At 66.5% G+C, this 447952-nt stretch carries 415 protein-coding genes, 3 tRNA genes, 2 pseudogenes and 2 riboswitches (2 of these 422 running past the window's edge); of the genes and pseudogenes, 168 read left to right on the forward strand and 252 right to left on the reverse strand.

Going from position 1 to position 447952, the window contains the following annotated elements; translation table 11 throughout:
• Nucleotides 1-547, forward strand: partial view of a 4-hydroxy-2-oxoheptanedioate aldolase gene (hpaI, locus tag ACM1PE_RS16640; protein WP_419340530.1) — the 3' portion only. 254 nt of this gene lie to the left of the window's left edge; only the last 547 of its 801 coding nucleotides appear in the window; its start codon lies beyond the left edge, outside the window; its stop codon occupies nucleotides 545-547.
• Here hpaI and ACM1PE_RS16645 read toward each other — a convergent pair.
• From ACM1PE_RS16645 to ACM1PE_RS16655, 3 genes are all read right to left on the reverse strand, one after another.
• On the reverse strand, nucleotides 541-1317 hold the full coding sequence (locus ACM1PE_RS16645) for an alpha/beta fold hydrolase (protein ID WP_419340531.1): 777 nt from the start codon (nucleotides 1315-1317) through the stop codon (nucleotides 541-543). The two genes, hpaI and ACM1PE_RS16645, sit on opposite strands and share 7 nt — an antisense overlap.
• 10 nt (nucleotides 1318-1327) lie before the next feature.
• Nucleotides 1328-2305, reverse strand: coding sequence for a Bug family tripartite tricarboxylate transporter substrate binding protein (locus ACM1PE_RS16650; RefSeq protein ID WP_251881705.1), 978 nt, complete (start codon nucleotides 2303-2305; stop codon nucleotides 1328-1330).
• Nucleotides 2306-2379: 74 nt separating this feature from the next.
• A complete protein-coding gene (locus ACM1PE_RS16655; RefSeq protein ID WP_013394808.1) occupies nucleotides 2380-3273 on the reverse strand; it encodes an MBL fold metallo-hydrolase in 894 nt (297 codons plus the stop codon).
• 109 nt (nucleotides 3274-3382) lie between these two features.
• Here ACM1PE_RS16655 and ACM1PE_RS16660 point away from each other — a divergent pair, with 109 nt between their 5' ends.
• Nucleotides 3383-4336, forward strand: coding sequence for a LysR substrate-binding domain-containing protein (locus tag ACM1PE_RS16660; RefSeq protein ID WP_054452434.1), 954 nt, complete (start codon nucleotides 3383-3385; stop codon nucleotides 4334-4336).
• Between the two features lie 16 nt (nucleotides 4337-4352).
• Here ACM1PE_RS16660 and ACM1PE_RS16665 read toward each other — a convergent pair whose 3' ends face one another.
• The gene (locus ACM1PE_RS16665) at nucleotides 4353-4733 is read right to left on the reverse strand and encodes a tautomerase family protein (RefSeq protein ID WP_059379914.1); all 381 of its coding nucleotides are present in this window, start codon (nucleotides 4731-4733) and stop codon (nucleotides 4353-4355) included.
• 81 nt (nucleotides 4734-4814) lie between these two features.
• Between ACM1PE_RS16665 and ACM1PE_RS16670 the strand changes: the two genes are divergently transcribed.
• Entirely contained in the window at nucleotides 4815-5672 is an 858-nt protein-coding gene (locus tag ACM1PE_RS16670) for a LysR substrate-binding domain-containing protein (RefSeq protein WP_419340532.1), read from the forward strand.
• Between the two features lie 17 nt (nucleotides 5673-5689).
• On the opposite strand, the gene ACM1PE_RS16675 is transcribed toward ACM1PE_RS16670, so the two are convergent.
• Nucleotides 5690-6409 (reverse strand): SDR family oxidoreductase, encoded by a 720-nt coding sequence (locus ACM1PE_RS16675; protein ID WP_042794220.1) that lies wholly within the window; start codon nucleotides 6407-6409, stop codon nucleotides 5690-5692.
• A 154-nt stretch (nucleotides 6410-6563) separates the two neighbouring features.
• Complete coding sequence (gene alr, locus ACM1PE_RS16680) at nucleotides 6564-7691, reverse strand: alanine racemase (protein WP_118934915.1); 1128 nt, start codon at nucleotides 7689-7691, stop codon at nucleotides 6564-6566.
• Nucleotides 7692-7820: 129 nt separating this feature from the next.
• On the opposite strand from alr, the gene hpnC reads away from it, so the two are divergent.
• From hpnC to hpnE, 3 genes are read left to right on the forward strand one after another with little or no spacing between them, the layout of a single operon-like run.
• Nucleotides 7821-8651, forward strand: a complete 831-nt coding sequence (gene hpnC / locus ACM1PE_RS16685) for a squalene synthase HpnC (RefSeq protein ID WP_419340533.1) — start codon at nucleotides 7821-7823, stop codon at nucleotides 8649-8651.
• A 1-nt stretch (nucleotide 8652) separates the two neighbouring features.
• Nucleotides 8653-9516, forward strand: coding sequence for a presqualene diphosphate synthase HpnD (gene hpnD, locus ACM1PE_RS16690; RefSeq protein WP_059379919.1), 864 nt, complete (start codon nucleotides 8653-8655; stop codon nucleotides 9514-9516).
• Complete coding sequence (hpnE, locus tag ACM1PE_RS16695) at nucleotides 9513-10835, forward strand: hydroxysqualene dehydroxylase HpnE (protein ID WP_251881713.1); 1323 nt, start codon at nucleotides 9513-9515, stop codon at nucleotides 10833-10835. Before hpnD ends, hpnE begins: the two co-directional genes overlap by 4 nt.
• A 16-nt stretch (nucleotides 10836-10851) precedes the next feature.
• Here the strand turns inward: hpnE and ACM1PE_RS16700 are convergent, their stop codons facing one another.
• The gene (locus ACM1PE_RS16700) at nucleotides 10852-11244 is read right to left on the reverse strand and encodes a fluoride efflux transporter CrcB (protein WP_419340534.1); all 393 of its coding nucleotides are present in this window, start codon (nucleotides 11242-11244) and stop codon (nucleotides 10852-10854) included.
• A gap of 6 nt (nucleotides 11245-11250) precedes the next feature.
• Nucleotides 11251-11805, reverse strand: a complete 555-nt coding sequence (locus ACM1PE_RS16705) for an HdeD family acid-resistance protein (RefSeq protein WP_054452451.1) — start codon at nucleotides 11803-11805, stop codon at nucleotides 11251-11253.
• Nucleotides 11806-11993: 188 nt separating this feature from the next.
• On the opposite strand from ACM1PE_RS16705, the gene ACM1PE_RS16710 reads away from it, so the two are divergent.
• From ACM1PE_RS16710 to ACM1PE_RS16730, 5 genes are read left to right on the forward strand one after another with little or no spacing between them, the layout of a single operon-like run.
• Nucleotides 11994-12620 (forward strand): PepSY-associated TM helix domain-containing protein, encoded by a 627-nt coding sequence (locus tag ACM1PE_RS16710; protein WP_059379922.1) that lies wholly within the window; start codon nucleotides 11994-11996, stop codon nucleotides 12618-12620.
• Nucleotides 12621-12648: 28 nt separating this feature from the next.
• The gene (locus ACM1PE_RS16715) at nucleotides 12649-13164 is read left to right on the forward strand and encodes a DUF2271 domain-containing protein (RefSeq protein ID WP_059379923.1); all 516 of its coding nucleotides are present in this window, start codon (nucleotides 12649-12651) and stop codon (nucleotides 13162-13164) included.
• Between the two features lie 20 nt (nucleotides 13165-13184).
• Nucleotides 13185-13985 carry a DUF4198 domain-containing protein gene (locus ACM1PE_RS16720; protein ID WP_419340535.1) on the forward strand — a complete coding sequence of 267 codons (801 nt, stop codon included), beginning with the start codon at nucleotides 13185-13187 and terminating at the stop codon, nucleotides 13983-13985.
• Nucleotides 13986-13999: 14 nt separating this feature from the next.
• Complete coding sequence (locus ACM1PE_RS16725; protein WP_419340536.1) at nucleotides 14000-15025, forward strand: FAD:protein FMN transferase; 1026 nt, start codon at nucleotides 14000-14002, stop codon at nucleotides 15023-15025.
• A gap of 4 nt (nucleotides 15026-15029) precedes the next feature.
• On the forward strand, nucleotides 15030-16400 hold the full coding sequence (locus ACM1PE_RS16730) for a sulfite reductase subunit alpha (protein ID WP_419340537.1): 1371 nt from the start codon (nucleotides 15030-15032) through the stop codon (nucleotides 16398-16400).
• 15 nt (nucleotides 16401-16415) lie between these two features.
• Here ACM1PE_RS16730 and ACM1PE_RS16735 read toward each other — a convergent pair whose 3' ends face one another.
• Both ACM1PE_RS16735 and ACM1PE_RS16740 read right to left on the reverse strand, forming a co-directional pair.
• A complete protein-coding gene (locus ACM1PE_RS16735; RefSeq protein ID WP_165867952.1) occupies nucleotides 16416-17375 on the reverse strand; it encodes a tripartite tricarboxylate transporter substrate binding protein BugE in 960 nt (319 codons plus the stop codon).
• A gap of 32 nt (nucleotides 17376-17407) precedes the next feature.
• Nucleotides 17408-18877 (reverse strand): N-acyl-D-amino-acid deacylase family protein, encoded by a 1470-nt coding sequence (locus ACM1PE_RS16740; protein WP_419340538.1) that lies wholly within the window; start codon nucleotides 18875-18877, stop codon nucleotides 17408-17410.
• Nucleotides 18878-19003: 126 nt separating this feature from the next.
• On the opposite strand from ACM1PE_RS16740, the gene ACM1PE_RS16745 reads away from it, so the two are divergent.
• A complete protein-coding gene (locus tag ACM1PE_RS16745) occupies nucleotides 19004-19969 on the forward strand; it encodes a LysR family transcriptional regulator (RefSeq protein ID WP_059379928.1) in 966 nt (321 codons plus the stop codon).
• Between the two features lie 16 nt (nucleotides 19970-19985).
• On the opposite strand, the gene ACM1PE_RS16750 is transcribed toward ACM1PE_RS16745, so the two are convergent.
• From ACM1PE_RS16750 to ACM1PE_RS16760, 3 genes are read right to left on the reverse strand one after another with little or no spacing between them, the layout of a single operon-like run.
• Complete coding sequence (locus ACM1PE_RS16750) at nucleotides 19986-20429, reverse strand: SRPBCC family protein (RefSeq protein WP_419340539.1); 444 nt, start codon at nucleotides 20427-20429, stop codon at nucleotides 19986-19988.
• Between the two features lie 56 nt (nucleotides 20430-20485).
• Entirely contained in the window at nucleotides 20486-21316 is an 831-nt protein-coding gene (locus ACM1PE_RS16755) for a phosphoenolpyruvate hydrolase family protein (RefSeq protein WP_118934313.1), read from the reverse strand.
• Between the two features lie 11 nt (nucleotides 21317-21327).
• Complete coding sequence (locus ACM1PE_RS16760; RefSeq protein WP_419340540.1) at nucleotides 21328-22539, reverse strand: Tm-1-like ATP-binding domain-containing protein; 1212 nt, start codon at nucleotides 22537-22539, stop codon at nucleotides 21328-21330.
• Between the two features lie 147 nt (nucleotides 22540-22686).
• On the opposite strand from ACM1PE_RS16760, the gene ACM1PE_RS16765 reads away from it, so the two are divergent.
• Nucleotides 22687-23358: a TetR/AcrR family transcriptional regulator gene (locus tag ACM1PE_RS16765; RefSeq protein ID WP_419343844.1), complete on the forward strand. Its 672-nt coding sequence runs from the start codon at nucleotides 22687-22689 to the stop codon at nucleotides 23356-23358.
• Between the two features lie 8 nt (nucleotides 23359-23366).
• On the opposite strand, the gene ACM1PE_RS16770 is transcribed toward ACM1PE_RS16765, so the two are convergent.
• The 6 genes from ACM1PE_RS16770 to ACM1PE_RS16795 all read right to left on the reverse strand — a co-directional run bounded on the left by ACM1PE_RS16770 (nucleotide 23367) and on the right by ACM1PE_RS16795 (nucleotide 28855).
• Nucleotides 23367-24017, reverse strand: coding sequence for a GntR family transcriptional regulator (locus ACM1PE_RS16770; RefSeq protein ID WP_059379932.1), 651 nt, complete (start codon nucleotides 24015-24017; stop codon nucleotides 23367-23369).
• 73 nt (nucleotides 24018-24090) lie between these two features.
• The gene (locus ACM1PE_RS16775) at nucleotides 24091-25137 is read right to left on the reverse strand and encodes a hydroxyacid dehydrogenase (RefSeq protein WP_419340541.1); all 1047 of its coding nucleotides are present in this window, start codon (nucleotides 25135-25137) and stop codon (nucleotides 24091-24093) included.
• A complete protein-coding gene (locus ACM1PE_RS16780) occupies nucleotides 25134-25811 on the reverse strand; it encodes an RraA family protein (RefSeq protein WP_059379933.1) in 678 nt (225 codons plus the stop codon). The genes ACM1PE_RS16775 and ACM1PE_RS16780 overlap by 4 nt, the downstream gene beginning before the upstream one ends.
• Before the next feature lie 34 nt (nucleotides 25812-25845).
• Nucleotides 25846-26811, reverse strand: a complete 966-nt coding sequence (locus ACM1PE_RS16785; protein ID WP_419340542.1) for a Bug family tripartite tricarboxylate transporter substrate binding protein — start codon at nucleotides 26809-26811, stop codon at nucleotides 25846-25848.
• 66 nt (nucleotides 26812-26877) lie between these two features.
• Entirely contained in the window at nucleotides 26878-27753 is an 876-nt protein-coding gene (locus ACM1PE_RS16790) for a DUF1932 domain-containing protein (RefSeq protein WP_419340543.1), read from the reverse strand.
• A 283-nt stretch (nucleotides 27754-28036) separates the two neighbouring features.
• Complete coding sequence (locus ACM1PE_RS16795; protein ID WP_118934303.1) at nucleotides 28037-28855, reverse strand: IclR family transcriptional regulator domain-containing protein; 819 nt, start codon at nucleotides 28853-28855, stop codon at nucleotides 28037-28039.
• 140 nt (nucleotides 28856-28995) lie between these two features.
• Here ACM1PE_RS16795 and ACM1PE_RS16800 point away from each other — a divergent pair, with 140 nt between their 5' ends.
• The 9 genes from ACM1PE_RS16800 to ACM1PE_RS16840 all read left to right on the forward strand — a co-directional run bounded on the left by ACM1PE_RS16800 (nucleotide 28996) and on the right by ACM1PE_RS16840 (nucleotide 37668).
• The gene (locus ACM1PE_RS16800) at nucleotides 28996-30573 is read left to right on the forward strand and encodes an alkaline phosphatase family protein (protein WP_419340544.1); all 1578 of its coding nucleotides are present in this window, start codon (nucleotides 28996-28998) and stop codon (nucleotides 30571-30573) included.
• A gap of 49 nt (nucleotides 30574-30622) precedes the next feature.
• Nucleotides 30623-31591 carry a Bug family tripartite tricarboxylate transporter substrate binding protein gene (locus ACM1PE_RS16805; RefSeq protein ID WP_419340545.1) on the forward strand — a complete coding sequence of 323 codons (969 nt, stop codon included), beginning with the start codon at nucleotides 30623-30625 and terminating at the stop codon, nucleotides 31589-31591.
• Between the two features lie 71 nt (nucleotides 31592-31662).
• Nucleotides 31663-32157: a hypothetical protein gene (locus ACM1PE_RS16810; RefSeq protein ID WP_059379938.1), complete on the forward strand. Its 495-nt coding sequence runs from the start codon at nucleotides 31663-31665 to the stop codon at nucleotides 32155-32157.
• A 36-nt stretch (nucleotides 32158-32193) separates the two neighbouring features.
• Complete coding sequence (locus tag ACM1PE_RS16815; protein ID WP_059379939.1) at nucleotides 32194-33213, forward strand: hypothetical protein; 1020 nt, start codon at nucleotides 32194-32196, stop codon at nucleotides 33211-33213.
• A 33-nt stretch (nucleotides 33214-33246) separates the two neighbouring features.
• On the forward strand, nucleotides 33247-34707 hold the full coding sequence (locus ACM1PE_RS16820; protein ID WP_419340546.1) for an aldehyde dehydrogenase family protein: 1461 nt from the start codon (nucleotides 33247-33249) through the stop codon (nucleotides 34705-34707).
• A 9-nt stretch (nucleotides 34708-34716) separates the two neighbouring features.
• A complete protein-coding gene (locus ACM1PE_RS16825; RefSeq protein ID WP_251881731.1) occupies nucleotides 34717-35589 on the forward strand; it encodes an intradiol ring-cleavage dioxygenase in 873 nt (290 codons plus the stop codon).
• A complete protein-coding gene (locus tag ACM1PE_RS16830) occupies nucleotides 35564-35926 on the forward strand; it encodes a Rieske 2Fe-2S domain-containing protein (protein WP_059379942.1) in 363 nt (120 codons plus the stop codon). Before ACM1PE_RS16825 ends, ACM1PE_RS16830 begins: the two co-directional genes overlap by 26 nt.
• Before the next feature lie 126 nt (nucleotides 35927-36052).
• The gene (locus ACM1PE_RS16835; RefSeq protein ID WP_059379943.1) at nucleotides 36053-37243 is read left to right on the forward strand and encodes an NAD(P)/FAD-dependent oxidoreductase; all 1191 of its coding nucleotides are present in this window, start codon (nucleotides 36053-36055) and stop codon (nucleotides 37241-37243) included.
• Complete coding sequence (locus ACM1PE_RS16840; protein WP_059379944.1) at nucleotides 37240-37668, forward strand: DUF1641 domain-containing protein; 429 nt, start codon at nucleotides 37240-37242, stop codon at nucleotides 37666-37668. The genes ACM1PE_RS16835 and ACM1PE_RS16840 overlap by 4 nt, the downstream gene beginning before the upstream one ends.
• 93 nt (nucleotides 37669-37761) lie before the next feature.
• Here ACM1PE_RS16840 and clpB read toward each other — a convergent pair whose 3' ends face one another.
• Nucleotides 37762-40368, reverse strand: coding sequence for an ATP-dependent chaperone ClpB (gene clpB / locus ACM1PE_RS16845; protein WP_054452508.1), 2607 nt, complete (start codon nucleotides 40366-40368; stop codon nucleotides 37762-37764).
• Nucleotides 40369-40505: 137 nt separating this feature from the next.
• Here clpB and ACM1PE_RS16850 point away from each other — a divergent pair, with 137 nt between their 5' ends.
• From ACM1PE_RS16850 to ACM1PE_RS16885, 8 genes are all read left to right on the forward strand, one after another.
• A complete protein-coding gene (locus ACM1PE_RS16850; RefSeq protein ID WP_059379945.1) occupies nucleotides 40506-40940 on the forward strand; it encodes a gamma-glutamylcyclotransferase family protein in 435 nt (144 codons plus the stop codon).
• A 97-nt stretch (nucleotides 40941-41037) separates the two neighbouring features.
• The gene (locus ACM1PE_RS16855; RefSeq protein ID WP_013394848.1) at nucleotides 41038-41766 is read left to right on the forward strand and encodes a helix-turn-helix domain-containing protein; all 729 of its coding nucleotides are present in this window, start codon (nucleotides 41038-41040) and stop codon (nucleotides 41764-41766) included.
• A 14-nt stretch (nucleotides 41767-41780) separates the two neighbouring features.
• Entirely contained in the window at nucleotides 41781-42965 is a 1185-nt protein-coding gene (locus ACM1PE_RS16860; protein ID WP_419340547.1) for a hypothetical protein, read from the forward strand.
• A 162-nt stretch (nucleotides 42966-43127) separates the two neighbouring features.
• A complete protein-coding gene (locus ACM1PE_RS16865) occupies nucleotides 43128-44432 on the forward strand; it encodes an MFS transporter (RefSeq protein WP_059379946.1) in 1305 nt (434 codons plus the stop codon).
• Nucleotides 44433-44493: 61 nt separating this feature from the next.
• On the forward strand, nucleotides 44494-44946 hold the full coding sequence (locus tag ACM1PE_RS16870; RefSeq protein ID WP_251881735.1) for an ArsR/SmtB family transcription factor: 453 nt from the start codon (nucleotides 44494-44496) through the stop codon (nucleotides 44944-44946).
• Nucleotides 44832-45296, forward strand: coding sequence for an SRPBCC family protein (locus tag ACM1PE_RS16875; RefSeq protein WP_419340548.1), 465 nt, complete (start codon nucleotides 44832-44834; stop codon nucleotides 45294-45296). The genes ACM1PE_RS16870 and ACM1PE_RS16875 overlap by 115 nt, the downstream gene beginning before the upstream one ends.
• 54 nt (nucleotides 45297-45350) lie before the next feature.
• Nucleotides 45351-46052: a DUF899 domain-containing protein gene (locus ACM1PE_RS16880; protein WP_059379949.1), complete on the forward strand. Its 702-nt coding sequence runs from the start codon at nucleotides 45351-45353 to the stop codon at nucleotides 46050-46052.
• Nucleotides 46003-46488 (forward strand): hypothetical protein, encoded by a 486-nt coding sequence (locus tag ACM1PE_RS16885; protein ID WP_419340549.1) that lies wholly within the window; start codon nucleotides 46003-46005, stop codon nucleotides 46486-46488. Before ACM1PE_RS16880 ends, ACM1PE_RS16885 begins: the two co-directional genes overlap by 50 nt.
• Here ACM1PE_RS16885 and ACM1PE_RS16890 read toward each other — a convergent pair.
• From ACM1PE_RS16890 to ACM1PE_RS16960, 15 genes are all read right to left on the reverse strand, one after another.
• The gene (locus ACM1PE_RS16890) at nucleotides 46469-46804 is read right to left on the reverse strand and encodes a 2Fe-2S iron-sulfur cluster-binding protein (RefSeq protein WP_059379950.1); all 336 of its coding nucleotides are present in this window, start codon (nucleotides 46802-46804) and stop codon (nucleotides 46469-46471) included. The two genes, ACM1PE_RS16885 and ACM1PE_RS16890, sit on opposite strands and share 20 nt — an antisense overlap.
• Before the next feature lie 24 nt (nucleotides 46805-46828).
• Nucleotides 46829-47416 (reverse strand): NUDIX domain-containing protein, encoded by a 588-nt coding sequence (locus ACM1PE_RS16895; RefSeq protein WP_059379951.1) that lies wholly within the window; start codon nucleotides 47414-47416, stop codon nucleotides 46829-46831.
• Between the two features lie 139 nt (nucleotides 47417-47555).
• Nucleotides 47556-48809: an Hsp70 family protein gene (locus ACM1PE_RS16900; RefSeq protein ID WP_419340550.1), complete on the reverse strand. Its 1254-nt coding sequence runs from the start codon at nucleotides 48807-48809 to the stop codon at nucleotides 47556-47558.
• Between the two features lie 65 nt (nucleotides 48810-48874).
• Nucleotides 48875-50053 carry a RhtX/FptX family siderophore transporter gene (locus ACM1PE_RS16905; RefSeq protein ID WP_419343845.1) on the reverse strand — a complete coding sequence of 393 codons (1179 nt, stop codon included), beginning with the start codon at nucleotides 50051-50053 and terminating at the stop codon, nucleotides 48875-48877.
• Nucleotides 50054-50073: 20 nt separating this feature from the next.
• Nucleotides 50074-50508 (reverse strand): cupin domain-containing protein, encoded by a 435-nt coding sequence (locus ACM1PE_RS16910; protein ID WP_118934325.1) that lies wholly within the window; start codon nucleotides 50506-50508, stop codon nucleotides 50074-50076.
• A 56-nt stretch (nucleotides 50509-50564) separates the two neighbouring features.
• The gene (locus ACM1PE_RS16915; RefSeq protein ID WP_419343846.1) at nucleotides 50565-52613 is read right to left on the reverse strand and encodes a TonB-dependent siderophore receptor; all 2049 of its coding nucleotides are present in this window, start codon (nucleotides 52611-52613) and stop codon (nucleotides 50565-50567) included.
• Between the two features lie 190 nt (nucleotides 52614-52803).
• The gene (locus ACM1PE_RS16920; RefSeq protein ID WP_419340551.1) at nucleotides 52804-53682 is read right to left on the reverse strand and encodes a helix-turn-helix transcriptional regulator; all 879 of its coding nucleotides are present in this window, start codon (nucleotides 53680-53682) and stop codon (nucleotides 52804-52806) included.
• A 101-nt stretch (nucleotides 53683-53783) separates the two neighbouring features.
• Nucleotides 53784-54113, reverse strand: coding sequence for a hypothetical protein (locus ACM1PE_RS16925; protein ID WP_059379954.1), 330 nt, complete (start codon nucleotides 54111-54113; stop codon nucleotides 53784-53786).
• A 165-nt stretch (nucleotides 54114-54278) separates the two neighbouring features.
• Nucleotides 54279-54503 (reverse strand): DUF3820 family protein, encoded by a 225-nt coding sequence (locus ACM1PE_RS16930; protein WP_059379955.1) that lies wholly within the window; start codon nucleotides 54501-54503, stop codon nucleotides 54279-54281.
• A 5-nt stretch (nucleotides 54504-54508) separates the two neighbouring features.
• Complete coding sequence (locus tag ACM1PE_RS16935; protein WP_419340552.1) at nucleotides 54509-55060, reverse strand: cysteine hydrolase family protein; 552 nt, start codon at nucleotides 55058-55060, stop codon at nucleotides 54509-54511.
• A 23-nt stretch (nucleotides 55061-55083) separates the two neighbouring features.
• On the reverse strand, nucleotides 55084-55641 hold the full coding sequence (locus ACM1PE_RS16940; protein ID WP_419340553.1) for a GNAT family N-acetyltransferase: 558 nt from the start codon (nucleotides 55639-55641) through the stop codon (nucleotides 55084-55086).
• Complete coding sequence (locus ACM1PE_RS16945; protein WP_419340554.1) at nucleotides 55622-56551, reverse strand: sigma-70 family RNA polymerase sigma factor; 930 nt, start codon at nucleotides 56549-56551, stop codon at nucleotides 55622-55624. Before ACM1PE_RS16945 ends, ACM1PE_RS16940 begins: the two co-directional genes overlap by 20 nt.
• Nucleotides 56552-56562: 11 nt before the next feature.
• Nucleotides 56563-57009, reverse strand: a complete 447-nt coding sequence (locus tag ACM1PE_RS16950) for a carboxymuconolactone decarboxylase family protein (RefSeq protein ID WP_059379958.1) — start codon at nucleotides 57007-57009, stop codon at nucleotides 56563-56565.
• 112 nt (nucleotides 57010-57121) lie between these two features.
• A complete protein-coding gene (locus ACM1PE_RS16955) occupies nucleotides 57122-57769 on the reverse strand; it encodes a glutathione S-transferase family protein (RefSeq protein WP_059379959.1) in 648 nt (215 codons plus the stop codon).
• A gap of 11 nt (nucleotides 57770-57780) precedes the next feature.
• A complete protein-coding gene (locus ACM1PE_RS16960; RefSeq protein WP_059379960.1) occupies nucleotides 57781-58254 on the reverse strand; it encodes an OsmC family protein in 474 nt (157 codons plus the stop codon).
• 162 nt (nucleotides 58255-58416) lie between these two features.
• Here ACM1PE_RS16960 and ACM1PE_RS16965 point away from each other — a divergent pair, with 162 nt between their 5' ends.
• Together ACM1PE_RS16965 and ACM1PE_RS16970 are read left to right on the forward strand one after the other, a co-directional pair.
• Complete coding sequence (locus tag ACM1PE_RS16965; protein ID WP_059379961.1) at nucleotides 58417-58842, forward strand: copper resistance protein NlpE; 426 nt, start codon at nucleotides 58417-58419, stop codon at nucleotides 58840-58842.
• Nucleotides 58843-58926: 84 nt separating this feature from the next.
• Nucleotides 58927-59664 (forward strand): ABC transporter substrate-binding protein, encoded by a 738-nt coding sequence (locus ACM1PE_RS16970; RefSeq protein WP_118934338.1) that lies wholly within the window; start codon nucleotides 58927-58929, stop codon nucleotides 59662-59664.
• Nucleotides 59665-59734: 70 nt separating this feature from the next.
• On the opposite strand, the gene ACM1PE_RS16975 is transcribed toward ACM1PE_RS16970, so the two are convergent.
• Together ACM1PE_RS16975 and fmdA are read right to left on the reverse strand one after the other, a co-directional pair.
• Nucleotides 59735-60067 carry a zinc ribbon domain-containing protein gene (locus tag ACM1PE_RS16975; protein WP_118934339.1) on the reverse strand — a complete coding sequence of 111 codons (333 nt, stop codon included), beginning with the start codon at nucleotides 60065-60067 and terminating at the stop codon, nucleotides 59735-59737.
• A gap of 10 nt (nucleotides 60068-60077) precedes the next feature.
• Complete coding sequence (gene fmdA / locus ACM1PE_RS16980) at nucleotides 60078-61307, reverse strand: formamidase (protein ID WP_419340555.1); 1230 nt, start codon at nucleotides 61305-61307, stop codon at nucleotides 60078-60080.
• 340 nt (nucleotides 61308-61647) lie between these two features.
• Between fmdA and ACM1PE_RS16985 the strand changes: the two genes are divergently transcribed.
• The gene (locus ACM1PE_RS16985; RefSeq protein WP_240633426.1) at nucleotides 61648-62736 is read left to right on the forward strand and encodes a glycosyltransferase family 9 protein; all 1089 of its coding nucleotides are present in this window, start codon (nucleotides 61648-61650) and stop codon (nucleotides 62734-62736) included.
• A 37-nt stretch (nucleotides 62737-62773) separates the two neighbouring features.
• Nucleotides 62774-63133 (forward strand): hypothetical protein, encoded by a 360-nt coding sequence (locus ACM1PE_RS16990; protein ID WP_419340556.1) that lies wholly within the window; start codon nucleotides 62774-62776, stop codon nucleotides 63131-63133.
• Nucleotides 63134-63161: 28 nt separating this feature from the next.
• On the opposite strand, the gene ACM1PE_RS16995 is transcribed toward ACM1PE_RS16990, so the two are convergent.
• Nucleotides 63162-64646, reverse strand: a complete 1485-nt coding sequence (locus ACM1PE_RS16995; protein ID WP_059379967.1) for an aminotransferase class V-fold PLP-dependent enzyme — start codon at nucleotides 64644-64646, stop codon at nucleotides 63162-63164.
• Between the two features lie 108 nt (nucleotides 64647-64754).
• Between ACM1PE_RS16995 and ACM1PE_RS17000 the strand changes: the two genes are divergently transcribed.
• Together ACM1PE_RS17000 and ACM1PE_RS17005 are read left to right on the forward strand one after the other, a co-directional pair.
• Nucleotides 64755-65228 carry an Lrp/AsnC family transcriptional regulator gene (locus ACM1PE_RS17000; RefSeq protein ID WP_054452588.1) on the forward strand — a complete coding sequence of 158 codons (474 nt, stop codon included), beginning with the start codon at nucleotides 64755-64757 and terminating at the stop codon, nucleotides 65226-65228.
• 206 nt (nucleotides 65229-65434) lie between these two features.
• On the forward strand, nucleotides 65435-66592 hold the full coding sequence (locus ACM1PE_RS17005; protein WP_118934345.1) for a porin: 1158 nt from the start codon (nucleotides 65435-65437) through the stop codon (nucleotides 66590-66592).
• Between the two features lie 145 nt (nucleotides 66593-66737).
• On the opposite strand, the gene ACM1PE_RS17010 is transcribed toward ACM1PE_RS17005, so the two are convergent.
• From ACM1PE_RS17010 to ACM1PE_RS17055, 10 genes are all read right to left on the reverse strand, one after another.
• On the reverse strand, nucleotides 66738-67100 hold the full coding sequence (locus tag ACM1PE_RS17010) for a winged helix-turn-helix domain-containing protein (protein WP_419340557.1): 363 nt from the start codon (nucleotides 67098-67100) through the stop codon (nucleotides 66738-66740).
• A 27-nt stretch (nucleotides 67101-67127) separates the two neighbouring features.
• Nucleotides 67128-67436: a DUF4148 domain-containing protein gene (locus tag ACM1PE_RS17015; protein ID WP_059379970.1), complete on the reverse strand. Its 309-nt coding sequence runs from the start codon at nucleotides 67434-67436 to the stop codon at nucleotides 67128-67130.
• A 135-nt stretch (nucleotides 67437-67571) separates the two neighbouring features.
• Nucleotides 67572-68234 carry a class I SAM-dependent methyltransferase gene (locus tag ACM1PE_RS17020; RefSeq protein WP_280015081.1) on the reverse strand — a complete coding sequence of 221 codons (663 nt, stop codon included), beginning with the start codon at nucleotides 68232-68234 and terminating at the stop codon, nucleotides 67572-67574.
• Between the two features lie 327 nt (nucleotides 68235-68561).
• Nucleotides 68562-69995: an energy transducer TonB gene (locus tag ACM1PE_RS17025; protein ID WP_419340558.1), complete on the reverse strand. Its 1434-nt coding sequence runs from the start codon at nucleotides 69993-69995 to the stop codon at nucleotides 68562-68564.
• 4 nt (nucleotides 69996-69999) lie between these two features.
• Nucleotides 70000-71730, reverse strand: a complete 1731-nt coding sequence (locus ACM1PE_RS17030) for an Hsp70 family protein (RefSeq protein ID WP_419340559.1) — start codon at nucleotides 71728-71730, stop codon at nucleotides 70000-70002.
• A gap of 113 nt (nucleotides 71731-71843) precedes the next feature.
• A complete protein-coding gene (locus tag ACM1PE_RS17035; RefSeq protein WP_419340560.1) occupies nucleotides 71844-72518 on the reverse strand; it encodes a class I SAM-dependent methyltransferase in 675 nt (224 codons plus the stop codon).
• A gap of 910 nt (nucleotides 72519-73428) precedes the next feature.
• On the reverse strand, nucleotides 73429-74208 hold the full coding sequence (locus tag ACM1PE_RS17040; RefSeq protein WP_419340561.1) for a hypothetical protein: 780 nt from the start codon (nucleotides 74206-74208) through the stop codon (nucleotides 73429-73431).
• Between the two features lie 707 nt (nucleotides 74209-74915).
• Complete coding sequence (locus ACM1PE_RS17045) at nucleotides 74916-75614, reverse strand: transposase (protein WP_419340562.1); 699 nt, start codon at nucleotides 75612-75614, stop codon at nucleotides 74916-74918.
• 183 nt (nucleotides 75615-75797) lie between these two features.
• Nucleotides 75798-76121, reverse strand: a complete 324-nt coding sequence (imm45, locus tag ACM1PE_RS17050) for an Imm45 family immunity protein (RefSeq protein ID WP_419340563.1) — start codon at nucleotides 76119-76121, stop codon at nucleotides 75798-75800.
• Nucleotides 76122-76304: 183 nt separating this feature from the next.
• Complete coding sequence (locus ACM1PE_RS17055) at nucleotides 76305-76559, reverse strand: MafI family immunity protein (protein WP_419340564.1); 255 nt, start codon at nucleotides 76557-76559, stop codon at nucleotides 76305-76307.
• Between the two features lie 493 nt (nucleotides 76560-77052).
• Here ACM1PE_RS17055 and ACM1PE_RS17060 point away from each other — a divergent pair, with 493 nt between their 5' ends.
• Nucleotides 77053-77436 (forward strand): transposase, encoded by a 384-nt coding sequence (locus ACM1PE_RS17060; protein ID WP_419340565.1) that lies wholly within the window; start codon nucleotides 77053-77055, stop codon nucleotides 77434-77436.
• A gap of 79 nt (nucleotides 77437-77515) precedes the next feature.
• Here the strand turns inward: ACM1PE_RS17060 and ACM1PE_RS17065 are convergent, their stop codons facing one another.
• The 8 genes from ACM1PE_RS17065 to ACM1PE_RS17100 all read right to left on the reverse strand — a co-directional run bounded on the left by ACM1PE_RS17065 (nucleotide 77516) and on the right by ACM1PE_RS17100 (nucleotide 95985).
• Complete coding sequence (locus ACM1PE_RS17065) at nucleotides 77516-78064, reverse strand: DUF6990 domain-containing protein (protein WP_175181474.1); 549 nt, start codon at nucleotides 78062-78064, stop codon at nucleotides 77516-77518.
• A gap of 174 nt (nucleotides 78065-78238) precedes the next feature.
• Nucleotides 78239-79000, reverse strand: a complete 762-nt coding sequence (locus ACM1PE_RS17070) for a tetratricopeptide repeat protein (protein WP_059372738.1) — start codon at nucleotides 78998-79000, stop codon at nucleotides 78239-78241.
• Entirely contained in the window at nucleotides 78997-79662 is a 666-nt protein-coding gene (locus tag ACM1PE_RS17075; RefSeq protein ID WP_251881788.1) for a hypothetical protein, read from the reverse strand. Before ACM1PE_RS17075 ends, ACM1PE_RS17070 begins: the two co-directional genes overlap by 4 nt.
• Nucleotides 79663-79766: 104 nt before the next feature.
• Entirely contained in the window at nucleotides 79767-80030 is a 264-nt protein-coding gene (locus tag ACM1PE_RS17080) for a transposase (protein WP_251881790.1), read from the reverse strand.
• 117 nt (nucleotides 80031-80147) lie between these two features.
• A complete protein-coding gene (locus tag ACM1PE_RS17085) occupies nucleotides 80148-80576 on the reverse strand; it encodes a hypothetical protein (RefSeq protein ID WP_251881792.1) in 429 nt (142 codons plus the stop codon).
• A 28-nt stretch (nucleotides 80577-80604) separates the two neighbouring features.
• A complete protein-coding gene (locus ACM1PE_RS17090) occupies nucleotides 80605-92283 on the reverse strand; it encodes a hemagglutinin repeat-containing protein (protein ID WP_419343847.1) in 11679 nt (3892 codons plus the stop codon).
• Nucleotides 92284-92399: 116 nt separating this feature from the next.
• Complete coding sequence (locus tag ACM1PE_RS17095; RefSeq protein ID WP_419340566.1) at nucleotides 92400-94223, reverse strand: filamentous hemagglutinin N-terminal domain-containing protein; 1824 nt, start codon at nucleotides 94221-94223, stop codon at nucleotides 92400-92402.
• Between the two features lie 55 nt (nucleotides 94224-94278).
• Complete coding sequence (locus tag ACM1PE_RS17100; protein WP_419340567.1) at nucleotides 94279-95985, reverse strand: ShlB/FhaC/HecB family hemolysin secretion/activation protein; 1707 nt, start codon at nucleotides 95983-95985, stop codon at nucleotides 94279-94281.
• A 446-nt stretch (nucleotides 95986-96431) separates the two neighbouring features.
• Between ACM1PE_RS17100 and ACM1PE_RS17105 the strand changes: the two genes are divergently transcribed.
• The 7 genes from ACM1PE_RS17105 (at nucleotide 96432) to ACM1PE_RS17135 (ending at nucleotide 104681) form a co-directional block, all read left to right on the forward strand.
• A complete protein-coding gene (locus tag ACM1PE_RS17105) occupies nucleotides 96432-96944 on the forward strand; it encodes a winged helix DNA-binding protein (RefSeq protein ID WP_059372716.1) in 513 nt (170 codons plus the stop codon).
• Nucleotides 96945-96953: 9 nt separating this feature from the next.
• Nucleotides 96954-98807, forward strand: coding sequence for a dipeptide ABC transporter ATP-binding protein (locus ACM1PE_RS17110; protein ID WP_059372713.1), 1854 nt, complete (start codon nucleotides 96954-96956; stop codon nucleotides 98805-98807).
• A 55-nt stretch (nucleotides 98808-98862) separates the two neighbouring features.
• Nucleotides 98863-100395: an ABC transporter substrate-binding protein gene (locus ACM1PE_RS17115; protein WP_118934720.1), complete on the forward strand. Its 1533-nt coding sequence runs from the start codon at nucleotides 98863-98865 to the stop codon at nucleotides 100393-100395.
• Between the two features lie 212 nt (nucleotides 100396-100607).
• Nucleotides 100608-101531: an ABC transporter permease gene (locus ACM1PE_RS17120; RefSeq protein WP_054452620.1), complete on the forward strand. Its 924-nt coding sequence runs from the start codon at nucleotides 100608-100610 to the stop codon at nucleotides 101529-101531.
• 5 nt (nucleotides 101532-101536) lie between these two features.
• A complete protein-coding gene (locus tag ACM1PE_RS17125; RefSeq protein WP_118934718.1) occupies nucleotides 101537-102406 on the forward strand; it encodes an ABC transporter permease in 870 nt (289 codons plus the stop codon).
• A 34-nt stretch (nucleotides 102407-102440) separates the two neighbouring features.
• Nucleotides 102441-104180, forward strand: coding sequence for a peptidase M14 (locus ACM1PE_RS17130; RefSeq protein ID WP_419340568.1), 1740 nt, complete (start codon nucleotides 102441-102443; stop codon nucleotides 104178-104180).
• 63 nt (nucleotides 104181-104243) lie between these two features.
• Nucleotides 104244-104681, forward strand: a complete 438-nt coding sequence (locus ACM1PE_RS17135; protein ID WP_059372691.1) for an acetyltransferase — start codon at nucleotides 104244-104246, stop codon at nucleotides 104679-104681.
• Between the two features lie 7 nt (nucleotides 104682-104688).
• Here the strand turns inward: ACM1PE_RS17135 and ACM1PE_RS17140 are convergent, their stop codons facing one another.
• From ACM1PE_RS17140 to ACM1PE_RS17165, 6 genes are all read right to left on the reverse strand, one after another.
• Nucleotides 104689-104874, reverse strand: coding sequence for an oxidoreductase-like domain-containing protein (locus ACM1PE_RS17140; RefSeq protein WP_054452636.1), 186 nt, complete (start codon nucleotides 104872-104874; stop codon nucleotides 104689-104691).
• Nucleotides 104875-104883: 9 nt separating this feature from the next.
• A complete protein-coding gene (locus ACM1PE_RS17145) occupies nucleotides 104884-105456 on the reverse strand; it encodes a GNAT family N-acetyltransferase (RefSeq protein WP_419340569.1) in 573 nt (190 codons plus the stop codon).
• A 108-nt stretch (nucleotides 105457-105564) separates the two neighbouring features.
• The gene (locus ACM1PE_RS17150; RefSeq protein ID WP_419340570.1) at nucleotides 105565-106167 is read right to left on the reverse strand and encodes a class I SAM-dependent methyltransferase; all 603 of its coding nucleotides are present in this window, start codon (nucleotides 106165-106167) and stop codon (nucleotides 105565-105567) included.
• Nucleotides 106164-107789 (reverse strand): lytic murein transglycosylase, encoded by a 1626-nt coding sequence (locus tag ACM1PE_RS17155; protein ID WP_187774099.1) that lies wholly within the window; start codon nucleotides 107787-107789, stop codon nucleotides 106164-106166. Before ACM1PE_RS17155 ends, ACM1PE_RS17150 begins: the two co-directional genes overlap by 4 nt.
• A 131-nt stretch (nucleotides 107790-107920) precedes the next feature.
• Nucleotides 107921-109306 (reverse strand): MATE family efflux transporter, encoded by a 1386-nt coding sequence (locus ACM1PE_RS17160; RefSeq protein WP_223283495.1) that lies wholly within the window; start codon nucleotides 109304-109306, stop codon nucleotides 107921-107923.
• A gap of 54 nt (nucleotides 109307-109360) precedes the next feature.
• Nucleotides 109361-110068, reverse strand: a complete 708-nt coding sequence (locus ACM1PE_RS17165) for a hypothetical protein (RefSeq protein ID WP_059372680.1) — start codon at nucleotides 110066-110068, stop codon at nucleotides 109361-109363.
• Between the two features lie 177 nt (nucleotides 110069-110245).
• Here ACM1PE_RS17165 and ACM1PE_RS17170 point away from each other — a divergent pair, with 177 nt between their 5' ends.
• The 4 genes from ACM1PE_RS17170 to ACM1PE_RS17185 all read left to right on the forward strand — a co-directional run bounded on the left by ACM1PE_RS17170 (nucleotide 110246) and on the right by ACM1PE_RS17185 (nucleotide 114630).
• On the forward strand, nucleotides 110246-111181 hold the full coding sequence (locus ACM1PE_RS17170) for a LysR family transcriptional regulator (protein ID WP_280015094.1): 936 nt from the start codon (nucleotides 110246-110248) through the stop codon (nucleotides 111179-111181).
• Nucleotides 111182-111239: 58 nt separating this feature from the next.
• The gene (locus ACM1PE_RS17175) at nucleotides 111240-112190 is read left to right on the forward strand and encodes an adenosine deaminase (RefSeq protein ID WP_059372676.1); all 951 of its coding nucleotides are present in this window, start codon (nucleotides 111240-111242) and stop codon (nucleotides 112188-112190) included.
• A gap of 147 nt (nucleotides 112191-112337) precedes the next feature.
• Nucleotides 112338-113606 (forward strand): carboxylesterase/lipase family protein, encoded by a 1269-nt coding sequence (locus ACM1PE_RS17180; RefSeq protein WP_419340571.1) that lies wholly within the window; start codon nucleotides 112338-112340, stop codon nucleotides 113604-113606.
• Nucleotides 113607-113679: 73 nt separating this feature from the next.
• The gene (locus tag ACM1PE_RS17185) at nucleotides 113680-114630 is read left to right on the forward strand and encodes a Bug family tripartite tricarboxylate transporter substrate binding protein (protein ID WP_419340572.1); all 951 of its coding nucleotides are present in this window, start codon (nucleotides 113680-113682) and stop codon (nucleotides 114628-114630) included.
• Nucleotides 114631-114681: 51 nt separating this feature from the next.
• Here ACM1PE_RS17185 and ACM1PE_RS17190 read toward each other — a convergent pair whose 3' ends face one another.
• The gene (locus tag ACM1PE_RS17190; protein WP_059372670.1) at nucleotides 114682-115314 is read right to left on the reverse strand and encodes a TetR/AcrR family transcriptional regulator; all 633 of its coding nucleotides are present in this window, start codon (nucleotides 115312-115314) and stop codon (nucleotides 114682-114684) included.
• A gap of 143 nt (nucleotides 115315-115457) precedes the next feature.
• Between ACM1PE_RS17190 and ACM1PE_RS17195 the strand changes: the two genes are divergently transcribed.
• The 4 genes from ACM1PE_RS17195 (at nucleotide 115458) to ACM1PE_RS17210 (ending at nucleotide 120562) form a co-directional block, all read left to right on the forward strand.
• Complete coding sequence (locus ACM1PE_RS17195; protein WP_118934613.1) at nucleotides 115458-116951, forward strand: MFS transporter; 1494 nt, start codon at nucleotides 115458-115460, stop codon at nucleotides 116949-116951.
• A 144-nt stretch (nucleotides 116952-117095) separates the two neighbouring features.
• Nucleotides 117096-118484, forward strand: a complete 1389-nt coding sequence (locus ACM1PE_RS17200) for an amidohydrolase (RefSeq protein ID WP_059372662.1) — start codon at nucleotides 117096-117098, stop codon at nucleotides 118482-118484.
• 147 nt (nucleotides 118485-118631) lie between these two features.
• Complete coding sequence (locus tag ACM1PE_RS17205) at nucleotides 118632-119609, forward strand: Bug family tripartite tricarboxylate transporter substrate binding protein (protein ID WP_118934611.1); 978 nt, start codon at nucleotides 118632-118634, stop codon at nucleotides 119607-119609.
• Entirely contained in the window at nucleotides 119606-120562 is a 957-nt protein-coding gene (locus ACM1PE_RS17210; RefSeq protein WP_419340573.1) for a BMP family ABC transporter substrate-binding protein, read from the forward strand. Before ACM1PE_RS17205 ends, ACM1PE_RS17210 begins: the two co-directional genes overlap by 4 nt.
• Here ACM1PE_RS17210 and ACM1PE_RS17215 read toward each other — a convergent pair.
• Nucleotides 120535-121032, reverse strand: coding sequence for a GNAT family N-acetyltransferase (locus ACM1PE_RS17215; protein ID WP_419340574.1), 498 nt, complete (start codon nucleotides 121030-121032; stop codon nucleotides 120535-120537). The two genes, ACM1PE_RS17210 and ACM1PE_RS17215, sit on opposite strands and share 28 nt — an antisense overlap.
• A 176-nt stretch (nucleotides 121033-121208) precedes the next feature.
• On the opposite strand from ACM1PE_RS17215, the gene ACM1PE_RS17220 reads away from it, so the two are divergent.
• On the forward strand, nucleotides 121209-122012 hold the full coding sequence (locus tag ACM1PE_RS17220) for an aspartate dehydrogenase (protein ID WP_118934605.1): 804 nt from the start codon (nucleotides 121209-121211) through the stop codon (nucleotides 122010-122012).
• An 18-nt stretch (nucleotides 122013-122030) separates the two neighbouring features.
• On the opposite strand, the gene ACM1PE_RS17225 is transcribed toward ACM1PE_RS17220, so the two are convergent.
• Nucleotides 122031-123887 (reverse strand): ABC transporter ATP-binding protein/permease, encoded by a 1857-nt coding sequence (locus ACM1PE_RS17225; RefSeq protein ID WP_419340575.1) that lies wholly within the window; start codon nucleotides 123885-123887, stop codon nucleotides 122031-122033.
• A gap of 198 nt (nucleotides 123888-124085) precedes the next feature.
• Here ACM1PE_RS17225 and ACM1PE_RS17230 point away from each other — a divergent pair, with 198 nt between their 5' ends.
• The gene (locus ACM1PE_RS17230; RefSeq protein WP_054452689.1) at nucleotides 124086-124466 is read left to right on the forward strand and encodes an RNA-binding S4 domain-containing protein; all 381 of its coding nucleotides are present in this window, start codon (nucleotides 124086-124088) and stop codon (nucleotides 124464-124466) included.
• Between the two features lie 54 nt (nucleotides 124467-124520).
• Here ACM1PE_RS17230 and ACM1PE_RS17235 read toward each other — a convergent pair whose 3' ends face one another.
• The 3 genes from ACM1PE_RS17235 to ACM1PE_RS17245 are packed head-to-tail and all read right to left on the reverse strand — an operon-like array spanning nucleotide 124521 to nucleotide 128255.
• Complete coding sequence (locus tag ACM1PE_RS17235) at nucleotides 124521-125954, reverse strand: aldehyde dehydrogenase family protein (protein WP_251881823.1); 1434 nt, start codon at nucleotides 125952-125954, stop codon at nucleotides 124521-124523.
• Between the two features lie 4 nt (nucleotides 125955-125958).
• Nucleotides 125959-127035 (reverse strand): alcohol dehydrogenase catalytic domain-containing protein, encoded by a 1077-nt coding sequence (locus tag ACM1PE_RS17240; RefSeq protein ID WP_419340576.1) that lies wholly within the window; start codon nucleotides 127033-127035, stop codon nucleotides 125959-125961.
• A complete protein-coding gene (locus ACM1PE_RS17245; protein ID WP_118934597.1) occupies nucleotides 127032-128255 on the reverse strand; it encodes an ABC transporter substrate-binding protein in 1224 nt (407 codons plus the stop codon). The genes ACM1PE_RS17240 and ACM1PE_RS17245 overlap by 4 nt, the downstream gene beginning before the upstream one ends.
• A gap of 181 nt (nucleotides 128256-128436) precedes the next feature.
• On the opposite strand from ACM1PE_RS17245, the gene ACM1PE_RS17250 reads away from it, so the two are divergent.
• The 3 genes from ACM1PE_RS17250 to ACM1PE_RS17260 are packed head-to-tail and all read left to right on the forward strand — an operon-like array spanning nucleotide 128437 to nucleotide 131926.
• Entirely contained in the window at nucleotides 128437-131133 is a 2697-nt protein-coding gene (locus ACM1PE_RS17250) for a LuxR C-terminal-related transcriptional regulator (RefSeq protein WP_419340577.1), read from the forward strand.
• 57 nt (nucleotides 131134-131190) lie between these two features.
• Nucleotides 131191-131553, forward strand: coding sequence for a translation initiation factor Sui1 (locus ACM1PE_RS17255; RefSeq protein ID WP_419340578.1), 363 nt, complete (start codon nucleotides 131191-131193; stop codon nucleotides 131551-131553).
• Nucleotides 131554-131572: 19 nt separating this feature from the next.
• Nucleotides 131573-131926 (forward strand): DOPA 4,5-dioxygenase family protein, encoded by a 354-nt coding sequence (locus ACM1PE_RS17260; RefSeq protein ID WP_059372634.1) that lies wholly within the window; start codon nucleotides 131573-131575, stop codon nucleotides 131924-131926.
• Nucleotides 131927-131930: 4 nt separating this feature from the next.
• Here the strand turns inward: ACM1PE_RS17260 and ppk2 (ACM1PE_RS17265) are convergent, their stop codons facing one another.
• Nucleotides 131931-133199, reverse strand: coding sequence for a polyphosphate kinase 2 (gene ppk2 / locus ACM1PE_RS17265; RefSeq protein ID WP_419340579.1), 1269 nt, complete (start codon nucleotides 133197-133199; stop codon nucleotides 131931-131933).
• Nucleotides 133200-133386: 187 nt separating this feature from the next.
• On the opposite strand from ppk2 (ACM1PE_RS17265), the gene ACM1PE_RS17270 reads away from it, so the two are divergent.
• Entirely contained in the window at nucleotides 133387-133848 is a 462-nt protein-coding gene (locus ACM1PE_RS17270) for a hypothetical protein (RefSeq protein ID WP_419340580.1), read from the forward strand.
• Here ACM1PE_RS17270 and ACM1PE_RS17275 read toward each other — a convergent pair.
• The 7 genes from ACM1PE_RS17275 to ACM1PE_RS17305 all read right to left on the reverse strand — a co-directional run bounded on the left by ACM1PE_RS17275 (nucleotide 133823) and on the right by ACM1PE_RS17305 (nucleotide 140685).
• Entirely contained in the window at nucleotides 133823-135013 is a 1191-nt protein-coding gene (locus ACM1PE_RS17275; protein WP_059372628.1) for a trans-sulfuration enzyme family protein, read from the reverse strand. The genes ACM1PE_RS17270 and ACM1PE_RS17275 overlap by 26 nt on opposite strands.
• Before the next feature lie 54 nt (nucleotides 135014-135067).
• Complete coding sequence (locus ACM1PE_RS17280) at nucleotides 135068-135724, reverse strand: methionine ABC transporter permease (RefSeq protein WP_059372625.1); 657 nt, start codon at nucleotides 135722-135724, stop codon at nucleotides 135068-135070.
• The gene (locus ACM1PE_RS17285) at nucleotides 135705-136811 is read right to left on the reverse strand and encodes a methionine ABC transporter ATP-binding protein (RefSeq protein WP_280015104.1); all 1107 of its coding nucleotides are present in this window, start codon (nucleotides 136809-136811) and stop codon (nucleotides 135705-135707) included. Before ACM1PE_RS17285 ends, ACM1PE_RS17280 begins: the two co-directional genes overlap by 20 nt.
• A 15-nt stretch (nucleotides 136812-136826) precedes the next feature.
• Nucleotides 136827-137642, reverse strand: a complete 816-nt coding sequence (locus tag ACM1PE_RS17290; RefSeq protein ID WP_419340581.1) for a MetQ/NlpA family ABC transporter substrate-binding protein — start codon at nucleotides 137640-137642, stop codon at nucleotides 136827-136829.
• 155 nt (nucleotides 137643-137797) lie between these two features.
• A complete protein-coding gene (locus tag ACM1PE_RS17295) occupies nucleotides 137798-138223 on the reverse strand; it encodes a CopD family protein (protein ID WP_059372618.1) in 426 nt (141 codons plus the stop codon).
• A 93-nt stretch (nucleotides 138224-138316) separates the two neighbouring features.
• Complete coding sequence (locus ACM1PE_RS17300) at nucleotides 138317-139162, reverse strand: DUF2242 domain-containing protein (protein ID WP_419340582.1); 846 nt, start codon at nucleotides 139160-139162, stop codon at nucleotides 138317-138319.
• Between the two features lie 146 nt (nucleotides 139163-139308).
• Nucleotides 139309-140685, reverse strand: a complete 1377-nt coding sequence (locus ACM1PE_RS17305) for a spinster family MFS transporter (protein ID WP_419340583.1) — start codon at nucleotides 140683-140685, stop codon at nucleotides 139309-139311.
• Between the two features lie 149 nt (nucleotides 140686-140834).
• Here ACM1PE_RS17305 and ACM1PE_RS17310 point away from each other — a divergent pair, with 149 nt between their 5' ends.
• The 3 genes from ACM1PE_RS17310 (at nucleotide 140835) to ACM1PE_RS17320 (ending at nucleotide 144045) form a co-directional block, all read left to right on the forward strand.
• A complete protein-coding gene (locus ACM1PE_RS17310; protein WP_118934745.1) occupies nucleotides 140835-141818 on the forward strand; it encodes an AraC family transcriptional regulator in 984 nt (327 codons plus the stop codon).
• Between the two features lie 117 nt (nucleotides 141819-141935).
• Nucleotides 141936-143033, forward strand: coding sequence for an NAD/NADP octopine/nopaline dehydrogenase family protein (locus ACM1PE_RS17315; protein ID WP_419340584.1), 1098 nt, complete (start codon nucleotides 141936-141938; stop codon nucleotides 143031-143033).
• 7 nt (nucleotides 143034-143040) lie between these two features.
• The gene (locus ACM1PE_RS17320) at nucleotides 143041-144045 is read left to right on the forward strand and encodes a 3-hydroxybutyryl-CoA dehydrogenase (protein ID WP_419340585.1); all 1005 of its coding nucleotides are present in this window, start codon (nucleotides 143041-143043) and stop codon (nucleotides 144043-144045) included.
• 17 nt (nucleotides 144046-144062) lie between these two features.
• On the opposite strand, the gene ampC is transcribed toward ACM1PE_RS17320, so the two are convergent.
• Entirely contained in the window at nucleotides 144063-145223 is a 1161-nt protein-coding gene (ampC, locus tag ACM1PE_RS17325) for a class C beta-lactamase (protein WP_419340586.1), read from the reverse strand.
• A gap of 128 nt (nucleotides 145224-145351) precedes the next feature.
• Nucleotides 145352-145443: riboswitch (glycine riboswitch) on the forward strand.
• 1 nt (nucleotide 145444) lies between these two features.
• Nucleotides 145445-145533: riboswitch (glycine riboswitch) on the forward strand.
• Between the two features lie 44 nt (nucleotides 145534-145577).
• On the opposite strand from ampC, the gene ACM1PE_RS17330 reads away from it, so the two are divergent.
• Together ACM1PE_RS17330 and ACM1PE_RS17335 are read left to right on the forward strand one after the other, a co-directional pair.
• A complete protein-coding gene (locus ACM1PE_RS17330) occupies nucleotides 145578-146807 on the forward strand; it encodes a D-amino acid dehydrogenase (RefSeq protein ID WP_419340587.1) in 1230 nt (409 codons plus the stop codon).
• Nucleotides 146808-146957: 150 nt separating this feature from the next.
• Nucleotides 146958-147140: a hypothetical protein gene (locus tag ACM1PE_RS17335; RefSeq protein WP_124260413.1), complete on the forward strand. Its 183-nt coding sequence runs from the start codon at nucleotides 146958-146960 to the stop codon at nucleotides 147138-147140.
• A gap of 141 nt (nucleotides 147141-147281) precedes the next feature.
• Here ACM1PE_RS17335 and ACM1PE_RS17340 read toward each other — a convergent pair whose 3' ends face one another.
• Both ACM1PE_RS17340 and ACM1PE_RS17345 read right to left on the reverse strand, forming a co-directional pair.
• The gene (locus ACM1PE_RS17340) at nucleotides 147282-148589 is read right to left on the reverse strand and encodes a metal-dependent hydrolase family protein (RefSeq protein ID WP_251881845.1); all 1308 of its coding nucleotides are present in this window, start codon (nucleotides 148587-148589) and stop codon (nucleotides 147282-147284) included.
• Between the two features lie 66 nt (nucleotides 148590-148655).
• Nucleotides 148656-149438, reverse strand: a complete 783-nt coding sequence (locus tag ACM1PE_RS17345; RefSeq protein ID WP_419340588.1) for an alpha/beta fold hydrolase — start codon at nucleotides 149436-149438, stop codon at nucleotides 148656-148658.
• Nucleotides 149439-149696: 258 nt separating this feature from the next.
• Here ACM1PE_RS17345 and ACM1PE_RS17350 point away from each other — a divergent pair, with 258 nt between their 5' ends.
• On the forward strand, nucleotides 149697-150551 hold the full coding sequence (locus ACM1PE_RS17350; protein WP_059372584.1) for a helix-turn-helix domain-containing protein: 855 nt from the start codon (nucleotides 149697-149699) through the stop codon (nucleotides 150549-150551).
• Nucleotides 150552-150585: 34 nt separating this feature from the next.
• On the opposite strand, the gene nadB is transcribed toward ACM1PE_RS17350, so the two are convergent.
• The 7 genes from nadB to ACM1PE_RS17385 all read right to left on the reverse strand — a co-directional run bounded on the left by nadB (nucleotide 150586) and on the right by ACM1PE_RS17385 (nucleotide 158546).
• Nucleotides 150586-152148 (reverse strand): L-aspartate oxidase, encoded by a 1563-nt coding sequence (gene nadB / locus ACM1PE_RS17355; protein ID WP_419340589.1) that lies wholly within the window; start codon nucleotides 152146-152148, stop codon nucleotides 150586-150588.
• Between the two features lie 20 nt (nucleotides 152149-152168).
• Entirely contained in the window at nucleotides 152169-153308 is a 1140-nt protein-coding gene (gene nadA, locus ACM1PE_RS17360) for a quinolinate synthase NadA (protein ID WP_118934730.1), read from the reverse strand.
• Nucleotides 153309-153454: 146 nt separating this feature from the next.
• Entirely contained in the window at nucleotides 153455-154243 is a 789-nt protein-coding gene (locus tag ACM1PE_RS17365) for a PhzF family phenazine biosynthesis protein (protein WP_419340590.1), read from the reverse strand.
• Nucleotides 154244-154336: 93 nt separating this feature from the next.
• Nucleotides 154337-154834, reverse strand: a complete 498-nt coding sequence (locus tag ACM1PE_RS17370) for a transporter suffix domain-containing protein (protein ID WP_059372576.1) — start codon at nucleotides 154832-154834, stop codon at nucleotides 154337-154339.
• 14 nt (nucleotides 154835-154848) lie between these two features.
• Nucleotides 154849-155907: a DUF2955 domain-containing protein gene (locus tag ACM1PE_RS17375; RefSeq protein ID WP_419340591.1), complete on the reverse strand. Its 1059-nt coding sequence runs from the start codon at nucleotides 155905-155907 to the stop codon at nucleotides 154849-154851.
• Nucleotides 155897-157006 carry an HlyD family secretion protein gene (locus ACM1PE_RS17380; protein ID WP_419340592.1) on the reverse strand — a complete coding sequence of 370 codons (1110 nt, stop codon included), beginning with the start codon at nucleotides 157004-157006 and terminating at the stop codon, nucleotides 155897-155899. Before ACM1PE_RS17380 ends, ACM1PE_RS17375 begins: the two co-directional genes overlap by 11 nt.
• Nucleotides 156999-158546 (reverse strand): efflux transporter outer membrane subunit, encoded by a 1548-nt coding sequence (locus ACM1PE_RS17385; RefSeq protein ID WP_419340593.1) that lies wholly within the window; start codon nucleotides 158544-158546, stop codon nucleotides 156999-157001. The genes ACM1PE_RS17380 and ACM1PE_RS17385 overlap by 8 nt, the downstream gene beginning before the upstream one ends.
• A 245-nt stretch (nucleotides 158547-158791) precedes the next feature.
• On the opposite strand from ACM1PE_RS17385, the gene ppk2 (ACM1PE_RS17390) reads away from it, so the two are divergent.
• The 3 genes from ppk2 (ACM1PE_RS17390) to ACM1PE_RS17400 all read left to right on the forward strand — a co-directional run bounded on the left by ppk2 (ACM1PE_RS17390) (nucleotide 158792) and on the right by ACM1PE_RS17400 (nucleotide 160496).
• On the forward strand, nucleotides 158792-159613 hold the full coding sequence (gene ppk2, locus ACM1PE_RS17390) for a polyphosphate kinase 2 (protein ID WP_059372564.1): 822 nt from the start codon (nucleotides 158792-158794) through the stop codon (nucleotides 159611-159613).
• A gap of 46 nt (nucleotides 159614-159659) precedes the next feature.
• Entirely contained in the window at nucleotides 159660-159914 is a 255-nt protein-coding gene (locus tag ACM1PE_RS17395; protein ID WP_059372561.1) for a hypothetical protein, read from the forward strand.
• A gap of 135 nt (nucleotides 159915-160049) precedes the next feature.
• Nucleotides 160050-160496 (forward strand): SRPBCC family protein, encoded by a 447-nt coding sequence (locus tag ACM1PE_RS17400; protein ID WP_419340594.1) that lies wholly within the window; start codon nucleotides 160050-160052, stop codon nucleotides 160494-160496.
• A 22-nt stretch (nucleotides 160497-160518) separates the two neighbouring features.
• Here the strand turns inward: ACM1PE_RS17400 and ACM1PE_RS17405 are convergent, their stop codons facing one another.
• On the reverse strand, nucleotides 160519-161103 hold the full coding sequence (locus ACM1PE_RS17405) for a class I SAM-dependent methyltransferase (protein ID WP_059372555.1): 585 nt from the start codon (nucleotides 161101-161103) through the stop codon (nucleotides 160519-160521).
• Between the two features lie 126 nt (nucleotides 161104-161229).
• Between ACM1PE_RS17405 and ACM1PE_RS17410 the strand changes: the two genes are divergently transcribed.
• The gene (locus ACM1PE_RS17410; RefSeq protein WP_059372553.1) at nucleotides 161230-161691 is read left to right on the forward strand and encodes a DUF1801 domain-containing protein; all 462 of its coding nucleotides are present in this window, start codon (nucleotides 161230-161232) and stop codon (nucleotides 161689-161691) included.
• A 27-nt stretch (nucleotides 161692-161718) separates the two neighbouring features.
• Here the strand turns inward: ACM1PE_RS17410 and ACM1PE_RS17415 are convergent, their stop codons facing one another.
• Nucleotides 161719-162675, reverse strand: a complete 957-nt coding sequence (locus tag ACM1PE_RS17415; protein ID WP_118932489.1) for a LysR family transcriptional regulator — start codon at nucleotides 162673-162675, stop codon at nucleotides 161719-161721.
• Between the two features lie 160 nt (nucleotides 162676-162835).
• On the opposite strand from ACM1PE_RS17415, the gene ACM1PE_RS17420 reads away from it, so the two are divergent.
• Nucleotides 162836-163846: a Bug family tripartite tricarboxylate transporter substrate binding protein gene (locus ACM1PE_RS17420; RefSeq protein WP_059372549.1), complete on the forward strand. Its 1011-nt coding sequence runs from the start codon at nucleotides 162836-162838 to the stop codon at nucleotides 163844-163846.
• 28 nt (nucleotides 163847-163874) lie between these two features.
• Nucleotides 163875-165590: an N-acyl-D-amino-acid deacylase family protein gene (locus ACM1PE_RS17425; RefSeq protein ID WP_059372546.1), complete on the forward strand. Its 1716-nt coding sequence runs from the start codon at nucleotides 163875-163877 to the stop codon at nucleotides 165588-165590.
• 34 nt (nucleotides 165591-165624) lie between these two features.
• Here the strand turns inward: ACM1PE_RS17425 and ACM1PE_RS17430 are convergent, their stop codons facing one another.
• Nucleotides 165625-166545: a LysR family transcriptional regulator gene (locus ACM1PE_RS17430; protein WP_306636665.1), complete on the reverse strand. Its 921-nt coding sequence runs from the start codon at nucleotides 166543-166545 to the stop codon at nucleotides 165625-165627.
• A 140-nt stretch (nucleotides 166546-166685) separates the two neighbouring features.
• Between ACM1PE_RS17430 and ACM1PE_RS17435 the strand changes: the two genes are divergently transcribed.
• Complete coding sequence (locus ACM1PE_RS17435) at nucleotides 166686-167090, forward strand: RidA family protein (protein WP_059372543.1); 405 nt, start codon at nucleotides 166686-166688, stop codon at nucleotides 167088-167090.
• An 18-nt stretch (nucleotides 167091-167108) separates the two neighbouring features.
• On the opposite strand, the gene ACM1PE_RS17440 is transcribed toward ACM1PE_RS17435, so the two are convergent.
• On the reverse strand, nucleotides 167109-167756 hold the full coding sequence (locus tag ACM1PE_RS17440; protein ID WP_419340595.1) for an IclR family transcriptional regulator: 648 nt from the start codon (nucleotides 167754-167756) through the stop codon (nucleotides 167109-167111).
• A gap of 94 nt (nucleotides 167757-167850) precedes the next feature.
• Here ACM1PE_RS17440 and ACM1PE_RS17445 point away from each other — a divergent pair, with 94 nt between their 5' ends.
• Nucleotides 167851-168819: a Bug family tripartite tricarboxylate transporter substrate binding protein gene (locus tag ACM1PE_RS17445; protein ID WP_118932492.1), complete on the forward strand. Its 969-nt coding sequence runs from the start codon at nucleotides 167851-167853 to the stop codon at nucleotides 168817-168819.
• A 14-nt stretch (nucleotides 168820-168833) separates the two neighbouring features.
• Complete coding sequence (locus ACM1PE_RS17450) at nucleotides 168834-169709, forward strand: TauD/TfdA dioxygenase family protein (RefSeq protein WP_419340596.1); 876 nt, start codon at nucleotides 168834-168836, stop codon at nucleotides 169707-169709.
• Nucleotides 169710-169736: 27 nt separating this feature from the next.
• Here ACM1PE_RS17450 and ACM1PE_RS17455 read toward each other — a convergent pair whose 3' ends face one another.
• A complete protein-coding gene (locus tag ACM1PE_RS17455; protein ID WP_251881867.1) occupies nucleotides 169737-170216 on the reverse strand; it encodes a thioesterase family protein in 480 nt (159 codons plus the stop codon).
• A gap of 361 nt (nucleotides 170217-170577) precedes the next feature.
• On the opposite strand from ACM1PE_RS17455, the gene ACM1PE_RS17460 reads away from it, so the two are divergent.
• The gene (locus tag ACM1PE_RS17460) at nucleotides 170578-171132 is read left to right on the forward strand and encodes a hypothetical protein (protein WP_059372532.1); all 555 of its coding nucleotides are present in this window, start codon (nucleotides 170578-170580) and stop codon (nucleotides 171130-171132) included.
• Between the two features lie 15 nt (nucleotides 171133-171147).
• Nucleotides 171148-171603: a GNAT family N-acetyltransferase gene (locus ACM1PE_RS17465; protein ID WP_419340597.1), complete on the forward strand. Its 456-nt coding sequence runs from the start codon at nucleotides 171148-171150 to the stop codon at nucleotides 171601-171603.
• A 5-nt stretch (nucleotides 171604-171608) separates the two neighbouring features.
• On the opposite strand, the gene ACM1PE_RS17470 is transcribed toward ACM1PE_RS17465, so the two are convergent.
• Nucleotides 171609-172589: a GlxA family transcriptional regulator gene (locus ACM1PE_RS17470; RefSeq protein ID WP_118932495.1), complete on the reverse strand. Its 981-nt coding sequence runs from the start codon at nucleotides 172587-172589 to the stop codon at nucleotides 171609-171611.
• Between the two features lie 171 nt (nucleotides 172590-172760).
• On the opposite strand from ACM1PE_RS17470, the gene ACM1PE_RS17475 reads away from it, so the two are divergent.
• Nucleotides 172761-173117: a DUF1428 domain-containing protein gene (locus ACM1PE_RS17475; protein WP_059372524.1), complete on the forward strand. Its 357-nt coding sequence runs from the start codon at nucleotides 172761-172763 to the stop codon at nucleotides 173115-173117.
• Between the two features lie 52 nt (nucleotides 173118-173169).
• A complete protein-coding gene (locus ACM1PE_RS17480; RefSeq protein ID WP_059372521.1) occupies nucleotides 173170-173673 on the forward strand; it encodes a VOC family protein in 504 nt (167 codons plus the stop codon).
• On the opposite strand, the gene ACM1PE_RS17485 is transcribed toward ACM1PE_RS17480, so the two are convergent.
• Both ACM1PE_RS17485 and ACM1PE_RS17490 read right to left on the reverse strand, forming a co-directional pair.
• Nucleotides 173670-174191, reverse strand: coding sequence for a DUF1993 domain-containing protein (locus ACM1PE_RS17485; RefSeq protein ID WP_419340598.1), 522 nt, complete (start codon nucleotides 174189-174191; stop codon nucleotides 173670-173672). The two genes, ACM1PE_RS17480 and ACM1PE_RS17485, sit on opposite strands and share 4 nt — an antisense overlap.
• 113 nt (nucleotides 174192-174304) lie before the next feature.
• Nucleotides 174305-175387, reverse strand: a complete 1083-nt coding sequence (locus tag ACM1PE_RS17490) for an alpha/beta hydrolase family esterase (protein ID WP_419340599.1) — start codon at nucleotides 175385-175387, stop codon at nucleotides 174305-174307.
• 210 nt (nucleotides 175388-175597) lie between these two features.
• On the opposite strand from ACM1PE_RS17490, the gene trhA reads away from it, so the two are divergent.
• Entirely contained in the window at nucleotides 175598-176242 is a 645-nt protein-coding gene (gene trhA, locus ACM1PE_RS17495; protein ID WP_059372515.1) for a PAQR family membrane homeostasis protein TrhA, read from the forward strand.
• Nucleotides 176243-176260: 18 nt separating this feature from the next.
• Here the strand turns inward: trhA and ACM1PE_RS17500 are convergent, their stop codons facing one another.
• Both ACM1PE_RS17500 and ACM1PE_RS17505 read right to left on the reverse strand, forming a co-directional pair.
• Nucleotides 176261-177448, reverse strand: a complete 1188-nt coding sequence (locus ACM1PE_RS17500) for an FAD-dependent oxidoreductase (RefSeq protein ID WP_419340600.1) — start codon at nucleotides 177446-177448, stop codon at nucleotides 176261-176263.
• Between the two features lie 63 nt (nucleotides 177449-177511).
• Nucleotides 177512-178279, reverse strand: coding sequence for an AraC family transcriptional regulator (locus ACM1PE_RS17505; protein ID WP_059372510.1), 768 nt, complete (start codon nucleotides 178277-178279; stop codon nucleotides 177512-177514).
• Nucleotides 178280-178453: 174 nt separating this feature from the next.
• On the opposite strand from ACM1PE_RS17505, the gene ACM1PE_RS17510 reads away from it, so the two are divergent.
• Entirely contained in the window at nucleotides 178454-179266 is an 813-nt protein-coding gene (locus tag ACM1PE_RS17510; protein WP_059372508.1) for a sulfite exporter TauE/SafE family protein, read from the forward strand.
• A gap of 209 nt (nucleotides 179267-179475) precedes the next feature.
• Nucleotides 179476-179889: a DUF4168 domain-containing protein gene (locus ACM1PE_RS17515; protein ID WP_059372506.1), complete on the forward strand. Its 414-nt coding sequence runs from the start codon at nucleotides 179476-179478 to the stop codon at nucleotides 179887-179889.
• A gap of 36 nt (nucleotides 179890-179925) precedes the next feature.
• Here the strand turns inward: ACM1PE_RS17515 and ACM1PE_RS17520 are convergent, their stop codons facing one another.
• Nucleotides 179926-180360, reverse strand: a complete 435-nt coding sequence (locus tag ACM1PE_RS17520; RefSeq protein ID WP_419340601.1) for a helix-turn-helix domain-containing protein — start codon at nucleotides 180358-180360, stop codon at nucleotides 179926-179928.
• Between the two features lie 80 nt (nucleotides 180361-180440).
• Between ACM1PE_RS17520 and ACM1PE_RS17525 the strand changes: the two genes are divergently transcribed.
• Both ACM1PE_RS17525 and ACM1PE_RS17530 read left to right on the forward strand, forming a co-directional pair.
• Nucleotides 180441-180935 (forward strand): DUF2938 domain-containing protein, encoded by a 495-nt coding sequence (locus ACM1PE_RS17525; RefSeq protein ID WP_419340602.1) that lies wholly within the window; start codon nucleotides 180441-180443, stop codon nucleotides 180933-180935.
• A gap of 93 nt (nucleotides 180936-181028) precedes the next feature.
• A complete protein-coding gene (locus ACM1PE_RS17530; protein WP_419340603.1) occupies nucleotides 181029-181727 on the forward strand; it encodes a glutathione S-transferase family protein in 699 nt (232 codons plus the stop codon).
• Between the two features lie 24 nt (nucleotides 181728-181751).
• On the opposite strand, the gene ACM1PE_RS17535 is transcribed toward ACM1PE_RS17530, so the two are convergent.
• The 6 genes from ACM1PE_RS17535 to ACM1PE_RS17560 form a co-directional block, all read right to left on the reverse strand.
• Nucleotides 181752-182513 (reverse strand): ABC transporter permease, encoded by a 762-nt coding sequence (locus tag ACM1PE_RS17535; RefSeq protein WP_042794334.1) that lies wholly within the window; start codon nucleotides 182511-182513, stop codon nucleotides 181752-181754.
• Entirely contained in the window at nucleotides 182510-183433 is a 924-nt protein-coding gene (locus tag ACM1PE_RS17540) for an ABC transporter ATP-binding protein (RefSeq protein WP_059372488.1), read from the reverse strand. Before ACM1PE_RS17540 ends, ACM1PE_RS17535 begins: the two co-directional genes overlap by 4 nt.
• A 104-nt stretch (nucleotides 183434-183537) precedes the next feature.
• Nucleotides 183538-184467: a dihydrodipicolinate synthase family protein gene (locus ACM1PE_RS17545; RefSeq protein WP_419340604.1), complete on the reverse strand. Its 930-nt coding sequence runs from the start codon at nucleotides 184465-184467 to the stop codon at nucleotides 183538-183540.
• A gap of 1 nt (nucleotide 184468) precedes the next feature.
• A complete protein-coding gene (locus tag ACM1PE_RS17550) occupies nucleotides 184469-185641 on the reverse strand; it encodes an L-rhamnonate dehydratase (protein ID WP_419340605.1) in 1173 nt (390 codons plus the stop codon).
• A gap of 45 nt (nucleotides 185642-185686) precedes the next feature.
• Nucleotides 185687-186721: a 4-hydroxythreonine-4-phosphate dehydrogenase PdxA gene (locus ACM1PE_RS17555; protein ID WP_419340606.1), complete on the reverse strand. Its 1035-nt coding sequence runs from the start codon at nucleotides 186719-186721 to the stop codon at nucleotides 185687-185689.
• A 7-nt stretch (nucleotides 186722-186728) separates the two neighbouring features.
• On the reverse strand, nucleotides 186729-187703 hold the full coding sequence (locus tag ACM1PE_RS17560) for a Bug family tripartite tricarboxylate transporter substrate binding protein (RefSeq protein ID WP_419340607.1): 975 nt from the start codon (nucleotides 187701-187703) through the stop codon (nucleotides 186729-186731).
• A gap of 127 nt (nucleotides 187704-187830) precedes the next feature.
• Between ACM1PE_RS17560 and ACM1PE_RS17565 the strand changes: the two genes are divergently transcribed.
• Together ACM1PE_RS17565 and ACM1PE_RS17570 are read left to right on the forward strand one after the other, a co-directional pair.
• Nucleotides 187831-188763, forward strand: a complete 933-nt coding sequence (locus ACM1PE_RS17565) for a LysR family transcriptional regulator (protein WP_280016793.1) — start codon at nucleotides 187831-187833, stop codon at nucleotides 188761-188763.
• A 109-nt stretch (nucleotides 188764-188872) separates the two neighbouring features.
• Entirely contained in the window at nucleotides 188873-189214 is a 342-nt protein-coding gene (locus ACM1PE_RS17570; RefSeq protein ID WP_059372471.1) for a zinc ribbon domain-containing protein YjdM, read from the forward strand.
• Between the two features lie 47 nt (nucleotides 189215-189261).
• On the opposite strand, the gene ACM1PE_RS17575 is transcribed toward ACM1PE_RS17570, so the two are convergent.
• The 10 genes from ACM1PE_RS17575 to ACM1PE_RS17620 all read right to left on the reverse strand — a co-directional run bounded on the left by ACM1PE_RS17575 (nucleotide 189262) and on the right by ACM1PE_RS17620 (nucleotide 197309).
• Complete coding sequence (locus ACM1PE_RS17575; protein ID WP_059372469.1) at nucleotides 189262-189498, reverse strand: hypothetical protein; 237 nt, start codon at nucleotides 189496-189498, stop codon at nucleotides 189262-189264.
• 15 nt (nucleotides 189499-189513) lie between these two features.
• The gene (locus ACM1PE_RS17580; RefSeq protein WP_059372466.1) at nucleotides 189514-189723 is read right to left on the reverse strand and encodes a FixH family protein; all 210 of its coding nucleotides are present in this window, start codon (nucleotides 189721-189723) and stop codon (nucleotides 189514-189516) included.
• 20 nt (nucleotides 189724-189743) lie between these two features.
• Nucleotides 189744-191234: a cytochrome c oxidase accessory protein CcoG gene (gene ccoG / locus ACM1PE_RS17585; RefSeq protein WP_280016792.1), complete on the reverse strand. Its 1491-nt coding sequence runs from the start codon at nucleotides 191232-191234 to the stop codon at nucleotides 189744-189746.
• Nucleotides 191235-191310: 76 nt separating this feature from the next.
• The gene (gene ccoP, locus ACM1PE_RS17590) at nucleotides 191311-192261 is read right to left on the reverse strand and encodes a cytochrome-c oxidase, cbb3-type subunit III (RefSeq protein ID WP_059372462.1); all 951 of its coding nucleotides are present in this window, start codon (nucleotides 192259-192261) and stop codon (nucleotides 191311-191313) included.
• The gene (locus tag ACM1PE_RS17595) at nucleotides 192258-192434 is read right to left on the reverse strand and encodes a cbb3-type cytochrome oxidase subunit 3 (protein WP_054452859.1); all 177 of its coding nucleotides are present in this window, start codon (nucleotides 192432-192434) and stop codon (nucleotides 192258-192260) included. The genes ccoP and ACM1PE_RS17595 overlap by 4 nt, the downstream gene beginning before the upstream one ends.
• A 2-nt stretch (nucleotides 192435-192436) precedes the next feature.
• Entirely contained in the window at nucleotides 192437-193162 is a 726-nt protein-coding gene (gene ccoO, locus ACM1PE_RS17600) for a cytochrome-c oxidase, cbb3-type subunit II (protein ID WP_059372459.1), read from the reverse strand.
• A gap of 10 nt (nucleotides 193163-193172) precedes the next feature.
• Complete coding sequence (gene ccoN / locus ACM1PE_RS17605; RefSeq protein ID WP_059372455.1) at nucleotides 193173-194660, reverse strand: cytochrome-c oxidase, cbb3-type subunit I; 1488 nt, start codon at nucleotides 194658-194660, stop codon at nucleotides 193173-193175.
• Nucleotides 194661-194809: 149 nt separating this feature from the next.
• Nucleotides 194810-194971, reverse strand: a complete 162-nt coding sequence (ccoS, locus tag ACM1PE_RS17610; protein ID WP_042794347.1) for a cbb3-type cytochrome oxidase assembly protein CcoS — start codon at nucleotides 194969-194971, stop codon at nucleotides 194810-194812.
• Complete coding sequence (locus tag ACM1PE_RS17615; protein ID WP_059372454.1) at nucleotides 194968-195942, reverse strand: hypothetical protein; 975 nt, start codon at nucleotides 195940-195942, stop codon at nucleotides 194968-194970. Before ACM1PE_RS17615 ends, ccoS begins: the two co-directional genes overlap by 4 nt.
• Before the next feature lie 98 nt (nucleotides 195943-196040).
• Nucleotides 196041-197309 carry an adenosylmethionine--8-amino-7-oxononanoate transaminase gene (locus ACM1PE_RS17620; protein ID WP_059372451.1) on the reverse strand — a complete coding sequence of 423 codons (1269 nt, stop codon included), beginning with the start codon at nucleotides 197307-197309 and terminating at the stop codon, nucleotides 196041-196043.
• Nucleotides 197310-197459: 150 nt separating this feature from the next.
• On the opposite strand from ACM1PE_RS17620, the gene ACM1PE_RS17625 reads away from it, so the two are divergent.
• The 5 genes from ACM1PE_RS17625 to ACM1PE_RS17645 all read left to right on the forward strand — a co-directional run bounded on the left by ACM1PE_RS17625 (nucleotide 197460) and on the right by ACM1PE_RS17645 (nucleotide 209977).
• Complete coding sequence (locus ACM1PE_RS17625) at nucleotides 197460-198647, forward strand: 8-amino-7-oxononanoate synthase (RefSeq protein WP_059372449.1); 1188 nt, start codon at nucleotides 197460-197462, stop codon at nucleotides 198645-198647.
• Nucleotides 198648-198673: 26 nt separating this feature from the next.
• Nucleotides 198674-199330 carry an alpha/beta fold hydrolase gene (locus ACM1PE_RS17630; RefSeq protein ID WP_419340608.1) on the forward strand — a complete coding sequence of 219 codons (657 nt, stop codon included), beginning with the start codon at nucleotides 198674-198676 and terminating at the stop codon, nucleotides 199328-199330.
• Nucleotides 199327-200763: a dethiobiotin synthase gene (gene bioD / locus ACM1PE_RS17635; protein ID WP_306636645.1), complete on the forward strand. Its 1437-nt coding sequence runs from the start codon at nucleotides 199327-199329 to the stop codon at nucleotides 200761-200763. The genes ACM1PE_RS17630 and bioD overlap by 4 nt, the downstream gene beginning before the upstream one ends.
• A 376-nt stretch (nucleotides 200764-201139) precedes the next feature.
• Complete coding sequence (locus ACM1PE_RS17640; RefSeq protein ID WP_419340609.1) at nucleotides 201140-205318, forward strand: hypothetical protein; 4179 nt, start codon at nucleotides 201140-201142, stop codon at nucleotides 205316-205318.
• A gap of 9 nt (nucleotides 205319-205327) precedes the next feature.
• Nucleotides 205328-209977, forward strand: coding sequence for a hypothetical protein (locus ACM1PE_RS17645; protein ID WP_419340610.1), 4650 nt, complete (start codon nucleotides 205328-205330; stop codon nucleotides 209975-209977).
• Nucleotides 209978-210010: 33 nt separating this feature from the next.
• Here the strand turns inward: ACM1PE_RS17645 and ACM1PE_RS17650 are convergent, their stop codons facing one another.
• The 5 genes from ACM1PE_RS17650 to aceA all read right to left on the reverse strand — a co-directional run bounded on the left by ACM1PE_RS17650 (nucleotide 210011) and on the right by aceA (nucleotide 214519).
• Nucleotides 210011-211138, reverse strand: a complete 1128-nt coding sequence (locus tag ACM1PE_RS17650) for a hypothetical protein (protein WP_419340611.1) — start codon at nucleotides 211136-211138, stop codon at nucleotides 210011-210013.
• An 11-nt stretch (nucleotides 211139-211149) separates the two neighbouring features.
• Nucleotides 211150-211398: a hypothetical protein gene (locus tag ACM1PE_RS17655; protein ID WP_059372439.1), complete on the reverse strand. Its 249-nt coding sequence runs from the start codon at nucleotides 211396-211398 to the stop codon at nucleotides 211150-211152.
• Nucleotides 211399-211484: 86 nt separating this feature from the next.
• Nucleotides 211485-212363, reverse strand: coding sequence for a decaprenyl-phosphate phosphoribosyltransferase (locus tag ACM1PE_RS17660; protein ID WP_059372436.1), 879 nt, complete (start codon nucleotides 212361-212363; stop codon nucleotides 211485-211487).
• Nucleotides 212360-212968, reverse strand: coding sequence for an HAD-IB family hydrolase (locus tag ACM1PE_RS17665; RefSeq protein WP_059372433.1), 609 nt, complete (start codon nucleotides 212966-212968; stop codon nucleotides 212360-212362). The genes ACM1PE_RS17660 and ACM1PE_RS17665 overlap by 4 nt, the downstream gene beginning before the upstream one ends.
• Before the next feature lie 231 nt (nucleotides 212969-213199).
• Complete coding sequence (gene aceA / locus ACM1PE_RS17670; RefSeq protein WP_042794353.1) at nucleotides 213200-214519, reverse strand: isocitrate lyase; 1320 nt, start codon at nucleotides 214517-214519, stop codon at nucleotides 213200-213202.
• Between the two features lie 324 nt (nucleotides 214520-214843).
• On the opposite strand from aceA, the gene queF reads away from it, so the two are divergent.
• Entirely contained in the window at nucleotides 214844-215668 is an 825-nt protein-coding gene (gene queF, locus ACM1PE_RS17675) for an NADPH-dependent 7-cyano-7-deazaguanine reductase QueF (protein ID WP_059372432.1), read from the forward strand.
• 15 nt (nucleotides 215669-215683) lie between these two features.
• Here the strand turns inward: queF and ACM1PE_RS17680 are convergent, their stop codons facing one another.
• The 13 genes from ACM1PE_RS17680 to ACM1PE_RS17740 all read right to left on the reverse strand — a co-directional run bounded on the left by ACM1PE_RS17680 (nucleotide 215684) and on the right by ACM1PE_RS17740 (nucleotide 231780).
• The gene (locus ACM1PE_RS17680) at nucleotides 215684-216685 is read right to left on the reverse strand and encodes a cytochrome-c peroxidase (protein WP_059372430.1); all 1002 of its coding nucleotides are present in this window, start codon (nucleotides 216683-216685) and stop codon (nucleotides 215684-215686) included.
• Between the two features lie 113 nt (nucleotides 216686-216798).
• Nucleotides 216799-218103, reverse strand: a complete 1305-nt coding sequence (locus ACM1PE_RS17685) for an MFS transporter (protein ID WP_118932519.1) — start codon at nucleotides 218101-218103, stop codon at nucleotides 216799-216801.
• A gap of 204 nt (nucleotides 218104-218307) precedes the next feature.
• On the reverse strand, nucleotides 218308-218880 hold the full coding sequence (gene pgsA / locus ACM1PE_RS17690; RefSeq protein ID WP_059372426.1) for a CDP-diacylglycerol--glycerol-3-phosphate 3-phosphatidyltransferase: 573 nt from the start codon (nucleotides 218878-218880) through the stop codon (nucleotides 218308-218310).
• Nucleotides 218881-219057: 177 nt separating this feature from the next.
• On the reverse strand, nucleotides 219058-220884 hold the full coding sequence (gene uvrC / locus ACM1PE_RS17695; RefSeq protein WP_419340612.1) for an excinuclease ABC subunit UvrC: 1827 nt from the start codon (nucleotides 220882-220884) through the stop codon (nucleotides 219058-219060).
• Nucleotides 220847-221905 (reverse strand): beta-N-acetylhexosaminidase, encoded by a 1059-nt coding sequence (nagZ, locus tag ACM1PE_RS17700; protein WP_059372421.1) that lies wholly within the window; start codon nucleotides 221903-221905, stop codon nucleotides 220847-220849. Before nagZ ends, uvrC begins: the two co-directional genes overlap by 38 nt.
• A 57-nt stretch (nucleotides 221906-221962) precedes the next feature.
• Nucleotides 221963-222394, reverse strand: a complete 432-nt coding sequence (gene acpS / locus ACM1PE_RS17705) for a holo-ACP synthase (protein ID WP_419340613.1) — start codon at nucleotides 222392-222394, stop codon at nucleotides 221963-221965.
• A 48-nt stretch (nucleotides 222395-222442) separates the two neighbouring features.
• Complete coding sequence (gene pdxJ / locus ACM1PE_RS17710) at nucleotides 222443-223183, reverse strand: pyridoxine 5'-phosphate synthase (protein WP_059372417.1); 741 nt, start codon at nucleotides 223181-223183, stop codon at nucleotides 222443-222445.
• The gene (locus ACM1PE_RS17715) at nucleotides 223180-224667 is read right to left on the reverse strand and encodes an efflux transporter outer membrane subunit (RefSeq protein ID WP_059372413.1); all 1488 of its coding nucleotides are present in this window, start codon (nucleotides 224665-224667) and stop codon (nucleotides 223180-223182) included. Before ACM1PE_RS17715 ends, pdxJ begins: the two co-directional genes overlap by 4 nt.
• Complete coding sequence (locus tag ACM1PE_RS17720) at nucleotides 224664-227897, reverse strand: multidrug efflux RND transporter permease subunit (RefSeq protein WP_419340614.1); 3234 nt, start codon at nucleotides 227895-227897, stop codon at nucleotides 224664-224666. The genes ACM1PE_RS17715 and ACM1PE_RS17720 overlap by 4 nt, the downstream gene beginning before the upstream one ends.
• Nucleotides 227898-227959: 62 nt before the next feature.
• Nucleotides 227960-229222: an efflux RND transporter periplasmic adaptor subunit gene (locus tag ACM1PE_RS17725; protein WP_059372408.1), complete on the reverse strand. Its 1263-nt coding sequence runs from the start codon at nucleotides 229220-229222 to the stop codon at nucleotides 227960-227962.
• Nucleotides 229223-229407: 185 nt separating this feature from the next.
• Nucleotides 229408-229773, reverse strand: a complete 366-nt coding sequence (locus tag ACM1PE_RS17730) for a helix-turn-helix domain-containing protein (RefSeq protein WP_059372404.1) — start codon at nucleotides 229771-229773, stop codon at nucleotides 229408-229410.
• Nucleotides 229774-229962: 189 nt separating this feature from the next.
• A complete protein-coding gene (locus ACM1PE_RS17735) occupies nucleotides 229963-231156 on the reverse strand; it encodes a patatin-like phospholipase family protein (protein WP_059372402.1) in 1194 nt (397 codons plus the stop codon).
• A 33-nt stretch (nucleotides 231157-231189) separates the two neighbouring features.
• Nucleotides 231190-231780, reverse strand: coding sequence for a DUF4136 domain-containing protein (locus ACM1PE_RS17740; RefSeq protein ID WP_059372399.1), 591 nt, complete (start codon nucleotides 231778-231780; stop codon nucleotides 231190-231192).
• 158 nt (nucleotides 231781-231938) lie between these two features.
• Between ACM1PE_RS17740 and ACM1PE_RS17745 the strand changes: the two genes are divergently transcribed.
• Complete coding sequence (locus tag ACM1PE_RS17745) at nucleotides 231939-232733, forward strand: TOBE domain-containing protein (RefSeq protein ID WP_419340615.1); 795 nt, start codon at nucleotides 231939-231941, stop codon at nucleotides 232731-232733.
• Nucleotides 232734-232738: 5 nt separating this feature from the next.
• On the opposite strand, the gene ACM1PE_RS17750 is transcribed toward ACM1PE_RS17745, so the two are convergent.
• The 8 genes from ACM1PE_RS17750 to ACM1PE_RS17785 form a co-directional block, all read right to left on the reverse strand.
• Nucleotides 232739-233425: an ATP-binding cassette domain-containing protein gene (locus ACM1PE_RS17750; RefSeq protein ID WP_419340616.1), complete on the reverse strand. Its 687-nt coding sequence runs from the start codon at nucleotides 233423-233425 to the stop codon at nucleotides 232739-232741.
• Nucleotides 233422-234108, reverse strand: a complete 687-nt coding sequence (modB, locus tag ACM1PE_RS17755) for a molybdate ABC transporter permease subunit (RefSeq protein WP_059372387.1) — start codon at nucleotides 234106-234108, stop codon at nucleotides 233422-233424. Before modB ends, ACM1PE_RS17750 begins: the two co-directional genes overlap by 4 nt.
• A gap of 23 nt (nucleotides 234109-234131) precedes the next feature.
• On the reverse strand, nucleotides 234132-234890 hold the full coding sequence (gene modA, locus ACM1PE_RS17760; protein ID WP_118932523.1) for a molybdate ABC transporter substrate-binding protein: 759 nt from the start codon (nucleotides 234888-234890) through the stop codon (nucleotides 234132-234134).
• A gap of 119 nt (nucleotides 234891-235009) precedes the next feature.
• Nucleotides 235010-235360: an adenosylmethionine decarboxylase gene (gene speD, locus ACM1PE_RS17765; RefSeq protein WP_059372381.1), complete on the reverse strand. Its 351-nt coding sequence runs from the start codon at nucleotides 235358-235360 to the stop codon at nucleotides 235010-235012.
• Nucleotides 235357-235521 (reverse strand): hypothetical protein, encoded by a 165-nt coding sequence (locus ACM1PE_RS17770; RefSeq protein ID WP_165867829.1) that lies wholly within the window; start codon nucleotides 235519-235521, stop codon nucleotides 235357-235359. The genes speD and ACM1PE_RS17770 overlap by 4 nt, the downstream gene beginning before the upstream one ends.
• A gap of 4 nt (nucleotides 235522-235525) precedes the next feature.
• Complete coding sequence (locus ACM1PE_RS17775; RefSeq protein WP_059372379.1) at nucleotides 235526-236995, reverse strand: DUF4178 domain-containing protein; 1470 nt, start codon at nucleotides 236993-236995, stop codon at nucleotides 235526-235528.
• Nucleotides 236996-237001: 6 nt separating this feature from the next.
• A complete protein-coding gene (locus ACM1PE_RS17780; protein ID WP_059372377.1) occupies nucleotides 237002-238033 on the reverse strand; it encodes an SPFH domain-containing protein in 1032 nt (343 codons plus the stop codon).
• A gap of 41 nt (nucleotides 238034-238074) precedes the next feature.
• Nucleotides 238075-238461, reverse strand: coding sequence for a DUF350 domain-containing protein (locus ACM1PE_RS17785; RefSeq protein WP_054452914.1), 387 nt, complete (start codon nucleotides 238459-238461; stop codon nucleotides 238075-238077).
• Nucleotides 238462-238550: 89 nt separating this feature from the next.
• On the opposite strand from ACM1PE_RS17785, the gene ACM1PE_RS17790 reads away from it, so the two are divergent.
• The 3 genes from ACM1PE_RS17790 to ACM1PE_RS17800 all read left to right on the forward strand — a co-directional run bounded on the left by ACM1PE_RS17790 (nucleotide 238551) and on the right by ACM1PE_RS17800 (nucleotide 243040).
• Complete coding sequence (locus ACM1PE_RS17790) at nucleotides 238551-240062, forward strand: polyamine aminopropyltransferase (protein WP_059372374.1); 1512 nt, start codon at nucleotides 238551-238553, stop codon at nucleotides 240060-240062.
• Nucleotides 240062-241696, forward strand: a complete 1635-nt coding sequence (locus tag ACM1PE_RS17795; protein ID WP_419340617.1) for an NAD(P)-binding protein — start codon at nucleotides 240062-240064, stop codon at nucleotides 241694-241696. Before ACM1PE_RS17790 ends, ACM1PE_RS17795 begins: the two co-directional genes overlap by 1 nt.
• Nucleotides 241697-241792: 96 nt before the next feature.
• Entirely contained in the window at nucleotides 241793-243040 is a 1248-nt protein-coding gene (locus tag ACM1PE_RS17800) for an NAD(P)/FAD-dependent oxidoreductase (protein ID WP_419340618.1), read from the forward strand.
• A 48-nt stretch (nucleotides 243041-243088) separates the two neighbouring features.
• On the opposite strand, the gene ACM1PE_RS17805 is transcribed toward ACM1PE_RS17800, so the two are convergent.
• The 3 genes from ACM1PE_RS17805 to ACM1PE_RS17815 all read right to left on the reverse strand — a co-directional run bounded on the left by ACM1PE_RS17805 (nucleotide 243089) and on the right by ACM1PE_RS17815 (nucleotide 246166).
• Entirely contained in the window at nucleotides 243089-243883 is a 795-nt protein-coding gene (locus tag ACM1PE_RS17805) for an ABC transporter ATP-binding protein (RefSeq protein WP_013395026.1), read from the reverse strand.
• Between the two features lie 2 nt (nucleotides 243884-243885).
• The gene (locus ACM1PE_RS17810) at nucleotides 243886-244776 is read right to left on the reverse strand and encodes an ABC transporter permease (RefSeq protein WP_059372366.1); all 891 of its coding nucleotides are present in this window, start codon (nucleotides 244774-244776) and stop codon (nucleotides 243886-243888) included.
• Nucleotides 244777-245194: 418 nt separating this feature from the next.
• Nucleotides 245195-246166, reverse strand: coding sequence for an ABC transporter substrate-binding protein (locus tag ACM1PE_RS17815; RefSeq protein WP_059372365.1), 972 nt, complete (start codon nucleotides 246164-246166; stop codon nucleotides 245195-245197).
• A 272-nt stretch (nucleotides 246167-246438) separates the two neighbouring features.
• Between ACM1PE_RS17815 and ACM1PE_RS17820 the strand changes: the two genes are divergently transcribed.
• Nucleotides 246439-247395 carry an aldo/keto reductase gene (locus ACM1PE_RS17820; RefSeq protein ID WP_059372362.1) on the forward strand — a complete coding sequence of 319 codons (957 nt, stop codon included), beginning with the start codon at nucleotides 246439-246441 and terminating at the stop codon, nucleotides 247393-247395.
• Between the two features lie 42 nt (nucleotides 247396-247437).
• On the opposite strand, the gene ACM1PE_RS17825 is transcribed toward ACM1PE_RS17820, so the two are convergent.
• The 11 genes from ACM1PE_RS17825 to ACM1PE_RS17875 all read right to left on the reverse strand — a co-directional run bounded on the left by ACM1PE_RS17825 (nucleotide 247438) and on the right by ACM1PE_RS17875 (nucleotide 260085).
• The gene (locus ACM1PE_RS17825; RefSeq protein ID WP_251881914.1) at nucleotides 247438-248409 is read right to left on the reverse strand and encodes a Bug family tripartite tricarboxylate transporter substrate binding protein; all 972 of its coding nucleotides are present in this window, start codon (nucleotides 248407-248409) and stop codon (nucleotides 247438-247440) included.
• 183 nt (nucleotides 248410-248592) lie between these two features.
• Entirely contained in the window at nucleotides 248593-250134 is a 1542-nt protein-coding gene (locus tag ACM1PE_RS17830) for a malonate--CoA ligase (protein ID WP_118932530.1), read from the reverse strand.
• Nucleotides 250135-250139: 5 nt separating this feature from the next.
• Nucleotides 250140-250931, reverse strand: coding sequence for an enoyl-CoA hydratase/isomerase family protein (locus tag ACM1PE_RS17835; RefSeq protein ID WP_059372354.1), 792 nt, complete (start codon nucleotides 250929-250931; stop codon nucleotides 250140-250142).
• Nucleotides 250932-250974: 43 nt separating this feature from the next.
• Nucleotides 250975-252291 (reverse strand): malonyl-CoA decarboxylase domain-containing protein, encoded by a 1317-nt coding sequence (locus tag ACM1PE_RS17840; RefSeq protein WP_059372352.1) that lies wholly within the window; start codon nucleotides 252289-252291, stop codon nucleotides 250975-250977.
• Nucleotides 252242-252994 carry a GntR family transcriptional regulator gene (locus ACM1PE_RS17845; protein ID WP_059372344.1) on the reverse strand — a complete coding sequence of 251 codons (753 nt, stop codon included), beginning with the start codon at nucleotides 252992-252994 and terminating at the stop codon, nucleotides 252242-252244. The genes ACM1PE_RS17840 and ACM1PE_RS17845 overlap by 50 nt, the downstream gene beginning before the upstream one ends.
• A 169-nt stretch (nucleotides 252995-253163) precedes the next feature.
• Nucleotides 253164-253934: a hypothetical protein gene (locus ACM1PE_RS17850; protein WP_059372341.1), complete on the reverse strand. Its 771-nt coding sequence runs from the start codon at nucleotides 253932-253934 to the stop codon at nucleotides 253164-253166.
• Nucleotides 253935-253967: 33 nt separating this feature from the next.
• Nucleotides 253968-254999 carry an acyl-CoA dehydrogenase family protein gene (locus ACM1PE_RS17855; RefSeq protein ID WP_419340619.1) on the reverse strand — a complete coding sequence of 344 codons (1032 nt, stop codon included), beginning with the start codon at nucleotides 254997-254999 and terminating at the stop codon, nucleotides 253968-253970.
• Between the two features lie 5 nt (nucleotides 255000-255004).
• Nucleotides 255005-256192 (reverse strand): acyl-CoA dehydrogenase family protein, encoded by a 1188-nt coding sequence (locus ACM1PE_RS17860; RefSeq protein ID WP_419340620.1) that lies wholly within the window; start codon nucleotides 256190-256192, stop codon nucleotides 255005-255007.
• 4 nt (nucleotides 256193-256196) lie between these two features.
• Nucleotides 256197-257165 carry a Bug family tripartite tricarboxylate transporter substrate binding protein gene (locus tag ACM1PE_RS17865; protein WP_059372333.1) on the reverse strand — a complete coding sequence of 323 codons (969 nt, stop codon included), beginning with the start codon at nucleotides 257163-257165 and terminating at the stop codon, nucleotides 256197-256199.
• 29 nt (nucleotides 257166-257194) lie between these two features.
• Nucleotides 257195-259285 (reverse strand): acetate--CoA ligase family protein, encoded by a 2091-nt coding sequence (locus ACM1PE_RS17870; protein WP_419340621.1) that lies wholly within the window; start codon nucleotides 259283-259285, stop codon nucleotides 257195-257197.
• Nucleotides 259282-260085: an enoyl-CoA hydratase gene (locus ACM1PE_RS17875; RefSeq protein ID WP_118932534.1), complete on the reverse strand. Its 804-nt coding sequence runs from the start codon at nucleotides 260083-260085 to the stop codon at nucleotides 259282-259284. The genes ACM1PE_RS17870 and ACM1PE_RS17875 overlap by 4 nt, the downstream gene beginning before the upstream one ends.
• Before the next feature lie 112 nt (nucleotides 260086-260197).
• On the opposite strand from ACM1PE_RS17875, the gene ACM1PE_RS17880 reads away from it, so the two are divergent.
• Entirely contained in the window at nucleotides 260198-260968 is a 771-nt protein-coding gene (locus ACM1PE_RS17880; RefSeq protein WP_059372324.1) for an IclR family transcriptional regulator, read from the forward strand.
• Between the two features lie 63 nt (nucleotides 260969-261031).
• Here the strand turns inward: ACM1PE_RS17880 and bktB are convergent, their stop codons facing one another.
• Nucleotides 261032-262213 (reverse strand): beta-ketothiolase BktB, encoded by a 1182-nt coding sequence (gene bktB, locus ACM1PE_RS17885; protein WP_054452951.1) that lies wholly within the window; start codon nucleotides 262211-262213, stop codon nucleotides 261032-261034.
• A gap of 155 nt (nucleotides 262214-262368) precedes the next feature.
• On the opposite strand from bktB, the gene ACM1PE_RS17890 reads away from it, so the two are divergent.
• Nucleotides 262369-263274, forward strand: coding sequence for a LysR family transcriptional regulator (locus ACM1PE_RS17890; protein ID WP_059372321.1), 906 nt, complete (start codon nucleotides 262369-262371; stop codon nucleotides 263272-263274).
• An 81-nt stretch (nucleotides 263275-263355) separates the two neighbouring features.
• A complete protein-coding gene (locus tag ACM1PE_RS17895; protein WP_306636608.1) occupies nucleotides 263356-263796 on the forward strand; it encodes a CBS domain-containing protein in 441 nt (146 codons plus the stop codon).
• Nucleotides 263797-263826: 30 nt separating this feature from the next.
• On the opposite strand, the gene ACM1PE_RS17900 is transcribed toward ACM1PE_RS17895, so the two are convergent.
• Nucleotides 263827-264591 carry a sulfite exporter TauE/SafE family protein gene (locus tag ACM1PE_RS17900; RefSeq protein WP_059372315.1) on the reverse strand — a complete coding sequence of 255 codons (765 nt, stop codon included), beginning with the start codon at nucleotides 264589-264591 and terminating at the stop codon, nucleotides 263827-263829.
• Nucleotides 264592-264875: 284 nt separating this feature from the next.
• Between ACM1PE_RS17900 and ACM1PE_RS17905 the strand changes: the two genes are divergently transcribed.
• From ACM1PE_RS17905 to ACM1PE_RS17915, 3 genes are all read left to right on the forward strand, one after another.
• A complete protein-coding gene (locus ACM1PE_RS17905; protein WP_419340622.1) occupies nucleotides 264876-266504 on the forward strand; it encodes an FxLYD domain-containing protein in 1629 nt (542 codons plus the stop codon).
• Nucleotides 266505-266683: 179 nt separating this feature from the next.
• Nucleotides 266684-269275, forward strand: coding sequence for a bifunctional aconitate hydratase 2/2-methylisocitrate dehydratase (gene acnB / locus ACM1PE_RS17910; RefSeq protein ID WP_118932535.1), 2592 nt, complete (start codon nucleotides 266684-266686; stop codon nucleotides 269273-269275).
• A 202-nt stretch (nucleotides 269276-269477) separates the two neighbouring features.
• Nucleotides 269478-270077, forward strand: coding sequence for a hypothetical protein (locus tag ACM1PE_RS17915; RefSeq protein WP_054452962.1), 600 nt, complete (start codon nucleotides 269478-269480; stop codon nucleotides 270075-270077).
• A gap of 16 nt (nucleotides 270078-270093) precedes the next feature.
• On the opposite strand, the gene ACM1PE_RS17920 is transcribed toward ACM1PE_RS17915, so the two are convergent.
• From ACM1PE_RS17920 to ACM1PE_RS17955, 8 genes are all read right to left on the reverse strand, one after another.
• Nucleotides 270094-272298, reverse strand: coding sequence for a TonB-dependent receptor (locus ACM1PE_RS17920; RefSeq protein WP_419340623.1), 2205 nt, complete (start codon nucleotides 272296-272298; stop codon nucleotides 270094-270096).
• A gap of 252 nt (nucleotides 272299-272550) precedes the next feature.
• Complete coding sequence (locus tag ACM1PE_RS17925; protein WP_419340624.1) at nucleotides 272551-274059, reverse strand: M81 family metallopeptidase; 1509 nt, start codon at nucleotides 274057-274059, stop codon at nucleotides 272551-272553.
• Nucleotides 274056-275339 carry a Zn-dependent hydrolase gene (locus ACM1PE_RS17930; RefSeq protein ID WP_280016657.1) on the reverse strand — a complete coding sequence of 428 codons (1284 nt, stop codon included), beginning with the start codon at nucleotides 275337-275339 and terminating at the stop codon, nucleotides 274056-274058. Before ACM1PE_RS17930 ends, ACM1PE_RS17925 begins: the two co-directional genes overlap by 4 nt.
• Before the next feature lie 39 nt (nucleotides 275340-275378).
• Nucleotides 275379-276077, reverse strand: a complete 699-nt coding sequence (locus ACM1PE_RS17935) for an ABC transporter ATP-binding protein (RefSeq protein WP_059372304.1) — start codon at nucleotides 276075-276077, stop codon at nucleotides 275379-275381.
• The gene (locus ACM1PE_RS17940; RefSeq protein WP_059372302.1) at nucleotides 276074-276853 is read right to left on the reverse strand and encodes an ABC transporter ATP-binding protein; all 780 of its coding nucleotides are present in this window, start codon (nucleotides 276851-276853) and stop codon (nucleotides 276074-276076) included. The genes ACM1PE_RS17935 and ACM1PE_RS17940 overlap by 4 nt, the downstream gene beginning before the upstream one ends.
• Nucleotides 276850-277839, reverse strand: a complete 990-nt coding sequence (locus tag ACM1PE_RS17945; RefSeq protein WP_118932547.1) for a branched-chain amino acid ABC transporter permease — start codon at nucleotides 277837-277839, stop codon at nucleotides 276850-276852. Before ACM1PE_RS17945 ends, ACM1PE_RS17940 begins: the two co-directional genes overlap by 4 nt.
• Complete coding sequence (locus ACM1PE_RS17950; protein WP_059372296.1) at nucleotides 277839-278696, reverse strand: branched-chain amino acid ABC transporter permease; 858 nt, start codon at nucleotides 278694-278696, stop codon at nucleotides 277839-277841. Before ACM1PE_RS17950 ends, ACM1PE_RS17945 begins: the two co-directional genes overlap by 1 nt.
• Before the next feature lie 89 nt (nucleotides 278697-278785).
• Nucleotides 278786-279985, reverse strand: coding sequence for an ABC transporter substrate-binding protein (locus tag ACM1PE_RS17955; protein ID WP_059372294.1), 1200 nt, complete (start codon nucleotides 279983-279985; stop codon nucleotides 278786-278788).
• Nucleotides 279986-280304: 319 nt separating this feature from the next.
• Between ACM1PE_RS17955 and ACM1PE_RS17960 the strand changes: the two genes are divergently transcribed.
• Entirely contained in the window at nucleotides 280305-281138 is an 834-nt protein-coding gene (locus tag ACM1PE_RS17960; RefSeq protein WP_251882047.1) for a FadR/GntR family transcriptional regulator, read from the forward strand.
• A 45-nt stretch (nucleotides 281139-281183) separates the two neighbouring features.
• On the opposite strand, the gene ACM1PE_RS17965 is transcribed toward ACM1PE_RS17960, so the two are convergent.
• Genes ACM1PE_RS17965 through ACM1PE_RS17975 form a run of 3 tightly spaced genes read right to left on the reverse strand, consistent with a single transcriptional unit; the run spans nucleotide 281184 to nucleotide 284604 of the window.
• Nucleotides 281184-282170, reverse strand: a complete 987-nt coding sequence (locus ACM1PE_RS17965) for a Bug family tripartite tricarboxylate transporter substrate binding protein (protein ID WP_059372289.1) — start codon at nucleotides 282168-282170, stop codon at nucleotides 281184-281186.
• A 47-nt stretch (nucleotides 282171-282217) separates the two neighbouring features.
• Complete coding sequence (locus ACM1PE_RS17970) at nucleotides 282218-283720, reverse strand: AMP-binding protein (protein WP_419340625.1); 1503 nt, start codon at nucleotides 283718-283720, stop codon at nucleotides 282218-282220.
• Entirely contained in the window at nucleotides 283717-284604 is an 888-nt protein-coding gene (locus ACM1PE_RS17975) for an SDR family oxidoreductase (RefSeq protein ID WP_054453670.1), read from the reverse strand. The genes ACM1PE_RS17970 and ACM1PE_RS17975 overlap by 4 nt, the downstream gene beginning before the upstream one ends.
• Nucleotides 284605-284752: 148 nt before the next feature.
• On the opposite strand from ACM1PE_RS17975, the gene ACM1PE_RS17980 reads away from it, so the two are divergent.
• Together ACM1PE_RS17980 and acnA are read left to right on the forward strand one after the other, a co-directional pair.
• Nucleotides 284753-285682 carry a LysR family transcriptional regulator gene (locus ACM1PE_RS17980; RefSeq protein ID WP_118932540.1) on the forward strand — a complete coding sequence of 310 codons (930 nt, stop codon included), beginning with the start codon at nucleotides 284753-284755 and terminating at the stop codon, nucleotides 285680-285682.
• Between the two features lie 268 nt (nucleotides 285683-285950).
• Nucleotides 285951-288656, forward strand: coding sequence for an aconitate hydratase AcnA (gene acnA, locus ACM1PE_RS17985; protein WP_059372277.1), 2706 nt, complete (start codon nucleotides 285951-285953; stop codon nucleotides 288654-288656).
• A gap of 74 nt (nucleotides 288657-288730) precedes the next feature.
• On the opposite strand, the gene ACM1PE_RS17990 is transcribed toward acnA, so the two are convergent.
• Nucleotides 288731-289507 (reverse strand): DODA-type extradiol aromatic ring-opening family dioxygenase, encoded by a 777-nt coding sequence (locus ACM1PE_RS17990; protein WP_419340626.1) that lies wholly within the window; start codon nucleotides 289505-289507, stop codon nucleotides 288731-288733.
• 209 nt (nucleotides 289508-289716) lie between these two features.
• Here ACM1PE_RS17990 and ACM1PE_RS17995 point away from each other — a divergent pair, with 209 nt between their 5' ends.
• The 3 genes from ACM1PE_RS17995 (at nucleotide 289717) to efp (ending at nucleotide 292734) form a co-directional block, all read left to right on the forward strand.
• Nucleotides 289717-290919, forward strand: a complete 1203-nt coding sequence (locus ACM1PE_RS17995) for a DUF2863 family protein (protein WP_059372273.1) — start codon at nucleotides 289717-289719, stop codon at nucleotides 290917-290919.
• 6 nt (nucleotides 290920-290925) lie between these two features.
• The gene (gene earP, locus ACM1PE_RS18000) at nucleotides 290926-292038 is read left to right on the forward strand and encodes an elongation factor P maturation arginine rhamnosyltransferase EarP (protein ID WP_419340627.1); all 1113 of its coding nucleotides are present in this window, start codon (nucleotides 290926-290928) and stop codon (nucleotides 292036-292038) included.
• A 135-nt stretch (nucleotides 292039-292173) separates the two neighbouring features.
• Complete coding sequence (efp, locus tag ACM1PE_RS18005; protein ID WP_006225610.1) at nucleotides 292174-292734, forward strand: elongation factor P; 561 nt, start codon at nucleotides 292174-292176, stop codon at nucleotides 292732-292734.
• A 68-nt stretch (nucleotides 292735-292802) separates the two neighbouring features.
• Here efp and ACM1PE_RS18010 read toward each other — a convergent pair whose 3' ends face one another.
• The 28 genes and pseudogenes from ACM1PE_RS18010 to ACM1PE_RS18145 all read right to left on the reverse strand — a co-directional run bounded on the left by ACM1PE_RS18010 (nucleotide 292803) and on the right by ACM1PE_RS18145 (nucleotide 320015).
• Nucleotides 292803-293261, reverse strand: coding sequence for a DUF1178 family protein (locus tag ACM1PE_RS18010; RefSeq protein ID WP_059372268.1), 459 nt, complete (start codon nucleotides 293259-293261; stop codon nucleotides 292803-292805).
• Between the two features lie 137 nt (nucleotides 293262-293398).
• Entirely contained in the window at nucleotides 293399-294103 is a 705-nt protein-coding gene (locus tag ACM1PE_RS18015) for a DUF2968 domain-containing protein (RefSeq protein WP_251882039.1), read from the reverse strand.
• A 117-nt stretch (nucleotides 294104-294220) separates the two neighbouring features.
• Nucleotides 294221-295618, reverse strand: a complete 1398-nt coding sequence (locus tag ACM1PE_RS18020; protein ID WP_419340628.1) for a sigma 54-interacting transcriptional regulator — start codon at nucleotides 295616-295618, stop codon at nucleotides 294221-294223.
• A 49-nt stretch (nucleotides 295619-295667) separates the two neighbouring features.
• Nucleotides 295668-297710, reverse strand: coding sequence for a pilus assembly protein TadG-related protein (locus tag ACM1PE_RS18025; protein ID WP_419340629.1), 2043 nt, complete (start codon nucleotides 297708-297710; stop codon nucleotides 295668-295670).
• Nucleotides 297711-297812: 102 nt separating this feature from the next.
• Entirely contained in the window at nucleotides 297813-298256 is a 444-nt protein-coding gene (locus ACM1PE_RS18030; RefSeq protein WP_419340630.1) for a DUF3613 domain-containing protein, read from the reverse strand.
• A 22-nt stretch (nucleotides 298257-298278) separates the two neighbouring features.
• Entirely contained in the window at nucleotides 298279-299148 is an 870-nt protein-coding gene (locus tag ACM1PE_RS18035) for a tetratricopeptide repeat protein (protein ID WP_059372261.1), read from the reverse strand.
• Nucleotides 299148-300143 carry a type II secretion system F family protein gene (locus ACM1PE_RS18040; protein WP_419340631.1) on the reverse strand — a complete coding sequence of 332 codons (996 nt, stop codon included), beginning with the start codon at nucleotides 300141-300143 and terminating at the stop codon, nucleotides 299148-299150. The genes ACM1PE_RS18035 and ACM1PE_RS18040 overlap by 1 nt, the downstream gene beginning before the upstream one ends.
• Nucleotides 300144-300155: 12 nt before the next feature.
• Nucleotides 300156-301079, reverse strand: a complete 924-nt coding sequence (locus ACM1PE_RS18045) for a type II secretion system F family protein (protein ID WP_059372255.1) — start codon at nucleotides 301077-301079, stop codon at nucleotides 300156-300158.
• Nucleotides 301079-302440 (reverse strand): CpaF family protein, encoded by a 1362-nt coding sequence (locus ACM1PE_RS18050; protein WP_118935012.1) that lies wholly within the window; start codon nucleotides 302438-302440, stop codon nucleotides 301079-301081. The genes ACM1PE_RS18045 and ACM1PE_RS18050 overlap by 1 nt, the downstream gene beginning before the upstream one ends.
• 33 nt (nucleotides 302441-302473) lie before the next feature.
• Entirely contained in the window at nucleotides 302474-303802 is a 1329-nt protein-coding gene (locus tag ACM1PE_RS18055; protein WP_059372250.1) for a response regulator, read from the reverse strand.
• The gene (locus ACM1PE_RS18060) at nucleotides 303799-305160 is read right to left on the reverse strand and encodes a type II and III secretion system protein family protein (RefSeq protein WP_118935008.1); all 1362 of its coding nucleotides are present in this window, start codon (nucleotides 305158-305160) and stop codon (nucleotides 303799-303801) included. Before ACM1PE_RS18060 ends, ACM1PE_RS18055 begins: the two co-directional genes overlap by 4 nt.
• A 65-nt stretch (nucleotides 305161-305225) precedes the next feature.
• Nucleotides 305226-306185, reverse strand: a complete 960-nt coding sequence (gene cpaB, locus ACM1PE_RS18065; protein WP_419340632.1) for a Flp pilus assembly protein CpaB — start codon at nucleotides 306183-306185, stop codon at nucleotides 305226-305228.
• Nucleotides 306182-306697, reverse strand: a complete 516-nt coding sequence (locus ACM1PE_RS18070) for a TadE/TadG family type IV pilus assembly protein (protein ID WP_347881413.1) — start codon at nucleotides 306695-306697, stop codon at nucleotides 306182-306184. Before ACM1PE_RS18070 ends, cpaB begins: the two co-directional genes overlap by 4 nt.
• Nucleotides 306675-307136: a TadE/TadG family type IV pilus assembly protein gene (locus tag ACM1PE_RS18075; RefSeq protein WP_118935004.1), complete on the reverse strand. Its 462-nt coding sequence runs from the start codon at nucleotides 307134-307136 to the stop codon at nucleotides 306675-306677. Before ACM1PE_RS18075 ends, ACM1PE_RS18070 begins: the two co-directional genes overlap by 23 nt.
• Nucleotides 307082-307396: pseudogene (locus ACM1PE_RS18080) on the reverse strand (prepilin peptidase); the annotation flags it as partial. The gene ACM1PE_RS18075 and the pseudogene ACM1PE_RS18080, both read right to left, overlap by 55 nt.
• Nucleotides 307397-307685: 289 nt before the next feature.
• Entirely contained in the window at nucleotides 307686-307931 is a 246-nt protein-coding gene (locus ACM1PE_RS18085; protein WP_000108283.1) for a DUF2274 domain-containing protein, read from the reverse strand.
• Complete coding sequence (locus tag ACM1PE_RS18090) at nucleotides 307928-309208, reverse strand: TrbI/VirB10 family protein (protein WP_003092274.1); 1281 nt, start codon at nucleotides 309206-309208, stop codon at nucleotides 307928-307930. The genes ACM1PE_RS18085 and ACM1PE_RS18090 overlap by 4 nt, the downstream gene beginning before the upstream one ends.
• 2 nt (nucleotides 309209-309210) lie before the next feature.
• Nucleotides 309211-310203 carry a P-type conjugative transfer protein TrbG gene (gene trbG, locus ACM1PE_RS18095; RefSeq protein ID WP_000776560.1) on the reverse strand — a complete coding sequence of 331 codons (993 nt, stop codon included), beginning with the start codon at nucleotides 310201-310203 and terminating at the stop codon, nucleotides 309211-309213.
• Nucleotides 310200-310904 carry a conjugal transfer protein TrbF gene (trbF, locus tag ACM1PE_RS18100; RefSeq protein ID WP_001211312.1) on the reverse strand — a complete coding sequence of 235 codons (705 nt, stop codon included), beginning with the start codon at nucleotides 310902-310904 and terminating at the stop codon, nucleotides 310200-310202. The genes trbG and trbF overlap by 4 nt, the downstream gene beginning before the upstream one ends.
• An 18-nt stretch (nucleotides 310905-310922) precedes the next feature.
• Nucleotides 310923-312290 carry a P-type conjugative transfer protein TrbL gene (gene trbL / locus ACM1PE_RS18105; protein ID WP_023093366.1) on the reverse strand — a complete coding sequence of 456 codons (1368 nt, stop codon included), beginning with the start codon at nucleotides 312288-312290 and terminating at the stop codon, nucleotides 310923-310925.
• Nucleotides 312287-312613 (reverse strand): hypothetical protein, encoded by a 327-nt coding sequence (locus ACM1PE_RS18110; protein WP_014603538.1) that lies wholly within the window; start codon nucleotides 312611-312613, stop codon nucleotides 312287-312289. Before ACM1PE_RS18110 ends, trbL begins: the two co-directional genes overlap by 4 nt.
• Before the next feature lie 12 nt (nucleotides 312614-312625).
• Nucleotides 312626-313369, reverse strand: a complete 744-nt coding sequence (gene trbJ, locus ACM1PE_RS18115) for a P-type conjugative transfer protein TrbJ (RefSeq protein WP_003092277.1) — start codon at nucleotides 313367-313369, stop codon at nucleotides 312626-312628.
• Nucleotides 313366-315816 (reverse strand): conjugal transfer protein TrbE, encoded by a 2451-nt coding sequence (trbE, locus tag ACM1PE_RS18120; RefSeq protein ID WP_000933135.1) that lies wholly within the window; start codon nucleotides 315814-315816, stop codon nucleotides 313366-313368. The genes trbJ and trbE overlap by 4 nt, the downstream gene beginning before the upstream one ends.
• Nucleotides 315817-315828: 12 nt before the next feature.
• Nucleotides 315829-316098, reverse strand: a complete 270-nt coding sequence (locus ACM1PE_RS18125) for a VirB3 family type IV secretion system protein (protein WP_003092280.1) — start codon at nucleotides 316096-316098, stop codon at nucleotides 315829-315831.
• Nucleotides 316095-316481, reverse strand: coding sequence for a TrbC/VirB2 family protein (locus ACM1PE_RS18130; protein ID WP_000150010.1), 387 nt, complete (start codon nucleotides 316479-316481; stop codon nucleotides 316095-316097). Before ACM1PE_RS18130 ends, ACM1PE_RS18125 begins: the two co-directional genes overlap by 4 nt.
• Entirely contained in the window at nucleotides 316478-317548 is a 1071-nt protein-coding gene (trbB, locus tag ACM1PE_RS18135; protein ID WP_023093367.1) for a P-type conjugative transfer ATPase TrbB, read from the reverse strand. The genes ACM1PE_RS18130 and trbB overlap by 4 nt, the downstream gene beginning before the upstream one ends.
• Nucleotides 317545-318021 (reverse strand): ribbon-helix-helix protein, CopG family, encoded by a 477-nt coding sequence (locus ACM1PE_RS18140; RefSeq protein ID WP_000085131.1) that lies wholly within the window; start codon nucleotides 318019-318021, stop codon nucleotides 317545-317547. Before ACM1PE_RS18140 ends, trbB begins: the two co-directional genes overlap by 4 nt.
• Nucleotides 318018-320015, reverse strand: a complete 1998-nt coding sequence (locus ACM1PE_RS18145; protein WP_001163195.1) for a conjugal transfer protein TraG — start codon at nucleotides 320013-320015, stop codon at nucleotides 318018-318020. Before ACM1PE_RS18145 ends, ACM1PE_RS18140 begins: the two co-directional genes overlap by 4 nt.
• Nucleotides 320016-320320: 305 nt before the next feature.
• Between ACM1PE_RS18145 and ACM1PE_RS18150 the strand changes: the two genes are divergently transcribed.
• The 3 genes and pseudogenes from ACM1PE_RS18150 to ACM1PE_RS18160 form a co-directional block, all read left to right on the forward strand.
• On the forward strand, nucleotides 320321-321226 hold the full coding sequence (locus ACM1PE_RS18150; RefSeq protein ID WP_023093368.1) for a LysR family transcriptional regulator: 906 nt from the start codon (nucleotides 320321-320323) through the stop codon (nucleotides 321224-321226).
• Between the two features lie 281 nt (nucleotides 321227-321507).
• Nucleotides 321508-322038, forward strand: coding sequence for a hypothetical protein (locus ACM1PE_RS18155; protein ID WP_000043569.1), 531 nt, complete (start codon nucleotides 321508-321510; stop codon nucleotides 322036-322038).
• Between the two features lie 101 nt (nucleotides 322039-322139).
• Nucleotides 322140-322319: pseudogene (locus ACM1PE_RS18160) on the forward strand (integrase core domain-containing protein); the annotation flags it as partial.
• A gap of 228 nt (nucleotides 322320-322547) precedes the next feature.
• On the opposite strand, the gene ACM1PE_RS18165 reads toward ACM1PE_RS18160, so the two are convergent.
• From ACM1PE_RS18165 to ACM1PE_RS18180, 4 genes are all read right to left on the reverse strand, one after another.
• A complete protein-coding gene (locus tag ACM1PE_RS18165) occupies nucleotides 322548-322865 on the reverse strand; it encodes a DMT family transporter (RefSeq protein ID WP_000539741.1) in 318 nt (105 codons plus the stop codon).
• Nucleotides 322866-322923: 58 nt separating this feature from the next.
• On the reverse strand, nucleotides 322924-323187 hold the full coding sequence (locus ACM1PE_RS18170) for an EexN family lipoprotein (protein WP_000717310.1): 264 nt from the start codon (nucleotides 323185-323187) through the stop codon (nucleotides 322924-322926).
• A 32-nt stretch (nucleotides 323188-323219) separates the two neighbouring features.
• Nucleotides 323220-324125, reverse strand: coding sequence for a LysR family transcriptional regulator (locus ACM1PE_RS18175; RefSeq protein WP_000405670.1), 906 nt, complete (start codon nucleotides 324123-324125; stop codon nucleotides 323220-323222).
• Between the two features lie 93 nt (nucleotides 324126-324218).
• Nucleotides 324219-325622: an efflux transporter outer membrane subunit gene (locus ACM1PE_RS18180; RefSeq protein ID WP_419340633.1), complete on the reverse strand. Its 1404-nt coding sequence runs from the start codon at nucleotides 325620-325622 to the stop codon at nucleotides 324219-324221.
• A gap of 100 nt (nucleotides 325623-325722) precedes the next feature.
• On the opposite strand from ACM1PE_RS18180, the gene ACM1PE_RS18185 reads away from it, so the two are divergent.
• The 9 genes from ACM1PE_RS18185 (at nucleotide 325723) to ACM1PE_RS18225 (ending at nucleotide 335405) form a co-directional block, all read left to right on the forward strand.
• Nucleotides 325723-326364 carry a TetR/AcrR family transcriptional regulator gene (locus tag ACM1PE_RS18185; RefSeq protein WP_024944154.1) on the forward strand — a complete coding sequence of 214 codons (642 nt, stop codon included), beginning with the start codon at nucleotides 325723-325725 and terminating at the stop codon, nucleotides 326362-326364.
• Between the two features lie 131 nt (nucleotides 326365-326495).
• On the forward strand, nucleotides 326496-327527 hold the full coding sequence (locus ACM1PE_RS18190) for an efflux RND transporter periplasmic adaptor subunit (protein WP_225984323.1): 1032 nt from the start codon (nucleotides 326496-326498) through the stop codon (nucleotides 327525-327527).
• Between the two features lie 24 nt (nucleotides 327528-327551).
• Nucleotides 327552-330656: an efflux RND transporter permease subunit gene (locus tag ACM1PE_RS18195; RefSeq protein ID WP_003092293.1), complete on the forward strand. Its 3105-nt coding sequence runs from the start codon at nucleotides 327552-327554 to the stop codon at nucleotides 330654-330656.
• A gap of 80 nt (nucleotides 330657-330736) precedes the next feature.
• The gene (locus tag ACM1PE_RS18200; protein WP_038421338.1) at nucleotides 330737-331084 is read left to right on the forward strand and encodes a DMT family transporter; all 348 of its coding nucleotides are present in this window, start codon (nucleotides 330737-330739) and stop codon (nucleotides 331082-331084) included.
• Nucleotides 331085-331099: 15 nt separating this feature from the next.
• Entirely contained in the window at nucleotides 331100-331720 is a 621-nt protein-coding gene (locus ACM1PE_RS18205; protein WP_000837791.1) for a DUF3313 family protein, read from the forward strand.
• Nucleotides 331717-332874, forward strand: a complete 1158-nt coding sequence (locus ACM1PE_RS18210) for an MlaE family ABC transporter permease (RefSeq protein ID WP_000063629.1) — start codon at nucleotides 331717-331719, stop codon at nucleotides 332872-332874. The genes ACM1PE_RS18205 and ACM1PE_RS18210 overlap by 4 nt, the downstream gene beginning before the upstream one ends.
• Nucleotides 332871-333692 (forward strand): ABC transporter ATP-binding protein, encoded by an 822-nt coding sequence (locus tag ACM1PE_RS18215; RefSeq protein WP_023093371.1) that lies wholly within the window; start codon nucleotides 332871-332873, stop codon nucleotides 333690-333692. The genes ACM1PE_RS18210 and ACM1PE_RS18215 overlap by 4 nt, the downstream gene beginning before the upstream one ends.
• Before the next feature lie 91 nt (nucleotides 333693-333783).
• On the forward strand, nucleotides 333784-334713 hold the full coding sequence (locus tag ACM1PE_RS18220; RefSeq protein ID WP_000433686.1) for an MlaD family protein: 930 nt from the start codon (nucleotides 333784-333786) through the stop codon (nucleotides 334711-334713).
• Nucleotides 334714-334805: 92 nt separating this feature from the next.
• Nucleotides 334806-335405, forward strand: coding sequence for an ABC-type transport auxiliary lipoprotein family protein (locus tag ACM1PE_RS18225; RefSeq protein ID WP_003124411.1), 600 nt, complete (start codon nucleotides 334806-334808; stop codon nucleotides 335403-335405).
• 66 nt (nucleotides 335406-335471) lie between these two features.
• Here the strand turns inward: ACM1PE_RS18225 and ACM1PE_RS18230 are convergent, their stop codons facing one another.
• From ACM1PE_RS18230 to ACM1PE_RS18275, 10 genes are all read right to left on the reverse strand, one after another.
• A complete protein-coding gene (locus ACM1PE_RS18230; protein ID WP_000132148.1) occupies nucleotides 335472-337475 on the reverse strand; it encodes a relaxase/mobilization nuclease domain-containing protein in 2004 nt (667 codons plus the stop codon).
• A gap of 424 nt (nucleotides 337476-337899) precedes the next feature.
• Nucleotides 337900-338475, reverse strand: a complete 576-nt coding sequence (locus tag ACM1PE_RS18235) for a S26 family signal peptidase (protein ID WP_023101674.1) — start codon at nucleotides 338473-338475, stop codon at nucleotides 337900-337902.
• A complete protein-coding gene (locus ACM1PE_RS18240; RefSeq protein ID WP_023101675.1) occupies nucleotides 338472-339035 on the reverse strand; it encodes a DUF2840 domain-containing protein in 564 nt (187 codons plus the stop codon). The genes ACM1PE_RS18235 and ACM1PE_RS18240 overlap by 4 nt, the downstream gene beginning before the upstream one ends.
• Nucleotides 339032-339316, reverse strand: a complete 285-nt coding sequence (locus ACM1PE_RS18245) for a hypothetical protein (protein ID WP_023101676.1) — start codon at nucleotides 339314-339316, stop codon at nucleotides 339032-339034. Before ACM1PE_RS18245 ends, ACM1PE_RS18240 begins: the two co-directional genes overlap by 4 nt.
• Nucleotides 339313-339951, reverse strand: a complete 639-nt coding sequence (gene parA / locus ACM1PE_RS18250; RefSeq protein ID WP_023101677.1) for a ParA family partition ATPase — start codon at nucleotides 339949-339951, stop codon at nucleotides 339313-339315. The genes ACM1PE_RS18245 and parA overlap by 4 nt, the downstream gene beginning before the upstream one ends.
• 253 nt (nucleotides 339952-340204) lie before the next feature.
• Complete coding sequence (locus ACM1PE_RS18255) at nucleotides 340205-341062, reverse strand: replication initiator protein A (RefSeq protein ID WP_023101678.1); 858 nt, start codon at nucleotides 341060-341062, stop codon at nucleotides 340205-340207.
• Between the two features lie 26 nt (nucleotides 341063-341088).
• Nucleotides 341089-341370 carry a helix-turn-helix transcriptional regulator gene (locus tag ACM1PE_RS18260; protein WP_003107109.1) on the reverse strand — a complete coding sequence of 94 codons (282 nt, stop codon included), beginning with the start codon at nucleotides 341368-341370 and terminating at the stop codon, nucleotides 341089-341091.
• A gap of 111 nt (nucleotides 341371-341481) precedes the next feature.
• Complete coding sequence (locus ACM1PE_RS18265; protein ID WP_023101679.1) at nucleotides 341482-342252, reverse strand: DUF7011 domain-containing protein; 771 nt, start codon at nucleotides 342250-342252, stop codon at nucleotides 341482-341484.
• A 54-nt stretch (nucleotides 342253-342306) separates the two neighbouring features.
• Nucleotides 342307-342510, reverse strand: coding sequence for a hypothetical protein (locus ACM1PE_RS18270; protein WP_033042063.1), 204 nt, complete (start codon nucleotides 342508-342510; stop codon nucleotides 342307-342309).
• Nucleotides 342511-342595: 85 nt separating this feature from the next.
• Nucleotides 342596-342946: a DUF2958 domain-containing protein gene (locus ACM1PE_RS18275; protein WP_023101680.1), complete on the reverse strand. Its 351-nt coding sequence runs from the start codon at nucleotides 342944-342946 to the stop codon at nucleotides 342596-342598.
• Between the two features lie 242 nt (nucleotides 342947-343188).
• On the opposite strand from ACM1PE_RS18275, the gene ACM1PE_RS18280 reads away from it, so the two are divergent.
• Complete coding sequence (locus tag ACM1PE_RS18280) at nucleotides 343189-343485, forward strand: helix-turn-helix domain-containing protein (RefSeq protein ID WP_023101681.1); 297 nt, start codon at nucleotides 343189-343191, stop codon at nucleotides 343483-343485.
• Nucleotides 343486-343843: 358 nt separating this feature from the next.
• Here ACM1PE_RS18280 and ACM1PE_RS18285 read toward each other — a convergent pair whose 3' ends face one another.
• Nucleotides 343844-344158 carry a DUF736 domain-containing protein gene (locus ACM1PE_RS18285; protein ID WP_023101682.1) on the reverse strand — a complete coding sequence of 105 codons (315 nt, stop codon included), beginning with the start codon at nucleotides 344156-344158 and terminating at the stop codon, nucleotides 343844-343846.
• A gap of 826 nt (nucleotides 344159-344984) precedes the next feature.
• On the opposite strand from ACM1PE_RS18285, the gene ACM1PE_RS18290 reads away from it, so the two are divergent.
• Nucleotides 344985-345503: a GNAT family N-acetyltransferase gene (locus ACM1PE_RS18290; protein WP_023101683.1), complete on the forward strand. Its 519-nt coding sequence runs from the start codon at nucleotides 344985-344987 to the stop codon at nucleotides 345501-345503.
• Nucleotides 345504-345593: 90 nt separating this feature from the next.
• Here the strand turns inward: ACM1PE_RS18290 and ACM1PE_RS18295 are convergent, their stop codons facing one another.
• The 11 genes from ACM1PE_RS18295 to ACM1PE_RS18345 all read right to left on the reverse strand — a co-directional run bounded on the left by ACM1PE_RS18295 (nucleotide 345594) and on the right by ACM1PE_RS18345 (nucleotide 355337).
• A complete protein-coding gene (locus ACM1PE_RS18295) occupies nucleotides 345594-345803 on the reverse strand; it encodes a hypothetical protein (RefSeq protein ID WP_023101684.1) in 210 nt (69 codons plus the stop codon).
• A gap of 63 nt (nucleotides 345804-345866) precedes the next feature.
• Nucleotides 345867-347933, reverse strand: a complete 2067-nt coding sequence (locus tag ACM1PE_RS18300; protein WP_023101685.1) for a ParB/RepB/Spo0J family partition protein — start codon at nucleotides 347931-347933, stop codon at nucleotides 345867-345869.
• 75 nt (nucleotides 347934-348008) lie between these two features.
• Nucleotides 348009-348839: a DUF932 domain-containing protein gene (locus ACM1PE_RS18305; protein WP_023101686.1), complete on the reverse strand. Its 831-nt coding sequence runs from the start codon at nucleotides 348837-348839 to the stop codon at nucleotides 348009-348011.
• A gap of 719 nt (nucleotides 348840-349558) precedes the next feature.
• Complete coding sequence (locus tag ACM1PE_RS18310; RefSeq protein ID WP_023123544.1) at nucleotides 349559-349837, reverse strand: hypothetical protein; 279 nt, start codon at nucleotides 349835-349837, stop codon at nucleotides 349559-349561.
• A 65-nt stretch (nucleotides 349838-349902) separates the two neighbouring features.
• Nucleotides 349903-350253 carry a DUF2958 domain-containing protein gene (locus ACM1PE_RS18315; protein ID WP_023101688.1) on the reverse strand — a complete coding sequence of 117 codons (351 nt, stop codon included), beginning with the start codon at nucleotides 350251-350253 and terminating at the stop codon, nucleotides 349903-349905.
• Nucleotides 350254-350532: 279 nt separating this feature from the next.
• Nucleotides 350533-351042 (reverse strand): JAB domain-containing protein, encoded by a 510-nt coding sequence (locus ACM1PE_RS18320; RefSeq protein ID WP_023101689.1) that lies wholly within the window; start codon nucleotides 351040-351042, stop codon nucleotides 350533-350535.
• Nucleotides 351043-351387: 345 nt separating this feature from the next.
• The gene (locus tag ACM1PE_RS18325; RefSeq protein ID WP_023101690.1) at nucleotides 351388-352452 is read right to left on the reverse strand and encodes a PDDEXK nuclease domain-containing protein; all 1065 of its coding nucleotides are present in this window, start codon (nucleotides 352450-352452) and stop codon (nucleotides 351388-351390) included.
• Nucleotides 352449-353648, reverse strand: a complete 1200-nt coding sequence (locus ACM1PE_RS18330; protein ID WP_023101691.1) for a tyrosine-type recombinase/integrase — start codon at nucleotides 353646-353648, stop codon at nucleotides 352449-352451. The genes ACM1PE_RS18325 and ACM1PE_RS18330 overlap by 4 nt, the downstream gene beginning before the upstream one ends.
• A 100-nt stretch (nucleotides 353649-353748) precedes the next feature.
• Complete coding sequence (locus tag ACM1PE_RS18335) at nucleotides 353749-354021, reverse strand: hypothetical protein (protein ID WP_419340634.1); 273 nt, start codon at nucleotides 354019-354021, stop codon at nucleotides 353749-353751.
• A 156-nt stretch (nucleotides 354022-354177) separates the two neighbouring features.
• Nucleotides 354178-354378, reverse strand: a complete 201-nt coding sequence (locus tag ACM1PE_RS18340) for a Flp family type IVb pilin (RefSeq protein ID WP_054453678.1) — start codon at nucleotides 354376-354378, stop codon at nucleotides 354178-354180.
• 128 nt (nucleotides 354379-354506) lie between these two features.
• Entirely contained in the window at nucleotides 354507-355337 is an 831-nt protein-coding gene (locus tag ACM1PE_RS18345; RefSeq protein WP_059372243.1) for an MHYT domain-containing protein, read from the reverse strand.
• Between the two features lie 546 nt (nucleotides 355338-355883).
• Here ACM1PE_RS18345 and ACM1PE_RS18350 point away from each other — a divergent pair.
• From ACM1PE_RS18350 to ACM1PE_RS18360, 3 genes are all read left to right on the forward strand, one after another.
• Nucleotides 355884-357545 (forward strand): ShlB/FhaC/HecB family hemolysin secretion/activation protein, encoded by a 1662-nt coding sequence (locus tag ACM1PE_RS18350; RefSeq protein WP_419343848.1) that lies wholly within the window; start codon nucleotides 355884-355886, stop codon nucleotides 357543-357545.
• Nucleotides 357546-357893: 348 nt separating this feature from the next.
• Complete coding sequence (locus ACM1PE_RS18355) at nucleotides 357894-359684, forward strand: collagen-like triple helix repeat-containing protein (protein ID WP_419340635.1); 1791 nt, start codon at nucleotides 357894-357896, stop codon at nucleotides 359682-359684.
• A gap of 28 nt (nucleotides 359685-359712) precedes the next feature.
• The gene (locus ACM1PE_RS18360) at nucleotides 359713-360258 is read left to right on the forward strand and encodes a MarR family winged helix-turn-helix transcriptional regulator (RefSeq protein ID WP_419340636.1); all 546 of its coding nucleotides are present in this window, start codon (nucleotides 359713-359715) and stop codon (nucleotides 360256-360258) included.
• Between the two features lie 39 nt (nucleotides 360259-360297).
• Here ACM1PE_RS18360 and ACM1PE_RS18365 read toward each other — a convergent pair whose 3' ends face one another.
• From ACM1PE_RS18365 to ACM1PE_RS18395, 7 genes are all read right to left on the reverse strand, one after another.
• Complete coding sequence (locus ACM1PE_RS18365) at nucleotides 360298-361995, reverse strand: ABC transporter ATP-binding protein (RefSeq protein ID WP_419340637.1); 1698 nt, start codon at nucleotides 361993-361995, stop codon at nucleotides 360298-360300.
• A complete protein-coding gene (locus tag ACM1PE_RS18370; protein ID WP_419340638.1) occupies nucleotides 361992-363488 on the reverse strand; it encodes an ABC transporter permease in 1497 nt (498 codons plus the stop codon). The genes ACM1PE_RS18365 and ACM1PE_RS18370 overlap by 4 nt, the downstream gene beginning before the upstream one ends.
• A gap of 5 nt (nucleotides 363489-363493) precedes the next feature.
• Nucleotides 363494-364471 (reverse strand): ABC transporter permease, encoded by a 978-nt coding sequence (locus tag ACM1PE_RS18375; RefSeq protein WP_419340639.1) that lies wholly within the window; start codon nucleotides 364469-364471, stop codon nucleotides 363494-363496.
• Nucleotides 364468-366705, reverse strand: a complete 2238-nt coding sequence (locus ACM1PE_RS18380) for an ABC transporter substrate-binding protein (protein ID WP_118933834.1) — start codon at nucleotides 366703-366705, stop codon at nucleotides 364468-364470. Before ACM1PE_RS18380 ends, ACM1PE_RS18375 begins: the two co-directional genes overlap by 4 nt.
• 121 nt (nucleotides 366706-366826) lie before the next feature.
• Nucleotides 366827-367483 (reverse strand): thermonuclease family protein, encoded by a 657-nt coding sequence (locus tag ACM1PE_RS18385; protein ID WP_165867919.1) that lies wholly within the window; start codon nucleotides 367481-367483, stop codon nucleotides 366827-366829.
• A 115-nt stretch (nucleotides 367484-367598) separates the two neighbouring features.
• Nucleotides 367599-368603 carry a magnesium and cobalt transport protein CorA gene (locus tag ACM1PE_RS18390; protein ID WP_059372212.1) on the reverse strand — a complete coding sequence of 335 codons (1005 nt, stop codon included), beginning with the start codon at nucleotides 368601-368603 and terminating at the stop codon, nucleotides 367599-367601.
• A gap of 63 nt (nucleotides 368604-368666) precedes the next feature.
• Nucleotides 368667-370772, reverse strand: a complete 2106-nt coding sequence (locus tag ACM1PE_RS18395; protein WP_419340640.1) for an ATP-dependent helicase — start codon at nucleotides 370770-370772, stop codon at nucleotides 368667-368669.
• Nucleotides 370773-370891: 119 nt separating this feature from the next.
• Between ACM1PE_RS18395 and ACM1PE_RS18400 the strand changes: the two genes are divergently transcribed.
• Nucleotides 370892-371788 carry a DUF72 domain-containing protein gene (locus ACM1PE_RS18400; protein ID WP_306637460.1) on the forward strand — a complete coding sequence of 299 codons (897 nt, stop codon included), beginning with the start codon at nucleotides 370892-370894 and terminating at the stop codon, nucleotides 371786-371788.
• Here ACM1PE_RS18400 and ACM1PE_RS18405 read toward each other — a convergent pair.
• Nucleotides 371774-373294, reverse strand: coding sequence for a PLP-dependent aminotransferase family protein (locus ACM1PE_RS18405; RefSeq protein WP_353506935.1), 1521 nt, complete (start codon nucleotides 373292-373294; stop codon nucleotides 371774-371776). The two genes, ACM1PE_RS18400 and ACM1PE_RS18405, sit on opposite strands and share 15 nt — an antisense overlap.
• 95 nt (nucleotides 373295-373389) lie before the next feature.
• Between ACM1PE_RS18405 and ACM1PE_RS18410 the strand changes: the two genes are divergently transcribed.
• The 3 genes from ACM1PE_RS18410 to ACM1PE_RS18420 all read left to right on the forward strand — a co-directional run bounded on the left by ACM1PE_RS18410 (nucleotide 373390) and on the right by ACM1PE_RS18420 (nucleotide 377252).
• Entirely contained in the window at nucleotides 373390-374655 is a 1266-nt protein-coding gene (locus ACM1PE_RS18410) for a 4-aminobutyrate--2-oxoglutarate transaminase (RefSeq protein WP_118933836.1), read from the forward strand.
• A gap of 124 nt (nucleotides 374656-374779) precedes the next feature.
• Nucleotides 374780-376249, forward strand: a complete 1470-nt coding sequence (locus ACM1PE_RS18415) for an NAD-dependent succinate-semialdehyde dehydrogenase (RefSeq protein WP_054453045.1) — start codon at nucleotides 374780-374782, stop codon at nucleotides 376247-376249.
• A gap of 148 nt (nucleotides 376250-376397) precedes the next feature.
• Entirely contained in the window at nucleotides 376398-377252 is an 855-nt protein-coding gene (locus ACM1PE_RS18420; RefSeq protein ID WP_059372208.1) for an inositol monophosphatase family protein, read from the forward strand.
• Between the two features lie 161 nt (nucleotides 377253-377413).
• On the opposite strand, the gene ACM1PE_RS18425 is transcribed toward ACM1PE_RS18420, so the two are convergent.
• The 7 genes from ACM1PE_RS18425 to ACM1PE_RS18455 form a co-directional block, all read right to left on the reverse strand.
• Nucleotides 377414-378232 carry an NAD-dependent protein deacetylase gene (locus tag ACM1PE_RS18425; protein WP_118933837.1) on the reverse strand — a complete coding sequence of 273 codons (819 nt, stop codon included), beginning with the start codon at nucleotides 378230-378232 and terminating at the stop codon, nucleotides 377414-377416.
• 53 nt (nucleotides 378233-378285) lie between these two features.
• On the reverse strand, nucleotides 378286-379233 hold the full coding sequence (gene epsC / locus ACM1PE_RS18430) for a serine O-acetyltransferase EpsC (RefSeq protein ID WP_059372204.1): 948 nt from the start codon (nucleotides 379231-379233) through the stop codon (nucleotides 378286-378288).
• Nucleotides 379234-379407: 174 nt separating this feature from the next.
• Complete coding sequence (galE, locus tag ACM1PE_RS18435) at nucleotides 379408-380457, reverse strand: UDP-glucose 4-epimerase GalE (protein WP_059372203.1); 1050 nt, start codon at nucleotides 380455-380457, stop codon at nucleotides 379408-379410.
• Between the two features lie 8 nt (nucleotides 380458-380465).
• Nucleotides 380466-382133, reverse strand: coding sequence for a glucose-6-phosphate isomerase (pgi, locus tag ACM1PE_RS18440; protein WP_059372198.1), 1668 nt, complete (start codon nucleotides 382131-382133; stop codon nucleotides 380466-380468).
• Between the two features lie 13 nt (nucleotides 382134-382146).
• Nucleotides 382147-383550, reverse strand: a complete 1404-nt coding sequence (locus ACM1PE_RS18445) for a phosphomannomutase/phosphoglucomutase (RefSeq protein ID WP_419340641.1) — start codon at nucleotides 383548-383550, stop codon at nucleotides 382147-382149.
• A 20-nt stretch (nucleotides 383551-383570) separates the two neighbouring features.
• A complete protein-coding gene (locus ACM1PE_RS18450) occupies nucleotides 383571-385832 on the reverse strand; it encodes a GNVR domain-containing protein (RefSeq protein ID WP_059372194.1) in 2262 nt (753 codons plus the stop codon).
• A 62-nt stretch (nucleotides 385833-385894) separates the two neighbouring features.
• The gene (locus ACM1PE_RS18455; protein WP_059372191.1) at nucleotides 385895-387031 is read right to left on the reverse strand and encodes a polysaccharide biosynthesis/export family protein; all 1137 of its coding nucleotides are present in this window, start codon (nucleotides 387029-387031) and stop codon (nucleotides 385895-385897) included.
• A 242-nt stretch (nucleotides 387032-387273) separates the two neighbouring features.
• Here ACM1PE_RS18455 and ACM1PE_RS18460 point away from each other — a divergent pair, with 242 nt between their 5' ends.
• The 13 genes from ACM1PE_RS18460 to ACM1PE_RS18520 all read left to right on the forward strand — a co-directional run bounded on the left by ACM1PE_RS18460 (nucleotide 387274) and on the right by ACM1PE_RS18520 (nucleotide 400572).
• Nucleotides 387274-388683, forward strand: coding sequence for an undecaprenyl-phosphate glucose phosphotransferase (locus ACM1PE_RS18460; protein ID WP_059372189.1), 1410 nt, complete (start codon nucleotides 387274-387276; stop codon nucleotides 388681-388683).
• A gap of 46 nt (nucleotides 388684-388729) precedes the next feature.
• The gene (locus tag ACM1PE_RS18465) at nucleotides 388730-389182 is read left to right on the forward strand and encodes a GDP-mannose mannosyl hydrolase (RefSeq protein WP_059372823.1); all 453 of its coding nucleotides are present in this window, start codon (nucleotides 388730-388732) and stop codon (nucleotides 389180-389182) included.
• Between the two features lie 5 nt (nucleotides 389183-389187).
• A complete protein-coding gene (locus ACM1PE_RS18470) occupies nucleotides 389188-390618 on the forward strand; it encodes a mannose-1-phosphate guanylyltransferase/mannose-6-phosphate isomerase (protein ID WP_059372188.1) in 1431 nt (476 codons plus the stop codon).
• Nucleotides 390619-390694: 76 nt separating this feature from the next.
• Nucleotides 390695-391057, forward strand: a complete 363-nt coding sequence (locus tag ACM1PE_RS18475) for a VanZ family protein (protein WP_059372186.1) — start codon at nucleotides 390695-390697, stop codon at nucleotides 391055-391057.
• A 10-nt stretch (nucleotides 391058-391067) separates the two neighbouring features.
• Entirely contained in the window at nucleotides 391068-392177 is a 1110-nt protein-coding gene (gene gmd / locus ACM1PE_RS18480) for a GDP-mannose 4,6-dehydratase (RefSeq protein ID WP_013395110.1), read from the forward strand.
• A 6-nt stretch (nucleotides 392178-392183) separates the two neighbouring features.
• The gene (locus tag ACM1PE_RS18485) at nucleotides 392184-393137 is read left to right on the forward strand and encodes a GDP-L-fucose synthase family protein (protein ID WP_054453071.1); all 954 of its coding nucleotides are present in this window, start codon (nucleotides 392184-392186) and stop codon (nucleotides 393135-393137) included.
• Between the two features lie 38 nt (nucleotides 393138-393175).
• Nucleotides 393176-394492 carry an oligosaccharide flippase family protein gene (locus tag ACM1PE_RS18490; protein WP_059372184.1) on the forward strand — a complete coding sequence of 439 codons (1317 nt, stop codon included), beginning with the start codon at nucleotides 393176-393178 and terminating at the stop codon, nucleotides 394490-394492.
• A gap of 20 nt (nucleotides 394493-394512) precedes the next feature.
• Nucleotides 394513-395415: a glycosyltransferase family 2 protein gene (locus tag ACM1PE_RS18495; RefSeq protein WP_059372182.1), complete on the forward strand. Its 903-nt coding sequence runs from the start codon at nucleotides 394513-394515 to the stop codon at nucleotides 395413-395415.
• Between the two features lie 27 nt (nucleotides 395416-395442).
• On the forward strand, nucleotides 395443-396738 hold the full coding sequence (locus tag ACM1PE_RS18500; RefSeq protein ID WP_059372180.1) for an O-antigen ligase family protein: 1296 nt from the start codon (nucleotides 395443-395445) through the stop codon (nucleotides 396736-396738).
• Nucleotides 396731-397861, forward strand: a complete 1131-nt coding sequence (locus tag ACM1PE_RS18505; RefSeq protein ID WP_059372179.1) for a glycosyltransferase — start codon at nucleotides 396731-396733, stop codon at nucleotides 397859-397861. Before ACM1PE_RS18500 ends, ACM1PE_RS18505 begins: the two co-directional genes overlap by 8 nt.
• Nucleotides 397862-397874: 13 nt before the next feature.
• Nucleotides 397875-398762, forward strand: coding sequence for a glycosyltransferase family 2 protein (locus ACM1PE_RS18510; protein ID WP_059372178.1), 888 nt, complete (start codon nucleotides 397875-397877; stop codon nucleotides 398760-398762).
• Nucleotides 398759-399319 (forward strand): putative colanic acid biosynthesis acetyltransferase, encoded by a 561-nt coding sequence (locus tag ACM1PE_RS18515; protein ID WP_059372172.1) that lies wholly within the window; start codon nucleotides 398759-398761, stop codon nucleotides 399317-399319. Before ACM1PE_RS18510 ends, ACM1PE_RS18515 begins: the two co-directional genes overlap by 4 nt.
• Nucleotides 399316-400572, forward strand: coding sequence for a glycosyltransferase WbuB (locus tag ACM1PE_RS18520; RefSeq protein WP_419340642.1), 1257 nt, complete (start codon nucleotides 399316-399318; stop codon nucleotides 400570-400572). Before ACM1PE_RS18515 ends, ACM1PE_RS18520 begins: the two co-directional genes overlap by 4 nt.
• Nucleotides 400573-400721: 149 nt before the next feature.
• Here ACM1PE_RS18520 and ACM1PE_RS18525 read toward each other — a convergent pair whose 3' ends face one another.
• The 3 genes from ACM1PE_RS18525 to ACM1PE_RS18535 all read right to left on the reverse strand — a co-directional run bounded on the left by ACM1PE_RS18525 (nucleotide 400722) and on the right by ACM1PE_RS18535 (nucleotide 404669).
• Entirely contained in the window at nucleotides 400722-401387 is a 666-nt protein-coding gene (locus tag ACM1PE_RS18525; RefSeq protein WP_059372171.1) for a response regulator transcription factor, read from the reverse strand.
• Between the two features lie 360 nt (nucleotides 401388-401747).
• Nucleotides 401748-402500, reverse strand: a complete 753-nt coding sequence (locus tag ACM1PE_RS18530; protein ID WP_059372168.1) for a response regulator transcription factor — start codon at nucleotides 402498-402500, stop codon at nucleotides 401748-401750.
• Nucleotides 402501-403064: 564 nt separating this feature from the next.
• Nucleotides 403065-404669, reverse strand: coding sequence for a hypothetical protein (locus tag ACM1PE_RS18535; RefSeq protein ID WP_118933841.1), 1605 nt, complete (start codon nucleotides 404667-404669; stop codon nucleotides 403065-403067).
• A gap of 381 nt (nucleotides 404670-405050) precedes the next feature.
• On the opposite strand from ACM1PE_RS18535, the gene ACM1PE_RS18540 reads away from it, so the two are divergent.
• The 10 genes from ACM1PE_RS18540 to ACM1PE_RS18585 all read left to right on the forward strand — a co-directional run bounded on the left by ACM1PE_RS18540 (nucleotide 405051) and on the right by ACM1PE_RS18585 (nucleotide 419452).
• On the forward strand, nucleotides 405051-405716 hold the full coding sequence (locus ACM1PE_RS18540) for a TetR/AcrR family transcriptional regulator (protein WP_059372165.1): 666 nt from the start codon (nucleotides 405051-405053) through the stop codon (nucleotides 405714-405716).
• Nucleotides 405717-405763: 47 nt separating this feature from the next.
• A complete protein-coding gene (locus ACM1PE_RS18545) occupies nucleotides 405764-408112 on the forward strand; it encodes an acyl-CoA dehydrogenase (RefSeq protein ID WP_419340643.1) in 2349 nt (782 codons plus the stop codon).
• A 29-nt stretch (nucleotides 408113-408141) separates the two neighbouring features.
• A complete protein-coding gene (locus tag ACM1PE_RS18550) occupies nucleotides 408142-409437 on the forward strand; it encodes an acetyl-CoA C-acetyltransferase (protein ID WP_251882008.1) in 1296 nt (431 codons plus the stop codon).
• Complete coding sequence (locus ACM1PE_RS18555) at nucleotides 409434-411392, forward strand: 3-hydroxyacyl-CoA dehydrogenase NAD-binding domain-containing protein (RefSeq protein ID WP_419340644.1); 1959 nt, start codon at nucleotides 409434-409436, stop codon at nucleotides 411390-411392. Before ACM1PE_RS18550 ends, ACM1PE_RS18555 begins: the two co-directional genes overlap by 4 nt.
• A gap of 77 nt (nucleotides 411393-411469) precedes the next feature.
• A complete protein-coding gene (locus ACM1PE_RS18560) occupies nucleotides 411470-412792 on the forward strand; it encodes an OmpP1/FadL family transporter (RefSeq protein WP_059372156.1) in 1323 nt (440 codons plus the stop codon).
• Nucleotides 412793-412859: 67 nt separating this feature from the next.
• Nucleotides 412860-415250 carry a 3-hydroxyacyl-CoA dehydrogenase/enoyl-CoA hydratase family protein gene (locus ACM1PE_RS18565; protein ID WP_419340645.1) on the forward strand — a complete coding sequence of 797 codons (2391 nt, stop codon included), beginning with the start codon at nucleotides 412860-412862 and terminating at the stop codon, nucleotides 415248-415250.
• Between the two features lie 140 nt (nucleotides 415251-415390).
• Nucleotides 415391-416590: an acetyl-CoA C-acyltransferase gene (locus ACM1PE_RS18570; protein ID WP_059372152.1), complete on the forward strand. Its 1200-nt coding sequence runs from the start codon at nucleotides 415391-415393 to the stop codon at nucleotides 416588-416590.
• Nucleotides 416591-416607: 17 nt separating this feature from the next.
• Nucleotides 416608-417153, forward strand: a complete 546-nt coding sequence (locus tag ACM1PE_RS18575) for a PaaI family thioesterase (RefSeq protein ID WP_059372151.1) — start codon at nucleotides 416608-416610, stop codon at nucleotides 417151-417153.
• On the forward strand, nucleotides 417117-417707 hold the full coding sequence (locus ACM1PE_RS18580; RefSeq protein WP_419340646.1) for a chalcone isomerase family protein: 591 nt from the start codon (nucleotides 417117-417119) through the stop codon (nucleotides 417705-417707). The genes ACM1PE_RS18575 and ACM1PE_RS18580 overlap by 37 nt, the downstream gene beginning before the upstream one ends.
• A 47-nt stretch (nucleotides 417708-417754) precedes the next feature.
• Nucleotides 417755-419452 carry a long-chain fatty acid--CoA ligase gene (locus ACM1PE_RS18585; RefSeq protein WP_059372148.1) on the forward strand — a complete coding sequence of 566 codons (1698 nt, stop codon included), beginning with the start codon at nucleotides 417755-417757 and terminating at the stop codon, nucleotides 419450-419452.
• A gap of 57 nt (nucleotides 419453-419509) precedes the next feature.
• Here ACM1PE_RS18585 and ACM1PE_RS18590 read toward each other — a convergent pair whose 3' ends face one another.
• Together ACM1PE_RS18590 and ACM1PE_RS18595 are read right to left on the reverse strand one after the other, a co-directional pair.
• Entirely contained in the window at nucleotides 419510-421078 is a 1569-nt protein-coding gene (locus ACM1PE_RS18590) for a sulfatase-like hydrolase/transferase (RefSeq protein WP_306636550.1), read from the reverse strand.
• A gap of 10 nt (nucleotides 421079-421088) precedes the next feature.
• On the reverse strand, nucleotides 421089-422063 hold the full coding sequence (locus tag ACM1PE_RS18595) for a Bug family tripartite tricarboxylate transporter substrate binding protein (RefSeq protein ID WP_059372143.1): 975 nt from the start codon (nucleotides 422061-422063) through the stop codon (nucleotides 421089-421091).
• A gap of 166 nt (nucleotides 422064-422229) precedes the next feature.
• Here ACM1PE_RS18595 and ACM1PE_RS18600 point away from each other — a divergent pair, with 166 nt between their 5' ends.
• From ACM1PE_RS18600 to ACM1PE_RS18625, 6 genes are all read left to right on the forward strand, one after another.
• The gene (locus ACM1PE_RS18600) at nucleotides 422230-422754 is read left to right on the forward strand and encodes a MarR family winged helix-turn-helix transcriptional regulator (RefSeq protein ID WP_059372141.1); all 525 of its coding nucleotides are present in this window, start codon (nucleotides 422230-422232) and stop codon (nucleotides 422752-422754) included.
• 321 nt (nucleotides 422755-423075) lie between these two features.
• Complete coding sequence (locus tag ACM1PE_RS18605) at nucleotides 423076-425121, forward strand: TonB-dependent siderophore receptor (protein WP_223283453.1); 2046 nt, start codon at nucleotides 423076-423078, stop codon at nucleotides 425119-425121.
• Between the two features lie 147 nt (nucleotides 425122-425268).
• Nucleotides 425269-426294: a 2-keto-3-deoxygluconate permease gene (locus tag ACM1PE_RS18610; RefSeq protein ID WP_082400881.1), complete on the forward strand. Its 1026-nt coding sequence runs from the start codon at nucleotides 425269-425271 to the stop codon at nucleotides 426292-426294.
• On the forward strand, nucleotides 426291-427508 hold the full coding sequence (gene dtnK, locus ACM1PE_RS18615) for a D-threonate kinase (RefSeq protein ID WP_419340647.1): 1218 nt from the start codon (nucleotides 426291-426293) through the stop codon (nucleotides 427506-427508). Before ACM1PE_RS18610 ends, dtnK begins: the two co-directional genes overlap by 4 nt.
• Nucleotides 427505-428557: a 4-hydroxythreonine-4-phosphate dehydrogenase PdxA gene (gene pdxA, locus ACM1PE_RS18620; RefSeq protein ID WP_419340648.1), complete on the forward strand. Its 1053-nt coding sequence runs from the start codon at nucleotides 427505-427507 to the stop codon at nucleotides 428555-428557. The genes dtnK and pdxA overlap by 4 nt, the downstream gene beginning before the upstream one ends.
• Before the next feature lie 5 nt (nucleotides 428558-428562).
• Entirely contained in the window at nucleotides 428563-429453 is an 891-nt protein-coding gene (locus ACM1PE_RS18625; protein WP_251881998.1) for a GntR family transcriptional regulator, read from the forward strand.
• A 75-nt stretch (nucleotides 429454-429528) separates the two neighbouring features.
• On the opposite strand, the gene ACM1PE_RS18630 is transcribed toward ACM1PE_RS18625, so the two are convergent.
• A complete protein-coding gene (locus ACM1PE_RS18630; protein WP_059372134.1) occupies nucleotides 429529-430197 on the reverse strand; it encodes a FadR/GntR family transcriptional regulator in 669 nt (222 codons plus the stop codon).
• Nucleotides 430198-430385: 188 nt separating this feature from the next.
• Between ACM1PE_RS18630 and ACM1PE_RS18635 the strand changes: the two genes are divergently transcribed.
• On the forward strand, nucleotides 430386-431255 hold the full coding sequence (locus tag ACM1PE_RS18635) for a fumarylacetoacetate hydrolase family protein (protein ID WP_059372132.1): 870 nt from the start codon (nucleotides 430386-430388) through the stop codon (nucleotides 431253-431255).
• Nucleotides 431256-431314: 59 nt separating this feature from the next.
• The gene (locus tag ACM1PE_RS18640) at nucleotides 431315-432286 is read left to right on the forward strand and encodes a tripartite tricarboxylate transporter substrate binding protein (protein WP_059372131.1); all 972 of its coding nucleotides are present in this window, start codon (nucleotides 431315-431317) and stop codon (nucleotides 432284-432286) included.
• Between the two features lie 39 nt (nucleotides 432287-432325).
• On the opposite strand, the gene ACM1PE_RS18645 is transcribed toward ACM1PE_RS18640, so the two are convergent.
• From ACM1PE_RS18645 to ACM1PE_RS18665, 5 genes are read right to left on the reverse strand one after another with little or no spacing between them, the layout of a single operon-like run.
• Nucleotides 432326-433822 (reverse strand): class I adenylate-forming enzyme family protein, encoded by a 1497-nt coding sequence (locus ACM1PE_RS18645; protein ID WP_419340649.1) that lies wholly within the window; start codon nucleotides 433820-433822, stop codon nucleotides 432326-432328.
• 9 nt (nucleotides 433823-433831) lie between these two features.
• Nucleotides 433832-434566, reverse strand: a complete 735-nt coding sequence (locus tag ACM1PE_RS18650; RefSeq protein ID WP_059372127.1) for a CoA-transferase subunit beta — start codon at nucleotides 434564-434566, stop codon at nucleotides 433832-433834.
• Complete coding sequence (locus tag ACM1PE_RS18655) at nucleotides 434559-435392, reverse strand: CoA transferase subunit A (RefSeq protein WP_059372125.1); 834 nt, start codon at nucleotides 435390-435392, stop codon at nucleotides 434559-434561. Before ACM1PE_RS18655 ends, ACM1PE_RS18650 begins: the two co-directional genes overlap by 8 nt.
• A 31-nt stretch (nucleotides 435393-435423) precedes the next feature.
• Nucleotides 435424-436146: an enoyl-CoA hydratase/isomerase family protein gene (locus ACM1PE_RS18660; RefSeq protein WP_419340650.1), complete on the reverse strand. Its 723-nt coding sequence runs from the start codon at nucleotides 436144-436146 to the stop codon at nucleotides 435424-435426.
• Entirely contained in the window at nucleotides 436143-437312 is a 1170-nt protein-coding gene (locus ACM1PE_RS18665; protein WP_419340651.1) for a CaiB/BaiF CoA transferase family protein, read from the reverse strand. Before ACM1PE_RS18665 ends, ACM1PE_RS18660 begins: the two co-directional genes overlap by 4 nt.
• Nucleotides 437313-437596: 284 nt before the next feature.
• Between ACM1PE_RS18665 and ACM1PE_RS18670 the strand changes: the two genes are divergently transcribed.
• Both ACM1PE_RS18670 and ACM1PE_RS18675 read left to right on the forward strand, forming a co-directional pair.
• The gene (locus tag ACM1PE_RS18670; protein WP_419340652.1) at nucleotides 437597-438565 is read left to right on the forward strand and encodes a tripartite tricarboxylate transporter substrate binding protein; all 969 of its coding nucleotides are present in this window, start codon (nucleotides 437597-437599) and stop codon (nucleotides 438563-438565) included.
• On the forward strand, nucleotides 438562-440202 hold the full coding sequence (locus ACM1PE_RS18675; protein ID WP_419340653.1) for an FAD/NAD(P)-binding protein: 1641 nt from the start codon (nucleotides 438562-438564) through the stop codon (nucleotides 440200-440202). The genes ACM1PE_RS18670 and ACM1PE_RS18675 overlap by 4 nt, the downstream gene beginning before the upstream one ends.
• On the opposite strand, the gene ACM1PE_RS18680 is transcribed toward ACM1PE_RS18675, so the two are convergent.
• Both ACM1PE_RS18680 and ACM1PE_RS18685 read right to left on the reverse strand, forming a co-directional pair.
• Nucleotides 440111-440875 carry an IclR family transcriptional regulator gene (locus tag ACM1PE_RS18680; RefSeq protein WP_118933688.1) on the reverse strand — a complete coding sequence of 255 codons (765 nt, stop codon included), beginning with the start codon at nucleotides 440873-440875 and terminating at the stop codon, nucleotides 440111-440113. The genes ACM1PE_RS18675 and ACM1PE_RS18680 overlap by 92 nt on opposite strands.
• 61 nt (nucleotides 440876-440936) lie before the next feature.
• Nucleotides 440937-441563: a cysteine dioxygenase gene (locus ACM1PE_RS18685; protein WP_419340654.1), complete on the reverse strand. Its 627-nt coding sequence runs from the start codon at nucleotides 441561-441563 to the stop codon at nucleotides 440937-440939.
• A gap of 167 nt (nucleotides 441564-441730) precedes the next feature.
• Between ACM1PE_RS18685 and ACM1PE_RS18690 the strand changes: the two genes are divergently transcribed.
• The 4 genes from ACM1PE_RS18690 to ACM1PE_RS18705 all read left to right on the forward strand — a co-directional run bounded on the left by ACM1PE_RS18690 (nucleotide 441731) and on the right by ACM1PE_RS18705 (nucleotide 444046).
• Complete coding sequence (locus ACM1PE_RS18690; RefSeq protein WP_419340655.1) at nucleotides 441731-442543, forward strand: SIR2 family NAD-dependent protein deacylase; 813 nt, start codon at nucleotides 441731-441733, stop codon at nucleotides 442541-442543.
• A gap of 109 nt (nucleotides 442544-442652) precedes the next feature.
• Complete coding sequence (locus ACM1PE_RS18695; RefSeq protein WP_059372818.1) at nucleotides 442653-443255, forward strand: helix-turn-helix domain-containing protein; 603 nt, start codon at nucleotides 442653-442655, stop codon at nucleotides 443253-443255.
• 120 nt (nucleotides 443256-443375) lie between these two features.
• The gene (locus ACM1PE_RS18700) at nucleotides 443376-443603 is read left to right on the forward strand and encodes a hypothetical protein (protein ID WP_054453154.1); all 228 of its coding nucleotides are present in this window, start codon (nucleotides 443376-443378) and stop codon (nucleotides 443601-443603) included.
• Between the two features lie 212 nt (nucleotides 443604-443815).
• Nucleotides 443816-444046, forward strand: a complete 231-nt coding sequence (locus ACM1PE_RS18705; protein ID WP_251881982.1) for a DUF3079 domain-containing protein — start codon at nucleotides 443816-443818, stop codon at nucleotides 444044-444046.
• A 94-nt stretch (nucleotides 444047-444140) separates the two neighbouring features.
• On the opposite strand, the gene ACM1PE_RS18710 is transcribed toward ACM1PE_RS18705, so the two are convergent.
• Nucleotides 444141-444217: transfer RNA gene (locus ACM1PE_RS18710), tRNA-Arg, on the reverse strand.
• A gap of 335 nt (nucleotides 444218-444552) precedes the next feature.
• On the opposite strand from ACM1PE_RS18710, the gene ACM1PE_RS18715 reads away from it, so the two are divergent.
• From ACM1PE_RS18715 to ACM1PE_RS18725, 3 genes are all read left to right on the forward strand, one after another.
• Nucleotides 444553-445242, forward strand: coding sequence for a DUF3313 domain-containing protein (locus tag ACM1PE_RS18715; protein WP_306636526.1), 690 nt, complete (start codon nucleotides 444553-444555; stop codon nucleotides 445240-445242).
• Between the two features lie 81 nt (nucleotides 445243-445323).
• Nucleotides 445324-446766, forward strand: coding sequence for a DUF1254 domain-containing protein (locus tag ACM1PE_RS18720; RefSeq protein WP_419340656.1), 1443 nt, complete (start codon nucleotides 445324-445326; stop codon nucleotides 446764-446766).
• A gap of 98 nt (nucleotides 446767-446864) precedes the next feature.
• Nucleotides 446865-447641, forward strand: a complete 777-nt coding sequence (locus ACM1PE_RS18725) for a hypothetical protein (protein WP_059372074.1) — start codon at nucleotides 446865-446867, stop codon at nucleotides 447639-447641.
• A gap of 80 nt (nucleotides 447642-447721) precedes the next feature.
• On the opposite strand, the gene ACM1PE_RS18730 is transcribed toward ACM1PE_RS18725, so the two are convergent.
• Nucleotides 447722-447798: transfer RNA gene (locus ACM1PE_RS18730), tRNA-Arg, on the reverse strand.
• 138 nt (nucleotides 447799-447936) lie between these two features.
• A tRNA-Arg gene (locus tag ACM1PE_RS18735) sits at nucleotides 447937-447952 on the reverse strand (it continues 61 nt past the right edge of the window).

Here is a 447952-nt window from a genome sequence, read left to right on the forward strand (position 1 = left end):
CCTGGACACCGGCGCGCAGACGCTGCTGGTACCCATGGTGCAATCCGCCGAAGAGGCTGCCGCCGCCGTGGCCGCGGTACGCTATCCGCCGCAAGGCGTGCGCGGCGTGGGCAGCGCGCTGGCCCGCTCGTCGCGCTGGAACCGCATCCCTGACTACCTGCGCCGCGCCAACGACGAGATGTGCGTGCTGGTGCAGATCGAAACCCCGCGCGGCGTGGACGCGCTGGAAGAGATTCTCGCGGTGGACGGCGTCGACGGCGCCTTCATCGGCCCGGCCGACCTGTCGGCCAGCATGGGCTACCTGGGCCAGCCGGAGCATCCGGAAGTGGTCAAGGCGATCGACGACGCGATCCTGCGCATCGTGCGCAGCGGCAAGGCGGCCGGCATCCTGCACAGCGGCGTGGAGCGCGCCAAGCACTATCTGTCGCTGGGCGCCACCTTCGTGGCGGTGGGCGTGGACGCCACCTTGCTGGCGCGCGCGGCCGAACAGCTGGCGGGCCAATTCAAGAGCGCGGCCGCGCCCGTGGCGGCCAAGGGTCCCTACTGACCCGCAGGCCGGGACGCGCCGTCCCGGCCCGCCAGAAACTCACGCACGGCGGTGTTGAACAATCGCGGGCGCTCCAGGTGCGCGGCATGCCCGCAGTCCGGCAGCACGCACAGGCTGCCGTGCGTCAAGGCCGCGCGCAAGGCCAGCGCCGATGGCAGCGGATGGCTGCGTTCGTGTTCGCCCGATATGACCAGCACCGGCGCGCGCACCGCCGCCAGCGCCTGCGTGTAGTCCGCGCCCGCAACCGCCGCAATCATCGACGCCGCGCCGGCCGCGCTCATGGACATGCCGTCTTGCAGGCAGGCCGCGTAGGCCGGCGCCTGCTCCCCCTGCTGGAACCAGGCGCCCAGCACGCGCCTTGCGGTGGCCCGCGGGCCGTCCGCGCGCAGGCGCGCCAAGGTCTGGTCCATGGGCTCGAAGCGCGCGGCGGCATCGACCCTCAAGCCCGCGCCATACAGCACGGCACGGCCCACGCGCCCCGGAACCGCGCACAGCAACTGCTGCGCGACGAAGCCGCTGAAAGAATGGCCCAACACGTCGAAGCTGCCTATACCCAGCTCGTCCGCCAGCGCGACGAGCGCGTCCGCATAGGCCGGCAATCCCTGCAAGGGAGCCGCTTGCGCGCCGCGCCCGAAGCCCGGCCAATCCACGGCGATCACGTCATGCTCATCGGCCAGCACACCCGCCAGGCCGTACCAGATCGCGGACGATGAACAAAAGCCATGCAGCAGGAACAGCGGGCGGCCTGAACCGCGGCGCGTGTACTCCATGTCCAGCTCCTCAGTTCTCCAGCACCACGCCGGATTCGCGCACCACCGCCTGCCATTGCGGCGCTTCGCTGCGCCACTCGGAGGCGAACGACGCAGGCGTGTCCTGCCCCGGCACGAAGCCCCCCGCCAGGAAGGCCTGGCGGACCTCCGGCAAGGCCAGCACCTCATGCAGGACGCCGGCAAAGCGCGCCACCCGCTCTGGCGGCGTGCCCTTGGGCGCGGCAAAGCCCCACCAGTTGCCCTGCACCACGTCCGGCATGCCAGCCTCGCCCGCGGTAGGCACGTCGGGCAGGCCGGCGAAGCGCTCGGATGCCGCCACCGCCAGGGCCCGCACCTTGCCCTGCGGCACGTAGGCCGCGGCAATGCTGTAGCCGCCGATGTACATCTGGATCTCGTTGGCCAGCAAGGCCTGCACTCCCGGCGAGGAACCGCGGTAGGCAATGTGCGTCATGCCCGCGCCCATCGCATGCGACAGGCGGTAGCCGGAAAGATGCGGCGTGGTGCCCATGCCCGGCGATCCGTAGTTCAGCTTGCCGGCCTGCGCGCGCGCATACTGCGCAAACTGCGCGTAGTCCTGCGCCGGCACTTGCGCGCTGACGTAGACGAAGGCCGGCACGTCCGCCAACTTGCCCACCGGCTCCAGGTCGGCCAGCGGATCGAAGCCCAGCTTGCGGTACAGGAACTGATTGATGACGAAGTTATTGGTGGCGCCCAGCACCAGCGTGTAGCCGTCGGGCTTGGCGCGCGCCACCTCCAGCGCGCCGATGTTGCCGCCGGCGCCAGTCTTGTAATCGACGATGAGAGGCTGGCCCAGACGCTTTTCCAGCAGGGGCTGGATCTGGCGCATGGCCACGTCGCCCGCCGCGCCCGGCGCGTACGGCAGGACGATACGGATGGGGTGATCGGGATACTGCGCCCGGGCGGCCAGCGGCGATGCCGCCAGGCCCAAGGCAAGCAAAACGGATACGGCGCAAGTCCGGTACGTCATGGTGTTCTCCCTGGCTGGCGGGCCACGCCCGCGCACGCGCCGGCCCGGCGGCCGGCAGGTATTCCCCGCGGATGCTACAGGTCGATGCGCATCAGGTCGTGCGCCAGCCGCAGCGGGCCCGAGTAGTTCTTGCGGATGTCGGCCACGATCTCGTCCATCAGGTGCGGTCCCATCAGTTCCACCGGCAGATGCTTGGCCGCGGCGCGCTTGATCACCGGGCTGGTCGAATCGAAATGGCCGAAGTGCGTCGCCACCAGGCTCTTGACGCCGGCGCGGCTGGCGATGATGCCCAGGTCCGTGGGGCTGGTGTGCGCATAGGTGCCCACCCCTGTCTTGGCGCGATGCGCGATGAACGATTCGGGAAAGGTGCATTCATGGATCAGCAGGTCTGCGTCCTGCGCCAGGCGCACCATGGCTTCACAGGGCGCGGTGTCGCCGCTGAACGCGATGACCTTGCCTTCGGCCTCCACCCGCACGCCGAAGCATTCGCAGACGTCGCGCGGAATGTGCTCCACCCAGTCGACCGAAATGCGCACCCTGCCGTCGTCGAACACCGGGCCAGGGCTGACTTCCCGCACCTCGGGGCGCATGGCTTCCAGATTGGCCTGGCGCACCGGATAGGCGCTGCGCGCCTGGTAGTCGGTGTGGTAGGCGCCGTTCTCGAACAGATGGTCGACGAAATGGCGCGTGCCCTTCGGCCCCAGCACCAGCGGCGCGCCGGTCTTGTTCAGCATCCAGCTGGAAATGACGAAATAGGGATAGTCGCAGATGTGGTCATGGTGCAGGTGCGTCAGGAACACGAAGCCCACCTTCGCAGGATCCACGTTGGCGCGCACCATCTGTCGCGTGGCGCCCTCGCCGCAGTCAAACAGGTAATGGGTATCGTCATCCAGGGTCAGCAGGATGGCAGACTGGCCCCGGTCGGGATCGGGCAGCGCGGCTCCGGTTCCCAGCATCGTGATCTTCATGTTTTCCCCTTTTGCACAGGTCGTTGAACTGCGATCCAGTATAGGTATGGGGTGCATACAATCTAATCAATTATTAGAATGCTGTGATAACCAACAGGAATTCCACAAAATGCCAGCCACTCCCCGCATTCCAGAGCTGCACCACATCGGCGGACGCCTGCGCATGCGCCACCTGGACCTGCTGCGCGCGCTATACGCGCTGGGCAGCGTGCACAAGGCCGCGGCCGAGCTCGGCATGACGCAGCCCGCGGCCAGCAAGCAGCTGCTGGAACTGGAAGACATGTTCGGCGTGCCGCTGTTCCAGCGCACGCGCCGCGGCATCGTGCCCACGGGATTTGGCCATGCGCTGGCGCGCAAGGCCGATGTGCTCTGGTCCGACCTGTCCGGCGCGCGCAACGAGATTGCGGCGCTGGCGGCCGGCGCCAGCGGCCGCATCCGCGTTGGCGTGCAGCAGGTGGCCCTGCCCGTGCTGGTGCCGCGCGCCTTGCAGCGCCTGCGCGCCGACCATGCCGGCGTCACCGTCATGCTGCAGGAAGGCGCGCACGACGCGCTGCTGGCCGGCCTGGCGCGCGGCGAGCTCGATTGCGTGCTGGGCCGCCTGATGCTGGACGCCACGCAACCCGTGTTCCGTACCGAGGTCCTGTACGAAGAACCCATCTGCGTGGTGGCGCGCGTCGGCCATCCGCTGGCCAAGTCCACCCGCATCACCGCCGCCGCGCTGGCGCGGCAGGACTGGATCCTGCCGCCGCCCCAGGCGCCGCTGCGCCAGCGCATCGACTCCTACTTCGCCGAACAGGGACTGACGCTGCGCGCGCCCATGGCCGAATCGGTATCGCTGCTGGCCAACGAGGTGCTGTTGCGCAGCAGCGACCTGCTTTCGGCCATGCCGCGCGCGGTGGCGCAGCACTACGCCGCGCTGGGCGTGCTGGCCATCCTGAGATTCCGCCCCGACTGGAACCTGCCGCCGGTAGGCGTGGTGCAGCGGGCGCAGGTGGAAGCAGCGCCGGCGCTGCAGCGCTTTCTGGACGCGCTGCGGGTGGAAGCCGGCGCGCTGGGCGCGTAGCGCCCCCTTTCCGGTCTCAAGCGTATTGCGCGAGACCGTGTCCGAAAGACCAGTTCTCTTTCGCCACTTCCACCAGGTTCACGAACACGTCCTCGGGCCGCAGGCCAGGGTCATCGCCCAAGCGCTGCGCGATCCGCTGGAACAGTGCCTTCTTCTGTTCCAGGCTGCGCGTGTTGTTCGCCGTGATCTGGATGTACACGAGGTCGTCGCTGCGCGCCACATCCATGTAGGTCGGGCTGTAGCGGAAGTTCGACGCCTCATGCTCGGACATGGTCATGAATTGGTCGTCTTCGGGAACATTGAACGTTTCGCGCATGGCCAGATAGATATTGTCGAAGATGGCCTGGCGATAGGCTTGCGGCTTGCCAGCGCGCAATGAGACATGGACTAGCGGCATGGTGGTTCTCCGTGGTTGTGCCATGCCATGTTAGTCATTCTGATAAGCTATGGCTCTATATTTCAATGATAAGCATCTGAAATGATTGAACGCCCACTGGACGTCGCTGCCGTAAGGGCTTTTGTCCGCATTGCCGAGCTGGGCAGCTTCACGCGCGCCGCCGAAGTCCTGCAGATGACGCAGGCGGCCATCAGCCTGAAACTCAAGCGGCTCGAGGACCGGCTTGGTTTCCGCCTGATCGAACGCACGCCGCGGTACGTGGAGCTTTCGGCGCGGGGCGCCGCCTTTCTTGGACAGGCGCGCGAACTCCTGGCGGCGCACGATCGCGCGTTATCCGCGGCCGCCGAGGGCAGGCAGCGCCTTGCCGTCGGCATCAGCGAACACGTGGCGGGACCGGAACTGCCGGCGCTGATCGCACGCATGAACGCGGCGGATCCCCAGTTGCTGATCGAGATCCGGATTGCCTCGTCCGGCGACCTGCTCCAGAGCTACGACCGGCGCGAACTCGATACGGTGATCGTGCGCCTGCATGCGGGACGCGACGACGGCCAGGTCCTGACCAGGGAAAAATTCGGTTGGTTCGCGGCGCCCGACTGGCAGCACCGGGCGGGCGAACCGCTACCCCTGGCCACCATGGCGCAACCTTGCGGCGTGCGCGCCATCGCCGAACAACTGCTCGACGAATCCGGCATACCGTGGGCGGAAGTCTTTGTGGGCGGCGGCGTGATGGCGGTCGCGTCCGCCGTGATGGCGGGACTCGGCGTTGCGGCGTTGTCTCCGCGCATGCTGCCCTTCGGCGCGGTCGACGCGGGCCCCAGGCTGGGACTGCCTGCCCTGCCGCAACTACCAGTCCTATTGCACACCAGGGTCAGGGATGGCCGCGCGCGCGAGGCGCTGACGGCCCTGGGCGCGGCGTTCCGCAGCGCAGTGAAAGGCTGAAAACAAGGCTTGAAACTTCAGGAACGGCCACCCAGGCTACCGCCGCCGTCCACCCCCAACACCTGCCCGGTAATGAAGCCGGCGTCGTCCGACAGCAGGAAGGCGATCGCGGCCGCCACTTCGGCGGGCGTGCCCAAACGCTTCATGGGCACCGAGGCCAGTGCGCGCTTTTCGGCGTCGCTGCCGGCCGGCCGCGTGGCGCGGAACATTTCGGTTTCGATCGGGCCGGGGGCCACCGCGTTGGCGGTGACGCCGTATTCGGCCAGTTCCAGCGCCCAGGTGCGCGTGCAGCCCACCAGCGCGCTCTTGGCGGCCGAATAGGCGGTGCGCTCCAGGCCGCCATGGATGGCGCGGCTGACCACGTTGACGATGCGCCCGGCGCGGCGCACCTTCATGGATTCGATGAAGGCCTGGGTGACTTGCACCGCCACGCGCACGTTCAGGTCGAGCACGTTGTACAGCGTGGCCAGGTCGATCTCGCCCAGCGGCTGGGGCGAGACGATGCCCACGTTGTTGACCACGGCATCGACCGGGAATTTCTCGCGGATCTCGCGCAGCACCTCTTCGGTGCGGCCGGCGTCCGCCAGGTCACAGGCATAGAGGTAGCCCGGGAAATCCACGTCGGTGGTGTTGCGCGCGATGCCCACCACATGACATCCCATGTCGGACAGCCGCTGAGTAAGCGCCCAGCCTATGCCTTTGGTGGCGCCCGTGACGAGCACGCATTTGTCCTTCATGGGTTGAAACCTCGCTTCTGTTTTCTTGGTAAAAAACGGGCGCTTGGGCGCCCGGTCTTCCAAGTAGACACCATCCGGCGTCACCTGTCTTGTAAATTGCGTAGCAATTCTTGCCTGCCGGACAGCCTGCCCGGCAGCCAGGAGCCGGCGCGTTTCAGACGTCCCGGGTGACCGGAACGCGTGGCGCCAGGGCGCACAGCAGCTCGTAGCCGATGGTGCCGGCGGCCAGGGCCACCTCGTCCACGGAGGGGCCTTCCTCGCCCCAGAGCGACACGGGCGAGCCGACGCCGGCGGCGGGGACAGGCCCCAGATCGACGATCAGCATGTCCATGGAAACACGGCCCACCAATTGGGTGCGGATGCCGGCCACCACCACCGGCGTGCCGGTGGTCGCGTGGCGCGGATAGCCGTCGGCATAACCGCAGGCCACGATGCCGATGCGCATGGAGCGTTCGGCGCGGAAGATGGCGCCATAGCCGACCGAATCGCCGGCCTTCAGATCCTGCACGGCAATGATTTCCGAGCGCAGCGACATGGCCGGTTTCAGACCGAAGGAAGAGGCTTCGGCGTCCGCGAACGGCGACGCGCCGTACAGGCAAATGCCCGGGCGCACCCAGTGCGCCTGGTTTTCCGAAGCGACCGCGATCTCGGCGAAGCGCAGCGTGGCAGCCGAATTGCAGACGCTGATGGCGCCCGGCATCTTATGCGTCACCGAATTGAACACCGCCAGTTGCTCGTTCACGCCCTGGGGGCCGTCGGCGCAGGCGAAATGGGTCATCTTGCCCACCGAGCCCAGCACGCCCTGCTGCTGCAACAGCATGGCGCGCTCATGCGCCGCGGCGTAGGCTGCGGGGCTGAAGCCCAGGCGGTTCATGCCGCTGTTCAGCTTGAGCATGATGTCGACGCGGCGCGAGAAGCGCGCGCGGGCCAGCATGTCCAGCTGCTCCCGGCTGTGCACCGTGGTGCTCAGGTGGTAGCGGTCGACGATGTCCAGGTCGGAGGGTTCGAAAAAGCCTTCCAGCAGCAGGATGGGGCCGCCCCAGCCCGCCTCGCGGCAGCGCACGGCTTCGTCCAGGTCCAGCATCGCCAAACCTTGCGCCTTGGAAAAGCCGGCCACGGCCTGCTCGATGCCGTGCCCATAGGCATTGGCCTTGATCACTGCCCAGATGGAAGGCGGCAGGCCGGAAGCGGCGGCCGCCGTCTGGTCCAGGTGGCGGCGCACGGCCGCAAGATTGTGCGCAAGCGCGGAAACGGAGACGGTGGCGGATATGGGACGCGGCATGGTGTGGGATCCTGTGGCGCTTAAGTCTAACTGATCCGCGTCCCGCACGGCGTCGCGCCATGCCGCCTGGATGCGACTACTCTAAAATGGATCGGTCCAGGCCCCCGGGCCAGATCCGCAAGTCCAAATATGCCCATCGATCACTACGAGAACTTTCCCGTCGCCTCGCTGCTGCTGCCGCGCAGGCTGCGCGGCGCCGTGACCGATATCTACCGTTTCGCCCGCGCAGCGGACGATATCGCCGACGAAGGCAGCGCCACCGACGCGCAACGGCTAAGCCAGCTGGCCGCGTTCCGCGCCGAGCTGCACCGCATCGGCGCCGAACCCGGCGCCACGCCCGCGCCCGGCTCGCCCGAACTGGCCGGCATCTTCGTGCCGCTCGCGGCCACCATCGCGCGCCACCAGTTGCCCATCACGCCGTTCTACGACCTGCTGTCCGCCTTCGAACAGGACATCAGCGTCAAGCGCTACGAAGACTACGCCACGCTGGCGGATTACTGCACCCGCTCCGCCAATCCCGTGGGCAGGCTGATGCTGCACCTGTTCGAAGCCACCAATCCGCACAACGTGACCGAGGCCGACGCCATCTGCACCGGCCTGCAGCTGGTGAATTTCTGGCAGGATGTGCGGGTGGACTGGCACAAGCAGCGCGTCTACCTGCCGCAGGAAGACCTGAGCCGCCATGGCGTGACGGACGAGGACCTGGCCGCCTGCCGGTTGACGCCCGCCTGGCGCGACCTGATGGCCTTCGAAGTCGAACGCGCCCGCGCACTGCTACACTTCGGCGCTCCGCTGGCGCGCCGCCTGCCGGGCCGCATGGGCCTGGAGCTGCGCCTGGTGGTGCAAGGCGGGCTGCGCGTGCTGGAGCGTATCGAGGCGGGCGGCTACGATGTATTCATGAATCGCCCCGAATTGGGCGCCAAAGATTGGGCCATCATGTTGTGGCGCGCAATTACCTGATATGACCCCTGACGAATATTGCCAGGAGAAAGCCGCCAAGAGCGGTTCCAGCTTCTACTACTCGTTCCTCTTCCTGCCGCCCGAGCGGCGGCGCGCCATCACGGCCCTGTACGCGTTCTGCCGCGAAGTGGACGACGTGGTGGACGAGTGCACCGACCCGTCGCTGGCCCGCGTCAAGCTGGCCTGGTGGCGCACGCAGGTCGACCAGATGTACAACGGCAATCCGGACCACCCGGTGACGCGCGCCCTGCAGCCGCACCTGCAAAGCTGTTCGATCACGCGCGAACGCCTGCTGGCCGTCATCGACGGCATGGAAATGGACCTGGACCAGACCCGCTACCTGGACTGGCCGGGCCTGCGCAAGTACTGCTGGCACGCCGCCGGCGTGGTGGGCGAACTGTCGGCCGGCGTCTTCGGCTATTCCGACCCCAAGACCCTGGTCTACGCGGAGAAGCTGGGCCTGGCGTTCCAGATGACCAACATCATCCGCGACGTGGGCGACGACGCCCGCCGCGGCCGCATCTACCTGCCCGTCAACGACATGCAGCAATTCGAGGTCAAGGCCTCGGACATCCTGAACGGCGAATACTCCGACCGCTTCAGCGCGCTGATGAAGTTCCAGGCCGAGCGCGCGCGCGGGCTGTACCGCGAGGCCATGAGCAACCTGCCCGAGGCCGACCGCCGCGCGCAGCGCCCGGGCCTGATGATGGCGGCCATCTACCACGCGCTGCTCGACGAGATCGAACGCGACAACTGGCAGGTGCTGCACCAGCGCATCTCGCTCACCCCTTTGCGCAAGCTGTGGCTCGCCTGGAAGACCTGGGTGGGCGGCGGACGCGGACTGGTCCGCCGGTTGGCGCGGTGAAGGCCGCGGTCATCGGCGCCGGCTGGGCTGGCCTGGCAGCCAGCGTCGCCCTGCGCGAAGCCGGCGCCAAAGTCACCGTCTTCGAAGCCGGCCATACGCCCGGCGGCCGCGCCCGGCGCGTCTTCCACACCGATTTCGACGCGCCGCTGGACAACGGCCAGCACCTGCTGTCGGGCGCCTACAAGCACACGCTGGCGCTGATGCGCCGCGTCGGCCGCAACCCCGACGCCTTGCTGATGCGCCGGCCGCTGCAGTTGGCCAGCCTGGACGGCCGCTTCCGCCTGGCCGCGCCGCGGCTGCCGGCGCCGTTGCATATGGCGGCGGCGATCCTGCGCGCGCGCGGCCTGGCCTGGAAGGACCGCCTGGCGACCCTGCGCCTGATGCGCGGCCTGAAAGCCATGGCCTGGACGCCGCCGCGCGAATGGACCGTCCTGCATCTGCTGCACTACCACGCGCAATCGGACGCGCTGATCCGTCAGGTCTGGGAACCGCTCTGCCTGGCCGCGCTGAACACGCCGACCGCCACGGCCAGCGCCGCGCTGTTTGCGCGCGTGCTGCGCGACAGCCTGACCGGCAGTCGCGAAAACAGCGACATGCTGCTGCCCTGCACCGACCTGTCCGCGCTCTGGCCCGACGCCGCCGCGCGCCAGGTGACCATGCGCTACGGCAGCACCGTGCGCCAGCTCCGCCCGTCGGCTGAAGGCATCGACATCAACCAGGAACGGTTCGATGCAGCCGTGCTGGCGGTGCCTCCCACCTTTGCCGCGCGGCTGCTCGACGCGCCGTTGCGGGAAGCCGGCGCCACCGGGCTGCTGGATGCGCTCAAGGCGTTCGAATACATGCCCATCGCCACGCTGAACCTGCGGCTGCAGGATCCCTGGCGCCTGCCCGAACCCATGATGATGCTGCGCGAGGAATCCGCCCGCGACCACTACGGCCAATGGCTGTTCGACCGCGCGCAACTGGCCGGCGACACCAAGGCCGGCGAACTGGCGGTCGTGACCAGCGCGGCCACCGGCCTCGCGGAACGCAACCGCCGGCAACTCATCGAGGCGCTGATCGACCAGGTGGCCGAACAGGCGGCGCGCCATCCCGCCCGCCTGCCGGCCATGCCGGAGGTGGCGGCCGCCGAACTGTTCATCGAAAAACGCGCGACCTTCGCGGCAGTGCCGGGCCTGACACGGCCGCTGAATACCACTCCCTGGCCCACCCTGGCGCTGGCCGGCGACTGGACCGACACGGGCTATCCGGGCGTGCTGGAAGGCGCGGTGCGCAGTGGCCTGCAGGCCGCCCGCGTGCTGAATCCGGCGGCGGCCTGAGCGCCGCCCGCAGGCTTTAGCGCAACAGGCTGGCGGTGGCCAGGCCGGTCGCCGTCAGCAGCAGCGACCCGATCAGGCTGAACCCCGCATAGCCCAGCGCGCTGGCGTAGGCGCCGCGCTCCAGCATGGCCACCGTCTCGGCCGAAAAGGTCGAAAACGTGGTCAAGCCCCCCATGAAACCCGTGATTGCGCCCAGCCGCACCCAGGCCGGCCATTCCGGATGCCCGGCCACCAGCGCCAACGCCAGCCCAACCAGATAGCCGCCGGCCAGGTTCACCACGAAGGTGCCCCAGGGCCAGGACTCCACGTTGAGCCACATGCTGACCAGCCAGCGGGTCCAGGCGCCGAACATGGCGCCCAGGCCCACGGCCAGGAAATTCAGGGGAATCAGGGTTTGGTATGCGGACATCGGATTTCAGGACGCCTTGTGCTGTTTGAGGCGGAAGGAAAAGACCAGCAGCAGTATGCCGAAAAACACGGCGTAGGCGCCGATGACCCAGACCAGCGCCAGCGCGCCCGCGCCGGGCTGCATGATCAGCATGCCGCCGAACAGGATGGACACCAGGCCCGAGAGGCCCAGCAGCCACTCATTGCGGATGTCCTTGCGGAAACGGATCGCCGCCACGACCTGGAATATGCCGGACACCAGCGCCCAGATCGCAATGATATAGAGCAGGACCAGCGCGGTCAGGCCGGGATAGAGGAAGGTGACGATGCCGGCCGCGATCCCCAGCAGGCCCACGATGATGAGCGCCCACAGGGGTTTGCCGTTGTCGCGGATGCGCACGCCGGCGACCAGGGCCAGCACGCCGTCCACCAGCGCGAAAGCGCCCCACACCAGCACCAGCGCGGACAAGGTGATGGCGGGCATGAGCAAGGCCATGAGCCCGAACAGGATGGCGACCACGCCGCGCAACGCCACCCAACCCCAATGACGACCGATCTGATCCACGACTTGCTGTTCAAGCATGACGACCTCCGGTGTTTGTAACGGGTGGCCTATCTTATCGCCGCTGGCAGGCAGGCGCCACGACGCCCCCGCCCCGCGGCGACGCGCGGCCCGAAATCGATTGAAATTTCCTCGGGCGGGCAGACGCAACATTTATAAGAGTCATTCTCATTAAATGTTAGAATCCGCGGGCTTTCACCCTATACCCCATGGACAGTCAACCCACTCCCCGCCGCCGTGCCTATTGGCTCAAGACACTGCACCAATGGCATTGGATCAGCTCGGCGCTGTGCCTGCTGGGCATGCTGTTGTTCGCGGTGACGGGCCTGACCCTGAACAACGCCTCGCACATCGAGGCCCGGGCGGTCGTGACCAGCCGCGAGGCCCGCATGCCGGACGCCGTGCTGCAGCAATTGTCCCCTCCTCCCGCGCAAAAAAAGGCGCCGTTGCCCGCGCCCGTGGCGCAATGGCTGGACCAGACGCTGGACGCCTCCGCCGCCGGCAAACCCGCCGAATGGTCGGCCGACGAGGTCTACCTGTCGCTGCCGCGCGCCGGCGGCGACGCCTGGCTGTCCATCGACCTGGCCAGCGGCGACGTGGAATACGAACGCACCGACCGCGGCTGGATCTCGTACCTGAACGACCTGCACAAGGGCCGCAACACCGGCCTGGCCTGGAGCTGGTTCCTGGACATCTTCGCCGTCGCCTGTCTGGTCTTTTCGCTGACCGGCCTGGTGCTGCTCAAGATGCACGCCGGCAACCGCAGCGCGACCTGGCCCATGGTCGGCCTGGGCGTGGTGATCCCGGTGGTGCTGGCCCTGCTTTTCATACATTGATTCCAACGATCCGCCCCTGGAGATTTCCATGCGCAAGCTGTTGCTGTCGGCCCTGCTGGCCGGCCTGATCGCCCGAACGGCCCAAGCGGCCGACATCGGCCTGTCCATCGAGATCCCGCGCCTGGACGTGGCGGAATACCACCGTCCCTACGTCGCGATCTGGATCGAAAACCCGGATCAGAGCGTCGCGACAGACCTGGCCGTCTGGTACGACGTGGCCAAGAAGAACAACGAAGGCACGGAATGGCTCAAGGACATGCGCCAATGGTGGCGCCGCAGCGGCCGCAATCAGCAGTTCCCGGTGGACGGCGTCAGCGGCGCGACCAAGCCCGTGGGCAAGCACGCGCTGAGCTTTGACGCGGCCAGCAAGCCGCTGTCGGGCCTGAAGCCTGGCCAGTACGCCGTGGTGGTCGAAGCCGCGCGAGAAGTCGGCGGCCGCGAGCTGCTGCGCATTCCCTTCCAATGGCCGCCGCAAAAGGCCGGGCAATTGACCGCGCGCGGCGAACACGAACTGGGCGCCATCGCGCTCGACCTGAAACCTTGAGACCTCCTAGGAGCGCAACGATGAAATCCGCCGCCAAACTGGCCGCCGCCCTGGCGCTGTGCCTGCCCTTCGCCTCCCAGGCGCATGACGTCTGGATGGTGCCGTCCTCGACGGTGCTGTCCGGCGTCGACAGCTGGGTCACCGTCGACGCCGCCGTCGGCAACGACAAGTTCTATTTCAACCACGCCCCGCTGCGCCTGGACGGCCTGGCCGTGACGGCTCCGGACGGCAGCGCCGCCGAAGCCGAAAACGTCAATAAGGGCAAGCTGCGCAGCACCTTCGACCTGCAACTGAAGCAGGCCGGCACGTACCGCGTGGCCGTGGTCAACGACGGCGTGTTCGCGCGCTGGAAGGAAGACGGCAAGAACAAGCGCTACTTCGGCAAGCCCGAAGGCCTGGCGCAGGCCGTGCCGGCCAAGGCCGATGAGCTGGAAGTCTCGCAAAGCCTGGGCCGCATCGAAACCTTCGTGACCGCCGGCAAGCCCTCGGCCGTCAAGCCGGTCGGCCGCGGCCTGGAACTGGCGCCCGTGACCCACCCGAACGACCTGTTCACCGACGAGTCCGCCACCTTCCAGATGCTGCTGGACGGCAAGCCCGCCGCCGACCTGGAAGTCAACGTGGTGCCGGGCGGCAGCCGCTATCGCGACAAGGTCGGCGAAATCCAGCTGAAGACGGACAAGGACGGCAAGTTCTCCGTGAAGTGGCCGCAGCCCGGCCTGTACTGGATCGAGGCTGGCATGGAAGACGCCAAGGTCAGCGTGCCGCAAGCCAAGAAGCGCCGCCTGTCCTACGCAGGCACGGTCGAAGTGCTGCAGCCCTAAGCCGCCGCAGGCGCATGGCCAACTCTCCTTCCTACGCCCAGCGCGGCGCGCCGGCTGCTGCCGTGCGCGTCGCCTATGGCGCCATGCCCGCAATGCAGGCAGCGCCCGCGGCGCTGGCCGGCGCCACCATGGGCACCACCTGGTCGGCGCGCATGGCGCTGCCGGCCGGGCGCACGGAAGCCGCGGCGCGCCACGCCATCCAGGCGGCGCTGGACGAAGTGGTCGCCCAGATGAGCACCTGGGAAGCGGATTCCGACATCACGCGCTACAACCAGGCCGCCGCTGGCTGGCAGGAATTGCCGGCGGGATTCTTCCATGTGCTGAGCCACGCGCTGGCGCTGGCCGGGGACACTGGCGGCGCTTATGACCCCACGGTGGGACCGCTGGTGAACGCCTGGGGGTTCGGTCCGCACCAGCGCGCCTTCGAGCCGCCCGCGCCTGCCGCCATCGAGGCCGCGCGCGCCCGCTGCGGCTGGCGCCGCGTGCAACTGGACACCGAACGCCGCGCCGCGCTGCAGCCGGGCGGCGCCTATCTGGATCTTTCCTCCATCGCCAAGGGTTACGGCGTGGACCGCGCCGCGATGGCGCTCGATGCGCTGGGCATCACCCAATACCTGGTCGAAGTCGGCGGCGAATTGCGCGCGCGCGGCAAACGGCCCGACGGCCAGCCCTGGCGCGTGGCGATCGAAGTGCCGGACGCCAGCGACGACCATGCGCTGGCGCTGCCGCTGTCCGACCGCAGCATCGCCACCTCGGGCGATTACCGCCGCCACGCGGGCAGCGGCGACGAGCGCTACGCCCACACCATCGATCCGCGCACGGGTATGCCGGTGCGCAACAATCTGGCCTCGGTCACCGTGCTGCATCCCGGATGCATGCAGGCCGACGCGCTCGCCACCGCCCTGACCGTGCTGGGCGCAGACGAGGGCCTGGCCTATGCGCGCCGCCACGATCTGGCGGCCTTGTTCATCCTGCGCGAGCGCGACGCCTGGCGCGTCGTTGCCACGCCCGCATTCCAGGCGCTGGCCGCCATAGCCTGACGACATGCCAGCAACCCGGTTGATCGCGGCAGCATGCGTGGTGGGAGCCTGGTTGCTCCTGTGCCTCTGGGCCCGCCGCCGCGCCAAGCGCCATGAGGCGCAACAGGCGCTGGCACTGCAAGCCCTGCAAGCGCCCGTCCCCGAAGACACCTTGCTGGTCGCCTACGCCACGCAGACCGGCTACGCCGAATCGCTGGCGGCGCAGACCGCCGAATCCCTGCGCGCGGGCGGCCTCGCCGTGCGCGTGGCGGCGCTGGAACAACTGGACGCCAAGCGTCTGGCGGCGTATCGCCGCATGCTGTTCGTGGTCAGCACCTACGGCGAAGGCGATCCGCCCGACGCCGCCGCGGCCTTCGCCGAACAGATGCAGCTGGCGGTCCCGGCGCTGGCCGGCGCGCACTACGCGGTGCTGGCGCTGGGCGACAGCGAGTACGCGCAGTTCTGCGGCTTCGGCCGTCGCCTGGACGACTGGCTGCACGCCCAGGGCGCGACGCCGTTGTTCGATCTGGTTGAAGTCGACAACGGCGACCCCGCCGCCCTGCGCCATTGGCAGCACCACCTGGGCCTGCTGGCAGGACGCAGCGACCTGCCCGATTGGCAGGCGCCCGTCTACGAATCGTGGCGCCTGGCCGCGCGCGAACAGCTCAATCCGCACAGCCAGGGCGGCCCCTGCTATCTGCTGACGCTGACCCCGCCAGCCGATGGCGTGCGCGGCTGGCAGGCCGGCGACATCGCCGAGATCGGCCCGCGGCGCGAAGCCGGCGGCCCCTTGCTCGCGCACCGCGAATACTCGATCGCATCGCTGCCGGAAGACGGTTCGATCCAATTGCTGGTGCGCCAGATGCGCGGCGCCGATGGCGCGCTGGGCCTGGGCAGCGGCTGGCTCACCCATGTCGCGCAGCCCGGCGACGTGATCGACCTGCGCGTGCGCGTCAACCGCAATTTCCACGCGCCTGCCGACGACCGCCCGCTGCTGCTGGTGGGCAATGGCACCGGCCTGGCCGGCCTGCGCGCGCTGATCAAGGCGCGCCGCGCCGCGGGCCAGCGCCGCAACTGGCTGGTGTTCGGCGAACGCAACGCGGCGCACGACTGGTTCTGCCGGGAAGAGATCGACGCCTGGCGCAATGACGGCACGCTGGAACGCGTGGACGCGGTGTTCTCGCGTGACCAGGCCGAGCGCCGCTACGTGCAGCACCATCTGCGCGAACAAGCTGAAGCCGTGCGCGCCTGGGCCGACGCGGGCGCCGCCATCTACGTCTGCGGCAGCCTGCAAGGCATGGCCGGCGGCGTGGACGCCGCCCTGCAGGACATACTGGGCGCCACGCGCCTGCAGGCCATGCAGCGCGACGGCCGCTACCGCCGCGACGTGTATTGAACGCGTCCGCTGCGTTTACTGCAGCTTGATGTCGGCCTTCTCGATCACGGTCTTCCAGCGGTCGCGTTCGGCGCGGATCTGCTGGCCGAACTCGGCCGGGGTATTGCCCAGCGGAAATGCGCCCGTCTCTTCCATCTTGGCCGCTGTCGCCGGATCGCGCACGGCGCGGGCGAAGGCGTCGGCCAGCTTGTCGCGCACGTCGTCAGGCATGCCGGCAGGTCCCACCACGCCGTACCAGGCCGTCACGTCGTAGTCCTTGTAGCCCTGCTCCGCGAACGTCGGCACGTCCGGCAGACGCGGGTTGCGCTGGGCGCCGGTGATGGCCAGGGCGCGCAGGTGATTGCTCTTCAGGTAGGGCAGCGACGACGGGAAGTTATCGAAGATCACCGGCACCACCCCGCCCACCGTATCGGTCAGCGCGGGCGCCGAACCGCGATAGGAAATGCTGTTCATCTTGCCGCCGATGATCTGCAGGAACCAGATCATGCCCAGGTCGTTCACGCCGCCGGCGCCGGCGTTGGCATAGCCGTCCTTGTTGGGATTGGCGCGCACGTGCTCGACGAACTCGCCCAGCGTCTTGGCCGGGAACTGCGGATTCACGCTGAGGATGTTGGGGCTGGTGACCAGGTTGCTGACGGGCGTGAAATCCTTGACCGGATCGTAGGTCAGCTTCGGGAACAGGTGCGGCGCGGTGCCGTGCGTGCTGACGGTGGCCAGGCCCACGGTGTAGCCGTCCGGCTTGGCGCGCGCCGTGGCGGTCATGCCTATGGTGCCGGACGCGCCCGTGCGGTTCTCCACGACGATCTGCTGGCCCAGGATCTCGCCCGCCTTGGCGGCCGCGAGCCGGCCCACGATGTCGGTCGGGCCGCCCGCCGGGAACGGCACGATCAGCGTGATGGGATGGTCGGGAAAAGCCGCGTGGGCGGCGGGCAGCATGGCGGCCAGCGCCAGGGCTACGCAAGTCTTGCGCATCATGGGTATGTCTCCTGTAGGGATGGTTGGAATTCTTATGCGGCCGCGCCGGCGGCGGCTTGCGCCATTGCTTCACGGCGCAGGATCTTGCCAGGCCGCGCCATGCCGGCTTCAGCCGGGAAGACCTGCTGGCCGTTGACCAGCACGTGCTCCACGCCCGCGGAGGCCAGCGTCGGCGCCTCCCAGGTGGCGCGGTCCTCGACCGTGTCGGCGTCGAACACGACGATGTCGGCCCAGGCGCCCTCGCTCAACTGGCCGCGCCCGGCCAGGCCGAACACGCGGGCCGGCAGGGAAGTCATCTTGGCGACGGCGGTCTCCAGCGTCATCAGCTCGGCCTCGCGCACGTAGCGGCCCAGCACGCGCGTGAAGCTGCCCCACAGCCGGGGATGCGGATGGGCGTCGTTGGGCAGGCCGTCCGAACCCACCATGCAGCACTCGTGCTGGAAGATGCGCTGTACCTCGGCCTCGTCCATGGCGAAGTAGATCGCGCCCGCCGGACACAGGCGCTGCGCCGCGGTGGTCTTGTCGCAGCCCCAGCGCGCCGCAATGTCGCTGAGGAATTGGCCGCCGCATTCGGGATGCGGTGTGGACCAGGTGATACGTATGTCCTCGATGGTTTCGGCGCGCTCCGGAATCAGGATGGTGGAGCTGCCGGGGTACGGGTAGATGTCCAGCGCCACCTCTACGCCCTCGCCGCGCGCGCGGTCGATGTTCGCCAGCGTGGCGCGGCTCTTGCCCCAGTTCTGCGGCATCATGCATTTGTGGTGCGACAGCACGGTGGCGCAACCCGTGTTGCGCCCCACCGAGAGCACCTCGTCGACGGCTGCCTCGACCTCGTCGCCCTCGTTGCGGATATGGCTGGTGTGCATGGCGCCACGCGCCGCCGCCACCCGCGCGAGCCCCTCCAGTTCGCCGGGACGCGCCGCGCCGCCAGGCTGGTAGGCCAGGCCGGTGCTGAAGCCCACCGCGCCCGCGGCCAGGGCTTCGTCCAGCATGCGCTGCATGCTTTCCTGCTCATCGGCCGTAGGCTGCGCCGCCGGGTCGCGCATGGCGGCCAGGCGCAGGTTGGCGTGCCCCACCAGGGCCGCCACGTTGATCATGGGCTGCTGCGCGCGCAGCTCGCCGAAATAGGCCTGCATGTCGGCGAACAAGGGCGTTTCCCCCAGCAGGGCCAGCGCCGCGGCGGTATTGCCCGGCAAGGGCGCCGGTGCGCCGCTCACGCCGCAATTGCCCACCACCACCGACGTGATGCCTTGCGTGGTCTTCCATTCCAGGCCAGGCCGCTCCACGAACATCAGGTCGTCATGGCCGTGCACATCGATGAAGCCGGGAGCCACGATCTTGCCGCGCGCATCCACCCGGCGCGCGGCCGCCTTGCCCGACAGGTCGCCGATGGCGGCGATGCGCTCGCCCGCCACGCCCACGTCGGCGCGCCGCCTAGGGCCGCCCAGGCCGTCGATGACCCATCCGCCTTCAATGATCAGATCCAGAGGTTCCTGCCGCATGGTGCTCCTGCCTTGAGGGTCTTGTCGGCGGATACGCCAGGCCAGCGGACGCCGAAAGGGTCTAGTATCGTCCGCCCGATCAATCTGGGAAAATTGTTTTTATTGATCCATCTATCGTGATTTGAAATGAATCGTCTACCCAAGCACGTCACCCTGAAGCACCTGACCGCCTTCGTCGCCGTGGCCCAGGAATCCAGCTTCACGCACGCCGCCAAGCGCCTGTTCCAGACGCAGTCGTCGGTGACCAGCCTGGTGCGGCAGCTGGAGGACGCGCTCGCCACGCAGCTCTTCGCGCGCACCAGCCGGCGCGTGCTGCTGACGGCGGCGGGCGAGGAATTCCTGCCGCGCGTCATGCGGCTGCTGGCGGATTTCGATGGCGTGATAGACGACGTGCAACGCTATGGCGCACTGGAGCGCGGGCGCGTGGGAGTGGCGGCGGCACCGTCTGCCATCACGCAGATCATCGCGCCCGCCGCCGCGGCCTTTTCCGCCCGCTACCCGGCCGTGCGCCTGTATCTCAGCGACGACAACTCCGGCCGCATCCAGCGCAAGGTCGCCGCGCGCGAAGTGGACTTCGGCCTGACCAGCCGCTGGGCCGACGCGCCCGGCCTGCAGTTCGACGCCCTGCTGGAAGACCGTTTCGGCGTGTTGTACCGGGAAGACGACGCCAGCCTGCGCCCCGCGCGCGACGGCACGATGCGCTGGTCGGACCTGGCCGGCCGCAAACTGGTGGGGGTGGTGGACGAGACCGGCATCATGGCGCTGCTGCGCGCCCGCGCCGACTTGCCGATAGAAGCCGGCGCGCCGTTCTACGAAGCGTCCAGCACCACCTCGCAGGCGGCGCTGGTCCAGGCCGGCCTGGGCGTGGCGCTATTGCCGGCGCTGGCCGCGCAGCGGGTGATGGAGCCGGGCCTGGCCTACGCGCTGCTGGCCCGCCCCACGGTCATACGCACGGTCTGCATCATCCGGCACAAGGAATACCCCTTGAGCCCCGCCGCGCAGGCGCTGATCCGCGCGATCCACGACTACCTGCGCACCGCGCCGCTGCCGGCCGGCTGCAAGCGCATGCCGGCCAAGGGTTTGAAAGCCTGAAGGATACCCGGCGCGGTCAGGCCCCGCGCAGCTTCTCATCCAGCGCCGCAAGCCCCGCCGCGAACACATTGCGGCCCACGGCGTTGGCCACGTCGCTCAACTCCGCGCCCTCGACGCGGAAATCCGCCCACCACTCCACCAGCGTGTGGCCGCCTTCGGTGACGGCATGCAGCGCCACGCCGGCGACATAGTCGCGCATGGGCAGATCGGTTTCGATGATGGAATAGCGCAGCGCCGTGCCCGGATCGTCCAGCATCAGCAGTTGCTCGCGCACGAAGCCGGAAGGCTTGAGCGACAGATGCCGCACGCTGCCTACGGCGTCGTGGCGGCCGCCCTCTTCCAGGCGGCTTTCGGCGATGCCGGGATGCCAGGCGGCCAGGCCGTTGAAATCTCGGAAACTGGCCCAGACCTGCTGTAGCGGCGCGTGGATGATGGCGCTGACGTGTACGGTATGCGGCATGCGGACTCCTGCGGGCGCGCGGCCCAGGGATTGGGAAAATGTCGGAAACGACGGAATCAGAACGTCAGGCTCTTGAACTCGCGGGTCGCCGCGGTCAGCGCCTGTTCGGTGGGCAGCCGCTCCATCGAGCTTGCGCCATAGAAGCCATGGCAATGCTTGCACGCGCGCAGCACGTAGGCCGCGTCCTCGGGCGTGGCGATGGGGCCGCCGTGGCACAGCACGATGATATCCGGCCGCACCGCCAGCGCGGCCGCGGCGATGCGGTCGATAGCCGCCACGCAGCCGTCCAGCGTCTGCGCGGTCTCGGCGCCGATCGAACCGCCGGTCGTCAGGCCCATATGGGCCACGATGATGTCGGCGCCGGCCTTCGTCATGGCCACGGCGTCGTCCTCGTTGAACACGTAGGGCGTGGTCAGCATGCCCTTCTTGTGCGCCAGGCGGATCATGTCCACTTCCAGCGCGTAGCCCATGCCGGTCTCTTCCAGGTTGGCGCGGAAGGTGCCGTCGATGAGGCCCACGGTGGGGAAGTTCTGCACGCCGGCAAAGCCCTGGCGCTTGAGGTCGTCCAGGAACACGTCGAAATCGCAGAACGGGTCGGTGCCGTTGACGCCGGCCAGCACCGGCGTCTTCTTCACCACCGGCAGGACTTCGCGTCCCATGTCCACCACGATCTCGTTGGCGTTGCCATACGCCAGCAGCCCCGCCAGCGATCCACGGCCCGCCATGCGATAACGGCCCGAGTTGTAGATCACGATCAGATCGATGCCGCCCGCTTCCTCGCACTTGGCCGACAGGCCGGTGCCCGCGCCACCGCCGACGATAGGCGTGCGCGCGCGCACCATGGCGCGATACTTGTCCAGGAGTTCGTTGCGGTCAAAGCGCGGCATGGCGGCGGTCCTCAGTGTGTAGCGATTTCAAGAAATTGGTCGACCGCGGTCTGGGCGAAGAGCGGGTCGTTGATGTGGCAAGGCACGCGCACCAGGCGGCGGTCGGCGGTCTGCACCAGGTTTTTCTCCAGCGCCGCGAACAGCGCCGCGTCGGCCTGCGGATCCCAGAACGCCTGCCCCGGCGCGTCCAGCGCGGAGACGCCGCCCTCCGGAATCAGGAAGCGCACCGGACCCTGGCAGTGATTCAGCCTGGCGGCGATCCACTCGCCCTGGCGGGTGTTTTCTTCCACGGTGGTGCGCATCAGCGTCACCTGCGGATTGTGCGGATAGAACTTGCGGCCGCGGTAGCGTTCCGGAACAGTGTCCATGGCGCCGAAGTTCACCATGTCCAGCGCGCCGCAGGAGCCCACGTAGGGCAGGCCGGTGCGGGCCACGGCGCCGAAACGGTCCTCGGTGCAGGCCAGCACGCCGCCGAACAGGAAGTCGCAGACTTCGGTGGTGGTCAGGTCCAGCACGCCGCCCAGCAGATGGCTGTCCAGCAGCTTCTCCATCGATTGCCCGCCCGTGCCGGTGGCATGGAACACCAGGCAGTCGTAGCGGGACTCCAGCAGCGGCGTCACCTGCTGCACGCAGGCGGTAGTGACGCCGAACATGGTGATGCCCACGGCGGGCCGGCCGTCATCGGCCGCGGCGCTCGCCGCCTGCTTGAAGGCGCCGCCGATTGCGCCGGCGGCATTGGCCAGCACCCGGCGCGAAATGCGGTTCAGGCCCGCGACGTCGGTCACGGAATACATCATGGCGATGTCCGAGGGCCCGACATAGGGCGCGACATTGCCCGAGGCCATCGTCGACACCATCAGCTTGGGCGTGCCGATCGGCAGCGCGCGCATCGCGGGCGTGATCAAGGCGGTGCCGCCGGAGCCGCCCAGTCCCAGCAGCGCGCCGATCCCGGCGTTGCCGGCCGCATAGCGTTCGAACGCCAGCGCCATGGCCGCGATGGCCGTGCCGCGGTCGCCGGTGAAGACCGCGCCGGCGCCGTCCGGATGGCTGGCGGCCACTACGCTGGCCTGCACCTGCGCCGCGCTGGCGGCGCCGGAAGTGGACACGTCCACCGACACCGGATCCAGTCCGTCCCGGCGCAGCAGGTCCATCACGTATTCAGCCTCTTGGCCCTTGGTGTCGTAGGTGGCGGCCACGTAGACCCGCCGGTTCGAATGCGTCATGACTCCTCCGCGGGCGGCTACACTCGGTGCGCGCCTCGATATGTGAGGCCGCGAGGCCTGTAGAATCTAGAAATGAGACGAAAGAATCATACTGAGACACCTGTCTCACGTCAAACTCCCGCCCCCTCCACGGCCGGCACGGCGCGCCTGATCGCGCCCGCCAGCCCGCAAGCAGCCGCCAGCGGCGAACCGCCGCACGGGCCGCGCGCGCGCATGCGCAAGATCCTGCTGGATGCGGCGCAGCGGCTGATGGCCCAGGGCATCACGCCGTCGGTGGCCGAACTGGCCGAACACGCGCAGGTATCGCGCGCCACCGCCTACCGCTACTTCCCCAGCCAGAGCGCGCTGATCGCCGCCGTGGTGGACGAGAGCCTCGGGCCCATCCTGGCCTGGAACTCCACCGCGGCCGACGCCGCCGAACGCGTCGACGAACTGCTGCGCTTCGCCTACCCCCGGCTGGCCGCGCACGAAGCGCCGCTGCGCGCCGCCATCATGGTGTCGCTGCAGCAGCACGCCGAAGCCAGCGCCGGACGCGCCGCGACCGAGCCCCGGCTGGTGCGCGGCCATCGCGTCGACATCCTCAGGCGCGCCATCGCGCCGCTGGCACCCGAGCTGACGCCGGCCCAGCTGGACCGCGTGGCCCAGGCCCTGTCGCTGGTCTATGGAACGGAGGTGTTCCTGGTGTTGAAGGACATCTGGAAACTGGAGCTGCCCGAACTCACGGACGTGGCGCGCTGGACCGCCCAGGCCATCATCGCGCAGGCGCGGGCCGAGGCCCGATCCGAGAAAAAACAACCGGGAAAGCGCGTTCGGGAGTAAGCCCTGGGCTACTGGCCCGGCTTGCGGTGGCTGCGGAACAGCAGATGCGTGGCAGCCAGGTGGAAGCGCATGGCGATCTGCGCGCATTCCGCATCGCGCGCGCGCAGCGCCGCGATGATCTGGCGATGATGCTCCACGCTGCGCAGCATGTCGTCCTTGGTGTAGAAGTAGAACGAGCCGATGATGATGGGCATGTCCAGCAGGTTTTCCACCATGGAACGCACCCGCGCGGACTGCGCCGCGTCGAGCAGCGCGTGGTGGAACTGGTTGTTGTAGTGCTGCACCTGCGCCACGCTGTCGGGCGCGTCGGCGTTGATGGCATCGAGCATGCACTGATTGATGCGCTCGAGTTCGAGTATCTGCTCCGGGCTGGCCCGTTCGGCGGCCGCCTTGGCGGAATACGGTTCAAGCAGCATGCGCAGCTCGAAGGCTTCATCGATGTCCCGGTCTTGCCAGCCCAATACCACCGCTCCGCGCCGGCCTTCGTGCTTGACCAGGCCGTCCGTCACCAGGCGCTCGATCGCGCTGCGCACCGGCGTCCGGCTGACGGAAAGCTCGGCCGCGATGTGCTCTTCGCGCAGCCGTTCGCCGGGCATGAAAGAGCCTGCCATCAAGCGGCGGCGCAGCTCTGCATAGACGTAATCGCGGGCGCTCGACATGATGGCGCATGACTCCTGATCCGGGTTCCCGAACTATACCGGAAGGCTGTCCCGGCATTCGCGCCTGGCCGCGTCAACGCTGGCGTTGCGCGAGGCGCTCCAGGAACCTGGGCCAGACCTCTGGATTCAGCAGCCGGGCGGGACGGCGACCGGCCAGCATGTCGATGATCTGGCTGGCGGACCCTTGCGCGACCTTGCGCCGGCCCTCGTGCGTGACGCCTCCGGTGTGATAGGTTGCCACCACGTCGGAACGCAGCAGCAGACCATGCCCGGGCGAAGGAGGTTCCTGGCTCCAGACATCCAGTCCCGCTCCCGCCAGCCGTCCGTCCTGCAAGGCGGCAAGCAGCGCCTGCTCGTCATGGATGCCGCCGCGCGCGGTCGAGATGAACAGCGCGCCGGCACGCATCCTGGCGTACGCTTCGGTCCCGATCATGCCCCGCGTGTCGTCATTCAGCGGACAATGCAGGCTCACCACGTCGGCCTGTTCGAGCAACTGCGCGAGGCTCACGGGTTCGGCGCCGCGCGCCCGGATTTCCTCGGGAGGCAGCAGCGGGTCGCAGGCAATCGCCCGCATGCCGAAGCCAGCGGCAATGCGCGCGACTCTGCGGCCGATTTCACCGATGCCCACGATGCCCAGCACGCGTCCGTCGATCTCGCGCCCCATCAGGGCCTCGCGCGTAGCGGCGGATCCCGCTTGCAGCGCGGCCTGGGATTCGCGCAGGCGCTTGACCAGCGACAGCAGCAAGGCGAACGTCATTTCCGCCACCGACGCGGCATTGGCGCCTGCCTGGTTCACCACCGCAACCCCGGCCCGCGTGCAGGCGGCGACGTCCACGGTGTCATAGCCCGCGCCGCCCGAGGACACGCAAAGCAATTCCGGACACTGCGCCAGCAGGCTTTCCGTTACCTGCCAGCGCGCGGGGACTTCGTCCTTGGCCGCGCTGACATGATACGCATCCGCGCCGGCCAGCCCCGCCGCCGTGATCACGTCGCCCTTCGCAGGCAACACTTCGATGCTCAGGGCCGGCTCGCGCCCGAGGCAGGCGTCGAACGCAGGATCGATCCAGAGGTCCAGCCGGACGACGCGCATCTTGTCCGCCAGCCGCGCCGTCAGGCTCACGGCCGCGCCTCCGCGCAGCCCAGTTGCTTGAGCCGGGCATCGACCCAGGACGTGTCCAGCGAACCGGCCGCGATATCCGCCAGCATCTTCGTTTCCAGTTCGTGCTTGGACTGAGCGGCCAGGTAAACCGCTTCTGTCTGCTCGAACGGAATCGACAGCAGGCCGTCCTCGTCGCCCAGGATCAGATCTCCCGGCGCAATCGTCATGCCATTCAAGGCAATGACGCAGTTGATCTCGCCAGGCCCGTCCTTGTAGGGCCCGCGGTGGGTCACGCCGGCCGCGTAGACGGGAAACGCGCCGCGGCGGATCGTGCCGCTATCGCGGATGGCGCCGTTGATCACGATGCCTGCGATGCCGCGCGTCTGCGCGTAGCTGGTCATGATTTCGCCGATGATGGCGTTGGTCAGGTCGCCGCCCGCGTCCACCACGATCACGTCGCCGGGCTGCGCCAGATCAAGCGCCTTGTGCACCAGCAGGTTGTCGCCAGGACGGGTGCGCACGGTCAGGGCCGGACCGGCCAGCGGGCTGCCGTCGTGCATGGGTTGCAAGGGCGCGCCGCCGGCCGTCATCCGCGACATGCAGTCGCTGATATTGGCGACCGGCACGCCTTTGAACTTGTCCACGGTTTGCTTGCTCACCGCGCGCTTGCGGGCATGGATCTCGAAACCGATCATTTTTGCTCCTGTCGGGAATTGCAATGCGTTGCCATTACTGCTTGGGAATGCCGGCGTCCTGCACCACCTTGCCGAAGATCTCGTGGTCCGCCCGATGCTGGCGGGCCAGATCCTCGGGCGTGCCCTTGAGCACGCTATAGCCGGCGTCCTCCAGTTTCTTCACCAGCTCGGGCTGGGACTGGACTTGCTGCAGAGCCTTGTTCAGCGCGGCAACCACGTCGTCCGGCGTCTTCGCGGGAGCCATCAGGCCCCACCAGATCGATTGGTCTATCGTCTTGAATCCGCTTTCCGCGAACGTGGGCACGTCGGGCAAGGCCGGCGCGCGCTCCTTGGCAACCACGGCCAGCGCGCGGACCTTGCCGCCGCGGATCTGCGGCAGCAGCGAAGCCACCGAGCCCACGTACATGTCGATGCGGCCGCTGGCCAGGTCCGGGAACGCCTGGCCCCAGCCGCGGTACGGCACGTGCATCAATTCGATGTTCGCCGCCTTGCGCCAGAGATAGCCCGTCAGGTCGCCAGTGCCGCCGATGCCGGGAATCCCCAGCGACACCACGCCAGGGCGGGCCTGTGCCGCCTTGACCACATCGCCGACCGTCTTGAACGGCGATTCGGGCAGTACCACGAAAACGCTCGGCGACGTGGCCACCGGGCCGACCGGCTTGAAATCCTTGAACGTGTCGTAGCTGAGCTTGTTGTAGAGCCAGGGATTCAGCACGATGTTGTCGGTCTGGGCCATCACCAGCGTATGTCCATCCGGACGCGCGCGGGCGGTGGCGTCCAGCGCCAGGTTGCCGCCGGCGCCCGGCTTGTTCTCCACCACCATGTTCCAGCCCTGTTCCTGGCCGATCGCGCTGCCGATCATGCGCGTCAGCGTATCGGTGCCGCCTCCGGGCGGGAACGGGGAAATGAGCGTGATGGGCGCCGTGCCCATATCGGCCGCGTTCGCGGCGGCGCAGCCCAGCACGAGCGTGGCGGCCAGGAGTTTCTTCAGGACCTTCATTGTCTTCCTCACACAGTTGGTTTTTGTTGGATATGCCGTCCGCGGCATCGCGTTGCGGTACGACGTTCAGCGTTCGCGCGCCAGCGTCGTGAGCCAGGCCAGGCGGGCCTCGACGGAGTCCGGCAGCGTGAAATCGCCATCCGCCCGCGCATCCTGGATAGCTCTGCTGGTCCGGCCAAAAAGCCGTTCGACGCCGTCGAGAACCAGCGGCTCCAGACCCGCCTCCAGCAGTTGCTCGCGGGCCTCCTGGACTTCCGCCTGGCGGCGCTGCGCATGCAGCACGTGGGATCGGACGAACGAATCCATGAAGGCCGTAAGCGGCGTCTGGTCGATATCCGCCAGCACCTCGTACAGCGAGGCTCTCAATCCCATGGACTCGGCTGCCACCAGGCATTCCACGGCCAGGCTTTCCATGCCCTTGGTCATGATGCTGCGCAGCAGCTTCAGGCGCACGGCATCGCCCGCCGCTCCTTGTATGGCGCGCGCCGGCGCCCCGCCGCTCTCGGCCAGCCGCAGCACGGTGTCCGTGCCGGTCCCGGCGCAGAGCAAGGGCGTGCGTTCCGCCAGCAGGGCAATGGCGCCCATGATCGCGACGTCGGTGAAGTCGATGTTCTGTGCGGCGGCGGCGGCCGAAGCGGCTTGCATGTCCGGCGCGCTGGCTGTCGTGAAGTCGGCGTAGACCGCGTCCTGGCGCATGTGCGGGAAGCTCTGCCGCGCCATCTCCAGCGCCGCATGGCCATACACCGCCGACACCACGATGTCCGCCTCGCCCAGCCATGCCCCCGGCTCGGCATGCAATCCGGCGCCATGACGCCGGGCGCGGCCCGCCATTTCCTGGTCCTGCCGCAGCTCGCAGATCCCGACCAGCGCATGCCCGGCGGCGCTCCAAGCCTGCGCATAGCAGGAACCAACCTCACCGCAGCCCATCAGAGCAATTTTCATCTCTATAAATACAATAAAAAAACAATGAAGCTTTATAGAATGAAAATATTGCCGATATTATTCGTATAAACCCTAGTATTTGTCTATTTTTGAGTACATCAAAAAAACAATCTATGAATCAAGCGGTGAGAACCAGACAGACGCGAAAGGGCCGCGCCACGCAGGATGGGCGCCGGATTGGCACGTGTGCCTACGATGGTTTACGGTTGCTTGGAGAGGCGTGACGGGGCGCGATCCGCGCGACTGCCCTGGAGGCAAGGCGCGGCAGCGCCTACCCGGCGCTTCAGGCGCGCCGGTTCATGCCGGCGGAGATGGCGCGCGCCGTGCGGCACAGCGGCTCCAGGCACTGCTCCACCATCTGCTCGGTCGAGCGCACGCCCTGGATCCACACGATGTTGACGCAGCCGTAGAGCCGCCCCGGCCCGGCCATGATGGGCAGGGCGATGGCCTCGAGCCTGTCGTTCTGGTCCTTGCGGGTCTTGTCGTAGTCGCCGCCAAAGCGCTGTTCGCGCAGGCCATAGCCCTGGCGGCGCGTCTGTTCCAGCATTTTCTCCACGGCGGCGCAATCGTGGGCCAGCGCGTCGCCCTCGCGCCGGCTGCGGCGCAGCGCGGCCAGGATCGAATCGCGCTCTTTCTCGGCGCAGAACGCCAGATAGGCGCGCCCCACCGCGGAGCGCAGCATGTTGATCTGGAAGCCGATGTTGTCGCGGCGGATGGTGAAGTACGACTGGCTGCGGTTGGTTTCGCGCACGATCATGGCATTGCCGCGGCGCACCGTCAGGTCCGACGGCCACAGCACCTGCGCCTGCAGGCGGTCCAGTTCCGGCGCCGCGCACTGGCCCAGCAGATCCAGCACGCGCGCGCGCCGGCTGGGCTCGTTGAGCGAGCTGGCGGGGCAGAAATAGTCGTCCGCGATCCGGCGCCAGATCAGGCCGCGCAATTGCAGCGTCGCCAGAATGCGCAGCAGCGTGGCCTTGGCGTAGCCGGTGCGCAGGTGGAGTTCCTGCAGGCTGGCGCCCTGCGTGGCGCGCACCTCGTCCAGCACGATCAGGCCGCGCTCCAGCGCGTCTATGGTCTTCACCTTCGGCGTCCAACGGCTCATTGCGCCCTCTCTTTCCGCATCGCCATAAATTTCACTGAGTGAAACTCTAGCAAAACCTGCTTGAGCCGCCCAGTCCCGGCGAAATATCGTGGCGTCTAACGCAAGCCGTGGTGGCTGGCGGAACGGGAAGAGAGGCGGGAATGAGCGGACAGGCTGTACGCAATGTGCTCTGGATCATGTGCGACCAACTGCGCTGGGACTACCTGTCCTGCTATGGACACCCGCGCCTGCACACCCCCAATATCGACCGCCTGGCCGCCGAAGGCCTGCGTTTCGACAATGCCTTCGTGCAGGGCCCGGTATGCGGGCCGTCGCGCATGTCCTATTACACCGGCCGCTATGTCACCAGCCACGGCGCGGTGTGGAACTTCGTCCCCATGCCTGTCAGCGAAATGACGCTGGGCGACTACCTGCGCCCCTTGGGCGTGCGCGTGGCGGTGGCGGGCAAGACCCACGTGGAGGCCGACAGGTCCGGCATGCGGCGCCTGGGCATAGACCCGGCAAGCGCGAGCGGCCTGCTGGCCGCGCAAGGCGGATTCGAACCCTACGACCGCGACGACGGCATCTGGCCGCCGGGCTTCAGCGACGAATCGCACCACTACACGCAATACCTGCGCAAGCAAGGCTACGACGGCGGCAATCCCTGGCACGACCACGCCAATTCGGCGCTAGGCGCCAACGGCGAGATCCTCTCCGGCTGGAACATGCGCTATGCCGGCCTGCCGGCGCGCGTCGCGGAAGCCGATTCCGAAACGCCCTACATGACACGGCGCGCGATCGAATTCATGGAGCAAAGCGGCGAGCAGCCCTGGGTGCTGCATCTGTCCTACATCAAGCCGCACTGGCCCTATGTCGCGCCGGCGCCCTATCACGCGATGTACTCGGTCGACGACGTGCCCGCCGCGAAGAGATCCGCTCGCGAACTGGACAACGCGCATCCCGTATTGCAGGGCTTTCGCCAGGCCGAGGTCAGCAGGAACTTCTCCTGCGACCAGGTGCGAGAGACCGTGATACCCACCTACATGGGTCTCATCAAGCAGGTCGACGACCAGTTGGGCGTGCTGTTCGACTACCTGCGGCGCAGCGGCCGCGACCAGGACACCATGGTCATCTTCTGCAGCGACCATGGCGACTACCTGGGCGATCACTACCTGGGCGAGAAAGAGCTGTTCCACGATTGCGTGGCCAAGGTGCCGCTGATCGTGCGCCTGCCCGGCGACGGCGCACGCCGCGGCGCGGTGGAATCGCGGCTGGTGGAAGCCATCGATCTGGTGCCCACCATCCTGGACGCCCTGGGCGCCGAGATCCCCGACCACATTCTCGAAGGCCGCTCCCTGCTGCCGCTGCTGCGCGGCGAGCAGCCCGCCGACTGGCGCCGCGCCGTGTTCTCGGAGAACAACTACGCGTTCCGCGACTTCGTTCGCGAACCGCTGGGCCGTCCCGCCGACGGCTGCCACACCATCATGGTGCGCGACCACGATTGGAAGTACGTCCATTTCGAAGGCCTGCGTCCGCAGCTGTTCGATTTGCGCGCCGACCCGGACGAGTACGACGACCTGGGCGCGGATCCCGCGCACGCGTCCGTGCGGGAACGCTACCAGGCCATGCTGTTCGACTGGCTGCGCAACCGCAGGATCCACCCCACCGTCAGCCACGCCGCCATGACGGGATGGACACGCAAGGAGGACTCGGTCGGCATCCATATCGGCAGGTGGTAGCGCAGCGCGCCCGGACCAGGGCGCCTGAAAAATAAACTCAGGAGACAGCATGAAACCGCAATTACTTGCGCTGACAGCCTGTATGGCCGCCAGCACGGCGTCGCACGTCCAGGCGCAGGAGAAGTGGCCCGCGCGCGCCATCCGCATCGTGGTCGCCTTCCCCGCGGGATCGCCGGGCGACACCGCCGCGCGCATCGTGGCCGACGCCGTGGGGCAGTCGCTCAAGCAGCCCGTCATCATCGAGAACCGCCCCGGCGCGGGCGGCAACATCGGCGCCGAAGCGGTGGCCCGTGCTCCCGCCGACGGCTACACCTTCCTCGAAGCGCCCGACACCGTCGTCACCATCAATCCCGCCATCTACCGCAAGCTGAATTTCAAGGCCGACGACCTGACGCCGGTGGTCGCGCTGGCGAACTTCAACCAGATGCTGGTGTGCTCGGCCGCTTCGGGCCTGCGCACGCTGGCGCAACTGGACGCGCAGGCCAAGAAAACGCCCGGCGCCCTCAGCTATGCCTCCGGCGGCCAGGGCGTGCCTGGCCATCTGGCAATGGAGCTCTATTTGTCGGGCGCCGGCCTGGACATCCTGCACGTCCCTTACAAGGGGCCGTCGCCCGCCACGCAGGACGTGCTGGCCGGCCAGGTGCCCTGCGGCTATCTGGCCTCGCCGGTGGTAGCGCCCTACGTCGCGGCCGGCAAGCTCCATGGGCTGGCAGTGTCGGGCAGCGCACGCTCGGTCCAGGCGCCGGACGTGCCGACCATGCAGCAGGCCGGCGTGGCCGGCTACGACGCCACCTTCCGCGAAATGCTGTTCGCGCCCAAAGGCACGCCGGCCGCCATCGTGCAACGCATGAATACCGAGGTGGCGCGCGCCCTTGCGCTTCCGGAAGTGAAGCAGAAGCTGCAGGGCAACGACCTCGATCCGCAGCCCGAATCGCCCGACGCCACGGCGCAGCGCTTGCGCGAGGACGCCGCCAAATGGACCGGCGTCATCCGCAAGATCAATCTCAAGGTGGACTGACACGCCCACCCCGCTCCCCACGTCCGCGCCACCCCGCCGCGCGGCCAGCAGTACCCGACACAGGAGGCTCCATGAACACCGCAACACCGACCACCGTCTTCGGCTCGCTGAAGGACTACCGCAAGGGCTCCATCGAGATCACGCAAGGCTCGCCGCGCCACTACGTCTTTTCCAACATCTTCGAGGTGGCCGCGAACTCGGCGCCCTACGAAAAGGTCGTCGTCGGCAAGAACCTGGAATACGTCATCGAAACGCTGCGCGCCGAAGGCGTGTCGCCCTGGTACGCCTGCAGCCACGACGAGTTCGCGATCCTGATGGACGGCCAGGTCGAGGTCGAGTTCCTGGCGCTGGACCAGCCCCCCGCAGCCGCGGACGGCACGGTGCTGGCGGGCGCAGCGCCTGCCGGCAAGGCCATGGGCCGCGTGCTGCTGGGCCGCGGACACCAATGCCTCTTGCCCGCCGGCTGCGCCTACCGCTTTACCGCGCCGTATCCGGGCGTGCTGCTGGTCCAGACCCGCGCCGGCGAATTGTCCGTCGAGAAGTGGGCGGACATCTGCCTGCAGTAAGCCGCTACCCCCTCATCCCCTTTCAGGAGTACCGATATGGCCATGCTGGACACCCCCGCTCCCGCCGCTTCCTTTGCCGCCGGCAAAGTCGCGGCCAGCTCCGCCGACGCCGCCACCGGCTACAAGCGTTTCGATCTCGGCGCGTTCACCTTCACCCGCGACGAGTACTTCGTCAAGGTGCACTGGCCTTCCAAGGGCCAGACACGCACCCACGCGATCGCGGCCGATGCGTTCCTGCGCGCATTGATGCGCGACGTGGCCTGGGGCTTCTTCTACGGCTGGGTCAACTTCGACCACGTGTTCGGCACGCGCAACCACTACGGCAAGGTGGACGTCTACGCCGGCTCGTTCAACGGCGTCATGAAGGCCGCGGGCGTGGACTACACGGAGACTTTCGAAACGCCGCTCATCATGGCCACCTTCAAGGCCATGCTGCACGACTGGACCAACGAAGGCTTCGACCCCTTCGCCGCGCCCGAGGAAACCGGCTCCGCCTTCGGCCGCAAGCACGGCGACAACATCGCCGCCATCGAGCGGTCGCGCATCGCTACCCGCCGCATGCCAGGCCTGCCGGAAGACTCGCCGCTGCGCGACGACCTGCCCGTCAACCGGGCCTTCGCCGACGTAACCCAGGATGAGCCGCAGATCCAGGCCGAACCCGGCTACGAAGGCGCGCTGCATGCGTTCAGCCTGTTCAAGTACCTGTCGCGCTCCGACGTCACCTGGAATCCCTCCGTCACTTCCGTCTGCGGCGCCAGCCTGTTCTGCCCCACCACCGAGGAATTCATCCTGCCGGTGTTCCATGGCAACGACCGCGTCGAATGGTTTCTGCAATTGTCCGACGAGATCGTCTGGGACATCGGCGACAAGGACACCGGCGCGCCGCGCGCCCGCATCACCATGCGCGCCGGCGACATCTGCGCCATGCCCGCCGATATCCGCCATCAGGGCTATTCGACCAAGCGCTCGATGCTGCTGGTCTGGGAGAACGCCACCCCCGACCTGCCCCAGCGCTACGAAAGCGGCGAACTCGCGCCCTACCCCGTCGAGTTCTGACCCTCCCTTCCCACTCAACACGTATCCAGAGCCATGCAGAACAAACTCTTTATCGACGGCCGCTTCGTGGACGCGGCCGCAGGCGGCACCATCGACGTGCTCAACCCGCACGACGCGACCCTCATCACCGCCATCGCCGCCGCCGAAGCCGAAGACGTGGACCGCGCCGTAGCGGCCGCGCAACGCGCCTTTCCCGCCTGGTCGCGCATGGCGGCGGCCGAACGCGGACGCCTGCTGCTCAAGCTGGCCGACCTGATCGAAGCCAACGCGGAAGAACTGGCGCAGCTGGAAACGCTGGACACCGGCCATCCGATACGCGACACGCGCGGCCTGGACGTGCCGCGCACCGCCGGCTGCTTCCGTTACTTCGGCGGCATGGCCGACAAGCTGCAGGGCAGCGTCATCCCGGTGGAAGCGGGCTTTCTCAACTACGTGCAGCGCGCCCCCATCGGCGTGGTCGGGCAGATCGTGCCGTGGAACTTCCCGCTGATGTTCACCAGCTGGAAGCTGGGCCCGGCGCTGGCCGCTGGCAATACGGTGGTGCTCAAGCCGTCCGAACTCACCCCGCTGTCGACCCTGCGCATCGCCGAACTGATGGCCCAGGCGGGCTTTCCGGAAGGCGTGGTCAATATGGTCCCCGGCTACGGCCACACCGCTGGCCAACGCCTGGCCGAGCATCCCGGCGTGGGCAAGATCGCCTTCACGGGGTCGACTGCCACCGGCCGCCGCATCGTGCAAGCGTCCCAGGGCAACCTCAAGCGCGTACAGCTGGAACTCGGCGGCAAGGGCGCCAACATCGTATTCGATGACGCCAACCTCGACGCCGCCGTCAATGGCGCGGCCTGGGCCATCTTCCACAACCAGGGCCAGGCCTGCATCGCGGGCTCGCGCCTGATGCTGCATGAGAAGATCGCCGATGCCTTTCTGGAGCGCTTCACGACGCTGGCGAACTCCATCCGGCTGGGCGACCCGCGTTCGCCCGACACCGAAATGGGGCCGTTGACCTCGGCGCAGCATCGCGACAAGGTCCTGTCCTACGTGGGCATCGCCGCCGAACAGGGCGCGCGCCTGCTGGCTGGCGGCAAGGCGCCCGGCGGCGAGCTGGCCCGCGGCTACTACGTCGCGCCCACCATCGTCGAGGCCCGGCCGCAGGACCGCGTCGCGCAGGAAGAAGTCTTCGGCCCTTTCGTCACGGTGCTGCGCTTTGGCAGCGACGAGGAGGCGCTCTACATCGCCAACGCCACCGACTACGGCCTGGGCAGCGGCTTGTGGACGCGCGACCTGGCGCGCGCCCACAAGCTGGCGGGCGCCATCCATGCCGGCATGTGCTGGATCAATTGCTACAAGCGGGTCAATCCCGGCAGTCCGTTCGGCGGCGTGGGCCAGTCCGGCTATGGACGCGAAATGGGCTTCGAAGCCATGCATGACTACACTGAGGCCAGGTCCGTGTGGGTCAATGTGGACGCCGCCGTGCCGCCGCACTACAAGCGCTGAGGAGCCGCCATGAACCCTGCCATGCCGAACGCCGAAACCGCCTTGACCGACACGGTCGCCGCCGCCTTTGCCCAAACCCCGGATCCCAGGCTGCGCCAGCTGATGCAATCCCTGGTGCGGCATCTGCACGCCTTCGTTGCCGACGTCGAGCCCACCGAGGCCGAATGGATGGCGGCGATCCGGTTCCTGACCGAGACCGGCCAGATCTGTGACGGCGCGGTGCGGCAGGAGTTCATCCTGCTGTCCGACACGCTGGGCGTGTCGATGCTGGTGGACGCGATCAACCACCGCAAGCCGGGCCAGGCCACCGAGAGCACGGTGTTCGGCCCCTTCTACATGGCCGGCATGCCCGAGCGCGCGGCGGGCGAGGACATGGCGCAAACGCCGGGCGAACCCGCGCTGGTGCACGGGACCGTGCGCGACACCGAGGGCCGGCCGCTGGCCGGCGCGGTTCTCGACGTGTGGCAGACGGCCGCCAACGGCATGTACTCGGGCCAGGACCTGAACCAGCCGCACGGCAATCTGCGCGGCCGCTACCGCAGCGGCGAGGACGGCAGTTTCGCGATCCGCAGCATCCTGCCAGTGTCCTATCCGATCCCGGGCGACGGTCCGGTCGGCCGCATGATGGCGGCGACCGGCCGGCACATCTTCCGGCCCGCGCACCTGCATTTCATGATCGACGCGCCGGGGCACCAGCGGCTGGTCACCCACCTGTTCAATGCCGGCGATCCCTATCTCGCGTCGGACGCGGTGTTCGGCGTGAAGCCGTCGCTGGTGCTGCAATACAGCCGGCAGGCCGCCGATTCGGCGATCGGCAAGCGCTATGGCTTCGAGTCGGACTTCCACGAGGGACGCTATGACTTCGTGCTGCCCCGCGCCTGAAGCAGCCGCCGGAGCGGCGCTGTGCCGGATCGAGGACATACCGGATGGGGGATCCCTGACGGCGGCAATCGGCGCGCGGCCGGTGATCCTGCTGCGCCGCGGCCAGGCGGTATGGGCTTACTTGAACCGCTGTCCGCACTTCTCGGTCACGTTGGACGCGGCACATGGCGCCGTCCTCACCTATGACGCTCAGGTGCTGATGTGCGCGCATCACTCGGCCCTGTTCCGCTTCGAGGACGGGCTCTGCATCGAAGGCCCTTGCCAGGGCGCGGCGCTGGATCCGCTGCCGCTGCGCGTGGACGCGGGCCGCGTCTACGCGGCCGATTCGAGCCAGTAACCGGCCCGAACCCCAAGCCCACGCGGCAATGGGATATTGATTGAAAGGTTGACGCCGCCGACAACAGTTGTTACACACACAGACGCACTGCACTTGCCCTCAGGATCTCTCCACAAGAGGTGGTTTATGAACAAGCGTATTGTTGTCGTAGGCGGCGGCGTAGGCGGCACCATGCTCGCCAATCAGCTCGCCGGAAAGCTCTACCCCGAAATCAGCCGCGGTGAAGTCTCCATCACGCTGCTCTCGGACACGCCGGATCACTACTACAAACCGGCATTCATGTACGTGGCCTTCAACCTCTTCTTCCAAGAGGAATTGAAACGGCCGGAACGTTCCCTGCTGCGCCCCGAAATCGAGTTCCGCGTCGACAAGGTCACGCGGTTCCACTTCGACCGCCAGGAAGTCGCCACGCAGAGCGGCAAGCGTTACGGCTATGACTACCTGGTGATCGCCACCGGCTGCGTGCCCTCGCCCGAGCGCATCGAAGGCCTGAAGGAAGCCGGAGACCACTTCTACCAGTACGCGCCCGCCAGGCAGCTGGCCGACCGCCTGTCGCGCATCGAGCGCGGGCGGGTGTTCATCAGCGTCACCTTCCCCAAGACGCCCAACGTCCCGCACCAGTGCGGCATCGCGCCGATCGAAACCACGCTGATGCTGGACGACTACCTGCGGCGGCGCGGCGTGCGCGACAAGGTGGAGATCATCTACACCTACCCGACCACCTCGCAGCTGCTGCGCAACTGCCTGTTCCTGCAACGGCCGACCTGCGAAGTGCTGCCCGCCATCTTCGAGCAGAAGGGCATCCAGTTTCAACGCGGCTTCACCTTGTCGCGGGTCGATCCCGACCGGCGCATCGCCTACTCGGAGGAAGGCGGCGAGCAACCCTTCGACATCCTCATGGCCACGCCGCCGATCCGCGCGGTGGACGTGGTGCTGGAGTCCGGCGTGTCGCAAGCCGAGAACAACGAAGGCTGGCTGCCGACCGACCACGAGACGCTGCAGGTCTACGGGCTGCAGAACGTCTACGTCATCGGCGACACCGTCGACCTGCCGGTCAGCAAGGCGGGCGGCTCCTGCCATAACCAGGCGCCAGTCATCGCCAACAACATCGCCGGCGAGATCCGGCTGGGCCATCCGTGCAGCGCCTATGACGGCCGGGTGCAGGCGGTGGCCCAGATGGGGCTGAACGCCGGCATGCCGCTCTGGTACGACTACACCCATGACGTGCTGCCCACGCCGCCCACCAAACTCGGCGGCCTGCTGCGCCACGGGTTCAACCGCGGCCTGTACTGGGCCGTCGCAAGGGGAATGCTATGAACGCGCCGCACGAAGCAAGCGCCACGCAGGCCGCCGACGCGGCCGCTCCGTTCCTGGGCGGCGGCCCGGGCGCGCGCGCCCTGGCCGACAGGCTGGGCCTGCTGGCCGAAGCGGGACGGCTGGACAACATCGCCGACCTGCTGTCGCTGGCGTCCGACCTGGTGGACCTGCTGGACCAGTCCATGGTGGAAAAGCTGGCGCTGCTGTCGGAACAGGCCAGCAGCGCGGCCTGGACCGCCGCCAACACGCTGCGCGATGCCCACGCGCGCACATTGCAGGAGGCGCGCCCTCCGAGCCTGACAGGCCTCATCGGCCTGATGCGCGATGAGGACACCCGCCGCGGCATGGCCGTGGTGCTGCGGGCGCTGCAAACGCTGGGCCGTCAGATGGCGGCACAGCGCAAGGACTACGCCGACGCGACCTGAAGGCCCACGTAAAAACCCCCGCAAACTGGATGTCAGTCCAGCTTCCGGGGGTTGTTTTCATGCGCGGCTTGGATCTCGCCGCGCCGGGTCCGTTTACTGCAGGGTCCGCGTAAAGACGAACTGCCCGTCCTGCCAGTCCACCGGCACCACGTCGCGCGGGCCGAAGCGGCCTTCCAGGATCAGGCGCGCCACCGGGTTCTCGATCTGCTGCTGGATCGCGCGCTTCAAGGGGCGCGCGCCGAACACCGGATCGAAGCCGGAGCGGGCCAGTTCCGCCAACGCGGGTTCGCTCACTTCGAGACGCATCTCCTGCTTTTCCAGGCGCTCGCCCAGGCGGCGCAGCTGGATGCGGGCGATGGACTCGATGTGCTGCGCTTCCAGGCCATGGAACACGACGACTTCGTCGATGCGGTTCAGGAACTCGGGGCGCAGGGTCTGCTTGAGCTCGTCCCACACCACTTCCTTGACCACTTCGTACGGCTTGCCGGCCAGGCTCTGGATATGGTGCGAACCCAGGTTGGACGTCATCACGATCACCGTGTTGCGGAAGTCCACCGTACGGCCCTGGCCATCGGTCAGGCGGCCGTCGTCCAGCACCTGCAGCAGCACGTTGAAGACGTCCGGATGGGCCTTTTCGACTTCATCCAGCAACACCACGCTGTACGGCTTGCGGCGCACGGCCTCGGTCAGGTAGCCGCCTTCTTCGTAACCCACGTATCCCGGCGGCGCGCCGATCAGGCGGGCCACCGAATGCTTCTCCATGAATTCGCTCATGTCGATGCGGATCATGTGCTCTTCGGAATCGAACAGGAACTCGGCCAGCGCGCGCGTCAGCTCGGTCTTGCCCACGCCCGTGGGGCCCAGGAACAGGAAGGAGCCATAGGGGCGCGACGGGTCCGCCAGCCCGGCGCGCGAACGCCGGATGGCATCGGACACCAGGCGCACGGCCTCGTCCTGGCCCACCACGCGCTTGTGCAGGTATTCCTCCATGTGCAGCAGCTTCTCGCGTTCGCCCTGCATCATCTTGGACACCGGAATGCCGGTGGCGCGCGACACGACCTCGGCGATTTCCTCGGCGCCGACGCGGGTGCGCAACAGGCGCGGACGCCCTTCGCCGCCCTCGGCTTCCTCGGCCGCTTCCGCGGCGCCCACTTCGGCCGCCTTCAGGCGCGCTTCCAGGTCAGGCAGCTTGCCGTACTGCAGCTCGGCCAGTTTGTCGAACTGGCCCTTGCGCTGCAGTTCCGCCATTTCGGCGCGCACGCTGTCGATTTCTTCCTTGATGGCCTGCGTGCCTTGCACCGCGGCTTTCTCGGCCTTCCAGATTTCCTCGAAGTCGTTGTACTCGCGTTGCAGCTTTTCGAGTTCGTCCTCGATCACGCCCAGGCGGCGCTTGGAAGCGTCATCGGATTCCTTCTTGACGGCTTCGCGTTCGATCTTGAGCTGGATGATGCGGCGGTCGAGCTTGTCCATCACTTCCGGCTTGGAATCGATTTCCATGCGGATGCGCGCGCCGGCCTCGTCGATCAGGTCGATGGCCTTGTCGGGCAGGAAGCGGTCGGTGATGTAGCGGTGCGAGAGTTCGGCCGCGGCCACGATGGCCGGGTCGGTGATCTCGACGCCGTGGTGGATTTCATAGCGTTCCTGCAGACCGCGCAGGATGGCGATGGTGGATTCCACGTCGGGTTCGTCGACCAGCACCTTCTGGAAGCGCCGCTCCAGCGCCGCGTCCTTCTCGATGTACTTGCGGTATTCGTCCAGCGTGGTGGCGCCGATGCAGTGCAGCTCGCCGCGCGCCAGCGCGGGCTTGAGCATGTTGCCCGCGTCCATCGCGCCTTCGGCCTTGCCCGCGCCCACCATGGTGTGGAGTTCGTCGATGAAGACGATGTTGCTGCCGTCGTCCAGCGACAGCTCCTTCAGCACGGCCTTCAGGCGTTCTTCGAATTCGCCGCGGAACTTGGCGCCGGCCAGCAGCGCGGCCAGGTCCAGCGACAGCACGCGCTTGCCGCGCAGGGTTTCGGGCACTTCGTCGTTGACGATGCGCTGCGCCAGGCCTTCGACGATGGCGGTCTTGCCGACGCCGGGTTCGCCGATCAGCACGGGGTTGTTCTTGGTGCGGCGCTGCAGGATCTGGATGGTGCGGCGGATTTCGTCGTCGCGGCCGATCACCGGGTCGAGCTTGCCCTGGCGGGCGCGCTCGGTCAGGTCCATGGTGTACTTGGACAGGGCTTCGCGGTTGGATTCGCCTTCCGCGCCGGAGACGTTCTCGCCGCCGCGCACGGCGTCGATCGCGGCCTCCAGGGCCTTTTTCTGCAGGCCCGCGTCGCGCAGGATGCGGCCGGCGTCGCCCTTGTCGTCCGCCAGCGCCAGCAGGAACAATTCACTGGCAATATAGGTGTCGCCACGGCGCGCGGCTTCCTTGTCGGTGCGGGTCAGCACCGCCTGCAGATCGCGGCCGACCTGGACGTTGTCGTCGCCCTGCACCTGCGGCAGGGACTTCAGGGCGCTGTCGATGGCCGACTGCACCCGGTTGACGGCCACGCCGGCGCGCGCCAGCAGGCTGCCCGCGCCGCTGTCGGAATCCGACAGCAAGGCGGAGAGCACGTGGATGGGCTCGATGTAGGGATGGTCGTTGCGGGCGGCCAGACTTTGAGCGTCGGCCAGGGCTTGCTGGAACTTGGTAGTCAGTTTGTCGAATCGCATAATGGTCGTTTGGCTTGTTGGGGAGCCTGACCGATACGTGCCGGCTGGCTCGATATCCTGAATATGCGGCCGGATGCGAGAATTTCAACACCCTGCCCGCGCCATGGTTTTTTCGACGTGCAGCAACAACCTGACTTATGAGCATATACGTTTTTGTCTACGGCACCCTACGCGCGGGCGAAATCAATGATCTGGCTCAAGCCGCCGCCCGGCGCGGCCTGCCCGCGGCCCGCCATGTCGGTCCGGCCAGCGTGCCGGGCCGGCTGGTGGATTTCGGCGACTGGCCCGGCCTGATCCCGGCGGACGACGGCCGGCGCGTGCGCGGCGATGTTTTCCAGGTGGAACCGGCCCTGGTGGCGCTGATGGACGAAATCGAAGAGTACGAGCCCGGCAAGCCCTGCTGCTTCGTGCGGCGCGAGGTCGTGGCGCGCCTGGAACCGCCCGCGCAAGCGTCGGAACTGCGCTGCCAGTACTACCCGATAGACCCCGCCCTGCGCGGCGCGGCGGTCGATATTGCCTCCGACGACTGGGTCGCGTACCGCCTTGCCCGCCCTCTATCGGACGACCCGTAAGACGCCCGTAGTAACAACGGACTACAATACAGCTTGTCTTAAGCTTTATACCCATTCCGGCAACCGTCCGCGCAATGGGCACTATAGAGGTCATCGTATGCAAAAACGGGTCCCCGTTGCCCCTGATGCCGCCCATTGCTCCACATGCATGCTGGGGCATGTGTGCGTGCCCGTGGGCATGGCAGCCGCCGAAGTGGAAAAGCTGGACGAACTGGTCAGGGAACGCGTGCGCCTTGAAAAAGGCAAGCCGCTCTATTCGCTGAACCACCCGCTCGACGCTGTCTACAGCGTGCGCTTCGGCAGCCTCAAGACGCAGTTGGAAGACGCGACCGGCCAGATCCAGGTCACCGGCTTTCATCTGCCCGGCGAAATCGTCGGCATGGACGGCATGCTGGACGGCAAGCACGTCTCGACCGCCGTGGCGCTGGAAGATTCCGAGGTCTGCGTCATCCGCCTGGCCGATATCGACCGGGTCGCGGCCCACCTGCCCTCGCTGCAGCAGCAATTCCGCCGCCTGATGAGCCGCGAAATCAACCGCTCGCACCAGATGCTGGCATCGCTGGGTTCCATGCGCTCCGAGCAGCGCCTGGCCGCGTTCCTGCTGAACCTGTCGCAGCGCTACGCGTCGCTGGGCTATTCCTCCACCGAATTCGTGCTGCGCATGAGCCGCGAGGAAATCGGCAACTATCTCGGCCTGACCCTGGAAACGGTCAGCCGGCTGTTCTCGCGCTTTGCGCGCGACGGCCTCATCAAGATCAACCAGCGCGAGGTCCGCATCCTGGACCTGCCCGCGCTCAAGCAGTTGCTGGGCCAAGAGAGCTGCTGAATCTCCGCCGCGCCATGCGCCGCGCCCCCATCCTCCCCTTGCTTCAAGCGCGGCCGGACCGCATGTGCGGCCTGGCTGCGGTATTCGCCCTGGCGGCGCTCGCGCCGCTGGCCGCGCGCGCCCAGACGCCCCTGCCCGACCCTTACGACTACAGCGAGACCGCACCCGCGCCCAAGCGCGCGGCGCCCTTGCGCTGGCAGTCCGTGGAACTGGGCAAGCCCGGCCACCGCTACAAGATGCCGATCTACGCCAACCGCGACCTGGCCAAGGACGACCTGCGCAACATCAAGCAGGTCGTGGTCGTGATCCACGGCGTCAAGCGCGATGCCGACCGCTATTACGAATCGGTCGCCGCGCTGCTGGCGCACAACCCGGAGCGGGCGCGCGACACCCTGATCCTGGCGCCGCGCTTCTCGGGTTCGATCGATTCGGGTTTCGGCGGCATGGCGGCCTGGCGCAAGGCCAGCTGGGAAGAAGGGGAAGACAGCGTGCAGGCCGCGGGACGCCCCGCGCCCGTCAGCTCGTTCCAGGTGCTCGACGACCTGCTGCGCAGCCTGGATGACCGCAAGCGCCTGGCCTCGCTGGCCGGCATCGTGCTGGCTGGCCACTCGGCCGGCGGGCAATTGGTGCAGCGCTACGCGGTGCTGAACAATATCGACGGCACGCTGCGGCGCGACGGGCTGGCGCTGCGCTACGTGGTCGCCAATCCCTCGTCCTACCTGTACCTGAGCAACGAGCGCCCGCGCGCCGACGGCAAGGGCTACGCGCCCTACGAGCGTGGCATCTGCCCCACCTACAACCAGTACAAGTACGGCCCGGACAAGCTGCCCGCGTACTCGCGCGAGACCGACGAATCCAAGCTCTTCGTGCGCTACGCGGCGCGCGACGTCACCTATCTGCTGGGCGGCGCCGACAACAATCCCGAAGACCGCCTGCTGGACAAGACCTGCGGCGCGGAAGCCCAGGGCGCGACCCGGCTGGCCCGCGGCACGGGCTACGCGCAATACGAATACGTGCTGGCCGCCCGCGGCGCCAAACCCGTGGCGCTGCACCGGCGCGCCTTCGAAGTGGCCGGCATCGGCCACAACAGCAAGGGCATGTTCGGTTCGGTCTGCGGCGCGCAGGCGCTGCTGGGCGACGAGGCCAAGGCGGCCGACGGCGCCGCGCCTTGCGAAGTCATCAAGCCGCGCGGCAAGTGAGCCGGCGCGGCCCGGCCTGACAAAAAGCTGAACAAGAAGCGCTATTGATACGCGTGCATTTCCGCGCGCACAGGCGCAACATAACGCAATGCATGTTCCATTCGCGGCCCGCCCGCGATCGCGTGTCCGGCGTCCCCCGACAAACGCACCCGAAGGATGGATATGACACAAGCGCATCTCGACATCCCCGACGCCAAGCGCCGCATCAAGGCGATTTTCATCGGCTCCATGGGCAATCTGGTGGAGTGGTATGACTTCTACGCCTATACCGCTTTCGCGCTGTACTTCGCCCCCGCCTTCTTCCCGTCGCACGACCCGGTGGTCCAGCAACTGAACGCGGCCACGCTGTTCGCGGCCGGCTTCATCGTGCGCCCGCTGGGCGGCTGGCTGTTCGGCCATCTGGCCGACCGCCATGGACGGCGCCTGTCGCTGATGGTGTCGGTGGGGATGATGTGCGTGGGCTCGCTGATCATCGCGGTCACGCCCACCTACGCCACCATCGGCCTGGCCGCGCCCGCGCTGCTGGCCCTGGCGCGCGTGGTCGAAGGCCTGAGCCTGGGCGGCGAGTATGGCGCCAGCGCCACCTACCTGACCGAGATCGCGGACCCCGAGCATCGCGGCTTCTATTCCAGCTTCCAGTACGTCACGCTGATCGGCGGCCAGCTCTGCGCCATCCTGGTGCTGCTGCTGTTGCAGAACGTGTTCCTGACCCACGAGCAGCTGGTGGCATGGGGCTGGCGCATCCCCTTCGTGATCGGCGCCATGCTGGCCATCATCACTGCCCTGATGCGGCGCGACATGCCCGAGACGGACTCCTACAAGGAAGCCCAGAAGGCGCCCAAGCCGCAGACCAGTTCGCTGCGCGGCCTGCTGAAGTATCCGCGCGAAGTCGCGATCGTGGTGGGCCTGACCGCGGGCGGCACGGCGGCGTTCTATACCTTCACCACCTACATGCAGACCTTCGTGCGGCAGACCTCGGGCTTCTCCGACATCGTCACGACCTACATCATCGCCGGGTCGCTGATCTTCGCGCTGATCCTGCAGCCGGTCTATGGCGCGCTGTCCGACAAGATCGGGCGCAAGCCGTTGCTGGTGTTCTTCGGCGTGGCAGGCGCGGCGCTCACGGTGCCCATCCTGATGACGCTGTCGCATACGCGTTCGCCCTTCATGGCCTTCCTGCTGATCTGCGGCGCCTGGGTGTTCACGGCCGGCTATACCTCCATCAACGCGGTAGTGAAGGCGGAGCTCTTCCCCACCAACATCCGCGCCACCGGCGTGGCCGTGCCCTACGCCGTAACGGTGTCGATCTTCGGCGGCACGGCGCCGGCCATCGCCCTGTTCTTCAAACAGCAGGGGCATGAGGAGTGGTTCTACTACTACCTCGCCGGCATCATCTTCCTGTCGCTGCTGGTGTACGCCACCATGCGCGACACCAAGCACCAGTCGGCCATGCACCAGCACGCCTGATTCCTTTCGCGCCAACTTTGTTGCTTGACAGTCCTGCGGCTTCGGCTTAATACTTAACCCTATGGTTAAGTTTAAAGACGATACGCTGGACAGCATCTTTTCGGCGCTGGCCGACGGCACGCGGCGCCGGGTGCTGGCCGACCTGGAACAAGGCGCGGCCTCGGTCAGCGAGCTGGCCCGGCCGCACGCCATGTCCCTGCCCGCTTTCATGAAGCATCTGCGCGTGCTGGAAGACGCCGGCCTGATCGCCCGCGCCAAGGACGGCCGGGTCGTGAACTGCACGCTATCGCCCGAACCCATGCGGGCGGCATCCGACTGGCTGGCCCGCTACGAGAAGTTCTGGAACGGGCAGTTGGATTCGCTGGCGCGGTACCTGTACCACGAGGAAGAGGTCCACCCATGGAAAAACGAAGCACCCGACACGAAGCAGCTCCCATCGAACTCCGGCTCAAACGCCGCTTCGACGCCCCCATCGAACGCGTCTGGCGCGCCTGGACGGACCCGCAAGCGCTGATGCGCTGGTTCGGTCCCGCCGAAACCCGCAAGGTGCTGCGGGCGGAAACCGACGTGCGCGTGGGCGGGGCCTACCAGGTGGGCTTCGCCACCGAGGACGGGCTGGAGCACCACGCCAGCGGCCACTACCGCGAGGTCGAGCCGCAGCGCCGGCTGGTGTTCACCTGGGCCTGGCGCGACACGCCCGCTGAAGTCTCGCTGATCACGTTGGAATTCACCCCTGCCGGCGGCGGCACCGAACTCGCCTTCCTGCAAACCCCGTTCGTCGACCAGGCCACCCGCGACAGCCACCAGCATGGCTGGCTGGGCGCGCTGGAGTGGCTGGCGGCCCATCTGGCGAAGCCGGCCTGAATCCCTGCCGTTCGCCCTATCCGGGCCTGCCGGCCCGATCCAAGGAGACACACGATGCAGACCGATCACCCCGTCGTATCCCGAGCGCAATGGGACATCGCGCGCGAGGCGCTGTTGCGGCGCGAAAAAGAACTGACGCGGGCCCAGGACGCCCTGGCCCGCGAGCGCATGGCCCTGCCCTGGGTCAAGGTGGACAAGCCCTACCGCTTCCAGGGCGCCGCCGGCTCCGTGGATCTGGCCGGACTGTTCCAGGGCAGGAGCCAGCTTATCGTCTACCACTTCATGTTCGGCCCGGACTGGGAGGAAGGCTGCGTGGGCTGCTCGTTCCTGGCCGACCACATGGACAGCGCGATCATGCACCTGCGCCAGCATGACGTGACGGTGGTCGCCGTGTCGCGAGCCCCCTACGCCAAGCTGGAGGCATTCAAGCGACGCATGGGCTGGCAGTTTCCCTGGTACTCGTCCGAGGGCAGCGACTTCAATTTCGACCTGCAGGCTTCCGTACCCAAGGCCGACGGCAGCATGGAGGAAAACTCCGGCGCCAGCGCTTTCTTCCGCGACCCGGACGGCGAGATCTTCCACACCTACTCAAGCTTCTCGCGCGGCGTGGAAAGGCTGGCCGGAGCCTACAACTACCTGGAATTGGCGCCCCTGGGCCGCAACGAGAACGGCCCGCACTTCAACCTGGGCGACTGGGTACGCCACCATGACCGCTACGACGACGCCCGGGCGCACGCCTGCCACGCCTGCGGCTAGGCGCAAGCCCGGCCGCGCCGTCAGCATGGCCTCCGACGCGGCCTTCCTGTGGCTGGCCTGCACCGCGGCCATGGCCGCGGGGTTGTGGGCGGACACGCTGCGCACGCCGGCGGCGCTGCTGGCCAGCCTGTGCGGAGCGTCCGGCGGGCTGCTGGAACAAGCGTGGCGCCATGCGGCGCTGATGCCCGCCAGCAGCGCAGCCATGCTGATTGCCGCGCTATTGCCGCTGCCGGGCGCGCCCCGCATGGCCGCGCCGCTGGCCTGCGCGCTGGCGATGGGACTGGGCATGCTGGCGGGGGCTCAATGGGGCATGGCGGCGGCGCTGGCCGCGGGCGCCGCGCCGTTCGGCGGCATGGCTGCCGGCATGGCGCTGGGAATGGGCCTCGCCACGGCCGCCGCGGCGCTGATTGCAGGCGCTAGCGCCGCGCCCCGGTGAGCGGGCGCGGCTGTGCCTGAGGCGCGGCCTCGATCGGCGCGGCCAGCGGCGCCTGGATTTCCAGGGCCGATTCCGCCCGCGCCACGCAGGGCAGGATCCAGCCCTCTTCCTTTTCGTCGCGCGACAGCCCCGGCCACTCGATGCGGTACGAGATCTCGCCTTCCAGCAACAGGCACATGCAGGCGCGGCAAGTGCCGTTGCGGCACGAGCTGGGCAGCTTGATGCCGGCCGCCTGCGCCGCCAGCAACACGGAAGTATCGGCCGGCGCGTCGAAGCGCAGGCCGGCTGGCAGCACCAGAACGGGAAAAGCGGACATGGCTGGACAGATCCCGCGCGGGCCTCAGCCCGCGTTGTCCTGCCAGTCCAGCTGCCAGGCGCCGGACAGCACGTTCTGCATCCACAGCACGCAGGTCAGCGTCTTGGCGTCGGTGACCTCGCCCTTGGCGCAGGCGGCGATCAGTTCGGCGGGGTCCGCGCTGATCACATCCAGGAATTCGTCCTGGTCCAGTTGGCGCGGCCCGGCGCGCAGGCCGCGGGCGAAGTAGATGTGGATGATCTCGGTGGAATAGGCGATGGCCAGGTGCAGCGCCCCCGCATGCGCCCACTGATCCGCGGCATAGCCGGTTTCCTCCAGCAGCTCGCGCTTGCCGCAGGCCAGCGGATCCTCGCCCGGATCCAGCTTTCCGGCCGGGAACTCGGTCATCACGCGTCCGATGGGATAGCGGAACTGCCGCTCCAGCAGGACCCGGCCATCGTCCAGCAGGGGGATCACCACCACCGCGCCCGGATGCACCACGTACTCGCGCGTGGCCGTGTTGCCGTTGGGCAGGCTGACCGTGTCGCGGCGGATCTTCAGGAAGGCGCCGTTGTATGGCGCCTCGCTGGCGACGAGTTTTTCTTCGAGATGGGAGTCGGGCTTGCGGGTCATGGCGGGTCGGATACCTCAAGGGACGCGCGGATGATGGCCAGTCCGCGCGGGCAGCCCGAGCTTACCATCGCCGCCCGCTTTCCCCGATGACGCCCGCTCCGCAACCCGGATGACCGCCCATGGCGGCCTACCGGGCGGCTCAGCCGAACTTGCGGCGGGCGTCCAGCGCCAGGCCGGCGCCGATGCTGCCGAACAGATCGCCTTCGACGCTGCGCGCGCCCGGCACCAGGGCCGAGACGGATTCGCGCAGACGCGGCACGCGGCTGGAACCGCCGGTGAAGAACACCGTGTCCACATCCGCGGTCGATACGCCGGCGTCGCGCAACAGCGCGCCCACCGTGGTCTCGACCTTTTCGATCAGGCGGCCCACGCAGGCATCGAACGAGGGGCGCGTCACGTCCACGCCCAGCTCCGGCGCGATGCGCGACAGGTCGATGCGCGCGGCGGGCGTCTCGGACAGCGCGATCTTGGCCTCTTCGACCTGCACCGCCACCCAGTGGCCGGCGCGCTGTTTGACCAGGTTCAGCAGCAGATCGATCTTCTCGCAGTCGCCGGCCTCGGCGCGGATGTAGGCGAAGTGTTCGGCGGCCTTGCGGGTATAGGCCTGGTTGATGGTGTGCCAGCAGGCCAGGTTGCCGTATTGCGTGGACGGCACGTCCTTGCCGCTGCGCAACTGGCTACCCAGCCCCAGCATGGGCATCACGTGCGCCAGGCTGAGCTGCTTGTCGAAGTCCACCCCGCCGATGTGCACGCCGCCGTAGGCCAGGATGTCCTCGCGGCGGTCGGCCTTGTTGGCGCGGCCGGGCCCCAGGCGGATCAGCGAAAAGTCAGAGGTACCGCCGCCGATGTCGATGACCAGCACCAGCTCTTCGCGGTCGATCTGCGATTCGTAGTCGAATGCGGCGGCCAGCGGCTCGAACTGGAATTCGATATCGGTGAAGCCGACGCTGCGCGCGATCTCGCCCAGCGTGTCCTGGGCGGTCTGGTCGGCGGCCGGATTGTCGTCCACGAAGAACACCGGCCGGCCCAGCACCGCGCGCGTGAAGCCGCGCCCCGCCGCCGTTTCGGCGCGGCGCTTGAGTTCGGCGATGAAGCGCGTGAGCAGGACGCGGAACGGAATCGAACGGCCCTGCACTTCCGTCGAACCGTCGATCAGCGAGCTGCCCAGCAGGCTCTTCATCGAGCGCATCAGGCGCCCGTCGTAGCCCGCGAGATAGTCGGAGATGGCGGCGCGGCCATAGCTGACTTCGGCGTCTTCGTCATGGAAGAAAATGGCAGAGGGCAAGGTGGTCTTGCCGTCTTCCAGGGCGAGGAGCGCGCGCTGATCGGGGCGGCTCCAGCCGACGGTGGAATTGGACGTGCCGAAGTCGACGCCGCATGCGGTGGAAATCATGGGGAATTCTGGTGCTGAAAGCAAAACGGCGCACAAGTGTAGCCGCAACCGCCAGAATCGCCATATCAGCCCGTGCGCGCCAGCGCCCTGGCCGTGAACGCCAGCGTCGCGGCCGCCACCAGCAGGCCGCTGGCAAAGCCCCAGACGTAGCCGACCTGGGCCGCCAGCCCGGTCATGAGGGACGAGGTCAGGATCTCGCCCAGGTCGCGCGCGCTTTGCACCGCGGTCATGTCGGTGCCGGCCTGCTCGCCGCGGCTGGCAAAGCGCATGGCCAGCGTCATCAGGGCCACGGACGCGGCGCCCGCGCCGAACGCCCCCAGCGCCTGCGCGCCCAGGGCCGTGCCCGCCTGCGCCAGCATCCAGCCCTGGGCCTGCGCCATCCAGGCCAGCGCAGCCGCGCCCGAGGCGGCCAGGCCCAGCGCCAGCACCGCGCGCGCGCCCAGCCGGCCGATCAGCCAGGCGCCGCCGCCGCAGCCCAGCAGCACGGTCACCACGCCGCCCGCCATGCCGACGCGCCCCACCGCCTCGACCGCCCAGCCCGCATCCACCAGGAATAGTTTGGACAGGCCATAGCCCGCCACCGCGGTCATGGCCGACAGGAAGGCGGCTGCGGCCAGAGCCCAGGCGCCGGGGCGGCGCACGAAGGCGCCCAGCGTGGCGCGCCGCCTGGCCGCGGACATGGCCAGTTCGGTTTCACGCCAGGCGGCCGCCAGCAGCAGGCTGAACGCCACCACGGCCGCCAAGGTCAGCAGCGCGCCGGTCTGTCCGATATGGCCCGCCAGCATCAGGCAACCCGGCCCGCCGAAGAAGAAGCCCACCATGGTGCCGCCCACCTGCACGGCATTGGCGCGCGCCAGATCCTGCCCCTGGAAGCGCTCCGCCGTCAGGCCGTCGGTGGCGATGTCCTGCGTCGCGCTGGCCAACGACGCCAGCGCCATCAGGGCGACCACCCAGGCCGCTGCCGCGGCATCGATACCCAGCCAAGACAGCGCCAGCAGGCAGGCCAGCACCACGGCCTGCATCGGCAGGATCCAGCTGCGCCGCCGGCCCAGGGCGCGGGTCCAGCGGTTGTCGACCACGGGCGCCCACAAGAACTTCAGCACCCACGGCAGGCCGACCAGCGGCAGCCAGGCCAGCGCGTGCAGGTCCGCGCCGTCGCGGCGCAGCAGCGTGGGCAAAGCCTCCATGGCCACGCCCAGCGGTATGCCTTGGGAAAAATACAAGGCGCCTATCATCACGAACATGCGTGCGTTTGCAATACGGTTCACTTCAGATTTCCTTCGACGAGGGGCTGCGGGATTGCGGCGGCATCCGCGCGGCGGTGTTCGCTGCCCTGCCCCGGCGTCACGAACAGGATCTTGCCGGGACAGGCGACGTGCAGGCGGTGCCACACGCCGCGCGGCACGATGGCGCTGCGCCGGGTATCCAGCAGCATGTCGGTCTGGGCGCCGTCTTCCGCCATCAATGTGACCACCACGCGCCCTTCCAACACGCAGAGCATTTCATCGCCCGCCGGGTGGCGCTCCCACACATCGCCATGCACGTCGGCGTCGCTGGCCACGGCCTTGATGCCGACCAGCCATTCGTCCTGCGGCGCGAGCCGGCGCAAACGGCCCACATCGCGCATGGCGCCCTCGCGCCCCAGCGCCACGAAGTGGTCCAGCCAGTCGAACACCGGTCCGGTATCGGGTGCACTCATCGATCTCTCCTTCTGGTTGCCGGCGGGCGCGCGCGGACGGCGCCCGCCGCGGGTCATCAGTATTCGGCGCGCAGGGTCAGCATGACGTTGCGGGGCTCGCCATAGCGGTTGTTCCAGGCCGTGCCCGACAGGCTCTGGTAATAGCCGCGGTCGAACAGGTTGTTGACGTTGAGCGCCGCGGTCACGTGCTTGTCCACCCGGTACGCCATGCGCAGGTCCACCAGCGCATAGCCGCCCTGGCGCAGCGTGACGGGGCCGGACACCGCGGAGTAGCCCGACTGCACTTGCAGCCCGCCGCCCACGCTCAGCCGCCGCTCCAGGCCGGGCAAGGCATAGTTGGTCCATAGGCGGAAGATGTGCTTGGGCGTGAAGCGCGCGAACGGCTGTCCGCCGGATTCCGAATCCGTCAGGTACTTGCTGGTGTTGAAGGTGTAGCCCGCGGCCACTGTCCAATAGGGCGTAATGCTGCCGGAGGCTTCGGCCTCGACGCCGCGGCTGCGCACTTCCCCGCCCGAGATGTAGTAGCAGTTGCGGCCCACGCACGGCCAGGCGGGGTCCTCCTGCGCGCGGTTCTTCTGCTGGATCTGAAACACGGCCAGCGACACGTTCAAGGCGCCGTCCGCCAGCTCGCCTTTGACGCCGGCCTCGTAGTTGGTGCCGGTAATGGGATCCAGCGGCTTGCCGTCGCGCGTCAGCTCGCCCTGCGGCTGGAAGACCTGCGCATAGCTGCCATATAGCGACCACTGACGGTCGAGGTCCACGATCAATCCGCCATACGGCGTGAACTCCGGATCAATGCGCTGGCGCGCGCGAGGCGCGCTCTGGTTCCACCAGCTCATGCGTCCGCCCAGCACCAACGTCACCGGATCGGCCAGCGAAAAGCGGCCCATGCCGTAAACGCCCTGCTGCTTGAGCCGCGTTTCGCCGGGCGAGGTGTATGGCCCCACGCCAGGCTCGGGCACGCTGTGCGGATCCCAGTCGAAGACGTTGACCGGCACGTTCGGATAGGGCGTCAGGTCCGCGCTGTATTGCTCGGACGTAGTGCGCTGGGCATTGCCGCCCAGCAATAGTTCATGGCGCCGGCCGAACAGTTGCACCGGGCCGCCGACATAGGCGTCCACGCTGGCCTGCGTGTTTTCGAACTTGTAGGCCGCGCCCATCAAGGAGGAACCCAGCCCGGTCTGGCGGTCTATCGCGCCATAGGCGCCGGCGTACTTCAGGTTGCTGTCCGCAGTCAGGTAATTGGCGCTGATCTTGGCGCTCCAGCCTTGGCCGAAGCGATGCTCCAGGTCCGCGAACACGCGCGTCGTATCCCAGTTGAAGCGGTCCCAGGCCACGTCCAGGTAGGTCGAACGCTTCAGGCCGATATCGCCGCCGTCCTTGTAGCGCGGCACGCCGGCCATGTTGGTGGTAGAGCGGATGCGTTGGGTCTGCAGGCCGGCGGACAGCACCGTGTCCGGCCCCAGGTCCACCTCGCCTATGGCGTAGAGCAGGGCCGACTGCTGATCCGCGACGTCATAGAAATAGCCGCGGTCCTCCATGGCGCCGACGATGCGGCCGCGCACGCTGCCGCTATCGTTCAACGGACCGCCCAGGTCGGCCTCCGCGCGGTAGCGGTCCCAGCTTCCAGCGCTGAGGGAACCGCTGAACGAGAACTCGCGTTGCGGCCGCTTGCGCACCAGGTTCACCGTGGCGGCGGGATTGCCTGCGCCATGCATCAGGCCGTTGGCGCCGCGCAGGATCTCCACGCGTTCGTACACCGCCATGTCCTGAGGCGATGCCGCCATATTGCCCATCAGCACCGGCACGCCGTCCTGCTCGAACGAATCCACCTTGAAGCCGCGCGCGTAGTACGCGGTGGTCAGCAGCTGATAGGGCTGCACCGTGATGCCGGTGGCGTGCTGCATCACCTCGTCCAGGCTTTGCAGGTTCTGCTCGCGCATCCGCTCCTGCCCGATCACCGTCACCGACTGCGGAATCTCGCGCAGCGTCAGCGGCAGCTTGCCGAGGGTCGCCGTGTCCTGCGCCACGCCCTCGCCGCTGACCGTCACCGCCGGCAGCGACGCGGCCTCCTGCGCCTGCGCTGGCGCCACCGTCACCGCCACCGCAAGCCACAGCGGCCAATGCTGCGCCCGCGCCGCGTTCCTGCGCGGCGCCCCCGTTTTCACCTGTTTTCGCACTGCCTGTCCTCTTAGAACTTTATTGAGAATAATTCTCAAGTAATTCTAGGAATGACGGCAGCCGTGCGCTGGCGATTGCGGAAGTCTTGCTGGCGATTGCGGAAGTTTCGACGCCTCAGCGGCCCGGCCCGACGCTGCTGGGCAGCACGCCGTAGCGGCGCAGGAACGCCTTGGTGAAGTGCGAATCGGTATAGCCGCAGGCGTAGGCCGCCTCGGATACGGTATAGGCGCCTTCGGCCAGCAGGACCTGGGCCTGCTCCATGCGTCGTTCACGCACGTAGGCGTAGACGCTCTGGCCAAACAGCTTGCGAAAGCCGGTGGTGAGCTTGTTGACGTTCACGCCCGCGCGCCGCGCCAGTTCGGGCAGGGACGGCGGATCCTGCAGGTTCGCCGCCACCAGGTCGCGCGCGTATTGCAGGCGTTCCACGTCGGCGCGCGTCAGGCCGCGAATGGGCGCGACCTGCTCCGCCGGCTGCAGCGCGCCCAGGGCCAGCGCGGCCAGTTCCAGCGCCTTGGCCGAGAGGTACATGCGCTTGAGCGCGCCCTGCACCGGGCAGGCCAGCATCTGGTGGCCCAGGGCCTCCAGCTTGCGGTCCGCCCGCATATTGGCCTCGGCGTAGGCGCCTACGGCCCGCGGCGCGCGCAGCAGGCCCGCCAAGTGGGCCGGATCCACGGAAAAGGCCTCGCGCAGATGGTCCAGGCCCGTGCGCAAGGACACGAAGCGCAAGGACTGATGCGCGCCGAACTCATGCTCCATGCCCATGGCGTCCTGGCACACGCTCAGGTGCAGCGCGGGCCCGCTTACGCGGGTGGGCGCGGCGCCGCGCACGCTGTAGCGCAGGTCCCCGTCCAGCACGAGCACCAGCTTCAGGCCCGGCTCCAGGCGCTCCTGCACGCGCTCGTCGCGACCGAAGCGCAGCGTGCCGCCCGCCAGCGACATGGCGGGCGTGGCGGCCGATACGGTCCAATCAGGTTCGGGATGGGCGGCGGTCAAGATGGCGGCTCCGTCGCGGCGGGCAGCGCTGTTGATGAGATTGAATATTATTACCGGTTGACCAGAACGGAAAGCCGCCCGTTGGGCGGCCCGTGCACTTCTTACTGCTGGCGGCGCTGCTCCAGCTCTTTCAGGCACTGCGCCACGCCGGCCTGCATCTGCGCGTTCGACACGGCGGCGCGGTCCGACACTTCACGGCAACGCACGTACTGGGCCTGGCTTTCCGGCGTGTCGCGGATGACCGCGGGCGCGGAGCCGGATTCGGGCGTGACCGTCATGCGCAGCGTGGAAGGCGGCGACAGGCTGCCATCCTTTGAGCGTACGCTGGGGTACTGGTATTCCTGCGTGACGGGCGCCGCATTCTGCGCCTGCACGGCGCCGGCCGCGCACAGGGCGGCAAGCAGGAAGGCGGAAATGTGGAGTTTCTTCATGACGACCTCTTTTCAATGAACTGACATCCAGGACGCGGACCGCAGCCCTGGACACGCCGCCCTATCGTATCCCCGGCCGCCAGCGTGCGGCGTGCCAAGACGCTACACAATCCGCCACAGTTGTTTCCCGCGGTTTCCCCGCCAGGCCGCCCTACGCGGGCCGCCCTACTTCCTCGGCGCGGATTGGCGCAGCGGCGCCAGCAATGACGAAAGTCCGTTGTGGTCCAGCTCGTGCATCAAGGCCAGCAGGCGCCCCAGCTCGCCCGGCGGAAAGCCCTTGCGCGCGAACCAGGCCAGATATGGTCCGGGCAGGTCGGCGATCAGGCGCCCCTGGTACTTGCCGAAAGGCATGGTGCGCGTGACCAGCAGCGACAACAGCTCGGGATCCATGGAGCTCACCGCGCCGTCGCGGCGCCGAAGACGATGTCCGCCGCGGGCACGGCGGCGATCTTCACGCCGAAACTGGAGATGGACGACAAGGTCGCGTTGTGATGCGCGCGGATCTGCGCGCCCGGCGCATGCGGCTTGTCCTGAGTGGTGTGGGCGTCGGCGGCCAGCGTGACGGGGTAGCCCAGCGCCGCCGCGCGGCGCACGGTCGTGTCCACGCAGAACTCGCTGGCGTAGCCGCACACAACCAGTTGCGTGGCGCCGGCCTGAGTCAGCGCATCGGCAAGACCGGTGCGCAGGAAAGAGTCCGGCGTAGTCTTGCGCACGCGGACGTCGCCATCCGCTGGTTGCAGCCGCAAGTCCAGCTGCCAGCCCGGCAGGCCGTGGTCCATGGCGCTGCCAGGGCTTTCGTGCTGCACGTAGATGACGGGCGCGCCTGCTTTGCGGGCGCGTTCGGTCAGCGCATTGATGCGCGCCAACACGGCCTCGGCATCGGCGGGCGCGGGAATCGTCTCGAACAGCGCGCGCTGCACGTCTATCACGATCAAAGCGGTTGTCATGGGTTCCTCAAAATGATTGGGCTTCAGCCCTGCGCGGCGTTGACGCGCGCGTACATCCAGAAATCGCGAGGTTCGCCGCGCACCAGGCGGTAGCGCCGCAGCAGCCCTTCGCGTTGAAAACCGCAGCGCTCCAGCACGCCGGCCGACGCCACGTTCGTATCCAGCACCGTGGCCTGGATGCGCGCAAAGCCCAGCTCGCGCAAGGCCCACTCGGTCACGGACACGCAGGCGCGCGTGGCGATGCCACGCCGCCAGTAAAGCGGCGCGACGTCATAGGCGATTTCCGCGCGCCGCGCGGACGCAGCGATCTCGTTCAAGCCTATGGTGCCTGCCAAAGCGCCGCCCCCCGTGACGATGGCCAGGCGCAGGCTGTGCGATGCCGCCGGCTGACCATAACCGCGGATCAGGCGGACCAGCGTATCCGGCCCGTCCAACTGCCAGCTGGTATGGCGCGTGACCGCCTCGTCGCGCAGATACGCATGCCAATCGTCGGCGTCCGCTTCCCGCAATGGGCGCAGCCGCAAGCCATCCAATCCGAGTTCGGGCAGGTCCTGCGGGTAGTCAGTGAGGTGCGGAATCATCCTGGGGCGCGGCCGGCTGCGGCGACAGCGCCGCGACATGGCGCAGCTTATCAGGGTTGCGCACGATATAGATGGCGGCGATCCTGCCGTCGCGCACCTCCAGCGTGGTGGACCGCGGCAGGCCGTCCAGTTCGGTCGCCAGCACGCCCGGCATGCCGTTCAATTGGGTCACCACGGCGTCCAGGAACTGGCCGCTGGGTTTTTTCGCCAGGCCGGCGAAAAAGCGCGCGATCTTGTCGCTGCCCAGGATGGGTCTGAATACGGCCAGCTTCTTGCCGCCGCCGTCGGCATGCAGCACGGCATCCTGCGCCAGCAGGCTGCGCAGAGCATCCACGTCACCCGCGCGCGACGCCTGCCAGAATGCATCGGCGATGCGCGCGCCTTCCCGTTCCGTCACCACGAACCGCGGGCGCGCATCGCGCACGCGGCTGCGCGCCCGCGCGGCCAACTGGCGGCAGGCGGCCTCGTTGCGGCCCAGCGTCGCCGCAATCTCCGCGAACGGTATGTCGAACACATCGTGCAGCAGGAAAGCGGCCCGTTCCAGTGCGGACAGGCGCTCCAGCGCCAGCATCAGCGCCACCGACAGATCGTGCGCAATCTCCCCCGCCCCCGGCGCCTCATAACTGCCCGCATCAGGCAAGGGTTCCGGCAGCCATGGCCCCACGTACTCCTCGCGCCGCACGCGCGCCGACTTCAGCTGGTCCAGGCACAGCCGCGTGACGGTGCGCGAGAGGAAGGCGCGCGGCGTCTCGACTTGAGCGCGGTCCGCGTCGCGCCAGCGCAGCCAGGCGTCCTGCACGATGTCCTCGGCCTCTGCCCATGACCCCAGCATGCGGTAAGCCAGGCCCTGCAGGTGCTTGCGATGGGGCTCGAAATCGGCCACGGCACCAGGAATGGCGGACGCGCTCATACAGCCGGGCCTCAGTGCTTGGGATGCTGCGAGCGGAACCCGACGGCGATGCGGTTCCAGCTGTTGATCATGTTGATGGCGACCGTCAGGTTGACCTGCTCTTCCTCGCTGAAATGCCTGGCCATTTCGGCATAGTCGGCGTCCGGCGCGCGGGTGTCGGCAAGCCGGGTCAACGCCTCCGTCCACGCCAGCGCGGCGCGCTCGCGTTCGCTGTACAGCGAGGATTCGCGCCAGGCATCCAGCAGGTACAGGCGCATTTCGCTCTCGCCCTGCTTGCGGGCATCGGTGGAATGCATGTGCAGGCAGTAGGCGCAGCCGTTGATCTGCGAAGCGCGCATCTTCACCAGTTCAAGCAGGCTGTGTTCCAGGCCGCAGCCCTCGACAAAGTCGTTCAGGGCGATCATGGCCTTCATGGCCTTGGGCGAGGCGGTGTAGGCGTTCAGGCGGGCGGTGCTCATGGCGTGTCTCCGGCAAGGCAGGCATGCGCCGCGGGATGCGGCGCCATTACCCCTAGGACGAGACAGCCTGCCACGATGTGACATCGCCCGCCGGAAAATTTGTAAATCCGGCCTAGAAAGCCAGCCGCCCGCGCAATTCCCCGAACGGCACCATCACATGTTCGCGATAGGCGGGACGGGCCTGCAGGCGCTCGTACCAGGCCTGCAGATGGGGCATGGACGGATGCGGAATGTCCACTTCGAAGTAGCGGTAGAGCGTGGTGCCGGCGGGAATGTCGGCCAGGCCCAGGGTTTCGCCGCCCAGATACGGGCGGTCCGCCAGCGCGCGGTCCAGTTGCCGCAGGCAGGCATGCGTGGCGGCGATGGCGCGCTCGATGGCCGCCGTGTCGCGCTGCGCCTCGGGGGTGCGGTAATAGCCCCAGAACACGCCGGTCAGAAAGGCAGGCTGCAAGGCGGTCTGGGCCCAGTCCATCCAGCCGTCGGCGCCGGCCCGCTGCGCGGGGTCGTCCGCCCAGAAGCGGCCGGCGCCGTCGCGCGCGGCCAGATAGCGCAGGATGGCATGGGACTCCCAGACCGTGGTCGCGCCATCGCGCAGCAGCGGCACCTTGCCGTGCGGATTCATGGCGCGGAACTCGGCCGTGTCCAGCAGCCCGTGCTGGCCGCCGGCCAGCACATGCTCGTACTCCAGGCCCAGCTCTCCCGCCAGCCACAACACCTTCTGCACATTGAACGAACTGCGGCGTCCCCAAATGGTCAGCATGACGATAGTCCTCAGGCAGCGTGCACGATGCGCGGTTCGCAACGCACCGGGAAGTTGACCGAATTGGCGATGAAGCAGAAATGATGCGCGCGCTCGTGCAGTTCGGCCGCCAGCGCCGCGTCGTCGCCAGCGCGGATGGTCACTTCGGGACGCAGGGTGACGGCGCTGAAGGCGCCGCCGCGCTCGCGATCCTCGACCATGACGCCTTCGGCCTCGTCGCGGTAGGCCTCCACCGTCACCCCTTCGACCGCGCAGAAGTGCAGATACCAGAGCTTGTGGCACGCGGACAGCGACGCCACCAGCATGTCCTCGGGATTCCAGCGCGCGGGATCGCCGCGAAAGGCCGGGTCGGACGATCCCGGCACATCGGGCTTGCCCGCCGCTCGGATCAGGTGGTCGCGGGAATAGGCCGCGTAGCTGGACGTGCCCGAGCCGGTGTTGCCGGTCCAGTCGACGGTGACGTTGTAACGGTGTTCGCCTTTCATCGGAATCGTCCTGTTCAAGAGGGAGGCCCGGGCGGGTGCGCCTGGAAAGTAAGGTAGCGTAGCGCATGCGCGGCCGCGACCGGCCCTTGCGCTTTACATCCCGTTTCAGCACAGCCCCGTTACTGTCCGTATCGTGACCGGTTTGCCAAACAGGAGCTCGCCATGATGAAAACCACCCTGACCTGCGCCCTGACGCTAGCCCTGCTCGCCGGCTGCGCGCCCACCCGGCCCGGCGCCGGCGGTTCCGCCCCCGTCGACAGCCACACCGCCCGCGATTCGCTGGACTGGGCCGGCAGCTACGAGGGCACCCTGCCCTGCGCCGACTGCCCGGGCATCCGTACCCGTCTGACGCTCGAACAGGACGGCCGCTACCAAAGACAGACCCAGTATTTGGACCGCCAGCCGCAACCCGAGGTCGTCACGGGTTCATTCAGCTGGGAGTCCGACGGCAGCACCATCCGTCTGGATGCGTCCGGCGACAGCCAGCGCTACTTCGTCGGCGAAAACCAGGTGACCATGCTGTACCGCGACGGCACCCGCCCGACCGGCCCGCTGGCCCCCCACTACGTGCTGCGCCGCGCGCAATAAGGCATCGCGCAACGCGCGCGCTTGCGGCTATGCTTGCCGCAACATCCGCGCCCACGCGCGGGGCCCTCTCCGCCCAAGGAAACCATGAAGACCGACCACGAGCTGCTTTCCGCCTTCGCCCCCACCGGCGCGCTGCGCGCGTCCATCAACCTGGGCAATCCCATCCTGGCGCACGCCGACCCCGTCACCGGCCAGGCCGGCGGCGTCTCGGTCGACCTGGCCACGGAACTGGCGCGGCGCCTGGACGTCCAGCTGGAGCTGGTGGTGTTCAAGTCGGCCGGTGAATCCGTCAACGCCGTGGCTGCCGAAGAGGCCGACGTAGGCTTCTTCGCCATCGATCCGCTGCGCGGCGCGCAGATCGCCTTCACCGCGCCCTACGTGGTGATCGAAGGCGCGTACCTGGTGCGCCAGGATTCGCCCATCGCGAGCATGGACGAGGTGGACCGCAAGGGCCAGCGCGTGGTGGTCGGCAAGGGCAGTGCCTACGACCTGTACCTTACGCGGGAACTCAAGCAGGCGGAGATCTTCCGCGCGCCCACCTCGCCCGCCGTCGTCGACACCTTCATGCAGGAAAACATGGAAGTCGCCGCAGGCGTGAAGCAGCAGCTTGAAGCCGACGCGCAGCGCCTGGGCGGTCTGCGCCTGCTGGACGGCCACTTCATGCTGATCCGGCAGGCCATGGGCGTGCCCAAGAGCCGCGGCGACAAGGCCAGCGCCTACCTGGCCGCCTTCGTCGAGGCCATGAAGAAATCGGGCTTCGTCGCCGAAGCCCTGGCCCGCCACAAGATCCAGGGCGCCGCGGTGGCGCCGCTGCAAGCCTGAGCCCGCTGCTCCCGCCCCGCAAAAACAAGGCCCCGCGCAAGCGGGGCCTTTGCACGCCGGCGGCGCGTCCTCAGTGGCTGATCATCCAGGGCCTTGCGCCCGCGAACGATTTCGCCCCATCCGGCGTGGTGCGCGTCTTGCCGGCCGCCTTGCCGCCGGAACAGCATCCGCAGTTCATGCCATGGCCGGAGCGCGAGCTGCGCGGTTCGTGGGCGCTGCGCTCGTTGACCGCGCGCGCCCGGTTCACGGCGGACGACAGCGCCGAGATCGCCGGCGCTCCCCCCAGGATGCGGCCGCACATCACGCCGCATTGCGGGCAGGCGGCGGGATCGCGCCACCTGGCCAGGGGCACCAGCGCCGCAAACTCGCCGCAATCGCCGCAGGCATAGTCATACATGGGCATGGGATGGCTCCTAGCGGTCGCGCGACAGCGGCATGTCCACGCCGCCCTGGATGTGCTTGACGGGGCCGGACGCCGACGGCTGGATGTCGAAGTCGAAGATCTCCGTCGGCAGCCACAACGTGGCGCAGGAGTTGGGGATGTCCACCACCCCGCTGATATGCCCCTGCACCGGCGCGCAGCCCAGCAGCGAATACGCCTGGGCGCCCGAATAGCCGAACTTCTTCAGGTACTCGATGGCGTTAAGGCAGGCTTGCCGGTACGCGACGTTGACGTCCAGGTAGTGCTGCTTGCCGGACTCGTCCACCGAAATGCCTTCGAAGATCAGGAAGTCCTTGTAGGCCGGCGTGATCGGGCTGGGCTTGAAGATCGGGTTCTTGATCGCGTACTTCTCCATGCCGCCCTTGATCAGCGACACGCGCATGTGCACCCAACCCGCCATTTCAATGGCGCCGCAGAACGTGATCTCGCCGTCGCCCTGAGAGAAATGCAGGTCGCCCACCGACAGGCCGCCGCCCTTCACGTAGACCGGGAAGAACACCCGCGCGCCGCGCGACAGGTCCTTGATGTCGCAGTTGCCGCCATGCTCGCGCGGCGGCACCGTGCGCGCCCCTTCGCCCGCCGCCTTGTCGCGCGCCGCGCCCTGCATGGCGCCCATGTGCGCCGTCTTCGGCGCGGGCGGATTGGCCAGCGGCGGCACGCGGTTGGGATTGGTGTCGATCAGCGCCTGTTCGCGCCGGTTCCAGGTGTCCAGCAGCTTCTTGTCCGGCAGGCAGCCGATCAGCCCGGGATGGATCAGCCCGGCGAAGTTGACGCCGGGAATATGGCGCGACGAGGTGAACATGCCATGGAAATCCCAGATGGATTTCTGCGCATGCGGAAAATGCTCGGTCAGGAAGCCGCCGCCGTTGTTGCGGCTGAAGAAGCCATTGAACCCCCACAGGCTGTCCGGCTTGGCGCCGATGTCCAGCAGGTCCACCACCAAGAGGTCGCCGGGCTCGGCCCCTTCCACGCCCACCGGCCCCGAAAGAAAGTGCACCGTGGACAGGTCCACGTCGCGGACGTCGTCGGCGCTGTCATCGTTCTTGATCGCGCCGCCGGTCCAGTCATAGGTTTCCAGCACGAAGTCATCCCCGGGCTTGACCCACACGGCCATCGGAATATCCGGATGCCAGCGATTGTGGATATGCGCGTTCTCGTAGGGGGATTGGGCCAGGTCGACCTTGATGAGGGTATCGGTCATTCTCTTTCATCTCCAACGTAACTTGTTGATAAAACAGAAATTTCTATCTCCGACCGTGTAATTCGATGGCGCCGTGCAGCGCTTGTAAGTCGTTGATATGTAAAGCACAGTAGGCGAGTTTTAGATAACCGTAAACTGGGTATCCGACCAGTAGCCTTGGCGTCGGACGCAGGCGGCATGGGGCGCTTCCCACACTCACCGCAACCCATGTACCATCACCTCATCCGGGCGCCATCGCGCATAACTTTTTCGAACATTTAATACAAAACACTACGCGACCAATAAACATACCTCCACCAGACTAATAGATTCGAAGTTCGATATCTTTTTTGAAAATGCAGTGAGCGTATTTTTATTGGATGCCATGCCTGCCGCCTCTTCCGTCTCCCGTAGTACAGCGCGAAATTGTGCGATTTATATTTCCGGCGGCATCGGCGACGGAGTGCTCAGCATGGTTTTTGTCCGAGCGCTGGCCGAACAAGCCGGAGGGACCGTTTCATTGCTGATGACTCAAAATGAGTCAGCACAGGAACTGTTCCGCGCTCAGCCGTACGTGAAGGAAGTCATCTCTCTGCGTTCGGAGAACCGTTTGCGAGGTTGGGAGCGCATCACGCGGGTGAAACAGATACTGGCGGACCGCGCCTACGACAGTCTGTTTCTCTTTACCTTCCGTACTCACATTGCGTTGGCGGCCCGCCTGGCGGGAATTCCGCAACGTATCGGTTTCGTACGCATGCACCAGCCGCATCTTGCAGCGCTGCTCACGCATCGCATCTGGGTACGCCGCAAAGGGACCCCGCACCCTGACATCTATACATGGCTGCCGTTGCTGTATGCGAAGGCAGGCTATCAGTTTGAACCGCGCTATCCCTCGCTGTTCTGTACGGATTCGGCGAGCAGCAAGGCCATGCAGTTCTGCCATGCGCAATCCCGCACGATTGGATTCGGCTTGAATGGTTCGATACCCTGTAAACGCTATAGCGGCAGGGCTTTTGCGCAAGTGGCGCGCATCTTGCATGCGCGGGATGGCGGACTGCGTTTTGTATTGGTGGGCGGCAGCGATGTCCAGGACATTGCACAAGAAATTCGCAGCTTGCTACCCGAATCCATAACTTTGTTGGATGCGACGCAACAGGCCAAGGACATATGCGATAGCCAGGCACTGATCGCGAGCTGTTCGGTGTTTGTCTCCAACGACAGCATGGGCATGCACATTGCAGCGGCCCACGGAATCCCGACGATAGGACTGTTCGGCGCCACTCCCGCATTGCGGTACGTACCCTGGTTGTACCCGGTAGAGGCCACAGTAAAAGGCGACATGGCCACCATCGCGCCGCAGACAGTGGCCGAGGCGATCTGGAAGCATCTGGCGACAACGGATTCGCACGGAGCTGCCGCTCCGGCGGGCCGATGCTCCCCCCAGTTATGATGCTGCCCATTCAGTCGCATTCCCAAGGTATCCCCGCATGGCCGTTCTTGACCGCCGCTCCCTCGCCATCCTGCTCCTCTGCGCCGCCAGCGCCCCCGCCGTCGCGCAAGAATGCGTTGCGCAGGTCCAGGCGGAGCAGGCGCGCATCGACCACGCGCAGGACGTGCAGCGCACGCGCGAAGCATCCAACGATCTGCAATTGAATCGCGAGCTGTGCCAGGGCCGCCTGGACCTGCTGGATGCCAGGTACGCCCTGGTCGACGACTTCGAGGCCTGCCGCCGCAAAGGCGTGGAGTTCCCGGCAAAGATGGCGCGCGCGCTAAGCGACGCGTCCGAGGAATTGGCCGACAAAAAGGCCGCATGGATCAGAACCTGCGGCCTGCACATGAAAGACTGAGCGGCCCGCCAGGCGGCGGGCGCATGGCTCAGGCGGCCTGCTTTTCGGCGCTGTGCGGGAAGAAAATCGCACGGCTCGGATCGAAACCGTAGCGATGCTCGAACTCGGTCGCGTCCGCGGCCAGCGCCAGCACCGAATCCAGGATGAAATCGGCCTTCTCGTCCGGCAGCAGCACGCTGAAGTTCAGGCGGATGAAGCCTGGCTTTTCCATTTCCCGGCCATCCAGGATGGCCTGGCGCATCTGCTGCGACTCATCCGCGCCGATATCCAGCAGGCGATGCACATAGGGTCCCGCGCAGGCGCAGCCGCCGCGCGCCTGGATGCCGAAGCGGTCGCTCAGCATGCGCGTCACCAGTTGCTGGTGCACGAAACCGCCGCGGCCGTTGCGCACCCGGAACGAGAAGATCGGCAGGCGTGCCGCCGTCAGCGAACCCAGCAGCTCCAGCTGCTCGGCGCCCTGCCACCTGGCCAGCGCGCGCTCTACGAAGTGTTGATTGCGCTGGCGCATGAACTCGGCGCCCAGGGCTTCCTTCACCAGCAGCACCAGCGCCGCGCGGATATCGCCCACCACGTTGGGCGTGCCCGCTTCCTCGCGCGCTTCCAGGCTGCCGCTGTAGTCGTGGCCCGCGGGCGAAACGAAGCGCACCGTGCCGCCGCCGGGCCAGGTGGGCTTGGTGTCCAGCACCGCGTCGCGGCGCACGATCAGCACGCCCGACGCGCCCGGACCGCCGATGAACTTGTGCGGCGAAAAAACAATCGCGTCGATCGCCGCGTCGGCAGCAGGCGTCATCCGGATCGTCAGATAGGGCGCGCCGCCTGCGTAGTCCCACAGCATCTTCGCGCCAGCGGCCTTGACGCGCCGGGTCACTTCCGCCACGTCCGCCACGATGCCCGTCACGTTCGAAGCCGCCGACAGCGCGCAGATGACCAGCGCGCCCTCCCCGGCTTGCAGCGCCGCGTCCAGCTGCGCCAGGTCGGGGCCGCCTGCCGGGCTTTCCGCCAGCTCGACGATTTCCGCGCCGCATTCGCGCCACGGCAGGATATTGGAATGGTGTTCGTAGGGGCCGATGATGACGCGCACCTGGCGGCCCGCGGCGATGGCCTCGCGCACGCCGAACAGGTGCACCAGCCGGTTGATGCCCGCCGTCGCGCCCGACCCCGCAAAAATCACGGCGTGCTCATCGCTCGCGCCGCAGCACCGCGCAATCGCCGCGCGCGCCTCGCGGCGCAACCGGGTAATGAAGCCGCCGCAGTAGGAAGCCTCGGTATGCGAGTTGGCGTAGTACGGCAGCACCTGCTCAAGAATGAAACGCTCGACCTGCATCAACGCCCGGCCGGACGCCACGTAATCGGCGTACACCAGCGGCTTGACGCCATAGGGGCCATCGACCACCGCATCCTTGCCGATCAGCCCTTCGGCCAGCGCCGCGGCGACGTCGGCCGTCTTCAGGCTTTCTAGGAATTGCTGCAACGGCGTGATCTTGGCGGGGGTCGTTTTGGTAGGCGTATTCATGTCGGGGATGTTCCTGGGCACACCGAAATATCATACGATGTAAAGAAATTTGAAACCTCACCTAAATTTTGCCTAAAACCTCATAAATTGGGTCAATTGATCTTTTATATGGAAAAAATAGATAAATTTGACCTGAATATCATCTCCTGCCTGCAAAAGGATGGCGCGCTGTCGCAGCGCGAGCTGGCCGATCGCGTCGGGCTGTCGCAAAACGCCTGCTGGCGCAGGCTGCAGCGCCTGAACGCCTGCGGCATCATTCGCGGCACCCGCGCCGAGGTCAATCTGGTCGAACTGGGGCTGGACCTGACGGTATTCGTAATGATCCGCACCAGCCACCACGCCAAGGCCTGGGCCGACGGATTTCGCCAGCACGTGGAACGCCTGCCCGAAGTGACAGAGTTCTATCGCATCGGCGGAGACTGGGACTACCTGATCAAGGTGGTCTGCCGCGGCATGGCCGGGTACGACCGCTTCTACCAGAAGCTGATCACGGATTTCGAGCTTTCCACGGTGACGGGGTTCTTCAGCATGGAGGCCATCATCGAGAACCGGCCGCCGGATCTGGGGGGATTGGAGGGATAAGGCAGGCGAGCATGGCGCACGGGACGCCCGACCCATGCGGACATGACAGAACCGTGACGGCGGGACGATCGGATTTGTAATTCCAATGACCGCGGATTGTCGGGCGACGGCCTGCACACTGGCCCCGCCAATCCGCCAGAAGACATGGTTCCCGTGGCTTCCGGTCGGTAGACGCATATCGATCTTCCCCGCTCACGGAGTCCCCCATGAAAAAGCTATATGCCGCGGCGGTCGCCACGGCACTGTCCGGCGCCGCCTATGCGCAGCCCTCTTCCGTCACGCTCTATGGCCTTATCGACACCGGCATCGGCTATGCCAACGTCGATGGCGCCTACACCGATCCCGCCACCGGCAACCGCACCCGCGTCGACAGCAGCCGCATCGGATCCACCACCGGCACCACCGCCGGTTCGCGCTGGGGCCTGCGCGGCAAGGAAGACCTGGGCGACGGCCTGTACGTGCTCTTCCAGCTGGAGTCCGGCTACGACAGCCGCAACGGCAACTCGCTGCAAAGCGGCCGCCTGTTCGGCCGCGAAGCCACTGTGGCCCTGGGCAGCGCCGACTGGGGCGGGGTACGCCTGGGTCGGCAATACAACATTGCCTCGCGCTACTTCACCGGCATGTTCGGCTCGTCGTTCGGCGGCGGCTTCAATCAGTTGAACACCGGCGCAGGCCTGGGCTTCAGCTCGGCCAACTTCGTGCGCTACGACAACCTGGTCGTCTATGAAACCCCGTCGATGGGCGGCTTCACGGGCGCCATCGGCTACGCCTTCAACGCCGACGACCGCCGCCTCGCCCAGACCGGTTTCGCCACGGCCGACAACACCCGCGCCATCTCGGCCGGCCTGCGCTATGACAACGGCCCCATCATGGGTTTTGCCACCTACGACCAGCTCAATGCCTCGAACAAGCTGAGCCCAAGCCAGACCGACGCCACGCCGCGCTCCTACATCGTCGGCGGCTCCTACGACTTCGAAGTCGTCAAGGTGGCCCTGGCCTACAACCGCATGAGCGATGGCTGGTTCGCAGGCAAAGGTTTCCCCAATGGCGGCAGCATCGGCGGCTTTACCGGCACACCTTCCTACGCCTTCGTCAAAGGCTTCCGCTCGAATGCCTACATGCTGGCTCTGGCCGTTCCCGTCGGCAGATCCGGCGGCGCATTCGCGTCATGGCAGCGCGCCGACGCCAACAGCAAGCAGCTCACGGGCGGTGACGCCGCCAGCAACACCTATAGCCTCGGCTACAACTACAACCTGTCCAAGCGGACCGATCTCTATGCCGTGGCGTCCTACACCACCAACTGGGCGTTCCAGGACAACGTCAAGGCGACTGAAGTGAACATGGGCATCCGCCACCGGTTCTAACGCAAGGTTTCATAAGACGCTGTATGCAGGGAATCCCTTGATTGCGCCCTCTCCGCGAAGGGAAGGCCAGATGATCGCCGCGCGCCCTTCCAGCGCGCGCTTTTTCTGATGCCGCGCGGTTGCCGGGCTCGCATGCGTGCGCTGATCACAAGGGCCGCGCCGCCAGCATGTAGCTGCCGCCCCGCATCGTGTGCAGCAGCTTGGGCCCCGGCCCTGCGTTGACCTTCCTGCGCAACCTGCGCATCGCGACCGCAACCGCATGCGACTTGAAATTGCGTTTGTCGTGGATATGCAGCTTCATTTTCCAGACCTGCTCGGCCAGCTCCCATTCCACGCACACGACCCCGGGCCGCTGCATCAGAAAAGCCAGCAAACCGAATTCCTTGGGCGTGAGCTGCAGGAACTGCCGGCCACGGTAGGCGCGGCAGCGCAATAAGTCCAGCTCCAGGTCGGCAAGCTGCAACCTGGGGCTGGACTCGGGGGGATTGATCACGGAGGATTCAGCCACGCCGGGCTCGCCCTGCCGCGCCGGCGGCTATCGCCCCGACGCGTTCTGGCGTTGTACTTCAGCCTGGTACTCCGGCCCCGAACGCAGGCGGAAATACTCCGTAAATGCGGCCTTGTACTGCGGGCTGTAAATATCCGGCGTCTCTTCGCCGCGCCAGAAGCGGTCCACGCCCGCGCGCTTCCAAAGCGCCAGATCGGCCAGCACTTCGGCGCGCGTCAACGAGGGACCATAAGGATTGGCCAACCCAGCGGGCGGCGGCGCGGACTGCGCCAGCGCCGTGCCGGTAGCGGCGGCCGACAGCGCCAGGATCAATGCGGCTTTGCGGATAATCTGCATGTTTGCTTCCTATGTATCGTGGAGGGGACTGCACGATCAAATTCTAGGAAAGCGATGCGGACAGAAAGCGGATAGCGGGATTACGTTTTTGAAATGGCGGGCCGGCCTGACGCAGCCCCGCGCTTTCCGATGCCCCTACCAGGCCAGCCCCTGCTGCGCCAGTCCAAGGCGCCGCGGTCTCAAGAACACATAACAATGCTGGAACCCGTCCGCCACGACGTGGCGCGCGCCCGTCATCCCCGTTATGCCGGGTTCGAATGTCTTGAAGACCTGAAAGCCCTTGGCCTGCTCGACCTTGAAGCTCAGGCGATCGGGCTTGTCGTTATAGCCGAGCACCAACATCCCATCGTCGGCCAGCACGTGATGGCATTCAAACATCAACTGATTGAATGCGTCTTCCGTATCCAGGCCGAAGCCGATCAGTCCGTTAGCGAACACCACATCAAAGCCATGCGGCGGATAGTACGAAGACAGTTCAGTCGCCGAACCCACCACGTGCCTGTTGGGCGGGCCGTAGGCGGCGTTGCGCGGATTCAGGTCTATCGAATAGAAGTCCAGATCCAGCAACCGGTCATAGTGCCAGTTGTGCTTGTCCAGACCGATGAAAAGGCATCTGGCCGCCGGCGCCGCCGCGCCGCGCCGGAAATGTTCATTGACGTAGTCGAAGACTTCTTGCTCCATGAACATCCGGCTAGGCACCCTCAGCCGGAAATCGACGCCTAGCGTCTTGGCAAGAGCCGGAGAAGCCCGGAAAGCCGCCCGCTTCAGGGCATATGATATTTTTCTGATGAACTTCATGATCCCCAAAACCCCGAATAACGCCAATATCCGAGTGGCCTTCCAGCAGGCCATCAGCCTCATTTTTTTGAATTCTAGGTTGGGGCTTTTTCTTCTATCCTGAGTTTTTCTGGACTCGTATTTACCTATTCTTGTAGCGGCATCAGATCGCAGGTCCGGACCTGCAAGACAAGGCTCAAGGCCTCCATGATTCCTGGCGTCCGGCATTCACGTGTTGCGTACTGACTTGGCGTCGCGGGTCGTGAATTGACCGTCCCAGGGTCGATGAGACCCATACTGTCAATCTCCTTTTTTCATCGCAATCTGAACTGCACGTCAGTACCGGATTCAGGGAGCGGCGATCTCATAGCTGAACACAAGCACCGCCTGGCTCGGTACGGCGTTGCCATCCTGGATTGCGGGCATCATTCGCACCCCGCTCGAGGCTACGACGGCGGCCTGATCCAAGGTGCTGTTCCCTGAGGGGAAAATCAGCGCGCTACGCAGCACCTTCCCCTGAACATCCAGCATCACACGTACCCAGACTGTGCCCTTGGCCCCAGCCGACTTGGCCTGCGGCGGATAGGAGAGCGCGGGAGCTCCGGTAATGAACAGCGCCTTGGGCATGGCCATCGGCCATGGCTCAGGCGAGGCCTGACCCGTCTGCGCCGCGGGACATCCCAGCGGTGGCGAAAGCGGAGATCGCACCTGGCACGGCTGAACTTCGGGCGCCGCGCGTTGCGCATGCACGGTCACCAGGCCATTTGCCAATTGCTCCCGGGTCGGCCCTGGCTTCTCGTAGGTCGTGCCGTCGCGCGCGTCCCGGTACATCAAAACCAATCCCATGACGCAAATCGCCGCAAGCACCATCTTCAGCTTGTTGGCCGCCAACCACCGCAACGCGTTCCGGCCGCGGTCAAAGCGCGCCGAAGTCGTGCGCCATGCCTCGATGCGCGCCCACCCCAGATCCAGCACCGACAAATGAGGCGCAATGCTCAGCAATTGCGCGAAATCCCGTCCATGCAAGTACGCCTGCACAAGATTCGGCTCAGCCCATCTGTGCGCCAACCTAAGGACTGCATCCAGGCGCACACGCAGGGGCGGCGGCAGCTGGCTGTACTGTTCCATCTGGTCCAACAGCATGTCGACCCAATCGGAGAGGTCCTGGTCCTGCGGAAATGGCGCGCTCAGGCCGTTCCAGTCGAACGCCCGGCGCGCGCCATTGAAGAGCGCCAGGCGGCCGTCCGGCTGCAGGCGCATCGCCCGGGCCAGGCTCCAGGCCAGAGCGTCCCTGCCCTCCAGATGGTCTAGCCGGCGGTCAGCCAGGGCGCTAGCGAGCATCTGCGCAACCTCGTCATCGGGCGCCTGCATCAGACGGCGGGTCCAGTGCTCGATACCTGCTTCCAGTTCCTCTCGGGATGGCGGAAACCATTCTGCTTGAACCGCTGGCCCTGGCTCCTGCGCATGCGCTGGCGGTGCTTGCCTCGGGACCGCTTCCATCCCGGACTCGGGCGCGAACTCGGGCGTGTCCCCCGGCGCTGCGTCAGGTCCCGCTTGCGGCGCGTCGGACAAAGGCAACGCACTGCAAGCGGCGGATTCCCCTTCCTCGATCTGTATGTCGGCCCAGGATCGCGCATGCTCGTATGCGCCGCGCAGGATGGCAAAGCCTTCCGGGTCAGCGGCCTGGTCGATCCGCTTGAGCGCCGCCGCATAGGCGCGGCGGATGGCCTTCTGGTCGCTGGTGGGCTCAATGCCCAATCTGGTAAAGCTCGCTGCTGCCACGGTACTAGTCCTGTTGCGTGGGATCAAAGCCTGGAGCAAACACGGCGGCCCGTTCAAGCACGTCGACCACGCGACGCAGCCGCTCTGCGGCACGCACGGCAAGCCGCTCCTCCTGGGTTTCCAGCGCCTGTTCAAACAGCACTATTTCGTGGGCGAGCAGTTCGCGGTCATCGCCACGCAGCACCTGGTAGACGCGCTCGGCCCGCGCCACCAAGGCGCGGTTGACCGCCAGTTCCCGAGGATGGATCTTCAACTCGGCCAGTTCGCCCAAGCGGCGCTGGATATCGGCGTCGCTCATCTGCGCGCCGCCGCCCTGGATCACCAGACGTTGTGCCGCGCCGCCTCGCGCCAGCGCAGCCTCGACCTCCAGCAAGCCATTCACGTCATAGGTAAAACGCACGTTGATGGCGCTTTCCAGACGCGACAAGCGCGGCAACGACATGTTCAGAGTGCCTAGCAGGATGTTGTCGCGGACAAGGCGGGACTCCCCCTGGTAGATGTGCAGCTCGACCTCGCCCTGGCCGTCTTCCATCGGCATGTATGTTTCCTGGCGGCTGACGGGCACGATGGTGTTGCGTTCGATGATGGGTGCAAACTGGCCTGGCAGACGCTGTCCGGACGAGGTGGTGCGCGTGGTACTGATGCCCAGCGTGTAGGGGCATACGTCGGTCATCACGACCTCTTCCAGCGCCTGGTCCTTCATCTTCAGTCCCGCCATCACCGCAGCGCCAGCCGCCACCACTTGATCGGGATCCATCTCGGCATTCGGAAAGCGGCCGAACATGCGCGTGACCAGCTGGCGCACCAGCGGCATGCGCGTGGCGCCGCCCGCCAGCACCACGGTAGCAATGTCCTGGCTCTTGATGTTGGCGTCGCGCAATGAGCGCTCAACCGGCATGCGCAAACGCGTCAGCAGCGGCGCGCACAACTGCCCAAGCAGTTCCTGGCTCAATTCGAGCGCATACTCTTCGCCGCGCCAGTCCAACGCAATGCGGGCGGCAGGTTGGGTCGACAACTGGCGCTTGGCGCTTTCAGCCTGCGCCAGCAACCGTTGCATGAAGCGCCGGTCCTCGCGCGCGGCCGCGGCCCGCGCATGGGTATCGAAGAACTTCTGAACGATCTCATTGACGAAATCCTCGCCGCCAAGGAAGTTGTCGCCAGCCGTGGCGCGCACCTCCATCACGCCTTCGAACAGTTCCAGCACCGACACATCGAACGTGCCGCCACCAAGGTCAAAAACCAGGAACTGGGTCTCGTCCTCGCTCTGGTGCAGGCCATAGGCCAGCGCGGCCGCGGTGGGTTCGTTGACCAGACGTTCGACGGTCAGGCCCGCCAGCTTCCCCGCGTTGCGCGTTGCCTTGCGCTGCGTATCGGAAAAGTAGGCCGGCACGCTGATCACGGCCTCGGTGACCGGATAGCCCAACACGGCTTCGGCGTCTGCCTTCAGCGCGCGCAGCACCAGCGACGATAGTTCTTCCGCCCGGAACTCCTGGTCGCCCAACTGGAACAGCTTGTCGCTGCCCATGTGCCGCTTGAACAACGCGGCGGTGCGCTCGGGATGCGTTTGAAGGCGCTCTTGGGCGGCCTGCCCCACCAATACGCGGCCATCTTCATCCAGACTTACGCAGGAGGGTGTCAGAAAGCTCCCCAACGGATTGGGTACCAGGCGCGCCCGGCCGTCCTGCCACAGCGCCGCCAAACTATTTGTCGTACCCAGGTCGATACCGATGATCATGAGAAAAGCCTGTTTCGGTTCCAATAATGCGGGCGCTCCGCGCAAGCGCGAAACGCCCCATGGACCTACGATTAACGGCCAGGAAGGAGAGAAATGTAGCGGGCGCGGCCAGGTCAGGCCGCAGCAACCAGATCCAACTGGCCCGCAGCATGACCCAAGCGCCGCGGCCGCAGAAACACATAGCAATGCCGGAACCCGTCCTCCACGATGTGACGCGCGCCAGTCATTCCTGTTATGCCAGGCTCAAAAGTCTTGAAAACCTCAAAACCCGCGGCCTGTTCAACCTTGAAGCTCAGGCGGTCGGGTTTGTCGTTGTAGCCAAGCACCAGCATCCCGTCGCTGGCCAAGACGTGATGGCATTCGAACATCAACTGATTGAACGCTTCCTCGGTATCCAGGCCGAAACCGATCAGCCCATTCGCAAAAACCACATCGAAGCTGTTCGGCGGATAGTGCGAAGACAATTCGGTCGCCGAACCTACCACGTGTCTGCCGGGCGGGCCGTAGGCCGCATTGCGCGGATTCAAATCTATTGAATAAAAGTCGAGGTCCAGCAACCGGTCGTAATGCCAATTGTGCTTGTCCAGGCCGATGAACAAGCACCTCGCCGCCGGAGCGGTCGTTGCGCGCCGGAACTGCTGATTGACATACTTGAAGACCTCTTGCTCCATGAACATCCGGCTGGGCACCCGCAAGCGGAAATCAAGGCCTAGGATTCTGGCAAGAGCCGGAGACGCGCGAAAAACGGCGCGCTTCAGCGCGTAAGGTATTTTTTTGACGAACTTCATGATCCTCCAGAACTTCAAAAGCAAACCCGTATGGCACCAAGTACCAAAGCAGCCCCCGCGGGCCGCCAGCCTCACTTGTTTTTTGTGAGGTCCATTCTTTATTCGAATTCTTCCTTGACCTTGCCGACAGCCGACGAATCGTAGCTATCTCAGGCGGGATATTATTTATTCGAAGATTTTTCAGTCCGATACCGCTACGGCAGCCACAGGCCGCGCCGCGTCCGTCCAGAGCCTTGGACATAAACGCATTGCGTGGAGAGGATCCTGGCTGGGCGCCCGATGGATGGCTGTTTATTAATTCACCTGTCCAGCGTTTCCCCAATGCATCGCCCCGCAGCGCTGCATTGAGACAGGATCTTTGCGTCGTGCCGTTACGGATGGAAGCCAGACGCTATGCCCCATCTACTTATTTCTAACGTCTAGGTACGACCATTCTTAATGGCGCTCTTATTTTTTTATTTTTGGTCGAATGGCGCCAAAAATAAACACCGTTTTACTAATTTTCATGCATACAACATCATGCCGACTAACGGACATTGACAAGACAGTCGCGCCACTCCGACTACCTTGCCGCTCCTTCAGGCAACGCAAGAAGGTCATTCAACTCCAGGCCGCCGCCTTGGTTGGTGCTACCTGCCGAGGTGTATACATGCCTCCCAGCAACCTCTAAAGGGAGCATCAGGAGCGACCAATCGCCACAGTTCGCGCGAGGCAACGCACTGAAACCACCGTTCTTCCAGACCGAAAATCTGGTACCGGCTTTGCACGGCAACCTCGACTGCCAAACCTGCATCTACCTGTACCACAATCCACTTCAGAAATCTCTCGTACTCGTTTAGAGAGAAAAATCCATCAATCTTCTCCCATGGGCAATCGGTCATCGCGCTATCCATGGCGAATCACCTGAAAATCAATCCGCACCACACGCTGCGAGCGAGGAATTCGCGCGTTCTTCCGAGGGCGTCAAAGCCAGCGTCCGATAGCTGACGGACATCGAAGTCACGGAAACCAAAGTAAAGGCGAATGTGGAAATGGCGGAGTACAGATAAAACGCGACGCCCGGCGTCCGCGGCATCTGTAGCAGAAAGATCCGGACAGCCTCTAGCAAGAGCAATAGCGGCACCGGCAACATGGCCACCGCCAGCAGGCGTAACCGGTTGCCCTTCACCAGCCCCGCAATCCGCGGCAGGTCCAATCTGCCGGTCAAGGCCGCGTGCGGCAACGCCAGAAAGAAATATCCCAGGAAAAAGCACGGCGACAATATCAACAACAGCACCAGCACCATGCCAAGCCAATGCGGGCCGGCTGGTCCCTCGGAAAACAGCATCACGATGTAGACCAGAAGCGCAACCACGAACGCTAACGCGGCACTCACCAACAGTACGATGAAATACATGCGTTCGGGCTTGCCTGCCACGGGGCGAGGCGCAGGAGTTTCGTTTAGAAGGATGCACCGATGCCAAGCCACCGCCGCCAGGACTGGGGCGGCGGTACTCACCATCCATCCGGCCAGCTCCAGCAGTTTGCTCTGCTCGACATATGCCATGTCGTTCAGATACATGCCCAAGACCACGCCACCTAGCAGAATCAGGATCAATAGCGGCGATGCGCCGATCAGCCGTCCGCCATGGTCGCCTAGATAATCCAAGGTCTGGCGGATGACCCGCAGTATGGGGAGTTTCTTCCGCATGTATTGCTCCATGATGTGCGTTGGCCGTCGCTGCTTCGCTAGGGCTGCTTTATGGCAGACCAAGCGTGGCCTGTTCAGGATCTTTGCAGCCCAATCGGTCAGGAACTTGGCTGTGGTTCCTCTGATTAATAACGGCGGGTCATGGAGTTTCTTAATTATAAATGTAGTCTGACACCTTATTTTCCAACAAAAAATAAATTAACACCTACCTTCTACGTAAACATCATGCCAGCCTGAGATCGGCAGAGATTCATAAATCCAGCAAATCCAAAAGAAAACAAAGAGGAATATAGAACATTCCAACTTGGCTCACTATATAAAAACCACAACACAAGAGCAAAAGCTGTGATTGCGGTCGATTTCAGCCAGTACAAGAATTTTTCCAGTTTGCCATGACGTTCCACTCGACCAAACAAACACCATGTTAGAAACATGAATATTAAACAAATGACCAGCATCCCAATACCTGTACTCATAATTAATTTCCAAATTCTTCTCTAGATTTTCGATTCCCCACCATGAGTTCGACGTGGGATCAAATAGTGGATCTATCGCCCCGCCGGCAGCTGTCGACTCTCCTAGCGCAAAAAAGGTGTCAGACTACATTTTCATCTGTGGAAAATGTAGTCTGACACCTTTTTTCAGAGTCTGATACCTTTTTTTGACCTAGTCAGCAGCCTTAAAAAAATGCTTATCTAATAAAGGTGTCAGACTACAATTTTCGCTGGCCGCCCGCGCCGTCGGGTAACCACCTGTCGATGCAGGCCATTTTCCAAACTCACACAATACGCTTGCGACCCAAGCGGGTTTCCTGACTGAGTCGATTGTCGAATACACTCAATTTCTTCAGTGGACACCGCTGATTCCACGTAGCTGCGATAAACAGTTCGACGCTCGTCCTCCGAACAACCAAGCGCCAGATACAAGGGATGCAGTTCCAGAATCCCATCGTCAGCCATCCCCATACGACCTCTGTAGCTCGACCAAGGGTAGTCTGCCGCGTGTCCTGTCATGTGCGCTCGCACCGGGTTAAGTTCGATGTATCTACAACACGCCAGCAGGTAGGCTTCTGTCTGCACGACGTTCGACTTATAGCGACTCTCCCATAACGTCCCTGAGCGCCCCCAGCGTTGATTCCATCTCCGCGTCGCGCGCCGGCCTATCTCCTGCATTAATTTCGCCAACGCCATCGGTTCGTCCGTCGGCATCAGGAGCAGATGCACATGATTGGTCATCAGACAATATGCATATACTCGGACCTCAAGTTCCGTACTTTTCTCTTTGAGGTCGCACAAATACGCTTGATAGTCTTCTGGCGCAGTGAAGATTGCTTGGCGGCTATGACCGCGTTGCACAACATGATGAGGTGTATGCGCGATCACTACGCGCGCCAGGCGTGGGGCCATTGGTGCTCCTAACTCGATGTTTGATCGAATCCACGCTAGCATTTTTCCCCGAGCCATTGGAGCATTGCGGGACAAAGTGCTCACTCAACCGGAAGTCCCGCATCGAGCGTCCATCTTCGCCGCCCCCCCCCCTTAACATCTTTCGAAAATAGTATCTAGGTAAAAATTTCAACTATGGAAGATTTAGTCTTTCCAGAGGGTGTTATATCCATCAATCAAATATACATCCGACACATCACATTCCGGATATATCCATCGCTCCCAATTAGCTATCACCCAGCCTTTATCCACCCCAGATAGCTCCGCATGGCTTTCTTTCGGAAGATGAACCACAACTGATCCTGCCTTATATCCAGAAGTAACAAGCAGACCGTAGGTTTTTTCATCTGCCGGCACTTCATAAATCATGAAATCCACCCATTCTTCATATGGATATTTTCCACGAATTCTGAGAACGTTTCCACGTTGAATTGAATCGACAGTGGACTCAATGATTTTTTCACCCATTTATCTATTTAACCTTTAAATTATGACGCCCTGAACCATCTGCCGGCTTCTTGAAATAGAAGTCAAAAAAAGTGTCGGACTACATTTTCAGACTTGGAAATGTAGTCCAACACCTTTTTCTCCAGATGCTACTCCTGTCCACTGAACCCTGGTAACTCCAGTCTGACACCCTTTTCTCACTGCTTATTTTCTTAGTCCTGCCAAGTGCTTGAAAGGTCCTTCTTCCAAACTTAATCCCAGGTCAGAAGCCAATTTAATAGCCTCCACATACTCCTCATCCGTTATCAAGATATCGTACTCACAAAGATGATCACATAGAATTTCGAAGGCCAAGCTCTCTTCATTGTATGAGATATAGTCCAACGCGCCCTGAAGCAGGAAGGAGCTAATTCTTCCTTTGAATTTATTTCCAAATCCTATAATTCGATCCAAGTACATAGAAATCAATTTATATGTTTATGACACAAAAAAGGTGTCAGACTACATTTCCAGCGTTGGAAAATGTAGTCTGACACCTTTTTACGATATCCAAACCCTCATCCGCCATAACTACACTTAAGTAATCAGCAGGAAATTGAAAGGCATCCGGCAAAATTGGAAGCTCATACAAAAAAGGTTTCATTACTTACCTCCTCCAGTAACACATGGCAAATCTGATGAGCCGTAAGGATTGGAAGTAGAGAAGCATCCTGACTGCTTATTTATACGAGCACTAATCGCTTCACCCCAAGTACTAAAACTCTCCCACCCTTTAGCCTTTTGAATAGCGGGCTTCAACGGATCGTCAAATCCATGAACACTAACATTCACATCAACCCCCGCTTCTCTGGCAACAGCAATTCGCAAAAAAAGGTGTCAGACTACATTTTTAGATATGGAAAATGTAGTCTGACACCTTTTCTCACCCTGGTTGCTGTGCGCCTCGCCGGGGTTGGTCGACACGGATGCGCGCGATATCGTCGAGGTCTACCGCAAGCGCATGAGCATTGAATGCACCTTCCGAAGTTTGAAATCCCATCAGTTCGGGTTCTCCTTCGAAGACAGTCAAAGCGCAGGCGCTGCGCGCCTGCAGATCTTGTTGTTAATCCACGCGTTGGCGACGTTCCTGCTGTGGCTGGTCGGCAAGCTGGCTGAGAGTCGGAAACTAAGGCCGGCCTATGAATCCAACAACCGCAAAGACCGGCCGACCATCTCGTTGCTTACGCTGGGCGTCATGATCTATGCCGAGCGGGCTCTGGCTTTGACTGAAACGTCGGTGCTTGGGCTTTTGCAATTCCCCCACGACACCGCCGAATCCATGGGAGGATGCCGATGAATTCGTGGGGAAACCTCAGAGTCTGACTACCTTATTTTCTTGCAGGGTCTAACATCTTATTCCCTGCACCTTCCAATTTTTATTTTTCCCTAGCAATCAGAATCGCTCTATCAAGCATTTCTGTAGTTACATACAGAACAAAGCCAAGTCGATTACCTCTTTCGAAGCTATCTCTATAGGACACGAGAATATCCACTTCGCGCGCCATTGCTAGGGCTGCCAAATGGCGAAGCGGCATCGCGCCCTTGGCATCCGTTGGCAAACTTCTATATATTGCCAGCCCAGATTCAAGACTCTCGGCGTCAGCCCAGGAGATAGCCTCTTCAGCCAACCCCAACACATCGCCAGTTGATAATTCCAACATTTTTCTTGGCGGACTATTTCTAACTACAATCGGCTCATATTCAATATTTTCCCCAAAAATACGCGAGACTGCTTGTGAAAACGGCTTGCAAGATATCGACGGCATGAACGTAACTCTAAGATGATCAGATCGCTTGCGAATCGTTGGAAATATCCGGATCATCTTATCGCCGAAATCCAGCACACAAAAATGATCGCCCACCTCGTCAGGTTTGCAACTCCATCCACATTTTTCAAGAATTGAAGTAATTTCAATCTCTGTCATTTCTTAGCTCCGGGAAAACGCAGCGGCTCGACTGGAATACCAAAAAAAGGTGTCAGACTACATTTTCAGCTGTGAAAAATGTAGTCTGACACCTTTTTAAGGTTCCAAATTAAAAAAGGTGTCAGACTAAATTTTCAGATTTGGAAAATGTAGTCTGACACCTTTTTTGATTACCTAATTTCCTTGCTCAGGATACTTCGCCAATAATTCTACGAATGGCGGCTTCTGAAGGGCCTGGCGGTCTCGCTCGCGGCCATCTGGTTTGGACTTCCCGATCAAGGAACGTACCTTATCAATGTCGGCCCGCGCCAGTTCCGGCTGCTCCATCCGGTCGTAGGCCAGACTGCGATAGGCGTATGCCCAGACATAATCCTGTTGGTAGCTCATGCCTTCGGAAAAGGCTTCTGCGGCACTCGACCACTGCTGTACTTCGAGCAGCGACCGGCCAAGATGGTAGTAACTCGGCATGCCAGGGGTCGTGCCCTTGCCTCTAAGACCCATATTGTCCTGGAGCATTTTCCGAAGCAACTCGACCGCCCGTTCCGGTTGCCCGTCATCCCGATAATCGCTGGCAAGTGCGATGATGTCCCAGCCCGTACGTGGAGGCCTCAAGCGCAACGCTTCCTCGCGGTCTGCAATGGCATGCGTATAGTCCTTCTTTTGCTCATGCGCTCGGGCACGCACGTGCAGCGCCAGCGCCCGAAAATCGGGCGGCGCGTCGGGCAAGTTTGAAAGACAAGTGGACAGCAGCTGAATGGCGTGGTCCGGATCTTCGAACCCTCGACCGTCCTCAGTGAATGTCATGGAGGCCACCTGCTTGCACGGGCTAGTCTGGCTCGTCGCCGAACGATCCGCAAGACCCGCTCTCGGCGTAACGGCGCATGCCGAAAGCAGAGCCAGCGGGACAGCCAGCGTTGCCAAGATACGCAGCTTCATTGCGGATACTCGGCGTTGGTCAGATCGGGACGCTGGGCCTGGAGCAGCGGTGGCGTAATTGACCCCTGGAGCGAGCAAGAGACGGTAGTCTTGTCGGCGCCGTCACTCTCGATCATGAGTACGCGCTCAACGCTTCCCTTCGGGGTCGCCGTATCCGTGCCGACGCTGCTCGGGCGCCATGCGTCTGCCGGGTCGCCGATCATGCGAATTTCGGCACGAACCCAGCCCTCGCCCGATTCGACAAGTTTTCCCGAGGCGGGCAAGACGGCATTGATTTTCTTGACTACGGCTTTGAGGCTGCCTTCCGCCGTGAACCCCCAGTATAGGAAGCCGCCCAATTCAGAGTCATAGGAAACTTCATCGTGCCAGGCGATCAGGCGCAGCCCGTCAACCTCAAGCGGCTCACTGAAGACCTGATCCCGCCCCTTCTCGGCGAGCGGGTTGCCAACCGCGATGGTCGCCGCCTTGCCCCGATTTCTTACCTCTGCCGCTGTTCCAAACAGATTCGGATTCTTCTTGAGCGCATTAAACAACGATGCATCACATCTTGCGAACAGGCGGAACGCCTCGCTTGCCGACGCGGGCGAACTGCCTGCCGCCAACGCCGAAGGGGCAGCAAGCACGAGAATCGTGGCAAGCAGCGTAGGAACAAATCTGGACATCGGATCTTCCGTGAGAGTGTTGAATGATTGGAACAGGCTCGCTTTGTTGCGACACTTGACGATCGTATGATTCGAGCGCTTGATAAGCCGGCCTCGGTCATTGATCAATAAGGAAGCTCACATGCATATTTACTTTGCTCGTCGGTGCGCGCCTTGCCTTTACCGGGAAAGGAGACGTCTGGGCCGTGCGTCGCCAGCTCCTTCTTCCACCGGTAGATAATCGAGCGCTTCACGCCCAACATCAGCGATAGTCGCGTGCCGCTGACCTTGCCTTCCTCCAGTTGCCTCACCGCCTCGATCTTGAACTCTCGGGTGTGACGCTGGCGTTTGGCTTCGAGCGGCTGGTTTTCGGGCTTGGATTTATCCATGGGACACCTCCTTCAAGTATTATCTACTTCTTCTGGTGTCCGGAAAACCCGAGCTAACTTAGACTATATTTCCATATTTGAAAAATGTAGTCTGACACCTTTTTTCGACCTCTGTTATCAACTCTGATTTTCGAGTTTATATTCCGGTCTTATCGACGCACACAAGCACACCAACTCAGCCCCCCAAGATGGCTCTAATACAAACAACCGAATTTTCCCGTCTCTAACATCGGTCTTCGCTTCAGTCAGGGTTAGATCGTTTACCCTACAAGTTCCGTCCGATAGCGTATATAACCATTCCACGTGGCCATCCAATAAATTGGTATGAAAGAAACCCTCCTGCATGGAGTCGAATAATCTAGATACCACATTTTGAAAAATATAGTCACAAACACGGATGGATTCAACTCCTTCCAGAACTATACGAGCTCTATCTCCAAAAACCCGTTTGAAAGTAAGCACTGCCTTTCTTTCGAATGAAACATGTTCAATTCCAACAAGCTCAGCATCGTGAAAATCTGAGTATTGCAATTCAAGCCCATTCATTTATTAAATCTCCACGTCTCACACTGCATTACCTTGGCCACTTTGAAACCGGATTTCCCGGCCCCCTTACTGGACTTCCTTTGTCATCCCTATCCCAATTGTGCGCATGGGGATTTCCTTGACCATGATCATGGTCAGCATCTATGTCAACGCTGGGTCTTCCATCGTCTCCATAGAGCCGCTCCTGACCACTTCCTGGATTTTTAACCCATTCACCTGGTTCACCTTTGTTCGGAGTTTTGGATGGTCTCTGCCCCGCTCCGTCCTCACTCATTATCGGCGCGAATAGATCGTTCCAGCGCTGTTGCAGCTCTTGACCAATTCTCTCCTCGAGAGTTTTCGATTCTGGGCTACGCCCCAACAATCGGTCTATTTGACCTTGAGAAGTCGAATCATTTCCAGGCAGGCCACGTCTATTTGTGGCGCCAATAAGACCTCCAGTGCCTTGAATGGCAGGAATAGGCAATCCAAACTGGTTGTTCTCCAACTCCAACCGCGCAGCCTCATTCACCGCAGCCACTGCTTGCGGGTCCAACGTGGCCGTCAATCCAGCCAGCAGACTGGTCACCAGGTTGATCCGTGCTTCGCGCTCGGCCGGATCCAACTTGTCGGCCGCCGTCCCGAAGGCCTCATCCATCAGCTTGCTAATAGCAATTCCTGCCGATGCCCCGGCAGCGCCACCGCCGCATCCGCTGCTTTTCGCTGCCGCACCTGCGCAACCCAAGAGCGCATGCAATGCAATCTGCCCCGGAGAGCCTTCCCCTCCCAGCATCGGGGAAATCTCCTTGATCTTGGCCGCACCCAGACTTTGCAGATAGTTCACTGCCGCCGCTTGCACGAACTCGCCCGCGCCGCCAGTCACGTTTCCACCAGCCGCCAAGGTGAGGGCCGTCAGCGCTTGCCGATACATGCCGCCCGGCCCCCATTTCTGAGCTTCTTTATATTGCTCGACCAATCGGTCTCTACGCGAGCCCTCCGGGGTACTATCGATGGCGTCTTTGAGCGCCTTCGCTTCCTTCGCCCGATTCGTCAAAAACTGCCCCACTTGCCGCTGCGCTTCCGACGCAATCTCAAACCCCGCCTCGATCTTCTCCTTGTCAAAAATCGGCTTCAGCGCATTCAACGTATCCGAGGTATCCCGGTTCAACGCCGCGATCGTTTCCGCCGCGGTCATCCCGCTCAGATCCTGCTGCGCAGCCACGTCACGAATCACGACCGTGCCGCCACTGATGGCGCTTTGCGTGGTCGAGTCGCCGCTGCCCTTGGCGCCCACGACGATGGGCGTGCCCATGCCGAAGCCGCTGCTGCCCGTGGCGATGGACGTGGCATGGTCCTTGCTGGCGCCGCCTGCCACCTGGCCGTCCTTGGTGGTCCCCAACCCGGGATCCGCTCCCTTGGATCCGCCGAAGCCGAAGCCCCCGCCTATCGAGACCTGGCCGCCGCTGTACTTGGCGCTGTTCTTGATGCTCTCCGTGATCAGTGTGCCGGTGTCGAGCTTGTTCAGCCCGTCCGCCACGGCCTGGTCGCTGCTGGCGATGACGCTGCCGATCAATGTGGTGTTGTTCTTGACATCGATCTGGAAGCCGCCATCGCCTGCCCGCAAGCCCGTCTGCTCCATGACGGACTTGAAGTTGCTGTTCATCTTGCCGGTGCTGGCGTTGGCCGAGAAACTGCTGGCCCCGGCGCAGAACGGCGGTATGCACAAGCTCAGCCCGAAGCCGGCGCTCTTGTTCTTGGAGTCGTACTTACTGCTGTCCTGCAGGCTTTCCAGCAGCAGGTTGCCGCCCACGGACGCGATGATGCGATCCGCCTCCCCTGTCGCACCCTTGAGCGTGGTGTCCCCACCCGACTGGATCGCCAACACGTTGCCTGCCGTGACATGGCTGTTGGTCCAGCTTTCGTCCTTGCCGTTGGCCGTACCCCGGCCAACCGAGGCGCCCAGTTCCAACGTGAAGCCGTTGCGCTCGCCGCCGGTCGAGAAGCCGATGCCGATGCTGCCGCTGCTGCTCTTGCTTTCGGTCTTCTGTTCGAAGGCGTTGCGCGCGGCCTGCAGCACTACGTCGCCTTCGGCCTTGAGCACCACGTTGTTGCCCGCCGACACATTCGAGCCTGTGACAGTGATGTCCGAGTCCTTGCCCGCGCCTTGCGCAACGATGGTCAGGTCCTTGCCGGCAGTGACGGTCGAACCGTAGGCGTTGGACGAGCTGCGGTCGGTGGTGCTGGTGCTCTTGCTAGTGCCCAGACTGAGCTTGATGCTGACACCGCCTACCTGGTCGATCTTGTTGCTTGAACCAGGCTCGGCCAACTCCGCCGCTTGGGCGGCCAGGGCGGACTTGCGGACGGCGTCGTAGGCGTTGACGCCCGCGATGCCGGTGGTTACCCCGGCGAGACCCTTCATGACGGTGTTGTCCGTCTTGCCTGCCGCATCGGCCATGCGCGCGCCGGTCTGCACGGCACTGACCAAGGGGTTGCTGGCAGTGAGCGTCAACCCGGTCTGCTTGATCTCATGAAACTCCTTCTCGCGCGCGGTATCGAGCGCCGCGGCGATGTTGACCTCCTTGCCGATCAGCGTCATGTCGCCCTGGCGCGCCAGGAGGTTGCTGCCCGTGATGTTCAGCGCTTCACCGGCCTTGATCAGCACATCGCCTTCGACGCTGCCCACCGTGCTGGCGGTGTTGAAGACTTTCTTGCCGTCGATCCAGTCGGTCTGCTTGCTGCTGCCGTAGCTGATGCCGCCCATCGCGCCGAAGCCGGACTTCTTGACCATCTTGTAGTTGTAGCTGTCCTCGGCGTTCTGGCCAGGCAGGATGTTCACGTCGCGTTCAGCGGACATGACCAGGTCCTTCTGCGCGCCGACATTCGACCCCACCACATTCAAATCCCGCCCAGCCATCAACACCGCCGTATCGCCGGTAAAGGTCGACCCCTTGGCCTGTTCCCAGTCGCTGGAGGTGATGGTGTGCGTGGTCTTGGACGACAGGAAGCTCTTGGTCTTGTAGCGGACCTCGTCGTAGGCCGAGCCGGTTTCCACGCCGGCGACCAGGTTGATGTCGCGTCCGGCGCCCACCGCCAGCTGCTTGCCGGCGGTGACTTCGGCCGCGCGCGCATTGACGTCCTGCCCCGCGACCAGCGTGAGGTTGCCTCCCGCAGCGATGGTCGAGCCGACTTCCGAACTGGTGCTCAGGTCGTGGCGGTTGTTCTTCTTCAAGACCAGCGATTCGCCATGACTCTCCGTAAGCGTCTCCAGCGCGATGTCGCGCCCAGCCTGCAGGCGCGCGTCGTCCTTGACCGAGACTTGCGCCGCGGTCAGGGTGATATCGCGGCCGGCCTGCATGTTGAGGCTGCCGGCATCGACACGGGCCACGCCGCTGACGTGCGTGCCCCAGGTGCTGCCGAAGTTCTCGGACGCCGCGGTGGACGTCAGGGCGATGTCGTTCCCCGCCTTCAGGGCGACGTTGTCGCCTTTGATCAGCGATACCAGGTTGGTCAGGTCCTCGCGTGCGGCGAGGTCGACGGTGGAACCCTGGATCAGCCCGCCGCCCTGGTTGACGATGTTGCCGGCGGTCATGACGGTGGCTTCGCGCGCGCCGATGGTGCCGCTGTTGACGATGTCGCCTTCGGCCTCCAGCTTGACGTTGCGGCCGGCCATGAGGGTGCCGTCGCCCTTCAGGTCGCCTTCGCGCACCAGCAGGTAGACCTGCGGGACCAGCACGGTCTCGGTGGTGCCGTCGGGCAGCGTGACGGTCTGTTCGACCAGCCAGACCAGGTCGGTGGTGAGCTGGCGCTGTTGCGCCTCGGTCAGCGCGACGCCGAGCTGGATGCCGTTGTCGCGAGCGAATTGCGCGCCGGCTGCGAGCAGGGCCTTGTACTGGCCGTCGTTGTCGCTGTACTTGTCGAGGAAGCGCTGGCCGGTGGTGGCCAGGATCTGATCGGACACGAGCTTCTGTTCATAGAAGCCGTCGCCCAGGCGCTTGGGTTGGCCCGAAGGCGTCAGGAATTTGGCGCCTGCGGGTACCAGGGAATCCCAGCTGCCCAGGCGCGCGCCGGACAGGTTCTGGCCGTCGGCCGCAGCGGTGGCGCCACTGGCGGAGAGCGAGCCGCCCGCGCCGAACGCGGCGCCGGCGGGTCCGGAGGCGCCTTGCGCGTCCAGGCGCTGGCCGTTCAGGCCGCCGCTGGCGCCAACGGACGTGCCGCCTTGACCCGGGGTCGAGACCGAACCCGCACCGACGCCCGCATTGACCGTGCCGGCCGCGCCGGGCTGGTCGTTGCGTTGGCCTGCCAGGCCGCCGCCCGAGCCGGCGCCGTTGCCGATGGTGGTGCCGGGCAGCGCGCCCGGCTGGCTCAGCAGGTCCAGCAGGTAGTCGCTGGAGACGGTTGGACGCTGGCCGACGAAACGCGGATCGGTGGCGACGACGTAAGGCGCATCCGGCCTGCCGTTGACGGTGTAGAGCTGGCTGTCCGGAATACCGGCAGGATTGGAGACGGTGCGCACCACCGTGCCGCCGGGCAGGCCGACGCTGGCGACCAGCACCGGTCCGGGCGCGGCGCCGCCATTGCTGGCGCCGGGCTTGGAGCCGTTGAGTTGGACGGCGACATTGCCGCCGGACGTGCCGACCGGCAGTTCGATGGGCTGGCCGGCCAGGGTTGCGTTGTAAGCGCTGGAATATTCCTTGCGATCACGCGAACGCGCCTGGGTGACGGTCATGGTCCCTGTGCGCGTGATGGTGCGCTCGCCGCCCGCGCCGATGTTGTTGATGGCGGGACCGTTTACCGAGAGCGTGCCGCCCGCGGCGATCTGGCTCTTGTCGTTGGTGACGGCGCCGGTGAGCGTCATGGCCCCGCCCGACAGGATCTTGCCGGGGTCGGAGGACAGGGTGCGGGTTTCGGTGACCGTCTCTTGCACCCGGTAGTAGGTGAAGGTGCCCACCAGGCGGTTGTTGAAGTCGGCGTTGAACTCGCGGATGCGCGCTTCCAACTCCATGTGCGGCGCCTTGTACGCGGCGTAGGCGTCTTCGTAGGCCTTGCGGCGTGCGTTCTCGGCAGCGCAGCCATCGATGATCGCGCAGTTGTCGTAGAGCGGCGGCACCCAGACCGGCATCGGGCCGGACGGTGGCGTGACACCGAAGACAGCCCAGATACGCTCTCCGGAACCGTAGAGGAACTTCTCCGGCGTGTCCCAGCAAAGATCGGCCGCGTCGCCGCCGCTGCAGCCGACGTCACGCGGGGTATAGGTCGGCGTGATAGGCGACGTCTCGCCACCCCTGCCCTTCTTGCTAGGCGCGTAATCAAACGGCGGCCCATACCGCGACGCCGGATACTTGGTGGACGGCAGCAGGAACATGCGTTCGGGATCGTCGTCCAGCCAGGCCGGATCCTTGCTGCACATCGGCGTCACTTCGTCGCACAGCCAATTGGTCTCGGCGTCGTACATGTCGGTGGTGCCGGCCGGGGTGAAGTACACCTTGGACGTGCTGGACACCTGCACCGTTTCGCTGGTGTAGCGGTCGTTCTGATTGCGGATGGACGCGGCCGAGATGTCGGCATTGCCTGCCGCTTCAATGGTGGCGGAGGCGTTCAGCAGCGAACCGGCCTGGCCGATGGCGCGGCCGGCGGCATCCAGCGCGCCGCCGATGCGCAGGTCGGCGCCCGAGTAGATCAGCGCGTGATCGCGGTTGATGAGCGATCCCACGCCCAGGTCCATGTTCGCGCGCGATGCGATGACGGCGCCGCCGCCCGCGCCCGCGCCGTTGACCAGGGCGCCTGCCTGGATCGACACGGCATCGCCGTAAATGCGGCCGGTGTTGTCGACGCGGCCCGCGGTGATGCGGGTGGAACCTCCGTCGATGAGGCCGGCGTTGGTCAGGCCCTGCGTCACCGTGATGCGGTTCTGGCCGCCGGCCAGCAATTGGCCGGAGGCCTGGTTGTTCAGCGAGTCCGCCGAGATGCTCAGGTCGCGGCCGGCGCTGATCTTGGCGCGGTTGTCCATCGCGCCGCCGACCGACAGGTTGAGGTCGCGGCCGCTGGAGATGTCGCCCTCCTGGTTCAGAGGGCCCGCATACGTGAACGACAGGTCGCCCGCGGATTGCAGCACGCCCAGCCCTTGCAGCGCCTGCGCGATGACGGTCAGGCTCTTGCCCGCCTGCAGCGTGCCTTGGGCGTTCTTGAGCGTGTCCGCGACGATGCGCGCGTTGCCTTGGGAGGCGACGGCGCCGCCCGTGTTGTCCAGTTCCTTGGTGGTAAGGGTCAGGTCCTCGATCGCCTCGATGGAGCCGCCCTGGTTGTTGACGCGGTCGGCCATGATGGAGACGACCTTGCCCAGCACGCCCTTGGGCGGTGTGCCGGCCGCGGTCAGCGTGCCGCTGTTGTCGAGGCTGGCGGCGTTCAACGTCAGCACGTTGTCGGCCTGGATCAGGCCGCCGCGGTTGTCCACCGCGCCCGTGGCCGTGACGGTCAGGTCGCGAGCTGCCAGCGTGCCGTCGCGGTTGACGATGCTTGCGGCTTCGATGCGCGCATCGCCGGCGGCGGCGACCACCCCGCCGGTGTTGTTCAACGCGCCGCTCAGCTTGATCGCGGCATCGCCCGTGGACGTCAGTTTGCCGCCCTGGTTGTGAAGATTGGCGGCGGCGATATCCAGGGCGCCGCCCTGCACGACCGCGTTGCGGCTGTCGATATCACCCGGCGTGGCCAGCGCGACCTTGCCGATGGCGGACAGCTTGCCGCCCGCCAGGTTCAAACTGCCTGCCGACAGGCTCAGATCGCGGCCGGCGAGACTGGTGCCGCCATGAACGATGGAACCCCCGGTCAATCTGATGCTGCCCGGCTGGCTGAGCGCGCCGTCGGCGCCCACGCCCGCCACGAAGCGGCCAGCATTGGAAAGTTGGCCCAAGGCGGTGGCGATGAGATCGCCGCCAGCCAGCACCGAGCCGGTGTTGTCCAGCGTGGATCCCGCCCACAGCTTGGCATTCGTACCCGCGGACGCGATGCCCGCGTTGAGCAGCGCGCCGCCCGCGCTAAGGTCCAGCGCCGCGCCGGACTGCAAGCGGCCGTCCGCCGTGACGGTGAGTTTGCCGCCGGCGCTAGCGACCAGGTCGCCTGCCTGCGTGGCGGCGATGCCGCCCAGCGTCGCGTCCGTGCCGGCCCGCAAGGTCATGCCTTGTTCCGCGACGGCCGAGCCGAGCGCGGTAAGCGCGCCCCCCGCCTGCGCGGTCAGCGCGCCCCCTGCCTGCAGGCGCGACGCCGCGCCCAGCGCGATATCGCCGCGCTGGGTGGTAAGCGCCAAGTTGCCTTGCAAGGCGGCCACCGTGCCGTCGACCGTGATCTTGTCGCCCGCCGTCAAGGTTTGCGAGCCGCCAGCCAGCATGCGCCCCGCCGCCTGCAGCACGCCTTGCGCGGTGGCGGTCAACGTGCGGCCGGCCTGCGCCAGCCCGGCCGCGCCGACGGTCACGTCGCGGCCCGTCAGCGTCAGGTTGGCATCGGCGGCGGCAGTGCCGTCCACACGCGCGTCGCGCGCGGCAGCCAGCAGCATGTCGCCCACCGAACTCAGCGCGCCCGTTGCGTACAGGTCGCGATCCGCGCGGGCAGTCAGCGTGCCTGCGGCTTGCAGTTGGCCGTTCTGTTTGACGATGAGATCGCGTCCCGCCGTGATCGAGGCATTGCCCGCCGCGCGTTCGCCCAGGGCGGCAGCAAGGCCGCCCAACAGGACGTCTCCACTTGCGGCGAGCGTCAGGCCGCCGCCCGCGGCAATGACGCCGTCTGATCCCAGGTTGCCGCCTGCGCGGGCGTTCAGCCCGTCGAAGGCCTGCATCTTGCCGCCCGCGCCGACGAGCAGGTTTCCGCCCGCGTCGGCCGTCAGGCCGCCTTCCAGCGCCGTGGCGATGCCGTCGATGCGGATGTCGCGCTGCGTGCCCAGGACGATGGGCGAACCGGCGGTCACCGTGCCCGTGATGAACAGGTCGCGGCCCGCCTGCGCCTGCAAGCTGCCGCCCGCGGCGCCGGCGCCCGTGGCGGTGCCCGCCGTGCCAGCAATGCGCAAGTCCTGGCCCGCGCCCAGCAGCAACTTGCTGCTGCCCTGGGCCAGGCCGGCCTGGCCGATGCTCAGGTCCCCGGCCGCGTCTGCGCGCAGCGTGCCGTTGGCGACGGTCTTGCCGTTCAGTTCGGCGTCCGTGCCCGCCTTCAGCGTAATGTCCTGCTCGCCCGAAATCGTGCCGTTGGCCAGCAGCTTGCCGCCGGCCCGCGCTTGCAACTGTCCGCCCGCTTGCAGCGCGCTGGCGCCGCCCAGTGTCATGGCGCCGCCGCTCTCCACCGTGAGCGCGCCCGCGTCGGCCAGGACCGTGCCGTCTACCGCCAGATCCTTGTCGATCCGCAGCGTCGCGGCTTGCCCGGCCACCAGCGTGCCCGCCAAGGTGGCGCTGTCGGCCTGCACATCGACCGAGCCATCGGCCTGCAGGCGCGCGTTCGCGCCGGTGGCCAAAGCGCCGCCCGCCTGAAGGGTCAGGTTGCCGGCGGCCAGGTTCTGGCCGTCGAGGCTGATGTTGGCGACCGCGTCCAGGATCAGATCGGCCAGCGAGGAAATCGTGCCCGCCGCCGTCAGCGAACCGCCCGCGCTCGCCTGCAGCGCGCCGCCAGACAGCGCGCGGCTGCCGGCCGCCAGAGCCAGGTCTTCACCCGCTTTCAGGTCCAGGGCGCCGTTGGCGGATGCCGCCGTGCCGGACATATCCAGGCGACCTCCGGCATCCAGGCTTGCGCCCTTGTCGCCGCGCACGACGCCGGCCATCTCCAGGTTGCCCGCAGCCGCAATGCGCGCCTGGTCCGCGGCGTCCAGTTGCGCCGCCGCGCCGATGCGCAGATTGCCCCCGGCGCCAAGATCCAGCGCGCCGTCGGCGCCCAGCTTGCCGTCCACGCGCGCATCGCGCACCGCCTGGAGTTCCGCGCCCGCGGTGGACACCAGAACGCCGCCCAGCGCCAGGTCGCGCCCGGCGTCAGCCTGCACGCCCTTGCCTTGCAGCTGGCTGCCCGCGCCCAGCAGCAGGTCATTGCCGCTCTTGAGCTGCAGCGCTCCGCCATAGGCGAGTGCATTGCCGTCCACGCGCAGGTCGCGCGATGCGTCCAGCGACATGGCGCCTTCGGCCAGCGCCGTGCCGGCGAGGTTCAGATCCTGCCCGGCCGCAAGCGTCATCGAGGCGTCGGATTGCAGGTGCGAGCCGCCTGCCGCCGTCAGCGTCTGGCCTGCCTTCAGGTCCAAACCGCGCGCCGCGTAGACCTGCCCCGCCACGGCCGCGTTGCGCGCGGCCTGTAGCGTCAGGGCGTCCAACGAACTGAGCGCGCCCGCCACGCGGAGATCGCCCAGCGTCGTGACGTTGACCGCGCCCTTGGCCGCGACCCGCGCCAGTTCCCCCATCGACAGGTCGCCGCCGGCGTTCAAGCTCAGGCCGCCAGCACTGGCGGCAAGCGTGCCGTCCACGGACAGCTTGCCCGCGGCGTCGATGTTCATGTCGCCGTTGCCGCGCCAGGCGCCGGCCAGCGTCATGCCCTGGCCGGCCTGGGCGCGCGACGCGCCTTCGACGTCCCATTGCGCCGTCTTGCCCATGGCAAGGTCACGCGCGGCAATCAGCGAGGTGTTGCCGGTGGCAGCGGCCTTGCTGTCAATGCGCGCGTCGCGTCCCGCGCTCAGGAGAATGTCGCCACGCGCGGCCATGGCGCCGCCCGCCAGCAGATCGCCCATGGCGCGCGCCTCCACGCCCACGCCCTGCGTGCGACTGGCGTCGCCCAAGCGCAGGTCCTTGCCCGCGTTCATGGCCAATTGGCCGCCGTAGGCCAGCGCCGCGCCGTCCACCTGCAGGTCGCGCCCGGCATCCAGCGTCACGCCCTTGTTGGCTTCCGCCTCGCCGGCCAGGACCAGGTCCTGCCCCGCGCGCAGGGCCACTGCGTCTTCGGATTGCAGACGCGCATCCGCGCCGGCCTGCAACTGTCCTATCGCCTCCAGCAGCAGCGGGCCGCCGGCCAGCAGCTTGCCTGTGACCGTTGCATCGGTTCCCGCTTGCGCCGTCAAGCCGGCTAGCGAGGACACTGTGCCCGCCACCTTCAGCGCGCCCTTCGCGACCATGGACAAGGGGCCGCCGGATTGGGCGCTGCCGCCCACCGTCATGTCGCCGTCCGAGGCCAGGGTCAATGCGCCCGAAGCCGCGCCGGCCGTGCCGCTGAGGTCCAGCGCGCCTCCCGCCCGCAGTTCCGTGCCTTGGTTGCTGAGCAGGCTGCCCGACAGCGCCACGTCGCCGCCGGCTTGCAGGCTGGCCGCGCCCGTCGCTTGCAGTTCGCCCGTGACCTTCGCCGATTCCTGCGCGCGCAGCGTCAAGTCGCCGTCGGCGCCGAGCTTGGCGCCGAACACCGCGTCGCGGCCCGCCGTGAGGCCGGCTGATCCCGCCGCCACCATTTCACCGGCGGTGATGAGGTCGCGCCCGGCTTGGGCCGTGACGCCCTTGCCCTGCGTCTTGCTGGCCGCGCCCAGCAGCAGATCGCTGCCGGCGTTCATGGACAAGCCGCCGCCGTAGGCCAGCGCGCTGCCGTCCACGCGCAGCTCGCGTGTGGCGTCGATCGCGATGCCGCCATCGCTCAGGGCAGCGCCCGCGAGGCTGGCGTCCTGGCCCGCACTCAGCGTCATGTTCTTGGACGATTGCAGCTGCGCCGTCTGTCCCGTGCGCAGGTCCTTGCCTGCCCGCAACGACAAGGCGTCGCCCGACAGCAGCTTGCCGTCCACCGTTGCGCCGCCCACCGATACGAAGGTCAACGCGCCCTGGCCGGCCAGTTCGCCATCCACGCGCAACGCGCCGCCGCTTGCGCCGCTGAGCGCGCCGCCCGCGTATGCCTTGCCCTGCGCGCCCACGGACAGGTCGCCGCCTGCGAGCAAATCGATGGCGCCCGCGACAGACGAAGTTTCTCCGTCCAGCCGCAGCTTGCCGGCGGCGTCGACGCGTATGCCCTGATTGGTGCGCACAGCGCCGGCCAGCGTGGCGTCCTGCCCTGCCTGGATCTGCGCGGAACGTTCCGCTTCCAGCTGCGCGCCCTGCGCAATGGCCAGATTGCGTCCGCCCTTCAGCGTCACGTCGTTGGTGGCGACCGTCTTGCCGCCGAGCTGCGCATCGCGCCCCGCGGTCAACGCGATATCGCCGCGCGCGGCCATCGCGCCGTCCGCCTGCAGGTCACCGCCCGCGCGCGCCGACACGCCCTCGCCCTGCGTGCGGCTGGCATTGGTCAAACGCAGATCCTGGCCCGCATCCATCGACAAGACGCCGCCATAAGCCAGCGCCGCGCCGTCCACGCGCAGGTCGCGGCCCGCGCCCAGCGTCAGGCCGGCATTGGTTTCCGCCACGCCGGCAAGAAGCATGCTCTGGCCGGCGCGCAGCTGCATGGCGCCGTCCGATTGCAGACGCGAGTCCGCGCCCGCCGCCACCTGGCCTATCGCTTCCAGCAGCAGCGGACCGCCGGCCAGCAGTTTGCCGTCGACCGCGGCATCGCGCGCGGCCTGGGCCGTCAATCCGGCCAGCGAGGAGACCGTACCCGCCACGTTCAGCGCGCCCTGCGTGCTCAACCTGACCGGGCCGCCTGCCTGCGCGCTGCCGCTGACCGACAGGTCGCCGCCGGAAGCCAGCGTCAGTTCACCCGCTGCCGCGCCCACCGCGCCGCTGATGGCGAGCGGACCCGCCGCGCGCATGTCCACGCCCTGATTACCGCTCAGGCTACCCGCAAGCGAAATGCCTGCTCCGGACTGCAGCCGCGCGCGGCCCAGCGCTTCCACCTGTCCGGTGACAGCCGTGGCGCCTTGCGCGCTCAGGGCCAGATCGCCGCGGCCTCGCGTCCGGCCTTCAGTTCAGCGGCCGTCTCCGACACCAGTTCGCCATCGGCCCGCAGATCGCGCGCCACATCGATTCCAACACGCTTGCCCTGCGCCTTGCTGGCCGCGCCCATGCGCAGATCGCCGCCGCTCTTCAGGTCCAGCGCGCCGCCATAAGCCAGCGCGCTGCCGTCCAGGCGCAGGTCGCGCGTGGATTCGACCAACATCGCGCCATCGGTCAAGGCCGCGCCGGCCAGCGTAACGCCTGAACCCGCGCGTATCGTCATGCCGCCTGCCGACTGCAACTGTGCGCCGGCCTCCGACACCGCGTCCGCGCCCGCCTGCGCCTGCAACACGCCGGACGCATACACCTGGCGCGACAACAGCATGTCGCGTCCCGCCTGCAACGTGACGCCTTCCTTCGCGGAAACCACGCCGCCCGCCGTGGAAACGCCGCCACTCGGTTCGCCCGGCGCGGCCGGGTCGGGAGTCTTGCCGGGTTCGCCGCCGGTGGCCGATCCAGATCCAGTCCCCGACCCGGAGCCGGAGCCGGAGCCCGAACCATTGCCGGTTCCCGCACCGGCGCCGGTCCCGCCACCCGTGCTCCCGCCTTGCCCAGGCTGCGGTGCGACCGTCCGGCCCGCCACCTTCAGGTTGCGTCCGGCTTGCGCACGCACGTCCTGGTCCGAAGTCAGCAGGTCTCCCGACAAGGAGATATCCTTGCCCGCCGCCACGCGCAGGGCGCCTTGCGTGCGCAGGCTGCCCTGCGCGCCGACAGCCACGTCGCCGCCAGCATCGAGCGTCAAGGCGCCACCGGCGCCGGCCGCGCCCTGCACGGAAACGTCGCGCGCAGCCACAAGCGCCGCACTGCCGCCGGCCTGTGCCGCGCCTTGGACGGCCAGATCGCGGCCGCTGTCCACACGCAGATTGCCCGCCGCCTGCGCGGTGCCGCGCGGCGCAATGCGGACGTCGCCCGCGGCCGTAACCTGCAGGTCGCCGGTCAGCGCCACCAGGTTGCCGCCGATGTTCACGCCCACGCCAGCCTCGGTGCCGATCAGGCGCACGCTGTTGGCATACATGCCGCCCAGCGCCGCGGTATCCAGCGCCACCTCGGGCGCCGCGCCTTCGCCCGCCTGGGCGGACACGGCTCCCGTGGCGTAGTCGACGCGCGCCGCGCCTGCGGTCACGTTGAGCTTGTCGGCCCATACGTCCGCGTTGATCTCCAGCGTGCGCGCCAGCAGGTCCACCTGGCTGAGGTTAGAGCCGTTCAAGCCGGCGCCTTCGACGCGGATCTTGCCCGAGGCAATATCGAAGCCGATGCTGCCGTCCGGTCCGACCTGGGGCTTGCCCGTGGTCAAGGTGGCGCGGTCCGCGTTCAAAAAACCGCAGCCGTTGCAGGTGATGCCCGCCGGGTTGGCGACGATCACGTTGGCGCGGTTGCCGGCCACCTCCATCGTGCCCAGCAGTTGCGACGGGTTGGGCGCGGTGACCTGGTTGAGAATGGTGCTGGCGCGCTGATTGCCCAGCATGGGGTTGCCGCCGACCTGCCCCGCCAGTTGGGTCTGGCTGGCGCCGCCGCTGTTGTTGAGCACCGCGCCGGACGGGCCGACGTTGAATTGCGTGTAGCGGTTGTTGGACACGCCGCCCGCCGACGGCGGCGCGATGTTGATGACCGGCACGCCGTTGCTGACGCCGACGGAGGGCTTCGCTCCCGCCACGCTCTTGTCCACCGAGATCGGCAAGGTCTGCGCCAATACTGGCGACCAGACCTGGGTGAAGACGACGGACCAGACTATGAGGGAGCGAAGCTTGGACATCATGCGTATCCGGTGGGACTAAGGATGGACTGCGGTTTCGCGGCGCAAGGCCGCCGGATCAGAACTCGAACATCAGCACCGCCGCGAACACGGTCGAGGCGGTTTTCAGGGACTCGGGCTTTTTCAGCGGCCAGCCGGCAGACAGGTCATAGCTGGCGTTGACATAGGGCATGGCGAGCCGTCCGCGCATCCCGGCCACGGCGCCGACCAATGTGCGGCCGGACAGCGACGCCGCCGACGGGCCGCCCACCCGGCCCACGTCCAGGCCCGTGTACAACTGGTGACCAGGCACGCGCAGCAGCTTGTCCAGGCCCAGCGACAAGTCGTTGCGCAAGGTCCAGCCGTCCTCGGCGGCCAGCGTCATCTGGCCGTCGAAACCCCGCACCGCATAGCGGTTGCCGATGGTGAAGTAGTCGGACGGCACGATGGGAGTCTTGGCGTGCTGGATCTGCCAATTCAGCTGGTAAGCCCAAGGCTGCTCCGCCAATTCGAACGGCAGATACAGGCCCGCATTGGCCGACACTATGGTGCTGCGCCCGTTCCAATCCGGATCGCCATAGACGTAGCCCGGCCGGTCGGACAGCCCGGTCAACGTGCCGCGCACGCCCCCGCCGACGTCCAGCGCGGCGCGGCCCAGATAGTGGCGATGCCCCAGGTTGAACTCGTAGCCGGTGACGTCGCGCCGCTGCACCTCGATGTCCACGTCGTTGAGCGTGCTGGTGGTGCGCTTGCGCAGCAGGGTCAGCGATGCCGTGCCCTTGTAGGTGGCGCTGCGATACGGCACCACCGAGACGCCTGCCTGCACCTGCTTGGTGGTGCCGCCGTAGATGATGGGTTCATCGAAGCCGGCCACGGTCTGGCGGTAGGTGGATTTGCTGGCGCCGGCGAAGAAGGTCCAGTAGCCGAAAGGAATGCTGTAGTTCAGGGAGGCGGCGCGCGTGTTCGACTCGGCGTCGCGCCAGCGCGCATTGCTGTTCCACGACACCGACAGCTGGTCGTACAGGAACAGGGGCGAGTCCAGGGTCAGGCCGGCGTTGACCTGGTACTTGCCGATGGCGTCCATGCCGGCGTTGTCGCCGCCGATGTACCCATGCCAGCGCTTGCCGGTGCCGGGACGGATGAGGATGTCGGAATCGCCCAGCTCCGGCCCGGGCGCGACGTCGATGGACGCGTCGGCCTGGCTGCCCAGCCTGCGGATGTTTTCCAGCGCCTGGTCCAGGTCGCGCTGGTTCACCTCACCGCCCGGCCCCGTGGGCAGGGCCGTGCGCCACCAGCCGATGGCGCCCTCGCCCTTGACGGCGGATATGCGGCCCGGCAGGTAGCGCAGCGTCAGCGTGCCCGCGGCCAGGGATTGTTCCGGCACGACCACTCGCGCGGTGACGAGTCCGCGATCGATCAGCAGGCCGATCAGATGTTCCTGCAAGGCCCGCAACCCCAGGCCGCCCACGCAATGGCCAACGACGGCGTCGGCTGCCCGCGCCAGCGATTCGGCAGGCTGCGCTCCGTCCCAAACCACTTCCTTCAGGGCAAAGCAAGGCGTTTCGACCGGCAGGACCAGGCCGCCGGCTACCGGCGCGGCGGGCGACAGCACGTCCGGCCGTTCGGCCGCTCGGGCGCGCTGCGCCCCAAGTTCCTGCTCTTGGCGACGTTCGATTTCGGTGGCGCGCACGGCTGCCTCGGGCAGAGATTGCGCGCCGGATCCAGCCGGGAAAAAGCCAGCCGCCAACATGCCCGCGGCCATGCGCAGGCGCCAATAGTGATTCATGCCGGTATGGCGCCTGCGGACGTGCGCGGCGCTCCTTGTTATCGCTTTGTGAAACCAAATGTTTTCCGAGTTTGCCTTAAAGCACAATTAATAACAATAAATATCTGAATGTATAAGCTCATAAATTAACGGAATTGATGGAACTTAGAGCATAAAGAAGCGCAAATTGATGCGTGAATGCCATAGTTCCGCAGCCCGGAACTATCACGATCGCAGCAGGAGCGATTTGATGTGAAACAAATCGCAAGCAGCTCGAAGCCCACGAGCCGGCAGTGTTTTTTTACGCGGACACGCGTCGCGGGCAAATAGGAGAAGTCCGAGATCTGGCGGCAAAACCTAGGACCGGCCGCTTGCACACGGGTTATCCCCGATACGGACATATCAACAAATCGTCAATAATTCGCCAACGTTTTATCGCCGATCCGTCCCCTTCCCCCTGCCAGCCCATGCCTGTATCCGTCCGGGACGCCATTGTTTCCTCCTCCCATCTGGCCTCTTCAGCCCCCGAGCTTTCCGAAGTCGAATTCGGCCTGATCATCGCCTCGCACGCGTTCAACCGCTGGATGGTGCGCTGCATGGCCTGCGCCGGACTGCCCGAGCTGACCTCGCTGGACATCCTGGTGCTCAACCACGTGTTCCACCGCGGCCGGGGCAAGAAATTGGCGGACATCTGCTTCACGCTCAACGTCGAAGACACCCACCTGGTGAATTACTCGTTGAAGAAGCTGGAGCGCCTGGGCGTGGTGCAAAGCGCCAAGACGGGCAAGGAAGTGATCTACACGGCGACCGACGCTGGCGCGGCCGCCATCCAGCGCTACGCTGAAGTGCGCGAGCAATGCCTCGTCAAACCCTTCATCGACTCCCCCACGGCGGACGACGCCAGCCATCAGCTGGCCAACACCCTGCGCGCCCTCTCGGGCCTGTACGACCAGGCCGCCCGCGCCGCCACCTCCCTGTGAGAATCCACGTTGTCTAGCACCACCGCATCTTCTTCCGCTCCGCTGCTGTCCGTGCGCGGCGTGTCGGTCGACTTCAATACCGAAAATGGCGTGTTCCGCGCCGTCGACAACCTGGATTTCGAGGTGCGCCCCGGCAGGACGCTGGCCATCGTCGGCGAGTCGGGCTCGGGCAAGTCGGTCACGTCCATGGCCATCATGCGCCTGACCGACTACACCAGCGGCCGCATCGCCACGGGACAGATCCTGTTCCGCGACGACTCCGACCGCGAGATCGACCTGACCGCGGCCTCCGATGAGGACATGCGCGCCATCCGCGGCAACGACATCGCGATGATCTTCCAGGAGCCGATGACCTCGCTGAACCCGGTGTTCACCGTCGGCGACCAGATCGTCGAGGCCATCATGCTGCACCAGCAGCTGTCGCGCTCGGCCGCGCGCCTGGCGGCGCGCAAGCTGCTGGAGAAGGTGCGCCTGCCGGACGCCGAACAGATGCTGGACCGCTACCCGCACCAGCTGTCGGGCGGCATGCGCCAGCGCGTGATGATCGCGATGGCGCTGTCGTGCCAGCCGCGCCTGCTGATCGCCGACGAGCCGACCACGGCCTTGGACGTCACCATCCAGGCGCAGATCCTGAACACCATCCGCGAACTGCAGCGCGACCTGGGCACCGCGGTGATCTTCATCACGCACGACATGGGCGTGGTGGCGGAAATGGCCGACGACGTGGTCGTGATGCTGCGCGGCAAGAAGGTCGAGCAAGGCACCGTGGACGAGATCTTCAACGCGCCCAAGCATCCCTATACCCGCGCGCTGCTGGCGGCGGTGCCGCGCCTGGGCAGCCTGACCGGCCGCGACCTGCCGCTGCGCACGCCGCAGACCGTGCTGGAAGGCGACACGCTGCGCGAAGTGGGCGAGACGCGCGAGCAGGACACCGCGCGCTACGACGAGCCCGTGCTGCGCGTGGAAAAACTGACCACCCGCTTCGACGTGGGCCACAACTTCTTCGGCCGGGTCACGCACCGCGTGCACGCCGTCGAGGAAGTGAGCTTCGACGTCTATCCCGGCGAAACGCTGGCGCTGGTGGGCGAGTCCGGCAGCGGCAAGTCCACCATCGGCAAGACCTTGCAGCAGCTGGTGGCGCCGACCTCGGGCGCCGTGCGCTACAACGGCCAGGACATTTTCTCGATGGACAGCGCCGGCCGCCAGCGCCTGCGCCAGGAGATCCAGTACATCTTCCAGGATCCCTACGCCTCGCTGGATCCGCGCAAGACGGTGGCGTTCAGCATCGCCGAGCCGATCCGCACGCACGGCCTATTGACCAGCGAAGACGCCATCGCCCGCCGCATCGGCGAACTGCTGGAGCAGGTCGGCCTGAAGCCCGAACACGCCAAGCGCTACCCGCATGAATTCTCGGGCGGGCAGCGCCAGCGCGTTTGCATTGCGCGCGCACTGGCCAGCAATCCCAAACTGATCATCGCGGACGAATCCGTGTCGGCGCTGGACGTGTCGATCCAGGCGCAGATCCTGAACCTGCTGATGGACCTGCAGAAGGACCGCGGCCTGTCCTATCTGTTCATCACGCACGACATGGCGGTGGTGGAGAAGGTCAGCCACCGCGTCGCGGTCCTGTACCTGGGCCAGATCGTCGAACTCGGCACCCGCCGCCAGATTTTCGAATCGCCGCAACACGCGTACACGAAGAAGCTGCTGGCCGCCGTGCCGGTGGCCGAACCCGGCCGCCACATCGACACCTCGCTGATCGAAGGCGAAATCCCCAGCCCGGTGCGGCGCGTCGGCGACGAGCCCGCCATCATTCCCCTGGTTGAATTCGCGCCCGGCCACCAGGTGGCCCGCGCGGCTTGAGCCGCAACCCCTTTTTCACGTCGGCCCGCCCGGCTTCCCGTTCCTGGAGTTGAACATGCTCTCCCTACGCAAAACCTACACCGCCACCGCCCTGGCCCTGGCGCTGGGCGGCGCGCTGCCCGCCGTCTTCGTGACCGCTCACGCCGCCGGCACGCTCAATGTCGCCATCAACCAGGACCCGGGCAGCTGGGACCCGATCGACACCTTCGTGACCTTCTGGGGTTCGGTGGGCAGCAACCTGTATGACGGCCTGACCATGCGCGGCGCCGACCTGAAGCTGCAGCCGGGCCTGGCCACCAGCTGGGAATACCTGGACGACAACAAGCGCCTGCGCTTCAAGCTGCGCGAAGGCGTCAAGTTCCACAACGGCGAACCCTTCAACGCCGAAGCCGTGAAGTTCACCTTCGAGCGCCTCCTGGGCGCGGAAGGCGCCAAGGGCCCGCAGAAGTCCAACTACGACTCGATCGGCGAGATCAAGGTGGTGGACGAATACACCGTGGACTTCATCCTGAAGCAGCCCGATCCCGTCCTGCTGACCAAGCTGGCCGGCTATGGCGCCATGATCGTGCCGCCCAAATACATCAAGGAAAAGGGCGAAGACAACTTCAACACCAACCCGGTCGGCACCGGCCCGTTCAAGTTCGAAAGCTACCAGCCCAAGGTCAACGTGACCCTGGCGCGCAACGACGACTACTGGGGCGGCAAGCCCAAGCTGGACAAGGTGGTCTACCGCTTCATCGGCGAGCCGGGCACGCAAGTCGCCGAACTGCAGGCCGGCCGCATCGACGTCGCCACCCTGATTCCGCTGGGCCTGATCGAAACCGTGAAGAAGTCCGGCAACGCCGACGTCATCTCCACCGGCGGCCCGGTCGCTTTCGCGCTGCGCTACAACACCAAGAGCGGCATCACGCAGAACCGCGACGTGCGCCGCGCGCTGATCATGGCCGTGGACCGCGACGCCATCGTCAAGCAGCTGCTGCTGGGCCAGGCCAAGACCATCGCCAGCTTCCAGGGTCCGCAGTCCTTCGGCTACAACCCCGAGCAGAAGCCCCTGCCCTTCAACCCCGCCGAAGCCAAGAAGCTGCTGGCCGCCGCCGGCGTGAAGCCGGGCGCCACCGTGCAGATCGACGTGCGCGGCAGCGATTCGAACTTCCGCGAAGTGGCCCAGGCCGTCTCGGGCTACCTGCAAGGCGTGGGCGTGCGCGCCACGATCAAGCCGTATGAAACCGGCGTGCTGCTCAACGACATCATTCCCGGCGGCAAGACCGGCGAAATGTGGCAGAACCAGTGGGGCGGCTGGACCTACGACTACGACAACACGGCCTACCTGATGTACCACACGGGCCAGAAGTGGAACCCGTACGACAACGACGCCAAGCTCAACGGCATGCTGGAAGCGCAGCGCACGGTCTACGACGTGAAGAAGCGCGAAGCCATGCTGCAGGAGATCGCCGGCTACGTGGCCGACCAGGCGCTGGAAATGCCGCTGTACAGCCTGAACACGATCGTCGGGGTGAACAAGCGCGTGAAGGATCTGGAAGTGCCGGGCGACATCCGCTTCCGTTTCCTGAACGCTTCTGTGGAGTAGGCCCCCCCCCGAAGCGCTGCGCGCTTCCCCCCCAGGGGGGCATGCCTGCGGACCGGCAGAGCCCGGATCCGCGGCATCCCGCTGGGGGAGGACTGGTTGCTCATGGTGCGATGGCGCTATGAACAACTAAAGAGTTTTTCTGAAATGCTTTGGGCGCTGCCTTGACGCATTAACCCCACCGACCGTTCCGGCGCAAGCCGGGACGGCGACTTATGACCGGATTTCTCATCAAACGCGTGTTGCAGGCCGTCTTCGTGATCGTGGCCGTGACGCTGCTCGTCTCTTATGCCGTGCGCCTGACCGGCGACCCCGCGCTGATGCTCAGCCAGGGTTCGGGCAGCGTCACTGAGCAGGACCTGGCCAATATCCGCCAGGCGCTGGGCCTGAACCGCCCGTTCTACGAGCAGTACCTGTCCTATATGCAGGGGCTGCTGCATGGCGATTTCGGCCGCAGCTTCATGGGCGGCACGTCGGTCGCCAAGCTGATCGGCGATGCTCTGCCCGCCACGCTGATGCTGGCCTTCACCTCGCTGCTGGCGTCGATCCTGATCTCGCTGCCGCTGGGCATCCAGGCCGCGATCAAGCGTGGCAAGACCACGGACCAGGCGATCCGCATCCTGTCGCTGGTGGGACTGTCCTTTCCCAATTTCTGGCTGGCGCTGATGCTGGTGCTGCTGCTGTCGATCACCTTCCCGCTGTTGCCGCCGTCCGGCTGGAGCGGGCCGGCCAGCCTGGTGCTGCCGTCGCTGACGATGGCCATCATCCTCAGCGCCACCAACATCCGCCTGGTGCGCACCACCATGCTGGAAACGCTGTCGGCGCAATACATCATGGTGGCGCGCAGCAAAGGCCTGAAGGAACGCGTGGTGCTGTACAAGCACGCGCTGCGCAACTGCGCGATTCCGCTCATCACCTACCTGGGCCTGCAATTCGGCGGCCTGATCGGCGGCATCGTGGTCATCGAAATGGTCTTCAACTGGCCCGGCCTGGGTACGCTGGCGTTCGACGCCATCTCCGGCCGCGACTACCCGGTGCTGCAGGGCACGGTCACCGTGCTGGCCTCCGTCATCGTCCTGGTCAACCTGATCGTCGACATCGCCTACGGCATCGTCGACCCCCGCATCCGCACGCGCTGAGCCTTATGCAGACTACTACCCCCACCGCCGCCGCCCCCAAGGCGGCCAAGCCCCGCAGCCGCTACCGCTCGCTGGAATTCGTGCTGGGCGCGCTGCTGACCGGCACCATGATCGTGCTGGTGCTGACCTCCGGCTGGCTGTTCCCCGACGGCGGCGAAGCCATGGACCTGGCCGCCCGCCTGATGGCGCCCTTCACCTCGGCGGCCCACCCCTTCGGCACCGACCCGCTGGGCCGCGACGTGCTGGCCCGCGTCATCGTCGGCGGCAAGATCTCGCTGACGGTGGGCTTCGCCTCGGTCGTCGGCGGCGCGCTGCTGGGCATCGTCATGGGCCTGATCGCCGGCTACTACCGCGGCTTCTGGGACATGATCGTCATGCGCTTTGCCGATGTGCAGCTGGCGCTGCCGTTCATCCTGGTGGCCATCACCTTCATCGCCATCCTGGGCGGCGGGCTGTTCAACGTCATCTTCTTCATGATCGTGTCGCAGTGGGTGCAGTATGCGCGCCTGGTGCGCGCCCAGGTCCTGGCCCTGCGCGAGCGCGAGTTCGTGCTGGCCGCCCGCGCCTTCGGCGTGCGCGACCTGGCCATGATCCGCCACCACATCGTGCCCAACCTGCTGGGGCCGCTGGTCATCCTGATGACGCTGAACGTCGCCAACAACATCCTGCTGGAAAGCAGCCTGACCTTCCTCGGCCTGGGCGTGGATCCCATGATCCCGAGCTGGGGCGGTATGCTTGCCGACGGCCGCACGTATATGCAGACGGCCTGGTGGGTCAGCGTCTTTCCGGGCCTGGCCATCATGCTGACGGTGCTGGGCCTGAACCTGCTGGGCGACTGGCTGCGCGACCGCCTGGACCCGACCGGCAAGGTCTGAAGCCGCCCCGGTCCGCCTGAAAGGAATATCGAGTATGTCTTTGCTGGAAAAAACATTCGACCGCACGCTGGACGCCTGGACCCATGCCTACATGGCGCCGGCCTGGCGCGGCGCGGTCGTGGAAGGCTGGCTGTTCGAAGGCGTGGAGGCGCGCCGCGCGGCCCAGGAGCGCCTGGCGCAAGCCGGCGTCACCGCGCGCTTTCGCAGCGCCTACAAGCCGCTGCTGCACTACTTCCTGGAAGAGGTCGAGCGCGAAGGGCTGGCGTCCGTCGTGGTGCGCTATCCGCTGCACGAACACGCCCAGGCCAAGCGCTTCACGCTGGAAGCCTATCCGCTCATCGCGCTGCTGCAAGGCGTGGACGTCGCCATGCAGCCCGGCGCCGACGATCTGCACTACGACGTCAGCCTGCGCTACGCCGATGGCCGCAAGCTCGATACCCGCGTCTATGCGCCCAACCAGGTCGGCTACGCCCAGGATGGCACGCCCGAGCTGTCGCCCACCGGCTGGCTGCGCGTGCGCGACGCCGAAGGCGCGCTGCAGACCGATGCCGCCCAGGCCACCGAATACCAGCAGGCGTTCCGCGCCATCGTGGACACGGTGCGCAGCCATGCCTGGGGCGCGCACGAGCCCTATTTCGAGCGCCTGGAAATCCGCGTGGACCTGCCGGGCATCGACTTCGCCCTGCCGGTGGACGAGGAAATCGTCAGCACCTTCGAAGCGCTGCACGAAGACATCTATTTTTCGCTGCTGGAACACTTCCAGAAGCACTCGGGCCGCCCGTCCGGCGACCGCGGCCTGCAACCCGGCCAGATCATTCCCGACATCCGCCGCCACGACGGCGCAGCGCGCGTGCTGATATCGCTGGAGCATTTCGACGCCTTGGCGCCCGTTGCGCCCGCGCCGCTCGATGCGCCGCTGGCCCAGGTCCGCGAACCGCTGTCGGCCGGCCAGATCGCCAGCTGCATGGCGGCGTTCGGCGGCGATACCTTCCAGGCCGTATCGCGCCAGGGCCGTCCGGTGCTGGGTACGTACCTGCGCGGTCCCGGCCCCGCAGTGTTCATCTCCGGCGCGCAGCACGCCAATGAAACTTCCGGCGTGGTCGGCGCCCTGCGCGCCGCGCAGACGCTGGCCGAGCGCGGCGACGCGCATTTCGCCCTGATCGCCGCCGAAAATCCGGACGGCTACGCGCTGTTCAACCGCCTGCGCGCGCACCATCCGCGCCACATGCTGCATGCCTCGCGCTACAGCGCGCTGGGCGACGACATCGCCTACCGCGAACGCGCCCCGTTCTTCGAACGCGAAGGCCGCCACCAGGCGCACGCCATCAGCGGCGCGCAGCTGCACATCAACCTGCACGGCTATCCCGCCCATGAATGGACCCGGCCGCTATCCGGCTACCTGCCGCGCCATTTCGAGCTGTGGACCATCCCCAAGGGCTTCTTCCTGGTGCTGCGCCATCACCCGGGCTGGGGCGACCGCGCCCGCCGCCTGATCGAGGGCGTTACCGCCAGGCTGGCCCGCAACGTTCCCGGCCTGGTCGAGCTCAACGCGCGGCAACTTGAACTATTCCAGGCGCACGCGCTCGAAACCGGATTCGACGTACTGAACGGCATCCCGGTGCAGATCAGCGAAAGCGACCGCGAAGACTTGCCCATGGCGTTGATTTCCGAGTTTCCGGATGAAACCGTCTACGGCGACCGCTTCGTTTTCGCGCATACTGTACAGATGGAAACCGTCCTGGCGGCGACCGAGCTCTACCGCGCAGGGCTCTAGCGGCAAAAAGACCGGCGTAGCCAAGGACCGCGCCGGCACCCGACCTGTAAAACCATTAGAAAAATGAATATCCGAGAACGCAACCACGGCGATGACCTGGCCCTGGTGGACATCTGGCTCCGTTCGGTACGCGCCACCCACACGTTCCTGACGGAAAAGGAAATCCAGGCCATGTACCCGCAGGTGCTGAACACCGACCTGCCTTCGGTGCGGGTCTGGGTCTGTGAGGACGATGCCGGCGAAGTTGCCGGCTTCATGGGCCTGAACGGCAACAAGGTCCAGATGCTGTTCGTGGATGCCAACAAGCGCGGCAAGGGAGCGGGCCGGCGCCTGCTGAACTTCGCGCGTTCGCTGCACGGCACCCTGCTGGTGGACGTGAACGAACAGAATCCCCAGGCCCACGGCTTCTACAAGCACTACGGTTTCGAGGACGTGGGCCGCTCGGAACAGGACGACGCGGGTCGCCCTCGTCCCATCATCCACATGAAGCTGGCCGGCTGACGGGCGCCTAGCCCTTGGACTGTTCCGGATGCCTGGCCCGCCAGGCTTTCAGCGCTTCCCGGTAATCGTCCATGGCTTCGTTATAGGTGTCATAGACACAGGGGATGCAGCCGCTGTTGCAACACTCTTCGGGTTCGGGCGCGACGGGCGGAACGGGCTGCGGGTCGTCGTCGGGGATCTGCTTGGTGCTCATATCCCAATCTTAGCGCCGATGGCCGGCGCCGGCCGCCGCGCCCGCGTCCGGCAGCCCCCATTCGGCGCGGCGGATTTCGTAGAGACGCTTGCCCGCGCCGCCTGCTCCCGCACCGCCAATCTGGCGCATGCCGCATTTTTCCAGCACCCGGCAGGACGCGGCATTCTCTTCCAGCGCCACGGCCGACAGCGCCTCGACCGGCAAGCGGCCGAATCCCAGCGCCAGCAGCGCATGGGCGATTTCGGTGGCGTATCCCATGCCCCAGCTCGCGGGCAGGAAGGCATACGCGACCTCGACCTCGTCGCGGCCCCGAGATTGGGTGCGCTTCAAGCCCGCCCGGCCCGCCAGCGCGCCGCTGGCGCGGTCGGCCAGCACATACATGCCGTAGCCCAGCTCGGTCCAATGCTCGACGTTCTGCAGCAGATAACGGCGGCTGGCCGCGTCTGTCCGGGTGCCGCCCATGGTGGCCATGAGGCGCTCGTCCGCATGCATCGCGGCAATGAAGGAATAATCGGTTTCGTCCATGCGCCGGGCTTGCAGCCGGGCGGTCTGGAAAGTGTCGGGGAGCAGTGCGGCGGACATGGAAGGCTGAAGAAATGGCGTGGCGGACATGATACCGGCGGACGGCCCGCCGGCCCATCGTCCAACGGACGAATCCCCCAGGCCGAGTCCGGCCCCGGGGCATGGCTTTCAGGTGCGGTGCAGGCCCAGGAAACTCCAGCGCACGTCGGCGCGGTCCAGCATGTCTTCGCGCGAACTGAGATGGTGCGAGGACAGGCCGTGGCCGGCCGCCAGCGTGATCGTTTCCTGCGCGGACACGTCGAACATGCGGCGGCCAGGAGGCACCGGGCCGTGCCGCAGCGACATCAGGATCTGGCCCTGCGGCGCCAAGAGCGCGGCCAGCGCCTGCATGCCCTGGCGGCGTTCGTCGGCGTCCAGGTGCATCCACACGGCCGTCAGCATGATCACGTCGAACGCCCGGTCTTGACCGCGCAGCACGGCCAGTTCCGGCAAGGCGTCGTCGATCCATTCCAGGTTGGGCAGCGCATGGCGGCGCTGCCCCTCCTGGCGCAGCCCGGGCGTGGGCTCGGCCGCCACCACCGAATGCCCCATCCGCGCCAGCGCGGCGGCGTCGCGCCCCGATCCCGCGCCGATGTCGGCGATGCGCGACGGCGCCGCGGGGATCAGGTGCGCCACGTCGCGGTGCACGTCCGCGAACGCGATGCTCTCGTACTGGTCTGCCAGGGCCGCGGCGTTTTCACCGTAGCCCTGCGTGCCGGAAGCCCCTGTCATTGCTGGGCTGTCGGCCGAACCTGGATCGCCGCGGGCGGCCAGGTGGCCTTGATGGCGTCGTAGATGCGCTTGCCCACGCGGCCGTCTTCCGGCAGCTTGCGCTTGACCTGCTCTTCGCGCACGGCGTCGCGGGTCTTGCTGCCCGGAATGCCGTCGGCCACGCCCACGTCATAGCCCAGGCCGTAGAGCATCTCCTGCAGCTCCTTGATCTGCGCGCGCGACAAGCCGGGGTCGTCCGTGGGCCAGGCCGCGACGAGATCCGGCCCGCCCTGCAGGCGATTGAGCAGCATCGATACCGCCAGGCCATAACGGCGCGACTGGTTGTAATGCAGGATGGCGTCGAAATTCACGGTCGCCAGGAACACCGGGCCGGCGGAACCCGTGGGCGCGAACAGATAGGCCTGCTCGTCGTTGCCCGACGCCAGCTTCAAGGCCGAACCGTTGCCCTGCTTCACGCCGGCCTGGGCCCACTGGGCGATCGTGCGGCGATCCTGCGAACCCACGTATTCGGCTTCGGGCGAGGCCGGAATGGCGGCGGCCAGCTCGGCCGGCACGCGCACTTCGATCACGGCGGGCAGGCTGTGCGTCCACTTGGCACGGCGCTTGCGCAGGTGATTGGCAGTCGACGCCAACGCGTCGGGCAGCGAGTTGTAGAGATCGATCTTGCCGTTGCCGTCGCCATCGGCGGCCAGCTCATAGAACGAGGTCGGGATGAACTGCGTCATGCCGAAAGCGCCGCTCCAGGAGCCGACGAAGCTGTCCGCCGGCACCACGCCGTCACGCAGCAGGCGCACCGAGGCGTAGGCGTTCTTTTCCCACAGCGGCTTGTTCTCGGTGCAGGCGCGCGTCAGCCAGGCGTCCAGCACATTGGTCTTGCCGACCTGCCGGCCGTAGTTGGTCTCGATGCCGAAGATCGCGACCAGCGTGGCCGGATCCACCTGGTATTGCTGGCTGATGGCCGACAGCTGCGGACCATATTTGGCGAGCACGCCCAGGCCGTCGCGCACGCGCTCCTCGTCCACGGTCTTGGCGATGTAATCCCACCAGGCCTCGCGCCCCTCGGGCTGGCCCTTGGCGGATGCGACCGTGGTGGGCAGCAGCTTGGCGTTGGCGGTGTACTTGTCCCAATCGGCCACGGTCAGGCCGTTGGCCGTGGCGCCCTTGCGCAGCTTGGCGATGCAGGCCTTGGTGTCGAGTTCGGTCGGGATGATGACCGTGGGAGCGGGGGTGGCGGTGGCGGCGGGCGCAGCGGTGGCGGCGGGCGCAGCAGGCGCTGCGGTCGCTGCCGGGGCTGCCGTGGCCGCAGCGGGTGCGGGCAAGGCGGCGGGCGCAGGCAGGGTTGCCGGCGCGGGCGCCGCCGACCTGGGAGGCAGCGCCTGCCCGGCGCGGTCATCGACCGGAGCCGCCGGCGTGTTGGCGGCAGGCGCGGGAGTGTCGTCAAAGCTGCGCTTGGGCGTCAGGGCCGGCAGGGTCTGCACCGGCACCGCGGGCTGGGCGCGCGATCCGGTGGCGGAAGCTGGTCCCTGCGCCTGCGCGGCGCCGGCAGCGGCGGCGGTGACGGCCGCGGCCAGCAGCACGCGGGAGAAGGTGTCGATTCGAAGGCGTACGGAACGCTGACGCATGGCAATCCTGAAAAATCGAAGTCAGCCGGGATCGTACCGCGACCGGGCGTCAAAATCGAACGGCCCGCAGGGCGGGTCCGCCAGCACTGCCACTCAAACGCCCTGCAGGCTGGAAGCGGCTTCGCAGCGCCCTAGGCTGCCTGCCGCGCTTGCACCGCCACGCTCGCGGGCGGCGCACGCAGCACGCGTCGGCACAGCAACATGGCGATCAGGCTGAACAGGGCAAAGCCCGCGGTCTGCCCCGCCAGCACGCCTTCCGGGCCGCCGTAATGCGCGCCCAGCCAGACAAAGGGCAAGGTGCCCACGGTGGCGCGCAGCCAGCCGATCGCGGTGGAGTACGCGGCATAGCCCAGATTGTTGAACACCGCGATGGCGACGAAATACAGGCTGTTGAGCGCCCACGCGAAACTGCCGTAGCGGCAGAAGAAAACGATCAGGTCGCGCCCCGGCCCGCTCACCTGGAACAGATCCGGCATCCAGGGCGCCAGCACGGCCAGCACGACCGCCACGCCGAAGCCGTACATCAAGGACCAGCGCGCGGTCAGGCGCGCCGTCTCCTGCACGCGGTCCCACTGCCCCGCGCCCAGGTTCTGCCCAAGAATGGGCCCGATGGCGCCCGGCAGCACGAAGAACAGCGCATAGGCCAGTTGCAGCACCCGGTCCACCACGGTGGCGCCCGCCATCACGCTGGAGCCAAAGCCGGCGTAGGTGGACAGGGTGAAGATGACCGCCGCGGGCGTGGCCAGCGTGGTCAGCGCGGCAGGCAAGGCGATCCGCCCGATTGCAGCCAGGTGCGCGCGCAGCGCCGCGCCGGCCGGCCAGGCCACCAGGCGATGCTTGCCGAACACCAGCCAGGCGCCCAGCGCCACGGTGACCAGACGGCCCACGCCGCCGGCCCAGGCCACGCCCTCCATGCCGCCGTCCAGCACGAAAATGACCAGCGGGTCCAGCGCCGCGACCGTCGCCGTCCCCGCCAGCAGCACCCACATGGACTGGCGGCCACGGCCCGCGGCGCGCAGCAGGTTGGACAACATCATGCCCACGCCCATCACGACCGCGAACGGGGTCGTGATGAGCACGTAGGACAGCAGATGCGCGCGCACGTCCTCTGCCAGGTCGATGGCCGCCGTGTAGGGGCCGATCACGGCCAGGAACAAGGCGCCGGACACGAGCGCGGCGGCGGCCATCAGGACCAGCGAAGCGCCCGCCAACGCGCGGGCGCGCGGCGCATCGCCCGCCCCCAGCGCGCGCGACACCAGGGCCGTGCCGCCCACGGTCACGCCTATGCAGACCGAGATGATGGTGAACTGCGTCATCGATCCGAAGCCCACCGCGCCCAGCACCGCCTCATCCTTGAGCGTGCCCAGGTACAGCAGCGACAGGAACTCCACCGCGAACACGGCCAGCATGCTGGCCCAGCCGGTCAGGACCATTTCCAGCACATGCGGGCCCATCGGCCCCGAGACGAAGCGGGCGCGCGGATCGGAAGCGGCGGAGGACGAGTTTTCAGACGTCATGAGGCTGTTGGATGGAACGCGGCCAAGGCCGCGCGAAAGTTGCCGGGTCCGCGCTCAGCGGCCCGCGGGCGCGAACCAATACTGGTACACGCTGCCGTCATTCGAATACCAAGGCAGCAGGCCGATGGTGTCGGATTCACGCTGCACGGTCACCAGCAGGCCTCCTGCCTGGGGCCGCAGCAGCGCCACGTGGCGCCGCACTCCCATGGACTCGTACTGGCGCCAGTCGTGCCGCACGCTGATCCACAGCCGGCCCTGCGTGCAACCGCCTAGGCGCCGGATGCCGTCCGGCCTGGAGGGCCGGGCCGCGCCAGGCAGGGCGGCAGGATCCTGCATACCGTTCAACTGCGGCAGGCGGCCGGAAGCGCGCGCGCCCTGTCCGTCCAGCGCCAATATCTCCCATCCGTCCGCGGCGGCCGTGAAAGCCACGGTGGCCTCGGGCCCGGAGCGCCATTCCGGCAACGGGTTGTCGCCCATGCCCGGTAGGTCCAGGGGATATTGCAGGAAATTGCGCAGGTCCATGGATGCGCCGGCCTCGCGGTCGCCAGACACGAACTCGCCTTGCGCCCGATAGACGCCGGCCAGATCCGGGCATTGGGCCGGATCCGTTGGCAACGCCGCAAGCGTCCCGTCTCGAAAGGGAGGCCAGGCAACGGACACGCCATCGACCCGGGATGCGCCGCAGCCGCTCAAGGCCAGCGCAGCCAGCGCCGCCGCTGCAAGCCTGCCCACTCTCCACGCGCCACGCACCGCTGTCTTCATGCCTGCCCTCTGCTCTTGCCGGCCGTCGCGCTGGCCCAGGCGGCGCCTCCGACTATCGGTCTGGCGCGAACTATATCCGAAACCCGGCCGGCCGAAACCTGCGCGGCCCAAACCCGCCCCGCGTTGCCAAGCACGCGCCGGGAGAGAATAATCGGCATCTCCCTTCCGACCCGCGCCATGACACCGTTCCGAGGCAAGCTCCGCATCCGGCATCTGGAAATCGTGCTGACCGTCGCCGAATTGGGCAACCTGTCCAAGGCCGCCGCGCAATTGCACAGCACGCAGTCGGGTCTGTCGCGCGCCATCGCCGAGATCGAAGAACTGGTGGGCGCGCGGCTGTTCGAACGCACTGCCAAGGGCACCACCTGCACGCCGCTGGGCGAAACCATGTGCCGCCATGCCCGCCTGCTGCTCACCGACTTCCGCAAGGCCGAGATCGATCTCGCCGCGGTCTCGCGCGGCGACGAAGGCAGCCTGACCGTAGGCTGTTTTTCGATGTTCGCGGGCTGGCCGGTGGCCGAAGCCGCGCGCGCCTACCGCCAAGCCTATCCGCGCATCACGCTCACCATCGAGATCGGCACGCATGAACGGCTGATCGAGGACCTGGACGCCGGCGCGCTGGACGTGCTGATCAGCCGCTTCTCGTCCACCGTCAATCCGCAGATCTATCGCTCCACCACGCTGCTGGAGGATCCCGTGGTGCTGGCCTGCGCCACGCATCATCCGCTGGCCGGCCAGCCTGGCGCCACGCTGGCCGACTACGTGGCCTATCCCTGGATCACCGCCCTGCCCGGCAGCCGCATCCGCGGCGAACTGGAAATGTCGCTGCGCCAGGCCGGCTTGGCGATTCCGGATATGATCGGCGCCCTGTCGCTGGAATTCGGCCGCGAAATGCTGCTGGACGGCCTGTACCTGTGGATGCTGCCCGGCAGCGTGGCCGCTATCCGGCAGGCGCGCGGCGAGCTTGTAGTCCTGGCCGACAGGCCGGTCCTGCGCAAATCGCCGCTGGCCGCCATCTGGCGCCGCGACCGTCCCAGCACACGGCAGGCGCGCGCCTTCGCCGCCCAGCTCCAGCTCGCCATCCAGGCCGACGCGGTCGCATTGACGGCCTGAGCCTGGCGGCGCGTTGCGCGTTATTCTGGACAGGCAACACTTTTTGATCGGAGCACCCATGTACGACTGGCTCAACGCACTGCCCAAGGCGGAATTGCACCTGCACCTGGAAGGTTCGCTCGAACCCGAGCTGCTGTTCCGGCTGGCGCAGCGCAACGGCGTGGCGCTGCCGTGGCCGGACATCGAGTCCCTGCGCGCCGCCTACGACTACGGCAATCTCCAGGAATTCCTGGACCTCTACTACCGCGGCGCGGACGTGCTGCGCACCGAGCAGGATTTCTACGACCTGACCTGGGCCTATCTGCTCAAGTGCCGCGAGCAGAACGTGGTGCATACCGAGCCGTTCTTCGACCCGCAGACCCATACCGACCGCGGCGTGCCCTTCGAGGCTGTGCTGGCCGGCATCAGCCAGGCGCTCGAAGATGGCCGCAAGCAACTGGGCGTGAACAGCGGACTGATCCTGAGCTTTCTGCGCCATCTGCCCGAAGAGCAGGCCATGCGCACGCTGGAAGCCGCCCTGCCCCACCGCGACGCCTTCATCGCCGTGGGCCTGGACAGCAGCGAAATGGGTTTTCCGCCGCGCCTCTTCCAGCGCGTGTTCGACCGCGCCCGCGCCGAAGGACTGCCAGGCGTCGCGCACGCCGGCGAGGAAGGCCCGCCGGAATACATCTGGGAAGCGCTGGACCTGTTGAAGGTGCTGCGCATCGACCACGGCGTGCGCGCCGCCGAAGACCCCAAGCTGATCGGACGCCTGATCGACGAGCAGATCCCGCTGACGGTCTGTCCGCTGTCCAACACCCGGCTGCGCGTGTTCCAGCACATGCGCGACCACAACATCCTGTCGCTGCTGGACGCGGGCGTGAAGGTCACCGTGAACTCCGACGATCCCGCGTATTTCGGCGGCTACGTCAACGAGAACTTCCACGCGCTGTACGAGCATCTGGGTATGTCGCGGGCGCAGGCCCAGGCCCTGGCGGACAACAGCCTGGACGCGCGCATCCTCAAGTAGCCGGCGCGCCCCGCCGCCAGCCATGCGGATTGCGCATGGCAATGTTCAAAACCTGCATGCCTGGCGCGGCCCATTCCTCCCTACCATAGTCCGACCGCCGCGGCGCCTGCCGCGGCCGGGCCACAGACCAGAAACAGGGGGCAGGATATGAGTCAGTTCGTGGAAGCGTCGCTGCAGGCAGGCACGCTGACCGGCGTGCTGGAAGGCGGCGTGTGCCGCTACAGCGCCATTCCCTATGCGCAGGCGCCGATCGGCGCGCTGCGTTTCGCACCGCCGCAGCCGGCCGCTTGGCGCGGCAGGCTGGACGCCACCCGGCCGGGACCGGTCGCGCCGCAACTGCCCTCGCGCCTGCGCGGCGCCATGGGCGACTTCGACGCCGAACAATCCGAGGACTGCCTGCACCTGACCGTGTGGACGCCCGCCGCCGACGGCAAGCGGCGGCCGGTGGTCGTGTGGCTGCACGGCGGCGCCTGGCAAAGCGGCGGCGGCGCGCTGGACTGGTATGACGGCGCCAACCTCGCGCAGCGCGGCGACGTGGTGGTGGTCGCGGTCAACTACCGGCTGGCCGCGCTGGGCTGGCTGTACGTACCCGGCCAGACGGCCAATTCGGGCCTGCTGGACCAGGAGGCCGCCATCGATTGGGTGCTGGCCAACATCCAGGACCTGGGCGGCGATCCCGGACAAGTCACCGTCATGGGCCAGTCGGCGGGCGCGTCCTCGATCTGCGCCATGCTGGCGCGCCAGCCGCGCTTCTCCCGTGCCATCCTGCAAAGCGCGGCGCTGGGCCGGGGGTTTCGCAGCGCAAAGCAGGCCGATGCGCTGGGACAGGCCTTCCTGCGCGCCGCGGGAGCCGATTCCCTGGAAGCCGCGCGCGAGCTGCCCGTGGCGGCCTTGCTGGCGGCGCAGCAGGCGCCCGACGTCGCCGAAACGCTGCGCGCCGAGGGCAGCAGCCGCAGCCAGTTCGCGCCGGTGCTCGACGGCCAGGTGCTGCCACATGACATCGCGCCCGCGCTCAAGCGGGCGTCGTCCCGCGCCGACGTGCTGGTCTGCTACACGCGCGACGAAATGGCCGCCTTTCCGGGCAATGGCCGCAGCGCCGCCGACCAGGACCTGGGCGACGAGGTATTCGGCGCGCCCTCGCGCCAGTGGGCCGCCGACGCCGCGGCCCAAGGCCGCCAAGCCTGGCTGGCGCGGTTCGACGTGGCGCCCACGGCGAACTTCGGCGCCTGCCATTGCATCGAACTGCCCTTCGTCTTCGACACGTTGCCGGCGTACGCCAGCGCGCCCATGCTCGCCGGCCTGCCCGCGGAACAGGCGCGCCAGCTTGCACGCGCCACGCAGCAGGCATGGATCGCGTTCATCCGCGGCGACGCGCCAGGCTGGCCGGCGGCGCCGCACATGCAGATCCTGGCCTAGGCCGGGACGGCACGTGCGGGGCCGCGGGCGGATGCCGCCCGCGCATCAAACACACCAAAACAAGGGGAATTCCATGTTCAAGCAAACCGCGCTCACGCTGGCGCTGCTGGCGCCGCTGGCGGCCACCGCCGCCTATCCCGACAAGCCCGTCAAGATCATCGTGTCCAACCCGCCCGGCGGCCCCGTGGACGTCATGCTGCGCGTGCTGGCCAGCAAACTGGGCGCCGCCTGGGGCCAGCCCGTGGTGGTGGAGAACAAGCCCGGCGCGTCCGGCATCATCAGCACCGGCGCGCTGGTCAAGTCCGCGCCCGACGGCTACACGCTGGGCATGGTGGTGGCCTCGTCCGTCACCATCGTGCCCTTCGCCGTGGACAGCCTGCCGTTCGACACGCAAAAGGACCTCAAGCCGATCTCGCTGGTGGCGCGCACGCCCTTCATCTTCATCGTACCCAAGGACAGCCCGCTCAAGACCTGGGAAGACTTCGTGCGCGAAAGCAAGGCGCGCAATCTCAGCGTAGGTTCGTTCTCCATCGGCACGGCGTTCCATCTGGTCTGGGAACAGACGGCGCGCCGCGCCGGCATCAAGGCCTTGTACGTGCCCTCGTCCTCGTCGGGCAAGACGCAGAACGACTTGATCGGCGGCCAGCTCGACGTGGGCCTGGACGCGCCTTCGAGTTCCAAGGGCCTGATCGACAGCGGCCGGCTGCGCGCGCTCGCGATCACCAGTCCGGAACGCTTCGGCGGCCTGCCCGATACGCCCACGCTGAAGGAATCCGGCTTGAAGGACTACGCGCCGCAGCCCTGGATCGGGCTGATGGCGCCGGCGGGCATTCCGGACGACCGCGTGGCGCTGATCCAGAAATCGGTGGCGGACATCCTGAAGGAACCCGCGATGCGCGCGCAAATGGAAACCCTGGGCATGATTCCCATCGGCAGCACGCCAGAGGAACTGGCCGCGACCATCGAGGCCGACCGCGCCGACATGGGACCGCTGATCAAGGAGCTGGGCATCAAGCTGCAATAGCGGCGCTTGCAGCGGCGCGGGTTTACCGCCGCGCCCTTCAGGCCGCGTGCCTCAGCCCGCGCCCAGCGTGCGCAGGAACATCGCCGACAAGGGGCCGGACAGCGCTTGCGCGTCCCGCCGGCCCTGCGCGATGGCAGCGTCCACCGCGCCATGCATGCCGTGGTACAGGACGATGGCGGCCAGCGCCGCGTCGTCCAGCTTCCAGCAGCCTGCGCGCGCGCCGGCCTCGAGTATCGCTTCCAGCTGTTCCAGTACGGCGCTCTTTTCGGCCACACCGCGGTCGGGATGCTGGGCATCGTGGAACACCACGTCATGCAGTTCGTAGCCGTCGAAGTAGGCCTCGACGCCAGCGCGGGTCCAGGCGCGCAGCCGCGCCACGCCGTCGTCCGGCGCACAGGCCCGCACCTCGCGGTCGATATGGTCCAGGAACCCCTGCGAGAACTTGGCCCGCAGCGCCGCCAGCATGTCGTTCTTGGACGTGAAGTAGTGATAGAAGGTGCCCTTGGCCACGCCGGCGCGCTCGACGATCTCGCTGATGGTGGTGGCCTCGACGCCCTTCTGGATGAAGAGCGCTTGCGCGGCCTCCATCAACTCATCCAGCCGCACGGCGGCCGGCTTGGTGCGGGGCTTGGAAGCGGCGTCCGGGCCAGGCGGGGAAAGCGGGTCGGCGGGAACAGCGGGCATATCGTCCAGGGTCAGTTCAGCAGCAAGGCGCCAGTGTAGAGGAGGCGCAGGGCTGGGGCCAAAAGCTGAGAATCGTTCTTCTTTTCATTGACCGACGGTCGGTCGATGCATAGAATACCCCTTCCCCCACTCTGCGTCCCGCCATGCATCCCGCACGCCGCCGCGCCCTGGTCCTTGCCGTCAACCTGGGCAGTTTCATCACCATCCTGGACATCAGCATCGTCAACGTGGCGCTGCCCACCATGCAGGCGGCCCTGCGCATCGACATGGCCGGACTGCAATGGGTGGTGGACGCCTACGCCCTGTTCCTGTCGGCCTTCATGCTGTCCGCCGGGCCTTTGGGCGACCGTTATGGACGCAAGCGCTCCTGGCTGGCGGGCGTGCTGCTGTTCACCGCGGGCTCCGCGCTGTGCGGCCTGGCGGACAACCTGACGGCGCTGCTGATCGGCCGCGCCGTGCAGGGCGTGGCCGGCGCCCTGCTGGTGCCGGGCGCGCTGTCGCTCCTGACCCAGGCCTTTCCCGATCCCAAGGAACGCGCCCAGGCCATCGGCATATGGGCCTCGTGCAACGCGATTTCGCTCATCGTGGGACCCATGCTGGGCGGCGTGCTGGTCGCTCACTTCAACTGGCAGAGCATCTTCCTCATCAACCTGCCGGTGGGCGCGCTGGCCATAGCGCTGGGCGCCTGGAGCATCACGGAAAGCGCCCATCCCGAACACGCGGCCTTCGACCCCGCCGGCCAGGCGCTCAGCGTGCTGTGGCTGGGCGCGCTGACCTATGGTCTGATCGCCGCCGGCGAACATGGCTGGGCTGCGCCAGAAGCCACGGTCGCGCTCGCCATTGCCGCCGCCGGGCTGCTCGCCTTTCTGTGGGTCGAGCACCGCGCCGCGCGGCCCATCCTGCCGCTGGGGCTGTTCCGCGACGCGGGCTTCGCCATCACCAACTTCGCGTCCTTCGTGCTGGGCTTTTCCGCCTACAGCAGCCTGTTCTTCTTTTCGCTCTACCTGCAACACGTGCAGGGACTGTCGCCGCTGGCCACCGGCTGGCAACTGGCGCCGCAGTTCGCGGCGGCCGGGCTGGTGTCGCTGGTCTTCGGCCGGCTCAACCTGCGCTTCGGCCTGCCGCGCCTGATGATCGCGGGCTTCGCCTTCATCGGCCTGGCCATGCTGGGCATGACGCGCTTCGAAGCGCACACGCCTTATCTCGTGTCAGGTTCGCTGTTGGTGCTGCTGGGCCTGGGCACCGGCCTGGCCGTGCCTTCGACCAGCATGGCCGTGATGGCCACGGTGCCGCGCGAGCGTTCCGGCATGGCCTCGGCCACCATGAACGCGCTGCGCCAGACCGGCATGACGATAGGCATCGCGCTCTTGGGCGCGCTGATGAGCGGACGCGCCATCGAGGCGCTGACGGGCTCGCTGTCTCGGCTGGGCGCGCCCGATGCGCAAGCCCTGGCGCGCGCCGCCATCACCCTGCATGAACTGCCCGCGCAGCCCGCCAATGCGGCCGAGCTGGCCGCCGCGGCGCTGGCCGGCGGCTTCCATGCCGCCATGCTTTTCGCAGGCGTCGCCTCGCTGCTGGCGGCACTGTTGCTGCTGTTCCTGGCACGCGGCGCAAAGAACGTCCTGCACGCCGCATGACCTCCGGATTCCGGCGCGCGGAATTCCATCGGCCGGAATCAAAACAGCCTGTTTTTAAGCGTTGGTAACAAACGCTCGCGCCGTCTTGCGCTTCGGTAAGATCCTCGTCCAATAACAGGTTAACAACCACGAGGAGAGCAAAGCATGCCTTACCGCAAACCCCTGTTCCGCCTGGCCCCGCTGGCGCTCGCCGCCCACCTGCTGATGGCGGGTCCGGCCGCCGCGCAAAGCGCGCCCGGCACGCAAGGCCCGCTGGTCCCCGCGCCCAATCCGGCATTGGCCGCGCAGATCGATCAACGCGCCAAGGCCATCGAAGACAAGCTCATCGCCTGGCGCCGCGATATCCACGAACACCCCGAACTGGGCAACCAGGAAAACCGCACCGCCAAGCTGGTCGCCGACCATCTGCGCGCGCTGGGCATGGAAGTGAAAACCGGCGTCGCCGGCACCGGCGTGGTCGCCGTGCTCAAGGGCGGCAAGCCCGGTCCGGTGGTGGCGCTGCGCGCCGACATGGACGCGCTGCCCGTCAAGGAACAGGTAGACCTGCCCTTTGCGTCCAAGGCAAAGGGCACCTACCTGGGCAAGGAAGTGGACGTGATGCATGCCTGCGGCCACGACACCCACACCGCCATCCTGATGGCCACGGCCGAAGTGCTGGCCGGCATGAAAGACGAGCTTCCCGGCAGCGTGAAATTCATCTTCCAGCCCGCGGAGGAAAGCCCCGCCGACTTCGAGCCCGACGGCAAGAAGATCTGGGGCGCCAAGATGATGGTGCAGGAAGGCGTGCTGGAGAATCCCAAGGTGGACGCCATCTTCGGCCTGCACGTGTCCAGCGCCTATCCCGCCGGCAAGCTCAGCTGGCGCAGCGGCCCCGCCATGGCCGCCGCCGACCAGTTCTGGATCGACGTCACCGGCAAGCAGACGCACGGCGCGCGGCCCTGGTCCGGCATCGATCCCATCGTGGTCAGTTCGCAGATCATCCTGGGCCTGCAGACCATCCCCAGCCGCCAGATCAACAGCATGCTGGAGCCGGCCGTCATCACCGTGGGCGCCATCCACGGCGGCAACCGCATGAACATCGTGCCGGACAACGTGGCCATGACCGGCACCATCCGCACCTATGACGAAGGCATGAAGAAGGACATACATCAACGCATCGCGCGTACCGCCGACATGATCGCGCAGAGCGCGGGCGCCAAGGCGGACGTGCGCGTGGTGGAGCTGTACAACGCCACCGTCAACAATCCCGCGCTGACCGAGCAGATGGGCCCGACGCTGCGGCGCGTGGCGGGAGAAGGCAACTACGGGCTGCAGCCCAAGTCGACCGCGTCGGAGGACTTCTCGTTCTATCAGGAGAAGGTGCCGGGCATGTTCTTCTACCTGGGCGTAACGCCCAAGGGCACCGATGTCGAGAAGGCTGCACCGAACCATTCGCCGCGCTTCTACGTCGATGAGTCCGGCCTCATCAACGGCGTGCGCGCGTTGTCGAACCTGACCGTGGACTACATGGCGCAGGCGCAGAAAGGCAGCTGATCCGCGCTCCCCGCGCGCGTTTGAAAAATGCCCGCCGCGCGATGCGGCGGGCATAAGCAAACGGCTACAAATTCTTTGTCAGGCCCGGCCTGGCTTTCTACAGTACGCCCCTTTGCCGCCCCGCGGCAGCCATGTAGAAGCCACGCCATGCCGATCTCCCGTCGAACCTTCATGCTTGCCGGCGCACTGGCGCTGCCATTGGCGCGGCCGCGCATCGCGCGCGCAGCCGCCTGGCCCGAGCGTCCGATCCGGCTCGTCGTCACCTTCCCGCCCGGCGGCGCCAGCGACATCGCCGCGCGCCTCATCGCGCCCGCGCTGGCCGAACGGCTGGGCCAGCCCATCGTCATCGAAAACAGGCCCGGCGCGGGCTCGACCATAGGCGCGAGCCTGGTCGCGCAAGCGCCCAACGACGGCTACACGCTGCTGATGTCGAACTCGGCGCCGCTGTCCATTTCGCCCGCCCTGATGCCGCAAGGCGGATACGACGCGCTCGCCAGCTTCGACCACATCGCCTACCTGGGCGCGGTGCCCGCCGTGTTCGTGGTCCATCCTTCCGTGCCGGTGTCCAGCTTCGCGGAGCTGACCGCCTGGATCCGCGCGCAGGACCAGCCGGTGCAGTACGGCAGTGGCGGACTGGCATCGGTGGGCCAGATCGTGGGTGAGCTGTATTCGCGGCAAACCGGCGCGCGCCTGCAGCACATTCCGTACAAGGGCTCGGGCGCGATGCGCAACGATCTGCTGGGCGGTCAGATCCGCTTCGCGGTGGATGCGCTGCCGCAGAACCTGCCGTTCCTGCGGTCCGGCCAACTACGCCTGCTGGCGGTCACCACCGGCAAGCCGGTGCCGCAGGCGCCCGACATCCCCGCTGTGGGCGAGCTGGGCTATCCGGGCCTGATCGCCGAGAACTTCGTCGGACTGTCCGGACCCGCCGGCCTGCCCACGGCGGTCTCGCAGCGCTTGAACGACGCCATCGCGCAGACGCTGGCCAGCGCCGACATCCGCGCCAGGCTGGAAGGACAGGGCTTCGTCCTATCGCAAAAATCCCCCGCCGAGTTCACCGATTTCGTCCGTCGTCAGGCCGAAGCCTGGGGACCGGTGGTGCGTTCCACGGGAGCCAGCCTATGAGCGCCCGCCGCATGCTTGTGCTGTTCGGCCATCCGGGCCGCGGCGGCTTCAACGAAGCGGCCGTCCGTGGCGCGGAGCGCGCCGCGCAAGCGGGCCAGCCCTTGCAGCTGGAATGGATCTCCGACCACGACTCCGCCGCGCGCGCCGGGCGCATCGCGCAACTGTGCGACGTCGGCCCGGAGCTGGTCATCGTGCATGGCGGCCAGGGCGATGCCCCCGTGGCCGAGGTGGCGCCGCGCTACCCGCGCACGCAATTCGCCATCACCCAGGGGCACCACACCGCGGCCAACGTCGCGTCATACGAGATCCAGCAGGAGCACTCGGCTTTTCTGGCCGGCGTGTTGGCGGGCCTGCGCGCGGCCAACGGGCGGGCCGCCCATCTGTCCGGCGAAAAAGTGCGGCCCGGCCTGAAAGGCCGCGCCGCCTATGCCGATGGCGTGCGGCGCGTCACGGGCCGGGATCCGCTGACCGCCTTCTGCGGCAACCAGCACGATCCGGCGCTGGGCGCGGCCTGGGCCCGCGCGCTGTCCGCCCGAGACGCGCGCGTGCTGTTCGCCATGATGGACGGCGGCCGCGACGGCGTGACGCGCGTGTGCCGCGAAACGGGCGTGTGGCAGATCGGCAATGTGCTGGACTGGGTGGCGCGCGACCCGCAGGTCTATCTGGCATCGGCGCTGGCCGATTCGGGACTGTGCGTGCAGCGCGCCGCCGCGGACCATGCCGCGGGCGCGCTGGCGGTGGGCCGCGTGACCCGTTACGGCCTGGAGGAAGCCGCGTCGCTGCGGCTGGTGCTGGGCGCGAAGGTCGGCGCGGAAGAACGCCGCGTCCTGGATGAATGGGCGGGGCGGCTCGCAGCGGGAGCGCTGGACATCGCCTCTGACTACAGCGGGCCGGAATTCACGCTGCCCGCGCCGCCCCCTGCCCGCTACGCGGTCGCTTCGAACGCCTTGTGATAGGCCACGTCTCCTTGCGCCGGGCGCGTGTAGACCTGCGCCATGAAGTACTCGGGCGGCACCCCGGGATAGGTCAGCGCGGGCGTCTGCGCAAAACCGAATCGCGTGTAGTACGCCGGATCGCCCATCACCACGCAGCCCGCCGCGCCCAGCGCCTCAAGGCGCGCCAGGCCGTCCCGGATCAAGGCCGCGCCTATGCCCCGGCCTTGCAGTTCCGGCAGCACCGCGACCGGCCCCAGACCGTACCAGTCCGCCGAGCCGTCGCTGATCGCCACCGGAGAAAACGCGACGTGGCCCGCGACGCGCCCGTCCACCCGCGCCACCAGCGACAGCGTCAGCGCGCCGGCCTCGCGCAGCGCGTTCGTGATGTAGCCTTCGGTCTGCTGGCTGTGGGGATTGTCCTTGAACGCAGCCTGCGTCAGCGCGAAGATCGCCTCGCGGTCGTTTGGTGTTTCGGGAAGGATATGCATGCCTCGACTCCTGTAGGCTCAGGCGCAAAGTGTAGCCGGGCATGGTCGCCATTCCGCATTGACGCCTGCCGGCACGGTGGCTACAGTGGCCGGCAGTCCGGCGCCGCGTCATCGCGGCGGCGTGCAGCCCCTTTCCGAACCGCCCGCGGCGCGCCGCGGCCCTACTCTGGACCCTTATGAACAGCTACCGTGTCGGCATCGCCGGCTTCGGCGCCATCGGCCAGGCCGTGGCGCAATCCCTGGACGCCGGCCTGCCCGGCCTGACGCTCGCGGCCATCGCGGTGCGCGATCCCAAGGCCCCGCCGGCCTTCGCCTGGACCCAGGCCACGCCCGCCTACACCACCATCGATGCGCTGCACGAACACTGCGACGTGGTCGTGGAATGCGCCCCCGCCGCAGTGTTCCGCGACATCGCCGAGCCCGTGCTGCGCGCCGGCAAGAAGATGGTGGTGCTGAGCTCGGGCGCGCTGCTGCGCCATGACGACCTGATCGAACTCGCCCGCCAACACCATGGCCAGATCCTGGTGCCTTCGGGCGCCATCCTGGGCCTGGATGCCATCACGGCGGCTGCCGAGGGCGTCATCCATTCCGTCACCATGATCACCCGCAAGCCGGTGCGCGGCCTGCTGGGCGCGCCCTACCTGACCGACAACAACATCGATATCGCGGACATCACCGAACCGCGCCTGATCTTCCGCGGCTCGCCGCGGGAAGCGGCGGTGGGCTTTCCGGCCAACCTGAACGTGGCGGTCAGCGTGTCGCTGGCCGGCATCGGCCCGGACAAGACCACGCTGGAAATCTGGGCCGATCCCTCGCTCGAGCGCAATCTGCACCGCGTCGAGGTCGTGTCCGACTCGGCCTCGTTCTCGATGGAAATCCAGAACATCCCCTCGGCCAATCCCAAGACCGGCCGCATCACCGCGCAAAGCGTGGTCGCCGCGCTGCGCAAGCTGACAGGTCCGCTGCGCGTGGGTACCTGAATCGCGGCGGGCGCGGCGCTAGGCCGCCGCCCGCTGCGGCCCGTCCGCCGGGCGCAGGCGCTCACCTGCAGCGCCCGCCCGCGCCATCGGTCCCACCCGCCAGTTCCCCGCGCCATCCAGGTCCAGCCTGTGCGTATGGAACACGTCCAGCGTCCTGCGATGCCCCACGCTGACCAGCATGCATGACGGCAGCGCCTCGCGCAGCAGGCTGTACAGCGCATGCTCCAGCCCTTCGTCGGTAGCGGACGTGGCCTCGTCCAGGAACACGATGGCGGGCCGGTTGTAAAGCACGCGCGCGAACGCCACGCGCTGCTGTTCGCCGATGGAAAGCATGCGCGACCAATCCGCGACTTCATCCAGGCGCCCGGTCAGATGCCCCAGATTGACCCGCCGCAAGGCGTCGGCCAGGCGCGCATCGTCCTCGGGCTGTGCCAGCCCCGGATACGCGACCGCGCCGCGCAAATCACCCAGGGGCAGATAGGGCCGCTGCGACAGGAACAGGGCGGAGGCGCCCTGCGGCCGGCGCACCGAGCCCTGCGCATAGGGCCACAAGCCCGCCAGCGCGCGCAGCAAGGTGGTCTTGCCGCTGCCCGAAGGCCCTTTGATCAGTAGCGCCTGGCCCGGCCGCAAGCTCAGGTTCAGGTCGCGCAGCAGCACCGTGCCGTCCGGGCGCGCCACCTGCACCGATTCGATATCCAGGCCGTCCGGCAGGCTCTCCGTCTGCACCGCAGGCAGCGCGCGCGCGGCCTCGTTGGCGTCCAGAAAGCCATTCAGCCGGTCCAGCGTGGCGCGGTACTGCGCGAAGGTGTCGTAGGAGGTGCGGAAGAACGACAAGGAATCCTGCACCTGCCCGAAGGCCTGCGACGTCTGGATCACGTCGCCCAGCTTGATCGCGCCGCTGAAAAAACGCGGCGCCTGCAGGATGAACGGGAACACCACGGCCACCTGGCTCACCGACAGGTTGAAGCCGTCGAATTTCAGCCCCCGGTACACGCGCGCCCACAGGTTGGCGATGTAGGCCGAGAAGCGCGTCCACAAGGTGGCGCGCTCGACGTTCTCGCCCTGATAGAACGCCACGTTCTCGGCGTTCTCGCGCAGGCGGACCAGCGCGTAACGGAAGTTCGCCGTCAGGCGCTCGGACAGGAAGTTCAGCTTGATCAGCGGGCGTCCGATCTTGAACGCGAACAGCGTTGCCACGATGACGTACAGGTACACCATGAACACCATGGCGCGCGGAATCTCCACCCCCGCCACTGTCAAGGCGCCGGACAGCCCCCAGAGGATGGACGTGAACGCCACCAGCGAGACGACCGCGCTCAGCGCGCCGATCGCCAGCGTGCGCGAACCCGTCACGAACATGGCGATGTCCTGTTCGATGCGCTGGTCGGGGTTGTCGACCGGGGCATCGACGAAATGGCCGCGGTAGTAGGCGCCCGCGCCCAGCCAGTCGCGGGTCAGCCTGTCGTTGAGCCACACGCGCCAGCGGATGTCGAAGGCCTGCCCGGCATAACTGTCGGCCAGGGTACGCACCACGTGCACACAGGCCAGCACCGAAAAGATGCCCAAAAAGCGCCAGAACGCGCTCTGGTCCAGCGCCTGCAACGCGCTGTAGAAGCCGTTGTACCAGAACGAAAACAGCACCGTCATGCGCACGGCGAACATCGCCAGGAACAACAGCAGCGCCAGCGTCAACAGGGGCTGCCAGCTGCGCCTGGGATCGAGATACGGCCGCGCCAGCCGCCAGAACTTGCGTCCCCAATCCGTGTAGCGCGCAAGCAAGCCCCCGACCAGCATCAGCGCGATGGCCGAAATGCCGAACGCACGCGCCAGCCAGAACCCGCTTTCCGCTAGTTGCTGCTGCCAGTTCAGGTCCATGAGTCGATTGCCCTCCGATACGCGTTTCTGGTTAGACGGGACGCGCGCATCGAGTTCCGGCGCGGGGACCGTTTTAAGCCAGGCTTAAGCGTTGCAGCTGGGTGATCGAAAGCCATCTGACAGCCAGCGCGCCGCGGCAAGGCGGCGTACGGCGGCTATCATGGACGCCTGAGCAGCAATACCGGCAGGTAAGGAACCATGGACAAGATCCGGCTAGACAAGTGGCTATGGGCCGCGCGCTTCTACAAGACGCGCAGCCTGGCCGTGCAGGAAATCGGCAAGGGCCGGGTATTGGTGAACGACCAGCCCGCCAAGCCCGCGCGCGAAGTCGCGCCAGGCGATCTGGTCACGGTGCGCAAGGAAGACCCGGCGCTGCATGTGCGGGTGATGGCGGTCAGCGGCGTGCGCGGCCCCGCCCCCGTCGCGCGCCAGCTATACGAGGAAACGCCTGAAAGCGTGGCAGCGCGCGAGCGCGCAGCGGAAATGCGCCGCCTGGCGCCCGAGCCCGCGCTGGGCATAGAAGCCGGACGCCCGACCAAGCGCGACCGGCGGTTGATAGACCAGATGCGGGGCAAGTAGAGCCTCCGGGGCCGCCGGGGCGCTTACGCATGTCCCGGCCGCATTCCATAACGCTCAAGCGCCATCGTCCGCCAACACCGCCACCGTCTGCACGCTGGTGTATTCCAGCAGCCCTTCCAACCCGTTCTCCACGCCCAGGCCCGACTGCTTGCGGCCGCCGAACGGCACGTCCGGCGACATGGCGTGGATATGGTTGATCCATACCGTGCCGGTTTCCAGGCGCCGCGCGATGGACCGCGCCAGCGTCAGGTCCTTGGACCACACCGACCCGCCCAGCCCGTAGTCGGAGTCATTGGCGCGTTGGACAACGTCGTCGATGTCCCGGTATTTCAGCAAGGGCAGCACCGGTCCGAACGCCTCTTCCACCACGCTGCGCGCGTCGTCCGGCGGATTGTCCAGGATGGCGACCGGCACGAAATAACCCTTGCCCTGCGGCACATCGCCGCCCGCCAGAAAGCGCACGCCGTTGCGATGCGCGTCGGCGATGAGATCCTTGACCCGCTCGTACTGCGGACGGTTCTGGATCGGACCCAGACCGGTCCCCGGCTGCGCGCCATCGCCCATGACGACGCCCCTGGCGTGTTCCACCAACGCCGCGGCGAACTCGTCATAGATGGATTCGTGCACATACAGCCGCTTGGTGGCCAGGCAGAACTGCGAGGAATTGCGGAATGCTCCCCAGAACAGCTTGGCGGCCGTGTCCCGCACGTCCACATCCGGCAGCACGATGGCCGCATCGTTGCCGCCCAGCTCCAGCGTGATGCGTTTGAGCCTGCCGGATGCGCTCTGCATGACGCGCCTGCCCGTCGCGGTCGAGCCGGTAAAGGCGATCTTGTCGATGCCCGGATGCTCGGTCAGCCAAGGTCCCAGCCGGTCCCCGCCGCACACCACGTTCAGCGCGCCTGGCGGCAGCAGGTCGCGAAACAGCTCGCCCATCTTCAATGAAGTCAGCGGCGTGAACGGCGACGGCTTCAACACGACGGTGTTGCCCGCCAGCAAGGCCGGGGCGATCTTCCAGATGGCCAGCGTCATCGGAAAATTCCAAGGCGCGATCGCCGCCACCACGCCGATAGGCACATGGCGCGTCTCGAACACGCGGCCCGCGCCGTCGTCCAGCCGCGCCGCAGGCAGATCGCGCGCCGCGGTCGCGCGCAGCCAGGCGACGCAACGGCCGACCTCGGCGCGCGCGTCGGCGTGGGGCTTGCCCTGCTCGCGCGTCAGCAGGCGCATGAAGCCTTCGGTGTACTCCTCCAGCCTGTCTGCCATGGCAAGAAGCGCGGCCTGGCGCCGTGCCAGGGACGTCTCGCTCCATGGCGCAAAGGCGCGCCTCGCGGCCGCGACTGCTTCGTTCAACTGCGCCAGCGACGCGTCCGGCACGGTGGCGATGCGTTCCTCCGTGGCGGGGTTGAGCACATCGAAGGTTTGCACCGACGTTTCCGCGCGGCCATCCACCGTCATGGAATAGCCGGAATCCAGATTCAGCTGCATGGTTCTATGCCTGTTTCGCGTTGGGTTGATCGGGACAGAGGACCTGGCGCCCCACCACGCGGCCGGCCGCCAGATCGAGAAGCGCTGCCTGAGCCTCCTGCAGGCAGCGGCAGGAAATCGGAATGGCGCGCGGCCCACGCTCCCGCACCAAGGCCATGAGTTGCTGCAGTTCGGCCAGCGTGCCGATGTAGGATCCTTCGATGCTGATGGCGCGCATGGGCACCAAGGCCGTCGACAGCGGCAACTCTCCGCCGAACAGCCCGATCAGGATCAATTGCCCGCCCTTGGCCAGCAGATCCATGCCCTGCTTCACCGTGCTGGCCGCGCCCACGCAATCGATCACCGCCCAGACCTCGCCCGCGGCGCGCCGAACCTCGTCCAGCGCGCTGGCGGCGTGCGCGTCCACGGCCAGGCTGGCGCCGGCGGCCAGGGCGGCGCCCCGGCGCGCGCCATCGGGTTCCAGCACGATCACCCGCGGGCATCCCAAGGCGCGCAGCAAGCTCACGCACATGAGGCCCAGGCCGCCTGCGCCGACCACCACGACCGCCTCCGCCTGCAGCACCTCCGGCGCAATCTTGCGGATGGCGCTATAGGACGTCAGGCCCGAACATGCGTAAGGCGCGGCCTGCTCGGGCCGCAGGTCGCCGATTTCGATCAGGTAGCGGGCGTCCGGCACCAGGATGTGGTCGCTATAGCCGCCCGGCCGGAAGATCCCCAGGAAGCGCGGCGCGGCGCACAGGTTTTCGCGCCCGCGCCGGCAGACCTTGCAGTCGCCGCAACCGATCCACGGATACACCAGATAGCGCCGTCCCGTGGTCACCCCATTCGCGTCTGGCCCGGCGGCGACCACCACGCCTGCCGTCTCATGGCCCAGGGTCAACGGCAGCGTGACGCCGCGCTGCTCCACGCGCAGGCGCTTGTCGCCGCCCAGGTCGTAGTAGCCCTCCCACGTATGCACGTCGGTGTGGCACACGCCCGCGGCAAGCACCCTCAGCAATACCTGCGCTCCCTGCGGTTCGGGCGCCGGGCGCTCGATCGGGACCAGCGGCTGGCCAAAGGCGGTTACGTCGTAGCTGATCATCGCATCACCTGCTTGATCAAGGGGCAGCCGCCGCGGTCCTCTGGCCGGAATGCGACGTCGCCCGGGATGACCGCAACCTGCTTATACAGATCCCACTCGCTGCGGGATTCCTCCGGCTTCTTCACTTCGAACAGGTACATGTCGCGCACCACCCGCCCGTCCGCGCGCAACCGTCCGTTGCGCGTCATGAAGTCGTTGATGGGCGTCTCCCGCATCTTGGCCATGACGGCGTCGGCGTCCTTGGTGCCGGCCGCCTTGACCGCGTTCAAGTAATGCAGCACCGCGCCGTAGGTGCCGGCCTGGGTCATGGTCGGCTTGCGTCCGACCTTGTCCTGGAAGCGTTGCGACCAGGCCCGCGTGGCGTCGTTCTGGTCCCAGTAGAACGCCTCGGTCAACAGCAGCCCCTGGCCCAAGGGCAGCCCGATGGACTTCACGTCCGACAGGAACGCCAGCAGCGCCACCAGCTTCTGCTGGCCGCCCGGCCGGCCAATGCCGAAGTCCGCCGCCTGCTTGATCGCGCTGATGACGTCGTTGCCGCCCAGCGCCAGGCCGATGATGCCCGCTTTGGAAGCCTGCGCCTGCAACAGATAGGAACTGAAGTCCGGCGTATTCAGGGGCGACCGCACCGCCCCCAGCACCTTGCCGCCGTTCTTCTCGATGACCGCGGAGGCATCGGCCTGCAGCGCGTAGCCGAACGAGTAATCCGCGGTCATGAAATACCATTTCTTGCCGCCCTGCGCGGACACCGCCGCGCCCGTGCCGTTGGCCAGCGCGTAGGTGTCGTAGGTCCAGTGGACGGTATAGGGCGAGCACGCCTTGGCGGTCAGCTCCGACGTCGACGCGCTCGTCACCATGACGATCCTTTTCTTCTCGCGGCCGAGTTCGCTGATGGCCAGCGCCAGCGCCGACGTGGGCAGATCGGTGACCATGTCCACGCCATCCTGGTCGAACCAGCGCCGCGCCGCCGCGCTGGCGACGTCGACCTTGTTCTGGCCATCGGTGTACACCAGTTCGACCGGCTGGCCCAACACGCTGCCGCCGAAATCCTGCACGGCCATGCGCGCGGCCTCCACCAGCCCCTTGCCGCCGATGTCGGAGTACGCCGAGCTCATGTCCGCCATGACGCCGATCTTCACTGGGCCGCCGGCAGGCTGCGCTTGCACGCCTGCCGCAACGAGTGCGGCGCCCGCCAACGCGTACACCGTTTTCACGATTGCCATCGATATGTCTCCGTTATGAGTAAACGCCATTTGCGCAGCAACTGGCCTATTGCCCCGGCACGAGTCCTTTTGTATCGTAGGCACGCATTTTTCAGCTTCGTCCAAAGCGACGATTTTCGTGTTGCTTGCGGGTTTCCCCGAGCCGGCGGCGCGCAATCGTTCCTCACCCAACAGGCAGATCATGCGCCCTATGTTTTCGCCCGGACATGCGCTGGCCAGCGGCAAGCTCGGCGTCCCCGCTGCCCACCCCGACCATATCCCGCGTGTATCGCTGTGCGCGCAAATCTGCGCGCCCGGCAGCCCCAGGGTCGTCCTCGCGCGCGGCCCCGCCGGCTACGGCAAGACCACGCTGCTGGCTCAGTGCCAGACCCGGTTGAGCGCGCAATCCGTGCACGGCGCCTGGCTGACGCTGGACCGCGGCGATAACGATCTGCCGCGCTTTCTGCGCTGCCTGACCGCCGCGCTGGAGCCCCTGGCCGCGCCGCCCGGGGCGCTGGCCGACCTGGAGGCCGACGACGCGCTGGCGCTCGCCCTCATCGAAGCCATCGCCACACAGACCGCTCCCTTTGCGCTGGTGCTGGACGAGTTCGAGGCCATCGTCGCGCCAGGCGTGCTGGACTTCGTGCAGAACCTGATCAACCGCCTGCCGCCGCAGGGCCGGCTGCTGATCGGCGCGCGCCATGCCACCGGCCTGGAACTGGGACGCTTGCGGGCCGACGGCCGGCTGCTCGAAATCGACGCTGCCCAGCTCTGCTTTTCGCTGGAGGAGACCACCCTGTTCTTTGCCCGGCGCAACCCTGTGGTCACACGCGCCGAAATCGGCCAGCTTCACCACAAGACCGAAGGCTGGATCGCCGCGCTCTGGCTGGCCTGCGCCTCGCTGGCGCGGCAGGACTCCGCCGCGGCGTTCATCGAACGATTTTCGGGCAGCGACCAGTCCGTCTCCGACTATCTGGCCCAGGATGTTCTTGCCGGACAGACGCCCGAGTTGCGGCGTTTCCTGCTGCGCACCAGCATCCTGAAGCAACTGAACGCGGCGCTATGCCAAGCGTTGCTGCCGGACCTGGACTGCGGTCGCATCCTGCGCGAACTCGAGGACGGACAGGTCCTGCTGTCGCGCTCCTCCGCGGACGCGGCTCAATACCGCTACCACGGCCTGTTCGCGAGCCATCTGCAATCCACACTGCGGCAGCAGGATCCAGCGGACATCCCCGCGCTGCATCTGGCAGCGTCCCGCTGGTACGCCGAGCAAGGCCGTCCCGTTCCTGCCATCGATCACGCCATCGAAGGCGGCGACTTCGAGCACGCCCTTGCCTTGCTGGGTACAAACGCGGAAGCGTTGCTGGCCGAGGGGCGCATGCGGCTGCTCTCCCGCTGGTTCGCGCAGTTGCCAGCGGCCGTCCTGGCCCGCCGCCCGGCCCTGCAGGCGGTGCAGGTATGGGCAACCTGTTTTACCCGGGGCGCCAGCGAGGCATCGTTGCAGCTGGACGAGTTGAGACTGGCCCGCAGCCCCGATCCCGACGTCCGCGCGCACGTGCAGGCGCTGCGGCCCTTGCTGCTCTCCATGACCGACCGCCACGAAGAGGCCTACGCGCTAGGCATGCCTGGCATCGCCGCGGCGGCGAACGCGTCCACCTTCGCCGCAACCGCCCTGGCCAACGCCATGGCCAACGTCGCCGCCGTGCTTGGCCGCTACCAGGAAGCGCAACGGCTGCTGGACGCCGCCCGCCGCGCGCAGAGCCTGGCCGCCAGCGCTTTCAATCAGATGTACTCCGAAGCGGTGGAAGGCATCATCGATCTGCAGGAGGGGCGCATGCGCCAGGCTGGCGCGCATTTCCGCATGGCCGTCCACGCCACCCGCAAGGGCGCGTACGGCCAGGCCAACGGCAACGCCTGGGCCGGCGTGCTGTACGCGGCCGGGGTTTACGAAGCCGGCGATCTGGAGCAGGCCGCCCGGCTGTTGCGCGTCTACGTGCCTCTTGGGCGGGACACGGGACACCCGGACCACTTGATACTCGGCTATGTGATGCTGGCGCGCATCGCATTTCTGTCGGGCGACATCGTGCAGACCTTCTATCTGCTGGGCGAACTGGAATACCTCGGCCATCAGCGCCGCCTGCCCCGGATCGCCGGCAGCGCGCGCGTGGAGCGCGCGCGCGTGCTGTTGCTGCAAGGACATCCGCAGGCCGCGCAGGACGAGCTCAAACGCGCGGAAGACAACGATCTGTGGGCTCGCATCGAAACGCTGCGCCTGCCTTCCAACGACTTGCTGTACCCGCGGCTGGGGATGCTGCGCGTGCAGTCCTACACGGGCAAGCCCGAGGATGCGTTGCGCCAGCTGGATGCCGACATTGCGTGCGCCGTATCGTCCCGCCGCATCCGGCGCGCCTACAAATTGCAGATGTTCCGCGCCGTCGCCCTGGCGCGCGCAGGCGAAGAGGCGCAGGCCCACCAGCAGTTGGCAACCTTGCTGGACACCGCGCAGGCCGAGGGGCTATGCCGCGTACTGGCTGACGAAGGCGGCGCCTTTCTCTCGCTGCTGCCGCGCTTCTTTTCGTCGACAGACGGCTGCGCATGGTTGAATGGCTGCGCGTCGGCCCAAGCCTGGCTCAACCGCTTCCAACGCCATGCCGGGATGCCCGCGGACTCCAGCCCGGCCAAGCCAGCCGCCGAGCGCGCGCCGGCCGAGGCTTTGACAGCCAAGGAACTGAACGTGCTGCGCCTGGTTGCGGACGGCCATTCCAACAACGCCATCGCCCAGCGCCTGTTCGTATCCGAAAGCACCGTGCGCACCCATCTGCGCAACCTGAACGTAAAACTGTGCGCCGACAGCCGCACCCGCGCCGTGGCCCTGGCGCGCGAAGCCGGTCTGCTGTAAAGCCGGGACTGGCTGGCCTGCCGGCGATTAAGATAGGGACTTTTGCGCGTGTCCATCATGAAAAGCAGTTCTACAGGCGGCCTGGTCTACTCCACCGACGGCGGCCGCATGTGTCCCGAATGCCGCAAGCCGCTGGCGCAGTGCCTGTGCAAGCAGACCGCCCATGCGGCCCCCGCCGGCGACGGCGTGGCCCGCGTGTCGCGCGAAACCAAGGGCCGTGGCGGCAAGAGCGTCACCGTGGTCAAGGGCGTGGCGCTGGACGGCGCGGCGCTGAACGCGCTGGGCAAGCAGCTGCGCAACGCCTGCGGCTCCGGCGGAACGGTAAAGGACGGCGTGATCGAGATCCAGGGCGACCACTGCGAACGCGTCATGGAAACCCTGCAAAAACAAGGCATCCGCGCCAAGCGCGCGGGCGGCTGACACCGACGGAGCAACAGCAATGACCGAATCCCAAACCAGCGCCGTCGCCAGTTGGCACGCCCATGTGTATTTCGACGCCGCCAGCCGCGACGCCGCGCACGCCCTGCGCGAACGGATCGCCGCGCGCTTTGCCGGCCAGATGGAGCTGGGGCGCTTCCATGAGCGCCCCGTCGGCCCGCATCCCCAGTGGAGCTACCAGATTGCCTTCACGCCCGAGCGCTTCGCGGAGATCGCCACCTGGCTGACGCTGCACCACGGAGCGCTGGATGTCTTCATGCATCCCAACACCGGCGACTCCCTGCGCGACCACCGCGACTGCGCCGTGTGGATCGGCCGCAGCCACACCCTGAACCTGCAGGCGCTGGGCGCCTGAACCGCTACAGCGCGCGGCCCACGATCAGCGAATCCAGCGCCATCATGGGATCGCAGCTCTTGCCTTCGTATGGCAGGCGGCTGAGCACGTAGCGCATCGCATTGATCCGCGCGCGCTTCTTGCAGTCGGACTTGACCACCACCCAGGGCGCGTCGGCCGTGTCGGTGTGCGCGAACATGGCTTCCTTGGCGCGGGTGTAGTCGTCCCATTTGTCCAGCGAGGCCAGGTCCACCGGGCTGAGCTTCCACTGCTTGAGCGGATGCACCTTGCGCTGCAGGAAGCGGCGGCGCTGTTCTTCCTGGCTGACCGAGAACCAGAACTTGATCAGGTGGATGCCGCTGCTGACCAGGTGGCGCTCGAAATCCGGCACCTGGCGCAGGAAGTCCAGGTATTCGTTCTGGGTGCAAAAGCCCATCACGCGCTCGACGCCGGCGCGGTTGTACCAGGAGCGGTCGAACATGACGATCTCGCCCGCGGTCGGCAGGTGCTGCACGTAGCGCTGGAAGTACCACTGGCCCTTTTCCGTGTCGGAAGGCTTTTCCAGCGCGACCACGCGCGCGCCGCGCGGGTTCAGGTGTTCCATCATGCGCTTGATGGTGCCGCCCTTGCCGGCGGCGTCGCGGCCTTCGAACAGGATCACGACGCGCTGGCCGGTGGCCTTGACCCAGGCCTGCAGCTTCAGCAGTTCGACCTGCAGGCTGTACTTCTGCTTTTCGTAGTTACGGCGCAGCATGCGGTGGCGATAGGGATAGATGCCTTCGCGCCAGTCCGCGGCCAGCTCATCGTCGGGATTGCGGCGCGTGCGCGGCGCCGCCGAATTGGCTTCCAGCAACGCGCGGTGCACGGCCTGCGCATCGTCCGGCGACAGTTCCTCGATGACCGAGCGCAGCGCCTCGCGCGCCTGGGCCGGCGCGCTGACGTTGTAGCGGCGCGCGATGTCGGCCAGCACGGCGACGGTTTCCTGGCGCGCGGCGTCCTGACGGGCGACGACGCGTTTGCGCACATCGAGAGCCGGCTCGGCGGCGGCCGCGGCCGATACGGGGTCAACCGGCGCGGGAGCGCCCGCCGCGGGATCGCCCGCCGCGGGATCGCCCGCCGCGGGATCCACCGCGGCAGGCGCCTTGGCCGCGCGCGGCCTGCGGCTGGTGGTTACCGGCGTGACGACCGTCTTGACCGCCGGCCTCCTGGAGGCGCTGGCGGTCCGCTTGGCCGCGCGCCTGCGCGGCGTGTCGGCTACGGCTTGTTCGGTGGCTGGGGGGGTCTTGTCTGTCATCGATCCTGTCCTCGCTGCGCTGATCGTCCTGTCCGCGCCGGCCAGGCTTGCGCCTGCGGCCTCAGTCGGGAAAAGCGCAAACGCTACTCCGAGCCCTGCCCCGCGGATTTGACTTTGATCAAACGTTGTAACATTTTTGCAGCAACGAAGGCCGCTACACTGGCCTCCCTACACCCGCCCCTGCGCCATGTGGTCATTCATCAAACGGCTGCTAGCCGGCCCGACGCCGCCCGAAGATCCCCTGCGCGAAACCGTGAGCTTCGATGAAGCCGGTTTCACGCGCAGCAGCGAACTGGCGCGCGCCCTGGGCCAGCAGGAATTCTGGCCCTGGAGCGACATCCATGAATTCGGCTTCCGCTACACGCAGGCCGTCTTTCCCGATCCCTGGTCGGGCGACTACATGGAAGGCCTGTGGTTCCTGCGCGTACCCAGCGACGGCGGCGGGCTGATGGCCATGGAATTCGACGAGGCCACGCTCGACGCCGAACGACTGCCTACCGCCCTGCTGCGGAACATGCCGGGCCTGGACATGGGCGCGCTGCGCGCGGGGCTGGCCGCGGCCGCGCGCGGGCCGCGCAACTTCGAGGACCAAGGGGAATGGGTGGCGTGGCGGCGCGTGGCCACTACGCCCGATCCAGGCCCTGCTTGAGGTCGGCCAGGATGTCCTCGGGCGTCTCCAGGCCCACCGACAGCCGCAGCAAGCCCTCGGACAGTCCATAGCGCTCGCGGTCCTCGGCAGAGTAGCTGGCATGCGTCATGGACGCGGGATGCTGGATCAGGGTTTCCGGATCGCCCAGGCTGACCGCGATGCGCGCCAGCTTCAGGCTGTTGAGCAGGCGGCGTCCCGCCGCCAGTCCACCCTTGAGTTCGAACGCGACCAGGCCGCCGCCGGCCGATTGCTGGCGGCGCGCGATCTCCGCGCCCGCCGTATCCGCCAGGCCCGGGTAGAACACGTCTGCCACCGCGGGATGCTCGCGCAGCAGCTTGGCCACCTTCAGCGCGGATTCGCTGTGGCGCGCCACGCGCAGCTCCAGCGTCTTGATGCCGCGCAGCACCAGGAAGGCGGTGAAGGGCGACAAGGTTGCGCCGGTAAAGTAGCGCAGCCCTTGCAGCCGGATCGCATCGATGTGTTCCTTGCGCCCCAGCACCGCCCCCGCCAGCAGGTCGCCGTGGCCGCCCAGGTACTTGGTGGCCGAGTGCAGCACGACGTCGGCGCCATGCTCCAGCGGACGCTGCAGCACCGGCGTGGCGAAAGTGTTGTCGACGATGGTCAGCAGACCCTTGCCGCGGGCAATGGCGGACACCGCCGCGATATCCACCAGGCGCAGGTTGGGATTGGCCGGCGTCTCGAAGTAGACCGCGCGCGTGTTGGGGCCGATGGCCGCCGCCACGGTCTCGGGGCGGGTGAAATCGGCAAACACCGCGCGCACGCCAAAGCGCGCCAGGCCTTGCGTGAACAGGGTGAAGGCGGTGCCATACACGATCTGGTCCACGACGATTTCATCGCCGCTCTGCAATAGCGAGAACAGGGTCGCCGAAATCGCCGCCATGCCGGAGGCGGTCACCACGCCGGCCTCGGCGCCTTCCAGAGAGGCCAGGCGCTCTTCCAGCAGCGCCTGCGTCGGATTGCGCGTGCGGCCGTAGACGTAACCCTGCTTTTCGCCCAGGCGGATCTGGTCGAAGGATTCGATGCTGTCCTGGGTGTAGGTGGAGGTCAGATAGAGCGGCGGAGCCAGGGCGCCCTGCTCGTCCAGCGGGTCATAGCCCAGGTGGATGGCGCGCGTGGCAAAACCGTGTTGCGAGGAGTCGGACATTTCAGCGTTCCTGTGTTTTCGGGTAAGGCCGGGGCGCGCAGCCCCGGCGTGGAGTCAGCGTTTGTGGTCGGCGCGGCGCGACAGCCATTCGCCGGTGAATTGCACAATTGAGACCAGCGCGATCAGGATCACGATCACCTCGAACATCACGCGGGTCTCGTAGCGTTCGTAGCCGTAGCGAATGGCCAGATCGCCCAGGCCGCCCGCGCCTACGGCGCCCGCCATGGCAGAAGCGTTGATCATCGCGATGACGCTGACGGTCATGCCGCCGATGATGCCCGGCAAGGCTTCCGGCAACAGCACGTGGCGCACGATGTGCCAACGCCGGCAACCCATGGCCCTGGCCGCCTCCACCAGCCCGTGATCCACGTCGTTCAGGCTGACCTGGGCGATGCGCGCGAAGAACGGCACCAGATTGGCCGATAGCGGCACGATGGCGGCCCAGGTGCCCAGTGTGGTGCCCACCAGAAAGCGCGTGAACGGCAGCATCGCCACCAGCAGGATGATGAAGGGGATGGCGCGGAAGGTATTGACCGTCACCGACAGGACCTTGTTGAAGCGCGGCCGGGGATACAGATTGCCCGGCGCGGTGACGGTCAGCACCACGGCCAGCGCCAGGCCGAGAACGATGGCGATGACGGCGGACACGCTCACCATCGCCAGGGTCTGCAGGAAAGCCTGCAGGTATTTATCAAGCATTGGCAGCGACATAACCCAGCACCTTGATTTGATCGGCCACCAGCGCGGCGCGCGCGGCCTCTTCCTGTAATGCGCCCGCGGGCACGGACACCAGCAGGCTGCCCTGCGCATGGCCGCGCAGGCGGTCCAGTCCGCCGTGCAGCAGCGTCGCGCCGGGGCCGAGCGCGGCCAGCGCCTGCAAGGACACGCCGTCCGGACGCCCCTGCCCCGTAAAGCGCAGCCGCAGCACGGCTACGCCCGCGCGGCCCTGCAGGTCGGGCACCAGCCTGCTGGCGAGATCGGGCGGCAAGTCGTGCTGCAAGGGCCGCAGCAAGGCGCGCGTGGCGTCGGCCTGGGGATTGCCGAACACGCGCCAGACCTCGCCTTCCTCGACCTTGCGGCCGCCGTCCAGCACCAGCACCCTGTGGCAGACCTCGCGGATCACCGCCATGTCGTGCGTGATCAACACCACCGTCAGGCCCAGCTTGCGGTTGATGTCCAGCAACAAGGCCAGGATGGCCTGCGTGGTTTCCGGGTCCAGCGCCGACGTGGCTTCGTCGCACAGCAGGATCTCCGGTTCATGCACCAGCGCGCGGGCGATCCCCACCCGCTGCTTCTGGCCGCCGGACAGTTTTGCCGGATAAACGTCGGCCTTGTCGCGCAGCCCCACCAGCTCCAGCAGTTCCTCTACCCGCGCCCGCGCCGCGGCGGGCTTGACGCCCGCCACGCGCAAGGGCAAGGCCACGTTCTCGGCCACCGTCTTGGCCGACAGCAGATTGAAGTGCTGGAAGATCATGCCGATGCGGCGGCGCAGGCCCACCAGCGCGTTTTCGTCCAGGCCGCCCGCGTCCACGCCGTCCACCAGCACGCGGCCGGCGCTGGGCCGCTCCAGCATGTTGATGGAACGCAGCAGCGTGGACTTGCCCGCGCCGCTGCGGCCGATGATGCCGTAGACCTCGCCGCGGGCGATGGCGAACGACACGTCGGACAGCGCGGCCACCGGCCCCTGCGCCCCCTCGTAGCGCTTCTGCAGCCCTTCGAACACGATGTGCGCATCTGCGGCCTGGGTTCGCGGCGCGGCATCGGCCAGCGTGGCCATGGAGAATTCGTGTTGCATCATTGCCCGGCTCCGAGCTCAGAAAACCGGAATCACCGAGCCGTCGTACTTGCTCAGGATGAACTGGCGCACTTCCTCGGAGTGATAGGCCTTGACCAGTTCAGGCACCCAGGGCGCGTTCTTGTCCTGTTCGCGCACCGCGATGATGTTTACGTAAGGATTGTTTTCCTTCTTCTCCACCGCGATGCCGTCGCGCGTGGCGATCAGCCCGGCCTGATAGGCGAAGCTGTTGACGATGGCCGCGGTGTCCACGTCCGGCAGCGAACGCGCCAGCACCACGGAAGCGCTTTCCACGAAGTTGAGCTTCTTGGGGTTGGAGGTCACGTCCGCCAAGGTCGCCGTGCCGGTGGCCGGATCGAACCCGTCCTTCAGCGTGATCAGGCCCTGGTCGCGCAGGATGACCAGCGCGCGCGTCTGGTTGCTGGGGTCGTTGGGAATGCCGACGCGGGCGCCTTCGGGCAGCTCATTGAGCGACTTGTACTTCCTGGAGTAGAACGCGATGGGCGAGATCAGCGTGTTGGCCACGGACACGAGCTTGTAGCCGCGCTGCTTGATCTGGTCGTTCAGGAAGGGAATGTGCTGGAAGGCATTGGCGTTCAGGTCGCCGTTGTTGAGCGCCTCGTTCGGGCTGGCGGTGCCGGTGATCACCACGGGCTCGACCGCCAGGCCGTTCTTCTTGGCGACCTGGGCCACCACTTCCCAGATCTGCTCGTCGACGCCGCCGCGCACGCCCACCTTCAGCGGCTTGGGATCGGCCGAAAAAGCCGGGCCATGGAACATTGCCGCCGAAGCCAGCACCGCGCCCAGCAGGCGCTTGAAAAAACGGGAAGTCATGTTGGAATCGCCTCTCAGGCTATGCGGTTATGAGAGAAACGATTCTAGGGAGGGGGACGGACCCGGCGAACGAATAGTTCGTTGAGTCCTTATTACAGGGGCGTTTGGTTATGGCGGCTGGGCATATGGTCCCGGCACATGCCCCGCCGCGCGGATCAGAAGGGCTTGACGACCACCAGCGTCACGATGGCCGCGGACGCGATGACGGTGAAGGGCGCGTACAGATCCACCAGCGGCGGACGCTGGGCGCTGCCGTTGGCCATGCGCCGCAATGCCGCGCTCTGGATGCCGAGCAGCGCCGACAGCGCCAGCGCGAAGCCCACCTTGACCCAGATCCAGGTCATGGCGAACCAGCCGAAGGTCATGGCCAGGTGCAGGCCGACCAGCCACGCGAGCACCATGGCCGGCGTGGTCACGTAGAGCGTCCAGCGGCGCAAGGCGCCCAGCATCTTGCGTTCCTTGGGCGCTTCTTCACTGTCCTGCGGCTGCGAGGACAGCAGGAACAGGGACACGAACAGCGATCCGCCCAGCCAGGCGACCACGGCCGCCACGTGTAGCATTTTCAGGAGTTGATAGGTCATGATGACCGCGATTATCGCCGGATGCGGACCGCGCCGTGTACCGGCACGGCGCTTCCGTTTGCGCTACGGCAAGCGGCGCCCGGCAACGCAGCCTTACTTGGCCGCCTCGGGGCTGGCCGGGGCGGCGGGCGCGGGAGTCGATGCGGGCGCGCTGGATGCGGGGGCAGCAGATGCGGGCGCGGGAACTGCGGGTGCAGGCGCCGCCGGCGCGGGAGCCGCAGCGGCGGGCGCGGCCGGCGAACTGGAGCCTCCCGCGGCAGATGTTTTCGGCGTTTCGCTGCCGCCGTTGGCCGCGGCCGGATTCAAGGTATCGGCGGGCTTGTCGGGAGATTCCGCCGGCTCGGCCGGCGCGGCCTTGGGTTGCGCCTTGGCCCGGCCGCCTGCGGGCGCACGCGGCGCGGCGGCGGCCTGCGCGTCCGGCAGGAAACGCTGTAGCAGCTGGAAGAAGCCTTCATAGAACTTGGGCCGCGCAACCGTCTGGCTGCCCGTCTTCACCAGCGAATCGTCGCTGGACCCGAACGGCATGGACACCTGGCCCAGCACGCTCACGCCCACGCTGGCCGAGCTATTGGTGCGCTTGATCGAATAGCGGTCCTGCACGGCGTTGGCAAACACCGTGGCGCGCTCATTCGCGCTGCCATCGGAGGCGCATTCGATGTTGAAGGCAATCTGCGTATGCTGGCCGTTTTCGTCCTGGAAATTCTTGTGCCCCGTGACCCGCGAACCCTCGAACTTGTCGATGTTGTAGCCCTGGCTCAGCAAGGCGCGGCGGCCCGCGTCGCAGGCGGCGACGTTACTCGCATCGACGGTGCGCGAGTAAGTGTTGTTCTGGGTGAAGTCTTCTTTTTCGAACTCTGGCTTGGGGGATGAGCATCCCGCCAGGACGCCTACCAGGGCAACGGACAGGACCAGCGACGGACTGCGGGAAAAACGGGGCATGAATTGGGGGAACAGTAATGCGTCAAGCGTTCGTTATAGCGCATCCCCGGCACCATTTCTTTTACGAGGAATGTGCAGTTCAACGGAGAGGTAACAGAGTTAAAAAAAGGGCCGCATCGCGGCCCGGGCAGCCCTGGCTGCCGCGTTCAGGGCGACACGCGCGCAGGCGCGAGCGGCGGCGCCTCCTGCGCCTCCAGGTTCAGGCTGCGGCGGTAATGCTTGCAGCCCGCGGCCAGCAGGCCGATGCACAACACCGTGGCCACGCCAACCAGGACCGACATGGACTGCCCTACCGCTGCCGGGTTCTTGAACAGCCGGTCCGTCAGCATGGCCACGGCGGTGGTGCCCAGGCCCAATCCGATCAGGTTCGAGATCAGCAGGAACAGCGCCGATACCTGGGCGCGCAGCTGATTGGGCGGCAGTATCTGCATCGCGGCGGTCGAGGTCGGCATCGGAAACGAGGCGAAGAACATGGCCGGCAGCAGCAAGCCCACCGACCACCACAGCGAATCGACCTGGGTGAAGACCACCGCAGGCAGGGCCATGCCGGCCGCGCCAATCACGCCAGCGCGCAACGGCGCATCGCTGTAGCCCCGCTTGGCCAGCCAATCCATCAGCCAGCCGCCGCAGAACACCCCGGCGGTATTGGCGACCAGCACCACCACGCCCAGCATGTAGCCGGCTTCCGAGGGCGACATGCCGAACTTGCGCATGTAGAACGCCGGCGTCCAGCCCAGCAGTGCGAACAGCACCATCGCATAGAACGAGAAGCCCAGGTAGTGGCAGAAGAAGGTGCTGCGATGGCGCCCCAGGAAGCGGAAGGTATCTTCCATGGCGGGCTTCTGCACCTGCCCCGAGGCATTGCGTCGCAAGCCCAGCCGCTGCGGATCGCGCACCGTCAGCAGGATCAGCAGCGCAATCAGCAGGCCAGGCAATCCCACAATGAAGAAGGTCACCTGCCAGGGCCGCATTGCGCCTATCCACGGCAAGGCAACCGTATCCACGCTCTTGAGCAGGTTGATGACGTAGCCGCCGATCAGGAACGCCATGCCGCCGCCGATGAACGAGCCGATCGAATAGATGCCGACGGCGCGCCCCAGCTTCTCGCGCGGGAACATGTCGCTGAGCATGGAGTACGTGGCAGGCGAGAGCGCTGCCTCGCCCACGCCCACGCCGATCCGCGCGAGAAACATCTGCGCGAAATTGCGCGAAAGCCCACAGGCCGCCGTGGCCAGGCTCCAGAACGCCACGCCGATCGCGATGATCCGGGGCCGCGAATAGCGATCCGCCAGCAAGGCTATCGGTATGCCCATGAAGGCGTAGAACAAGGAAAACGCCAGCCCGTGCAGCAAGCTGAATTGCGTGTCGGACAGCTGCAGGTCGTGCTTGATGGGCTCGATCATCAGCGCCAGGATCTGCCTGTCGACGAAGGAAAATATGTACGCTAGCATGCATATCACCACGACGTACCACTCGTAGGCGTAGCTAGGTTTTGATCCGTGCCGCGGGCTGCCGTTAGTCATGGTTTGTTTCCCTTGTATGGTGGTGAGATCTGCCCATGCCCAAGGGCCGGGTTGTGTCTCACTTGCTTGCAGGCCCATCTTTTGTAGGTCTTTGCGCAGCCAGCCTCTATACGCCTGACGCAAGGACTGTTCCCGCTGCGCAGGAAAGCATGTTCAACGACACCAATCCGCTGGACCGCCATTGCTTGCTGGACTCGGGCAACATCGCCGAGATCAAGGACCAGGTCAGCCAGCACCTATGGTCGCACCGCATGTGCGTTCCCCCGGGAAAACCCCTGCAATCGCGCCTGTACGGCGTCTTCTTCGGCAACGCAGCCTTGTTCGACCTGCACTATGGCGCGGAAGTCGAGATCGACGCCGGCGACATCGCCAGCTACTACCTGATCCGCATCACGCTGCAAGGCTCCGGGCTGATCACGCTGGGCAAGCGCAGCGCGTCGATGAACGCGGGCAGCCTGACCATTTCCTCGCCGTCCGAGCGCAGCGTGATCCGCATCGGCCGCGACTGCCGCAACCTGATCCTGCGCATCGAGCGCGAGGCGCTGGAACGCCAGTTGCAGCGGCTGCTCGAGCGCCCCGCCAAACAGGCGCTGGTGTTCGACCTGCAAATGGATGCCGACGCGCCCGGACCGGTGGCAGTGCGCGAAACGCTGGACTATCTGTGCCGGCTGTACCGCCATCCCGCCATCGAAGGCGTCACGCAAACGCTGGCCGCCGGCTTTTCAGACTACCTGCTGACGCTGCTGCTGACCCAGCTGCCGCACAACTACTCCGAGGCCTTGCAGGCAGACCGCCGCCAACCGCTGCCCCTGCATGTGCGGCGCGCGCGCGATTACATAGAAAGCCATCTGGACCAGCCGCTATCGCTGACGGACCTGGCGGCCCACTGCGGCGTCTCCGTGCGCACGCTGCAAAACGGCTTCTCGCAGTTCCTGAAGCAGAGTCCCAGCGACTACGTGCGCAACCAGCGGCTGGCCCAGGTGCACGCGGCGCTTGCGCAAGCCGGCGAAGGCGACAGCGTCACCGACATCCTGCTGCGGCACGGCATTTCCAGCTTCGGGCATTTCGCCACCCACTATCGCAAGCGCTACGGCTGCCTGCCGTCGGACACCCTGCGCCAAAGCAGGCATTAGGCGTTGCACGGCAGCGCCAGGATTCGCTTGCCGGATCGGAACGCCGCTTGCGCGTTCGGCGCAGCCCCGCCAGCGCGCCGCCGCTAGGATCAAGGCTCCATCAGACGGAGCTTGACCATGAGAATCAGCGTCATAGGCGGCGGCCACGGCTGCTACGCGGCAGCGGCCGAGCTGTTCGAGAAAGGCCATCACGTGCGCTGGTGGCGCCGGGACTGGACGGCCTTCCAGGACTTGCGGGATGCGGCCGCGCTGACGGTCACCGACTATCGCGGCAGCCGCCAGATTCCGCTGGGCGACGGCCCCCGCCAGTTGCAGCTGGTGCGCGACCTGGCCACTGCCGTGGAGAATGCGGAGCTGCTGGTCATTCCCCTGCCTTCCACCACCCACGAAGCGCTGGCCCGGGAATTGGCGCCGCTGCTGCGCGACGGCCAGGTCGTGTTCCTGCCGCCGGGCACCTTCGGCTGCTACGTCTTCGCCCGCGCCATGAAAGAAGCAGGAAACGCCGCGAACACGGCCTTCGCCGAGACCGGCACCCTGCCCTACCTGGCCCGCAAACATGGCGAAAAGGTCGTGATCAGCGGCTACGCCACCCGCCTGCCCACCGGCGTCTTTCCGCGGCGGCTGTCGGAGCAGGCGCTGGCCGTGGTCCAGCGCGCCTACCCCAGCATCGAACCGATAGAGGACGGGCTTTCGGGCGCGCTGATGAACGCCGGCCCCATCATCCATCCGCCGCTCATCATGATGAATGCAGGGCCGCTGGAACACTTCGACAAATGGGACATCCACAACGAAGGCACCCAGGCCTCCATACGGCGCGTGACCGACGCGCTGGACGCGGAGCGCATCGCCATCCGCGTGGCCCTGGGCTATGCCGCGCCGCACTTCCCGTTGGCCGACCACTATGCCGCCGAAGGCGATGAATGGATGTACGGCCGCGGCGCCCATGGCAGGCTCACCGACAGCGGCGACTGGCGCGAGGACATAGACCTGCACACGCACCGCTACATGCTGGAGGACACGCGGCTTGGCCTGTCATTCCTGGTGTCCGCCGGCCGCTGGGCGGGCGTGCCGACGCCTGTCGCACAAGGCCTGCTGAGCCTGGCCAGCGCGGTCACCGGACGCGACCTCTACGCCGAAGGACGCACGTTCGAACGCCTGGGCCTGGACCGCCTGTCGCGCGCGGACATGCGCCAGCTTCTGGCCGAAGGCTGCTGACACGGAGATGCAAGCCATGAACGACAGACTCTGCGTAATCGGCGCCGGCCGCATGGGCGTGGGCATCACGCTGTCATACATCCATGCAGGACTGGACGTCACGCTGATAGACATCAAGCCGCGCCCGCCCGCCGAGCAGGCCGATTACTTCGCACGCGTGCGGGACGATCTGCGCCGCGAGCTCGGCATCCTGTGCAGGCTGGGCTTGCTCGACGCCGCGCAGGCAGAGGTAGCGCTGGCGCGCATCCGCCTATGCACGCGCGAGGATGCCGAAGCAGATCTGCGGCAGGCGCGCGTGGTGTTCGAAGCCGTGCCTGAACGCCTGGACGCCAAGCGCGATGCCTTTCTGTGGTTGGGAGCGGCCTGCGCGCCGGACAGCATCATCGCGTCCACCACGTCCACCTTTCTGGTCACCGAGCTGGCGGAGCTGGTGCAAGGTCCGCAGCGCTTCCTGAACGCGCACTGGCTCAACCCCGCCTACCTGATACCGCTGGTGGAAGTGAGCCGCGGCCCCCAGACCAGCGAGGCCGCGACGCAAGGGCTGCTGGCAGCGCTGCGCCTGGCGGGCAAGAAGCCCGTGCAGTGCGCCCCCGCCGCCGGCTACATCGTGCCCCGCATCCAGGCCCTGGCCATGAACGAAGCGGCCCGCATGGTGGAGGAAGGCGTGGCCAGCGCCGAAGACATCGACACGGCCGTGCGCCTGGGCTTCGGCCTGCGGTTTTCGGTTCTGGGGCTGCTGGAGTTCATCGACTGGGGCGGCGGCGACATCCTCTACTACGCCTCGCGCTACCTCGCCGATGCCATCGATCCGCGCTTCGCCTCGCCCGCCGTCATCGCCAGCAACATGGAACAAGGGCGCAACGGGCTGCGCGACGGCCAGGGCTTCTATGACTACGCCGGCATGGACGTAAATGCCTACAAGATGGAGCGGCTGGCGCAATTGTGCAAGCGTCTGGAAGTGATGGACCTGTTGCCCCGCCACAACGCGGCAAGGCAGCCGCCCGCGCGATAGCGCGCCGGCCTGCGCGCCTACTTCTCCAAGTCGCCCAGGATCCGGTACGCCAGCCGGACCCTGGCCTCGTTCGGATAGTTGCGGTTGGCCAGTATCACGATGCCCAGCTTCTTCGACGGCACGAATGCCACATAGCCGCCGAAGCCGTTGGTCGAACCCGTCTTGTTGATCCACACGGCCTCCTGCGGCGGCAGCGGCGGGTTCAATGCGGTCACGGGCTGGCTCTGGCTGTTGTAGTTGCCGGCATTGGCCGTCAGCAACGCGTCCAGCGTCGCCGGATAACGCAATTGCTCCCAGGCCAGGTCCTGGGTCATGTCGCCCAGTTGGTAATAGCCGACGTGCGTCTGCGCAATCGCGCCGCGCAGTTCGGCATCGGCAAGGTTCAAGCCCATGTTCGCGTCGACGAAGCGGATCAGGTCGCGTGCGCTGGTCTTCACGCCGTAGGCCTCCTCGGCCAGCACGCCCGGATTCACGCGCACGGGCGCATCCTGCTTGTTGTAGCCCTGCGCGTAGTCCGCCATCCTGGCGGCCGGCACGTCGATGTAGGTGCTGGTCAGGCCTAGCTTGGGAAACAGGTCCCGCTCCATGGCCGCCTTGAACGGCCGGTTCAGGCTCTTGGCCGCAACCACGCCCAGCATGCCGATGCTGGGGTTGGCGTAGGTGCGATACGTGCCAGCGGCATGCTCGGGCTTCCAGGCCTTGAGGTAAGCCATCATCTGCGCCTGGTTCGTGACCGCGTCGGGCACCTGCAAGGGAAAGCCGCCGGTCGTGTGCGTCCCCAGGTTGATCAGGCTCAGTTTGGCGAAGTCGCTGCCGGCGAGCTCGGGCAGATACTTGGCCGGGCTGTCGCTCAGCGCCAGGCGGCCGCGCGCCTGTGCGTAGGTTGCCAGGGTTGCCGTGTAGGTCTTGCTGATGGAGCCGATCTCGTACAGCGTGTCGCTGTCGGCCCGCCTGCCGGTTTGCCTGGATGCCACGCCATAGTTGTAGAAATGCTGCGTCCCGTTGCGGGTCACGGCGATCGACATCCCCGCAATGCCATGTTCGCGCATGACGGCCTGGACCGCCTCGTCGACCTTGCTGTCGGTCTCCGCCTGTCCGGCCTGCGCCAGCCCGCAGCCTGCGGCCATCAGCGTAAACAATCCCGTGCGCAGCATGCTGTTCAAGCGCATTCTCGTCATTCCCTGTCGTGTCGGATCGGTGGCGCCGCGACGGCGGCGCGCAAGCATCGTAACGCGGCGCGGCGCCTTATTGGTACTAACCCTTGGTCTCATTCTGGGGGATTTTGGCTATCCTCGCCTCGTCGATCCAAAACCCCGCAGAAGAGACCTGCCCCCGCGGCAGGCGCCGACGGAGCAACCGCCCCGGAAACTCTCAGGCAAACAGGACTGCGCGGTCTAGACAATCTGGAGAGAGGCGCGGATTGCGCCCACCGAAGGGGAACCCGCCGCCTGCGCCGCGGGTGAAGCTCTCAGGTACAGAGACAGATGGGGTGCTGCGGCCGGGTGGCCGCGGCCACTCAATCTGGAGCCATCATGCCCCGCATCGCCATCATTGGCGCCGGTATCACCGGCGTCACGTCCGCCTATGCCCTGAGCAAACTGGGATACCACGTCACCGTCTACGACCGCCAGCGCTATCCGGCCATGGAGACTTCCTACGCCAACGGCGGCCAGCTATCGGCCAGCAACGCCGAGGTCTGGAACAGCACCGCCACCATCATGAAAGGCCTGCGCTGGCTCGGCCGCCACAACGCGCCGCTGCTGCTCAATCCCCGCTTCAGCTGGCACAAGTACTCCTGGCTGGCGCAGTTCATCGGACAGATCCGCAACTACCGCCGCAACACCATCGAGACCACGCGGCTTGCCATTGCCGCGCGCCAGCACCTGTACGCCATGGCGGAAGAAGAAGGCATAGATTTCGACCTGGAGCGCCGCGGCATTCTGCATATCTACCACGACGCCGCCAGCTTCGAGACCGCGCGCCGCGCCAATGCGCTGCTGCAGGAAGGCGGGCTGGAGCGCTACGCAGTGTCACCCGAGGAAGCGCGCAGCATCGAACCCACGCTGCAAACCCCTTGCCATGGCGGCTTCTACACGCCCTCGGACGCCACCGGCGACATCCACAAGTTCACCAGCGGCCTGGCCCGCGCCTGCGAGCGCCGCGGCGTGCGCTTCGCGCAGGACGCCGACATCCGCAACATCAGCGTGGACGGCGCGCCCTACGTGCTCGACGTCGCGCGCGAGGGCGGCGCGCGCCGCGAGCAGCACGAGGCCGACGCCATCGTCGTCTGCGCCGGCGCCGTCAGCCGGCAGTTCGCCAGGCAGCTGGGCGACACGCTCAACATCTACCCGGTCAAGGGCTATTCCATCAGCGTGCACCTGGACGACGCCGCCAGCCAGGCGGCCGCACCGCACGTCAGCCTGCTGGACGAAGCCGCCAAGATCGTCACCAGCCGCCTCGGCGACCGCTTCCGCGTGACCGGCACGGCGGAGTTCAACGGCTTCAACATGGACATCCGCGCCGAACGCGTGCAACCGCTGGTGGACTGGACCCGCAAGCACTTCCCCGGCATCCGAACTTCGCGCGTGGTGCCGTGGTGCGGGCTGCGCCCCATGACGCCGAACATGATGCCCCGCGTCGGCCCGGGCAGGCGGCCGGGCGTGTTCTACAACACGGGGCATGGGCATCTGGGCTGGACCTTGTCGGCGGCGACGGCGCAGATGCTGGCGGCTAGCGTGAGGGAGGGGGTGGGAGAGGCTTGAGTTGAGGCGAGCAAACCCAGCATTGATGCAACCAGGTTTGCTCGTACCGCTTCGCCTACTTTCTGTCCGAATAATGGGAGAAAAGCCGGCGGATAAGTGAACTCCAGTCTACAGTTGCACCTGTCGGTACTTGCACTGGAGGCCCATGCCGTGAAACGCTCGCATCAAGACCAGGCGATTCCATACTGCAATCGCAGCGGGGATAAGGCGGAAGCCTATGCCCTGCTCAAGCTAATCGATCGAGGCCGGCGCGAAATATCGCAGGGAAACGTCATTCCTGCGGGCCACGTCTTTGCCCAATTTGAAGCAATGGACAAAGATGCCGAGGAATGACACTCCCGATTGCATTTCTTCCGCCCGTGGTGAATCTGTTCGCGGAAATTGATCTGCAAGCTCAATAATGCAAGCTCGCTACGAATGCTCAGGTCCCGACGCTGCGCGCTCCAACTCCTTGTGTATGTAACGCCGCGTCGGTCAATGTACTAAGGCCGCATCCCTGTCTTCGGCAGTCAGCAGTTCCGCGTCCGCATCGTGCCGGAGACTGTCCTTGCACACCTCCCCATCCTTCACAACCAGCAAGATCCTCTCCGGATCCACCAGCAGCGACAGATCCTTCAGCGGATCCCCGTCGACCATGACCACGTCCGCCAGATAGCCGGGACGCAGCATGCCCAATTCGTGCGGGCGTTGCATGATCTCGCCGCCCAGCCGAGTGGCGGACACCAGCGCTTCGGTCGGGGTCATGCCGATGTAGTCCACGAAGTATTGCAGGTCGCGGGCGTTGGTACCATGCGGCATCCAGGCAAAGCCGTAGTCGCCGCCGGGCAGGATGCGGATGCCCCGCTTGTGCATCTTGCGCAGCGACTCCGAGGCGATTTCCAGTTCGCGCTTGTAGCCCATCTGCTCGGCGATGGCGGGCGTGATGCCGTACTCGGACGCGTTGAAGGCCGTCCTGATCAGCCAGCCTATGCCCGGCGCGACGAAGTGGCTGTCTTTCCTGGCTTCCAGCATGTCGAGCGCCTCTTCATCGGCAAAGCTGGCGTGGTAGATCATCTCGATGCCGTGGCGCACGCATTGCTTGACCGACTCGCTGGAGCGCGCGTGCGCCGCGACACGCTTGCCATAGCGCTTGGCCTCGTTCGCCAGCATGGCGATCTCGTCTTCGGCAAAGGGCGACATCTCGGCCGGCAGGCCGGCGATGTACTCGCCCGACAGGTTGATCTTCAAGTGATCGACGCCGTACTTGATGAAGGTGCGCGCCGAGCGCCGGATCTCTTCAGGGCCACAGCACACGCTGCCGAAGCTAAGCTCGTCGAACGGCATGTGCGGCAGCGAGTTGTCGCCCAGCGCGCCTATGGTGGTGATCTCCTGGCTGCCGGCCAGGTAGCGCGGCCCCGGGCATTCGCCGGCGTTGATGGCGTTACGCAGCACCACGTCCAGGCGCGGCTTGGCCGCAGCCGCGCCGATGGCCGAGGTCCAGCCCATTTCCAGATAGCGTTTGGCCACGCGCACGCACCAGAGAATGTGCTCCTCCGGCGGCATGAACTGGATCGCCGCCAGCGTGGGCTGGTCGTTCCAGGAGAAATGCGTGTGCGCTTCCGTCATGCCGGGCATCAGGAAGCGGCCGCGCCCGTCGATGAGGCGCGCGCCCTCCCGGCTCACCTGCTCAGGCGCGCGCGCGACCTGCGCGATGCGCGCGCCATCGATCAACACTTCGCCTTGAAAAGGTTCCATGCCGCTGCCATCGAAGATGGCGACATTGGTAATGGCAATTCTGGACATGACAGGTCTCCTCCGGCCCGCGTCGAGGGGCCGATTTCTTATGTTGAAACGCCTGGAAAACGTGGCCTAGCGCAGCGCCGCGTGGAACTCCCGCAGGGCCTGCATGCAGGCTTGGGGCTTTTCGTAGGTGGTCCAGTGGCCGCATCCGTCCAGCACGATGCGGCGGCTGCCCGCGATGCGCGCGGCCAGGGCGTCAACGTTGGCGGGCGGCGCCACGCCGTCCTGGTCGCCGGTAATCAGGACAGCCGGTACGCCTATCGTTTCCGCGGCGGCCGGCTGTGCATCCGCCAGCGCCTCGCAGCTTTGCGCGTAGCCTTCGGGCGGCTGGCGCATCACGCTTTCGCGCACCAGCGCCAGCACGGCGGGCTGATCCTGCCTGGTCTGGGCGCTGGTCGCGGCCTTGACGATGGCGTCGGCGATCTCCTGCATGGCCGCATCGCCGCCGCGGGCCAGCGCCGCCCGCGCGCGGATGCCGGGCCGGCCCGCGTCGGGCGGCGCGGCCAGCGGGCCGAACAGGGCCAGCGACTTGACCCGGCCCGGATGCGCCACGGCAAGATGCTGGGCCACGATGGTTCCGAGCGAATGGGCGGCGACATGCGCCGCATCGACGTCCAATGCGTCCAGCAGTCCGGCCAGCGCGTCCACATAGACAGCGATGGACAGGCGCTTTTCGCCCAACGCCGAGCGCGCGCTGCCCGGCAGGTCGGGACGGATCACGCGGAAGCCGTCGAAGGCGCCCATGACGGGCGTCCAGGTATTCGAGGAACCGCCCAGGCCGTGTATGCACAACAGTGCCGGCCCCTCGCCGTCGATCTCCACGGCCATGCCGTTGACGTGTTGCGTGCTCATGCCGCCGTCTCCCTTTATCTGAACAGTCGCTGTCTGCATCGGCATTGCGCCGACGATTTTTCAGGACTGTATCGGCGCAGGCGGCGGCGCGCTTATCGCCGGGTGCGCGGACTTATCGCAGAGTCAGATTTTGTGCCTAGTGAATACACCTAGCGTGGAGAAGCGCGCAAACGCCCATAAAATTCCCGAAGCGCCGCACCCGCCCGCACGCAAGCCCAGGCTTGCGCGGCGAGGCGATAAGAAAAACGGGAGACAGAGATGCAGGAGACCTACGCCTTGCACGAAGGCGCGTTCGGCCGCGCCGTCGTGCTGGAACTGCGCGACGACCTGATCGCGCACGCGCATGCGGAAGTGCAGCTGGCCCTGTGGCTGGGCGGCGCGCGCGTGCAGGGCCATGTCGGCCAGACTCCGGTCCCCTACAGCGAACATCTGGCGCTAGGCACCAATACGTACGAATCGCACGACGCCAGGCTGCTTGAACGGTCGGGCCCGGCCATTTTCCTGGTGCTCTACATCGCCAAGCCCTGGCTGGACGAACGGCGCGCCGCCACGGGCCGCCCCTTCCACTTCGCGGCGCCGGGCGTGCCCATCGACGCGGCGGTGCGCCAGGGCTGTTGGCGCTTGCTGCACAAGATCGTGGCGCCGCAGGACCACCCCGGCGCGGACCTGGATGCCGAGGTCGAGGCCCTGCTGCAAGCGGCGATAGAATCGTCCATCGAGCCGGATCGCCCGCGCAACCAGATGCCCGCGGCGCCGGCGCTGGACCGCCGGCTGCGCGCGGCGATCGCCTACATGCGCGAGCACGCCCATGAACCGATCACGGCGGAAGAGGTCGCCAGCCGCGTGGGACTGTCGCGCGGCCATTTCTTCGCGCTGTTCCGCGATCAGCTCAATACCACGCCGCAAGTCTTCTGGAGCGCCGTGCGCGTCGAAGAAGCCGTGCGCCTGCTGGTACACCAGGAGCAGCCCCTGACCTCCGTGGCGCTGGACCTGGGCTTCTCCACGCCCGGCAATTTCTCCCGCTTCTTCCGCGAGCACATGGGCGTGTCGCCGTCGCGTTTCAGGCGCGCGGCGACGGGCGCCGCGCAGCATCTGCTGACCGGGGTTTCCTGAGCCGCCGGCCGGCCGGAAACTGCCCTGCCCGCGCCTACGCGGTTGCGACAGACGCGCGCGGCCGCAAATCCACGGCATCCGAGCCAGGCCGATCCCGGTTGAAATGCGCCCCCCTGCTCTCACCGCGCGCACTCGCCGCCCGCACGATGAGATCAGCCGCCAGGGCGAGGTTGCGCAGCTCCAGCAATTCCAGGCTCAAGCCCTCGCGCAGCAACCGCGCGTCCGTCTCTGCTCGCAGCGGACCGATGAATGCGGCCGCGCGCGCCAGCGAGGCATCGCTGCGCAGCACGCCCACGTCCCGGCTCATCAACTGGCGCAGGTCGCGCCGCAGCCGCGCCAGATCGGGCGACGCCGGCACGGCGGTTGCGTCGGCCGCCGGAGTTCGATGGGGAACATCGGCCGGCACCTGGCCCAAGATGTCTTGCGCGGCAGCCCGTCCCGTCACCACGCACTCCAGCAGCGAATTGCTGGCCAGGCGGTTGGCGCCGTGCAGTCCGGTGCAGGCGGCTTCGCCCACCGCGTACAAACCGGACAGATTGCTGCGTCCGGCCTGGTCGGCAACGATGCCGCCGCAGGTGTAATGCGCGGAGGGCGCAACCGGGATGGGAGTCGTCGTGATGTCGATGCCCAGCGCCAGGCAGCGCGCCTGGATGGTAGGAAAATGTTCCCGCAGGAATCCCGGCGATTGGTGGCTGATATCCAGGTACACGCACTCCAGTCCATGGCGTTCCATTTCGCCCTGGATCGCACGGGCGACGATATCGCGCGGCGCCAACTCGGCGCGGGCATCGTACGCCGGCATGAAGCGCGCGCCATCGGGCAGGCGCAGTATGCCGCCCTCGCCGCGCACCGCCTCGGAAATGAGGAATCCTCCCGCTTGCGCATGGTGCAGGCCGGTAGGATGGAATTGCGTGAACTCCATGTTGGCGATCCGGCAGCCCGCGCGCCAGGCCATGGCGATGCCGTCGCCGGTCGCGGCCGGCGGCGCGGTAGTCGTCTGGTATGCCTGCCCCGCGCCGCCCGTGGCCAGCACGACATGGCTGGCGGACGCATCGAAAATCCGTCCGCTGCGCAGGTCCAGCAGGCGCACGCCGCGGCAACGCGCCGCAGCCGTACCTGCGGCGCCGTCCAGGATCAGGTCCACGGCGCAATGCGCCTGCAGCAACGTGATGCCGGCTTGCCGCCGCACGCGGTCCTCCAGGGCCGCGACGATGGCGCTGCCGGTCGCGTCCGCCGCGTGCGCGATACGGCGCAGGCCGTGCCCGCCTTCACGCGTCAGATGCAATCCGCCGAGCTCCGGCGTGAACGCGACGCCCTGCTCCTGCAGCCAGGCTATCGCGCCGCAGGCCCGGGAAATGATGTTCCGCGTGGCCGGCAGATCGCACAGGCCGGCGCCCGCGACCAGGGTATCGTTGACGTGCGCCTCGATGCTGTCGTCGGCGCCCAGCGGCGCGGCAATGCCCCCCTGGGCGCGGTTGCTGGCGCTGTCGCGCAGTTCGCCCTTGGACACGAGGGCGACCCGTTTGCGCGGGGCCAGTTCCAGCGCCGCGGCCATGCCGGCCAGGCCGCTGCCGATGATGATGACGTCGAATTCCATGAGCGGACCTCCGCTAGTCCCTAGGCCGGCCCGACGCTGGCATACAGCGCCGTGTCGCGCGCGAAGTCGCCGCTGGCCTGCACGCGGCGCTTGCGCCGTTCCGCGAAGTCCAGCATGCGGTCGATCGGCGCCTTGGCACGCAGGCCCAGCGCGGGGTCCAGTGTGATTTCGTTGCGACCATGCTCCAGCGTCCCGGCCAGGTTGCCCAGGGCATTCATGGCCATCCAGGGGCAATGCGCGCAGCTCTTGCAACTGGCGCTGTTGCCCGCGGTGGGCGCGGCCAGGAAGGTCTTGCCGGGCGCTGCGGCGCGCATCTTGTGCAGGATGCCCTGGTCGGTCGCGACGATCAGCAGCTCCGCGTCGAACTTGCGCGCGGCATCGATCAGCTGCGTGGTCGAGCCCACCACGTCGGCCTGCGCCAGCACGGCGGCGGGCGATTCCGGATGCGCCAGCACCTTGGCTTGCGGGTGCTCGGCGCGAAGCAGTTCCAGCTCGGTGCCCTTGAACTCGTCATGTACCAGGCAGGACCCCTGCCACAGCAGCATGTCGGCGCCGGTCTGGCGTTGCACGTAGTCGCCCAGATGGCGGTCCGGCGCCCACAGGATTTTCTCGCCGCGCGCATGCAGGTCGGCGATTACGTCCAGCGCGATCGACGAGGTCACGACCCAGTCCGCGCGCGCCTTCACTTCAGCGCTGGTATTGGCGTAGACCACCACCGTCCGGTCCGGATGGGCATCGCACCAGGCGGCGAAATCGGCGGCCGGACAGCCCAGGTCCAGCGAGCAGGTGGCGTCGAGGTCCGGCATCAGGATGCGCTTGTCCGGGCTCAGGATCTTGGCGGTCTCGCCCATGAAGCGCACGCCGGCCACCACCAGCGTGCGGGCCTCATGGTCGCGGCCGAAGCGCGCCATCTCCAGCGAGTCGCCGACGCAGCCGCCGGTCTGTTCGGCCAGTTCCTGCAACTCCGCATCGACGTAATAGTGCGCGACCAGCACTGCGCGCTCCCGCGCCAGCAGTTCGCGTATGCGCGCCACGCAGGCGGCGCGTTCGCTGGCTGGCAAGGGTTCGGGCACGCGGGCCCAGGCCTGGCCGACGGCGCTGGGGCAGCTCGGTGTGGCAGGCAGATCGAATTCGACGTACCGGCGATTGGGGGTGTCCATGGACGCGTCTCCTCGCGAGATTTTATGCTCATATTGAGCATTTATTGGGCAAAAAAAGAGCACGGTTTATGCTAGTGTTGAGCATAAACCGTGTCAACGTCTCTTTTGTTACGCCGCCGCGAGCCGGGGCTGCGCCCCGCCCAGCCTCAGATGAAGATCGTGCCGCGCAGGTACAACGCCGCCTGGCCGCTGATGATCACCCGGCCGTTATCCCGCACCTCGCATTGCAACTGCCCCTTGCGCGCCCCGCCCTGCTGCGCGCTCAGGCTGCGCTTGCCCAGGCGTTGGGCCCAGTACGCCGCCAACGAGGTGTGCGCCGAGCCGGTCACCGGATCCTCGTTCACGCCCACCCGCGGCCCGAACCAGCGCGACACGAAGTCGAACTGCCCAGACGGCGCCGTCACCGCCACGCCGCGCGTGTCGAAGCCCGCGAGCGCGGCGAAGTCCGGCTTCAGGGCATCGATGCGCGATTCATCGTCGATCACCACCAGGTAGTCGTCCGTCTTGTAGAACGCCTGCGCGCCCGGCAGGCCCAGCGCCTGCAGCAGGCCCGGCGGGATCGGCTGCGCTTCGGGCCGCTTGGCCGGAAAATCCATCGCCAGCCGGTCGCCCGCGCGACGCACCTGCAGTTCGCCGCTGCGCGTGGCAAAGCGCAGCACGTCTTCCGTTGCGCCCAGCTGTTCGAACAGCACCCAGGCCGACGCCAGCGTGGCATGGCCGCACAGGTCCACCTCCACCGCGGGCGTGAACCAGCGCAGCTCGTGGACATCGCCCTTGCGCACGAAGTAAGCGGTTTCGGACAGGTTGTTTTCTTCTGCGATGCGTTGCAGCGTTTCGTCCGGCAGCCAGGCCTGCAGCGGCACGACCGCCGCGGGGTTGCCGCCGAAAGGCGCGGCAGTGAAGGCGTCTACCTGATAGATGTCGAGTTGCGGCATGGCGGGTCCTGGTTGATGGCTGAAGTTGCGCGTCGGAACGCGAGCCGGCATTTTCCTACGAAAACGCCGGCTTCGATCGTGGCGCCCTGCCCGCTAGACCGTGCGCACGAACAGCGCCCTCAGCTTGTTCCAGAAATCCCCGCCCAGCACGAAGAAGCTGGCAATCAGCATGAGGTCTCCGGCCAGCTGGGCCTGCCACAGATTGGGCCGCAGGCCCGGCCACATTTCGTCTATGTACGGTTCCAGCGCCGAGGTCAGGATGGGCAGCAGGAACATGACCAGGCCGATGGCATGGCGCACGGGGCCAACCTTCTGCACGGGAGCGAGTTTCTTGGCCTGGCCGAACACGATGGACTTCAGCCGCTGGAAGCCCTCCTTGCCCATGACTGCGATGCAGCTCAGCAGCAAGACCTTGTTGGCGATGAAGATGGTGCCGGTCAACGCGGCGATGCGCGGACCCGGCACGTCCATATAGCCCGCCACCGGAAGGAGGAACCACAGGGCGAAGGCGATGATGAACAATCCGATCCCGCATTTGAAGCGCCACCCCGCCGAGTGCGAGGGTGGGGCCGGTTCGTCTGGCAATGACATGGCTGCCTCCTGATTCAAGCGTCTGAGGGCACTGCGGTTGAAGGATTCCGACGGGGTTCCCGGCTGTCCGGCGCCCGGGGTTCGAGCAGGCGCAGCATCAGGCAGGCATAGAGCGTGACGCCGATGAACAAGCCCATGCGCACCGCGAACGCGGTGTAGACGTCCTTGCCGGCGGCGCTGTCCTGCACTGACTGGCCCAGCAGGATGACGAGCGTCACCAGCGTGTTCAACCAGAAGCTGGGCGGATGGCGGGTCGGAACCAGCCGGTAGAGCTTGCGCGCGGCCATGAGGCCGAACAGCAGCATCCAGAGAAAGAACATCCACAGGTTCACGAACAGGCTCAGGGCGCACCAGAAGGCGACCGCCAGCGCGCCGCCCAGCAGGGTCGAGCCCAGCAGTTCGCGGGCCGCGCCCTGCGCGGCGGTGACGCAGCTCTGGCGCCCCAGGCTGACCGATTTCAGGATGATGGGCATGTAGCCCAGCGGGTCGGTCAGCGCCAGCAGGAACGCCGGCATCACCACGAGCGCGGCCCGCAGGGCCAGCCGGCTGGCCGCGTCCGGCGGCAGGACCGGCGCCGCGGGCGGCGCGGGCGCGGCCGCTGGCTCCGGGAACAGCAGATGGCAGCCGCCCAGCGCCAGGACCGCGACCAGCAGCCCTTTGCCCAGCGCTTCGATCACCAGGGCGGCCAGCGCGAAGTCGACGGTGCCGGCGGCGGAAATCATGGTCAACCCGATGATGAGGAAGGTCGACAGCAGGTTGTTGCCGCCGCGCAGGCCGTGACGGAAGGCGAAGTAAAGGCACAGTGCGATGAGCAGCACCCCGCTCAGAGGGTAGTAGCGCAGCAAGGGACTCAGCAGCAGGCCGATCGCGGTGGCAAGCAGCGCCATCAGCAGCAGGCCCAGCCCGCTCTTTAACGACAGGGGCCGGTTCATCGATGCCAACAGCATGACGCCCAGCACCGGCGCGACCATGGGGATGGGCAGGGCCAGGCCGTAGCTGATGGCCGTGCAGAAGGCGGTGCCCGCGCCCACGCGCAGGGCGCGTCGCCCGCGGGGATCGGGATCAGTATGCATAGGAAAGCCAGCTCATCAGCCGCATGTATGCGCGGCCCAGCAGGTTGAGCGGATTGCCGGAACTGGGAAACGCCATGACCTCGGCCTGGCCGCCCACGCGCACGCCGCTCAAGGCCGGCAAGTCGCCGGGATCGAATTCCACAATGACTGGAAAGCGCTGCGCCGGCCGCAACCAGTCGCGGCTGTTCTGCACCGTGGGCAGGCTGCCGGGCGGCGTGCCCGGCCCCACGTTGACGCCGTACCCGACGCTGCGCACGCGGCCCTTGAAGATCTGCCCGGGCAGCGCGTCCAGGATGATGGACACCGGCGTGCCGGGCTCCACGTGGCCCAGGTTGTTCTCGGTCATTTCAGCGCTGATCCAGACGTCGTGGATCGCGATCAGCGTCATGACGGGATTGCCGGCGGCTGCGAATTGCCCGGCGTCGGTGCGCAGGTCGGTGATCAAGCCTGCGGAACGCGCCCGCACCTGCGTATTGGCCAGGTCCAGCTCGGCTTTCTCCAGGGCGGCGGCGGCGCTGCGCAGCTTGGCGTTGTCTTCCTCGCTGCCGCCTTCCTGTTCGCGCGCGCGCTGCACCTCGGCGCGCGCGGCCGCGACCTGGCTGATGGCCTGCGTCAGATTCGCCCGCGCGATTTCCAGCCGCCGCAGCGATACGGTGCCCTGATCCTGGCGGTATAACCCTTCGAGCCGGGTGCTGTCCTGGCGGGCTTTCAGCTCGTTGGCCTGCGCCGCGCGCAAAGAGGCCTGCGCCGAATCGATGCCCGCGGTGCCGGCGCCGATCTGCCTGCGCGTGGACTCCAGGTCCGCGCGGGCGCGGTCGACGGCAATGCGGTAATGCTCCGGGTCGACGTCGAACAGCGCCGCGCCAGCCTCGACGTCCTGGTTGTTGCGCACATACACCCGGGTCACGCGCCCCGAGACCTCGGAGGCCACCGGCACGACAAAGGCCTGCACCCGCGCCTGCTGCGTGTACGGCGTATAGCGGTCGGCCAGCAGATACCAGGCCAGGCTCAGCACGATGAACAGGACCGTCCAAAGGACGCCCTTTTTTGCGGGATCCGGCGCGGGGGCCGCGGCGGGCGGGGACGGCGAGTCACTCATCGGATCGCACCTTTTGCGCGGACACGGCGGCGGCGGAGGCAGGCGCCGGTTCGGATAGCAGATCGCCCCAATCGGTGCGCTGCCGCATCTGTTCGCGGGTCGCCGGGTCGAGCACCGGCTCCGCGCTATACCAGCCGCCGCCCAGGGCCTTGTAGAGGGCGATGAGGTCGCTCACGGCGCCGCCCCGGTTCACGACGTACGCATCCTGCTGGACGGCCAGCGCCTGCTGCGCGTCCAGTACCCGCTGGAAATCGGTATAGCCTTCGCGGTAGAGCGCGTTGGCCAGCGTGAGCGAACGCCCCGCGGCCTGCGCCGACTGCTGCAGGATGCCGTCGCGTTCCAGCGCCTTGATCAGGCCGCTGGCCGCGTCGTCGGCTTCGCGCGCCGCCTGCCGGACGTCGTCCTGGTAGGCCACGATCAACTGCTGCAGCCGGGCGTCCTGCACCCGCACATTGTTTTGCAGGCGGCCATGGTCGAACACGTTCCAGCTGAGGACGGGGCCGGCCAGCAGCGCGGCGCCGCCCGCCGTGCCCGCCAACGAGGTGGCGGACCAGGCGATGCTGCCCAGCAGTGTCAGGGAGGGATAGAGGTCCGCCGCGGCCACGCCCACCTGCGCCGACTGCGCGGCGATGCGCAGTTCGGCTGCGCGGACGTCGGGACGGCGCAGCAGCAGATTGGCGGGCACGTCCTGCAGCACGGCGCGGTCGACCAGCGGCACCTCCGCCGTCTTGTCGTCCAGATCCGGCATGGGACCGGGCGGCCGGCCCGCCAGGACCGCCAGGGCGTTGCGGGTCCGCATGATCTGGCTTTCGAATTCGGGAATGGTGCCCTGCGTGCTCAGGTACTGCGTGCGGGCCTGCTGCAGGTCCAGTTCGTCGGTTTCGCCGCTGCGGAACAGCTTTTGCGTGATTTCGTAGCTGCGCTTCTGGATGGCGGCATTGTCGCGGGCGATCCGCAGCCGCGCCTCGGCGGTGCGCAGCGCGTAGTAGCTCTCGGCCACCTGCGCGTGCAGCAGCACCAGCACGTCGTCGCGATTGGCCTGGGCCTCGAAGTACAAGGCGTCGGCCGACTCGATGGCGCGGCTGAACCGGCCCCAGAAGTCCAGCTCCCAGCCTATGTCGAAGCCGGCGCTGTATTGCCAGAAGCTGCTGGGGCGCGGGTTGCCTTCGGCCGAACGCGAGGACCGGTGCTGGTAAAGGGCGTTGGCCCCGACCACCTGGGATTGCGGGTAGCGCCCGCTCTGGGCGATGCCCAGCTGCGCGCGCGCTTCCATGATGCGCAGGCCGGCGATGCGCAGGCCCGCGTTATTGGCGTCGGCCTGGGCGATCAGGGCTTCCAGGATGGGATCGCCGAAGATCTGCCACCACTGCCGGGCGTCCGGCTGCAATTGCTGGCGGCTGGCCTGCTGCAGCGCGGGTGTGCTCCAGTCCGCCGCCCAGCTGGTGCGCTGGGGCTCGAAGTCCGGCCCCACACGCATGCAGCCGCCCAGGCAGAGCATGCCGATCAGCAACAGCCGATTCGAACAGGTCAGCGGCGACATCGGGTATCGGGTCCGTGTAGAGCCTAACCGCCAAGGTCCACGACGCAGCTCCAGCCTTGCCGAAGCGCGGCGTGCGAATTGATTCTATTGACCTTTTCCGCTTACCGCCAGCGGATCGTTTTGACGCAGGCACTAGATAAAAAGTACTGCTGCGGCGAGCTTGTGTACAAGCGCCAACGGTCGGCGCTACAGTGAAAAATTCGAACCCTCCCACCCTTACCGCGCAGCATATTCTGGAGTCCGTCATGAACGCTCAGAAGAAAGCAGCAACAGAGGACAAACCGCTGGCGCAAGCCAAGCTCTCGGGCAAGAAATACGCCGAGGAACTGGCCCGGCTGCACGTGGAACTGGTCAGGCTCCAGGAATGGGTCAGCCAGACGGGCGCCAAGGTCTGCATCCTTTTCGAAGGACGCGACGGCGCCGGCAAGGGCGGGACGATCAAGGCAATCACCGAGCGCGTCAGCCCGCGCGTGTTCCGGGTGATCGCCCTGCCCGCCCCCTCGGACCGCGAGAAAACCCAGATGTACGTGCAGCGCTACCTGCCCCACCTGCCGGCGGCGGGCGAGATCGTGATCTTCGACCGCAGCTGGTACAACCGGGCCGGCGTCGAGCGGGTGATGGGGTTCTGCTCCAAGGACGACGTCAAGATCTTCCTGAAAGGCGTGCCGCTGGTTGAACGGGCCATCATCGGCTCGGGCATCATCCTGCTGAAGTACTGGCTGGAAGTCAGCGAGGAAGAACAGACCCGCAGGCTGCAAGCCCGCATCACGGACGAGCGCAAGGTCTGGAAGCTGACCAAGATGGACCTGGATTCCTACAGCCGCTGGTACGACTACTCGCGCGCCCGCGACGACATGTTCGCGGCCACGGACACCAGCGTATCGCCCTGGTTCGTGGCGCAGTCGGACGACAAGAAAAAGGCTCGCCTGAACATCATCAGCCACCTGCTCTCCCAGATTCCGTACAAGCGCATGCCGCGGGCCAAGGTCAAGCTGCCCAAGCGGCAGAAGGCGGGCGGCTACCGCGATCCGGGGCATCCGTTGCGCATGGTCCCCGCCAAATTCTGAGCGGCGCTCGCCTCCGACGCCCGCGGAGTCCCCAAGGAGAACGATCATGGCTGCCCTGCTGATCAACCAAGTGGAAGAAAGCACCTCGGACGAGGACATCCGGAGTTTTCTCATGAAGTACGGCTTTCCGTCCTTCGACCGCATCCAGCGCGTGCCGAGCGAGGGGGAGCGCCCAGCCGTCCTGGTGACGTTTGACGGCACGGGTCCCGAGGAGCTGCGTGCGCTCGCGCCCCGCATCCATCAGGTGTTCTGGAAAAACCACACCATCGCGGTGCTGGTGATGCGCGAGCCCATCGAATAAGGGGCCGCATTGCACCCGTCCAAATCGTGACCAGATGTGCTTTTTAAGGGTTTGTCCCAGGATTCCGGCTGTCGATTTCCGGTCAACTCGTACGTCGTGTCAGTACGCACAACTTTCCTGAAAGGCGGACTCACCATGACTACCGGAACCGTAACCCTCCACCGCGTAATGCGCGCGCCGGCCGAACGCATCTATCGGGCCTTCCTGGAGCCCGACGCGATCGCGCGCTGGCTTCCCCCTTACGGCTACACCTGCCAGGTCCATCAACTGGACGCCAAGGTCGGCGGCATGCACAAGATGTCGTTCCGCAATTTCGGCACGGGCCATAGCCACGACTTCGGCGGCGAATACCTGGAACTGGCGCCGGGCCAGAAGATCCGTTATTCAGACCAGTTCGACGATCCGAACCTGCCCGGCCGCATGCAGACCACCGTTACGCTGCGGCAGGTCGCCTGCGGCACGGAGGTGAGCATCGTGCAGGAAGGCATACCGGCGGCGATACCGCCGGAGATGTGCTATCTGGGCTGGCAGGAGTCGCTGGCGCAACTGATGCGGCTGGTGGAACCGGAGATTCCCGAGTGAGGGGCGGGCCTGCCGCCCGCCTTCACTTCTTTCTGGCGATGAACTGCACCACGCATGCCGGTCCCGTGTGGAATATGCCCTCGATGACGTCGCGTTCGATTTCCCGCGCAAGCAGCACCTGGCAATCCGGAAACTCCTGCTCCAGGTCCGCGCGCGCCATCAGCATGTCCGCATCCGGGGGGCCGCCAGTGCCACGGCCGAACTGCGCCTTCCGGTATGCCTCCAGCAAGATGATGCCGCCTGGCCGCAAGGACCGTTCTGCCAGGCGGTGCAGTCTCTTGCGCACATGGCTGGGCGTGTGGGCGAAGATCGACACGACGGCGCCAAAGGAGTCCAGCGGCGGCTCGTACTCGGCCAAGTCTGCCTTTTCGGTGCGGATCGATACACCCTGCGCCCCCGCCAGCCTGCGCGCCTTGGCCAGTCCGACCGCGGAGCCGTCCACGCCAAGCACGTCCAGACCCAACGAGGCCAAGAAGACGGCATTGCGTCCCTCTCCTTCGGCCAGGCTTAGCACCGGCCCGCAAAGCAGGCCGGCGTTTTCCGCCAGGAAGGCGTTCGGCTCGGTTCCATACACGTATTCTTCAACGGCGTAGCGTTCATCCCACATCTGCTTGAACTCCCAGGTTGCTGGTCAGTGGCCGCGGCAAGAAAACACTTCCAGTCCGCCGCGTGCCGGAATGCAGATAGTCTTTCACTTCAAGTCGACTTGAGGTCAAGCAAAAGGAGCCCGTGCATGGCAGAAAAGTCCCCCGCAAAATCGGTGAAAACCAGCAGGCAGGCAGATTCAGATTCGCAACCCGTCCTGCTGTCCGGCGGCAATCCCCAGATCGCCAAAGGCGCGGGCGACGCGCCGGTGCAGGCCTACATCGCGGCCATGCCGGGCTGGAAAAGCGATCTCGGACGCCGCCTGGACGCGTTGATCGAGCGCGCCGCGCCCGGCGTGCAGAAGGCGGTCAAGTGGAACTCGCCGCTGTATGGCCTGGACGGCCAGGCCTGGTTCCTGAGCATCCATTGCTTTACCAAGTACGTGAAGGTAGCGTTCTTTCGCGGCGCGCAGCTGCGGCCCGTGCCGCCGGGGCCATCCAAGAGCCAGGACACGCGTTATCTCGACATCCGCGAGGACGACGAGCTGGACGAAGCGCAGTTCATGGACTGGGTGCAGCAGGCCAGCGCGCTGCCCGGCGAACGGATGTAGGCATTCAGCCGCCCTCGGGCCGGGATGCTAGCGCCGTGCCCGGCGCTTCTTCCCGGCGGCGGCCTGCGGCCCGGCAGCGCCGGACAGCAGGTCCTGCACCAGCTCGATGACCCGCTCGGCGGTCGGGGACAGCGTGCGGCGCGCGCGGTGGATGACGCTGTAGGTCAGCGGGCCGGCGGCGGGATAGGAAAGCGGCAAGGGCTCCAGCACGCCCTGCGCCAGCTCGGCCGCGATGGCCTCGCGCGTGCAGAACAGCACCACGTCGCTACCCAGCGCCACCTCGCGCAGCGTAGCGACGCTGTCGCATTCGAAGGCGATGGGCAGGTCTTCCGGGCGCGCCACCTGGTACAGCCGGGCCAGGTACTCGCGCGCCCGCAGCGGCAGGTCGGTGGCGGCCAGCCGGTACTGCGCCAGCGCGGCGCGCAGTCGCGGCTTGCCCAGGCCCTGCAGCGGATGGCCGGCGCGCGTGAACAGGCCGCCATGCTGCGGCGGCAAGGGCCGCACCGAAAAGTCATCGGGCGGCGGCAGGCTGTGCGTCACGGCCACCGCGAAATCCAGCTTGTCCTGCTGCAGCTTGTCCAGCAGGCGCTGCCAGCTTTCGATCTCGACGTGCACGCTCAAGCCCGGATGTTCGCGCGCGATGCGCACCAGCAGCGGCGACAGGAAGCCGGCCGCCGGAAACGCCCCCACGCCCAGATTCACGCGGCCCGTGTCGTGGCCGCGGATCAATTCGGCTTCGCGCCGCAGGTCGCGGGTTTCTGCCAGGATGCGCTGCGCGCGCTCCAGCACCATGCGCCCGGCCTGCGTGGGCGTGACGCCCGTGGACGCCCGGTCCACCAGCACCAGGCCCAGCGAGTCCTCCAGCGACTGGATGCTGCGGGTCAACGCGGACTGCGTCAGATGCAGCCGCTGCGCCGCGCGGGAGTAGTGCTTTTCCTCGACGAGCACGGCGTAGTGCTGGAGCGACCGTATTGTGAGGCTCATGTATTTTTCTCATCAATATTGCGCCAAATATGCATTTGATTGAGCGCAAAGGCAAGACTACAAAAGACTTGCCGCGACGGAAAATTGCAGCGCCGGCGCCCTGTGGTGAACCTCATTCCAGAGCAATGCCAGACATTGCCTACCCCCAGGAGGAGACAATATGAACCGCAAGTCGTTCTTGAAGCTGTTGGGTAGCGGCGGGGCTGCCATGCTGGGCGCCCTGGCCTGTCTTTCGGCGACGGCCGCGCCGGTGACGCAGGCCCCGCCCTGGCCGGGCGGCGGCAAGCCCATCCGCCTGGTGGTGCCGTTTCCGGCCGGGTCCGGGTCGGACGCGCTGGCGCGCATGCTGGCGATGAAGGTCACGCAACGCACCGGGGCGCCAGTCATCGTCGACAACAAGCCCGGCGCCGGCACCATGATAGGCGCGCAGGAAGTGGCCCGCGCCAGCCCTGATGGCTACACCCTGCTCTACACCATCGTCGTCACGCACACGCAGAATCCGCATCTGTACAAGAAGCTGCCCTACGACCCGGTGAAGGATTTCACCCCGGTCATCCAGGTGGTGCGCTCGGCCACCGTGCTGGTCGCCAACAAGGACGCGCCCTTTTCGACCACGGCGCAGATGATCGACTACGCCCGGGCCAATCCTGGCAAGCTGAACTTCGCTTCCTACAGCCCCGGGTCCACCTCGCATCTGAACGGCGAGATACTCAAGCAGCAGACCGGCATCGACATCGTGCACGTGCCCTACAAGGGCACCGCCGACGCCAGCCGCGCGCTGTTGGCGGGCGACGTCCAGGTCTATTTCGACGGCACGGCCACCGCCGTGGAGAACGCGCGCGCCGGCAAGGTCAAGCTGCTGGGCCCGGCCACCGACCGCCGCCTGAGCGTGCTGCCGGACCTGCCCACCCTGAAGGAGCAAGGCATACCCGGGCTGGACATCGTCGGCTGGCAGGGCATTTTCGGCCCCGGCGACATGCCGCCGGCGCTGGCGGAGCGCGTGGCCCAGGTGTTCCGCGAGGCGCTGGAAACACCCGAAGTGACGCAGAGCATCGTGTCGCAGGGCAATGAGGTCAGCGGCGCGGGACCGAAGGAATTCTCGCAGATCGTCCAGCGGGACAGCGAACGCTGGGGCGCGGTGATCAAGCGCATCGGCCTGGTCCTCCAATAAACCCGGCGCGTATCGAAAGGAGAGCGCAATGCATGATCTGGTCATCCGCGGCGGCACGATCGTCGATGGGTCGGGCCGGCCCCGCTACCAGGCGGACCTGGCGATCGAAGATGGACGCGTGGTCCAGGCCGAAGGCCGGGCCGGCGCCGCCCGCCGCGAGATCCGCGCAGACGGCTGCCTGGTCGCCCCGGGCTGGGTGGACATCCACACCCACTACGACGGCCAGGCCACCTGGGACCCGTACCTCAGCCCTTCCACCTGGCACGGCGTCACCACGGCCATCATGGGCAACTGCGGCGTGGGCTTCGCTCCCGTCAAGCCCGAGCGGCGCGAATGGCTGATCAAGGTCATGGAGGGCGTCGAGGACATCCCCGGCTCGGTGCTTTCCGAAGGCATCCAGTGGGACTGGGAGACCTTTCCCGAATACCTGGATGCGCTGGACCGCCGCCCCAAGGCCCTGGACGTGGGCGCGCAGATCCCGCACAGCGCGGTGCGCGCCTATGTGATGGGCGAACGCGCCATCCACCACGACGAGGCCTCGCCCGCCGACCTGATCGCCATGCGCGAAGTGGTGCGCGCAGCGCTGGAGGCCGGCGCGGTGGGCTTCTCCACCTCGCGCACCTTCCTGCACAAGTACGACGAGCGCAAGTATCCGCCCGGCACCTTCGCCACCGGCGAGGAGATCACCGCCCTGGGCTCGGTCATGGGCGAAGTCGGACATGGCGTGTTCCAGATGACCGCCAACCATCCCGCCATGGAAGGCGAAATGCCCTGGCTGGAGCAGCTGGCGCGCCACAACCGCCTGCCCGTGCTGTTCAACCTGCAGCAGACCGACGCTGCGCCCGATGTGTGGAAGCAGATCGCCAGCAGCCTGGACCGGGCGCACCGCGAAGGCGTGCCGCTGCTGGCAGGCATCAGCGGACGTCCGCTGGGCATCCTGTTTTCGTGGCAGAGCACACTGCATCCGTTCATCGCGCATCCCAGCTACCAGGCGCTGCATGCCCTGCCGCTGGCGGAAAAGCTGGCCCGCCTGCGCGACCCCGCCACGCGCAGCCGCATCATGAATGAACAGCGCGGCCTGCTGGACCGCCGCGCCGAAACGCTGTTCAGCAGCTTCCACAAGATCTACCGGCTGGGCAGCGATCCCGACTACGAGCCGCTACCCGAGGAAAGCGTGGCCGCCATGGCGCAGCGCAGCGGCCGCGCGCCGTTGGAGATCGTCTACGACCTGATGCTGGAGAACGAAGGCCAGGCCATCCTGTACTACCCGTCGTTCAACTATTCGTACGAGAACCTGGACCATCTGCACCAGCTGATGCAGCAGCCCTACACGGTCAACAGCCTGTCCGACGGCGGCGCGCATTGCGGCTACATCTGCGACGTGAGCATGCCCACCTTCATGCTCAGCCACTGGGCCCGCGACCGCCGCCGCGGTCCGCTGCTGGACCTGGAGCACGTGGTCAAGCGCCAGACGCGCGACACCGCCAGCGTGTACGGGCTGCTGGACCGGGGCCTGCTGCAGCCTGGCTACAAGGCCGACGTCAACATCATCGATCCCGATGCGGTACGCGTGCATTGCCCGGAGATGGTGTTCGACCTGCCCGGCGGGGGCCGCCGCCTGATCCAGCGCGCCGACGGCTACGTGGCCACGCTGGTCAACGGCCTGCCGATCTTCGAAGGCGGGGCGGCCACCGGCGAACTGCCGGGCAAGCTGCTGCGCGGCGCACGCAGCCAGCAGGTTTGAACAAGGCAAGGCCGGTCCGGGTCGCGCGCGAGGCTCAGGCGCGCGGCGGCTCGGGCGTGTACTGCCCCAACAGCCCGGCGACCCAATCGATGAACACGCGCAGCTTGGCGCTCACGTGCCGGTTAGGCGGAAACGCCACGTACATCGGCATGGAATCCAGGCGCCAGTCCTGGAACAGCGGCACCAGCTCGCCGCTGTCGACGTGGGCGCGGGACATGTAGTCGGGCAGCCAGAGCACGCCCAGCCCGGCCAGACCGGCCGCCAGATAGGCGTTGCCGTCGTCGACCGCCAGCACATGGCGGCCATGCACCTTGATGCTCTCGCCGTCGCGGCGCATGGCGTAGGGCAGCGCCTTGCCGTTGCGCGCCCATAGAAAGCCCACGATGCGGTGGTGCGTGTCCTCCAGCTCGCGCGGATGCGCGGGCGTGCCGGCGCGCTCCAGGTACTCCGGCGCCGCGTACACGCCCAGCCGCAGATCGCCCACGCGGCGCGCCATCAGCGACTGGTCGGCGAGTTCGCCGCCGCGCACCACGCAGTCGACGTTCTCGCCGATCAGATCGACGATCCGGTCGCTCACGCCCATGTCCAGCTGGATGTCCGGGTACTGCGCGTGGAACGCCGGCAATGCCGGCACCAGCACCAGGCGCGCCAGCGGGCTGGGCACGTCCACGCGCAAACGCCCCCGCGGCGCCGCCGAGGCCCCGGACAGGCTGGTCTCGGCATCGTCCATATCGGCCAGCAGCCGCAGCACGCGTTCATAGTAGGCCGCGCCGTCGGCCGTCACGTTGACCTTGCGGGTGGTGCGGTTCAGCAGCTTGACGCGCAAGCGCGCCTCCAATTGCTGCACCAGTTGCGTCACGCTGGTCTTGCTCATGTGCAGGGTCTCGGCCGCCTTGGTGAAGCTGCCGGTTTCCACCACGCGGGCAAAGGCCTGCATCGCGTCGAAACGGTCCATCTCTGCTCCCGCTCTTCCAGATTATTTGGATTCTACAAACAGTGATGGCTGGACTTGCCCGTTTATCGCGGCGACGCGGCCGCCTACAGTCCCTGCATCGTTAACGCCGGGCCGCAAGCGGCCCACAGATGGAGATAAGCATGACCCAACGCGACGTCGTTTTTCCGCCCGGCCGCCAGGCCCTGTATGAACGCAACCGCTATTCCCCCGCGATCCGCTCCAACGGCTTTCTGTTCGTTTCGGGACAGGTCGGCAGCCGCGACGACGGCACGCCGGAGCCGGACCTGCAGGCGCAAGTCCGGCTTGCGTTCCGCAACTTGCAGGCCGTGCTGGCGGCGGCCGGCTGCAGCTTCGACGACGTGGTCGACGTGACGGTATTCATGGTCGATCCGGCGGCCAAGTTCGAGAAAATCTGGCAGGTGGTGCCGGAGTACTGGGGCGAGGCGCCGCATCCGACGCTGACCGCGGTGGGCGTGACCTGGCTATACGGCTTCGACTTCGAGATCAAGGTGATCGCGAAACTGCCGCAGGCTGCCGAAAACTGAACCCCCGCCCCGCCACGCTCACACCACGCCGACCCGGATCACGCCGGCGATGGTCTGCGCCGCCTGCTGCAAGGCGGGCACCATATCGGCTTCCAACCGGTTCCCTTCCACTTCCGGGGCGGCCACCGAAATCCCCACCGACAACAGGCGCGAGCCGGCCTGCGGCACGGGCACGGCCACCGACACCTGGTTGCTGTCCGGATAGTCGAACCGGGTCCACTCCCCCGGCGTCAGGCGCAAGCCGCCGGCCAGCGCGCTGGCCGGCGGCAGCACGCTGCCCACGCGCAGGTTCATCACCACCAGGCGGCGGCGTTCGGCCGGCGCCATGGCGCGGCCGATGATGATCACGCCTTCGGGGTTGGCCTCGCCCAGGTTGGACGTGCCGGAATAGGCGTCGGCCAGGTTCTGCAGGATCTCCTGCACGGCGTCCGTCACGCCCAGGCTTTCCATGGCGGCAAAACCCAGTTCGAACACCAGCGGCGTAAGGCGCCAGCGGCTGTCTTCGCGCGCCGCGTAGCCCTCTTCTTCCAGCGTCTGCAGAAACCGCAGCACGGTCGCGTGCGGCAGGTCCACGGCGCGCGCCAGTTCGGCCAGCGTGGGCCGGCCGTTGCCGCGGAAGGCCCGCATGATGGATAGACACCGTTGAATCGATCTATTATTCTTCAATCGTTCACCTACTAAACGTATTGATCACTAGGTGAACAATACACATAAACGACGCTCCCGGCAAGACCGGCGAGCCCGGGAAGGAGACATAGCTATGAAACGCATCGCACTCGCCTTGGCGGCGGGTCTCGTGTTCTGTACGGGATCCGCCGCGGCGCAAGCAACCTGGCCGGCGCAGCCAGTCAAATGGATCGTGCCCTACCCGCCGGGCGGATCGACCGACATGCTGGCCCGCTTGGTCAGCCACAAGCTCGGCGAACGGTTGGGCCAGCCCGTCATCGTCGAGAACAAGGCCGGGGCCGGCGGCAACATCGGCACCGATTTCGCGGTCAAGCAGCCGGCCGACGGCTACACCATCGTGATGGGCAATATCGGCCCCATCTCCATCAACCCCGCCCTCTATCCGGACCTGCCCTACAAGCCGCAGCGCGACCTGGCGCCCGTCACGATGCTGATGAGCGTGCCCAACCTGCTGGTGGTCAATCCCGCGCTGCCGGTGCGCTCGGTGCAGGAACTGATCGCCTACGCGAAGAAGTCGAAAGCGCCGCTGGACTACGCCACCCCCGGCGCCGGCACCTCGCTGCACCTGGCGGGCGAACTGTTCGCCTCGTCCGCAGGCGTGCGCCTGACCCACGTGCCTTACCGCGGCAGCGCGCCGGGCTTGAACGACACCGTGGCGGGCCACGTGCCGATGATGTTCGACAACATGCCGTCGGCGCTGCAACTGGTGAAGGCCGGCAAGCTGCGCGCGCTGGCGATCACCAGCACGGCGCGCTCGCCGCAGCTGCCCGACGTGCCGACGATGGCGGAGGCCGGCCTGCCGGGCTACGAGATCGCCGGATGGTTCGGCGTGCTGGCGCCGGCGGCCACGCCCAAGCCCATCATCGAGCGCCTGAACAAGGAACTGCTGGCCGTGCTGGCCATGCCCGACGTGCGCGAACAGATCGGCGCCATGGGCGGCATCATTTCGGCCGAAGGGCCAGCGGACTTCAGTCGCTACATCGCGGCGGAAACCGACAAGTGGGGCGCGCTGGTGAGCAAGGCGCAGATCAAGCTTCAATAGGCAAGGAGACAAGCATGACCACGTATCGCCATCTGGAAACCAAACCGATAGCCGGCGCGCTGGGCGCCGAAATCCGCGGCATCGACCTGTCACGGCCGCTGTCGGACGACCAGTTCGACGAGGTGCGCAACGCGCTGCACGAGCACCTGGTGGTGTTCTTCCGCGACCAGCAGCTGACGCCGCAGCAGCATATCGATTTCAGCTCGCGCTTCGGCGAGCTGCTGGAAGTGCCCTTCGTGCGGGCGCTGGAAGGACACCCCACCATTCTGCCCGTCATGAAGGGCCGCGCCGAAACCACCCGGCGCCTGTTCGGCGGACTGTGGCACACGGACATGAGCTACGCCGAAGAACCGCCGCTGGGCTCGGCGCTGTACGGCCGCGTCATTCCGCCCTACGGCGGCGACACCATGTGGGCGAACATGTACCGCGCCTACGACGCGCTGTCGGACCGGCTGAAGCAGATCCTGGACGGGCTGGGCGCGGTGCACAGCGCGGTGCGCTCCTATGGCGCGGGCGGCGCGGTGGTGAACAATGGCGACCCCGCCCACAAGATGGACGTGCGCACCGACGACCGCGCCACGAGCGAGGTGATCCACCCCGTGGTGCGCGTACACCCGGCCACGGGCAGGAAGGCGCTGTACGTGAACAGCACCTACACCTTGCGCTTTGACGGCATGACCCAGGAAGAAAGCGAACCCCTGCTGCAATTCCTGTACCGCCACGCGGCGCGGCCGGAGTTCACCTGCCGCTTCCGCTGGGCGCCGGGCTCGCTGGCGCTGTGGGACAACCGCTGCACCCAGCACCTGGCCATGAACGACTACGACGGCTTCGACCGCGAGATGCACCGCACCACGATCTCGGGCGACCGGCCGATAGCGGTCGCGCGCTGAGCGGTCGGGCCGGTCAGGCGCGATGACTCAACGCGGCGGCTTCAGCGGCAAGAGCCGCCGGTAGCCGGCCGGCAGCGGCTGGGCGGCGTGCGCCGCGACCGTGCGCGCCAGCCGCTGCGCCAGCTCCGGCGGAAACGGCTTGGCGCGCCGCGTTTCCAGGTCCACGTGCAGTGACAGCTGCTCCATCGTGGCCGCGACGTAGCCGTCGCGGGTCTGCATCAACTCCATCAGGCACAGCAGGCGCTTGTCGTCCGCTTCCAGCAGGCGGATGCGCAGCGCCAGCGGATCGCCCGCCAGCACTTCACGCAAATAGGCCACGTGCACGTTCATCGTGTAGATGCCGCAGCGCGTGGCCTCGGTGTAATCCAGCCCCACCCCCACCTCGCGCAACAACTGGAAGCCGACGCGGTCGAAGATGCCCACGTAATGGGCGGCGTTCATGTGGCCGTACTCGTCGATCCAGGCTGGATCCACGCTCAGGGTCGTGGACGGAAGGACTGATGTCATGGTTTCCTCGGGGGCAGGGTTGGGCGAAGCCCTTGACCATAGCCGACGCCCGCTGATGGAGCAACGCCTGCGACTACGCGGCGGGAAGTCCGCCAAAGGCGGTACGCCCTGCGGACCGCAAGCCGTGCCGGCCATCGCCCATCGAACTCATCCTTTGCGCCAGCCGGCGCCGGCCAGACGGCCGATGCGTCGCCGCGCCGCCGGAACAATCGTCCATATGCGCACGGCCACCTTGCCGATGGTCGAACTGCGCCATATCCCGCACCCTGGCGGACAGGCGTAAATGGACAAGTTCGCGTCTTGATTCTCAAGGCGACGCTGACAACGCGCAGGGGCGCGCGCTCGAGGTCGGGGAACCAAGATGAATATCCTGCTGGCGTTCGCGCCGTTCATCGTGTTTGTCATCATTGAAAGAACCGTCGGCGTGCTGGAAGGGCTTGCCGCCGGCACTTTCGTATCCGCCGGGCTGGTGCTGCGCGACTGGCTCAGCCCCGAGCGGCGCATCAAGATCCTGGAAACCGGCACGCTGCTGCTGTTCTTGGGGATGACCCTGTATGCCCCGATGGCGGACGGGGATTCCTGGACCATCGCCCAGGCGCGCCTGCGGGTCGATGCCGGCATGCTGCTTCTGGTGTTGCTGACCCTGGCGCTGCGCCGGCCGTTCGCGCTGGAATACGCACGCGAAAAGGAACCGGAATACGTCTGGAAGAACCGCCGCTACGCGCGCATGAACTATGCCGTGACCACAGCCTGGGCGCTGGCGTTTGCGAGCATGGTGGCGGCCGACGCGTTGCTGCTGTACAAGCCGCAGTTGCCGCAGGCGGTCGCCATCGCAGTGACGGTGGCGGCGCTGGCCGGCGCGATGAAATTCACCGCTTGGTATCCGGACAGAGTGTCGGCTACAACACTCAGGTAGCCCACCCGGGAGAGCATGATGCCCCCTCCAGGAAATGAAGTCGAAGTCGTGCTCGCCACCCAGGCCAGCGCTGCGCTGGTCGCGGCATTCGCCCGTCTCTTGCCGCAACTGTCCAGAACCGCGGCGCCGCTGACGCGCGAGGCGCTGGACGAGATCATCCGATGCCCGTGCACCCACCTGTTCATCGCCACCATGGGCAGCGACAAGCGCATCGTCGGCACGCTGACGCTGGTGCACTTCCGCATTCCCACCGGCGTGCGGGCGTGGATCGAAGACGTGGTGGTGGACGAACAGGCCCGCGGCCTGAAGGTCGGCATGGCGCTGACGCATGCCGCCATCGTTAAAAGCCGCGAACTCGGGGCCAAGACGCTGGACCTGACCTCCAACCCGAGCCGGCTGTCCGCGCACCACCTGTACGAGTCCGCGGGCTTTGTGATGCGCGATACGCGGGTGTACCGGCACCAGGGCTGAAGCCGCTACTGAAAGTGGTAGCGCTCGCGGTAGCCCACCGGCGACATGCCGCAATACTTGCTGAAGATGTCGCGGAAGGCCTTGGTGTCGTTGTAGCCGACTTCGTACATGACTTCGGCCACGCTCTTGCGCGAGGTCTCCAGGCGCTTCTTGGCGGCTTCCACCCGCACCCGCTGCACGTATTCGACGATGCTGTTGCCGGTGGCCTGGCGAAAGCGGCGCTCCAGCGTGCGGCGTCCCATGGCATGACGGTCCGCCAGTTCCTCGACGGTGATCTTTTCCGTGTAGCGGCCTTCGATGTAATCCTGTACCGCGCGCACGACCTCGTCGGCGTGCGACTTCTGGCCCACGAACACCGAGAACGGCAACTGGCTCTGGCGGCTCCAGTCCAGCTGGAAGTACTTGGCGCACCAGATGGCGGTGTCGCGGTCGGTGTACTTTTCGATCAGGTGCAGCACCAGGTGCGCCGCGGAGAACGCGCCGCCGCTGGTGTAGATGCCGTTGTCCGCCATGACGACGCGGTCGCTGACCCATTGCACGCTGGGAAACAGGCTGGCGTAGAGGTTCTGGGCCACCCAGTGGACCACCGCCTGCTGGCCGTCCAGGACGCCGCCCGCCGCCAGCAGCGCGGCGCCCATGCACAGGCTGGCGACTTCGCCGCCCTCGCGGTGATGGCGCGACAGCCATTCGATCAGTTCGCGGTTGGACAGCACCGCGTCGGACACCGAACCCAGCAGCGGCGGCGCGATGCAGATGTCGATGTCGTGGGCATCGGCCAGGACCATGTCGGCCTGCACCGTGATGCGGCCCTGGTCCAGCCGGACTTCGCGGGTCAGGGCCAGCGTGCGCACCGTGAACCTGGGTTCGCGCCCGTGCGCGGCCAGGTATTCATTGGCGACCAGGAAGCCATGCCGGGCGGTTTCCAGCGAGGCGATGTTCGCCCCCAGGGGCAGTAGGAAGGCGACGTTTTTCATCCTGCAAAGCATACGCCTGCCAACTGTCGCAATCCACCCTCAAGATTGTCGCAATCGCCTATCTGAAATCGCCGGCGATCCCGATACAGTGACACTTACCGGAATGAGATCCGGGGTAGCGCCAAGGGCGGCTTGCGGGGCGTCCTGGCGCGGAACAGAACAACGTGGATCAAGGAGTTACTGATGGAAAAGTATGTAGACGGCTTCCTGCTGCCCGTACCCAAGGCCAACCTCGAAGCCTACCGGAAGATGGCGCAGCAAGCGCAGACGGTCTGGCTGGAACACGGCGCGCTGGATTACCGCGAATGCGTGGCGGAAGAAATCGACAAGGAAGGCGCCGGCTCGTTCAGCGCCGCCGCGGGCGCGCGCGAGGGGGAAACGGTGGTGTTCGCCTGGATCACCTACCCCAGCAAGGCGGATCGCGACCGGATCAACGCCAAGGTCATGGCGGACCCGCGCCTGGCGGAACACTGCTGCGACGACGTGTTCGATATCAAGCGCATGTGCTGGGGCGGCTTCACCACTCTGGTAGGCGACTGAGGCGGCGGGATCCGTTCCCGCCCGTTCAAACGGAACAATCTGGAGATACCTCATGGCAAACCCTGCAAGCAAACCCATCCCCGACGGCATGCACACGCTCACCCCGCACATTGTGTGCGAAGGCGCGGCGCAGGCCATCGACTTCTACAAGAAAGCCTTCAACGCCGAGGAGCTGGCCCGGATGCCCGGCCCCAACGGCAAGATCATGCATGCCGCCATACGCATCGGCGATTCCGTGATGATGCTGATGGACGACTTCCCCGAATGGGGCAGCCTGGGCCCGAAGGCGCTCAAAGGCACGCCCGTGACCCTGCATCTCTACGTGAACGACGTGGACGCCGCCATGAAGCAGGCGGTGGCGGCCGGCGCCCAGGTGACCATGCCCGTGGCGGACATGTTCTGGGGCGACCGCTACGGCCAGGTGGTGGACCCTTGCGGGCACCGCTGGTCCATCGCCACGCACAAGTTCGACCTGACGCCGCAGGAAGTGCAGGAGAACATGGCGAAGATGGGTCCGATGGAAGGCTGCGGCGACGCGTCAAAGAAGCAAGGCTAGGCAGCCGGCTGCGGATACGGCCCCAGGAAATCGAGCTTGCCGATCTTCACGCCCGCGTGGCGCAGGATGGCGTAGGCCGTCGTGACGTGGAAGTAGAAGTTCGGCAGCGCGAACGTCAGCAGGTAGTCGTCGCCGCGGAACTCCTGCTTGAAGTCGCCGAACGCCAGCGAAACCTTGCGGCCTTCGGCGCCATCCAGCCGGTCCGCCGGCACGTCCCGCAGATACGCGACGGTGGCGGCGATGCGCTGCTGCAACTGTTCGAACGTGGTTTCCTCATCCGGAAACTTGGGCGCTTCCACCCGCGACAGGCGCTGCACCGCGAACTTGGACGCGTCGCTGGCGCGCTGGATCTGGCCGCTCAACGGGTACATGTCCGGCGCCAGCCGGGCATTGATCAGTTCGGCCGGGTCCATGCCGGCTGCCGCCGCGTGGTCGGCAGCCTTTTGCAGCAGCGCGGCCAGCACGTTCAGGCCGCGGACGAAGGCAGGCACGCTGGCCTGATACATGGAAAGTGACATGGCTGGACTCCGGACAGGGACGAGGCGGCTGGCGCGGAACGCGCCGGGAATACGCTGATCTTACTGCCGTGGCCGGGACGGGACTGCCGCCCGCTGCGCGGACCGACCCCGGCTTATTCCTCCTGCCCGCGCGCCGCGCGGCGGTGCGTCTGGAAGAAGCGCCAGATCAGCGCCGAGGCATCCGGTCCGTTGCGCGCGTGATAGCGCACCGAGGCGTCGCCGCCGCTCCAGGCGTGCTCCACCAGCGTGATTTCGCATAGCCGCAGCAGCGTGCGGCTGCCGCGCAGCATATCGACGCGACGGTAGGATTTCTCCGTGCCCAGTCCCAGCACGCGCTCGACCGGCACGCTTTCGGGCGGCAGATCGTTGACGGCGCGGAACTGTTCGAACAATTGCCTGGCGTTTCGCGGCGCCACCGTCGGATCCAGCTGCCCCTGCAGAATCATGGCGGGCATGCCCAGGCGGAACACCGCCGGGTCCGCGACTTTTTCCAGCAAGGGCAGCAGCGGCTTGAGCGCGCCGCGCCGCATGGTGCCGATGCCGCCCGCAGCGCTGTGGGCATCGCCCGCAACCGGCCCGGAATGCATCGCCAGGGCGGCAATCAGGCGCGGATGCCGCAAGGCCACCAGCGCGGCCATGCCGGCCCCGGCTGACAATCCCGCGATGTAGACGCGTTCGGGGTCCAGCGCATGCCGGGCGCACTCCGCGCGGATCAGGGCGGCGATCAGGTCGGCTTCCGCCCCGCCGTGCGCGTCGTCGGGCTGGAACCAGCGCCAGCAGCGCTGCACCTGACGGGTCATCGATTGCTGCGGATACAGCACCATGAAGCCGCCCGCGTCGGCCCATTGATTCATGCGCGAACCGCGGGCGAACGACAGCGCCGTCTGCCTGCAGCCGTGCAGCATCACCACCAGCGGCATGCCGGCGCGCGGCGCCGCGGCGGGCGTGTAGCGCGCGAAAGTGAGACGGCGGCCCTGGGCATCGGAAAATTGCCGGGAGGCTTCCCAGCGGCCGGTCCCCAACGACGGCGCGGCAGCGCTGCGGGAAGCGGAGGCCGCAGCGGGCTTGGCGGCCCGGCGCTTGGGCGCGCTGCGCTTCTTGGCAGCCTTGGGCGTGGCCATGCGCAAGGCCGCGCGCTGCAGCTTGCCGATCTTCTTCGCGGCCTTGAAAAACAAGTTGGTGAAACTGCGCGCCATTGCTGGGCCTCGGCCAGTAAACCTGCGTTTGCTTGCGCGCTGAATGTATCACAGAGTAACTTCCAGGCAGCGCTTTCGGGACGCCGACACGCAGGTCGATTTGCAGTAGATCAAACGGAGACCGCCTCGGCCGCGACTGGCTGGCTCGCCGCCTTGAGCCGCCGCCCCAAAGCGCCTAAGGTGTAGGCCTGAACCAACCTAGACGCATTCATGTTTCCCAACGACAGACCCCAGACCCTGGGCGAGGAAATCGCCAATGCCATCAGCCACGGCGTCGGCGCCGCAGGCGCCGTGGCCTCCGCTCCCATCCTGATCCTGGCCGCCGTGCGCCAGGGCGATGCCGCCTTCATCGCGGGCGCCGCGGTCTTCGCCGCGACGATGTGCCTGCTGTACCTGGCGTCCACCATCTATCACGCGCTGCCCAAGAGCCGCGCCAAGCAGCTCTTCAACGTGCTGGACCATTCCGCCATCTATCTGCTGATCGCGGGCACCTACACGCCTTTCGCCCTGGGCGCCCTGCGCGGCCCCTGGGGCTGGACCCTGTTCGGCCTGGTCTGGGGCATGGCCCTGCTGGGCGTCGGGCTGAAAGCCAGCAAGCGGCTCAACCGCCCGGCCATCTCCACGGGCCTGTATCTGGCGATGGGCTGGCTGGTGATCATCGCGGTCAATCCCCTGATCGAGCGCGTGCCCACGGGCGGCCTGTGGTGGCTGGTGGCGGGCGGGCTGGCCTATACCGGCGGCGTGGTGTTCTTCGTGCTCGACAACCGCTGGCGCTACAGCCATTTCATCTGGCATCTGTTCGTGCTCGCCGGCACTGCGTGCCACTTCTTCGCCGTGCTCTGGTACGCGGCCTGAGGGCCGCCGCGCGGCGGATCAGCCGCGGCCCGGCTCCCCCGGCTGCGGCATGGCGAGCAGGCCGCGCTTCATCAGCGACTTCATCCCGGGTACGAGCAGCCCGCCACCGAACAGCAGGTCGCGCCACAACCCCGGCCCCGAAGCCTGGAAACATGGCGTCAGCGCCCGGCTGAGGCTCTGGTACAGGCGCGAAGGCAATAACCGGCTGCGGGCGTAGCGCGCCGGTCCCGCTGCGGCGCCATGCTGCCCCAGGGCCCGCGCCAGCGCCATCGCATCCAGCACCGCCAGCGTCGTTCCCAATCCCAGCTGAGGACTCATCGCGTGGCCCGCGTCGCCCACCGCGCAATACGGGCCGGCAGCCAAGCCGCGCGGCCAGGTATGCCGGTATGTGGCCACCGCCAGGTCCTCGTGCCGCGAAATCTGATCCACCACGGGCGCGGCCTCGGGCCACAGGGACAGCATGCGGTCCTTCCAGGCGCCGATGGGCGCGGCGCGCCAGGCCGGCAAGGCGTCGTGCCGGATGCTCCAGAACAGCGACAGCCGCACGCCCTGGGGGCCGATCTCGGTGGGCAGCAGGCCCATCATTTCGCGGGTGCCGCGAAAGCGCTGCAACAGCTGCGTCGCCCCGCTCCAGCCGGGCGTCCAGAACTGGCCCCACAACGCGCCCCAGGCGTAGGCGCGCGAACTCGCCGCCAGGCCGATCTGCTCGCGCAGCGCGGACGCGGCGCCATCGGCCACCACGAACACATCGAAACTGGACTCGGCGCGGGCTTCCCCCGCGCCGTGCGTCACGTGGGCCCTGCCCTCGCGGGTCGCCAGCGTCTCGACCGGACAGCCGAACGAGAACTCGGCGCCCGCGCGCCGCGCGGCCTCGAACAGCACTCCGCCCAAGGCTACCCGCGTCACGGCCCGCGCGCCGTCACCCACGTAATCGATGTCCACGACTCGCCAGCCGCGATGCGACAGGCCCAGCAGGCGGTCGATCGGCGCGCCTACGTTCAGCGCCGCGACGTCGACGCCCAGGGATTTGAGCGCGCGCACCCCGGGCGGCTGCAGCAGCAGCCCGGCACCCAGCGTGGTGAACCCCTGGTGTTTTTCAAAGACGCGCACCTGATGGCCGGCTTGCGCCAGCGCCAGCGCGGCGGCCAGTCCGGCGCTGCCCGCGCCGGCGATGCCGATGGATAACGGCGTATGCGTAGTGGTCATGGAATGGCGTGGCCCGGCGGCCCGAAGGGGCCGCCACGGGAGCCGGCATAGTACCAACTGCCTTCAGCTCTCGCGCAGATACTCGGTGGGCGGGCGGCCCAGCACCCGCCGGAACATCGTGGAGAAGGCCGCCGGGCTCTGATAGCCGAAATCCAGCGCAATGGCGGTCACCGACTCGCCCGAGGCCAACCGGGCCAAGGCCAGCACCACGCAGGCGCGCTGCCGCCATTCCGAAAACGCCATGCCCGTCTGCTGTCGGAAATGGCGGCTGAAGGTGCGCGGGCTCATGTGCAGGCGTTCGGCCCAGGCCTGCGGCGCGGCGCGCGCGTCAGGCGCCGCGATGAAGGCCTTGCACAAGGGCGCCAGGCGCCTGTCGCGTGGCAGCGGGATATGCAGCGGCAGCACCGGCGCGCGCTCGACCTCATGCAGCAGCAGGGCCGCCAGCGCGCCGTCACGCCCCGCCAGATCGTAGGCCGGAGGCATGTCGACCGCGTCCAGCAATAGCTGCCTCAGCAGCGGCGACACCTCGATCACTTCACAGGCCTCGCGGTCCGCGCGCGCCGCTCCCGGCTCGATGTAGGCGCTGCGCGTGCTGACGTCCAGCATTCGGACCTGATGCGTCACGCCGGCCGGGATCCATACCGCGCGCTGCGGCGGCACCACCCAGTTGCCATCGCGCGTGACCACGTGCATGACGCCGGTTGCGCCATACAACAGTTGCGCGCGGCGATGCGCGTGGGCCGGCAGCAGCCGGCCAGGCGGATAGTCGTTGCCGATGGCGACGACGGCGCGGTCCAGATGATCGTAGCGGTCGATGTGGGTATTGCGCATAGTCTGGGACGCGTAGCCTGTCTGGGGCGCATGGCCTGGGACTCATGGCCTGTTGATGCCGCCTGCCCGGCGGCAAGTCGATTGGCCGAAACTCGAACATTATTGTCTCATCCTCGAAAGCGGGCCACCTTCGGCCGCCGTATCGTGGCGTTTTCCCCCTGGAAGGACGCAGCAATGCTTTATCTGGTTCTGGCCCTATTCGGCTGCTTGAGCGGCGTGACGACCGTGCTGTTCGGCTTTGGCGGAGGCTTTGTGGTGGTGCCCGTGCTGTATGCGGTGTTGACGGCGGCGCACGGCGCGCACGACGCCATCGGCCTGGCGGCCATGCACATCGCGGTGGCCACGTCCACCTGCGTCATGATCGTGAATTCGGTGGCGGCCACGCGCAAGCACCAGCGCGCCGGCAACATCCTGCGGGCCTATGTCTGGCCGCTGGCCGGCTTCATCGCCGCAGGCGCGGCGCTGGGCGCGCTCGCCGCCACGCGCGCCAGCGGCGACTTCGTGCGCTACGCCTTCATCGCCTATCTGGGCGTGACCATCCTGGATTGCCTGCTGCGCCAGGGTTTCATGGCCCAGGAGGACGCGCATCCCCGGCCTCTGGACCGCGGCGTCCTGGTCGGCGGCGGCGTGATCATCGGCGCGGTGGCGGCCTTCCTGGGCGTGGGCGGCAGCGTCATGACGGTGCCGCTGCTGCGCCGCCGCGGCCTGCCCATGGCCAAGGCGGCGGCCATGGCCAATCCGCTGACGCTGCCGGTGGCGGTGGTGGGAACGCTGGCCTACATGGCTGCGGCCGGCGGCCTGGCCGACCCGCTGGCGCCCTGGATCGTGGGCTATGTGGACCTGCTGGCCTTCGCCGCGCTGGCGCTGGGGTCGCTGGCCGGCATCCGGCTGGCCGCGCCGCTGATCCCGCGCATCCCGGACCGCCTGCACGCCCGCGTCTACGTGCTGCTGCTGGCGCTGGTGCTGCTGAGCATGCTGATCGTATAGACCCGTCCCGCATAAATTTAAGGAAACATCGCGGCCAGCAGCGACTACGAAACCGCGCAAAACGTTTCGGCCGCGCCCCGGGGGGCTCCCTCCCGGCGCGCGCGCGCATCCCGTGGCCTGCCGAAACAGGAAAACACATCGCGAAACTTGCCCCCGCACCGTCCGGGTCGTCATCATGGCCCGACATTCAACCGGAACAAGGAGGTTTCATGCAGCGTTCCACTTATGCATTCCTGTCCGCCGCCCTGCTGGCGACGGCGCTGTCCGGTGCTCCCGCCCTTGCGCAGCAAGCCAGCCAGGCGCAAGGCCAGGCCCAGGCTCAACCGCGCATGGCGCCCCCGCCCGCGATCCAGCCGACCGACCAGCAATTGCAGCGTTTCGCTTCGGCATCGCAGAAGATTTCCGGCGTCGTCGACGAGTACCGCCCCAAGGTCGACGCCGCCAAGACGGATGCCGCCAAGCAGAAGGTCGTCGAGGAAGCCGACGCCAAGATGGTGAAACTGGTGCAGGCCGACGGTCTGAGCGTCGACGAATTCAACGGCATAGGCCAGGCCATACAGCAGGACCCCCAGCTCAAGCAACGCCTGATGAGCATGAGCAAGGGCGCCCCCGCCGCGAAGTAAGGCTCTCCGAGAGCCAGCCCTGGCGCCATCCGCCCATTACGGGTGGATGGCGTTTTTTTGCTTGCCGGCCGCCGCCCTGTTCTGCTTCACCCGTCCCGCGGCGGCCTTCAACAGCCGCTGGAAAGTCGGGCATTGCGCATGGTTGGCGGCGGGACATACCGCGGCATGGCGCAGGCCCTGGCTCATCGCCCGCAGGCGCTTGATGGTCGCATCGATGCTGTCGGCCTTGTCCAGCAACAACTGCCTGTCCACCCGCAACGCGCCCTCGGGCGAGAGCATGGCCTGGATCTCGTCCAGCGACAGGCCACCGGCCTGCCCCAGCGCGATCAGCGCCAATTGATCCAGCACGCCAGGCGCGAAACGCCGGCGTTCGCCGGCGGCGCTGACCGCCTTGATCAAGCCCTTGTTTTCATAGAAGCGCAGCGTGGAGGCCGGCAGGCCCGTGCGCCGGGCGACTTCCGAAATATCCATGGCGCCCTCCTTGACTTGAAGTTGACTTCAACTTCTATCATGCCTGCAAACAATGCGGTCAGCAATGCAAGGAACAAGACATGGAATCGATGGAAGTGGCGGCAAAAGTGGTTTTGATCGGTATCGGCGCGACGATCGTGATGGACGTGTGGGGCATGCTCCAGAAGGCCTTGGGCATGCCCACACTGGGCTATGCGCTGGTCGGCCGGTGGGCCGGCCACCTGTGCCGGGGCACGCTTGCCCACGCCAATATCGGCCGGGCCGAGCCCGTCGCGGGCGAATCGGCGCTGGGATGGACGATCCACTACGCCGTGGGTCTCGTCTTCGCCGCGCTGCTGGTCGGCATCCAGGGCGCGGCATGGCTGCGCGATCCCACATGGCTGCCCGCCCTGGCCGTGGGCGTCGCGACCGTCGTGATGCCGTTTTTCGTCATGCAGCCCGCCATGGGCGCGGGGATCGCCGCGTCCCGCACGCCCACGCCCTGGAAGAACCGCCTGCGCAGCCTGGCGACTCATGCGGTGTTCGGCTGCGGCCTGTATCTGTCGGCGGCAATGCTCAGGCAGGTGTGGAACTGACCGCGGCGCAAGGCGCCCGCCCGCCGTCTGTCCTGCGCAACCGGTTATCCTGTTCCGGTTTCCCTCACCGACACGTAGAAGGAGCGCAGTATCTTGACCCCGGATCTCACTCTCTATGACCTGGCCGGCGCCGATGCGTCGCTGCGCTTCAGCCCGCATTGCTGGAAGACCCGCATGGCCCTGGCCCACAAGGGCCTGACCGCGACGACCGTGCCGTGGCGCTTCACGGAAAAGGAAGCCATAGACTTTTCCGGCCAGAAACTGGTGCCGGTGCTGGTGCATGGCGAACATGTCATCAGCGATTCCTGGCAGATCGCCTGCTACCTGGAAGACACCTTCCCCGAGCGGCCCTCGTTGTTCGGCGGCGCCAGCGGCCGCGCGCTGAGCCTGTTCGTGAATTCATGGTCGGACACGACCCTGGTGCCGACGCTGGCGCGGTTGCTGCTGCCCAGCATCCACGGCCTGATCCACGAAAAGGACCGGGACTATTTCCGCGCCACGCGGGAGAAGCGCTTCGGCCGGCTGGAAGACCTGCCGGCGGGCTATGAAGACCAGATCGCCGCGCTGCGCGCGGCGCTGCTGCCCTTGCGGCAGATGCTGGGCAAGCAGCCCTTTCTGGCGGGCGCGCAGCCGGCCTATGCCGACTATGCGGTGTTTGGCATGTTCATGTGGGCGCGCTGCACCAGCACACTGGAACTGCTGGCCCAGGACGATCCGGTCCACGCCTGGCGCGAGCGCCTGCTCGACGCGCATGACGGCCTGGCCCGCCGCGCGCCGGCGGCGCAAGCCTGAGCCGCCGCGCCCGGTCTGTCTGCGCTAGGTCTTCAGCCGGTAACCGGTCTTGAAGATCCAGCGCACCCCAATCAGGCAGGCCAGCAGGAACACCAGCGTCATGCCCACGCTGACGCCGACGCTGACGTCCGCCACGCCATAGAAGGCCCAGCGAAAGCCGCTGACCAGATACACCACCGGGTTGAACAGCGTGGCGGTCTGCCAGAACGGCGGCAGCATCTTGATGGAATAGAAAGTGCCGCCCAGGAAGGTCAGCGGCGTGATGATCATCAGCGGGATGATCTGCAGCTTTTCGAAGCCGTCGGCCCAGATGCCGATGATGAAGCCGAACAGGCTGAAGGTCACGGCCGTCAGCACCAGGAAGCCCAGCATCCAGAACGGATGCGCGACCTCGAACGACACGAACAGCCGCGCCGTGGCCAACATGATGAGCCCCAGGATGATGGACTTGCTGGCTGCGGCGCCCACATAGCCCATGACGATCTCCACATAGGAGATGGGCGCCGAGTGGATTTCGTAGATGGTGCCCGAGAAGCGCGGCATGTAGATGCCGAAGGACGCGTTGGCGATGCTTTGCGTCAGCAGCGACAGCATGATCATGCCAGGCACGATGAAGGCGCCGTAGCTCACGCCGTCGATCTCGACCATGTGCGAACCGATGGCTGAACCGAACACCACGAAATACAGCGAGGTGGAGATCACGGGCGACAGCACGCTCTGCATCAGCGTGCGCCACGCGCGGGCCATTTCAAACAGGTAGATAGCGCGGATGGCGTAGAAGTTCATGATTGACCGTGCACCAGGCTGACAAAGATATCCTCGAGAGAGCTTTCCGACGAATTCAGGTCGGTGAATTCGATCTCCAGGCGCGACAGTTCATGCAGCAGCCGGGAGATTTCCCCGCCGCCCTGGTTGTCGTAGGTGTAGACCAGCTTGTGCCCGTTGTCGGACAGGTCCAGCTGGAAGGCGTCCAGCGCCGTCGGGATGCCCGGCAGCGGCGCCTTCAGGGTCAGCGCCAGCTGGCGCTTGCCCAGCTTGGCCATCAGCGCGTGCTTCTCTTCGACCAGGATGATCTCGCCCTTGCGGATAACGCCGATGCGGTCGGCCATTTCCTGGGCTTCCTCGATGTAGTGCGTGGTGAGGATGATGGTGACGCCGCTTTCGCGCAGCCGCCGCACCATTTCCCACATGCCGCGCCGCAGCTCCACGTCCACGCCGGCGGTGGGCTCGTCCAGGAACAGGATCGCGGGTTCGTGCGACAACGCCTTGGCGATCATGACGCGCCGCTTCATGCCGCCCGACAGCGCCATGATGCGGCTGTCCTTCTTGTCCCACAGGGACAGGTCGCGCAGCACCTTCTCGACGTAGGCGTGGTCGGTCGGCTTGCCGAACAGGCCGCGGCTGAAGTTGACGGTGTTCCAGACGCTTTCGAACGCGTCGGTGGAAATTTCCTGCGGCACCAGGCCGATCTTGGCGCGGGCCGCGCGGAACTCCGTGACGATGTCGTGGCCATCGGCCAGCACGCGGCCGGCGGTGGGATTGACGATGCCGCAGATGATGCTGATCAGCGTGGTCTTGCCCGCGCCGTTGGGCCCGAGCAGGGCGAAGATCTCGCCGCGCCGGATGTCCAGGTTCACGCTCTTGAGCGCCTGGAATCCGGATGCGTACCGTTTGGATAGATCCTGAACTGAAATGACCGGCTGCACACGCGCCCCCGACTGGATAGATAGCCAGGGATTTTAACCGTCACGCGCGACAGGCTTGTTCGCCGTGACGGAACAGTGTGTTTGGCGGGCTGATCAATCCCTGCTCAACGCCCCCAGCGCAGGACCAGCGGATCCAGGCGGCTCGCGGTCTCCAGCAGGCCCTGCCGGACCTCCGCGCGCATGGCCGGCCACGGGTGCCGCGGCGCATCGCAGGCGATCACGCCGCCGGCCTTCATCAAGGCCTTGGCCGTGAGGATGCCGCCCTGCCGGTTCTCGTAATTGATCAGGGGCAGCCAGCGCTCGTACAGGCGGTAGGCCTCGTCGCGCTTGCCCGCGCGGTGGGCCTCGATGATGGGCCGCAGGCCATCGGCGAAACCGCCGCCGGTCATGGAGCCGGTGGCGCCGGCATCCAGGTCGGGCAGCAGCGTGATGGCTTCCTCGCCGTCCCAGGGTCCTTCCACGGTGTCCCCGCCCAGCGCGATCAGGTCGCGCAGCTTGGAGGCCGCGCCCGCGGTCTCGATCTTGAAGTAGGCGACGTGCTCGATCTCGCGCGCCATCCGCGCCAGCGCCGCGGCCGACAACGGCGTGCCGGCGACCGGCGCGTCCTGGATCATCATGGGGATGTCCACCGCGTCCGACACGCGCTGGAAGAATCCCGTCACCTGTTCCTCGGACACGCGGATCGTCGCGCCATGGTAAGGCGGCACGATCATCAGCATCGCGGCGCCCTGCTCCTGCGCGCGACGGCTGCGCGCGGCGCAGACCTGGGTGCTGAAGTGCGTGGTGGTCACGATCACCGGCACGCGGCCGGCGACGTGCTCCAGGATGGTCCGCGTCAGGACTTCGCGCTCGTCGTCAGACAGCACGAACTGCTCGGAAAAATTGGCCAGGATGCAAAGCCCGTCGACGCCCGAGTCGATCATGAAATCCACGGCCCGCTTCTGGCTGGGAAGGTCCAGCTCGCCGGATTCGGTGAAGGTGGTGGGCACGACCGGGAAGATGCCGCGATAGCGCGGGTTCTGGTAGGTAGCCATGTTATTCGATGATGTTGAAGTCTTTGAGGTATTCGGTCTTCAGCGTCAGGCCCAGCCCCGGCTTGTCGTCGTCCAGGTCGATGAAGCCTTCCTTGGCCACCGGCTCGCCATCGAAGATGTAATAGAACAGTTCGTTGCCGACCTCCACGTCGAACATGGGGAAGTACTCGCTCATGGGCGAGGCCAGCGTGCTCATGGTCAGGTGGTAGTTGTGCATCTGGCCGGCATGCGGCACCACCGGCACGCTGTAGGCCTCGCACAGCGCGTTGATCTTGTGCGCCGCCGTGATGCCGCCGACGCGGTTGGTGTCGTACTGCACCACCGACACCGCCTTGCGGTCCAGCAGCTGCTTGAAGCCGTAGAGCGAGAATTCGTGTTCGCCGCCGGAGATCGGGATCGAGGTGAGCTGGTTCAGTTCCACATAGCCGTCGATGTCGTCGGCGATGACGGGTTCCTCCAGCCAGCGCGGCTCGAACTTCTCCAGCTTGGGCAGGATGCGCTTGGCGTACTCCAGATTCCAGCCCATGTAGCACTCCAGCATCAGGTCGGTGTCGTAGCCGATCACCTCGCGCACCGCCTCCACCGACTTCAGGTTCTCCGACACGCCTTTCTGCAGGTGCGCCGGGCCATAGCCGAAGCGCATCTTGAAAGCGGTGAAGCCCTGGTCCAGATAGGTCTGGGCCTCTTCCTGCATGGCCTTCAGGTCGGTGCGATAGAGCTTGGAGTAATAGACCGGGATCTTTTCCTTGGTGCGGCCGCCCAGCAGCTTGAAGACCGGCTTGTTCACCGACTTGCCCAGGATGTCCCAGATGGCCAGGTCCACCGCCGAGATCGCCGCCATGGTCACGCCCTTGCGGCCCCAGGCATGGGTGGACCGATACATGCGCTGCCACAGGTATTCGTAGTCCCAGGGATCCTGCCCGATCACCAGCGGGGCCAGGTACTGGTCGATGATGGCCTTGGCCACGCGCGGCGCCAGCGCCACGTTGCCCAGGCCCACGATGCCGTCGTCCGTCTCCACCTCGACCACGGTCCAGCCATGGAAGCGGAAGGTGCTCATGGTTTCCTGCTTGGAATACAGCAGGTCCATGGCGTTGGAGCAGAAATTGCCCTGCGGCGGCACGGTCTTGCCGGTCCACTCGTAGACGCGGGCGCGGACGGATTTGATCTTCATGAGGAGTTCCTGCTTGGAATAAGGGTATGGAATGAAAGCGGCGGATCAGCCGGCCTGCGTCCGCGCGGCGCGGTGCGACAGGCCCATGCGGCAGGCGATGAGAAAGGCCTGCCAGGTGGCGTCCAGGTTGGCGCGGCCGAGGCCTGCGATGTCGTACGCCGTGCCGTGGGCCGGCGTGGTGATGGGGATGGGCAGGCCGCCCTGCACCGTCACGCCGCGCGAGAAGCCCAGCAGCTTGATCGCGATCTGGCCCTGGTCGTGGTACATGGTGACGATGGCCTGGAACTCGCCGGCCTGGGCCTTCAGGAAGATGGTGTCGGCGGGGAACGGCCCCTGCACCGGCAGCCCCTCTTCATTCAGTTGCCGCACGGCCGGCGCGATGATGTCCACCTCTTCGCGGCCGCAGGTGCCGCCGTCGCCGCCATGCGGATTGAAGGCCGCCACCGCCACGCGCGGCTCGGCAATGCCGTTGGCCTGCAGCGAACGGTAGATCAGTCGGGTGGCGTCCTTGATGCCGTCGATGCTGAGCGCCGCCGCCGCGTCCTTCAGCGGGATATGCGAGGACACGCGCGAGGTCCACAGGTCGCCCAGGGTGTTGAACTCGCAGAAGTAGCCGGTCACGCCCAGGTACTGCGCAAAATGGTGCAACTCGTCGTCATGCCCCAGGCCGCCCAGCTTCATGGCGTACTTGTTCAAGGGCGCGAAACAGATGGCGTCGACGTGGCCGTCGCGCGCCGCGTCCATGCAGGCGTTGAGCACCCGCAGCACCGACGCGCCGCCCGCGGCCTCGGCCTGACCCACATGCACCTGGCCGGGTTTGATGGTGTCCACCCCCAGCCAGGCGGGCGCGCCGGTGTCCGGCCGGCCGCGCACCGCCTCGATGCTGTCCACGGGCTGGGTGGCGACCTGCACACCCGCCACCCGCCGGCCTTCGCGCCACAGCCACTCGTCGCCCACCAGCACGATGTTCGCCTGCTGCGTGGCTTCGGGCCTGGCCAGCAGGCGGGCGATCAGTTCGGCGCCGATGCCGGCGGGGTCGCCCAGGGTCAGGGCAATGACGGGTTTCTGCTGCGTGCTCATGTCTGGGTCATTCCACGGAAATGTTGTTCTTCTTGATGACGCCGGCGTAGCGCTGGTTCTCGCTCTTGTGGAACTGCGCGAACTGCTCCTGGCTCATCGGGTTGATATCGGCGCCGATCGCCTGCAGGCGGGTCTGCGTGTCGGGCAGGGCCAGGATGCCGTTGACGGCGTCATGGATGCGCTTCTGATTGGCGGCGGGCGTGGCGCTGGGCATGTAGATGCCGTACCAGGCGCTCATTTCCACGCCCGGCACGCCGGCCTCGGCCATGGTCGGCACGTCGGGCAGCTGGGCGTTGCGCTTGGCGCTCAGCACGGCCAACGCGCGCACCTTGCCGCTCTTGATATGGGGGATCACGGAAGACGCGGTCTCGAACGCGATCTGCACCTGCCCGCCCATCAGGTCCACCAGCGCCGGGCCGCTGCCGCGGTACGGGATGTGGATCATCTGCACGCCGGTGGCGTCCTTGAACAGCTCGGCGGCGATGTGCTGGGTGCTGCCGGAACCGCTGCTGGCGAAGTTGTAGGTGCCGGGCTTGGTCTTGAGCAAGGCGATCAATTCCTGCACCGACTTGGCCGGCACGTCGTTGTTGACCACCAGGATGTTGGGCACGGCGCCCACGAACACCACCGGCGTCAGGTCGCGGTCGTTGTCATAGCCCAGCTTCAGCAGGTGCGGCGCGATGGCATGGGCGGTCGACACCCCCATCACCATGGTGTGGCCGTCCGTGGACTTGGCCGCCAGGTCGGCCGCCAGCGTGTTCGACGCGCCCGGCTTGTTCTCGACCACCACGGTCTGCTTGAGCAAGGGCCCCAGCTTGTCCGCCACGGCGCGCGCCATGGCGTCGGTGCCGCCGCCCGGCGCGGATCCCACCAGCAGGCGCAGGGGCTTGTTGGGCCAGTCTGCGGTCTGCGCCTGGACGGGCGCCAGGGCCGACAGGCACAGGGCGCCAGCCGCCATCGCGGCCAATAGCCGAGTCTTCATGGTTGTCTCCTTGGTTGATGTTTTTTTGCCCTTGCGGGGGCAATCTTTTGTGGGTCCATCTTAGAAAGAAGTGCTGTTTCCGTAAAATGAAACTTTTGCACCAATCGTTCACCTGAGGCGATCAATCATGGAACGCGCGATCCACGTCCCTGCCCTGCTGGCCCGGCTGCGCATGCGGCAGATCGTCCTGCTGCTGGCGATCGAGGAGCGCGGCACGCTGCGCGCCGCCGCCAACCAGCTCAACATGACCCAGTCCGCAGCCAGCAAGATGCTGCATGAACTGGAACTGGCCATCGGCCAGCCGCTGTACGGACGGGTCGGCCGGGGCCTTGCGCTGACCGCGGCGGGCGAATGCGTGATGGGGTACTTCCGGGGCATGCGCGGCACGGTCTCGTCGCTGGCGCGCGAACTGGAGGAGCTGCGCCTGGGCAGCGCGGGCAAGCTGTTCATCGGCAGCATCATGGCGGCTTCGCCCGGCCACCTGACCGACGCCCTGCTGCGCCTGAAAGAGACTTACCCGCTGCTCGCGGTGGAGATTTCCACCGGCACCAGCGACCTGCTGATGGGCCGCATGAACGAAGGCAAGCTGGACGTGGTGATCGGCCGCATGCTGACGCCGTCGGACAGCCAGTACGTGTTCCGCCCCATCGGCGATGAAGCGCTGTCCGTGATCGCGGCGGTGGACCATCCGCTGGCCGGCCGCAAGCGCGTGAGCTTCGAGGCCATGCTGGCCTATCCCTGGGTATTGCAGCCGCATGGCAGTCCGATGCGCGACGTCATCGAACAGGAGTTCCGCTCGCACGATGCCGCCACGCCCAAGGGCCTGATCGAATCGGCCTCCATCCTGACCACGACCAACCTGGCGATGAAGTCCACGATGCTGGGCGTGATTCCGGAATCGGTGGCCAGCCGCTATGCGGCGCATGGTCTCCTGGCGATACTGCCCTACCAGATCCGGCAGAGCCTGACGGCCTTCGGCAGCATCGTGCCGCGCGACCGGCCGCTGAGCGCCGCGGCTAGGCATTTCGTGGGCTTGCTGCACGGCGACGCAGCGGCTTGAGAGCGCGCAATGCAAAGGGGGAAAACGCCCGCGGCGCAGGAGAAAACAGCATGCGGCGCAGTACAATCGCGTGTTGCGCATCGCGCGTTTTTTACACTGAGGTCCACACGTGAGCGCACTGCCCGCCTGTCCCAAATGCCAGTCCGAATACACCTATGAAGACGGCGCCCTGTACGTCTGCCCGGAATGCGCGCATGAATGGCCGGCGCAGGCCGCGGAATCTGCCGATGAAGCCGCCCGCGTCTACCGCGATTCGGCCGGCAATGTGCTGCAGGACGGCGACACCGTCACCGTCATCAAGGACCTGAAACTCAAGGGTTCCGGCGGCGTGGTCAAGATGGGCACCAAGGTCAAGGGCATCCGCCTGGTCGATGGCGACCACGACATCGATTGCAAGATCGACGGCTTCGGGGCGATGAGCCTGAAGTCGGAGTTTGTGAAGAAGGTATAAGCCGCCGCCTGCGACGGCCCCGGGGCTGCGGCAGCGCCGCGCCCTGGCTACAGGTCCTCGGGCTCCTCGGCCTTGGGCATCAGGTACGCGGTCAGCGTGCTGGACAGCCCCGCCATCACCCACAGCACGAAGAAAGCCACCGTGTAGAAACCGGTGCGCCCGGTGGGCACATGCCCGAAGATCGCCACGTCCAGGGGATCGATCAGGGCGAAGATCAGCGCGCTCCCCGCCGCGGCCGCCATGAAGGACGGCCACAGGATCCACATCAACGATCGCAAGCCCATCTGTGTTCTCCCCGGTTACGGATTGGCGCTGGGCGCCGCCTGCTCGATGACCAGGCCGCGCTTGACCACGCCCTCCTGGATCGGCTGGTTGCTGAAATTGGTGAAAGCGAAATAGATCGTGACGAAGCAGCCTATCATGGCCGCGAACGGGCCGGCCATCAGGATCCAGGGCCAGGGCTCGCGATACCAGGGCTTGGCGGTCTTGGCGGGTTGGGCGGCGGTCATGGGCTTGTCCTTTTCAGTATTCAGTCGGGTACGTAGAAGCTGGCGGGCTCGTCGGTCTCGACCGCACGGCTCTCGCCGTCCTGGCCGCGCGCGCGCAGCGTGATGGCATGGGCGCCGGGCTCGGCGCCGGCCGGCGCGCGGATGACCATGGGCACCAGCTTGTTGGCCGCGGCCTCGACGTCGACGGTGTCCGAACCTTGCTGTCCGGTCATCACCTTCAGGCCGGGCATGCCGTCGGCCGAGAGCTGCAGGCGCATCGGCTGGTCGGAGGTATTGATGATCTGCAGGCGGTACACGTTTTCGATCATGCCGCCGGCCACTTCGCGCCCCAGCGCGCCGCGGTCGCGGATCACGTCCACCCGCAGGGGGTTGCGCATGGCCAGCGATGCGACGAAGGCGATGGCCAGCGCCAGGATCAGCGTGCCGTAGATCAGCACGCGCGGGCGCAGCAGATGGGAGCGCGCGCTCTTGGCGGACAAGCCGTCCAGCATGGCGCGTTCCGAGGTATAGCGGATCAGGCCGGGCTCGTACTGCATCTTGTCCATGACCTGTTCGCAGGCATCGATACAGGCGCCGCAGCCTATGCACATGTACTGCAGGCCGTCGCGGATATCGATGCCGGTCGGACAGACCTGCACGCACAGGCTGCAATCGACGCAATCGCCCAGCCCGGCGGCCTTGTGGTCCACCTTGCGCGAGCGGCCGCCGCGCGGATCGCCGCGGCGCTTGTCGTAGGTGACCACGAAGGTGTCGGGGTCCACCATCACGCTCTGGAAGCGCGCGTAGGGGCACATGTACTTGCACACGGATTCGCGCATGAAGCCGGCGTTGCCCCAGGTGGCGAAGCCGTAGAACAGCATCCAGAACCACTGCCAGGGGCCGAGTTGCAGCGCGAACAGCTCATGGCCCAGTTCGCGGATGGGCGCGAAGTAGCCGATGAAGGTGGAACCCGTCCACCAGGCCAGCGCGATCCACAGGAAATGCTTGGTGATCTTCAGGCGCGCCTTGCGCCAGGTCCAGGGCGATTCGTCCAGGCGGATGCGCGCGACGCGGTCGCCTTCGACCTTGCGCTCGATCCACATGAAGATTTCGGTATAGACGGTCTGCGGACAGGCGTAGCCGCAGAACAGCCGCCCCGCCACCGCGGTGAACAGGAACAGCGCCAGCGCCGAAATCACCAGCAGCACCGCCAGGTAGACCACGTCCTGCGGCCACAGCACCAGGCCGAAGAGATAGAACTTGCGCGCGCCCAGGTCGAACAGCACGGCCTGGCGGCCGTTCCATTGCAGCCAGGGCAGGCCATAGAAAATCAGCTGGGTGAGAAAGACGAATGCGATGCGCCAGCGGGCGAAGATGCCGCTGACGGACCGGGGGTAGATCTTGCTGCGCACGCCCGCCAGCGTCTGCTCCAGGGTTTCCGTCCCGGGGCGCGGCGGCTTTACGTGCGGCCGCCAGGGCGGCGGGTCACCGTCAGGCGAATTGCCGGTCCTTGCGGCTGACCCATCTTCCATTTCCTGCTCCCTGCTGTATGTCCAGTGATATGGGGGCCACGCCAGGCGCGGCCCCCAAAAACGCGCTGTAAAGCCTTTACTTCGTTACCGTGCCCGGCGCGGCGCCTGCCGTCGCTTCGGGCTTGTTCGACAAGCCCCAGACCCAGGCCGTCAGGATCTTGATCTGCTCCGGCGTCAGGATGTCGCCATGCGCCGGCATGCGGTTGTCGCGGCCATCCAGGATGGTCTTGACGATGGTGGCTTCCGAGCTGCCGTAGAGCCAGACATCGTCCGTCAGGTTGGGCGCGCCCAGCGCCTGGTTGCCCTTGCCGTCGACGCCGTGACAGGCCACGCAGTAGTTGGCGAACTCGCGCTTGCCGCGGAACACGCGGACCGGATCTGCCGTGAGGCCCGACAGCGAACGCACGTACTGGGCGATGTCGGCCGCCGTCTTGGCGTCGATCGCGGCCTTCCAGGGCGGCATCACGCCCACGCGGCCCTGCGTGATGGTCTGCGTGATGGCTTCAGGCGAGCCGCCGTGCAGCCAGTCGCCGTCGGCCAGGTTGGGAAAGCTGGGGCCGCCCTTGGCGTCCGAGCCATGGCATTGCGCGCAGGTGTTCAGGAACAGGCGCTGGCCGATTTCGCGGGCGCCCGGATCCTGGGCGATCTGCGGAATGTCCATGGTTTCGAAGCGCGCGTAGATCGGACGCACGGCTTCGGCCATCTTGGCCTGCTGCCTGGCCACTTCCTCGGTGCTGCTGTAGCCCAGTTGGCCCTTGTACTCACCCAGGCCCGGCATGAAGAACAGGTAGCCCAGCGCGAAGGCGCAGGCCAGCAGGTACATCCAGGTCCACCAGCCCGGCACCGGGTTGTTCAGCTCGGTCAGGTCGCCGTCCCAGACGTGGCCCGTGTCCTCGACCTTGCCGTTGGCCGGCTTGGTGCTGAGCCAGCGGCGCTGCGTGTACAGCAGCCACACGCACCAGACCACGCCGCCCACCGCGACGATCGAGATGAAATATCCCCAGAAGCCATTAACGAAATCGCTCATGACCGATTCGCTCCATCTTGTTGTCCCTGTCCGAACTCATCGGGCAGTGCGAACGGCAGCATGGCCGATTCGCGGTTGGCGCTCTGGCGGCCGCGCGAGCAGGCCCACCAGACGATGCCGAAGAAAGTTGCCATCGAAATGGCGGTGACGACTGCGCTCAGATAGCCCAGCATGGTCAGCCTCCCGCGGCCGCGGGCGCGGCGGCTTGGGTCGCGGGCTGTGCCGCGGGTTGCGCGGCGGCCTTCTTGGCCTCTTCCGCCTTCCTGGCCTGCTCGGCCTTGCGCACGCCCACGCCCAACCCTTGCAGGTAGGCGACCAGCGCGTCTTCCTCGGTCTTGCCTTCGATGGCCTTGGGCGCCGCGGCGATTTCCTCGTCGGTGTAGGGCACGCCCAGCGTGCGCAGGGCGCGCATGCGGTCGCTCACGTTCTCGCCGGTGATGACCGTCTTTTCCAGCCAGGGATAGGCGGGCATGTTGGATTCCGGCACCACCTTGCGCGGGTCGCGCAGGTGGATGCGGTGCCAGTCATCCGAATAGCGTTCGCCCACGCGCGCCAGATCGGGACCGGTGCGCTTGGAGCCCCACAGGAAGGGATGGTCGAAGACCGATTCCGAGGCCACCGAGTACGGGCCGTAGCGCTGCACTTCGGCCGCCAGCACCCGCACCTGCTGCGAATGGCAGCCGACGCAGCCTTCGCGGATGTAGACGTCGCGGCCCATCAGGCGCAGCGGGCTGTAGGGTTCCACGCCCGCGATGGGCTGGGTCGTGCTGTGCTGGAAGAACAGCGGCACGATCTGGACCAGGCCCGCGAAGGACACCACCAGGATGCTGGCGATGATCATCCAGCCGATGTTCTTCTCGAGCGTCTGGTGGGAAAAGAAACCAGATTTATGGTTGGCCATGATGTCCTCGTCAAACGGTGGCCGGCGCGGCGGTCACGGGGACCGGCTGGCGAGCGGCATGGGGATCGTCTTGCGGAATCGCGGGATTGACCGGCTGCGCGCCGCGCACCGTCATCCACACGTTCCAGGCCATGACGAACACACCCGACAGGAACAAGGTGCCGCCCAGCAAACGGATCAGGTAGTACGGGACGCGCGTCTTCAGTTCCTCGACGAAGCTGTAGACCAGGGTGCCGTCGCTGGCGGTGTCGCGCCACATCAGGCCCTGCTGCACGCCGGCGATCCACATGGCGGCGATGTACAGCACCACGCCGATGGTCGCGATCCAGAAGTGCAGTTCAATGGCCTTGACGCTGTACATCTTCTCGCGGCCGTAGAGACGCGGGATCAAGTAGTAGAGCGAACCGAAGGAGATCATGGCGACCCAGCCCAGCGCGCCGGAGTGCACGTGGCCGATGGTCCAGTCCGTGTAGTGCGACAGCGCGTTGACCGTGCGGATCGACATCATCGAGCCTTCGAAGGTCGACATGCCGTAGAACGACAGGGCCGTCACCATGAACTTCAGGATCGGATCGGTGCGCAGTTTGTACCAGGCGCCCTGCAGCGTCATGATGCCGTTGATCATGCCGCCCCAGGACGGCGCCAGCAGGATCAGCGAGAAGGTCATGCCCAGCGACTGGGTCCAGTCGGGCAGCGAGGTGTACAGCAGGTGGTGCGGGCCCGCCCACATGTAGGTGAAGGCCAGCGCCCAGAAGTGGACGATGGACAGGCGGTAGGAATAGATGGGACGGCCGGCCTGCTTGGGCACGAAGTAATACATCATGCCCAGGAAGCTGGTGGTCAGGAAGAAGCCCACGGCGTTATGGCCGTACCACCACTGCACCATGGCGTCCTGCACGCCCGAGTAGGCGGAGTAGGACTTCCACATCGACACCGGCATTTCGATGTTATTGAAGATGTGCAGGATGGCGATGGTCAGGATGTACGAGCCGAAGAACCAGTTGGCCACGTAGATGTGCTTGGAACGGCGCTTGACGATGGTGCCGAAGAACACGATGGCGTAAGCCACCCAGACCAGGGTGATCAGGATGTCGATGGGCCATTCGAGTTCGGCGTATTCCTTGCTGCTGGTGAAACCCATGGGCAAGGTGATGGCGGCGGCGACGATGACGATCTGCCAGCCCCAGAACGTGAACGCGGCCAGCGGGCCGCAGAACAGGCGCGCCTGACAGGTGCGCTGGACCACGTAGTACGACGTCGTAAACAACGCGCTGCCGCCGAACGCGAAGATCACCGCGTTGGTGTGCAGCGGGCGCAGGCGGCCATAGCTCAGCCATGCGGTGTCAAAGTTCAGCTGCGGCCAGATAAGCTGCGCAGCGAGAAAAACGCCCACAGCCATGCCGACGATGCCCCACACTACCGTCATGAGCGCGAATTGCCTCACGATCTTGTAGTTGAAGGTGTCGGCCTTGCTTGCGATTGCGGCGCAATCGTTCATCGCCCTTCCCCTAAAGTTACAGATAGCTCCAGGCTGCAATGATGGGACTAGTCAAACAAGGCAGCGTTGATCTGGATCAAGCATCTGGTTACACGGTGGGGAACGCGGCGCCGGCGCAACGGGTCCAGGCGCGAAATCAAACGCGCCGCTCAGCCGCGGCTGGCGGGTCCGCTGTCGTCGTCGAGCAGGATGGCGCGGCCGGCGTCATCGGTGTCGTCGTACTGGCCGTTGAAAACGGCCCACCACAGCGACACCCCGATGGCCAGCACGAACAGCAGGGACAGGGGCAGAAGCAGATAGAGGATGGTCATTGCGCCGTTTCCAGCGCGGCGGCGGGCGCCGGCGCGCCGGCCCAGTCGCGGCGGCACAAGCGCCACGAGTTGTAGGCGACCGCCAGCGAGGACACCAGCATGGTGATCGCGGCCAGCCACGGCGTGACCCAGCCAACCAGCGCCAGCGGGGTCATCAGCAGGTGCCAGACCACCGATCCGTACAGGTTCTGGCGAGCGCGGCGCCGCGCCTCGCCCAGCAACTCGTCCAGCGCCGCGTCGGACATATTGGGATGGGCGGCCAGCGCCGAATGGGCGGAGGCCATGGCGGTGGGCACCGCCATCGACATGGCGCAGGGACAGCTCATCACCAGCAACGCCACCATCACCGGAATGCTGTGCGCCGCATCGATGTAGGCCCAGGCGGCCGCGGCGGCCAGCGCCAACGCGACCTGGACCATGACGAAGCGCGAGGCCAGCCGGTCGGCGCGCGCGCCCAGCTCCAGGCGCTGCGCCTCCACGCGCTCGTGGCGCAAGCCGCCTGCCGCGCCGCCGAAGGACTGGCGGGCGCACAGCTCCAGATAGCGCGCGGTCAGCAGGAAGGCCACGAACATCGTGACCGAATCGAAGTAGACCTCGCCGCGCCCCGTGTAGGTGGCGTGGACGCTGGGGATGAAGGCGGCGACGATGCCCAGGGCCACCGGCACGTCCATGCCGGCGCGGCCATGGCGCAGGTTGTCGCCCGCGTGGCGCCAGATCGGCCAGGCCGAATAGACCACCACGGGCACGGTCAGCGCGAAGCTGGCCCAGTTCATCAGCACGATGGCCCAGTCCAGCGTTTCCAGCGCATCGGCCGGCATGCTTTCATGCCGCAGGTAGCCGGGCCAGGCGAACATCATCACCTGCATCATGGCCAGCCACGCCAGCGACAGGCGCACCAGCGCATGGCGGCGCTGCTGGCGGTCGGCGTCGGACAGGGCGGCCGGGACGGCGAAGATCGATTTTGCTCGCATGCGCCGATGTTACCCAGCGCGTTACAAAGCTGCCTTGATCTGGATCAAGGCAGGTCCGGCGGGTTTGCCCCGGCCACGCGGGCCGGACGCGATCCGGCTCAGGGGCGCTGGCGGCGCAGCACCTCGACCACCGCCCGCATCAGGCTGGCGAGATCGTCCTCGGCGATGGTCAGCGCCGGCGTCAGGTAGACCACATTGCCGAACGGCCGCACCCACACGCCGGCGTCGACCAGGCGCCGCTTCAGGCCCTCGCGGTCGGCGATGCCGTCCAGCTCGACCACGCCGATCGCGCCCAGCACGCGCACGTCGCGCACCCAGGGCAGCTCGCGGCACGGTTCCAGGCCCGCGGCCAGGCTCGCGGAGATCGATTGCGCCTGCGCCAGCCGCGGTTCAGTCTCGAAGAGATCCAGCGAGGCGTTGGCCGCGGCGCAGGCCAGCGCGTTGCCCATGAAGGTGGGGCCGTGCATCAGCGCGTGCGAGGGGTCATCGGACCAGAAGGCCTCGAACACCCGGCTGCTGGCCACCGTGGCGGCCAGCGGCAAGGTGCCGCCGGTCAGCGCCTTGGACAAGGTCACGATGTCCGGGCGGATGCCGGCCTGCTCGAAGGCGAACATCGTGCCGGTGCGGCCGAAGCCGGTGAAGATCTCGTCGAAGATCAGCAGCAGGCCGTGGCGGTCGGCCAGGCGGCGCAGACGGCGCAGCACTTCCGGGTCGTGCAGCAGCATGCCGCCCGCGCCCTGCACCAGCGGCTCGACCAGGATGCCGGCCAGCCGGGAAGCATGGACTTCCAGGTGCGCCTCCAGCGCGGCCAGTTCGGCCTCGCTGCGCGGCAGGTCGACGATGTCGTGTTCGGCCAGCATGCCGCGGTACAGGCTGTGCATGCCCTCGTCCGGATCGCACACTGCCATGGTGCCGAAGGTGTCGCCGTGATAGCCGCCGCGGAACGCCAGGAAACGGCCGCGGCCGCGTTCTCCCTGGTTCAGCCAGAACTGCAGCGCCATCTTCATGGCGACTTCCACCGCCACCGAGCCGGAATCGGTGTAGAAGACGCGGTCCAGTCCCGGCCCCAGCATGGCGGCCAGCCGGCGCGCCAGGGTCAGCGCCGGCTCATGGGTCAGCCCGCCGAACATGACGTGCGGCATGGCGTCCAGCTGCGCGCGCACGGCCTGGGCGATGTGCGGGTGGTTGTACCCATGGCAGGCCGTCCACCAGGACGCGACGCCATCGATCAGGCTGCGGCCGTCGGCCAGTTCAAGCCGGCTGCCATGGCTGCGCACCACGGGCAGCGGCGGCGTGGCCGTCTTCATTTGGGCATAGGGTAGCCAGATATGGGGCTGGCCCTGGGCCACCCAGTCGGGCGTGTACATGATTCACCTCTCGATACCGGCGGCGCGCCCCGGGGGGCCGCCCGGCGCATCCGGCCGGAACAAGGGCCACGCCCGCCTCCACTACAATGGCCCGCATTCTACGGCCTGGCGCGGCCTCCCCCCCCTGCCCGGCCGCTGCAGGAAATATAGATGTCCAAGCTGGATCCGCTTTTCTCCTCCGAACTGGCGCGCGCGCAAGCGCGCCGCGTGCGCCGCCGCCTGCGCACGGCCTCCGCCGCCGCTCCGGGACGCCTCGTCCTCGAGGGCGAGCCGGTCCTGAACTTCTCCAGCAACGATTACCTCGGCCTGTCGCGGCATCCGCTGCTGGTCGAGCGCTCGCGCGAATGGGCGGCCCGCCACGGCGCGGGCGCCCAGGCGTCGCGCCTGGTGACCGGCAATCTGGACCTGCACGAACAGGTGGAAGCCAAGCTGGCCCGGCTGAAAGGCACCGAGGCCGCGCTGCTGCTGGCCTCGGGCTGGCAGGCCAACGCCGCCGTACTGCCCGCCCTGCTGCGCGCGGCCGCCAGCCAGGGCGAGGTCGAGCTGTATGCCGACAAGCTCAACCACGCCAGCCTGCACCATGGTTGCCAGGCGGCGGGCGTGAAGCAGATCCGCTTCCGGCACAACGACCTGGCTCATCTGGAAAGCCTGCTGGCCGCCAAGGCGGAGAGCGCGGCCGGCCAGCCCGTGTCGCGATTCATCGTCACCGAAAGCGTATTCAGCATGGACGGCGACCGGACCGACGTGGAACGGCTGGCAACCCTGGCCGACCGTTACCGCGCCTTCGTCTACCTGGACGAAGCGCACGCCACCGGCGTGCTGGGTCCGCGCGGCATGGGGCTGGCAGGGCTGGCGCCCGGCCGCATCGACCTGGCCATGGGCACGTTCAGCAAGGCGCTGGGCGGATTCGGCGCCTACGTCGCCGGTTCGCGCGCGCTGTGCGACTACCTGATCAACGCCTGCTCGGGCTTCATCTACACCACGGCGCTGCCGCCCGCGGTGCTGGGCGCCATGGACGCGGCGCTGGACCTGGTGCCCACGCTGGACGCCGAACGCGCCCGCCTGGCGGCTGCGGGCGACAATCTGCGCGCCGCGCTGCGCGGCATGGGGCTGGACACGGGGGCTTCGTCCACCCAGATCGTGCCGGCCATCGTGGGCGACGAAGCCCGCGCCCTGGAACTGGCCTCGGGGCTGGAGCAGCGCGGCCTGCTGGCCGTGGCGATCCGCCCGCCCACCGTCCCCGTCGGCACCAGCCGCCTGCGCGTCACCCTGAGCGCGGCGCACCGCGATGTGGACGTGGCGCGCCTGATCGACGGTTTCGCCGCCGCGCTGGCGTGATGACCGCCGTCTCCATGCAAGCCGGCATGCCCCGCCCCACCCTGCTGTTCGTACACGGCTGGGCCTTCGACGCTTCGGTCTGGGCGCCGCTGCGCGCTGAACTCGAAGACTGGCCGCAAGCCGTCTTCGACGCGGGCTATTTCGGGCCGGCGCAGGAGCCGGTCTTGGCCGGCCCGGTGATCGCCATTGGCCATTCGCTGGGCCTGCTGCGCCTCTTGCGCGGACAGCCGCAAGACTGCCTCGGCCTGGTGTCGATCAACGGCTTCGCCCGCTTCGCGGCCGGCCCCGGCTTCGAGGCCGGCGTGGCGCCGCGCGTGCTGGAACGCATGTCCCGGCGCCTGTCCGCTGACGCCGCGGCGGTGCTGCGCGACTTCCGCCAGCGCTGCGGCGACGCGACCGATTTCGGCGACCCGCAACTTGCGCCGCTGACGCGCGACCTGGAAGTCCTGCGCGACGAAGACCGGCGCGAGGCCCTGGCGGCGCTGCCCGTGCCGCTGCTGGTCCTGGCTGGCGCCGACGACCCCATCGTGCCTCAGGCCATGACGCAGGCGGTCTTTGCCGGCGGGGCCGGCGCGGAGATCCATATGCGGACACGCGGCGGCCACCTGCTGCCAGTGTCGGACGCGCACTGGTGCGCGGAGCGCATCCGCGCCTTCATTGACGGCCTGGCGCGCGCCGCATGACGCAAGCCCTCCGCAACGCCGGCATCGGCGCGCGCTTTGGCGCCGCCGCACCCGCCTATGAAGACCACGCGTCCGTCCAGCGGCTGGCTGCCGAGCGGCTGGCCGGCGATATCGCCCTGCTGCCCCTGCCGCGCCGCCCCCGCATCCTGGAAATCGGTTGCGGCACCGGCCTGCTGACCCAGGCGCTGGCGCGCCGCATCGGTCCCGCCGACTGGACCGTCACCGACATCGCCCCCGGCATGCTCGCGGCCGCGCAGCGCGGCCCCTCACTGCCTGGCCGGGCCCGCTACCAATTGCTGGACGGCGAGCATCCCGCCGGACTCGAAGGCGGCTACGACCTGATCTGCTCCAGCCTGGCGGTGCAATGGTTCTCCGACCTCAACGCCGGGCTGGGCCGGCTGGCCGCGCTGCTCGCGCCGGGCGGCTGCCTGGCGGTGGCGACGCTGGCGGACGGCACCTTCCACGAGTGGCAGGCCGCGCATGCCGCGGCGGGGCTTGCCCCCGCCACGCCGCGCTATCCGGCCGCCGCCGCCATCCATCCGGACAGGGGCAATCTGGCGGGTGGCGTGCGCAGCGAACGGCTGATACAAAATCATCCTGACGGGCTGCATTTCCTGCGCGCCCTGAAAGGCATAGGCGCCACCACGCCCGCTCCTGGACGCGCGCCACTGGGCGCAGCGCAACTGCGGCGGGTGCTGGCGGCGTTTGACGAACAAGGAGCCGGGGTGACCTATCACCTGGCCTACGGTATGTGGAAAAAATCAAACCAGTCCCCCGCCGGCGTCTTCGTGACCGGCACTGACACCGGCATCGGCAAGACCCTGGTGTCCGCGATCCTGGCGCGCGCCTGGAACGCCGACTATTGGAAGCCCGTGCAGACGGGCGTGGCCGAAGAACCCGGCGACACCGAAACCGTGGCGCAACTGGCCGGGCTGCCGCCCGAACGCCTGCACCTGCCGGCCTACGTGCTGCAGGCGCCGCTGTCGCCCTGGGCCGCGGCCACGCTGGAAGACGCCATCGTCGACGCCACCAGCATCGTCCCGCCGGCCACGCAGGCGCCGCTGGTGGTGGAAGGCGCGGGCGGCCTCTACGTGCCGATCGACGACACCCACATGATGATCGACTTGATTGCGCGGCTGGACATGCCGGTGGTGCTGGCCGCCCGCAGCGGACTGGGCACCATCAACCACACCCTGCTCAGCCTTGAGGCCCTCAAGCGCCGCGGCATTCCGGTGCTGGGCGTGATCATGAGCGGGCCGCTCTCGGCGGGCAACAAGGAAGCCATCGAACGCTTTGGCGACGTGCGCGTGCTGGCCGAGATTCCGCCCTTGGCCAAGGTTGACGCGCAAACCGTCCAGGCGCTGGCCAGCGCCATTCCTCCGCTGGCGGAATGCCTGGAGGCGCTGGGCGGCGCGCCCGCGGTCGCCAGTTGAGATCCCGGCCCGGCCGCGGATGGCGTGATTTCCGGGGCCGTAGCCGTTACGCATTCGTACAAAATAAATTCCGCTGACGGCCACCCGTCCCCCATGCGGATAGGCCCCGCCGTACCCCTTCCCGTGTCTGAAGATGGCGGCAAAAGTCTCATGCAAAGCATGAGCTTCCCCAGCGAAGGCTTGCCTCTTCTACATCTTTCGGCCACATCCGGATTCTCAAACCGGCGCTGTCGCGGCCGCCGCTGCCGCAGGCCCGTGCGTTGTTGACTACTAACGCAACACAACGATAATTTTCGCCACATTGGCAGTTCGATTCGCAGGTAGCTGGACGTGCAGGATTTCGTTCCTGGGTTTCCTTATTTGCAGGAGAACTGGCATGGTCACCAGAAGGCTGAACATTCCTGTTTTGGCCCCCAATTCCAACCGCAATTTCTTCGACGGCACCCGCCCCGGCCATGCCGTGCTGCGCCCGGCCGATCTGCTGGTCTTGCGGCTGGAGCTGCGCAACCTGACGGTCACGCCGGGCCAGCCGCCCCGCCTGAAGAAAGCTGGCGACGGCGCCGCCACGCTCATCGTCCACTTCCCGCCGCAGTCGATCAGCGAAGAGACGTTCTTCGAACGTCCGCCTCCCGACGTCTTCAAGCAGCCGCCGCCCCGTCCCACGCCGGACAAGCCGGAACCCGCAGGCGGCGTGGAAGATCCCACCGGTCCGCCGGTGCGCGCGCGCATCGCGGGCGAGTCGCGGCTGGCCTTTGCCGTTCCCGACGGCTTCGACGTGCCCTACACGCTGGAAGGCGTGCTGGCCGCGATGGAGTCGCTGCCGTTGACCGTGGCCGCCAATGCGCGCCCGCCCGGGCCCAGCGCGCCGCGCCTGAACCTGCGCGATCTGTTCGACACCCGCATCGACAAACTTTCGCCGGTGCAACGCGCGGCGCTGTCGAGCTTCGCGCTGCGCAGCGCGCGCATCGCCACGCAGCAGAACGCGCCCGGGGCGCTGCTGCTGCGGCAGGCAGGCGGCGCGCCAGGCCTGCGCGCATTGCGCCTGGGCGGCGGCGCGCCGGTCCGTGAGGTTCAGCGCACCAGCGCCCTGATCGAAATCCTCAGGCGCGGCCCCAAGCCCGCGCTGCCCGCCGCGCAGCAGACGGCGATAGAACTGCCGTGGCGGCTGATCCTCAGCCCGCATGCGGACGAACGCTGGCGCCACGCCAAGGCGCCGGCGACTTCCGCCGCCACGCAGCACACCGAGCTCTGGCATACCCAGTTGCTGGCCGCGCAGCCGGAGAACAGCGCAACGGCGCCGCAGGCGGACGATCCCACGCCCACCGTGCGCGCCGTCTGGGCGCTGGGTGGCGAAGGCACCACCAAGCCGATGCAGGCGGCGTTCCCGGTGCCGGCGACGACCTATCTGCCGCAGCCGAATACCTCGCCCTTCCGCATGCCGATGGACGATTTCGACCGCTTCCAGATCGCGCACCTGTCTTCCAACTTTTCCGTCGCCAACTACACGCCGCAGCCGGTGGACGCCAAGCTGCTGATGCTGTCCGCGCTGGGCGCCTGGCTGGACTCGCGCGGCAACTGGGACGCGCCCGGGCTGTCGCTGGAAGAATGGACGCATCGCGGCGCCATGGGCCGCGATCATTACGTCCGCGTGGTCTACAAGGGCCTGCTGTTTCCCTTCGGCCATCGCGCCTCGCTGGTGAAGGTCAGCGAACGCAAGTTCCATACGGGTGCCCCGGCCGGCAACACCGCCTACCTGCGCCAGCGCATGTTCCTCATCGTGCGCCAGCGCGAGCGCCAGTACGCCGACCCGCTGCTGCAGGCGCGCGACGACTCGGGGAACATGATCTTCCTGCACCGCCAGATGCCGTTCTCCAGCGTGCGCATCCTGACCACCGTCACGCCCAGCCTGGATGCGCCCACCTCCCCGGACAGCGACATCGACGGCCTGGGGCAGGTGCTGTTCTGGCCGTGCATAGACAAAATCCCCTTCCGCTTCGCCTGTTCGGCCACCGACATCGACGGCCGCATCGTGCAGTTCGACCTGCCCATGATCTTCATGGACGGCGGCCATGCCTGCCCGCGCAAGATCAGCGGCCAATGGCTGACGCCCGACTACGTGAATGCCGAGCTTTTCGCGAAGCAAACGCGCAAGGCCTGGCGCGACGCCGAATCCGGCCGCCGCACGGCGCAGTTCAAGCAGCAACGCGTCACGTTCGCCTCCCCGCTCAAGCCGGGCGATACCGCGGCGCAAGCGGAAACGATCGAGTTCGACGGCCTGGTCGATCCTGGCAACACCCAGCTGCGCGCCTATAGCGACTCGCTGAACGGCCCCTTGTTCTATCCCGGCGTCAAGCGCGCCGAGATCCGCATTGCCGCGCTGGCTGAACTGACCGGCAGCGACAGCAACAACGTGCTGAGCTGGAACGACCACTACCTGCGGTTCGGATTCGACTCCGGCAACGTCGGCCAGGTCTTCGGCAACATAGACGCCGAGCCCGGCTACCGCGGCGACGCGGTGCTGAACTTTTCCGCGCAAGGCGACCGCGCGGGCGGCTTCGTCCAGCCGAATCTGCGCCCCACGGCGCTGTCGCGCATGGCAGGTCCGGTCAGCGGCAAGGTGGCGGACTTCGTCGCCGGCAAGATGAACGGCCCGGACATCTTCCCCAAGGTCATGTCCCCGGACCTGCCCTTTCCGCTGCTGTTCGGCTGCATACCGCTGGGCGACGTGATTGAAGCGGTGTCCAACGCCGCCGGCACGCCGGAGCAGGTGCCGCGCTTCGTATCGGAAGCCTGTTCCCAGCTGGAAAGCCTGGTCAACGAGATGGGCCGGCTCTATGGCCTGGTGGCGGACCTGGCGCAGCAGCCGGGCCGCATCGCCGAGGCCGCGTTGCAGGTGCTGAACGACACGCTGGAGGATCTGCTCAGCCAGGCGCAGGCCTACGCGCAGAACCTGGTGCAGGACGCAAAGGCCCGCGTCAACGATCTGATCGCCGCGCTGGCAGCCGTGCGCGCGCAGGTCGCGCTGCTGGCCGGACTGTCCTTCGACGCCGCGCCCGCGCTGCCGGGACTGCCCGCCGTGCTCACCGCCGCGCGCGATGCCGCCCGGGCGTTGAGCACGGCGGCGGACGCGCAAGTGAACGGCGCGCACTTGCCGGATGGCCTGCGGCAATCGCTGCGCCAGACAGCCAACACCGCCCAGACGCTGCTGGATAGCGTCGGCGTCGTGCCGGCGCTGCTGGTGCAGGGCAAGGCGCTGTACGACGCGCTCGATGCGGTGGTGGGCCACCCCGACCAGCTGGACGAACTGTTTGCCGACGCCGCGACGCTCAGGACGCGCCTGCAGGCCATCACAAACGCGGTCGATCCTCTGTCCGCCACCATAGGCGGCGCGCGCCTGCTGGAAGGCGCGCCGCGCCAGATCGCGCAGACTGCGCTGCAGGCGGTCAAGCTGGCGGTGGACGCCGTGCTGGCCAGCGCGGAACTGCTGGAGCTGTTGACCGGCGATGAACTCACCATCCGCTTCGACTGGAACCCGGTGATCAAGAGCTGGTCGATCAAGCCGGGCGATCCGCCCCTGTTCCGCGTCAACGATGCGCGCGGCTTTCGCGTGGCGGTGGAGGCGCGCGTGCGCAAGAACGGGCAGAGCGCGCCCAAGATGTCGGTGGTCTGCTCTCTGAAGGACTTCGATCTGGTCCTGATCGCGCCTGCCAGCTTCATGGAGCTGAACTTCGAGAAGATCGAGTTCCGCATCGACACGGCCGCGAAGATGGACGTGGACGTGCTGCTGACCGACATCAAGTTCGTGGGCCCCTTGTCCTTCGTCGAAACGCTGCGCGACCTGATCCCGCTGGATGGATTCTCCGACCCGCCTTACCTGGATATCTCGGCCAAGGGCGTGGACGCAGGTTTCGACCTGGCGCTGCCAGCCGTCGCCATCGGCGTCTTCAATCTGTCCAACCTCAGCCTGGGCGCGGGCTTCACCGTGCCCTTCATCGGCCAACCGCTGGCCGTGCGCTTCAACTTCTGCACGCGCGAACAGCCCTTCAATCTGTCGGTGTGCATGTTCGGCGGCGGCGGCTTTTTCGGCATCACGCTGGATCCCAGCGGCATCCAGCTGATGGAAGCCGCCTTCGAGTTCGGCGCCAGCGTGTCGGTGAACCTGGGCGTGGCCTCCGGCGGCGTGCACGTCATGGCGGGCATTTATTTCCGCATGGAAAAGAACGCCTGCTCGCTGGCCGGCTACTTCCGCATGGGCGGCTGCGTCAGCGTGCTGGGCATCGTCAGCATTTCCATCGAGATCTACCTGGAACTGCGCTACGAGTTCGAAAGCGGCAAGTGCGCGGGGCGCGCCACCATCACAGTCGAGATCGAAGTCTTCATGTTCTCGATGAGCGTGTCGCTGTCGTGCGAACGCAAGTTCGCCGGGTCCAATGGCGACCCGGGTTTCCGCGACCTGATGGGGCCGCATCCCGACCTGCCGCTGGCGCAGGAGCTGGCGCAGATCGACGACGGCACCGAGTACGCCTGGCGCGAATACGCCGAAGCCTTTGCCTGAGGAACGTCCATGGCCAAGCAAACGATAGTCTGGACCGCGATCCCCAACGGCCGCGTACCCGCCGGCCCCGACGCCGGCCGGCTGCGCATCTCCATCGTGGCCTCGCCGCGCCTGACGCCGCAGGCCGTGAACGAGCAGCAGCTGCACGCGTTCGCCGACTGGGTCAACTGGCCGCGCACGCTGGAGCGGGTGCGCTTCGCGCTGAACACCGGCGCAGCGGAGATCGAGCTGGAGCCGCAGGCGCAAGCCGACGCGGCGCTGTGGGAACGGCTGCTGCCCAAGACCACGCCGGTCGCCGGTTTCGTGTTCCGCGACATGAGCAAAGTCAACCTGTTCTCGTACTCGGTGGCGGGCGTGCTGGGCCTGGCGCGCAAGCACTACGGCAGGCTGGCGGTGCAGGCCACCGGCACGCCGCCCACGCTGCTGCCCTGGCGCGACGCGCATCCGGGCCTGAAGGACATGCTGAGCGACTGCGGCACGCGCACGGCCTTCATCTCGCTGGGCGACCGGCGCGTCGAAATGCCGCTGCCCGGCTTCGACCGCTTCTTTGACGACGGCGGCGACGGCGCCGAGCGCGTGCTGCGCTCCCAGGTCTACGGCCCGCATAGCGTCTACGAAGGCCACGCTGCGGCGCCGGGCGTGAACGCCGAGGGCAATCCCCAGCCCGGGGCGAGCTTCCCGCTGCGCGCCCTGCCCACCCGCTGGAACGATGGCGGCCTCGCCGGCCCCGACCAGAACCTGATGAAGCTGTGGAACTCGCAGGCCGAGTACACCCTGTTCCAGGCCAACCGTTTCTACCGCCGCAACCCGCCCACGGCGCAACAACGCAGCATCCGCCGGCCTGACGGCGCAAACGTGCCCGCGCCGCCTGCGCAGCCGGAAATGGACTTCCACGCCATCGTGGCGTCCTACGGCGATTACCCGGCGCTGTTGCGCCAGCTCGGACTGGTCATCGACTGCCTGGTCCCGGCGGGTTCGGTCTTGGAACAGCAGTTGGCGGCGGCGCCCGCCGCGCAGGGCTATTTCTTCCTGACCCTGCGCTGGCAGGACGGCCACGATGCCGGTGATGACGCCTGCCCCGCCACCGCCTGGACGGGCGACGCGGAACGCTTCACCACGCGTCCCCGCAATCCCGCCGACCATGAACGCGGCATGCTGAAGCTGCGCCGCGCGGACGACAGCTGGAACCTGTACGAACCACGCACGCCGTTCGACGTCTACCAGGTCGACGCCGACGGCGCCGCGCTAAAAACCGTGGACTTCGTGCTCAGCGCCCAGAACCTGATCGCCAAGAGCCTGGCACTGGGCGCCGACGGCGCGGTGACCTACACCACCGGCGACAAACAAGGCGTGGCTGCGCTGCGCTCGGGCGGCCTGGGCGTGGCGCGGCGCGGCCGCGCCTGGGAGGTCGCGCAGAACGCCGCGGCCGCGGCCCTGAAGAACGCGGCGCTGTCGGGCGCGCCGGGCAGCATCGTGCTCTATGCCGAGGATCTGCTGCGCGGCTATCGCGTGGATGCGCAGCCGCAGGCGCCTGGCGATCCTCCGAAATGGCGCTCGTTGTGCCAGCGCGCCGGCACCTACCGCTGCACGGACGGCGGCGCGCCGTTGCAACTGCCTGACGACGAAGGCTATGTAAAAGGCGCCTCCACCAGCGGCGGCGAAGACCCGGACGACCAATACCTGCATGAATCGCTGTTCCGCTGGACCGGCTGGAGCCTGGTGGCGCCGCGGCCCGGGCGCACGCTGCGTGACCGCGTCGATCCGGACAGCGGTGTGCAAGGCGAGGCGCCGGAAGACGTGCAGGACACGGCCGCGGAAAAAGGCAACGGCCTGGCGGTCAGCTTCGCGGCGGCCAAGGGCAGCCTGCCGCGCCTGCGCTTCGGCATGCCCTACCGCTTCCGCGCGCGCCTGGTGGACCTGGCCGGCAACAGCCTGGCGCATGACGATCCCTCGCTGGAGCGCGACGACAACGCCACCCAGCCCGTCGTCTACTGGCGCTTCGAGCCGGTGGACCCGCCGGCGCTGGTGCAACGCGCCCGCCTGAGTGAAGGCGAGTCGCTGGAGCGCTTGGTGATCCGAAGCAATACCGGCATGGACCCGGCGACCTACCTCGACAGCCCCGATTTCAAGGCTGCCCGCCTGGAAGACGCCTCCAAGGACTACACGTATACCGCCACCAATGAACGCCACGTGGTGCCGCCCAAGGCTTCGCAGCTGCAATGCGAAACGCACGGCCTGTTCGACGCCATGATGGGCAGCCCCGCCGGCATCAAGCAGGCCTACGAGATCGCAGCCCGCGACGCCGGTACGCTCTACGACGAGGGGCCGGGCACGGACATAGAACTGGTGACGCCGCAGGTGCTGAAAGCGGTCGCCACCACCGAACAGGTGCCGCCGAAAGAACCCTCGGCCGAGCATCCCACCGGCGAGCGCCTGGCCGCCGGGCAATATGTCATCCACCGCGAAGCGCAGGTGCTCACGCCTTATCTGCCGGACCCGGCCGCGGGCGGCATCGCGCTGCGCGCCCAGCCCGGCCACGCCCTGCCCGGCGTCACGGGACCGAAGGTGCTGGGACCCAGCGCGGTAATCGCGCTGACGCCCGCGCAAGAGCTTGTGCTGCTGGTGGCGCATGCATCCAAGTGGCCGGACACGCTGGGCTTGCGCATCGTGCTGGAAGAGCGTCGCGCCACCCTGACCGACCCGCCCTGCTCGGAGGACTTCCTGGACGACGGCCTCCCCAGCTGGGACGAAGCCAAGCGGGTCCTGACCTTCTACCTGCCCAAAGGGCGCATCGCCCGGCTGCGCTATTCCAGCTTCGTGAATCCCGGCCTGGCCAACACCTTCGGCATCCCCGCCTGGGCGAACAGCGAGGGCGAGCGCGGCACGCTGCGCCTGTCCTCCGTACTGGGCGGCTGCTGGATGGTCACGCCGTACCGCTCGCTGGTGCTGGTCCATGCGACGCAGCAACCAATCTGCGAGCCGCTGCTGCTGATGGCAGAGGAACCGCAACGCGGACCTGGCGATGCCCACGCGGACCTGTACGCCCGCGTACGGCTGCACGGCCCCACCACCGGCAAGGTCGAGATCGAGGCCGATTGGCACGAATGGGTGGACGACCTGCAGAAGCCGCGCCCGGAACGCCAGGCCGGCCATGGCGTGCTGGCCGAGGTTCCCTTGTCGGAAAACTACGCGAACCTCTTCACCCTGAGCAACGCGGTGAAGGAACAACTGAACGCGGACGGCAAGCTGCGCGCGCGCGGCGACCGCCATGAATTCGGCGACACCCGTTTCCGCCTCATCCGCTACCGTCTGCGCGCCGCCACGCGGTTCCGCGAATACCTGCCGCCCTCGCTGTACGCGCAGGCGGACAAGGTCACGCGGCTGGGGCCCGTTGCCGACGGCCCGCTGGTGGAAACGGGAGCGGACGATGACCCTGGCGCCCCGGTGCTCAGGCGCGACGGTACGGCGCAGAACACCATCGTGCGCGCCAGCGCGCCGCCGGACGCCCCCGTCCTGACCTACGTGGTGCCGACCTTCCGCTGGGAGGAAACGGCGGGCGACGGCAAGCTGGACGTGACGCGGCTGGGCAACGGCCTGCGGGTCTGGCTGGAGCGGCCCTGGTTCTCCTCCGGCGACGGCGAGCTGCTGGGCGTGGTGATCGCGGGCGACGGCCAGAACTTCACCGACATCACCAACCCGCTGACGCCGCTGGTGACGCAATGGGGCCTGGATCCGCTGTGGGAAACGGCCCCGCCCAAGCACAAGGCGCGCGTGTCGGACTTCTCGGCGCGCGTCACCGACGAGCAGGTCTATCTGCAGGAAATCCCGGCCAAGCTGGTGCATGTGGTCGGACACCGCGTGCGCTGGAGCGAGGAACGCACGCGCTGGTATTGCGACATCGAGCTCGACCCCGGCCGGACCTACATGCCCTTCGTGCGCCTGGCGCTGGCCCGCTATCAACCCAACGCCATCGGTTCGGCCAAGCTGTCGCGGGTGGTGCAGGCCGAGTTCTCCCAGGTGCTGCCGCGCCGCCGCGCCGTGTTCGAGCAGAAACGCGGCCGGCTGACGTTCAGCCTGCGCGGCGTGGTGCCCAGGCACGGGCCGATGAAGTTCCCGCTGGACTCCGAGTACCTGAACATCTCTTTCATTCCCGGCATAGGCCAGACGGCCGAAAGCGGCCGCAACCGCGTCGAGCTGGTGCTGCAGACGCGCGACCCGGCGCTGGACAGCGACCTGGCCTGGAGCGATGCCGCCGTACTGGCCTCGGGCCTGCTGGATCCGTCAGGACCGGCGCCCCAGCCGCCAGGCCCGATACCTGGCCCCACACTCATAGACCGCATGCGCGAACTGCCCATCCTGGAAACCGCCACGCCCGCGACGCTCGCCGATCTCTCGCGCCTGGGCAACGTGGTCGTCGGCCCGGTGGTGCGTTTTCCGCCAGTGCTGGAAGGCCCCCTGCTGGGCGAGCTGCTGGATCCGGTCATCTGGTCCGCCAGCGTCACGCTGCCCGACCGCGGCGGCAAGCCTGCGCGCATCGCGGTGCGCGAATACGAACGCTACTACACCGACAACGCCGTGCCCGAACGGCGCGCCGGCGCCACGCAGCAGCGCCGCGTGGTGGAGGAAAGGCTGGTGTACTCGGCGTTCTTCGGGCTCTGACGCCAAGCGCCGCGCAGAATTGGCGGGCTTCCCTTATCGGGACCGGTTGGCGTGGCCGGCCCCGGCCAGCCACGCCGACAGCGCGCAGGCGATCAACAGCAGCAACGTGGGATACAGCATGCTGAGATTGCGCATTTCACCAGGCGAACAGAACAGGAAGAACAGGGGCAGATTGATCGCCGCGGCTGTCGCGCCATGGTTGCGCAAGGCGGCAGGCAAGCTGCGCCATGCCTTGGCCAGCAGGCCGGCAAAGACAAGCACGAACACGATGCTGAAACCGCGCGGCAACAGAATGCCGTACGTGTTCTCAGTGCGGAACCAGTTGCCGGGATCCGCGTAGAACAGCAGGTTGTCCCATAGCTGGAAATCCACGGTCGTACCGGGATTTCCGGCATAGCGCAGCCGCATCGCCAGGTAGACGCAGCCGCCGACCAACATCAACGCGGAAACCAGGCCAGCCGCGCGCACGCGGTCCAAGTGCCCGCGCAGGAGCGGATAGAGCGCCGGCGTAAACCAGAAGAACGCCTCCTTGTTCCACGTCGCCAGCCCCGCCAGCGCCAGCAGGAGCGGCACCCGCCATGAACGCAGCGTTGTCATGCCCAGCGCAAGCGTCACGGCGCTCATGATGAAGAGCGCCTCGGTGAAGTCGTAGAAGTAGCCGCCCTCGGTCAGCATGAACGGCAAGAGCAAGGCCATGACCGCCGGCGCGGCGATCGCGGCCGGCGCCGTCGCCCCGACCCGCAGGCAGAGTGCGCGCATGACGTAAAGGCTGGCGACCAAGGCGAAGAAGGTCAGGTAATAGACGATGTAATAGCGCAAGGCGACTGCCGGCTTCAGGGCCTCTGATTCGGGATACTTCATCGCCAGGCTGGAGCGGCTGTTCACTTTCCGCGGGTCCGACAGGCTCTTGGAAATCCGCTCCACGCTTGCCGGCGGCAGCCAGGCCTGGACCTGATTGGCAATGGCGGGAAGCAGCTGGCGATAGACGTAGGGTCGAGCGGCGGTCCCTTCAACCATGTACGACAAGCCCAGCGAAGGATGGCCGTCGTTCAGGCGCCACTTCGTATAGAAGCCATTGAACGAGGCCGCCGCCACCATCAGGAAAAAGAACAGCAACAGGAAACCGCTGTAGAAGCGGCTGCCGAAGAATCTCGTCATCATCGGATCGGCTTTTATTGAGAGAGTAGGAAGATGCCGAGGGCGATGAGCGCGGCGCCCGCCAGGCGATACGCGCCGAGTTCCTCGGCGCCTGAAAATGCCCCATACGCGAAGATGCCAAGTATGGATATGGCGACCATCAGCGGATACGCCAGCGTAAGGTCCAAGCGGCGCAGCGACAGCGCGTAAAAGCCAAAGCCCGCGCCGTATGAGGCGATGGCCAGGACATAAGTCGCGCCGCCCGGCACGCCGAACAAAGGCATGCCGCGGGACGTTCCCGCGATTTTCAAGGCAATGCTCGCAGCGACGCTGCATGCGCTGGCCAGGAATAGGAATAGGTATGCCATGGTTATCTGACCAGAAGGAAAACCGCGAGAGCCCAGGCGATCACCGCCAGGCGGATCGGCGCATCGGACAGCAAATCCCGGCCGGTGTCTTCGCCCGCCCCTTCCCGGTAGATCAGGTACAAGTATCGGAAAAGGCCGAAGGTCACGATGGGCAGGGTGATGATCAGATTGTCAGTGCCATGCATGGCTGCGGTCGTGGCATCCACGGTGTAGAGCCCGTAGGTCACCAGCGTCATGCTCACGGTTACCGCCATGAGCACGTCCAGCATCTGAGGCGAATAATGCCGCAGCACCTGACGCGTGGCCCCGTGCCCGGCGGCTTCCCCGGACAAGGCCGGGCCGAACTCCGCACGACGCTTCGCAAATCCCAGGAACAAAGTGAGCATGAACGAACAAAGCAGCATCCAGCGCGACGGCGTGATGCCCACGGCGTAGGTTCCGCAGACCAGGCGGATCATGAATCCCGCCACGATGCAGAACACGTCCACCAGGACCACATGCTTGAGCTTGAAGGTATACGCGATATTGAGGGCGAGATAGGCAGCCACGGCAGCCATCACCCCCCACAGGCCGAACCACGCGGGCAGCGACAGCGCCCCCGCAACCAATGCCGCCACCAGCATCCGGGCGCTGCGCAGGCTTACGCTTCCGCTCGCGATGGGGCGCATCTTCTTCCTGGGGTGGCGCGCGTCGGCCTCGCGGTCGTGGTAGTCGTTGAACACGTAGACGGCGCTGGACGCCATGCAAAATGCCACGAATCCGATCGCGACGGCCATGACCAGGCCGGGATCGTTCCAGTAATGCCCGAACAACAGCCCGACCAGCACGAATCCGTTCTTGAGCCACTGATGGGGCCGCAGCAGGGTCCATGCCGGCATCATCGAACCACCCTCTTCCCGTTGAGCCAGGCGCAATCCGCGGCCTTCAGCATCCAGGCATCGCCGCTGCTGTCTCCATAAGCGTGCAACGCGTAGTCGCCGATAGGCCCGAAACGCGCTTCCAGGCGCGCCACCTTCTCCGGCCCCCAGCAATTTGGCGTGCTGAAACGTCCGGTCAGGCGGCCTCCCTCCGTTTCCAACCTGGTGCAAATGAGTTCAGCCCCCAGGCCCCGGGCCACATCCTCGAGATAGAGGTCGGGGGAAGCGCTGACGATCACCACCTGGTGCCCGGACTCTTGATGTGCCCGCAATCGAGCGAGCATGTCGGGCCGCAGCGCGATGCCAGGAATCCAACGGGCAGCCAGCGCCTTCAGGTCGGACTGCCTGCGGCCGCGCAACACGACGCTGCACAGGCGCTGTTTCGCGCGTTCCCTTCTGGCCATGCCATGGTCGTTGCCCCCCTGTCCGCACATGAGCAGCGCCAGGGCCGGAGACACCATGGCCAGGCCTAGCGCCAGCTTGGGCCACGACACTCGCGCCAGAAATGGGAGCAGCGTGTCCCGATAGGTCAGCGTTCCGTCGAAGTCGAAGGCCGCGACCACGGGCATGGCAGCTGAGGATGGAGGTTCTTGAGGCATTCTGAAAGCAAGAAAAAGGCCGATCCAGAAGTGGGACGGCTGCGCGAATCGCTCGAATTCACAAAGCTTCTTATTGTAACGGAGTGTGTGGACCCAAAGGGTATCGAACGACGCCAAGCGCCACGTAAAAAAAAGGGTGCCCGAAGGCACCCGAATCCACCCTACAACAGCAACTACAACTGCATAACTCTCCTGCGATGCTTACGCGGCCTTCTGTTCCTTGCCGTGTTCGAACTGGGCTTCTTCCGTCGAACCGGTCAGCGCGGTGGTCGAGGACTGGCCGCCTTCGATGGTCTGCGTCACGGCGTCGAAGTAGCCGGTGCCGACTTCGCGCTGGTGCTTCACGGCGGTGAAGCCCATTTCAGCGGCGGCGAACTCCTTCTGCTGCAGTTCGACGAAGGCGCTCATCTGGCGGCGGGCGTAGCCGTGGGCCAGTTCGAACATGCCGTAGTTCAGCGCGTGGAAGCCGGCCAGCGTGATGAACTGGAACTTGTAGCCCATGGCACCCAGCTCGCGCTGGAACTTGGCGATGGTGCCGTCGTCCAGGTTCTTCTTCCAGTTGAACGAGGGCGAGCAGTTGTAGGCCAGCAGCTTGCCCGGGAACTGGCGATGGATGGCCTCGGCGAACTTGCGGGCGTACTCCAGGTTGGGCGTGGACGTTTCGCACCAGATCAGGTCGGCGTACGGCGCATAGGCCAGGCCGCGCGAGATGGCCTGGTCGATGCCGGCCTTGGTGCGGAAGAAGCCTTCGACGGTGCGCTCGCCGGTGATGAAGGGACGGTCGTTCTCGTCGACGTCGCTGGTCACCAGGTCGGCCGCGTCGGCGTCGGTGCGGGCCAGCAGCACGGTGGGCGTGCCCATCGTGTCGGCCGCCAGGCGCGCCGACACCAGCTTGGCGACGGCTTCGCGGGTCGGAACCAGCACCTTGCCGCCCATATGGCCGCACTTCTTGACCGAAGCCAGCTGGTCTTCGAAGTGCACGCCCGAGGCGCCGGCCTCGATCATGGCCTTCATCAGTTCGAATGCGTTCAGCACGCCGCCGAAACCGGCTTCGGCGTCCGCGACGATCGGGGCGAAGAAATCGATGTAGCCTTCGTCGCCCGGGTTCTTGCCTTCCATCCACTGGATCTGGTCGCAGCGGGTCAGCGAATTGTTGATGCGGCGGACCACTTGCGGCACCGAATTGGCGGGGTACAGCGACTGGTCGGGGTACATCTCGCCGGCCAGGTTGGCGTCGCCGGCAACCTGCCAGCCCGACAGGTAGATCGCCTTCAGGCCGGCCTTGACCTGCTGCATGGCCTGGTTGCCGGTCAGGGCGCCCAGCGAATTCACGAAAGGCTCGCTATGCAGCAGTTCCCACAGGCGGGTGGCGCCGCGGCGCGCCAGCGTGTGTTCCACGCCGATCGAGCCGCGCAGGCGGATGACGTCCTCGGCGCTGTAGTCGCGCTTGATGCCTTGCCAGCGGGCATTTTCGGCCCAGTCCTTCTGCAGATTGCGGATTTCGGTTTCGCGGTTGCTCATGTTGATGCTCCTGGTCAGTGATGGGAAGACTTCAAAAGATTCGCGTCCTGCGTTGCGTGAATCGTTGGACAAAGTCTATGCCTCTGCTGCGGAGCAATGTGGACTGATGTCTTATACAAGACGAAAAATATTATTCTTATAAATCAACCAATTACAAACTTGATTTCGTATTGCGGAACGCAATTATCATCTGTGAAATGGGTTCCCGCTGCTGCGCAGCAGCGGCTTTCACATGACGAAGGTTACATTTCACAGTGTGGAAAATCGGGCTTTTTTCCTACCGCCTACAATGCGCTCATTCTTCAAGTTTCCGATGACTCCGCTATGACGCTGTCCCACGGCCCGCTGGGCCAGAGCGTGGCCTACGCCTCGCAATACGACCCCTCGCTGCTCTTCCCCATCGCGCGCTCGCACAATCGCGCGGCGCTGAACCTGGAAGCCGGCAAGCTGCCCTTCACCGGGGTGGACCTGTGGAATGCCTATGAGCTGTCCTGGCTGGACGCCAAGGGCAAGCCGCGCGTAGCCATGGCCACCTTCTCGGTGCCGGCCGACAGCCCCAACATCATCGAGTCCAAATCCTTCAAGCTGTACCTGAACTCGTTCAACCAGACCCGCCTGGTCAATTCGGCCGCCCTGCGCGGCCGCCTGGAACGCGACCTGAGCGCCGCCGCCGGCGCGCCGGTGGGGCTGGATTTCTTCCTGCCGCAGCGCTTCTCCGAATTGCGGATGGGCGAGATGGACGGCATCTATATAGACAAGCTGGACATCGAGATCGACACCTACGAGCCCGCGCCCGAAGTGCTGCGCACCCGCCCGGGCGACGTGGTCGAGGAAACGCTGGCCTCGCGCCTCCTGAAATCGAACTGCCCCGTCACGGGCCAGCCCGACTGGGCCAGCGTGCAGATCCGCTACCGGGGCGCGCCGATAGACCGCGAATCGCTGCTGCGCTACGTCGTCTCGTTCCGCCAACATGCGGAATTCCACGAGCATTGCGTCGAGCGCATCTTCAGCGACATCATGCAGGCCTGCCAGCCGGAGCAGCTGACGGTCTACGCGCGCTATACGCGCCGCGGCGGGCTGGACATCAACCCCTGGCGCAGCAACTTCGAAGCCGGGCCGCCGGCGGACGTGCGCACCGTCCGCCAGTAGGCGCCGGAAACCGCGTTACTTCACAAAGGGCTCGGGCCGCGGCGTGTCGTCGGCCGACGGCGGCAGCACCGGGTATTGGATCGCCGGCTGATCGCCCGTCAGGGTTTTCAGGAACGCCACGATCTGCGCGTTCTCGTCCGGCGTGAAAGTCCGGCCCAGCTGCAACCGGCCCATCACGTCCACCGCCTGCGTCAAGGTGGCCGCCTCGCCGTCATGGAAGTACGGATAGGTTAGCGCCACGTTGCGCAGCGTCGGCACCTTGAAGTTGAAGCGGTCGGCGTCCTTGCCCGTCACCGCCGCGCGGCCCTCGGCCTTGTTCTCGGTCACGTAGGGCGTGACCAGACCCATCTTCTGGAACGAATTGCCGCCCACCGCCACGCCGTTGTGGCAGGCCACGCAGCCGCTGTTCTTGAAGAGTTGATAGCCCGCCAGCTCGCGCACCGTCAGCGCCTTCTGGTCGCCGCGCAGCCACTGGTCGAAGCGCGAATTGGGCGTCACCAGCGTTTCCTCGAACGCGGCCAGGGCGCCGGTAACCTCGTCGATGGTGATGTCGTCCTTGCCGAAGACCTGCTTGAATTCCGCCCGATAGCCGGGGATGGAGTTCAGCACCTGCACCGCCAGTTCGTGGGTGGAGGCCATCTCCATGGGATTGGCGATGGGGCCGCCCGCCTGCTCGCGCAAGTCCTTGGCGCGGCCGTCCCAGAACTGGGCGATGTTCAGGCTGGAGTTGAGCACTGTCGGCGAATTGATCGAGCCCTGCTGCCACTTGTGGCCAATCGAGGCCTTGAGATTGTCCGCGCCGCCCATGCCCAGGTTGTGGCAGGAATTACAGGAAATCGCGCCGGAGCGGGACAGGCGCGGGTCAAAGAAGAGCTTCTTGCCCAGCTCGACCTTGGCCGGCTCCTTGATGACCGCCGGCTCCACCGGCTGTATCGGCTCTTGCGAGGCCGCGTGGGCCAGACCGATCCAACCGCCCAGGGCGACTCCCGCCGCCAGCAACGCGCTTGCCCTTCTCATTTCGCTTCTCCTGTGAATAACCTTTTTCCAATAATGGTTATTACATCAGAGGGAAACGGGTCGAACCTTGCGGCGGGTCAAACGGCCGGCCCCCGTGCAGGGGCCCGCCAGAATCAGGAGCGCGCAGCCGCCGAAGCCGCGGCCGCGGGTTCCGCGCGCCGGGCCTGCACCGCGATCCATTGCGCCAGGAAGGCGGCGGCAGCGAATGCCACGCCCGCGCCCACCCAGGGGCCCTGGCGCAATCCGGCGTCCAGCAGCAGGCCAAATGCCAGCGGGCCCAGCGCCGAACCCACGTCCATGCCGGAATACACCAGCCCGTAGACGGATCCGGTGGATCCCTTGGGCGTGACGCGGCGGATCAGCATGTCGCGTGACGGCGCCGCAACGCCCGAGCAGAAGCCCGCCAGCGCCACCACAGGCGCGGCCAGGACCGCGGGCACCAGGCCCAGCGCCAGCACCACCAGCGTCAGGCCCGCCAGGATCAGGGCCACCATCACGGTGCGTTCGGTGCGCGGATTGGCCGACACCAGAAAGCCGCCCGCGGCCATGCCCACGGCCGAAGCCACCATATAGCCGGACAGCGCCGAGCTGGCCGCGACCTTCGACAGGTCGTACAGCTGGCCCAGCAAGGGAATGGTGTAGTTCTGCACCGAGGACAGCGCGATGGAGGTGCACGCAAAGAACAGGAACGCGCCCCACAGCGCAGGCTTGGACAAAAGCGTGGCCAGCGTGGTCAGCACGCTTTCCTGCGGTTTCGCCGCGGGCTTGGCGGCAGCCTTGCCGGCTTCCGCGTCCGCATGGTGCTCCAGAGGCGAAGGCCCGCCGATCAGGTCGCGGCCCAGCACCGTCAGCAACAAGACCAGCGCCACCAGGCCGGCCGCGCTATAGGCCGCCACGCGCCAGTCCGCCAGCAAGGTGATGCTGGTCATGAACACCGGCGTCAGCGCCCAGCCCAGATTGCCCGTCAGCCCGTGCGTGGAGAAAGCGTGTCCCAGGCGCGGCGCGGAAATGCGATGGTTGATGATGGAATAGTCGGCGGGATGGAACACGGAGTTGCCGATGCCGCCCACGACCGCCGCCGCGATCAGCATGGCATAGCCGTTGGCCGACCCGATCAGCACGCCCGACAGCACGAAGCACGTCAGCCCGAACCACAGCACCGGCCGCGCGCCAATGCGGTCCACGACGAAGCCCGACGAGGCCTGGCCGATGCCGGACACCACGTAGAACGTTGACACCAGCAGCCCCAGGCGGGCGAAGTCCAGGCCGAACTCATTGCCCAGCGAGACATAAAGCGAGGGCAGGACCAGCTGGAAAAAGTGCGAGGAAGCGTGGGCCACCCCGATCAGCAGGATGATCTTCCAGTCGCGCCGGCGGGCGGCGGCGTCCAGGGCCAGGGTATTCGCAGCGGTGTTCATTGCGGGCGGCCGCGGTCAGCGGCAGGTAGCGCGGCGCCGGATGGGGCGGTGCGCGGGTTGTCTCCGGCAACGTCCGGATGCTCCGGGCGTTGGACTCTGAGGCGCCGTGCCGGACACGCCGGTGGATCGCTCTTGGTATTCAACGGCGGCCGCCTTGCGCGAGCCGGGCCGCCGTTCTGTCAAACAATAAATACGGACTCTGGACTACATGGCCTTTTCGCGGATGGCGGGCCAGGCGCGCTGCAGGTAATACAGCATCGACCACACCGTCAGCACCGCCGCCACGATGATCAGCACATCGCCCAGCAGGCGGGCGCTGATGCCGTAGATCGGCTGGTTGTACAGCAGGCATGGAATCGCCACCATCTGCGCGGCGGTCTTGAACTTGCCCAGCCGGTGCACCGCCACGCTGGCGCTGGCGCCGATCTTGGCCATCCATTCGCGCAGCGCGGAAATCGTGATTTCACGGCCGATGATGATCAGGGAAATAAAGGCGTCGACGCGGCTGAGGTCCAGCAGGACGATCAGGGCCGCGCAGACCATCAGCTTGTCGGCGACAGGATCCAGGAAGGCTCCGAACGCCGAGGTCTGGTTCCAGCGGCGGGCCAGCCAGCCGTCGAACCAGTCGGTCAACGCCGCAATAATGAAAGCCCAGGCGGCGAAAGTGTCGCGTACAGGGACCGACATCCAGCTTTCGGGCAGGTAGAACAGCCCGACCACCAGCGGAATCATGGCGATGCGCAGCCATGTCAGGATAATGGGTACATTAATTGGCATAGTGTCCGTATGCTAACAGTAAGACGCCCCCCCGAAGCGCCGGGGGCGCTTCCCCCCCAGGGGGGCGCCGCTGCGGACCGGCGGAGCCGGATCCGCGCGGCCTGGCTGGCGCTACGCCGGTTGCTGCGTCTGCAACCGAACAGAGGGTGAGTAACCGCCGGCATTTATGCATGGCGGCTACCGCAAGGCTTCATAGATGCGGATCGCCAGGTCTTGGGAGATGCCGTCGACCGAGGCCAGGTCTTCGATGCTGGCCGAGGCCACGCCGGAGAAGCCGCCGAAGCGGGCCAGCAGGCGTTGGCGGCGGCGGGCGCCGATGCCTTCTATTTCTTCCAGGCGAGAGACGTTGCGGGCCTTGGCGCGGCGGGCGCGCATGCCGGTGATGGCGAAGCGGTGGGCTTCGTCGCGCACCTGCGCGATCAGCATCAGCGCGGCGGATTCGCCGCCCAGCGCCACCGGCGGGCGGGCATCGGCGAACACCAGGGTTTCCAGGCCGACCTTGCGCCCTTCCCCCTTGGCTACGCCTACCAATGTCTGGATATCCAGGCCCAGTTCCACGAACACCTGGCGGGCGACTTCCACCTGGCCCTTGCCGCCGTCGATCAGCACCAGGCCTGGCATGGGCGCCTCGCCGTCCGCCACCTTGGCGAAGCGGCGGCTCAGCACCTGGCGCATCGCGGCGTAATCGTCGCCCGGCGTGATGCCGGCGATGTTGTAGCGGCGGTAAAGCGACGGCTGCATGTCGTGGTGTTCGAACACCACGCAGGACGCCTGGGTTGCTTCGCCGGCCGTGTGGCTGATGTCGAAGCATTCGATGCGCAACGCGTCGAGCGCCGCTTCGTCCGTGTCCAGGTCCAGCGCTTCGGCCAGCGCCAAGGTGCGGGCGGCGCGGGCGCCGGATTCGGTCAAGGCGCGAGCCAGGGCCATCTCGGCGTTTTTGCCCGCCTGCTCCAGCCAGGCGCGGCGCGCGCCTTGCGGGCGTGTCAACACGCGCGAAGGCCGGCCGCCAGCCTGCTCGACCAGCAGGCCGATCAGGTCGGGATCCGGCAAGGCGTGCGAACAGACCAGCACCGGCGGCATGGCATTGTCGGTGTAGTGCTGGGCGACGAAAGCCTCCAGCACCTGCGGCGCGGCTTCGCCTTCGGCGTGCGTGGGAAAGAACGGCTTGTCGCCCAGATGGCGGCCGCCCCGCACCATGGCCAGATTGACGCAGACCTTGCCGCCCGCGCTCGCCACCGCGATGATGTCGGTGTCCTCGCCGCTGACGTTCTCCATGGTCTGCTGGTGCAGCACGCGCGCCAGCGACCCCATCTGATCGCGCAGCGCCGCCGCTTCCTCGAAGCGCAGTTCGCCGGCTGCCTGCTGCATCCGGCTTTCGATTTCACCCATCACGTCCTTGGCTTCCCCGTTGAGGAAGCGCACGGCGCGCTGTACGTCGCGCTCGTAGTCGGCGGCCTCGATCGCGCCGACGCAGGGCGCCGAACAGCGCCCGATCTGATGCAGCAGACAGGGCCGCGAACGGTTGGCGAAAACCGAGTCCTCACAGGTCCGCAGGCGGAATACCTTCTGCAGGATCTGGATGGTCTCGCGCACGGCCCAGGCGTTGGGGAACGGCCCGAAGTACTGCCCGCGCTTGTTGGTGGCGCCGCGGTAATAGGCGATGCGCGGCCAGTCATGGCCGGTGATCAGCAGGTAGGGATAAGACTTGTCGTCGCGGAACAGGATGTTGTAGCGCGGCTTCAGCGTCTTGATGAGGTTGTTTTCGAGGATCAGCGCTTCCGCTTCGGAGCGCGTCACCGTCACCTCCAGCCGCGCCACCTTCGCCACCATCTGGGCAATGCGGGGACTGGCCAGGTTCTTCTGGAAATACGACGAGACGCGCTTTTTCAGATCGCGCGCCTTGCCGACATACATGACCTCGCCGGCCGCATCCAGATGCCGGTAAACGCCCGGCAGATGCGGCAGGTCAGCCAGGAACGATTTGAGATTGAAGTCGTCGGGCATTCTGATAACGGCTTTCGGCCTGCAAGGTATCCCAGTCCGGCGCGTCAAAGCGCGGCATCAGGCGGCGGATGCGCTCGACGGACTCGGGCGCGTGCTCGAACTTCAGGCGTTCGAGCAATTCGTCCGCCAGGTCCGGCCGGTTGCACACCAGCACCATGTCGCAGCCGGCGCCCAGAGCCGCGTTGGCACGGTCCAGGATGTCGCCTGCGACCGAGGCGCCTTCCATGGTCAGGTCGTCCGAGAACACCACTCCATCGTAGCCCAGGCGGGTGCGCAGGATGTCCTGCACCCAGCGCTTGGAGAAGCCGGCCGGGTGCTTGTCGACCTTGGGATAGATCACATGCGCGGGCATCACCGACGGCAGCACCGCGTCGCCCAGCCACGCGTACGGCGCGGCGTCGTCCTTCAGGATCTTGTCCAAGGGACGCGGGTCCACCGGGATCTCGTGGTGCGAATCCGCTTCCACGAAACCATGGCCGGGGAAATGCTTGCCGCAAGCCGACATGCCCGCCAGCTGCAGGCCCTGGATCAGCGCGCGCGACAGCATCGTGACCACGCGCGGGTCCTGGTGGAAGGCGCGGGTGCCGATCACCTTGCTGACGCCATAGTCCAGGTCCAGCACCGGGGTGAAGCTCATGTCCACGCCGCAGGCGCGCAACTCGGCGGCCAGCACGTAGCCGGCTTCGGTCGCGAGGCGCATGGCCTGCAGCGGATCGCGGTCCCACAGCACGCCCAGGTCGCGCATGGCGGGCAGCGCCGTGAAGCCGTCTTCGCGGAAACGCTGCACGCGGCCGCCCTCATGGTCCACCAGGATCAGCAGGGGTTCCTTGCGGGCCTTGTGGATCTGGCGCGTCAGTTCGGTCAGTTGCTTGCGGCTTTCGAAGTTGCGCGCAAACAGAATCACGCCGCCCACCAGCGGGTGGCGCAGACGCTTCTTCTCCGCTTTCGTCAGCGAGTATCCCGCCACATCGACCATCACGGGGCCGGGCGGCAGGACCGCCCTGGATTTCTTCTTGGCCATGTCAGGCTGTCCTTCTGTCTAAGTCTGGCAAGCCGGCGGCGGACACGGGTCCGCGGGTCAGGGCTTGCATTCGACCACCACGTAAGCGGCGGCCATGTCGGATTCGTCGGTAATGGAAACGTGGGCCGCGCCGAAACGCTGCTCATACCATGACAGCAGTTCGGGCGCGATCACCAGCACGGGACGCCCGCCGGACGCATTCAGCGTCTGCACGCGCCGCCACGTCATGGGCATGCGCATGCCCAGGCCGATGGCCTTGGAAAACGCCTCCTTGGCCGCAAACCGCGTGGCCAGGAAACGCAGGCCGCGCACCGGGTCGCGGGCGCGGCGCGCGTGGAACTTCTGCAATTCTTCGACGCCCAGGATCTTTTCCGCGAAACGGTCGCCGTGGCGCGCCAGCGCGCGCTCGATGCGGTCGATGCGCAGCAGGTCCATGCCGATGCCGGCAATGGCGCCCGCGGGCGCGACGGGGCGGGAAGCGTCAGACATGGTTGTGAGCGCGCGTCCGGCGGCAGGCAGGACGCATCGGGTCCGCGGTCACAGCCCGCGCAGCGCTTGCAGGCGAGCCTGCACCATCAGCGCCTTCATGTCGCGCACCGCCTTTTCCCAGCCGTCGAACACCGCCTGCGCCACGATGGCGTGGCCGATGTTGAGTTCGGAAATGCCTTCCAGCGCGGCCACCGGCTTGACGTTGCCGTAGTGCAGGCCATGGCCTGCGTTCACGCGCAAGCCGTGGCGCAGCCCTTCGGTCACGGCCAGGCGCAGGCGCTGCAGTTCGGCCTCGGCGGCCTCGCCTTCAGCTTCGGCGTAGGCGCCGGTATGCAATTCGATCACCGGCGCGCCGGCCTTGGCCGCAGCCGCGATCTGCACCGGATCCGGATCGATGAAAAGCGACACGCGGATGCCAGCCTCGGCCAGCAGGCCCACCGCATCCGATACGGGGCCCATGGCGCCAGCGACTTCCAGGCCGCCTTCGGTCGTGAGTTCGGTGCGCTTTTCAGGCACCAGGCAGACGTCATTCGGCTTGACCGCGCAGGCGATCTCCAGCATTTCCGCCGTCACCGCGCATTCCAGGTTCATGCGCGTGCGCAGTTGCGGACGCATGGCATAGACGTCCTTGTCCTGGATATGGCGCCGGTCTTCGCGCAGATGCAGCGTGATCAGGTCGGCGCCGGCGTCCTCCGCGCGCAACGCGGCGAGCACCGGGTCCGGATAGGTCGTGTGGCGTTGTTGCCGCAGCGTGGCAACGTGATCGATGTTTACACCAAGTTCTATCATTGCACTTTCGTTGTTTCTTCCCAGCCGCCGCCCAGGGCCTTGTAGAGCTCCACGCGGTTGATCAGCGCAGCCAGTCCAGTCTGGACCAGCGCGAGCTGGGCATTGAAAAAGTCCACCTGCGCGGTCTGCACCTGCAGGTAGCTGTCGATACCATTGGTATAGCGCAGATTCGACAGTTCCAGCGTGCGGCCGGACGCATCCTGCAAGGCGCGCTGGGCATCCAGTTGCGCCCCGTAGGTGGCTTCGCCCGCCAGCGCGTCCGACACTTCGCGGAACGCCTGCTGGATGGACTGTTCGTATTGCGCCACGGCGATATTGTCGCGCGCCTTGGCCAGGTTCAGCCCTTCGCGGATACTGCCGCCGGCGAACAGCGGCGTGGTGATCGACGGCGAGAAGCTCCAATAGCCCTGGCCGCCCTTGAACAGGTCGCCCAACGAGGGGCTGGCCACGCCCAGCAGGCCGGTCAGCGAGATGGTCGGGAAGAACGCCGCGCGCGCCGCGCCGATATTGGCGTTGGCGGACAGCAGCTGGTTCTCCGCGGCCATGATGTCCGGACGGCGCTCCAGCAGATCGGACGGCAGGCCTGCGGGCACCGTCGCCAGCAGCTGGTCGCGGCCGAACACGGCCGGCGCCGGCAGGTCCGGCGGCAAGGGCGCGCCGACCAGCAGCACCAGGGCGTTCATGGCCTGGGCCTGGGCGCGGGCCAGTTGCGCCAGGTCGGACGAGGCCGTATCCAGCAGCGTCTTGGCCTGGTTCAGATCCAGCTCCGAAGCCACGCCGCCGTCGAAACGGCGCTTGACCAGGTCGTAGGATTCCTGGCGCGAGGCCAGGGTGCGCTTGGTCAGGTCCAGCTGGACCTCGGCCGCGCGCAGGTTGAAATATGACTGCGCAACCGAACCCACCAGCGTGATGTGCACGCTCTTCTGCGCCTGCTCCGTCGACAGGTACTGCTGGTACGCCGCTTCGGACAGATTGCGCAGGCGGCCGAACAGGTCGATCTCGAAGGTGGTCAGGCCGATGCCCGCCTGGTAGGAACTGCTGATGGAGCCAGCACCTTGCGCCCGCATGTTCTGCGGCAAATGCTGGCGCTGGCCCTGGATGCCGGCGCCGATGCTGGGCCATTGCGCGCCGCGCTGGACGCCGTACTGGGCGCGGGCCTCTTCCACCCGCTGCACCGCCACGCGCAGGTCGCGGTTGTTGACCAGCGCCAGCTCGATCAGGCTTTGCAGGCGCGGATCACGGAAGAACTCGCGCCAGCCCAGATTGGCCGCCGGCGTGCCGTCCTGCGGCATGACAGCGGTGGACGGCTGGGTGCCCAGCGAGGTGGGCTTGGCGTAGCCGCCGTATTGCACCTTGGGCTGGTCGGGCCACGTGCCGGAAACCGGCGCATCGGGGCGCTTGTAATCAGGCGCCAGCGAGCAGCCGGCCAACGCCACCGCCACGAAAGCGGACAAGGCGGTCTGTTTGAACTTCAGGGCTTTCATTCCTTGCCCTCCTGGCCACCGTTGGGTTGTGCGGGATGTTGCGCGGGCGCGTCCGACGCAGCCTGCCCGGCGGCAGCCTTCTTGGCCGCCTGCTCTTCTTCGAAGGCGCGCAGTTCGGCGCCCAGCAGGCGCGGACGGGTCTTGAACAGGCCCAGCACCACCACGAAGAACGTCGGCACGAAAATCACCGCGAACGGCGTGGCGGCCAACATGCCGCCCAGCACGCCCAGACCCACGGCGCGCTGGCTGGCGGCGCCAGCGCCGGTCGCCATGGCCAGGGGCACCACGCCCAGGATGAAGGCCAGCGAGGTCATCAGGATGGGACGGAACCGCAGCCTCGCGGCTTCCACCGCGGACTCGTACAGCCCCATGCCGCGGGCGTACTGGTCCTTGGCGAATTCCACGATAAGAATGGCGTTCTTGGCCGCCAAGCCGATCACGGTCACCATGCCCACCTGGAAGTACACGTCGTTGGACATGCCCAGCGCGCTGATCAGCGCCACCGCGCCCAGCATGCCCAGCGGCACCACCAGCATCACCGAAATCGGGATGGCCCAGCTTTCATACAGGGCGGCCAGCACCAGGAACACCACCAGCAGCGACAGGCCCATCAGGATCGGAGCCTGGTTGCCAGCCTGGCGCTCCTGATAGGAAAGGCCGTTCCACTCGTAGCCGAAGCCCTGTGGCAACTGGCCCACCAGGCGTTCCATCTCGGCCATCGCCTCGCCCGTGGTGTAGCCAGGGGCGGCGTTGCCGCTGATGCGCATGGACTCGTAACTGTTGTAGCGCACCACCTGCACCGGGCCCTGCTTCCATTCGGCCCTGACGAAGGTGGACAGCGGCACCATGCCACCCTGGCTGTTGCGCGCATTCAGCTGCAGCACGTCATTGAGCTGCATGCGGTACGGCGCGTCGGCCTGCACCCAGATGTTCTGCATCCGGCCCAGGTTGGGGAACTTGCTCAGGTAGGCGGAGCCGACCGCGGTGGAAATCAGCGAGGCGGCCTCGTTGAAGTCCACGCCCAGCGCGGCCGCCTTGTCGCGGTCGATGGTCAGGCTGAGCTGCGCGCCCGGTCCGAGGCCGGTGATGCGCACCTGCGACAGCACGGGGCTCTTCATGACCAGGCCCATGAGTTCGCCGGTGGCCGAGGCCAGGGCGGCCGAACCCGCCGCGCCGCGATCCTGCAGGCGGAAGTCGAAGCCGGTGGCGTTGCCCAGGGACGAAATGGCGGGCGGCACCAAGGTGAACACCTGCGCGTCATGGATGCCCATCAACTGCTTTTCGAAGGCATGGAAGGCAATGGCGCCCGCCGAGTCCTGGCGCGACTTGCGCTCGCTGAAGTCTTTCAGCGTGACGAAGGCGATAGCGGCGTTCAGGCCGTTGCCGTTGAAGCTGTAGCCCTGCACCGCGATGATGTTCTCGACCGCGGGCACGTCCGAGAAGTACTTCTCGACCTGCTCGATGACCTCGACCGTGCGGTTGGCCGTGGCGCCGGTGGGCAGCTCGATGTTGCTGACCACGTAGCCCTGGTCTTCCTCGGGCAGGAAGGACGAAGGCAGGCGCAGGTACAGCCAGCCCAGCAGCACGACCAGCAGCAGGAACGCCAGCATCATGCGGCCGCCCTTGTGCAGGATGCGCGACACCCAGTTCTGGTAGTTGTGGGTGGTGGCGTCGAACTTGCGGTTGAACCAGCCGAAGAAGCCCTTCTTGTCCTCGTGGTGGCCCTTGGGCACCGGTTTGAGGATGGTGGCGCACAGCGCCGGCGTGAAGGTCAGGGCCAGCAGCGCCGAGAAGAAGATCGACACGGCCATCGCGATCGAGAACTGGCGATAGATCACGCCCACCGAACCGCTCATGAAGGCCAGCGGCAGGAACACCGTCACCAGCACCAGCGTAATGCCGATGATGGCGCCGCTGATCTGCGGCATGGCTTTCTTGGTGGCTTCTTTCGGTGGCAATCCCTCTGTGGACATGATCCGCTCGACGTTCTCCACCACCACGATGGCATCGTCCACCAGAATCCCGATGGCCAGCACCATGGCGAACATGGTCAGCACGTTGATGGAGAAGCCCAGCGCCAGCATCACCGCGAACGCCCCCAGCATGGCCACCGGCACCACCAGGGCCGGTATCAGGGTATAGCGGACGTTCTGCAGGAACAGGTACATCACCAGGAACACCAGCACCATGGCTTCCGCCAGGGTGTGGACCACCTGCTCGATGGACACCTTCACGTAGGGCGCGGTGTCGTACGGAATGGAATAGGTGATGTTGCCCGGGAAGTACTTGGACAGTTCCTGCATCTGCTGGCGCACGCCCTGGGCGGTGGCCAGCGCGTTGGCGTTGGGCGACAGCACGATGGCGAATGCGGCCGTCGGCTTGCCGTTCAGGCGGGCGCCGAACTGGTAGTTGTCCGCGCCGACTTCGATGCGGGCGACGTCGCGCAGCAGCACCTGGGAGCCGTCGGTATTGGCGCGCAGGACGATCTTGCCGAAGCCCTCCACCGTACTCAGCTGGCCGTTGGCCGTGACCGTGGCGGTGATGCGCTGCGAATCCGGGTTGGGCGGCGCGCCGATGCTGCCGCCGGAAATCACCACGTTCTGCTGGGCGATGGCCTGGTTGACCTGCGACATGCTCAGGTTGAAGCCGACCAGCTTGGCGGGATCGACCCACACGCGCATGGCGCGCGGCGCCGCGAACAGCTGGAACTGGCCCACGCCGGGCACGCGGGAAACCGGGTTCTTGATGTTGCGGGTGATGTAGTCGGCCAGCGCCGTCTGGTCCAGGGAACCGTCGGTGGAGGACACCGCCGCCACCATCAGGAAGCCGGTACTGGTCTGCTCATACTGCAGGCCCTGCTGCTGCACGGCGGTGGGCAGCTGCGCGACCACGTTGGACACGCGGTTCTGCACGTCCACCTGCGCAAGGTCCGGATTGGTGCCCGGAGCGAAGGACGCGGTGATGGTCGAAGTGCCGTAGGAATCGCTGACCGACTCGTAGTAGATCAGGCCCTTGGCGCCGTTGAGCTGGTCTTCGATGATACTGGTGACCTGCTCGGCCACTTCGTTGGCCGAAGCGCCGGGATAGGTAGCCGTGATCGTGATCGCGGGCGGCGCCACGTCCGGGTACTGCGAAATCGGCATGTTCGGGATCGCCAGCACCCCGGCCAGCAGGATGAACAGGGCGACTACCCAAGCGAAAATCGGTCTATCAATAAAAAATTGCGGCATGTGGGCTGACTCTGAAAGCGATGCTCACCAAAGAGGAACGCGGCGCCTGCGCCGCGTGCCGCTTAAGATTTCTGGCCTGCGGCCTTGTCCTGCTGCGCAGGCTCGGCCGGTTTTGCGCCAGGCTGCGGGGCGGATTCCGCAGGCTTGGCGCCCGGTTGCGCGGGAGCCTGGCCGCCCGGAGCGGGCGTGCCGTTCTTCCATTCGCTGGCCTGCACCGGAGCGCCCGGGCGAACCTTCTGGAATCCTTCCACCACGACCACGTCGCCAGCCTTCAGGCCGCTGGTGACGATCCAGTTGCTGTTGAGGGCGCCCCCGGTGGTGACCGGGATCTGCTCGATCTTGTTGTCCTTGACCAGCAACAGGCTCTGCAGGCCGTCCGCGGTACGCTGCAGCGCCTGCTGCGGCACCATCAGGGCCTTGTCATCCACGCCCTGCTCCAGGCGCACGCGCACGTACATGCCGGGCAACAGGATGCCGTCGGGGTTGGGGACTTCGGCGCGCAGGTTCACCTGGCCCGTGGTCGGATCCACGGTGATGCCGGTGAACAGCAGCTTGCCCGGCTGGCCGTATTCAGAGCCGTCTTCCAGCACGATGGTGGCGCGCGCCGTATCCTTGCCGATCTGCTGCAGCTGGCCGCTGGCAAAGGCGCGGCGCAGGGACGCGAGCTGCGCGGTGGACTGGGTGAAGTCGACGTAGATCGGATCCAGCTGCTGCACCGTGGCCATCTGCGTGGCCGAGGTGGTCTCGACCAGCGCGCCTTCGGTGACCAGCGGCTTGCCGATGCGGCCGGTGATCGGCGAGGTCACGTCGGTGTAGCCGAGGTTGATCGCGGCGTTGTCCTGCGCCGCCTTGGCGGCGGCGACAGCGGCGTCGGCCTGGCGGTACGAAGCCACGGCGTTGTCGTATTCCTGCTTGCTGACGGCGTTGGCCTTGACCAGCGGCGCGTAGCGGTCGGCCAGCAGCTTGGCGCTGAACAGGTTGGCCTGCGCCTGCTTGAGTTGCGCCGTCGCCTGATCGTAGGCCGCCTTGTAGGGCGCCGGATCGATCTTGAAGAGCAGCTGGTTTTCCTTGACGTCCCCGCCTTGTTCGAAGGCGATCTTCTGGACGATGCCGGTCACCCGGGCACGGATCTGCGCATCCCGGACGGCATCGACGCGGCCAGGCAGCTCAGATACGATGGGCGCGCGCTGCGGCTGGATCGTGATGACGCTGACCTGGGGCATGCCAGGATTCATTTGCGGCTTTTCGCCGCACCCAGCCAATATCAGTGCGAGGAGCCCACCGGAAAAAGCCAGGCCGGAAACACGTTTAGGCGAAAACCGCATTGAAACCCCCGCGTAGCGTAATAAACCGTAATCGCAGCATTTAACCGCGACTTACACCGCGGTCACAACAAAAAGCATGCGTCATCACGGCGCGTAATCAGCCCAATAATGTAACTCAGTTGTTGGGGAAATCACTGATTTTTAATGCTTCAAATGCCACACCCACGGGGATTCCATACAACAGATCAGCTCTCGGAAAGCTCTCGCAGCTTGCCCAGGAACACATAGCCCATGCCGTGCACCGTATGCAGCGGCAGCCGGGCGCCGGCCAGCAGGACCTTGCCGCGCAAGCGGCAGATCGCCACATTCAGCGTGCGCATGGTGGTGCGTTTACGCAGGGCCATGAACGCATCGCGCCGCAACTCCCTGGCGGGATTGCCCGCCAGGCAAAGCAGGCAGGTGCGTTCCAGGGCCGTCAGGCCGATGCGGGCGCCATGGGGCGTAAGCAGTGTCCAGCCCTGGTAGGCCAGCGACCACCAACCATCCGTGGCGTAGGGAGTATCGGCCGCGCGGGCGGGCGCGACCTGTGCAAGGCGAGCGGGGGCATTCACGACGGATCTCCACCAGGACGGCCCGCGCAGCACGGGGTGGCGGCCGGTTCCCGGAACAAGGTTGCAATTTGCCCCGAAAGACTACCGCTGGAACCCGCGGGCGTTGTGGCTGCAAGAAATCTATCAGACCAATCCGCTGAGAAATCTGCCCGAAATCCGTCCAGATGCCACGCCCCCCTGCCCGGCAGTTCAGGTGCGCGTGCCGTTGCGATGGATATCGTGAGTGACGAAACAACTGTCCTCGGTCGGACGGGCCAGGATGCCAGGCTTGGCGAGCGTGGCGCGGATGTCCGCCAGGCCCGACTCCCAGTGCTCGCGCATGGCCTCGGTGCCGAACTCGTAGTCCTTGGAGTAACGCTCCCGGTGCTTGGACTCGTAGATGAGGTTGATGATGTTGGTGGCCGGCGTATGGGACAGCTTGCGGATGTCGGCGAACTCCGCCGCGTTGCGCTCGGCGGCCGGCAGCTTCGCCAGCAGACGCTGCAAGCCATGACGCAGCTTGAGCACGCGCCTCAACTGGTCCGTGACCAGGCGGGTGCGGCTGGAGTACTGGATGTCCTTCTGGCGTTCGGCCACTTCCTCCAGGTTGGTCGGTAGGCCGCCGCGCGCGGGCCACAGGTCGACCTGGAACGCCAGCGTGTCCCGCATGCTGTCCGTCGTCAGCACCTGGGCCAACGGCGTGTTGGACACGACGCCGCCGTCCCAATAGTGTTCACCGTCGATCTCGACAGAAGGGAAGCCCGGCGGCAAGGCGCCCGAGGCCATGATGTGCTCGGGCCGCAGCGTGTCCTTCAGGCTGTCGAAATAGGCGAAGTTGCCGGTCCGCACGTTGACCACGCCGAAACTGGCGCGCACGGACCCGCTGTTAAGCAGGTCGAAATCCACGAACTCCCGCAAGGTCGCGGCCAGCGGCGTGGTGTCATAGAAGCTGGTGGACGCCGCGCCCCTGCCGTGCACCAGGTAAGGCGGCGGAAAACGCGGCTTGAAGAAGCCCGGCTGGCCCGAGAACAAGGCCTGGAAGGCGGACACATGCCCGTTCATGACGGGCGAACCGAAGCCGAACGGCAAGCCCTCGAACATGGGGCCGAGCGTCTCGCCCCAGGGAACCGAGGCGAAACCAGCCGGCCGACAGATGGTTTCCCAGAAACCGCGCAGACGCTCCACACGCTCGTCCTCGGGAGAGCCCGCGATGATCGCCGCGTTGATCGACCCGATGGAAATGCCGGAAATCCAGTTGGGCCGTATACCCGCTTCGTGCAGCCCCTGGTACACCCCGGCCTGGTAGGCCCCCAGCGCCCCGCCGCCTTGCAGCACCAGGGCCACGACTTCATAGGGCGGCGTATCGCCGGTGTCTTGCTGCGGAGCCTTGCGGCGAGTACTCATACGGCTTCCTCTGGGCAGGGCCGGCGGACCGCCCTACTTGCTTTTGTCCGGCAACTGCGGCGCAGCCACGCCCGCGCGGAACGGATACTTGGAGAAAATCTGCGCAACCACCTTGTCCGTGTTCTCGGGCGACGCGCTGGCATCGGGCTGGACCTCGCCCACCGCCACGCCTTCCCACACCAACTGCCTGCGACGCGCGTCGACGAGGTCGATGTTCAAGGTGCCCTCAGTATATTGGTAGACGTCATCGCCCCAGCCGTAGCCGGGCCAACCGCCGTAGAAGCCGGTGCGATAGCCGTAGTACGGACCCATGGGCGGCGGGGCCGGAGTGACCTGCACCTTCTGCTGCAGCTTGGCGCTGAAGTTGAGCAGCAGGTCGGGGTTGGCGGCGCTATAGGTGTAGCCGCGCATTTCCATCTGGCCGCGCGTGGCGTTTTTCAGACGCTCGGTCAGCAGGGTGCTGTAGCCGGCCTTGTCGGTGCCCAGCGGCGTCATGTACCCGAAGGTTCGGTACTGCGCGAAATTCGCCTGATGATCGTAATCGCTCTTGACGTCAGGGCCTGTGGCGCAAGCCGCCAACAACGCCGTCATGGAACCCGCAGCCAGCAATTTGAACGCTTTCATGTCGTTTTCTCCGTGAGCCCGATGCCTGAACATAGTGCCGCCAAGCCTGCAAAATTTCAACAGAATCTCATTCTCATCGCGTTCGTCTCGCCCCGCCAGGGCTGCGGCCGTCCATTACACTTTCAGCTGTCCCATACCCTGACCATGGCACGATAACGATGTTGGAACTCGACGGCTCGATTTGGTTTCGCTCCGGCGCCCAGACCTGGGGCGGAAAAAACCGCATAGACCTGCTGGCGCAGATCGACGCCACCGGCTCGATCACGGCCGCCGCGCGCGCCGTGGGCATGAGCTACAAGGGCGCATGGGACGCCATCGACGCCATGAACAACCTGGCGGGCGAGCCTTTGGTGATCAGGGCCGCCGGCGGCAAGGGCGGCGGCGGCACGCGCCTGACGGACCGCGCGCGCGGCCTGATCGGCACCTTCCGCGCCCTGGAAGCCGAACACCGCAAGTTCATGGAAAACCTGACCCGCGCCGGCGTGAACGCCGCCGGCGACATCGACCTCATGAGGCGATTCATGCTCAAGACCAGCGCGCGCAACAAACTGCTAGGCACCGTCATCCAGATCCGCGCCGGCGCCGTCAACGACGAAATCGTGCTGCGCATCGCGGGCGGCCTGACCATCACGGCCACCATCACCCGCGAAAGCACACAGGAATTGGGACTGGCCGCGGGCAAGGAAGCGATCGCGCTGGTCAAGGCGTCGTCCGTCATCGTGGGCGCGCCCGGCCCCGGCCTGCGCCTGTCGGCGCGCAATCAACTGCCGGGCAAGATCACGGCGCTGCGCCCGGGCGCCGTCAACAGCGAGATCCTGATCGGACTGGACGGCGGCCTGACGCTGGCAGCCATCGTCACCAATGAAAGCGCGCAGGACCTGGGCCTGGACGCAGGCGCCGACGCGGTCGCGATCTTCAAGGCTTCCAGCGTGATCCTGGGCGTGCTGGACTGAGCCGCTCAGACGCCCACGTCCTCGTCGTGCCGCCGCACCCTGCCCTCGCGCACTTCGAACACTTCGTCGGCCAGCGCGTCCACATCCGCCGGGTCGTGCGTGATCAGCAGCATCGGCACGTCCAGCTGGCGTTGCAAGGCGTTGAGTTCCAGCCGCATCTTGCCGCGCAGCTGCGAATCCAGCGCTGAAAAAGGCTCGTCCAGCAGCAGGATGTCGGGCCGCAGCATGAGGGCTCGCGCCAGCGCCACCCGCTGCTTCTGGCCGCCGGAGATCTCGCTGGGATAGCTGCCCACGATGGAACCCAGCTCGAACGCGTCCACCCAGCGCTGCGCCTCGGGTCCGACCCCGCGCCGGGGCGGGTTGCGCCAGCCGCGGCGCAGCCCGAAAGCGATGTTCTGCGCCACGGTCAGGTGGGGAAACAGGGCATAGTCCTGGAACAGATAGGCGACGCGGCGCGATTGCGCGGGCAGGTTGATGCCTGCGTCGGTGTCGAACAGCACGCGGCCGTTGATCTCGATGCGGCCCGAGTCGGGGCGCAGCAGGCCCGCCACCGCGCGCAGGGTCAGGCTTTTGCCCGCGCCCGAGGGGCCGAACAGCGCGATGCGCTTGGCTGACGAATCGAATGCGACGTCCAGCGCGAAGCGCCGCTCGCCGGACACCATCTGCTTGCGCACCTGGATGCTGACGCTCATAGCGCGCTCCCATTGCGCCGGCCGCTGCTGACGGGCACCAGCTTGCCGGCCAGCAGCAGGACCACCACGCAAGTCACCGAGGTGACCAGCACCAGCATATTGGCCGTGGCGTCGTCGCCCGCCTGTACCGCCTCGTAGATGGCGACCGACAGGGTCTGCGTGCGTCCCGGCAGGTTGCCGGCAATCATCAGCGTGGCGCCGAATTCGCCCAGCGCCCGCGCGAAGGCCAGCAGCACGCCGGCGGCGATGCCGCGCGCGGCCAGCGGCAAGGTGACGCGGAAGAAGATCCCCGCCTCGCACACGCCCAGCACGCGCGCCGCGCTTTCCAGCTGGCTGTCGACGTTCTCGAAGGCGGCGCGGGCGGACTTGAACACCAGCGGAAAGGCCACCACGGAAGCGGCGATCACCGCGCCCTGCCAGGTGAAGACCAGTTCGATGCCCCAGCCCGCCAGCGTCTCGCCGATGACGCCGCGGCGCCCCAGCAGCACCAGCAGGTAGTAGCCCAGCACCGTGGGCGGCAACACCAGCGGCAAGGTCAGCAGCGCGTCCAGCAGGTCGCGCCCCGGCCAGCGCCAGCGCGACAGGCCATAAGCCGCGGCCGTGCCCGCCACGGTCGCCAACAGCGTTGCCCAGCCCGCCACTTTCAGGGAAAGCAGCAGCGGCACCCAAACCGGATCACTCATCAATGCCTACGATTCAACAGGTATCAGGGCTTCTGGAAGCCGTAGCGCGACAGTATCGCCTGACCTGCGGGAGACAGCACATAGGCAACAAAGCTTTCGGCTTCCTTGGCGGCGGTTTCACGCGTGGTGACGGCGATGGGATAGGTCACCGGCGTCTGCGAAGGCACGCGCACCGCGACCTTGACCTTGTCCGCCATGATGGCCGCGTCGGTCGCGAACACGAAGCCCGCGTCGACCTCGCCGCGCGCCACGTAGTCCAGGCTCTGGCGCACGTTCTGGGCCAGCACGCTCTTGGCCTGCACTTCCTTCCAGAGGCCGGCCGCTTCCAGCGCGCCCTGGGTGTAGCGGCCCACCGGCACCGATGCCGGGTTGCCGTAGGCGATGCGCTTGACGTCGTCGCGGGTCAGGTCCTTGAGCGCGGTGATGTTGGCCTTGCTGTCGGCCGGCACGATCAGCACCACCTGGTTGGCGGCGAAGTCCACGCGCGAGGCCGGCTTGACGGCCTTCTCCTCGACCGCCTTATCCATGGCCTTCTGGTCCGCCGAGGCGAACACGTCGGCCGGGGCGCCCTTGACGATCTGCTGCAGCAGCACGTCGGACGCGCCGAAGTTCAGGATGACCTTGGTGCCGGCATGCTCTTTTTCGTAGCCTTGCGCGACTTCCTTGAAGGCGTTGGTCAGGCTGGCGGCGGCCGAAACCACCAGGTCGCCGGCGGTGGCGTTGGCGCTCCATGCGGCGGCCAGCGCCAAGGACAGCGCCACGATCGGACGGTTGCGGAACATGTTCTTCTCCCAGGGGAATTCGCTAAGTCGGTAACGAAATATATATAGGTATATAACGCCCGTCAATTTGGCCGCCCGAGGGAGGGTTGAGCAAAATCAAGGAGTGGCGGCCGCAGGCTTCAGCCGCGCGCCACCGTGGTCGCGTGCACCGCCTCGGGCGCCAGCCGCGCCCGCAGGTGCTCCAGCGCCAGCTCGGGCCGGGCCGCGCCGCACATGAAGATGTCCAGCGCCGCGAACGCGTGTTCGGGCCAGGTATGGATGCTGATGTGGGATTCGCTCAGCAGGACCACGCCGGTCACGCCCGCGCCTGCGCCGAAATGATGGAAGTGCGCGCTCAGCACGCGCGCGCCCGCCGCCTGCGCCGCGGCGATCAGGTCGCGTTCCAGCGCTTGCGCGTCGGTCAGGCGATCCGCCGGCACGCCGCGGAAATCGGCCAGCACGTGGCGTCCGGGTGTGGCATGCGGGGTCACTTGTGGGATCCGCCCGAGGACCAGCCCGAGCCGCCCGAGGAACTGCTGCCCCAGCTGCTGCTGGAGCCGCCGCCGCTGGACATGCGCGCGCCCGGGGTGTTGAACCCGGTGGCGAAGATCACCACCACGATGGCGTAGACGGTGTATAGAAGCTTGCCCATTCTGTCATTCGTCCTTGCCGGCCAGTTTGTCCGCCAGCGCCGCCGGGATCCAGAGAAACGCCGCGCCGATCAGCAGCGGGATGATGCCCCCGCTGAAAATGGTGTCGATATTCAGGAAGGCCAGCACGATCATGGCCGTCCAGGCGAACTTGCGATAGCCCCCGGGCTTGCCGCTGAGCGGCATGGCCTTCTGCTTGGCAAGTTCAGGATCGCCAAACCATTCCGCCAACTGCGCCGGCGCCACCGGCCCCGAGGCCGACCAGCCCAGCTCGGATTCGCTCAGCTCGCGGGTCAGCTTCAGGTTGCCGGCCTTGTAATCCGTGATCTTGGTGCTGTCGCCCACCTTGACGCGCCAGTTGAACGCGCCCAACGCCAGTTCCACGCGCGAGGTGTAGTCATACAGCTTCTGATAGAGCTTGGAGCGCCAGCGCACGCTGCTGGCGTTGTTGTGGCTGGGCCAGGTATCGCATACCTGCACCCGCTCCCAGCCCTCTTCGGTTTCCACCAGCCAGATGAATCCCTTCGCGGGATTGAACAGCAGGTACTCGATCCAGTCGGACGGCTCCTCGGGGTCCGGATCGGCGCACTTCATCAGGCCGATGAGCGTGTAGGACGCGCCGTCGATCTTGGCCACCGCGCCCAGCGGCAACGTGGTCTTGATGGCTTTGACCTTGCGGGCCTTTTCGATGACTTCGGCCGTGGGTCCCGAGCAATCAACGGTGGCCGCGCACGAGGGGCAGACCACTTGCGTGGCCATGGCGGCCACGAAGCTTATGGGCCCGCCGCAGTTGGGGCAGTCCAGCGCCTTGATCTGACCGCGGAAACGGCCGGCGGTTTCCTCGACCTGCTCGTTGGTCCGCAGCGATGCCGCCTGCATGGCGGACAGGTCGAATGCCTTGCCGATGTACAGCTCGGGCTCGGGTCCGTCGGAAAAGTCCAGCGTCAGGAACGCGTCCAGGCTGCGGTAATCGGCCACCTTGGCCAACCAGCCGTCGCCCGGCACGAAGGGCAGCTCGCCTTGCGTGCCGCCCGCCTGGCAGGCGCGCACGTCGGCGGCGGTGAAGCGCTGGCCGTCCAGCTTCAGTTCGTCGCCGGGCGCGATATCGTCGAACGCCGGCATGCCCTGCGTGGACTTGACCTTGCGCCGCCGGGTCACGGCGTACTGGCCCGAGGCGTCCGACAGCCAGCCGTCCGAGCCGTCCTCGAACCACAGATACCACTCGTTCCAGAAGCCGTCTTCGTAGCGCAGCTGGATGCGGCCGATCAGGTCGAAGCGCTTGCCTTCATGAGTGCCGGCCGCCCCCAGGCACAAGGGCGAGTAGTCCTCCAGGACCTCGGCGGCCTCGCCGATGCGTTTGACCGACTCGGCGTCCTTCAGCAAGGTGCTGCGGCAGGCGCCGCAGACCGCCATGACCGATGCCGCGGACGTGAACTTGACTGGGGCGCCGCACTGCGGACACAGAACCTGCTGCATGGAGCCTTAGCTGGTGAGTTTCTTCAGCACTTCGGCCTTGGCCGAATCGTAGTCCGCGGCCGTGATCAGGCCTTTGTCCAGCAGATCCTTGAGCTGCTGCAACCGCTGCGCCGGATCCGCGCCCGCGGCGGCGGGCGCCTGCTGGGCAGGTTGCTGCGCGGCCTGCTGCGGCTGCCCCTGGGCGCCGGCCAATCCTGCCGCCATGGTCTGGCCCAGCGCCGCGCCGGCCGCCAGGCCCGCGCCGATGCCGGCGATGCCGCCTTCGTTCTGCGCGGCCATCGGTATGGCCGTGGCGGTCTGGTACTGGGTGAACTTGCCCAGGTCGCCGGCCATGCCCATGGAAATCCGCGTGTCCAGCGCCTTCTGCAGTTCTTCCGGCAGCGAGACGTTCTCGACCGTGAAGTTGTCGAGCTTGACGCCGTAGCGGTCGAACACCGGCGCCAGCTGTTCAGCGATGCTTTGCGACATCAGCCCCTGGTTGCCGGCCATGTCCAGGAACGGCACCTTGGAGCCGCCCAGCGCCGTCGTCATCGCCGCGACCACCATGTTGCGCAGCTGCGCTTCCAGGTCGTCGACGGTGTACTCGTCGCGCGTGCCGCTGATCTCGCGGTAGAACTTGGCGGGATCGGAAATCTGATAGGAATACACGCCGAAGGCGCGCAGCCGCACCATGCCGAATTCGCTGTCGCGCAAGGTCACCGGCTGCGCCGTGCCCCAGCGCCGGCCCAGCTGCAGGCGCGTGCTGAAGAAGATCACGTCCGACTTGAAGGGCGACTCGAACAGCTTGTCCCAGTTCTTCAGGTAGGTCAGGATCGGCAGCGTCTGCGTGGTCAGCTTGTACATGCCGGGACCGAACACGTCGGCAACCTTGCCTTCGTTGACGAACACCGCCATCTGCGATTCGCGCACGGTCAGGCTGGCGCCATACTGGATTTCGAAATCCTGCATGGGATGACGCCAGGCGAGCACGCCGTCGCGGTCCTCGTTCCATTGCAGGATGTCGATGAACTGCTTGCGGATGAATGAACCGAGACTCATGAGTCTTTCTCCTGTCAGATCAGGTGCGGCGCGAGCCCGCGTCAGGTCAGGCTGGCGGCGTTGACGATGCCGGCGGCGATGGAAATCGAGCCGATCAGCCCGCCCATGGCGATGTTGTTTTCTTCGATGGCCTCGTTCATGCCGCGCACCGTCTGGGACACGCCCACGTACACGACCAGCTGCACCAGCATGGCCACCAGGCCCCACAGCAGGAACATGGCATAGCTGGCATGGATCGCGATGCTGGAGCACAAGGTGAAGCTGAAGCCCACCAGCGCGCCGCCATACGACAGCGCGGCCGCGATATTGCCTTCGCGGATCAGCTCGAATTCCTTATAGCGCGTGACGGCCGTGTAGACCAAGGTGAAGACACCCAGCATGGCAAGCGCGGACGCCATATAGATAAGATAGGTCACCACCGGATGCATTGCTTCTCCCATTGCCACCCTCCTAATTGCGCGCAGTATATACGGCGCGTTCGATATACTGCGAACGCATTTTTCGTGTCGGACACCTCATGCGCGACCGCGTTCTCATCCTTTCGGTATTGATCGTCGCCTCCTGCGGTTTGGGCTATGAGCTCATCAGCAGCGCGCTGGCCAGCTATTTGCTGGGGGATTCGATACTGCAGTTCTCTTCCGTCATCGGCTGTTATCTGTTCGCCATGGGCATAGGCTCGTGGTTGTCAAAATATGTAAGAGACGAAGACGTTTTGAATCGCTTCATCGATGTGGAGCTGCTGGTCGCGCTGTTGGGCGGCGTCTCCGCTGCGGTGCTGTTCCTGGTCTTCTCATGGATGCCCGCCCCCTTTCGCGCGGCGCTGTATGTGGGCGTGTTCCTCATTGGCCTGATGGTCGGCATGGAAATCCCGCTGGTGATGCGGGTGTTCAACCAGCGCAAGACCGAATTCCGCGAAATCGTCAGCCGCGTGCTGACCTTCGATTACCTGGGCGCGCTGGCTGTGTCGCTGGTGTTTCCCCTGTTGCTCGCGCCCAAGCTCGGGTTGCTGCGCACCAGCTTCCTGTTCGGCATCCTGAACGCCAGCGTGGCGCTGTGGACCACCTGGCTGTTCCGCGCCGAGATCCCCCGCCCCAGCGAAAAGGCCATCCGCGCCAGCGTGGTGATCGGGTTCCTGGGCCTGGGCTTCATCTATTCCGGCAGCATGACGGCCTGGGCCGAGAAAGGCCTGTACGGCGACGACGTGGTGCACGCGGAAACCACGCAGTATCAGCGCCTGGTGGTCACGCGCTGGCACGACGACCTGCGCCTGTACATCAACGGCAACCTGCAGTTTTCGTCGCGCGACGAGCACCGCTACCACGAAGCGCTGGTGCATCCCGGCCTGCAAGCCCTGCCCTGGGCGCGCAACGTGCTGGTGCTGGGCGGCGGCGATGGCCTGGCGGTGCGCGAAATCCTCAAATACAAGAATATCGAACACGTAACGCTGGTGGATCTGGATCCGGCCATGACTGGCCTGTTTTCCCGCTCCGAGCCGCTGGTCAAGCTGAACCAGGGGTCGTTGAAGGATCCGCGGGTCACGGTCATCAACGACGACGCCGGCCGCTGGCTGGAAACCCATGCCGAGGTCTATGACTACATCGTGGTGGATTTTCCGGATCCGTCCAACTTCGGCCTGGGCCGGCTGTACTCGGTGCCGGTCTATCACCTGATGGCGCGCCACCTGGCCGAGAACGGCTACATGGTGGTGCAGTCCACCTCGCCCTACTTCGCGCCGCGCTCGTTCTGGAGCGTGGACGCCACCTTGAAGGAAGCCGGCCTGAACACCTGGCCGTACCACACCTACGTGCCGTCCTTCGGCGACTGGGGCTTCATTCTGGCCAGCAAGCGCCGCGACTACGAGCCGCCCGCCGCGATCACCGTGCCCACGCGCTACCTGGACCCGGTCACGACGCGCGAACTGTTCCACTTCCCTGCCGACATGCCCGCGCTGGCGATGCCTCCGAACCGTCTGAACGAGCAATCGCTGGTGCGCTACTTCGACGAGGACTGGCGCAAGGTCATCCGCTGATGCGGCGGCGCAGCTTCCTGTTGGGCGCGGCCACGGCCGCGGTCGCCGGCACCGCCGGGTACTACCGTTCGCGCATCGTCGAGACCACGCCGGAAATCCATTACCCGGGCATGCAGGCTGGCCACGCCTTGCGCGACGGGGCGGCCTGGCCGCAGCCCTCGGCCAACCACAAGCGCGACGTCGTGATACTGGGTTCGGGCGTGGCGGGCCTGTCCTGCGCCTGGAAGCTGGCGCGCGAAGGGCACACGGATTTCCTGGTGCTGCAGGGTCCCGAACTCGACGGCAATGCGGCCGCCGGCCAGCGCGAGGGCCTGGACTACCCCTTGGGCGCGCACTACCTGCCCCTGCCCTCGATGGCCTCCACGCACATACGCGAAATGCTGGCCGACTTCGGCATCATCGAGCGCGGCGCAAGTACCCTCCGTCCCTACTACGACGAGACCGCGCTGGTGCACTCGCCCCAGGAGCGTCTGCTGCGCGGCGGCCATTGGGAAGAAAACTTGCTGCCCATGAACGGGCTGCCGGAAGCGGACCTGGCGCAGCACCGCAAATTCCTCGCGCTGATCAATCGCCTGCACACGCAGACCGGCAGCGACGGCCGCAAGGTCTTCAGCATCCCGCTCACGCTGTCGTCGCGGGATCCGGCCTGGCGCGCGCTGGACGCGATCACGTTCAAGCAATGGCTGGACCGCGAAGGCTACACCTCGCCCGCGCTGCACTGGTACCTGAACTACTGCTGCCGCGACGACTACGGCGCGCAATACGACGCGGTCTCGGCCTGGGCCGGCCTGCACTACTTCGCCAGCCGCGACGGCCATGCCGAAAATGCGGGCGAAGGCGCCGTGCTGACCTGGCCTGGCGGCCTGTCGACGCTGATGCAGCGCATGCGCGACGCCATCACCAAGAAGCTCGGCCATGCCGATTGGCTGGCCCCCGGCACGGCGGTCCGGGTACAGGAGACGCCCGCCGGTGCGCTGGTCACCTGCCTGGGCTCGTCCTCCGACGCCTACACGGTGCAGGCGCGCCGAGCCGTGTGCGCGATGCCGTTGTTCGTGGCCCAGCGCATCCTGCCCGACATCCGCGCCTATGGCTACGATCCGGCGGTGCATGCGCCGCCGCACGCGCCCTGGATGGTGTCGAACTTCGTCATGGAAGGCTACCCGGCCGAAGCCCCGGGCGAACCGCTGTCCTGGGACAACGTGGTCTATCAAGGTAAGGCGCTGGGCTATGTCGTCTCCACGCACCAGTTGCTGCGCGTGGCCCGCACGCCGCGCTGCGTCTTCACGGCGTATCACGCGCTCGGCGGACAGACGCCCCAGGCCGCGCGCGAATGGCTGACCCGGGCCAACCCGGAAGAGCTGCGGGCCGAGGCCGCATCCGACCTGGTCGCGGCCTACGGCAAGGAATTCTGGCGCCATGCGCGCCAGCTGGAAATCACGGTGCGCGGCCATGCCATGGCCTCGCCGCTGTGCGGCTACCTGTCCAATCCGGGACTGGCCGCGCTGCGCGACGTGGACGGTCCGATACTGTTCGCGCACTCGGACCTATCGGGCTATTCCGTGTTCGAGGAAGCCTCGTGGTGGGGCGTGGCCGCCGCGGGGCGCATTATGGGCCAAAAGCCGCCGCAGGCCTGAAGTTCGCGCGCCGCGTTTTCTCCGGCCGCCTGCAATACAATTCCGCGAGCTTGCCGGGCATCACGGCACCTCCTGACCGGACTCAGATAAAAAGACATGGGAAAACACGTCGTTGTCCTAGGCGCGGGTATCGTGGGCGTCTGCTGCGCCCTGGAACTGCAGCGCCGCGGCCTGTCCGTCACGCTGGTGGACCGGCAGGAGCCAGGCCTGGAAACCTCGCTGGGCAACGCCGGCGTGATTGCGCGCAGTTCGCTGATGCCATTCAACCACCCCGGCTTGTGGGCGCAGTTGCCGCGGCTGCTGAAAAACGACACCGTGCAGTTCCGCTACAAGCTGAGCTATCTGGCGCAGAACCTGGGCTGGGCCGCCCGCTTCCTGCTCAACGCCCGGCCGGCGGTGTTCAGGCAGACCGTGGAGGCGCTGGACGGCCTGATCCGGCTTTCGGCGCCCGAGCATCTGCGGCTGCTGAACGAATCAGGCGCGGCGCACCGGCTGCGCGATACCGGCTGGATTTTCCTGTACCGCTCGGAACAGGGCTGGAACAGCGGCGAACTGTCGCGCAAGACCTTTGCCCAGTACCAGGTGCCGACCCAGGTCCTGCAACCCGCGGAACTCGCGGAGATCGAACCCGCGCTTGCGCCCATCTTCCGCCGCGCCCTGTGGATCCAGGGCTCGTATTCCGTCAATGATCCGCACGAAGTGGTCACGGCCTATGCCGGCCTGTTCCGCCGCTCGGGCGGCGCGTTCCAGCGCCTGGCCGCCAGCGCCATCCGCCGCGAAGGCCAGGGCTGGGTCGTGCAAGGCGCGCAGGGGTCGGAATCGATAGCGGCGGATCGATTGGTGGTCGCGCTGGGTCCCTGGTCGAAGGGACTCTTGAAGACGGCGGACATAGATCTGCCCATGGCGTTCGAGCGCGGCTACCACATGCATTACAGCGGCGCAGACGGCGCCGGCCTGACGCGCCCGGTCTACGACACCGGCGGGGGCTACGTGCTGTCGCCCATGGCGCGCGGCCTGCGCCTGACCACGGGCGTGGAACTGGACGCCTGCGAGGCACCCGCCCGGCCGCTGCAGCTGGACCTGGCGGAAGCGCGGGCCCGCGAGGCGTTTCCGCTGGACCGGCGGCTGGATGCCGAGGCGTGGCTGGGGCGGCGCCCGACGCTGCCTGACAGCCGGCCGATGATAGGCGAAGCGCCGCGCCATCCCGGCCTGTGGTTGGCGCTGGGCCACCAGCACATCGGCTTCAGCACCGCGCCCGGCACGGCGAAGATACTGGGCGAACTGATGTGCGGCGACGGCGCGGTCTCGCGCCATGAGGCATTCCGGCCCGGCCGGTTCATCTAGAACGGCGGGAAGCCGCCGGCTGCGGTTCACGCGGCCGGCGCCTGGCGCTTATCCCAGCAACAGGGCGTCGTCCGAGATCTTCTCTCCGCGCACGCGCTCGAACATGGCCAGCAGATCCGGCACGTCCATGCCGCGGCGCTCGTCGCCCGACACGTCCAGCACCACTTGCCCCTGATGCAGCATGACGGTGCGGTCGCCCACGTCCAGCGCCTGGCGCATGCTGTGGGTCACCATCATCGTGGTGAGCTGGCTTTCGGCGACGATGCGCGCGGTCAGCTGCAGCACGAAGTCCGCGGTGCGCGGGTCCAGCGCCGCGGTGTGCTCGTCCAGCAGCAGGATGCGCGAAGGCTGCAAGGCCGCCATCAGCAGGCTGACCGCCTGGCGCTGGCCGCCCGACAGCAGGCCGATGCGGTCGGTCAGGCGGTTTTCCAGCCCCAGGCCCAGCGTGGCCAGGCGCTCGCGGAAGCCTTCCTTCATGGAGGCCTTGACCGCACGGCTGTAGCCGCGGCGCGCGCCGCGCATCTGCGCCAGCGCCATGTTCTCTTCGATGGTCAGGTCTTCGCAGGTGCCGGCCATGGGGTCCTGGAACACGCGGGCCACGCGGCCCGCGCGCGCCCACACAGGCTGGCGCGTAACGTCGACGCCGTTGATGTCGATGCGGCCGGAGTCGACCGGCAGGTCGCCCGAGACTGCGTTCAGAAAGGTGGACTTGCCGGCGCCGTTGGAGCCGATGACGGTCACGAACTGGCCCGACGGGATCTCCAGCGACAGGCCGCGCAAGGCGCGCGTCTCGATGGGGGTACCGGCGTTGAACGTGATCTTGAGGTCTTTTGCGGACAACATATTCAGCTCCCCTTCTTGCCGAGGAGGCGGCGCTTGAGCATGGGAATGACCAGGGCGAACGTGACCAGCACCGCGGTGACGAGGTTCAGGTCTTGCGCCTTCAGGCCGATGAAATCGCTGTTCAGCGCCAGCGCGATGAAGAAGCGGTAGACGATGGCGCCGATGATGACGGCCAGCGTGGCCAGCACCAGCTTGCGCGACGGCAGGATGCTTTCGCCCACGATTACGGCGGCCAGGCCGATCACGATGGTGCCGATGCCCATCGAAATGTCCGAACCGCCCTGGGTCTGGGCGAACAGCGCGCCCGCCAGCGCGACCAGCGCGTTGGACAGCGCCATGCCGCCCAGGATCATGCGGCCGGTGTTGACGCCCTGGGCGCGGGCCATGCGGCCGTTGGAGCCGGTGGCGCGCACCGCCAGGCCGGTCTGCGTGGCGAAGAACCAGTCCAGCGCCAGCTTGGCCAGGATCACGATGACGATCAGGATCAACGGACGGGCGACGTAGTCCGACAGCCATTCAGGCTGCAGGATGGTGAAGACGGTGGGTTCGGTGATCAGCGGAACGTTGGGCTTGCCCATGATGCGCAGGTTGACCGAGTACAGCGCGATCATCATCAGGATGCTGGCCAGCAGATCCATGATCTTGAGCTTGACGTTGAGCCAGCCAGTGACCAGCCCGGCCGCGGCGCCAGCGATCGTCGCGATGACGGTGGCCAGGAACGGGTCGGTGCCCGAGGCGATCAGCGTCGCACAGACCGCGCCGCCCAACGGGAAGCTGCCGTCAACGGTCAGGTCCGGGAAGCGCAACAGGCGGAACGAGATATACACGCCCAGAGCCACCAGGCTGAAGATCAGGCCGATCTCCAACGCACCTAACAACGAGAACAATGACATGGGTCAAATCCAATCAGTGAGAAGCGGGCATATTAAGAACTTGCACGAAGGCAAGAAACGAGCATATTAAAGAGTTGCCGCGTCGGATATCTTGCGTTTCGGGGTCAGTTTTACCCCAGCTTTCGCAAGAAACGTTTCCCCGCAGGGGATTTTCTCCGGTTTCCTGCCAAAGCCCTCCCGTGCCGGACGGCCGGGCCGCCAGCATGAGTCTGCAGGACCATTCAGGGAGCAAAAACGCCGGGCGGGCACAACGCCGTAAGGCGGGCCGCCGGCCATTCAAGACCAGCACATTGCGCCGGGCCGCGAGCATCTTGTGAATGCTGCCGCCCTGAAGACCATGGGGTAAGGCAAGACACCAGAACATAAAACAAGCCCCGCTCATGCCGGATAGGCATGGCGGGGCGGGTACGGCTGACTATTACTTCACGACCACCGCGGCCGACTTGATGATCGCATCGGACAAGGTCACGCCCTGCTTGGCGGCGGCGCCCGGGTTCACGTAGAGCTCGAGCTTGGAGATGGTTTCCGAGGGAATGGCGCCAGGCTTCTCGCCCTTCAGGATGCGCACCACCACCTTGCCCGTCTGCACGCCCAGGTCGCGGTAGTTGATGCCCAGGGCGGCGATGCCGCCGCGCTTGACGCTGTCGGTGTCGGACGCGATCAGCGGGATCTTGGCGTCGTTGCCGACCTTGACCAGCGACTCGTAGGCCGACACGACGTTGTTGTCGGTATTGGTGTAGATGACGTCGACCTTGCCGATCAGGCTGCGGGCCGCGGATGCCACGTCCACCGAGCGCGGCGCGGCCGCTTCAACCAGGCTCATGCCCGACTTCGGCAGGATTTCCTGCAGCTTCTTCACGACCACGACCGAGTTGGCCTCGCCCGGGTTGTAGACGATTCCCACGCGCTTGGCGTTGGGGACGATTTTCTTGATCAGTTCGACCTGCTTGTCCAGGGCCAGCAGATCCGACACTCCGGTCACGTTGGTGCCCGAGGCGTCCATGCTGGAGACCAGCTGGGCAGCGACGGGATCGGTCACGGCGGAATACACCACCGGCACGTCCTTGGTGGCGGCGACGACGGCCTGGGCCGACGGCGTGGCGATCGCGACGATGGCGTCAGGCTTGTCGCCGACGAACTTGCGCGCGATCTGGGCGGCGGTGCCGTTGTTGCCTTGGGCGCTCTGGTATTGCCACTTCAGGTTCTTGCCCGGTTCATAGCCGGCTTGCTTGAGGGCGTCCTGCACCCCGTCGCGCACGGCGTCCAGCGCCGGATGCTCGACGATGGCGGTGACCGCCACGGATTTCTGCTGCGCGGACACAGGCGCGGCGATAGCCATCGCCAGCGCCATGGCGCCAACCGTCAGAAAATGTTTTTTTCCGATCAGCATAGATAAGCTCCTTGAACCCTTGTTTTTGCTCATTATTACGGCGCCGCTGGCGGCTCCCCGCCGGCCGGACTAGCCATAAAGCCGTATAGTCTAACTTGCCGCCCACCCAAAGCGTTTCGGGGGAATCCCTGAAATGGTGCATGCCGCAATCGCATGCCCCGCAACTGGGCGCAGCGGCGTCAATATACTGAAAAGCCCGGAATCGCATCGGCCGGAACAGCAAAAACCGGACGTCTTCCGCGCCGCCAACCGCAGCATCCAGAGGCCTCACCATGATCAAACGCGCATTGGGCCGTTCCGGCCTGCAGATTCCTCCCCTCACCTTCGGCGGCAACGTCTTCGGCTGGACCGTGGACGAAGCCGGCACGTACTCGCTGCTGGACGCGCTGGTGGACGCCGGCCTGAACTTCATCGACACGGCGGATGTGTATTCGCGCTGGGTTCCGGGCAACCAGGGCGGCGAATCCGAGACCCTGATCGGCAAATGGCTAAAGCGCTCGGGCAAGCGCGACCGCGTGCTGATCGCCACCAAGGTCGGCATGGAAATGGGGCCCGACGCCAAGGGCCTGGCGCCGGCCTACATCCGCCGCTCGCTGGAAGCCTCGCTGGCCCGACTGCAGACAGACCACATCGACCTCTACCAGTCGCACCAGGACGATCCCGACACGCCGCTGACCGACACCCTGGCCGAATACGCCAAGCACATCGAGTCCGGCAAGGTGCGCGCCATCGGCGCCTCCAACTACACCGCGGTGCGGCTGTCCGAAGCGCTGATCGCGAGCGAACGGCACAGCCTGCCGCGCTACGAGAGCATCCAGCCGGAATACAACCTGTACCGCCGCGAACCCTTCGAGTCCGGGCTGCAGAGCCTGGTGAAGACGCAGCAGATGGGCACCATCAACTATTACGCCCTGGCCAGCGGATTCCTCAGCGGCAAGTACCGCAGTCCCGCGGACGCGGGCAAGAGCCCGCGCGGACGCAAGATCGTCGACACTTATCTCAACGACCGCGGCTACCGCATCCTGAAAGCGCTGGACGAAGTGTCCGAGGACGCCGGCTGCACGCCCGCCCAGGCCGCGCTGGCCTGGCAGATCGCGCAGCCCGGCATCACCTCGCCCATCGTCAGCGCGACCTCGCTCGAACAACTGGACGAACTGGTCAAGGCGGCCAGCCTGACGCTGACGCATGATCAGCTGGCCAAGCTGAGCCAGGCGAGTGAATGGCGGTGAGGGAAGGCGCGCGCCACGTGGCGCACGCCTGACTCGCGGCCATCAATCCAGCTTCACCCCCGAGTCCTTCACCACCTTGGCCCAACGCCCAACCTCGCTATCGACGAACTTGCCGAACTCGGCGCCGGTCAGCGTAGGCACCGCCGAACCGTTGCCCGCCCAGGTTTCCTTGATCTTCGGCGCATTCAGGGCCTTGGTGATCTCGGCGCTCATCTTGTCCACCGCTTCCTTGGGCGTGCCCGCGGGTGCCCAGATCGCGTACCAGGTCGACACCACGTAGTTCGGCACGCCGGCCTCGGCAGCGGTGGGCACGTCGGGCAGCGATTGCGAGCGTTCGGTGGCGGCCACGGCCAAAGGCTTGATCGTGCCGGAACGGATATGGCCGGCGGACGAACCGAGGCCGTCGAACGCCAGGTCCACCTGTCCGCCGATCAGGGCCGACAGCATGGGTCCCGCGCCCTGATAGGGCACGTCCACCAGCTTGATGCCCGTCTGCATGGCGAACAGCTCGCCGGCCAGGTGGTGCGTGCTGCCCTTGCCCGCGGTGCCGAAGTTGATTTCCCCCGGGCGCTTCTTGGCGTAGTCGATCAGTTCCTGGACCGTCTTCACCGGCAGCTTGGCCGGATTGATGACGATGACCTGCGGCGGCTGCGCAACCAACGCGACCGGCACGAAATCCTTCTGGATGTCGTAATTCAGGTTCTTGTACAGCGAGGGGGCCAGCGCATGGTGCGCGCCGCCCATGAAGAAGGTGTAGCCGTCGGGCCTGGCCTTGGCCGCGACGCCCGCGCCCACGGTTCCGCCCGCCCCGCCCTTGTTGTCGATGACCACGGGCTGGCCCAGCTGAGTGGTCAGTTGCTGGGCCAGCGGACGGGCAAAGGTGTCCGTGCCGCCGCCGGCGGGGAACGGGACGATCAGCGTGATCGGGCGTTCGGGCCATTGCGCGGCGGCGACGCCGCCGAAACCCAGGGCGGCCACGGCGAATACGGCCGCGGCGGTGGTGCGATATTTCATATTGTCTCCTCTTGCTGCAGCATGGGGACGGCGCGGTTATGTGCGTCTCGTCTCTTGAAGTTCTTGTAGGGAATGGGCTGCTGGGACCTGCATGTTTTTGGGGGATAGTCTCCTGAATGGGGGCCGGCGCGGCGCGCCCGGCCGGAAAGGCCGCTCCCCGACGGGAAGCGGTCCTGGCGAATGTCAGAGCGCCTTGTAGGTTTCGCGCAGCACGTTCTTCTGTACCTTGCCCATCGTGTTGCGCGGCAGTTCGCCGATGATGTGCACGCGCTTGGGCACCTTGAAATTGGCGATGCGCGATTTCAGTTCCGCCTGCATCGCATCCGCGTCCAGCGCCGCGCCGTCCTTGGGCACCACCACCGCCACCACGGCCTCGCCGAAGTCGGCATGCGGCACGCCGATGACCGCCGATTCGGCCACGCCGGGCATGTCGTCGATCAGCGTTTCGATTTCCTTGGGGTACACGTTGAAGCCGCCGGAAATGATCAGGTCCTTGCTGCGGCCCACGATGGACAGGTAGTCGGCGGGTACGTCGCGCCCGGCGGACTCGCCGCCCCAGCGGCCCACGTCGCCGGTCTTGAACCAGCCGTCGGCGGTGAATTCCTCGGCGGTCTTTTCCGGCATGCGCCAGTAGCCCGAGAACACGTTCGGCCCGCGCACCTGCACGTTGCCGATCTCGCCGGGCGCGAGCGCGATGCCGGCATCGTCGACCACGCGCACCTGCACTTGCGGCAGGGCGCGGCCCACGGTGCCCGCGAGGCGTTCGCCCAGCTTGGCGTCATAGGGGTTGGAGGTAAGCATGACCGTCTCGCTCATGCCGTAGCGTTCCAGGATGGCGTGGCCGCTGCGCTTCTGGAAGTCCGAAAAGGTTTCGGCCAGCAAAGGCGCCGAGCCCGAGATGAAGAGACGCATGTTGGCGCAGACGCTGCGGTCAAAGCGCGGGTCGGCCAGCAGACGCACGTAGTACGTCGGCACGCCCATCATTACGGTGCTCTGCGGCAGGTAGCGCAGGGCCTGGTCGACGTCGAGCTTGGGCAGCCAGATCATCCTGGCCCCAGCCAGCAAGGCGCCGTGCGAGGCCACGAACAGGCCATGCACGTGGAAGATCGGCAGCATGTGCAACAGCACGTCGTCCGAGCGCCAGCCCCAGTAGTCGTGCAGCACGCGGGCGTTGGCGGCGAGGTTGCCATGCGACAGCATCGCGCCCTTGCTGCGCCCGGTGGTGCCGGAGGTGTACAGGATGGCGGCCAGGTCGTCGGGCTTGCGCGCCACGGTCTTGAAGGTCTGAGACAGGCCGCCGGCGGCATCCAGCAGCGTGCCGCTACGGTCCTCGTCCAGCGTGTACACATGCGCGGTGCCAGCCTTGTCTGCCGCGCGCTGCACCCAGTCCAGGTTCTTGCTGGCGCAAACCACCACGGCCGGCTCCGCGTTGCCCAGGAAGTACTCGATTTCCGATTCGCGGTAGGCGGTATTCAGCGGCAGGTAGACCAGGCCGGCGCGCAAGGTGGCCAGGTACAGCAGCAGCGCTTCGGGCGACTTTTCGACCTGCACCGCCACGCGCGAACCCGCCGGCAGCCGCAACGAGGTCAGCAGGTTGGCCAGGCACGCGGTGGCGCGATCGATGTCGTCCCAGGTGTATTGCAGGTCGGGCGTTTCCAGCGCGACTTTGCTGCGGTCTTTGGGAAAGCCGCCTTGCAGGACAGCATATAGATTAGCGTTGCTCACCTTGTCTAGTCTCCGGAAAAGGAAGGGTCCACGCCGGCCAGGAAAGCGCGCACGCCCTCCTTGTGGTCCCGGCTGTCGGCGTACGAGAAATAATCCTGGTATTCGTCTTCGGTCAAGGCGCCGCCCGCGGCGAGCCTGCGCGACAGGCGCTTGTTGATGCGGGCCGCCAGCGGCGCGCCCGCCGCGATGCGCTCGGCGCTGCGTTTGGCCGCGTCGGCCACCTGATCGTCGGCAACGATGCGCGTCAACAAGCCCAGTTCGCGAGCCTCGGCGGCGCCGAACACGCGGCCTTCGAGCAGTATCGCCAGGGTGGCGGCGCGTCCGACCAAGGCCAGCAGGCCGCTCATTTCGTCAGGCGCCATGGGAAATCCCAGGCGGTTGATCGGCACGCCGAAACGCGCGGATTCTCCAGCGATCCGCAGATCGCACTGGCTGGCTATTTCCAGGCCGCCGCCCACGCACACGCCTTCGATCTGCGCCACCACGGGCTGCGGGCACAAGGCCACCGCCTGCAAGGCAGGCGCCAGTACCTCGCGGTGGTAGCGCTGCACGCCGGCCATGTCGCCGCGCTGCGCGGGGAATTCGCGGATGTCGGCGCCGGCGGCGAAATTGCCGCCCTCGCCGCGCACGATCACGCAGCGCACCGCGTCGTCCTGCGCGATGCGGCCGAACACGTCCCGCAGTTCATGCCACATGCCCACGGTGATCGCATTCAGGCGCCCCGGGTGCGATAGCGTCACCCGGGCCAGATCGCCCTCGCGTTCCAGCAGCACGCGGCCGGCCACGTTGTCCGTCATGTCTCCTGCCCTCTTTCTTATGTTGTTGCGCCGCGCGCGGCGTTTATCCCACGCGTCCCACGCCGCGGCTGACCTGGGGCTTGCCCTCGCCCAGCAGGGCCAGGTTGTCGTCCAGCTCGTCGAGGTCGTAAAGGTAGTTCACCATCAGGCCGCAGGACTGCTTGAGCCCCTTGGGCGAGGTATCGGCGGCCCAGTTGAGCCGCTCGATGCGCGCGCCGTTGCCCAGATGGAAGCGCGCCACCGCGTCCACCGGCATGCCGTTCTTCATGGACTGCAGGTAATTGGCGGTCAGGCGGAAACCCGCGCGCTTGACCACGTCCGCGGCCTTGCCCTGGGCCGCCTTGGCCAGGCGCGCAACCCAGCGCCGGCCGTCGGGCACGCCCTCGCGCTTGCGCGACTTGGCGCGCACCTTGTCCTCGCGCACGATGGCCTCTACCGCCTCGGCGTCCAGCTTGCCCAGCCAGTCGGCGAAGCCCGGGATGGGCGACAGCGTGGCGAAGGACTTCAGCTTGGGCAGTTCATGCAGCAGCTGCTCCACCACGCGCTTGAGCAGGAAGTTGCCGAAGCTTATGCCCTTCAGGCCGGGCTGCGTGTTGGAGATGGAATAGAAGATGGCCCAGCGCGCCTTGTCCAGATCCTGCGGCGGCAAGGTGCTGTCCAGCAGCACCTGCACGTTGTCGGCCATCTGGCTGGCGAAGGCCACTTCCACGAAGATGAGCGGCACGCCCGGCATCTGCGGATGGAAATAGGCGTAGCAGCGGCGGTCCGGCGAAACGCGGCGGCGCAAGTCGTCCCAGGAGGTGATCTCGTGCACGGCTTCGTAGAGAATCAGCTTCTCCAGCAGCGACGCCGGCGAATCCCAGGTCAGCGGCCGCAGCTCCAAGAGGCCCACGTCGAACCAGGCGGACAGCAGGCCTTCCAGGTCCTTGTCCAGCATCTGGATGCCCGCCACCTGCTTGCGCCAGCGCAGCATGTCCGCGCGCAGCTCGACCAGGAAGCGCAGGCCCTGGGGCTGCGCATTGAAACGCTTGAAGAGGCGCACGCCCTCGCCGCCTTCGCCAGCGTAGCTGCCGCGCGCCTGCGCCAGCGCGGTCAACATCAGCCGGCGGTCCTTGCCGTCCGCGGCGCTGTACTGCTCGCACCAGCGGCGGGCCAGCTTGTTGGCGGCCACGTCGGTCAGGCGCGCCTCGAACAGCCGCCGTATTTCGGATTCGCTGGGCAGTCGGCCGCGTTCCCACAGCTTGCCCAGGCGGGACATCAGACCCGCGCTTTCAGCAACGGCCGCCGCGTCGACGGTATCGGCCTCGGGCTCAGGCGTGCGTGCGCCGCGCGCGGGCGCGAGATTGGCGGGTGCGGACATGGGCGGGCTCCTCGATGACGATGGGATCGGACGGCGCCGCATCGGCGGCATCCGCATGGCTCAATGCGCGCAGCGCTTCCAGCTGCCGCATCAGGTGGTTGTGCGCGAGCGCCTGCGCGGCCTCGCTGTCGTGCGCCTTGAGCGCGTCGAATATGGCCAGGTGCTCGGCGCAGGACTGCTGGATGCGGCCTGGCTGCGACAGGCTGCGGTGGCGCGACAGGCTCAGCACCTTGCGCAGATTGCCCACCATGTCCGACAGCCATTGATTGCCGGCCAGAGCCTGCACTGCTTCGTGGATCAGGTAGTTGGTCTTGTAATAGGCGTCGATGCGGCCGGCCTGGGCATGGCCCGCCAGCGCCGCGTGCAGGGGTTCCAGCTCGGCGAGTTGGGCATCGCTGGCCTTGCGCGCGGCCTCGAAGGCGCAGCGCCCTTCCAGCATGGCCATCAGCGGAAAGATGTCTTCCAGGTCTTGCGCCGAGAGCTCATTGACGAAACAGCCGCGGCGCGGCTCCAACCGCACCAGCCCTTCGGTGGCCAGCACCTTGAGCGCCTCGCGCAAGGGGGTGCGGGAGATGCCCAGCTCGCCCGCCAGGCGCAATTCGTCGATCCATTCGCCGTTGCGCAGGGAACGCGCGTGGATCATGCCGCGCAGGCGGTCCGCGACTTCCAGGTAGAGGGCTTGCCGGACGATGGGTAGGGTCATGGTTCAGCGGTCAGGACTGCACCGTAATTCATAATTATGAATAAGGCCATGATAGAGCCGGATGCGGGAAAAAGGAAACCCCTCGCGCGTCGGTGGCTACCCTAAGAGAAAAAAGGCCTCCGCCGTGCGGAGGCCCTGCGATCTGTCCCCGGAGAAATTGAGAGGGACGTCAGAAGTGCAGCACCCCGTCGACCGCGTGGCGGGTCAGCGAACGGGCCCAGCGGCGCGCCGGCAAGCCGTATTTGGCCTCCACCACCTCGGCCCGCGCCAGCAACTCGGCGGGAGTGACTTCCAGGCGCGGGCCGGAGAACGCCAGCACGATCTGGTTGCCCGCCTCGACCTCGGGCAGCAGCACGATGCGGTCGTCGAAGGCCTTGGACAGGTTGTCGATGTTCTTGCCGAAGCTCTCGTGGCGGCCGAACAGGTTCACGGCCAGCACGCCGACCTCGCCCAGCACGCGGCGGCAGTCGCGGTAAAACTTGACGCTGTCGCGCACCGGTCCCTCGGCCATGGCGTCGTACAAGTCCACCATCAACACCGGGCAGCGCCCCGCGTTGAGCGGATCGGCCACCCAGGCGCCGGCGTCGGCGTGTTCGACTTCGAGGCGGTTCGCGCCGGGCAGGCGGAAGAACATATGGCAAGCCGCCGTCACGCGCGGATTCCATTCCACCGCCAGCAAGGGGCTGCGCGTGTGCTTCACGCAATAACGCGCCAGCGAGCCGGCGCCCAGCCCGAGCATGCCGATGGCTTCGTCCTTGGGCGGCTCCAGGAACAGCAGCCAGGCCATCATCTGGGCGGTGTATTCAAGCACCAGCTCCGACGGGTTCTTGATGCGCATGGCGCCCTGGACCCAGACGGTGTTGAAGTGCAGATAGCGGACGCCGTCCACCTCGGACAGGGTCGGCTGGTCCAGTTCGGAAGGAAAGTTCGATTTGTGCATGGCGGCGATTGTAGGTCGGACGCCGCCTCTGCGTCAGGCGGCCAGCCGGCCGTCCCCGCTCTCCCAGATGCGTTCCAGCAGTTCCGCCCGGGACGTTTCGGCTTGCAGGCTGGCCGCCAGACGCAGCACCCGCTTCAGGTAGAGGTGCGCGTCGCACTCCCAGGTGACGCCCAACGCGCCATGGACCTGGATGGCGTTCTGCGCCGCGCGCCTGCCCGCCTCCACCGCAAGCAATGGCGCGAACAGGCTGTCACGTTCCGCCGAGGCGGCGCCCGCGTCATGCGCCGCAACCGCCGCCACTCCCGCCAGCCTGGCGTCGTCCAGGGCCATCCAGTCTTCCGCCAGCCGATGCTTGATCGCCTGGTTGGCGCCGATGGCGCGGTCGAATTGGCGGCGTTCGCGCGCATGGGCCGCCGCCATGTCCAGCGCGGCCGAGGCCGCGCCCAGCAGTTCGGCCGAACGCAACAGTCGCAGGCGGGTGCGCAGCCGCTCCCAGGTGCCCGCCTCGACCTCCAGGTCGACGCTGTCCAGCACTTGCGGGCGGGCCACGCGCGCCACCGGCATGGTGGGATCCAGCCGCGCCTCGCCGGACGCGGGCGCCAGCGCCTCCAGGCGCAGGGCGGTGGCGTTCAAGCGCCGCACGGCCAGGGCGCGCACGCCCTCACCCGCGCCTTCGATGAAGACCGATCCATCGGGGCGAACGGCGGCGTCGGCAAAGTAGGTATCGCCCGTCATCACGGGGAAGGCCCATTGCGCGGCCGGCCCCGCCGCGCACAGGGTCGGCAGCACCGTCATGTTGGCCGCCAGCGGCAGGCTCAACAGGTGCCGCCCGGCGGCTTCGGCCACGATCCAGGCTTCGCGCATGCCCAGCCCCAGCCCGTCCTGCCCGGTCGGCGCCAACAGCGCCGGCCAGCCCTGGGTGGCGATCTCGCGCCATTGCGCCAGACGCGCTTCATAGGGTTTGCCGGCCGCGGCGCGGGCCGCGGCAGGCGGATGGCGGTCGGCCAGAAAGCGCCGGGCCGCGTCATCCAGCATGCGCTGGTCTTCGGTCGGATGCAGATCCATGAGGTTCAAGCCTTGGGCAGGCCGAGCATCTGCTCGGCAATGATATTGCGCTGGATTTCGGAGGTGCCGGCCAATATGGTTTCGGCGCGCGACCACAGGTAGGCGTGCGTCAGTTCGGCGGCATGCGCGTCGCTCGCGTCGTCCGCCAGGCAGGCGTCCTCGCCCAGCAGTTGCAGCGACAGTTCCAGCAGCCGCTGATGCGCCTCGCTCCAATGGATCTTGGTGGACGACCCCTCCGGCCCCGGCGGATCGCCGCGCATTGCGCCCGCCAGCGCGCGCTGCGACTTCAACGCCAGCACGTGGCTGTCGGCCGCAAGCCGCGCCCACTGATGGCGCACCGCGGCCGAAGACGCCGGCACGTGGCCGTAGGCATCGGCGCGCAACGCCAGTTCGCGCACCTGGCGCAGTTCCTGCGCGAAGCGCACCAGCCGCGGGATGAAGTAGGTGCCGCGCTCGAAGCTGGCCGCGGCCATGGCGATCTTCCAGCCCTGGTTCGGCGCGCCCAAGAGGCAGTCTTCAGGCACGAACACATCCTCGAAGAACACCTCGCAGAATTCGGCCTCGCCCGTGATCTGCAGGATGGGCTCGACCCGCACGCCCGCGCTGCGCATGTCGACCAGCAGGAAGCTCAGCCCCTTGTGCTTGGGCGCCTGCGCATCGGTGCGCGCCAGCACGAAGCACCACTGCGCACGGTCGGCGAACGAGGTCCAGATCTTGTGGCCGTTCAAGCGATAGCCGCCCGACGCAGCCTCCGCCCGCGTGCGCACCGCCGCCAGGTCGGAACCTGCACCCGGTTCCGAATAACCCTGGCACCAGACCTCGCGGTTCGACAGGATGCCGGGCAGAAAGCGGCGCTTCTGCGCCTCGGTGCCGAAATGCAGCAGGGTCGGCGCCAGGATGCCGTGCCCGATCAGGTTCACGCCCAGCGGCGCGCCGCAGCGCGCGTGCTCTTCGTGGAACACCGCCTGCCGCGACAGCGGCAGGGCGCGCCCCCCGTGCTCCTTGGGCCAGCCCAAACCGGACCAGCCGTTGGCGCACAGGGTGTCTTCCCATGCCCGCCGGAAATCGAGGCTGCGCGGCTCGGCCCCGCCCGGCCAGTCCTTGACGAAACCGGCGTAGGCCGCTGCCAGCCAGCCGCGCAGGTCCAGGCGGAACGCCTCGTCTTCCCGCGCGGCGCTTTCCAACTGCGTCATGCCATTACTCCAGGCGGATGTTCGAATCGCGCGCGACCTTGGCCCAGGTGGTCACGTCCTGGCGGATGAAAGCGGCGAAGGTCTTGGGGTCGCTGCCGATGATGTCCAGCCCCAGGCCCGTGAACTGCGCCTTGACGTCGGGCTGTTGCAGGATCTGCGCCAGGTTGCTGTAGATCTTGTCCACCACCGGCTGCGGCGTGCGCGCCGGCGCCACCAGGCCCAGCCAGGGCATGGCCGAATAGCCCGGCAGGCCCGAAGCCGCGACGGTCGGCAGGTCCGGCACCGAGGCCGAGGGCTGGGCGGTGGTCACGGCCAGCACGCGCAGCTTGCCGTCCTTCACAAAGGGCCCGGACGAGGCCCAGGCGTCGAACATGACCTGCAGGCGGCCCGCCACCAGATCGTTGAGCGCCGGAGCGCTGCCCTTGTACGGGATATGCGTCATCTGCACGCCCGCCATGCTGTTGAAGAGTTCGGCCTCCAGGTGGGTCGAACTGCCCGTTCCGACCGAGCCGTAGCTGACCTTGCCCGGATTCGCCTTCAGGTAGGCGATCAGCTCGCCCACGTTCTTGGCCGGCACCGAGGGATGGACTTCCAGTACGTGCACCACCGAGGCCACCTGGCTGATAGGCGCGAAGTCCTTGATCGGGTCGTAGTTCACCTTGGCGTAGATGCTGGGCGCGATGCCCAGCGACGACGCCGCCATCAGCAAGGTATAGCCGTCGGGCTCGGCGCGCGAGACGTAGTCGGACGCGATCATAGTGCCGCCGCCCGGCTTGTTTTCCACGATTACCGGCTGGCCCAGCTTGCCGCTGAGCTTTTCCGCCAGCAGGCGGCTCATGATGTCGGTCGCGCCGCCGGGCGAGAACGGCACCACGATGCGTATCGGGCGGTTGGGATAGCTGTCCTGGGCCATGGCCGGACCCGTGACGCCGATGCAAGCCAGCGCGACGCCGGCCAATAGTCTCTTCATCATGCTTGTCTCCTCCTGGGATGGATTGCGCGCTAGGCGCTACGGGTTGCGGGCAGGATCAGCGCGTCCAGTACTGCAACACCCTGTCCCGCCTCTTTGATCAGCAATGGATTGACTTCGATTTCCGCCACATGCGCGGGCGCGGCAAGCAGGGCATTGCCCACGGCCACGATGCTGCGGCACGCGGCCGCCACATCGGCCCGGGGCTTGCCGCGATAACCGTCCAACAACGCGTAGGCCTTGAGTTCCCGCAGCATTTGCAGCGCAATGTCCTCGTCCACCGGCAACAGGCGGTGGCTGGTGTCCTGGTACAGCTCGGTCAGCACGCCGCCCAGCCCCACGGTCAGCACCGGGCCGAAGACGGGATCGCGCGTGGCGCCGACGATGATCTCGGCCACGCCGCGTTCCATCTTCTGCGCCATCACGCCGTCGATGTGCGCGCCCGGCTGCGCCGCGGCCGCCGCCCGCGTCACCTCGCCGTACGCGCGACGCACGGCCTCGTCGTCGGCCAGGTTCAGCGCCACGCCTCCCGCCTCGGTCTTGTGCGCGATGTCGGCGCTCAGTACCTTCAAGGCCACCGGATATCCGGCCGCCCGCGCCTGCGCCACGGCGTCATCCGCGTTCGCGGCCACGCTGACCCGCGCTTGCGGCAGTCCGAAAGCAGCCACGTATCCGCGCGCATCCGCTTCATTGCAGGGCAAGGCCGGCACCGCTGGCGCGTCCAGTTGCGGCGCCGCCGCGATGCGCTTGACGCCGCGCGCCTCGCACCACAGCAGGTAAGGCGCCAGGGCCGCGACGGCGAGACCCAAGTCCTCGAACACGGCCACCTCGGCATCGCGCAAGGCTGCGCGGCTCTGGGCCAGGCCGGTGTCGATGGCGACGAACAGGCGCTGGTGCCGGCGCGACACGTCCGTCAGCGCGTCGGCCATGCGGTCCAGCATGTAGCCGGGCGCATAGACGACGACGGCGTCGATCGCATCGGTGGTGGCCAGCGCTTCCAGCACGGTGTGCACGAACGCGGGATCGTTGACCACGTTGCCGGTCACGTCCACCGGATTGCCGACCATGCCGTAGTCGGGAATCCCGCCGCGCAATACCGCCTGCAGGTCCGGCGGCAGATCGGGCAGCTCCAGCCCTGCGCCGATGAACTTGTCCGCCAGGATCGCGCCCAGCGCGCCCGACATGGTCAGCACCGCGACGCGCTTGCCCGCCGAGCGGTGACGCAGCGTGGCCAGGCTGGCCAGATGCGCCATCTGCGCGAAATCGGTGGCCTCGATCACATTCAATTGGCGGAAGGCCGCCCCGTACACGCGCCGGTCCCCGGCCAGCGCCGAGGTATGCGACTGCACCGCCTGCGCGCCCTTGTCCGTGGTGCCGGCCTTCAGCGCAATCAGCAGCTTGCCCTGGCGCTCCAGCTCGCGGCAGGCGCGCTTGAAGCGGTCGCCGTCGCGCAGCTGCTCGATGTAGCCCAGCACGATTTCCGTCTGCGGATCCGCCGCCAGGTATTCCAGGTACTGCGAGAAATCCAGGCAGGCTTCGTTGCCGGTATTGATGAAATGCGAGAACGGCAGGTCCAGCCGGCGCGCGATCGCGTACACCGCCGCGCACACGTTGCCGCTCTGCGTCAGCAGGCTGACCTTGCCCGGCCCCGTCTGCGCCGGCGCGGTCTTGAAGACCGAGGCGAACGCCGTGTAAGCCTGCGTGTTCAGATTGGCGAAACCCATGCAGTTCGGACCGGCCACGGCCATGCCGCTTTCCGCCACGAATGCCTCCAGCTCGTCCTGCAGGCGCGCGCCCTCGCCGCCCGCTTCGGCAAATCCCGCCGCGTAGACGATGGCGGCGCGCACGCCCTTTGCGTGGCAACGGCGCAGCATGGGCGTGACGTCCGCGGCCGCGATGGCCAGCACCGCCAGGTCCACGGGCTCGGGCAGGGACTCGATGTCAGGCCAGCAGCGGCGGCCGAACACTTCCTGGTACTTGGGATTCACGGGATAGATGCCGCCCGCGTAGCCGAAGCGCGTCAGCAGGTCCAGCGGCATGCCGCCGATGCGTCCGGCGTCGGCGCTGGCGCCGATCATCGCGATGGAGCGCGGGTTGAGCAAAGGGTCCAGAGAGAGGGTCATGCGGCTTCACCCTTCTTGTTGCGCTGGATGGCCTGCGCCAAGCCGCGGTCGCGCACGGCCTGGAACTCTTCGCTCATGTGCGACAGCTGGTGCGTATCGAAATGCGCCGACAAGGCGGTGCGGAAACCCTGCGCGTCCGCGGTACGGTTCAACGAGCGCTTGATAAGGCGCAGGCCGAAAGGCGGCGCCTGGGCGATGCGCTGCGCCAGCGCCAGGGTCGCGGCGTCCAGCTCGGACTCGGGCACCACGCGGTTCACCATGCCGATGCGCAGCGCTTCCTGCGCATCCACCTTTTCGCCGGTGTAGAGCATTTCCTTCGCCTTGCGCAGCCCCATGACCCAGGGATGGATCAAGACCTCGGTGGCGGCGGCCGCCAACGTGTGACCGACGGGATCGGAAAAGTACGCCGTGTCGGAACACACCACCAGATCGCACATGTTCGCAATCATGAAACCGCCCGCCACGCAGGCGCCCTGCACTTGCGCCACCGTCGGCTTGGGAAAGTCCCAGATGCGCATGCAATAGCCGTAGTAGCGGCGCGACTCGTAATCCCAGCGCTCCTCCACCGTGAAATCGGCGCGCTTGGCCTGGGCTTCCTTCAGGTCATGGCCCGCGGAAAAGTGCGCGCCGCGGCCGGCCAGCACCACGACCCGCACCGAGTCGTCCTGTTCGGCGCGCGTCAACGCGTCATCCAGCTCGTCCAGCATTTGCTGGCTTTGGGCATTGCGCGCGGATTCGCGCGCCAGGCTGATGCGGCATACCGAGTCGTGCCGCTCGACGGCCAGGGTGGCGTATTCCATGGTCTCCTCATCCTTGTTCTGCCGCGCCTTGAGAGGCGGCGCGGTCGACTGGATTGAATTAACGCACCTTGAATCCTAAAATACAAAATATTCGATCACTATTTCCCATATTATGAACAACAGCGGTTCTACAGGCGGTACCCAGAGCATGCGGCGCGCCCTGGGCCTGCTGCGCGTACTGGCGCAGCACCAGGAAGACGGCATAGACCTGCAGGGCGTCATGGCCGAGGCCGGGCTGGAACGCTCCACCGCGCACCGCCTGCTCAGTTGCCTGCTGGAAGAACAATTCGCCGAGCGCGACGCCAAGACCCGGCGCTACCGCCTGGGCGTGGATTCCATGCAATTGGGATTCGCGGCGCTGCGGCGCACGCCGCTCCTGGACGCGTTGCGTCCGTTCGCGCAAAAGCTCGCGCGCCTGTCGGGCGACACGGTGTTCCTGGTGATACGCCAGGGCGACTACGCCCTGTGCCTGCTGCGCGAGGCTGGCTCATTCCCCGTCAAGGTATTCACCATCGACCAGGGGGAGCGGCGTCTTTTGGGCGTGGGCGCGGGCGGCCTGGCGCTGATGGCCGCCCTGTCCGACGAGGAAATCGCCGCGCTGTACGCGCGGCACTCCGCCGCCTACGCGCAGATCGGCGCATCCAGCGCCGGCTTGATGAAATCGGTCAGGCAGGCGCGCGCAGCGGGCTATTCGGAAATCGTGGACACCATCACGCCCGGCGTGTCGGGCGTGGGCGTGGCATTCCGGGTGTCGGAACTGACCTGGGTGGCATTCAGCTTCGGCGCGATCAGCAGCCGGCTGGACGCGCCGCGGCGGGCGCAGATGGGCGCGCTGCTGCGCGCCGAGTGCCAGGCGTGGGCCCAGGATTACCTGGAAAAATAAAGCCCCCTCGCGCAGCGAGGGGGCTGACTAGCGACTGGGCGCCCCAAGGCGCCCCCTGCCGCTTCAGATCCGTTCGAAGATGGCGGCAATGCCCTGGCCGCCGCCGATGCACATGGTGACCAGCGCATAGCGCCCGCCCACGCGCTGCAGTTCGTGCAGCGCCTTGACGGTGATGATCGCGCCGGTGGCGCCGATGGGGTGGCCCAGGCCGATGCCGCTGCCATTGGGGTTCACCTTGGCCGGATCCAGCTTCAGCTCGCGCGACACCGCGCAGGCTTGCGCCGCGAACGCTTCGTTGGCTTCGATCACGTCCAGCTGGTCCACCGTCAGGCCGGCGCGCTTGAGCGCGGCCTGCGTGGCCGGCACCGGACCGATGCCCATGATGTTGGGGTCCACGCCCGCGTGGGCGTAGGCCACCAGGCGCGCCAGCGGCTTGACGCCGCGCTTGGCCGCGACCGAGGCGTTCATCAGCACCACGGCGCCCGCGCCGTCGTTCAGGCCCGAGGCGTTGCCCGCCGTGACCGTGCCGTTTTCCTTCTGGAACACCGGCTTCAAGCCCGCGAGGTTTTCTGCCGTGACGTCGCGGCGCACGTGTTCGTCAGTGTCGAACACCACTTCGCCCTTGCGCGACTTCATCACCACCGGCACGATCTGGTCGCGGAAGTAGCCCGCGTCGATGGCGGCCGCGGCGCGGCGATGCGATTCCGCCGCCACGGCGTCCTGGTCCTGGCGGCTGATGCCGAACTTGGCCGCCACGTTCTCGGCGGTGACGCCCATGTGCATGCGGCCGAACGGATCCGACAGCGCGCCGGTCATCATGTCCAGCATGACGCTGTCGCCCATGCGCGCGCCCCAGCGCTGCGCCGGCGCGATGTAGGGTGCGCGGCTCATGCTTTCAGCGCCTGCGCCGATGGCGATTTCGGCGTCACCCAGCATGATGGTCTGCGCGGCGGACACGATGGCCTGCAGGCCCGAACCGCAAAGGCGGTTGACGTTGAAAGCGGGGGTTTCCTTGGCGATGCCGGCGTTCATGGCCGCCACGCGCGACAGGTACATGTCGCGCGGCTCGGTGTTGATGACGTGGCCCACTGCGACGTGGCCGACCTCGTCGCCCTTGACGGCGGCGCGTTCCAGCGCGGCCTTGATGACGGTGGCGCCCAGGTCGCAGGGCGGCACATCTTTCAGCGCGCCCCCGAAATCGCCGATGGCGGTACGGACTGCGGAAGCGACGATGACTTCATTCATGGTGTTTCCTCCTTGTAATGCGTTCCATCATACCGCCGCCGTCTTGTGCCCGGGGCATGCGCGGCCAGAACGCCCGATACCGAAGGGATAGCACCAATACCCCCATTGATACGAACTTAATATCATCCATGCCCAACGCCATCCGGAGCGCCCCCATGGATTTCCGTCATCTGCAGCAGTTCCTGGTCCTGGCCGAAACGCTGAATTTCCACCGCGCGGCCGAAAAACTGCACATGTCGCAGCCGCCCCTGTCCGTCTCGATACGCAAGCTCGAAGAGATGGTGGGCGTGCCGCTGTTCCTGCGCGGCCGCCAGGGCGTGAAACTCACCGAGGCGGGCCTGGCCGCGCTGGACGAGGCGCGCCGCGCCCTGTTCCACGCCGAGCAGTTCCGGCAGGCGGCGCGCGCAGGCGCCGCGGGCGAAGGCGGCACCGTGCGCATCGGTTTCGTGGGGTCGGCCACGCACGGCGTGCTGCCGCGCATTCTGCCGCAGTACCGGCAACGCTATCCCGGCGTCACCGTGGTGCTGCGCGAAGCCACTTCCATACGCATCATGCAGGAACTCGAAGAAGACACGCTGGAGATCGGCATCGTGCGCGTGCCGGTGGCGATGGGATCGAACGTGCGGCTCGCGCCGCTGACGACCGAGAACTTCGCGCTGGCCGTGCCCAAGACGCATCCGCTGGCGCGGCGCGGCCGCATCCGCCTGGCGGACCTGGCCGACGAAGCCTTCATCATGTACACCGCCACCGAGGCTGCCGGCCTGCGCATGGCCGCCATCAACGCCTGCCAGCTGCGCGGCTTCACGCCCCGCATCACGCAGGAAGCGGTGCAGGTACAGACGCTGCTCAGCCTGGTGGAAAGCGGCCTGGGCGTGGCCCTGGTGCCCGCGGGCGGGCGGCGCCTGCCCGGCACCAACGTCGTCTACAAGACGCTGGCCGATTTTCCCGCGGATGCAACGATCGGCATTTCGATGGCATGGAACCCCGCGACCGAACGCAGCGCCACGCGCAACCTGCGCGAAATGGCCAGCCAGGCGTTCCGGGACAAGAACGCGAAATAAGCGCGCCGCTTGCGGCAACACGGCCGCCAGGCTTAGGATGGAGCATGGGTTTTATCCTCACCAGCGATCCGGGAGCGCATCGTGAAGACAGTTGCTGAGATACTCAGGGAAAAAGCCAATCATTCCGTCGTGACGGTTTCGCCCGACGCGTCGGTTTTCGAAGCCGTCAAAATCATGGCGGAACGCAGCATCGGCGCCGTGGTGGTGGTCCAGGGCGAGGCGGTGCTGGGCATGCTGACCGAGCGCGACTACGCCCGCAAGATCGTGCTGCAGGACCGCTCCTCGCGCACCACGAAAGTGCGCGACATCATGACCGATTCCGTCTATTACGTCAGCCGCGCGGACACGCGCGAACACTGCATGGCAATGATGACGGAGCGCCACTTCCGTCATCTGCCTGTCATCGAGGACGGCAAGCTGGTCGGCCTGCTTTCCATCGGCGACCTGGTCAAGGACGTGATGAGCGAACAGAAGTTCATCATCCACGAGCTCGAACGCTACATCACCGGCGAACGCGGCTGACGCCGCGCGGTCCATGCGACGGACTCGCGGCTAGCCCGCCGCGAGCGCCTTGAAGGCCGGCACGATCAAGCCCATGCCGGCCGCCAGCAACAGCACGAACACCATGCGCTTGACGGTCTTCATCGAGCCGGCCGTGCTGTAACGGCGCGCCACCCAGGTGACGCCGATCACAATCGGCAAGGCCAGCAGACTCAACCAGAACGACGAGGCCATGAAGGCCCCCTGCCCGGTCACGAGCGCCAGGCGCACGATCGCGTTGAGCGAAAACAGAATCAGCAGGCTGTTGCGGATGGCGGCCAGCGGCAGGGGCTGGCGGTACAGGTGATAGACCATGGGCGGCCCCGCGCTGGAAAACAGTCCGCCGAGTACGCCCGAAATCGCGCCGAAGAACACGAACGAACCGCGCGAGGACACATGCGACAGCGGCTGCGCGCGGGCGATCAGCAGCACCGCGCAGCCCAGGATGGTGCAGCCCAACAGCAATTGCAGCAGCACGCCCATGGAGCCGCTGATCCAGGCCAGCGCGGCCACCCCCGCCCCCACGCCGACCAGGCTGCTGGCCATCGCGGGCCGCATCAGCGACCAGTTCACCTGCGGCTTGGCGCGCGCCAGCGTCACGGCCGCGTTCACCAGCGACAGCACGCTGACCACGTTGGCCACTTCGGACACGGAAGCCAGCTGGAACACGCCCGACAGGCCCAACAGCACCAGCCCGAAGGCGAAGCCCGTCATGGTCTGCGCATAGGTGGCGAGCGCCACGCAGGCGAGAAACAGCAAATATTGGGAAATGCTCATGCTAATGGGAGAGCCTGACCTGCCTCGGCTCTGCCCGGGGCGGCGCGTTGCGCGGCGCGGGAGCGGATCGACGGGGAACAGCGTTAGGGGTTTCGGATCGGTTTTTTCCGCCGGCGATCATAGCACCGGGACGCTCGGCCACACACTTTGTCACAACTGGATGCGCTCGTGCACCATGACTGGCGCGCCCTGCCGCTATCCTTGCCGCCCTGTAAATCCCTTGCGCCTTGCTCCCGCCGCGCCATCCGCCGCGCCGTCTGGATACGGCGCGCACGGCTGCGAGAATGACGCCCAAACAGACCACGATCAACACGGTGACGCTGACCTGCTCGACCTGCGGCAGCGCCCAATTCACCAAGCTGGACACCAACGAATACCGCTGCAGCCATTGCCATGCGGTCACGCTGGTCGAAGACAACGTCGCCCAGCGGCTGGAGAAGATCCTGCGCGGGATGCAGCAGCCGGCTCCCAAGCCGCAGCTCGGTCCGCGCGCCATCGCGGCGATCGCCGTCGCCGTCGCCGCCGTGTTCGTGGTCCCGCTGGTCGCCTCCATGCTCGGTTCCAAGCCGACCATCACGCGGCAGCCGCCGGCGCCGCCTCCCATCGACGCCTCGCTGGTCAAGCTGACGGACGTGCAGGAGATCCGGGTCCGCGACCGCACGCAGCTGGTCATGATCATGCGCAACGAGACCGGCAAGAAGATCGACGTGCCGCGCGTCACGGCCTCATTCTTCCAGGGCGACCTGTCGCTGCCGTCGAACTCCGGCTCGGCGCCGGCGCGTTCGCTGCAGCCGGGCGAGTACACGCCCGTCATCATCTCCACCCCCAGCCAGGCCTATAGCCGCTATACGCTGCAGGTCTCGCAGCCGACGCTGGCGCGGGACAAGAACAACGACGTGGCCGCCAGCAAGATACAGCTGGTGCGCAACGACGGCACATATCGCCTGGTCGGTCTCTTGAAGAACAACGGCGCCACCGCCGCCAACAGCAGCCAGATCACGGTGATGCTGTACGGCGAGGACGGCAGGCTGATCGGCACCGGCAATGGCTACGGCGCCGCCAGCCCATTGGCGCCGAACGCGCTGACCTCCTTCGACGTGCGCTGCGAGATGCTGGCCGAGGGCCGGGTCGCCTCCTACGATTACATGGTGCAAAGCGAAAGCCACGCCACCTTGCCAGGCGCGTCCAAGGAGGAAGCGCTCCCCAGCCGCATCGTGCGCGTCAGCCCGGCCGACGCTCGAATCATCGAACACGTGCGCCTGACCACCGAGGAGCTGCTGGATCCGGAGTTCGCCCTGTTCGACGCCAGCGCGCTCAAGCTGTCCGCGCCGCGCCGCCTGCTCGACGAGATCGAGCGTCCGGTCCTGTATGCCGAACTGGTCAACACCAGCGACCAGTTCGTCGCCCTGTCGCCCAAGGCCAACATCGCGGTGTTCGATGGGTCCAACCGGCTGGACCTGCGCCAGGCCTGGAGCCTGCCCGCGCGCCTGTACCCCGGCGAACGCGTGCCGGTGGCGCTGACCGGCCGCGTCGACCGCTACACCGAGGTCAAGACCGACTGGCTGCCCGCCAAGCGCGCCGCGCTGCCCGGCCCCCGCCCCAAGCTGGCGATCACGGTCGAGAACACCGAGGCCCAGGTCGGCACCGGCACCCTGAACTTCAGCTACCGCTTCCGCTACAAGTACGTGACCGTGCACGGCCGCGTGCGCAACGACAGCCAGGCCGAGGTCGAGAACGTCAAAGTCTGGATCAGCCTGTACGACGCCCAGGACAAGCTGACCGGCGCGGTTTTCCAGGAATTGCGGCTGCCCAGGCTCAAGCCGGAGGAAAGCGCGCCGTTCCAGGTCGACGTCAAGCAGTACGGCGGCAATTTCGCGCGGGTGGGCGTGGTGTACGACGCCGGGCCGCGCTAGGCCGCTCTGACGGAACGCTCCCGGCCGGCGCCGCCCCGGGCGCACCGGCCCGTCGCCCTTAAGCAACAGCTATGGACCCAAGTCTTATATAAGATATAAGACATTTGCTTGCGTCCCCCTGTTCCCTCTACAATTCGGCGAACAACCCTTCTTCCAACCCGACTTTGAGCAGGCCTCACATGCTGGATAATTACCGCCAACACGTTGCCGAACGCGCGGCTCTGGGGATCCCCCCGCTGCCCCTTACGGCCAAACAAACCGCTGAACTGATCGAACTGCTCAAGAACCCGCCCGCTGGCGAAGAGCAGAACCTGGTCGACCTGCTGACCCACCGCGTGCCGGCCGGCGTGGACGACGCCGCCAAGGTCAAGGCTTCGTACCTGGCCGCCGTGGCCCTGGGCAAGGAAGCTTGTGCGCTGATCAGCCGCGCCAAGGCGACTGAACTGCTCGGCACGATGCTGGGCGGCTACAACATTGGCCCGCTGGTCGACCTGCTGGACGACGCTGAAATCGGCACCATCGCCGCCGATGCGCTGAAGAAGACCCTGCTGATGTTCGACGCCTTCCACGACGTGAAGGAAAAGGCGGACAAGGGCAACGCCAACGCCAAGTCCGTGATGCAGAGCTGGGCCGACGCCGAATGGTTCACCAGCCGTCCGGAACTGCCGCAAAGCCTGACCATCACCGTCTTCAAGGTGCCTGGCGAAACCAACACCGACGACCTGTCGCCGGCTCCCGACGCCACCACCCGCCCCGACATCCCGATGCACGCCCTGGCGATGCTGAAGAACAAGCGCGACGGCGCCGCGTTCGAACCGGAAGAAGATGGCAAGCGCGGCCCGGTCAAGTTCATCGAATCCCTGAAGGAAAAGGGCCACCTGGTCGCCTACGTCGGCGACGTGGTCGGCACGGGTTCGTCGCGCAAGTCGGCCACCAACTCGGTGCTGTGGTTCACCGGCGAAGACATCCCCTTCGTGCCGAACAAGCGTTTCGGCGGCGTGTGCCTGGGCAACAAGATCGCCCCGATCTTCTACAACACCATGGAAGACGCCGGCGCCCTGCCGATCGAACTCGACGTTTCCAAGATGGAAATGGGCGACGTGGTCGAACTGCGCCCCTATGAAGGCAAGGCATTGAAGAACGGCGAAGTCATCGCCGAATTCGAAGTGAAGTCCGACGTGCTGTTCGACGAAGTGCGCGCCGGCGGCCGCATTCCGCTGATCATCGGCCGCGGCCTGACCGCCAAGGCGCGCGAAGCGCTGGGCCTGCCGGCCTCGACGCTGTTCCGCCTGCCCAAGGACCCGGCCGACACCGGCAAGGGTTACACGCTGGCCCAGAAGATGGTCGGCCGCGCCTGCGGCCTGGCCGAAGGCAAGGGCATCCGCCCGGGCACCTACTGCGAACCGAAGATGACCTCGGTCGGCAGCCAGGACACCACCGGCCCCATGACCCGCGACGAGCTGAAGGACCTGGCCTGCCTGGGCTTCTCGGCCGACCTGGTGATGCAGTCGTTCTGCCACACCGCCGCCTACCCCAAGCCCGTGGACGTCAAGACGCACCACACGCTGCCTGAATTCATCAGCACCCGCGGCGGCGTGTCGCTGCGTCCGGGCGACGGCGTGATCCACTCCTGGCTGAACCGCATGCTGCTGCCCGACACCGTCGGCACCGGCGGCGACTCGCACACCCGCTTCCCCATCGGCATCTCGTTCCCGGCCGGCTCGGGCCTGGTCGCCTTTGCCGCCGCCACCGGCGTGATGCCGCTGGACATGCCGGAATCGGTGCTGGTCCGCTTCAAGGGCAAGCTGCAACCCGGCGTGACCCTGCGCGACCTGGTCAACGCGATTCCGCTGTACGCCATCAAGCAAGGCCTGCTGACGGTGGCCAAGCAAGGCAAGAAGAACATCTTCTCCGGCCGCATCCTGGAAATCGAAGGCCTGCCCGACCTGAAGGTCGAACAAGCCTTTGAACTGTCGGACGCTTCCGCCGAACGTTCGGCCGCCGGCTGCTCGGTGCGCCTGAACAAGGAACCGATCATCGAGTACATCAACAGCAACATCGTGATGCTGAAGTGGATGATCGCCAACGGCTACGAGGACGAGCGCACGCTGGGCCGCCGCATCAAGGCCATGGAAGCCTGGCTGGCCGACCCCAAGCTGCTGGAGCCGGACGCCGACGCCGAATACGCCGCCGTGATCGAGATCGACCTGGCCGACGTGCACGAACCCATCGTGGCCTGCCCGAACGACCCCGACGACGTGAAGACGCTGTCGGAAGTCGCCGGCGCCAAGATCGACGAAGTGTTCATCGGCAGCTGCATGACCAACATCGGCCACTTCCGCGCAGCCTCCAAGCTGCTGGAAGGCAAGCGCGACATCCCGGTCAAGCTGTGGGTCGCTCCCCCGACCAAGATGGACGCCACCCAGCTGACCGAGGAAGGCCACTACGGCGTGTTCGGCACCGCCGGCGCCCGTACGGAAATGCCGGGCTGCTCGCTGTGCATGGGCAACCAGGCGCAGGTGCGCGAAGGCGCGACCGTCATGTCGACCAGCACCCGCAACTTCCCCAACCGCCTGGGCAAGAACACCAACGTGTACCTGGGTTCGGCCGAACTGGCCGCCATCTGCTCGAAGCTGGGCCGCATCCCGACCAAGGACGAGTACATGGCCGACATGGGCGTCATCAACAAGAGCGGCGACCAGATCTACCAGTACCTGAACTTCGACAAGATCGCGGACTACAAGGACGTGGCTGACGTCATCGAAGTCTAAGCATCGGGCGCAGCAGCCTGGCTGCATCGCCTGCAAGACGGCCCCGGAGCAATCCGGGGCCGTTTTTCTTTGCCTGGCGCATGCGGCACAGGTCTGAAAATTTCAGGGACGGAACTTTTTCTGCGATACGTTTTCATACAATCGCGGTAACTTGTGACATCCGCCCCCCACCCCTGCCCCGATCTCCGGAGGAAGACCGCCAATGACCCGGCTTTTGCTGCCGCCGCTGCTATTGCTGGCGCTCGCCGGCTGCGCCACCGCGCCGCCCTCGAATCCCGAGAACATCTGCGCCATCTTTCGCGAAAAGCCGGACTGGCACGATGCCGCCTTGAAGGTGCAGAAGAAATGGGGCGCGCCCGTGCCGGTGCCCATGGCCATGATGTACCAGGAATCGTCCTTCAAGCATGACGCGGTGCCGCCGCGCTACTACTTCCTGGGCTTCATCCCCTGGGGCCGCGTCAGTTCCGCCTACGGCTACGCCCAGGTCAAGGACGAGACCTGGGACGATTACAAGAAAGATGCGGGAGGCTGGGGTTCCAGCCGCGACGACTTCGCCGACGCGCTGGATTTCATGGGCTGGTACATGAACAAGACCCAGCGCATCAACGGCGTGTCCAAGTCCGACGCCTATGGCCAGTACCTGAACTACCACGAGGGCTGGACCGGCTACCGCAACCGCAGCTATGACCGCAAGGCCTGGCTCAAGACCGTATCGCAGAAGGTGCAGGCGCGGGCCCAGAAGTTCGCCGCGCAGTACAAGAGCTGCGAGAGCGATCTCACGCGCGGCGGCTGGTTCTGGTGAACGCCGCCGCCTGAACTCAGAAGTCCATGCTCGCGCTGAGCGAGAAGGTACGCGGTCCGCCCAGCACCAGATAGCCGTTGCCGGGATATCCGCCCACCGACGACCAGTAGTTGCGGTTGGCGATGTTGTCCACGCGGGCGCGCAGCGTCACGACGTGGCCGTCCACGTCCATCATGTAGCGCAGGCCCGCATCGAAGCGGGTCCAGCCCGGCACCTTGAGCGTGTTGGCGTCGTCCGCGTAGGACGCGCCGGTATAGACCACGCGGCCGTCCACCGCCAGGCCCGGCACGCCGGGAATGTCCCATTCCACGCCCATGTTGGCCTGGAAGCGCGGCACGCCGATCACGCGGTTGCCGTCGATGGACGGGTTGCCGGTGGAACGCTGCGTGGCATCCAGCCAGGTCAGGCCGCCCAAGAGGCGCACGCTCTTGATGGGTTCGCCGTACATCGTGAGTTCGACGCCCTGGTGGCGGTCCTTGCCCGAGGTCGTCAGCTCGTTGCTGGCGTTATACATGGCGCGCGGCTTGTCGGTGGAGAACAAGGCCAATCCTGCCCCCATGCCATCTCCCTCGTACTTCGCGCCGATTTCCTTCTGCTTGGAGACAAACGGCGGCAGGCTCTGGCCGGCGTTGGGCACCGGCTTGCCGCCGGCATTGGCCGGAGCGGTCGGCCCCGCGACCAGCGCCTCGATGTAGTTCGCATACAGCGAAACGCTGGGCGCGACCTTGACGACCAGACCCGCGGCGGGCGAATTGTGGCTGGCGTCGTACGCGCCGCTTTCCTTGCCGGTGTTGTACGCGTAGTCGCGCTGCGACAGCCGCTGATGGCGGATGCCGGCCGTGAGCAGCACCTTGTCGTCCAGGAACGACAACGTGTCGCCGATGGCGTAGCTGCTCAGGCGGGTGCGGCCTTGCAGCGCCGGATCGTCCAGGTCATTGCCGCGCAGCGCGGTGACGCTGAATGGCGGCTTGTCATACGAAATCGGGTTGTAGATGTTGGTGGGATACGTGTTCTGCCAGTCCATCACATAGGCATTTTTCTTCTTCAGGTCGAAGAAGGATGCCGACACGACGAACTCGTGGCCTACCGGCCCCGTGCGCAGTTTGCCGCGCAGGCCCAGTTCGCCCGTGTTCACGCTGTCTTCGCGGGTATTGTCAAAGCGGTAGAAGGTGCCCGCGCCCGTGCTGCCGTTGGTCAGCGTGACGTTGCCCAGCGAATTTGCTTCGTCGCTGCGGCGCATGCCAAAGGCCGCATAGGCGGTCAGCTTGTCGCTGAAATCGTGTTCGCCGCGCACGGTACCGAAAACATCGCGCTCGTTCGAGTACGACCAGGGCTGCGCATAGTTGGAGTTGGCGTCGGGCGCGTCCGGCACCTTGGTGACGCCGGCGCCCAGCGTCACGTTGGGCCGCGCGCGCTTGAGCTTGTTCTCCTGCCAGCCGATGTCGGCAGACAAGCGCGTATCGGCCGAACGCCAATCCAGGCCCAGCGATACCAGGCTGGTGCGGGAATGTTCATCGTCGATGCCGGTGTCGCCGCTGCGCTGCGCGGCGTTCAAGCGGATGCCGGTGCTATCGCCAGGGCCAAAGCGGCGGGCGATGTCGGTGGACAACTGGAACTGCCCGCCGCTGGACACCCCGGTGGTGACGCGGGTCAACGGTTCGTTCGGCGCGCGCTTGGGTACCAGGTTGATCACCCCGCCGATGCCGCCGCCGCCGGGAGCCGCGCCCGTCAGGAAGGTGGAGGCTCCACGCAGGACTTCCACGCGCTCGAACAGTTCGGTGGCGATGTACTGGCGCGGCAGCAGGCTGTAGAGGCCGTTATAGGCCACGTCGTCCGAACCCAGGATGAAGCCGCGGATGAAGTACGACTCCTGGAAGTTGCCGAAACCGCGCGCCACGCGCACGCCCGGGTCATTCTGCAGCACGTCGCCCACGCTGCGGGCCTGCCGGTCCTGGATCAGTTCATTGGTATAGCTGGTGATGCTGAACGGCGTGTCCATGATGTCTTGAGTGCCGAACAGGCCGATGCGGCCGCCGCGCGCAACCTGTCCGCCGGCGAAGGGCTCGGCCAGGCCGCCGGCCGAGGCATCGGCGCTGGCCTCGACCTTGATGGCGTCCATGGAAACGACGGAGCCGGCCTGATCGGACGCGGATTGGGCTTGGACAACGGGGAGATAGCACGGCAGCGCGGCGGCCATGCAGGCAAGAGTTCGGATTTTCATGTCGGGAAGTTCGCAGGCAGAGATCAAAATCCCGATGGGGTCACGCGCGCACTAAGAATTACGGATGCGTCTGGAATGTGCCGGAAGGCCGGGGCCTTGCCGGGCCGGCTGCACCAAAGGGGACTGGAATTACTGAGCGCCCCATTCTACGACAAACGGAATCATTCTCATTTATGTTACTTTTTGTTTGAGAGTGTCCGCTGCCCGGGCGCCACAGCTGCAGCGTGCGGCGCCCTCCTCTTTCCGGCGGGTTTATCGGCCGCCCGCGCGAGGATCGTAGTCCGCCGCCGCCATGGGTTCCAGCGGATACAGCGGCCGCGCGCGCCTGCGGAATTCGAACAGCGACCAGTCTGAGCTGGTCACGCCAGGGCTGTCGCATTCAACCAGCGCCTGGGAGATCGGCACGAACACCGGGCGGCAGTACATGCGCGACTTCACCAGCACGTAGCGGGCGCGGGACGGATCCAGTCCCAGGCTCTGGAACACGCCCAGATCCCAGGGTTCGTGGGTCTGCTCGGTCAGCACCAGCTGCGCGGCGCCTATGTCCAGCACCGCGCTGCGGCCCATGCAGGCCAGTTGCCCGGTATAGGTGGGACCGGTGATCACGTACTCGCCATTGCTGAGCGCGCGCACGGTGCCGCGCAGCATGACGGGCTGCGCCGCCCGGCCGATCTCGCCGATGGCGCGCTTGTTGCCCACCGGCAGCTCGACGGTGGCGCCGACGCCGGCGCGGGTCAGCTCGGCCACGGCTTCGGGGTCGCAAAACAGCCCGGCCTGAATCCCTTCCAATCCGGCATCCAGCGCAGCCATCAGCACGTCCAGGGTGTCGCAGGTACCGCCGCTCATGCAGTTGTCGCCATGGTCCAGCAGCAGCACCGGCTTGCTTGCGCCTTCGGCCAGGACCTTGGCGCGCGCCAGCGACTCGGCCAGCGGCTCGCTGTCGTAGAAGAAGCCGTCGCGCTGTTCCCAGATCAGGGCGGCGATCTCGCCCGCCACGCGCTCCGCCTCGGCGCGGTCCCCGTCGGCCACCACGACCACGCTGACGCAGGGATGCGGGATGTCGGCCAAACCGAAGCCCGCCAGCACCGATACGCCCAGCGTCCCCGCGGCCTCGGCCTGGCACGCCGCTGCGACGGCTGCGCGCATGGCGCCTTCGGCCGTGTTGCTGCGCAGGGAATGCGACACCAGCGGCAGACGCCGCCATGCCATGACCGGCTTGCACCCGCCGTCCATGCCCGCAAACAGCAGCCTGCCGGCGTGCTCGCCGGTTTCGTACATGTCGATGTGCGGATAGGTCTTGAAGCTGACGATGACGTCGGCGTTGTCCATCATCTTCTGCGTGACGTTGCCGTGCAGGTCCAGCGCCACGGCTACCGGCACGTCCGGCGCGGCGGCGCGCAGCCGTTCGAGCAGGTCGCCCTCGCCGTCGTCGGTGGTCTCCACCGCCATGGCGCCATGCAGGTCCAGCAGGATGACGTCGCAGCCCCGGGCGGCGGCCACGATGCGGTCGCATAGCTCGGCATAGGCTTGGCCGTCGACGCGGCCGCTGGGATAGGCGGTGGCCGACACGGGCGTGACCAGCTCGGCGCCGCGCGCTTCGGCCAGGTCGATGAACGCCGACATCGCGGTGCGCTTGCCCTTGTTCTCCTCATAGGCCGCCGCATCGTAGGCGGGGCCGCCGTTGCCGAAGGCGGATAGCGGCGTCGGCACCGGCGAGAAGGTGTTGGTCTCGTGATTCAGCCTCGCGATCAGCGCCTTCATTGCGCGCCCCCATCAGAAAACTGGATATGTCCGCAACAGCGCAACATGGCGTGCAGCAGCACATTGCAGCCCGCCTCCAGATGCTCGGGCTGCGCGTCCTCGATCTCGTTGTGGCTGATGCCGTCCTTGCACGGCACGAAGATCATGGCGGTGGGCGCCACCCGCGCCATGTAGACGGCGTCATGGCCCGCGCCGCTGATCACGTCCAGCGCATCCAGGCCCAGCGTGCGCGCGCCGTCGCGGATGGCTTGCACCAGCCGGGGCTCGAAGGGCTGCGGCGGGAAGTACACGACCTCCTTGCTGTCGACCTGGAAGCGGCCCGGCTCGGCCAGTTCCTCGCAGGCGCGCGCAAATGCCGCGGCCATGCTGTCCAGCGTGGCATCGTCGGCGGCGCGCAGGTCCACGGTAAGCGCCACGCGGCCCGGGATCACGTTGCGCGAGTTCGGGAAGCTGTCGATGCAGCCCACCGTGCCGCGGCCATGCGGCGCATGCTCCAGTGCAATCCGGTTGACCTCCAGCACCAGCCTGGACGCGGTCAGCAAGGCGTCGCGGCGCAGTTCCATCGGCGTGGGCCCGGCATGCGCCTCCTGGCCGGTGATGGCGACGTCGTACCAGCGCTGCCCCAGGGCGCCCTGCACCGAACCGATGGTGATGCCGCGGTCTTCCAGGATGGGGCCCTGCTCGATGTGCGCCTCGAAGTAGGCGCTGACATCGCCGGGCCGCGCCGGCTCCGGCCCGGCGTAGCCGATGGCGCGCAGCGCTTCATCCACGCTGACGCCATCGCGGTCGCGCGCGGCCAGCGCGTGCTCCAGCGTGAACGCGCCGGCGTACACGCCGGAACCCATCATCACGGGCACGAAGCGCGAGCCTTCCTCATTGGTCCACACCACCACTTCCAGCGGCGCTTCGGTGGCGATGCCGCGCTCGTGCAGCGTGCGCAGGACCTCGATGCCTGCAAGCACCCCATAATTGCCGTCGAATTTTCCGCCGGTGGGCTGGGTGTCGATATGGCTGCCGGTCATCACGGCGGGCAAGTCATCGCGCAGGCCGGGGCGGCGCATGAAGATGTTGCCGATGGCGTCCACGCGCACGCTGCAGCCCAGCTCCCGGGCCCAGGCGCAGACCAGGTCGCGGCCCTGCCGGTCCAGTTCGCTCAGCGCCAGCCGGCACACCCCGCCCTTGTCGGTGGCGCCGATGCGGGCCAGCTCCATCAGCGAATTCCAGAGGCGGCTGCCGTCGATGCGGATGCCGCTGACGGCCTCCAGTGCGTTCATTTCCATGGTGTTTCCCTTGCTTCGGTTGCGCGGCGCAGGCGGTCCCTAGACGCCCACGCCCAGGTATCGGTCCTTCACGTTTTCGTCCGCCATGAAGTCCGCGTTGCTGCCTTCGTAGACGATGGATCCCTGCTCGATGATGAAATGGCGGTCGGCCAGCTGGGTGCAGACTTCCAGGTTCTGCTCCACCAGCAGGATGGTGACGCCGGCCTGCTTGATGGACTTGATCTGTGCCACGATCTCCTCGACGATCACCGGCGCCAGGCCTTCGACCGGCTCGTCCAGCATCAGCACGCGCGGATGGTTCATCAGCGCGCGCCCGATGGCCAGCATCTGCTGTTCGCCGCCGGACAACTGGCCGCCGCCATTCTTGCGGCGCTCCTTCAGGCGGGGAAAGATGCGGTAGATGTCTTCCAGCTGCCAGGGCGAATCGCGGCGCATGCCCAGCTTGAGATTTTCCTCGACCGTCAGCAGCTTGAAGATGCCGCGGTGCTCGGGCACCAGGCAGATCCCCATGGACGCGATCTTGTGCGCCGGCAGCCCGGCGATGTCGCGCCCGCCGTAGCGCACCGCGCCCCCCTTGGGCGCGATCACGCCGGCGATGGTCTTGAGCGTGGTCGACTTGCCGGCGCCGTTGCGCCCCAGCAGCGTCACCACCTGGCCCTGCGGCAATTCGAGCGACACGCCTTGCAGGATATGGCTCTTGCCGTAATAGCTATGTACGGCGTCGACATGCAGCATCATGCCCGGCCTCCCGTGATCATGTTGCCCAGGTACGCGGCGCGCACCCGCTCGTCGCTGCGGATCGCGGCAGGCGTGCCCTCGACCAGCACGCGGCCCTGTTGCATCACCGTGATCGTGTCGGAGATATCCATCACGATGTTCATGTTGTGCTCGATCAGCACCACCGTGTGGTCGTCGCGCAGGCTGCGGATCAGGCGTTTCATCTCATCCAGGTCGTCCACCCCCATGCCGGAGGTGGGTTCGTCCAGGAAGATGGCACGCGGCCTGGCGGCCAGCGCCATGCCCACTTCCAGGCGCCGCTGCTGGCCGTGCGACAGCGCGCCCGCCGCCACCTGGGCCAGCCGCGACAGGCCCAGGCGCTCCAGCGCCGCGTCGACAACCTCACGCTGCGCCCGCGGGCCCGTGGGCGGATGCCAGCAGTCGAAGGCGCCGGCGCGATGCGCGCCCTGAGCCGCCAGCCGCAGGTTTTCCCGCACCGACAGGTTGGCGAACAGGCTGGTGACCTGGAAGGAGCGCGCGATGCCGCGCTGCACCCGTTGATAATCGGCTTCCTGCGTCACGTCATGGCCGTCGAACACGATGCTGCCCTCGCTGGTGCGCAAGGTGCCTGTCAGCGTATGGAACAGCGTGGTCTTGCCGGCGCCGTTCGGGCCGATGACGGAATGCACCGTGCGCGGCTGCACCTGCAGATCCACCCCATGCAGGGCCACGAACTTGCCGAAGCGCTTGACGATGCCCCTGGCCTGCAGCAGCGGCGCGGAATGTTGCGGATTCATGCGCGTCCCTCCTTGGCGGCCGGCTCGGCGCCGGCAGGCTTGCGCCGCAGCGCCAGCCAGATGCGTTCTCCCAGCCCCCACAAGCCCTTCTGCATGAACAGGCTGACCGCGATCAGCAGAAAGCCCAGCAGCATCAGCCAGCGCGGCCACAAGGTGGAAAGCCAGTCCGCGAACAGCACGTAGAAGGCCGCCCCCAGCACGGAAGCGAACAGGTTGCCGGTGCCGCCGATGACCGTCATGACCAGGATCATCTCGCTACTGTGGTATTCGATGCTGGACAGCGGCGCGATGCCGGTCATCATTGCCAGGAAGGCGCCCGCCAACGCGGTCACGGCGCCCGAGATCGCGAAGGCCGACAACTTGAAGAGGCGCACGTTGTAGCCCACCGCCATGGCGCGCGCCTCGTTGTCGCGGATCGCCAGCAGCGTGCGGCCGAACACCGAGTTGGTCACGCGCAGCAGCAGCCAGAATATCGCCAGGAAGCACACCGCCACGAAGGCGTAGAACTGCCAGGGCGTGGCCAGCGGCATGAGCTGCAGGCCCGCCACCGACAGCGCCGGACGCGGCACGTCCAGCAGGCCATTGTCGCCCCCGGTCAGGTCAGGCAGGCTGTACGCCAGGAAATAGAACATCTGCGCGAAGGCCAGCGTCAGCATCACGAAGTAGGTGCCGCGCTGGCGTATCGCGAACCAGCCCACCAGCGTCGCGCCCAGCGCGCCCACCGCCATCGCCGCCAGCAACGCCAGCGGCATCGGCAGACCGGTGCGCGTCAACAGGATGCCGACGGCATAGCTGCCCAGGCCGAAGAAGATGCCCTGGCCGAACGACAGCAGCCCGGTGAAGCCCAGCAGCAGATTGCAGCCCAGCACCGCCAACGCGTAGATCAGCACTTCCGTGGCCAGCGAGCCCGACTGCATGCACAGCGGCAACAGCAGCACCACCGCCAGCGCCAACAGCAATTGGGCATGAGATTTCAAGCGCGTCATCATCCTCTCCCCATCAGGCCGTGGGGACGCAGCAGCAGCACCGCCGCCATCGCCACATAGATCATCAGCCGCGCGCCTTCCGGCCACAGCGTGCTCATCACGCTCTGCACCACGCCGATCAAGAGGCCGCCGACCAGCGCGCCGAAGAAGCTGCCCATGCCGCCCACCACCACGATGACGAAGGCGATACCCAGAGCCTCGATGCCCATGAACGGCTCGACGCCGCGGATCGGCGCGGCCAGCACCCCGGCCAGCGCGGCGGTCGCCGCGCCCAGCGCGAACACCAGGCTGAACATGCGGAACACGTTGATGCCCAGCATGGACACCATCTCGGTGGATTCGCTGCCGGCCCGCACCGCGCTGCCCAGCCGCGTGCCTTCCAGCACGTACCAGAGCAGCAGCGAGAAAACGGCGGTGAAACCGATCACGAACAAGCGGTACTTGGGATAGATGAAGCTGCCCCACATGACCACGCCCTGCAGGGCCGAAGGCGCGGCGACGTTGTCGCCTATCGGCCCCCAGATCACGATGACCAGTTCCTGCAGGACCAGCGCCAGCCCGACGGTGATCAGGATATGGAATTCATGCGCCTGCGCGTAGACGTGGCGCAACAGCGCCTTCTCCAGGACCCAGGCGCCGGCGCCCACCAGCAGCGGCACGATGGCCAGCGCAAGCCAGAAATTCAGGCCCCACTGGATGGCCTGGAAACAGAAGTAGGCGCCCAGCAGATAGAACGCCCCGTGGGCGAAGTTCACGAAGCGCAACAGACCGAAGACGATGGACAGGCCGACTGCCAGAAGGAAGTACAGCATGCCTACCCCGATCCCATTGATGATCTGGAGGAGATAGACGTTCATGGGTATGCCCGATGGAGGTAACGGAAGGCCGCGGGGCGCGCGGCGGCCGCGGACGCAACGCGCCCACGGCCGCCCGCCTCAGGGGCGGGCTACAGCTTGCAGCCGGTTTCCGCGGGCGGCAGGAAGGAGCGGCCGCTATGCACGATCTCGGCGTAATCGTCCTTGTCCTTCATGTCCTTCTTGGCGCGGCCTTTGAGCAGGTAGTAATTCTTCAGGACCTGGTGGTCTTCCTTGCGGATTTCCTCCTTGCCCGTCAGGCCTTCGTAGGCCATGCCCTCCATGACGGCAATCACCTTGGCCGGGTCGGCGCTGCCGGCCTTGACAATGGCGTCCAGCATGATGCGGGTGCAGATGTAGGAGCCTGCCAGGCTGTAGTTGGGATTGGCGCGCGTCTTGTCGCGGGACAGCTGCACCAGTTCCTTGTTGAGCGGCGAGTCGATGCCGTGCCAGTACTGCGCGCCGAAGTACACGCCTTCGCACAGGTCGGCGCCCAGGCCCTCGAATTGCTCCAGGCCCGAAGCCCAGGCCACCAGGATGGTGCAGTTCTGCTTCATGCCGAAGCTGACGGCCTGGCGCAGCGTGTCCGAGGACTGCGAGCCGAAGTTCAGGATCAGCAGCACGTCCGGCTTGGCGGCCATGGCGTTGGTGAGATAGCCGCTGAACTCCTTCTCGGTCAGCGAGTGATAGCTGTTGCCCACATGCTCGATGCCCTTTTCCTTGAAGATCGCCTTGGCCGCGCTGAGCAGGCCGTCGCCGAATACGTATTGCGGCGTGATGGTGTACCAGCGCTTGGCGTTGGGCAGCTTTTCAAGCAGGGGACGCACGGTCTGCTCGATGGCGCCGAAAGTGGGCACGGACCAGCGGAAGGTGGCCCGGTTGCAGTCCTTGCCCGTGATTTCGTCCGCGCCCGCCGTGGTGATGAAGACGCCGCCGGCGCGTTCCACTTCCTTGCCCATGGCCAGCGCTTCGGACGACAGGATGCCGCCGGCGAAGAATTTGACGCCCTTCTGTTGCGAGACTTCCTGGACCTTGCGCACCGCCGTGGCCGGCTTGCCCTCGGTGTCCAGCACGGTATAGGCCAGCGGCCGGTCGAGCGCGCGGCCATACTGCTCCAGCGCCAGTTTCATGCCCAGGTCGGCGTATTTGCCATTGGCGGCAAAGGCGCCCGACATGGGCACCGGACACCCGAACTGAATGGCGTCGGCTTGCGCCAGCGCGGACCGGGCGGTCCAGAGTGATCCAGGCACGGCGCCAAGCGCGGCCAATTTCAGCAGGTTGCGGCGATTCAAGATGGTTCTCCCTGGCTGCCGCTGGCGGTGCCGCGGCATATTGACGATGTCGAGCGCGCACCATGCGCGTCCCCATTCCGACTCTGTCTGCTCCAAGCTCCCGTGCCAGGGCTGCCGCCGCGTGGGCGTACTCGCAAGTCCTGGCCTCATGCCTATACTGCGACTACCATCCTATTTATCATGATAAATAGGATTATTATCATGATCAGTTTGGCGAGCCGGATCTGTCAATAGAAGGCGCATCAGGTATAACCCGGGGTCCGCGCAGAACCCGCCCGGGGCATGCCCCGCGCACACCACGCAGCAACGGAGGAACGCAATGGCGTTCAACAGTCACGACCTACAAGCCGCGGGCGCGTCGAGTCCGCCCAAGCGCAGCGACCTGGTCGCCGAAGAGATCAAGCGGTTGATCACGGCCAAGAACCTGTTGCCCGGCGACAAGCTGCCGCGCGAGAGCGAGCTGCAAAGCATGTTCTCGGTCAGCAAGAGCACCATGCGCGAAGCGCTCAAGTCGCTGGAGGTGCAGGGCTTGGTCAAGGTCAGCACCGGGCCGGGCGGCGGCGGCACCGTGGTCGAGGTGCCGCTGGACCGCACTTTCCAGCTGATGCAGAACTACCTGTTCTTCAAGGAAGTGCGGATCGAGGACATCTACCAGGTGCGCAAGCTGCTGGAGCCTGAGCTCGCCGCCAGCGCCGTGCCGTTCCTGACGGAGGCGCATTTCGCCGCGCTGGAGGAAAACATCGCCTGCTGCGACCCGTCGGCCGAGCACGTCGATGACCCGCTGGCCCAGCGCCAGGAAGAAATCAATTTCCACGACATCTTCGCGGCGGCCTGCCCCAATCCGTTCCTGCGCTTCAGCTGCGAGATGACCAATGAAATGATCCGGCAGCTGACCGTGTTCGACAACGAGATGCCGCTGTCCGAGCAGCAGCGTTTCGGCAGCGCCAACACGGGCTTTCACCGCAAGATCCTGGCCGCGGCGCGTGAGCGCGACGTCGAAAAGGTGCGCGACTTGATGAGCGAACACATGCAGGACGCGATGCGTTCGGTCAAGCGCATGCACGGCAAGCTCGAAGGCCGGCTGATCCTGGATTCAGAGATGTCCCGGCGCAATGTCACGCGCAAGGCGCGCCGCGGCGGCAAGAAGGCCTGACGGCGCCGGCGGCCAGGCGGCGTGGGCCAGCCGGCCGTTGCCGCCTCAGTCCAGCTTGATGTGATTGGCCTCGATCACCGCGCCCCAGCGCTGGCGGTCTTCCTGCACGTAGGCATCGATTTCTGCCTGGCTGCGGGGCGCCTGGATCACCAGACCCAGCGGCTCGAAGCGACCGCGAAACGCCGGATCCTTCAGCACCTTGTCCAGCGCCGCCTGCAAGCGCTGCGCCTCGGCCTGCGGCACGGCGCGCGGCACGGCCAGGCCGAACCAGGTGGCGGCGCGGAATCCCGGAAAGCCGCTTTCCGCCACGGTCGGCACCTCCGGCAGCACGGCCAGGCGCTCGCCGGTCGTGACGGCCAGCGCCTTGATCTTGCGTTCCCGCACCAGCGGCAGCGAGGTGCTGATCACGTCCACCATGAGCTGCGTGTCATTGCCCATCAGCGAGGTCAGGGCCGGCGCGCTGCCGTTGTACGGAATATGCGCCACGTCCATGCCAGTGCGCGATTTCAGCAGTTCGGTCGCCAGCTGCAGCGGATTGCCTATGCCCACGGAGGCGTAGTTCAGTTTGCCGGGCCGAGCCTTGGCATAGGCGACGAACTCGGCCAGCGTGCCCGCTGGGACCTCGTTGTTCGCCACCACCACCAGCGGCAACTCGGCGGCGATGCCGAACACGCGGAAGTCGCGCGCGGCGTCATAGGCGATGCGCTGGTAGAGCATGGGATTGAGCACCATGCTGGCATTGCTGGCGAGGAAAACCGTGTATCCGTCCGGCGCCGACCTGGCCACCTGGGTCGCCGCGACCATGGTATTGGCGCCGGGCTTGTTCTCCACCACCACGGTTTGCCCGAGGTCGCGCGACATGCCTTCGGCCAGCACCCGCGACAACTGGTCCGCGGAGCCGCCCGGCGTGTAGGGCACGACCAATTTGATCGGTTTGTCCGGAAATGCCGCCAGCGCGGCGGCCGGAGCCGCGAGCGCGACGATCGCCGCGGTCGCGATGCGACGCAGCCTGAGGTTCAGCCTGATTGCCATGCCTGTCTCCCTTGTGGGTTTTGTTATGGCGGCGATACGCCGCCCTGCTATACCTGGCGCTGCCTGCCCGCCCAGAACTCGGCGCGCAGCCGGCGCTTGGCGATCTTGCCGTTGTCGTCGCGCGGCAACTCCGACCGCAGTTGCAATTCGCGCGGCACCTTGTAGCGCGCGATTCGCTCCCCCAGCCATTGCGTCAGCGTCTCGGGATCGGGCGAGGCGCCCGCCGCGGGCTGCACCAGCGCCATCAACCTCTCTCCGTACTCGTCGTCAGGCACGCCGAACACCGCGCAATCCGCCACGCCCGGATACTGCATCAGCTGATGCTCGACCTCGGCCGGATAGATGTTCACGCCGCCCGAGATCACCAGGTCCGATTCGCGGTCGCACACGTAGAGATAGCCGTCCGCGTCCAGATAGCCCAGGTCGCCCAGGCCGATGAGTCCGTCCTTCTCCACGTCGGCGCGGGCCTGCGGGTTGTTGCGATAGGTGAAGTCCGCGTAGGCCGGCTGGCGCACGTGGATACGGCCGACCTGGCCCGCCGCGCAGGGCGAGCCGTCTTCGGCATAGATCTTGACCTGCGCGCCGCCGATGGGCCGGCCGGCGCTGCCGGGGCGGGCAAGCGCTTCGTGCGAATCGATGACCGTGACCATGCCCGCCTCGCTCGACGCATAGGTTTCATGGATGACCGGACCCAGCCATTCGATCATGGCGCGCTTGATTTCCGGCGCACAGGGCGCGCCGGTCGAGGCCACGAAGCGCAGCGACGACAGGTCATGCGCGGCGCGGGTGGCGGCGTCCAGCCTCAAGAGGCGCACGTACATGATGGGCACCAGATACACCGTATCGATGCGATGCGCCTCGATCAGGCGCAGGACTTCCACCGGATCGAACCTGTCCGTCAGCACGAAGGTCTCGCAGACCCGCAAGGCGACCTGCGCGAATACGCTGGGCGCGCTGTGGTAGATCGGCGCGGGCAGCAGCGCGCGCGATCCTGGACGCAGGCCGTAGGCCGCCTCCACCACCGCTTCGACCTGTTCCAGGTGGCGCGCCAGATGTTCCAGCGGGAACGGCGCGCGCACCACGCCTTTGGGCCGGCCGGTGGTGCCCGAGGTATAGGCCATGTGGCCGCGCGGCGCCACGCGCGGGCCGTCGTAGGGCTGCTGGCGGTCGCGCCAGGCGTCGTAGTCCGCAGGGCCGGACTGCGACGCGCCGGGACCGGCCAGCAGCACCGGCAGACTGGCGGGCAACGCATCGCGCAGCGGCAACCACAGATCAGCATGGGCGATCAGCAGGCGGGCGCCGCTGTCTTCGATGAGGAATGCCGCTTCCGCCGCAGTGAAGTGCCAGTTGATCGGGCAGTAGTAGCAGCCCAGCCGCTTGCAGGCCTGGATGATCTCCAGATAAGGCAGGCCGTTGCGCAGCAGCACGGCGATCACATCGCCTTCGCGCACGCCCATTGCCGCCAGGCCGGCGGCGACCTGTACGCCGCGCGCGGCCAGCGCCGCGCCCGACAAGTGTTGGCCGCCCGCGTGGATCGTGCTGTCCGTCATGCGCCCCCCGTGCTGCGCTGCGCCTTGTCCTGCGCGGTGCGCGCTTCGATGGCCTGGCGCGCGGCGGCCCAGTCCGCGTCGCTCCATTCGGCGTATTGCTTGAAGTAGGCGCCGTTGGCCAGATAGTCGCCGCCGTCCAGCGCAATGGTCTGGCCGTTGATCCAGTCATAGCCCGGACTCAGCAGGAACGCCGCCAGCTCGCCGATGTCATGCCCCGTGCCCAGGCGCCGCATCGGATTCTGTTGCGTCTGCGCATCCGCGCCCGAATCCTTGGGCCGCAGCCGCGCGCTGGCCCCTTCGGTCGGAATCACGCCCGGCGCGATGGCGTTCAGCCGGATGCCGTGGCGGCCCCATTCGATGGCCAGCGACTTGGTCATGGCGTCTATGCCGGCCTTGGACATGGCCGAGGGCACCACGAAGGGCGAACCGGTCCAGACCCAGGTCACCACGATGGACAGCACGGCTCCGCCCGTGCCTTGGGCGATCCAGCGCTTGCCGACGGCCTGGGTCGTGTAGAAGGTGCCGCGGAACACCGTGTCGGCGATGGCGTTGAAGCCGCGCGGCGACAGTTTCTCGGTGGGACTGATGAAATTGCCCGCGGCGTTGTTGATGAGGCCGGTCAGCGGACCATGCCCGGTCCAGATGGCGTCGACCGCGGCGTCCACGGCCTCGGCATCCCGGATATCCACCGCCTGGACGTGGACCTCGGCGCCGTAACGTGCGCGCAGCCCGGCGGCGGCTTCTTCCAGCACCGCGGCGCGGCGTCCCCACAGGTGCAGCGCAGCGCCCAGCGACGCCAGGCGCTCGGCCATGGCATAGCCCAGGCCGGTGCCGCCCCCGGTGACGAGGATGCGCTCGCCGCGGAACAGATCGGCGCGGAACATGGTTTGCGGGACGGTCCCGCCGGGCTGGTTTTGGGGCATGGCCTGGTCTCCTTGGTGATGGAGGCCAGAATATCAACCGCCGCCACGCCGCGACAATCCCGCAGCTTGCGTAAACTATGTTTCCTCAGAGTCAACAATAGGACCACGCATGCCCGCCCTGCCCGCGCTGGACCTCAACCTGATACAGCTGTTCGTGACCATCGTCGATGCCGGCACGCTGAGCGAGGCGGCGGTGCGCCACGGCGTGACCCGGTCGCATGTGAGCCGCAACCTGCAGAAACTGGAACGCGCCTTCGGCGCCCAGCTCATCCGCCGCAGCACCCGGCGGCTGGAGCTGACGCAGCAAGGCTCGGTGCTGTACGAGCACGGTGCGCGCATGGCGCGCGAGGTCGAATCCGCCCGCCATGCGCTGCAAAAGCTCGGCACCGAGCCTGCGGGCCACGTCCGGCTGAGCATTCCCACCGGCCTGGGAGAACTGGACCAATTGCGCCCGCTGCTGGTGAGCTTCGCCTTGCGCCATCCTGCGCTGACGCTGCGCGTGCTGTTCTCGAACCGGGTGAGCGACCTGATTTCGTCGGAAATCGACGTGGCGCTGCGGGTGATGACGACGCCGCCGCAGGATTACGTGGCACGCGCGCTGGGCGACGTGAAATGGGTGCTGTGCGCGGCGCCTTCCTATCTGCAGCAGTTCGGCCCGCCCGCCCATCCGCGCGACCTCGGCCGCCTGCACTTCCTGGGTCCGCCCGACCCCAGGCCCCAGGTCACGCTGCGGCTGCGCCGCAAGGACCAGCTGCATGAGGCCAAGCTCGCGCCGCGGCTGCAGTCGGAGTATTTCCCGTTCCTGGCGCAAGCCGCCCGCGCCGGCGCGGGCGTGGCGCTGCTGCCGGCCTACGTGGTGCACGAGGATCTTGCCGCGGGACGGCTGACGCCGGTGCTGCCGGCCTACCAGGCCATGGGGCCAGGCGACAAGCTGTTCATCCTGACCACGCCCAACCCCTACCCCTCGACCGCACAGCGCGCGGTGGTCGATTTCCTGCGTACCGAACTGACCGTGCTGCTGCGCGATTTTCTTGCGTAGACCCGCGTCGCCTCGCTGGGCCGCAACATGCGCGTAGGACTTTCTTGATAAAAGAGGCTTGCGACCCGCGCACGCCTCGGCCAGAGTATCGGTTTGGGCCAACGACCGCCCGCCCCTGATTGCAGTAGGGGAACTTTGGCGGTTCGCTCAAGTCTTATATAAGATATAAGACATACGGCCGCGCAGGCATCAGTCTCACATAGAATGACAAATGCGCAAAAACGCCAGAAAATGCCGGCTTCAACCGGGCAAAACCACGGAGTCCATCATGCCGCACAACACCCTAGACACCCTCAAGAATTTCAAGATCGGCAATAAATCCTGTCAGTACTATTCGTTGCCGGCGCTGGGCAAGTCCCTCGGCATCGACGTGCAGCGGCTCCCGGTTTCGATCCGCATCGTGCTGGAATCCGTGCTGCGCAACTGCGACGGCAAGAAGGTCACCGAAGAGCACGTCAAGCAGTTGGCCAACTGGCAGGCCAATGCCCGCCGCGAAGACGAAATTCCGTTCGTGGTGGCCCGCGTGGTGCTGCAGGACTTCACCGGCGTGCCGCTGCTGGCCGACATCGCGGCCATGCGTTCCGTGGCCGACAAGATGGGCAAGAGCCCCAAGAGCATCGAGCCGCTGGTGCCGGTGGACCTGGTGGTGGACCACTCGGTCATGATCGACTACTTCGGCACCAAGAATGCGCTGGACCTGAACATGAAGCTGGAATTCAAGCGCAATCAAGAGCGCTACCAGTTCATGAAGTGGGGCATGCAGGCGTTCGACACCTTTGGCGTCGTGCCTCCGGGCTTCGGCATCGTCCACCAGGTCAACCTGGAATACCTGGCGCGCGGCGTGCACCTGGACAAGAAGAACAACGTCTACTACCCGGATTCCCTGGTGGGCACCGACAGCCACACCACCATGATCAACGGCATTGGCGTGGTGGGCTGGGGCGTGGGCGGCATCGAAGCCGAGGCCGGCATGCTGGGCCAGCCCGTGTACTTCCTGACCCCCGACGTGGTCGGCGTGGAACTCAAGGGCAAGCTGCGCGGCGGCGTCACGGCCACCGACCTGGTGCTGACCATCACTGAAATGCTGCGCCGCGAGAAGGTGGTGGGCAAGTTCGTCGAATTCTGCGGCGAAGGCACCGCCAGCCTGTCCGTGGCCGAACGCGCCACCATCGGTAACATGGCGCCGGAGTACGGCGCCACCATGGGCTTCTTCCCGGTCGACGAGCGCACCATCGACTACTTCCGCGGCACCGGCCGCACGGAAGACGAAATCGCCGCCTTCGAGGCCTACTTCAAGGCCCAGAAGATGTTCGGCGTGCCCAAGGCGAAGGACATCAATTTCACCAAGCTGCTGACGCTGGACCTGTCCACCGTCGCGCCGTCGCTGGCAGGTCCGAAGCGCCCGCAAGACCGCATCGAGATCGGCAACGTCAAGAACACCTTCATCGACCTGTACTCCAAGCCGGTCGCTGAAAACGGCTTCAATCAGCCGGCCGAAAAGCTGGAGCAGACCTTCACCACCAGCGCCGGCACCAAGGTCAAGAACGGCGACGTACTGATCGCCGCCATCACGTCCTGCACCAACACCTCCAACCCCAGCGTGCTGCTGGCGGCCGGCCTGCTGGCCAAGAAGGCGGTGGAAGCCGGCATGACCGTGCCCAAGCACATCAAGACTTCGCTGGCCCCGGGATCGCGCGTGGTCACCGAATACCTGACCAAGACGGGCCTCTTGCCCTACCTGGAAAAGCTGGGCTTCGACGTGGCCGCCTACGGCTGCACGACCTGCATCGGCAACGCCGGCGACCTGACCCCGGACCTGAACGAGGCCATCACCGGCAACGACCTGATCTGCTCGGCCGTGCTCTCGGGCAACCGCAACTTCGAGGCCCGCATCCACCCGAACATCAAGGCCAACTTCCTGGCCTCGCCCCCGCTGGTCGTGGCCTACGCCCTGGCCGGCACGGTCACGCGCGACCTGATGACCGAGCCCGTGGGCCGCGGCAAGAACGGCGACGTGTGGCTGGGCGACATCTGGCCGACCACCGAGGAAATCGAATCGCTGCTGAAGTACGCCCTGGATCCCAAGGCGTTCGAGGCCAACTACGGCCAGGTCAAGAGCAACCCGGGCAAGCTCTGGGAGAACATCAAGGGCGTTACCGGCGACACCTACAACTGGCCTGATTCCACCTACATCGCCGAACCGCCCTTCTTTGACGGCTTCGGCATGACGCCGGGCGCGATGCCGACGGTCAAGAACGCCCGTGCGTTGGGCGTGTTCGGCGACTCGGTCACGACCGACCACATCTCGCCGGCCGGCTCCATCAAGGAAACCTCGCCCGCGGGCAAGTGGCTGAAGGAAAACGGCGTCATGAAGGCCGACTTCAACAGCTATGGCTCGCGCCGCGGCAACCACGAGATCATGATGCGCGGCACCTTCGCCAACGTGCGCATCAAGAACCTCATGATTCCGGCGCTGCCGGACGGCAGCCGCTTCGAGGGCGGCGACACCCTGTTCCAGCCCACCGGCGAACAGATGTCCATCTATGACGCGGCCATGAAGTACGTCGGCGCGGGCACCCCCACCGTGGTGTTCGGCGGCGAAGAGTACGGCACCGGCTCGTCACGCGACTGGGCAGCCAAGGGCACCCAGCTGCTGGGCGTGAAGGCCGTGATCACCCGCAGCTTCGAACGCATCCACCGCAGCAACCTGGTCGGCATGGGCGTGCTGCCCCTGCAGTTCAAGGGCTCGGACAGCGTGCAGTCGCTGGGCATCACCGGCGAGGAAACCTACGACATTTCCGGCCTGGAAAACGGCATCAAGCCGATGCAGGACGTGACGCTGACGATCACCCGCAAAGACGGTTCGAAGCAGGACGTGACGGTGCTGCTGCGCATCGACACCCCGATCGAGGTGGACTACTACCAGCACGGCGGCATCCTGCCTTTCGTGCTGCGCCAGCTGCTGGCTGCCTGATCGCCTGACCGGCAAGGCAATGGCCCGGGAACCGCGAGGTTCCCGGGCCATTTTCATTGCGGCCGCGCATCGAATCAGTCCGCGAACTCGTAGGCGTCCATTGCCAGCGCGCCGTACGAGATTTCATCGGTCAGGCGCTGAAAACCGGTTCCGCCCGCTCCCAGCGCCACGTACAGGGGCATCAGGTGGTCGTCGTGCGGATGAGCCTGCGACGCGCCTGGCGCCTGAGCCTGCCAATCCAGCAGCGCCGGCAAGTCATGGCCGCCCAGCTTGTCCGCGTACCACTGCTGGAAGGCCGGCACGTAGGGCAGCGCGGGAGCGTCCTGCGGCATGCGCACGTGGCGCAGGTTGTGCGTCAGCGAACCCGAGCCGATGACCAGGATGTCCTCGTCCCGCAGCCGGGCCAGCGCGCGGCCCAGCTCCAGCTGGCCAGCCGCATCCCGCCCCATGTCCAGCGACAGCTGCACCACTGGCACGTCCGCTTCCGGATAGAGGTAGCGCAGCGGCACCCAGGCGCCATGGTCCAGCGGGCGACGCGGATCCAGGTCGGCCACGATGCCCGATTCGGCCAGCAGGGTTTGCACCCGCGCCGCCAGTTCCGGCGAGCCGGGAGCCGCGTACTGCAATTGATAGAGTTCCGGCGGAAAACCGCCGAAATCGTGCCAGGCCACCTGGCGGTCGCGGGTAGACAGCGCCAGACCCTCGCCCATCCAGTGCGGCGACACGACCAGGATGCCCTTGGGCTTGCGGCCCTGCGCGGCGCTCCAGGCGGCAAGCGCCGGGCCGGTCTGTCCAGGCTCGACGGCGAGCATGGGGGATCCATGGGATACGAAAAGCGTAGGCCAACGCATGGCGGCGCCTCCTGATATTGAGTAGATGAGGGTATTTTCCGCCGTTTCCTATCAGCAATAAACCACCTTGATTGGCATTATCTGTTGCTGATTTGGCATCAATACATTTGTACCGCCATGGCTGGCGCGCCTCACGGGGGCTGCGCGCCGCCGTCCGCGCCGGGCGTTAAACTACACAGTTGCACACTTACTGGACGCTCCCCGAAGTTATGGCCCGATCCCGCAGCCAATCCGCTCCCCGCCTCACCCGTGACGCCGCCAAACTGGTCGCGCTTGCCCAGGCGCTCAACCGCTCGGGCAGCCGCCTCGAAGACGTGTTCTGGGAGAACCAGCTTGGCGTAGCGATTCCAAAGCTGCTCAAGGCGGGGCAGGACGCCCCCCTGGAAGCGGCCCTGGACCACCTCGCCCAGAACGACGTGGGCGCATACGAGATCCTGATCGAACAGGCCGAAACCCTGTCCGAATCGATGAAGATCGAGAAAAATGGCGTCCACTACGACATTTTGCTGGTCGTGGCCCCCATCGTCGCCTGGACCCGCTACGCCATTCCGACCGGCCCGATCGCCGCCGGCGCGCAACAGGCCCTGCTGGCGCAGCTGCATGGGCATGTCCTGTCCAGCAAGGCCCGCAGCTCGCTGATGCCGGTGTTGGTCAGCGTGGACCAGATGCCCCGCACTTTCTCCGAAACCTGGCAATGGCTGCAGCGCCTGGGCACCCAGGCGCTGGGCGCCGAAACCGCCAAGCCCGCCTTGAACACCGAGACCGAGACGGCCAACATGCTGGCCGATACGCGCTATATCGTGGCGGCCGTCGCGGTACCCGAAGGCGAGCCGATCTTCCGCTGGCAGGAACAGCTGGGCGAAGCCGACGCCAGCCGCGACGCCTGCCAGGAACAATGGGCGGCGCAGGCCCAACCGACCCTGGCCAACCTGCTGCCGGGCTGCGGTTTCGAAGCCCTGCTGCCCGACGCCTACTATGTCAGCAACCGTGAAGCCGACCGGCGTGTGCGCCCGCTGTCGCTGCGTGCAGCGGTCAGCTGGCTCGAGGGCGCGGTCAGCCTGGAAGCCTCCCAGTTGCGGGCGGTGGTGGCCGGCTGCGGCGAAAGCCGCATCGACGAATACCGCATCGGCTTCACCGCGCGCAGCAGCAACGACGTGTACTACGGCTGCGTCTGGCCGCTGTACGGGCGCGAGGAAGACCTGCCGTCCGACGAAGGCCAGCCCGACGTGGTGGACGAGATCGCCGCGCTGCTCAAGGAATACGGCGTCACCGAAGTACGCCGCATCCCTGGCGTGCTGCCTCCCGAGTACTGTGAAGACTGCGGCGCGCCCTACTTCCCGAATCCGCTGGGCGAATTGGTGCATGCCGAACTGCCCGAGGACGCGGAGGCCTCGCCGGCCAAGTTCCACTAGGCCACCATGCAAGCGGACATCTTCTGCCGGGTCGTCGACAACTATGGCGACATTGGCGTTTGCTGGCGCCTGGCGCGCCGGCTGGCGCACGGCCGTGGCTGGGATGTGCGCCTGTGGGTCGACGACCTGGCCAGCTTCGCCCGCATCCAGCCCGGGATTGCCACGGACAGCCCGCGCCAGCAACTGGCGGGCATCGACATCGTGCGTTGGTCCGAATCGCCGGATCCGGCGCTGGCCGCGCGGGACGTGGTGATCGAGGCATTCGCTTGCGACCCACCCGAGGCATTCCTGGAAAGCATGCGGCGCGTGCATCCGGCCTGGATCAACCTGGAATACCTGAGCGCCGAATCCTGGGTGGAAAGCTGCCATGGCCTGCCCTCGCAGCGGCCGGACGGACTGATCAAGCACTTTTTCTTTCCCGGCTTCACCCAAGCCACCGGCGGGCTGTTGCGCGAGCCGGGCCTGTCGGCCGAGCGCGACGCCCTGCAGGCATCGCCGCAAGAGCAGGAAGCCTTCCTGCGGTCGCTGGGCGTGCCGCAGGATCTGCTGTTGCGCCGCCGCGACGGTGCGCGCACCGTGTCCCTGTTTTGCTATCCGACTGCGCCGATCACGGCGCTGGCCGGGGCCCTGGCGGCCGACCCGCGCCCCAGTCTGCTGCTTGCCCCCGAAGGCGTAGCCCCCGGACTGGAAGCCGCCTGCGCGGCGCCGGGCGCGCCGTCGGTGGCCCGCCTGCCCTTCGTGGCGCAGCCCGATTTCGACCGGCTGCTGTGGTGCTGCGACCTGAATTTCGTGCGGGGCGAGGACTCCTTCGTCCGCGCCGCCTGGGCCGCGCGCCCGCTGGTCTGGCAGATCTATCCCCAGGACGAAAACGTGCACCTGGAGAAACTGGAAGCCTGGCTGGCACGCTATCCGGCCCCCGAAACCGCCCAGGCGCTGATCCGGGCCTGGAACCACCCGGAAACGGGCGCAACCGCTGCGGCGCTGTCCGCCGCCCTGGCGCCGGCCGCTTGGGCGGACTGGGCCGCCGCCGCGCGGGCCTGGGACGCCAGCCAGGCCGCGCTGCCGGATCTTGCCGAAAATCTGGCTGATTTTTGCGCAGACTTGGCCAAGAAACGTTAGAATAGAGAGTTTTCCGAGCGCCCTGTATCTGTCGGGCCTCAACTATGACGCCTCCCGGGGTGTGCATGAAGCCGCTGTCTGCGGCGGCTTTTTGCAAGCACGGCGAGTGCACCCATCACCCCCGGAGTTTTATCGATGAAAACCGCTCAGGAATTGCGAGTCGGCAACGTGGTCATGGTCGGCAAGGATCCCCTCGTGGTCCAGAAGGCCGAATACAACAAGTCCGGCCGTAACGCCGCTGTTGTGAAGCTGAAGTTCAAGAACCTGTTGACCGCCTCGGCCAGCGAATCGGTCTACAAGGCCGACGAAAAGTTCGAAGTCGTCCAGCTCGACCGCAAGGAGTGCACCTACTCCTACTTCGGCGACCCGATGTACGTCTTCATGGACGAAGAGTACAACCAGTACGAAATCGAAGCCGAAAGCATGGGCGATGCCCTGAACTACCTGGAAGAAGCGATGCCCGTGGAAGTGGTCTTCTACGACGGCCGCGCCATTTCGGTTGAACTGCCCACGACCCTCGTGCGCGAAATCACCTACACCGAACCCGCCGTGCGTGGCGATACCTCGGGCAAGGTGACCAAGCCCGCCAAGATCAACACCGGCTACGAACTGAACGTGCCGCTGTTCTGCGCCATCGGCGACAAGATCGAAATCGACACCCGCACGAACGAATACCGCAGCCGCGTCAACAACTGATCCGGCAAGCAGGCAAGAAAAAGCCAGACCTTCGGGTCTGGCTTTTTTATTGCCGCAGCGCGCTGGCGTTACTGCAGCCGCTCGTCGTCCAGGAAATCCGGCACCGCCATGACGTCGATGCCATCCTCGGCCAGCGATTCGCGTTCTTCCGGCGTGGCCGTGCCGCGGATCGGGCGGTCGTCGGCATCGCCTTCGTGGATGCGGCGCGCCTCTTCGGCGAAGCGCGGTCCGACGTTTTCGGTGTTGCGCAGCAAGGCGCGCACCTGGCGCATGACGACCGCCTGCAATGCGGCCATTTTTTCCGCGTCGGAGGCATTGGCCGGCAGCTGGGGCTGGGCGGCGGGCGCGTGCAGATGGGCGACGTTCAGGCGCGGCGCGGACAGCCGCTTGGTGATGCTGGCCGAACCGCAAACCGGGCACGTGACGAGGCCACGCGCCTGTTGCGCGTCATAGTCTTCGTGCGAACCGAACCAGCCCTCGAAAATGTGGCTGTGTTCGCACTGGAGGTCGAAAACTTTAAGTGCCATGGCGTCTATATGGGGTGCAACTCCCAGAATACAAGAAAGCGCCGGCGACAGGCGCTTAGCCCCTGCGAGCGCAACACCTATCCCGGCCGGCCAGCACAAAGCGGGCCCGCAGGCCCGCTTTTGCGCATGCCCGAAGGTTACTTGCCGCGGTTCTGGGCCGCCGGGTTCCCTACTTGCGCCTGCTGCGCCTGCAAGGCGTCGATCTGGCGTTGCAGGTCGCGCAGCTGCTGGCGCACGTCCTTCTGCTGGTCGGCCAGCGCCGTGGCTTCCTGGCGCGACTGCTCCTGGCGCGCAGCGACCTGCTCTTCCTGCTGCAGGCGCACCGCGCGATCGGCCTGCAGGGTGCTCAGTTCGGCGCTGCGGCTGGCCAGCAGCTTCTCGGCGTGCGCGTACTCGGCCTGCATCTTGATGCGCTTGATGTCCACCTCGGCCAGTTCGGCGGATTGGGCGACGAAGGCGCGGTAGGTGGCTTCGGCCTGCTTGTCCGACTTGGTCTTCACCACGCGCCAGAAGTCCTTTTGCTGGAACAAGGCGACGTAATAGGTCAGGTCGTCCGGCTTGAACAGCAGGCTGGCGCCGTAGGTGCCGTTGTAGGCCGTGCGCAGCTCCGACACCTGGCGGCTTTGGATCAGGCTTTGCAGCTCCGACAGCGTGGATGCGGGACGCGCGGCTGGCGGCGGCGCGGGGGGAGTCACGGGCGTGGAAGCCGCCTGCGTGTCCTCGACCTGTTTAACCGTGGCCCGGGGCGCTTCGGATTGTGCGCTGGCGCAAGCGGCCAGGCCGGACAGGGCCGTGCCCAGCAGCGCCATGCGGACTGCGCCACGGATAATCTGGACGTTCATGCCTTCCCCAAAAAAATCGTTGCGGAACTATAGCAATTTATTTCGGCCGGGACAGATACGCTTACATGCGCCGGCCGCGCGACTGTCGCCCCCTACGGGGCATTCCCTATTGCGTGTTCACATCGCCGTCTCGGCAATGCCATCGGCAGGCTCGCCCTGACCTGCTCCCAGCTGCAGCTTGCGCATTTTTTCCCACAACACCTTGCGGCTGATGCCCAGCGTGTGGGCGGTATCCTGGCGGCGCCAACCATTGGCGTCCAGCGCCGCCAGCACGCGTTCGCGTTCGGCGCGCTCGGCGTCGGTGAAAGCGGCGGGCTCGGTCCGCGCGGCGGCCGAAGCGGCGGCCGGGCGCAGCGGCTCGGCCAATTGGTCGAAGATGCGTTCGATGCGCGCCTGGTCCCAGACCTGGCGCTGGCGCCGCACAATCGCGACGCGCTCAGCCACGTTGGACAGTTCACGCACATTGCCCTCGTAGCGCGTGCGCGAAACACGTTCCAGCAGCCATTGCGGCGCTTCGTCCTCCACGCCCTGGCGTTGCAGCAAGGCGCGGAAGATCGCCGCCTTTTCCTGCGGGCCGCGCTGTTCCAGGTTGGGAATGCGCAGTTCGATCACCGCCAGCCGGTAGTACAGGTCCGCGCGGAACTCGTCTTGCCCCACCAGCACGCGCAAATCCTTGTTGGTCGCGGCGACCAGGCGGAAGTCCACCGGCACTTCCACGGTCGAGCCCAGCCGCGTCACCGTGTTCTGCTCCAGGACCCGCAAGAGCTTGACCTGCTGGTACAGCGGCAGGTCGCCGATTTCGTCCAGGAACAGCGTGCCGCCGTTGGCCTGCTCGAAATACCCCTTGTGCGCGCCGATCGCGCCGGTGAACGCGCCCTTGGCATGGCCGAAGAAATGCGCCTCGAACAGGCCCTCGGGGATGGCGCCGCAGTTGACCGCCACAAAGGGGCCGTCGAACCAGGCGGCCTGCTCATGCAACAGGCGCGCGATGCGTTCCTTGCCCACGCCGGTTTCACCATGGATCAGCACGTTGCTGCGGCAGTCGGCGTACATGTCGGCTTCCGCCAGCAGATCCTGCATGGTCGCGGAAACGGCGATCAGCGGCTGCTCGCGCCGAGGCGCGGCGCGGTTGAGCTGGTTCAGCGTGCCCAGCAGCTCATACAGCAGCTTGCGCAGGTCCGCGGTGGTGAAGGTCAGCGGCAGCGTGTAGGAGTATTCCGGCGGGTAGTAGCGCGGATCGCGTCCGCGCGCCTCTGCGGCCACCCAGATGACCGGCAGACCTTGCGCCGCCAGCCAGTCGTAGCCGCTGAAGCGCTTGTCGCCCATCACCGACACCGACACCAGGGCCACGGCCGGCCGCGCCAGGTCACGCGGCGGCGGAAACGCGGTGCCGGCGTCCGCGCGCAGCAGCGACACGTCCATGCCCGCCAGGCAACGTTCGGCGCGGCTGGCAATGTCGGAGGTGCCTTCCCAGACGTACACGTCGAATTCTTCGCGCGCGAAATTCTGGCTCATCGCTTGGACCATGCGGGAATGGAAGAGATAGGGGTCACGGGCTTCATCGTCAATACACCAGGCGGGGTTTGCCGCAATCCACGGAAATCAGCGATACGTCGGTCTGGCCCACGCTCAGGCCCAGCGCATTGAGCAGCTGCTGCAGCACCACGGACAACGAACTCAGCAAGGGATCCAGCAGCACCATGACGACCGACAGCACGCCGCCTACCTGCCCGCTGCCGTTCAAGGCCAGCGTGCCGACCGCGTTGACACGGCACTGCCGGATCGCGTCGGGCACCAGCGCCAGGGCGCAGGTCACATCGCTGAGCGGGGCAAACAAGAGCGAATTCAGGATGCCGCCGACCAGTTGCAGCGTACCGCCCAATACCCCCGTCAAGCCGCCCGTGGTCAGGCGCGTGCCGAGCTGGTCCATCGCCGTCTTGGACCACTGCATGTCATTGACGACCTTGGAGATGGTCTTGCCAGCGTTGTTCTCGTCTCCGCCCACCAACTGCGTCGCCAGATCGGTGCGCTGCTTTTCTGTCAGCGGCGTGCCGTTGTTGAACAAGTCCCCCAGGATGCCTCCGATCAGCGCGTCCGTCAGGTTGGCGGCCAGTTTGGAGAGGTCCAGGTTGGTGGCATTGACGGTGGCGGTGGCGTTGGGCGATGGCGGCGCGGTCAGCGTCACCGACACGGGCGCGGAGGAACTGAACACCGGCAACGTGACCCGGGCGCTGAGCGGCAGTATGCCCAGCACGTTCAGTACCTGATAGCGGTCGACGGAGCCGAATGCGCTGGGCTCGCAGCGGTTCGTGAGCGATTGGAAGTTTTTGGATTTGATGTCGGTATTGGACTCCATGCCCGGAAAGCGTCCCAGGCAGACGCTGGCCGCGGCCGACGTCACATCGATCACCGCCTGGTTTTCGGTCAAGGGGGCCTCGCACAGTTTGCGCAGCGTACCCGTTGATTGCGCCACGTCGATGATGATGGGCAGATCGACCTTGGTGTTCAGGGTGTTGGCCAGCAAGCGCCCGACCAGCGGGATGTTGCTGGTGTTGATGCGCAGATACACGCGGATGCCGGCGCTGACGGCCTGCACGCCCACGCCGCCGACAGCCACTGCAGGCGGCTCGACGATGCGCACCCCCGCATCCAGGCCCAGCAGCGGCACGCTCAGCCCCAGATTGATCAGATTGCTGCCACTGGCGATGACCAGCCCGGTCTCCAGGATGTTGAGCGCATTGACCTGGGCCTGCAAAGCGGCGGTGGGGTCGCCGCCCACCACGTCCAGATTCAGCACGCCGCCGTCTCCGAACAGCTTCACAGGCAGGTTCAGCGGCATCAGGTCCAACACCGTATTGATGGCTGCGCTCAGCAGCCCGACATCGGCGTTGGCGGTTCTCTGCTTGTCGATGAGGCTCAGCGTGGCGTGCAGGAGCTGACCCAGGGTCAGGTTGCTCAGCGCCGTCAATTGCTCGGGCGTACCCACGCCCGCCGCCACCGACAGCGGCAGGCCCAGCGCTTCCAGCAGGCCGGCCGGGGTGATGCCGACATTGGCCAGGCCGGCGGCGTCCAGCACGTCCAGCTGCGTGGGCGAGGCCCCCGCCGTGGCCAGCAGTTGCGACAGCAGGCCGCCGCGTTCCAGGCGCAATAGCCGCGATCCCACCGAGAAGGCTGCCACAGGCTGCGTGTTGGTCGCCACCGCCGCGACCGACGCCGTGACGCCGCCCACGCCGGGGATGAGATTGGCCAGCTGCTTGCGCGCCGCCACCCGCACGGCGTTATAGGCCTGCCCGCCGGCCGCATCGAAGACGTGCATGCCGGAGGGGTCGGAACGCGTCGGATCCCATACCTTGCATTCCACCGTGAAATCGGCGGCCGTGAACGCGTCCAGGATGTTCGGCACATTGGCCAGCGCGGAAGCCCGGCCGGCGGCGGCGGCCCGGGTGCAATCCGCACTGGAGCCCAGGCTCAGCACCTGGACTGCCGACAGCGCCGCCAGGTCCGCCGCCTTCTGCATTTCGCGCTTCATGTAGAAGCCGTAGCCGAGCTGCAGCACGCCGAGCAGCACCACCCCCACCATCACCGCGAAGACGACGGCGACGGTCATGCTGCCGCGTTGCCGCGACGGCGGGGAAGGATGCGGACGGCCGGCTGACATGCTCTTGCGACTCCATACCCGCACGCGGCGGGGAACAGCAACGCTCCGAACCTATTGGACGTTGGGGATTTCCACATTCCGGTCGAACCACGCGGGAATGGGATGCTTGAAGCTCTCCAGGTAGCGGTTCCAGGCCGCCGTGGACACCGGCCCCAGCACGGGCAAGGCATTGCCAGCGCGCCGCCCGTCGGCCTGCGCCGCCAGCAGGCCGCGCGTCACGTCGCCAAAGCCCTCTTGCGCCGCCGGCGCGGCGGCAGGCGCTTGCGGCAGCGGCGTCTGCACCTGCTGCACCACGGCCCGCTCCGGCATGGAGGCCGCGGACGCGGGTTCCGGCGCCGACGCGGTGGCGGGCGCCTGGGCGGCCGGCGCGCTGCTCGCGGCGCCCGACATGCTGCCCGTCAGCGGCGCATTGGATTGCGCCAGGGCGGCCGCGGGCGCCTGCGCCGCAAGCGCGCAGGCCAGGATGAACAAGGCGTGATGGGTCGATGGGGACATGGCAGTCTTCCTTAAAACGGAGTTAGCGCACGATGGGCCCGTTGCCCAAGCCGTCCATCAAGGGGCTCATCAACGGCATGACGGCCTGTTCGCCGCTGGACACCCGGGTGGCAGGCGCATGGGAAGCGCCCGGCGCCGGGGCCAACTGGCCGCGGATCTCGGCGGCCAGGCGCAGAACCTGTCCGCGCGCCTCTTCGCCCAGCTGCGCCCGCTCCATCAGGCGCTGGGCCTTGAGCGGATCCCCCTCCACCAGCAGCAGCACCGCCAGGTTCGCCAGCACCTTGCCGCTTTCCGGCGTCAATTCGGCCGCCTGCCCCAAGGGCACGCGCGCGCCCGCCGGATCGCCCGCGCGCAGACGCGCATAGCCCAGGTCGCCCAGGATGCGCGCGTCCATGGGCGCCAGCTTGGCCGCCCGCGAGAAGTAATCGGCCGCCTGATCGAACTGCCCGCGCGAACCGGCGATCAGGCCCAGGCCATGCCAGCCCTCGGCAGCCTGGTCGGTGGCGGTCAGCGCGCGATAGGCCTGTTCGCTCAGCGCCGCCTGCCCGGTCTGGCGCAGCGCCTCGGCGCGCAGCACGGCCACGCGCGCGTCATTGCCGTACTTCTGCTGATAGCCGTCGATGTAGGCGAGCGACGCGAAATAGCGTTCCTGGCGTTGCGACTCGACGATCATGGACAGCATCATCTCGGGTTCCTTGGGCCGGCTCTTGCTCTGGGCCTCGTCTTCTTTCTGCCGCAGCAGCGCCTGTTCCTGCTGCTGTTGCTGGATCAGTTGCCAGGCGGATTCCGCGTTGTTGGTCTTGCATCCGCTCAAACCCGCGCCCGCCGCCAGCGCCGTGGCGACGAGCGCCCAGCGCCATGCGCGCGAGCTGTTTTCCGTTGCGCCGTTCATTACATCCCCCCCATGCGCGACAAGCCGCGCAACACCGCGATAAAACCGGCCCCGCCCGTCACGATCAACAGCGCGGGCAATAGCGTCACGATCATGACCCCGGTCATCTTGACCGTGGTCTTGCCCACCTTCTCCTTCAGCTCCAGGCGCCGCTTGTCGCGCAGGCGTTCGCCGAAGCGGTTCAAGGGCTCCTGCACCGCGCCGCCGTGCTGGTCCACCTGCGCGATCAGGCGGCAAATGGCGGACAGGTCGTCGTTGTCGAAACCCGTGGCCATCCTGGCCAGCGATTGTTCGCGCGTGCGGCCACGCACATAGAGCTCGGACGCCAGCCGCAATTCGAATGACAGCACCGGCAGCACCTGGCCGAACTCCTTGACCAGCACCTGCAGGCTCTGGTCGATCGACAGGCCCACGCCCTGCAACAGGCGCAGCAGGTCGATCAGCAAGGGCAGCTCATCGGCCGCCTGCCGGCGGCGGCGCGCCAGGCGCCGCTGCACGATCCATTTGGGCAGCATGTAGCCGACCGCGAAGGCCACGAAGGCCGCGACCAAGGCGCCCAGCGGCATATCCGGCAGATGCTTGTGCCAGTCCAGCACGACCGCCGCCACGGGCAGCAGAATCGCCAGGCCGAACCGGATCAGGACGAAGCGCGAGCGCGCGGTGCCGGGGTCGACATAGCCAGCCATGTCCACCAGCTTGCGATCCTCGGCGGCCAACAGGGCGTCGGCCAGCCGGCCCTCGCTCAGGCGCTTGCCGAACGTGTCGGCCGCCCGCGCGGCGGCCGCCAGCCTGCCCTGCCCGCCTTCGTTGCGCGCGGCCGCCGGCGCCTTCGCGCCGTCGCGCGCGGCCAGCGCCTGATCCACCACCTGACGGCTGCGGCCCTGGCTGCGCAAGCGCCGCGCCATGCCCAGGCCCAGCACCACCAGGCCGGCCGCCACCAGCATCAGCGCCATCGCCAGCACGGTGGAAGCGTTCCAGGATTGCAGGATGTGCATGCGCCCCCCCGGTCAGATGGCCTTGGCCATGCGATAGAGCCAATAGCAGCCGCCGATCTGCAGGCAGACCGCGGTCAGCAGCATCCTGAAGCCTTGCGGGTCTTGCCACAGCCCCATGAACAGGTTGTTGTTGGCGACGATGATGAAGCCCGCGATGCCCACGGGCAGCAAGGCCAGGATCCAGGCCGACAGGCGGACCTCGGCCGAGCTGGCGGTCAGTTCATTGCGCGCCTGCGCCACGTCGCGCATGAAGGCCGCCATGCGTTCCAGCACCTGGTCGCTGCGGCCGCCAAACCGCAGGGCCAGCGACACCACCGCCGCCACCATGTACAGCTCCTTCAACCCATACAGGCGCGACACGTGCGCCAAGGCCGCGTCCAGCTCCTTGGAGCGGCTCAGGCTGGCCGCCGTCTCCACCACTTCGCGCAAGGGCTCGTCGGCTGCTGCGGCGGCGGTCTGGAAGGCGGCGCCCATGCTGTTGCCGATGGTAAGCAGGCGCACGATGTTGTCCAGGAACGCAGGCAGCTGCGAGATCATGCGCCGCTGGCGCTTGTCGGCCCGCAGCCACAGCAGGAAGTAGGCGAACACGGCCAGCAGCAGGAAGCTCACTGCGCCGGAAAGCGCCCCCAGGAAGATCCACGCCAGCGCCGCGCCGACCACGACGGGAAGCGCGATGCGCACATACAAGCCCGCGCTTTGCCGCAGGCCGGCCAGGCGCAGCAAGCGGTCCCAGCCGGAAAACCCGCTGCGGAACTGACGCGAGCTCTCGGCGAAAGGCGCGTCGGCGGCGGCCGCGTCGCGGCCCCGCTGCAACTGGCTTTCCAGAAAGGCGGAGCTGGCCGCCCGGCGGGCGCTGCGGTCGGCGTGGCGCCACAGCAGCGCCGCCGCGATGGCCAGCACTGCGGCCAGGCTTGCAAGGACCAGGGCTTCGGGCATCAGCGCCTCCTGCTCCAGAATCCGCCGCTCCCGCCATCGCGGTCGTCCGGCGGGTTGTCGTTGGCGCGCGCCTCGTTGCGCAGCTTGGCCAGCTTGGGCGTGTGAGGATGGATGCCCAGCCAGTTCCAGCGATCCTTCTCCTCGCCGTCCGGCGTCGCATAGGATTCGTGGCGATAGAGTTCCTGCGTGGAGATCACGTTGTCGCCCATGCCAGTGATCTCGGTCACCGACAGCACACGGCGCTTGCCGTTGGACAGGCGGCCGATCTGCACGATGAAGTCCAGCGCGCTGGCGATCTGCCTGCGCAAGCTGTCCTCGCTGCCCTGGAATCCGGCAAAGCCGGCCAGCATCTCGATCCGGTACAGGCATTCACGCGGGGAGTTCGCGTGGATGGTCGCCATGGAACCCTCGTGCCCGGTGTTCATGGCCTGCAGCATGTCCATGACCTCGGCGCCGCGCACTTCGCCCACCACCACGCGGTCCGGCCGCATGCGCAGGCTGTTGCGGATCAGCTCGCGGATGCTGACCGCGCCGCTGCCGTCAAAACCGCCCTGGCGCGACTCCAGCCGCACCACGTGAGGATGGTTGAGCGACAGTTCGGCGGTGTCCTCGACCGTTACCACGCGCTCCGTTTCCGGGATGAAGAACGCCAGCGCGTTCAGCAGCGAGGTCTTGCCCGAGCTGGTGCCGCCGGACACCAGGATATTGCAGCGGTTCTTCACCGCCTCGTTCAGCAGCCGGTAGATCTCTTCGTCGAAGCTGCCCAGGGTCAGCAGGTCCGCGGGTTTGAGCGGATCCTGGCGGAACTTGCGGATCGACACCATGGGGCCGTCCACCGCCAACGGTTCGATCACCACGTTCAGGCGGCCGCCGTCGGGCAGGCGCGCGTCCACCATGGGGCTGGACTCGTCGAGCCGCCGGCCGATCGGGGCCAGGATGCGGCGCACGATGCGCAGCACGTGCTGGTTGTCGGTGAAGCGCAGCGTCTCGCGGGCCAGCACGCCGCGCCGCGAAACGAAGACATTGTCATAGCCGTTGATCAGGATATCCTCCACGGCCGGGTCCGCCAGCAGATCCTCCAGGGGACCCAGGCCGGCCAGTTCCTTGGTCAGCGCTTCGGCAATGGCGCGCATTTCCCCTTCGTTGATCGGCACCCGGCGCAGGCGCACGAAGCTCGCGACCTCGATGTCCACGAATTCCTGGATCGCCGACCTGGCCCAGCGGCCGAACTCCGCCCCCAGTTCTTCGATGCGGGACAGCAGGTGCTCGTAGGCCGCCGTCTTCACTTCCTGGTAGCGGTCCGACGCCGAGAAGCCTTTGTCGCCATCGCCGCCGAACTCTATCGTCGCTGTCATGATCATGTCGGATCCCGTAGCCGTCCGTCTGTCTGTCCGTCAACCGACCACCATGCGGCGGTGCACGCCGGGCAGCCAGGTGGCCAGCCAGCCTGCCCGTCCGCCAGGCGCGTTCTCTTCGGCGCACAGGCGTTCCGCCAGCGCCTGCACCGCCCGCACGTAGACATCGCGTTCGGCCTCTTCGTGCAGCAGATGGCCGCGGTTCGTGCACACCATCAGCGGCAGCGTGCGGTCCGGCAGCGTGCCCACCAGTTCCAGCTGGAAGCGTTCGGCGATCTGCTGCGCCGTCATGCCGTAGCGTTCGTCATAACGGTTGACGATCAGGCCCAGGCTGCGCCGGTCCACGTGCTGTTGCTCCAGCTCCTGCAGCACGCCGGCCAGCGACACCAGCGCGCCGACGCTCTGGTCGGTCACGATCCAATTCAGCTGCGAGGCGCGCGCCAACCCCGACACGAATTCAGGGTTGCTGAAGCCGCCCGCATCGGCCACCACGACCGAGAAGTGCTGGCGCATGCGCTCGAACACCAGCAGCGAATCCGACTGCGACACGTCGCGCATCTGGCCCAGATCGCGCGGCAGCGACAGCACGCTCAAGCCGTTGGCCGTATGCGCCATGGCCGACCCCAGCAGCGTCGAGTCGAGGCGGCGCAGGTTGCGGGCCGCCTCGGCGAAATCGAAGTCGCCGCCGATGTTCAGGTAGAGCTGGCAATCGCCTATGGGCCAGCCCAGATCCATCAACGCGACGCGGCTGGACAGGGGTAGCGGTTCGCCGGCGGGCTTGGGCGTCTTGGCGCCGCTCGTGGCTGCGCGCTGGCCGTGCGCGAACTTCAAGCGGTCCTGCACCATCCCCGCCATATGCACGGCCAAGGTGCTGGTCCCCACGCCGGGCCGCGCACCCAGCAGCACGACGCTGCGGCGCGTGCCGTCCATGCGGCCGTCGGATGGCCGGTCGAGCAGGCGCAGCACCACCTCCTTGATCTCCTGCGGCGCCACCGAGGGATCGACGAAATCGCTGACGCCTGCCCGCAAGGCGGCGATCGCCCCCTCCGGCTGGCTCAGGAAGCCGACCGCCACGCGCGGCAAGGTCGGCGCGATGCGGGCCAGCAAGCGCGCCAGTTCGGCGGACTTGAACAGTTTGCCGGGTTCGTCGTCGCTCAGTGTGAAGTCCAGGAACACCACCTGCGGCGCGATCTCCGTCAGGCGCCGCGCCAATTCCTCGATGCGCGGCGCTTCCTGGGTCAGCATCCCCAGGTCGCCCAAGGCCTGTCCCAACTGTGCGGCAACCGCGTTGCCCTGGGAGCAGAACAGGAACCGCGTGCCGTTTTGCAGGCCCACCCATTCGCTGGCATGTGTCTTCATATTGCTCACCGTGAAAAGCCCGGCATCTGCTGGCCGCCCACCGGGCCGGTCAGGTAATAGCCCCAAGCATTGAACGCCGTATCCGTTTGCTCCTGCTTGGCTCCCGGCAGCGGCAGGGCCACGCCGCGCGCGATGGGGCGCACCAGGCGCGGCGTCACGACGATGACCAGCTCGGTGTCCTCTTGGGAATAGTCGACGCTGCGGAAAAAGGAGCCGATGATGGGCAGGTCGCCCAGCATGGGCACCTTGTTGACCATGGCCTTGGTCTGGCGCGATACCAGGCCGCTGATCACGAAGCTTTCGCCATCGCCCAGTTCCACCGTGGTGTCGGCGCGGCGCGTGCGCAGGGCGGGAATGATGGTGCTGGTATCCGCGCTGGTATTGATGGCGATGCCGTTGGTGTAGTCGAGTTCGCTGGCCTCGGGCGCGACCTTCAGCGAGATGCGGTCGCGCGACAGCACCGTGGGCGTGACGGTCAGGCCGATGCCAAAGGGCTTGAAGGTCACGTTGACCGTACCCAGGCCGCCGGCCTGCGGAATCGGCAATTCGCCGCCAGCCAGGAAGCTGGCGCTCTGCCCCGTCAAGGCCACCAGGGTCGGCTCGGCCAGGACACGGGCCATGCCGTTGGTTTGCAGCAGCCGCAGCCGCGCCGAAAAATTGTTGGAGTCGTAAAACAGCGAAAAGCCGGATGCCAGCGCGCCGCCCAGGCTGGCCGGCATGGTGGAGCTGCCGCCGCTCCAGGGGCCGTTGCTGGCCGTGAAGCTGATGCCGGCCGCTTTCATCACCGAACGCGACACTTCCACGACCTTCACTTCCACCTGCACCACCCCGCCGCTGCCGGCGGTGGACATGTCCACCACGTTTTTTTCCCCGCCGACGGCGGATGCCGCCATGGTGGCCGACGCGATCTGCCCCAGCTGCGATTCGGCGTGTCCCGACACCACGGCATGGCCGTCGGCGATGTCCACGTTGGCGCCGCCGCCCAGGCCGCGGCTCGCCAAGGCGCCCTGCACGCTGCCGCCGACGCGGACGTTCCATATCTGCGGCGTCGCATTGTTGCCGATCCATACCTGCAGTTGCGTGGTGCCGGCTTTCTTGCCATAGAGCAGCACCGAGCCCGCGCGCTTGCCGGAGGCGGGCAATACCTTCACGTCCGCCACATCCGGGTCGCCGATGGCGATGCGCGTGGGCGCGCCGCCATCCAGCATGAGAGTCTGCTGCCCCTTCACCGCCATCGAGATGTCGCGGACCGGCGCGCTCGCTCCGGCCGCGGGCGCCGCGATCTGAGCCAGGCTGAGACCTGCGTGCGCCATCGCCGCCGCAGCCGACAGCAGGCAGATCATGGTGGTGCGCTGATGTTTCTTCATAGTGCTGGACCCGATGATGGAATAAGTCCGGCTGCGGTCAGCGCCTGGTCCGCCCGCAGCCCCGTTCAATAGCGCACGCGCTCGGATTTCTCTCCTCGGATGATTTCCACTGTCCGGCCGCCGCCGGAACCCTGGGGCCGGCTGGCGGCGCGGGTGGCGGGCGCCAACGCCGCGGCCGTCGTGCCGTCCAGTTGCACCAGGCTCTCGCCGGCGTAGGCGCGGTTCGGTCCCGTCAGCAGCGACTCGCGCTGCGCGGGGGTCAGGTCGGTGCGCACCGGCAGCACCGTGCCGCGCTGGGCGAACAACTGCGCATCGGGCATGCTGTCGTCGCCCACCGGGCGCAAGGCCAACTGCAGGCGGCCGGCGCGGCTGGCCAGCATCAGCTCATTGACGCGTTCGACCGGCACGGCCAGCACCGCGGTGCGCGCCGGCTGACCAGGACCGCCTTGCTGCAGCGCCGACTTTTCATCCGGGCCTTCCACCGTAGCCCTGCCATACGCCAGCACGCGCACCTGCGACTGCAGCAGGCGGGCCTGGCCGACGGCGACTTCAGCGCTTTTTTCGATCATGAAGAACACGTCCACCATGTCGCCAGGGACGATACGATTGCCGCCGCCGATCACTTCGTCCACCGCGATGGCGACGGCGCGCTCGCCCGGCTTGAGCTGGCGCGCCAGGCCTTGCGTCAGCAGGCTGGGCAAAATCGGATCGCCCGCGGCGATGTCGACCTTCGTCACCGCGCCCTCCAGCGGCGCGACGTCGGCAAACCCGCCGGACAGCGCGACCTGCCACTGCGCCACCGTCAGCATTCTTGCGCCGTCGATGCGCGAACCGGCCGGGATCGGCTCTCGGGCCACCACCACCGGATGGAGTTTTGGCGGTTCCGCGGGCGCCGCCGCGACAGGCGCAGGCGTCACGCTGGGCGGAGGACTCGCGGGCGCCGAGGCCAGCCGCCAGGCCACGAAGGCCAGCACCAGGCCCGCCACCAGCAACATGCCCGCGATGATCTTGCTCAGACTGCTCATGGTGTCCCCTGCGATATCTGCACGACAGCCTGCGAATGCAATCTGTTGGGTATCCAGTTCCGGTTCGCGCCCGGCAATGCCGTGATCAGCCCCCGCACGGTCTCCAATAGCGGCCAGGACTGTGTGTTGTAGGTCATGGCGACAGTGGCGCAATCGGCCGGCCTGCCGCCTGCCCCCGTCCAGGCACAGGGTGCGCGCGTGGCGCTGCACAGCACTGCGGAGCCGGCCGAAAACGTACCCATCGCCGCCAGACAGGCCGCGGCAGGCACATCGGCCTGACCACTGAAGCGGGCATAGACGGCCGCGCGCGCGCCATCGGCCGCGGCGGCGGCCAACTGCTGCTGCATCCAGAACAGCGCGCCGAACCCGACCACGCCGCAAATAAAGAGCAGCAGCAGGGTGAGCGTCAACGAAAACTCCAACGCCGCGATGCCGCGCTGGCGCTTGCGTGGCGTCTGGCTCCCAGGGCGTTGCGCATGGGCTCGCATCTCAGCCTCCCCCGCCCAAGGCATTGCCCAGATGCACCGTGGCGCGCGCGCTCAGCACGCTGGAGGCCGGCATCAGCGCCGCCTGCAGGAGCGGCACCGAAGGGATGAGCGGATGGGCGCCATATGCGTAGGACACGTAGACTTCGATCTGATCCTGCGCCAGGGGCATGCCGCTGCAGGCGCCGCCGGCCGCGCTGCTGAGCGCGCCCGCGCTGCCGCAGACCGCCACCTGGACCGGCGCGGCGGACATCGTGCTGATCCACTCCGCCTGGTACAGCGCCGAATCGCGGCCGGCGTTGGCCCGCGCCGTCAGCGACGCGGAACCCGCCTGCCACTGCAGGACCTTGCGGGCGCCATCCTGTGCGGCCAAGGTCACGGAATGCTGCGCGGCGACCACCAGGGAATACGTCAGGATCCCGTAAAACACCAGGAAGAACACCACGAATACCAAGGCGAACTCCACGGAATAAGAACCGCGATGCCGGCGGCGAGCCCCAGATACGCGGCATAGGGAATCTGGCGCGCCCGGTTGCTCAGCGCCCAGACCCGGGACACCGCCAGATACAGCAGGCCATGCAAGCCGGCCAGCACGCTGGCCAGCGCCAGCGTCGCCATCAGCGGCGCGAAGCCCAGCAGCAGTCCGAGCACGGCAATGGCCTTGATATCCCCCGCCCCCATGAGACGCCTGCGCCACAGCGGCAGGAACGGCGCCGCGGCCAAAAAAGTGCCGGTGTCAATTCTTTCGCGCAAATCAAGAAGGACTTGAAACCGTATATGGGACAGTAGGTTAGCTCCTTTCGGGGCCGCTTAGAAGAAGAGCGGCGTTGTCGGCTAGGAGCGACATAGGAGCGTTGGGAGAGAAAGCCGCATCGCACTGTGTAGTGCTGGATTGCCGAGGAACGGCGGGCCTGTCGCATCATCATAGCCCAACAGGCTCGGCGGCATCCAGAATGAAGAACGCGCAGCCTGGGCTGCGCGTTCGATGGATGCCGTTGAATAGCATGCGGTGCAATCATGGCGGCTTCGGTGGTGTGCTGCGGGTCGCCGTGCCCTTCCTGAATCCTCGATCCCCCGCCATGAATGCTTCCAGCATATGCGGGATCAGCGTCGCCGCATCAACGGCCTCGCCATACGCCTGCGCGTGTAGCGCGGCGTAGCGGTCGAGGTCGACTTTCAAGCTGGTCGGGCAAACGAAAGTCAGCTTGGTGCTCTCGGTCTTCGGCAGCGGGCCGAGCCGCAGCTTCTTGGTCGTGCTCATCGTGAAGTCCCCCGGTTGAAGAACAGCGGCTGGTACGGCCGCAGCACCAGATCCCGGTTGACGATGATGCGAACCGGCAGGCCCGGCCGTTGCGTTAAGGTCGGCTGGATGTTGAGGTTGCGCCGGGTCATCTCCTGGCCGACCTGATTGATGCTGTCCTGCGCGCTGTCGCGCCCAGCGATGATGACGCGATCACCATCCTGCCGGTTCTCCGGCGCGGCCAGCTCGGCACCGACGCCCAGCAGCGTGGTGAGTGCCGCACCGGCAAAGATGCGGCCCCAGTGGTAGTCCACATCGTCCTCCAGCCCGGCATAGCCGGCTGGGTCGGTGCCGGCCAGGTTGTCGAGCGTGAGCGAAGACGTGTCCGGCAGGATGATCCGGTTCCAGACGACTTGAACGCGGCTCTGCCCGTAGCTGACCTGGCTGTTGTATTTGCCCAGGATGCGCGAACCCTGCGGAATCAGCAGGAAGCGCCCGGTGGCTGTGTCATAGACCGGCTCCGTCACCGTGGCGATCACGTCGCCGGGCAAGTCCGACTTGATGCCCGTCACCAAGGCACCTGCGACCACTGTTCCGGCCATAACCTGATACGGCGAAATTGGCAGAGTCAGATTGCCGGAATTACGGGTTTCAGTGGGGCCAGCTTTCATGAAAGCCTCTTTCTGGTCTTGCCGGTTTTGCACCGCTGTCGGGTCAGCAGGTTGGGCCGCCGTGGAGGCCGGCCCGGCCGCCAGCGGGTCAAACGCCGCATTGGCGGCGAAGCCCGGCGCAGCGGCCACCTGTGTCTGCGCTACCGGCGCCGCATTCTGCCCACCCGAGCGGAAGAACACGGACGAGGCCGCGGCCGCCTCGGCTTCTTTTCGCAGGGCATCGTTCGGGTCGTGACCGGGGGCCGCGTAGGCAGCCGTCGCCGGTTGCTGCGACTTCACGATAGCCGGGCCAAGATCGCCCGGCAGCGGTGGCCCTAGTTCGGGAACGGCAGGCAGCAACGCCGGCGGCAGCTTGGAATAGTCCGTCGGCAGCGCATCCAGTCCTTCCGACTTTGACACGCGATCGACGTTGTAAAGCTCGGTCTGCTCGCCTGTGCTGCGTCGATGAGGTTGCAGCGACCACATCAGCGCGCCGAGCACGGCGACCGCTAGGACGCCGGCAAGGATGGCCAGCGAGCGCCGGTTCAGGCGTGTGACTGGACGCGGCTGGGCGCGCAGCGCCACTGCCTCCGGCGCCACCTTGTCCGCCTGCGGCGCGGCAAGGTCGGGAGTGTCATCCTGGCTCATGGTCAGTTCCTCCGTGCAACACCATCGGTGCGCTCGATCCGCACCACGTCGCCGCCATCGCCGCCCAGCCGCAGTTCGGCCGCGCCGAACAGGCGATCCACGACGTAGTACGGCGAGCGAAAACGGTAGTTCACCAGTTGCCCGTCGCCCTGCGCGCCGATGACAAACAGCGGCGGCAGCTCGCCCTGGGCGATGCCCGGCGGGAACTGGATATAGACCTTCTCTCCATCATCGAAGGCGCGCAGAGGCTTCCACGGCGGGTTGCTGCCCGATACCGCGTAGCGGAAGCGGATCTTGTCCAGCGACAGGCCCGTATCGACAGGCGTTGTTGCCTGCGCTGCCTGCGCCTGGCGCTGCAACGCGAGCATTCGGTCTTTCGGATAGTCCCAGGACACCGACGCCATCCATGCCCTCTCGGTCGAGGTCAGCTCCAGCAGGTAGGTGCGCCGACTGGTGGTGATGACGAGATTGGTTTTCAGACCGGAGCGGATAGGCTTGACCAGCACATTGACGCGCAGATCGGCCCCGCCGCCGCTGGACGTGTCGCCCACGATCCAGCGCACGGTATCGCCGGCGGCGACCGTTACCAGTTCCTCGCCCGGTTGAAGCGAAACCACCGTCACGCGCCCCGGCGACGCATAGACCTGATAAAGCGCGCCATCGGTGAACGGCCACACCTGAATCGCGTTGACGTAGCCCTCACGGGTAGGCGCGATACGCGCTTCTGCATTGGCACGGGAAACGCGCACCTTTTCGTCGGCCGGCTCCGGCGCAACGGGGGCCTCATCGAGTTCCGGCAGGGGCTTCAACTGCGCCGGCAGCGCCAGCGGTTCAGGGACGGCGACGACTTCGACGGGCTTGGGCGGTTCGGGCAACGGCTGGGCCAGCACCGTCTCGTCGAGCGAGATGGATGGCGGCGGCTTCCCCTGCGAGGCGCAGCCCGCGAGGGCCAGCAGCGTCAAAGGAACAACGTAAAGGCGGAAACGAAGTTTCATGGTTTGGCTCCTTCGGAAGAATCCAGTTCGCGGCTCCATGACAGGCCGTTGACGTAGATACCCAATGGGTTCTTGAGCAGGCGCTGTTCAGTACGCGGGGTTTGCAGGACGGTCGAAAGCACGGCGTTCCAGCGTTCGGTGCCGGCGGGCGCACCGTTGACATAGCGCTGCTCTGTCCAGCGCACGTTGAAAGACGTGTCGCTCGCGCGAACCACGCTGGTGATTTGCACCGTTACCGATTCCTTGCCGATGCGGGCGAATGGGTCATTGGTGCGGGCGTAGTCGTTGAGCACCGCCGCGCCCTTGTCGGTGGTGTAGTCGTAGGCATCGAGCCAGTTCTGCCGCACCACGATGGGGTCGATGGACAGCGAGCGAACCAGCGTCACGAAGCGCGCCAGGTGGTGCGCGATCTGCGCGTCGCCGGGCCGGTACGGCGTGGCGGCCTCTCCCACGGCGCGCACCTGCCCGGCTTGATCGACCTCGATGACATAGGGCGTCACGATGGACTGCGCCGAGCGCCACACCAGGCCGCCGGCCATCAACAGCGCGAGCACTAGGCAGCCGAAGGCCATCAGGCGCCAATTCTTCGCCTGCACGCGGGCGGAGCCGATACGGTCGTCCCACACCTGGGCGGCGGCTTGATACGGGGTGGCAGGCTGCGGCGTATCGGCGTAGCGCACCTGCGGTCGTTTGAATCGCATGGGTGTTCTCCTTGAAGGTTAGGTATCGGAATCCCGCAGGCTCGGGCCTTGCCCGGAGCCGCCGCCGTCGCCGCCGCGCAGCGTGTGGGCGGCAGTGGTCGCGGCATGGGTAGCCTGCTGGCGGCGGTGCATCCGCTTGGCCCAGGCCGGTTGCTGTTGCTTCTGCGAGCCTGCGGTGCCGTCTGCGGTCTGGCCGGGGCCAGCACCGTCGCTGCCGGCTTCTGTGCCGTTCCAGCCAGCGCGGAAGGAGTCGGCCACCTTCTGCCCAACAGCGGAAGCACCAGAGGTGACGCTGCGGCCTGCGGCTTGTGCGCCAGTCTTGGCGACATTGCCGAGGCCAGCCGCCGCGCCCTTGGCACCGCCGCCGGCCGCAGCGGAACCGGCCTGGAACGCCGATCGGGCACTGCCGGCCGCCGAAGTCGCGGCACGCGCACCGGCACCGGCCAGCTTTGCGGCCGCCGGGGCCATTCGTGCCCCGGCCATGACGGCGCCGCCCACGCCCGTTACGGCGGCGCCGATGGCAACGCCGGTGCCGACAGCCCCGACCGCAGCACCAGCCATCGCGCCCGCACCAAGCTGTGGCGCACCGGACACCAGGCCGGTGGCGATACCGGGGCCGAAAATGCCCAGCGCCAGCAGCGCGAGCGAGGCCAGCATCACGACCAGCGCGTGGTCGATGGATGGTTCGTCGGGATGCACCTGGAACTCGGCGAACAGGCCTGAACCGATGCCGACGATGACGGCCAGCACCAAGACCTTGATGCCTGACGACACCACGTTGCCTAGCACCTTTTCCGCGAGGAACGAGGTCTTGTTCCAGAGTGCAAACGGGATCAAGACGAAGCCGGCGAGCGTAGTCAGTTTGAACTCGATCAGCGTGATGAAAAGCTGTACGGCCAGCACGAAGAAGCAGAGGATCACCACCAGCCAGGCGATGAACAGAACCACGATAGGGTCGATGTTCACGAACACCTCGGGGAACCCAGCCATGTCCCCGATCTGTTCCAGAATCGGCGCGGCTGCGTCGATGCCGGTCTTCGCCAGCCGGCCCGGCTGAAGGAAGTTCTCCATCGTGATGGCCGAGCCGGTAGCGGTAATTCCCAAGCCGGCGAACGAGCGGAACACGATGCTCGCCAGCCAGTTGAAGTTGCCGATGATGTAGGCGAACGCGCCGACACAGAGCACCTTGCGCAGCAGCTTGGCGATCACGTCGTCGCCCTGGCCGGTGGCGTGGCTCATGGCCCAATACAGGCCAGCGATCGTCATGTCGATGACGATGAGCGTGGCGGTGAGAAATGCCACTTCGCCCTGCAATAAGCCGAAGCCCGAGTCGATGTAGCGCGAGAACGTATCGAGGAAACGGTCGATGATGGTCACGTCGTTCATGGCGAATCCTCGGGCGGAGTGAGCGGAACGGCGCCCTCTGGCAATTCATCTGCGGGCGTATCGAAGCTCGGCGGAATCGGCGGGAGTTCAGCCAGCGAGTTGTATTCATCCGGCCCGGTATGGCCGGCGAAGAAGCGCCGCCGGAAGGCTTCAGCGGCGGCGCGGCAGGCATCCTCGCCCACGGCCTGCCGGTCGGCCGCGCATTGCCCGCGCAACGCCTTGAGCCGCACCGGATCTGCGGCCAGGGCGTCGGCCAGGTTCTCGGCCGGCTGCTGGCCGCACGCGGTCAGCAGCACGGCCATCAGGACGGAAGCGCATCGCATGGCCGCCTCCGGTCAGTTGTTATAGAAGTTGACGGACTGCGGCGTGTACGGCGTGCCGGTGCCCAGAAAGCGCCGCCGCACTTCGCGGGCGCGCTCCATAGCCGCCGCTTGCCGCGCCAGTTCCAGTGAAGCGGCCCGGTCTTGCGTGATCTGGAGCTGCTGCGCCTGGATCGACTGCTTGGCCTGCAAAGCCAGGAGCTGGTTCGTCGCCTGCATCGCTTGCAGCGCGCCGGTGGCCGACTGGCTCTGGCTCACGAGATCGGCCAGCGCGCTTTCGTCTTGGGCGAGGTTCTGCGACACCTGCGCCTGCATCCGCATCGCGGTGTGCAAGCCGTTCAAGGTGTTCTGCCAGCGTTCGCGGGCGTCCTGTGCCATGCGGTCGCCGCTGATGGTGGCGGCGTACTGTTCCGGGTACAGGCGGGCGAACGTGGCATCCATGCTCTGCACGTCGTAGGCCAAGCCGCGCGCCTCGGCGATCAGGCGCTCGGTGGTGGCGAGCGTCGAGCGCAGGCGGTTGACGATGTTGAAGTCGAGATTTGCCAGGTTCCTGGCCTGGTTCATCAACATCTGCGCCTCGTTCTGAAGCTGGTTGATCTGGTTGTTGATCTGTTCCAGCGTGCGCACGGCGGTCAGCGTGTTCTGCACGAAGTTGGACGGGTCGAACACCGTCAGCGCGGATGCGGGCTGCACGGCCAGCAGCGATACCGACAGCACGGCAGCGAGTGAGACAGAGAGCAAACGGGGCTTGGTCTTCATGGTGAAACCTCCAGCGGTTGAGAAGCGAGAAAGGAAGCTGCCGCCGGAGCGGACGGCAGCAGGTCGGCGGCCCAGCCGAGGCCGCGATGGCGCAGCCACGCGCCGGCGAAGCCGGGAGCGCCGGCCTGCGTCAGCACGCGGTCAATATCGCGTTGGTCTTGAGGGGTGGATGCGCCCGCGAATGCGAGCGCGACAGGCCCCAGGTCGAGGTCGAACAGGCGATTGCCGAGGCGCGACTGGTAGTAGTAATCGCGCTTGGGCTGTGCGGTCGCCACGATCTCAATCTGGCGGCTGTTCAAGCCGAAGCCTTCGTAGATCGTGCGAATCTGCGGCTCGGTGGCCTGCGGGTTAGGTAAGAAGATCCTGCTCGCGCAGCTTTCGATGATGGCTGGCGCGATGGTCGAGTCCTTGATGTCGGCCAGCGACTGCGTGGCAAAGATGACGCTGACGTTCTTTTTTCTGAGCGTCTTGAGCCATTGCCGGATGCGGGCCGCGAAGGACGGCTCATCGAGGAACAGCCACGCTTCATCGAGGATCAGCAGCGTGGGCGCGCCGTCAAAACGTTCGTCGAAGCGGGCGAACAGGTAGCGCAGCACTGCTTGCACGGCGGCGGGGCTGTGCATCAGTTCTTCCATCTCAAAGCCCTGCACGTCGGCCATGCCCAGCCGGTCGTGGTCAGCGTCCAGCAGCTTGCCGTGGGCGCCGCCCAACACATAGGGCGCGAGCGCTTGGCGCAGCGCGTTGGACTGCAATAACACCGACAAGCCGGTCATGGTGCGCTGCTCCACTGGCGCACCGGCAAGGCTTCGCAGCGCCGACCAAATGGCAGCCTTCTCGTCCGGGCCGACCGTCACGCCTTCGTGCAGCAGCCGGCCCTCCACCCATTCGGCGGCCCAGGTGCGGTAGCCCTCGTGGGCTATTCGCGCGAGTGGCTGGAAGGCGATGCCGCCATCGGCACCGAGGTCGTAGTGCTCACCGCCAAGGCCGAGGATGGTGGCGCGCATCGAGCGCCCCATGTCGAAGGCGAAGATCCGCGAGCCGAAGTAGCGCCGGAACTGCATGGCCAATATGGCGAGCAGCACCGACTTGCCCATGCCGGTCGGCCCGGCGACAAGGGTGTGCCCCACGTCGCCGATGTGCGTCACCAGCCGGAACGGCGTCGCGCCATCGGTGCGGGTGACGATCAGCGGCGGGCCATCGAGGTGTTCGTTCTTCTCCGGCCCAGCCCATACCGCTGACATCGGCATCATGTGCGCCAGGTTCAGCGTCGAAACGATGGGCTGACGCACGTTCGCGTATGCGTTGCCGGGGACGGACGACAGCCAGGCATCGACTGCGTTGAGGGTTTCGGGGATGGTCACGAAACCCCGGCCCTGGATGACGCGCTCCACCATGCGCAGCTTCTCGTCGGCCACGGCCGGGTCGGCGTCGAGCACCGTCACCGTGGCGGTGAGGTAGCCGAAGGCGACTTGATCGCTGCCCAGCTCCTGCAAGGCGGCATCGGCGTCGGCGGCCTTGTTGCTGGCATCGGTATCGACCAGCGGGCTTTCCTGCTGAAAGATCGTTTCGCGCAGCAGCGCGATGACGTTCTTGCGCTTGGCGAACCATTGGCGCCGCAAGCGCCCCAATTCCCGTTCCGCCTCGGCTTTGTCCAGGCACAGGAAGCGCGTACTCCAGCGATACGCAAAGCCCAGGCGGTTGAGGTCGTCCAAGATCCCCGGCCAGGTCGAGGTCGGGAAGCCTCGTACCGACACCACGCGCAGGTGCTGATCGCCCAGCATGGGCGCCAGGCCGCCGACCAGCGCGGCATCGGCCAGCAGTGCGTCGATATGGAACGGCACGTCGGGCACGCCGACGCGATAGCGCCGCGTGGAGACTGTGGCATGCAGGTAGGTCAGCGTCTGGCTATCGTCCAGCCAGGCAATCTCCGGCATCACACCATCGAGCAGGTCGAACACGCGATCGGTCTCTGCCACGAAGGAATCAAGCCGACCACGCCAGTCCACACCCTCAGTGGGCCGGTTCTCGTACAGCATCCCAGCCGCACGGGCGCGAGACTCTTGCGGCGGTAGGTGTTGCAACGTGAAGTGATAGACGCTCTCGAAATGGCCATCCGACTCCTCGAACGCCGCGCGTCGCTCCTCATCCACCAGCCAGGACAGTGGTTCGGGAAAGGAGGATTGCGGATAGCTCGATGCCCGCATCCGCTCGGCCTCGATATAGAAGGCCCAGCCAGACCCGGTACGGCGAAGCGCGTTGTTCTGCCGCGCCGACGTGGCAATCAGCTCGCCCTGTGTCGCACTGTCCAAGTCGGGGCCGCGAAACTGGAACGTGCGTTGAAACGAACCATCTTTGTTCAGCACAACGCCCGGCGCGACCAGCCCGGCCCAGGGCAGCCAGTCGGCAAGCAAGGCCGGGCGCTGACGATATTCGGCAAGGTTCAGCATGGCGTCCTCCCCTCACACGTCCAGAAGCGGGCGGTGTTTGATATGCCGCGCGAAGACCTGCATGAACTGCGGATCGACGCGCGCACCCCATACGGCCAGCGAGTGGCCGACGATCCAGAGCACCACGCCGGGAATCCACAGTTGCAGGCCCAGCCCGACGGCGGCGGCTAGCGTGCCGTTGGCAATCGCCACGGTGCGCGGCGCACCGCCCAGCAGGATCGGCTCGGTCAGCGAGCGATGCAGCGGCACTTCAAAGCCCGGAAGATCGGTGGCCTTACTCATACGACGGCCCCTCCGGAGAAGCTGAAGAACGACAGGAAGAACGAGGACGCGGCGAACGCGATGGACAGGCCGAACACGATCTGGATCAGCTTGCGAAAGCCGCCGCTGGTATCACCGAACGCCAGCGCAAGCCCCGTCGAGATGATGATGATCACCGCCACGATCCGGGCGACTGGCCCTTGGATGGATTCGAGGATGGAGGTCAGCGGCCCTTCCCACGGCATCGAGGAACCGGCGGCCTGCGCCGTGCCCGCCAGCAACAGCATCAGCGCGGCCAGCAGCAGCCCTTGCCCTGCGGGACGGGCCAGGTGGCGCAGCCGCGCCATGCTGGACAGGCGAGAAATAGGATTTACGGAAAGACGGAAAGCATCAACGTGCGTCATGGCAGTTCTCCAGGTTGGTCAGGGGTCGAGGAAGGCGCAGCGGCAGCGGCTGCAAGAGGAACCGGCGGCAGCTCGGGAAACGGCGTTTCCAGCGCATCTGTCAGGCGATAGCCCGCACCGTCGAAGCCGACGACACGGGAGATGGTTTCGACGTGACGTTTGCGGCCACGGCCTGCGATGTGAATCACCACGTTGACCGCCTCGGCGATCAGGGCGCGGGGCGGATTCACTGCCACTTCGAGGATCAGTTGCTCCAGACGCAGCAGTGCGCCCAAGGCGGAGCCGGCATGGATGGTGGCAATGCCGCCGGGGTGGCCGGTGCCCCAGACCTTCACCAAGTCCAGGGCTTCGCCGCCACGCACTTCGCCGACGATCACGCGGTCAGGCCGCAGGCGCATCGTGGCCCGCACCAGCTCGGTCATTGTGACGACGCCGGCGCGGGTGCGCAGCGGCACATGGTCGCGGGCCGCGCATTGCAGCTCGATGGTGTCTTCGAGCACCAGCACGCGGTCGCCTGTGGCGGCGATCTCGGCCAGCAGCGCGTTCGCCAGCGTGGTCTTGCCGGTGCTGGTGCCGCCGGCGATCAGGATGTTCTGCCGCTCGCGCACGGCGCGGCGCAGGAACTCGGCCTGCCCGGCGGTCAGGATGCCGTCGGCCACGTAGCGATCCAGGCCGATGATGCTCACGGCCCGCTTGCGTAGCGCGAAGGCTGGCCCCGGGGCGGCCGGAGGCAGGATGCCCTCGAAACGCTCGCCGGTTTCCGGCAACTCGGCGGTCAAGAGCGGCTGGCCGCGATGCACCTCCGCGCCGACATGCGCGGCGACCAGGCGGATGATGCGTTCACCATCGGCCTCGGGCATCTCCACGCCCAGCGGCGAGCGACCCGACGACAGCCGATCCACCCACAGGGTGCGATCGGGGTTGAGCATGATTTCCACAACATCCGGATCTTCGAGCGCAGCGGCGATCAGCGGCCCCATCGCCGTGCGCAGCATCTGGATGCGGCGATCCTGGGACGCCGCGGCGGATGAGCGAGATTCAGGCGGAATCTGCGGAACGGCACTCATGACGCACGCTCTGCAGCTCGCTCATCGGCGGACGCCATCGCTGCTGCGTCATCCATCCGCATCGGATCGGGGTGCAGTTCCTCCACCACGTCGCGCACCAGACTGCGGCCACGCAGCAGGTGGCGACCCAACTGCTCGACGAACTGCTCGAAGCGCGCTTTGCCCTGGGCGCGGGCCGCGTCCTTGTGGGCTTCTGGCACCGGCGTGCTGATGGTCAAGAAATAGCGGATGAACAGCGCCAGCGTTTCGATCTGGATGTTCTGGTCGCGCTCCATGCGTTCGGTCTGCCGCGACAGTCGATCCAGCCGCTTGGCAATGGCGGCCTCACGCTGGTCGCCCGCATCGGGTGACAGCCAGGACGCCAAGGCCGCTGCGACGATGGAGGACTTGGACACGCCTTTCTTGGCGGCAAGTTCATCCAGGCGCTTGGCGTGCTCGGGCTGGATGAAAAGATTGAGGCGGTATTGGCTCATAGGTCGATTCCGTCGTTGGGGTCGAGAGAAGCCAGCCGGGCCGTGCGCTGCATGGCCGGGTCGAGCTGGCCGGGAAGCGGGAGCGCCAGGTCGTCGTCATCGAGCAGCTCCAGGTCGTTCGCACACGCGTCCAACTCGGGCTCGTAGGCGACGGTTTCGGAGAGTTCGAGCTGGCGGCGCGGGCCGCCGTCATCGGTGCCGCCCGGACCATCGGCGGATACCGAGGTCGGCGCCGTAGGTACGGCCGGGATCGCCAAGCCGCTCCAGTCGTCGGGGCGGGCTGGCGGCGCGTCGGCGTACCTCCCGACTGCGAGCACGGGCGGTGGCAGGACGCGATCCTTGAAATTGGCGTCGACGTAGTAACGCAGCTTCTTCGCGCGGATCGGGGCAACGCTGGACACCATGACTACGGCGTCCTCAGGTGGAAGCTGCATCACCTCGCCGGGCGTCAGCAGCGGACGTGCAGTTTCCTGACGCGACACCATCAGGTGCCCCAGCCACGGAGCGAGGCGGTGGCCCGCGTAGTTGCGCTGCGCGCGAAGCTCGGTGGCGGTGCCGAGGGTTTCGGAAATCCTTTTCGCCGTCCTTTCGTCGTTGGTGGCGAAAGTCACCCGGACATGGCAGTTGTCGAGGATGGAATGGTTCTGCCCATACGCCTTGTCGATCTGGTTCAGGCTTTGAGCGATGAGAAAGCTGCGGATGCCGTAGCCGGCCATGAAGGCAAGCGCGGACTCGAAAAAATCGAGGCGACCCAGCGCCGGAAACTCGTCCAGCATCAGCAGCAGCTTGTGCCGGCGCGCGATGCCATCGCTGCCGTCGAGCGATTCGGTCAGCCGCCGCCCGATCTGGTTCAAGATGAGCCGGATCAGCGGCTTGGTGCGGCTTATGTCGGAGGGCGGCACCACCAGATAGAGCGATACCGGGTGCTCGGCGGAAATCAGGTCGGCGATGCGCCAATCGCAGCGCGATGTGACTTCGGCCACGGTCGGGTCGCGGTACAGGCCGAGAAACGACATGGCGGTGGAGAGCACGCCCGATCGCTCGTTGTCCGACTTGTTGAGCACTTCGCGGGCAGCGGATGCGACAACCGGGTGAGGCGCATCGCCCAGGTGCTTCGTCGTCATCATCCGGTGCAGCGTCAGCTCGAACGGACACGCCGGGTCGCTGAGGAAGTTGGCGACGCCGCGCAGCGTCTTGTCCTCGCCTGCGTACAGAACATGCAAGATTGCACCGACCAGTAGCGCGTGGCTGGTCTTCTCCCAATGATTGCGCTTCTCTAACGCACCTTCAGGGTCAACCAGAATGTCGGCGATGTTCTGCACGTCGCGCACTTCATGTGCGCCGCGCCGGACTTCAAGCAGCGGGTTGTAGGCGGCCGACTGCCTATCGGTGGGGTTGAAAAGCAGGCAGTGCGAAAAGCGCGAACGCCAGCCCGCCGTGATCTTCCAGTTCTCTCCCTTAATGTCGTGAATGACGGCGGACGCCGGCCACGAAAGCAACGTAGGCACCACCAAGCCCACGCCCTTGCCCGAGCGCGTGGGTGCGAAGCTCAGGACATGTTCCGGCCCCTCATGTCGGAGGTATTGGTCGTCGTGTTGGCCGAGGAAGACGCCCGCCGGGAGGGTCAGTCCAGCTTTGCGGATGTCGACGGCATCGGCCCAGCGTGCCGAACCATAAGTCGTAACCAGCCGCGACTGCCGAGAACGCCATACCGACATGGCGATGGCGACGAGTAAAGCGAACAAACCGCTACCACCCGCAATCGCACCGCCTGTGTCGAAGACGTGCGGCGCGTAGGCATCAAAGAAGAACCACCATTCGAACAAGCGCCACGGGTGATAAACCGGTACACCTAGAAGATCGAACCAGGGCGATCCGAGGCGTACTTGATAGCCAAGGGTCGCTGCTGTCCATTGTGTGGCGCCCCAGACGCCGGCGATCACGATGCCGATTACCACAGCGATCTGGCCGAACAGAACGTTCGTCCCTTGCATGACCTGTCCTCCGATTTCTCCTGCGCTGGTGTCTCATTGAAAGCGTTGCACAGGGGGTGTCGCAGGCGTCAGGATCGGTTCTGGGCTAGTGCCGGTCAAAGACCGTTCGCAGCACAATGGTCGAGGGAAAAGAAAGAATGAGCGCGGTGGCGAGTCAAAGAAAAGCGCCGCAAGCGAAAGCGCACTGCGGCGCATACAGAGTTCCAAGCAAGTTACCCAAAAAAAGCCGTCAATGGGCCTTGCTTCCACTCATAGGCAATATTTAGATATCATGAAAAACGATGATATTTAAGATTGGAATAAAAATGAAAAATATCAAGAGTATGGATCTCAACTTGCTCAAGGCGCTGGACGCATTGTTAGACGAACGCAATGTGACACGGGCGGCGGCCCGTCTGGGACTAACCCAGCCGGCCTTGAGTGGCATGCTGACGCGGTTGCGCGAGAGCTTCGGTGACCCGCTTTTCGCGCGCTCGCAGCGGGGTATCGTTCCAACGCAGCGGGCGCTGGATCTAGGGATGCCTGTCAAGCAGGTGCTCGCCGAAATCGACGCGCTGCTCCAGCCACCTTCCTTCAATCCGGCCACCGCACAACTGACCTTCTCCATCGCCGCGACGGACTATGCGCTGCGTGCCGTTGCTGTCCCATTTCTATCGGCACTTAAACGGCACGCACCGCGTGTACGAGTCTCATTAGTGCCAGTCGAGAGCGGGCAGCTACAGAACCAGCTTGAGCGCGGTCAGATCGATTTAGCCCTCCTGACGCCAGAGATCACTCCGCCAAATCTGCATGCCCGAGAGCTGTTCAAGGAACACTATGTGTGTGTCCTGCGGGAAGACCATCCTGCGGCTATGGGGCGCAAGCTGACCGTTAAACAGTTCTGTGCTCTCGACCATGCGCTTGTTTCCTACGATGGTGGAGGTTTCCGCGGCGTCACCGACGATGCGCTAGAACAGTTGGGCAAACGACGCAGCGTCACACTGTCGGTCAAGAGCTTTCTGATCTTGCCAGACATCCTGCGTGCCAGTGACATGGTTGCGATCTTGCCGAGCCGCTTGGTCGCCGGTATGGACAAGCTGGCTATCTCCCTGCCGCCGGTGAAGATACCGGGGTTCACCAAGACGGCTGCTTGGCACGAACGCACCCATCACGATCCAGCACATCGCTGGATACGAGCACTGCTGTTCACTTCCTGTGCTAACAACAAGTAGGCAAGATCGCTCCTATCGTCATGCTCAGCACAACTCTACCTCGCACTACAAATAAGCAATCAGTCGGCTCAATTGGAGACGCGCCCTTTCGTAGCGCCGCTGCGAGATAGCCTAGTCGGTGGATGGCAGAACCTAGGCCTTGATATCATATTTTATGATATCAAAAATAGAAACTTAGGATTTCACTTATTGCAGATGGAGGCTCATGATTTGCTCCATGACCACTTGAATGACGCAGCCACCCCTGTTGCGTCATCGACATTTTGTGAAGGAGCTTCGATATGAGCAAGCAACAGAACGCCATCCTCTGGCCCGAAGGCTACACGCCGGGCTTTACTGAGAATTTCGCCTCCAATGAGATCATCGCCGCCGGCTTGAGCGCGGCCGACGTATGGCCTCTACTCGTCACACCATCGCTGTGGCCAAGCTACTACGCCAACTCGGCTAACGTGTGCTTTCATGACGGCAAAGGCCCGGTACTGGCCGACGGCGATCGGTTTTACTTCGAGACCTTCGGCTTCCCGGTAGAGGGGCAGTGCAACGAATACGTGCCACCTGCGGATGGGCAACCCGGCCGCGTGGCCTGGCACGGCTGGTCCGGCGAGGAAGGCACAGATACGCGCCTGGATGTGCATCACGCCTGGCTGGTTGAGAACCTGGACGGCAGGCGCGTGCGCATCCTCACGCAGGAAACTCAGAAGGGCAAACCGGCCGAGGAGCTGCACAACGCCAAACCCAACCCGATGATCAACGGCCATCAGGACTGGCTCGACAGCTTGGTCGAGGCAGCGCGCAAAGCCAAGCAGGCGTAGTGGTCTCCGGCCGCTTGATCCCAAGCGTCTGAACGGAGAAAACCATGATGAGAACTCCCCTCAGGATTCTGCTGGTCCTGACTTCGCAGGCAACGATGGGCGACGAACTGCTCAACCGCGAATGGTTCCGCAGTCGGACCGAAGCGAAGGTGCTGATCGAACGTTGGCGACAGTTCTACAACGAGCAGCGGCCGCATAGCGCGCATGCTTACAAACCGCCGGCGACGATCCGGCGCAACTGGATCCAATCCGATAGCATCCCCTCCGAACTCACTGCCTGACTGGCTACAAAGTTCGTACTCAGGTCACCTTGGCGCAGGCACTGAAGGTGGAGCCACCCGGAATGGGTGCTCCCACCGCCTTACGCGCACTGGCTCGAACTCTCCCGAGGCGCCGGCAAGCTCGTCACATAGCGACTAGAGAGAGGAGGTGACCGTACGAGTTCCCAGCGCCCGATCCACTCTGGGAGCTGGGTCGCCTAGCGACTACGCTACCAATGGAGCTAGCGATCAACTCGATAACTTGAGCGTGATAACGCCCAGGATGATCAACGCCACGCCAAGGTATCGCATCAGGGAGGTTGGGTCGCCATAGAAATGAATTCCGACTAAGAAAGTTCCCGCCGCTCCGATACCCGTCCACACCGCATAAGCAGTCCCAATCGGTATCTGACGCTGAGCAAGCCATAGGAAGGCGCCGCTAATTGTCATGAAAGAGACGGCTACTGCGACCCCACTCCAACGCGATGTTGGCTCTTGCGCCATTTTCAGCCCGACCGGCCATCCGATTTCAAACAATCCAGCCAAAACAAGATAGATCCAACCCATTGCGATTCTCCTTCAAATTTTTCATATCCGGCATACATACTCCGGCATGACCACCAGCTTAGAACTTCGGCGGCTCTTTAGGCGTGGTGTGGGGCACATCGCCATCTTCGTAAAAGCGCTTTCGCGTAGCCTCGGCAACCCGGTTACATAGTTGGTCGCCCAGCATTGGTCGATCCAACTTGCATTGCTTGCGCAACTCTTTCAGACGCTCAGGATTGAGCGCTAATTCATCGACTGTCGGAAGGTTGGCTTTATCTGGTTTCCCAGATGGGCTGCAGGCTGCCAATGTCGAGGAAAGCAATATGAGAGCAATCTTCTTCATGGTTAATTTTCTTTGGGAGATTGTGTGATGGTTTACCGCCGACCTTTGGCATCTGGAGATTTGATCGAATGAACGCGTTCCATGAAGCGAGTCAGCATTTCTGACGGCTCGCTGGCCGGCCGTAGTAGATAGGTCGTGAGCATTGGCGAACGTCCAGTCAGCGGCCGTGCGACCACCCCCTGTTCCCTGCTGGCTGTGATATGCGCGCCTCCTGTGAGGCCTAGTGCAAGTCCCGCCGAAACCAGGACCATCATTAGATCGCTGGAAGTCACGCGTTCGGCAATCAGTGGCTCTATGTCCACGCGACGTAGCACCCGTTCAACTTGCCGAGCATGGCCCTCACACGCCACCGCGTCGCAGAGCACCAGCGGATACCGCAACAGCTCTTCTAGGGGAATCTGTTTGTGGGATAGCAAGGGGTGCCGTGCGGGCACAGCTACCATCAGAGGGTCACTCCACACCGGCACGGCGATGATGCCTTCGCCGACTTCATCCGATTGAGCGAAGCCGAGATCGTACAGTTCGCCACACAATCCCTTGATTTGCTGTGCCAAAGGCACCTCGAAGAAGCGAACTTCCACTTCCGGCTCTTCCTGCCGGCAGAGCGCCAACAACGCAGGCAGGCGCGATGGCGTGATTCCATCAGACAATGCAATACGGAGCTGGCAATGAAAGCCATTGGCTGCGGCGTTCACACTGTCGCGCGCCTGCTGCAAAGCTGCGAAGACACGCGGCACGCTCTCAAAGAAGAGCCTGCCCGCACGAGTCAAGCGGGTGCTCCGAGTGGTTCTCGCAAATAGCGCTACGCCCAACTCTTCCTCAAGTTCCTTGATGGCGCGCGACAGCGGCGATGTCTCTATGTGGAGGCGCTCTGCGGCTCGGGCAAAGTGCAGCTCCTCTGCCACCGCCAGAAAGTAGCGCAGGTGTCGAATTTCCATGTTCGCATTCCTCATCACTCAGGCCTCACCACCTTCGCCTTGCGTCACGCTATTTAGCTAGCCTTCGCAAGCTGCTCCAGCATGTTTCTGCGATCAAACAGGAGAGCCGGATAATGCTTTTGCCAGGACGCCCCATTGCATGGCTGTCTCGGCCCGCGTGCGGATCAGCGAAGCCTGCGCTGACAGCACCCCGGCCTCAGCCTCGGCCACCACCGTGGCGTCCACTTGTCCCGCCTCGAACAGACGTCGGCTGCGATCGAGCTGACGCTCCGCGACTGCGACACCCTCGGCCTGATGCTCCAGTGCTGCGTGCTGCGTATGCCAACCGAGATATGCGTTCTCTACGTCCTGCAAAGCACTCAACAAAGTGCGCTCGAACTCCGCACGGGCAGCTCGGCTGCGCGCCTCTCCGGTCTCGATGCCGGCACGGATCGCGCCACCATCGAAGATCGGCAACGACACCCCGGCCCCAAGTGAAAAAATGTTTCCAGTGATGCGGGTTCCCACACCCTCTACGCGCTGCCGTCCGCCGCTCAGGTCCAACACCAGCCTGGGGAAGCGTTCGCCTTCGGCTGCGTTCCAGCGCGCGGTTTCGGCGGCGAACTTCGCTTCGGCGGCGCGCACGTCGGGCCGCTCACTCAGCAGGTCCGCAGGTATGCGTGTCGGTGTCCAGTCCGGGACGGCGAGCGACGCAAGAGTTGGGGAAGCTGCAGGCGCTCCGGGCGTTTGTCCCACTAGTACATCGAGTGCATGCGTCGCCTCGCCGCGCGCACGCCGCAGTTGCTCTTGCTCCACGCGCAGTGCGACGACGCCGGCGCGGGTACGCTCGATGTCGAAGCCGGTAGCTTGTCCGGCCTCGAACTTCCGTTGCATCAGCAAGACGAGTCGTTCTGCGGATGCCAGCCGCGCCGCGGCTAGCGCTTCGAGCTCACTGGCTTGGCGCTGCTGCACAGCCGCCGACACTGTTTCAAACGCGACCTGCCACCGCGTGGCAACCCACGCTTGTTCGGCTGCCACCGCATCCAGGCGCGCACCTTCTGCTGCCTGCGAAAGCCGTCCCGACAGGTCTGCCTCCCACGATGCGGACAACGTGGCGCGGCCATCATTGCCGATTGCAACGTTCTCTGAATAGTCGCGTCCTCGAGTTGCCTGCGTGCCCGCGGACAACGAGGGGAGCAGGGAGGCCCGTGCTCGCCGCGTGGCGGCCGATGCCTCGTCCACGCGCGCTCGCGCAATCGTCAGTTCGGTATTGCGCTCCAGCGCCGCCCGGACCAAGGCATTGAGGTGCGGATCGCCGTAGGCCGTCCACCAATCGACGGGAAGAGTACGGCGGGACGATTTGTCCAAGATGCCTTCACCTCCCTCTTCATTTGAGAAATGGGCCGGTACATCCAGGCGAGGTGGATCGGCAGAGTGCGGGGCATGGCTGCAGGCCGCAAGAAGCAGTAGCGGAGAAATCATGGCAATGAGGCGATAGCGTTCAAGAATTTGAGACATGGCAGCTCCTTGCGCTCCGAAAAAGTCTTGACGGACTGTTGTATGGCTTCTACTATACCGTCTGGACTGTATATGACTCAAGCTTTTTTGGAGCACGACCATGCCGCCCCGCGCGAAAACAAAGTTGCCCCCCCCGTCCACTGCCCATAGCAGCGCCGATGCGCAGCCCGGCCTCCAGCAAGGAGCCCAGCGAACTCGCGACCGCATCCTGCAGGCCGCCCGCGAACTGGTGCTGGAGGAAGGTGCCAGTCGCTTGACACTGGACGCCGTCGTTGTGCGGGCCGGGTTGAGCAAAGGGGCGTTTCTCTATCACTTCAAGACCAAACGCGATTTGTTCGTGACACTGATCGACGAGATGATCCGGGCGTTCGACGCGGTACAAGCCAATCACGAGCGCAGGTTTGCCGGAGATCCGGACCCCTGGCTGTCGAGCCAGGTGGAAGCGATGCCCGACGACGAGATGCAGAAGATGGGCGCAGCGCTGCTCGCGGCAGCTGCGGAAGATCCAACACTTCTCGACCCACTGCGCGAGTGTTACCGCGTGCAGTACGAACGCGTGCGTCGATCCCCGCGTGGCACCGAGACCGCGGCACTCATCATGCTGGCATTGGATGGCGCCCTGTTCGCCGATCTTCTGGGTTTGCCAATACTCGCACCCGCAGAGCGGCGGCATTTCTTTCGGGCGCTCCAGGATCTCGCCTCGGGCCATCTCGAACTTGTCCCGGCAAAAGGACGCACATGAGTCGCGTCCGTAGCGGTGTCATGACCGCGTGCGCACCGCGCTCCTTGGCGGTTGCTTGCACACTATCCATTTCGACTCTGCTCTCAGGGTGCGGAAACTCGCAATCCACCGTATCCGAGCCTCCGCGCGCAGTGAAGCTCGCCGCCGCGCAGTCGGATCTCCCGCATAGCTCTCGCATCGAATTGACTGGCTCGGCGCGAGCAACCGAGCGCAGCATCCTAGGATTTGAAACAGGAGGACGGATCGCCAAGTTGAACGTCGACGTGGGTGAACGGTTCTCCCGCGGCCAAGTCCTGGCAGAACTTGATGCGCAACCTGACCGGCTTCGCGTGACACAAGCGCAAGCATCCCTGGCGGCCGCCGAAGCCGGCCTGATGGATCGACGTGTACAGACAGATCAACAGCGCCGGTTGCTCGAAAGCGAAGTCATCTCCCCTGCTGCGTTCGAGAGCGCGAAGGCGCAGCTAGCGGTCGCAGAGGGTCAAGCGCGCACTGCCAAGGCGGCGCTTGGCCTGGCCGAACGAGCACAACGTGGCACGATGATCGTCGCTCCTTTCGATGGTGTCGTGGCGGAAAAGCTGGCTTTGGCGTTCACCGACATTGCTGCTGGTGCGCCGGTATTTCAGGTCGACGGCGTGCGCAGTGGCACTGAGATCATCGCGAACGCGTCTACTACACAGGCACCTCACATAGATGTCGGCCAACGCGCAGAACTGAGCTGGAGCGGAGCCGAACAACCAATCCGAGCGGTGGTACGTCGTGTCGGTCTGCGCGCCGAAAATGGCTCGCTCCTACCCGTGGTGCTAGTGCCTGAAGATAACGCGCAAGCGCGCGCACTTCGGCCAGGTATTCCCGTACAGGTCGTGCTCGACGCACCTGCGGCAACCTCCAAGACCTCTCGGCCCGAGACTGTATCCATACCTTATGCCTCGCTGGTGCTCGGCACGAAGCCGGGCGAGGCTTCCGTCTTCGTCTACACCCCTGAAGATAAGAAGGTGCACCGTCGCGCGGTGCGCTTCACGCCGGTACAGGAAGGAGACAGCGCGCGCGTCCTCGCTGGACTCAAGCCCGGCGAGACGGTGGTTGCCGCCGGAGGAGGATGGCTCACCGATGGACAGCCAGTGACACCACTGGAAGCCACCACTCAATTGACCAAGCGCTAACGCGATCCACCAGGTTACTTCATCATGAAGATCACCGAGATGGCGCTGCGCGCCAGTCGACTTACCTACTTTGTAGCGCTCATCATTTTCGTCGCCGGCATCGCGACCTTCCTGAATTTTCCTTCTCAGGAGGAGCCGACTGTCACGGTCCGCGATGCGATGGTCACGGCGTTGAACCCGGGGCTGCCCGCCGAACGCGTTGAGCAACTCATTGCCCGGCCGATCGAGGAGCGCTTGCGCGAACTGGCAGAGGTCAAGCGCGTGACGAGCACCGTGCGCGCAGGCAGCGCCATGATCCAGGTCACGATCTGGGACCGCTACACCGACTTGGCACCGATCTGGCAGCGCGTCCGGGCCAAGGTCGCCGATTCGAAGGATGCCTTACCACAGAGCACGATGGGGCCTTTCGTCGACGAAGACTTCGGCCGCGTCGCGGTTGCCTCGATTGCGGTCACTGCACCAGGTTACTCCATGAGCGAGATGCGCGTCGCGCTCAAGCAGATGCGCGACCGCCTGTACACCGTGCCTGGTATTGAGCGCATCACTTTCTACGGCCTGCAGGAAGAGCGCGTCTATCTCGAATTCGATCGGCCTAGGCTCGCGCGATTGGAGCTGACACCACAGGGGGTGATCGACCAACTCGTCAAACAGAACGTCGTCGCTTCGGGTGGACAAATTGTTGTCGGCGGCATCAATGCAACCTTGGCGGTCAGTGGCGAAGTGCGTGACGCTCCCTCCCTGCGAGCAATGCCGATCGCGCTGCCACGACCGCAAAGTAGTACGGCGCCCGTGCCGACGATCGCATTGGGTGAACTGGCGCAGGTGAGTGTGCGGCCAGCCGATCCGCCGGAATCTGCTGCCATCTACAAAGGCCAGCCCGCTGTCGTCATGGCGGTTTCGATGGCCTCCGGTCAGAACGTGGAGCAGTTCGGAAAAGCGCTCAAAGCACGGGTTGCAGACCAGGAGAAGCTGCTGCCGGCGGGTTTCGATCTGTCATACGTCACTTTCCAGGCCGATGTCGTCAAGCACGAGATGGGCAAAATGAACCACGTCATGATGGAGACGATCATCGTCGTCCTCGGTGTCGTCGTGCTATTTCTCGGTTGGCGCACCGGGATCATCGTGGGCATGATCGTGCCGTTGACGATCCTCAGTGCACTCATCGTCATGCGCGCGATGAACATCGAGCTTCAGAACGTCTCGATGGGCGCCATCATCATTGCGCTCGGCTTGTTGGTGGACAACGGCATTGTGATTGCCGAAGACATCGAACGCCGCCTGGCCGGTGGCGAAGATCGTAAGCATGCCTGCCTCGAGGCGGGCCGCACGCTCGCCATTCCGCTGCTCACGTCCTCGCTCGTGATCGTGATCGTGTTCTCGCCGTTCTTTTTTGGCCAGAACGCCACGAGCGAGTATCTGCACAATCTCGTGGTCGTGCTGGCACTGACGTTGTTCGCTTCGTGGCTGCTGTGCCTGACTGTCACGCCCCTATTGTGCTACCACTTCGCCAAACCCCATCACAAGCAGGAGCAGGGCGACGCCTATGACACCCGCTTCTACCGTGGCTACCGGCGCGTACTGGAGTGGGTGCTCCACCATAAGGCGGTCTATGTAGCGTCGATGATCGCGGCGCTTGCCATTGCGCTGTATGGCTTCACCACCCTGCCGTACGATTTCATGCCCAAGTCCGACCGGCTTCAGTTCCAGATTCCGGTGCAGCTCGCCCCCGGTACCGACTCGCGCGAAACGCTCGCCCGCGTGAAGCAGATCAGTGGTTGGCTGGGCGACACGAACATCAATCCAGAAGTCTCCGATCACATCGGCTACGTCGCCGATGGTGGCCCGCGCTTCATCCTTAGCCTGAATCCACCACTGCCGGCATCGAACATCGCGTACTTCGTTGTCACATTGAAGCCGAAGAGCGACATCGACGCCGTCCTCGCCCGCACCCGCAGCTACTTTGCGCAAGCACATGGCGACGTGCGCGCCGAGCCCAAGCGTTTCTCGCTCGGTGCGACCGAGTCAGGGACTGCCATTTATCGCGTCAGCGGTCCGGATGAGGAGGTATTGTTGGGGGCCGCGTCCAAAATCGAAGCAGCGCTGCGCAAGCTGCCCGGCACCATCAACGTCAAGAACGATTGGGATACGCGCGTTGGCCGCATCGACGTACGGGTCGACCAGGACCGCGCGCGTCGGGCGGGCGTGACGACTGAAGACATCGCTGGCGGGCTGGATGTCCGCTACAGCGGCAGATCGATCTCGGTTATTCGCGACGGTGACACCTCCGTCCCGATCGTCCTGCGCAGTATCGTAAGCGAGCGTCGCAGCACGGCAGACGTAGGCGCGACGCTCATCTATCCCACCAACGGCGGTCCAGCGGTGACGCTGGCTCAGGTCGCAGACGTATCGCTCGCGAGCGAGCCCTCGGTCATCCAACGGCGCAATCTCATCCGCACGATCACCGTGCAAGGACAGAACACCTCTTACACCGCCCAGGAGATCATCAACCGCCTGGCGCCTAGCGTCGCTGCCCTGGACCTGCCCGCGGGCTACTCGGTTGAACTTGGCGGCGAGATCGAGGAAGCCGCCGAATCGAACGCCGCGCTGTCGACCTACATGCCCCTCGCATTTCTGGCGATGCTGATGCTGTTCGTATGGCAGTTCAATTCTTTCCGCAAGCTCGGTGTGATCCTCGCGACGATCCCTTTCACGCTTATCGGCGTGGTATTGGCTCTGAAGCTGACCGGCACACCTTTCAGCTTCATGGCGACCTTCGGCGTACTGGCCCTGTTCGGGATCATTGTCAACAACGCCGTGCTCTTGCTGGAACGCATCGACCAGGGGCTAGCGGAAGGCCTGCCACGCCATGAAGCCTTGGTTGGGGCCGCGATACAACGGCTTCGTCCAATCGTGATGACCAAGGTCACCTGCATTTCGGGACTGGTGCCACTCATGCTCTTCTCCGGACCATTATGGAAAGGGATGGCGATCGCGATGATCGGTGGGCTGGCACTCGGAACGCTGGTGACGTTGGGCTTGATTCCGCTGCTTTACGAAGTCCTGTTTGGAATCAAGCGAATTGGGCCGTGGAACCTGAGTGTCGCCACCGCGCATGGAGATCGCTCATGAGTCTCTTGCGAGCCGCCGCGTGCTGCGCATTCTCAGAATTCGTATGCACCCACGCTTCATGCGTATGTCTCGCTAGGCTTATGCGATTCAGCACCCATCCGCTGATCTGGAAATCCTGGTCGATTGTCATTGCCGCAGGGGTTCTAGGAGCGGGCTATCCACTGGGCCTGCGGGCCATCACGGCGGGCGGTCCGATGCGCTGGGTCGGCCTCTGTGTGGCAGTGACGTGCATGGCGGCCAGCGGCGCACTTTTGTGGTTCGCGCTCAAGCGGATTCCGATCAGCGCGGCCTCTGCAGCCTGGGCAGGAATCGGGCTACTTGGAAACTTGGGCGTCGGCGCCCTCCTACTAGGCGATGTCGCATCGGTAACGCGCTGGTCTGGCACCGCCCTCATCGCAGCAGGCATTGCCTGTCTTAGTTTCGTTTGATCAAGGAGACCCATTATGAAGAGCAAAACTGCATTGATCCGCGGCGGCATCTTTTTTTGCGTAGCAGGCGCGCTCTCTGGATGCGCGACCAACAGCATGACGCGCTCCGGATTTCTCGGCGACTACGAGAAGTTATCGCCGACACGATACGAGAACGTACTGATGTACCGCGCAGCGGGATTCGAGCCCAAGCGTTATGCCGCTGTCGTGGTGGAAGAAGCGCAGATCAAGACCGCCTCGGGTCGCATCGATGGGCTCGATGACGCGCAGCAGCGCGAAGTGCTAGACCATGTGACGAGCGAACTGAAACGCCAGGAAGGCAAAAGTCCCGCCCCCCCAGGTGGCGCGGGACAGGTTCGGGTGCGTGTAGCGGTCACCGAACTGCAGACACCGAATCGGGCAGTCAATGCAATGACGACCCTGCTGGTTGGACCCGTGACGACGGGTGGTGCCAGCCTAGAGTTCGAAGCAGTCGATTTAAGGACGGGACGCCGGGTTGCTGCCGCCAGTTGCTTCGAGCGCGGCAACGTCATTAAAGAGTTCGCCGGTTCGTACACATTGCTGGGTCATGCCAAAGCGGCGATCACGAACTGCATCGAGCGCATCGACAGCGCTTGGCGGGACACGCAGCCATGAGCAACGCTTCACAGGCTTGGCTCCGGCAGGATGCCATGGTCGGCGGTGATCACAAATGGCTGGCGGGTGGCGACTGGACGATAGAGCACTACGCCAGTCTGGCAAAATCCGTGTCCGCCGCCCGCATCAGTCATGCCGAGGGGTACGCCACTCCCTTACTCGACTGGACGCAAGTCCAGAGACTGGACACCGCCGGCGCGGCTCTGCTGGTGGAAATTCTCGGGCCAGACTCGATACTCGACCGGCCGGAGGCAGCTCCAAATCTGTCCTCGGATCGCCTCGCCCTAATGAGAGCGCTGGCCGCCGCTGCTACCGATCAGCAGAAGACGGAGAAAGCAGCGGTGAGCGGGAATCCTCTGCTCCGCGGTCTGGGACGCATAGGCCTGACCTTGGAACAGGGCTGTCGTGCGTGTCTTGGTCTGGCCGGGTTCGTGGGCCAGATCATCGAAACATGGAGCCGTACCGTTCGTCACCCGCGTCGCTGGCGCGCGACCTCGGTGATCGCTCAAATCCAGCGATCAGCGGTGGACGCCATTCCCATCGTGGCGCTACTGAGCTTCATGGTAGGAATGGTGGTGGCGTTCCTGGGAGCAACGGTGCTGGCCAACTTCGGTGCGAGCATCTTCTCGGTGCATCTGGTCGCCTTCTCGTTCATGCGCGAGTTCGGAGTGCTGCTCCCGGCCATATTGATTGCAGGCCGTACCGCAAGCGCGTACACCGCCCAAATCGGTTCGATGAAGGCAAATGAAGAGATCGATGCGCTTCGCTCCAACGCGCTCGACCCCATCGAGTTACTGGTGCTGCCACGCGTGCTGGCGCTTCTTGTGTCCTTGCCACTGCTCACCTTAGTAGGCATCTTGGCTGGCATTGCGGGCGGCGCCACCGTATGCGCACTGAGCTTGGAAATTCCTCCCGCACAGTTCCTTGCCATCGTGCAGGAAAAAATCGAGGTGCGCCATTTTCTTGTCGGAATGAGCAAGTCCCCGCTCTTCGCGGTGATGATCGCCGCTATCGGCTGCCATGAAGGGTTCAAGGTCGCCGGTAGCGCTGAGTCGGTAGGCGACCACACGACGTCTAGTGTCGTGCAATCAATCTTCATGGTGATCCTGATAGACGCCATCGCTGCACTGTTCTTCATGGAGATGGGCTGGTGAGCGCGGTGAAGCAAGACACCGACAACGGTGTGCGACACGCTATTGAAGTGCGCGGCCTGGACAACAGGTTTGGAACCCAGCAGGTCCATCAGGACCTAGACCTGGACGTGCGGCGCGGGGAAATCCTTGGCGTGGTGGGAGGGTCAGGCACCGGGAAATCCGTGCTCTTGCGTAGCGTCGTCGGGCTGCAGAAGCCGCATTCGGGCGTGGTCCGTATCGGGGGGCGCGACCTACTGCGAGCCCAATGGCTTGCGCGCGCGCGTATGGAGCGAAGGTTCGGCATTCTGTTCCAGAAGGGCGCGTTGTATTCATCGCTGACCGTCTTGGAGAACGTCGCTCTTCCTTTGATCGAGCATGTCGGTCTGGCGCGGCCTCTTGCCGAGCGTTTGGCAAGAAGCAAGCTGGGCTTGGTGGGGTTGCCTGCCGGAGCGGGAGACAAGTATCCGGCCTCGTTGTCCGGAGGCATGGTGAAACGAGCAGCACTGGCGAGAGCCTTGGCGCTTGATGCGAACATCCTGTTTCTTGACGAACCCACCGCAGGACTGGATCCAATCGGGGCTGCATCTTTCGACCAATTGATTCTGACCCTGCGCAATGCACTGGGCCTCACGGTGTTTCTGGTAACCCACGACCTCGATACGCTGTACACCATATGCGACCGTGTCGCGGTCCTGGCGAACCAGAAGGTACTCATCAACGACGGCATCGAGGCAGTCGAGCGCTTCAAGCACCCGTGGATACAGGAATACTTTCACGGCCCCCGTGGCCGTGCGGCCGCACAGGCCACTGGTGCTTCCAGCCAAGAGACGCAGCCATGAAACCCCTCCGCATCTGCATCATTCTTCCGTCGCGCACGCATTGGGCTGGGCGCACGCAATATTTAAACTCTGAGAACGAGGTGGTCTGATCATGGAACCACGTGCCCATCATGTATTCATTGGTCTGTTCGTCGTGCTGCTCGGTGCGATTGGTATTGGCTTCGCGCTTTGGCTCAGCGACACACGTTCCGACCACGATTACCAGTATTACCGGATTATGTTCGATGAGCCAGTGACCGGGCTTACGCCCGGCAGCCAGGTTCAGTACAGCGGAATCACGATTGGCGAAGTCGTTGCACTTTCTCTTTCACCGCGAGACCCAAGGCGGGCGATAGCGCGCGTACGCATCAATGCCACCATCCCGGTCCGGCAGGATACCCGCGCTGAATTGGTCATCACGGGAATTACCGGCAACGCGGTGATCGAGTTGAGCGACGGTGGGCCAAACGTGCCATTGCTGGATCGGAGAGAGGACGAGGAACCGTTGATCCTCGCACCACGTTCGGCGATGGCATCCCTGGTCTCCGGTGAGGGGAACAGCATGACGACACTCAACGGCATCTTGCTGCGCACGCAGGAGTTACTGTCGAAGGAGAATTTGGCTCTTGTGCACCGCAGTCTGGTGAATCTTGAACAGACCACGGGCGCGGTCGCTGACCAGAGGGCCGAGATCGCGACGTTAATCAGCAATCTGACCGAAGCAAGCAGAGAATCGACAGCTGCCGTGCGCCAAGCAAATAGCACTCTTCGCGATGCCAACCTGCTACTAAATAACGATGGTAAGCAAATCATGGTGAACACGCGTGATGCAACGGCATCCCTCGAACGCGCCGCTTTCAGGGTTGAGACGCTACTGCAAAACAATCAGGAATCGCTGAACCAGGGCTTGGCCGCCACAGGTCCTGCCATGCACGAACTCCAGCAGGCGCTGGCCAATCTAAACACCGTGCTGCGCCGACTGGATCGCAATCCGGCGCAATACCTGCTCGGTGGAGAGAACATTGAGGAAACCAAGCCGTGAACACTTCCGCCAGGATGATTCCCGTCGCTGCCGTGACTATGACGCTAGTACTCGGCTTGTCCGCGTGCAGTGTGCTTCCCAAAGCAGCTCCAATGGTCACCTACAAATTGCCCGACTATCACATCGCCCAGGCGGAGAGTACGCCGCGCGCCGTTCCGGGACCCGGGGCGCTGCGCGTCTACGCCCCTGAGAGTAGTCGCGTCCTGGATTCGGAGCGGCTGTTCATTGCGCAGCCCGATGGTCGCTTGTCGGCTTGGCAAGGAGTGCGTTGGGCCGACCCCGCACCGGTGCTGCTGCGTGACCGAATCGTCGAAGCCTTCATGCGCGATGGGCGGTCGACTTCCGTGATTACCGATAGCACCCCAATGAGCGCCGATATGGAGTTGCGCAGTACGCTGCGGGCGTTCCAGCTCGAATACCGCGGCACTGAAGCGATCGCCGCGGTTCGGCTCGATGTGCAACTGGTCGATCCGGCCAAACGGACTGCTATTGCCAGTAGACGCTTCGAAGCAATCCAAGCCACAGGCAGCAAGCGAGAGGCCGATGTGGTGAGCGCGTTCGGTGTCGCCACGGATATATTGGCCGGGCAGATCGTTGAATGGGCAGTTCAGGTCGGGGCAGCGCGTTTGCGAGTTGCACCGGAATTGGCAAGCAACCATGCACCCACAGCGTCGTCGATAAGCACAGACTAGTCGTCTTAACGGAGCACAGAAGCTAGGGCCAAAACGCTGCTCGACACCTTAACTCGGTACGACAGCCTACGGCCCCGATCCAATCCCAGGACCTCTTTGCCGTCCAACCTCCCATGACACACCGCCGCCGCGTACAGTCGCGGCGATCTGCTGCCCCAGTCGTGGCTCGATTATCGGCCGCCAAGGCACCAGACTGAATCCCATGCCGTCATCGAGCAGCGCATAGCGACCGCTGGCGAGCATGACCGAGCGCCGGTAGATGCCGGCTACGCGCTGCCCGTCTGTGACGTGCCGATGCTCCAATCCGCTATCGGCGGCAATGTGCTGGGCGGCCTGCGCCAGCTCCCGATTGCGCAGCGTTTCCAGCAGATTCCGGGAGAGAATCAGCCGCTGCCCGCGCCGCTGGGCCAGCCCCTGTTCTTCGAGGAAGTCGGCGCGCTGCTGCAAGGCTTGCCTAGCATCGCCGCCAAAGCCCAGGTCGCCCAGTCCCTTGCCGCCGCCGATCAACTGCTGATCCAGCCAGGTCGCGCCGATGACGCGGGCCTGCCGTTCAATCGGCAGATGCGATTTCAGTTCGACCGCCACGCCGCCCAGCCGCTGCGCGTCGTACTGGCGGCCACGCTCGGCCAAGTCGTCCGGCACCTTCCATAACCCCTCGGCCACGCGCTCCACGATGCCGGCCCGCCGTAGGGCTTCCAGCCGGCGGATATGGGCCGCCACAGCCTCTTGCGGGTCGCGGCCGGGCTTGGCTCGGCCTTGCTCGATCGCCAGGTGGTGATCGGTGCGGTACAGGCCATTGCTCGCCAGCGTGGCGATGTTCTTGTCGGCCGCCCGCACCTCGGCGGAACCGCGTACCTCCACCACCGCGCCGATGGGATAGTTCGCCAGCTCGTCGCGGGCGTCCAACGCGACGTAGTGGGCTTTGCCGTCCAACCCGTCGATGACCAGATAGCCGCGGTCGTGCAGCTCGTCGGCCAGACCCTTAGCAGCCACGCGACCGACGATAGTGCGGCCGTCGTCGCCCGGCTCGAACACCGCCAGCTCGCGAGGCTTGCCGCTCATGGCCCGCTGCATCGTTCGGATGATGTCGCCACGCTCGCCCAGGGCACGCAAGGTCTTCTCCGCGTCCGCATGGACGGCCCAGGTGCCGGGCTGCACCTCGTCGGCCAGGCCCAGGCGCTGCAAGTGTTGCAGGCGGCCGATCAGCAGCAGGCGCTGGCGTTGCAGCCGGGGTTCGTTGAAGCGTTCGATCTGCACCCGGCCATCCTCGCCGGCCTCGCGCTGCAACGTGCGGTCGAGGCTCGTCCACCGCTCTTGCTCCACCTCGCGCTGCAAGGTCTGCTGGATCTCCAGTTCGGTGCGCGGCCCCAGCCATTCCGTCGCCAGCTCGGCGGCGCGATGGCGGAAGCCGTGGGCGATGTAGTCGCCCGCGATGATGAGGTCTTTGCCGGTATCGTCGCGTCCGCGCACGATCAGGTGCGTGTGCGGGTTGTCGGTGTTCCAGTGATCGACCGCCACCCAATCCAGCCGCGTCCCCAGGTCGGCCTCCATCCGGTTCATCAGGTGCCGGGTGTAGGTGCGCAGGTCGTCCAGCTCCGCACTGTCTTCAGGTGAGACGATGAAGCGGAAATGATGTCGGTCGTCCTGGCAGCGTTCCTTGAAGGCATCGAGGTCGGCTTCGTCGGTCTGCGGCCCGTAGGCACGGCCCGGCTCGCCGTTCCGGCCGGCACCGTCGCGCTCGATGTAGCGCAGGTGCTTGGCGAGCGACTGCGGACTGGCGTTGCGCTGGTTGACCAGCAGCGTCTTGATGGTCACGCGCCGTGACATAGGGGTCAGCTTTGCGCCTGCGAAGCGCGCCGCCGTATGGCCGCGTCCAAGCCGTGAGCCGGGCCGCTGGCCGGCGTGCTGGCCGCTCCCGCCAGCGGTAGGACGGCGCACCGCCGACTTGCCGCCGCTGGCCTTGCCAGCCTGCTTGAGCACCTTGGAAACGAAGCTCTGGCCCTGGCCTTTGCCTCGGTTCTTCGGCGCGCCAGGGCGCACCCAGAAATCATGGTCGCCGCGGTCGGTCATGGCTGTGCTCCCTGCAAGCTCCGGCGTGTCCGAGCGTGCGAAGCACGCGGACATGCCTGCATCGGCGCGTGCCTCGCGCCCCACGCGGCACGGCGGCGAAGCCGCGCCGTGCCGCGCCACCCCCACGTGCAGACTGGCTTTGCGGGCGGCAGAGTGCCGAACCCTTTTGTCTTGCCTTCCGCCTTTGCCCCTCGCTGGCGCTCCGGGCAGCGGCGGCCCGGCGGCGCTGCTGCGCGAGCAGCCAGCGCGCCGGCGAACGCGGCGACGGCCGCAGGCCGGCAGCGTTCGAGGCAAGACGCCTGCACATGGGAAGGCGGCGCGAAGCGCGGCGCGGATGCGCTCGCACTGCACGCGCGATGACACGCGGAACACCACAGGATCGACACGCCTGATAGCACGATGATGCGCAGCGAATCGGCGGCGATCATGGGCGCTTCTCCAGCCAGACCGGGTGCGCGACGCCGATCACGGCGGATGCGGCAACCGGCCCGAAATACCGGCTGTCGAACGACGACGTGTTGGTCACGCTCAACAGGAAAAGCTCGCCGGGTTCAAGGCGGCGGCACTGCTGCCAGGATGGCAGCGGGCGGCCCCAGCGGTCGGCGAGCAGCGCGGCGGCCAAAGGCACGCCGTCGATGCGGACGATGCCGCCAGCGATGCACACCTCCTGCGGCGCGACGGCACCCACGCGCTTGAGCAACGGCACGCGCGCCGGCAGGTAGCCGCGCTGCGCGGCCAGCGCGGCGGCGTCTGGCGGCAGCGTGGTCAGCACGATGGAGCCGACGCGCGGCGCATCGGGTGGTGCGATGCGATACCAGCCCACCGGAACGCTGTCGGACGGGTTGTAGATCAGGCGCGGCATCGGATGCACGAAGGACGCCCAGGCGAGCGCAGCGAGGCCGCAGGCGGCGAAGCCCGCGAGCACGATGCGAGCGCGCAGGCGCGAGCGAGGACGCGGTGCCTTTCCAGTGGTGTTGGCGCCAGTGGAAACGGCGGTCATGGCAGCACCCTCCCGGCTAACCAGGCGGCGTGCCGCTCGGCGGTGTACTCGGGCAGCGGCAGGCGCGCGGCGAGCCGGTTGGCGAGCGTGCGCCAGTACGCAGGCGAGACGGCGATGGGCGCGATGCCCAGCGCCTCGATGGCGTCGATGCGTTCCAGCACGGCGCGCACTTGCCCGTCGCCCTCGGCGTGCAGCAGCAGGCGCGCGCCCGGCTGTACGCCGGGGATGCGCTGCGCCGCGTCCAGCGGCGTGCAGGCTTGCATCACCATGAGCTGCCAGCGCACGGTGCCGTAGTCGTTGGCCTGCCAGCGGATGCGGCAGAACACCGCGCCCGGCAGGAACACCGCGCTGCGCCGCCAGCGGTCGAGCTGGTGCGTGCGCGCGGGTTCGCCGAAGCGCAGGTAGAGCTTGAAACGGGCCTCGATGTAGGCCAGCGCCACGCGCGTCAGCGGCGCGCTGGCTGGCTGGCCGGAAGGTGCGATGAATGATGGCTGTGGCGCAGCCGTGGCCGTGGCCGCGACAGCGGCAGGCGCGGCGGCTAGTGCAGTGGATGCAGTCATGGTGTGTTCTCCCTGCGGTTCTCGGGAAACTCCCGTTCCAGCAGGCCGCGCAGCAGGTCGGCCACGGTCACGCCTTGCGTGAAGGCAGAGACCTTGATGCGCGCCCGCATGGCGGGCGTGATGTCGAGGGTGAGGCGGGCCGTGTAGAGGTCGCCCTTGCCCAGCGCGTCGGCGTCGCCCTGGCGAATCCACGCCTCGGCGTGCGGATTCGCAGGTGGACGCGCGCCGATGCCGACGCGCTTTGCTGCGCGCTTGCTGTTCGGTGGTGGCTTCGCGGTCATGTCGTCCACCGCAGCAGTTCGTCCACGAGCGCGGTGATTTCGCGCGCGGCGGCGCTGTCCGGCGCCGTCTCGCGTGCAAGCCGGCCAGCGGCCACGCTGTCGGCGAACACGATGCGCTGATGCACTTCCGCGCGCAGCGCAGGAAGCGGCTGATCGGCGAGCGCCTGGCGCGCTTCGCGCCCGATCACGGTGGTACTGACACGCCGGTTGATGACGAAGGCCGCGCGCAGCGCAGGCCGAAAGACTTGCGCCTCGCGGATCAGCGCCACCATCTCGGCGCTGGCCCACAGGTCGTAGGGGCTGGGCTGCACCGGGATCAGCACGCGCTCGGCCGCCAGCAGCGCGGAGCGCGCCAAGGCGGCGATGCGCGGCGGGCCGTCGATGACAACGTGATCGGCGCGGCGTGCCAGCTCCGGGGCTTCCTGATGCAGCGTTTCGCGTGCGAGGCCCACGGCGCTGAAAAGCCGTGGCAAGCCTTGCTGGCTTCTGCGCTGTGTCCAGTCGAGCGATGACCCCTGCGGGTCGGCGTCCAGCAGCACGACGTGCTGGCCGCGCATTGTCAGTTCGCCGGCAATGTGGGTGGCGAGCGTGGTCTTGCCCACGCCGCCTTTCTGGTTGAGCAGCGCGACGATCATGGCCTGGCCCTTCGTGTTGGAAAGCCTGGCTGTTCCTGCTGCGTTGGTGGCCGCGTGGCGGTTGTCCACCGCAGCGGCGTTTCCCTACTACAAGTTAGAGAAATTAAGTTAGGGAAGTTAGAGGGCGCGCAAACCCAGTGCTGGCGCGGGTTTGCGGCCGATTGGCACGCCTGATAGCACGATAGTCCCACGCCTGATAGCACGATACCCCGCACGCCTGATAGCACGACACTATTCACAGGCTCTCCCGGAGTTATCCCCGTGCCGTATGCGGCACGGGCCGGAAGGTCAGCAGCTCGGCGCCGCTGTCCGGCATCCGCTCGATGCCCAGGACGTAGCCGGGCAGCGACTGCCGCGCGACGAGCGCGCGCAAGTCGCAGGCGAAGTCGTAGGGCTTGGCGGTGCTGCCGGATTTCTGGTGCAGGTAGCGGAAGTCGAATTGCCAGCCGTATGCCTGCTTGCCGCCGTGCTTGCGCACCAGGCGGTACAGCCACCGCTCGATGCCGCCGGTCAGCCGGAAATACGCCGGGTCGATGGTCAGCACCAGGGCCGCATTCAGCACGCCCGTATAGAACCAGTCCGGCAAGATCAGCTCGATGCCCAACGGCGTGCCGCTGGCATCGGCCAGTTCCTTCCATTCGTTGATCCACGAGAAACGGTGCAAACGCCGCCCGGTTGTCTCGCGGATGGACGTGGCCACCGTGGTCGATTGCAGGCGATCCAAGGCCGCTTTGAGGCGCTGGTAGTCGCGCAGCGACTTGCCGCGCCCGACGAAGCGCAGGATCTCGTAGGGCGTCGCGCGGATCAGCCGTGATGGCCGCAGGCCCGCATCCTTCGCCTCCACGATCTGCGAGGCCGCCCAAATCAGCACGTCGGCATCCCAAATCGTGGCGATGCCATGCTCCTGCGTGCCTTCCACGCGGATCGTGACGTTGCCCGCCCGGAAGTCGATGGGCTTGACCCGCTTGGACTTGGCGAGCGAGAAGAACGGATAGGCCATCAAGTCCTGGCTGTCGCGCGGTGCCATGTCGCCCGGCAAGGCGCGGAACAGGTCGAGCTGTTCGCGTTCTTGCGGGGGCCGCTGCCGGAATGGCAGCGCGGAGATGGACATGGCTGTGGCCTGGCGCGCGCCAGCGATCAGCGCGCACGGCTGTCCGCCGAGTGGTGCTCGGCGTACTCGGGATCGGAAGTCGTCTCGAAGCTGCGGTCGGCCGCCCAGGCGTCGAGGTCGGCCACGGCGTACATGACGCGCCGGCCGAACTTGCGAAAGCGCGGGCCGCCGCCGATCACGCGCTGCTTTTCCAGCGTGCGCGGCGACAAGCGCAGGTACTCGGCGGCTTCGTCGTTGGTGAGGTAACGCTGCGGCTGCGCGGCAGCGGTCGAGACAGTGGCGGCAGGCCGCAAGGGAGCTGGTCGCATGGGATGAACCTCCATCAAGCCCGGCCACACCACGCAGCCGGATGAAGGCACTTTCAAGAAAGCGAGGCTTCTTGCTAAGGGACGAATTGCAGGGGCTGCGAAACGTCCCCCCTACTGCAACGGCAGTGGCGGAAGCTGTGCCAGGCGGCGATAGCCGCCGCGCATCAGCGCATCGCCACGGCGCACCAGCCGACGCACGCGGGCGCGCAAGGCGCCGTCCTTGTGCCAGTCGCCCGCGACGGTATCGGCGCCGAACAGCCCTTCGGCCACTTCGCGCAAGGACGCGCCCGCCAGGGTCGCGTCGAGCGCCTGCAAGGTGTGCAGCTCCAGCAGTGCGGCAGGCGTGGGCCGCGAACGGGCCGCCGCCGCAGGCGCGGCAACCGTGGCGGCAGCCAGGGCGTCGAGTTCCGCCGCGAGCGTGCGATAGCGCGTGCAGGGCGTGGCGCAGGCACGAGTGGCGTAGAGGTAGGCCACACCGTCCTCCAGGCCCGGCGCGAGCGCGAGCCGCAGGCAGCAGCCGGGCCAATGCGCCACCAGCACCAGGCGCTTGCCATCGTGGATCAGTTGCTTGCGGCCAGGAACGCGCCAGAACTCGAAGGCATGGGCTTCGGGTGGCGGGTCGGCGTCGGGATAGAGCTGCACCACGGCATCGTGGTCAGGGAACCAGGCCGGATGCGCTTCGCGCGCATCCAGGGCTGGGTTTTCCAACAGGCGCAGGCTCCAAGCCTGCGCCGCGTCCGGTCGGCGGCGACGGCGCAGCCAGTCGCGGCGGTAGTCGGGATTCCTGCGCAGGTATTCCCAGGCCAGCGCGGGGCCATCGAGGTGCAGGACGTAGAGATAGGCGGCTGTCGGATACCAGTGGTCGGCGCTGCGATCAGTCATGGCGAAAGCTCCCTGTGCTTGGGATGCGTCGCCACGATTTCCGCGATGCGGGAGCTATCGAAATGCCATCAGGTCATCATCAAAAACGGTTAAGCTGTAACTGTCGGTGTCAAGACCGTTTGGCTCCGGCGTGTTGGGGAAATCGTCTGAATGCGACGGCTGCGCCACCCGGAAATGGTGCGCGGCACCGGATACCGTGCCGCAGCCCGCGCCAAAGATCAGGACTGTTTGCATCAGACTGGCATCGCTTCGGTGCATCAATGCCGATTCAGACCTACCCGGTCTTGACCAAGACTGAAATAGTCACAGTGCGCCCCGGCTGGCCGGGCCGCGCTGGCGTTCATCAGTCCGTGATCGCGTCGTTCTCCTGCGCCAGCCGGACGTACTCCGACAGCGGGCGCACCGCCTGGAAATACCGATCCCGCTGCAACGGCAGCTTGCGCGGCCCGACGATGCCGGCCAGGTCGGACAGCCTGACCGTCCCCAGCGAGGGCATGCCGATGCCGAGGTCGATCAGGCCATAGGCCGTATCGCCATCGGCGGGGTCGAGCGACACCAGCAGCCAGGTCACATGCGCGTCAGGGGTGAACAGGCGCACCACCGGCAGCGGGTCGAGGCGCTGACCAGCGGCGAGCGCCGCGCCGTGGGCCAGCAGCCGGGCGCGTTCATCAGCGGTGACAAGCGGCAAGGTCATGGGCAGAACCCCCACGGAACCGTGCATGCGTGTGGAAGCACGGATGCACAAGCCATCGCATCCGTAGAAGAACGGAAGCGCGGAAGCGCAATTGCAGGAAGCCGGAAAGACACGGATGCGATTCCCCGGTTCTGTGGAAATCCGTAAATGCGGATTTCCGTAAAAGCACGGAACAGCGATTTTTTGGCAATGAGTTAAAGATAACGTGGTTTTAATTGTCCTGCGATTTGACGCTTCTGTCCATGCAGAAGCGCTCCGTCCAACCTGGCCGCCCGGCCGGTGCCACCACCTTCGATGCCGAACTGGCGCAAGCCTTCGGCGCGGCGGTGCGCGCGCTACGGACGGAACGAGGGATCGCGCAGGAATCGCTGGCACACCTGGCCGGCATCGAGCGTTCGCACATGGGCAAGGTCGAGCGCGGCGAACACATGCCCACGCTGGCGCTTATCTTCAAGATCGCCAGCGCGCTCGAATGCAGCACGGCGGTGCTGATGAGCGAGGCTGAAAGCCAGCTCGCAGCAGCAGCGGCCCAGCCGTAGGCGCCGGCCCGGCCGATCCGGCGCAGGCCGGTTCGGCGGCGCTCAAGGGGTGCCAAGCGCAGCGCGGCGGGGATAGCCCGCAGGGCTTTCCCCTGGAGGCAAGCAAAGCGCGCAGCGCCGCAGGCGCGAAGGCGTGAGGGATTGAAGCCGAATGGCCGTGACGACAACGACGGCACGGGGCGCAGCCCGAAAGCCCGGCGGCGCATCGCGCCGACACGCCATGCCCTGACCGACGGCACCAACGCAGCTTCCGCGTATGGAAACGCAACCTGCTATGGATTGCTGCTTGCCGCTGCCAGGTTTGGGGCGAAGAAACAGCGCAGCGCCCCGCCGTGTGGCGGGGCGCTGCGGGCGGCGGTCACGCCGCCTGGGGCTTGCTGCGCGACCAGATCAGGTCGTGCGTGCCGTCCTCGCTTTCGATCAGGCGGGCATAGACCGTGGCTGGGAACGATGGATCGTCGAGGGTCACGGAGATGTACTCCCGCCCGGCCTCGCTGGTCTTCTTCCACGCCGCGCCGATGTCGTGGCTGGCCGCCTGCAAGCGGAAGTCAGGGGCTTTCTCGTTGTCCCCCTTGTCGTTGGGAACCAGCTTGGCCTTGACGTTGAGCGTCAGGGTGCGAAGCGTGCCGGTGAAGCCGTCTTTTTCTGCGGTGAAGGTGCCGATGTTGGCCATGATGTTTTCCTTTCGGTTGAACAAGGTTCGCGCCCATCGCGTCCTTGTTGTGATCCGGCCGGCGGGGGACGGGCTGGCTGCACCGCTTGCGGTCGAAACGCAGTGGAGAGCCGGGAGGCGAAAAGAATTTGCTGCGCGAGGAAGCCGCGCAGCGGCGGGGAAATTGTTTTCGAAGGACGGTTGCAGCCATGAAGCCCGAGGCGCAGCCGCGCCACCGCCAGGATTCACAACGAGACAAGGACGCCTTGGGCCGAACCGCTCCGAAAGGTGATGGGGCCGGCTCGGCATCCCCGCATGAAGGCTGCACCGGCTCGCCCGCTGACGCGGGCCAGGTCAACCCCCCGACGACACGCGAGAACGCCCCTGCCGCACCTTGCGGTGCCGGTCTTGAGGCGTGGCGTGGAAGCTCCATAGCGATGCCGGAAAGGCATACCGTGAACTGGCGTGAACCGTCCTTCGTGACGTGATGGGTACGAACCGCCAGCGTTGAGGACGGCCTGCATTTGCACAACCTGCCGCAGCAAGCGCCAGCGTGTTCGCCAGTGCCGCGCCCATCGCGGTGGGGCGCTGGCCGGGCCGATCCGGCGTAGGCCGGTTCGGCGGTATCAAGGGGTGCCAAGCATCGCGCGGCGGGGATAGCCCGCAGGGCTTTCCCCTGGAGGCAAGCGCAGCGCGCAGCGCCGCAGGCGCGAAGACGTGAGGGATTGAAGCCGAATGGCCGTGACAGCGAAGTCGGCACGGGGCGAAGCCCGCAAAGCCCGGCGGCGCATCGCGCCGACACGCCCAGGCCGTTCTATGCTCTCAGGAAGAAAACCAAGACCAGTCCATGACCCTCCAGCTCCGACACGAAACCCCGGACGACGTTGCCGCCATCGAGGCAGTCACGGTGGCCGCCTTCGCCGATGCACCACATACCAGCCACACCGAGCAATTCATCGTGCGGGCCTTGCGAGCCGCCGGCGAACTGACGCTTTCCATCGTGGCCGAAGAACATGGCCAGGTCGTCGGCCACGTCGCGCTGTCGCCGGTGACGATCACCGATGACCACGGGCGAGAGGCCCAAGGCTGGTACGGCCTGGGGCCAATCTCCGTCCTGCCGCCAAGGCAGGGAAACGGCATCGGTTCGCGCCTGATGGAACAGGCGCTGTCCGAACTGCGAGCCATGCAGGCCGCAGGCTGCGTGCTGCTGGGAGATCCCGCGTATTACGCGCGCTTTGGTTTTGAGGCCCATGCGGGTCTGCAACTGCCGGGCGTACCGCCCGGCTACTTCATGGCGCTGGCTCTGCACGGGCCAGTGCCGGAAGGCGTCGCGCACTACAGCGATGCCTTCAACGCCGCCGCCTGAGCGAGCGCGAAGGCGGCGGCGTTCTGATTCGGCTGTTGGCCTTGAACACCGGGCCCAGGACGGAACGGCCTGGGCGCGGTGCTGTTCGGGTTATTTCTTCGTCTCGATGAGCCACCATACGGCACGCGGCAAGGCGCGGCCCGTGATGGGGTGAATGTCGGTCAGGTCGGCACGGGCTAACCAGCCCGAGGGCGGGCGGTAGCCGCGCACGTCGCCGTCGCCGTGCCAGCGGCGGGCGCGTACCGCGCCGGGGGCGTAGATCGCCGCCATGCGTAGGCGGCTGGTGGTGGTGTGGGTCATGGGGCGTTCTCCTTCAAGCGAAGCGCCCCGGTTCAAGGCCGGGGCGCTTGCCATCGGCGCAGGTCAAGCGGCCAGCGCCACGGCGGGTTCATCCGCCAGTGCCTCGGCATCCTCCGGGGCGTCATCCTGCGCCTGCGGTTCTGCCTGCGTGGCTTCCTGCGTGCCTTCGGTGGCGAAGATGGCGGGCATCCATCCGGTTCCATCCGCCAGCCGCTCGGCTTCGCTGGCAATGTCGGCCTTCTTCAACTTCGCCAGCCGGGTGACGTGCGACGGTGCGAACTGCTCAACGGCTTCCAGAATCGCGGCCTTCGGCACATGCCGGAAATAACCTTCATTGGATGGCTTCCACCACGCGGCCATGTCCAGCCCCACGGCCTGCGCCAGTTCTTCGCCCGGCTGCTGCCGCGTGGTGCGGGGTGTCACCACGTCCACCGTGACGGCCACGCATACCGCCAGCAGCCGCACCAGTTCGTCTTGCGACTTCGCCAGCAGCGCGGCGAACAGTTCGGCGCTGTCCTCGGGCAAGGCTTCGCCCGCCACCTGTTGCAGTTCGCGCAGCGCCACGGCGGCGGGCGATTCCGGCCAGTCCGGGGCCATGCCTTCCAGCCGGTCTTGCACTTTCAGGCTCACGCCCAGCGGCAGATCGTGGCCGTAGTGGCTTTCCTGCAAAACGGTCTGCACCATGCCATGCACCAGCGCGGCCAGCGCCACTTGCGGATGCCGTGCCACTTCGATTTGCAGCGCGGCGGTGCGATGGGCGCTCAACCGTTGCGCCAGCCGGTCGGACATGGCGGCGGTCTTGGGCTGCCCTTCGCTGTCTCCGTCTTCGCCTTCGTCGTCGTTCACGGCATCCTCGCCGCTGAAACCTTGGCGCAGGCGTTCCAGCGTGCGCAGCGCCTTGGCCTCGGCCTCGCGCAGCAGGCCGCAATGGATGACGGCCTGCCCGTTGCGGTCGATGGTGACGATGGCACCGGCTGCGGCCTTCACGGTCGGGCTGTAGTCCTGCAAGCCATCTTCCAGCGCCTGCAACTGCTCGCCCACGGCTTCGCCTTCTTCCTGCAAGGCATCGGCCTTTTCCTCGTCGTCGACGTCCAGCGCGTCATCCACGGCTGCGGCCAGTTCCTGCATCTTGGCTTGCAGCTTTTCGATGCGCTGCGCTTCGCGCTTGGTCGGTTCGCGCCGCTCCCTCGGCGCACGCTGGAAGGCGTGCAGGTCGGCATGGGTCACGCCCGGCGTGGCATCCACCCATGCCCAGCCTTCGGCCTTCACTTCGGCGGCGATGCCCGCCAGCCGGTCTTGCGCCAGCCTGTCCAGCAACGCAGCATCGGTCAGGTACACGCCCGCGTCACCTTCGGCGAACAGGTCACGGCGCACGCCACCGCCTGCGGCCTCGTAGGTGTCCAGCCCGACGAAGCGCACCAGCGGATGCCGGTAGGCGTCGATTTCCCTTTCGGTGAGGCGGTCGCGCAGCGCGGACGGCTGGCGTTGCCATGTTGGCGCATCGTAGAAGGCGACTTCCTGCGCGGTGTGGTCGTCGGTGATGGCCAGGGCCATCAACTGGTCAAGGCTCACGGCTTCGGCGCGGTAGTCGGCCAGCAGGCGGGGCGATACGTTCGCCAGCTTCAAGCGGCGCTGCACCACCAGCGGGGACACGCTGAAATCCGCTGCAATGTCCTCGATGGGTCGGCCTTCGGCCACCAGCGCGGCGAATGCCTCGAACTGGTCTGCCGGGTGCATCGCTTCGCGCTGCACGTTCTCGGTGAGGCTGGCCGTGCGGGCGGTGCCATCGGCCACCAGCAGGCAAGGCACCTCCCATTCCTTGCTGATGCGGTGCTTCTTCGCCAGCAGCTTCAACGCGGCCAGCCTGCGGCCACCGGCCACGACTTCGTAGTGCTCGCCATCGGCGGATGCAATCACGATCAGGTTTTGCAGCAGGCCCACGCGCTGGATGCTCGCGGCCAATTCGGGGATGGACATGCGCGGGGTCTTGCGCACGTTGCGGCCCGTGGGGCGCAGCACCAGCCGCGACAGCGGAACCAGAATCAGGTTCTTGGTCGGGTCGGCGGCTTCCAGCGGGACAGCGGCGGCGGTGTTGACGGCGCGGGCTTCGGTGTAGGTGATGGCGTTCATGGTGGTTCTCCAATCAAGTGAAACAAGGGAATGGAGGGGAAACCGCCCCTCCGGCGGGTGAAACATCGGAAGGGGTCAGGCTTTCAACTGGCGCAGGCCATCGGCCAGCATCCAGAGGGCGCGGTTCAGGCGCACATCGGAATCAATGCCCTGCACCGGGCGGGTTTGCTGGCGGCGTCCGTTGGCGCTGCGGCCATGCAATCCGCCTTTGGTCAGGTTTTCTTGCGTGCGGTTGAACACGCTCCACAAGTCCGGGCGGCGGTCGTCGAACCGGCGCGGCATCAGGATTTGCGATTCGGTGATGGGCGCGGGCTTGTTGTCGGTGGGGTCGTACTTGAGGGCCAGCGCGGCGCGGGCGAACACTTCGGCCTCGCCTTCGTCCAGCGTGATTGCGCGCATGGCATCGCGGGAATCCTTCACCCGGTCGAAGCCGCGCAAAACTTCGTAAGCGCCTTCGATGACGTGCCCGGAAACGTCGCCCTTGTGGGGCACGCGCACATCGGCCACGGTGTCGCCGCACACAAGGCCATTGCTGCACACGAACCGGAACATCCCGGCCAGCATCTGATAGCTGCTCGTGCCATCGTGCGAGTTCAGCAGCACGATTTCATTGGCCTCCGCGCCGTTGATCTGGCTGGCGTGGCGCAGGCGAATCATGTGCTTGGTGTGCTCGCGCTTGCCTTCGTCGCGCACGCGGGTTTGCGTCACCATGAAGGGTTGAAACCCCTCTTTGCGAAGCTCGGTCAGCACGGCAGCGGTGGGGATGTAGGCGTACCGCTGCGAACGGCTTTCATGCGGCGCGTCCGCGAAGATGGACGGCGCTACGCGGTGAATCTGGTCATCGGACAGCGGGTAGTCGCTGCGCAGCGAGGGGGAACGGGAAGCGAATCGGGATGCGAGTTGCATTTCATTTCTCCTGACAAAGAAAAAAGGGTTTGCTGTTCACACCGCACACCGGATTCCTAGATTCGGAGCCCAGCCTTTCGGCTGTTTGGTGCGGTCGGCGAGAGGAACCCGGTTGGCCCTGTTGCCACCGTCTTTCCTGAGTTCATCGCCCGCGACGGTCAGGAGCGCGCGAACGTGTGCCGTCAAGGAGGCAAGCGCAGGGTTGGTGCGGCCCGCAGGCGCAGCCGAGGACACGGCCCTGCGCGCCTTGACGGCACACGGGCGCGGGCTACAGTCGCGGACAAGGTGATGAAGTCAGGGGAGACGGCTGGACATGGCAACGGCCTTCCCCTTGCGCTGACCGCACGGCAAGCGAAGCGCGCAGGCCCGAAGCTGGAAGCCGGGCCGGAGGCGTCAGCCGAGCGGAGCGAGGGAACGATGGAAGCCCGACAGGGGCGAAACCCCGAAGGGGGTTTGATGCGCTACGCGCACGACAGCGCGACCGGCCATCTCCCAGGTGGCCGGGGACGCCCAGCCTTCAAGGTTCGATGAGCACCAAGCGCACTACGCCCCACACATCGGGAAGCGGGTTCTGCTGTGGCTGCGGATTTCTGGCCGATCCGGCGCAGCCGGTTCGGCGGTCTTTAGGGGTGCCAAGCCTCGCGCGGCGGGGATAGCCCGCAGGGCTTTCCCCTGGAGGCAAGCGCAGCGCGCAGCGCCCCGGAAGGGGCGCGAAGGCATCAGGCCGAGTCGTCAGGGCGCAGGCTGGATTGCGCAACCGGCATCCACGGCGCTGACGAATCGAGGTAGTAGCGCATACCGCGCGCATACAGCCCCGAAGGCTCGGTCGGGCGGTAGAACCCGTTGATGCAGCTACGGAACTGCACGCCGTATTCGTTGGTGTAGATCACCGCGTCACCGATCTTGAAGCGCAGCGGCTGGCCGTTCTCCGGCGCGAACGGCTTGAGCGCATCATGCTGCGCGGTGATTTCGATGATGTAGTCGTGATGGCTGCTCATGGCATTGATCTCCTGTGATGGTCGAAAAAGCGCAAGGAGCGCCTTGCGGCGCTCCAAGGGCGAAGTCAGACGACGATTCGCCCGGCCAGCCGCGCATCACGCGCATAGCCGCTTAGACGCTTCTCTGCCCGGAAAGACAGGTCGCGCTCGATCGGCAGGCCCAGCCCGCCGCGCACGCTCGCCAGCTCGTCCAAGCTGACCCAGCCGATTTCCGGCTCCCCCAGGCCCAGGTCGCAAAGACCAAAGGCGTGGTCGTGGTCGTCTGGATCAATCTCGGTCAGCAGCCAAGTCGCGCCGCCGTCCGGCGTGAACAGCTTGACCACTGGAGCCGGATCGAAGTCCGGGTTCTCCAGCGATGCGCGGCCGTTGGCCAGCAGCACGATGCGCTGCTCGGTAGTGATGAGTAGGTTGTTCATGGTGAACTCCTGAAAGGTTGCCGGGCGGAATTGCCCGACCCTTCCGGGGCACGGCGCAGCGCAAGCAGTCAGGGGTCAACGACGGCCGCCAGGACGCAAGCGCCATCGGCGCGCAGCCCTTGACGGCGAGAACGCCGTGGCACGATGAAGGGAACAGCAAGACCGCCTCCCTCACACCTCCACGCACCCCGGCTTTCGGCAAGTGCGCAGCACGCGCAGGCCCGCGAGGGCCGGAGTTGCGCCACCAGGCGCAGCAAAAAGGGGCCGAAGCCCCCAAGGTCAAATCAGGCCGCGTTCGGCGAAGGATGCCGTGCTGTTGCCCGCGACGATGACGTGATCCAGCACGCGCACGTCCACCAGCCTCAGCGCCTCATTGAGCCGCTGCGTCAGTACCTTGTCGGCCTGCGACGGCTCGGGATTGCCGCTCGGGTGGTTGTGCGAAATGATGACCGCCGCCGCGTTGTGCCGCAGCGCTTCCTTGACCAGCTCGCGCGGATACACCGATGCGCCGTCGATGGTGCCGCGGAACATCTCGGCGTATTCGATCAACCGATGGTGTGTATCGAGGAACAGCACCGCGAAGACTTCATGCTCGAAGCCGGCCAGCTTGGCGCACAGGTATTCCTTGACTGCCGCCGGCGATGTGAACGACGTACCGCGCTGCATCTTGCGCTCGATGGCCTGGCGCGCGGCGTCCAGAATCTGCTCGGCAGTCGCCAGCAGGTAGCGGCCCTGCGTGTCACGCACCATCAGCGAGGAATCGAACGAGGAAAAGGACAGTTGCGACATGATCGTGCTCCGGTTGCTCGGGCGGAATTGCCCGGAACCGTCGCCAGCACGGCGCAGCGCAAGCAGTCAGGGGTCGCAGACGGCCGCCAGGACGCAAGCGCGCATGGCGCGCGCCGCCCTTGACGGCGAGAACGCCGTGATACGGTGAAGGGAACAGCAAGACCGCCTACACCCCGCCCACTGCACACCCTCGGCTGTTGGGGCAAGCGGAGCGCGCAGGCCCGCCAGGGCCGGAGGCGTCAGTGATGGAAGCCCGCATGGGGCGAGACTCGCGCAGCGAGGCTCGATGCGCAGCACGACAGCGCGACGGCGGAACGCCGGGACGCCCGACTGCTGGGAACAGGACTACCCGCTATCGGTCTTGCGCTGCTCGATCTGCAACTGTGCCCGCTGCGTTGCCTGTTGCAACCGCTCCACCAGCACACCCCTTGGCGGCAAGGCGGTCAGGTACTCGGCGACGTGGATGCCCGACTTGTCCAGCTCCAGCAACTCGATCTGCTCGCGCTTCTTGCCGGTGCAAAGGATGATGCCCAGCGGCGAGGCTTCCTCCGGCTCCCGTTCGTGCTTGTCGAGCCAGCGAAGGTAAAGCTCCATCTGGCCCTTGTAGGCCGCCTTGAACTCGCCGACCTTCAACTCCACCGCCACCAGCCGCCGCAGCTTGCGGTTGTAGAAAAGCAGGTCGAGGTGGAAATCCTCGTCGTCAATCGGGATGCGCTTCTGCCGGGCCACGAAGCTGAAACCTGCGCCCAGCTCCAGCAGGAATGACTCCATTTCACGAATGATCGCAGCTTCGAGGTCGCTTTCCTGCCAAGTGTCACGCAGCCCCAGGAAGTCGAGAATGTACGGGTCGCGCATGACCAGCGCGGGCGACATGCGCTGCGCATCGCGCATCGTCGCCAGCTCCTGCGCGATCATCTCCCCTGGCTTCTGCGACAGCGCCGTGCGCTCGTACAGCATCGAGTCGATGCGCTCGCGCAGCGTTCGCACGCTCCAGCGTTCGGCGCTCGCCATCTGCGCGTAGTAGTCCCGCTGGAGCGGGTCTTTCAGCGGGATCAGGGCGATGAAATGCGTCCAGCTCAATTGTCGTATCAGTGATACGACAATTCGCTCGTCCGGGTAGGCGGCGGCGAACTGCACCATGCGGCGCAGGTTCTTGACCGCGAAACTGCCGCCGTACTCCTTGACCAACTGCGCCGCCAGGGTCAACACCACTTCCTCGCCGTAGTCGGCTCGCCGGCCCTCCAAGACCTGCGTGTGGATGCGCTGGCCGATGCGCCAATAGAGCATCGTCAACTCGCTATTCACCGCCGAGGCGGCGCGTTGCCGCGCCGCCTCGATCAGTGCCCGAATGTCGCCCAGCAGCGCCGAAGGCGCTGCGGGTGACGCTACGGATGCCTTGCGCTGGTTCATGCCGCCACTCCTTCGGCCTGCCGTGCGCCAGTGATGGCCTGGCGTCGGCTGGCCACCAGCTCGGCCGCATCGCGCACCGGCTTGTCCTCGGTGTGGACGTAGTGCATGAACATCGCCACGGTCTTGTGGCCCGTCAGCTTCATGCCTACCTTGGTCGGTACGCCCGAATTGGCAATGTCGGTCGTGGAGCGGTGGCGGATGCCGTGCGTGCCGACATGCGGGACGCCAGCGGCCTTGAGTACCCGGCACCAGCCGCCATAGTGCTCGCCGAAGGTCAGGTGCCGGGCCGGGTCGTTGGGAGACGGCAGGACATACGGGCAACCCTCCCGGCGCGGGGCCGTCGAAAGCAGCCGATGGGCTTCCGCGCTCATGGGCTTGGAAAGGCCGCCGGTCTTGCTGTCGGGCCACACGACGCGGCGATTTTCCAGGTCGATCCAGCTCCATTCGAGCGTGCAGATTTCAGAACGGCGGCCAGCGAACTCGAATTGCAGGCGGATCGCCAGCGGGATGACGTAGTTCTCCAGCCCTTCGGCCTCCAGCTTCTCCAGTTGGCGAAAGATCAGCGCCAGCTCGTCGTCAACGATGAGCCGGGTTTCCTCGCCGGGCGGGAACATCGGAACGTGGCGGCACGGGTTCGTGCCGTCCGGGCGGTAGCCCCACACTTCGGCCAGGTTGAACATCTTGCGCAGCACGCCAAAGGCGTTGTTCGCCTCGGCCGGCTTGTAGGCGAACTTTTCCATCAACGCGGCAATGTCGGGCCGCTTCACGTCCTGCACTTTCTTGCGCCCCAGCACCGGAACGATGCAGCGGTCAATGACGGCCTGGTAGCCGCGCTGCGTGGTGGGCTTGTTGCGCTTCTTGGAGTAGTCCTCCATGAACTTTTTGCACAGCGCCTCCATCGTGGGCGCCTTGCGCGCCTCGGCCTTGGCGCCGCCGGGGTCGCCACCCCGGCGAACCTCGGCCAGCCAGTCCTGCGCCATGACGCGCGCCTGCTCCACGGTCAGTTCCCCGTACAGCCCCAGCGAGGGCTTGCGGGGCTGACCGGCGTTCGTGCGGTACTGGAGCATGAACACCTTGCGGCCCGCTGGGGTAATCTTGCACAGGAAGCCGGGCACTACGGTATCCCGCAGTTCGACGTCCTTGGCCTGGGGTTGCGCCGCCTCTACGGCGGTCTTGGTGAGCTTGATCTTTGCCATGATGACTCCTTGGAACGACCCGGTTCCAAGAGCCACATAGGAGCGGCGCGAGGGGAAACCGGGTCAAGTTTCAGAAAGCACCGGCATATGATGGACGCGCCTAAGTTATTGATAAACCTGCTGTATCGAGCTTCGGCGTAGTCCAGCGAAGTACCGGGCTGGAGTCATCGTCAAACAAAAAACCGGCCAGCGCCATCAACCATCCCGACCATCGCGGCGGATAGGCCCAGCCGGGCGCCAGCAAGGCTGCCAGCAGCCATAGCAATTGGCCCGCAAGTCCCGCGACGATCAGCCGGTTGGGGACGCGGCGATAGCGCAGATCGGCGTGGATCAGCGCCAGAATCCAGCATGCGAACAACAGCCACCACAGCACTACCCCTGGATACAAGGCTGGACCTTCTGAAAAAACGGATACGACGATGGGCGCGCCCGATAGGCGCGGACTCCTTCAATCAAGTGATGCCATGTTGCGGGTACGCGCCGCGGCGGCCGGGAACACGCCGCCGCCACGGCGCGGACGGGTTGCGGCTCAGGTCGGAGGCGGGGTAGTGGTACCGGTCTTGGCGTTGTCCAGCTTGGTGCCAAGTTCCTCGAACATGCCCTTCAAGGACCCGGTAAACGCCCCCACCGCGACAATGAGGGCTACCGCCACCATTCCCGCGATCAGCCCGTACTCCAGGGCGGTGATGCCGTCTTCGTCATTCCAGAACTGCGCAAGTGTCGCTTTCATGTCGAGCTCCATGGGTCTCGATTAATGACTGGGGCCGCTCTTCAATGTTCTTCAAGAAGCAGAGCCCCCTAAAGCCTGGAACCGCCCGCGCGCCGCTGTGATTCCCGCGGCGCGCGTCCAGGGTCCAGCTAACCCGGCCCCGGCGTGGCTCCGGGCAATCTGTCCGTAGCCGCGCCAGGGGCCGATTCAATGATCGAGTCGATGCGCTGCGCCGTGCGCGCGCGAAAGCGTTCGGAAGCGCGCTGCAAGTGCCAGCGCATGAGGAACAAGGTGACGATCGAGAGCGCGAAAGCGATGTAAGGCAGCTTGGCGCCGCCGATATGCAGGCCGACGGCGTCGTTCTGTGTTGTGCAGATGACCGCGCCGGCTGCGGCGCCGGTGTAATGCATGCCGCAAACCGCGATGGCCATCAACACCGCCGCGCCGATGCGCTGGCGTTCATTCTGGGTATTGAAGGCAAGCCACAGGGCCGCGGTAGCCGCGATGACGGCGATCAGCACCGACAAGACAACCAGCGGCAGGTTCCAGAGCAATACCGCCGGCATGCGCGCCGCGCTCATGCCGACATAATGCATGGAGGCCACGCCAAACCCCGCGGCGCAGCCGCCGACCAGGCATCGCAGAAAGGTAAAGCGTTCACGGCCGACATACCAGAACGCCCAGCCGGAAAACCCTGCGGCAACCACGAAACTGAGTATCGTCAGGCCGACCTGGTAACCCACTTCGAATGGCAGGTTCTGCGCCAGCATGCCGATGAAATGCATGCTCCAGATACCCACGCCGCCCATCGCGACCGCGCCGATGACGATATAGCCGATGCGGATTTCGCCGTCCTGGGTTTCTGCCCGGATACCGGCCGCAGCCAGCAGGGCCACATACGAACCCAACGCGGCAATCAAGAACGAAAGCGCGACCAGACCGCCGTTGAAGGAAAGCGGAACGACATCGCCCGGGCTCATGGATGCCCCGCTTGTGGCGAGCCATGGCGGCAATACGCGGCCGCCAGGCAGTTGCAGCAATTCTTGCGGTAATCCCCAGCCATCTTCACCTCCGGGCGGGCCCACACATTTTGCGTATTTTTGATACGTATCTTTAGTTTATATATTGCCAAATCATACACATCAGGGTTTTCACTGAATTTCGCTATATTGCGACATAAGATGTGTAACGAACACTCCTAAGTTTTCGAAAACATTATTAAAACCTGCTGAACGGCGGTTATCTTGGCCTGAAAATAGTTTCCGCAACCCAAGAATATTTCGAAATAATATCAATGCGATGAGTCCGGGGAGGCGGAATTTGAAATTATTTGTCATTCTGCCGGTAATGCTGGCACCATATGCGCACCGGCAAATGCAACCTTTTCCTAACACTGTTGCAGGCCTTTTCCATCCGATACTCAACCGGGATCGGCTATCCGTTCAGAAACGCCAGCGGAAATGAGAGACGAAAAAGGCAAGAGACGCATGTTTCCGGCGAGTCCGCTTTGCCTCGCCCTCTTGTGCATGATGGCGGCCGGCTCTCAGGCCAGGGCGGAAGGCCCGCTACGCGGCAATCCGGTGGACGCCATGCCGCGGCTGGAGCGTCCGCCCTCGGCGACGCAACCCCCGCCCTACGTCCAGACGGCAACGCCGGAACAACTGGCCTTGCAGGCCCGGCTGGCTCAACGCATCGTGCCGCGCAATTTCGACGTCAGCGGCGTGCGCGCCATTCCATTCGAGGAAGTATCCGGACTGCTCAGCCCGCTCGCGGGCAAGGAAATCAGCCTGGGCGAACTGGTCCAGGAAGTCGACAAGATCACGCAGCTCTACCGCGACAAGGGCTTCCCGCTTTCCTTCGCGCTGCTGCAGAACCAGACCTTCGCCAACGGCCTGGTGGTGGTGACGGTGGTCGAGGGCTACATCGCCAACGTGCGGATCGAAGGCGACATCGGCAATGCGCAGGACCGGCTTGAAGCGCTGGCCGCGCCGATGCAGGAAGAACGGCCGCTCAAGCAGGCCACGCTGGAACGTCAGTTGAACCTGATGCGCACCGTGCCCGGCGTCAAATTCACGCCCAGCCTGGATTTGCCCCGCCGCGCGGACGGCGCGACCGAACTGGTGCTGGCGGCCAGCCGCCAGCCCGTCAGTCTGACGGGCGGCATCGCGGATCTGGGCACCGGCATGCAGCCCATCGTGAACCTGGCGACCAACAGCCTGACGCCCCTGGGCGAGCAAGTGAAGCTGACCGCCTCGGTGCCCTTCAATACCGATGACGTGAAGTACGTATCGGGCGAAATCCGGGTGCCGATTGGTGCGGACGGCCTGGCGATCAAGATCGACGGTTATCACTACGATGCCCGGCCCCAGGACGACGCAATCGAAATGCTGGGCTTCGAACGCCGTGTGAAGAACGACCGCATCGGCGTCGGCGTGAGCTATCCGTTCCTGTTGAACAACACCCGATCGCTGACTGGAACCCTGGGCGTATACGCGGCCAATTCGAAGGACCGGTACGAGGCCCGCAGTACCGACCGCTGGCTGCAGCAGGATGCGCAGGTGCGCGCGGCGACCGCCGAAATGCGCTACATCCAGGTGTCCGAGACCAAGGCCACCGACGTCACGCTGAGCGTGGCCAAGGGTTTTGACGCCGCCGGCGCGAAAAAGGATATATCGACCAACTACGGTTATTCCGCCACCCCGCTGCTGGACCTGGATTTCACCCGCTACAACCTGAACGCCAGGCAAACCTTCGTGCTGCCCGCCCAGATCGGCCTGGTTTTCTCGGGCGCGGCGCAATACTCCAGCAACATCCTGCCCTCTTCCGAACAGATCTCGTACGGCAGCTGGCGCTACGCCATGGGCTATCCGCAGGGCGAGCAAAGCGGCGACAAGGGCGTCGGCGTATCGGCGGAAATCAATCGCCGCTTCGGCGTGGGCTGGGAATACCTGTCCAGCGTGCAGCCCTATGCCTTGGTCGACTACGCGCGCACTTGGTACAACAACAAGGACCTGCAGACCCTGAACCAGCGGCACCTGTCTTCCGTGGCCCTGGGCTTGCGCTTTACCGACGACAAATACTATCTGTTCGATTTCAACGTGGCCAAGCCAGTGGGATCGGCCACCGTGAACGACAACCGCAACGTGCGCTTCAACGCCAACTATTCGCTGTTCTACGACGCGTTCTAGGCGCCCTGGACGACGCGCCCGGCAAGCAGATGAACGCCCGCTACGACGGGCGTTTTTTCTTGGGCGACGCCGCCGGCGTTACGTAACGTCCGACGTAACGTTACGTCGGATGGACGGCTTTCCGTAACATTCGCAGGCTCCTGGCGATCGTAAAAATGCGGATTTTCCAGATTTAAGGAAAACCCTTAATTTCCTGGATACCTTATTGATAACAAAGCGATTTAATTCATCAAGAATTACCGGAACTGGCGTTTTGAAGCGGGGCTGAAAAATCTTGGCATGGTTTATGCATGAGGAAGCGTATCGGGTTGTTTCGACGCCTGACTCTTCCAACCAAAGGAGCTCGCCATGCATACCCATTCCGACACGCGCCGCCTGCAACGCGCCCTGACCGCCACCGTCCTGGCCACCGCACTGGTGAGTGCCCTGGCCGCCTGCGGTGGCGGCGGCGGCGGCGGAAAGAAAACCGCGGGTCTGCCCGGAACGGACATTCCGACCAACCCTGGCGGTGGCGGCCTTGATCCCGGCGGCGGCCTCAATCCTGGCGGCGGCACCGACCCCGGTGGCGGCACCAACCCTGGCGGTGGCACCAATCCTGGTGGTGGCACCAATCCTGGCGGTGGCACCAACCCCGGCGGCGGCACCGATCCTGGCGGCGGCACCAACCCGCCGCGCGTGAGCGGCCTGCTCGAAACCACGCTGGGCAATACCGGCGCAGCGCTCGACAACACCCTGCCCCTCAATCTGGACACAACCTTGAGTGGCGTGGGCAAGGCGCTGGATCCCACGATCAAACCGGTAGCCGACACCGTCGTCAGCCTGACCCAGCAGATTGGCGCGACTACCGGTCTGGGGCAGCCGGCTGACGGCGTCGTCCGGCAGGTGGGAGGCCTGGTCAGCGACCTGGGCACCAACGTCAAGGGATCGGGACTGCCCGGCGGTTTGGGCGCCGGTGTGGGTGGCCTGGTGGACGGCCTGGGCAAGACCGTCGCCAGCACCGGCGGCCTGCTGAACGCGAACCCCAACAATCCGAATCCGCTGACGACCGTGCTGGGCAATGCCACCGGCGCGGTGGGCGCCTTGACCGGGGCGCTGTCGGGCCAGGGCGGCCTGCTGCAGCCCATCACCCAGGTGGTGGGCGGCGTGACCGGCGGCGTGCTTGGCGGCCCCACCACTCCGCTGCTCGAGCCTGCGCTCGGCAATGTCGGCAAGACGGTCGACAACGTGTTGCCACTGGGCCTGCAGCCCGTGCTGGCGGGCGTGGGCGGCGCGCTCGATCCCACCGCCAGTCCCTTGGCCGGCAAGGTCACGGGACTGACGCAGCAAGTGGGCGATGCGACCAGACTCGGTGCGCCGGTGGCCGGCCTGTTGACCAGCCTGGGCGGCACGGTCACCAATCTGGGCGGCGCGTTGCCGGGCGGCACGCCGGGCTTGAACGGCGTGCTGCAAGGACTGGGCGGCGCGGTCGCCAGCGCGGGCGGCCTGCTGCATGCCACGCCGGGCAACGCCAATCCGCTGGGTTCGACGCTGGCCAACGCCACGGGCGCGGTCGCCTCGCTCACCGGCGGTCTGGGCCTGGGCGGGGTGACAGGCGGCTTGACCGGCGGCGCAAACGGCACGGGCGGCCTGCTGGCGCCCGTGACGGGCCTGCTGGGCGGCGTGACCGGCGCCGTAGGCGGCGCGACAGGCGGCGCCAACGGCGGTCTGCTGGCTCCGGTGACGGGCCTGCTGGGCGGCGTGACGGGCGCCGTCGGCGGCACGGCGGGAGGCGCTGCTGGCGGCGGCTTGCTGGGCGGACTGGTCGGTGGATTGACGGGAGCTGGCGGCGCCGCGGCCGGAGCCGGCGCCTCGGCCGGCACGAACGGCGGCGGCCTGCTGGGCGGGCTGGTGGGTGGCGTGAATGTTGCGGCCGGCGCTGGCGCCGGGGCGGGCGCAGGCGCCCCTGCCGGCGCGCCCGCCGCTACGGGAGGATCGGGCGGCACGAGCGGCGGCGCCGCCAACGGCGGACTGCTCGGTGGCCTGCTGGGCGGGGTGACAGGCAGCCTGACGGGCGGCACGGCGGCGGGCGGATCTTCCGGCGGGACCGCCAACGGCGGCCTGCTGGGCGGACTGCTCGGCGGCCTGGCCGGCAAGAAGTGATCCATCGCAACCGCCAGGAACCCACATCATGCTGCAACAACAGACCTACTTTCACCACGAGCATGTGACCGGCATGGCTGAATCAGCAGGAAGCAACCGGCGGTCCGGCATGCTGGACGAAATCGTCCTGCTGCTGGGGCGGCAGTTCGCCGCCTGCAACGCGGCATGCCAGTCGGCCCTGGCGGAAAAGCTGGGCATTCCCCTGGCGGACCTGAAGGCGCTGGAGCTGGTCATGGAGTTCGATGCCCTTCCAACCGGCCATCTGGCCCAGTTGATGGGCATCAGCTCCGGCGGCGCGACGGCCTTGATCAACCGGCTGGAAGCGGCCGGTTATGTCCAGCGCGGCCGCCACCCGCTGGACCGCCGGATGATCGTGATCCGGCCGGTCGAGGAGTCGTGCCAGGCGCTGGCGCAGGAACGGCAGTGGATCGCCGAAGCCATCGCGACCACGGCACGCGGTTATGACACCGCGGAACTGGAAGCGGTGCACGCATTCCTGACGCGTTGCGGCCGCAGCCTGAAGCGCGACACGCTGGCGTGGCTGGAAAGAGGCAACGCACACCAACCCGTGTAACCATGCGGCGGGGGCCCCGCCCCCGCCGCATGAGCCGCATCAGGCCGCTTCGGGCGGCCCGAAGTGCAGGCGCGGCACCGCGGCCAGCAGCCTGCGCGTCATGTCCTGGCGCGGCTCGTGCAGCACCGCATCGGCTTGTCCCAATTCGATGATGCGCCCGCCGTCCATGACGGCGATGCGGTCCGCCAGATACTCGACCACGCCGAAGTTGTGCGTGATGAACAGATAGGCGATGCCCAGCTCAAGCTGCAATTCACGCAGCAGGTCCAGGATCTGGGCTTGCACGGAGACATCCAGCGCCGACGTGGGCTCATCGCAGATCAGCACTTTGGGTTCGACCGCCAGCGCCCGCGCAATGGCGATCCGCTGGCGCTGGCCGCCCGAGAATTCGTGCGGATAGCGCGCCAGGGTATTGGACGGCAGGCCCACGCGTTCGATCAGCCTTGCGGCATGCGCGCGGCGCGATTCCTTGTCCATGCCGGCACGCAGGGACGCCAGCCCCTCATCCAGGATGTCGCCTACCCGCATGCGCGGATCGAGCGAGGCATACGGATCCTGGAAGACGATCTGGATGTCCTGCCTCAGGCGCTGCAGCGTGCGCCGGTCCGCCGACAGCACGTCCTGCCCCTGCAGCATGGCCCGGCCCGATACGCGCGCGCCGTCAATCAATCGCAGCAGCGCCTTGCCCGTGGTGGTCTTGCCGCAGCCGGACTCGCCCAGCAGGGCCAGCGTTTCGCCGGCCTTCAGCGTGAAGGTCACGCCGTCCACGGCCTTGACCCAGGACGCGACGCGGCGCAGCGGCCCCTTGCGCACGGGGTAATGGACCTTCAGGTCCTGCACGTCCAGTACCACGCCGGCATCGCGCGCCTGGGCGTCGGCGGCCACCCGGGCCGCGTCTCGCGCCATGGCCTCGCGGCCGCTTTCCGTAAGCGGCGTGCCGCGCTTTTCGAACGTGGGGATCGCTTCGAACAGCTGCCGCGCATAGGGGTGCTTCGGCTCGCGGAAGAACTCCCCGGCGTCGGCGCTTTCGACGATCTCGCCGCCGCGCATCAGCGCCACGTGGTGGGCGACGTTCTTCACCACCGCCAGGTCGTGGGTGATCAGCAGCACCGCCATGCCCATTTCCCGCTGGATGTCGGCCAGCAGATCCAGCACCTGCGCCTGCACGGTGACATCCAGCGCCGTGGTGGGCTCGTCCGCGATGAGCAGCAAGGGCTCGGCCGCCAGCGCGATGGCGATCATGACGCGCTGCTTCTGGCCGCCCGAGAACTGGAAGGGATAGTCGTCGATGCGCCGCTCGGGCTCGGGAATGCCCACCCGCCGCAGCCAGTCCACGGCGCGGGCGCGGGCGGCAGCGCCGCGCAGGGGCGTATGGGCGATCAGCGTTTCGATGATCTGGTCGCCCACCCGCATGACCGGGTTCAGGCTGGTGGACGGTTCCTGGAAGATGATGCCGATGCGCCCGCCGCGCACGCCGCGCATGGCGCTTTCCGGCAGGCGGTTGAGGTCTTCTCCGTCCAGGTCGATCTGTCCGCCCACGATGCGGCCGGCGTCGGGCAGCAGGCGCAGCAGCGCCAGCGCCGTCATGCTCTTGCCGCAACCCGATTCGCCGACCAGCGCGAAAGTCTGCCGCCTGGAGATCGCCAGCTGCAGCCGCTTGACCGCATGCGTCATGCCGCTTTCGCCGGCGATATCGACGTCCAGGCCATGCACTTCGAGCAAGGGAGCCTGGCTCATGGCGCATCTCCCCGGCGGGACTGGCGCGTATCGGTCGCCAGGGCCGTGCGCGGCGCGCGGCCGAACAGGCCGAGGCGCGCCATGCGGCCGGGCTTGTAGCGGCGCGTGCGCGGATCAAAGGCGTCGCGCACCGCGTCGGCGAACAGGTTGGCGGCCAGCACCAGCGCCAGCATGAACAGGAATGCGGTCAAGAGGTTCCACCAGATCATCGGGTCACGGGACATTTCCAGACGGGCGCCATCGATCATGGAGCCGAAGGAGTTCATGCTGGGATCCACGCCTATGCCCAGATAGGACAGCACCGCCTCGTACAAGACCAGGCCGGAGAATTCCAGCACCACGGTGATCAGGACCAGGTGCGCCACGTTGGGCAGCAGATGACGGGTCATGATGCGCCAGTGGGAAACGCCGAAGGCCCGCGCCGCCTGCACGTATTCCAGCTCGCGCAGCTTGAGGGTTTCGGCGCGCAGCAGGCGGCACAGCCCGGCCCAGCCGGTAAAGCCCAGGATCATGCAGAGCAGGAACAGCCGCAGGTCGGCGCGCGCGGCCGAGGTGTCGAACAGGTCGGCATGGTTGTCGATGTACACCTGCATCATCAACGCGCAGGCGGCCACCAGCAGCACGCCCGGAATCGAGGTGATGGTGGTGTAGAGGTACTGGATGCCGTCGTCGACCTTGCCTTTGAAATAGCCGGCGGCGATGCCGAAGACGATGGCCGGCGGCAGCATGGCGATGGTGGTGAGGCTGCCGATGACCAGCGCGGTGCGGATGCTCTTCAGGGCCTGCCACAGCACATCGTTGCCGATGCGGTCGGTGCCCAGCGCGTGATAGCCGCTGGACAGGCCGGCCAGGGCGCCCGCCGTCAGGCACAGCAGCGTGAAGGTGACGGCCATGGCGCGCCAGGGCACGTCCGAAGCCGCCTCGTCGGCGGCCCTAGCGGCGCGCCGCCGGGCCAGGCCTGCGTACATCAGCCCGATCACGGCGGCGGACACCGCCAGCCCTGCGGCCAAGCCCAGCCCGAGCCGCTTGGCGACATCGCCCAGGTGGTCGCGGTCGGCGTCTTCCAGATGCACGCCCGCTCCCCGCAGCCGGGGAAAGTCGCGCACCGGCTTGTCGTTGACGAGCATGGTTTCCTTGGTGAACTGCCGTATCGCCAAAGGCTCGGAATAGGTCTTTTCCGGCGTGGTCAGCACGGAACCCGTGAGCAGTCCGTCCAGCGCCGAGCGCACCGCGGGCGCATAGGCCGGCGGCGCGTCGGCCGCGGCGCTGGGGGCCGGCGGCAGCAGCGGCCGGTAATGCACCGAATCCAGCAGGCCCACCACCACGAACGCGGCCAGAATCACCGCCGAGCACATGGCCGGCGTGTCGCGCGCCACGCGCGCCCAGGTCGCGCGCAGGTTCGGGCTGCGGCGCACATGCCATACATAGGCCAGCGCGCCCAGCGCCATGAGCCACAGCGCGATATCGGTCCAGAGGAAGACGAACTTGGGCATGGCGGCTACTCGAATCGGACGCGGGGGTCGGCCAGCGTGTAGGAAATGTCGGCCAGGATCAGCCCCACGATGTAGAGGGCGGCGCCCAGGAACACCATGGCGCGCACGATGGAGAAGTCCTGCGCGTTGATGGCGTCGATGGTGTAGCTGCCCAGGCCGGGAATGCCGAAGAAGGACTCCGCGATCAGGCTGCCCATGAACAGCAGCGGCAACGCGGCCACCGTGCTGGTCAGGATGGGCAACATGGCGTTGCGCAGCACGTGCCGGAACAGCACGACGCGTTCAGCCAGGCCCTTGGAACGCGCGGTGCGCACATAGTCCTTGCCGATCTCCTCCAGGAACAGGGTGCGGTAGAAGCGCGCCTCCGGCCCCAGCCGCGACACGATCGCGACCAGCACCGGCAGCGCCAGGAACTTGACCACGTCCAGCCCGCCCGAAAAGCCCGAGAACGGCACCAGCCGCAACAGCTTCGCAAAGACCCATTGGCCGGCGATGATGTAGAACAGGCTGGAGATGGACAACAGCAGCACGCAGACCACCACGCCCCAGAAGTCGAGCCGAGTGGCGCGGAAATACACCAGCGTCAGGGAAAAGACGATGCTGACGAAGAGCCCCAGGAAGAAGGTGGGCACCGCCAGCGCCAGGCTGGGCCCCATGCGCGTCTTGATCTCGCGGCCGATGTCGCGCCCGCCGTCGGACGCGCCGAAGTCCATGACCAGCAAGGGCACCGAACGCTGGTAGAACACCGTGTCGGTCAGTTGCGCCGCGCCTCGAGCCTTGGCATTGAAGAACAGCGGCTTGTCGTAGCCGCGCTCGACCTTCCATTTCTCCACGGCTTCCTGGTTGGCGCGCTGCCCGCCGATGGCCAGCCGCGCCATGTCGTCGGGCGTGTTCACGGCGAAGAACAGGATGAAGGTGAAGAGATTCACGCCGATCAGGATCAGCACGCCGTACAGCAACCGGCGGATCACATAGCCGATCATGATTGATGCTCCTTGCCCAGGGCCGGCGCGAATGCCGTCTGGCGTTCACGCCGCTTCAGCGCCACATACGACGGCCATATCGCCAGCGCCAGCAATAGCGCGAACAGGCCTATCGGCCACCACCTCGGATAATTCCACTCGTCGATCTTCTGCTGCCGCAGGACCGGGTCTATCTTCATGTACTGCAGCGTATTGCGCACCATCTGGGTCGGCTTGGCATTGCCGACCCACTGCTGGTAGGCGCCGCCCGACATCGGGAAGTAGCCGAACATCCAGGGCGCGTCGCGCTGCACGATGGCGGTCATCTTGGCGATGAGCTGTTCCTTTTCCGGGCCATCGTCCAGGAACTTCATCTGTTCGAAGAGGCGGTCATATTCGGGACTGGCGTAGTTGGCCGCGTTCTCGCCGCCGCCCTTGGCCTTGGCATTGGGACCGTAAAGCAGGAACAGGAAGTTCTCGGCGTCGGGGTAGTCGGCGTTCCAGCCCCACAGGAAGATCTGCGCGGACCCTCGCATCATCTTGTCCTGGAAGCGGTTGTAGTCGGTGGCGCGCACGTCCAGCTGCACGCCGATCTTGGCCATCTGGCGCCGCATCCAGTCGAACTGCGGATTGGAGCCGCCGCCCTGCATCGAGTCGTAATAGAGCACCAGCGGCGCGCCGGTCTGGGCGTTGCGGCCGTCTGGGTAGCCGGCCTCGGCCAGCAGGCGGCGGGCAACGTCCACGGACTTGCGCACGGGCTTGCCGTCGACCAGGTTGTAGACCACCGGGTTCACGCCTTCGGGCGGCTCGCGGTAGCCGAGCACGCCCGGCGGCACCGGGCCGTAGGCCACCGATGCCTGGCTGTTTTCGAACACCGCGACGTACTCTTCCCAGTCGAAGGCGATGCTGATGGCCTGGCGCAGCTTGCGGTTCCTTTCTTCCTGTTCCGGCGTGTCGCCCTTGCCCACCACCGGGTCCAGCCAGTTGAAGCCCATGTACCAGTTGGCGGTCTCGACGGTCGTGGGCAGCTTGATGCCGTGTTCGTTGTACAGGCGCGCCTTGTCCTGGCTGTCGCCCGCCGCGACCAGCATGGCCACGCCGTACTCGCCGCGCTCGATCTGCGGCACGTCGTAATAGCCCTGCAGGAACTTGCCGGTCAGGGGGATGGCTTCCTTTTCGACGCTGAATTCCGCGCGGTCGATGAAGGGCGTGGGCTTGCCGCAGTCGGCCAGCAACCCCGCGGCCGCGTCGCCGGGCTCGCCTTCGCAGGGATAGGGTTCGCCGTGGAAGTTGGGGTTGCGGCCCAGCACGTGGCGGCGGTTCTGCAGCGACTCCACCAGCATGTAGGGGCCGGTGCCGACCGGCCACGTATTGAACGACAGGTCGTGCGCCGCCATGCCGGGCTGGCTGTAGAAGCGATCGGCCTCCCAGGGGATGGGCGCGGTGAAGGTCATGGCCAGCCAGTACTTGAACTGCGGGTACTTGCCGTTGACGCGGATGCGCAGCGTATGCGGATCCAGCGCCTGCACGCCCGTAAAGCCGTCGGCCTCGCGCAGATCCAGCCAGGGCGGCGCGCCGGCGCCGCCCGGCATGTCTTGCCGCAGCGCCTGGTCGCGCTGGCGCAGCCGGTCCGCATACTCCTTCAGGCCCGTCACATGCTCGGTCATGAGGCTGGAGATCGGCGACACCACGCGCGGGCTGACCAGGCGCCGGAACGCGTAGACGTAATCGTCGGCCGTCAGTTCGCGCGTGCCGGTGCGCGGGAAATCGGGAATGTAGAACTTGTCGTCCAGTTCGCCTGGCGCCAGCGGGAAGTAGTCGTAGCTGCCGTCGGTCTTGCGGGCGAATGCCGGATGCGGCGCAAAGCGCGCCCCCGGCCGGATCTTGATGTCGTAGATGCTTTGCGCGATCTGCTCGCCGGGCGTGTCGGCGGGCAGCGTGTTGCCCTGCGCGTCCAGGTAGACGGGCGGGTCGATCGACGCCGCCGCGCGCGGCACCAGTTCGTAGGGCCGCTTCAGGTAGTGGTAGCCGTACAGCGTCTCATAGATGTTGTACGTATAAGGGGTCTCGTCGCCGGAATAAGAGCTGGCCGGATCCAGGTACTTCGGAGAGCGTTTGACGAAGGCGGAAAACAGCGTGTTCTGGCTTTCGGCGCCGGACGGATAGGGGCTGTTGATGGGGCTTTCTTGCGAGCAGCCCGCCAACGCCAGCGACAGCAGCATGGCCGCCGCCCAGAGCCGCTTCAATGCACGCATGGAAACCTTCCCTTCGAATCGTTGCGACAGAGGATAGCAAACACGGGCCGGGGACCATACCCAGGCATCCCCCAGGGCTGGCGGCGCTTGGGCGCGGCGTTCCGGGCCGGCCCGCGCGGGTTCAGCCGCACTGGCGCTGCCGCCAGCAGTCGTAGCGCCACTTCCAGGGTTGCATGGCGCCGGGCTGCGCCCACAGGCCGCGCCCGGCCGCCTTGGCCTGGCGCTGCAGGTCCGGCATGGCCTTGTCGCGCAGGTAGTCCCCCTGGCGCGCCGTATAGGCCCAGGCGTAACCGGCCTCCACTTGCAGGCGGTTGGCCGAGCGGCCGTCATCCAGGATCAGGGCGCAGACTTCCCGGCCGTACTGATCCTTCTCGTAGCATTGCGCGGTGAGCGTCTTGCCTGCGACCAGGCCGGCCAGGTTCTTGCGCGAAGCCTCGGCATAAGGCTGTCCGGGTTGATCGGACCCGTGGCCCTCTTCGGGAGCATCGATGCTGTCCATGCGGATGCGGTGCTGGCCGTCGGGCGCGCGCAGGGTCACGGTATCGCCGTCGGCCACGTTCACGATCGTGCCGGTGAGCGTGTAGCTGCCCTGCGGGACGCCGCCAGCCAGCGTCGCGCCGGGCCGGCCCTGTGTGGAAGGGGCCGGACGTTCGGTGCGCCCATCTCTTTCCGAAGGCTGCAGCCAGTTGACGATGGCGCCCGCCGCCGCGAGGATCACGGCGACGATCAGGGCGGTCAGCTTGCTGCCGCCGCGTAAGGGAGATTTGCCGCGCACCAGCCGGGCTCCAGGTAGGAAAACGCAGGCAGTTTGCCATAAAGGCGGGACGTGGAGTCGCGCCCGGCCGGCGGGTTGCGCGCGCTGGCCGCCGGCGGCCCTGCGCGCTGCCCCCCTCCTACAGCCAGCCGGACTTGCGGAAGCGCCAATACAGGACCGAACAGATCGACACGATCACGCCCAGCGTGATCGGATAGCCCCAGGGCGATTTCAGTTCGGGCATGAACTCGAAGTTCATGCCGTAGATGCCGGCAATGGCCGTGGGCACCGCCAGGATGGCGGCCCAGGACGCCAGCTTGCGCGTGGTGTCGTTCTGCGCGGCCTGGCCTATCATCAGGCTGGCTTCAAAGGCGAAGGCCAGGGATTCGCGCAGCGAGTTGAAAAGCTCATCCACGCGCAGCACGCGGTCGGCGACCTCGCCGAAATACGGACGGGCATGCTCGTCCACCGCCGACATCTCGACCCGCGCCAGGCGGCGGCAGATCTCGGCCAGCGGCGACACCACGGTATGGATGCGCAGCAAGTCGCGGCGCTGCCGGTACAGCCTGCGGATGTCGGAGTCCTTGGCGCCGCGGATCAGCAGCTTCTGTTCGGCGCCCTCGACCACGGACTCGATCTTGCCGGCGGCCGCCACATAACGGTCCACCAGCCAGTCCAGCAGCTCGGAAGCCACATAGTCGCTGCCGCGCTTGAGCAGGTCGGGCGAGGCTTCCAGACGTTCGCGCAAGGGGCTATGGCCGGCGGTCGCGCCGCGCCGCACCGTGACCAGGAAGCCGTCGCCGATCAGGAACTGGGTCTCGCCGAAGATGGGGCGCTCGGCCTCGACCTCGACCGTGATGGCGACGATGAGGATCATGTTGCCGTAGTCGATGATCTTCGGCCGCCGGTGGGCTTCCAGCATTTCTTCCTGGTTCTTGTCGCAGGCGCCGAGTTCGCTGGCGACCTTGGCCAGCACTTCCGGGCGCGGATTGCGCAGGCCGATCCACAGCATGCCGTGGTCCTGGCTGACGTACTGGGCGACCTGATCGATGGGAACCTCGCGCTCCCGCCGTCCGTTCACGTAGGCGATCGATGCGACGACCTCTCGTTTCGAGTCGTCGGCGGCCTGTTCTTCAGTAGACATAAACACCCTTGGTCAATGCGATCCCGACCGGACAGCTTGTGTATCGGCCGATGATAGCCCAGCCTACGAGAACAGGTTGCGCACCCGCTTGGCCACATCCACGCTGGGCGCCTGCGGCTCCTTGGGCGCTGCGCGCCCGGCGGGCAGATCCGGCAGCTTGGGCAAGTGATCGAACAGCGGCAGCATCGCATTGGTGATGTAGCGCGTGCGCGAACCGTAGACGTGCCGGTCGCCCATGCCGGTCTGCTGGTGCACGTAGAAGCGCTGCGGCACGATGAGCTGCAGCCGTTCCTTGGCGCGCGTCATCGCCACATACAGCAGGCGGCGCTCTTCCTCGATTTCCTCGGCCGTGCCGGTGCTCATGTCCGACGGGATGCAGCCGTCCACCACGTTCAGGACGTAGACCGCCTTCCATTCCTGGCCCTTGGCGGAATGGATGGTGGACAGGATCATGTAGTCCTCGTCGCGATGCGGCGCGCCGGACTCGTCGCTGGTGGCGTCCGGCGGATCCAGCGTCAGCTCGGTAAGAAAGCGTTCGCGCGTGCCGTAGCCCGCGGCGATGCGCACCAGCTGGTCCAGGTCCGCGCGGCGCACGCGCGCATCGTCGTACAGCCGTTCCAGTTGCGCGCCATACCAGCGCAGGGCCAGGTCCACGTCGGCGGGCCATTTCAGCGCGGGATCGCACAAGGCCGCATAGGTATCGGCGAAAGCGCCCCACTCTTCCTGCGCCGCCGCGCCCGGCTTGAATTCACGCAACGCGCGCAGCGGTTCGGCGGAGGCGGACATGGCGTCCATCAGCTTGCCGGCCGTGGCGGGTCCGATGCCCGGCAGCAACTGCGCCACGCGAAAGCCCGCCATGCGGCCGCGCGGATTCTCCGCCCAGCGCAATATCGACAACAGGTCCTTCACGTGCGCGGCCTCCAGGAAGCGCAGGCCGCCGAACTTCACGAAGGGAATGTTGCGCCGGGTCAGCTCCAGTTCCAGCGCGGCGCTGTGGCTGGCGGTGCGGAACAGCGCCGCCTGCGACTTGAGCGTGGCCCCGCCCTCGCGCTGCGCCAGCACCTGGTCGGCCACCCAGCGCGCCTGGCCGGCTTCGTCGCTGACCGTCACCAGTTCAGGCAACTGGGACGACTGGCGGTCGGTCCACAGGTCCTTGGCGTAGCGCTCCGTGGCCAGGCCGATCACGGCATTGGAGGCGTTCAGGATGGGTTGGGTCGAACGGTAGTTGCGGTCCAGCGTGATGACCCGGGCCGGGTTGGGAAACTGGTTCGGAAAATCCAGGATGTTGCGCACCGTGGCCGCGCGGAACGAATAGATGGATTGGGCATCGTCGCCCACCACCGTCAAACCGCGGCCGTCGGGTTTCATCGCCAGCAGGATGGCGGACTGCAGACGGTTGGTGTCCTGGTATTCGTCCACCAGCACGTGGTCGAAGCGCGCCCCCACGTCGGCCGCGATGCCGGAATCGCCCATCATCTCGGCCCAGTACAGCAGCAGGTCGTCGTAGTCCAGCACCTGCTGGTCCTGCTTGGCCGCGACGTAGGCGCGGAACAGGTTCTTGAGTTCGTCTTCCCATTGGGCGCACCAGGGGAAGGAGGTCTTCAGCACGTCGGCCACCGGCGTCTGGCTGTTGACCACGCGCGAATAGATGGCCAGGCAGGTGCCCTTGAGCGGAAAGCGCGACTTGGTGGACGACAGGCCCAGCTCGTGGCGCACCATGCCCATCAGGTCCTCGGCGTCGCCGCGATCATGGATGGTGAAGGCTTCGGACAGGCCGATGCGTTGCGCGCAATCGCGCAGCAGGCGCGCGCCGATGGCGTGGAAGGTGCCGGCCCAGGGCAGCGACGGCGCCTGCTGCGTGGCGCGCAGCCGCATCACCCGCTGCAGCACCGAGCCCACGCGCCGCTCCATTTCCAGCGCCGCGCGGCGCGAGAAGGTCAACAGCAGCATGCGCTGGGGATCGGCGCCGTTCAGGATCAGGTGCGCGACCCGGTGGGCCAGCGTATTGGTCTTGCCCGAGCCGGCCCCGGCGATCACCAGCAGGGGACCGTCGTCCCCCGGCGCGCCGGCCACGCCAAACTCGGCGGCCTCGCGTTGGGCGGGATTGAGATCGGCCAGGGGATCGGGACGTTCGGCGGACGGGTTGGACGTATCGGTTTGGTCGGACATGGGACGGGGCCGCAGCATGGCGGCCTCTGAAAACGGCGAGCCCGGACATTGCCGGGCTACGGATGAACACTGTATATTTATACAGAATTTTTTCGATAAAGTCTGATTTGCCTGTGGCCATGCGCCTCTTGAGCGGCACCGCCTCCTGGACCGACCCCACCCTGCTGGCCTGCGGCCGCTTCTACCCGCCCGAGGTCCGCAGCGCCGAAGCGCGGCTGCGCTTCTATGCTTCGCGCTTTCCCATGGCGGAGGTCGATTCCAGCTATTACGCCATGCCCACGGCCGAAAACGCCTACTTGTGGGCGCAGCGCACGCCGGACGATTTCGTCTTCAACATCAAGGCCTTCCGGCTGTTCACCGGCCATCAGACGCCGCTGTCCGCATTGCCCGCGGACATCCGGCGCGAACTCCCTGACTGGCCGGAACCCGTCATCTACCACGACCGCATGCCCGCCGACCTGCGCGACGAACTCTGGCGCCGCTACCAGCTTGCGCTGGAGCCCTTGCGCATGGCCGGCAAGCTGGGCGCGGTGCATTTCCAGTTTCCGCCCTGGATTCGGCGCGATGCGCGCGGCCGGGCGCGGGTGGCCGACTGCGCGCGCCGCATGGAAGAACACCTGGTGTCGGTGGAATTCCGCCACCGCAGTTGGTTCGATTCGCCCGCCGCCACCGCGGACACCCTGGCCTTCGAACGCGATCTCGGGGTGGTCCATACGGTGGTCGACAGTCCGCAAGGGTTCGACAACACCGTACCCGCGGTCTGGGAATGCACCCATCCGGAACTGACGCTGCTGCGCCTGCATGGGCGCAACACGGCCACCTGGAACGTGTCCGGCGCAGCGTCCTCGGGCCGCTTCCAATACGAATACTCGGAACAGGAACTGGCCGAGCTGGCCGAGCGCTTCTCACGCCTGGCGGCGCAAAGCGCCCAGGCGCACGCGGTGTTCAACACCAACTTCGAAGACCAGGGCATGCGCAACGCCGCGGCCTTCGCGGCAGCGCTAGCGCCCGCCTGACGCGGCCACGGGCTGCGCCGCGGCGGACGCGCGCGCCACTTCGTTCAGGCTGTCCAGCAACACCTCGAACTTGCGCGCGATGTCATGCTCGGGCACGCAGGCGTAGCCCAGCAGCAGGCCAGGCCGGCGGCCTTCGTCGTTGACGTAGTAGCGCGACAGCGCGCGCGTCAGCACGCCCTTGCTGCGCGCCACATCCACCACGCGCAGGTCGTCCATGTCCTGCGGCAGCGTCAGCACCAGGTGCAGCCCCGCCATGCTGGCGTCGCGATGCAGCCAATCCGGCCCCAGCCGGCGTTCGATCAGATTGACCAGCATGGCGCGGCGCCGTCCATACAGCATGCGCATGCGGCGGATGTGGGCGGCGTAGTGGCCTTCCGAGATGAACGTGGCCAGGGCCGCGTGCGTCATCAGGTGGCCTTCGCGGTAGAGCTCCGCGTGCGCCGCCTGGAACGCGGCGGTCAAGGTCTTGGGCAGCACCAGATAGCCCACGCGCAGGCCCGGATACAAGGTCTTGCTGAAGGTGCCCATATAGATCACAGGCGCGTCCGGTTCCAGCCCCAGCAGCGAAGCGATGGGCCGGCCGGAGAAGCGGAATTCGCTGTCGTAGTCGTCTTCGATGATCCAGCTGCCGCTTTGCCGCGCCACCGCCAGCAGCTGGCGCCGGCGCGTCAGCGACATGACCGGCCCCAGCGGATACTGGTGCGAGGGCGTGACGAAGATGAAGCGCGGCGGCGTGCCAACGGTTTCCGGCAGGCGCATGCCTTCCTCGTCCACCGGCAGATGCACGGTGTGCAGGCCGTTGGCCTGCAGGATGGTGCGCGCCCCCCAGTAGCCCGGATCCTCGACCCAGGCGGTCTCGCCGGCCTCGCCCAGGATGCGGGTGGTCAGGTCGATGGCCTGATGCGAACCTTCGGTGATGATGATCTGCTCGGGATCGCAATCGATCGAGCGGGTCAGCGCCAGATGCTGGGCCAGCGCCTCGCGCAGGGCCGGCAGCCCGCCGCCGTAGGCGTAGGTCAGCAGGTCGGGCGAGGGATTGCGCCACAAGGCGCTGAAGATGCGGCCGAACTTCTTGTGCGGGAATTCGGTCAGGTCGGGCACGCCGGGCATGAAGGCGCCCCACTGGTAGGGCGAGGCCGAGACGCCATCGACGATGGCGGCGCCACGCGGCGACAGCGCCGGGCGCGGCTGCGCGGGCGGCGGCTGGCGCTTGCGCCGGCCGCTGGCCAGGTAGGAATCCGGCACCGAGGCGTTGACGAAGGTGCCGTTGCCCTGGCGGCTGCGGGTGTAGCCTTCAGCCAGCAGCTGGCTGTAGACGTGAACCACCGTGTTGCGGGCGATGCCGAGCTCGGCCGCCAGGTCGCGCGACGCGGGCAGGCGCGAGTCCGCGGCAATGGCTCCATCCAGGATGGCTTCACGGATGCCGCGGTACAGCCGCTTGTTCATGGGCTCGCTGGAGCCGTCCGCCAGCCGCAGCTGCAGCAAGTCACCGACTATGGACCGCAATTGGTTCTACCCGATTTATAAAAGTGGTTCCCACAAATGGGGCCATCGTAGCATTAAATAAGGTTTTCCCGCCCATCATGCTCTCCGAGGCTGAGATGAAGAATCAGGACCTGAATACCCGCCGTTCCCTGGCCACGCCGCGTGGCGTCGGCGTCATGTGCGACTTCTACGCGGTGCGCGCCGAAAACGCCACCCTGTGGGATGCCAATGGCAAGGAATACATCGATTTCGCAGGCGGCATCGCCGTCCTGAACACGGGCCACCTGCACCCGAAGATCAAGGCCGCGGTCGCCGCGCAGCTGGACAACTTCACGCACACGGCCTACCAGATCGTGCCGTACGAAGGCTATGTCTCGCTGGCCGAGCGCATCAACCGCCTCGCCCCCATCGACGGCCTGAAGAAGAGCGCCTTCTTCACCACCGGCGTCGAAGCCGTCGAAAACGCCATCAAGATCGCGCGCTCGGCCACCGGCCGCTCGGGCGTCATCGCCTTCTCGGGCTCGTTCCATGGCCGCACCATGCTGGGCATGGCGCTGACCGGCAAGGTCGCCCCGTACAAGCTGTCGTTCGGCCCGATGCCGGGCGACATTTATCACGTGCCCTTCCCCAACGCCACCCAGTCCATCACCGTGGCGGACTCGCTCAAGGGGCTGGACCTGCTGTTCAAGTGCGACATCGATCCCAAGCGCGTCGCGGCCATCATTCTCGAACCTGTCCAGGGCGAAGGCGGCTTCAACATCACCCCGCCTGAACTGATGACGGCGCTGCGCAAGATCTGCGACGAGCACGGCATCCTGCTGATCGCCGACGAAGTCCAGACCGGCTTCGGCCGCACCGGCAAGCTGTTCGCCATGGAACACCACTCGGTCCAGGCCGACCTGATCACCATGGCCAAGAGCCTGGGCGGCGGCTTCCCGATCTCGGGCGTGGTCGGCCGCGCTGACGTCATGGACGCGCCCGCCGCCGGCGGCCTGGGCGGCACCTATGCCGGCAACCCGCTGGCGGTCGCCGCGGCGCATGCAGTGCTGGACGTGATCGCCGAGGAAAAGCTGTGCGAACGCGCCGTCGCCCTGGGCGACAAGCTGCGCGCGCATCTGGAAGGCCTGCGCGCCAAGGTGCCGGGCATCGCCGACGTGCGCGGCCTGGGCTCCATGGTCGCCCTGGAACTGAACGATCCCGCCACCGGCAAGCCGGACGCCGAAGCGGTCAAGCGCGTGCAAGCCCGCGCCATCGAAAAGGGTCTGATTTTGCTAAGCTGCGGTGTGTACGGCAACGTCCTGCGCTTCCTGTACCCCTTGACCATCCCCGACGCCCAGTTCGATCGCGCACTGGCCATCCTGTCCGAGGCGCTCGCCGCCTGACGCACAGGACCTGAACTACCGGTATTCCGGCGGGCAGGCACAAGTTTTGCGGGCGTAGCGGATCAGCCGCCACGCCCGCAAGCCGTTTCCTGGCCCACCGCATCCCTTCAAGGAGACTCCAATAATGACCGCACTGACCCATCCCCTGGCGCGCCCCGATCTGCTGCGCGACGCCTGCTACATCGACGGCAAGTGGGTAGCCGCCGGCAACGGCCCGTCCATCCCCGTGGACAATCCCTCCACCGGCAAGACCATCGTGTCGGTGCCCAAGCTGGGCCGCAAGGAAGCCGAACAGGCCATCGCCAGCGCCGAGGCCGCCCTGCCCGCCTGGAGCGCCAAGACCGGCAAGGAACGCGCCGCCATCCTGCTGAAGTGGGCCCAGCTCATGATGCAGAACCAGCAGGACCTGGCCGCCATCATGACGTCCGAGCAGGGCAAGCCCGTGACCGAAGCCGCCGGCGAAATCGCCTACGCCGCCTCGTTCCTGGAGTGGTTCGGCGAAGAAGCCAAGCGCATCGACGGCGACATCCTGCAAAGCCCCAAGGCCGGCCAGCGCCTGATGGCGCTCAAGCAGCCCATCGGCGTCACCGCCGCGATCACGCCGTGGAACTTCCCCGCCGCCATGATCACCCGCAAGGTCGGCCCGGCCCTGGCCGCCGGCTGCACCATGGTGGTCAAGCCCGCCCAGCAGACCCCGCTGACCGCGCTGGCGCTGGCCGTGCTGGCTGAAGAAGCCGGCGTGCCCGCAGGCGTGTTCCACGTCATCACTGGCAGCTCGCGCGAAATCGGCGCGGCCCTGTGCGAAAGCGACGTGGTGCGCAAGCTGAGCTTCACCGGCTCCACCGAAGTCGGCCGCACGCTGATGGAGCAATGCGCGCCCACCATCAAGAAGCTGTCGCTGGAACTGGGCGGCAATGCGCCCTTCATCGTGTTCGACGACGCTGACCTGGACCGCGCGGTCGACGGCATCCTGGCTTCCAAGTACCGCAATGCGGGCCAGACCTGCGTCTGCGCCAACCGCATCTACGTGCAGGCCGGCGTGTACGAAGAAATCGCCAAGCGCCTGGTCGCCAAGGTCGAAGCCATGAAGGTCGGCGACGGCTTCGCCGACGGCGTGACCCAGGGTCCGCTGATCGACAGCAGCGCCGTGGAAAAGGTGCAGGAGCACATCGCCGACGCCACCGCGCACGGCGCCAAGGTGATCGCCGGCGGCAAGCCCCACGCGCTGGGCGGCACCTTCTTCGAACCGACCGTGGTGCGCGACGTGACCCAGTCCATGCGCTTCGCGACCGAGGAAACCTTCGGCCCGGTGGCCCCGCTGTTCCGCTTCGAAACCGAAGCGGAAGTCATCGGCATGGCCAACGACACCATCTTCGGTCTGGCCGCCTACTTCTTCACCCGCGACTACGCCCGCATCTGGCGCGTGTCCGAGGCCCTGGAGTACGGCATCGTCGGCATCAACACCGGCATCATCTCCAATGAAGTCGGTCCGTTCGGCGGCGTCAAGCAATCCGGCCTGGGCCGCGAAGGCTCGAAGTACGGCATCGAAGAGTACCTGGAGATCAAGTACCTCTGCGTGGACCTGGGCGCCTGACGGCCCCTGGCGCACTGCGGCCCCCGCCGGTTTCTGCCGGCGGGGGCCGCTTGCATTTCCCCGGCGTGCTGGCGGGAGTCCGATATGTTGCATCGCGGCCTGCGCCGGGCATGGTAGATTTGCGCGTTCCCTGACCGAACGAGTCCGTATGAGCAGAACCTTCACCCGCGAGGACACCCGCCGGCTTGCCGCTATCCTGGCCGAAACCGCGCAGACGGAAGTCATGCCGCGCTTTCGCAATCTGCCGGAAGGCGCGGTGCGCGGCAAAAGCTCCGCCCGCGACCTGGTGACCGACGCGGACGAAGCCGCCGAGCGCCTGATCGCCGCGCGCCTGGCCAAACTGCATCCGGGCGCCGTGCTGATCGGCGAAGAAGCCTCGGCCCGCAATCCCGCGCTGCTGAACATGCTGGTCGACGCCGACCTGGCCTTCCTGATCGACCCCATCGACGGCACCCGCAACTACGTCGCGGGCCTGCCTCTCTTCGGCATGATGATCGCCGCCTGCCATCGCGGCGACGTGATCGCGGGCGTCATCTACGACCCGGTCAGCCGCGACAGCGCGCTCGCCGTGCGCGGCGAAGGCGCCTGGATGGAATATGAAAACGGCAAGCAGGCCCAGCTCGCGGTGGCCAGCCCCGCGCCGCCCGAAGACATGGACGGCCTGATCTCGACCGGCGCCCTGCCCGAACCAATGCGCACCACCGTCAACAGCAACCTGTCGCGCCTGGGCAGCACCGCCTCGCTGCGTTGCGCCGCGCATGAGTACCGCATGCTGGCCGCCGGGCACTGCCACATCGCGTTCTACAACCAGTTGACGGCCTGGGACCACGCAGCCGGCTGGCTGCTGCACCGCGAAGCCGGCGGCTACGCGGCCCACTTCGACGGCTCCCCCTACAAGCCCACGCACCGCACCGGCGGCCTGCTGTACGCCCCGGACGCCGGCAGCTGGCACGCGGCCCGCAAGGCGCTAATGGGGGACATGGCGGACGCCGCCGAGACTTGACAAACCCTGCCCGAAAAAGGTCGAAAACTCGGGGTTATCCCTAGGAGTTATCCCCAGTTCCTGTGGACAACCCTATGGAAAGGTCTGTAACAGCGGAAAAAAACCTTTGCAGGGCAAGCACTTGCTTAGACCGGTCAAAAACCGGCCGGCCCTAGGGCGTGTTACAGCGCGTCCAGCGCCACGGCGCAGGGCAGTTCCACTTTCAGGGTAAGCATGCTGTCGGCGCGGGTGCGCCCCAGGTTGATGGCAGCTATCGGCATGCCGTTGCGCGACGCGGCGCTGACGAAGCGGTAGCCGGAATACACCATCAACGATGACCCCACCACCAGCACCGCGTCGGCGTTCATGAGGCCGGCGTTGGCGTGGTCCACGCGCTCGCGCGGCACGGTTTCACCAAAAAAAACCACGTCCGGTTTGACGATGCCGCGACAGCGCGGACAGGGCGGGACCTGAAATTGCGCAAAGTCCTCGCCTTCCAGGTCGGCGTCGCCGTCAGGCGCGTCCGAGGCTTCCAGCAGCGTCCATTCGGGATTGCCGTCCTGCAGCGCCTCTTGCCAGGCCTGGCGGCCGCCGCGCCAATCGCAGGCCATGCAACGCACCTCGTCCAGCCGGCCGTGCAGGTCCACGACGTCGCGGCTGCCGGCGGCCTCGTGCAGGCCATCGACGTTCTGCGTCACCAGCACCGAAACGCGGCCGCGCGATTCCAGCCGCGCCAGCGCCCGGTGCGAGGCATTGGGCTGCACCTGGCCGAAACGGCGCCAGCCCACCATGCTGCGCGCCCAATAGCGCGCCCGCGCCAGTTCGCCGCCCATGAAGGTTTGCAGCGTCATGGGCGGCTTGCGCTTCCATTCGCCTTCGGTGTCACGGTAGTCGGGGATGCCGGAGTCGGTGCTGACGCCCGCTCCCGTCAGCACGAACAGCCGCGGGTGGCGGTCGACAAAGCCGCGCAGCGCGGCCAGATCAGAGACTCGAGTGTCCATCCAGGCTCCTCAGGGCCGGCCGCTGCGCAAGGAGGGCAGCGGCCTCAAGCTGCTCAGCCGCCCAGGCCGCAGTCGGGCATGTCGCTGACCAGGCTGGCCTGGGTCACGTTGCTGCCCGGCGGCACGCTGCGGGTCAGCCAGACGTTGCCGCCGATGGTCGAACCCTTGCCGATGGTGACGCGGCCGAGAATCGTCGCGCCAGCGTAGATCACCACGTCGTCCTCGATCAAGGGGTGGCGCGCCAGGCCCTTCTTGAGTTCGCCGTTTTCCCCGGGCGGGAAGCGCTTGGCGCCCAGCGTGACCATTTGATAGAGGCGCACGCGGTCGCCGATGATGGCGGTCTCGCCGATCACGACGCCGGTGCCGTGGTCAATGAAGAAGCTGCGGCCGATGGTGGCGCCCGGGTGGATGTCGATGCCCGTATCCGCATGCGCGATTTCCGCCACGATGCGCGCCAGCATCGGCGCGCCCAGGCGATACAGCACATTGGCCAGACGGTGGTGGATCATCGCCGCCACGCCCGGATAGCACAGCAGGACCTCGTCCACGTTGTGCGCGGCCGGGTCGCCCTGATAGGCCGCGGTCACGTCCAGGTCCAGCGCGGCGCGCACGCGCGGCAGCTCGGCGCCGAACTGGCGCACGATCTCGATGGCGCGCTGGCGCGCATCCGCGGGCCCGGTCTGTTCGGGCCGGCCCACGTACTGCAGTTCCAGACAGACCTGGTGCAGCAGCGCGTCGAGCGCCGCGCCGATGGTGTGGCCGACGTAAAAGTCCTCGACCTCCTCGCGCAGGTCGATCGGACCCAGGCGCATCGGGAACAAGGCGCCACAGAGGTCCTTGACGATCTGGCGCAGGCTTTCCTGCGACGGGAATTCGCGCAGGCCGGCGTCTTCGCGCAGGCGGCCGCGGGGACCGCGCCAGGCCACGCGCGCTTCGCGCAGGCCGGAGACGATGCTGTCCAGGTTCCAGTGGGCCGGCGCGCTGTAGGTCGGCCCGCTCATGACTGCGGCTCCTGCAGGAAGCCGGTAGAGGGATTGAATTCAAACATGGGTGCGCCTCGTTGACGGTGCACGGCCGCGGCGGCCAGGCCGCCGGGCAATGCTGCTTCGCAATATTTCCGTCAACTGTAACCGCTCGCGCCGGTTTCGCGGAATCCATCCGATACGGCGCAGGGGTTATGTCCCTGTGTCCTGTTCGTAGCCCTGTGGGTTGCCCTGCTGCCAGCGCCAGCCGTCCGCGCACATCGCGTCCACGTCATGCGTGCTGCGCCAGCCGAACAAAGATGCCGCCAGCGCAGGATCGGTCCACATTTTCTCGACGTCGCCGGGACGCCTGGCTTGCGGGCGCACGGGAATCCGGCAGCCGTTGACCCGCTCGAACGCATGCACCAGCTCCAGCACGCTGGTGCCCTGCCCCGTGCCCAGATTGATCGCCACGAACCCGGGATGGCGCTCCGAATAGGCCAGCGCCTGCACATGCCCCTGCGCCAGGTCCATCACGTGCAGGTAGTCGCGCACGCCCGTGCCGTCGGCCGTCTCGTAATCGTCGCCGAACACCCGCAGGAACGGCTGGCGCCCCACCGCCACCTGGGTGATGTAGGGGAACAGATTGTTCGGAATGTCGCGCGGACTTTCCCCGATCTGGCCGCTCGGATGCGCCCCGATGGGATTGAAGTAGCGCAACGTCACCGCGCTGAACGCGGGATCGGCCGCGCAAACGTCACGCAGCGCTTCCTCCACCATCAGCTTGGTGCGGCCGTAGGGGTTGGTCGGCGCCAGCGGATGCGCCTCGGTGAGCGGCAGGAAGTGGGGCTCGCCGTAGACAGTGGCCGAAGAACTGAACACCATGCGCGCCACGCCCGCCTCGCGCATGGCGCGCAATAGCGTCACGGAGCCGCCGACGTTGTTGTCGTAGTACTTGAGCGGATCGGCCACCGACTCGCCCACCGCCTTGCTGCCGGCCAGATGCAGCACCGCCTGCACCGGCGCGCCGCGCGCCGCCGATTCGGCCAGCACCGATTCGACCAGGCCGGGGCTGCGGATGTCCCCTTCCACCAGCGGGATCTCCACGCCGCACAGGCGCTCGACGCGGCGCACGGCCTCGCGGCTGCCGTTGCTGAAGTTATCCAGCACCAGCGGCCGCTGGCCCGCCGCCAGCATCGCCACCAGCGTGTGCGTGCCGATGTAGCCCGCGCCGCCCGTCACCAATACATGCAGGTCCTGCATGGTCTCCCTCACAGATGCGCCGCCACGCCCGGCACCCAGGCATGGCGCGGCCGCGGCGCCTGCGCATGGCTGCGGTAGCGGTCGATCCAGTACGAGGTGGACGCGTCATGGCCCCAGTCCACCACGCCGGCCGACACCGGCACCGCCAGCTCCCGCTCGATGCCGGTGGCCAGGCGCTTGCCCAGCTCCACGCCCCACTGGTCGAAGGGATTGATGCCCCAGACCACGCTCTGCACGAATACCTTGTGCTCGTACAGCGCCAGCAGCGCGCCCAGGCCGCGCGGATCCAGCTGGCGCAACACGATCAGGGTCGAAGGCCGCCCGCCCGGATGCACCATGTGCTGCGCCAGGCTCAGCGCGCGCTCCTGGTCGTCGATGTGCGCCACATCCATCAGCGCCTGCTCCAGGCACTTGCCGCGCAGCAGCGCCTGGCGCTGCGCCAGGCAGTTGGCCAACAGCATGCGGTGCGCATCCGGACTGTCCGCGTGGCCTTGCAGGCTGGCGATGAAGTCCACCGGCGCGCCCTCTTCGCTCTGATGCAGCCATTGGAAGAAGGTGTGCTGCCCGTCGGTGCCAGGCATGCCCCAGATGATGGGAGCCGTCGGCACCCCGACCGCCGCGCCATCGCCCGCGACCCGTTTGCCCAGCGATTCCATTTCCAGCTGCTGCAGATAGGTGACCAGGTGCAGCAGCCGCGCGCTATAGGCCGCGATGTTCAGCGAGTTCTGGCCCAGCACGCTGCAGTTGACCAGGCCCGCCAACGCGAGCTGGATGGGCGCGTTCGACGCGAACGGCGCCTGCTGGAAATGCTGGTCCATGGCCTCGGCGCCCGCCCGCATGCCGATCAGCACGTCAGCGCCCACCGTCAGCGCGATCGACAGGCCGGCCACCGACCAGACCGAATAGCGCCCGCCGACCCAGTCGCACATCTTGAATATCTGGCTGGACGGCACGCCCAGCGCGCGCGCCGCCGACACGTTGGCGGTGACAGCGGCCAGGTGCTCGGACACGTCGGCCACGCCGCCCTGCTTGAGCCAGGCGATGGCCGCGCGCGCGTTGTGCAGCGTCTCGGCGGTGGTGAAGGACTTGGAAGACACCACCACCAGGCAGCGGCGCGGATCCAGCCCGGCCACCGCATCATGGAACGCGTGTCCGTCGATGTTGGACACGAAGCGGATCTGCCGGCGCTGCTGCGCCCCGCCAAACGCCTGGACCGCCAGGCGCGGCCCCCAATCGCTGCCGCCGATGCCGATATGCAGCACCGTGTTGAAGTCGGCCGTCTGGTCCACCCGGCGCACGAAGTCCGTCATGCGCGAATGCTCGCAGACGGAGTCCGCATCCTGGCCGTCGGGCTGTTCCCGCGTGCGCCCGGCGCGCAGCGCCGTATGCCATGCCGGCTTGCCTTCGGTCCAGTTGACCGGTTCGCCCGCGAACAATGCCTGGCGCGCATCCGCCACGCCACGCGCCTGCAGCAGCGACATGGCCGCGGCTTCCAGCGCCGGCGACTGCCGCTGCATGCTCAGGTCCACGCACAGACCCGCCGCCTCGATGACCTTCAGCGCCGCGCCGTCCAATTCCGCGCCGTGCGCGGCCTGCGCGAACGCCTGCCACTCCGGGCTGTCCGCCAGGCCCGAATTCGCCCTTAGCGCCTCAACCGCATACTTAGCCTTTCCCATCGCGTGATGCTCCTTAAAACGGTAAACGAACATGAGGGGCAATGCGTCGGAACGCGTTGCGGAAATCCTCCTCGATACGGGCCAATGCGGCCACCGTGTCCCCTTCGAAACGCAATACCACCGTCGGCGTGGTGTTGGACGGACGCGCCAGGCCGAAGCCGTCGGCGTAGTCCACCCGGATGCCGTCCAGGTCGTTGATGGACTGCGCGCCGGGAAACTGTCCCTGCACGCGCAGCGCTTCCACCAGGTCGAACTGCTCGCCTTCGGCGGTTTCCAGCTTGATTTCGGGTGTGGCGCAGGACTGCGGCAGGCTTTCCAGCAGGGCCGAGGAGTCCGGCGCGCCGGACAGAATCTCCAGCAGCCGGGCGGCGGCGTAGATGCCGTCGTCAAAGCCGTACCAGCGCTCCTTGAAAAAAATGTGGCCGCTCATCTCGCCGGCCAGCAACGCGCCGGTTTCGCGCATCTTGGCCTTGATCAGCGAGTGCCCCGTCTTCCACATGGTGGCCTTGCCGCCCGCCTCGGTAATGGCGCGCGCCACGTGGCGGCTGCACTTGACGTCATAGAGGATCTCGGCGCCCGGATTGCGCGACAGCACGTCGCGCGCGAACAGGATCAGCTGGCGATCGGGCCAGATGATCTGCCCCGTCTTGGTCACCACGCCGAGCCGGTCGCCGTCGCCGTCGAACGCCAGGCCGACCTCGCAGTCGGAGTAGCGCAGGCAATAGATCAGATCCTGCAGGTTCTGCGGATCGGCCGGATCCGGGTGATGGCCCGGGAACGAACCGTCGACCTCGCAGAACAGCTCGACCACTTCGCAGCCCAGGGCGCGGAACAGCGCCGGCGCCGCGGCGCCGGCCACGCCATTGCCGCAATCGATCGCAATCTTCATCGGACGCGCCATGCGGATGTCGCCCATCAGGCGCGCGGTGTAGCACGGCATGATCTGCATTTGCGTGCGCCCGCCCGATGCGCTGGCCGACTCTATCGGCAAGCGCATCGCATCGCGCAGCGCGGTGATGCCCTCGCCATACAGCGAAGCGCCGTCCAGCACGATCTTGAAGCCGTTGTGCGCGGGCGGGTTGTGGCTGCCCGTGACCGCGATGCCCGCGCCCGTGTCCATCAGGCGCGTCGCAAAGTACACCATCGGCGTGGTCGCCATGCCGATGTCGATGACGTGCATGCCCGCCGAGCGCAGGCCCGCCTGCAAGGCGGCCGCCAGCTCGACGCTGCTCAGCCTGCCATCCCTCCCCACCACGATGGACCGCGCCCCCTGTTCGCGGGCCTGCGTTCCCGCCGCCATCCCCAGGCTGTGAGCGAACCTCGCATCGATTTCATCCGGCACCGTGCCGCGTATGTCGTAAGCCTTGAAAACCGCATCCAGAATTTGCGGCGTGTCCCAGCCAAAAGTTCCGTGCATGCCAGTTTCTCCGGGTGGCGTTATTTAGGGCCGTTCTGTTTGAAATCGCCGTAATACGCCGCACGGGAGTAGCGGTAACTGCCGTACTTGGACCGGAAGCCGAAGCGTTCCGGCATGAGCTTGAGACCGTTGAAGAGCACGCCGTCCACTGGCGCGCCCGCCTGGATCAGGCGCTTGGCCGTCTCGCGGATTTCGCCCACGGTGTTCATGCCCGAGCGCACCACCACCATCACTGCGGCCGCATGCGTGCCGACCACGGCGGCGTCCGGAGACGACAGCACGGGCGCCGTGTCCAGGATCACCATGTCGTACTGCGAGGCCAGTTCACGCAGGGTTTCGCCGAACACCGGCGACGCCAGCAGCTCCGACGGGTCGAAGGTCACCGCGCCGGTAGCGATGAAGTCCACGCCCTCGGACACGCTGTGCTTGCGGACCTGGGTCAGCGGTATCGTGCCCGACAGCACTTCGAACAGACCGTCTTCCTTGGGCACGCCGAAATAGCGGTTGAGCTGGCCCTTGCGGAAGTCAGCGTCGATCAGCAGCACGCGCTTGCCCACGCCGCCCTGGATGAAAGCGAAGTTGGCCGACAGGAACGACTTCCCCACGCCTGCCACCGGCCCGGTGAACATGACCATGTTGTTGGCCGACTGGCGCAGCGACGCCTGCAACACGTTGCGGAACGACCTCAGGCTTTCGATGGGCGGCGCGTTGCCCTGGCTCTGGGCCAACAGCGCCGGCACGCTGGCGTTCTTGCGCCGGCTGCGCCGCCACAGCTTGTCCTGCATGTCGCTGTACGGAATGGCGGCCAACACGGGCAGGCCGGTATGGCGTTCGACGTCGTCGGGTTCGGACAGGCCGCCGAACAGCGCATTGCGCACGAACGCGCACAGCATGCCGAAGATCAGGCCGAAGGCGGTCGCCACGCCGATGATGATGGCGGCCTTGGGACGCACCGGCTTGTCCGGCTGCACCGCCGAATCCAGGATGCGCACGTTGCCCACCTTGCCGGCGCGGATCAGGCGCAGCTGCTGGGCGTTGTTGAGCAATGCCGTGTAGAGCTCGGTGTTGACGCGCACGTCGCGCACCAGGCGCACCACGTCCTGCTCCAGGTCGGGCAGTTGGCGGATGTTGTTGCCGATGCGGTTCACGTCCCCGGTCAGCCCGGCGATCTGGCGGTCCAGCGCCACGATGCTGGGGTGGGTCGGCGCGAAGCGGGTAATCATTTCCTGGCGCTTGGAGCGCAGTTCCATCACCTTGGTCTGCGCGTCCACCGATTGCGCCAGGATCAGCTTGGCTTCTTCGCTCAGGTCGATGGTGCCGCGCTTGTTGCGCAGCGAGTTGTACTTGGTCTCGGCGGCGTCCAGCTCGCCCTTGAGCACCGGCAGCTGCTGTTCAAGGAATACCAGCGACTTCTCGGCCTGCGCCGACTTGCGGTTCACGTTCTGCTGCACGTATTCCTGGCCGATCTGGTTGAGCACGGCAGTCGTCAGCGCCGGATCATTGCCTTCCAGCGTGACGCCGATCACCCCCGATGTGCGGCCGCGCTCGAAAATGCCCAGGCGCGCCTGCACGTCCTCGATGGCCGCCAGGCGCGAACTGCGCGACACCGTGAACTCGGTGCCGGGGCGTCCCGTCAGCGCGTCGATATGCACGTCCATCGCGCCGCCCCCAGGCAGCCGGAAATGCTCGGGCTTGCCCACGGTGCCGTTGAAGGTGGCGCCCGTGAACTTGTCGCTCAACGTATAACGCCCTTCGCCCAGCGTGGTCACGCGAAAGGGCTTGCCCAGCCATTCGTTGGGCACGTCCAGCTGCGAGATCGCGATGGCTTCGCCGCCCCATGCATAGCCGCCGCGCGGCAGGCTCGACGGGTACGGCAGGCTTTCGTAGCGCTGCGCCAGCCACTCGCCGATCACGGGGAAATAGCGCGGCTTGGCCTGGATGTACAGCAGGAACTTGTCGACGGCGGGTCCGACCACCATGCGCGAGCGCAGCACTTCCATTTCGCCCGAGGTCTCCGCCTTGGTATCGAACATGGAAGATACGTCGCCGAGCAGGCTGCGGCTCTGCCCCTGCGGCATTTCCTCTTCCACCTGCACGATGATGTCGGCCGAGTACACCTTGGGCGTGATCATCACATAGGTAAGCGCCCCCAGTAATGCAAGCAGAGTGATCGCGATGATCATCCACCGGTTGGAAAAGATGGCGTCCACATGGGACGACAACGGAGTTTCCTGCTGACGAGCCGGCACGGACGGCTCGAACGATTCGATGGGCAACGACATGCAGCTCTCCAAGAGAAGACGCCGCCGCGGTCGCGGCGTCCCCAGGCGTGGTTTAAGGCGGACTAATCTATGGACTTCACGGTCTGTACGGTCTGGGCGCTCGGGAACAGGTTGCTGATGAAGCGGTTCCACCGCACCAGGGCCGCCGTATCCACGAACACCACGTCTTTGGGTTGCAACTCGAACTTCTCCGCCACCGCAAGAGTCTGCGGCGAGCCGGCGTTCAGGTGGAACACCAGCGGCGTCGCTTGCTCAGTGCTGCGCACAACGAATATTTGCGACGGATTCGAGGTCAGCTGGTTCGGTCCTCCGGCCAAGCCCAGCGCTTCGGTCAACGACATGCGTCCGTCACGCATCACTGCCGCGGTGGGCAAGGTCACCTCGCCCATCACGAACACCTTGCTGTCGTCGCGCGGCGTGACCCTGACGATGTCGCCCGACTTCAGCAGCACCTGATTCAGGTCTTGGCCACGCTCGATCAGCGCAGGCACGTTCACGCGAGTACGGCGTCCGTCACGGATCACGTAGACCGCGCTGCGATCGCCCGTGGGCAGAATGCCTCCGGCCCTGTTGACGGCTTCCAACAGGGTCATCGGGATATCGTTGATCGCGATTGCGCCCGGCGTCTTCACTTCGCCATCCACGTAAACACGCTTGCTGCGATATCCCAGAACGCGTACGGTGATCTGCGGATCCTGGATGTACTTGCTTGAACTATTCACTATGAGATTGCGCGCCTGAAGTTCCGTCAACCCGGCCACTTTCAGCAATCCCGCATAGGGAAATTGGATATATCCAGTGGATGAAACCGTATAGCCCGGAATGCCCGAGGCGGTGTCTCCAATGGCTAGTTCCGTGACCCCTGTCCCGATGGCGTAGGTTTGCGTCGGAAGAACGAGTTCGGGGTGATCCCACACCACGATCGAGAGGATGTCTCCGGGCCCGATCAGGTACGGCCCGGACTTGCCATAGAGCTTGTCGACCCCTTCGTTGTCGAGCAATGCCTGGCGCGCGCGCTGGTCTTCAAGCACCAGCGAGGGCGTGATTTCCTTGATTACCGCCTTGGAGTTCGGATCCAACGGATCCGCAAGCTGATTGGCGTCAAAGGTCATACCGGGAGACAAGGCGCAAGCGCCCAGCGAGGACACGAGCGCGATAGCTGCTATGCCTCGGCTCAACGTTCCGAAAAATGTCGTCATGGCAAATCCACTTGTGAATGACTTCGTTGCTTGGAGTGAGCCCGATGCGTAACGGGTTGCGACATTCCACTCTCTTTTCCTAGGCCCGCACATTCGACGGATGTCCTAAGCCTTCTCCTACATCGTTTGGAGGTTTCGGGTGCGTTGCGCACTCAATAAGATTTTGTCGGTAGCCACAAGCTTTGCGGCGGTGCACAGTTTTTGCCTTCCGCACGGCGGCTCCCCACGAACAGGAGTGCGCGATGGACCCGTCCCAAACGGACACGTCGTCTAGATTCAGCGGAGCAAGCTATCTCTATCGCTTGCTCGATGCCGCGATCGTGATCACCTGCGGCCTGACTGCCACCGGCTTGAAATTCTCGGACGATGCCTTGGCGGATCCTCCGCAGATCCATCTGTTCCTTGTGTACCTGTGCGGCCTGGGCGTGGTGGCCATCTTCCCGGCCTTCCGCCTCTATGTATCGTGGCGCGGCCGCCTGCTGACCGACCTGGTCGTGCGCAGCCTGGCGGCGTGGGCGCTGGTGTTCGCGCTGGGCATCTGCATCAGTTTTCTCATGCACCAGACCGCGGCGATATCCCGCGTATGGGCGGCTACGTGGTTTGGCATGTCGGCGCTGACGCTGGCCGGCCTACGGATTGCGGTCTACGCGGTGCTGGGCGCGGCGCGCGACCGCGGGATGGACCGCAAGCGCGTGCTGCTGGTGGGCTTCGGCGCGCTGGGCCATGACCTGTGGCGCCGCGTCGAGCAATACCGCGGCGCGGGCTACGAAGTGGCCGGCATCTACGCCGAGCCCCATGAGAACCTGCCGCCGCAAGTCCGCCGCCTGCATGAGCTGGACGGACTGCATGGCTTCGTGCATGAGCACAACGTCCGCGAGATCTGGATCGTGCTGCCGATGGAAGCGGGCCAGGAACTGCGCGAAGTCCTCTATCACCTGCGCAATGACCTGGTGGATATCCGCTGGATTCCCGATGTCATGTCGATCCAGCTGCTGGGACACCGCATCGGCGAATTCCTGGGCCTGCCCGCCATACAGCTCAACAGCCTGCCCGCTGCCGGCGTGCGCGGCTGGGCCAAGGAAATCTTCGACCGCAGCTTCGCCTTCTGCGCGCTGATCGGGCTGTCGCCCGTGATGCTGACGGTGGCGATCCTGGTGAAGGCGACTTCGCGTGGCCCCGTGTTCTTCACCCAGCCGCGGCTGGGCGTGGACGGCAAGGTCTTCCATGTCTACAAGTTCCGCACCATGACGGTGCATCAGGAGCATGGCGTGGTCACCCAGGCCACCCGCAACGATGCCCGCGTCACGCGCATCGGCGGCTTCCTCAGGCGCACCAGCCTGGACGAACTGCCGCAGTTCCTGAATGTGCTGATGGGCGACATGTCGGTGGTGGGACCGCGTCCGCACGCCCTGGAGCACAACGAAATGTACAAGGACCTGGTGCAACGCTACATGATGCGCCACCGCGTCAAGCCGGGCATCACGGGCTGGGCGCAGGTCAACGGCCTGCGCGGACAGACGGACACGCTGCGCAAGATGAGCGATCGCGTCGAGTACGACATCTACTACATCCAGCACTGGACGTTCAGGATGGACCTGCAGATCATCGCCCGCACGGCGTTGTCGGGATGGACGGGCCGCAATGTCTACTAAACCTTTGGGATGGCCCGAGCAACGCAAGGCCGCGGTCCGCGACGGCGTGCTGGCGCAGGCGGAGTTCCGCCAGGCGGTCGAGATGTTGCCGCTGGTTTCCATCGACCTGCTGCTGCGCGACGCCGCGGGCCGCTACCTGACCGGCCTGCGGGCCAATCCCCCGGCCCAGGGCGCCTGGTTCGTGCCGGGCGGGCGGATCCGCAAGAACGAAACCCTGCACGCGGCGCTGCGCCGCATCGCCCGCGACGAGCTGGGCATCCCGGTCAGCGAGCTGGCCTGGACCCCGCGCGGCGTGTACGAGCACTTTTACGGCACCAATTTTGCGGGTGAAGCCGGACGCTCCACCCATTACGTCGTCCTCGCCTATGAGGCCGAGCTTTCTTTGGACATTTCCAGCCTGCCCCAGGCCCAGCACCGCAGCTACCGCTGGCTGCCCGCCCGTGCCCTCGCCGCCGATCCCGGCGTGCACCCCTACACCCAGGCCTACTTCAAGGAGTGAGCGCCATGACCAATCCCCCTCCCCCGTACCGGGCAGTCATACTCTGCGGCGGTTCAGGCTCGCGCCTGTGGCCGCTGTCGCGCGAACTGCTGCCCAAGCAGTTCATCCGTTTGACCGATGACCGCAGCCTGTTGCAGAACACCCTGCTGCGGCTGGGGTCCGCAGGCGCCGAGGCCCGGCCCATCCTGGTCTGCAACGACGCGCACCGCTATATCGCGGCGGAGCAGGCGCTGGAACTGGGCATCAAGGACGTGGAAGTGATCCTGGAGCCCTTCGCGCGCAACACGGCGCCGGCCATCGCCGCGGCCACCCTGCGCGCCATGCGCGACGGCGAGGACCCGGTCATGCTGATCATGCCGTCGGACCACGTGCTGGAAGACGGCGAGGTGCTGCAGGCCGCCTTCGCCGCAGCCTATCAGGCCGCCCTGCAGGGCGCGCTGGTGACGTTCGGCATCAATCCCACCGCGCCGCTCAGCGGCTATGGCTACATCCAGGCGGACGAGCCCGGCGTGATGGCGCCCGCGCGCCGCGTGCGCCGCTTCGTTGAAAAACCCTCTCCCGAGGTCGCGCAGCGTTTCATCGAAGATGGCGGCTATTACTGGAACAGCGGCATGTTCGCCTTCCAAGCCTCGGTGTTCCTGTCGGAAATGGCGCGCCTGGCGCCCAAGATGCTGGAGCAGGTGCAGGCGGCCGTGGCTATCGGGCATGGCGAGAACTCGCTGTTCCACCTGGACGGCCCGTCCTTCGAAGCGTGCCCCAGCGATTCCATGGACTACGCCATCATGGAACGCACGGACAGCGCCGTGGTCATCCCGCTGGCCGCCTCGTGGAGCGATGTGGGCGCCTGGGACGCGGTCTGGGGCATCGCCCAGAAGACGGTGGAAGGCAACTCCACCACCGGCGACGTCATGGTGGAGGATTCGCGCAACTGCCTGATCCACTCCACCAGCCGGCTGGTGGCCTCGGTGGGCCTGGATGACATCGTCGTGATCGAAACCGCCGACGCCGTGCTGGTGGCGCACAAGTCGCGCTCGCAGGACGTCAAGCGGCTGGTCGAGATCTTCAAGACGCAGCACCGCTCGGAACTGAACCATCACCGCGAAGTGCAGCGGCCCTGGGGATCCTACGACTCGGTAGGCCAGGGTCCACGCTACCAGGTCAAGCGCATCACGGTGAAGCCCGGCGCGCGCCTGTCCTCGCAGATGCACCATCACCGCGCGGAGCACTGGATCGTGGTTTCGGGCACGGCGCGCATCTACAACGGCGACAAGCAGTACCTGCTGACCGAGAACCAGTCGACCTACATCCCGCTGGGCGAGATCCACAGCCTGGAGAACCCGGGAAAGATCCCGCTGGAGATCATCGAGGTGCAATCGGGTGCTTACCTGGGTGAAGACGACATCGTCAGATTCCAGGACATGTATGGCCGGGTATGAAAAGAAGGAGCCCCCACGCCGCACGCGCTCCGCACGCTTGCTGCCACCCGAAGGGGCGCCCTTTTTCAGGCCAGGCATGGCGCGGCTCTGCCTGCCATTGGCGGGGCTGTTCTTCGCCGTGCTGGTAACAGTGGGCAACCTGCCGGGCCTGGCCGCCGAGATGTCGGACGCGTTTGGCGACAAGCGTCTGCATCTTGCGGCTTACGCCTTCCTGACCACGTTGATCTATTTCTCGGTCAACCGTCGCCCGGCGCTGACGGCCCTGGTGGCGATCGCAATGCTGGGTGCGCTGGATGAAGCAATCCAGTCCCTTTTTCCCTATCGACAGGCTGAACTATTAGACCTTTTGGCCGATATCTCCGCGGCTGGTGCAACAGTAATCTCATTGCACATTGGTACCGCAGCCTTCGGCTCCTTTCGTGCAGTCATTAAGTCTTAAGGATACAACCATGCCAAAACGGGCACTGATTACCGGCGTTACTGGCCAAGACGGGGCCTATCTGGCGGAGTTTCTGCTGGCCAAGGGCTATGAGGTCCACGGCATCAAGCGGCGTGCTTCGCTGTTCAATACCGCGCGGATCGACCATCTGTACCAGGATCCGCATGACCAGCCCCGCAATTTCGTGCTGCATCACGGTGATATGACCGACTCTTGCAGCCTGATCCGCATCGTGCAGTCGGTGCAGCCCGACGAGATCTACAACCTGGCCGCCCAGAGCCATGTCGGCGTCTCGTTCGAGGAGCCCGAGTACACGGCCAACGCCGACGGCCTGGGCACCCTGCGCCTCCTGGAAGCCATCCGCATCCTGAAGCTGGAGAACAAGGCCCGCTTCTACCAGGCGTCCACCTCCGAGCTGTATGGCCTGGTGCAAGAGACGCCGCAAAAGGAAACCACGCCGTTCTATCCGCGCAGCCCGTATGCCGCGGCCAAGCTGTACGCCTACTGGATCAGCGTGAACTACCGCGAAGCCTATGGCATGTATGCCTGCAACGGCATCCTGTTCAACCACGAATCGCCCAAGCGCGGCGAGACCTTCGTCACGCGCAAGATCACCCGCGGCCTGGCCCGCATCGTGCTCGGCCTGCAGGAATGCCTGTACCTGGGCAATCTGTCCGCCCTGCGCGACTGGGGCCATGCCCGCGACTACGTCGAAATGCAGTGGCTGATGCTGCAGCAGGACACGCCCGAGGACTACGTCATCGCCACCGGCATGCAATACAGCGTGCGCGAATTCATCAATACCGCCGCGCGCGAGCTGGGCATCCTGCTGGCCTGGGAAGGCGAAGGGCTGGAAGAGACCGCCACCGTGCTGTTCTCGCCGGTCCATGACATCAAGCCGGGCCAGGTGATCGTCCGGGTGGACCCGCGCTACTTCCGCCCGACCGAAGTGGAAACCCTGCTGGGCGATCCGACCAAGGCGCGCGAAAAGCTGGGTTGGTCGCCACGCACCTCCTTCGCGCAACTGGTCAAGGAAATGGTCGAGAGCGATCTGCGCGACGCGCGGCGCGATGCGCTGGTGGAGCAGAACGGCTACGAAATCTACGCCTACAAGGAGTAGCACAACATGACGAACCTGGAGCAACGCGTCTTCGTCGCCGGCCACCGCGGCATGGTAGGCGCCGCGATCACCCGCGAGCTGCAGCGCCGCGGGTACCGCAACGTGCTGACCCGCGGCCGGGAGGAGCTGGATCTGGAAAACCAGAATCAGGTCAACCGCTTCTTCTCGACCACGCCGGTCGACGTGGTGTACCTGGCCGCCGCCAAGGTCGGCGGCATCCTGGCCAACCAGACGCATCCGGTGGAGTTCCTGTACAAGAACCTGATGATCCAGTGCAACGTGATCCGCGCCGCGTATGCCGCCGGGGTGCGCAAGCTGCTGTTTCTGGGTTCGTCATGCATCTATCCGCGCGAAGCCCCCCAGCCCATCCGCGAGGACGCCTTGCTGACGGGGCCGCTGGAGGCGACCAACGAGCCCTACGCCATCGCCAAGATCGCGGGCCTGAAGCTGTGCGAGGCCTATCAGCGCGAGTTCGGCGCGCGTTTCATCTGCGCCATGCCGACCAATCTGTATGGCCAGCATGACAACTACGACCTGCAAAGCAGCCACGTGCTGCCCGCGCTGATCCGCAAATTCCACGAAGGCCGGGAATCCGGCCAGGAAAGCGTGAGCATCTGGGGCACCGGCGCGCCGCTGCGCGAATTCCTGTATGTGGACGACCTGGCCCAGGCCTGCGTCATGCTGATGGAGCATCCGCAGGCGGAAGGCATCTACAACATCGGCGCCGGGCAGGACATCTCGATCGCCGACCTGGCCAGGCTGGTGGCCCGCGTGGTCGGCTACGAGGGCAACATCGTTTACGACAGCAGCAAGCCCGACGGCACGCCGCGCAAGCTGATGGACTCGGCCCGCATGCAGGCGCTGGGCTGGAAACCGGAGATCTCGCTGACGCATGGCATCACGCTGGCCTACGGCCACTTCCTGCGTGAACGCACCCAGCATGCGCTGCCCGTGGCCTGACGGCCTCGCCAGAACCCATATGCCCACAGGCCCCAGCCATGCTCGGATTCCTCAGGAAACATATCGCCGGCAATGCCTCCTTCTGGGGGCTGGTGGAGTATGGCATCGGGCCGGTCGCGGCGCTGGTGGCCCTGCCCATCCTGTTCCGGCAGCTGGGGACCGTGGGCTTCGGCCAGTACTCCATGATCATCGCCCTGGCCGGCTTCGGCAATGCCGCCAACCTGGGCGCGGCGGTGACGGCGACCAAGCTGGTGTCCGAGCGCATGCACGAGCCCGGCGGCGCCTATCGCGCAGCCGGCGTAAGCATGTCGCTGATCGGCTGCGCGCTGGGGGTCGTGACCCTGGCCGCAGTATTGCTGTGGGCAGTGGTGGGCCTGGGCTGGCCGGCGGCGACCTTCGGCGGCGTGGCGGTGACGATGCTGGCCATGCCCGCGCTGGCCATCTACCTGACGCAGCAATATGACCAGCTGTTCTCCGGCTGCCTGAAGGGGCGCGAAGACTTCCGCGCCACGGCGCTGTGCGAAGTCTTCAGCCGCACCGGCACGATGGGACTGGCTTGCGCCACGGCCTGGCTGACGGCATCGCCCACCTGGACCGGCCTGGCGCAGGCGCTGGGACTCCTGATCGCAGGCAGCGTGAAGATGCGCGTGTTCGCGCGCACCTATGGCCGCATCCTGGTGCGCCCGGTGCGCGACCGCAGCGCCATGATGGACGCCTTCCGGTTCTCCCGCTGGTCCTGGCTGAACAGCCTGAGCGCCCTGGCCTTCGGCTCGGTGGACCGGGTGCTGGTCGGCAGCCTCATGGGTCCGGCCGCGCTGGCCATCTATACGGTCGGCGTGCAGGTCGGCCAGATCATCCATACCGCGTCGGTCGCCATCTTCCAGAAGGCCATGCCGCGCGTCACCCGCCTGTCGGTTTCGCCCCCCTATCCCGGCGCCGTCGAACGCGAGATCCGCCGCATGATGCTGTGGAACCTGGCGCTGTCGGCCAGCGCCACGCTGGCGGTGCTGGCGGTCAGCCATCCGCTTCTGAACCTGCTGTTGGGAGACAACGTCGCCAGCGGCCATCTGGGCACCTTCCAGTTGCTGATCGTGGCCTCGGGACTGCTGTCCTTGAACGCCGCGGCGCACTTTTCCCTGCTGGGCCTGGGCAATTCGCGTGCCGTCGCCATCCTGAACGGCCTGGGCGGCCTGGCGATGCTGTGCGTCATGGCAGGACTGGTACACGCGGCGGGCGAACACGCCGCGGCATGGGGCCGCATGGCCTACGCGGCGATCACGCTGGCCGGCGTGGCTCTCGCCATCCGTCAATCCCGCCCAGATTTTCCGGGCGCCTTGCCTGCGGCCACCCGTTAACTCATATGCTGAGGTCCTACATGCGCAAGCGTCATAACGAGTACTCACGTCAGCTCATCGACTTCGTCCGCGAGTTGCGGCCGCCGGCGCCCATCGCCGGCAGCCTGTTGCCGAAAGTGACCATCGTGACCCCCTCGTTCAACCAGGCCCGCTTCCTGGAACGCACCATCCTGTCCGTGCTGAACCAGGGCTATCCGCGGCTGGAGTACATCATCATCGACGGCGGCTCCACCGACGGCAGCGTGGACATCATCCGCAAGTATGAGCGCTACCTGACGTACTGGGAAAGCACGCCGGACCGCGGCCAGTCGCATGCCATCAACAAGGGCTTCGAACGCGCCACCGGCGACTATGTGGGCTGGCAGAATTCCGACGACCTGTACTTCCCCGGCGCCTTGCGCAAGCTGGGCGCGGCCGCCTCCAAGGGGCGCGCGCCCATCGTCAGCGGCAACCTGTTCGTGGCCGACGCCGACAACCGGATCTTCCGCAAGATCCATTACACGCCGGTCAACCGCGGCACGCTGACGGTGGTGAAGGCGTCCATCCCGAACCAGTCGGCGATCTTCCGCCGCGACCTGTTGCAGAAGTACGGGCTCTTGCAGGAGAGCATGCGCTACTGCATGGACCTGGAGCTGTGGAGCCGGCTGCTGCGCGAAGGCAAGAACCTGATCGTGCCTGACGCCATGGGCGTTTACACCGCCCACGACGAAACCAAGACGGCGCTGATGCAGGACGTGCTGCTCGAGGAACGCGAACAGATCGTCACGCGCATCCGCCGCACGGAGCCGGGCCTGGGCAAGCTGTTCGAACTGTCGTGCCGCGCGTCCAAGGTGGCCGCCCACGCACGCCAGGGAGACCTGTCCTATCTGTTCGAAAAACTGACCACCAAGATTTTCGGACGCGACGACTGGGCTTCGCACTAGCGTCTTTCCACACAGAGAAGAGCCGCAATGACCACGCACCGCCGCCTATCCACCCTGCATCTGCTGGGCATGTTCGCCTTCACGGCGCTGGCCTTGAACGACGACCACTTCGTCCTGGGCGTCGGCAGCTTCAAGCTGTCGCCCTTCGATTTCCTGTTCGTCGCCATGCTGGTGGTCAAGATGTTGAGGCTCGCGGATCCCGCGGCCTATGCGCTGCCCCGCGGCATGCTGGGCATGCTGCTGGGTATCCAGACCGTGTCGGTGATCTATCTGATCCTGGTGTCGCTGCATCATCCGGGCATCGAGACCGGCGACGTGGCGCGGGACCTGCGCATCGTGTTTTATTTCTTGTGCACGCCCTTTCTTTGCTACAAGGATATCGATAGCCCGGCCGCCTACGCGGTGCTGCAGAAGTACATCGTGGCGGCCTGCCTGGCCGTGGCCACGCTGATGCTGGCCGAACAGCTGCAAGGCTTCAGCGTGGCGAATCCGCTGCGCAACGTGCGGCTGGGCGTATGGGCCATCCCGTTCGGCGTGGTGTCGCTGCTGTACTTCCGGCGCACGCTCAACGTTTCCGGACCCAAGGCCTACGCGCTGACGGTCTATATGCTGCTGGCCCTCGTGTTTTCGCTGAACCGCAGCCAATACCTGCAGCTGGCGATCTCGGTGTTCATCGCCGTGCTATTGGGCGCGGGCCCCGAGATCCGGCGCCGCGCCGTGCTGGTCTTTGCGCCGGCGGCAGTCGCCGGGGTGCTGGTCTTCGCCGCGATCGGCTACCTGGACGTGCTCACCAATCGCATCTTCAGCGTCGAGCGCCTGGACGAGGACTCCAGCTATGGCGCACGCATCCAGGAGATGCAGGGACAAATGGACTTCTTCGCGGAGAGTCCGGTGTTCGGCAAGGGCGCGGGCTTTCGCAGCTGGGTCATGGGCGAGAACGGCTTCGAGCTGAGCACCTTCGCCCACAATTCCTGGGCCTTCTACCTGATGAAGTTCGGCGTGGTCGGCACCTTCATGATCATGCTGCCGCCCGTGCTCATTCTGCTGCTCACGCTGTTCCGACGATATGCGCATCCAGGCCTGGAGCTGCACCGGCGCTACCTGCTGGCCACCGCGCCTATCTATATCTTCATCGACTCGCTTTCCGGCGGCCTGGCGTACGCGCCCAAGACCGCCTTCACCGGGTTCCTGCTGTGCTATTGCCTGTCGCTCATGCGCAATGCCCAGATCATGCCCGTGCCAGAACAAAGAACGACATCCGCCCCCAGCCACCGCCCGGACGTTGCGCGCCGGACGCCAACTAGAGTGATCCCACATGCCTGATGTCTTGTTTGTCGCGCCAGACCTGCACGGCGGCGTAGGAAGATGTGTCGCCTTCATCGTGGATGCCTTGCCGGAACAAGGGGTGGATTCCGCCTTGTTCCTGCTGCGCTCGCGTATCCGCGAGTATCCCGTATCCAATCCGAAGGTAACCCGGGCGCTCCCCGTCAACGAATCTCCGACCGCGCTGCGGCTGATGCTGCCCGTGGCCTTTTTCAAACTGCTCATGCAGATCCGGCGCGACAAGCCCGCCATCGTCTGCTCGCACGGCCTCTTGTGCAACATGCTGGTGGTGGCGGCCAAGAAGCTGCTGCGCGGCAAGTTCGCCACCGTCGCCTTCGAACACAGCAGCCCGGCCATCCATTACGGAGCCTCGCGCATGCGGCGCCTGAAATGCTGGCTGGTCAGCCAGACCTACCGGCGTCACGATGCGGTGGTGGGCGTATCGCGCGGCGTCAAGGAAGACCTGGTCAGCATGTTCCCGCCGCTGCGCGGCAAGGTCCACACCATCTACAACGGCGTGCCGCTGGAAAATGTACGTGCGCAGGGCAGCCGCGGCGGCGACGAATCCGCGCAAACCGAGCCTTACCATGTCGTGGCCGTGGGCCGGCTCGAAGCGGTGAAGGACTATGCGACGCTGATCGACGCGGCCGCCCTGCTGGACGACCCCGGCATCCGCTTCACCATCCTGGGCGAAGGATCCGAGCACGCCGCCCTGCAAAAGCGCATCGATGAGCGCGGCTCGCGCAGCCCGGTCACCTTGGCCGGCCATATCGACAACCCGTTCCCGGTGATTGCGGGCGCCGGCGCATTCGCCCTGACCTCCCTGCGCGAGAGCTTCGGCAATGTGCTGGTGGAGGCGCTGTGCCTGGGGGTGCCGGTGATATCCACCGACTGTCCCCATGGCCCGGCTGAAATCCTGGATTCCGGCCGCTACGGCCTGCTGGTTCCTGTGGGCGACGCCGCGGCCCTGGCCGAGGCGGTGCGCCGCCTGGCCTATGACGCGGAAACGCGTGAACGGTTTGCCGAGCAAGGCCCGGAACGCGCCGACGCCTTTTCACTGGAACGGCACTGCCGCAACGTCATCGCCCTCTTCCGCCCGCTGATGCAGCGCGGCACGCCCTGAACAGGACAGCATCATGCAGAAGATACCGGTATCGGTCGTCGTCATGACGAAGAACGAGGAACGCAACATCAACAAGTGCCTGAAGGCGCTGGTCGAATTCGACGAAGTATTCGTGGTGGACTCCAACAGCACCGACGCGACCTGCGCCATGGCGACGGCGCTGGGCGCCAAGGTCTCCAACTTCCAGTGGAACGGCAAGTATCCCAAGAAGAAACAGTGGTGCCTGGAACAGCTGCCGTTCTCGCATCCGGTGGTGCTGTACGTGGACGCGGACGAGGAGATGACGCCCGCTCTGGCCGCCGAGATACGCGAAGCCCTGCCGCGCTTCGCGGCGGGCGCGGGCGGCGCCTTCGTGCCGTTCGATTACGTGTTCTGCGGCAAGAAGCTGGAACACGGGCACCGCGTCTACAAGCTGGCCCTGTTGGCGCGCGACCGCTCGCGCTTCCTGGACTATGACGACCTGGACGTGGCGCACATGTGGGAGGTCGAAGGCCACTACCAGCCGCAAGTCGAAGGCGAGACCTTCGCCTTGCGCCAGCGCATGGTGCACAACGACCATGATTCGCTGTTCCATTATTTCGACAAGCACAACCGCTATTCCGACTGGGAAGCGAACCTGCGCACCAAAGGCCTGATGAACGATCCGCGCGAGGCCAACGTGGGCGCGCGCGCCCTGCTCAAGCGCATCTTCCAGGCCATGCCGTTCAAGGCGCCCATCTCGTTCCTGCATTCCTATGTGTTCCGCCTGGGCTTCCTGGACGGCAAGGCGGGCTACGACTACGCGGTGGCGCGCGCCATGTACTACTGGCAGATCCGCATCAAGACCGAGGAAATCCAGAAGGCGCGGCAGGCCAGCGCCGCCGCCGCGCGCGACGACGCCGTGGCGGGAGCCGCCAAATGAGCGCCCTGCAGCAGCTCGACCGTTTTGCGCTGGCGCCCGGCCAGCGCGGCCGCTCCGCCCTGACGGTGCAGCTCTGGTGGACGGTGCAGGCGACGCTGTTCCGCTGGTCGCCGCAGGTCGCCTATGGCTTTCGCCGCTGGCTGCTGCGCTGCTTCGGCGCGCGGGTCGGCCGCAAGGTCCTGATCCGGCCCACCGCCACCGTGACCTATCCCTGGAAGGTCGAAATCGGCGACTACGCCTGGATCGGCGACGACGCGGTCATCTACAGCCTGGGGCCCATCCATATCGGCGCCCACGCCGTGGTGTCGCAACGCAGCTACCTGTGCGCCGCCGACCACGATGCGGGGCAACCCGATTTCCCCTTGCGAGAACGCGCCGTGCGCATCGAGGACGGCGCGTGGGTGGCGACCGACGTGTTCATCGGCCCCGGCGTGACCGTCGGACGCGAAGCCGTGATCGGCGCGCGCAGCTCGGTATTCCGCAACATGCCGCCCGCCATGGTGTGCCACGGCAACCCATGCCGCCCGGTACGCCCGCGCCAGGCTGGCCCGGCATGAAAATCCTCATCTACGGCATCAACTACGCGCCTGAACTCACAGGTATCGGCAAATACAGCGCCGAACTGGCCGAATGGCTGGCTGCGCGCGGCCACGACGTCAGCGTGGTGACGGCCCCGCCCTACTATCCGCAGTGGCAGGTGCACGATGGTTATCGCGCCGGCCGCTACCGCAAGGAAGTCTTGCGCGGCGTCACCGTACGCCGCGCGCCGCTCTGGGTTCCCGAACGGCCGGGCGGCCTCAAGCGCCTGATCCACCTGGCCAGCTTCGCCCTGTCCAGCCTGCCCTCGCTGTTGCGCGCGGCCGCGGGACGGCCGGACATCATCCTGGTGGTGGAACCCGCGCTATTCTGCGCACCCGCCGCCTGGCTGGCGGCGCGGCTTTGCGGCGCCCGCGCCTGGCTGCACATCCAGGACTATGAAGTGGACGCCGCGTTCGAGCTGGGGCTGCTCAAGGGCGCCGGCCTGCGCGCCATGGTGCTCAGGGCCGAACGCTGGCTGATGCGCCGCTTCGACCGCGTGTCCACCATTTCCAACCGCATGCTGGACCTGGCGCGGACCAAGGGCGTGGACCCGGGCCGCGCCGTGCTGCTGCCCAACTGGATCGACGTCGATGCGATCGCGCCGCGCGCCGGCGGCGGCGACTACCGCGCCGAGCTGGGCATTCCTCACGACGCCATCGTTGCGCTTTATTCAGGCAACATGGGCGGCAAGCAGGGCTTGCAGACGCTGGCCGACGTGGCCCGCAGACTCAGCCGCGAGACGCGCCTGTGGTTCGTCTTCTGCGGCCAGGGACCCGAGCGCGCGCCGCTGCAGCAGCAATGCGAGGGCCTGGCCCGCGTCGTCTTCCTGGACCTGCAGCCGGCCGAACGCCTGGGCGAACTGCTCAACACAGCCGACATCCATCTGCTGCCGCAACGCGCCGGCGCCGCCGACCTGGTGATGCCGTCCAAGCTGACCGGCATGCTGGCCAGCGGCCGGCCCGTGGTGTGCGGCGCCGCGCCCGGCACCGAGCTGGCCGGCGTGGTCGCGCGCTGCGGCCTGCTGACGCCGCCGGAAGACGGCGCCGCCATGGCCGAGGCGGTGCGCAAGCTCAGCTACAACGCGCAGATCCGCGAAACCCTGGGCGCCGCGGCGCGCCAGTACGCGCAGACGCATCTGCACGTCGACAGCGTGCTGGCTGCGGCGGAACAGGAATTCGAAGCGCTGGTTGCGGCCAAGGGCAAGCATGCGGCCCGCGGCGCGGGCGTTTGAACGGCCGAACGACCGCACAAGCCTTTCGCATCTGCCGCGTGCAAGCCGTCAACGCTGCGACGCGTTCAATTTTCCTTGGGCGGTTGGCGATGGGTTACGCGCGCTCGAGACCGACGCTCTTGCATCGGATCTCTCGCGCCTAACCCATCCTACGCATCGGGATCATGCTTGGCGGCCGTTGCGCCGTTGCCGCTTCTGACCAGTCCCATCTGCACGGCGATATAGGCCGCCTCGGCCTGGTTGCGCGCGTTCAGTTTCCAGTACAGCGTGCGCGCATGGCTCTTCACCGTGGCCACCGATATGCCGACCTGCTGGCCGATCTCGCGCATGGTCTTGCCCTGCACCAGCAACTGCAGGATCTCTTCCTGCCGTTGGGTCAGTTCCCTTAGTTCCTGGGTTGGCGGATGCGAGGCGCCCTGAGGTCGGGCCGCGGGCTGCGGATAGCACTCGCCGCCCGCCATGACGAGGCTGACCGCGGCCGCCAGCGCATCGGGGCTGGAGGCCTTGGGCATGTAGCCCGCGACGCCCGCCCGCGCGCACGCCGCCATGACGCCCGGGTCCAGTACCGAATAAAGCACCAGCACCAGCCGCGGCATGAAGAACGCCATCGATTGGGACAGGAGCCCGACGTCCTGCTCGGCCAGGCCGCTGCAACCCATCACCAGCAGTTCCACTGGGCGATTGATCGAACTGGACATGGTGAGCAATTGGGCTGGCGAGATGGCCAGAATATCGTCGGTGTTCCGCGCACGCTCCAGCACATGCTGGATCGCGACACGGAGCAGAGCGTAGTCTTCGATCAGTACGGTTGTCATCCCGGGGGGAACCTTGTGACGCATGGCCCATACACGGTTCCCATGACGCTGGCGCATCATTGCTGCAACGGCAGGCTGCTGGCGTCACCGACCTCACGGGAATCTCGTCCGCGGCACGGAATCGCGATGGCGAGGCGGAGTGGTTCGCCCTCTCGATCCAGTCTTGCGGACACAACCCATGCTATCAGCGGCTACGTTCGCTGAATCTCGTTCAGGAGGATGATTGGTGGAGGAATGCAGCAGCACTGCGACCGCGGATACTGCTGTGTAAGAATTAGCCATGATGGCTATGCGCATACCCGGCAGCAATGGAACGCTTGCGTTCCAGGCTGCCGGGCAGGCAGCGCAACCACGGCCGCGCTACCCGAGCTTGCGCCCATAGAGCTGCCCGGCGTCCACATCCCTGCCATTGGGCTCATGCCATTCCAAGGTCGCGCCACGTTGCAGCGCCGCGTACACGGCTTCGCCCTTGTTCTTGACATGCAAGCGCTGATAAAGCGTGCATGCATGCGTCTTGGCCGTTGCCACCGAAATGTTCAACATCCTGCTGACGGTCTTGATCGGATAACCGCGCGCCAGCAACACCAGCACCTCGTATTGTCGCGGCGTGATCTGCAGCAGCTGCGCGCCGGCGCTGACGGGCATGGAGCCCTTGCTGGCGGCGGCATCGTCGGCTTCCCGGGCCGGCAAGGCGCAGACCGTTTGCGCGGGAGCCTGCAACGCCTGTTCGCTGGGGAAGCACTGCCCGCCCGCCATGACCAGGCGGATGGCCGCTTCAAGGATCTCCACCGAGGCCGTCTTCATCAGGCAGCCGTAGACGCTTGCCCCGGGCAGGCCCTGCACCGGCATGGGCAGGGGCATGACGTCCGTCAGAAGCAGGATCCGCTTGGGCGTGAGCACGCGCTGGATTTCATGCAGCGCGCTCCATGCTTCGTCGGTATCCACCGGCAATCCGTAGATCAACAGGTCGGCGCCCGCGTGCACGCCGTCCGCCTTGGAGATGTCAGCCAAACCCATCCCCTCGATTTCCCACACATCATCCAACTTGCTCAGAATCTGCCACAACCCCAACCGCAGGAGCGGATGGGCTTCAATCAGGACCATCTTGGCCATGGTGTCCTCCCGGTTTTTCGACGGGCCTAGAAGGGATCTTCGCTGTGCTGAAGACTATTTTTTTTCCAACCCCGCGGTGCGAGTCCGCAATATTCCGGAATATCTAATGAAGCTGAACCGGAGCATTTGGGCTGGGAGACTTTGGTAGCCAACATAACGGATGGCATGGACCCATCTTATGGTTCGAAATTGTCAAAATCAAGACGTTTCGGCTCGATATAATCCGACAAAAACAGAAATCATTCGTTAGCCTTAATCATCATCGTAAATCCGGACGAGACGCGCATCTCATCCATTCCGGCGCTAGGGTTTTCACCAGGAATTCCCCATGAGGAGCTTGCGCTTTCCCTATGGAAGATGCAGGACGGACGTGGCTTCCAGGCTAAGGCAGGCCGATGTTACAGCCGTAAAAAAGCCGCGCCGCGGCATCCGCCGGGCGCGGCCTGGAAGTTCCGGAACCAGGACAATAACTGTCTATATGTTTCCGCGGACACATCAAGCCCGTGCGTCTTTCTCGTAATCGAAATATAGGTAACATTTTTATTTTTGCGTTTCCGGAACGATTTACTCCATATAGGCGAAGTCAAATACCGTATGCCCGCCCTGATGATGCCAATGGTGCATCGAAGCATGGCGTTTTCTCAGGAAACTTGCGTAGTGGATTTCGCCGTCCGTTTCCACGTAGGTGGATGGCGTTAGTTCCTCGATCCGGTTCAGCGACACGCCCTTGCCGTAGTGGCAGAAGCCCTGGTACTGAGCACAGCGGATCACCTCTCCGCCAGGCGACACAACGATTCCGGCGTTGCGCGCCCGCATCGGGTTGCGCACGATGGGGTTGCAGGCATGCGGCGTCCACTCGGTCGAGCGCGGCGAATCCGAAAAGAAAGCGAATAATTCGTCGCAATGGCTTTGACCGTCGGTCCGGTCAATATTAGTTAATAACCACCAGTATTCGCCGTGCTTGAAAATAATGGTATCGACGGCGGATATATTCGTCATCAAATTTACGTCAAGCTCCCACTTAAGCGGAAAATCGGTGCATTTCCAGAGTTCAATACTGCGATTTCCGCAAGTCTCCGGCACCATGTAGGTGACGCCTTCGTGTTCGAATATATAGGGAAATGACAGGTGGTAGGGCAGGTTCAAGGCCGTCCCCAACAGGCGGAAAGCCCCGTCGGAGTAGGTCGCGACCGAGATCGTGCCCTTGCGGGAAGTAAAATCGTAATCCTCGAAAAATATATACGGCTTTTTATCCTGGGTATATACGAACGGATCCGCAAAAAATCTGCCCTTGGGTGGCTGCAACACCATGGCCTCGGATACCACCGCCTGCTGCCGCGCAGAGGGAAACATGCCGATCCGCCAGCGCACATTGCGTTTCATGACGCGGCGCACAATCAAATCCGACATTAACCAGGCCTGACGCGCAATATATGCGGCGCTATCCCATTCCACCGGATCATCGCGCCGCAAGCCGCTCATGATCTGCATGCTCGGCGGCGCAACGCCTTGCTTGACGCGCGCCAGCGTCTGCAGCGCGTCGTACACCATGAAATTCCCCAGGCTGAACGCGCGCGCCTGATTCTTCAACCAGAACACTTCGGTGTTGAAACTGCGCTGGTCCAGCAGTTCGTCCTGGTCCTCTCGCGGTCCGACGCGCCAGAGTTTCACCGTGGTGTGATCTTCGCGCTGATAGACCTCCCAGAAGCCGGCATAGCGGCTGGTCGCCACCGCAATATCCGAATAGCTCAGCTGCCATACCCCCAGCCGCGTCCAGCCCGCCATTTGTTCACGCGTGGCCGGCGATGCGCCCAGCGTGATGACCAGGTCCAGGCCCAGCGCCGCGACCTGGCCCTGCATCTCGTCCGCGGACATGCCAGGCGCCAGCGACAGGACGGCGGCCGTATCCTGCGGCACGCTTTCCCGCATGTCGCGGCACGCAAGCGCCTGCCGCTGCTTTGCCGGCAACAGCCGCGCTTCCAGACGCGACAGGGCGCCAAACAGGGCGCGCACGCCCAGGCGGGGCGCTTTCTCGCCGCCCTCCTCGCTTATCACCAGCAAAGCAGCGACTTCAAAATCCTGGCTATGCCTGAGCCAATCCACCATCTCATGCATCCAACCGGGTTGCTCGTACCCGTCAACCAGCAGTCCCACTCTGTAGGTTTTCATTTCTCCTGCTCCTGTGCCAGGGCTGATCGGCCTTCCGTCCGGTAGGGCGAACGGGCTAGCCATTGCGTATTCAGGGGCGCGACAGAATCAACTCCTCGCGCTGATACTGCGGGGTTTTGCGCCTCCGTTCCAGACCACATTCATCCTAGGTCGGCAGTCCGAGGACGAATGGCTCAGGATCATGCGCAAACACTAGGAAATCGTTACTCCCTCCGCATGAGATTTGTCATCCCTCTGGCGGAGGCTGGCGAAAATCCGGTCGGTCCTGAACGCTGGAATCGCGCGCCGGTAGTGGTAAACCCTATTGGGGATAGCCGAGGCTCGCGTCTCAACCATCTCTCACGCATAATTGTTTTTAAACAAACGTTTGAATTCAACCTTATGCAAGAAATCAGACCATCCCTCACCCGTGAATCCATCCTGGACACCGCCGAGGCCTTGTTTGCCCAGCAGGGACACGATGGAACCTCGATGCGCCAGATCACCGCGGCCGCCGGCGTCAATCTGGCGTCGGTGAACTACCACTTCGGCTCCAAGGAGTCACTCGTGCAGGCGGTGCTCAAACGCCGCCTGGAAGTGCTGAACCGCGAGCGCTTGCGACTTTTGGATGAACTGGAGACGCAAGCCGAAGGCAGGCCCCTGAAGCCGTCGCAGATCGTGGATGCCTTTTTCGGCACGTTGCTGCGCCTGGCGGCGGATCCCGCGCAGGCGGGCAGCACCTTCCTGCCGCTGCTCGAACGCACCATGACCGACCCCTCCGATTTCATCCGCGCGCTGTTCGCGGAGGAGTACGCGGACGTGCTGGAGCGCTACCGCAACGCGCTGTTCGCGGCCCTGCCCGACGTACCCCGCGCGGAAATCATGTGGCGCTTCCAGTTCATGCTGGGCGCCACCTCGTACGCCATCATCGGCACCGACCTGTTGCGCTCGGTCACGGGCTGGACCATAGACGACGCCGAGCAACCGGATAACCCCAACCTGCTGCTGCCGCGCCTGATGAGCTTTCTGCTCGGCGGCCTGCGCTCGCCCCTGCCGCACGTGCCCTGAGCGCCACGCGCCCGCAGACGGAACAGAACCTCCACGGAGACAAGAAAATGCACGCAGTCATCTACGCTCTGGTCATCGTCGCGCTCCTGGCGGCGGTCTTGCTGGGCGTGCGTCCGATCCGCCGCGCCCTGTTGTCGGCGCCGATCTTCAATCTGTACCGCAAGGTGCTGCCGCAGATGTCGGACACCGAGCGCGATGCGCTGGAGGCGGGTACGGTGTGGTGGGAAGGCGAGCTGTTCCGCGGCCGGCCCGACTGGAGCCGCCTGCTGGCCTATCCCCGCCCGCGCCTGAGCGATGACGAGCAGCGTTTCCTCGACGTCCAGGCCGAAGAGGCCTGCCGCATGGTCAATGACTGGCATGTCACCCAGGAAAGCCACGACCTGCCGGCAGAGGTCTGGAGCTACCTGAAGACCCAGGGTTTCCTGGGCATGATCATTCCCAAGCAATATGGGGGCCTGGGGTTCTCGGCCTATGCCCATTCCGAAATCGTGACCAAGCTGTCCACGCGCTCGTCGGCGCTGGCGGTCTCGGTCATGGTGCCCAACTCGCTCGGCCCGGCCGAGCTGCTGCTGCATTACGGCACCGACGAGCAGAAGAACCACTACCTGCCGCGCCTGGCGCGCGGCGAGGAAGTACCCGCCTTCGCGCTGACCAGCCCCTGGGCCGGCTCCGACGCCGCGGCCATCCCCGACAGCGGCATCGTCTGCAAGGGCGAATGGCAAGGCCGCGAAGTGATAGGCATGAGGGTCACCTGGGACAAGCGCTACATCACCCTGGCGCCTGTATGCACCCTGCTGGGCCTGGCGTTCCGCCTGTACGATCCCGACGGCCTGCTGGGCGGCGCGAAAGACCTGGGCATCACCTGCGCGCTGGTGCCGCACGACCATCCGGGCGTGGACACCGGCCGCCGCCATTTCCCGCTGAATGCCATGTTCATGAATGGCCCCACGCGCGGCGCGGACGTCTTCATGCCGCTGGATTTCATCATCGGCGGCCCGGCCATGGCGGGCCAGGGCTGGCGCATGCTGATGGAATGCCTGGCGGCGGGACGCTCGATCTCGCTGCCCTCTTCCAACACCGGCATGTCCAAGCTGACGACGCGGGCGGTGGGCGGCTATGCGCGCGTGCGCAGCCAGTTCCGCACGCCCGTCGGCAAGTTCGAAGGCGTGGAGGAAGCGCTGGCGCGCATCGGCGGCAACACCTACATGATGGACGCCGCGCGCAGCATGACGGCGGGCGCCGTGGACCTGGGCGAGAAACCCTCGGTCGTGTCCGCCATCGTCAAGTACCACGTGACCGAACGGGCGCGCCAGGTCGTCAACGACGGCATGGACGTCATCGGCGGCAAGGGCATCTGCCTGGGGCCGTCCAACTTCCTGGGCCGCGCCTACCAGCAGATTCCGATCGGCATCACGGTGGAAGGGGCCAACATCCTCACGCGCAGCCTGATCATCTTCGGCCAGGGCGCGATCCGCTGCCATCCCTACGTGCTGGCTGAAATGCAGGCCGCGCAATCGCCCGACCGCAAGCGCGGCCTGGATGATTTCGACCGCGCCTTCTGGGGCCACGTGGGCTTCGTCGCAAAGAACAAGCTGCGCGCCCTGGGCACCGCCCTCACCGGCGCGCGTTTCGTCGGCGTCAACGCCGACGTCGCGCCGGAAATGAAGCGCTACTACCAATTGCTCAGCCGCTACAGCGCCGCCTTCGCGCTGCTGGCCGACACCTCGATGCTGGTGCTGGGCGGCAGCCTCAAGCGCCGCGAGCGCCTGTCGGCGCGCCTGGGCGACGTGCTGTCGCAGATGTACCTGATCAGCGCCACGCTCAAGCGCTTCGAAGACGAAGGCCGCCAGGCGGCCGACGCGCCGCTGGCGCACTGGTCCATCCAGGATGCGTTGTACAAGCTGCAGGAAGCCATCGAAGGCGTGCTGGAAAACTACCCCAACCGTTTCGTCGCCTGGAGCCTGCGCCGCCTGGTCTTGCCTTGGGGCCGCACGCAAGCCCTGCCCTCGGACCAGCTGGGCCAGGACGTTGCGCGGCTGCTGATCAACCCAAGCGCGACGCGCGACCGCCTGACCGCCGGCTGCCACCTGCCCGCGACCGAGGCCGAACCGGTGGGCGCAATCGAGCTGGCGCTGGCCGCCACGCTGGACGCCGAGCCCATCGAAGCCAAGGTCCGCGAACTTGAAAAGCGCGGCGCGCTTGACGGCAATCCGCAGGCCAACGTGCGCGACATCGCCGATGCCGCCTTCGCCATTGGCGGCATCACCGCCGAAGAATATGCAGTGGTGAAACGCCGCAACCGCTTGCGCGACACGGTGGTGAAAGTGGATGATTTCGCCTTTGACTTGCGCGCCGCGGACCAGGGCAGCCCCGCAGCCGAACGCAGGGCCGCCTGAACGCAGGGCCGCCTGAAAGGAGAAATCGGATGGCATTCAAACCGGTTTACGTCGTCGACGGCGCCCGCACGCCTTTCCTGAAGGCGCGCACCGGCCCGGGTCCCTTCTCCGCCGGCGATCTGGCCGTGCAGGCGGGCCGCGCGCTGCTGCTGCGCCAGCCTTATGCGCCCACCGACCTGGACGAGGTCATCGTGGGCTGCGCCGCGCCTTCGCCTGACGAAGTAAATATCGGCCGAGTGATCGCGCTGCGCCTGGGTTGCGGCAACAAGGTGCCGGGCTGGACCGTCATGCGCAATTGCGCCTCGGGCATGCAGGCGCTGGATTCCGCAGTGGCCAACATCCAGTCCGGCCGTTCGGAACTGGTGCTGGCCGGCGGCACGGACGCGCTGTCGCGCGCGCCGGTGCTGTATTCGGACGAGATGGTGCGTTGGCTGGCCAGCTGGTATGCCGCGCGCGGCGCAGGCGCCAAGCTCGCGGCGCTGGGCCGCTTCCGGCTGCGCAATCTCGCCCCCGTCATCGGTCTGCTCAAGGGCCTGACCGATCCGGTGGTCGGCCTGTCCATGGGGCAGACCGCCGAGAACGTCGCCACCCGCTTCGGCATCGACCGCGCCGCCATGGACGCCTATGCGGCGCAAAGCCACGCGCGCGCGCTGGCGGCCCGCGCGGCCGGCGCGCTGGGCGAGATCTCTCCGCTGATCGACACGCAGGGCAAGCTGTACCCCGACGACGACGGCGTGCGCGATGATTCCACGCCCGAGAAGCTCGCCAAGCTCAAACCCGTTTTCGACAAGCCCTGGGGCAACATCACCGCGGGCAACAGCTCGCAAGTGACCGACGGCGCCGCCATGCTGGTCCTCGCTTCCGAGGAAGCGGTGCGCAAATGGAACCTGCGGCCGCTGGGCCGCATCGTCGACAGCCAATGGGCCGGTCTCGATCCCGCGCAGATGGGCCTGGGGCCGGTGCACGCGGCCACTCCGATCATGCAGCGCCACGGCCTGGGCCTCAATGACCTGGACTTGTGGGAAATCAACGAGGCCTTCGCCGCCCAGGTGTTAGGCTGCCTGGCGGCCTGGCGCGACGATGCCTATTGCCAGGAGCACTTCGGCACGCCGGCCTGGGGCGACCTCGACCCGGCCCGGCTCAACGTCGACGGCGGCGCGATCGCCATCGGCCATCCCGTGGGCGCTTCCGGCGCCCGCATCGTGCTGCACCTGCTGGCGGCCCTGAAGCGCCGCGGCGCCAGGCGCGGCATGGCGGCCATCTGCATCGGCGGCGGCCAAGGCGGCGCGATGCTGGTCGAAACCCTGGACGAGGACCGCTCATGACGACTATCGACACGCTGGCGCACTGGCGCCTGGAGCGCGATGCCGACGGCCTGGCCTGGCTGACCTTCGACCGCGCCGGCAGCGCGGTCAACGCCTTGTCCGCCGACGCCATGAGCGAACTTGCGGTGGTGCTGGACGCGCTGGACGCGGCCCCGCCCACGGGCCTGGTCATCCGCTCCGGCAAGGCCACGGGCTTCGTCGTGGGCGCCGACGTCAACGAGTTCGCCAGCCTGGACACGCCCGAACAGGCGCGCGCGCTGGTGGCGCGCGGCTGGGACCTGTTCAACCGCCTGGCCGCGGTGCGCTACCCCACGCTGGCCCTGATCCAGGGCCACTGCCTGGGTGGCGGCCTCGAACTGGCGCTGGCCTGCCGCTACCGCCTGGTGGCGGACCAACCGGGTACTTCACTGGCCTTGCCCGAGGTCATGCTCGGCATCTTTCCCGGCTGGGGCGGCATGCTGCGCCTGCCGCGGCTGATCGGCGCGCCTGCCGCGCTGGACATGATGCTGACCGGCCGCGGCGCCGACGCGCGCCGCGCCGCCGCGCTGGGCCTGGCGGACGCGCGCGTGCCGCCTCGCCTGCTGCTGGCGGCCGCGCGCCAGACCGTGCTGTCGCGCAAGGCGCCCCGGCGCGCGCGCGGCTTCGGGGCCTGGGCCAACCGCTGGCCGCTCAAGGCCATCGTCGCCAACCGCGCCCGTAAGCAGATCGCGGCCAAGGATCCCCTGGGCCACTATCCGGCCGCGCCCGCCATCGTCGAGATCTGGGAAAAGCACGGCGGCAACGCCTTGCAGGCGCCCGCGCTGATCGAGCGCATCATTTCCTCCGACACCGCCCGCAATCTGCTGCGGGTGTTCCGCCTGCAGGAACGGCTGAAGGCCAACGGCAAGCAGGCCGGCATTGCGCCCGCGCGCCACGTGCACGTGGTCGGCGCCGGCGTGATGGGCGGCGACATCGCGGCTTGGTGTGCGCTCAAGGGCATGACGGTCACCTTGCAGGACCAGGACATGGCGCGCATCGCGCCCGCCATCAAGCGCGCTGCCCAGCTGTTCTCGCGCCGCCTGAAGGATCCGCGGCTCGCGCGCGCGGCGTTCGACCGCCTGGTGCCGGATCCCGCAGGCGGCGGCGTGCCGCTGGCCGACATCGTCATCGAAGCCATCAGCGAACAGCCCGAAGCCAAACGCGCGCTCTACCGCTCGCTGGAGCCGCGCATGAAGGCCGATGCGCTGCTCGCCACCAACACCTCCAGCCTGTCGCTGGAAACCTTGCGCGCGGACCTGGCGCAGCCCCAACGGCTGGTCGGCATCCACTTCTTCAATCCCGTGGCCAAGATGCCGCTGGTGGAAGTCGTGCACGCCGACGGCGACGCGGGCGAGACGCAGGCCCGAGCCTGCGCCTTCGTCGGCCAGATCGACAAGCTGGCGCTGCCGGTCAAGAGCGCGCCGGGCTTCCTGGTCAACGCCGTGCTGGCGCCCTACATGCTGCAGGCCATGCGCAGCGTGGACGAGGGCCTGGCGCCCGAAGCCGTGGACGCGGCCATGGTGGCATTCGGCATGCCGATGGGGCCGCTGGAGCTGGCCGATACCGTGGGGTTGGACATCGCTCGCGCGGCAGGCGCGGAACTTGCTGGCGGCGCCGAGCCGCCGCGCTGCCTGGCCGAGCGCCTGGCGCGCGGCGACCTGGGCAAGAAGAGCGGCCGCGGCTTCTACGTCTGGCGCGACGGCAAGCCGGTCAAGGGCGCCAGCCAGTCCGGCGCGCCCGCCGGCCTGGCGCAGCGCCTGATACAACCGCTGATCGACGCCACGCGCCAGCGCGTGGACGCAGGCATCGTCGCCGACGCCGACCTGGCCGACGCGGGCGTGATTTTCGGAACGGGGTTCGCGCCATTCACGGGCGGCCCCTTGCATTACCAAAGCAGTAACGCGTTGCAAAGTATAAGACCGGCTGAGGCCGATTAGGACCTGTACACCCTAAACCGGAACGACAAGACCGGCAGTGCCATAGAGACATCTATCCATCACGAGGAGGCAGTACCATGAGCAGACGTTCATTGTCCCTGAGCACCTTGTCGGCCCTCGTGGTCGGCCTGGGCGCATCCACGGCAACGCACTCGGCCGGCTTTCAGCTCCTGGAGCAGAACGCCAGCGGCCTGGGCAACGCCTATGCAGGCTCTGCGGCGAATCCGGAGAACGCCAGCATCATCTATTACAACCCGGCCGGCATGACCTACCTGCCCGGCTTCAATGTGTCCGGCGGCGTCAACCTGATCAAGCCGTCGTTCAAGTTTTCCGACAACGGCGACAGCCGCAATCCCAGCATTCCCGGCCTGCCGGGCACCGGCCTGGGCGGATCGCGTCCGACCGGCGGCAACGGCGGCGACGCCGGCAACCTGGGCGTGGTGCCCAACATGTACGCTTCCTGGCAGTTGAACGAGCAGTGGTTCATCGGCCTGGGCGTAGGCGCCCCGTTCGGCCTCATGACCGAATACGACGACGGCTGGGTGGGCCAGTACCACTCCAACAAATTCGAGATCAAGACGATCAACGTCAACCCCTCGATCGCCTACAAGGTCAACGAAAAGTTCTCCATGGGCTTTGGCGTGAACTGGCAGCACATCGACGCCAACTACAAGAAGAAGGCCGTACTGCCGGTTCCCGGCATGCCGCTGGGCACCACCGGCGACGCCGACCTGAACCTCAAGGGCGACGCCTGGGGCTGGAACGTGGGCTTCATGCTGCAACCCACGGACGACACCCGCATCGGCCTGTCCTACCGTTCGCAGATCAAGCACACGGCCAAGGGCGACACCGACATCACCAGCATCTATCCGCGCGGCAACTCGGTGTCGTTCGACGCCAAGGCGTCCGTGACCCTGCCCGACACACTGATCCTGAGCGCGGCGCACCAGTTGAACGAACGCTGGGAGCTGCTGGGCGACATCTCGTGGACGGGCTGGAGCAGCATTCCCGACCTGAAGATCCGCAACTCGGGCGTCGGCGCACGCGACGACGACCTGCCGCTGAACTTCCGCGACAGCTGGCGCGTCGCCCTGGGCGCCAACTACAAGTTCGCGCCCAACTGGAAGTGGAAAGTCGGCGTCGCCTTCGACCAATCGCCCGTGTACAAGGAAGCCGACCGTCCGACCTCGCTGCCGGACAATGACCGCTACTGGCTCTCGACCGGTATTCAGTGGCAGGCCACCAAGGACACCACGCTGGACGTAGGCTATACCTATCTCTACCTGCGCAAGACGGACATCGACACCACGTCCGGCAACCAGTTGACCAAGGGCCGCGTGGCGGGCACCTATGACAGCAATGCCCACATCCTGGGCGTACAGCTGTCGTCCCGCTTCTAACCCGCACCGGATGGCGGCCCGGCCCGGTCCGGCCGGCCCCGTCATCCGCTTTTTTCAGGAGACTGCCTTGAGCAAGTTCGTCGTCAAACACGTCGCCGTCCTGGGGGCCGGCGTCATGGGCGCGCAGATCGCCGCCCATCTGGCCAATGCCGGCGTGCCCGTCACGCTGTTCGACCTGGCCGCCGCCGAAGGCGACCGCAACGGCACGGTCAAGAAGGCGATCGCCGGCCTGAAGAAGCTGGAGCCCGCGCCCCTGGCCGGCGCCGCGCGCCTGGCGTACATCACGCCCGCCAACTACGACGACGACCTGGAACAGCTGCGCGGCTGCGACCTGGTCATCGAGGCCATCGCCGAACGCATGGACTGGAAGACCGCGCTGTACGAGCGCATCGCGCCGCACGTGGCCCCTGGCGCCATCATCGCCTCCAATACCTCGGGCCTGTCGATCGACGCGCTGGCCAATGCCCTGCCGGCGGGCCTGCGCGACCGTTTCTGCGGCATCCACTTTTTCAATCCGCCCCGCTACATGCGGCTGGTGGAGATCATCGCCACCTCGCACACCCAGCCCGTCGTGCTGGACCAGCTTGAAACCTGGCTGACCTCGACCCTGGGCAAGGGCGTGATCCGCGCGCTGGACACGCCCAACTTCGTGGCCAACCGCATCGGCGTGTTCTCGATCCTGGCGGCCATGCACCACACGGCCCGCCTAGGCCTGGCATTCGATGAGGTCGACGCCCTGACCGGCCCGAAGATCGGCCGTCCCAAGAGCGCCACCTACCGCACCGCCGACGTGGTCGGCCTGGACACGCTGGCCCATGTGGTCGGCACCATGGACAAGAATCTGCCGGACGACCCCTGGCACCGCTACTTCAAGCTGCCCGAGTGGCTCTCCGCCCTGATCGCCAAGGGCGCATTGGGGCAGAAGACGGGCGCCGGCGTCTACCGCAAGCAAGGCCGCGAAATCCTGGTGCTGGACCTGAAAGCGCAGGACTACGTGCCCAGCGCGGGCAAGCTGGCCGACGAAGTCGCCGCCCTGCTCAAGGAGCGCGACCCGGGCAAGCGCTTCGCCGCGCTGCGCGCAAGCAGCCATCCCCAGGCCCAGTTCCTCTGGAGCCTGTTCCGCGACATCTTCCACTACAGCGCCGTGCAGCTCGAACACGTGGCCGACAACGCGCGCGACCTGGACCTGGCCATGCGCTGGGGCTTCGGCTGGGCCCAAGGCCCGTTCGAAACCTGGCAGGCCGCCGGCTGGCAGGCCATCGCCGCCGCGGTGGCCGAGGACATCGCCGCCGGCCAGGCCATGAGCGACACGCCGCTGCCGGCATGGGCGCTGGAGCCCGGCCGCAACGGCGTGCATGCGCCCGAAGGCTCCTACTCCGCGCGCACCGGCCAGCTGCGCGCGCGCTCGACGCTGCCGGTGTACCGCCGCCAGCTGTTCCCCGAGCGCGTATTCGGCGAAGGCGCCAGCGCGCGCGGCGTCACGATCTGGGAAAACGAAGGCGTACGCCTGTGGAACCTGCCGCAGATCGACGCCGGCGTGGCCATCCTGTCCGTCACCTCGAAGAACCACACCCTGGGCGCGGAAGTGCTCGACGGCATCCTGCAGGCGGTGGCGCGCGCCGAGCGCGAATACGACGGCCTGGTCATCTGGCACGACGCGCCCTTCGCCGTGGGCGCCAACCTGCAACAAGTTTCCGAGGCCTGCGCCGCGGGACTATGGGACATGCTGGAAGCCACGGTTGAAAAGTTCCAGCGCACCTCGCAGTCGTTCAAGTACGCGCAGATTCCCACCGTGGCGGCCGTGCAAGGCATGGCGCTGGGCGGCGGCTGCGAATTCCTGATGCACGCCTCGCACCGGGTGCTGGCGCTGGAAAGCTATGTCGGGCTGGTCGAGGCCGGCGTCGGGCTGATTCCGGCCGGTGGCGGCAGCAAGGAATTCGCCGGCCGCGCCGCCGCGCTGGCCGCCAGGACCGCCACGCCGGGCGAGGTCTTCCCCTATCTGCAGCCGGTGTTCCAGACCATTGCCACGGCACAGGTCGCCAAGAGCGCGCTGGAGGCCATCGCCACGGGTTTCGCCCGCGAACACGACATCGTCGTGTTCCATCCGGACGAGCTGCTGTACGTCGCCATCGGCCAGGCGCGCGCTGCAGCCGAGGCCGGCTACACGCCGCCTCCCCGCCTGCGCGACATTCCGGTCGCGGGCCGCAACGGCATTGCCAACTTCGAAATGGTGCTGATCAACATGCGCGAAGGCGGCATGATCAGCGCGCACGACTACCGCGTGGCGCGCAGCGCCGCCGTGGCCCTGTGCGGCGGCGAGGTCGACACCGGCGCCAAGGTGGACGAGGAATGGCTGCTGGCCGTGGAGCGCAAGGAGTTCGTGGCGCTGCTGCGCACGCCCGAAACCCAGGCCCGCATCCGCCACACCCTCGACACCGGCAAGCCCCTGAGGAACTAGGCCCACCCCCGCAGCGCCTGCGGCGCTTCCCCCTTCAAGGGGGCGCCGACTGCGGACCGGCGGAGCCGGATCCGCGCGGCCCCGACAGGGCAAGCCAGCGGACAGCAACGGCCAGCGCCATGGACACACAAGGAATCACTATGAGCAAGCAGATTCAAGACGCCTACATCGTCGCCGCCACGCGCCTGCCGGTAGGCAAGCGCAACGGCGCCTACATCACCACCCGCCCCGACGACATGCTGGCCGCCGCGCTCAATGGCGCGCTGGCGCAGGTCCCGGGCCTGGACGCCGCGCGCATCGACGACGTCATCGCCGGCTGCGCCATGCCGGAAGCCGAGCAAGGCATGAACGTGGCCCGCATCGGCCTGTTGCTCGCCGGTCTGCCGCAAAGCGTGGCTGGCGTCACCGTGAACCGCTTCTGCGCATCCGGCCTGCAGGCAGTGGCCGATGCCGCGGCCCGCATCCGCACCGGCGAGGCCGACATCATGATCGGCGCCGGCACCGAATCCATGAGCGCCATGCCGCAGATCATGGGCAACAAGGTGTCGATGAACCCGGCCATCTTCGAGCACCAGGAAAACATCGGCATGGCCTTCGGCATGGGCCTGACCGGCGAGAAGGTCGCCGAACGCTGGAAGGTCTCGCGCGAGGACCAGGACGCCTTCGCCCTGGCCTCGCACCAGAAGGCTTGCGCGGCCATCGCCGCCGGCCACTTCCGCGCCGAGATCACGCCCTATGAAACGGTGTCGCGCCAGCCCGGCGACGCCAGCGGCACGGTGCGCACCGCGCGCCGCCTGGTCGAGACGGACGAAGGCCCCCGGCCGGACAGCAGCGCCGAGGCGTTGGCCCGCCTGAAGCCCGTATTCGCCGTGCGCGGCAGCGTCACGGCCGGCAACAGTTCGCAGATGTCCGATGGCGCCGCCGCCGTGATCCTGGTGTCCGACCGCATCCTGCGCGAATTCAATCTGAGTCCGCTGGCGCGCTTTGCCGGCTTCGCCGTGGCCGGCGTGCCGCCCGAAGTCATGGGCATCGGCCCGGTCGCAGCCATCCCCAAGGTGCTGCAACGCGCCGGCATCGGCCAGGACGCGCTGGACTGGATCGAACTGAACGAGGCCTTCGCCGCCCAATCGCTGGCGGTGATCCGCGAACTGAAGCTGGATCCCTCCAAGGTGAATCCGCTGGGCGGCGCGATCGCGCTGGGCCACCCGCTGGGCGCCACGGGCGCGATCCGCACGGCCACCCTCACCCACGGCCTGCGCCGCACCGGCGGCAAGTACGGCCTGGTGACCATGTGCATCGGCACCGGCATGGGCGCGGCCGGCCTGTTCGAGGCGATGTAGGCGGAGCGGCGCGGGACATGAAGCCCTATTGGTTCAAGAACTTGTCGCCGACATGGCGGGCGCGCCTGATGCGGGTGGGCTTCAATCTGCATCCGGCGTTCCGCGCCACCGGCGGCAAAGTGGTGCATGTGTCCGCGGACTTCCACCATATCCGCATCAAGCTGCCGCTGCTGCGGCGCACGCGCAATATCGTGGGGTCGATGTACGGCGGCTCGCTGTTCGCGGTGACCGACGGCGCCCACCCCACGATGCTGATGTCCGCGCTGGGCGCGGACCACATCGTGTGGGACAAGGCGGCCACCATACGCTACCGCAAGCCGGCGTACGCCACGCTGTATGTGGACTTCCGGCTCCCGCCCGACGAGATCGCGGAAATCCGCGCGATCCTCGCGCGCGACCATGAAACCACCCGGACTTATACGGTGGAACTCAAGGACCGCGACGGCGTGGTCTACGCCGTCGTGGAACGCACGATCTATATCGCAGACAAGAAGTTCTACAAGCAGAAGAACACTGGAGGAGAATCATGCGTCGCATCCCCGGAGGGCGAATCGCCGCCCTGAGCCTCATGCTTGCCGCCTGCCTGGCCGGCGCCCGCGCGCAGTCCGCCGACATCGAAGTGGCCGGCGTGCGCGTGCCGGACAGCCTGTCGGAAGGCGGCCGCGCCCTGGTGCTCAACGGCGCCGGCGTGCGCACCAAGTTCGTGGTCAAGGTCTACGTGGCCGCGTTGTACACCGCCGCGCAAAGCGGCGACGCGGCCGCGCTGGTCAATAGCGACGAACCGCGCCGCATGCGCCTCTTGCTGCTGCGCAACGTCGACAGCAAAAGCCTGGACGAAGCCCTGCAGGACGGATTGCGCGACAATACGTCCGCGCAGGAGCTGGCCGAGTTGAAGGCGCCGGCCGCCCGCCTGTCCGCCCTGATGGCGGAAATCGGCGCGGTGCGCGAAGGCGACGTGGTCGACCTGGATTTCGACGCCCGCGGCGTTGCGGTCACCGATAACGGCAAACTGCGCGGACGCATCGACAGCCCCGCGTTTGCGCGCGCCCTGCTGCGGGTCTGGCTGGGCGACAAACCCGCGCAAGCCTCCCTGAAAAAAGCCCTGCTGGGCGGCTAGGGCCCAAGGCTCTCTTGCTGTACAGGCCCCACACGGAAATCCGGCACATGGAACGAATCTGGCAGAAAAGCTATCCCGCGGGCGTACCCGCGGACATCGAGATGGACGGCGTGACCACGCTGGTATCGGTGGTGCGCGAGAGTTGCGAGCGCTACGCCGGCAAGACCTCGTACATCAGCATGGGCAAGTCGCTCAGCTATGCCGAGCTCGACCGCTTGACGCGCGACTTCGCGGCCTGGCTGCACGCCAACGGCCTGGGCCCCGGCGACCGCGTCGCGCTCATGATGCCCAACCTGCTGCAGTACCCCGTATGCCTGTTCGGCGCCTTGCGCGCCGGCTGCGTGGTGGTCAACTGCAACCCGCTCTATACCCCGCATGAACTCCAGCACCAGCTGGCCGATTCGGGCGCACGCGTCATCGTGGTCGCCGACAACTTCGCCGCCACCGTGCAAAAGGCCCTGGAAGGCACCGCGATAGAACGGGTGGTGGTGACGTCCATCGGCGAGCTGCTGGGGCCGTTCAAGGGCCGCCTGGTGGATTTCGTGGTCCGCCGCGTCAAGCGCATGGTGCCCCCGTGGTCCCTGCCCGGCGCCTTGCGGCTGGGCGCTGCGCTGCGCGCCGGAAGCAGCGCGCCCTTTGACGAAGTGAAGCTGGACCAGCGCGACCTGGCCTGCCTGCAATACACCGGCGGCACCACCGGCGTGGCCAAGGCCGCCATGCTCACCCACGGCAACCTGGTCGCCAACCTGAGCCAGGCCTATGCCTGGGTCCGGCCGCTGGTGACCGAAGGCGAGGAATGCATCGTGACGGCGCTGCCGCTGTATCACATCTTCGCGCTGACGGCGAACTGCCTGACCTTCATGAAGATGGGCGCCAGCAACCTGCTCATCATCAACCCGCGCGACATTCCCGGGCTGGTCAAGGAAATGCGCAAGGTGCCGTTCTCGGCCTTCACGGGCGTAAATACGCTGTTCAACGCCTTGCTCAACAACCCGGATTTCGCGCGCCTGGATTTCTCGCGGCTGCGCCTGACCATGGGCGGCGGCATGGCGGTGCAGCGCTCGGTGGCCGACCGCTGGCGCGCCGTCACCGGCCGCTCGCTGGCGCAGGCCTATGGCCTGACCGAGACCTCGCCCGCGGTCACGATCAATCCGCTGGATGTGCAGGAGTTCACCGGCTCCATCGGCCTGCCCGTGCCATCCACCGACATTTCCATCCGCGACGACGCGGGCCGGGAACTGGGCGTGGGCGAGACCGGCGAGATCTGCGTACGCGGCCCCCAGGTCACGCAAGGCTACTGGCAGCGGCCCGACGAAACCGCGCTGGTGCTGTATGCGGACGGATTCCTGCGTACCGGAGACGTGGGCTACGTGGACGAAAAGGGCTACGTGTTCCTGGTGGACCGCAAGAAGGACATGATCCTGGTGTCCGGCTTCAACGTCTATCCCAACGAGGTCGAGGACGTGGCCGCCCTGCATCCCGGCGTGCGCGAAGTGGCGGCGGTGGGCGTGCCCGACGAGCGCTCGGGCGAGGCCGTGAAGCTGTATGTGATCCGCAAGGACCCGGCGCTGGACGCCGAGACCCTGATCGCGCATTGCCGCAAGCAGCTGACGGGCTACAAGGTGCCGCGCTACATCGAGTTCCGCGACGACCTGCCGCGCACCAACGTCGGCAAGATCCTGCGCCGCGAGCTGAAACCGGCGGCGCAGGAAGCCGCTCAGGCGCAAGCCCGGCAGCCGGGTTAAGCCTGAAGACCCGCCGGCCCGCAGCGGACGCGGGCCGGCGGCTGTCTCCGGGTCCGGCTACCACTGCCCGAAATACACTCCTGCCCGCTTGTGGGCGTTGGTCCCCTTCTCCACGGCCTCGTCGCTGATGGTGGTGCGGCGCTTGCCGCGCAGCATCCATTCCAGCAGCCGCTGGCGCAGCGCCTGGCGCGTTTGCGCATGCGCGCTGCTTGCGCCCAGGTCCTGGAACTCCTCGGGATCCGCGTGCAGGTCGAAGAGCTGCTCGCGCTCGTCCAGCCAGTACACGTAGCGCCAGCGGTCCGTGCGCACCGACCACGCGCGCGCGTTCTGCGGCGTCTTGCCGCACAACAGGCGAGCCTGGCGGAAGCTGTAGTCCAGCTCCGAGTACACGCAATCGCGCCAGGGCGTGGCTGCATCGCGGCCGTGCAGCAAGGTCTGCAATTCGCGGCCCTCCAGCCGATGGCCGGGACCGGACTTGCCCAGCGCGCGCAGCACCGTGGGCGCCAGGTCCACGCTTTCCACCATGTCGTCCAGCGCGCGGCCGCGCGTGGCGTCGGCCGCGGCCGACGGGTCCATGACGATGAAGGGTACGCGCTGCACAGTGTCGTAGAACAGTTCCTTTTCGCCCAGCCAATGGTCACCAAGGAAATCGCCGTGGTCCGCGGTGAACACGATGAGCGTGTTCTTCATCAGGCCCGCGCCTTCCATGTAGTCGAACAGCCGGCCCAGATGATCGTCCAGTTGCCGGATCAGGCCCTGGTAGGCCGGGCGCACCACGCGCACGCACTCGTCCGAGGAAAAGCTGACGCTCTCTTCGTGCTGCCGGTAGGCCGCCACCACCGGATGCGCGTTCTCCAGTTCTTCCCGGTTGCGCCGCACCGGCAGGCATTGGTCCGGGGTGTAGCGCTTGTGGTAGGGATCCGGCGCCATGTAGGGCCAATGCGGCTTCACATAGCTCAGGTGCAGCACCCAGGGCTGGCTGCCGCGCCGCTTCATGAAATCCAGCGCCTGGTCCGTCATATAGGCGGTCTCGGAATGCGGCTCGGCCACGCGCGCGGGCAAGTGCGCATTGCGCATGTTCCAGCCGCTGACCGCCTGGCCCGCTGCGTCCACCGCGGCGATCACGTAATCGGTCCAGGGGTCTGCGCTGTCGTAGCCGTGGCGCCGAAGAAAGGCGGGATAGCCGCTTTCGTCGCCCGGCGTGTGGTGGCCGTCGTAGCGGTCCAGTTCGGTGAAGCCGCCGCGTCCTAGCAGCGCGCCCAGCTCCGAGGAACCATCGATCGACAGTCGCTCCATGCCGGCCTTGTCGGGGATGATGTGGGTCTTGCCGGCCAGCGCCAGTTCGCGGCCCTGCCCCGCCAGGTATTCGCCCAGCGTGATTTCGTTGACCGACAGCGGCACGCGGTTCCAGGTGGCGCCATGGCTGGAGGGATAGCGGCCGGTGTAGTAGCTCATGCGCGAAGGTCCGCACACGCCCGAGTTCACGAAGGCGCGGTCAAAGCGCACGCCGCGCGCCGCCAGCGCATCCAGGCTGGGCGTCTGCAGGTAGGGATGGCCATAACAGCTCAGGTGGTCCGCCCGCAGCTGGTCGGCCATGATGAACAGCACGTTCTGTACATCGCTCATCGCCGCCCTCCTATTGCGTGGCCGTGAAGCCGGATGCGCGCACCACGGGCTCCCACTGCTTGCGGTAGGCGGCCAGGGCGTCGGCCGTGCCGCGCGCGTCCAGCGACACCGGCTCCAGGTACGCGGCACGCACGGCCTCCTGCATGGCGGGCTCGCGCAACACCGCCGCGATTTCCGCGCCCAGTCTGTCGGCCTTGGCCTGCGGCATCGCTGCCGGCGCGAAGAAGGCGTTCCAGCCGTCGGCCGCGAGGTTCACCCCGCCTTCCTTGAAGGTGGGCACGTCCTTGAGTTCGGTATCGCGCGCCTCGCCAGACACGGCGAGGATGCGGATCTTGCCGGCGCGGTGCTGCGGCAGCAGCGTATCCAGCGTGTCTATGCCTTGCGGCAGGATGCCGCCTATCAGCTCGGAGATCAGCGGACTCGATCCGCGGTAGCCCACGACTTCGGGCTCCAGGCCGATTTCGCGCCCCAGCATCAGCGCGAAGAAGTGCGGCAGGCTGCCGGTGGCCGGCACGCCCACGGCGAACTGCTTCGGGTTCGCCTTCAGCCACTGCCGCAGGCCGGCCAGGTCCTGGATCGGCGAATTCGCCGCCACCGCCATCGCGAACTTGTAGCTGCTGACCAGCGACACGGGCTTGAAGTCGCGCTGCGCGTCATAGCCGGGTTGGGCATAGACCAGCGGCGCCACCACCATCACGGCCGGGTTCGCCAGCATCAGCACGTTCTGGCCGGCCGGCGCCGCATGCAGGGCTTGCGCCGCGATGCGGCCGCCCGCTCCGGTCCTGTTTTCGACCACCACGGGTACGCCCACCCGGTCCTTGAGCCGGTCCGCGACCAGCCGCGCAATGCGGTCCGAACTACCGCCTGGCGGATAGCCCACCACCACCGTCAAGGTCCCGTCCAGCGGGGCCTGCTGCGCACCGGCCAGCGGCGCGGCCCCCGCAAGTATTGCCGCCGCGGCAGCGCCCGATATCCATTTACGCATGGTCAACTCCTGGAGACAGCGGCCCGCTGTCGATGATGGTTGTCACTGCCTGGCCGATACCCAAATAGGGAAATTGAATTTAGCAACGCGCATATTTGTTGATCTAATCCAGGACTTCCCATAACGATATGCAGCGCGAACTGCAACGCCACCAGGAGGAAAAGCCATGCCGACCGATCCCGCGTCCGGACAACGCCAGCTTTCGGACATGCTGATGTACCGGCTGTACCAGGCATGGTCGCAATCGAATCCGGTATTCCTGCGCCTGTGCGAAGGACGCTTCGGCATCACGCGGCGCGAATGGCGAGTGCTGGCCTGTGCCATCGAGGGCGGCATCATGAGTTCGGCTGAACTGGCGGCCGCTGCAAAACTGGATCTGGCGCGTACCTCGCGCACCCTGGGCGCGCTATGCGAAAAAGGCTGGCTGCGCCGCCTGCACGACAGCGCCGACCGCCGCGTGGTGCGTGTGGAAGCCACGGTAGAAGGCTGCACCCTGTACGACGCCTTGCTGCCCGAAGTCTCGCACCTGAACGACCTGCTGGTGCAGGACCTGAGCGCCGACGAGGTCGCCTTGCTGCGCGACCTTCTGGGCCGCATCGAACAGCGCGGCCGCCGCATGGCCGAGGGCAACATCGTCTCGGAAAAGGCCAGCCGACGCGACGGCGGCACCCGCCGGCCGCGCCACGCCTGAGCCGTTCTGTCGCGCCTCGCCAACAGGCGCGCGGCTCCCGCGCCCCTGCCCAAAACGTCGCCAAGCCACTGATAGGACGGCGCTTTTCCTCGTCGGCCTTACCGCCCGGCAAGCTTTGCACGGCTTTTTTACATCTGCGGGCCGCGGATTTCCTGACATTCTCGATGCAGTAAATTAATAATAGTTATCGTTGTTATTTGCATCCAGAATCGGCCGAATTCAGGCCGAGGGGGAAATCCGTTGAAACACCACCCTGATCCCGCCGCCCGGCGCGCGCGGCCGCTGGTCCTGTTGCCTGTCGCCGCCGCGCTTGCCGCCTGCATGGGCGGCGCAGCGCAGGCCCAGCCCGCCGCATCCGGCGAGCCGGCCACCATCCTGCCCGCCGTGCAGGTCACCGGCACCGGCGAAACCGCGACCGGCCCGGTAGAAGGCTATGTCGCCACGCGCAGCGCCACCGCGACCAAGACCGACACGCCCTTGTCCGAAACGCCGCAGGCCATCACCGTGATCCCGCGTGAACAGATCGTGGACCAGGGCGCGCAGAACATCCAGGACACCATGAACTACGCGGCAGGCGTGCGCCCCAACGCCTATGGCGTGGACAACCGCGCCGACTACGTGCGCATCCGCGGCGTGGAGCCGGTGCAGTACCTGGACGGCCTGCGCCAGTATTTCAGTTTCAACAACCCGCGCACCGAGGTCTATGCGATGGAGCGCGTGGAAGTGCTGCGCGGCCCCTCCTCCATGCTGTACGGACAGGGCAGCACGGGCGGCATCGTCAACCTGGTCAGCAAGCGCCCGCTGGAGGAAACGCAACGCGAAATCGGCGTGGTGCTGGGCAACCACAACCGGCGCGAGATCCAGGCCGACCTCACGGGCCCGGCCAGCGAGGACGGCCAATGGCTGTACCGCGTCATCGCCGTGGGACGCGACAGCGATACCCAAGTTCAATACGCGCCGGACGACCGGCTGATGCTGGCGCCGTCCCTCACCTGGCGCCCCAGCGCGGCCACCTCGCTGACGCTGCAGGCCACCTGGCAGAAGGACCGCGCGGGCACCACGCAGTCCTTCCTGCCGTGGAGCGGCTCGGTGCAGGAAAATCCCAACGGCCGCATCCCGACCCGGCGCTTCGCCAGCGAGCCCGGTTTCGACGCCTACGACACCGAACAGTTCAGCGTGGGCTGGCTGTTCGAGCATCAATTCAACGACACCTGGAAAGTGCGCCAGAACTTCCGCAATACGGTCAGCAGCGTCGACTACAAGACGCTCTATCCCAACGTCTACGGCGCGCGCCGCGGCGATTCCTACATCGATCCGGAACAGACCACCGTCGACCGCATTTTCTATGTCAACAAGCCGCGCATGCGCACGCTGCTGGCGGACCAGAACCTGGAAGGCAAGCTGAACTGGGGCCGCACGGAACACACGGTGATCTTCGGCATGGACTATTCGCGCTACCGCGAGACCAGCCAGACGGCCAGCGGCGCGGGTTCGCCGTTGAACCTGTACCACCCCGTGTACGGCAACGCGCCCGAGTACGAACTGTCGGACACCCCCAAGATCAATCAGCAGCAGATCGGCTTCTACGCGCAGGACCAGATCAAGTTCGACAAGAACTGGATCTTCCTCGCCGGCATCCGCCGCGACCGCGCCGACAGCACCACCGAAGGCCAGGACCGGGAAACCGACATGGCCACCACCAAGCGCTTCGGCCTGATGTATGCCGCGGACAACGGCTGGTCGCCCTATCTCAGCTACAGCGAGTCGTTTACGCCCATCGCCGGCGCCGACTTCTACAACCAGCGCTGGAAACCCATGCGCGGCAAGCAGGTGGAGGCCGGCATCAAGTACATGCCGAAGGACGCCGACATCGAATTCACCGCGGCCGCCTACGACCTGCGCGAGAAGAACCGCCAGACCAACGACCCGGACAATCCGAACAACCAGATCCAGGCCGGCAAGACCCGCACGCGCGGCGTGGAGCTGGAGCTGCGCGGCCGCGTCACCAAGGAACTGGACGTCATCGCCAACTACATCTACACCGACCTGGACCCGCAGCTTGAGGCCCAGCCCAAGCACATGGCCTCCATGTGGGGCAAGTACCGCTTCGCGCTGGCCGGCCAGCCCGGCTTCGCGGTGGGCGCGGGCGTGCGCTACCTGTCGGCCTTCCGCGACGGCGGCGCTCCGGAAACGCCGGCGGTCACGCTGTTCGACGCCATGCTCAGCTACGACAACGGTCCCTGGCGCTATGCGCTGAACGTGAACAACATCGCGGACCGCACTTATGAGGTGGTCTGCCTGGATCGCGGCGACTGCTTCTATGGCGCACGCCGCACCGTCATGCTGAGCGGCGCCTACCGCTTCTAAAATCGGAACTGCCTCCGGGTCCGGCAACCTGTACGTACATGCTGTACGTACAGGTGTACACTACGGTTTTTCATCCCTGATCAACCGTGTGACAGACGCGCGCTCGAACGTCTGCAACCCATAAAAACCGTCTTGGAGACTCCGATAGTGTCGACCGAAACTTCCCGCTCGCCCTTTTTTGGCACGATGCAGAAAATCCCCGGTGGATTGATGCTGGTGCCGCTGATCCTGGGTTCCTTGATCGGCACCTTCGCTCCCGACGCGTTGGCGATCGGCGGCTTCACCACGGCGCTGTTCAAGAACAGCGCCCTGCCTCTGATCGCGCTGCTGATCTTCGCCACCGGCACGCAGGTCAATGCGCGCACCGGTGGCCCGATCCTGGCCACCGCCGGCACCATCCTGTTGATGAAGACCCTGGTGCCCGCCACCCTCATCATCATTCTGGGCAGCTACGTCGGCCTGGACGGCGTGCTGGGCGTGTCCATCCTGGCGCTGCTGGCCGCCTTCGACAACAGCAACGGCGGCCTGTGGCTGGCCTATACCGGCCAGTACGGCGATGCCCGCGACCGCGGCGCCTATGTGGCCAGCGCGGTCAATGACGGCCCCTTCTTCAGCCTGCTGTTCCTGGGCGCCTCGGGCCTGGCCGACATCCCCATGATCGCCCTGGTGGCGGCGCTGGTGCCGTTCCTGCTCGGCGTGGTGGTCGGCAACCTGGACCCCAAGTGGCGCGACGTGCTCAAGCCCGTGCCCAACATCGTCATCCCGTTCTTCGCCTTCGCCCTGGGCACCGGCATCAACCTGGGCGCCGTGGTTTCCGGCGGCGTCAGCGGCCTGATCCTGGGCCTGATCATCAGCCCCATCACCGGCGGCCTGGTCTATCTGGGCTATCGCTACATCCTGCGCCGCGGCGGCAAGAGCGGCCTGGGTTTCGCCGCTGGCACCACCGCCGGCAACGCCATTGCCACCCCTGCAGTGGTAGCGGCCGCCGATCCCAACTTCCAGCAATACGTGTCGACCGCCACCGCGCAGGTCGCCGCCTGCGTGCTGATCAGCTCGATCCTGGCGCCCATGCTGGCCTCGTATTTCCTCAAGCGCGCGGGCGAGCTCAAGTCCGAGGACGCCGACCCCACGGTCGCCCCCGCCCTGCGTGAAGCGCGTGGAGAGGCGCTTTGAATCCCGCCATCGCCATCGTCGCCGATGACCTGACCGGTTCGGGCGACACGGCGGTGCAGTTCGTGCGCGCCGGCTGGAACACCCATCTGTCCATCGGCGGCGCCGACGAGGCGCTGTCGGGTTCCGGCGCCGCCGGCGTGGAAGTGCTGGCGGTCACGACCAACAGCCGTCCCCTGTCGGCCGCCGACGCGGCCGAGGCCGTCTGGCAGAACGTGCGCCGCCTGCGTGCGGCCGGCGTCACGCGCCTGTACAAGAAGGTGGACTCCACCTTGCGCGGCGCCTTCAAGGCCGAGATCGACGCGGCGCGCGAGGCTTGGGGGCCGGACACCATTGCGGTGATCTGTCCGGCCTTCCCGGCCACCGGCCGCACCGTCGAACAAGGCGTGCTCTACGTCAACGGCAAGCCGGTCACCGAGACCTCGGCGGCCACCGATCCGGTCACACCCGTGACCGAAAGCCATATCCCCACCCTGCTGGGTTGCGCCCATGTGGCGGCGCAGCAAGGCGACACGCCGCAAGCGCTGGCGGCCCGCATTCGCGCGGCCGGCAGCACCGTGGTGGTCGACGCGGCTACCGAAGCCGACCTGGAGCGCCTGGCGCGCGCCATCGGCTTGTTGGGTGTGCACGCCCTGCCCGTGGGCGCGGGCGGCCTGGCCGTGCCGCTGGCTCGGGTTTGGGCCGGCGCCGACCAGACCGCGCCGGTCGTGGTGGTGGTGACCTCGCAGCACAGCGCGGCGCGCGCGCAAGCCGCCGCCCTGCAAGCCTCGGGCGCCGACACCTGGACACCCTCGCTGGCTCAATTGGCCGACGACGCCGCATGGCAGGCCTGGAGCCAGCCGCTGCTGCAAGCGCATGGCCAATCGCCGGCGCAAGCCGGCACGGTGCTGCTGCTGGCGCCCGAAGGCCAGCTGGACGGCCTGGATTCCGAGACCGTCGCGGAACGCCTGGGCGGCCTGGCCGCGCAATTAATCGCCCGCGCGAACGCGGCCGGCGTGGTCGCCACGGGCGGTGACGGCGCGCGCAGCGTGCTGGTGGCGCTGGGCGCCCGCGGCATTGCGCTGGTGGATGAAGTGATGGGCGGCGTGCCCCTGGGCACGCTGACCGGAGGCACGGCCGCCGGCCTGCCCGTGGTGACCAAGGCCGGCGGCTTTGGCACCGAAGATGTACTGGTTCGCGCGGTGCGCGCGATCCGCGATAGGAGATTCAAACGATGACACAACCCCAACCGGGCAAGCTGCCCCTGCTGGCCGTAACCCTGGGCGACGTGGCGGGCATCGGGCCGGAAATCACGGCCAAGATGCTGATGGGCCATGACGAACTGCGCCAGAAGGCCCGCCTGCTGGTGGTCGGCGACGTGGACGTGATGGCCAACGCCGTGCGCAGCCTGGGCGGCGACCCCGCCATCGTGCGCAAGCTGGACCGCGCCGCCGACTGCGCCAACACGCCCGGCACCATCGAAGTGCTGCAGGCAGGCCCGTCGCTGGCCCACGTGAAGCTGGGCGAGATCAGCGCGGACGCGGGCGACGGCTCGGTGCGCTTTGTCACCACGGCCTGCGCCCTGGCGCGCGCCGGCGAGGTCGACGGCATCGTCACCGCCCCGCTGAACAAGGCCGCCATGCACGCGGCCGGCCACAAGTGGCCCGGGCATACCGAACTGCTGGCGCACGAGTTCGGGGTCAAGACCTTCTCGCTGGTGCTGTCGGCCGGCGACCTCTACATTTTCCACGCCACCACCCACGTGTCGCTGCGCCAGGCCATCGAAGACCTGACCCGGGCGCGCATGCGCGCGGTGCTGCGCCTGGCCGGTTCCTTCGCCAAGGCGCTGGGCCGCGGCGACCAGCCGGTGGCGGTGTCGGGCCTGAATCCGCATGCCGGCGAAAACGGCATCTTCGGCACCGAAGACGCCGACATCCTGGCGCCCGCGGTGGCCGAAGCCAATGCCGCCGGCATCCTGGCCGCGGGCCCGATTCCGGCCGACGCGCTGTTCCCGCAAGCCGTGCGCGGCAAGTGGAAGTTCGTGATCGCCTGTTACCACGACCAGGGCCACGCGCCCTTCAAGGCGGTCTACGGCGACGACGGCGTCAACATCACCGTGGGCCTGCCGGTCGTGCGCGTGTCCGTGGACCACGGCACCGCCTTCGACATCGCCGGCCGCGGCATCGCCCGCGAAGACAGCCTGATCCTGGCCGCCGAGCGCGCCGCGCATCTGGCCCCGGGCTGGACGCATGTGTGGGAAACTGCGCGGGCACAAACCGGAGGTTGATTCCCATGGCGCCCGCCACGCACGACGCATTGCCCGTACTTGATCGCTCCGGCGATATCCCGCTGCACGCCCAGGTGGCGACCCTGCTGCGCGGATACATCCGCACGAACAAGCTCGCGGCCGGCGCCGTGCTGCCCAGCGAGGCCGCGCTGTGCGAGCGCTTCGGCGTGGCGCGCAGCGTGGTGCGCCAGGCGCTGGCGGCGCTGGCCACCGAAGGCCTGATTCAGCGCGAAACCGGGCGTCCTGCCACCGTGGCGGCGCCCCAGGAACACCGCCGGCTGGTGCAGCGATCCACCGGCCTGTACGAGCAGTTCGCGCAGTCCGGCGTGGCCTTGCAAACCCGCGTGCTGGCGTTCGCGCGCGCCGAGCCGCCCGCCGATGTGGCGGCCTTCTTCGGCACCACGCAATTGCTGATGCTGGAACGCCTGCGCCATGTGGCCGATGCGCCGCTGGCCTATGTGCGCACATGGCTGCCCGCCGGCGCGGTACCCGGCCTGCGCGCCGAAGATCTCGCCGACGCATCCCTGCACGGCGTGCTGACACGGCGCTTCGGCCTGCGCCCCGGCGCCGGGCGCAACCAGATCCGGGCGGTGGCGGCCGACAAGACGCTGGCGGAACTGCTGGACACGCAAGCCGGCACGCCGTTGCTCATGCTGCAAGGCCAAGGCATGGACCAGCATGGCCGCCCCCTGGAGTGGTTCACCACCTGGCACCGCGCCGAGCAACTGGTGTTCGACGTGGACGTCAGCATGGGCCATGAAAGCGTGCAGCCACGGCTGCAGACGCCCGACGCGCCCGCAGAGCCCTCGCCCGAGGGCCACGACCCGCTGGCGCGCGCCCAAGCCCTGGTGGCCGAGCTTTCCGCCGAACTGGCCAGGCTGCGCGCGCAGCCCTGAGGCGGGCTTCCCGCGGCGGCCGGTCTTGCACCCGTCATGCCCCGGCCGCGCCGCAGCCTGCGGACGCGGCAGCCCCTAGCCCAGCAGGTTGTCCCTCACGTGCAGCAGATGCCGCCGCACGGCCTCCATGGCTCGTTCCGCATCCCGGTCATGCAGCGCATCAACGATCTCGCGATGCTCCACCTGATAGGCCTGGCGCCGCTCGGGCGTCAGGCTCCTGCGCTTCAAGGCGCCCCAGGTCGCTTGCGAGCGCGCCGCCGTCATCAGCGCGAACACTTTTTCGATGAAGAGATTGTGCGTGGCCGTCGCCATCAATTCGTGCAATTTGGCGTCCCAGATCTCGAACGCTTCGAAGCTGTCGGCGGCCTCTGCGCGCGCGCAGGCGTCCTGCATCGCGGCGAAATCGGCAGGGCTGCCATGCTGCACCACCAGGGCCGCGATGGCCGGCTCCAGCACCAGCCGCGCCGCCATCAGTTCGGCCGGGCTGGTGGACAGCACTTCGGTGCGCAGCAGCCCTTCCGTTTGCGCCAGCGCCGAGGAGGGATTGGCGTAGGTGCCGCTGCCCACGCGCTGCGAAATCAGGCCTTCGTTCTTCAAGTCGGCCAGGGTGCGGCGCACCGTTGAACGGCTGATGCCGAATTGTTCGCTCAGGGCGCGTTCCGTGGGCAGGCGATGGCCAGCAGGCCAGGCGCCGGATTGCAGATTCTCGATGATGACCGCGCGCAAGGCGGAAGCTTTGTCCATGGACCGTCCCAGAATAGCTAGCGGCCAGATGATACCAAAACAGACCAATAAACCAAGATAAACCTGGAGATTCCGTTAGGAAAGTTGGTTTATTTGGTATATCCTCTCCCAAAATTGGGCCTTAATATCCACCCAATTGGTATTTTTTGGTATTAAACAAGAGCGGCCGGGCCGCTCAGGGAGCAAGCATGAAGATTGCAGTATTCCGGATCCAGGGCGAGCGCCGCATCGGCGTGGTGTCCGACGACGGTGGCAGCGTGACCGCCCTGGACTTCCCGCGCGAACTCGCGGCCGCGGGCGCGCTGACCGCCGTGGAATGGCTGGCCGAGGGCCGCGCCCTGCCGGCCAAGGTCGGCTCGTCCTACCGCTGGGACCAGGTCGAGCATGAGGCGCCCCTGCCAGCGCAGCGGCGCAACCTGTTCTGCGTGGGCCGCAACTACCACGCCCATGCCAAGGAACTGCGCGACTCCGTCTTCAAGGACAACGACGCCAATCCCGAATCCTGGCCCATCGTGTTCACCAAGGTGCCGCAGACCGTGGTCGGCCCCTGGGCCGACGTGCATCTGCCCGTGGGCGTCTCCGACAAGATCGACTACGAAGCCGAACTGGCGGTGGTGATCGGCAAGGGCGGCCGCAACATTTCCCGCGCCGAGGCCATGAGCCACGTGATCGGCTACACGGTGGTCAACGACGTTACCGCGCGCGACGTGCAGATGCGCCACCAGCAGTGGGACCTGGGCAAGTCCTTCGACACCTTCTGCCCCATGGGCCCCTGGCTGGTGACGGCCGACGAGCTGGACGGCCAGAAGACGCGCGTGCGCTGCTGGGTCAACGGCGAGCTGCGCCAGGACGGCAACACCGAAGACCTGATCTTCGACATCCCCACGCTGATCGAAACCTGCTCGCGCGGCATCACGCTGTATCCGGGCGACGTCATCGCCACCGGCACGCCGGCCGGCGTCGGCCAGGGCCTGAACCCGCCGCAATTCCTCAAGCACGGCGACGTGGTGCGGGTGGAGATCGACGGCATCGGCCACATAGAAAACCGCTTCGTCTGAGGACAAGCCCCGGAATGAACACGGGGCGGCTCGGCAATAAGAAGCACAAGGAGTGAGACATGAATCTGCGTTGCTACCGGGCGGCCGCGGCTGCCTTGCTATGGCTGGGAGCCGCGAATGCGCTGGCCGCCGGCTACCCTGAACGCCCCGTGACCATGGTGGTGCCCTTCCCGCCTGGCGGCGTCGCCGACACGATCGCGCGGCCGCTGGCCCAGGCCATGGGCGACAAGCTGGGCCAGGCCGTCGTCATCGAAAACAAGGGCGGCGCGGGCGGCGCCATCGGCATCGGCCAGGCCGGCCGCGCCAAGCCCGACGGCTATACGCTGCTGATGAGCCTGTCGTCGATTTCCATCCTGCCCGCAGCCGACCGCCTGCTGGAACGCAAGCCGGCCTATCAGCTGGACCAGTTCGTGCCAATTGCGCGCATCACCGCCGATCCGACCGTGCTGGTGGTGCGCGCCGACGCACCGTACAAGACGCTGCAGGAATTCGTCGACGCGGCGAAGAAGCAGTCCGGCAAGTTCAGCTACGGCTCTTCCGGCATCTACGGCACCATGCACGTGCCGATGGAAATGCTGCAGAACGCGGCTGGCATCAAGATGATGCACGTGCCCTTCACCGGCGCCGGCCCCGCGGTGCAGGCGCTGGTGGGCGGCCAGGTCGATGCCCTTGCCACCGGGCCGTCCAGCGTCATGCAGCTGATCCAGGCGGGGCGCGTCAAGGCGCTGGCGCATTGGGGCGACGGCAAGCTCGACAGCCTGCCGGACGTGCCGTCCTTCAAATCGCAAGGCTATGACATCAGCTTCGTGCAGTGGTCGGGCGTATTCGCCCTGGCCGGCACGCCGCCGGCCGTCGTGGAGAAGCTGCGCCAGGCAGTCAAGGACGTCGCCACCAACCCCGAGGTCCAGGCCCGCATCGCCGGCACCGGCAGTCCGGTGCAATACCTGGACGCGCCGGCCTTCGACGAGTACTGGAAGAAGGACTCGGCCTCGCTGGAGGTCGCGGTCAACCGGATCGGCAAGGTCGAATAGCCCAACGGGACGCCCGGGATTCCGGGGCGTCCCGCCGGTTCATGAACGCAGGCTGGCGGGCGCAAGCTGCCGCGCCAGCGCCTTGCGGTCGACCTTGCCCACCGCGTTCTCGGGCAGGCGCTCGATCCACAACACCTCGCGCGGCACGTAGATGCGGCCCAGGCGCGCCAGCACCTCCGCCTGTATGCCGGACGCATCCGGCGCGGCCGCGCCCGCGCGCTGCACGAAGATCACCGGCACTTCGCCCAGGTCCTCGTCGGGCGCGCCCACCACGCAGCAGGCGGCCACGCCCGGCAGGCCTGTCACCACCCCCTCGATCAGCGCTGGCGAGATGTTCTCGCCGCCGCGGATGATCACGTCCTTGATGCGGCCGGTGATGCTCAGATAGCCCTGCTCGTCGAAACGCCCCAGGTCCCCAGTGCGCAACAGCTGCGGCGCGCCGATGTCGGCGCTGTCCATGCCCACATAGCCCAGCATCAGGCTGTCGCCCGCGATGCAGATCTCGCCTTCGCCGCCCGGCGCGGCCTCGCTGCCGTCCGGCAGGCGCAAGGTCACGCTCTGGCCGGCCAGCACGGTACCCACAGACCCCACGCGGCGCGCGGCAGGTGGGTTCATGGTCGAGGTGCAAGTGGCTTCCGACAGGCCATAGGACACCACCAGCGGGCAGCCCAGGAAGGCTTCGATGCGCCGGTGCAGCGCTTCGGTGATCGGCGCCGAGCCGCAGCGCGCAAAGCGCAACGCAGCCAGGCTGGCCGGATCGAACTCCAGTTCCAGCATGCGCGCGTACATGGTCGGCACGCCCGTGATCAGGCTGGGCCGGAACTCACGCAGCAAGCCCGGCATGTCTTCGGCCCGGAAGCGCCCCGCCAGCGCCACGCAGGCCCCCGCCAGCAGCGGCGCGAAAATCTGGTTGTTGAGCGCATTGGTGTGATGCAGCGGCATCACGTGCAAGAGCCGGTCTGCCGGCGTCAAGCCGGTGTGCGCCAGCACCCCGCGCGCATTGTTCGCCAGCCCGCGGTGGCTCAACAGCACGCCCTTGGGATTGCCGGTGCTGCCGGAGGTGAACAGCAGCAGGCCCGCGTCGCCGGGCGCGGCCTCGCCGCTGCCCGTCCAGTCCAGCGGGCCTTGGGCCACGACAGCGGCGTCCAGCAGGCGTTGCGGCGCCAAGCCGCTGGCACGGGCCGTCGCCGCGTTCGCCGCATCGTGCAGTATCCAGCCCAGCCCCACCGCCGCCACGCGCCTGGCAGTCTCGGCATCCGACAGGCGCGGTTCCAACGGACATGGGCAGGCGCCCGCCGCCATCACGCCCAGGATCGCCAGCACCTGGGCCTGCGACCGCTCCATCGCGATGGCCACATGACTGCCGCGCCGCACCCCGGCGGCGCGCAGGCCGCCCGCGATGCGCCCGACCTCCTGGCGCAGGCCGGCATACGTCAGCATGCCGTCCGCGGTCAGGATAGCCGGCCGTTCGGCCCATTGCGGCAAGGCCCACAGGCGCGCGAAGGCAGCCACCAAGGTGGCGTCGGCAAGCGTCATGGCAAGCTCCTAGCGCAGCGCGACGGCGGCGTCGCGTTCAAACTGCCCATCGGGATCCAGCTCGCGCAAGGCGCGCATCTCGGCCGCCGTCGGCAGCGCGGACGGCTCGGCGCCGCTGGCGTCGAATTCGAAACCCGTGCGCTCGCGCACTTCAGACAGGCTGGATTCCGGGTGCCATGACTGCAAAGCCAGCCGCCCGTCGCGCTTGACGAACACGGCGATCGGCGTGACCACGCCATGAAATCCGCCCCAGGACGTCATGAAGTCCAGCTTGGGCACGAAGGTGCGCCGCGAGTGCTCGGTGCGCCAGGTGCAGGCGCGCCTGGCGGTGGGCAGCATCACCGCGCCGCCCCCGCCGCCCGGCAAGCGCACCTTGGGCTCGTGCCAGTCGCCGATGCAGGAATTGTTGGCGCAGCCTTCGCCGTCGATCTGCGCCGCGCCCAGGAAGGTCAGGTCCATGCGGCCGCGCGTGCACAGATCGTAGAAGTCTTCGTTGGAGAAGATCGACGCGGTGTGCTCGGCCAGCACCGGATCGGAACTGGAGATCGGCACATGCGAGGGCAGCGGGTTCACGCCGCCGGCGACGTTGATGTAGACGAAGTCCCAATCGTAGGCGCGCTTGGCCAGCAGGCAGGCCAGCATCGGCAGGGTGGAATTCACGCCGCTGAAAGTGATCTCGTCCGGCCGGATGAAGCGCGCCAGATTGGTGACGATGTACGAAAAGCCCGACCATTGCTCAGCCATGCTGCACCTCCCGCGCTTCGGGCGCCGCAGCCAGGTGCGCCTGCAGATCGCTGTGTTTGTCCATGTACGCTTCCACCGCTGGATAATCGATGGCGTAGTCCGGCCAGCAGGATCCCGGCCATGCGCCCTGCGGCGCGACGGCATAGGCCTGCACCATGAAGAACGGCACCAGCGTGGATTCCGGATTGGCCTCGAACACCGCGCTGTCGACCACCTTCTCGGCCACCACCAGCACGCTGCCCGCGGCGCGCGACATGATGCGGTCCCAATGCGCCGTGCCGTGCACGCGCACATTGCCCAGCGCGTCCACCTCCGAAGCATGAATCACGGCGAAGTCCGGCCGGATCGCCGGCACCACCCAGGTCTTCTGCCCGCTGCCATACGGATCGTCCAGGCACTTCCAGCCGTTCAGCTCCGGCAGGCCACTACCATGCAGGCCGCCGCAAGGCTGGAACGGCACGCCAAACGCCGCCGCCCGCAGGCCGGCCGTGAGGCTGGCGCAGGCGTGTTCTTCCAGCTCGATCTCGCGCCGCTCGACCGCCTTGCGGTACCAGGGCGCCAGGCCGAAGTTCCCTTCCATGGCGACGATGCCCGCGCGCACGCGGCGCAGCACGCCCGCGCGGCACAGGATGTCCACGTCGTAGCCCGGCGACTGCTTGACCAGTTCCAGGTCGCGCCGACCCTGCCGGATCAGTTCGCGCACGAAGGCGAACGGTCCGCGGTGCAGGAAGCTGCCGCCCAATGCGATCGACGCGCCGTTGGGCACCAGCGCCGCCAGCTCCGCCAGCGAGCACTGCTTGTTCTTCTGATTGAAACCCGATGCCATGATGTCTCCTTCCCTGCGTGTTCTTCTTCGGTCAACGCGCCTGCAGATAGGCCGCCACCCGTTCCTTCAGGCCCGGCAGTGCGGCAGAGCGCACCAGGCGGGCAAGATCGATATCCGGCGCCTCCGAGGACAGCGCCGCATACAGCTGGACACGGCTCGCGCAGCTGAGAGCAGATGCAGCGTCCAACGCCTCGCGCTCGACGGCCGGCCAGTCCTGCACGTCGGCAAGGCGGCTCGCGAAGCCGTCGCGCAAGGCTTCTTCTGCGCTGAATGTGGCCGCCTGCTCCAGCACCGCGCGCGCCCGCTCGGCGCCGACCAAGGCTGCGTAACGGCGCGTCCCCAGCACCAGGCCAAACTTCAGCCCAGGCATGCGGAACGTGGCGTCGGACGCGCTGACCCGCCACTTGCAGGCGCCGAACAGGTCCACGCCCGCGCCGAAGTTACGGCCATGCGCCAGCCCCAGCGTGAGGCACGGCGAGGCCGCCAGCCGCTGCAGCAGCATCTCGATGCGCACGAAGCGCAGCAGCAGATCGCCTTCGCTCTGCTCCTGCCAGCCGCCGAAGTCGAAGCCCGCGCTGAAGTTCCTGCCCTCGCCCTTCAAGACGATGAGCTGGGCGCCGCCAGCCTCGGCCGCATCCAATGCGGCAATCAGCGCCTCCACCAGCGGCGCCGACAGCGCATTCATCTTGTCGGGCCGCGTCAGCGTCAACACGTGCGCCGCGCCCTGTTTGTCGATGCGCAGGACCTCGCTCATGCCGCCGTCCCCTTCCTGGCGGCGCGCAGCGCGCCCAGCACTTCATCGTTGTGTTCGCCCAGGGCGGGCGGACGGCGGCGCAAGGCCGTGGTCTGGCCGTCGAAGCGCACCGGCAGGCCAAACGTGCGCGTGCGCACGCCGTTGGGCAGATCCACGGGCTGCACCCAGCCCATGTGCTCCACCTGCGGGTCGGCCAGCACCTCTGAATAGGTGTTGATGGGCGCGCACGGCACGCCGGCCGCACGGAAACGCGCCAGCCAGGTCTGCGCGTCCTCGGCTTCGAAGATCGCTTCCAGGATCTCGCGCAGCGCTGTCTGGTTGCGGGCGCGGGCGCTGGTGTCGGTGAAGCGCGGGTCGGCCAACAGATCCTCGCGGCCTACCGTTGCGCATACGCCCTTCCACAAGGCCTGGTTGCCCGCCGCCATGCCGAAGTAGCCGCCCTTGCAGCGGAACGCCTGGTAGGGCGCATTGCGCGGATGGGCCGATCCCAGCTTGACGGGATCCTTGCCGCTGCCGAAGAACTCCGAAGTCTGCAGAGCCGCGATGCCCAGGGTGGCGCCCAGCATGGGTACGTCGATATGCGTACCCTGCCCGCTGGCCTGGGCCGCGCGCAAGGCCGACGCAATGGCGAAGGCGCCGTACAGGCCGGCCGAAAAGTCCGCCACCGGCACGCCGCACTTCACGGGTTCGCCGCCCGCTTCGCCGGTCACGCTCATGATGCCGCTCATGGCCTGGATGGTCAGGTCGAAGCCGCCTTCCTGCGAACGGGGCCCCGACTGGCCGTAGGCCGAGATCGAGCAATAGACCAGTCTGGGATTGGCCTGGCGCAGCTGCGCATAGCCCAGGCCCAGGCGGTCCATCACGCCCGGCCGGTTGTTCTCGATCAGCACGTCGGCGGACAGCGCGAGTTCGCGCGCCAGAGCCAGGTCGCCGGGGTCCTTCAGGTTCAACGTCACCGAACGCTTGTTGCGGTTGAGGGACGCGAAGTTCTCGCTGTAGCCGTCGGAAATGGGTGGCCAGCTGCGCAGCGTATCGCCGCCTTCGGGGTTCTCGATCTTGATCACGTCGGCGCCCATGTCCGCCAACAGCATGCCGCAAAAAGGCCCCGCCGCAACATTGCAAATCTCCAGCACCGTGATGCCGGCCAGCGCCGAACTGGGTGTCATGTCTGACCTCTCGTTATGAAAATTCAATATTTGGGACAAAGAAAACATTATAAGAGTTGGCCTTCAAGACTGGCATCATCCAGCCCATCTCTAGCGTGTGTTTGCGATTTTTAGCGCGAATCCTAGTGCATTCCCTAAGTAGCGTGCTTAATTGTTGACCAGCATAGCACCGTGTGGAATTCTAAGTAAACCATTTATTGAAACTCGAGTCCTATATTTTAGGATTTTCATAAAGGGCCGCGACGCGGCATATGACGGCCCGCACCGACACCAAGGAGACTTCCATGAAGAAAATGTGGCGCATTGCCCTGACAGGCATGGTGCTGGCTTTGGCAGGCGGCGCGGCCGCGGCCGACAACTGGCCGGCGAAACCCGTGCGCATGGTGGTCCCCTTCCCGCCCGGCGGCGCGACGGACGCGGCCGCGCGCATCTACGCGCAGCACCTGGGCGACTACCTGGGGCAGAGCGTGGTGGTGGAAAACAAGGCGGGTGCGGGCGGCGAAATCGGCGCTGAGTATGTGGCCAAGTCGGCCGCCGACGGCTACACCCTGCTAATGGGCGCCGTGGGTAGCCACGCGATCCACGCGGCCATGCCGGACAAGCCCGGCTACGACTTCGGCACCGCCTTCGTCGGCGTGTCCATGGCGACCAGCATGCCCATGGCCGTGGCGGTGAACAGCAACAAGATTCCCGCGAAGAACGTGCAGGAGCTGATCGCCCTGGCCAAGAGCAAGCCCGGCACCATCACCTTCGGCTCGGCCGGCCCCGGCACGTCCCAACACATGGCGGGCGAACTCTTCCAGGTCGTGACCGGCACGCGGCTCATGCATGTGCCGTACCGTGGCAGCGGGCCCGCCATCACCGATCTGCTGGGCGGCCAAATCGACATGGTGATCGAAACGCTGCCGGCGCTGCTGCCGCAGGTCGCAACCGGCAAGATCCGTCTGCTCGGCGTCACCACCGCCACGCGCGCCACGGCGCTGCCAGACCTCCCCACGCTCGCCGAGCAGGGCGTAAAGGACTACTCGGTCGCGACCACCTACGCGCTGCTAGCTCCCGCGGGCACGCCGCCCGCCGTGGTGGACAAGCTCTCGGCCGGCATGCAGAAGGCGGCTGCCACGGCTTCCGTGCAGCAAGCCGCGCAGAAGCTGGGCGCCGACGCCGTGGCCACCACTCCTGCCGACACCAGCCGCGTGCTCAAACAGGAAGTCGCCCGCTGGGCCGACGTCGTGCGTTTGTCGGCGGCCAAATGACGGCGCCCGGCACGACACCGCCCGCGGCGGACCTGGCCATCGTCGGCGGCGGCTCGGTGGCCGTCAGCTTCCTGTATCAATTCCTGCTGTCCCTGGAACCGGGCGGCGGCCGAGCGCCGACGATCGCGCTGTTCGAGCCGCAGGCCGAGCCGGGCGCGGGCGAGGCCTACCAGGAGGATCTCCCCAGCAACCTGCTCAATATCCCCGCCGGCAACATGTCGGCGCGGGCCGACCACAGGATGGATTTCGTGGACTGGCTGCGCGCCCAGGATCCCGCCTGGCTGCGCGCGCAAGGCGCGGACTCGATAGCGCCGGCGGACTTCCTGCCGCGGCCATTGTTCGGCGCCTACATGCGCGCAGTCTATGCGCGAGCTTGCGAGCTCGCGCGCGCACAGGGCGTCACGCTCACACACGTGCGCAGCCGTGTCCGACGCGTGGCGCCGCTGCCTGGCCGCGGCGCGCGGGTCGAACCGGAATCGGGTCAGCCCTGCCTGGCGCGTTACGCCGTGCTGTGCAACGGCAACCTGCCCTCGCAGGCCTTTCCGGAATTGCGCGATGCGCCCGGCTACTTCAACAGCCCTTACCCGGTCCAGGCGCTGACGCGCGGTATCGCCGCCGACGCCCCGGTCTGCATCATCGGCACCAGCCTGAGCGCCGTGGACGCCATCGCAGCCTTGCGGCAAGCGGCGCATCGCGGCCCCATCCTGTGCGCGTCGCGCAATGGCCGGCTGCCGTCGGTGCGCAGTCCGCACAATCGCGCTCCGGACGCACTGCGCCGCTTGAGTCCGGAGGGCGTTGCGCGCCTGGCCGCCGCGCACGGCGGGGCCCTCTCGCTCGAGGCCATTGCTGCGGCGCTGCGGGAAGAAGTGCAGGCGCTGGACGGCAGTCTGGCAGCCGCTGACGTGTTCGGGTTGGAGGGCGAGGCCCGCGCCGCGCTGGACGACGAAATACGGCGGTCCGAACAAGCCGCGCGCCCCTGGCAGGCGGTGGCGGCCGCAACCAATGCCGCCGTGGACCTGATCTGGCATCTCATGCCGGACGCCGAACGCGGCCGCTTCCAATCGCAATGGCGTTCGCTATGGATGGCGCGGCGCGCCACCTTTCCGATGCGCAACGCGCTGAAGCTGCAAGCCCTGCTCCAGAATGGCCAGTTGCAGGTCAGCGGCGGTTATCTGGACAGCCGCCACGACAGCGCCAGCGGCCTGTTCCACACGCGCTTGCGCGACGCGGCGGGCGCCGTGTCCACCCATGCCAGCCGCTATCTGATCAATGCCACCAGCTTCTCGGTGGACACCGCAAGCACGCAAGATCCGCTGGTGTCCGCGCTATTGCGCGAGGGCCATGCGCAGCCCGATCCCCATGGCGGCCTGGCGCTGGACTATGCCACGGGATGCCTCAAGAACGCCGCAGGCGGGATCGAGCCGGATATCTCGGTGCTGGGCAGCTTGGCGGGCGGCACGTATTTCTGGACCACGTCCATGGACGTGAATGCGCGGCTGGCTCGCGGCCAGGCGCAGCGCATCGGCGCGGCGCTGGCGCGGTCCGCTACTGATCCAGATAGCCCCGGCGATAGCCCATCCCTTGCGAGATGGACTGGGCACAGGCAGCCACGTCCGGCGCCAGCTGCTTCATCCTAGCGGCGCTCAGACGGTCCAGCGGGCCGGAGATGCCTATCGCGGCCACGGGCTGGTCCAGGCTGTTGAACAAGGTCACGGCCAGCCCGCCCACGCCTTCGCGCCATTCGCCCCGGTTGACCGCGTAGCCGGTGCGGGCGATCTTGCGCAGTTCGTCCTTCAAAAGCGGCATGGACACGATGGTCGAGGACGTGTGGCGCACGAGCTTGTCGGCATAGCGCTCGACGTAGCCTTCCGCCTGGTAGGCGAGCAAGGCCTTGCCGGTGGCGACGGCATAGGCCGGCGCGCGTCCGCCCACCATGGAATAGGCGCGTATGGGCTGGGGGCTGTCGATCTTGTCCACGTAGACCACGTCGAAGCCGTCGAGCACCGACAGGTGCACGGTTTCGCCGGTCTGGTCGGCCAGCGTGCGCATGTAGGGCGCGGCCAGCTTGCGCACGTCCAGCTGGGCCAGCTGACGCGCCGCCAGCTCGAACAGCCGTACCGCGCCGCGATAGCCGCCGCCGTCATCGTCCTTGGTCACGTAGCCCGCATGGATCAGCGTCTGCAAGGTGCGGTGCGTGTTGCTGCGGGTCAGCCCGACGCGGGCGGCGAGCGCGTCGATGGTGCGCGGCGGATTATCCACGTCGGTCACCGCCTCCAGCACCATCAGACCTTTGAGCAGCGTCTTGTCCATTGTTTATTTTCCTAATATTTAGGACAAGAAAATAGCATGGGACGCCGCGCGCGAACAGACCCTAGCGTGCGCCCCCGGCAATGGCCGCGCGCACGGCTTCCGAGCGGTCCCACAGGTTGGGCAGGCTGGGCGATGAATAGCCGGACACGAAAGGCTTGGCCTGCCCCGTCGCCGGGTCATATACGTGGCGCGACACGGCGCCGATGTTGCCGCCGTAGAGATGCACGCTGATCGACACGCGGTCGGCGTGGGCGTTGGACACGCGGTGGATATCCCCTTCGGCCGGCGACAGGCGCTCCACGTCGCCCGGCTGCAAGGTGGTCGCGGCGCCCGCCGGCGTAACGCTGCCGTCTTCGCCGCGAACATAGCGCTGGTTGACCTCCGCCCCGCGCAGCATGCCCACATAACCCCAGACCTCGTGATCATGCACCGGCGTGAACTGGCCCGGCCCCCACACGAAACTCACGAGCGAAAAGCGCTCCAGCGGATCGCAGTGCAGCAGATATTGCTGGTAGTACTGAGGATGGGGCGCGGTACAGGCCTCGGGCAGCCAATCGTCATGGCGCACCAGGTCTGTGAATGCGGCCTGCAGCTCCGGCGTCTGCGCCAGGCCCGTGGGCGTGGCCAGCCGGGTCGCGGCGGCGATGAAGCGGCGCAGCCTGTCCAGGCCGCCTTGAGATTCGGGCATTGCGTCTCTCCGTGAACTCTGGAAATCCCAGATTGAAAAAACAGTATCCACGATTCAGGATGGACACGCATCCTTGCCCCTGCTTCCGCCCGGGTAATCGCGCCTGGCTTTTCTTGACAGGCCCAGGCCCGCGCGTGCAGCGTATCGGACTGGCTTCAAGATTGAAAATGAAAAACACGCATCACGATATTCCCCCCGCGCTGGCGCAGACGCTGCGCCAGGCGCGGCGCGTCGTCGTCTTCACGGGCGCCGGCGTCTCCGCCGAAAGCGGCATCGCCACCTTCCGAGATGCGCTGACAGGCCTGTGGTCGCGCTTCGACGCACAGGCTCTCGCCACGCCCGAAGCGTTCCGCTCCCACCCCGACCTCGTTTGGGGCTGGTACGAATGGCGCCGCGCGCAGGCCCTCCGCGCCGCGCCGAACGCCGCGCATCGCGCCATCGCGGAACTGGCGCGGCACGTGCCCGAGCTGCTCGTGGTCACGCAGAACGTCGACGATCTGCATGAACGTGCCGGCAGCCTCCATGTCGCGCACCTGCACGGCAGCCTGCACGCGCCGCGCTGCTCGGCCTGCGGCGCCGCCCATGCCTTTGCGCAGGCGTTCCCCGACGAACCCGGGCAAGGAAGGCGCATCGATCCGCCAGCGTGCACGCATTGCGGCGCGCCGGTACGGCCCGGCGTCGTGTGGTTCGGAGAAAGCCTGCCGCATGATGAGTGGGACAAAGCCATGCAGGCCGTCGAGCAATGCGACCTGCTGCTGAGCATAGGCACATCGGCGCTGGTCTACCCCGCGGCAGAACTGCCGCAACGCGCACTGCGCCACGGCGCAACCGTGGCGCAGATCAATCCGGCCGCCACGCCGCTGGACGCGCACGCACACCACAACGTACGCGGCGCGGCCGCAGCGATCATGCCCAGGTTGCTTGCGGACGCGGGCTTCGGCCCCACCGATTACAGCGCTGCGCGCAGTGAAGATTCGTGAAGATGTCGGGGTCTGATGTGGCGCACAATCATCGACTCAAGTCAGGCGAGGGGAAACCCCAAATCCCACCACCCGCACCCCGGGATACATTGGCGGGATAGGTTTGGCCGTGGAGATTATCATTCCGTTTTCCTGGAGACTTCCCGACGTCTTTGTGCGCTCGCCGGACGGTGTCTTGCACCGTGTGGTGCGCCACGCCACGACCGCGGAAACCATCGCCCAACTCGAGAGCATGCCCAGCAACTATCACCTGGACTGCGAGTGCATGCTCGACAACGGCGAAGCCCTACACTGGATCGGCGACAACCAATATCGCCAATTGAATGGCGGCGCCATTTTCACCGCCGAAGCCGCCACCACCACGCCTCGGGCCGATTCCCGCAAGAGCGCTGCCGCCAAGAGCAGCCTGCACGACCCCCGCAGAAAATCCGCCCCGCACAGAACACCCGCGCAGGGGCAGAGTCATTTACCATTAGCTGTCGTCAATCTAAAAACCGGCAACGACTGGAGCCTGATACGCGCCTGGCGCGAGCATCTCAATATCAGCACCGCTGATATGGCTGCACGGCTAGGAGTGGACCACTCCATCTATATCGAACTGGAACGGCCGCGCCCGCGGCCCAGGCAGGTTATCCTGGACCGCGTATCCGAAGCCCTGGGCGTCACTCCCGACCAGCTCGACGATTCATTGTTTGGAGGGCACCTTCATTAGCCTGACGCGGGAACATCAAGCTTCCCGCCCTGGCATACTGAAATGCCCGAACGACTTTGGCGCCGTATATCCAATGGCCCGCGCATGGAGGTATCGCATATGCTCGGCACCGCAAGACGATTGACCGACGTCCTCGCCACCGCGCCGGACGGCACGCTCTACCGCATTGAACGCTTCGTCTCGGACCCCGACGCGTATTCCGCGCTGGGTACCTCGCGCTTCGATCCGAAGACGCATTGCGTATGCCGCACCAGCACAGGCGAAAAAGTCGCGTGGCTGGGCGGACAGACCTACCAGCTGCTCAAGAGCGGCACCTCCTTGACGGCGGTGGACCGACGACGCCACTAGGCGCACGGGGCCGCCGCGCCTGGCCGGGCGGCGCTCCCTCCTCCCGCATTCCTCAAAGCCGCGGCCCGACGCGCGACACTGCGCGCGTCGGGCCGCAGGCGTGGCGCTTGCGCCAGATCAAGGAATTCCGCGCACGCCCGGCAGTACGCTGGACATATATCTGAAAAGAATGGCGCTGCCGTCGCGGCGCCCTCCATCAGCAGGCATCCAGCATGGCCAAGAAGTTTCCCTTGCACCCGAAGCACCCCGAACGCATATGCTGGGGCTGCGACCGCTATTGCGCCACCGACTCGATGGCCTGCGGCAACGGCTCCGGCCGCACCATGCACCCCGCAGAGACGCTGGGAGACGATTGGTACACGGTCGGAGACTGGGGATTCGACGACGAAGATGACAAGACCCGGGACCAGGTCCGAGCCGCGGAGCCAGCCCCGACGCACTGACGCGCGACGCAATCCGCGCCGCAAAACAAAAAGGCCTTCGATCGAAGATCAAAGGCCTTTCCGTTTTCTTTCGATTTCATCCAAGCAAGAAGCTTGGCGCGCCCGGCAGGATTCGAACCTACGACCCCCTGGTTCGTAGCCAGGTACTCTATCCAGCTGAGCTACGGGCGCTCCGAAAGAGGCGTGTTTATACCATGAAAAATAAAGGGTGCGCAAATCAGGCCGCCCGAAGCCCGCACCCGCGCTGCGCCCGAATCGCGATCCCGGGACGCGTGCCCCGCCTCGGTCACGCGACTCCTTCCACAAAACGCGCACAAAGGGAATAGTTCAGAAAACCCGGTTCACTCGTCCGCGTTGCGAAATTTCACGCTTGGAAAAATAATTGGTTTCCTGTGCATATAGGTCAAAAAATGCGCCCACGAGCGGAAAGCAGCTCTTGCACGGGACCTCTCGCCGACGCCTGCAGTCGGGGCTCTCCTGCCCCCTGTCTGTCAGAAGGAACTTGCATGGACATCAAGAATTCCTCGGGCGCGCTTGTTCTGAGCCTCGCTGCCGCGATCCTGGCCACAGGCTGTTCCACCGCTCCCAAAACGACAGAGTCCGGCTTTCTGCCGGATTACTCGATGCTGCACCAGGCCCCCGCCCCCGATGGCGGGACCCGCCTGGTCTACCTGAATCCCGACTTCAACCCATCGCGCTATACGGCAGTCTGGCTCGATCCCATCGAGTATTACCCGGAACCTCGGCCAACCGCGGACGTTTCCATGGAGACCCTCACGGAGATACGCGTAGCGGTCGACGAAACGCTGCGGCGCAAGGTCGGCGAACAGGTGAGGCTGGTCGATCGCGCCGGGCCTGGCGTCGCCCATATACGCATCGCCATCACCGCGGTGGGAACCTCGGAGCAGGCGCTGCGGGCCTATCAATACATCCCCGTCGCGTTGGTCATGACCGAAGCCCGCGCCGCCCTGGAAGGAGGCATGGCGCGCAACGCCAGCGTCGCCATCGAGTCCCGGGTCACGGACAGCATGTCGGACGAATTGCTATATGCGTCAGTGCGGGGCGGCACGGGCGAGAAAGTCACCAACGCCACCCAGGGCGCGGGCGGCGTTCGCCTGTCCAAGCTGCAACCCCTGATCGATGAATGGACCGCCGGCGCGGCCCGGGAAATCGGCAAGTACGTCCGACCACGCTAGAGCAAGGCATCACGCGGCACGGCCTGGCCTGCGCCGCGGCACTTCGTGCTTTTCAACCCATAAGTCCGTTGGAGTGATCCCATGAAGCTAACACGCCGCACATTGAACGCAGGTGGCCTTGCTCTGCTCGCCACCAGCGCCCTGGGCGCAGTCGCCCGGGCCGCCGATGGTCTGATCGCCGATCTGCCCGAAGGCGACGAGCAGTTCGGCTTGGCAACCGATGTCTACATCTACGCCTACCCCCTGGTGACCATGGAGATGACCAGAAGAGTCATCACCAACGTCGCGGAACCCAGGGGCACGCGGGCGCCAATGGGGAATCTCATCAAGCTGCGCCAGTACCCCGACGCCAAGTTCCGCGACGTGACCGCGCCTAACGCCGACACGCTCTACACCACTTCTTTCTTTGATGTCGGCGACGAGCCCTGGGTCGTCAGCCTGCCCGACATGAACGGACGCTATGCCCTGTTTCCGATGCTGGACGGCTGGACGACGGTGTTCGACGTGCCCGGCAAGCGCACCACCGGCACGGGAGCGCAAACCTTCATGGTCAGCGGCCCCGGATGGGAGGGCTCGATTCCGCAAGGCATGGTCCAGTACAAATCCCCCACCAGCATCGTCTGGCTGCTGGGCCGCATCTACTGCACCGGCACGCCGGAAGATTATGCGCAAGTGCACAAGCTGCAGGACGAAGTGAAGCTCTGCCCCTTGAGCGCATGGGGCAAGGACTGGACCCCGCCCGCGGGCAAGGTCGACCCCGCCATAGACATGAAGACCGCGGTACGCGAGCAGGTCAACAACATGGACGCGGTCGAGTACTTCACCTTGTTCGCGCAGTTGCTCAAGCGCAATCCGCCCAACGCCGCCGACGCAGCCATCGTCGCGAAGATGGCCGCGATAGGCATCGTGCCGGGGCAGGACTTCGACAAGAGCCAGCTCGACCCCGACATCGCGAAGCGGGTCCCGCAGGTGGGCTTCGGACGCATCATGACGCACTTCAAGTCCAGCGGCGGCGACATCCAGGACGTCGATGGCTGGGGCTACACGACCAAGACGGGCATCTACGGCACCAACTACGTCCAGCGCGCCCTGATCACCGCGATCGGCCTGGGCGCCAACCGCCCGCAGGACGCCATTTATCCCACTTCCCTGAAGTCAGACACCGGCGCCGTCAGACGCACCTACAACGGCTCGGAGAAGTACGTGCTGACCTTCAAGAAAGGGCTTACGCCGCCAGTCTCCGGCTTCTGGTCGCTGACGATGTATGACGCGCGCTACTTCTTCGTCGACAACCCGCTGAACCGCTACTCGATCAGCGCGCGCCAGCCCCTGAAGGCCAAGCCCGACGGCTCGATCGACCTGCTCATACAGCATGAATCGCCCGGCCCAGACATGGAGTCGAACTGGCTGCCTGCGCCCAAGGGCCCATTCATCCTGATGATGCGTCTTTACTGGCCCAACGAAAGCAACCCGTCCATCATCGACGGCTCCTGGACCATCCCTCCGGTAAGGCGGGTCACCTGACACCTGGGTTGCGTCGCACCGGCCCTTGGCCGGCTTTGCGCTCACCGCAGGCGTGATGGATGCGCTTGGTCACGCCTGCAGTTTGGGGAGGGTTTGCAATGAAAAAGAAAATCACGGGCTGCCTGGTCTGCGGGCTGCTGCAAGCCGGGACCGCGCTGGGCGCCGAAGCGGAGCCTGCTCCCGCAGCGGGGACCCTGCCTTCGAACGAATGGCAGTTCTCGGTCACGCCCTACTTCTGGGCTGCCGGTCTGTCCGGCAAGACATCCCAATCACGGTCGCCCGTCATCGATATCCACGCGGGCTTCGACAAATTGTTCGACAACCTCGACTTCGGCGCCATGCTCATCGGCGATGCGCGCAAAGGACGCTACAGCGTGTTCGGCGACCTGATCTACACCAAGATCGGCACGCAGGGGGATACGCCGCGCGGCATCCTGGCCTCCAGCGCGGACGTGAAAGCCTCCACGTTCGCGGGACTGCTCGGGGTCGGTTATTCCTTGCTGGAAAACTCACCGCATCAACTCGACGTTGTCGCAGGCTTGCGCGTCTGGTCGGTCGACACCGACATCACGCTCAAGGGCGCGCACCTGGACGGCAGAACGCGCAGCGACGGCGCCACGTGGGTCGACGGCCTGGTGGGCGTGCGCGGAAACTACATGCTGAGTTCGAAGTACTACATCACCGGCTGGGGCCTGATCGGCGCGGGCGGCGCCGAGGCGGATTGGGATGTGGGCCTGGGCCTCGGCTACAACTTCAGCAAGAATGTCTCGGCGGCGATAGGCTATCGCGCACTGGGCGTGGACTACAGCAGCGGCGGTTTCAAGTTCGACGCCGTGCTGCAAGGACCCATGGCGGGCCTGACGATCCGCTTCTAGATGGCGGCGCAAAACAAAAAGGCCTTCGATCGAAGATCAAAGGCCTTTCCATTTTCTTTGCTGTATTGGCCAAGTGAACTTGGCGCGCCCGGCAGGATTCGAACCTACGACCCCCTGGTTCGTAGCCAGGTACTCTATCCAGCTGAGCTACGGGCGCTCCGGCAAAGAGGCAAAATTATATCAGAAAAATCTTGCCGTTTTTACTACTCTTGCTGCTTTTTGCAATTCAGACGGGACATTCAGTCTCGTTGTTCAACTCAACAACGATTGATTAAAACCAATGCGGAATCAAACTTGGCGCGCCCGGCAGG

The sequence above is a fragment of the Achromobacter sp. PD1 genome, assembly GCF_048541815.1.
Taxonomy (GTDB): domain Bacteria; phylum Pseudomonadota; class Gammaproteobacteria; order Burkholderiales; family Burkholderiaceae_B; genus Achromobacter; species Achromobacter bronchisepticus_A.

What these genes read in the sequence shown, in the direction of transcription:
- ACM1PE_RS16645 (WP_419340531.1), bottom strand. Translation starts at nt 1,317, where the DNA reads ATGGAGTACACGCGCCGCGGTTCAGGCCGCCCGCTGTTCCTGCTGCAT.
- ACM1PE_RS16650 (WP_251881705.1), bottom strand. Translation starts at nt 2,305, where the DNA reads ATGACGTACCGGACTTGCGCCGTATCCGTTTTGCTTGCCTTGGGCCTG.
- ACM1PE_RS16655 (WP_013394808.1), bottom strand. Translation starts at nt 3,273, where the DNA reads ATGAAGATCACGATGCTGGGAACCGGAGCCGCGCTGCCCGATCCCGAC.
- ACM1PE_RS16660 (WP_054452434.1), top strand. Translation starts at nt 3,383, where the DNA reads ATGCCAGCCACTCCCCGCATTCCAGAGCTGCACCACATCGGCGGACGC.
- ACM1PE_RS16665 (WP_059379914.1), bottom strand. Translation starts at nt 4,733, where the DNA reads ATGCCGCTAGTCCATGTCTCATTGCGCGCTGGCAAGCCGCAAGCCTAT.
- ACM1PE_RS16670 (WP_419340532.1), top strand. Translation starts at nt 4,815, where the DNA reads ATGATTGAACGCCCACTGGACGTCGCTGCCGTAAGGGCTTTTGTCCGC.
- ACM1PE_RS16675 (WP_042794220.1), bottom strand. Translation starts at nt 6,409, where the DNA reads ATGAAGGACAAATGCGTGCTCGTCACGGGCGCCACCAAAGGCATAGGC.
- alr (WP_118934915.1), bottom strand. Translation starts at nt 7,691, where the DNA reads ATGCCGCGTCCCATATCCGCCACCGTCTCCGTTTCCGCGCTTGCGCAC.
- hpnC (WP_419340533.1), top strand. Translation starts at nt 7,821, where the DNA reads ATGCCCATCGATCACTACGAGAACTTTCCCGTCGCCTCGCTGCTGCTG.
- hpnD (WP_059379919.1), top strand. Translation starts at nt 8,653, where the DNA reads ATGACCCCTGACGAATATTGCCAGGAGAAAGCCGCCAAGAGCGGTTCC.
- ACM1PE_RS16700 (WP_419340534.1), bottom strand. Translation starts at nt 11,244, where the DNA reads ATGTCCGCATACCAAACCCTGATTCCCCTGAATTTCCTGGCCGTGGGC.
- ACM1PE_RS16705 (WP_054452451.1), bottom strand. Translation starts at nt 11,805, where the DNA reads ATGCTTGAACAGCAAGTCGTGGATCAGATCGGTCGTCATTGGGGTTGG.
- ACM1PE_RS16710 (WP_059379922.1), top strand. Translation starts at nt 11,994, where the DNA reads ATGGACAGTCAACCCACTCCCCGCCGCCGTGCCTATTGGCTCAAGACA.
- ACM1PE_RS16715 (WP_059379923.1), top strand. Translation starts at nt 12,649, where the DNA reads ATGCGCAAGCTGTTGCTGTCGGCCCTGCTGGCCGGCCTGATCGCCCGA.
- ACM1PE_RS16720 (WP_419340535.1), top strand. Translation starts at nt 13,185, where the DNA reads ATGAAATCCGCCGCCAAACTGGCCGCCGCCCTGGCGCTGTGCCTGCCC.
- ACM1PE_RS16725 (WP_419340536.1), top strand. Translation starts at nt 14,000, where the DNA reads ATGGCCAACTCTCCTTCCTACGCCCAGCGCGGCGCGCCGGCTGCTGCC.
- ACM1PE_RS16730 (WP_419340537.1), top strand. Translation starts at nt 15,030, where the DNA reads ATGCCAGCAACCCGGTTGATCGCGGCAGCATGCGTGGTGGGAGCCTGG.
- ACM1PE_RS16735 (WP_165867952.1), bottom strand. Translation starts at nt 17,375, where the DNA reads ATGATGCGCAAGACTTGCGTAGCCCTGGCGCTGGCCGCCATGCTGCCC.
- ACM1PE_RS16740 (WP_419340538.1), bottom strand. Translation starts at nt 18,877, where the DNA reads ATGCGGCAGGAACCTCTGGATCTGATCATTGAAGGCGGATGGGTCATC.
- ACM1PE_RS16745 (WP_059379928.1), top strand. Translation starts at nt 19,004, where the DNA reads ATGAATCGTCTACCCAAGCACGTCACCCTGAAGCACCTGACCGCCTTC.
- ACM1PE_RS16750 (WP_419340539.1), bottom strand. Translation starts at nt 20,429, where the DNA reads ATGCCGCATACCGTACACGTCAGCGCCATCATCCACGCGCCGCTACAG.
- ACM1PE_RS16755 (WP_118934313.1), bottom strand. Translation starts at nt 21,316, where the DNA reads ATGCCGCGCTTTGACCGCAACGAACTCCTGGACAAGTATCGCGCCATG.
- ACM1PE_RS16760 (WP_419340540.1), bottom strand. Translation starts at nt 22,539, where the DNA reads ATGACGCATTCGAACCGGCGGGTCTACGTGGCCGCCACCTACGACACC.
- ACM1PE_RS16770 (WP_059379932.1), bottom strand. Translation starts at nt 24,017, where the DNA reads ATGTCGAGCGCCCGCGATTACGTCTATGCAGAGCTGCGCCGCCGCTTG.
- ACM1PE_RS16780 (WP_059379933.1), bottom strand. Translation starts at nt 25,811, where the DNA reads ATGATCGGTTTCGAGATCCATGCCCGCAAGCGCGCGGTGAGCAAGCAA.
- ACM1PE_RS16785 (WP_419340542.1), bottom strand. Translation starts at nt 26,811, where the DNA reads ATGAAGGTCCTGAAGAAACTCCTGGCCGCCACGCTCGTGCTGGGCTGC.
- ACM1PE_RS16790 (WP_419340543.1), bottom strand. Translation starts at nt 27,753, where the DNA reads ATGAAAATTGCTCTGATGGGCTGCGGTGAGGTTGGTTCCTGCTATGCG.
- ACM1PE_RS16795 (WP_118934303.1), bottom strand. Translation starts at nt 28,855, where the DNA reads ATGAGCCGTTGGACGCCGAAGGTGAAGACCATAGACGCGCTGGAGCGC.
- ACM1PE_RS16800 (WP_419340544.1), top strand. Translation starts at nt 28,996, where the DNA reads ATGAGCGGACAGGCTGTACGCAATGTGCTCTGGATCATGTGCGACCAA.
- ACM1PE_RS16805 (WP_419340545.1), top strand. Translation starts at nt 30,623, where the DNA reads ATGAAACCGCAATTACTTGCGCTGACAGCCTGTATGGCCGCCAGCACG.
- ACM1PE_RS16810 (WP_059379938.1), top strand. Translation starts at nt 31,663, where the DNA reads ATGAACACCGCAACACCGACCACCGTCTTCGGCTCGCTGAAGGACTAC.
- ACM1PE_RS16815 (WP_059379939.1), top strand. Translation starts at nt 32,194, where the DNA reads ATGGCCATGCTGGACACCCCCGCTCCCGCCGCTTCCTTTGCCGCCGGC.
- ACM1PE_RS16820 (WP_419340546.1), top strand. Translation starts at nt 33,247, where the DNA reads ATGCAGAACAAACTCTTTATCGACGGCCGCTTCGTGGACGCGGCCGCA.
- ACM1PE_RS16825 (WP_251881731.1), top strand. Translation starts at nt 34,717, where the DNA reads ATGAACCCTGCCATGCCGAACGCCGAAACCGCCTTGACCGACACGGTC.
- ACM1PE_RS16830 (WP_059379942.1), top strand. Translation starts at nt 35,564, where the DNA reads ATGACTTCGTGCTGCCCCGCGCCTGAAGCAGCCGCCGGAGCGGCGCTG.
- ACM1PE_RS16835 (WP_059379943.1), top strand. Translation starts at nt 36,053, where the DNA reads ATGAACAAGCGTATTGTTGTCGTAGGCGGCGGCGTAGGCGGCACCATG.
- ACM1PE_RS16840 (WP_059379944.1), top strand. Translation starts at nt 37,240, where the DNA reads ATGAACGCGCCGCACGAAGCAAGCGCCACGCAGGCCGCCGACGCGGCC.
- clpB (WP_054452508.1), bottom strand. Translation starts at nt 40,368, where the DNA reads ATGCGATTCGACAAACTGACTACCAAGTTCCAGCAAGCCCTGGCCGAC.
- ACM1PE_RS16850 (WP_059379945.1), top strand. Translation starts at nt 40,506, where the DNA reads ATGAGCATATACGTTTTTGTCTACGGCACCCTACGCGCGGGCGAAATC.
- ACM1PE_RS16855 (WP_013394848.1), top strand. Translation starts at nt 41,038, where the DNA reads ATGCAAAAACGGGTCCCCGTTGCCCCTGATGCCGCCCATTGCTCCACA.
- ACM1PE_RS16860 (WP_419340547.1), top strand. Translation starts at nt 41,781, where the DNA reads ATGCGCCGCGCCCCCATCCTCCCCTTGCTTCAAGCGCGGCCGGACCGC.
- ACM1PE_RS16865 (WP_059379946.1), top strand. Translation starts at nt 43,128, where the DNA reads ATGACACAAGCGCATCTCGACATCCCCGACGCCAAGCGCCGCATCAAG.
- ACM1PE_RS16870 (WP_251881735.1), top strand. Translation starts at nt 44,494, where the DNA reads ATGGTTAAGTTTAAAGACGATACGCTGGACAGCATCTTTTCGGCGCTG.
- ACM1PE_RS16875 (WP_419340548.1), top strand. Translation starts at nt 44,832, where the DNA reads ATGGAAAAACGAAGCACCCGACACGAAGCAGCTCCCATCGAACTCCGG.
- ACM1PE_RS16880 (WP_059379949.1), top strand. Translation starts at nt 45,351, where the DNA reads ATGCAGACCGATCACCCCGTCGTATCCCGAGCGCAATGGGACATCGCG.
- ACM1PE_RS16885 (WP_419340549.1), top strand. Translation starts at nt 46,003, where the DNA reads ATGACCGCTACGACGACGCCCGGGCGCACGCCTGCCACGCCTGCGGCT.
- ACM1PE_RS16890 (WP_059379950.1), bottom strand. Translation starts at nt 46,804, where the DNA reads ATGTCCGCTTTTCCCGTTCTGGTGCTGCCAGCCGGCCTGCGCTTCGAC.
- ACM1PE_RS16895 (WP_059379951.1), bottom strand. Translation starts at nt 47,416, where the DNA reads ATGACCCGCAAGCCCGACTCCCATCTCGAAGAAAAACTCGTCGCCAGC.
- ACM1PE_RS16900 (WP_419340550.1), bottom strand. Translation starts at nt 48,809, where the DNA reads ATGATTTCCACCGCATGCGGCGTCGACTTCGGCACGTCCAATTCCACC.
- ACM1PE_RS16905 (WP_419343845.1), bottom strand. Translation starts at nt 50,053, where the DNA reads ATGTTCGTGATGATAGGCGCCTTGTATTTTTCCCAAGGCATACCGCTG.
- ACM1PE_RS16910 (WP_118934325.1), bottom strand. Translation starts at nt 50,508, where the DNA reads ATGAGTGCACCCGATACCGGACCGGTGTTCGACTGGCTGGACCACTTC.
- ACM1PE_RS16925 (WP_059379954.1), bottom strand. Translation starts at nt 54,113, where the DNA reads ATGAAGAAACTCCACATTTCCGCCTTCCTGCTTGCCGCCCTGTGCGCG.
- ACM1PE_RS16930 (WP_059379955.1), bottom strand. Translation starts at nt 54,503, where the DNA reads ATGGATCCCGAGCTGTTGTCGCTGCTGGTCACGCGCACCATGCCTTTC.
- ACM1PE_RS16935 (WP_419340552.1), bottom strand. Translation starts at nt 55,060, where the DNA reads ATGACAACCGCTTTGATCGTGATAGACGTGCAGCGCGCGCTGTTCGAG.
- ACM1PE_RS16940 (WP_419340553.1), bottom strand. Translation starts at nt 55,641, where the DNA reads ATGATTCCGCACCTCACTGACTACCCGCAGGACCTGCCCGAACTCGGA.
- ACM1PE_RS16945 (WP_419340554.1), bottom strand. Translation starts at nt 56,551, where the DNA reads ATGAGCGCGTCCGCCATTCCTGGTGCCGTGGCCGATTTCGAGCCCCAT.
- ACM1PE_RS16950 (WP_059379958.1), bottom strand. Translation starts at nt 57,009, where the DNA reads ATGAGCACCGCCCGCCTGAACGCCTACACCGCCTCGCCCAAGGCCATG.
- ACM1PE_RS16955 (WP_059379959.1), bottom strand. Translation starts at nt 57,769, where the DNA reads ATGCTGACCATTTGGGGACGCCGCAGTTCGTTCAATGTGCAGAAGGTG.
- ACM1PE_RS16960 (WP_059379960.1), bottom strand. Translation starts at nt 58,254, where the DNA reads ATGAAAGGCGAACACCGTTACAACGTCACCGTCGACTGGACCGGCAAC.
- ACM1PE_RS16965 (WP_059379961.1), top strand. Translation starts at nt 58,417, where the DNA reads ATGATGAAAACCACCCTGACCTGCGCCCTGACGCTAGCCCTGCTCGCC.
- ACM1PE_RS16970 (WP_118934338.1), top strand. Translation starts at nt 58,927, where the DNA reads ATGAAGACCGACCACGAGCTGCTTTCCGCCTTCGCCCCCACCGGCGCG.
- ACM1PE_RS16975 (WP_118934339.1), bottom strand. Translation starts at nt 60,067, where the DNA reads ATGCCCATGTATGACTATGCCTGCGGCGATTGCGGCGAGTTTGCGGCG.
- fmdA (WP_419340555.1), bottom strand. Translation starts at nt 61,307, where the DNA reads ATGACCGATACCCTCATCAAGGTCGACCTGGCCCAATCCCCCTACGAG.
- ACM1PE_RS16990 (WP_419340556.1), top strand. Translation starts at nt 62,774, where the DNA reads ATGGCCGTTCTTGACCGCCGCTCCCTCGCCATCCTGCTCCTCTGCGCC.
- ACM1PE_RS16995 (WP_059379967.1), bottom strand. Translation starts at nt 64,646, where the DNA reads ATGAATACGCCTACCAAAACGACCCCCGCCAAGATCACGCCGTTGCAG.
- ACM1PE_RS17000 (WP_054452588.1), top strand. Translation starts at nt 64,755, where the DNA reads ATGGAAAAAATAGATAAATTTGACCTGAATATCATCTCCTGCCTGCAA.
- ACM1PE_RS17005 (WP_118934345.1), top strand. Translation starts at nt 65,435, where the DNA reads ATGAAAAAGCTATATGCCGCGGCGGTCGCCACGGCACTGTCCGGCGCC.
- ACM1PE_RS17015 (WP_059379970.1), bottom strand. Translation starts at nt 67,436, where the DNA reads ATGCAGATTATCCGCAAAGCCGCATTGATCCTGGCGCTGTCGGCCGCC.
- ACM1PE_RS17020 (WP_280015081.1), bottom strand. Translation starts at nt 68,234, where the DNA reads ATGAAGTTCATCAGAAAAATATCATATGCCCTGAAGCGGGCGGCTTTC.
- ACM1PE_RS17030 (WP_419340559.1), bottom strand. Translation starts at nt 71,730, where the DNA reads ATGATCATCGGTATCGACCTGGGTACGACAAATAGTTTGGCGGCGCTG.
- ACM1PE_RS17035 (WP_419340560.1), bottom strand. Translation starts at nt 72,518, where the DNA reads ATGAAGTTCGTCAAAAAAATACCTTACGCGCTGAAGCGCGCCGTTTTT.
- ACM1PE_RS17040 (WP_419340561.1), bottom strand. Translation starts at nt 74,208, where the DNA reads ATGCGGAAGAAACTCCCCATACTGCGGGTCATCCGCCAGACCTTGGAT.
- ACM1PE_RS17045 (WP_419340562.1), bottom strand. Translation starts at nt 75,614, where the DNA reads ATGGCCCCACGCCTGGCGCGCGTAGTGATCGCGCATACACCTCATCAT.
- imm45 (WP_419340563.1), bottom strand. Translation starts at nt 76,121, where the DNA reads ATGGGTGAAAAAATCATTGAGTCCACTGTCGATTCAATTCAACGTGGA.
- ACM1PE_RS17055 (WP_419340564.1), bottom strand. Translation starts at nt 76,559, where the DNA reads ATGTACTTGGATCGAATTATAGGATTTGGAAATAAATTCAAAGGAAGA.
- ACM1PE_RS17065 (WP_175181474.1), bottom strand. Translation starts at nt 78,064, where the DNA reads ATGACAGAGATTGAAATTACTTCAATTCTTGAAAAATGTGGATGGAGT.
- ACM1PE_RS17070 (WP_059372738.1), bottom strand. Translation starts at nt 79,000, where the DNA reads ATGAAGCTGCGTATCTTGGCAACGCTGGCTGTCCCGCTGGCTCTGCTT.
- ACM1PE_RS17075 (WP_251881788.1), bottom strand. Translation starts at nt 79,662, where the DNA reads ATGTCCAGATTTGTTCCTACGCTGCTTGCCACGATTCTCGTGCTTGCT.
- ACM1PE_RS17080 (WP_251881790.1), bottom strand. Translation starts at nt 80,030, where the DNA reads ATGGATAAATCCAAGCCCGAAAACCAGCCGCTCGAAGCCAAACGCCAG.
- ACM1PE_RS17085 (WP_251881792.1), bottom strand. Translation starts at nt 80,576, where the DNA reads ATGAATGGGCTTGAATTGCAATACTCAGATTTTCACGATGCTGAGCTT.
- ACM1PE_RS17090 (WP_419343847.1), bottom strand. Translation starts at nt 92,283, where the DNA reads ATGCGCGCGGCGGGTCCGCTCGCCATCAGCGGCGCGGTGGGCGCGGCA.
- ACM1PE_RS17095 (WP_419340566.1), bottom strand. Translation starts at nt 94,223, where the DNA reads ATGATGTCCAAGCTTCGCTCCCTCATAGTCTGGTCCGTCGTCTTCACC.
- ACM1PE_RS17100 (WP_419340567.1), bottom strand. Translation starts at nt 95,985, where the DNA reads ATGAATCACTATTGGCGCCTGCGCATGGCCGCGGGCATGTTGGCGGCT.
- ACM1PE_RS17105 (WP_059372716.1), top strand. Translation starts at nt 96,432, where the DNA reads ATGCCTGTATCCGTCCGGGACGCCATTGTTTCCTCCTCCCATCTGGCC.
- ACM1PE_RS17115 (WP_118934720.1), top strand. Translation starts at nt 98,863, where the DNA reads ATGCTCTCCCTACGCAAAACCTACACCGCCACCGCCCTGGCCCTGGCG.
- ACM1PE_RS17120 (WP_054452620.1), top strand. Translation starts at nt 100,608, where the DNA reads ATGACCGGATTTCTCATCAAACGCGTGTTGCAGGCCGTCTTCGTGATC.
- ACM1PE_RS17125 (WP_118934718.1), top strand. Translation starts at nt 101,537, where the DNA reads ATGCAGACTACTACCCCCACCGCCGCCGCCCCCAAGGCGGCCAAGCCC.
- ACM1PE_RS17130 (WP_419340568.1), top strand. Translation starts at nt 102,441, where the DNA reads ATGTCTTTGCTGGAAAAAACATTCGACCGCACGCTGGACGCCTGGACC.
- ACM1PE_RS17135 (WP_059372691.1), top strand. Translation starts at nt 104,244, where the DNA reads ATGAATATCCGAGAACGCAACCACGGCGATGACCTGGCCCTGGTGGAC.
- ACM1PE_RS17140 (WP_054452636.1), bottom strand. Translation starts at nt 104,874, where the DNA reads ATGAGCACCAAGCAGATCCCCGACGACGACCCGCAGCCCGTTCCGCCC.
- ACM1PE_RS17145 (WP_419340569.1), bottom strand. Translation starts at nt 105,456, where the DNA reads ATGTCCGCCGCACTGCTCCCCGACACTTTCCAGACCGCCCGGCTGCAA.
- ACM1PE_RS17150 (WP_419340570.1), bottom strand. Translation starts at nt 106,167, where the DNA reads ATGACAGGGGCTTCCGGCACGCAGGGCTACGGTGAAAACGCCGCGGCC.
- ACM1PE_RS17155 (WP_187774099.1), bottom strand. Translation starts at nt 107,789, where the DNA reads ATGCGTCAGCGTTCCGTACGCCTTCGAATCGACACCTTCTCCCGCGTG.
- ACM1PE_RS17160 (WP_223283495.1), bottom strand. Translation starts at nt 109,306, where the DNA reads ATGACGTCTGAAAACTCGTCCTCCGCCGCTTCCGATCCGCGCGCCCGC.
- ACM1PE_RS17165 (WP_059372680.1), bottom strand. Translation starts at nt 110,068, where the DNA reads ATGAAGACAGCGGTGCGTGGCGCGTGGAGAGTGGGCAGGCTTGCAGCG.
- ACM1PE_RS17170 (WP_280015094.1), top strand. Translation starts at nt 110,246, where the DNA reads ATGACACCGTTCCGAGGCAAGCTCCGCATCCGGCATCTGGAAATCGTG.
- ACM1PE_RS17175 (WP_059372676.1), top strand. Translation starts at nt 111,240, where the DNA reads ATGTACGACTGGCTCAACGCACTGCCCAAGGCGGAATTGCACCTGCAC.
- ACM1PE_RS17180 (WP_419340571.1), top strand. Translation starts at nt 112,338, where the DNA reads ATGAGTCAGTTCGTGGAAGCGTCGCTGCAGGCAGGCACGCTGACCGGC.
- ACM1PE_RS17185 (WP_419340572.1), top strand. Translation starts at nt 113,680, where the DNA reads ATGTTCAAGCAAACCGCGCTCACGCTGGCGCTGCTGGCGCCGCTGGCG.
- ACM1PE_RS17190 (WP_059372670.1), bottom strand. Translation starts at nt 115,314, where the DNA reads ATGCCCGCTGTTCCCGCCGACCCGCTTTCCCCGCCTGGCCCGGACGCC.
- ACM1PE_RS17195 (WP_118934613.1), top strand. Translation starts at nt 115,458, where the DNA reads ATGCATCCCGCACGCCGCCGCGCCCTGGTCCTTGCCGTCAACCTGGGC.
- ACM1PE_RS17200 (WP_059372662.1), top strand. Translation starts at nt 117,096, where the DNA reads ATGCCTTACCGCAAACCCCTGTTCCGCCTGGCCCCGCTGGCGCTCGCC.
- ACM1PE_RS17205 (WP_118934611.1), top strand. Translation starts at nt 118,632, where the DNA reads ATGCCGATCTCCCGTCGAACCTTCATGCTTGCCGGCGCACTGGCGCTG.
- ACM1PE_RS17210 (WP_419340573.1), top strand. Translation starts at nt 119,606, where the DNA reads ATGAGCGCCCGCCGCATGCTTGTGCTGTTCGGCCATCCGGGCCGCGGC.
- ACM1PE_RS17215 (WP_419340574.1), bottom strand. Translation starts at nt 121,032, where the DNA reads ATGCATATCCTTCCCGAAACACCAAACGACCGCGAGGCGATCTTCGCG.
- ACM1PE_RS17220 (WP_118934605.1), top strand. Translation starts at nt 121,209, where the DNA reads ATGAACAGCTACCGTGTCGGCATCGCCGGCTTCGGCGCCATCGGCCAG.
- ACM1PE_RS17225 (WP_419340575.1), bottom strand. Translation starts at nt 123,887, where the DNA reads ATGGACCTGAACTGGCAGCAGCAACTAGCGGAAAGCGGGTTCTGGCTG.
- ACM1PE_RS17230 (WP_054452689.1), top strand. Translation starts at nt 124,086, where the DNA reads ATGGACAAGATCCGGCTAGACAAGTGGCTATGGGCCGCGCGCTTCTAC.
- ACM1PE_RS17235 (WP_251881823.1), bottom strand. Translation starts at nt 125,954, where the DNA reads ATGCAGCTGAATCTGGATTCCGGCTATTCCATGACGGTGGATGGCCGC.
- ACM1PE_RS17240 (WP_419340576.1), bottom strand. Translation starts at nt 127,035, where the DNA reads ATGATCAGCTACGACGTAACCGCCTTTGGCCAGCCGCTGGTCCCGATC.
- ACM1PE_RS17245 (WP_118934597.1), bottom strand. Translation starts at nt 128,255, where the DNA reads ATGGCAATCGTGAAAACGGTGTACGCGTTGGCGGGCGCCGCACTCGTT.
- ACM1PE_RS17250 (WP_419340577.1), top strand. Translation starts at nt 128,437, where the DNA reads ATGCGCCCTATGTTTTCGCCCGGACATGCGCTGGCCAGCGGCAAGCTC.
- ACM1PE_RS17255 (WP_419340578.1), top strand. Translation starts at nt 131,191, where the DNA reads ATGAAAAGCAGTTCTACAGGCGGCCTGGTCTACTCCACCGACGGCGGC.
- ACM1PE_RS17260 (WP_059372634.1), top strand. Translation starts at nt 131,573, where the DNA reads ATGACCGAATCCCAAACCAGCGCCGTCGCCAGTTGGCACGCCCATGTG.
- ppk2 (WP_419340579.1), bottom strand. Translation starts at nt 133,199, where the DNA reads ATGACAGACAAGACCCCCCCAGCCACCGAACAAGCCGTAGCCGACACG.
- ACM1PE_RS17270 (WP_419340580.1), top strand. Translation starts at nt 133,387, where the DNA reads ATGTGGTCATTCATCAAACGGCTGCTAGCCGGCCCGACGCCGCCCGAA.
- ACM1PE_RS17275 (WP_059372628.1), bottom strand. Translation starts at nt 135,013, where the DNA reads ATGTCCGACTCCTCGCAACACGGTTTTGCCACGCGCGCCATCCACCTG.
- ACM1PE_RS17280 (WP_059372625.1), bottom strand. Translation starts at nt 135,724, where the DNA reads ATGTCGCTGCCAATGCTTGATAAATACCTGCAGGCTTTCCTGCAGACC.
- ACM1PE_RS17285 (WP_280015104.1), bottom strand. Translation starts at nt 136,811, where the DNA reads ATGATGCAACACGAATTCTCCATGGCCACGCTGGCCGATGCCGCGCCG.
- ACM1PE_RS17290 (WP_419340581.1), bottom strand. Translation starts at nt 137,642, where the DNA reads ATGACTTCCCGTTTTTTCAAGCGCCTGCTGGGCGCGGTGCTGGCTTCG.
- ACM1PE_RS17295 (WP_059372618.1), bottom strand. Translation starts at nt 138,223, where the DNA reads ATGACCTATCAACTCCTGAAAATGCTACACGTGGCGGCCGTGGTCGCC.
- ACM1PE_RS17300 (WP_419340582.1), bottom strand. Translation starts at nt 139,162, where the DNA reads ATGCCCCGTTTTTCCCGCAGTCCGTCGCTGGTCCTGTCCGTTGCCCTG.
- ACM1PE_RS17305 (WP_419340583.1), bottom strand. Translation starts at nt 140,685, where the DNA reads ATGACTAACGGCAGCCCGCGGCACGGATCAAAACCTAGCTACGCCTAC.
- ACM1PE_RS17310 (WP_118934745.1), top strand. Translation starts at nt 140,835, where the DNA reads ATGTTCAACGACACCAATCCGCTGGACCGCCATTGCTTGCTGGACTCG.
- ACM1PE_RS17315 (WP_419340584.1), top strand. Translation starts at nt 141,936, where the DNA reads ATGAGAATCAGCGTCATAGGCGGCGGCCACGGCTGCTACGCGGCAGCG.
- ACM1PE_RS17320 (WP_419340585.1), top strand. Translation starts at nt 143,041, where the DNA reads ATGCAAGCCATGAACGACAGACTCTGCGTAATCGGCGCCGGCCGCATG.
- ampC (WP_419340586.1), bottom strand. Translation starts at nt 145,223, where the DNA reads ATGACGAGAATGCGCTTGAACAGCATGCTGCGCACGGGATTGTTTACG.
- ACM1PE_RS17330 (WP_419340587.1), top strand. Translation starts at nt 145,578, where the DNA reads ATGCCCCGCATCGCCATCATTGGCGCCGGTATCACCGGCGTCACGTCC.
- ACM1PE_RS17340 (WP_251881845.1), bottom strand. Translation starts at nt 148,589, where the DNA reads ATGTCCAGAATTGCCATTACCAATGTCGCCATCTTCGATGGCAGCGGC.
- ACM1PE_RS17345 (WP_419340588.1), bottom strand. Translation starts at nt 149,438, where the DNA reads ATGAGCACGCAACACGTCAACGGCATGGCCGTGGAGATCGACGGCGAG.
- ACM1PE_RS17350 (WP_059372584.1), top strand. Translation starts at nt 149,697, where the DNA reads ATGCAGGAGACCTACGCCTTGCACGAAGGCGCGTTCGGCCGCGCCGTC.
- nadB (WP_419340589.1), bottom strand. Translation starts at nt 152,148, where the DNA reads ATGGAATTCGACGTCATCATCATCGGCAGCGGCCTGGCCGGCATGGCC.
- nadA (WP_118934730.1), bottom strand. Translation starts at nt 153,308, where the DNA reads ATGGACACCCCCAATCGCCGGTACGTCGAATTCGATCTGCCTGCCACA.
- ACM1PE_RS17365 (WP_419340590.1), bottom strand. Translation starts at nt 154,243, where the DNA reads ATGCCGCAACTCGACATCTATCAGGTAGACGCCTTCACTGCCGCGCCT.
- ACM1PE_RS17370 (WP_059372576.1), bottom strand. Translation starts at nt 154,834, where the DNA reads ATGTCATTGCCAGACGAACCGGCCCCACCCTCGCACTCGGCGGGGTGG.
- ACM1PE_RS17375 (WP_419340591.1), bottom strand. Translation starts at nt 155,907, where the DNA reads ATGCATACTGATCCCGATCCCCGCGGGCGACGCGCCCTGCGCGTGGGC.
- ACM1PE_RS17380 (WP_419340592.1), bottom strand. Translation starts at nt 157,006, where the DNA reads ATGAGTGACTCGCCGTCCCCGCCCGCCGCGGCCCCCGCGCCGGATCCC.
- ACM1PE_RS17385 (WP_419340593.1), bottom strand. Translation starts at nt 158,546, where the DNA reads ATGTCGCCGCTGACCTGTTCGAATCGGCTGTTGCTGATCGGCATGCTC.
- ppk2 (WP_059372564.1), top strand. Translation starts at nt 158,792, where the DNA reads ATGAACGCTCAGAAGAAAGCAGCAACAGAGGACAAACCGCTGGCGCAA.
- ACM1PE_RS17395 (WP_059372561.1), top strand. Translation starts at nt 159,660, where the DNA reads ATGGCTGCCCTGCTGATCAACCAAGTGGAAGAAAGCACCTCGGACGAG.
- ACM1PE_RS17400 (WP_419340594.1), top strand. Translation starts at nt 160,050, where the DNA reads ATGACTACCGGAACCGTAACCCTCCACCGCGTAATGCGCGCGCCGGCC.
- ACM1PE_RS17405 (WP_059372555.1), bottom strand. Translation starts at nt 161,103, where the DNA reads ATGTGGGATGAACGCTACGCCGTTGAAGAATACGTGTATGGAACCGAG.
- ACM1PE_RS17410 (WP_059372553.1), top strand. Translation starts at nt 161,230, where the DNA reads ATGGCAGAAAAGTCCCCCGCAAAATCGGTGAAAACCAGCAGGCAGGCA.
- ACM1PE_RS17415 (WP_118932489.1), bottom strand. Translation starts at nt 162,675, where the DNA reads ATGAGCCTCACAATACGGTCGCTCCAGCACTACGCCGTGCTCGTCGAG.
- ACM1PE_RS17420 (WP_059372549.1), top strand. Translation starts at nt 162,836, where the DNA reads ATGAACCGCAAGTCGTTCTTGAAGCTGTTGGGTAGCGGCGGGGCTGCC.
- ACM1PE_RS17425 (WP_059372546.1), top strand. Translation starts at nt 163,875, where the DNA reads ATGCATGATCTGGTCATCCGCGGCGGCACGATCGTCGATGGGTCGGGC.
- ACM1PE_RS17430 (WP_306636665.1), bottom strand. Translation starts at nt 166,545, where the DNA reads ATGGACCGTTTCGACGCGATGCAGGCCTTTGCCCGCGTGGTGGAAACC.
- ACM1PE_RS17435 (WP_059372543.1), top strand. Translation starts at nt 166,686, where the DNA reads ATGACCCAACGCGACGTCGTTTTTCCGCCCGGCCGCCAGGCCCTGTAT.
- ACM1PE_RS17445 (WP_118932492.1), top strand. Translation starts at nt 167,851, where the DNA reads ATGAAACGCATCGCACTCGCCTTGGCGGCGGGTCTCGTGTTCTGTACG.
- ACM1PE_RS17450 (WP_419340596.1), top strand. Translation starts at nt 168,834, where the DNA reads ATGACCACGTATCGCCATCTGGAAACCAAACCGATAGCCGGCGCGCTG.
- ACM1PE_RS17455 (WP_251881867.1), bottom strand. Translation starts at nt 170,216, where the DNA reads ATGACATCAGTCCTTCCGTCCACGACCCTGAGCGTGGATCCAGCCTGG.
- ACM1PE_RS17460 (WP_059372532.1), top strand. Translation starts at nt 170,578, where the DNA reads ATGAATATCCTGCTGGCGTTCGCGCCGTTCATCGTGTTTGTCATCATT.
- ACM1PE_RS17465 (WP_419340597.1), top strand. Translation starts at nt 171,148, where the DNA reads ATGATGCCCCCTCCAGGAAATGAAGTCGAAGTCGTGCTCGCCACCCAG.
- ACM1PE_RS17470 (WP_118932495.1), bottom strand. Translation starts at nt 172,589, where the DNA reads ATGCTTTGCAGGATGAAAAACGTCGCCTTCCTACTGCCCCTGGGGGCG.
- ACM1PE_RS17475 (WP_059372524.1), top strand. Translation starts at nt 172,761, where the DNA reads ATGGAAAAGTATGTAGACGGCTTCCTGCTGCCCGTACCCAAGGCCAAC.
- ACM1PE_RS17480 (WP_059372521.1), top strand. Translation starts at nt 173,170, where the DNA reads ATGGCAAACCCTGCAAGCAAACCCATCCCCGACGGCATGCACACGCTC.
- ACM1PE_RS17485 (WP_419340598.1), bottom strand. Translation starts at nt 174,191, where the DNA reads ATGTCACTTTCCATGTATCAGGCCAGCGTGCCTGCCTTCGTCCGCGGC.
- ACM1PE_RS17490 (WP_419340599.1), bottom strand. Translation starts at nt 175,387, where the DNA reads ATGGCGCGCAGTTTCACCAACTTGTTTTTCAAGGCCGCGAAGAAGATC.
- trhA (WP_059372515.1), top strand. Translation starts at nt 175,598, where the DNA reads ATGTTTCCCAACGACAGACCCCAGACCCTGGGCGAGGAAATCGCCAAT.
- ACM1PE_RS17500 (WP_419340600.1), bottom strand. Translation starts at nt 177,448, where the DNA reads ATGACCACTACGCATACGCCGTTATCCATCGGCATCGCCGGCGCGGGC.
- ACM1PE_RS17505 (WP_059372510.1), bottom strand. Translation starts at nt 178,279, where the DNA reads ATGCGCAATACCCACATCGACCGCTACGATCATCTGGACCGCGCCGTC.
- ACM1PE_RS17510 (WP_059372508.1), top strand. Translation starts at nt 178,454, where the DNA reads ATGCTTTATCTGGTTCTGGCCCTATTCGGCTGCTTGAGCGGCGTGACG.
- ACM1PE_RS17515 (WP_059372506.1), top strand. Translation starts at nt 179,476, where the DNA reads ATGCAGCGTTCCACTTATGCATTCCTGTCCGCCGCCCTGCTGGCGACG.
- ACM1PE_RS17520 (WP_419340601.1), bottom strand. Translation starts at nt 180,360, where the DNA reads ATGGATATTTCGGAAGTCGCCCGGCGCACGGGCCTGCCGGCCTCCACG.
- ACM1PE_RS17525 (WP_419340602.1), top strand. Translation starts at nt 180,441, where the DNA reads ATGGAATCGATGGAAGTGGCGGCAAAAGTGGTTTTGATCGGTATCGGC.
- ACM1PE_RS17535 (WP_042794334.1), bottom strand. Translation starts at nt 182,513, where the DNA reads ATGAACTTCTACGCCATCCGCGCTATCTACCTGTTTGAAATGGCCCGC.
- ACM1PE_RS17545 (WP_419340604.1), bottom strand. Translation starts at nt 184,467, where the DNA reads ATGGCTACCTACCAGAACCCGCGCTATCGCGGCATCTTCCCGGTCGTG.
- ACM1PE_RS17550 (WP_419340605.1), bottom strand. Translation starts at nt 185,641, where the DNA reads ATGAAGATCAAATCCGTCCGCGCCCGCGTCTACGAGTGGACCGGCAAG.
- ACM1PE_RS17555 (WP_419340606.1), bottom strand. Translation starts at nt 186,721, where the DNA reads ATGAGCACGCAGCAGAAACCCGTCATTGCCCTGACCCTGGGCGACCCC.
- ACM1PE_RS17560 (WP_419340607.1), bottom strand. Translation starts at nt 187,703, where the DNA reads ATGAAGACTCGGCTATTGGCCGCGATGGCGGCTGGCGCCCTGTGCCTG.
- ACM1PE_RS17565 (WP_280016793.1), top strand. Translation starts at nt 187,831, where the DNA reads ATGGAACGCGCGATCCACGTCCCTGCCCTGCTGGCCCGGCTGCGCATG.
- ACM1PE_RS17575 (WP_059372469.1), bottom strand. Translation starts at nt 189,498, where the DNA reads ATGGGCTTGCGATCGTTGATGTGGATCCTGTGGCCGTCCTTCATGGCG.
- ACM1PE_RS17580 (WP_059372466.1), bottom strand. Translation starts at nt 189,723, where the DNA reads ATGACCGCCGCCCAACCCGCCAAGACCGCCAAGCCCTGGTATCGCGAG.
- ccoG (WP_280016792.1), bottom strand. Translation starts at nt 191,234, where the DNA reads ATGGAAGATGGGTCAGCCGCAAGGACCGGCAATTCGCCTGACGGTGAC.
- ccoP (WP_059372462.1), bottom strand. Translation starts at nt 192,261, where the DNA reads ATGAGCGATTTCGTTAATGGCTTCTGGGGATATTTCATCTCGATCGTC.
- ACM1PE_RS17595 (WP_054452859.1), bottom strand. Translation starts at nt 192,434, where the DNA reads ATGCTGGGCTATCTGAGCGCAGTCGTCACCGCCATTTCGATGGCAACT.
- ccoO (WP_059372459.1), bottom strand. Translation starts at nt 193,162, where the DNA reads ATGGCCAACCATAAATCTGGTTTCTTTTCCCACCAGACGCTCGAGAAG.
- ccoN (WP_059372455.1), bottom strand. Translation starts at nt 194,660, where the DNA reads ATGAACGATTGCGCCGCAATCGCAAGCAAGGCCGACACCTTCAACTAC.
- ccoS (WP_042794347.1), bottom strand. Translation starts at nt 194,971, where the DNA reads ATGACCATCCTCTATCTGCTTCTGCCCCTGTCCCTGCTGTTCGTGCTG.
- ACM1PE_RS17615 (WP_059372454.1), bottom strand. Translation starts at nt 195,942, where the DNA reads ATGCGAGCAAAATCGATCTTCGCCGTCCCGGCCGCCCTGTCCGACGCC.
- ACM1PE_RS17620 (WP_059372451.1), bottom strand. Translation starts at nt 197,309, where the DNA reads ATGTACACGCCCGACTGGGTGGCCCAGGGCCAGCCCCATATCTGGCTA.
- ACM1PE_RS17625 (WP_059372449.1), top strand. Translation starts at nt 197,460, where the DNA reads ATGTCCAAGCTGGATCCGCTTTTCTCCTCCGAACTGGCGCGCGCGCAA.
- ACM1PE_RS17630 (WP_419340608.1), top strand. Translation starts at nt 198,674, where the DNA reads ATGCCCCGCCCCACCCTGCTGTTCGTACACGGCTGGGCCTTCGACGCT.
- bioD (WP_306636645.1), top strand. Translation starts at nt 199,327, where the DNA reads ATGACGCAAGCCCTCCGCAACGCCGGCATCGGCGCGCGCTTTGGCGCC.
- ACM1PE_RS17640 (WP_419340609.1), top strand. Translation starts at nt 201,140, where the DNA reads ATGGTCACCAGAAGGCTGAACATTCCTGTTTTGGCCCCCAATTCCAAC.
- ACM1PE_RS17645 (WP_419340610.1), top strand. Translation starts at nt 205,328, where the DNA reads ATGGCCAAGCAAACGATAGTCTGGACCGCGATCCCCAACGGCCGCGTA.
- ACM1PE_RS17650 (WP_419340611.1), bottom strand. Translation starts at nt 211,138, where the DNA reads ATGATGACGAGATTCTTCGGCAGCCGCTTCTACAGCGGTTTCCTGTTG.
- ACM1PE_RS17655 (WP_059372439.1), bottom strand. Translation starts at nt 211,398, where the DNA reads ATGCCTTTGTTCGGCGTGCCGGGCGGCGCGACTTATGTCCTGGCCATC.
- ACM1PE_RS17660 (WP_059372436.1), bottom strand. Translation starts at nt 212,363, where the DNA reads ATGATGCCGGCATGGACCCTGCTGCGGCCCCATCAGTGGCTCAAGAAC.
- ACM1PE_RS17665 (WP_059372433.1), bottom strand. Translation starts at nt 212,968, where the DNA reads ATGCCCGTGGTCGCGGCCTTCGACTTCGACGGAACGCTGACCTATCGG.
- aceA (WP_042794353.1), bottom strand. Translation starts at nt 214,519, where the DNA reads ATGAGCAACCGCGAAACCGAAATCCGCAATCTGCAGAAGGACTGGGCC.
- queF (WP_059372432.1), top strand. Translation starts at nt 214,844, where the DNA reads ATGACGCTGTCCCACGGCCCGCTGGGCCAGAGCGTGGCCTACGCCTCG.
- ACM1PE_RS17680 (WP_059372430.1), bottom strand. Translation starts at nt 216,685, where the DNA reads ATGAGAAGGGCAAGCGCGTTGCTGGCGGCGGGAGTCGCCCTGGGCGGT.
- ACM1PE_RS17685 (WP_118932519.1), bottom strand. Translation starts at nt 218,103, where the DNA reads ATGAACACCGCTGCGAATACCCTGGCCCTGGACGCCGCCGCCCGCCGG.
- pgsA (WP_059372426.1), bottom strand. Translation starts at nt 218,880, where the DNA reads ATGCCAATTAATGTACCCATTATCCTGACATGGCTGCGCATCGCCATG.
- uvrC (WP_419340612.1), bottom strand. Translation starts at nt 220,884, where the DNA reads ATGCCCGACGACTTCAATCTCAAATCGTTCCTGGCTGACCTGCCGCAT.
- nagZ (WP_059372421.1), bottom strand. Translation starts at nt 221,905, where the DNA reads ATGGCCAAGAAGAAATCCAGGGCGGTCCTGCCGCCCGGCCCCGTGATG.
- acpS (WP_419340613.1), bottom strand. Translation starts at nt 222,394, where the DNA reads ATGTCTGACGCTTCCCGCCCCGTCGCGCCCGCGGGCGCCATTGCCGGC.
- pdxJ (WP_059372417.1), bottom strand. Translation starts at nt 223,183, where the DNA reads ATGATAGAACTTGGTGTAAACATCGATCACGTTGCCACGCTGCGGCAA.
- ACM1PE_RS17715 (WP_059372413.1), bottom strand. Translation starts at nt 224,667, where the DNA reads ATGAAAGCCCTGAAGTTCAAACAGACCGCCTTGTCCGCTTTCGTGGCG.
- ACM1PE_RS17720 (WP_419340614.1), bottom strand. Translation starts at nt 227,897, where the DNA reads ATGCCGCAATTTTTTATTGATAGACCGATTTTCGCTTGGGTAGTCGCC.
- ACM1PE_RS17725 (WP_059372408.1), bottom strand. Translation starts at nt 229,222, where the DNA reads ATGCGGTTTTCGCCTAAACGTGTTTCCGGCCTGGCTTTTTCCGGTGGG.
- ACM1PE_RS17735 (WP_059372402.1), bottom strand. Translation starts at nt 231,156, where the DNA reads ATGAGTACTCGCCGCAAGGCTCCGCAGCAAGACACCGGCGATACGCCG.
- ACM1PE_RS17740 (WP_059372399.1), bottom strand. Translation starts at nt 231,780, where the DNA reads ATGAAAGCGTTCAAATTGCTGGCTGCGGGTTCCATGACGGCGTTGTTG.
- ACM1PE_RS17745 (WP_419340615.1), top strand. Translation starts at nt 231,939, where the DNA reads ATGTTGGAACTCGACGGCTCGATTTGGTTTCGCTCCGGCGCCCAGACC.
- ACM1PE_RS17750 (WP_419340616.1), bottom strand. Translation starts at nt 233,425, where the DNA reads ATGAGCGTCAGCATCCAGGTGCGCAAGCAGATGGTGTCCGGCGAGCGG.
- modB (WP_059372387.1), bottom strand. Translation starts at nt 234,108, where the DNA reads ATGAGTGATCCGGTTTGGGTGCCGCTGCTGCTTTCCCTGAAAGTGGCG.
- modA (WP_118932523.1), bottom strand. Translation starts at nt 234,890, where the DNA reads ATGTTCCGCAACCGTCCGATCGTGGCGCTGTCCTTGGCGCTGGCCGCC.
- ACM1PE_RS17770 (WP_165867829.1), bottom strand. Translation starts at nt 235,521, where the DNA reads ATGGGCAAGCTTCTATACACCGTCTACGCCATCGTGGTGGTGATCTTC.
- ACM1PE_RS17775 (WP_059372379.1), bottom strand. Translation starts at nt 236,995, where the DNA reads ATGCAGCAGGTTCTGTGTCCGCAGTGCGGCGCCCCAGTCAAGTTCACG.
- ACM1PE_RS17780 (WP_059372377.1), bottom strand. Translation starts at nt 238,033, where the DNA reads ATGAGTCTCGGTTCATTCATCCGCAAGCAGTTCATCGACATCCTGCAA.
- ACM1PE_RS17785 (WP_054452914.1), bottom strand. Translation starts at nt 238,461, where the DNA reads ATGCATCCGGTGGTGACCTATCTTATCTATATGGCGTCCGCGCTTGCC.
- ACM1PE_RS17790 (WP_059372374.1), top strand. Translation starts at nt 238,551, where the DNA reads ATGCGCGACCGCGTTCTCATCCTTTCGGTATTGATCGTCGCCTCCTGC.
- ACM1PE_RS17795 (WP_419340617.1), top strand. Translation starts at nt 240,062, where the DNA reads ATGCGGCGGCGCAGCTTCCTGTTGGGCGCGGCCACGGCCGCGGTCGCC.
- ACM1PE_RS17800 (WP_419340618.1), top strand. Translation starts at nt 241,793, where the DNA reads ATGGGAAAACACGTCGTTGTCCTAGGCGCGGGTATCGTGGGCGTCTGC.
- ACM1PE_RS17805 (WP_013395026.1), bottom strand. Translation starts at nt 243,883, where the DNA reads ATGTTGTCCGCAAAAGACCTCAAGATCACGTTCAACGCCGGTACCCCC.
- ACM1PE_RS17810 (WP_059372366.1), bottom strand. Translation starts at nt 244,776, where the DNA reads ATGTCATTGTTCTCGTTGTTAGGTGCGTTGGAGATCGGCCTGATCTTC.
- ACM1PE_RS17815 (WP_059372365.1), bottom strand. Translation starts at nt 246,166, where the DNA reads ATGCTGATCGGAAAAAAACATTTTCTGACGGTTGGCGCCATGGCGCTG.
- ACM1PE_RS17820 (WP_059372362.1), top strand. Translation starts at nt 246,439, where the DNA reads ATGATCAAACGCGCATTGGGCCGTTCCGGCCTGCAGATTCCTCCCCTC.
- ACM1PE_RS17825 (WP_251881914.1), bottom strand. Translation starts at nt 248,409, where the DNA reads ATGAAATATCGCACCACCGCCGCGGCCGTATTCGCCGTGGCCGCCCTG.
- ACM1PE_RS17835 (WP_059372354.1), bottom strand. Translation starts at nt 250,931, where the DNA reads ATGACGGACAACGTGGCCGGCCGCGTGCTGCTGGAACGCGAGGGCGAT.
- ACM1PE_RS17840 (WP_059372352.1), bottom strand. Translation starts at nt 252,291, where the DNA reads ATGTCCGCACCCGCCAATCTCGCGCCCGCGCGCGGCGCACGCACGCCT.
- ACM1PE_RS17845 (WP_059372344.1), bottom strand. Translation starts at nt 252,994, where the DNA reads ATGACCCTACCCATCGTCCGGCAAGCCCTCTACCTGGAAGTCGCGGAC.
- ACM1PE_RS17850 (WP_059372341.1), bottom strand. Translation starts at nt 253,934, where the DNA reads ATGCACAAATCGAACTTTCCTTCCGAACTGGACCAGCCGACCCTGTCC.
- ACM1PE_RS17855 (WP_419340619.1), bottom strand. Translation starts at nt 254,999, where the DNA reads ATGGATCTGCATCCGACCGAAGACCAGCGCATGCTGGATGACGCGGCC.
- ACM1PE_RS17860 (WP_419340620.1), bottom strand. Translation starts at nt 256,192, where the DNA reads ATGACGCAGTTGGAAAGCGCCGCGCGGGAAGACGAGGCGTTCCGCCTG.
- ACM1PE_RS17865 (WP_059372333.1), bottom strand. Translation starts at nt 257,165, where the DNA reads ATGATGAAGAGACTATTGGCCGGCGTCGCGCTGGCTTGCATCGGCGTC.
- ACM1PE_RS17870 (WP_419340621.1), bottom strand. Translation starts at nt 259,285, where the DNA reads ATGACCCTCTCTCTGGACCCTTTGCTCAACCCGCGCTCCATCGCGATG.
- ACM1PE_RS17875 (WP_118932534.1), bottom strand. Translation starts at nt 260,085, where the DNA reads ATGGAATACGCCACCCTGGCCGTCGAGCGGCACGACTCGGTATGCCGC.
- ACM1PE_RS17880 (WP_059372324.1), top strand. Translation starts at nt 260,198, where the DNA reads ATGAACAACAGCGGTTCTACAGGCGGTACCCAGAGCATGCGGCGCGCC.
- bktB (WP_054452951.1), bottom strand. Translation starts at nt 262,213, where the DNA reads ATGAATGAAGTCATCGTCGCTTCCGCAGTCCGTACCGCCATCGGCGAT.
- ACM1PE_RS17890 (WP_059372321.1), top strand. Translation starts at nt 262,369, where the DNA reads ATGGATTTCCGTCATCTGCAGCAGTTCCTGGTCCTGGCCGAAACGCTG.
- ACM1PE_RS17900 (WP_059372315.1), bottom strand. Translation starts at nt 264,591, where the DNA reads ATGAGCATTTCCCAATATTTGCTGTTTCTCGCCTGCGTGGCGCTCGCC.
- ACM1PE_RS17905 (WP_419340622.1), top strand. Translation starts at nt 264,876, where the DNA reads ATGACGCCCAAACAGACCACGATCAACACGGTGACGCTGACCTGCTCG.
- acnB (WP_118932535.1), top strand. Translation starts at nt 266,684, where the DNA reads ATGCTGGATAATTACCGCCAACACGTTGCCGAACGCGCGGCTCTGGGG.
- ACM1PE_RS17915 (WP_054452962.1), top strand. Translation starts at nt 269,478, where the DNA reads ATGACCCGGCTTTTGCTGCCGCCGCTGCTATTGCTGGCGCTCGCCGGC.
- ACM1PE_RS17920 (WP_419340623.1), bottom strand. Translation starts at nt 272,298, where the DNA reads ATGAAAATCCGAACTCTTGCCTGCATGGCCGCCGCGCTGCCGTGCTAT.
- ACM1PE_RS17925 (WP_419340624.1), bottom strand. Translation starts at nt 274,059, where the DNA reads ATGAAGGCGCTGATCGCGAGGCTGAATCACGAGACCAACACCTTCTCG.
- ACM1PE_RS17930 (WP_280016657.1), bottom strand. Translation starts at nt 275,339, where the DNA reads ATGGAAATGAACGCACTGGAGGCCGTCAGCGGCATCCGCATCGACGGC.
- ACM1PE_RS17935 (WP_059372304.1), bottom strand. Translation starts at nt 276,077, where the DNA reads ATGATGCTGCATGTCGACGCCGTACATAGCTATTACGGCAAGAGCCAT.
- ACM1PE_RS17940 (WP_059372302.1), bottom strand. Translation starts at nt 276,853, where the DNA reads ATGAATCCGCAACATTCCGCGCCGCTGCTGCAGGCCAGGGGCATCGTC.
- ACM1PE_RS17945 (WP_118932547.1), bottom strand. Translation starts at nt 277,839, where the DNA reads ATGACGCGCTTGAAATCTCATGCCCAATTGCTGTTGGCGCTGGCGGTG.
- ACM1PE_RS17950 (WP_059372296.1), bottom strand. Translation starts at nt 278,696, where the DNA reads ATGAACGTCTATCTCCTCCAGATCATCAATGGGATCGGGGTAGGCATG.
- ACM1PE_RS17960 (WP_251882047.1), top strand. Translation starts at nt 280,305, where the DNA reads ATGGCGTTCAACAGTCACGACCTACAAGCCGCGGGCGCGTCGAGTCCG.
- ACM1PE_RS17965 (WP_059372289.1), bottom strand. Translation starts at nt 282,170, where the DNA reads ATGGCAATCAGGCTGAACCTCAGGCTGCGTCGCATCGCGACCGCGGCG.
- ACM1PE_RS17970 (WP_419340625.1), bottom strand. Translation starts at nt 283,720, where the DNA reads ATGACGGACAGCACGATCCACGCGGGCGGCCAACACTTGTCGGGCGCG.
- ACM1PE_RS17975 (WP_054453670.1), bottom strand. Translation starts at nt 284,604, where the DNA reads ATGTTCCGCGCCGATCTGTTCCGCGGCGAGCGCATCCTCGTCACCGGG.
- ACM1PE_RS17980 (WP_118932540.1), top strand. Translation starts at nt 284,753, where the DNA reads ATGCCCGCCCTGCCCGCGCTGGACCTCAACCTGATACAGCTGTTCGTG.
- acnA (WP_059372277.1), top strand. Translation starts at nt 285,951, where the DNA reads ATGCCGCACAACACCCTAGACACCCTCAAGAATTTCAAGATCGGCAAT.
- ACM1PE_RS17990 (WP_419340626.1), bottom strand. Translation starts at nt 289,507, where the DNA reads ATGCGTTGGCCTACGCTTTTCGTATCCCATGGATCCCCCATGCTCGCC.
- ACM1PE_RS17995 (WP_059372273.1), top strand. Translation starts at nt 289,717, where the DNA reads ATGGCCCGATCCCGCAGCCAATCCGCTCCCCGCCTCACCCGTGACGCC.
- earP (WP_419340627.1), top strand. Translation starts at nt 290,926, where the DNA reads ATGCAAGCGGACATCTTCTGCCGGGTCGTCGACAACTATGGCGACATT.
- efp (WP_006225610.1), top strand. Translation starts at nt 292,174, where the DNA reads ATGAAAACCGCTCAGGAATTGCGAGTCGGCAACGTGGTCATGGTCGGC.
- ACM1PE_RS18010 (WP_059372268.1), bottom strand. Translation starts at nt 293,261, where the DNA reads ATGGCACTTAAAGTTTTCGACCTCCAGTGCGAACACAGCCACATTTTC.
- ACM1PE_RS18015 (WP_251882039.1), bottom strand. Translation starts at nt 294,103, where the DNA reads ATGAACGTCCAGATTATCCGTGGCGCAGTCCGCATGGCGCTGCTGGGC.
- ACM1PE_RS18020 (WP_419340628.1), bottom strand. Translation starts at nt 295,618, where the DNA reads ATGAGCCAGAATTTCGCGCGCGAAGAATTCGACGTGTACGTCTGGGAA.
- ACM1PE_RS18025 (WP_419340629.1), bottom strand. Translation starts at nt 297,710, where the DNA reads ATGACCGTCGCCGTCGTCTTCGCGGTGATGGTGGGGGTGGTGCTGCTC.
- ACM1PE_RS18030 (WP_419340630.1), bottom strand. Translation starts at nt 298,256, where the DNA reads ATGTCCCCATCGACCCATCACGCCTTGTTCATCCTGGCCTGCGCGCTT.
- ACM1PE_RS18035 (WP_059372261.1), bottom strand. Translation starts at nt 299,148, where the DNA reads ATGAACGGCGCAACGGAAAACAGCTCGCGCGCATGGCGCTGGGCGCTC.
- ACM1PE_RS18040 (WP_419340631.1), bottom strand. Translation starts at nt 300,143, where the DNA reads ATGCACATCCTGCAATCCTGGAACGCTTCCACCGTGCTGGCGATGGCG.
- ACM1PE_RS18045 (WP_059372255.1), bottom strand. Translation starts at nt 301,079, where the DNA reads ATGCCCGAAGCCCTGGTCCTTGCAAGCCTGGCCGCAGTGCTGGCCATC.
- ACM1PE_RS18050 (WP_118935012.1), bottom strand. Translation starts at nt 302,440, where the DNA reads ATGATCATGACAGCGACGATAGAGTTCGGCGGCGATGGCGACAAAGGC.
- ACM1PE_RS18060 (WP_118935008.1), bottom strand. Translation starts at nt 305,160, where the DNA reads ATGAAGAAACATCAGCGCACCACCATGATCTGCCTGCTGTCGGCTGCG.
- cpaB (WP_419340632.1), bottom strand. Translation starts at nt 306,185, where the DNA reads ATGAGCAGTCTGAGCAAGATCATCGCGGGCATGTTGCTGGTGGCGGGC.
- ACM1PE_RS18070 (WP_347881413.1), bottom strand. Translation starts at nt 306,697, where the DNA reads ATGCCTTGGGCGGGGGAGGCTGAGATGCGAGCCCATGCGCAACGCCCT.
- ACM1PE_RS18085 (WP_000108283.1), bottom strand. Translation starts at nt 307,931, where the DNA reads ATGAGCACGACCAAGAAGCTGCGGCTCGGCCCGCTGCCGAAGACCGAG.
- ACM1PE_RS18090 (WP_003092274.1), bottom strand. Translation starts at nt 309,208, where the DNA reads ATGAGCCAGGATGACACTCCCGACCTTGCCGCGCCGCAGGCGGACAAG.
- trbG (WP_000776560.1), bottom strand. Translation starts at nt 310,203, where the DNA reads ATGAAACTTCGTTTCCGCCTTTACGTTGTTCCTTTGACGCTGCTGGCC.
- trbF (WP_001211312.1), bottom strand. Translation starts at nt 310,904, where the DNA reads ATGCGATTCAAACGACCGCAGGTGCGCTACGCCGATACGCCGCAGCCT.
- trbL (WP_023093366.1), bottom strand. Translation starts at nt 312,290, where the DNA reads ATGAACGACGTGACCATCATCGACCGTTTCCTCGATACGTTCTCGCGC.
- ACM1PE_RS18110 (WP_014603538.1), bottom strand. Translation starts at nt 312,613, where the DNA reads ATGCGATGCGCTTCCGTCCTGATGGCCGTGCTGCTGACCGCGTGCGGC.
- trbJ (WP_003092277.1), bottom strand. Translation starts at nt 313,369, where the DNA reads ATGAAGACCAAGCCCCGTTTGCTCTCTGTCTCACTCGCTGCCGTGCTG.
- trbE (WP_000933135.1), bottom strand. Translation starts at nt 315,816, where the DNA reads ATGCTGAACCTTGCCGAATATCGTCAGCGCCCGGCCTTGCTTGCCGAC.
- ACM1PE_RS18125 (WP_003092280.1), bottom strand. Translation starts at nt 316,098, where the DNA reads ATGAGTAAGGCCACCGATCTTCCGGGCTTTGAAGTGCCGCTGCATCGC.
- ACM1PE_RS18130 (WP_000150010.1), bottom strand. Translation starts at nt 316,481, where the DNA reads ATGACGCACGTTGATGCTTTCCGTCTTTCCGTAAATCCTATTTCTCGC.
- trbB (WP_023093367.1), bottom strand. Translation starts at nt 317,548, where the DNA reads ATGAGTGCCGTTCCGCAGATTCCGCCTGAATCTCGCTCATCCGCCGCG.
- ACM1PE_RS18140 (WP_000085131.1), bottom strand. Translation starts at nt 318,021, where the DNA reads ATGAGCCAATACCGCCTCAATCTTTTCATCCAGCCCGAGCACGCCAAG.
- ACM1PE_RS18145 (WP_001163195.1), bottom strand. Translation starts at nt 320,015, where the DNA reads ATGCAAGGGACGAACGTTCTGTTCGGCCAGATCGCTGTGGTAATCGGC.
- ACM1PE_RS18150 (WP_023093368.1), top strand. Translation starts at nt 320,321, where the DNA reads ATGAAAAATATCAAGAGTATGGATCTCAACTTGCTCAAGGCGCTGGAC.
- ACM1PE_RS18155 (WP_000043569.1), top strand. Translation starts at nt 321,508, where the DNA reads ATGAGCAAGCAACAGAACGCCATCCTCTGGCCCGAAGGCTACACGCCG.
- ACM1PE_RS18165 (WP_000539741.1), bottom strand. Translation starts at nt 322,865, where the DNA reads ATGGGTTGGATCTATCTTGTTTTGGCTGGATTGTTTGAAATCGGATGG.
- ACM1PE_RS18170 (WP_000717310.1), bottom strand. Translation starts at nt 323,187, where the DNA reads ATGAAGAAGATTGCTCTCATATTGCTTTCCTCGACATTGGCAGCCTGC.
- ACM1PE_RS18175 (WP_000405670.1), bottom strand. Translation starts at nt 324,125, where the DNA reads ATGGAAATTCGACACCTGCGCTACTTTCTGGCGGTGGCAGAGGAGCTG.
- ACM1PE_RS18180 (WP_419340633.1), bottom strand. Translation starts at nt 325,622, where the DNA reads ATGTCTCAAATTCTTGAACGCTATCGCCTCATTGCCATGATTTCTCCG.
- ACM1PE_RS18185 (WP_024944154.1), top strand. Translation starts at nt 325,723, where the DNA reads ATGCCGCCCCGCGCGAAAACAAAGTTGCCCCCCCCGTCCACTGCCCAT.
- ACM1PE_RS18195 (WP_003092293.1), top strand. Translation starts at nt 327,552, where the DNA reads ATGAAGATCACCGAGATGGCGCTGCGCGCCAGTCGACTTACCTACTTT.
- ACM1PE_RS18200 (WP_038421338.1), top strand. Translation starts at nt 330,737, where the DNA reads ATGCGATTCAGCACCCATCCGCTGATCTGGAAATCCTGGTCGATTGTC.
- ACM1PE_RS18205 (WP_000837791.1), top strand. Translation starts at nt 331,100, where the DNA reads ATGAAGAGCAAAACTGCATTGATCCGCGGCGGCATCTTTTTTTGCGTA.
- ACM1PE_RS18210 (WP_000063629.1), top strand. Translation starts at nt 331,717, where the DNA reads ATGAGCAACGCTTCACAGGCTTGGCTCCGGCAGGATGCCATGGTCGGC.
- ACM1PE_RS18220 (WP_000433686.1), top strand. Translation starts at nt 333,784, where the DNA reads ATGGAACCACGTGCCCATCATGTATTCATTGGTCTGTTCGTCGTGCTG.
- ACM1PE_RS18225 (WP_003124411.1), top strand. Translation starts at nt 334,806, where the DNA reads ATGGTCACCTACAAATTGCCCGACTATCACATCGCCCAGGCGGAGAGT.
- ACM1PE_RS18230 (WP_000132148.1), bottom strand. Translation starts at nt 337,475, where the DNA reads ATGACCGACCGCGGCGACCATGATTTCTGGGTGCGCCCTGGCGCGCCG.
- ACM1PE_RS18235 (WP_023101674.1), bottom strand. Translation starts at nt 338,475, where the DNA reads ATGACCGCCGTTTCCACTGGCGCCAACACCACTGGAAAGGCACCGCGT.
- ACM1PE_RS18240 (WP_023101675.1), bottom strand. Translation starts at nt 339,035, where the DNA reads ATGACTGCATCCACTGCACTAGCCGCCGCGCCTGCCGCTGTCGCGGCC.
- ACM1PE_RS18245 (WP_023101676.1), bottom strand. Translation starts at nt 339,316, where the DNA reads ATGACCGCGAAGCCACCACCGAACAGCAAGCGCGCAGCAAAGCGCGTC.
- parA (WP_023101677.1), bottom strand. Translation starts at nt 339,951, where the DNA reads ATGATCGTCGCGCTGCTCAACCAGAAAGGCGGCGTGGGCAAGACCACG.
- ACM1PE_RS18255 (WP_023101678.1), bottom strand. Translation starts at nt 341,062, where the DNA reads ATGTCCATCTCCGCGCTGCCATTCCGGCAGCGGCCCCCGCAAGAACGC.
- ACM1PE_RS18260 (WP_003107109.1), bottom strand. Translation starts at nt 341,370, where the DNA reads ATGCGACCAGCTCCCTTGCGGCCTGCCGCCACTGTCTCGACCGCTGCC.
- ACM1PE_RS18265 (WP_023101679.1), bottom strand. Translation starts at nt 342,252, where the DNA reads ATGACTGATCGCAGCGCCGACCACTGGTATCCGACAGCCGCCTATCTC.
- ACM1PE_RS18270 (WP_033042063.1), bottom strand. Translation starts at nt 342,510, where the DNA reads ATGCACCGAAGCGATGCCAGTCTGATGCAAACAGTCCTGATCTTTGGC.
- ACM1PE_RS18275 (WP_023101680.1), bottom strand. Translation starts at nt 342,946, where the DNA reads ATGACCTTGCCGCTTGTCACCGCTGATGAACGCGCCCGGCTGCTGGCC.
- ACM1PE_RS18280 (WP_023101681.1), top strand. Translation starts at nt 343,189, where the DNA reads ATGCAGAAGCGCTCCGTCCAACCTGGCCGCCCGGCCGGTGCCACCACC.
- ACM1PE_RS18285 (WP_023101682.1), bottom strand. Translation starts at nt 344,158, where the DNA reads ATGGCCAACATCGGCACCTTCACCGCAGAAAAAGACGGCTTCACCGGC.
- ACM1PE_RS18290 (WP_023101683.1), top strand. Translation starts at nt 344,985, where the DNA reads ATGACCCTCCAGCTCCGACACGAAACCCCGGACGACGTTGCCGCCATC.
- ACM1PE_RS18295 (WP_023101684.1), bottom strand. Translation starts at nt 345,803, where the DNA reads ATGACCCACACCACCACCAGCCGCCTACGCATGGCGGCGATCTACGCC.
- ACM1PE_RS18300 (WP_023101685.1), bottom strand. Translation starts at nt 347,933, where the DNA reads ATGAACGCCATCACCTACACCGAAGCCCGCGCCGTCAACACCGCCGCC.
- ACM1PE_RS18305 (WP_023101686.1), bottom strand. Translation starts at nt 348,839, where the DNA reads ATGCAACTCGCATCCCGATTCGCTTCCCGTTCCCCCTCGCTGCGCAGC.
- ACM1PE_RS18310 (WP_023123544.1), bottom strand. Translation starts at nt 349,837, where the DNA reads ATGAGCAGCCATCACGACTACATCATCGAAATCACCGCGCAGCATGAT.
- ACM1PE_RS18315 (WP_023101688.1), bottom strand. Translation starts at nt 350,253, where the DNA reads ATGAACAACCTACTCATCACTACCGAGCAGCGCATCGTGCTGCTGGCC.
- ACM1PE_RS18320 (WP_023101689.1), bottom strand. Translation starts at nt 351,042, where the DNA reads ATGTCGCAACTGTCCTTTTCCTCGTTCGATTCCTCGCTGATGGTGCGT.
- ACM1PE_RS18325 (WP_023101690.1), bottom strand. Translation starts at nt 352,452, where the DNA reads ATGAACCAGCGCAAGGCATCCGTAGCGTCACCCGCAGCGCCTTCGGCG.
- ACM1PE_RS18330 (WP_023101691.1), bottom strand. Translation starts at nt 353,648, where the DNA reads ATGGCAAAGATCAAGCTCACCAAGACCGCCGTAGAGGCGGCGCAACCC.
- ACM1PE_RS18340 (WP_054453678.1), bottom strand. Translation starts at nt 354,378, where the DNA reads ATGAAAGCGACACTTGCGCAGTTCTGGAATGACGAAGACGGCATCACC.
- ACM1PE_RS18345 (WP_059372243.1), bottom strand. Translation starts at nt 355,337, where the DNA reads ATGAGCCCGGGCGATGTCGTTCCGCTTTCCTTCAACGGCGGTCTGGTC.
- ACM1PE_RS18350 (WP_419343848.1), top strand. Translation starts at nt 355,884, where the DNA reads ATGATGGCGGCCGGCTCTCAGGCCAGGGCGGAAGGCCCGCTACGCGGC.
- ACM1PE_RS18355 (WP_419340635.1), top strand. Translation starts at nt 357,894, where the DNA reads ATGCATACCCATTCCGACACGCGCCGCCTGCAACGCGCCCTGACCGCC.
- ACM1PE_RS18360 (WP_419340636.1), top strand. Translation starts at nt 359,713, where the DNA reads ATGCTGCAACAACAGACCTACTTTCACCACGAGCATGTGACCGGCATG.
- ACM1PE_RS18365 (WP_419340637.1), bottom strand. Translation starts at nt 361,995, where the DNA reads ATGAGCCAGGCTCCCTTGCTCGAAGTGCATGGCCTGGACGTCGATATC.
- ACM1PE_RS18370 (WP_419340638.1), bottom strand. Translation starts at nt 363,488, where the DNA reads ATGCCCAAGTTCGTCTTCCTCTGGACCGATATCGCGCTGTGGCTCATG.
- ACM1PE_RS18375 (WP_419340639.1), bottom strand. Translation starts at nt 364,471, where the DNA reads ATGATCGGCTATGTGATCCGCCGGTTGCTGTACGGCGTGCTGATCCTG.
- ACM1PE_RS18380 (WP_118933834.1), bottom strand. Translation starts at nt 366,705, where the DNA reads ATGCGTGCATTGAAGCGGCTCTGGGCGGCGGCCATGCTGCTGTCGCTG.
- ACM1PE_RS18390 (WP_059372212.1), bottom strand. Translation starts at nt 368,603, where the DNA reads ATGTCTACTGAAGAACAGGCCGCCGACGACTCGAAACGAGAGGTCGTC.
- ACM1PE_RS18395 (WP_419340640.1), bottom strand. Translation starts at nt 370,772, where the DNA reads ATGTCCGACCAAACCGATACGTCCAACCCGTCCGCCGAACGTCCCGAT.
- ACM1PE_RS18400 (WP_306637460.1), top strand. Translation starts at nt 370,892, where the DNA reads ATGCGCCTCTTGAGCGGCACCGCCTCCTGGACCGACCCCACCCTGCTG.
- ACM1PE_RS18410 (WP_118933836.1), top strand. Translation starts at nt 373,390, where the DNA reads ATGAAGAATCAGGACCTGAATACCCGCCGTTCCCTGGCCACGCCGCGT.
- ACM1PE_RS18415 (WP_054453045.1), top strand. Translation starts at nt 374,780, where the DNA reads ATGACCGCACTGACCCATCCCCTGGCGCGCCCCGATCTGCTGCGCGAC.
- ACM1PE_RS18420 (WP_059372208.1), top strand. Translation starts at nt 376,398, where the DNA reads ATGAGCAGAACCTTCACCCGCGAGGACACCCGCCGGCTTGCCGCTATC.
- ACM1PE_RS18425 (WP_118933837.1), bottom strand. Translation starts at nt 378,232, where the DNA reads ATGGACACTCGAGTCTCTGATCTGGCCGCGCTGCGCGGCTTTGTCGAC.
- epsC (WP_059372204.1), bottom strand. Translation starts at nt 379,233, where the DNA reads ATGAGCGGGCCGACCTACAGCGCGCCGGCCCACTGGAACCTGGACAGC.
- galE (WP_059372203.1), bottom strand. Translation starts at nt 380,457, where the DNA reads ATGCAGGACCTGCATGTATTGGTGACGGGCGGCGCGGGCTACATCGGC.
- pgi (WP_059372198.1), bottom strand. Translation starts at nt 382,133, where the DNA reads ATGGGAAAGGCTAAGTATGCGGTTGAGGCGCTAAGGGCGAATTCGGGC.
- ACM1PE_RS18445 (WP_419340641.1), bottom strand. Translation starts at nt 383,550, where the DNA reads ATGCACGGAACTTTTGGCTGGGACACGCCGCAAATTCTGGATGCGGTT.
- ACM1PE_RS18450 (WP_059372194.1), bottom strand. Translation starts at nt 385,832, where the DNA reads ATGTCGTTGCCCATCGAATCGTTCGAGCCGTCCGTGCCGGCTCGTCAG.
- ACM1PE_RS18455 (WP_059372191.1), bottom strand. Translation starts at nt 387,031, where the DNA reads ATGACGACATTTTTCGGAACGTTGAGCCGAGGCATAGCAGCTATCGCG.
- ACM1PE_RS18460 (WP_059372189.1), top strand. Translation starts at nt 387,274, where the DNA reads ATGGACCCGTCCCAAACGGACACGTCGTCTAGATTCAGCGGAGCAAGC.
- ACM1PE_RS18470 (WP_059372188.1), top strand. Translation starts at nt 389,188, where the DNA reads ATGACCAATCCCCCTCCCCCGTACCGGGCAGTCATACTCTGCGGCGGT.
- ACM1PE_RS18475 (WP_059372186.1), top strand. Translation starts at nt 390,695, where the DNA reads ATGGCGCGGCTCTGCCTGCCATTGGCGGGGCTGTTCTTCGCCGTGCTG.
- gmd (WP_013395110.1), top strand. Translation starts at nt 391,068, where the DNA reads ATGCCAAAACGGGCACTGATTACCGGCGTTACTGGCCAAGACGGGGCC.
- ACM1PE_RS18485 (WP_054453071.1), top strand. Translation starts at nt 392,184, where the DNA reads ATGACGAACCTGGAGCAACGCGTCTTCGTCGCCGGCCACCGCGGCATG.
- ACM1PE_RS18490 (WP_059372184.1), top strand. Translation starts at nt 393,176, where the DNA reads ATGCTCGGATTCCTCAGGAAACATATCGCCGGCAATGCCTCCTTCTGG.
- ACM1PE_RS18495 (WP_059372182.1), top strand. Translation starts at nt 394,513, where the DNA reads ATGCGCAAGCGTCATAACGAGTACTCACGTCAGCTCATCGACTTCGTC.
- ACM1PE_RS18500 (WP_059372180.1), top strand. Translation starts at nt 395,443, where the DNA reads ATGACCACGCACCGCCGCCTATCCACCCTGCATCTGCTGGGCATGTTC.
- ACM1PE_RS18505 (WP_059372179.1), top strand. Translation starts at nt 396,731, where the DNA reads ATGCCTGATGTCTTGTTTGTCGCGCCAGACCTGCACGGCGGCGTAGGA.
- ACM1PE_RS18510 (WP_059372178.1), top strand. Translation starts at nt 397,875, where the DNA reads ATGCAGAAGATACCGGTATCGGTCGTCGTCATGACGAAGAACGAGGAA.
- ACM1PE_RS18515 (WP_059372172.1), top strand. Translation starts at nt 398,759, where the DNA reads ATGAGCGCCCTGCAGCAGCTCGACCGTTTTGCGCTGGCGCCCGGCCAG.
- ACM1PE_RS18520 (WP_419340642.1), top strand. Translation starts at nt 399,316, where the DNA reads ATGAAAATCCTCATCTACGGCATCAACTACGCGCCTGAACTCACAGGT.
- ACM1PE_RS18525 (WP_059372171.1), bottom strand. Translation starts at nt 401,387, where the DNA reads ATGACAACCGTACTGATCGAAGACTACGCTCTGCTCCGTGTCGCGATC.
- ACM1PE_RS18530 (WP_059372168.1), bottom strand. Translation starts at nt 402,500, where the DNA reads ATGGCCAAGATGGTCCTGATTGAAGCCCATCCGCTCCTGCGGTTGGGG.
- ACM1PE_RS18535 (WP_118933841.1), bottom strand. Translation starts at nt 404,669, where the DNA reads ATGAAAACCTACAGAGTGGGACTGCTGGTTGACGGGTACGAGCAACCC.
- ACM1PE_RS18540 (WP_059372165.1), top strand. Translation starts at nt 405,051, where the DNA reads ATGCAAGAAATCAGACCATCCCTCACCCGTGAATCCATCCTGGACACC.
- ACM1PE_RS18545 (WP_419340643.1), top strand. Translation starts at nt 405,764, where the DNA reads ATGCACGCAGTCATCTACGCTCTGGTCATCGTCGCGCTCCTGGCGGCG.
- ACM1PE_RS18550 (WP_251882008.1), top strand. Translation starts at nt 408,142, where the DNA reads ATGGCATTCAAACCGGTTTACGTCGTCGACGGCGCCCGCACGCCTTTC.
- ACM1PE_RS18555 (WP_419340644.1), top strand. Translation starts at nt 409,434, where the DNA reads ATGACGACTATCGACACGCTGGCGCACTGGCGCCTGGAGCGCGATGCC.
- ACM1PE_RS18560 (WP_059372156.1), top strand. Translation starts at nt 411,470, where the DNA reads ATGAGCAGACGTTCATTGTCCCTGAGCACCTTGTCGGCCCTCGTGGTC.
- ACM1PE_RS18570 (WP_059372152.1), top strand. Translation starts at nt 415,391, where the DNA reads ATGAGCAAGCAGATTCAAGACGCCTACATCGTCGCCGCCACGCGCCTG.
- ACM1PE_RS18575 (WP_059372151.1), top strand. Translation starts at nt 416,608, where the DNA reads ATGAAGCCCTATTGGTTCAAGAACTTGTCGCCGACATGGCGGGCGCGC.
- ACM1PE_RS18580 (WP_419340646.1), top strand. Translation starts at nt 417,117, where the DNA reads ATGCGTCGCATCCCCGGAGGGCGAATCGCCGCCCTGAGCCTCATGCTT.
- ACM1PE_RS18585 (WP_059372148.1), top strand. Translation starts at nt 417,755, where the DNA reads ATGGAACGAATCTGGCAGAAAAGCTATCCCGCGGGCGTACCCGCGGAC.
- ACM1PE_RS18590 (WP_306636550.1), bottom strand. Translation starts at nt 421,078, where the DNA reads ATGAGCGATGTACAGAACGTGCTGTTCATCATGGCCGACCAGCTGCGG.
- ACM1PE_RS18595 (WP_059372143.1), bottom strand. Translation starts at nt 422,063, where the DNA reads ATGCGTAAATGGATATCGGGCGCTGCCGCGGCGGCAATACTTGCGGGG.
- ACM1PE_RS18600 (WP_059372141.1), top strand. Translation starts at nt 422,230, where the DNA reads ATGCCGACCGATCCCGCGTCCGGACAACGCCAGCTTTCGGACATGCTG.
- ACM1PE_RS18605 (WP_223283453.1), top strand. Translation starts at nt 423,076, where the DNA reads ATGGGCGGCGCAGCGCAGGCCCAGCCCGCCGCATCCGGCGAGCCGGCC.
- pdxA (WP_419340648.1), top strand. Translation starts at nt 427,505, where the DNA reads ATGACACAACCCCAACCGGGCAAGCTGCCCCTGCTGGCCGTAACCCTG.
- ACM1PE_RS18625 (WP_251881998.1), top strand. Translation starts at nt 428,563, where the DNA reads ATGGCGCCCGCCACGCACGACGCATTGCCCGTACTTGATCGCTCCGGC.
- ACM1PE_RS18630 (WP_059372134.1), bottom strand. Translation starts at nt 430,197, where the DNA reads ATGGACAAAGCTTCCGCCTTGCGCGCGGTCATCATCGAGAATCTGCAA.
- ACM1PE_RS18635 (WP_059372132.1), top strand. Translation starts at nt 430,386, where the DNA reads ATGAAGATTGCAGTATTCCGGATCCAGGGCGAGCGCCGCATCGGCGTG.
- ACM1PE_RS18640 (WP_059372131.1), top strand. Translation starts at nt 431,315, where the DNA reads ATGAATCTGCGTTGCTACCGGGCGGCCGCGGCTGCCTTGCTATGGCTG.
- ACM1PE_RS18645 (WP_419340649.1), bottom strand. Translation starts at nt 433,822, where the DNA reads ATGACGCTTGCCGACGCCACCTTGGTGGCTGCCTTCGCGCGCCTGTGG.
- ACM1PE_RS18650 (WP_059372127.1), bottom strand. Translation starts at nt 434,566, where the DNA reads ATGGCTGAGCAATGGTCGGGCTTTTCGTACATCGTCACCAATCTGGCG.
- ACM1PE_RS18655 (WP_059372125.1), bottom strand. Translation starts at nt 435,392, where the DNA reads ATGGCATCGGGTTTCAATCAGAAGAACAAGCAGTGCTCGCTGGCGGAG.
- ACM1PE_RS18660 (WP_419340650.1), bottom strand. Translation starts at nt 436,146, where the DNA reads ATGAGCGAGGTCCTGCGCATCGACAAACAGGGCGCGGCGCACGTGTTG.
- ACM1PE_RS18665 (WP_419340651.1), bottom strand. Translation starts at nt 437,312, where the DNA reads ATGACACCCAGTTCGGCGCTGGCCGGCATCACGGTGCTGGAGATTTGC.
- ACM1PE_RS18670 (WP_419340652.1), top strand. Translation starts at nt 437,597, where the DNA reads ATGAAGAAAATGTGGCGCATTGCCCTGACAGGCATGGTGCTGGCTTTG.
- ACM1PE_RS18675 (WP_419340653.1), top strand. Translation starts at nt 438,562, where the DNA reads ATGACGGCGCCCGGCACGACACCGCCCGCGGCGGACCTGGCCATCGTC.
- ACM1PE_RS18680 (WP_118933688.1), bottom strand. Translation starts at nt 440,875, where the DNA reads ATGGACAAGACGCTGCTCAAAGGTCTGATGGTGCTGGAGGCGGTGACC.
- ACM1PE_RS18685 (WP_419340654.1), bottom strand. Translation starts at nt 441,563, where the DNA reads ATGCCCGAATCTCAAGGCGGCCTGGACAGGCTGCGCCGCTTCATCGCC.
- ACM1PE_RS18690 (WP_419340655.1), top strand. Translation starts at nt 441,731, where the DNA reads ATGAAAAACACGCATCACGATATTCCCCCCGCGCTGGCGCAGACGCTG.
- ACM1PE_RS18705 (WP_251881982.1), top strand. Translation starts at nt 443,816, where the DNA reads ATGGCCAAGAAGTTTCCCTTGCACCCGAAGCACCCCGAACGCATATGC.
- ACM1PE_RS18715 (WP_306636526.1), top strand. Translation starts at nt 444,553, where the DNA reads ATGGACATCAAGAATTCCTCGGGCGCGCTTGTTCTGAGCCTCGCTGCC.
- ACM1PE_RS18720 (WP_419340656.1), top strand. Translation starts at nt 445,324, where the DNA reads ATGAAGCTAACACGCCGCACATTGAACGCAGGTGGCCTTGCTCTGCTC.
- ACM1PE_RS18725 (WP_059372074.1), top strand. Translation starts at nt 446,865, where the DNA reads ATGAAAAAGAAAATCACGGGCTGCCTGGTCTGCGGGCTGCTGCAAGCC.